The organism is Rhodococcus pseudokoreensis (assembly GCF_017068395.1).
In the GTDB taxonomy this organism is placed as follows: Bacteria; Actinomycetota; Actinomycetes; order Mycobacteriales; family Mycobacteriaceae; genus Rhodococcus_F; species Rhodococcus_F pseudokoreensis.
Genome location: NZ_CP070619.1, coordinates 1 through 461,373, shown reverse-complemented (window position 1 = coordinate 461,373; position 461,373 = coordinate 1). Strand labels below are relative to the sequence as shown.

General features: G+C 68.4%; 411 protein-coding genes, 6 tRNA genes, 12 pseudogenes and 1 other annotated feature (1 of these 430 only partly in view). Of the genes and pseudogenes, 249 read left to right on the top strand and 180 right to left on the bottom strand.

Annotation, left to right across the window (positions count from 1 at the left end; translation table 11 throughout):
- A protein-coding gene (locus JWS13_RS07480; protein WP_206005143.1) for a DUF4192 domain-containing protein crosses the window boundary here: on the top strand, positions 1–608 show its 3' portion. Its footprint begins 541 nt before the window's first position; the window shows 608 of its 1,149 coding nt (coding positions 542–1,149); its start codon lies beyond the left edge, outside the window; it ends in the stop codon at positions 606–608.
- A 7-nt stretch (positions 609–615) separates the two neighbouring features.
- On the opposite strand, the gene galE is transcribed toward JWS13_RS07480, so the two are convergent.
- A complete protein-coding gene (gene galE / locus JWS13_RS07475) occupies positions 616–1,608 on the bottom strand; it encodes a UDP-glucose 4-epimerase GalE (protein ID WP_124392926.1) in 993 nt (330 codons plus the stop codon).
- A 3-nt stretch (positions 1,609–1,611) separates the two neighbouring features.
- Complete coding sequence (locus JWS13_RS07470) at positions 1,612–2,304, bottom strand: iron-dependent transcriptional repressor DtxR (RefSeq protein WP_124393033.1); 693 nt, start codon at positions 2,302–2,304, stop codon at positions 1,612–1,614.
- A gap of 133 nt (positions 2,305–2,437) precedes the next feature.
- Between JWS13_RS07470 and JWS13_RS07465 the strand changes: the two genes are divergently transcribed.
- Together JWS13_RS07465 and JWS13_RS07460 are read left to right on the top strand one after the other, a co-directional pair.
- Positions 2,438–3,709: an acetoin utilization protein AcuC gene (locus JWS13_RS07465; RefSeq protein WP_206005142.1), complete on the top strand. Its 1,272-nt coding sequence runs from the start codon at positions 2,438–2,440 to the stop codon at positions 3,707–3,709.
- Positions 3,710–3,806: 97 nt separating this feature from the next.
- On the top strand, positions 3,807–6,464 hold the full coding sequence (locus tag JWS13_RS07460) for a bifunctional acetate--CoA ligase family protein/GNAT family N-acetyltransferase (RefSeq protein ID WP_241032572.1): 2,658 nt from the start codon (positions 3,807–3,809) through the stop codon (positions 6,462–6,464).
- 89 nt (positions 6,465–6,553) lie between these two features.
- Here JWS13_RS07460 and JWS13_RS07455 read toward each other — a convergent pair whose 3' ends face one another.
- The 3 genes from JWS13_RS07455 to JWS13_RS07445 all read right to left on the bottom strand — a co-directional run bounded on the left by JWS13_RS07455 (position 6,554) and on the right by JWS13_RS07445 (position 9,560).
- Positions 6,554–7,525, bottom strand: a complete 972-nt coding sequence (locus JWS13_RS07455; RefSeq protein WP_005240812.1) for a sigma-70 family RNA polymerase sigma factor — start codon at positions 7,523–7,525, stop codon at positions 6,554–6,556.
- A 166-nt stretch (positions 7,526–7,691) separates the two neighbouring features.
- Complete coding sequence (locus JWS13_RS07450; protein WP_206005140.1) at positions 7,692–9,170, bottom strand: DUF7782 domain-containing protein; 1,479 nt, start codon at positions 9,168–9,170, stop codon at positions 7,692–7,694.
- 30 nt (positions 9,171–9,200) lie between these two features.
- A complete protein-coding gene (locus tag JWS13_RS07445; RefSeq protein ID WP_005261100.1) occupies positions 9,201–9,560 on the bottom strand; it encodes a DUF3099 domain-containing protein in 360 nt (119 codons plus the stop codon).
- Positions 9,561–9,637: 77 nt separating this feature from the next.
- Between JWS13_RS07445 and JWS13_RS07440 the strand changes: the two genes are divergently transcribed.
- A complete protein-coding gene (locus tag JWS13_RS07440) occupies positions 9,638–9,874 on the top strand; it encodes a DUF3039 domain-containing protein (RefSeq protein WP_005240826.1) in 237 nt (78 codons plus the stop codon).
- Here JWS13_RS07440 and JWS13_RS07435 read toward each other — a convergent pair.
- The gene (locus JWS13_RS07435) at positions 9,847–11,019 is read right to left on the bottom strand and encodes a YihY/virulence factor BrkB family protein (protein ID WP_206005139.1); all 1,173 of its coding nucleotides are present in this window, start codon (positions 11,017–11,019) and stop codon (positions 9,847–9,849) included. The genes JWS13_RS07440 and JWS13_RS07435 overlap by 28 nt on opposite strands.
- A 253-nt stretch (positions 11,020–11,272) precedes the next feature.
- Between JWS13_RS07435 and JWS13_RS07430 the strand changes: the two genes are divergently transcribed.
- Positions 11,273–13,036 carry a DEAD/DEAH box helicase gene (locus JWS13_RS07430; protein WP_206011525.1) on the top strand — a complete coding sequence of 588 codons (1,764 nt, stop codon included), beginning with the start codon at positions 11,273–11,275 and terminating at the stop codon, positions 13,034–13,036.
- A 110-nt stretch (positions 13,037–13,146) separates the two neighbouring features.
- Here JWS13_RS07430 and JWS13_RS07425 read toward each other — a convergent pair whose 3' ends face one another.
- Positions 13,147–13,341, bottom strand: a complete 195-nt coding sequence (locus tag JWS13_RS07425) for a DUF7455 domain-containing protein (RefSeq protein ID WP_005240831.1) — start codon at positions 13,339–13,341, stop codon at positions 13,147–13,149.
- 262 nt (positions 13,342–13,603) lie between these two features.
- Here JWS13_RS07425 and JWS13_RS07420 point away from each other — a divergent pair, with 262 nt between their 5' ends.
- From JWS13_RS07420 to JWS13_RS07410, 3 genes are read left to right on the top strand one after another with little or no spacing between them, the layout of a single operon-like run.
- Entirely contained in the window at positions 13,604–13,957 is a 354-nt protein-coding gene (locus JWS13_RS07420; RefSeq protein WP_206005138.1) for a DUF952 domain-containing protein, read from the top strand.
- A 47-nt stretch (positions 13,958–14,004) separates the two neighbouring features.
- Positions 14,005–14,487: a cation:proton antiporter regulatory subunit gene (locus tag JWS13_RS07415; RefSeq protein WP_005240833.1), complete on the top strand. Its 483-nt coding sequence runs from the start codon at positions 14,005–14,007 to the stop codon at positions 14,485–14,487.
- 7 nt (positions 14,488–14,494) lie between these two features.
- On the top strand, positions 14,495–15,667 hold the full coding sequence (locus JWS13_RS07410) for a cation:proton antiporter (protein ID WP_206005137.1): 1,173 nt from the start codon (positions 14,495–14,497) through the stop codon (positions 15,665–15,667).
- 83 nt (positions 15,668–15,750) lie between these two features.
- Here the strand turns inward: JWS13_RS07410 and JWS13_RS07405 are convergent, their stop codons facing one another.
- Positions 15,751–17,124, bottom strand: coding sequence for an RNA polymerase sigma factor (locus JWS13_RS07405; RefSeq protein WP_087555835.1), 1,374 nt, complete (start codon positions 17,122–17,124; stop codon positions 15,751–15,753).
- Positions 17,125–17,245: 121 nt separating this feature from the next.
- A complete protein-coding gene (ppgK, locus tag JWS13_RS07400) occupies positions 17,246–17,998 on the bottom strand; it encodes a polyphosphate--glucose phosphotransferase (RefSeq protein ID WP_206005136.1) in 753 nt (250 codons plus the stop codon).
- Positions 17,999–18,176: 178 nt separating this feature from the next.
- Here ppgK and JWS13_RS07395 point away from each other — a divergent pair, with 178 nt between their 5' ends.
- Positions 18,177–19,079, top strand: a complete 903-nt coding sequence (locus JWS13_RS07395) for an inositol monophosphatase family protein (protein ID WP_206005135.1) — start codon at positions 18,177–18,179, stop codon at positions 19,077–19,079.
- A 7-nt stretch (positions 19,080–19,086) separates the two neighbouring features.
- Here the strand turns inward: JWS13_RS07395 and cei are convergent, their stop codons facing one another.
- Positions 19,087–19,776 (bottom strand): envelope integrity protein Cei, encoded by a 690-nt coding sequence (gene cei / locus JWS13_RS07390; RefSeq protein WP_206005134.1) that lies wholly within the window; start codon positions 19,774–19,776, stop codon positions 19,087–19,089.
- A gap of 482 nt (positions 19,777–20,258) precedes the next feature.
- Here cei and JWS13_RS07385 point away from each other — a divergent pair, with 482 nt between their 5' ends.
- The gene (locus JWS13_RS07385) at positions 20,259–20,561 is read left to right on the top strand and encodes a DUF4193 domain-containing protein (RefSeq protein WP_087555838.1); all 303 of its coding nucleotides are present in this window, start codon (positions 20,259–20,261) and stop codon (positions 20,559–20,561) included.
- Between the two features lie 46 nt (positions 20,562–20,607).
- Here the strand turns inward: JWS13_RS07385 and JWS13_RS07380 are convergent, their stop codons facing one another.
- The gene (locus tag JWS13_RS07380) at positions 20,608–21,078 is read right to left on the bottom strand and encodes a DUF3093 domain-containing protein (RefSeq protein ID WP_206011524.1); all 471 of its coding nucleotides are present in this window, start codon (positions 21,076–21,078) and stop codon (positions 20,608–20,610) included.
- A gap of 86 nt (positions 21,079–21,164) precedes the next feature.
- On the opposite strand from JWS13_RS07380, the gene dut reads away from it, so the two are divergent.
- Positions 21,165–21,686: a dUTP diphosphatase gene (dut, locus tag JWS13_RS07375; protein ID WP_206005133.1), complete on the top strand. Its 522-nt coding sequence runs from the start codon at positions 21,165–21,167 to the stop codon at positions 21,684–21,686.
- A 2-nt stretch (positions 21,687–21,688) separates the two neighbouring features.
- Positions 21,689–22,546: a DUF3710 domain-containing protein gene (locus JWS13_RS07370; protein WP_206005132.1), complete on the top strand. Its 858-nt coding sequence runs from the start codon at positions 21,689–21,691 to the stop codon at positions 22,544–22,546.
- A gap of 29 nt (positions 22,547–22,575) precedes the next feature.
- On the opposite strand, the gene JWS13_RS07365 is transcribed toward JWS13_RS07370, so the two are convergent.
- The gene (locus JWS13_RS07365; RefSeq protein WP_206005131.1) at positions 22,576–23,289 is read right to left on the bottom strand and encodes an alpha/beta fold hydrolase; all 714 of its coding nucleotides are present in this window, start codon (positions 23,287–23,289) and stop codon (positions 22,576–22,578) included.
- Between the two features lie 136 nt (positions 23,290–23,425).
- Here JWS13_RS07365 and JWS13_RS07360 point away from each other — a divergent pair, with 136 nt between their 5' ends.
- Both JWS13_RS07360 and JWS13_RS07355 read left to right on the top strand, forming a co-directional pair.
- Positions 23,426–23,803 carry an OB-fold nucleic acid binding domain-containing protein gene (locus JWS13_RS07360; RefSeq protein ID WP_043825920.1) on the top strand — a complete coding sequence of 126 codons (378 nt, stop codon included), beginning with the start codon at positions 23,426–23,428 and terminating at the stop codon, positions 23,801–23,803.
- 28 nt (positions 23,804–23,831) lie between these two features.
- Positions 23,832–24,512 carry a DUF3159 domain-containing protein gene (locus tag JWS13_RS07355; RefSeq protein ID WP_206005130.1) on the top strand — a complete coding sequence of 227 codons (681 nt, stop codon included), beginning with the start codon at positions 23,832–23,834 and terminating at the stop codon, positions 24,510–24,512.
- Positions 24,513–24,590: 78 nt separating this feature from the next.
- Here the strand turns inward: JWS13_RS07355 and JWS13_RS07350 are convergent, their stop codons facing one another.
- Complete coding sequence (locus JWS13_RS07350; protein ID WP_015890497.1) at positions 24,591–25,250, bottom strand: potassium channel family protein; 660 nt, start codon at positions 25,248–25,250, stop codon at positions 24,591–24,593.
- Positions 25,251–25,298: 48 nt separating this feature from the next.
- Complete coding sequence (locus tag JWS13_RS07345) at positions 25,299–25,964, bottom strand: potassium channel family protein (protein ID WP_206005129.1); 666 nt, start codon at positions 25,962–25,964, stop codon at positions 25,299–25,301.
- A 162-nt stretch (positions 25,965–26,126) separates the two neighbouring features.
- Between JWS13_RS07345 and JWS13_RS07340 the strand changes: the two genes are divergently transcribed.
- The 3 genes from JWS13_RS07340 to JWS13_RS07330 all read left to right on the top strand — a co-directional run bounded on the left by JWS13_RS07340 (position 26,127) and on the right by JWS13_RS07330 (position 30,251).
- The gene (locus JWS13_RS07340; RefSeq protein WP_206005128.1) at positions 26,127–28,121 is read left to right on the top strand and encodes an APC family permease; all 1,995 of its coding nucleotides are present in this window, start codon (positions 26,127–26,129) and stop codon (positions 28,119–28,121) included.
- A 13-nt stretch (positions 28,122–28,134) separates the two neighbouring features.
- Positions 28,135–29,403: a class I SAM-dependent RNA methyltransferase gene (locus JWS13_RS07335; RefSeq protein ID WP_206005127.1), complete on the top strand. Its 1,269-nt coding sequence runs from the start codon at positions 28,135–28,137 to the stop codon at positions 29,401–29,403.
- Positions 29,404–29,792: 389 nt separating this feature from the next.
- On the top strand, positions 29,793–30,251 hold the full coding sequence (locus JWS13_RS07330; protein ID WP_160097992.1) for a MarR family winged helix-turn-helix transcriptional regulator: 459 nt from the start codon (positions 29,793–29,795) through the stop codon (positions 30,249–30,251).
- Here JWS13_RS07330 and JWS13_RS07325 read toward each other — a convergent pair.
- From JWS13_RS07325 to glsA, 4 genes are all read right to left on the bottom strand, one after another.
- Positions 30,248–30,910, bottom strand: coding sequence for an SIMPL domain-containing protein (locus tag JWS13_RS07325; protein ID WP_206005126.1), 663 nt, complete (start codon positions 30,908–30,910; stop codon positions 30,248–30,250). The genes JWS13_RS07330 and JWS13_RS07325 overlap by 4 nt on opposite strands.
- Positions 30,907–31,746, bottom strand: a complete 840-nt coding sequence (locus JWS13_RS07320; RefSeq protein ID WP_206005125.1) for an ABC transporter permease — start codon at positions 31,744–31,746, stop codon at positions 30,907–30,909. Before JWS13_RS07320 ends, JWS13_RS07325 begins: the two co-directional genes overlap by 4 nt.
- Positions 31,743–32,702 (bottom strand): ATP-binding cassette domain-containing protein, encoded by a 960-nt coding sequence (locus JWS13_RS07315; RefSeq protein ID WP_206005124.1) that lies wholly within the window; start codon positions 32,700–32,702, stop codon positions 31,743–31,745. Before JWS13_RS07315 ends, JWS13_RS07320 begins: the two co-directional genes overlap by 4 nt.
- A 105-nt stretch (positions 32,703–32,807) precedes the next feature.
- Entirely contained in the window at positions 32,808–34,628 is a 1,821-nt protein-coding gene (glsA, locus tag JWS13_RS07310; protein ID WP_206005123.1) for a glutaminase A, read from the bottom strand.
- Between the two features lie 251 nt (positions 34,629–34,879).
- Between glsA and dxs the strand changes: the two genes are divergently transcribed.
- Positions 34,880–36,826 (top strand): 1-deoxy-D-xylulose-5-phosphate synthase, encoded by a 1,947-nt coding sequence (gene dxs, locus JWS13_RS07305; RefSeq protein WP_206011523.1) that lies wholly within the window; start codon positions 34,880–34,882, stop codon positions 36,824–36,826.
- Between the two features lie 74 nt (positions 36,827–36,900).
- On the opposite strand, the gene JWS13_RS07300 is transcribed toward dxs, so the two are convergent.
- Both JWS13_RS07300 and JWS13_RS07295 read right to left on the bottom strand, forming a co-directional pair.
- Complete coding sequence (locus JWS13_RS07300) at positions 36,901–38,298, bottom strand: sugar porter family MFS transporter (protein WP_124392947.1); 1,398 nt, start codon at positions 38,296–38,298, stop codon at positions 36,901–36,903.
- 96 nt (positions 38,299–38,394) lie between these two features.
- The gene (locus JWS13_RS07295; protein ID WP_206005122.1) at positions 38,395–39,411 is read right to left on the bottom strand and encodes an iron-siderophore ABC transporter substrate-binding protein; all 1,017 of its coding nucleotides are present in this window, start codon (positions 39,409–39,411) and stop codon (positions 38,395–38,397) included.
- Between the two features lie 294 nt (positions 39,412–39,705).
- On the opposite strand from JWS13_RS07295, the gene JWS13_RS07290 reads away from it, so the two are divergent.
- From JWS13_RS07290 to JWS13_RS07265, 6 genes are read left to right on the top strand one after another with little or no spacing between them, the layout of a single operon-like run.
- Positions 39,706–40,485 (top strand): GntR family transcriptional regulator, encoded by a 780-nt coding sequence (locus tag JWS13_RS07290; protein WP_206005121.1) that lies wholly within the window; start codon positions 39,706–39,708, stop codon positions 40,483–40,485.
- On the top strand, positions 40,482–40,709 hold the full coding sequence (locus tag JWS13_RS07285; protein ID WP_005240903.1) for a 4Fe-4S dicluster domain-containing protein: 228 nt from the start codon (positions 40,482–40,484) through the stop codon (positions 40,707–40,709). The genes JWS13_RS07290 and JWS13_RS07285 overlap by 4 nt, the downstream gene beginning before the upstream one ends.
- Positions 40,710–40,725: 16 nt before the next feature.
- Positions 40,726–42,156 carry an ABC transporter substrate-binding protein gene (locus JWS13_RS07280; RefSeq protein ID WP_206005120.1) on the top strand — a complete coding sequence of 477 codons (1,431 nt, stop codon included), beginning with the start codon at positions 40,726–40,728 and terminating at the stop codon, positions 42,154–42,156.
- The gene (locus tag JWS13_RS07275) at positions 42,153–43,010 is read left to right on the top strand and encodes an ABC transporter permease (RefSeq protein ID WP_206005119.1); all 858 of its coding nucleotides are present in this window, start codon (positions 42,153–42,155) and stop codon (positions 43,008–43,010) included. The genes JWS13_RS07280 and JWS13_RS07275 overlap by 4 nt, the downstream gene beginning before the upstream one ends.
- Positions 43,007–43,786, top strand: a complete 780-nt coding sequence (locus tag JWS13_RS07270) for an ABC transporter ATP-binding protein (protein WP_206005118.1) — start codon at positions 43,007–43,009, stop codon at positions 43,784–43,786. The genes JWS13_RS07275 and JWS13_RS07270 overlap by 4 nt, the downstream gene beginning before the upstream one ends.
- Positions 43,786–46,485: a fumarate reductase/succinate dehydrogenase flavoprotein subunit gene (locus JWS13_RS07265; protein ID WP_206005117.1), complete on the top strand. Its 2,700-nt coding sequence runs from the start codon at positions 43,786–43,788 to the stop codon at positions 46,483–46,485. Before JWS13_RS07270 ends, JWS13_RS07265 begins: the two co-directional genes overlap by 1 nt.
- A gap of 51 nt (positions 46,486–46,536) precedes the next feature.
- Here JWS13_RS07265 and JWS13_RS07260 read toward each other — a convergent pair whose 3' ends face one another.
- From JWS13_RS07260 to JWS13_RS07245, 4 genes are all read right to left on the bottom strand, one after another.
- Positions 46,537–48,645, bottom strand: a complete 2,109-nt coding sequence (locus tag JWS13_RS07260; protein ID WP_206005116.1) for a 3-hydroxyacyl-CoA dehydrogenase NAD-binding domain-containing protein — start codon at positions 48,643–48,645, stop codon at positions 46,537–46,539.
- Positions 48,646–49,854, bottom strand: a complete 1,209-nt coding sequence (locus JWS13_RS07255; RefSeq protein ID WP_206005115.1) for a thiolase family protein — start codon at positions 49,852–49,854, stop codon at positions 48,646–48,648.
- Positions 49,855–50,000: 146 nt separating this feature from the next.
- Positions 50,001–51,287, bottom strand: a complete 1,287-nt coding sequence (locus JWS13_RS07250) for a ribonuclease D (RefSeq protein WP_206005114.1) — start codon at positions 51,285–51,287, stop codon at positions 50,001–50,003.
- A 49-nt stretch (positions 51,288–51,336) separates the two neighbouring features.
- Positions 51,337–52,731, bottom strand: coding sequence for a WS/DGAT/MGAT family O-acyltransferase (locus tag JWS13_RS07245; protein ID WP_206005113.1), 1,395 nt, complete (start codon positions 52,729–52,731; stop codon positions 51,337–51,339).
- A 168-nt stretch (positions 52,732–52,899) separates the two neighbouring features.
- Between JWS13_RS07245 and JWS13_RS07240 the strand changes: the two genes are divergently transcribed.
- The gene (locus tag JWS13_RS07240; RefSeq protein ID WP_206005112.1) at positions 52,900–54,162 is read left to right on the top strand and encodes an alpha/beta hydrolase; all 1,263 of its coding nucleotides are present in this window, start codon (positions 52,900–52,902) and stop codon (positions 54,160–54,162) included.
- On the opposite strand, the gene JWS13_RS07235 is transcribed toward JWS13_RS07240, so the two are convergent.
- Positions 54,163–54,756, bottom strand: a complete 594-nt coding sequence (locus tag JWS13_RS07235; protein WP_072942294.1) for a DUF3000 domain-containing protein — start codon at positions 54,754–54,756, stop codon at positions 54,163–54,165.
- A 161-nt stretch (positions 54,757–54,917) separates the two neighbouring features.
- Here JWS13_RS07235 and hemE point away from each other — a divergent pair, with 161 nt between their 5' ends.
- Genes hemE through JWS13_RS07215 form a run of 4 tightly spaced genes read left to right on the top strand, consistent with a single transcriptional unit; the run spans position 54,918 to position 60,407 of the window.
- Positions 54,918–55,985, top strand: a complete 1,068-nt coding sequence (hemE, locus tag JWS13_RS07230) for a uroporphyrinogen decarboxylase (protein ID WP_206011522.1) — start codon at positions 54,918–54,920, stop codon at positions 55,983–55,985.
- Entirely contained in the window at positions 55,982–57,343 is a 1,362-nt protein-coding gene (locus JWS13_RS07225; RefSeq protein WP_206005111.1) for a protoporphyrinogen oxidase, read from the top strand. Before hemE ends, JWS13_RS07225 begins: the two co-directional genes overlap by 4 nt.
- Positions 57,344–57,347: 4 nt before the next feature.
- On the top strand, positions 57,348–58,043 hold the full coding sequence (gene hemQ / locus JWS13_RS07220; RefSeq protein ID WP_015890522.1) for a hydrogen peroxide-dependent heme synthase: 696 nt from the start codon (positions 57,348–57,350) through the stop codon (positions 58,041–58,043).
- Between the two features lie 15 nt (positions 58,044–58,058).
- Positions 58,059–60,407, top strand: a complete 2,349-nt coding sequence (locus JWS13_RS07215) for a molybdopterin-dependent oxidoreductase (RefSeq protein WP_206005110.1) — start codon at positions 58,059–58,061, stop codon at positions 60,405–60,407.
- Here the strand turns inward: JWS13_RS07215 and msrB are convergent.
- From msrB to JWS13_RS07195, 4 genes are read right to left on the bottom strand one after another with little or no spacing between them, the layout of a single operon-like run.
- Positions 60,367–60,804, bottom strand: a complete 438-nt coding sequence (gene msrB, locus JWS13_RS07210) for a peptide-methionine (R)-S-oxide reductase MsrB (RefSeq protein ID WP_206005109.1) — start codon at positions 60,802–60,804, stop codon at positions 60,367–60,369. The two genes, JWS13_RS07215 and msrB, sit on opposite strands and share 41 nt — an antisense overlap.
- A gap of 58 nt (positions 60,805–60,862) precedes the next feature.
- Entirely contained in the window at positions 60,863–62,197 is a 1,335-nt protein-coding gene (locus JWS13_RS07205; protein ID WP_124392963.1) for a glycosyltransferase family 87 protein, read from the bottom strand.
- A 34-nt stretch (positions 62,198–62,231) separates the two neighbouring features.
- Positions 62,232–63,788 (bottom strand): alpha/beta hydrolase, encoded by a 1,557-nt coding sequence (locus JWS13_RS07200; RefSeq protein WP_241032127.1) that lies wholly within the window; start codon positions 63,786–63,788, stop codon positions 62,232–62,234.
- A gap of 23 nt (positions 63,789–63,811) precedes the next feature.
- Entirely contained in the window at positions 63,812–64,600 is a 789-nt protein-coding gene (locus tag JWS13_RS07195; protein WP_206011521.1) for a pyrimidine reductase family protein, read from the bottom strand.
- Positions 64,601–64,634: 34 nt separating this feature from the next.
- Here JWS13_RS07195 and zapE point away from each other — a divergent pair, with 34 nt between their 5' ends.
- Positions 64,635–65,651 (top strand): cell division protein ZapE, encoded by a 1,017-nt coding sequence (zapE, locus tag JWS13_RS07190; protein WP_124392965.1) that lies wholly within the window; start codon positions 64,635–64,637, stop codon positions 65,649–65,651.
- A gap of 9 nt (positions 65,652–65,660) precedes the next feature.
- Here the strand turns inward: zapE and JWS13_RS07185 are convergent, their stop codons facing one another.
- Genes JWS13_RS07185 through JWS13_RS07175 form a run of 3 tightly spaced genes read right to left on the bottom strand, consistent with a single transcriptional unit; the run spans position 65,661 to position 67,769 of the window.
- On the bottom strand, positions 65,661–66,191 hold the full coding sequence (locus JWS13_RS07185; protein WP_206005107.1) for a GNAT family N-acetyltransferase: 531 nt from the start codon (positions 66,189–66,191) through the stop codon (positions 65,661–65,663).
- Positions 66,188–66,529 (bottom strand): hypothetical protein, encoded by a 342-nt coding sequence (locus tag JWS13_RS07180; RefSeq protein WP_206005106.1) that lies wholly within the window; start codon positions 66,527–66,529, stop codon positions 66,188–66,190. The genes JWS13_RS07185 and JWS13_RS07180 overlap by 4 nt, the downstream gene beginning before the upstream one ends.
- A 22-nt stretch (positions 66,530–66,551) precedes the next feature.
- On the bottom strand, positions 66,552–67,769 hold the full coding sequence (locus JWS13_RS07175) for an MFS transporter (RefSeq protein ID WP_206005105.1): 1,218 nt from the start codon (positions 67,767–67,769) through the stop codon (positions 66,552–66,554).
- Positions 67,770–68,243: 474 nt separating this feature from the next.
- Between JWS13_RS07175 and JWS13_RS07170 the strand changes: the two genes are divergently transcribed.
- Positions 68,244–68,732 (top strand): 2-isopropylmalate synthase, encoded by a 489-nt coding sequence (locus tag JWS13_RS07170; protein WP_206005104.1) that lies wholly within the window; start codon positions 68,244–68,246, stop codon positions 68,730–68,732.
- Between the two features lie 70 nt (positions 68,733–68,802).
- Here JWS13_RS07170 and JWS13_RS07165 read toward each other — a convergent pair.
- From JWS13_RS07165 to JWS13_RS07145, 5 genes are all read right to left on the bottom strand, one after another.
- Positions 68,803–68,877, bottom strand: a tRNA-Val gene (locus JWS13_RS07165).
- A gap of 16 nt (positions 68,878–68,893) precedes the next feature.
- Positions 68,894–68,966, bottom strand: a tRNA-Gly gene (locus tag JWS13_RS07160).
- Between the two features lie 79 nt (positions 68,967–69,045).
- Positions 69,046–69,117, bottom strand: a tRNA-Val gene (locus tag JWS13_RS07155).
- Position 69,118: 1 nt separating this feature from the next.
- Positions 69,119–69,189: transfer RNA gene (locus tag JWS13_RS07150), tRNA-Cys, on the bottom strand.
- Positions 69,190–69,213: 24 nt separating this feature from the next.
- Positions 69,214–69,286: transfer RNA gene (locus tag JWS13_RS07145), tRNA-Gly, on the bottom strand.
- Between the two features lie 263 nt (positions 69,287–69,549).
- Here JWS13_RS07145 and JWS13_RS07140 point away from each other — a divergent pair.
- The 11 genes from JWS13_RS07140 to JWS13_RS07090 all read left to right on the top strand — a co-directional run bounded on the left by JWS13_RS07140 (position 69,550) and on the right by JWS13_RS07090 (position 80,034).
- Positions 69,550–69,621, top strand: a tRNA-Val gene (locus JWS13_RS07140).
- 155 nt (positions 69,622–69,776) lie between these two features.
- Entirely contained in the window at positions 69,777–70,979 is a 1,203-nt protein-coding gene (locus JWS13_RS07135; RefSeq protein WP_206005103.1) for an RtcB family protein, read from the top strand.
- 77 nt (positions 70,980–71,056) lie between these two features.
- Positions 71,057–71,482 (top strand): TIGR02611 family protein, encoded by a 426-nt coding sequence (locus JWS13_RS07130; protein ID WP_206011520.1) that lies wholly within the window; start codon positions 71,057–71,059, stop codon positions 71,480–71,482.
- 95 nt (positions 71,483–71,577) lie between these two features.
- The gene (gene thrS, locus JWS13_RS07125; protein ID WP_206005102.1) at positions 71,578–73,635 is read left to right on the top strand and encodes a threonine--tRNA ligase; all 2,058 of its coding nucleotides are present in this window, start codon (positions 71,578–71,580) and stop codon (positions 73,633–73,635) included.
- 5 nt (positions 73,636–73,640) lie between these two features.
- On the top strand, positions 73,641–74,216 hold the full coding sequence (locus JWS13_RS07120; protein ID WP_087555878.1) for an ATP adenylyltransferase: 576 nt from the start codon (positions 73,641–73,643) through the stop codon (positions 74,214–74,216).
- Positions 74,217–74,295: 79 nt separating this feature from the next.
- Complete coding sequence (gene pgsA, locus JWS13_RS07115; protein WP_206005101.1) at positions 74,296–74,961, top strand: phosphatidylinositol phosphate synthase; 666 nt, start codon at positions 74,296–74,298, stop codon at positions 74,959–74,961.
- On the top strand, positions 74,958–75,863 hold the full coding sequence (locus tag JWS13_RS07110) for a phosphatidylinositol mannoside acyltransferase (RefSeq protein WP_206005100.1): 906 nt from the start codon (positions 74,958–74,960) through the stop codon (positions 75,861–75,863). Before pgsA ends, JWS13_RS07110 begins: the two co-directional genes overlap by 4 nt.
- On the top strand, positions 75,860–76,987 hold the full coding sequence (locus JWS13_RS07105; RefSeq protein ID WP_124392975.1) for a glycosyltransferase family 4 protein: 1,128 nt from the start codon (positions 75,860–75,862) through the stop codon (positions 76,985–76,987). Before JWS13_RS07110 ends, JWS13_RS07105 begins: the two co-directional genes overlap by 4 nt.
- Positions 76,984–78,006, top strand: coding sequence for an NUDIX hydrolase (locus tag JWS13_RS07100; RefSeq protein WP_206005099.1), 1,023 nt, complete (start codon positions 76,984–76,986; stop codon positions 78,004–78,006). Before JWS13_RS07105 ends, JWS13_RS07100 begins: the two co-directional genes overlap by 4 nt.
- Positions 78,007–78,157: 151 nt before the next feature.
- A complete protein-coding gene (gene pdxS, locus JWS13_RS07095) occupies positions 78,158–79,060 on the top strand; it encodes a pyridoxal 5'-phosphate synthase lyase subunit PdxS (protein ID WP_005565691.1) in 903 nt (300 codons plus the stop codon).
- A gap of 152 nt (positions 79,061–79,212) precedes the next feature.
- Positions 79,213–80,034, top strand: coding sequence for an acyl-CoA thioesterase (locus JWS13_RS07090; protein WP_206005098.1), 822 nt, complete (start codon positions 79,213–79,215; stop codon positions 80,032–80,034).
- Positions 80,035–80,040: 6 nt separating this feature from the next.
- Here the strand turns inward: JWS13_RS07090 and JWS13_RS07085 are convergent, their stop codons facing one another.
- Positions 80,041–80,664, bottom strand: coding sequence for a nucleoside/nucleotide kinase family protein (locus JWS13_RS07085; protein ID WP_206005097.1), 624 nt, complete (start codon positions 80,662–80,664; stop codon positions 80,041–80,043).
- Positions 80,665–80,720: 56 nt separating this feature from the next.
- Here JWS13_RS07085 and JWS13_RS07080 point away from each other — a divergent pair, with 56 nt between their 5' ends.
- The gene (locus tag JWS13_RS07080) at positions 80,721–81,575 is read left to right on the top strand and encodes an acyl-CoA thioesterase (RefSeq protein WP_124392979.1); all 855 of its coding nucleotides are present in this window, start codon (positions 80,721–80,723) and stop codon (positions 81,573–81,575) included.
- A complete protein-coding gene (gene pdxT, locus JWS13_RS07075; protein ID WP_087555886.1) occupies positions 81,572–82,180 on the top strand; it encodes a pyridoxal 5'-phosphate synthase glutaminase subunit PdxT in 609 nt (202 codons plus the stop codon). The genes JWS13_RS07080 and pdxT overlap by 4 nt, the downstream gene beginning before the upstream one ends.
- Here pdxT and JWS13_RS07070 read toward each other — a convergent pair.
- Together JWS13_RS07070 and JWS13_RS07065 are read right to left on the bottom strand one after the other, a co-directional pair.
- Positions 82,177–83,097 (bottom strand): hypothetical protein, encoded by a 921-nt coding sequence (locus tag JWS13_RS07070; RefSeq protein ID WP_206005096.1) that lies wholly within the window; start codon positions 83,095–83,097, stop codon positions 82,177–82,179. The genes pdxT and JWS13_RS07070 overlap by 4 nt on opposite strands.
- The gene (locus tag JWS13_RS07065; protein WP_124392981.1) at positions 83,094–83,450 is read right to left on the bottom strand and encodes a GntR family transcriptional regulator; all 357 of its coding nucleotides are present in this window, start codon (positions 83,448–83,450) and stop codon (positions 83,094–83,096) included. The genes JWS13_RS07070 and JWS13_RS07065 overlap by 4 nt, the downstream gene beginning before the upstream one ends.
- 144 nt (positions 83,451–83,594) lie before the next feature.
- Here JWS13_RS07065 and JWS13_RS07060 point away from each other — a divergent pair, with 144 nt between their 5' ends.
- The 10 genes from JWS13_RS07060 (at position 83,595) to JWS13_RS07015 (ending at position 95,098) form a co-directional block, all read left to right on the top strand.
- Entirely contained in the window at positions 83,595–84,347 is a 753-nt protein-coding gene (locus JWS13_RS07060; RefSeq protein ID WP_124392982.1) for a YebC/PmpR family DNA-binding transcriptional regulator, read from the top strand.
- Positions 84,348–84,483: 136 nt separating this feature from the next.
- On the top strand, positions 84,484–85,053 hold the full coding sequence (gene ruvC / locus JWS13_RS07055; RefSeq protein ID WP_124392983.1) for a crossover junction endodeoxyribonuclease RuvC: 570 nt from the start codon (positions 84,484–84,486) through the stop codon (positions 85,051–85,053).
- Positions 85,050–85,652, top strand: coding sequence for a Holliday junction branch migration protein RuvA (gene ruvA, locus JWS13_RS07050; protein WP_206005095.1), 603 nt, complete (start codon positions 85,050–85,052; stop codon positions 85,650–85,652). Before ruvC ends, ruvA begins: the two co-directional genes overlap by 4 nt.
- Positions 85,649–86,746 carry a Holliday junction branch migration DNA helicase RuvB gene (gene ruvB / locus JWS13_RS07045; RefSeq protein ID WP_206005094.1) on the top strand — a complete coding sequence of 366 codons (1,098 nt, stop codon included), beginning with the start codon at positions 85,649–85,651 and terminating at the stop codon, positions 86,744–86,746. The genes ruvA and ruvB overlap by 4 nt, the downstream gene beginning before the upstream one ends.
- A 136-nt stretch (positions 86,747–86,882) precedes the next feature.
- A complete protein-coding gene (yajC, locus tag JWS13_RS07040; RefSeq protein WP_206005093.1) occupies positions 86,883–87,275 on the top strand; it encodes a preprotein translocase subunit YajC in 393 nt (130 codons plus the stop codon).
- 143 nt (positions 87,276–87,418) lie between these two features.
- Complete coding sequence (gene secD, locus JWS13_RS07035) at positions 87,419–89,089, top strand: protein translocase subunit SecD (protein WP_206005092.1); 1,671 nt, start codon at positions 87,419–87,421, stop codon at positions 89,087–89,089.
- A complete protein-coding gene (gene secF / locus JWS13_RS07030; RefSeq protein WP_206005091.1) occupies positions 89,086–90,321 on the top strand; it encodes a protein translocase subunit SecF in 1,236 nt (411 codons plus the stop codon). The genes secD and secF overlap by 4 nt, the downstream gene beginning before the upstream one ends.
- 1 nt (position 90,322) lies before the next feature.
- Positions 90,323–92,089, top strand: coding sequence for an ABC transporter substrate-binding protein (locus JWS13_RS07025; RefSeq protein ID WP_206005090.1), 1,767 nt, complete (start codon positions 90,323–90,325; stop codon positions 92,087–92,089).
- Positions 92,086–92,619, top strand: coding sequence for an adenine phosphoribosyltransferase (locus JWS13_RS07020; RefSeq protein ID WP_206005089.1), 534 nt, complete (start codon positions 92,086–92,088; stop codon positions 92,617–92,619). Before JWS13_RS07025 ends, JWS13_RS07020 begins: the two co-directional genes overlap by 4 nt.
- Positions 92,620–92,722: 103 nt before the next feature.
- Positions 92,723–95,098, top strand: a complete 2,376-nt coding sequence (locus tag JWS13_RS07015) for a RelA/SpoT family protein (protein ID WP_124392991.1) — start codon at positions 92,723–92,725, stop codon at positions 95,096–95,098.
- 94 nt (positions 95,099–95,192) lie between these two features.
- Here the strand turns inward: JWS13_RS07015 and JWS13_RS07010 are convergent, their stop codons facing one another.
- Both JWS13_RS07010 and JWS13_RS07005 read right to left on the bottom strand, forming a co-directional pair.
- Positions 95,193–95,987, bottom strand: coding sequence for a peptidylprolyl isomerase (locus JWS13_RS07010; RefSeq protein WP_206005088.1), 795 nt, complete (start codon positions 95,985–95,987; stop codon positions 95,193–95,195).
- Between the two features lie 22 nt (positions 95,988–96,009).
- Positions 96,010–96,888: a peptidylprolyl isomerase gene (locus tag JWS13_RS07005; RefSeq protein WP_206005087.1), complete on the bottom strand. Its 879-nt coding sequence runs from the start codon at positions 96,886–96,888 to the stop codon at positions 96,010–96,012.
- A 157-nt stretch (positions 96,889–97,045) separates the two neighbouring features.
- Here JWS13_RS07005 and JWS13_RS07000 point away from each other — a divergent pair, with 157 nt between their 5' ends.
- The 3 genes from JWS13_RS07000 to JWS13_RS06990 are packed head-to-tail and all read left to right on the top strand — an operon-like array spanning position 97,046 to position 99,635.
- Positions 97,046–97,726, top strand: a complete 681-nt coding sequence (locus JWS13_RS07000; RefSeq protein WP_206005086.1) for an MBL fold metallo-hydrolase — start codon at positions 97,046–97,048, stop codon at positions 97,724–97,726.
- 15 nt (positions 97,727–97,741) lie between these two features.
- Entirely contained in the window at positions 97,742–99,013 is a 1,272-nt protein-coding gene (gene hisS / locus JWS13_RS06995) for a histidine--tRNA ligase (RefSeq protein WP_206005085.1), read from the top strand.
- Positions 98,976–99,635: a hypothetical protein gene (locus JWS13_RS06990; RefSeq protein ID WP_206005084.1), complete on the top strand. Its 660-nt coding sequence runs from the start codon at positions 98,976–98,978 to the stop codon at positions 99,633–99,635. Before hisS ends, JWS13_RS06990 begins: the two co-directional genes overlap by 38 nt.
- Positions 99,636–99,639: 4 nt before the next feature.
- On the opposite strand, the gene JWS13_RS06985 is transcribed toward JWS13_RS06990, so the two are convergent.
- From JWS13_RS06985 to JWS13_RS06975, 3 genes are read right to left on the bottom strand one after another with little or no spacing between them, the layout of a single operon-like run.
- On the bottom strand, positions 99,640–101,046 hold the full coding sequence (locus tag JWS13_RS06985; RefSeq protein WP_206005083.1) for a hypothetical protein: 1,407 nt from the start codon (positions 101,044–101,046) through the stop codon (positions 99,640–99,642).
- Positions 101,043–101,393 (bottom strand): type VII secretion target, encoded by a 351-nt coding sequence (locus JWS13_RS06980; RefSeq protein WP_206005082.1) that lies wholly within the window; start codon positions 101,391–101,393, stop codon positions 101,043–101,045. The genes JWS13_RS06985 and JWS13_RS06980 overlap by 4 nt, the downstream gene beginning before the upstream one ends.
- 60 nt (positions 101,394–101,453) lie before the next feature.
- A complete protein-coding gene (locus tag JWS13_RS06975; protein WP_206005081.1) occupies positions 101,454–102,161 on the bottom strand; it encodes a TetR/AcrR family transcriptional regulator in 708 nt (235 codons plus the stop codon).
- Between the two features lie 194 nt (positions 102,162–102,355).
- On the opposite strand from JWS13_RS06975, the gene JWS13_RS06970 reads away from it, so the two are divergent.
- The 4 genes from JWS13_RS06970 to JWS13_RS06955 are packed head-to-tail and all read left to right on the top strand — an operon-like array spanning position 102,356 to position 107,403.
- Entirely contained in the window at positions 102,356–103,921 is a 1,566-nt protein-coding gene (locus JWS13_RS06970) for an amino acid permease (protein ID WP_225927942.1), read from the top strand.
- 1 nt (position 103,922) lies between these two features.
- On the top strand, positions 103,923–104,768 hold the full coding sequence (locus JWS13_RS06965) for an urea amidolyase associated protein UAAP1 (RefSeq protein WP_206005080.1): 846 nt from the start codon (positions 103,923–103,925) through the stop codon (positions 104,766–104,768).
- Positions 104,765–105,421 carry an urea amidolyase associated protein UAAP2 gene (locus tag JWS13_RS06960; protein ID WP_124393001.1) on the top strand — a complete coding sequence of 219 codons (657 nt, stop codon included), beginning with the start codon at positions 104,765–104,767 and terminating at the stop codon, positions 105,419–105,421. The genes JWS13_RS06965 and JWS13_RS06960 overlap by 4 nt, the downstream gene beginning before the upstream one ends.
- A complete protein-coding gene (locus JWS13_RS06955; protein ID WP_206005079.1) occupies positions 105,418–107,403 on the top strand; it encodes a 5-oxoprolinase/urea amidolyase family protein in 1,986 nt (661 codons plus the stop codon). Before JWS13_RS06960 ends, JWS13_RS06955 begins: the two co-directional genes overlap by 4 nt.
- 23 nt (positions 107,404–107,426) lie before the next feature.
- Here JWS13_RS06955 and JWS13_RS06950 read toward each other — a convergent pair whose 3' ends face one another.
- The 3 genes from JWS13_RS06950 to JWS13_RS06940 are packed head-to-tail and all read right to left on the bottom strand — an operon-like array spanning position 107,427 to position 109,399.
- Entirely contained in the window at positions 107,427–107,903 is a 477-nt protein-coding gene (locus tag JWS13_RS06950; protein ID WP_206005078.1) for an SRPBCC family protein, read from the bottom strand.
- The gene (locus tag JWS13_RS06945; protein ID WP_206005077.1) at positions 107,900–108,256 is read right to left on the bottom strand and encodes an ArsR/SmtB family transcription factor; all 357 of its coding nucleotides are present in this window, start codon (positions 108,254–108,256) and stop codon (positions 107,900–107,902) included. Before JWS13_RS06945 ends, JWS13_RS06950 begins: the two co-directional genes overlap by 4 nt.
- A 57-nt stretch (positions 108,257–108,313) precedes the next feature.
- The gene (locus JWS13_RS06940; RefSeq protein WP_206005076.1) at positions 108,314–109,399 is read right to left on the bottom strand and encodes an NAD(P)H-dependent amine dehydrogenase family protein; all 1,086 of its coding nucleotides are present in this window, start codon (positions 109,397–109,399) and stop codon (positions 108,314–108,316) included.
- 131 nt (positions 109,400–109,530) lie between these two features.
- Here JWS13_RS06940 and JWS13_RS06935 point away from each other — a divergent pair, with 131 nt between their 5' ends.
- On the top strand, positions 109,531–111,123 hold the full coding sequence (locus JWS13_RS06935; protein WP_206005075.1) for an HD domain-containing phosphohydrolase: 1,593 nt from the start codon (positions 109,531–109,533) through the stop codon (positions 111,121–111,123).
- Between the two features lie 38 nt (positions 111,124–111,161).
- Here the strand turns inward: JWS13_RS06935 and JWS13_RS06930 are convergent, their stop codons facing one another.
- Both JWS13_RS06930 and JWS13_RS06925 read right to left on the bottom strand, forming a co-directional pair.
- The gene (locus tag JWS13_RS06930) at positions 111,162–112,964 is read right to left on the bottom strand and encodes an ABC transporter ATP-binding protein/permease (protein ID WP_420855001.1); all 1,803 of its coding nucleotides are present in this window, start codon (positions 112,962–112,964) and stop codon (positions 111,162–111,164) included.
- On the bottom strand, positions 112,961–113,251 hold the full coding sequence (locus tag JWS13_RS06925) for an ANTAR domain-containing protein (protein WP_241032126.1): 291 nt from the start codon (positions 113,249–113,251) through the stop codon (positions 112,961–112,963). The genes JWS13_RS06930 and JWS13_RS06925 overlap by 4 nt, the downstream gene beginning before the upstream one ends.
- 260 nt (positions 113,252–113,511) lie before the next feature.
- Between JWS13_RS06925 and JWS13_RS06920 the strand changes: the two genes are divergently transcribed.
- Complete coding sequence (locus tag JWS13_RS06920; RefSeq protein WP_206005073.1) at positions 113,512–114,804, top strand: class I SAM-dependent methyltransferase; 1,293 nt, start codon at positions 113,512–113,514, stop codon at positions 114,802–114,804.
- Positions 114,805–114,888: 84 nt separating this feature from the next.
- Here the strand turns inward: JWS13_RS06920 and JWS13_RS06915 are convergent, their stop codons facing one another.
- The 6 genes from JWS13_RS06915 to JWS13_RS06890 form a co-directional block, all read right to left on the bottom strand.
- Positions 114,889–116,952, bottom strand: a complete 2,064-nt coding sequence (locus tag JWS13_RS06915; RefSeq protein WP_124390870.1) for a transglycosylase domain-containing protein — start codon at positions 116,950–116,952, stop codon at positions 114,889–114,891.
- A gap of 115 nt (positions 116,953–117,067) precedes the next feature.
- Positions 117,068–117,160: a 2-hydroxycarboxylate transporter family protein gene (locus JWS13_RS06910; RefSeq protein WP_241032125.1), complete on the bottom strand. Its 93-nt coding sequence runs from the start codon at positions 117,158–117,160 to the stop codon at positions 117,068–117,070.
- A 353-nt stretch (positions 117,161–117,513) separates the two neighbouring features.
- Complete coding sequence (locus JWS13_RS06905) at positions 117,514–118,146, bottom strand: TetR/AcrR family transcriptional regulator (protein ID WP_206005072.1); 633 nt, start codon at positions 118,144–118,146, stop codon at positions 117,514–117,516.
- 70 nt (positions 118,147–118,216) lie between these two features.
- Positions 118,217–119,206, bottom strand: a complete 990-nt coding sequence (locus JWS13_RS06900; RefSeq protein ID WP_206005071.1) for an NAD(P)H-dependent flavin oxidoreductase — start codon at positions 119,204–119,206, stop codon at positions 118,217–118,219.
- Positions 119,207–119,392: 186 nt separating this feature from the next.
- The gene (locus JWS13_RS06895; RefSeq protein ID WP_192581794.1) at positions 119,393–120,376 is read right to left on the bottom strand and encodes a potassium channel family protein; all 984 of its coding nucleotides are present in this window, start codon (positions 120,374–120,376) and stop codon (positions 119,393–119,395) included.
- 112 nt (positions 120,377–120,488) lie between these two features.
- Entirely contained in the window at positions 120,489–120,887 is a 399-nt protein-coding gene (locus JWS13_RS06890; protein WP_124390872.1) for a RidA family protein, read from the bottom strand.
- Positions 120,888–120,995: 108 nt separating this feature from the next.
- On the opposite strand from JWS13_RS06890, the gene JWS13_RS06885 reads away from it, so the two are divergent.
- Positions 120,996–122,030, top strand: coding sequence for an Rv2578c family radical SAM protein (locus JWS13_RS06885; protein ID WP_206005070.1), 1,035 nt, complete (start codon positions 120,996–120,998; stop codon positions 122,028–122,030).
- 103 nt (positions 122,031–122,133) lie between these two features.
- On the top strand, positions 122,134–122,589 hold the full coding sequence (locus JWS13_RS06880; RefSeq protein ID WP_206005069.1) for a hypothetical protein: 456 nt from the start codon (positions 122,134–122,136) through the stop codon (positions 122,587–122,589).
- Between the two features lie 20 nt (positions 122,590–122,609).
- On the opposite strand, the gene JWS13_RS06875 is transcribed toward JWS13_RS06880, so the two are convergent.
- The 3 genes from JWS13_RS06875 to ypfJ all read right to left on the bottom strand — a co-directional run bounded on the left by JWS13_RS06875 (position 122,610) and on the right by ypfJ (position 124,942).
- A complete protein-coding gene (locus JWS13_RS06875; RefSeq protein ID WP_206005068.1) occupies positions 122,610–123,326 on the bottom strand; it encodes an SRPBCC family protein in 717 nt (238 codons plus the stop codon).
- Between the two features lie 2 nt (positions 123,327–123,328).
- Positions 123,329–123,955: an ArsR/SmtB family transcription factor gene (locus tag JWS13_RS06870; protein ID WP_206005067.1), complete on the bottom strand. Its 627-nt coding sequence runs from the start codon at positions 123,953–123,955 to the stop codon at positions 123,329–123,331.
- A 63-nt stretch (positions 123,956–124,018) separates the two neighbouring features.
- On the bottom strand, positions 124,019–124,942 hold the full coding sequence (gene ypfJ, locus JWS13_RS06865) for a KPN_02809 family neutral zinc metallopeptidase (protein WP_206005066.1): 924 nt from the start codon (positions 124,940–124,942) through the stop codon (positions 124,019–124,021).
- 143 nt (positions 124,943–125,085) lie between these two features.
- On the opposite strand from ypfJ, the gene aspS reads away from it, so the two are divergent.
- The 14 genes from aspS (at position 125,086) to aroB (ending at position 143,784) form a co-directional block, all read left to right on the top strand.
- Positions 125,086–126,894 (top strand): aspartate--tRNA ligase, encoded by a 1,809-nt coding sequence (gene aspS / locus JWS13_RS06860; protein WP_206005065.1) that lies wholly within the window; start codon positions 125,086–125,088, stop codon positions 126,892–126,894.
- A 69-nt stretch (positions 126,895–126,963) separates the two neighbouring features.
- Complete coding sequence (locus JWS13_RS06855; RefSeq protein ID WP_206005064.1) at positions 126,964–127,935, top strand: DUF389 domain-containing protein; 972 nt, start codon at positions 126,964–126,966, stop codon at positions 127,933–127,935.
- Positions 127,935–130,538: a circularly permuted type 2 ATP-grasp protein gene (locus JWS13_RS06850; protein ID WP_241032124.1), complete on the top strand. Its 2,604-nt coding sequence runs from the start codon at positions 127,935–127,937 to the stop codon at positions 130,536–130,538. Before JWS13_RS06855 ends, JWS13_RS06850 begins: the two co-directional genes overlap by 1 nt.
- Positions 130,535–131,485: a transglutaminase family protein gene (locus tag JWS13_RS06845; protein ID WP_206005063.1), complete on the top strand. Its 951-nt coding sequence runs from the start codon at positions 130,535–130,537 to the stop codon at positions 131,483–131,485. The genes JWS13_RS06850 and JWS13_RS06845 overlap by 4 nt, the downstream gene beginning before the upstream one ends.
- Positions 131,486–131,550: 65 nt before the next feature.
- Positions 131,551–132,726 (top strand): phosphotransferase family protein, encoded by a 1,176-nt coding sequence (locus JWS13_RS06840; RefSeq protein ID WP_124390882.1) that lies wholly within the window; start codon positions 131,551–131,553, stop codon positions 132,724–132,726.
- A 56-nt stretch (positions 132,727–132,782) separates the two neighbouring features.
- Positions 132,783–134,234, top strand: a complete 1,452-nt coding sequence (locus JWS13_RS06835) for a replication-associated recombination protein A (RefSeq protein WP_206005062.1) — start codon at positions 132,783–132,785, stop codon at positions 134,232–134,234.
- Between the two features lie 78 nt (positions 134,235–134,312).
- Positions 134,313–136,985 carry an alanine--tRNA ligase gene (alaS, locus tag JWS13_RS06830; RefSeq protein ID WP_206005061.1) on the top strand — a complete coding sequence of 891 codons (2,673 nt, stop codon included), beginning with the start codon at positions 134,313–134,315 and terminating at the stop codon, positions 136,983–136,985.
- A gap of 2 nt (positions 136,986–136,987) precedes the next feature.
- Positions 136,988–137,524, top strand: a complete 537-nt coding sequence (gene ruvX / locus JWS13_RS06825) for a Holliday junction resolvase RuvX (RefSeq protein WP_072942164.1) — start codon at positions 136,988–136,990, stop codon at positions 137,522–137,524.
- The gene (locus JWS13_RS06820) at positions 137,521–139,287 is read left to right on the top strand and encodes an endolytic transglycosylase MltG (protein WP_206005060.1); all 1,767 of its coding nucleotides are present in this window, start codon (positions 137,521–137,523) and stop codon (positions 139,285–139,287) included. The genes ruvX and JWS13_RS06820 overlap by 4 nt, the downstream gene beginning before the upstream one ends.
- Positions 139,277–140,104 (top strand): shikimate dehydrogenase, encoded by an 828-nt coding sequence (locus JWS13_RS06815; protein WP_206005059.1) that lies wholly within the window; start codon positions 139,277–139,279, stop codon positions 140,102–140,104. The genes JWS13_RS06820 and JWS13_RS06815 overlap by 11 nt, the downstream gene beginning before the upstream one ends.
- A 91-nt stretch (positions 140,105–140,195) precedes the next feature.
- Complete coding sequence (locus JWS13_RS06810) at positions 140,196–140,798, top strand: prepilin peptidase (protein WP_206005058.1); 603 nt, start codon at positions 140,196–140,198, stop codon at positions 140,796–140,798.
- Positions 140,799–140,873: 75 nt separating this feature from the next.
- Positions 140,874–142,061, top strand: a complete 1,188-nt coding sequence (gene aroC, locus JWS13_RS06805; protein ID WP_072942156.1) for a chorismate synthase — start codon at positions 140,874–140,876, stop codon at positions 142,059–142,061.
- A gap of 38 nt (positions 142,062–142,099) precedes the next feature.
- Entirely contained in the window at positions 142,100–142,606 is a 507-nt protein-coding gene (locus tag JWS13_RS06800) for a shikimate kinase (protein WP_206011518.1), read from the top strand.
- Positions 142,607–142,671: 65 nt separating this feature from the next.
- Positions 142,672–143,784 (top strand): 3-dehydroquinate synthase, encoded by a 1,113-nt coding sequence (gene aroB, locus JWS13_RS06795; protein WP_087556005.1) that lies wholly within the window; start codon positions 142,672–142,674, stop codon positions 143,782–143,784.
- Positions 143,785–143,888: 104 nt separating this feature from the next.
- Here the strand turns inward: aroB and JWS13_RS06790 are convergent, their stop codons facing one another.
- On the bottom strand, positions 143,889–144,635 hold the full coding sequence (locus JWS13_RS06790) for a B-4DMT family transporter (RefSeq protein WP_206005057.1): 747 nt from the start codon (positions 144,633–144,635) through the stop codon (positions 143,889–143,891).
- 136 nt (positions 144,636–144,771) lie between these two features.
- On the opposite strand from JWS13_RS06790, the gene JWS13_RS06785 reads away from it, so the two are divergent.
- From JWS13_RS06785 to JWS13_RS06700, 18 genes are all read left to right on the top strand, one after another.
- Entirely contained in the window at positions 144,772–145,875 is a 1,104-nt protein-coding gene (locus JWS13_RS06785) for an aminopeptidase P family protein (protein ID WP_206005056.1), read from the top strand.
- Between the two features lie 34 nt (positions 145,876–145,909).
- Positions 145,910–146,473, top strand: a complete 564-nt coding sequence (efp, locus tag JWS13_RS06780) for an elongation factor P (RefSeq protein WP_005241702.1) — start codon at positions 145,910–145,912, stop codon at positions 146,471–146,473.
- The gene (gene nusB / locus JWS13_RS06775) at positions 146,474–146,983 is read left to right on the top strand and encodes a transcription antitermination factor NusB (protein WP_087555938.1); all 510 of its coding nucleotides are present in this window, start codon (positions 146,474–146,476) and stop codon (positions 146,981–146,983) included.
- 140 nt (positions 146,984–147,123) lie between these two features.
- On the top strand, positions 147,124–147,753 hold the full coding sequence (gene pyrR / locus JWS13_RS06770; RefSeq protein WP_087555939.1) for a bifunctional pyr operon transcriptional regulator/uracil phosphoribosyltransferase PyrR: 630 nt from the start codon (positions 147,124–147,126) through the stop codon (positions 147,751–147,753).
- Positions 147,754–148,698 (top strand): aspartate carbamoyltransferase catalytic subunit, encoded by a 945-nt coding sequence (locus JWS13_RS06765; RefSeq protein ID WP_124390892.1) that lies wholly within the window; start codon positions 147,754–147,756, stop codon positions 148,696–148,698.
- Positions 148,695–150,038 carry a dihydroorotase gene (locus tag JWS13_RS06760; protein WP_206005055.1) on the top strand — a complete coding sequence of 448 codons (1,344 nt, stop codon included), beginning with the start codon at positions 148,695–148,697 and terminating at the stop codon, positions 150,036–150,038. Before JWS13_RS06765 ends, JWS13_RS06760 begins: the two co-directional genes overlap by 4 nt.
- The gene (locus tag JWS13_RS06755; protein WP_087555941.1) at positions 150,035–150,601 is read left to right on the top strand and encodes a PH-like domain-containing protein; all 567 of its coding nucleotides are present in this window, start codon (positions 150,035–150,037) and stop codon (positions 150,599–150,601) included. The genes JWS13_RS06760 and JWS13_RS06755 overlap by 4 nt, the downstream gene beginning before the upstream one ends.
- A complete protein-coding gene (gene carA / locus JWS13_RS06750) occupies positions 150,598–151,758 on the top strand; it encodes a glutamine-hydrolyzing carbamoyl-phosphate synthase small subunit (RefSeq protein WP_087555942.1) in 1,161 nt (386 codons plus the stop codon). The genes JWS13_RS06755 and carA overlap by 4 nt, the downstream gene beginning before the upstream one ends.
- On the top strand, positions 151,758–155,126 hold the full coding sequence (carB, locus tag JWS13_RS06745; protein ID WP_206005054.1) for a carbamoyl-phosphate synthase large subunit: 3,369 nt from the start codon (positions 151,758–151,760) through the stop codon (positions 155,124–155,126). The genes carA and carB overlap by 1 nt, the downstream gene beginning before the upstream one ends.
- A gap of 35 nt (positions 155,127–155,161) precedes the next feature.
- Positions 155,162–155,971: an orotidine-5'-phosphate decarboxylase gene (gene pyrF, locus JWS13_RS06740; RefSeq protein WP_420855045.1), complete on the top strand. Its 810-nt coding sequence runs from the start codon at positions 155,162–155,164 to the stop codon at positions 155,969–155,971.
- 126 nt (positions 155,972–156,097) lie between these two features.
- Complete coding sequence (mihF, locus tag JWS13_RS06735; protein WP_072942134.1) at positions 156,098–156,418, top strand: integration host factor, actinobacterial type; 321 nt, start codon at positions 156,098–156,100, stop codon at positions 156,416–156,418.
- Between the two features lie 8 nt (positions 156,419–156,426).
- Positions 156,427–157,050 carry a guanylate kinase gene (gmk, locus tag JWS13_RS06730; protein WP_124390896.1) on the top strand — a complete coding sequence of 208 codons (624 nt, stop codon included), beginning with the start codon at positions 156,427–156,429 and terminating at the stop codon, positions 157,048–157,050.
- A gap of 41 nt (positions 157,051–157,091) precedes the next feature.
- Positions 157,092–157,397: a DNA-directed RNA polymerase subunit omega gene (gene rpoZ, locus JWS13_RS06725; RefSeq protein WP_005241734.1), complete on the top strand. Its 306-nt coding sequence runs from the start codon at positions 157,092–157,094 to the stop codon at positions 157,395–157,397.
- Positions 157,398–157,411: 14 nt separating this feature from the next.
- Positions 157,412–158,713, top strand: a complete 1,302-nt coding sequence (coaBC, locus tag JWS13_RS06720; protein ID WP_124390897.1) for a bifunctional phosphopantothenoylcysteine decarboxylase/phosphopantothenate--cysteine ligase CoaBC — start codon at positions 157,412–157,414, stop codon at positions 158,711–158,713.
- 133 nt (positions 158,714–158,846) lie between these two features.
- Positions 158,847–160,061 (top strand): methionine adenosyltransferase, encoded by a 1,215-nt coding sequence (metK, locus tag JWS13_RS06715; RefSeq protein ID WP_120659112.1) that lies wholly within the window; start codon positions 158,847–158,849, stop codon positions 160,059–160,061.
- Positions 160,062–160,107: 46 nt separating this feature from the next.
- The gene (locus tag JWS13_RS06710) at positions 160,108–162,126 is read left to right on the top strand and encodes a primosomal protein N' (RefSeq protein WP_206005052.1); all 2,019 of its coding nucleotides are present in this window, start codon (positions 160,108–160,110) and stop codon (positions 162,124–162,126) included.
- Positions 162,127–162,212: 86 nt separating this feature from the next.
- Positions 162,213–162,869, top strand: coding sequence for a PadR family transcriptional regulator (locus JWS13_RS06705; protein WP_206011517.1), 657 nt, complete (start codon positions 162,213–162,215; stop codon positions 162,867–162,869).
- A gap of 98 nt (positions 162,870–162,967) precedes the next feature.
- On the top strand, positions 162,968–163,945 hold the full coding sequence (locus JWS13_RS06700) for an esterase/lipase family protein (protein ID WP_206005051.1): 978 nt from the start codon (positions 162,968–162,970) through the stop codon (positions 163,943–163,945).
- A 63-nt stretch (positions 163,946–164,008) separates the two neighbouring features.
- Here JWS13_RS06700 and JWS13_RS06695 read toward each other — a convergent pair whose 3' ends face one another.
- On the bottom strand, positions 164,009–164,215 hold the full coding sequence (locus JWS13_RS06695; RefSeq protein ID WP_015890616.1) for a hypothetical protein: 207 nt from the start codon (positions 164,213–164,215) through the stop codon (positions 164,009–164,011).
- 249 nt (positions 164,216–164,464) lie between these two features.
- Between JWS13_RS06695 and fmt the strand changes: the two genes are divergently transcribed.
- The 3 genes from fmt to JWS13_RS06680 all read left to right on the top strand — a co-directional run bounded on the left by fmt (position 164,465) and on the right by JWS13_RS06680 (position 167,788).
- On the top strand, positions 164,465–165,388 hold the full coding sequence (gene fmt, locus JWS13_RS06690) for a methionyl-tRNA formyltransferase (protein ID WP_206005050.1): 924 nt from the start codon (positions 164,465–164,467) through the stop codon (positions 165,386–165,388).
- Entirely contained in the window at positions 165,385–166,812 is a 1,428-nt protein-coding gene (locus tag JWS13_RS06685; RefSeq protein ID WP_206005049.1) for an RsmB/NOP family class I SAM-dependent RNA methyltransferase, read from the top strand. Before fmt ends, JWS13_RS06685 begins: the two co-directional genes overlap by 4 nt.
- Positions 166,813–166,930: 118 nt before the next feature.
- A complete protein-coding gene (locus JWS13_RS06680; RefSeq protein WP_206005048.1) occupies positions 166,931–167,788 on the top strand; it encodes a mycofactocin-coupled SDR family oxidoreductase in 858 nt (285 codons plus the stop codon).
- A 60-nt stretch (positions 167,789–167,848) separates the two neighbouring features.
- Here the strand turns inward: JWS13_RS06680 and JWS13_RS06675 are convergent, their stop codons facing one another.
- The gene (locus JWS13_RS06675) at positions 167,849–168,187 is read right to left on the bottom strand and encodes an MmcQ/YjbR family DNA-binding protein (protein ID WP_206005047.1); all 339 of its coding nucleotides are present in this window, start codon (positions 168,185–168,187) and stop codon (positions 167,849–167,851) included.
- A gap of 58 nt (positions 168,188–168,245) precedes the next feature.
- Here JWS13_RS06675 and rpe point away from each other — a divergent pair, with 58 nt between their 5' ends.
- From rpe to ppc, 15 genes are all read left to right on the top strand, one after another.
- A complete protein-coding gene (rpe, locus tag JWS13_RS06670; protein WP_072942121.1) occupies positions 168,246–168,929 on the top strand; it encodes a ribulose-phosphate 3-epimerase in 684 nt (227 codons plus the stop codon).
- Between the two features lie 28 nt (positions 168,930–168,957).
- Positions 168,958–170,010, top strand: a complete 1,053-nt coding sequence (ribD, locus tag JWS13_RS06665) for a bifunctional diaminohydroxyphosphoribosylaminopyrimidine deaminase/5-amino-6-(5-phosphoribosylamino)uracil reductase RibD (protein WP_206011516.1) — start codon at positions 168,958–168,960, stop codon at positions 170,008–170,010.
- An 11-nt stretch (positions 170,011–170,021) separates the two neighbouring features.
- Positions 170,022–170,630, top strand: a complete 609-nt coding sequence (locus JWS13_RS06660) for a riboflavin synthase (protein WP_072942119.1) — start codon at positions 170,022–170,024, stop codon at positions 170,628–170,630.
- A gap of 80 nt (positions 170,631–170,710) precedes the next feature.
- Positions 170,711–171,964: a bifunctional 3,4-dihydroxy-2-butanone-4-phosphate synthase/GTP cyclohydrolase II gene (locus JWS13_RS06655; protein ID WP_124390904.1), complete on the top strand. Its 1,254-nt coding sequence runs from the start codon at positions 170,711–170,713 to the stop codon at positions 171,962–171,964.
- Positions 171,961–172,452, top strand: coding sequence for a 6,7-dimethyl-8-ribityllumazine synthase (gene ribH, locus JWS13_RS06650; protein WP_124390905.1), 492 nt, complete (start codon positions 171,961–171,963; stop codon positions 172,450–172,452). The genes JWS13_RS06655 and ribH overlap by 4 nt, the downstream gene beginning before the upstream one ends.
- A gap of 13 nt (positions 172,453–172,465) precedes the next feature.
- A complete protein-coding gene (locus JWS13_RS06645) occupies positions 172,466–172,918 on the top strand; it encodes a PH domain-containing protein (RefSeq protein ID WP_087555956.1) in 453 nt (150 codons plus the stop codon).
- 68 nt (positions 172,919–172,986) lie between these two features.
- On the top strand, positions 172,987–175,170 hold the full coding sequence (gene uvrC / locus JWS13_RS06640) for an excinuclease ABC subunit UvrC (protein ID WP_124390907.1): 2,184 nt from the start codon (positions 172,987–172,989) through the stop codon (positions 175,168–175,170).
- 44 nt (positions 175,171–175,214) lie between these two features.
- Positions 175,215–176,081: an RNase adapter RapZ gene (gene rapZ, locus JWS13_RS06635; RefSeq protein ID WP_072942446.1), complete on the top strand. Its 867-nt coding sequence runs from the start codon at positions 175,215–175,217 to the stop codon at positions 176,079–176,081.
- On the top strand, positions 176,078–177,103 hold the full coding sequence (locus tag JWS13_RS06630) for a gluconeogenesis factor YvcK family protein (protein ID WP_206005046.1): 1,026 nt from the start codon (positions 176,078–176,080) through the stop codon (positions 177,101–177,103). The genes rapZ and JWS13_RS06630 overlap by 4 nt, the downstream gene beginning before the upstream one ends.
- Complete coding sequence (gene whiA, locus JWS13_RS06625) at positions 177,094–178,077, top strand: DNA-binding protein WhiA (protein WP_037237817.1); 984 nt, start codon at positions 177,094–177,096, stop codon at positions 178,075–178,077. The genes JWS13_RS06630 and whiA overlap by 10 nt, the downstream gene beginning before the upstream one ends.
- Positions 178,078–178,341: 264 nt before the next feature.
- On the top strand, positions 178,342–179,361 hold the full coding sequence (gene gap / locus JWS13_RS06620) for a type I glyceraldehyde-3-phosphate dehydrogenase (RefSeq protein WP_015890630.1): 1,020 nt from the start codon (positions 178,342–178,344) through the stop codon (positions 179,359–179,361).
- A gap of 17 nt (positions 179,362–179,378) precedes the next feature.
- On the top strand, positions 179,379–180,590 hold the full coding sequence (locus JWS13_RS06615) for a phosphoglycerate kinase (protein ID WP_206005045.1): 1,212 nt from the start codon (positions 179,379–179,381) through the stop codon (positions 180,588–180,590).
- Between the two features lie 3 nt (positions 180,591–180,593).
- Positions 180,594–181,379 carry a triose-phosphate isomerase gene (gene tpiA, locus JWS13_RS06610; RefSeq protein WP_206005044.1) on the top strand — a complete coding sequence of 262 codons (786 nt, stop codon included), beginning with the start codon at positions 180,594–180,596 and terminating at the stop codon, positions 181,377–181,379.
- 125 nt (positions 181,380–181,504) lie between these two features.
- Positions 181,505–181,738, top strand: coding sequence for a preprotein translocase subunit SecG (secG, locus tag JWS13_RS06605; RefSeq protein WP_015890633.1), 234 nt, complete (start codon positions 181,505–181,507; stop codon positions 181,736–181,738).
- Between the two features lie 46 nt (positions 181,739–181,784).
- Complete coding sequence (ppc, locus tag JWS13_RS06600; protein ID WP_206005043.1) at positions 181,785–184,541, top strand: phosphoenolpyruvate carboxylase; 2,757 nt, start codon at positions 181,785–181,787, stop codon at positions 184,539–184,541.
- Positions 184,542–184,873: 332 nt separating this feature from the next.
- On the opposite strand, the gene pgl is transcribed toward ppc, so the two are convergent.
- The 5 genes from pgl to tkt are packed head-to-tail and all read right to left on the bottom strand — an operon-like array spanning position 184,874 to position 191,309.
- The gene (gene pgl / locus JWS13_RS06595; protein ID WP_206005042.1) at positions 184,874–185,617 is read right to left on the bottom strand and encodes a 6-phosphogluconolactonase; all 744 of its coding nucleotides are present in this window, start codon (positions 185,615–185,617) and stop codon (positions 184,874–184,876) included.
- Entirely contained in the window at positions 185,610–186,521 is a 912-nt protein-coding gene (gene opcA / locus JWS13_RS06590; RefSeq protein WP_206005041.1) for a glucose-6-phosphate dehydrogenase assembly protein OpcA, read from the bottom strand. Before opcA ends, pgl begins: the two co-directional genes overlap by 8 nt.
- A complete protein-coding gene (gene zwf, locus JWS13_RS06585) occupies positions 186,522–188,066 on the bottom strand; it encodes a glucose-6-phosphate dehydrogenase (protein WP_124390914.1) in 1,545 nt (514 codons plus the stop codon).
- A gap of 3 nt (positions 188,067–188,069) precedes the next feature.
- Positions 188,070–189,194 carry a transaldolase gene (tal, locus tag JWS13_RS06580; RefSeq protein ID WP_206005040.1) on the bottom strand — a complete coding sequence of 375 codons (1,125 nt, stop codon included), beginning with the start codon at positions 189,192–189,194 and terminating at the stop codon, positions 188,070–188,072.
- A gap of 6 nt (positions 189,195–189,200) precedes the next feature.
- Entirely contained in the window at positions 189,201–191,309 is a 2,109-nt protein-coding gene (tkt, locus tag JWS13_RS06575; protein WP_206005039.1) for a transketolase, read from the bottom strand.
- A gap of 217 nt (positions 191,310–191,526) precedes the next feature.
- Between tkt and JWS13_RS06570 the strand changes: the two genes are divergently transcribed.
- The gene (locus tag JWS13_RS06570; RefSeq protein ID WP_124390917.1) at positions 191,527–192,510 is read left to right on the top strand and encodes a heme o synthase; all 984 of its coding nucleotides are present in this window, start codon (positions 191,527–191,529) and stop codon (positions 192,508–192,510) included.
- Positions 192,511–192,550: 40 nt separating this feature from the next.
- Here the strand turns inward: JWS13_RS06570 and JWS13_RS06565 are convergent, their stop codons facing one another.
- Positions 192,551–193,516 carry a quinone oxidoreductase family protein gene (locus JWS13_RS06565; protein WP_206005038.1) on the bottom strand — a complete coding sequence of 322 codons (966 nt, stop codon included), beginning with the start codon at positions 193,514–193,516 and terminating at the stop codon, positions 192,551–192,553.
- Between the two features lie 79 nt (positions 193,517–193,595).
- Between JWS13_RS06565 and JWS13_RS06560 the strand changes: the two genes are divergently transcribed.
- Positions 193,596–193,961, top strand: coding sequence for a hypothetical protein (locus JWS13_RS06560; RefSeq protein ID WP_206005037.1), 366 nt, complete (start codon positions 193,596–193,598; stop codon positions 193,959–193,961).
- Here the strand turns inward: JWS13_RS06560 and JWS13_RS06555 are convergent.
- From JWS13_RS06555 to mptB, 5 genes are all read right to left on the bottom strand, one after another.
- Positions 193,958–194,920 carry a COX15/CtaA family protein gene (locus tag JWS13_RS06555; protein ID WP_206005036.1) on the bottom strand — a complete coding sequence of 321 codons (963 nt, stop codon included), beginning with the start codon at positions 194,918–194,920 and terminating at the stop codon, positions 193,958–193,960. The two genes, JWS13_RS06560 and JWS13_RS06555, sit on opposite strands and share 4 nt — an antisense overlap.
- Before the next feature lie 69 nt (positions 194,921–194,989).
- A complete protein-coding gene (locus JWS13_RS06550; RefSeq protein WP_206005035.1) occupies positions 194,990–196,426 on the bottom strand; it encodes a hypothetical protein in 1,437 nt (478 codons plus the stop codon).
- Positions 196,423–197,223 (bottom strand): ABC transporter permease, encoded by an 801-nt coding sequence (locus JWS13_RS06545; RefSeq protein ID WP_206005034.1) that lies wholly within the window; start codon positions 197,221–197,223, stop codon positions 196,423–196,425. Before JWS13_RS06545 ends, JWS13_RS06550 begins: the two co-directional genes overlap by 4 nt.
- Positions 197,220–198,164, bottom strand: coding sequence for an ABC transporter ATP-binding protein (locus JWS13_RS06540; protein ID WP_160097520.1), 945 nt, complete (start codon positions 198,162–198,164; stop codon positions 197,220–197,222). Before JWS13_RS06540 ends, JWS13_RS06545 begins: the two co-directional genes overlap by 4 nt.
- A 6-nt stretch (positions 198,165–198,170) precedes the next feature.
- A complete protein-coding gene (mptB, locus tag JWS13_RS06535; protein ID WP_206005033.1) occupies positions 198,171–199,955 on the bottom strand; it encodes a polyprenol phosphomannose-dependent alpha 1,6 mannosyltransferase MptB in 1,785 nt (594 codons plus the stop codon).
- Positions 199,956–200,087: 132 nt separating this feature from the next.
- Between mptB and JWS13_RS06530 the strand changes: the two genes are divergently transcribed.
- The 7 genes from JWS13_RS06530 to JWS13_RS06500 all read left to right on the top strand — a co-directional run bounded on the left by JWS13_RS06530 (position 200,088) and on the right by JWS13_RS06500 (position 206,679).
- The gene (locus JWS13_RS06530; RefSeq protein WP_373414841.1) at positions 200,088–200,837 is read left to right on the top strand and encodes a helix-turn-helix transcriptional regulator; all 750 of its coding nucleotides are present in this window, start codon (positions 200,088–200,090) and stop codon (positions 200,835–200,837) included.
- A gap of 103 nt (positions 200,838–200,940) precedes the next feature.
- Positions 200,941–202,401: a Fe-S cluster assembly protein SufB gene (sufB, locus tag JWS13_RS06525; protein WP_015890656.1), complete on the top strand. Its 1,461-nt coding sequence runs from the start codon at positions 200,941–200,943 to the stop codon at positions 202,399–202,401.
- Complete coding sequence (sufD, locus tag JWS13_RS06520; RefSeq protein WP_206005032.1) at positions 202,401–203,630, top strand: Fe-S cluster assembly protein SufD; 1,230 nt, start codon at positions 202,401–202,403, stop codon at positions 203,628–203,630. The genes sufB and sufD overlap by 1 nt, the downstream gene beginning before the upstream one ends.
- A gap of 45 nt (positions 203,631–203,675) precedes the next feature.
- Positions 203,676–204,485 carry a Fe-S cluster assembly ATPase SufC gene (sufC, locus tag JWS13_RS06515; RefSeq protein ID WP_072942079.1) on the top strand — a complete coding sequence of 270 codons (810 nt, stop codon included), beginning with the start codon at positions 203,676–203,678 and terminating at the stop codon, positions 204,483–204,485.
- Between the two features lie 6 nt (positions 204,486–204,491).
- Positions 204,492–205,751: a cysteine desulfurase gene (locus JWS13_RS06510; protein WP_206005031.1), complete on the top strand. Its 1,260-nt coding sequence runs from the start codon at positions 204,492–204,494 to the stop codon at positions 205,749–205,751.
- Entirely contained in the window at positions 205,748–206,263 is a 516-nt protein-coding gene (gene sufU / locus JWS13_RS06505) for a Fe-S cluster assembly sulfur transfer protein SufU (protein ID WP_072942076.1), read from the top strand. Before JWS13_RS06510 ends, sufU begins: the two co-directional genes overlap by 4 nt.
- Complete coding sequence (locus JWS13_RS06500) at positions 206,260–206,679, top strand: metal-sulfur cluster assembly factor (RefSeq protein WP_206005030.1); 420 nt, start codon at positions 206,260–206,262, stop codon at positions 206,677–206,679. Before sufU ends, JWS13_RS06500 begins: the two co-directional genes overlap by 4 nt.
- Before the next feature lie 66 nt (positions 206,680–206,745).
- On the opposite strand, the gene ku is transcribed toward JWS13_RS06500, so the two are convergent.
- Positions 206,746–207,633: a non-homologous end joining protein Ku gene (gene ku / locus JWS13_RS06495; protein ID WP_445322394.1), complete on the bottom strand. Its 888-nt coding sequence runs from the start codon at positions 207,631–207,633 to the stop codon at positions 206,746–206,748.
- 40 nt (positions 207,634–207,673) lie between these two features.
- Entirely contained in the window at positions 207,674–208,822 is a 1,149-nt protein-coding gene (locus JWS13_RS06490; protein ID WP_206005029.1) for a lycopene cyclase family protein, read from the bottom strand.
- Between the two features lie 196 nt (positions 208,823–209,018).
- On the opposite strand from JWS13_RS06490, the gene JWS13_RS06485 reads away from it, so the two are divergent.
- Together JWS13_RS06485 and JWS13_RS06480 are read left to right on the top strand one after the other, a co-directional pair.
- A complete protein-coding gene (locus JWS13_RS06485; RefSeq protein WP_087561339.1) occupies positions 209,019–210,650 on the top strand; it encodes an ABC-F family ATP-binding cassette domain-containing protein in 1,632 nt (543 codons plus the stop codon).
- A 127-nt stretch (positions 210,651–210,777) separates the two neighbouring features.
- Positions 210,778–210,993, top strand: a complete 216-nt coding sequence (locus tag JWS13_RS06480) for a helix-turn-helix domain-containing protein (RefSeq protein WP_043825986.1) — start codon at positions 210,778–210,780, stop codon at positions 210,991–210,993.
- A gap of 24 nt (positions 210,994–211,017) precedes the next feature.
- Here the strand turns inward: JWS13_RS06480 and JWS13_RS06475 are convergent, their stop codons facing one another.
- Both JWS13_RS06475 and acnA read right to left on the bottom strand, forming a co-directional pair.
- Positions 211,018–211,584: a TetR/AcrR family transcriptional regulator gene (locus JWS13_RS06475; RefSeq protein WP_124390931.1), complete on the bottom strand. Its 567-nt coding sequence runs from the start codon at positions 211,582–211,584 to the stop codon at positions 211,018–211,020.
- A gap of 172 nt (positions 211,585–211,756) precedes the next feature.
- Complete coding sequence (acnA, locus tag JWS13_RS06470) at positions 211,757–214,558, bottom strand: aconitate hydratase AcnA (protein WP_124390932.1); 2,802 nt, start codon at positions 214,556–214,558, stop codon at positions 211,757–211,759.
- A 306-nt stretch (positions 214,559–214,864) separates the two neighbouring features.
- Between acnA and JWS13_RS06465 the strand changes: the two genes are divergently transcribed.
- From JWS13_RS06465 to JWS13_RS06430, 8 genes are all read left to right on the top strand, one after another.
- Positions 214,865–215,473, top strand: a complete 609-nt coding sequence (locus JWS13_RS06465) for an Rv1476 family membrane protein (protein WP_206005028.1) — start codon at positions 214,865–214,867, stop codon at positions 215,471–215,473.
- 355 nt (positions 215,474–215,828) lie between these two features.
- Positions 215,829–217,334 carry an NlpC/P60 family protein gene (locus JWS13_RS06460; RefSeq protein WP_420855000.1) on the top strand — a complete coding sequence of 502 codons (1,506 nt, stop codon included), beginning with the start codon at positions 215,829–215,831 and terminating at the stop codon, positions 217,332–217,334.
- A gap of 204 nt (positions 217,335–217,538) precedes the next feature.
- Entirely contained in the window at positions 217,539–218,714 is a 1,176-nt protein-coding gene (locus JWS13_RS06455) for an AAA family ATPase (RefSeq protein ID WP_087561269.1), read from the top strand.
- Entirely contained in the window at positions 218,711–219,685 is a 975-nt protein-coding gene (locus JWS13_RS06450) for a DUF58 domain-containing protein (protein ID WP_124390935.1), read from the top strand. Before JWS13_RS06455 ends, JWS13_RS06450 begins: the two co-directional genes overlap by 4 nt.
- On the top strand, positions 219,682–220,662 hold the full coding sequence (locus JWS13_RS06445; protein ID WP_087561271.1) for a VWA domain-containing protein: 981 nt from the start codon (positions 219,682–219,684) through the stop codon (positions 220,660–220,662). The genes JWS13_RS06450 and JWS13_RS06445 overlap by 4 nt, the downstream gene beginning before the upstream one ends.
- A 93-nt stretch (positions 220,663–220,755) precedes the next feature.
- On the top strand, positions 220,756–221,505 hold the full coding sequence (gene fabG1, locus JWS13_RS06440; protein ID WP_072942052.1) for a 3-oxoacyl-ACP reductase FabG1: 750 nt from the start codon (positions 220,756–220,758) through the stop codon (positions 221,503–221,505).
- Between the two features lie 46 nt (positions 221,506–221,551).
- Positions 221,552–222,349, top strand: coding sequence for an NADH-dependent enoyl-ACP reductase InhA (inhA, locus tag JWS13_RS06435; RefSeq protein ID WP_005241845.1), 798 nt, complete (start codon positions 221,552–221,554; stop codon positions 222,347–222,349).
- A gap of 41 nt (positions 222,350–222,390) precedes the next feature.
- Positions 222,391–223,500 (top strand): ferrochelatase, encoded by a 1,110-nt coding sequence (locus JWS13_RS06430; protein WP_206005027.1) that lies wholly within the window; start codon positions 222,391–222,393, stop codon positions 223,498–223,500.
- Here the strand turns inward: JWS13_RS06430 and JWS13_RS06425 are convergent.
- A complete protein-coding gene (locus JWS13_RS06425) occupies positions 223,466–224,275 on the bottom strand; it encodes a hypothetical protein (protein WP_206005026.1) in 810 nt (269 codons plus the stop codon). The two genes, JWS13_RS06430 and JWS13_RS06425, sit on opposite strands and share 35 nt — an antisense overlap.
- A 67-nt stretch (positions 224,276–224,342) precedes the next feature.
- On the opposite strand from JWS13_RS06425, the gene JWS13_RS06420 reads away from it, so the two are divergent.
- From JWS13_RS06420 to JWS13_RS06410, 3 genes are read left to right on the top strand one after another with little or no spacing between them, the layout of a single operon-like run.
- Positions 224,343–225,182 carry a DUF3097 domain-containing protein gene (locus JWS13_RS06420; RefSeq protein ID WP_206005025.1) on the top strand — a complete coding sequence of 280 codons (840 nt, stop codon included), beginning with the start codon at positions 224,343–224,345 and terminating at the stop codon, positions 225,180–225,182.
- Positions 225,183–225,190: 8 nt separating this feature from the next.
- Positions 225,191–225,622, top strand: coding sequence for an NfeD family protein (locus JWS13_RS06415; RefSeq protein WP_206005024.1), 432 nt, complete (start codon positions 225,191–225,193; stop codon positions 225,620–225,622).
- On the top strand, positions 225,623–226,825 hold the full coding sequence (locus JWS13_RS06410) for an SPFH domain-containing protein (RefSeq protein ID WP_206005023.1): 1,203 nt from the start codon (positions 225,623–225,625) through the stop codon (positions 226,823–226,825).
- A 24-nt stretch (positions 226,826–226,849) separates the two neighbouring features.
- Here the strand turns inward: JWS13_RS06410 and JWS13_RS06405 are convergent, their stop codons facing one another.
- The 8 genes from JWS13_RS06405 to JWS13_RS06370 form a co-directional block, all read right to left on the bottom strand.
- The gene (locus tag JWS13_RS06405) at positions 226,850–227,551 is read right to left on the bottom strand and encodes a thioesterase II family protein (RefSeq protein WP_206005022.1); all 702 of its coding nucleotides are present in this window, start codon (positions 227,549–227,551) and stop codon (positions 226,850–226,852) included.
- A gap of 4 nt (positions 227,552–227,555) precedes the next feature.
- Positions 227,556–231,872 carry a type I polyketide synthase gene (locus JWS13_RS06400; protein WP_206005021.1) on the bottom strand — a complete coding sequence of 1,439 codons (4,317 nt, stop codon included), beginning with the start codon at positions 231,870–231,872 and terminating at the stop codon, positions 227,556–227,558.
- Positions 231,869–232,156, bottom strand: a complete 288-nt coding sequence (locus JWS13_RS06395) for an acyl carrier protein (protein WP_206005020.1) — start codon at positions 232,154–232,156, stop codon at positions 231,869–231,871. The genes JWS13_RS06400 and JWS13_RS06395 overlap by 4 nt, the downstream gene beginning before the upstream one ends.
- A 26-nt stretch (positions 232,157–232,182) precedes the next feature.
- Entirely contained in the window at positions 232,183–233,925 is a 1,743-nt protein-coding gene (locus JWS13_RS06390) for a fatty acyl-AMP ligase (protein ID WP_206005019.1), read from the bottom strand.
- Between the two features lie 120 nt (positions 233,926–234,045).
- A complete protein-coding gene (locus JWS13_RS06385; RefSeq protein WP_206005018.1) occupies positions 234,046–234,573 on the bottom strand; it encodes a hypothetical protein in 528 nt (175 codons plus the stop codon).
- On the bottom strand, positions 234,570–235,151 hold the full coding sequence (locus JWS13_RS06380; RefSeq protein ID WP_206005017.1) for a hypothetical protein: 582 nt from the start codon (positions 235,149–235,151) through the stop codon (positions 234,570–234,572). Before JWS13_RS06380 ends, JWS13_RS06385 begins: the two co-directional genes overlap by 4 nt.
- Positions 235,152–235,210: 59 nt before the next feature.
- Positions 235,211–235,921 carry a TVP38/TMEM64 family protein gene (locus tag JWS13_RS06375; RefSeq protein ID WP_259375210.1) on the bottom strand — a complete coding sequence of 237 codons (711 nt, stop codon included), beginning with the start codon at positions 235,919–235,921 and terminating at the stop codon, positions 235,211–235,213.
- A gap of 49 nt (positions 235,922–235,970) precedes the next feature.
- Positions 235,971–236,789 (bottom strand): PaaI family thioesterase, encoded by an 819-nt coding sequence (locus JWS13_RS06370; RefSeq protein WP_206005016.1) that lies wholly within the window; start codon positions 236,787–236,789, stop codon positions 235,971–235,973.
- A 117-nt stretch (positions 236,790–236,906) separates the two neighbouring features.
- On the opposite strand from JWS13_RS06370, the gene JWS13_RS06365 reads away from it, so the two are divergent.
- The 3 genes from JWS13_RS06365 to meaB are packed head-to-tail and all read left to right on the top strand — an operon-like array spanning position 236,907 to position 242,117.
- Positions 236,907–238,823, top strand: a complete 1,917-nt coding sequence (locus JWS13_RS06365; protein WP_206005015.1) for a methylmalonyl-CoA mutase family protein — start codon at positions 236,907–236,909, stop codon at positions 238,821–238,823.
- Positions 238,820–241,111 (top strand): methylmalonyl-CoA mutase, encoded by a 2,292-nt coding sequence (scpA, locus tag JWS13_RS06360; RefSeq protein WP_206005014.1) that lies wholly within the window; start codon positions 238,820–238,822, stop codon positions 241,109–241,111. Before JWS13_RS06365 ends, scpA begins: the two co-directional genes overlap by 4 nt.
- A gap of 1 nt (position 241,112) precedes the next feature.
- A complete protein-coding gene (gene meaB / locus JWS13_RS06355; protein WP_087561288.1) occupies positions 241,113–242,117 on the top strand; it encodes a methylmalonyl Co-A mutase-associated GTPase MeaB in 1,005 nt (334 codons plus the stop codon).
- Here the strand turns inward: meaB and JWS13_RS06350 are convergent.
- Positions 242,106–243,137 (bottom strand): nucleoside hydrolase, encoded by a 1,032-nt coding sequence (locus tag JWS13_RS06350; protein WP_206005013.1) that lies wholly within the window; start codon positions 243,135–243,137, stop codon positions 242,106–242,108. The two genes, meaB and JWS13_RS06350, sit on opposite strands and share 12 nt — an antisense overlap.
- Positions 243,134–243,601: an OsmC family protein gene (locus tag JWS13_RS06345; RefSeq protein ID WP_206005012.1), complete on the bottom strand. Its 468-nt coding sequence runs from the start codon at positions 243,599–243,601 to the stop codon at positions 243,134–243,136. Before JWS13_RS06345 ends, JWS13_RS06350 begins: the two co-directional genes overlap by 4 nt.
- 90 nt (positions 243,602–243,691) lie before the next feature.
- Between JWS13_RS06345 and JWS13_RS06340 the strand changes: the two genes are divergently transcribed.
- Positions 243,692–244,321: a maleylpyruvate isomerase family mycothiol-dependent enzyme gene (locus tag JWS13_RS06340; protein WP_206005011.1), complete on the top strand. Its 630-nt coding sequence runs from the start codon at positions 243,692–243,694 to the stop codon at positions 244,319–244,321.
- Between the two features lie 79 nt (positions 244,322–244,400).
- Here JWS13_RS06340 and JWS13_RS06335 read toward each other — a convergent pair whose 3' ends face one another.
- The 3 genes from JWS13_RS06335 to JWS13_RS06325 are packed head-to-tail and all read right to left on the bottom strand — an operon-like array spanning position 244,401 to position 247,717.
- Complete coding sequence (locus JWS13_RS06335; RefSeq protein WP_206005010.1) at positions 244,401–245,261, bottom strand: 3-methyladenine DNA glycosylase; 861 nt, start codon at positions 245,259–245,261, stop codon at positions 244,401–244,403.
- A gap of 4 nt (positions 245,262–245,265) precedes the next feature.
- Complete coding sequence (locus JWS13_RS06330) at positions 245,266–246,354, bottom strand: hemolysin family protein (RefSeq protein WP_124390955.1); 1,089 nt, start codon at positions 246,352–246,354, stop codon at positions 245,266–245,268.
- On the bottom strand, positions 246,347–247,717 hold the full coding sequence (locus JWS13_RS06325; RefSeq protein ID WP_206005009.1) for a hemolysin family protein: 1,371 nt from the start codon (positions 247,715–247,717) through the stop codon (positions 246,347–246,349). Before JWS13_RS06325 ends, JWS13_RS06330 begins: the two co-directional genes overlap by 8 nt.
- Here JWS13_RS06325 and JWS13_RS06320 point away from each other — a divergent pair.
- On the top strand, positions 247,710–247,952 hold the full coding sequence (locus JWS13_RS06320; RefSeq protein ID WP_241032123.1) for a hypothetical protein: 243 nt from the start codon (positions 247,710–247,712) through the stop codon (positions 247,950–247,952). The genes JWS13_RS06325 and JWS13_RS06320 overlap by 8 nt on opposite strands.
- A 71-nt stretch (positions 247,953–248,023) precedes the next feature.
- Here JWS13_RS06320 and JWS13_RS06315 read toward each other — a convergent pair whose 3' ends face one another.
- From JWS13_RS06315 to JWS13_RS06285, 7 genes are all read right to left on the bottom strand, one after another.
- The gene (locus tag JWS13_RS06315) at positions 248,024–249,460 is read right to left on the bottom strand and encodes a GuaB1 family IMP dehydrogenase-related protein (protein ID WP_206005008.1); all 1,437 of its coding nucleotides are present in this window, start codon (positions 249,458–249,460) and stop codon (positions 248,024–248,026) included.
- Between the two features lie 3 nt (positions 249,461–249,463).
- Entirely contained in the window at positions 249,464–250,342 is an 879-nt protein-coding gene (locus tag JWS13_RS06310; protein WP_206005007.1) for a DMT family transporter, read from the bottom strand.
- Between the two features lie 5 nt (positions 250,343–250,347).
- A complete protein-coding gene (locus tag JWS13_RS06305) occupies positions 250,348–251,745 on the bottom strand; it encodes a DEAD/DEAH box helicase (RefSeq protein ID WP_206005006.1) in 1,398 nt (465 codons plus the stop codon).
- A 147-nt stretch (positions 251,746–251,892) separates the two neighbouring features.
- A complete protein-coding gene (gene gndA, locus JWS13_RS06300) occupies positions 251,893–253,344 on the bottom strand; it encodes an NADP-dependent phosphogluconate dehydrogenase (protein ID WP_206005005.1) in 1,452 nt (483 codons plus the stop codon).
- Positions 253,345–253,476: 132 nt separating this feature from the next.
- Positions 253,477–255,429: a DEAD/DEAH box helicase gene (locus tag JWS13_RS06295; protein ID WP_206005004.1), complete on the bottom strand. Its 1,953-nt coding sequence runs from the start codon at positions 255,427–255,429 to the stop codon at positions 253,477–253,479.
- Positions 255,430–255,654: 225 nt separating this feature from the next.
- Entirely contained in the window at positions 255,655–256,608 is a 954-nt protein-coding gene (locus tag JWS13_RS06290; RefSeq protein WP_206005003.1) for a M56 family metallopeptidase, read from the bottom strand.
- Positions 256,609–256,634: 26 nt separating this feature from the next.
- Positions 256,635–257,048: a BlaI/MecI/CopY family transcriptional regulator gene (locus JWS13_RS06285; protein WP_015890703.1), complete on the bottom strand. Its 414-nt coding sequence runs from the start codon at positions 257,046–257,048 to the stop codon at positions 256,635–256,637.
- Between the two features lie 176 nt (positions 257,049–257,224).
- Between JWS13_RS06285 and JWS13_RS06280 the strand changes: the two genes are divergently transcribed.
- Positions 257,225–259,813: a rhomboid family intramembrane serine protease gene (locus JWS13_RS06280; protein ID WP_206005002.1), complete on the top strand. Its 2,589-nt coding sequence runs from the start codon at positions 257,225–257,227 to the stop codon at positions 259,811–259,813.
- A 6-nt stretch (positions 259,814–259,819) separates the two neighbouring features.
- Here the strand turns inward: JWS13_RS06280 and JWS13_RS06275 are convergent, their stop codons facing one another.
- From JWS13_RS06275 to JWS13_RS06265, 3 genes are read right to left on the bottom strand one after another with little or no spacing between them, the layout of a single operon-like run.
- Positions 259,820–260,653, bottom strand: a complete 834-nt coding sequence (locus JWS13_RS06275; protein WP_206005001.1) for an ABC transporter ATP-binding protein — start codon at positions 260,651–260,653, stop codon at positions 259,820–259,822.
- Positions 260,650–261,756, bottom strand: coding sequence for a FecCD family ABC transporter permease (locus tag JWS13_RS06270; protein WP_206005000.1), 1,107 nt, complete (start codon positions 261,754–261,756; stop codon positions 260,650–260,652). The genes JWS13_RS06275 and JWS13_RS06270 overlap by 4 nt, the downstream gene beginning before the upstream one ends.
- On the bottom strand, positions 261,753–263,222 hold the full coding sequence (locus JWS13_RS06265; RefSeq protein WP_206004999.1) for a FecCD family ABC transporter permease: 1,470 nt from the start codon (positions 263,220–263,222) through the stop codon (positions 261,753–261,755). The genes JWS13_RS06270 and JWS13_RS06265 overlap by 4 nt, the downstream gene beginning before the upstream one ends.
- Before the next feature lie 183 nt (positions 263,223–263,405).
- Between JWS13_RS06265 and JWS13_RS06260 the strand changes: the two genes are divergently transcribed.
- Together JWS13_RS06260 and JWS13_RS06255 are read left to right on the top strand one after the other, a co-directional pair.
- Positions 263,406–264,179 (top strand): hypothetical protein, encoded by a 774-nt coding sequence (locus JWS13_RS06260; RefSeq protein WP_206004998.1) that lies wholly within the window; start codon positions 263,406–263,408, stop codon positions 264,177–264,179.
- Positions 264,180–264,429: 250 nt separating this feature from the next.
- A complete protein-coding gene (locus JWS13_RS06255) occupies positions 264,430–264,891 on the top strand; it encodes a PaaI family thioesterase (RefSeq protein ID WP_206004997.1) in 462 nt (153 codons plus the stop codon).
- A gap of 78 nt (positions 264,892–264,969) precedes the next feature.
- On the opposite strand, the gene JWS13_RS06250 is transcribed toward JWS13_RS06255, so the two are convergent.
- The 5 genes from JWS13_RS06250 to JWS13_RS06230 all read right to left on the bottom strand — a co-directional run bounded on the left by JWS13_RS06250 (position 264,970) and on the right by JWS13_RS06230 (position 268,657).
- On the bottom strand, positions 264,970–266,364 hold the full coding sequence (locus tag JWS13_RS06250; RefSeq protein ID WP_206004996.1) for an NAD(P)/FAD-dependent oxidoreductase: 1,395 nt from the start codon (positions 266,362–266,364) through the stop codon (positions 264,970–264,972).
- Between the two features lie 182 nt (positions 266,365–266,546).
- The gene (locus tag JWS13_RS06245) at positions 266,547–266,720 is read right to left on the bottom strand and encodes an adenylate cyclase (RefSeq protein ID WP_087561306.1); all 174 of its coding nucleotides are present in this window, start codon (positions 266,718–266,720) and stop codon (positions 266,547–266,549) included.
- A 100-nt stretch (positions 266,721–266,820) separates the two neighbouring features.
- The gene (locus JWS13_RS06240) at positions 266,821–267,645 is read right to left on the bottom strand and encodes an MBL fold metallo-hydrolase (protein ID WP_206004995.1); all 825 of its coding nucleotides are present in this window, start codon (positions 267,643–267,645) and stop codon (positions 266,821–266,823) included.
- A gap of 17 nt (positions 267,646–267,662) precedes the next feature.
- Positions 267,663–267,986, bottom strand: a complete 324-nt coding sequence (locus tag JWS13_RS06235) for an AzlD domain-containing protein (RefSeq protein ID WP_206004994.1) — start codon at positions 267,984–267,986, stop codon at positions 267,663–267,665.
- Complete coding sequence (locus tag JWS13_RS06230) at positions 267,983–268,657, bottom strand: AzlC family ABC transporter permease (RefSeq protein ID WP_206004993.1); 675 nt, start codon at positions 268,655–268,657, stop codon at positions 267,983–267,985. The genes JWS13_RS06235 and JWS13_RS06230 overlap by 4 nt, the downstream gene beginning before the upstream one ends.
- 83 nt (positions 268,658–268,740) lie before the next feature.
- Between JWS13_RS06230 and JWS13_RS06225 the strand changes: the two genes are divergently transcribed.
- From JWS13_RS06225 to JWS13_RS06215, 3 genes are all read left to right on the top strand, one after another.
- Positions 268,741–269,295: a helix-turn-helix domain-containing protein gene (locus JWS13_RS06225; RefSeq protein ID WP_206004992.1), complete on the top strand. Its 555-nt coding sequence runs from the start codon at positions 268,741–268,743 to the stop codon at positions 269,293–269,295.
- A 124-nt stretch (positions 269,296–269,419) separates the two neighbouring features.
- The gene (locus tag JWS13_RS06220) at positions 269,420–269,782 is read left to right on the top strand and encodes a YciI family protein (protein WP_206004991.1); all 363 of its coding nucleotides are present in this window, start codon (positions 269,420–269,422) and stop codon (positions 269,780–269,782) included.
- Between the two features lies 1 nt (position 269,783).
- A complete protein-coding gene (locus JWS13_RS06215; RefSeq protein ID WP_206004990.1) occupies positions 269,784–270,995 on the top strand; it encodes an RNA polymerase sigma factor in 1,212 nt (403 codons plus the stop codon).
- A gap of 10 nt (positions 270,996–271,005) precedes the next feature.
- Here the strand turns inward: JWS13_RS06215 and JWS13_RS06210 are convergent, their stop codons facing one another.
- Positions 271,006–271,482, bottom strand: a complete 477-nt coding sequence (locus tag JWS13_RS06210; protein ID WP_206004989.1) for a hypothetical protein — start codon at positions 271,480–271,482, stop codon at positions 271,006–271,008.
- A 256-nt stretch (positions 271,483–271,738) separates the two neighbouring features.
- Between JWS13_RS06210 and JWS13_RS06205 the strand changes: the two genes are divergently transcribed.
- Together JWS13_RS06205 and JWS13_RS06200 are read left to right on the top strand one after the other, a co-directional pair.
- Positions 271,739–273,562: an amino acid permease gene (locus JWS13_RS06205; RefSeq protein ID WP_124390978.1), complete on the top strand. Its 1,824-nt coding sequence runs from the start codon at positions 271,739–271,741 to the stop codon at positions 273,560–273,562.
- Positions 273,559–274,449, top strand: a complete 891-nt coding sequence (locus JWS13_RS06200) for a universal stress protein (protein WP_206004988.1) — start codon at positions 273,559–273,561, stop codon at positions 274,447–274,449. Before JWS13_RS06205 ends, JWS13_RS06200 begins: the two co-directional genes overlap by 4 nt.
- A gap of 3 nt (positions 274,450–274,452) precedes the next feature.
- Here JWS13_RS06200 and JWS13_RS06195 read toward each other — a convergent pair whose 3' ends face one another.
- From JWS13_RS06195 to JWS13_RS06180, 4 genes are all read right to left on the bottom strand, one after another.
- Positions 274,453–275,343: a metal ABC transporter permease gene (locus JWS13_RS06195; protein ID WP_206004987.1), complete on the bottom strand. Its 891-nt coding sequence runs from the start codon at positions 275,341–275,343 to the stop codon at positions 274,453–274,455.
- 6 nt (positions 275,344–275,349) lie between these two features.
- Positions 275,350–276,087, bottom strand: coding sequence for a metal ABC transporter ATP-binding protein (locus JWS13_RS06190; protein WP_206004986.1), 738 nt, complete (start codon positions 276,085–276,087; stop codon positions 275,350–275,352).
- Positions 276,084–277,043 carry a metal ABC transporter substrate-binding protein gene (locus tag JWS13_RS06185; RefSeq protein ID WP_206011513.1) on the bottom strand — a complete coding sequence of 320 codons (960 nt, stop codon included), beginning with the start codon at positions 277,041–277,043 and terminating at the stop codon, positions 276,084–276,086. The genes JWS13_RS06190 and JWS13_RS06185 overlap by 4 nt, the downstream gene beginning before the upstream one ends.
- A 103-nt stretch (positions 277,044–277,146) precedes the next feature.
- Positions 277,147–278,538, bottom strand: a complete 1,392-nt coding sequence (locus JWS13_RS06180; RefSeq protein WP_206004985.1) for an NAD(P)/FAD-dependent oxidoreductase — start codon at positions 278,536–278,538, stop codon at positions 277,147–277,149.
- Between the two features lie 195 nt (positions 278,539–278,733).
- Here JWS13_RS06180 and JWS13_RS06175 point away from each other — a divergent pair, with 195 nt between their 5' ends.
- Entirely contained in the window at positions 278,734–279,279 is a 546-nt protein-coding gene (locus JWS13_RS06175) for an Lrp/AsnC family transcriptional regulator (protein ID WP_206004984.1), read from the top strand.
- Between the two features lie 17 nt (positions 279,280–279,296).
- On the opposite strand, the gene nrdH is transcribed toward JWS13_RS06175, so the two are convergent.
- Positions 279,297–279,524 carry a glutaredoxin-like protein NrdH gene (nrdH, locus tag JWS13_RS06170; protein ID WP_124390984.1) on the bottom strand — a complete coding sequence of 76 codons (228 nt, stop codon included), beginning with the start codon at positions 279,522–279,524 and terminating at the stop codon, positions 279,297–279,299.
- Positions 279,525–279,765: 241 nt separating this feature from the next.
- Here nrdH and JWS13_RS06165 point away from each other — a divergent pair, with 241 nt between their 5' ends.
- The 4 genes from JWS13_RS06165 to JWS13_RS06150 all read left to right on the top strand — a co-directional run bounded on the left by JWS13_RS06165 (position 279,766) and on the right by JWS13_RS06150 (position 283,843).
- A complete protein-coding gene (locus tag JWS13_RS06165) occupies positions 279,766–280,215 on the top strand; it encodes a hypothetical protein (protein ID WP_206004983.1) in 450 nt (149 codons plus the stop codon).
- Positions 280,216–281,117: 902 nt separating this feature from the next.
- The gene (locus JWS13_RS06160) at positions 281,118–281,258 is read left to right on the top strand and encodes a hypothetical protein (protein ID WP_206011962.1); all 141 of its coding nucleotides are present in this window, start codon (positions 281,118–281,120) and stop codon (positions 281,256–281,258) included.
- A 21-nt stretch (positions 281,259–281,279) separates the two neighbouring features.
- Positions 281,280–283,046 carry a hypothetical protein gene (locus JWS13_RS06155; RefSeq protein WP_206004982.1) on the top strand — a complete coding sequence of 589 codons (1,767 nt, stop codon included), beginning with the start codon at positions 281,280–281,282 and terminating at the stop codon, positions 283,044–283,046.
- The gene (locus JWS13_RS06150) at positions 283,046–283,843 is read left to right on the top strand and encodes a hypothetical protein (protein WP_206004981.1); all 798 of its coding nucleotides are present in this window, start codon (positions 283,046–283,048) and stop codon (positions 283,841–283,843) included. Before JWS13_RS06155 ends, JWS13_RS06150 begins: the two co-directional genes overlap by 1 nt.
- A gap of 100 nt (positions 283,844–283,943) precedes the next feature.
- On the opposite strand, the gene JWS13_RS06145 is transcribed toward JWS13_RS06150, so the two are convergent.
- The 8 genes and pseudogenes from JWS13_RS06145 to JWS13_RS46415 all read right to left on the bottom strand — a co-directional run bounded on the left by JWS13_RS06145 (position 283,944) and on the right by JWS13_RS46415 (position 291,480).
- The gene (locus tag JWS13_RS06145) at positions 283,944–284,885 is read right to left on the bottom strand and encodes a phospholipase D family protein (RefSeq protein ID WP_206004980.1); all 942 of its coding nucleotides are present in this window, start codon (positions 284,883–284,885) and stop codon (positions 283,944–283,946) included.
- 69 nt (positions 284,886–284,954) lie between these two features.
- A pseudogene (locus tag JWS13_RS06140) lies at positions 284,955–285,138 on the bottom strand (transposase); the annotation flags it as partial.
- Positions 285,139–285,308: 170 nt separating this feature from the next.
- A pseudogene (locus tag JWS13_RS06135) lies at positions 285,309–285,769 on the bottom strand (transposase); the annotation flags it as partial.
- An 80-nt stretch (positions 285,770–285,849) separates the two neighbouring features.
- Positions 285,850–285,984 (bottom strand): annotated as a pseudogene (locus tag JWS13_RS46420) (LysR family transcriptional regulator); the annotation flags it as partial.
- A 55-nt stretch (positions 285,985–286,039) separates the two neighbouring features.
- Positions 286,040–287,299, bottom strand: a complete 1,260-nt coding sequence (locus JWS13_RS06130) for a cytochrome P450 (RefSeq protein ID WP_206004979.1) — start codon at positions 287,297–287,299, stop codon at positions 286,040–286,042.
- 220 nt (positions 287,300–287,519) lie between these two features.
- Entirely contained in the window at positions 287,520–288,506 is a 987-nt protein-coding gene (locus JWS13_RS06125) for a PDR/VanB family oxidoreductase (RefSeq protein ID WP_206011512.1), read from the bottom strand.
- 644 nt (positions 288,507–289,150) lie between these two features.
- The gene (locus tag JWS13_RS06120; protein WP_206004978.1) at positions 289,151–290,461 is read right to left on the bottom strand and encodes a PucR family transcriptional regulator; all 1,311 of its coding nucleotides are present in this window, start codon (positions 290,459–290,461) and stop codon (positions 289,151–289,153) included.
- A gap of 635 nt (positions 290,462–291,096) precedes the next feature.
- On the bottom strand, positions 291,097–291,480 hold the full coding sequence (locus tag JWS13_RS46415; protein ID WP_420855044.1) for a three-helix bundle dimerization domain-containing protein: 384 nt from the start codon (positions 291,478–291,480) through the stop codon (positions 291,097–291,099).
- Between the two features lie 60 nt (positions 291,481–291,540).
- Here JWS13_RS46415 and JWS13_RS46410 point away from each other — a divergent pair, with 60 nt between their 5' ends.
- Positions 291,541–291,687, top strand: coding sequence for a hypothetical protein (locus JWS13_RS46410; protein WP_420854999.1), 147 nt, complete (start codon positions 291,541–291,543; stop codon positions 291,685–291,687).
- A gap of 575 nt (positions 291,688–292,262) precedes the next feature.
- On the opposite strand, the gene JWS13_RS06110 is transcribed toward JWS13_RS46410, so the two are convergent.
- Positions 292,263–293,648, bottom strand: a complete 1,386-nt coding sequence (locus tag JWS13_RS06110) for an NAD(P)/FAD-dependent oxidoreductase (protein ID WP_206004976.1) — start codon at positions 293,646–293,648, stop codon at positions 292,263–292,265.
- 99 nt (positions 293,649–293,747) lie between these two features.
- Entirely contained in the window at positions 293,748–294,581 is an 834-nt protein-coding gene (locus tag JWS13_RS06105) for a mycofactocin-coupled SDR family oxidoreductase (RefSeq protein WP_206004975.1), read from the bottom strand.
- Positions 294,582–294,680: 99 nt separating this feature from the next.
- Between JWS13_RS06105 and JWS13_RS06100 the strand changes: the two genes are divergently transcribed.
- Both JWS13_RS06100 and JWS13_RS06095 read left to right on the top strand, forming a co-directional pair.
- On the top strand, positions 294,681–296,150 hold the full coding sequence (locus tag JWS13_RS06100) for a flavin-containing monooxygenase (protein WP_206004974.1): 1,470 nt from the start codon (positions 294,681–294,683) through the stop codon (positions 296,148–296,150).
- A complete protein-coding gene (locus JWS13_RS06095) occupies positions 296,147–297,103 on the top strand; it encodes an alpha/beta hydrolase (RefSeq protein ID WP_206004973.1) in 957 nt (318 codons plus the stop codon). Before JWS13_RS06100 ends, JWS13_RS06095 begins: the two co-directional genes overlap by 4 nt.
- Before the next feature lie 7 nt (positions 297,104–297,110).
- Here the strand turns inward: JWS13_RS06095 and JWS13_RS06090 are convergent, their stop codons facing one another.
- Positions 297,111–297,632 (bottom strand): HtaA domain-containing protein, encoded by a 522-nt coding sequence (locus tag JWS13_RS06090; RefSeq protein ID WP_206004972.1) that lies wholly within the window; start codon positions 297,630–297,632, stop codon positions 297,111–297,113.
- Between the two features lie 178 nt (positions 297,633–297,810).
- On the opposite strand from JWS13_RS06090, the gene JWS13_RS06085 reads away from it, so the two are divergent.
- Positions 297,811–299,007, top strand: coding sequence for a CaiB/BaiF CoA transferase family protein (locus JWS13_RS06085; RefSeq protein WP_206004971.1), 1,197 nt, complete (start codon positions 297,811–297,813; stop codon positions 299,005–299,007).
- Between the two features lie 42 nt (positions 299,008–299,049).
- On the top strand, positions 299,050–300,252 hold the full coding sequence (locus tag JWS13_RS06080) for an NAD(P)/FAD-dependent oxidoreductase (RefSeq protein ID WP_206004970.1): 1,203 nt from the start codon (positions 299,050–299,052) through the stop codon (positions 300,250–300,252).
- A 71-nt stretch (positions 300,253–300,323) separates the two neighbouring features.
- Here JWS13_RS06080 and JWS13_RS06075 read toward each other — a convergent pair whose 3' ends face one another.
- From JWS13_RS06075 to JWS13_RS06065, 3 genes are all read right to left on the bottom strand, one after another.
- Positions 300,324–301,424 (bottom strand): NDMA-dependent alcohol dehydrogenase, encoded by a 1,101-nt coding sequence (locus JWS13_RS06075; protein WP_206004969.1) that lies wholly within the window; start codon positions 301,422–301,424, stop codon positions 300,324–300,326.
- Between the two features lie 113 nt (positions 301,425–301,537).
- A complete protein-coding gene (locus tag JWS13_RS06070) occupies positions 301,538–303,148 on the bottom strand; it encodes a flavin-containing monooxygenase (RefSeq protein ID WP_206004968.1) in 1,611 nt (536 codons plus the stop codon).
- Positions 303,149–303,230: 82 nt separating this feature from the next.
- The gene (locus tag JWS13_RS06065; protein WP_206004967.1) at positions 303,231–303,485 is read right to left on the bottom strand and encodes a hypothetical protein; all 255 of its coding nucleotides are present in this window, start codon (positions 303,483–303,485) and stop codon (positions 303,231–303,233) included.
- 346 nt (positions 303,486–303,831) lie between these two features.
- On the opposite strand from JWS13_RS06065, the gene JWS13_RS06060 reads away from it, so the two are divergent.
- Together JWS13_RS06060 and JWS13_RS06055 are read left to right on the top strand one after the other, a co-directional pair.
- A complete protein-coding gene (locus JWS13_RS06060; RefSeq protein ID WP_206004966.1) occupies positions 303,832–306,159 on the top strand; it encodes an ATP-binding protein in 2,328 nt (775 codons plus the stop codon).
- Between the two features lie 125 nt (positions 306,160–306,284).
- Positions 306,285–308,789, top strand: a complete 2,505-nt coding sequence (locus JWS13_RS06055) for a CaiB/BaiF CoA transferase family protein (RefSeq protein WP_206004965.1) — start codon at positions 306,285–306,287, stop codon at positions 308,787–308,789.
- A 158-nt stretch (positions 308,790–308,947) separates the two neighbouring features.
- Here JWS13_RS06055 and JWS13_RS06050 read toward each other — a convergent pair whose 3' ends face one another.
- Complete coding sequence (locus JWS13_RS06050) at positions 308,948–309,316, bottom strand: hypothetical protein (protein ID WP_206004964.1); 369 nt, start codon at positions 309,314–309,316, stop codon at positions 308,948–308,950.
- 148 nt (positions 309,317–309,464) lie between these two features.
- On the opposite strand from JWS13_RS06050, the gene JWS13_RS06045 reads away from it, so the two are divergent.
- From JWS13_RS06045 to JWS13_RS06035, 3 genes are all read left to right on the top strand, one after another.
- The gene (locus JWS13_RS06045) at positions 309,465–310,211 is read left to right on the top strand and encodes a carboxymuconolactone decarboxylase family protein (protein ID WP_206004963.1); all 747 of its coding nucleotides are present in this window, start codon (positions 309,465–309,467) and stop codon (positions 310,209–310,211) included.
- A 151-nt stretch (positions 310,212–310,362) separates the two neighbouring features.
- Positions 310,363–310,905, top strand: coding sequence for a hypothetical protein (locus tag JWS13_RS06040; RefSeq protein WP_206004962.1), 543 nt, complete (start codon positions 310,363–310,365; stop codon positions 310,903–310,905).
- A gap of 49 nt (positions 310,906–310,954) precedes the next feature.
- A complete protein-coding gene (locus JWS13_RS06035; RefSeq protein WP_206004961.1) occupies positions 310,955–312,004 on the top strand; it encodes an NADP-dependent oxidoreductase in 1,050 nt (349 codons plus the stop codon).
- Here JWS13_RS06035 and JWS13_RS06030 read toward each other — a convergent pair.
- Entirely contained in the window at positions 311,986–313,632 is a 1,647-nt protein-coding gene (locus tag JWS13_RS06030; protein WP_206004960.1) for a hypothetical protein, read from the bottom strand. The two genes, JWS13_RS06035 and JWS13_RS06030, sit on opposite strands and share 19 nt — an antisense overlap.
- A gap of 187 nt (positions 313,633–313,819) precedes the next feature.
- On the opposite strand from JWS13_RS06030, the gene JWS13_RS06025 reads away from it, so the two are divergent.
- Positions 313,820–315,268 carry an NAD-dependent succinate-semialdehyde dehydrogenase gene (locus JWS13_RS06025; protein WP_206004959.1) on the top strand — a complete coding sequence of 483 codons (1,449 nt, stop codon included), beginning with the start codon at positions 313,820–313,822 and terminating at the stop codon, positions 315,266–315,268.
- 24 nt (positions 315,269–315,292) lie between these two features.
- Positions 315,293–315,742 carry a nuclear transport factor 2 family protein gene (locus JWS13_RS06020; RefSeq protein WP_206004958.1) on the top strand — a complete coding sequence of 150 codons (450 nt, stop codon included), beginning with the start codon at positions 315,293–315,295 and terminating at the stop codon, positions 315,740–315,742.
- 68 nt (positions 315,743–315,810) lie between these two features.
- Here the strand turns inward: JWS13_RS06020 and JWS13_RS06015 are convergent, their stop codons facing one another.
- The 4 genes from JWS13_RS06015 to JWS13_RS06000 all read right to left on the bottom strand — a co-directional run bounded on the left by JWS13_RS06015 (position 315,811) and on the right by JWS13_RS06000 (position 321,206).
- Positions 315,811–317,424 carry a GMC family oxidoreductase gene (locus JWS13_RS06015; protein WP_206004957.1) on the bottom strand — a complete coding sequence of 538 codons (1,614 nt, stop codon included), beginning with the start codon at positions 317,422–317,424 and terminating at the stop codon, positions 315,811–315,813.
- A gap of 70 nt (positions 317,425–317,494) precedes the next feature.
- On the bottom strand, positions 317,495–318,631 hold the full coding sequence (locus JWS13_RS06010; protein ID WP_206004956.1) for an acyl-CoA dehydrogenase family protein: 1,137 nt from the start codon (positions 318,629–318,631) through the stop codon (positions 317,495–317,497).
- Positions 318,632–318,677: 46 nt separating this feature from the next.
- Entirely contained in the window at positions 318,678–319,874 is a 1,197-nt protein-coding gene (locus JWS13_RS06005; RefSeq protein ID WP_206004955.1) for an acyl-CoA dehydrogenase family protein, read from the bottom strand.
- 114 nt (positions 319,875–319,988) lie between these two features.
- Positions 319,989–321,206: a cytochrome P450 gene (locus JWS13_RS06000; RefSeq protein ID WP_206004954.1), complete on the bottom strand. Its 1,218-nt coding sequence runs from the start codon at positions 321,204–321,206 to the stop codon at positions 319,989–319,991.
- A 130-nt stretch (positions 321,207–321,336) separates the two neighbouring features.
- Between JWS13_RS06000 and JWS13_RS05995 the strand changes: the two genes are divergently transcribed.
- The 4 genes from JWS13_RS05995 (at position 321,337) to JWS13_RS05980 (ending at position 325,577) form a co-directional block, all read left to right on the top strand.
- The gene (locus JWS13_RS05995) at positions 321,337–322,728 is read left to right on the top strand and encodes an aldehyde dehydrogenase family protein (protein WP_241032121.1); all 1,392 of its coding nucleotides are present in this window, start codon (positions 321,337–321,339) and stop codon (positions 322,726–322,728) included.
- A gap of 19 nt (positions 322,729–322,747) precedes the next feature.
- Positions 322,748–323,746 carry a cyclase family protein gene (locus JWS13_RS05990; protein WP_206004953.1) on the top strand — a complete coding sequence of 333 codons (999 nt, stop codon included), beginning with the start codon at positions 322,748–322,750 and terminating at the stop codon, positions 323,744–323,746.
- Positions 323,747–323,820: 74 nt separating this feature from the next.
- On the top strand, positions 323,821–324,750 hold the full coding sequence (locus JWS13_RS05985; protein ID WP_206004952.1) for an enoyl-CoA hydratase: 930 nt from the start codon (positions 323,821–323,823) through the stop codon (positions 324,748–324,750).
- On the top strand, positions 324,747–325,577 hold the full coding sequence (locus tag JWS13_RS05980) for an SDR family NAD(P)-dependent oxidoreductase (RefSeq protein WP_206004951.1): 831 nt from the start codon (positions 324,747–324,749) through the stop codon (positions 325,575–325,577). The genes JWS13_RS05985 and JWS13_RS05980 overlap by 4 nt, the downstream gene beginning before the upstream one ends.
- A gap of 56 nt (positions 325,578–325,633) precedes the next feature.
- Here JWS13_RS05980 and JWS13_RS05975 read toward each other — a convergent pair whose 3' ends face one another.
- Both JWS13_RS05975 and JWS13_RS05970 read right to left on the bottom strand, forming a co-directional pair.
- On the bottom strand, positions 325,634–326,128 hold the full coding sequence (locus JWS13_RS05975; protein ID WP_206004950.1) for an HtaA domain-containing protein: 495 nt from the start codon (positions 326,126–326,128) through the stop codon (positions 325,634–325,636).
- Complete coding sequence (locus JWS13_RS05970; RefSeq protein WP_206004949.1) at positions 326,121–327,848, bottom strand: class I adenylate-forming enzyme family protein; 1,728 nt, start codon at positions 327,846–327,848, stop codon at positions 326,121–326,123. Before JWS13_RS05970 ends, JWS13_RS05975 begins: the two co-directional genes overlap by 8 nt.
- A 176-nt stretch (positions 327,849–328,024) precedes the next feature.
- Between JWS13_RS05970 and JWS13_RS05965 the strand changes: the two genes are divergently transcribed.
- The 5 genes from JWS13_RS05965 (at position 328,025) to JWS13_RS05945 (ending at position 334,907) form a co-directional block, all read left to right on the top strand.
- Positions 328,025–329,542, top strand: a complete 1,518-nt coding sequence (locus JWS13_RS05965) for a carboxylesterase/lipase family protein (RefSeq protein ID WP_206004948.1) — start codon at positions 328,025–328,027, stop codon at positions 329,540–329,542.
- 43 nt (positions 329,543–329,585) lie between these two features.
- Positions 329,586–330,431 (top strand): amidohydrolase family protein, encoded by an 846-nt coding sequence (locus JWS13_RS05960; RefSeq protein WP_206004947.1) that lies wholly within the window; start codon positions 329,586–329,588, stop codon positions 330,429–330,431.
- Positions 330,424–331,263 carry an enoyl-CoA hydratase-related protein gene (locus tag JWS13_RS05955; protein ID WP_206004946.1) on the top strand — a complete coding sequence of 280 codons (840 nt, stop codon included), beginning with the start codon at positions 330,424–330,426 and terminating at the stop codon, positions 331,261–331,263. The genes JWS13_RS05960 and JWS13_RS05955 overlap by 8 nt, the downstream gene beginning before the upstream one ends.
- 177 nt (positions 331,264–331,440) lie before the next feature.
- Positions 331,441–334,152, top strand: coding sequence for a branched-chain amino acid ABC transporter permease/ATP-binding protein (locus tag JWS13_RS05950; protein WP_206004945.1), 2,712 nt, complete (start codon positions 331,441–331,443; stop codon positions 334,150–334,152).
- Positions 334,149–334,907: an ABC transporter ATP-binding protein gene (locus JWS13_RS05945; RefSeq protein WP_206004944.1), complete on the top strand. Its 759-nt coding sequence runs from the start codon at positions 334,149–334,151 to the stop codon at positions 334,905–334,907. Before JWS13_RS05950 ends, JWS13_RS05945 begins: the two co-directional genes overlap by 4 nt.
- A gap of 328 nt (positions 334,908–335,235) precedes the next feature.
- On the opposite strand, the gene JWS13_RS05940 is transcribed toward JWS13_RS05945, so the two are convergent.
- A complete protein-coding gene (locus JWS13_RS05940) occupies positions 335,236–336,540 on the bottom strand; it encodes an ABC transporter substrate-binding protein (protein ID WP_206004943.1) in 1,305 nt (434 codons plus the stop codon).
- A 229-nt stretch (positions 336,541–336,769) separates the two neighbouring features.
- Between JWS13_RS05940 and JWS13_RS05935 the strand changes: the two genes are divergently transcribed.
- Positions 336,770–337,306, top strand: a complete 537-nt coding sequence (locus tag JWS13_RS05935) for a nuclear transport factor 2 family protein (protein WP_206004942.1) — start codon at positions 336,770–336,772, stop codon at positions 337,304–337,306.
- Positions 337,307–337,357: 51 nt separating this feature from the next.
- On the opposite strand, the gene JWS13_RS05930 is transcribed toward JWS13_RS05935, so the two are convergent.
- From JWS13_RS05930 to JWS13_RS05920, 3 genes are all read right to left on the bottom strand, one after another.
- Positions 337,358–338,134: an SDR family NAD(P)-dependent oxidoreductase gene (locus tag JWS13_RS05930; protein WP_241032120.1), complete on the bottom strand. Its 777-nt coding sequence runs from the start codon at positions 338,132–338,134 to the stop codon at positions 337,358–337,360.
- Complete coding sequence (locus tag JWS13_RS05925) at positions 338,131–338,346, bottom strand: ferredoxin (RefSeq protein WP_206004941.1); 216 nt, start codon at positions 338,344–338,346, stop codon at positions 338,131–338,133. Before JWS13_RS05925 ends, JWS13_RS05930 begins: the two co-directional genes overlap by 4 nt.
- 68 nt (positions 338,347–338,414) lie before the next feature.
- Complete coding sequence (locus JWS13_RS05920) at positions 338,415–339,767, bottom strand: epoxyqueuosine reductase (RefSeq protein ID WP_206004940.1); 1,353 nt, start codon at positions 339,765–339,767, stop codon at positions 338,415–338,417.
- A 56-nt stretch (positions 339,768–339,823) separates the two neighbouring features.
- On the opposite strand from JWS13_RS05920, the gene JWS13_RS05915 reads away from it, so the two are divergent.
- Positions 339,824–340,810, top strand: coding sequence for a PDR/VanB family oxidoreductase (locus JWS13_RS05915; RefSeq protein WP_206004939.1), 987 nt, complete (start codon positions 339,824–339,826; stop codon positions 340,808–340,810).
- 28 nt (positions 340,811–340,838) lie between these two features.
- Entirely contained in the window at positions 340,839–342,107 is a 1,269-nt protein-coding gene (locus tag JWS13_RS05910; protein ID WP_206004938.1) for a cytochrome P450, read from the top strand.
- 68 nt (positions 342,108–342,175) lie between these two features.
- Here the strand turns inward: JWS13_RS05910 and JWS13_RS05905 are convergent, their stop codons facing one another.
- Both JWS13_RS05905 and JWS13_RS05900 read right to left on the bottom strand, forming a co-directional pair.
- Positions 342,176–343,291: an amidohydrolase family protein gene (locus tag JWS13_RS05905; protein ID WP_206004937.1), complete on the bottom strand. Its 1,116-nt coding sequence runs from the start codon at positions 343,289–343,291 to the stop codon at positions 342,176–342,178.
- A complete protein-coding gene (locus tag JWS13_RS05900; RefSeq protein ID WP_241032119.1) occupies positions 343,288–343,773 on the bottom strand; it encodes a Rieske (2Fe-2S) protein in 486 nt (161 codons plus the stop codon). Before JWS13_RS05900 ends, JWS13_RS05905 begins: the two co-directional genes overlap by 4 nt.
- A gap of 93 nt (positions 343,774–343,866) precedes the next feature.
- Between JWS13_RS05900 and JWS13_RS05895 the strand changes: the two genes are divergently transcribed.
- Positions 343,867–346,290, top strand: coding sequence for a CoA transferase (locus tag JWS13_RS05895; protein WP_206004936.1), 2,424 nt, complete (start codon positions 343,867–343,869; stop codon positions 346,288–346,290).
- 15 nt (positions 346,291–346,305) lie between these two features.
- Here the strand turns inward: JWS13_RS05895 and JWS13_RS05890 are convergent, their stop codons facing one another.
- Together JWS13_RS05890 and JWS13_RS05885 are read right to left on the bottom strand one after the other, a co-directional pair.
- Positions 346,306–347,556, bottom strand: coding sequence for an ABC transporter substrate-binding protein (locus JWS13_RS05890; RefSeq protein ID WP_206004935.1), 1,251 nt, complete (start codon positions 347,554–347,556; stop codon positions 346,306–346,308).
- A 171-nt stretch (positions 347,557–347,727) separates the two neighbouring features.
- Entirely contained in the window at positions 347,728–348,897 is a 1,170-nt protein-coding gene (locus JWS13_RS05885) for an amidohydrolase family protein (RefSeq protein WP_206004934.1), read from the bottom strand.
- A gap of 106 nt (positions 348,898–349,003) precedes the next feature.
- On the opposite strand from JWS13_RS05885, the gene JWS13_RS05880 reads away from it, so the two are divergent.
- The 9 genes from JWS13_RS05880 (at position 349,004) to JWS13_RS05840 (ending at position 356,720) form a co-directional block, all read left to right on the top strand.
- Positions 349,004–349,498, top strand: a complete 495-nt coding sequence (locus JWS13_RS05880; RefSeq protein ID WP_206004933.1) for a VOC family protein — start codon at positions 349,004–349,006, stop codon at positions 349,496–349,498.
- 101 nt (positions 349,499–349,599) lie between these two features.
- Positions 349,600–350,100: a nuclear transport factor 2 family protein gene (locus JWS13_RS05875; protein WP_206004932.1), complete on the top strand. Its 501-nt coding sequence runs from the start codon at positions 349,600–349,602 to the stop codon at positions 350,098–350,100.
- Complete coding sequence (locus JWS13_RS05870) at positions 350,097–351,341, top strand: CaiB/BaiF CoA transferase family protein (RefSeq protein WP_241032118.1); 1,245 nt, start codon at positions 350,097–350,099, stop codon at positions 351,339–351,341. The genes JWS13_RS05875 and JWS13_RS05870 overlap by 4 nt, the downstream gene beginning before the upstream one ends.
- A complete protein-coding gene (locus JWS13_RS05865) occupies positions 351,341–352,198 on the top strand; it encodes an enoyl-CoA hydratase-related protein (RefSeq protein WP_206004931.1) in 858 nt (285 codons plus the stop codon). Before JWS13_RS05870 ends, JWS13_RS05865 begins: the two co-directional genes overlap by 1 nt.
- Positions 352,195–352,743: a VOC family protein gene (locus tag JWS13_RS05860; RefSeq protein WP_206004930.1), complete on the top strand. Its 549-nt coding sequence runs from the start codon at positions 352,195–352,197 to the stop codon at positions 352,741–352,743. Before JWS13_RS05865 ends, JWS13_RS05860 begins: the two co-directional genes overlap by 4 nt.
- Entirely contained in the window at positions 352,740–354,563 is a 1,824-nt protein-coding gene (locus JWS13_RS05855) for an NAD(P)/FAD-dependent oxidoreductase (RefSeq protein WP_206004929.1), read from the top strand. Before JWS13_RS05860 ends, JWS13_RS05855 begins: the two co-directional genes overlap by 4 nt.
- Before the next feature lie 55 nt (positions 354,564–354,618).
- Complete coding sequence (locus JWS13_RS05850) at positions 354,619–355,758, top strand: NAD-dependent epimerase/dehydratase family protein (protein ID WP_206004928.1); 1,140 nt, start codon at positions 354,619–354,621, stop codon at positions 355,756–355,758.
- Positions 355,755–356,249: an FAS1-like dehydratase domain-containing protein gene (locus JWS13_RS05845; RefSeq protein ID WP_241032117.1), complete on the top strand. Its 495-nt coding sequence runs from the start codon at positions 355,755–355,757 to the stop codon at positions 356,247–356,249. The genes JWS13_RS05850 and JWS13_RS05845 overlap by 4 nt, the downstream gene beginning before the upstream one ends.
- Before the next feature lie 15 nt (positions 356,250–356,264).
- Positions 356,265–356,720 carry a MaoC family dehydratase gene (locus JWS13_RS05840; RefSeq protein ID WP_206004927.1) on the top strand — a complete coding sequence of 152 codons (456 nt, stop codon included), beginning with the start codon at positions 356,265–356,267 and terminating at the stop codon, positions 356,718–356,720.
- On the opposite strand, the gene JWS13_RS05835 is transcribed toward JWS13_RS05840, so the two are convergent.
- The gene (locus JWS13_RS05835; RefSeq protein ID WP_206004926.1) at positions 356,711–359,035 is read right to left on the bottom strand and encodes a CaiB/BaiF CoA-transferase family protein; all 2,325 of its coding nucleotides are present in this window, start codon (positions 359,033–359,035) and stop codon (positions 356,711–356,713) included. The two genes, JWS13_RS05840 and JWS13_RS05835, sit on opposite strands and share 10 nt — an antisense overlap.
- 98 nt (positions 359,036–359,133) lie before the next feature.
- On the opposite strand from JWS13_RS05835, the gene JWS13_RS05830 reads away from it, so the two are divergent.
- The 3 genes from JWS13_RS05830 (at position 359,134) to JWS13_RS05820 (ending at position 362,895) form a co-directional block, all read left to right on the top strand.
- Positions 359,134–360,549 carry an aldehyde dehydrogenase family protein gene (locus JWS13_RS05830; RefSeq protein ID WP_206004925.1) on the top strand — a complete coding sequence of 472 codons (1,416 nt, stop codon included), beginning with the start codon at positions 359,134–359,136 and terminating at the stop codon, positions 360,547–360,549.
- A 48-nt stretch (positions 360,550–360,597) separates the two neighbouring features.
- Positions 360,598–361,068 (top strand): MarR family winged helix-turn-helix transcriptional regulator, encoded by a 471-nt coding sequence (locus JWS13_RS05825; RefSeq protein WP_206004924.1) that lies wholly within the window; start codon positions 360,598–360,600, stop codon positions 361,066–361,068.
- Positions 361,069–361,170: 102 nt separating this feature from the next.
- Positions 361,171–362,895 carry an N-acyl-D-amino-acid deacylase family protein gene (locus tag JWS13_RS05820; RefSeq protein ID WP_206004923.1) on the top strand — a complete coding sequence of 575 codons (1,725 nt, stop codon included), beginning with the start codon at positions 361,171–361,173 and terminating at the stop codon, positions 362,893–362,895.
- Between the two features lie 79 nt (positions 362,896–362,974).
- Here the strand turns inward: JWS13_RS05820 and JWS13_RS05815 are convergent, their stop codons facing one another.
- Complete coding sequence (locus JWS13_RS05815; RefSeq protein WP_206004922.1) at positions 362,975–363,532, bottom strand: nuclear transport factor 2 family protein; 558 nt, start codon at positions 363,530–363,532, stop codon at positions 362,975–362,977.
- 62 nt (positions 363,533–363,594) lie between these two features.
- Between JWS13_RS05815 and JWS13_RS05810 the strand changes: the two genes are divergently transcribed.
- The 3 genes from JWS13_RS05810 to JWS13_RS05800 all read left to right on the top strand — a co-directional run bounded on the left by JWS13_RS05810 (position 363,595) and on the right by JWS13_RS05800 (position 366,230).
- The gene (locus tag JWS13_RS05810) at positions 363,595–364,662 is read left to right on the top strand and encodes an aldo/keto reductase (protein ID WP_206004921.1); all 1,068 of its coding nucleotides are present in this window, start codon (positions 363,595–363,597) and stop codon (positions 364,660–364,662) included.
- An 86-nt stretch (positions 364,663–364,748) separates the two neighbouring features.
- A complete protein-coding gene (locus tag JWS13_RS05805) occupies positions 364,749–365,954 on the top strand; it encodes a cytochrome P450 (RefSeq protein ID WP_206004920.1) in 1,206 nt (401 codons plus the stop codon).
- A gap of 48 nt (positions 365,955–366,002) precedes the next feature.
- On the top strand, positions 366,003–366,230 hold the full coding sequence (locus JWS13_RS05800) for a ferredoxin (RefSeq protein WP_225928350.1): 228 nt from the start codon (positions 366,003–366,005) through the stop codon (positions 366,228–366,230).
- 120 nt (positions 366,231–366,350) lie between these two features.
- On the opposite strand, the gene JWS13_RS05795 is transcribed toward JWS13_RS05800, so the two are convergent.
- The 3 genes from JWS13_RS05795 to JWS13_RS05785 all read right to left on the bottom strand — a co-directional run bounded on the left by JWS13_RS05795 (position 366,351) and on the right by JWS13_RS05785 (position 370,929).
- Positions 366,351–367,976: a GMC family oxidoreductase gene (locus JWS13_RS05795; RefSeq protein WP_206004919.1), complete on the bottom strand. Its 1,626-nt coding sequence runs from the start codon at positions 367,974–367,976 to the stop codon at positions 366,351–366,353.
- Positions 367,977–367,996: 20 nt separating this feature from the next.
- Positions 367,997–369,181, bottom strand: a complete 1,185-nt coding sequence (locus JWS13_RS05790) for an epoxide hydrolase family protein (RefSeq protein ID WP_206004918.1) — start codon at positions 369,179–369,181, stop codon at positions 367,997–367,999.
- A 95-nt stretch (positions 369,182–369,276) separates the two neighbouring features.
- Positions 369,277–370,929, bottom strand: coding sequence for a flavin-containing monooxygenase (locus tag JWS13_RS05785; RefSeq protein WP_206004917.1), 1,653 nt, complete (start codon positions 370,927–370,929; stop codon positions 369,277–369,279).
- Between the two features lie 160 nt (positions 370,930–371,089).
- Here JWS13_RS05785 and JWS13_RS05780 point away from each other — a divergent pair, with 160 nt between their 5' ends.
- The 4 genes from JWS13_RS05780 to JWS13_RS05765 are packed head-to-tail and all read left to right on the top strand — an operon-like array spanning position 371,090 to position 376,805.
- Positions 371,090–372,646, top strand: coding sequence for a flavin-containing monooxygenase (locus JWS13_RS05780; RefSeq protein ID WP_259375289.1), 1,557 nt, complete (start codon positions 371,090–371,092; stop codon positions 372,644–372,646).
- 42 nt (positions 372,647–372,688) lie between these two features.
- A complete protein-coding gene (locus JWS13_RS05775; RefSeq protein ID WP_206004915.1) occupies positions 372,689–375,259 on the top strand; it encodes a CaiB/BaiF CoA-transferase family protein in 2,571 nt (856 codons plus the stop codon).
- Positions 375,259–376,410 (top strand): thiolase family protein, encoded by a 1,152-nt coding sequence (locus JWS13_RS05770; RefSeq protein WP_206004914.1) that lies wholly within the window; start codon positions 375,259–375,261, stop codon positions 376,408–376,410. Before JWS13_RS05775 ends, JWS13_RS05770 begins: the two co-directional genes overlap by 1 nt.
- The gene (locus tag JWS13_RS05765) at positions 376,407–376,805 is read left to right on the top strand and encodes a Zn-ribbon domain-containing OB-fold protein (protein ID WP_206004913.1); all 399 of its coding nucleotides are present in this window, start codon (positions 376,407–376,409) and stop codon (positions 376,803–376,805) included. The genes JWS13_RS05770 and JWS13_RS05765 overlap by 4 nt, the downstream gene beginning before the upstream one ends.
- Before the next feature lie 63 nt (positions 376,806–376,868).
- Here the strand turns inward: JWS13_RS05765 and JWS13_RS05760 are convergent, their stop codons facing one another.
- Genes JWS13_RS05760 through JWS13_RS05750 form a run of 3 tightly spaced genes read right to left on the bottom strand, consistent with a single transcriptional unit; the run spans position 376,869 to position 379,513 of the window.
- Complete coding sequence (locus JWS13_RS05760; protein WP_206004912.1) at positions 376,869–378,065, bottom strand: cytochrome P450; 1,197 nt, start codon at positions 378,063–378,065, stop codon at positions 376,869–376,871.
- A gap of 21 nt (positions 378,066–378,086) precedes the next feature.
- Positions 378,087–378,302 carry a ferredoxin gene (locus tag JWS13_RS05755; protein WP_206004911.1) on the bottom strand — a complete coding sequence of 72 codons (216 nt, stop codon included), beginning with the start codon at positions 378,300–378,302 and terminating at the stop codon, positions 378,087–378,089.
- Between the two features lie 2 nt (positions 378,303–378,304).
- On the bottom strand, positions 378,305–379,513 hold the full coding sequence (locus JWS13_RS05750) for a cytochrome P450 (protein WP_206004910.1): 1,209 nt from the start codon (positions 379,511–379,513) through the stop codon (positions 378,305–378,307).
- Between the two features lie 204 nt (positions 379,514–379,717).
- Here JWS13_RS05750 and JWS13_RS05745 point away from each other — a divergent pair, with 204 nt between their 5' ends.
- The 6 genes and pseudogenes from JWS13_RS05745 to JWS13_RS45470 all read left to right on the top strand — a co-directional run.
- The gene (locus JWS13_RS05745) at positions 379,718–381,313 is read left to right on the top strand and encodes an FAD-dependent oxidoreductase (protein WP_206004909.1); all 1,596 of its coding nucleotides are present in this window, start codon (positions 379,718–379,720) and stop codon (positions 381,311–381,313) included.
- A complete protein-coding gene (locus tag JWS13_RS05740) occupies positions 381,310–382,155 on the top strand; it encodes an alpha/beta fold hydrolase (RefSeq protein WP_206004908.1) in 846 nt (281 codons plus the stop codon). Before JWS13_RS05745 ends, JWS13_RS05740 begins: the two co-directional genes overlap by 4 nt.
- Complete coding sequence (locus JWS13_RS05735) at positions 382,152–382,565, top strand: hypothetical protein (RefSeq protein WP_206004907.1); 414 nt, start codon at positions 382,152–382,154, stop codon at positions 382,563–382,565. The genes JWS13_RS05740 and JWS13_RS05735 overlap by 4 nt, the downstream gene beginning before the upstream one ends.
- Before the next feature lie 3 nt (positions 382,566–382,568).
- A complete protein-coding gene (locus JWS13_RS05730) occupies positions 382,569–383,714 on the top strand; it encodes an epoxide hydrolase family protein (RefSeq protein WP_206004906.1) in 1,146 nt (381 codons plus the stop codon).
- Between the two features lie 151 nt (positions 383,715–383,865).
- Entirely contained in the window at positions 383,866–384,105 is a 240-nt protein-coding gene (locus tag JWS13_RS05725) for a hypothetical protein (protein ID WP_206004905.1), read from the top strand.
- Between the two features lie 718 nt (positions 384,106–384,823).
- Positions 384,824–385,105, top strand: a pseudogene (locus tag JWS13_RS45470) (integrase core domain-containing protein); the annotation flags it as partial.
- A 38-nt stretch (positions 385,106–385,143) separates the two neighbouring features.
- Here JWS13_RS45470 and JWS13_RS05720 read toward each other — a convergent pair.
- Positions 385,144–385,398 (bottom strand): annotated as a pseudogene (locus JWS13_RS05720) (trehalose-6-phosphate synthase); the annotation flags it as partial.
- 704 nt (positions 385,399–386,102) lie between these two features.
- Between JWS13_RS05720 and JWS13_RS05715 the strand changes: the two are divergent.
- The 3 genes and pseudogenes from JWS13_RS05715 (at position 386,103) to JWS13_RS05705 (ending at position 388,496) form a co-directional block, all read left to right on the top strand.
- Positions 386,103–386,520, top strand: a pseudogene (locus JWS13_RS05715) (hypothetical protein).
- Positions 386,521–387,385: 865 nt separating this feature from the next.
- Complete coding sequence (locus tag JWS13_RS05710) at positions 387,386–387,592, top strand: hypothetical protein (protein ID WP_206004904.1); 207 nt, start codon at positions 387,386–387,388, stop codon at positions 387,590–387,592.
- A gap of 364 nt (positions 387,593–387,956) precedes the next feature.
- On the top strand, positions 387,957–388,496 hold the full coding sequence (locus JWS13_RS05705; protein ID WP_206004903.1) for a hypothetical protein: 540 nt from the start codon (positions 387,957–387,959) through the stop codon (positions 388,494–388,496).
- A gap of 17 nt (positions 388,497–388,513) precedes the next feature.
- Here JWS13_RS05705 and JWS13_RS05700 read toward each other — a convergent pair whose 3' ends face one another.
- Entirely contained in the window at positions 388,514–388,720 is a 207-nt protein-coding gene (locus tag JWS13_RS05700) for a hypothetical protein (protein ID WP_206004902.1), read from the bottom strand.
- A gap of 182 nt (positions 388,721–388,902) precedes the next feature.
- Between JWS13_RS05700 and JWS13_RS05695 the strand changes: the two genes are divergently transcribed.
- Positions 388,903–389,118, top strand: coding sequence for a hypothetical protein (locus tag JWS13_RS05695; protein WP_225928349.1), 216 nt, complete (start codon positions 388,903–388,905; stop codon positions 389,116–389,118).
- Between the two features lie 55 nt (positions 389,119–389,173).
- Here JWS13_RS05695 and JWS13_RS45460 read toward each other — a convergent pair whose 3' ends face one another.
- The 3 genes from JWS13_RS45460 to JWS13_RS05685 all read right to left on the bottom strand — a co-directional run bounded on the left by JWS13_RS45460 (position 389,174) and on the right by JWS13_RS05685 (position 391,577).
- Entirely contained in the window at positions 389,174–389,359 is a 186-nt protein-coding gene (locus tag JWS13_RS45460; RefSeq protein ID WP_241032116.1) for a hypothetical protein, read from the bottom strand.
- Between the two features lie 261 nt (positions 389,360–389,620).
- Entirely contained in the window at positions 389,621–389,908 is a 288-nt protein-coding gene (locus JWS13_RS45455) for a hypothetical protein (protein ID WP_241032115.1), read from the bottom strand.
- A gap of 428 nt (positions 389,909–390,336) precedes the next feature.
- Positions 390,337–391,577, bottom strand: a protein-coding gene (locus JWS13_RS05685; protein WP_420854998.1) for an IS3 family transposase whose coding sequence is annotated in 2 segments (ribosomal slippage) — positions 390,337–391,298 and positions 391,298–391,577 — 1,242 coding nt in all. Because the reading frame shifts where the segments join, the coding sequence is not laid out codon by codon here.
- Positions 391,165–391,299 (bottom strand) — a sequence feature (AL1L pseudoknot). (Overlaps the previous gene by 135 nt.)
- A gap of 147 nt (positions 391,578–391,724) precedes the next feature.
- Here JWS13_RS05685 and JWS13_RS05680 point away from each other — a divergent pair.
- Both JWS13_RS05680 and JWS13_RS05675 read left to right on the top strand, forming a co-directional pair.
- Positions 391,725–392,867 carry an RNA-guided endonuclease InsQ/TnpB family protein gene (locus JWS13_RS05680; protein ID WP_206004900.1) on the top strand — a complete coding sequence of 381 codons (1,143 nt, stop codon included), beginning with the start codon at positions 391,725–391,727 and terminating at the stop codon, positions 392,865–392,867.
- 160 nt (positions 392,868–393,027) lie between these two features.
- Positions 393,028–393,453 (top strand): hypothetical protein, encoded by a 426-nt coding sequence (locus JWS13_RS05675; RefSeq protein ID WP_241032114.1) that lies wholly within the window; start codon positions 393,028–393,030, stop codon positions 393,451–393,453.
- Between the two features lie 160 nt (positions 393,454–393,613).
- Here the strand turns inward: JWS13_RS05675 and JWS13_RS05670 are convergent, their stop codons facing one another.
- The gene (locus JWS13_RS05670; protein ID WP_206004899.1) at positions 393,614–393,946 is read right to left on the bottom strand and encodes a DUF6907 domain-containing protein; all 333 of its coding nucleotides are present in this window, start codon (positions 393,944–393,946) and stop codon (positions 393,614–393,616) included.
- Positions 393,947–394,061: 115 nt separating this feature from the next.
- Between JWS13_RS05670 and JWS13_RS05665 the strand changes: the two genes are divergently transcribed.
- The 4 genes and pseudogenes from JWS13_RS05665 to purU all read left to right on the top strand — a co-directional run bounded on the left by JWS13_RS05665 (position 394,062) and on the right by purU (position 400,195).
- Positions 394,062–396,128 carry an FUSC family protein gene (locus JWS13_RS05665; RefSeq protein WP_206004898.1) on the top strand — a complete coding sequence of 689 codons (2,067 nt, stop codon included), beginning with the start codon at positions 394,062–394,064 and terminating at the stop codon, positions 396,126–396,128.
- Positions 396,129–396,272: 144 nt separating this feature from the next.
- Positions 396,273–396,616 (top strand): annotated as a pseudogene (locus JWS13_RS05660) (transposase); the annotation flags it as partial.
- A gap of 1,422 nt (positions 396,617–398,038) precedes the next feature.
- Complete coding sequence (locus tag JWS13_RS05655; RefSeq protein ID WP_206004897.1) at positions 398,039–399,301, top strand: aminomethyltransferase family protein; 1,263 nt, start codon at positions 398,039–398,041, stop codon at positions 399,299–399,301.
- A 33-nt stretch (positions 399,302–399,334) separates the two neighbouring features.
- The gene (gene purU, locus JWS13_RS05650; RefSeq protein ID WP_206004896.1) at positions 399,335–400,195 is read left to right on the top strand and encodes a formyltetrahydrofolate deformylase; all 861 of its coding nucleotides are present in this window, start codon (positions 399,335–399,337) and stop codon (positions 400,193–400,195) included.
- Between the two features lie 73 nt (positions 400,196–400,268).
- On the opposite strand, the gene JWS13_RS05645 is transcribed toward purU, so the two are convergent.
- A complete protein-coding gene (locus JWS13_RS05645) occupies positions 400,269–400,931 on the bottom strand; it encodes a response regulator (protein ID WP_206004895.1) in 663 nt (220 codons plus the stop codon).
- 6 nt (positions 400,932–400,937) lie between these two features.
- A complete protein-coding gene (locus tag JWS13_RS05640; RefSeq protein ID WP_206004894.1) occupies positions 400,938–402,446 on the bottom strand; it encodes a sensor histidine kinase in 1,509 nt (502 codons plus the stop codon).
- A 247-nt stretch (positions 402,447–402,693) separates the two neighbouring features.
- On the opposite strand from JWS13_RS05640, the gene JWS13_RS05635 reads away from it, so the two are divergent.
- Positions 402,694–403,557 (top strand): bifunctional methylenetetrahydrofolate dehydrogenase/methenyltetrahydrofolate cyclohydrolase, encoded by an 864-nt coding sequence (locus JWS13_RS05635; protein WP_206011505.1) that lies wholly within the window; start codon positions 402,694–402,696, stop codon positions 403,555–403,557.
- Positions 403,554–404,546, top strand: a complete 993-nt coding sequence (gene folP, locus JWS13_RS05630) for a dihydropteroate synthase (RefSeq protein ID WP_206004893.1) — start codon at positions 403,554–403,556, stop codon at positions 404,544–404,546. Before JWS13_RS05635 ends, folP begins: the two co-directional genes overlap by 4 nt.
- Here folP and JWS13_RS05625 read toward each other — a convergent pair.
- On the bottom strand, positions 404,517–405,668 hold the full coding sequence (locus JWS13_RS05625; RefSeq protein WP_206004892.1) for a serine hydrolase domain-containing protein: 1,152 nt from the start codon (positions 405,666–405,668) through the stop codon (positions 404,517–404,519). The two genes, folP and JWS13_RS05625, sit on opposite strands and share 30 nt — an antisense overlap.
- A gap of 273 nt (positions 405,669–405,941) precedes the next feature.
- On the opposite strand from JWS13_RS05625, the gene JWS13_RS05620 reads away from it, so the two are divergent.
- Positions 405,942–406,544, top strand: coding sequence for a TetR/AcrR family transcriptional regulator (locus JWS13_RS05620; protein WP_241032113.1), 603 nt, complete (start codon positions 405,942–405,944; stop codon positions 406,542–406,544).
- A 151-nt stretch (positions 406,545–406,695) separates the two neighbouring features.
- Here JWS13_RS05620 and JWS13_RS45450 read toward each other — a convergent pair whose 3' ends face one another.
- Entirely contained in the window at positions 406,696–407,454 is a 759-nt protein-coding gene (locus JWS13_RS45450; RefSeq protein WP_241032112.1) for a Clp protease/crotonase-like domain-containing protein, read from the bottom strand.
- Positions 407,455–408,563: 1,109 nt separating this feature from the next.
- Here JWS13_RS45450 and JWS13_RS05605 point away from each other — a divergent pair.
- The gene (locus tag JWS13_RS05605) at positions 408,564–409,952 is read left to right on the top strand and encodes an amidohydrolase family protein (protein WP_206004891.1); all 1,389 of its coding nucleotides are present in this window, start codon (positions 408,564–408,566) and stop codon (positions 409,950–409,952) included.
- Between the two features lie 198 nt (positions 409,953–410,150).
- On the opposite strand, the pseudogene JWS13_RS05600 reads toward JWS13_RS05605, so the two are convergent.
- Both JWS13_RS05600 and JWS13_RS05595 read right to left on the bottom strand, forming a co-directional pair.
- Positions 410,151–410,543: pseudogene (locus tag JWS13_RS05600) on the bottom strand (transposase); the annotation flags it as partial.
- A gap of 271 nt (positions 410,544–410,814) precedes the next feature.
- Positions 410,815–413,901, bottom strand: a complete 3,087-nt coding sequence (locus JWS13_RS05595) for an NAD-glutamate dehydrogenase domain-containing protein (RefSeq protein WP_420855043.1) — start codon at positions 413,899–413,901, stop codon at positions 410,815–410,817.
- Positions 413,902–414,178: 277 nt separating this feature from the next.
- Between JWS13_RS05595 and gabT the strand changes: the two genes are divergently transcribed.
- The 3 genes from gabT to JWS13_RS05580 all read left to right on the top strand — a co-directional run bounded on the left by gabT (position 414,179) and on the right by JWS13_RS05580 (position 417,902).
- On the top strand, positions 414,179–415,537 hold the full coding sequence (gene gabT, locus JWS13_RS05590) for a 4-aminobutyrate--2-oxoglutarate transaminase (protein WP_206004890.1): 1,359 nt from the start codon (positions 414,179–414,181) through the stop codon (positions 415,535–415,537).
- Between the two features lie 71 nt (positions 415,538–415,608).
- Positions 415,609–417,075: an aldehyde dehydrogenase family protein gene (locus JWS13_RS05585; protein ID WP_206004889.1), complete on the top strand. Its 1,467-nt coding sequence runs from the start codon at positions 415,609–415,611 to the stop codon at positions 417,073–417,075.
- Entirely contained in the window at positions 417,072–417,902 is an 831-nt protein-coding gene (locus tag JWS13_RS05580) for a gamma-glutamyl-gamma-aminobutyrate hydrolase family protein (RefSeq protein WP_338050651.1), read from the top strand. The genes JWS13_RS05585 and JWS13_RS05580 overlap by 4 nt, the downstream gene beginning before the upstream one ends.
- A gap of 185 nt (positions 417,903–418,087) precedes the next feature.
- Here the strand turns inward: JWS13_RS05580 and JWS13_RS05575 are convergent, their stop codons facing one another.
- Both JWS13_RS05575 and JWS13_RS05570 read right to left on the bottom strand, forming a co-directional pair.
- The gene (locus JWS13_RS05575) at positions 418,088–418,828 is read right to left on the bottom strand and encodes a cache domain-containing protein (protein ID WP_206004887.1); all 741 of its coding nucleotides are present in this window, start codon (positions 418,826–418,828) and stop codon (positions 418,088–418,090) included.
- On the bottom strand, positions 418,825–419,577 hold the full coding sequence (locus tag JWS13_RS05570) for a FadR/GntR family transcriptional regulator (protein ID WP_206004886.1): 753 nt from the start codon (positions 419,575–419,577) through the stop codon (positions 418,825–418,827). The genes JWS13_RS05575 and JWS13_RS05570 overlap by 4 nt, the downstream gene beginning before the upstream one ends.
- Positions 419,578–419,744: 167 nt before the next feature.
- Between JWS13_RS05570 and JWS13_RS05565 the strand changes: the two genes are divergently transcribed.
- The 10 genes from JWS13_RS05565 to JWS13_RS45950 all read left to right on the top strand — a co-directional run bounded on the left by JWS13_RS05565 (position 419,745) and on the right by JWS13_RS45950 (position 429,052).
- A complete protein-coding gene (locus JWS13_RS05565; RefSeq protein WP_206004885.1) occupies positions 419,745–421,286 on the top strand; it encodes an APC family permease in 1,542 nt (513 codons plus the stop codon).
- A complete protein-coding gene (locus JWS13_RS05560; protein ID WP_206004884.1) occupies positions 421,276–422,475 on the top strand; it encodes a cytochrome P450 in 1,200 nt (399 codons plus the stop codon). The genes JWS13_RS05565 and JWS13_RS05560 overlap by 11 nt, the downstream gene beginning before the upstream one ends.
- A 43-nt stretch (positions 422,476–422,518) precedes the next feature.
- Positions 422,519–422,710 carry a ferredoxin gene (locus JWS13_RS05555; RefSeq protein WP_206004883.1) on the top strand — a complete coding sequence of 64 codons (192 nt, stop codon included), beginning with the start codon at positions 422,519–422,521 and terminating at the stop codon, positions 422,708–422,710.
- 4 nt (positions 422,711–422,714) lie between these two features.
- A complete protein-coding gene (locus tag JWS13_RS05550; protein ID WP_206004882.1) occupies positions 422,715–423,983 on the top strand; it encodes an NAD(P)/FAD-dependent oxidoreductase in 1,269 nt (422 codons plus the stop codon).
- A 35-nt stretch (positions 423,984–424,018) separates the two neighbouring features.
- Positions 424,019–425,386, top strand: coding sequence for a glutamine synthetase family protein (locus JWS13_RS05545; protein WP_206004881.1), 1,368 nt, complete (start codon positions 424,019–424,021; stop codon positions 425,384–425,386).
- Complete coding sequence (locus tag JWS13_RS05540) at positions 425,383–426,090, top strand: substrate-binding periplasmic protein (RefSeq protein ID WP_206004880.1); 708 nt, start codon at positions 425,383–425,385, stop codon at positions 426,088–426,090. The genes JWS13_RS05545 and JWS13_RS05540 overlap by 4 nt, the downstream gene beginning before the upstream one ends.
- Entirely contained in the window at positions 426,083–426,838 is a 756-nt protein-coding gene (locus tag JWS13_RS05535; RefSeq protein ID WP_206004879.1) for a gamma-glutamyl-gamma-aminobutyrate hydrolase family protein, read from the top strand. The genes JWS13_RS05540 and JWS13_RS05535 overlap by 8 nt, the downstream gene beginning before the upstream one ends.
- Positions 426,839–426,840: 2 nt before the next feature.
- On the top strand, positions 426,841–428,346 hold the full coding sequence (locus JWS13_RS05530; RefSeq protein WP_206004878.1) for an aldehyde dehydrogenase: 1,506 nt from the start codon (positions 426,841–426,843) through the stop codon (positions 428,344–428,346).
- Positions 428,347–428,719: 373 nt separating this feature from the next.
- Positions 428,720–428,848 (top strand): response regulator, encoded by a 129-nt coding sequence (locus JWS13_RS45955; protein ID WP_206004877.1) that lies wholly within the window; start codon positions 428,720–428,722, stop codon positions 428,846–428,848.
- A gap of 78 nt (positions 428,849–428,926) precedes the next feature.
- The gene (locus JWS13_RS45950; RefSeq protein WP_259375298.1) at positions 428,927–429,052 is read left to right on the top strand and encodes a hypothetical protein; all 126 of its coding nucleotides are present in this window, start codon (positions 428,927–428,929) and stop codon (positions 429,050–429,052) included.
- 52 nt (positions 429,053–429,104) lie between these two features.
- Here the strand turns inward: JWS13_RS45950 and JWS13_RS05520 are convergent, their stop codons facing one another.
- Positions 429,105–430,667 (bottom strand): PucR family transcriptional regulator, encoded by a 1,563-nt coding sequence (locus JWS13_RS05520; RefSeq protein WP_206004876.1) that lies wholly within the window; start codon positions 430,665–430,667, stop codon positions 429,105–429,107.
- An 849-nt stretch (positions 430,668–431,516) separates the two neighbouring features.
- Positions 431,517–432,080, bottom strand: coding sequence for a hypothetical protein (locus JWS13_RS05515; protein WP_241032110.1), 564 nt, complete (start codon positions 432,078–432,080; stop codon positions 431,517–431,519).
- A 225-nt stretch (positions 432,081–432,305) separates the two neighbouring features.
- Between JWS13_RS05515 and JWS13_RS05510 the strand changes: the two genes are divergently transcribed.
- On the top strand, positions 432,306–432,851 hold the full coding sequence (locus tag JWS13_RS05510) for a hypothetical protein (protein WP_206004875.1): 546 nt from the start codon (positions 432,306–432,308) through the stop codon (positions 432,849–432,851).
- Positions 432,852–433,798: 947 nt separating this feature from the next.
- On the opposite strand, the gene JWS13_RS05505 is transcribed toward JWS13_RS05510, so the two are convergent.
- The gene (locus JWS13_RS05505; protein WP_206004874.1) at positions 433,799–434,260 is read right to left on the bottom strand and encodes a MarR family winged helix-turn-helix transcriptional regulator; all 462 of its coding nucleotides are present in this window, start codon (positions 434,258–434,260) and stop codon (positions 433,799–433,801) included.
- A 158-nt stretch (positions 434,261–434,418) separates the two neighbouring features.
- On the opposite strand from JWS13_RS05505, the gene JWS13_RS05500 reads away from it, so the two are divergent.
- On the top strand, positions 434,419–435,903 hold the full coding sequence (locus JWS13_RS05500; protein WP_420855042.1) for an MFS transporter: 1,485 nt from the start codon (positions 434,419–434,421) through the stop codon (positions 435,901–435,903).
- Positions 435,904–436,680: 777 nt separating this feature from the next.
- Positions 436,681–437,094 carry a hypothetical protein gene (locus tag JWS13_RS05495; RefSeq protein WP_206004873.1) on the top strand — a complete coding sequence of 138 codons (414 nt, stop codon included), beginning with the start codon at positions 436,681–436,683 and terminating at the stop codon, positions 437,092–437,094.
- Between the two features lie 568 nt (positions 437,095–437,662).
- Here JWS13_RS05495 and JWS13_RS05490 read toward each other — a convergent pair.
- Positions 437,663–438,427 (bottom strand): class I SAM-dependent methyltransferase, encoded by a 765-nt coding sequence (locus JWS13_RS05490; protein ID WP_206004872.1) that lies wholly within the window; start codon positions 438,425–438,427, stop codon positions 437,663–437,665.
- 119 nt (positions 438,428–438,546) lie between these two features.
- Here JWS13_RS05490 and JWS13_RS05485 point away from each other — a divergent pair, with 119 nt between their 5' ends.
- Together JWS13_RS05485 and JWS13_RS05480 are read left to right on the top strand one after the other, a co-directional pair.
- Positions 438,547–438,744, top strand: a complete 198-nt coding sequence (locus JWS13_RS05485; protein WP_206004871.1) for a hypothetical protein — start codon at positions 438,547–438,549, stop codon at positions 438,742–438,744.
- A gap of 78 nt (positions 438,745–438,822) precedes the next feature.
- Positions 438,823–439,341, top strand: a complete 519-nt coding sequence (locus tag JWS13_RS05480; protein WP_206004870.1) for a hypothetical protein — start codon at positions 438,823–438,825, stop codon at positions 439,339–439,341.
- A 352-nt stretch (positions 439,342–439,693) separates the two neighbouring features.
- Here JWS13_RS05480 and JWS13_RS05475 read toward each other — a convergent pair whose 3' ends face one another.
- The 4 genes from JWS13_RS05475 to JWS13_RS05460 all read right to left on the bottom strand — a co-directional run bounded on the left by JWS13_RS05475 (position 439,694) and on the right by JWS13_RS05460 (position 442,622).
- Positions 439,694–440,122 carry a hypothetical protein gene (locus JWS13_RS05475; protein ID WP_206004869.1) on the bottom strand — a complete coding sequence of 143 codons (429 nt, stop codon included), beginning with the start codon at positions 440,120–440,122 and terminating at the stop codon, positions 439,694–439,696.
- 39 nt (positions 440,123–440,161) lie between these two features.
- Positions 440,162–440,392: a hypothetical protein gene (locus JWS13_RS05470; RefSeq protein ID WP_241032108.1), complete on the bottom strand. Its 231-nt coding sequence runs from the start codon at positions 440,390–440,392 to the stop codon at positions 440,162–440,164.
- A gap of 574 nt (positions 440,393–440,966) precedes the next feature.
- Positions 440,967–441,920, bottom strand: a complete 954-nt coding sequence (locus tag JWS13_RS05465; protein WP_241032107.1) for a hypothetical protein — start codon at positions 441,918–441,920, stop codon at positions 440,967–440,969.
- A 444-nt stretch (positions 441,921–442,364) separates the two neighbouring features.
- Entirely contained in the window at positions 442,365–442,622 is a 258-nt protein-coding gene (locus JWS13_RS05460; RefSeq protein ID WP_206004868.1) for a hypothetical protein, read from the bottom strand.
- 326 nt (positions 442,623–442,948) lie between these two features.
- On the opposite strand from JWS13_RS05460, the gene JWS13_RS05455 reads away from it, so the two are divergent.
- A complete protein-coding gene (locus JWS13_RS05455) occupies positions 442,949–443,137 on the top strand; it encodes a hypothetical protein (protein WP_206004867.1) in 189 nt (62 codons plus the stop codon).
- Positions 443,138–443,415: 278 nt separating this feature from the next.
- Positions 443,416–443,550, top strand: a complete 135-nt coding sequence (locus JWS13_RS45945; RefSeq protein ID WP_259375209.1) for a hypothetical protein — start codon at positions 443,416–443,418, stop codon at positions 443,548–443,550.
- A 686-nt stretch (positions 443,551–444,236) separates the two neighbouring features.
- On the opposite strand, the gene JWS13_RS05450 is transcribed toward JWS13_RS45945, so the two are convergent.
- Positions 444,237–444,884 carry a PAS and ANTAR domain-containing protein gene (locus tag JWS13_RS05450; RefSeq protein ID WP_206004866.1) on the bottom strand — a complete coding sequence of 216 codons (648 nt, stop codon included), beginning with the start codon at positions 444,882–444,884 and terminating at the stop codon, positions 444,237–444,239.
- Positions 444,885–445,178: 294 nt separating this feature from the next.
- Between JWS13_RS05450 and JWS13_RS05445 the strand changes: the two are divergent.
- Positions 445,179–445,356 (top strand): annotated as a pseudogene (locus JWS13_RS05445) (YegP family protein).
- A gap of 234 nt (positions 445,357–445,590) precedes the next feature.
- Here the strand turns inward: JWS13_RS05445 and JWS13_RS05440 are convergent.
- From JWS13_RS05440 to JWS13_RS05410, 7 genes and pseudogenes are all read right to left on the bottom strand, one after another.
- Positions 445,591–446,775: an acetyl-CoA acetyltransferase gene (locus JWS13_RS05440; RefSeq protein ID WP_206004865.1), complete on the bottom strand. Its 1,185-nt coding sequence runs from the start codon at positions 446,773–446,775 to the stop codon at positions 445,591–445,593.
- On the bottom strand, positions 446,772–447,425 hold the full coding sequence (locus JWS13_RS05435) for a CoA transferase subunit B (protein ID WP_206004864.1): 654 nt from the start codon (positions 447,423–447,425) through the stop codon (positions 446,772–446,774). Before JWS13_RS05435 ends, JWS13_RS05440 begins: the two co-directional genes overlap by 4 nt.
- A gap of 29 nt (positions 447,426–447,454) precedes the next feature.
- Complete coding sequence (locus JWS13_RS05430) at positions 447,455–448,171, bottom strand: CoA transferase subunit A (protein ID WP_206004863.1); 717 nt, start codon at positions 448,169–448,171, stop codon at positions 447,455–447,457.
- A gap of 80 nt (positions 448,172–448,251) precedes the next feature.
- Positions 448,252–448,704: pseudogene (locus JWS13_RS05425) on the bottom strand (acyl-CoA dehydrogenase family protein); the annotation flags it as partial.
- Between the two features lie 92 nt (positions 448,705–448,796).
- A complete protein-coding gene (locus JWS13_RS05420; protein WP_206004862.1) occupies positions 448,797–449,186 on the bottom strand; it encodes a RidA family protein in 390 nt (129 codons plus the stop codon).
- A gap of 20 nt (positions 449,187–449,206) precedes the next feature.
- On the bottom strand, positions 449,207–450,565 hold the full coding sequence (locus tag JWS13_RS05415) for an MmgE/PrpD family protein (protein ID WP_206004861.1): 1,359 nt from the start codon (positions 450,563–450,565) through the stop codon (positions 449,207–449,209).
- A gap of 200 nt (positions 450,566–450,765) precedes the next feature.
- A complete protein-coding gene (locus JWS13_RS05410) occupies positions 450,766–452,106 on the bottom strand; it encodes an MFS transporter (RefSeq protein ID WP_206004860.1) in 1,341 nt (446 codons plus the stop codon).
- Positions 452,107–452,528: 422 nt separating this feature from the next.
- On the opposite strand from JWS13_RS05410, the gene JWS13_RS05405 reads away from it, so the two are divergent.
- The 9 genes and pseudogenes from JWS13_RS05405 (at position 452,529) to JWS13_RS45940 (ending at position 460,961) form a co-directional block, all read left to right on the top strand.
- Positions 452,529–453,425 (top strand): VOC family protein, encoded by an 897-nt coding sequence (locus tag JWS13_RS05405; RefSeq protein WP_206004859.1) that lies wholly within the window; start codon positions 452,529–452,531, stop codon positions 453,423–453,425.
- A 72-nt stretch (positions 453,426–453,497) separates the two neighbouring features.
- Complete coding sequence (locus JWS13_RS05400; protein WP_206004858.1) at positions 453,498–454,505, top strand: fumarylacetoacetate hydrolase family protein; 1,008 nt, start codon at positions 453,498–453,500, stop codon at positions 454,503–454,505.
- Between the two features lie 28 nt (positions 454,506–454,533).
- Positions 454,534–455,484, top strand: coding sequence for a fumarylacetoacetate hydrolase family protein (locus JWS13_RS05395; RefSeq protein WP_206004566.1), 951 nt, complete (start codon positions 454,534–454,536; stop codon positions 455,482–455,484).
- A gap of 130 nt (positions 455,485–455,614) precedes the next feature.
- On the top strand, positions 455,615–457,354 hold the full coding sequence (locus JWS13_RS05390; protein WP_225929616.1) for an FAD-dependent monooxygenase: 1,740 nt from the start codon (positions 455,615–455,617) through the stop codon (positions 457,352–457,354).
- 51 nt (positions 457,355–457,405) lie between these two features.
- Positions 457,406–458,513, top strand: a pseudogene (locus JWS13_RS45440) (AMP-binding protein); the annotation flags it as partial.
- A 126-nt stretch (positions 458,514–458,639) separates the two neighbouring features.
- The gene (locus tag JWS13_RS46405; RefSeq protein ID WP_420855041.1) at positions 458,640–459,029 is read left to right on the top strand and encodes an AMP-binding enzyme; all 390 of its coding nucleotides are present in this window, start codon (positions 458,640–458,642) and stop codon (positions 459,027–459,029) included.
- A 385-nt stretch (positions 459,030–459,414) separates the two neighbouring features.
- A pseudogene (locus JWS13_RS46400) lies at positions 459,415–459,549 on the top strand (MFS transporter); the annotation flags it as partial.
- 46 nt (positions 459,550–459,595) lie between these two features.
- A complete protein-coding gene (locus JWS13_RS05375; protein WP_206004857.1) occupies positions 459,596–460,024 on the top strand; it encodes an MFS transporter in 429 nt (142 codons plus the stop codon).
- A gap of 535 nt (positions 460,025–460,559) precedes the next feature.
- The gene (locus JWS13_RS45940; protein WP_259375208.1) at positions 460,560–460,961 is read left to right on the top strand and encodes a MarR family winged helix-turn-helix transcriptional regulator; all 402 of its coding nucleotides are present in this window, start codon (positions 460,560–460,562) and stop codon (positions 460,959–460,961) included.
- Positions 460,962–461,373: the final 412 nt, after the last annotated feature.

Below are 461,373 nucleotides of genomic sequence, written 5' to 3'. Positions count from 1 at the left end.
TCGAGGGCAAGCCCATCCGCGCCTCGCGCGAGGAGATGGAGGCCACGATCGAGGTGGGGCCGGTGCTCGAACGGATGCAGATTGCCGCCCTCATCGAACGTGGCCGCCCATCGTCACTTCTGCGAAGGGAGCTGGCCGAGCGGTCGTCCATGCCGGAGCGCTGCCACAGGCTCGAACTCGAACTGGTGCTGACACACGTGGCGCGGGTGTCGTCCGGTGAGAGGCTCCTCGCGCCGGAGTACGCGGAACTCGCGCTCGCACTGGACAATGTGACGGTCCGGGACAGCGTGCTCGCGCTCGCCGTCGGCCCGTACGCGGACGACGCCGAGCAATTGTGGATTCTCCTGGCCCGCAACCTCCCCGACCCGGAACGTGCGAACCCGGCGGCGCTGCTCGGCTACAGCGCCTACCTGCGGGGGGACGGGCCGTTCGCGGGCATCGCGTTGGCCGCCGCCCTGGACTCGGAGCCGGGGCACAGGCTGGCCACCCTGCTGGACGGTGCACTGCACAGCGGAATGCGGCCGGGCGAGGTGCGGGGACTGGCCGACGTCGGTTACGAACGCGCGAGCGCGGTCGGTGTCGTGCTGCCCCCGCCCCTCGCCGGCTGAGCCGGTGTCAGCGACGTGCCGCGTGCGACCGGTCGCCCAGCTCCTGCAGGTAGGCCCAGGCGTCGGCGACGATCTCGTCGAGATCCGTGTGTTCCGGCCGCCACCCGAGTTCGGCGATCGCACGATCACTCGACGCGACGAGCACGGCGGGATCGCCGGCCCGGCGCGGGGCGTCCTCGACCGCGATGGGAAGTCCGGTGACCCGCGCGCACGCCGAGATGACTTCGCGCACACTGAAACCCGCGCCGCTTCCGAGATTGTAGATGCGGTGCCTGCCCTCGATCGACGACTCCAGTGCCAGCACGTGCGCCTCGGCGAGGTCGAGCACATGGATGTAGTCGCGGATCGCCGTTCCGTCCGGAGTCGGCCAATCGGTTCCGAAGATCGAGATCTTCTCCCGCTGGCCGAGCGCCACCTGGAGCACGAGAGGAATCAAATGCGTTTCGACGACCCGGTTCTCGCCGGCCGACTTGTACGCTCCCGCGACGTTGAAATACCGCAGGCTGGTCGCCGCGAGCGAATGCGCCACCGAGTACGAGGTGATGGCATGGTCGATCGCGAGTTTCGTCGCCCCGTACGGATTGGTGGGACGCGTCGGATCGGCCTCCGTGATCGGCGAGTGCTCGGGCTCGCCGTACGTCGCGGCCGTCGACGAGAACACGAGTTTCTGCGTCCCCGAATGCCGCATGGCCTCCAGGAGTTCGAGCGTGGTGACGACGTTGCCGCGCCAGTACTTCTCCGGGCGCTCGACGGATTCGCCGACGAGCGACTGCGCCGCGAAGTGCAGGACCCCGTCGAACCGGGGAGTACCGGTCGTGCCGAGCACGTCCGCCGCCACCTCCGCGACGTCGCCCTCGATGAACTCGGCACCGAGCGGCACCGCGTCGGCATTACCCGTCGACAGGTCGTCGATGACGACGACCTCGTGCCCTCGTTCGAGCAGGACCGTGCTGCAGACGCTGCCGACATAGCCGGCGCCGCCGGTGACCAGAAGTTTCATCGACTATCCCTGAACCTGCTTCACCTGGACGGCGTGCGCCATCTCCTCGGACAGATCGAACCCGGTGTGGCCGGGCACCGTGATCGTGACCGAACCGGGCTTCGTCTCGACGGTGACACGCGCGTCCGGTACGACGCCGGCCTCACGCAACTGCCCGATGACGTCCGGATCCGACTGCACGTGCTCGGCGAGACGGCGGACGACGACCGCGGTCGGCTTGCCGGGCGGCACGTCCGTGAGGCGGATGAGCGTCTCCGGGGGGTCGACCGGGCGATCGAGTCCGAGCAGCGCGAGACCCGGAATCGGGTTTCCGTACGGCGAGGTCGTGGGGTTGTTGAGCACCTCCACCAGGCGTCGCTCCACTTCCTCGCTCATGACGTGCTCCCACCGGCACGCCTCCGCGTGAACCTCTTCCCACCGGAGACCGATGACGTCCACGAGGAGTCGTTCGGCCAGGCGGTGCTTCCGCATCACGGACACCGCGAGTTCGCGGCCCTTCTCCGTCAGTTCCAGGTGGCGGTCACCGGCGACCAGGAGAAGGCCGTCCCGTTCCATCCGGGCAACGGTCTGGCTGACCGTCGGGCCGCTCTGCTCGAGTCGTTCGGCAATACGTGCTCGAAGTGGGACGACGCCCTCTTCTTCCAAGTCATAGATCGTCCGGAGGTACATCTCCGTGGTGTCGACCAGATCCTTCACACTCACACCCCTTCGTCTCGGTTGATTCTACCGGTGATTGCCCGGCACCGGCGCCGTCCGTCCCCGCCGCGCGTCGGTGACGGTCCGGCGGGGTCTGCTGACACCCTCCACGGGGGACCAGTAGCGTGAGTCCATGACCGCGTCGTTCAGTTCCGGGGAGGATTCGGCTGCACTGGTATCGAACCGTGCAGTCGTGTGGAGTCCGGACTATCTCAGTTATCGGTGGAGTGCGGACCACCCGATGAATCCCACGCGGCTCGAGCTGACCATGTCGCTCGCGCGCAGCCTCGGGACTCTGGAGGGGGTCGAACTGTTGCGGCCCGCCGCCGCCTCGGACGCAGATCTGCTGCGGATCCACACTCCCGCGTACATCGAAGCGGTCAAACAGGCCGGTCACTCCGCGACGTCCGGTGTGCTCGGCGCGGAGGCACCGCACGGGCTCGGCACCGAGGACAATCCCGTCTTCCCCCAGATGCACGAGGCGAGCGCGATCCTCGCCGGCGGTTCCCTCGCCGCGGCGCAGGAGATCGCCGCGGGCCGCACCCGCCGCGCCGTGAGCATCGGCGGCGGCATGCACCACGCGATGCCCGACTGGGCCTCCGGCTTCTGTGTGTACAACGATGTCGCCATTGCCATCTCCTGGCTGCTGGACAACGGTTTCGACCGGATCGCCTACATCGACGTCGATGCGCACCACGGTGACGGGGTCCAGCACGCGTTCGCGCACGACCCGCGGGTTCTGACGATCTCACTGCACCAGCACCCGGCAACCCTGTGGCCCAACACGGGGTGGTCGAGCGAGGTCGGCGAGGGATCGGCGGAGGGCACGGCGATCAACCTCCCCGTGCTGCCCGGCACCGTCGATGCGTTGTGGCTGCGCGGATTCCACGCCGTCGTGCCCGGCGCGCTCGCCGCGTTCCGGCCGCAGATCGTGATCAGCCAGTGCGGTGTCGACAGTCACCGCGAGGATCCGCTCGCCGACCTCGCGCTGACGGTGGACGGCCAGCGGGCCGCGTTCCTGGCGATGCGCGACCTCGCCGACCGCTACGCCGAGGGGCGCTGGCTCGCCGTCGGCGGCGGCGGATACGGCCTCGTCCGGGTCGTCCCGCGCGCGTGGACCCACCTGATCGCCGCGGCGCTCGACCGCGAGATCGACACGGCCCGTGCCGTACCCGAGGCCTGGCAGGAGCGGGCTCACGCCCTCGCACCCAGTGTCGACCTGCCGGACACGATGGGCGACGGCGGGGAGGTCGACTACCTGCCCTGGGACGGTCCCGGTGGCACACCGGAAACCGGGATTCCGTCGGTCGACCGCGCCCTGACGCGGATCGACTCCGCCGTCATCGCCACCCGCCGCGCCTGCTTCCCCCTACTCGGACTCGACCCGGAGGATCCCCGTGACTGAGCAGGCGGACGGCAGCGAGACGACCGGCGCCACGGAGTCGCCGGGCCGCACGGAGTCGTCGGGCGGGACGGAGAAGGCGGGTAGTGCCGGGGCGACGGTGAAACCCGACCCCGCGCACAACTACCCGCGACACTGGGTCGCCGACGTGCTCGCGGCGGACGGCGGGGCGGTCGCGCTGCGGCCGATCGTGCCCGAGGACGCCGACAAGCTCGTCGCGTTCCATTCCAAGCTGTCCGAACGCACCCGCTATCTGCGGTATTTCGGTCCCTACCCGATCATGTCGCAACGCGACGTCGTCCACTTCACTACGGTCGACCACCACGACCGGGTGGCGTTCGTGGTGCTGCTGGGCGACGAGATCATCGCCGTCGGCCGGTACGAACGGCTCACCGGCGAGGGCGACGGCAAGTCCGCGGAGGTGGCATTCGTCGTCGCCGACGCGCACCAGGGCCGCGGTCTCGGGCCGATCCTGCTCGAGCACCTGGCCGCGGCGGCCGCGGAGAGCGGTCTGACGATGTTCGTCGCGGAGGTCCTCGCGGAGAACCGGAACATGGTGACCGTCTTCCGCGAGGCCGGATACCAGGTGAGCCGCAGCTTCGAGGGCGGTGTGCTCAGGCTCGAGTTCGCGATCGACCCCACCGAAGCGATGGTGTCCGTACGCAATTCCCGCGAGCGGGCCGCCGAAGCGCGGAGCATGCGCAACGTGCTCAGCCCGCGGTCGGTCGCGGTGATCGGCGCGTCCACCGACCGGGCGAAGGTCGGCAACGCCGTCCTGACCAACCTGTTGCGAGCCGGATTCACCGGTCCGGTGTATCCGGTCAACGCCGAGCACCGTTCGGTCCATGGAGTGCGGGCGTACCCGACGGTCCGCGACATCCCCGACGAGGTGGACCTCGCGGTCGTCGCCGTCCCCGCCGAATCGATCAACGCCGTCCTCGACGACTGCCTGGACAAGGGAGTCAAGGCCCTCGTCGTCGTGTCCTCGGGATTCAGTGAAACCGGAATGGACGGACGGCAGTCCGAGCGTCGCCTCGTCCACGCCGCCCGCGCGCACGGGATGCGGCTGATCGGCCCGAACGCGCTCGGCGTGGCCAACAACGACCGGGACGTGTCGTTGAACGCCACCCTCGCGCCGGTGCTGCCGAGCCCCGGCAACGTCGGATTCTTCTGCCAGTCCGGCGCACTCGGCATCGCCATCCTCGACGAGGCCGCGCGGAGCCGAATCGGATTGTCCGCGTTCGTCTCCGCAGGAAACCGCGCCGACGTCTCCGGCAACGACCTGCTGCAGTACTGGGATTCGGACCCGGCCACCGAGGTCGTGCTGCTGTACCTGGAGAGCTTCGGCAATCCCCGCAAGTTCTCGCGCATCGCGCGGAGGGTGGCGCGGAACAAGCCGATCGTCGCGGTCAAGAGTGGACGCCACGCCGTCCCGCCCGCGCTGGCGGCCAGCGGCGGCGAGATGGACGATTCGATCGTGCGCGCCCTCTTCGAGCAGGCCGGGGTGGTGCAGGTCGGGTCGATCTCCCAGCTGTTCGACTGTGCGCTGCTGTTCGGGTACCAGCCGCTGCCCGCGGGCCCCCGGCTCGCCGTGGTCGGGAACTCCACCGCGCTCGGTGTCCTCGCCGCCGACGCGGCCCGCAGCGAGGGTCTGCAGGTCGGCGACCCCGTCGACCTCGGCCCGCAGGCCGGTCCCGAGGAATTCGCGACGGCCGTGCGGACGGCACTCGCGTCCTTCGACGTCGATTCGGTGATCGCCGTGTTCGTTCCCCCGGTCGCCGTTCCCGTCGAACCCTTTGCCCAGGCGCTGCGGGAAGCGGTGCGGGAAGCCGACAAACCCGTCCTCACGACGTTCCTCGCGGCGGAGGGCGTGCCCGACGTCCTGGCGGTCCGCGGTGAGGACGGGCACCCGACGCGCGGTTCGGTGCCCTCCTATCCCGGTCCCGAACGCGCGGCGCTGGCGCTGGCGCGTGCCTGGCGGTACTCGGCCTGGAAGAGTAAGCCGTCCTCGAAAGTGGTGCGCCCCAACGGGATCGATCCGGAACGGGCGAAAGCGATGATCGACGGCTGGCTGTCGACGTCGTCCGGCCGCTGGCTGTCGGACTTCGAGGCGTCGCAACTCCTCGCGTGCTACGGCGTGGACGTCGTGGAATTCCGGTCCGCCACCACCGAGGAAGAAGCCGTGCAGGCCGCCGAGGAACTGGGATACCCGGTTGCGGTGAAGGCGACGGGGGAGCAGTGGCGGCACCGGCCCGACCTCGGCGGTGTCCGCCTGGACCTCGTCGGGCCCGACTCGGTCCGCTTGGCCTACCGCGACCTCGCCGCCGCATCCGGTGAACCGCTGCTGCAGGTGCAGCGGATGGCCACCAAGGGGATCGGCTGCGTCGTCGGCGTGCAGGACGACCCGTCGTTCGGTTCGCTCATCTCGTTCGGGCTCGCCGGCGTGATCTCCGACCTGCTCGGTGACCGCGCCTACCGGGTGCTGCCCCTCACCGAGGACGCCGCAGCGGAGCTGATCGACGCACCGAAGGCCGCGCCGCTGCTGTCCGGTTACCGCAGCGCGGTGCCGGTGAACAAGTCGGCCCTCGTCGACCTCGTGCAGCGGATCTCCGCGCTCGCCGACGACCTGCCGGAGGTGCGGGAGTTGGCCTGCGAACCGGTGCTGGCGTCCGCAGAGGGCGCGCTGGTCACCGATTCGCGCGTGCGGATCGGCCCGGAGCCCAGCGTCGCGGACCTCGGCCCCCGCCGGCTGCGCTGACGATCGGCCAGGCAGAGGCGGACAGCACAGCGCCGGTGCCGGTCGCGTACGACCGGCACCGGCGCTGATTCGGAGGGGAGAGACTCGGGTCAGCTGGCGTAGGAGCGCAGCCGCTCGGCGCGGTCGCCCTGACGCAGCTTGCCCATCACCTCGCGCTCGATCTGACGGACACGCTCGCGGGAGAGCCCGAAGAGCTTGCCGATCTGGTCGAGGGTGCGCGGCTGACCGTCGTCGAGTCCGTACCGCAGGCGGATGACCTGCTGCTCACGTTCGTCGAGGGTGGCCAGCACGGTGCGCACATCGCTGTGCAGGAGACCGGCGATCACGGCGTTCTCCGCGGACGTGGCCTCGGAATCCTCGATGAAGTCGCCCAGCGGGGCCTCTTCGTCGTTGCCGACCGGCATGTCGAGGCTCACCGGGTCGCGGCTGTGGTCGAGGAGATCCGCGATCTTGTGCGCCGGGATTCCCGACTCCTCGGCGAGCTCGTCGTCGGTCGCCTCCCGCCCGAGTTGCTGATGCAGCTCACGTTTGATGCGGGCCAGCTTGTTGACCTGCTCTACGAGGTGCACTGGGAGCCGGATCGTGCGGCTCTGGTCGGCCATGCCGCGGGTGATCGCCTGACGAATCCACCAGGTGGCGTACGTCGAGAACTTGAACCCCTTCGCGTAGTCGAACTTCTCCATTGCGCGGATCAGGCCGAGGTTGCCCTCCTGGATGAGGTCCAGCAGGGGCATTCCGCGACCGGTGTACCGCTTCGCGAGCGACACGACGAGCCGCAGGTTGGCCTCGAGGAGGTGCGCGCGGGCGGACTGTCCTTCCCGGACGACCGTAGCGAGGTCGCGCTTCTTCGCGGGGGAGAGGCGCTTCCCGGTCTCCAGGATGTGCGCGGCGTACAGCCCAGCCTCGATTCGCTTGGACAGTTCCACCTCGTCTGCGGCCGTCAGCAGAGCTGTGCGGCCGATGCCGTTCAGGTAGACGCGGACCAGGTCGGCAGCGGGGCTCTGGGCGTCCAGATCGGCGGCGCTGGGGCGAATGCGAGTAGTGGTGCTGGGGCTTGTCATGACTTGCCTCCTCATCGGTGGTGTCTCATATGGATCAACGCACCGACGGCCTGGGAAAGTTCCCGGCCGGTAATTTATGAAGACGCTGTGACCTGCGGGTTCCTCGATTCGGTCCTGAGAAGTTGCTGAGAACACGTATAAGGGGGACGGATCGGGAACCCGGCGGCTACGCGGGAAGCACCAGTCCGTGCCGGACGAGGGCGTGCACGAGCGGCACCGCCGACTGTGCGAGTTCTTCCGCGTCGACCCCGTGCGCGGCGGCGAGGAGTTCGATCAGTTCGCCCAGCACGAGGCCGTCGCCGCGCATGCCCGCGACGAGCGAGGCGACGAGATCGTCGACCTCGTGCTGCCACGCCGGACCGTTCCCCCGGTGCAACCGGGCGACCACCTGCGTCCATCCCTCGTCGCCGGGCAGGAACACCCGCTCCAGGGCGGTGCTCTCCTCGACGCGGAACCGGGCGGTGAGCACGTCGTGGTCGCGCAGCCACGCCACCCGTTCGAAGTACGCGAGCGCCTCCGCGCCGAGCGGATCGGTGAAGCCGTGGGTGAGGTCTTCCGCCATGAGGTCGGTGGGTGCGTCGGTCCGGCGCAGGTAGACGAACCCGAAACCGACCCCCTCCACGTCCGCGCTCGCGAGGTGATCGAGCCAGTCCTCGGCGATCGTCGCGGTGGCCGGGTCCCGGGTGTCGAGGCCGCCGTCCCGCATCCAGGTGCCGACGTACAGGGCCGGATCCGCGACATCCCGCTGCACCACCCACGCGTCGATCCCGTGGGCGGGCAGCCAGGACGCCACCCGGGCACGCCAGTCCTCGCCCTCGACGTGGATCCACGACGCCAGCATGGCCGCGGTGCCGCCGGGCGCGAGGTAACCGGCCACCCGCGAGATCATCAGTTCGCTCGCGCCGTCGAGGTCGAGGCCGGAGTCGCGGTAGGTGTGGCCTACCGCGGCGCGGCTCACGACGAACGGCGGATTGGCCACGACCTGATCGAACGTGCGGCCCTCGACCGGCTCGAACCACGACCCGGCGAGCAGTTCCACCTCCTGCTCGTTGAGCGCCGCCGTGACGGCCGCCAGGTCCACCGCCCGGACGTTCAGGTCCGTCGCCGTGATCGAGTCGGCGTAGGAGGCGCCGTGCAGGGCCTGGATGCCGCACCCGGTCCCGATGTCGAGCAGCGTCCCGACCGGCGCGGTCGGGGTGGCCTGCAGCAGCGACAGCGACGCGTGCCCGACGCCGATGACGTGATCGACGGGGGTCTCGCGGGGGCGGAGGGAACCGTCGAGGTCGGAGAGCACCCAGCGGTTGCCCCCGCCGATGTCCAGCGGCCGCAGGTCGAGGGCGGCCCGGACGACGTCGCCGTCGGATTCGAGCAGGCCCGCGGCGACGGCGTCCTCGACCGCGAGCGGGGACAGCGCCGCGGCCACCTCGCCGGCGGGACAGTCGTCGGTGAGCAGGAACAGGCGGATCAGGGTGCCGAGTTCGCCGCACGACGCGCTGGCCCGGCGCACCGGGACCGGTTCGTTGCGGCTCAGCGCCGCATGGACCTCGGGGCCCAGCGCATCGAGCAGGGTGTCCGTGTCGTACCGATTGCGGAGGAGGGCCGCACGCAGAGATGGGCAGATCGACAGCAGTTCGTCACGGTTCACCCGTGCATTGTTGCAGGACGCCCCGCGGCGTCAGCCCTCGATCGTGTGGTGCGGCGGCGCGGGCAGGGCGGTGGACGGCGACTCGCGGTGGTCGTACCGGCTGGGCTCGTCCTTGGTGCGCGGCGGCCGGTCGTTCGCGATGAGGACCGCGATCCACGGCAGCGGGATCGACACGCCGATGATCGCCATCGAGATCCACGGGTTCTCCCAGATGCCGTACGCCACCGCCGCGAAGATCAGCGCCGGGAACCGGAACGACATGATGAGCAGATACTTGCGGACACGGGCACGGTGCTGATCCTCGATGGATCGCGCTGCCTCGGTGATGAGAACCGGATTACTCGGTGAGCCGGCGTCGTGGGACCCACCGAACCCTGCACTTCGTGCCATGACTCCACTGTTCCACTGTCGGGCGGCAAATGCACACGGGGGGTGGGATCACCGGCCGGTTGCGGCATTATTGAGGGGTGAGCACTCAAACCAAGGAACGGCCCGACGTCACCACCGACGAGTCGACCGATGACGACACTCCCAAGTTCTTCCATTACGTGAAGAAGAACAAGATCGCGGAGAGCGCCGTCATGGGCACTCACGTCGTCGCGTTGTGCGGCGAGGTGTTTCCGGTGACGAAATCCGCGAAGCCGGGATCGCCGGTCTGCCCCGACTGCAAGAAGATCTACGAAGGATTGCGCAAGGGCGACTGAGGCTTCGCCGGCGCTCGCCGCACACCCGGTGGCTCGGGAGATTCTCGTACCGGGCCGTCGGGCTTTTCGTCGTCCCCGGACCTCTGCCCGTCCGGATCGGTGCGGGCGCGGTCGCCGACCACCTTGATCGGGCCGGTGGCGATGCGACGCGTGAGGCTGGTCACCGGACCCGCCGACGGTGAACTCTCTGCCTGCGCGGCGATCCAGTCCCGCATCTGGTCGATGCGGGTCGCCCTGGCAGGCCAGAACTCCTGCACGGTGGCGTTGAACTCGGCGCCGAGCACCACCGCGAAACCCAGGAAGAACGTGAACAGCAGGAACGCGATCGGCGTGGCCAGCGCCCCGTACGTGTATCCGGTGCCCGCGACCCACGAGAGGTAGCGGCGCAGGCAGGTGCTCGCGCCGAGGAAGAACACTCCCGCGACGAGCGCGCCGCCGAGCATCCGATGCCAGGGCAGCGACCGGGGGAGCGCCACCTTGTACAGCGTCGTCAGGCCGACGATGAGCAGCAGTCCCACCCCGGGGTAGTAGAACGTGTCGACGATCTCCGTCCCGATCGTGCGCCACGCCTCCGGGAGGACCCTCCCGACGAGCGTCGGCCCCAGCGCGACCAGCGGCAGGGTGAACACGGCGAGGATCAGGAACATCACGTAGAGCAGCAACGCGAACACGCGCTGCCACACGGGGTGCCGCGCCTCCTGCTGGCCGTGGGCCTCGACGATCGAGTCCACGAACGTGGAGATGGCCGACGAGCCCGCCCAGAGGGACAGCAGGAAGCTCAGGGACACGATCTCGGGGCGTCCCCGTTCGAGGACGTCGCCGACCGTCGGGCGGATGATCTGTTCGACGACGCTGTCGCTGAACACGGTCCCGCTGAAGTTGACGATCTTCGACTGGATGATGTCGACGGTGTCGGGTCCGAACCACCCGCCGACGTAGCCGAGCATTCCGAGCAGACCGAGCAGGAGCGGGGGCAGCGACAGCGTCTGCCAGAACGCCGCGGCCGCCGCCTTCCCGAAGATCGAATCGTCCCACGCCTTGCTCGCTGTGCGACCGATCACGCTCAGTGCGCGACGTAGCGGATGCCACCCGGACCGGGGTGGATCACCGCCACTCTGCGGTGTCGTCGAGGGTGTTTCGGTCATGATGTTTCCAGCATCCCTGACGACACGCCCGGTTGCCCACCGCTGCTGTCCTCGTGTCGCGACAAATCTGTCACTATCGGAACTCGCGAATGCGGTTCGCGTCGGATCCGGGCGCTAGGCTCCTTGACGGACAGCGCCTTCGGGTGTGGACCGGACGTGTCGATCGATACCGAGGAGTGCGAGCAAACAGTGCCATGCCAGCGGAGGGCAGCCCGTGAGTGCTGAGACAGTGGGCTCCCAGTCGGCGCCGAGAGTGGAAACCGAGGCCGCGCAGATCGTGGGCACCGAGGCCTACCTCGCACAGACCGAACCAGCCAGGCCCGCGGGATCGCTGCGCGCCTGGCAGCGTCGTGCGCTGACCAAGTATCTGTCCACCGGACCGCAGGATTTCCTCGCGGTCGCGACGCCGGGCGCCGGTAAGACCACCTTCGCGCTGCGGGTCGCGTCGGAACTGCTGCGCGACCGCACCGTCGACCAGGTGACGGTGGTCGCGCCGACCGAGCACCTCAAGCACCAGTGGGCGGAGTCCGCGGCGCGCAACGGCATCGCGCTGGACTCGTACTTCTCGAACTCGACGGGGCAGACGTCCAGCGACTACCAGGGTGTCGTGGTGACGTACGCGCAGGTCGCCTCCCACCCGTTCAAGCACCGGGTCCGCACCGAGAGCCGGCGCACGCTGGTCATCCTCGACGAGATCCACCACGGCGGCGACGCGAAGAGCTGGGGTGACGCCATCCGGGAGGCGTTCGGGGACGCCACCCGCCGTCTCGCCCTGACCGGTACGCCGTTCCGCAGCGACGACAGCGCGATCCCGTTCGTGACGTACGAACCCGACCGCGAGGGTCTGATGCGCTCGAAGGCGGATCACTCCTACGGGTACTCGGACGCGCTCGCGGACGGCGTCGTCCGGCCCGTCGTGTTCCTCGCGTACTCCGGCGAGGCACGCTGGCGGAACAACGCGGGCGAGGAGTTCTCCGCGCGGCTCGGCGAGCCGCTCAGCGCGGAACAGACGGCGCGGGCGTGGCGCACGGCCCTGGACCCGTCGGGCGACTGGATCCCCGCGGTCCTGCACGCCGCCGACACCCGTCTCGGCCAGTTGCGCACCGGCGGTATGCCCGACGCGGGCGGCCTGGTGATCGCGACTGACCAGACCGTCGCGCGCGCCTACGCACAGACCCTGAAGGTGGTCACCGGCGAGGATCCGGTCGTGGTCCTCTCCGACGACCCGACGGCGTCCAAGCGGATCGCCGAGTTCGGCGCGAGTACCCAGAAGTGGATGGTCGCCGTCCGCATGGTGTCGGAAGGCGTCGACGTCCCCCGCCTGGCCGTCGGCGTGTACGCCACCAGTGCGTCCACCCCGCTGTATTTCGCGCAGGCGATCGGTCGTTTCGTGCGGTCCCGCCGCAAGGGGGAGACCGCGAGTGTGTTCCTCCCGTCGGTGCCGGTGCTGCTCGACCTGGCCAGCCAGCTGGAGGCGCAGCGCGACCACGTGCTCGGCAAGCCGCACCGGGAGAAGGACGGCTTCGACGACGACCTGCTCGCCGACGCGAACAAGCAGAAGGACGAACTCGGCGAGGAGGAGAAGGCGTTCACCTCGCTCGGTGCCGATGCCGAGCTCGACCAGGTGATCTACGACGGCTCGTCCTTCGGGACGGCCACGTTCTCGGGATCCGACGAGGAGGCCGACTACCTGGGTCTGCCCGGTCTGCTCGACGCCGACCAGATGCGCGCCCTGCTGCGGCAGCGTCAGTCCGAGCAGCTGGACAAGCAGGAGCCCGCCGCGCCCGCGCCCGTGCACACGCCGGTTCCGCAGGTCGCGGACCGGGTGGCCGCCGCCGGGCAGCTCGCGCAACTGCGCCGCGAACTGAACAGTCTCGTCGCGATGCACCACCACCGGACGGGCAAGCCGCACGGCACCATCCACGGCGAACTCCGCCGGGTCTGCGGGGGACCGCCCACGGCGATCGCCACCGTCGAGCAGCTCACCGAGCGGATCTCCACCCTGCGGCAGTGGTGACCGCCGCCGCGTGATGCGAACGCACACAAGAGACCGGCGAGTGCAGTGCACTCGCCGGTCTCTTGTTGCTGAAAGAGGTGAGCCTGGGACGGGTCACCCGGGCTGACGTATCAGATTGCAGCTTCGGCTTCGGACACGATCGTGGCGTTCATCTCGCGAAGACGGTCTGCGTGCTCGTTGGCGTGGTGACCGCAGAAGAGCAACTCTCCTCCGGTCGGAAGGACCGCGCGAACGCGGGCTCCCGCACCGCACCGGTCGCACCGGTCGGCTGCGGTCAACGGGGGGCTGGTCAGTGTTCCGGGCATGACTCCTCCGTACTGGCTTTTCGACTGATGCCGAGTGCCTGGGGCCTTGGTCCGCCGCGTCGGGGGTGGCGCGGTGGATCTACTCTTTCAGACGTTTGGGGTTTACGCGTTGTTCCCGACGGCGTTTCTCAGTGTTGCATCACACACGAAACCGGCCCGAAACGTGCGGACAGCGGCGTGACGAGCGCCGATGCGAACAGACCGACCGGTCCGGGTTCGCTGACAGCTGATTCGATTTCGGGCGTGACGCTAATCTCGCCCTGTGAAATCCGAAGACCAGCTCGTTCACATCTGCAGCCGCGACGAATGGCGCACCGCCGAACGCGACGGTGCCCGCGTGCCCGCCACGTACGCCGCGGACGGATTCGTGCACCTCTCCACACCCGCCCAGGTGCACCTGCCGGCCAACCGGTTGTTCGCCGGGCGCACGGACCTCGTCCTCCTCAGACTCGACCCCGACGCGCTCGGTGCGCCGGTGAAGTGGGAGCCGGGCGTGCCGGCCGATCCGGCGTCGATGCTCTTCCCGCACCTGTACGGGCCGCTGCCCGTCACAGCGGTCACCGCCGTCGAGGAGTACCGCCCCGACGCGGACGGCACGTTCCCGGCCCGGCGCTGACGCGAGCCTTCCGCGGTTGATCACCCCCATCGGACTACCGTGGTGGCATGAACGTTGAAGTGACGCCACTACCCGGTATCGGGGTGCGTAAGGACTTCGAACTCGCCGCCGGTCGCCGCATCGGTGTCATCACCCACCGCGACGGCCGCACGGACCTGATCGTGTCGAAGGCCGACGACCCCGACGCCTGCGCCGCGTCCGTGCCGCTCACCACCGAGGAAGCGGCCGTGCTCAGCAATCTGCTCGGAGCACCGCAACTGGTGGCGCAGCTGGAGGAGGAACACCGGGACCTGCCCGGCATCCGCACCAAGCAGCTGTACATCAAGGAAGATTCCCGGTTCGACGGCCGCCCGCTCGGCGACACCGCGATGCGCACGCGCACCGGGGTGTCGATCGTCGCGGTCATGAGGGCGGGGCAGGTGTACCCGTCACCGAAGCCCGACTTCCTGCTCACCTCCGGCGACCTGCTGGTCGCCGTCGGAACCACAGACGGACTGGACGCGTCAGCCAAGCTCCTGGCCAACGGCTGACAGACCCGTGAACACCACCACGCTCGCGCTCATCGAACTGGGCGCGGTGTTCTTCGCGCTCGGTCTGCTGGGCCGTCTGGCAGCTCAATTCGGGATGTCGCCGATCCCGTTCTATCTTCTCGGAGGCCTCTGCTTCGGCAGCGGCGGATTCGTCAACCTCGGCGACATCAGCGAGTTCAGCCACCTGGCGAGCGAGATCGGGGTGGTCCTCCTCCTGCTTCTGCTGGGGCTCGAGTACACCGCATCGGAACTTGTCACCGGGCTGCGACGGTCGTGGATGGCCGGTGTCGTGGACGCCGTCCTCAACGCCGCGCCCGGCGCGATCGTCGCCCTGATGCTGGGGTGGGGACCCACCGGTGCCGTCGTGATGGCCGGCGTCACCTACATCTCGTCCTCGGGCATCATCGCGAAGGTGTTGAGCGACCTGGGACGTCTCGGTAACCGTGAAACGCCGGTCGTGCTGTCGATCCTGGTGTTCGAGGACCTCGCGATGGCCGTGTACCTGCCCATCCTGACGGCCCTGCTCGCCGGCGTCAGCTTCGCCGGCGGACTCGAGGCGGTGGCCATCTCCCTCGTCGTGATCTCCGTCGTCCTCGTGATCGCGCTGCGGTACGGCCGCTACGTGTCCGCCCTGCTGGACAGCCCGGACAGCGAGACCCTGCTGCTGAAGCTGCTCGGTGCCGCGCTCCTCGTGGCGGGGATCAGCTCGGCGATGCAGGTCTCGGCCGCCGTCGGGGCGTTCCTGCTGGGGATCGCGATCTCCGGCACGACCGCCCACAACGCCAGCCGCGTCCTCGAGCCGCTCCGCGATCTGTTCGCGGCGATGTTCTTCGTGGTGTTCGGGCTCAACACCGATCCCCGGGCGATTCCGCCGGTCCTCGGCTGGGCCGTGCTGCTCGCCGTCGTCACCGCGCTGACGAAGATGATCACCGGTGCGTGGGCGGCGAAACAGCAAGGCGTCGGGCGGCTGGGCCGGGCCCGCGCCGGGGTCGCGTTGATCGCGCGCGGCGAGTTCTCGATCGTCATCGCCGGCCTGGCGTTGTCGGCGGGCGCAGTGGAGAGCGAACTGGTGGCACTCGCCACCGCGTACGTGCTCCTGATGGCCGTCATCGGCCCGGTGGCGGCCCGGGTGGTCGAACCGGTGGCGGGCGCCTGGATCCGGGTCCGCACCACCGCCTGACGGGGCCGCGGCCGGATGTCCCGGCGCACGGACGACGATGCCCCCGGACTCGCTCGGAGTCCGGGGGCATCGCAGTCTGTGCGTCAGTCCAGGTAGTCGCGCAGCACCTGCGACCGCGACGGGTGGCGCAGTTTCGACATGGTCTTGGACTCGATCTGGCGGATGCGCTCACGCGTGACGCCGTAGACCTGTCCGATCTCGTCGAGGGTGCGGGGCTGACCGTCGGTCAGGCCGAAGCGCAGGCGCACGACGCCCGCTTCACGCTCGGAGAGCGTCTCGAGCACCGACTGCAGCTGGTCCTGCAGCAGGGTGAAGGACACGGCGTCGACGGCCACGACGGCCTCGGAGTCCTCGATGAAGTCGCCGAGCTGGCTGTCGCCCTCGTCGCCGATGGTCTGGTCGAGGGAGATGGGCTCACGCGCGTACTGCTGGATCTCCAGCACCTTCTCGGGCGTGATGTCCATTTCCTTGGCGAGCTCTTCGGGAGTGGGCTCACGGCCCAGGTCCTGCAGGAGTTCACGCTGGATGCGGCCGAGCTTGTTGATGACCTCGACCATGTGCACCGGGATGCGGATGGTGCGGGCCTGGTCGGCCATCGCGCGGGTGATGGCCTGACGGATCCACCACGTGGCGTAGGTCGAGAACTTGTAGCCCTTGGTGTAGTCGAATTTCTCGACGGCACGGATGAGGCCCAGGTTGCCTTCCTGGATCAGGTCGAGGAACGCCATGCCGCGGCCGGTGTAGCGCTTGGCCAGCGACACGACGAGGCGGAGGTTGGCCTCGAGGAGGTGGTTCTTGGCGCGGTTTCCGTCGCGGCAGATCCAGCTCATGTCGCGGCGCTGGGCAGCGGGGAGCTTCTCGCCGGAGTCGGACAGCTCCTGCATGATCTGGGTCGCGTACAGCCCGGCCTCGATCCGCTTGGCGAGCTCGACCTCCTCTTCGGCGTTGAGGAGGGCGACCTTGCCGATCTGCTTGAGGTAGGCGCGGACGGAGTCTGCGGACGCGGTCAGCTCGGCGTCCTTGCGGGCCTGGCGGAGTGCCTCGGACTCCTCCTCGTCCCACACGAAGTCGCCGGACGCCTTGTCCTTCTCGGACGGCTCCTCGGTCTCCTCGTCCTCGCCGACTGCGACGACCTCCACGACATCGGACTCGACCTCGGCGAGGTCGCCCTCGGTGATGTCGATGTCTTCCATGTCGGCGGAATCCTCGTCGAGGTCCTCGCCGTCCGCGCCCTTACCGGCCGTGGCCTTCTTGCCGCCCGCCTTCTTCGCCGCCGCCTTCTTGGCGGGGGCCTTCTTCGCTGCTGCCTTCTTGGCGGGGGCCTTCTTCGCCGCTGCCTTCTTCGCGGGAGCTGCCTCGGCTGCCGGAGCGGTGCCGGTGGCTGCCGCTGCGACTGGTGCTTCCGGTCCTGACTCTGAAGTCGAATCAGCAGTCTGACGTGTATCGGTGGCTGCCACGTACGCCCTTTCGTGACGGTGTCGTGCGGCGTCACGCCAGAGTGGTCATCCGGCGGAGAGGTCTACTGGTTTCGCCGGCGCGCAGCCGGGCTCTTCCATTGTAACGACCCATCCGAAATAGTTACGGAGCGATGCCCGTTTCGACCGCGAGCGCAGCACCGACGATTCCCGCCGTGTTGAGCAGCGCAGCAGGTACGACGGGTGTCCTGTTGGTCAGATGGGGGATCCACTTCTCGTGTTTGCGGCTGATTCCGCCGCCGGCGATGAACAGATCCGGCCACAGGAGGTCCTCGAACCGGGTGAGGACCCGGCTGACCTCGGCGGCCCACTCCTTGTACGAGAGATCCTTCTTTTCCTTCACCGAGGACGCCGCTCGATGTTCGGCCTCCTTGCCGTGCACCTCCATGTGCCCGAACTCGGTGTTGGGGAGCAGCACGCCGTCGTGGAGGATCGCCGAGCCGATGCCCGTGCCGAACGTGAGGAGGATGAGGACCCCCTTCGCGTCCTTGCCCGCGCCGAGCGCATCCTCCGCTATCCCCGCCGCGTCGGCGTCGTTGAGGACCGTGACGCGCCTGCCGCCGAGTGCGCCCGAGAACAGCGCGCGCGCGTCCGTCCCGATCCACCCCTTGTCGATGTTCGCGGCGGATCGTGCGACGCCGCCGGTGACGACGCTCGGCAGAGTGATACCGACCGGTCCGTCCCATTCCGCCTGGCGGATGATCTCCGCGACGGTCTCCGCGACCGCCTGCGGGGTGGACGGCTGGGGGGTGAGGAGCTTGATGCGGTCGCCGATCAGCTCGCCGGTCTCGAGATCCACGACGCCACCCTTGACGCCGCTGCCTCCGACGTCGACACCGAACCCCGTTTTGGCCATGGCGTGTGCTCCTCCGTGTCGACGACGACGTGTTCTCGGGCGCGCTTCTGCTGCCCGTCACACTAGTGCGTCGAGGCGGGTTCGGTGGGTGATGACACTCGAGGACGCTGCGCCGCCGGAAGGGGGCCGCGAACGTCAGCGGTGGTGTGAGGCAGCGAAAGTGTGATCCGATGGGTGAGTGCATGCACCCCAGAGTTCAGACACCGCGCAAGGCCACGCCGGCACCGATCCCAGACGGCTGCTCGAGGTCGCCGTCGCGGTGGCCGAGGAGGCCGCCGCCCACGTCCGGGCCCGGCGGCCCGAGGTATTCGGAATCGTCGGGACGCGAGCGGAATCCGGCGACTCCGTGGCGTCGAAGAGCACTCCCACCGACCCCGTTACCGTCGTCGACACCGAGAGCGAGCAGGTCATCCGCGACCGCCTCGCGGAGCTTCGTCCCGAGGACGCGATCCTCGGCGAAGAAGGTGGGGGAGAGGGTGATTCCGTCGCGGGGGTGCGCTGGATCGTCGACCCGATCGACGGCACCGTCAACTTTCTGTACGGGGTGCCCGCGTACGCGGTCTCCGTGGCCGCCCAGGTCGACGGAGTGTCCGTCGCCGGGGTCGTGGTCGACGTGGCGGCCCGATCGACGTACGCGGCGGCACGCGGCGGAGGGGCGACCCTCACCGACGCCGACGGGCGGGTCAGCGCACTGCGGTGCAACCCCGTCACGGACGTCTCGATGGCGTTGCTCGCCACCGGATTCGGATACGGCGCTGCCCGGCGCAAGGTACAGGGCGCCCTCATCGCCGACATCCTGCCGAGGGTGCGCGACATCCGCCGGATCGGTTCCGCGGCCCTCGACCTGTGCATGGTCGCGGCAGGCCGTGTCGATGCCCATTTCGAACACGGACTGAGTCCGTGGGACTGGGCGGCGGGGTCGCTGATCGCGACCGAGGCAGGAGCCCGCGTGCGGATCCCGTCGCCGCACACGTCGAGTGCGGACGGTGAGGTGGTGGTAGCCGCGGCCCCCGGCATCGCCGACGCGCTGGACGCCCTGTTCGCCGAGACCGGGGTGGACACCCCGATCCCGGAGCGGTGACCGGCGGTCAGCAACGGGCGGTGCGCGCCGCCTTCAGGAGGTCGATGTCGAGCGGTGCGGGCTGGGTCCCGGGCGGCGGATCCTTCAGCGACCGCAGAACCTCCTCGGCGTCGGCGTTCGGCGAGATCTTGCGGAAATAGGTTCCGAGGGCGAGATCGACCGTGTCGTCGGCGCGGGTGTCCTGGATGAGTTCGGCGCATGGGGCCACCAGCCAGAGCGCGCTCGCGGCCGCGGCGCCGTTCGGGCCGAACCGCAGCTGCCCCTGGCACTGCATGTTCTGGTCGACGTAGATCGGGTCGTTGCCCGCCTGGACGTCGGGTGCGCTCGCGAACCCGTAGTCGCTCAGCTGCGCGGCCACCTGCGCCGCCTGGCCGTGCTCGCCGTTGGCGTTGAACACGCGCACCTTCGTGGCGGACAGCGCGGCGGGCTCCACGTCCCGCAACGTCGAACCGTCGACCCTCTCGCCCAGCGCCTGCGGCGGCGGGGCCGCGGGATCGACCGGCTGCGCGGCCGGCTGCGGAAGATTGCAGTCGACCGTCGCGGCCAGGTCCTCGTCGTCGCCGAGGACACCCATCCACACGACGGCTCCGAGCAGAGCGAGGATCGCGAACACCACGAGGATCGGCATCGCCCGCCGCCGCCGGAACGGACGACCCTTGTCGTCGAGCGGGCTGCCTTCGGTGATCAGTGAAACCACAGTGTGCCTCGACCTCTCCTACGAACTGCACTTGGAACGTTTCGCCCGTCCAGCGCACCGATACAGGCCCCGGCCACACGTCGTGGCGCAGGTTCGGCACCTACCTTAGATCCCTGCGGCGTCATAACCCCGAACCCGTCCCCGTTGTGGAATGTCACAGGTTGCTGTGGTGTTGGTGACGATTAGCAGACAATTTGCGCGATCGGCCGATTCGGTTACGTCTTTTGTACTTCCTTCGGCTACTGTCTGGCGGCCCCAGTCGTTCAAAGCATGCAGAACGAGGGTCGGCAGAAGATGACAAAAGAGGCGTAGATCATGTTTCCGGAGCCTGGTGTCCGGGCACGTATCCATCCGCTGCAGCGCCCTGCAGCCGCAGGGTGTGATCTGCGCCGAGGCGGTTTTTCGGGTGGACGGTCGACCGGCAATCGGTCCGGCGCGCCGCACGGGCCGGGATACACGGAAGAAGATGAGGGGAAGGCGACATGGCAACTGACTACGACGCACCGCGGCGAACAGAGTCCGACGAGGTTTCGGAGGATTCGCTGGAGGAACTGAAGGCGCGACGCAACGAGGCTCAATCGGCTGTCGTCGACGTCGACGAGTCCGACACCGCGGAGTCGTTCGAACTGCCCGGCGCGGATCTGTCCGGTGAAGAACTCTCGGTGCGGGTCGTGCCGAAGCAGGCCGACGAGTTCACGTGTTCGAGCTGTTTCCTGGTCCACCACCGCAGCCGGCTCGCCAGTGAGGCGGGCGGAGTGCTGGTGTGCAGGGACTGCGCGGCCTGAGCGGCGGCGAGTACGAGAGGCGGACGGTGGGAGGCCCACCGTCCGATCAGTCTCCGTCCGCCTGCGGGCGGGCACGGTCGAGCGCGGCCAGCAACTCCGCAGGCCGGCGCGTGCTGATCAACCAGTAGGGGGTCGGGTCCTCGGGGTCGTCGAGCACGATCAGTGCCATCGGCTTGACCCAGACCCGGTGTTGCACGAAGGCGGCGGGATCGAGCTGACGGCCGAGCGCCGCACTCTTCGCCGAACCCGGAACCTCGGCGACCCGCGCGATGACGTCCGCCGGCAGATGCGCCTGGCCGACCCGCAGGTGGACGCCGCTCGGTTCCGCGACGACCTCGACGCGCAGGCGGCTGAGCCAGACGAGCCCCCACACGGGCAGCGGCAGCAGCAGGACGTACGGCAGCCACGCGCGCAGGCCGGGCGCACCCATGTGCACCTCCGCGGCAAGCAGCCCGGCGACGAACAGGCCCACTGCCCACCACCAGACGGGCACCCACAGGCGCTCGGAGTACAGCACGGGCGAGGCGTTATCGGTGGGCGCGACTTCGGGCCGGGACGTTTCTGACACCCGACCAGGATAGTCGGTGTCTGAGAGTAGGCTCGGTGCACGTGAGCGACCTATCTCCCGGCCATTCTCCCGCCGCGACCCCCACCATTCCGCCCGTCGCCCTCCAGCGGCTGGACCCGGGCATTCCGGTTCCGCAGCGCGCGCACGACGGCGACGCCGGTGTCGACCTCTGCAGCACCACCGACGTGACCATCGAGCCGGGGCGCCGCGTCCTCGTCGGAACCGGCATCGCGGTCGCGTTGGCCCTGGGCACCGTCGGACTGATCCACCCCCGCTCCGGGCTGGCCGCCAAATCGGGACTGTCGGTGGTCAACACCCCCGGCACCATCGATGCCGGGTACCGGGGCGAGATCAAGGTGTGCCTGATCAATCACGACCTCGACACCCCGATCGAGATCCGGCGGGGCGACCGGATCGCCCAACTGCTCGTGCAGCGGGTCGAACTGGTGTCGTTCGTCGAGGTCGAGTCCCTCGACGGGACCACCCGCGGCAGCGACGGACACGGGTCGAGCGGAGGCCACGCCAGCCTCGTCGGCAATGCCAGTGAAGGAGCCTGATCATGTTCGGACGTCGTAAGAAGGCGGAAGCCGAGGCCGACCGGCCCGAATTCTTCGAGGACGCCGAGGCGGATGACGCCGACGCCGCCGACTACGAGGACGACTACGACGCCGTGACCGAGGTGGACGGCGGTCCGTACGACGCCGACGACCTCGAGTCGGGCGCCGACCTCACCGTCGGCGAGGTGGGAACCCGCCTCGACCTCGGTTCGGTCCTCGTGCCGATGCCGCAGGGCGCCCAGTTGCAGGTCGAGATGGCGCCCGACGGTTCGCCGCAGGCCGTGCACCTCGTCACCCAGCACGGACGCATCACGGTGGCCGCGTATGCGGCCCCGAAGTCTCCCGGCCAGTGGCGTGAGGTCGCGGGCGACCTCGCGGAATCGTTGCGCAACGACAACGCGACGGTGAGCGTCGAGAGCGGACCGTGGGGACGTGAGGTATTCGCCGTCACCCCGAACGCCGACCTGCGTTTCATCGGCGTCGACGGCTACCGGTGGATGGTGCGCTGCGTGGTCGCGGGACCGAGCGGTGGCAACACGGCCGATTCGGAGTTGGTCGCGTCCGCCAGGGCGATCCTGCGCGACACCGTGGTGAAGCGGGGCAACGAGCCGAACCCGGTGCGGACGCCGCTGCCGGTGGTGCTGCCCGAGGCCCTCGCCCAGCAGCTGGCCGCCGCCCACCAGCAGCAACTGGCGCAGCAGCAGGGTGGCGCCCCGCAGCAACCGGCACCTCAGCAACCGACGCAGCAGCCGGAACCGGGTCCGCAGGGTGAGCAGCAGCCGCCGCAGGCGCAGGTCCCGGCCCAGCCGCAGCAGCGTCGCGGCGAATCGGGTTCGGCGATGCAGCAACTCGGTCGCTGACCCCGCGTCCGGTGGGGGGATTGCGACGCTCAGGCCGTGTGCAGGACCGAGTCCAGCGCGCTGAGGCACGTGCAGCCGAGAACCGCCGGGTCGGCACCGATCTCGTCCAGTGTCACCGTGACGAGACCCGCGTGCGGTAGTCGTTCGGACCAGGTGCGGGCGACCTCGAGAGGATGCACGGCGTCGTCGGTGGCGGCAGCGATGCCCACCGGCGCCGTGATGCGCTCGAGGTCGTCGAGACCGGGCGCGTGGTATTCCGACGCCTCGTCCAGCGCCGCGGGGAGGTGCGGCCACTGGGATCGCCAGGATTTCGCGAGTTCCCGGCCCAGCCACTGCGGGCTGGAGGCGATCATCTCGGCGGTGACCTGTTCGAGGCCGTCCGCCCGCAGCCGGGCGGCGGTGAACCGGGCGCTGGCGGCGGCGGGGGCGTCCGCGGCGGTCCCGGTCCACGCGGGCAGCGCCGCGAGTACCCCCGCGACGTGATCGGGGTGTGATCCTGCCCACTGCAACGCCACCGCGGCGCCGATGGAGACCCCGCCGACGAGGATTCTTCCGTGCTGCGCGGCGGCGCCGTCGAGCGCGTCGAGGTAGCTGCCGACGACCCGCCGGGGATCGGGTTCGACTGCGACCGTACGCACTCCACGGCTGGTCAGGGGCTCGGTGAAGGCGCGAGCGACGAAGTCCGCATCGGACCCGGTACCGGGGAGCACGACGGCCACGGACGGCCGGTCATCAGAGGGCATGAGTTGATCCTGCCTGGTGCGTCACAGCGGCCTTCCGGTGGTGTGGTTGCGGGGAACCAATGGGTCTACAGTGGCGAATACACAGCCCTACGAGCGGCGCGAAGATCTCGCGTCGCACATGCTCCAGGAGCGCGCAATGGCACCCGCCACGGCAGGATATTTTCGTCGGCTGACTCGAAGGCTCACCGAGGACCTCGAGCAGCTGGACGCCGAGGAAATGGCCGAGACGTCTCAGGCGTCCGGCGCACAACGTGCCTGCGACTGCAGCCGCGGTGAAGAGGTCACCATGCTGGGACGGCTCCGCAGTGTCGAAGCCTGTCCGAAGTCCGGAAACGCCAGCATCGAGGCGGAATTCTTCGACGGCACGGAACAGATCAAGTTGGTGTGGATCGGGCGGCGGCGCATCCCGGGTATCGAGCCGGGCAAGACCCTGCTCGTGCGTGGACGCGTCGGTGAACGCGACGGCCAGAAGGTGATCTTCAACCCGTATTACGAGCTGCGCGGCGACTCGTAGGGTCCGCCTCGTGTGGCACTCTCGTTGAGTGACCGAAACGAAGCAGCAATCCATACTCGACCAGCTCGGTGGTATCAGCGGGCTGATCTATTCGACCCTGCCCATCCTGGTCTTCGTTCCGGTCAACGGTGTGTGGGGTCTGGGCCCGGCGATCTGGGCGGCGCTCGGCGTCGCCGTCGCCATTCTCGTCTGGCGTCTCATCCGCCACAGCCCCATCCAGCCCGCGGTGTCCGGGTTCTTCGGTGTGGGTATCTCCGCGTTCATCGCCTACCGCACCGGCGATGCCAAGGGGTACTTCCTGTTCGGCATCTACACGAGCCTCGCGTACGGGGCGGTCTTCGTGATCTCGATCCTGGTGCGCCGGCCGCTCGTCGGCCTGATCTGGGGCTTCCTCAACGGCCACGGCAACCTCTGGCGGCGCCATCGCGGCGCGGTACGCGCCTACGACGTCGCCACCGCCGCCTGGGCGCTGGTGTTCGCGGCGCGGTACCTCGTGCAGTCGCAACTCTACGATTCGGACCAGACCGGCTGGCTCGCGTTCGCCCGCATCGCGATGGGCTGGCCGTTGGCCGGATTGGCTCTGCTGGTGACGATCTGGGCCGTGCGCCGGGCCGACCGGATCGTCGAACCGGGGCCGGTCGAGGACACGGGTGTACCGACGGACGACACGGAAGCGGGCGGCCCCCGAGAGGAACCGGACCGCCCCTGAACGCGGGCCTCCGATCCGGGACCGCCGGGGCCGACCGGTTGCGGCGGAGACGAATTCGGCGCTGTGCGCGCCGGGCGCCTACGAGAGCCCGACCGCCGCGCGCAGGTCGTCCTCGACGTCCACGGCGGCGACGAACAGCAATTCGTCACCACCCTCGAGCGGGTCGTCCTGCTGCGGCACGATGACTCGTCCACCGCGGAGGATGGTGACCAGCGCGGCGTCGCGGGGCAATTGCAGTTTGCGGACGGGTTTCCCGGCGAGCGGCGTGTTGTCGGGCAGCGTGACCTCGACGAGGTTGGCCTGCCCCTGGCGCAGCGTCATCAGCCGCACCAGATCGCCGACGGACACCGCCTCCTCCACCAGCGAGGCGAGCATCCGGGGGGTGGACACGGCGACGTCGACGCCCCAGGACTCGTCGAACAACCACTCGTTGCGCGGATCGTTGACGCGGGCCACGACGCGGCTGACCCCGAACTCGGTCTTCGCGAGGAGGCTGAGGACCAGGTTGGCCTTGTCGTCACCGGTGGCCGCGATCACGACCTCGTAGGTTTCCAGGGAGGCCGCCTCGAGGCTGCTCAACTCGCACGCGTCGGCGTGGACCCAGGTCGCCTCGGGCACCGACTCCTGCTCGACGTGCTCGAGTTTGCGCTCGATCAGCATGACGTCGTGTTCGCTGCGGACCAGTTCGCGCGCGATCGAGCGTCCGACTGCGCCGGCTCCTGCGATTGCGACTCTCATCGATTGCTTCCGTTCGGGTGGTCGATCGTGAACATTCTCACTGCCGTCTCAATTGTCCGAAGGCGGGGGATTGCCCGCGAGTGCCACGGCCTCGGCCACCGTTCCCGACACGGCCGCGATGTACACCTGGTCGTCGGCCTGGAAGACCGTCTTGCGGTCGGGCAGGACGCCGGTGCCGAAGCGGATGATGAACGCGACCCGCGAATTGGTCGCCGCCTCCAGTTCGGCGACGGGCCTGCCGATCCAATCCTCGTGCAGCGACAACTCGGTGACCGCGACCGTTCCGGACGGGTCGCGCCACTTGGCGGTCTGGCTGTCGCGGGTGAGGGTGTGCAGGAACCGGTCCGTCGACCACGGGACGGTCGCGACGGTGGGGATCCCGAGCCGCTCGTACACGGCGGCACGCTTCGCGTCGTAGATCCGGGCGACGACGCGTTCCACACCGAACGTCTCGCGGGCGACCCGCGCGGAAATGATGTTGGAGTTGTCTCCGGACGACACGGCGGCGAACGCCTCCGCGCGCTCGATACCGGCCTTGACCAGCACGTCACGGTCGAAACCCATGCCGATGACGGTGTGCCCGGGGAAGTCGGGTTCGAGACGCAGGAACGCGGCGGGGTCGCGATCGATGACCGCGACCTCGTGGCCGATCCGGGTCAGCGAGCCGGCGAGGGATGAGCCGACCCGGCCGCATCCCATGATGACCACATACACCTTGTACTCCGTTTCTGGGCTCTGGTTTCACGTCTCGAGTACGTGCGTACCGAATCGAACCGTACAGTGCCCGGACGGAAGAGCAACCGGGACAGAGATCGCAATCCGGACACATTGGTGGGTGAGGGTCCAGGTTTTCTGCGGACGGCTTACGCTTTGGCAGTGTCAAAGCTCTCGACCGCCACAAAGCGGCTACTGCTAGGCAGACCCTTCCGGAGCGACAAGCTCGGGCACACGCTGCTTCCCAAGAGGATCGCCCTCCCCGTCTTCGCGTCCGACGCGATGTCGTCGGTCGCCTATGCGCCCGAGGAAATCTTCCTCGTGCTGTCGGTGGCGGGCATCTCCGCCTACGCCTACACCCCCTGGATCGGACTCGCCGTCGCCGCCGTGATGGCGGTGGTGGTCGCCAGCTACCGGCAGAACGTGCACGCCTACCCGTCGGGCGGCGGCGACTACGAGGTCGCGACCGTCAACCTCGGTCCCACCGCCGGTCTGACCGTCGGCAGCGCCCTGCTGGTGGACTACGTGCTCACGGTGGCCGTCTCCATCTCGTCGGCGGCGTCCAACATCGGTTCCGCGGTCCCGTTCGTCGCCCAGCACAAGGTGCTGTTCGCGGTCGCGGCCATCGTCCTGCTGACCGCCATCAACCTGCGGGGCATCCGTGAATCCGGTGCCGCCTTCGCGATCCCGACGTACGCGTTCATCGCCGGCATGGCGCTGATGCTGCTGTGGGGGTTCGTCCAGATCTACGTGTTCGGCGACGATCTGCGCGCCGAATCGGCCGGTTTCCAGCTCGAGGCCGAGGACTCCCACCTGTACGGGATCGCGTTCGCGTTCCTGATCGCCAGGGCCTTCTCGTCGGGGTGTGCGGCGCTGACCGGTGTCGAGGCGATCAGCAACGGTGTTCCCGCGTTCCAGAAGCCGAAGTCCCGCAATGCGGCGACCACGCTGCTGCTGCTCGGATCGATCGCCATCGTGTTGCTGATGGGCATCATCATCCTGGCTCAGAAGATCGGGATCGTGTACGCGCACAGCCCGGCCGAGCAGCTGATCGGCGCCCCGGCCGGCTATCACCAGAAGACGCTGATCGCGCAGATCGCCGAGACGGTGTTCGGCGGTTTCCCCATCGGGTTCTACTTCATCGCCATCGTGACGGCCCTGATCCTGGTGCTGGCCGCCAACACCGCGTTCAACGGATTCCCCGTGCTCGGCTCGATCCTCGCGCAGGACCGCTACCTGCCCCGTCAGCTGCACACCCGCGGCGACCGGCTGGCGTTCAGCAACGGCATCCTGTTCCTGTCCGGGGCGGCGATCGCGTTCGTCGTCCTGTTCGGCGCCGAGGTGACCAAGCTGATCCAGCTGTACATCGTCGGCGTGTTCGTCTCGTTCGTGCTGAGCCAGACGGGCATGATCCGGCACTGGACCCGGCACCTGAAGAGCGAGAACGACCCCGCTTCGCGCCGGCGGATGCAGCGCTCGCGGGTGATCAACTCCATCGGCCTCGTCATGACCGGCGCCGTCCTGATCATCGTGCTCATCACGAAGTTCGCGGCGGGCGCCTGGATCGCGATCGTGGCCATGGTCGCGATCTTCGTCGTGATGAAGATGATCCGGAAGCATTACGACAGCGTCACGAGGGAACTCGAGGAGCAGGAATGGGACGGGGTGCTGCCCAGCCGCACGCACTCCATCGTCCTGGTCTCCAAGCTGCACATGCCGACGATGCGCGCGCTGGCCTACGCCCGGGCGACCCGGCCGGACACGCTCGAGGCGATCACCGTCAACGTCGACGAACCCGACACCCGGGCACTGGTGCGCCAGTGGGAGAAGAGTGACATCGCGGTGCCGCTCAAGGTGATCGAGTCGCCGTACCGCGAGATCACCAAACCCGTGCTCGACTACGTGCGCCGCGTCCGGAAGGACTCGCCGCGGGACGTCGTCACCGTGTTCATTCCCGAGTACGTGGTGGGGCACTGGTGGGAACAGATCCTGCACAACCAGAGTGCGCTGCGGCTCAAGAGCCGTCTGCTGTTCCAGCCGGGTGTAATGGTCACCAGTGTTCCGTGGCAGCTGAACTCGTCCGAGAAGGCGAAGACACTGAACATCGAATACACGGCCGGGGCCTCGCGCCGCGGCTACGAACCCGACGACAAGTGACGGACGAGAAGCGTTGAGTGAGAACTGGTCGGACCGCCACCTCGAGCTGCGGCTGGGAAATCCCGGGCACGGCGGTTTCGTCGTCGCTCGCCACGAGGGCCGGGTGGTCTTCGTCCGGCACGGGCTGCCGGGTGAGCGGGTGATCGCCCGGGTCACCGAGGACCGCGGCGGGTCGTACTGCCGGGCCGACGCGATCGAGATCCTCGACGCGTCCCCGGAGCGGGTCGTCCCGGTGTGCCCGGTGTCGGGTCCGGGCGGCGCGGGCTGCTGCGACTTCTCGCACGCGAGCCTGCACCTGCAGCGGGACATGAAGTCGCAGGTCGTGTCGGAGCAGCTGGTGCGGCTCGCGCGGGTGCAGCGGGACGTGGACGTCGAGGAATTGCCCGGCACGGGGGACGGCACCGGCTGGCGCACCCGGGTGCGGCTGGCCGTCGACCCGGACGGCCGTCCCGGCTATCACCGGCACCGCAGTTCCGGGATCGTCACGGACCTCGCGTGCCCGCAGATCGAGGCCGCCGCCTACGACGATGTGGGCGAACATGATTGGAAGCCCGGCAGCGAGGTGCAGATCGTTCTCGACGGCGCGGGGGAGCGGCACGTGGTCGAGATCGCGCCGCCGAAGGTGTCGCGGACCGGCCGCACGAGTCCCGGCCGGCGCGGTGCCATGGCGCGGCGGGCCGCAGGCGGTGCACCGCGCGCGGAGCGGGTGGTCGTGGGATCGGGCCGCCCGGTGGAGCGGGTACGCGACCGGGAATGGGAACTGGCCGCCACCGGGTTCTGGCAGGCGCACCGCGGGGCCGCCGAGGCGTATTCGGCGGTGGTCTCCGAATGGGCCGGGCTGTCCGCGGGTGCGACGGCATGGGACCTGTACGGGGGAGTGGGGGTGTTCGCCGCCGCCCTCGCCGCGGGCGCCGGGTCTTCGGGGCACATCGATTCGGTGGAGTCCGCGCGCCAGGCCGTGACGGACGGGAAGGCCGCGCTCTCCGACCTCCCGCAGGTGCGCTTCCACGCCGACCGGGTCGAGCGCGCGATCGCCGGGTTGGCCTCCCCGCCACGGGTCGTGGTGCTCGATCCGCCGCGCGCGGGTGCCGGGCGTGAGGTGATCGAGGCGGTCGCCGCCGCCGGCGCGGAACGGGTCGTGCACGTGGGATGCGACCCGGCGTCGTTCGCCCGCGACATCGGGCTGTACCTCGCGCAGGGATATCATGTCGACGAGTTGCGCGCGTTCGACGCGTTCCCTCTCACCCACCACGTGGAGTGCATCGCCTTGCTCACGCGCTGACGAAGATCCCACCACACCACACCACCGGGTGGCGGCCCCCGGGGCCCGTAGACGAGCATCCGCCCGCGCCCCGCCCCCGGGACACGAACCGCGATCCTCCCCAATAGATACCTCCGCCCTCTCGGGAGTCGCTCCCGCACAACCCGATACAGTTCTGCCCAGATCGGCGCCCGGTCCGCGAGGCCACAGAGTTGGGGACCCGAACCCGCGCGCCGAGAAGGCAACCGGCCCTCCGTCGGCGACCGTGCGCACCCCAACGACCGCCAGCCCACGAATTCCGCAGTCACCAGTTCGCGGTGGCAGACAGTGCCAGAAACCGATAGCGAGTATTAGATACATTGGCAACAGATGAGAGCCTGCAGGTAGTGGGTGTTCGGGACGGGGACAGGATGTCGGTACAGGCAGATACTGCGCAAGCGCTGGTCGACGCGGTGTTCGCGCTCGGGCGGTCGTTGCGGGCGGTCGTCTCGGCGACCGGCGAGACCCCGATCGCGCCCGCATTGACGAGCGTGCTCTTCGTGCTCGCCGCGCGAGGGGAGTGCCGCCAGAACGAACTGGCCGCCGACCTGTGCGTGAGCCAGTCCTCGCTGAGCAGGCAGATTTCCGAACTCGTCGACGCGGGATATGTTTCCCGCGCCGCCGATCCCGACGACAAGCGGGCCTCCCGCATCCGGGTGTCGCCGAGCGGGATGGACATTCTCGCCGAGACGACCGCACGCCGGGCCGAACGGCTGCGCGGCATGCTCGAGGACTGGTCGCAGGAACAGGCACTGGCGGCGGTGACGTCGCTGACCCAGCTCACCGACACGTTCGCCGCCTCGGTGCAGCAGCGCGGCCCCCGGCCCTAGACCAGCCGCCACCGCACACGCACGTCCACCCGCGTCGGCTTCTCGCCCCGTTCGATCGCGATGGCGGCGTCGGCCACCTCGAACGCCTTCGCGACCGGTCGCGGGGACACGTCACCGACGTCGACCTCCGCGATGTCGAGGACCTCGCCGAGTGCGCGCCCCGACAGCGAGGCGTACTGCTCCGCCTTGGCGAGGGCATCGGCCCACGCCCGTTCCCGGGCGGTGACCGTCAGCGCAGCCGGATCGGAGAAGTCGAATTCGAGTCCGCCGAGGCGGATGTCGTCACCACCCGCACCCACGCAGGCGGCGACCACCTGCGCCGGCGACGGGGCGGACGTCCCGGCCGCACGGACGGTGATCTGCAGCATCGTCGCCGCGGTGTAGCCCGTCACCTCGCTGCCCCGGCCCTCGGCCCACGTGGTCTCGGAGTGCACGGACAGCCCGGTGGTCGCGAGGTCGGGGCCCGAGACGCCGTACCCGCGCAGGGTGTCGGTGACGGCAGTCGTGGACCGGGCGACGGCCTCGAACGCGTCGGCCACCGCGGGACGCGTCGCCGTCACGGTGACGGCGGCGCGGACGAGATCCGGAACCGCGGAGACGATTCCGGATCCGCGCACCGTCACCGCCCGCTCGGCGGGATCGGACACCGGCACCGTCACGACTTGCGGTTGTACAGGCGCATCGTCAGCGGCCCGAAGATCACGATGAACCCGGCGCACCACCCGAACACGACGGCGAGATCCGCCATCTCCACCGTCCCGGCCATGAGCCCGCGAATGGACGTCACCAGCTTGCTGATCGGGTTGACGCCGACGAACGCCTGGAGCCAGCCCGGCATGGTCGCGGGGTCGACGAAGATGTTGCTGGCGAACGTCAGCGGGAACAGGATGAACATCGACACCCCCATGACCGCCTGCTCGGTGCGCATCAGCATCGCGAACATCGTCCAGATCCACGACAGGCTGAACGAGAACAACAGCAGCAGTCCGATCGACGCCACCACACCGACGAGCCCGCCGTCCGGACGGAACCCCAGGACCAGCCCGAGGATCAGGACGATGATCGACGCGATCGTGTAGCGGACGACGTCACCGAGCAGCGCGCCGACGAGAGGCGACGGACGCCAGATCGGGAGCGAACGGAACCGGTCGAAGACACCCTTCTCGATGTCCTTGTTGAGCGTCAGGCCGGTGTACATGGTGATCATGACGACGGTCTGCACGAGGATGCCCGGCAGCAGGAACTGCACGTAGGCGCTGGTCGATCCGGCCAGCGCACCCCCGAACAGATACGTGAACATCAGCGTGAACATGATCGGGAACATCGTCACGTCGAACAGTTGCTCGGGGACGTGTTTGATCTTGAGCAGGGCCCGCCAGCCGAACGACAGCGACGTCGACAATGCGGTGGGTCGCGCGGGCCTCGGGCCGGGCATCTTCAGGACGTCGGCGACAGCGGCTGCGGTGTCGGCGGTCCGGTCGGTGGTGGAGGTCATGCGTGCTCCTCGGTGGGTCGGCCGGTGAGGGAGAGGAAGACTTCGTCGAGGCTCGGCTGCCCCAATGCGAATGTGCTGACGGCGATTCCGGCGTCGTCGAGTGCGGGCAGTGCCCGCGAGACCCGGGCCGGGTCGTCGATGCGGGCGGTGAGGGCGGCCGGATCGGCTTCCTCGGTGACCGGCACCTCGAGCACGTCCCGCAGCAGCGCCGCCGCCGCCGGGCGGGTGGCGATGTCGGTGACCCGCACGTGCAGCGCACCCGATCCGACGGAGGCCTTGAGTTCGCCGGTGGTGCCCTCGGCGATCACCTTGCCGTGGTCGATGACGGCCACCCGGTCGGCGAGTTGGTCGGCCTCGTCGAGGTACTGGGTGGTCAGCAGTACCGTCGTTCCGCCGGCCACCAGCGCGCGGACGATCTCCCACACCTGATTGCGGCTGCGGGGGTCGAGACCGGTGGTCGGTTCGTCGAGGAAGATCATCTCCGGGGTGACGATGATGCTGGCCGCGATGTCGAGCCGCCGTCGCATCCCGCCGGAGTAGTTCTTCACCTGCCGGTTGCCCGCCTCCTCCAGTCCGAACGCGGACAGCAACTGTTCGGACCGGGTGCGGGCCGCCGCGCGGGAGTACCCGTACAACCGGCCGAGCAGCAGCAGATTCTCGCTGCCCGTCAGATCCTCGTCGAGCGAGGCGAACTGCCCGGTGAGGGAGACCTTGCCGCGCACGGCGTCCGGTTCGGTCGCGACGTCGTGTCCCAGCACGGTGGCGGTTCCACCGTCGAGGGGCAGCAGCGTGGCCAGCATCCGGATCGCGGTGGTCTTGCCCGCGCCGTTCGGTCCGAGGACGCCGTAGACGCCCCCGAGCGGAACGGCCAGATCCAGGCCGTCGACCGCGTGGGTGGATCCGAATGTCTTGACGAGTCCCGTCGTCTCGATGGCCAGCTTGGTCGCTGTGAGCATTGCACCCTGCTTTCGATTCGAGCATCGTCGGTTCCGGGCCCCAAGCCTGTCCGATTTTTCCGATTCGGGCAACGGTTTTTCCCGCGAGGGGTTCCCGCGAGCCGGTCAGAGTCCGCCGCCCTGACGCAGCAGCGCCCGCAGCATCACGTCGAGTTGCTCGTAGGCGCCCGACGCGAGACGTTCGAGCAGTGCCAGCTTCAGTTTCGGTTCCTCCGAAGCCATTTCGACGTAGCGCTCGGTGGTCAGCACCGCGACGGTCACCTCGGTGTCGGCGCGGACGTCGTTGAGGAAACGGGAGTCGAGCATCATCGTCATCTCCCCGAAGCTCATCCCGGCCGACAACGTCATGATCCGGTGCACCGCACCCGCATCGTCGCTGATCGTGGTGCTGACAGTGCCGGACAGGATGAGGAACAGCCCGGCCGCGCGGTCACCCCGATGGATGACGAGGTCACCGCGGGCATACGTGCGGGTGACGAGGTCGCGGGTAAACCGTTCGAGTTGCTTCGCGGTGAGCTTGGACAGCATGGGGTGCTCGGCGATCGTGACGGACGATGCTTGACGGGCCGTGCTGCAATGCCGGTCGAGGAGAATGTCCTCACACCACTGCACGGCGCCGTCCAGGTCGGCGAACACCCGGCCCGCCCGCCCCGACAGGTCGGAACGGGTGTTGCCGAGCAGACCGGCCGGGTCGACGAACGCCAACGCGCACCCGCATTCACCGAGGTCGGTCCGCAGGGTCTCGAACATCCGGCGGGCGACCCCGCTGACGTCGTCGACGCGCCGGACGTCGATCACCACCGCCTCCAGGTCCTCCTCGACGCCGCCGATCTCGCGGACCGCGCTCTCCGCGCCGGCGAACAGCAGATCCCCGTGCAGTTCGTAGATCCGGCTGCGCTTGCCGACGTCGTCGAGGGCGGCGCGCTCGGCGGGGGACCGCCGCATCCGCGAGGGGGCGTCCGACACCGAGTACCGGGCACGGACCGCGGAACGGGCTGCCCGGGTGACGTGCAGGAAGTGCAGTTCCAACTCGTTCGACAGGGCCCGGCAGGCCTCGACTCCGCGGACGCTGTTGCCGTGGGAGTCGAGACGCGGCGAATAGATCGCGATCCCGATCTGCCCGGGCAGGACGGCGAGCACGCCGCCCCCGACGCCGCTCTTGGCGGGCAGCCCGACCTCGTAGACCCATTTGCCCGCGCCGTCGTACATGCCGCATGTCGACATCACACTCAGGACCCGCTCGACCAGTGCCGGCTCGAGGACGGTCTCCCGGGTGACGGGATTGACGCCGTTGTTCGCCATCGTCGCCGCCATCAGGCTCAGGTCGCGGCACGTCACGTCGAGGGAGCACTGGCGGAAGTAGAGGTCGACGGCCTCGTCGGGGTCGCCGGTGACGATGTCGAACGAGCGCAGCATGTGGCCGATCGCCCGGTTGCGGTGCCCGCTCCGCGACTCCGACTCGTACACCGACCGGTTGAACGTCAGGTCCCGCCCCGCGTACCGGGAGTACGTGGACCGGATCCGCTCGAACCGCGTCTCCACGTCGGGACCGGCTACCAGCGACGTCGCGGTGATCGCCCCGGCGTTGATCATGGGATTGCGGGGCCGCTCCGTCCGCGGGTCGAGGCTGATCTCGTTGAACGGTTCCCCGGACGGTTCGACGTCGATCTTCTCGGCGACGGCGGCGGAACCGCGATCGGCGAGTGCCAGAGCGTACGTGAACGGTTTCGAGATGGACTGGATCGTGAACGGCAGGCGGGTGTCGCCGACCTCGTACACGTAGCCGTCCACGGTCGCGACGCAGATGCCGAACGAGTCGGGGGCCACCGCGGCGAGCTCGGGAATGTAGTCGGCGAGCTGTCCGCCGCGGTTCTCCCGGGTCTCGGTGAAGACTTTTCCGATCAGCGCGTCCACGACGGTGCTCATGAGAAGACCCTAGAGCCTGTTCACGACGAAGTCGGGTGTTCCGCCGGGTCCGCCCGGCGACGCAATTGTGTGAAGCCGGTCACGGCCGTGGCCGGAATGCCCGAGGACGAAGCCGCACCACGGGGCCGCCGCGACCGGTACCGTGTGTCCCGCCCTTCCGTGGCTCCGTAGACTGGTTCCACTGTGACGTGACACGACGCCACGTGGCAGAGGCACGCAAGGCAGCGTGCATCACGGAGGGAGCGATCTCGTTGGGTGTTCTTGCCCGTATCCAGACGCCTGACGATCTTCGTCAGCTGAATCCGGCGGAGATGAAGCAGCTCGCCGCGGAGATTCGTGAGTTCCTCGTGCAGAAGGTCGCGGCGACCGGCGGGCATCTCGGCCCCAACCTGGGCGTCGTCGAACTGACCCTCGCGCTGCACCGCATCTTCGAGTCGCCTGCCGACCCGATCGTCTTCGACACGGGGCACCAGGCGTACGTCCACAAGATCCTCACCGGCCGCAAGGACGATTTCGACTCGCTCCGCAAGCAGGGCGGCCTGTCCGGGTACCCGTGCCGGGCGGAGAGCGATCACGACTGGGTCGAGTCGTCCCACGCGTCGGCGGCGCTGTCGTACGCCGATGGTCTCGCGAAGGCCTTCGAACTGACCGGGCAGGCCCGGCACGTCGTCGCCGTCGTCGGTGACGGCGCCCTGACCGGCGGCATGTGCTGGGAGGCGCTGAACAACATCGCCGCAGGCAAGGACCGCTCGGTGGTCATCGTCGTCAACGACAACGGCCGCTCGTACGCGCCGACCATCGGTGGTCTCGCCGACCACCTCGCCGCCCTCCGGCTCCAGCCGGGATACGAGCGCATCCTCGACAGCGGCCGGCGGATGGTGAAGAAGCTGCCGTGGGTCGGACGCACCGCCTACTCGGTCCTGCACGGCATGAAGGCGGGCCTCAAGGACGCCGTCGCCCCGCAGGTGATGTTCACGGACCTGGGCATCAAGTATCTCGGACCGGTCGACGGCCACGACGAGGCCGCGCTCGAATCCGCGCTGCGCCGCGCGAAGGCGTTCGGCGGACCGGTCATCGTCCACGCCGTCACCCGCAAGGGCATGGGCTACGCGCCCGCCGAGAACCACGTGGCCGATCAGATGCACTCGACCGGCGTCATCGACCCGGTCACCGGCAAGTCGGCCGGATCGGCGTCCGCCGACTGGACGTCGGTATTCTCCGCCGAGCTGATCGAGCAGGCGAGCCACCGGCAGGACATCGTGGCGATCACCGCCGCCATGGCGGGCCCGACCGGTCTCGCCGCGTTCGGCGAGAAATACCCCGACCGCATGTTCGACGTCGGGATCGCCGAGCAGCACGCCGTCACGTCGGCCGCAGGCCTGGCGCTCGGCGGCCTGCACCCGGTGGTCGCCGTCTACTCGACGTTCCTCAACCGTGCCTTCGACCAGTTGCTGATGGACGTGGCCCTGCTGAAGCTGCCCGTCACCCTCGTCCTCGACCGCGCGGGCATCACCGGCAGCGACGGCGCCAGCCACAACGGCATGTGGGACATGTCGCTGCTGGGCATCGTGCCGGGGATGCGGGTCGCGGCTCCCCGCGACACCGCCACCCTGCGGGAGGAACTGGACGAGGCGCTGGCCGTCGACGACGGTCCGACCGCGCTCCGCTTCCCGAAGGGCACGGTCGGTGACGACGTGCCCGCCGTGAGCAGGCTCGACGGCGTCGTCGACATCCTGCGCGCCCCCTCCGGGCGCAACGACGTGCTCATCGTGTCGGTCGGCGCGTTCGCCGGCCTCGCGCTCGCAGCCGCGGAACGTCTGGAACAGCAGGGCATCTCGGCGACCGTCGTCGACCCGCGGTGGGTGCTGCCGGTCCCGGAGTCGTTGCTGAAGCTCGCCGAGGACTACACGATGGTGGTCACCGTCGAGGACAGCGGACTGCACGGCGGTGTCGGGTCCACCGTGTCCGCCGCGCTGCGGTCGGCCGGGGTCGACGTGCCCTGTCGTGATCTCGGTGTTCCGCAGCGGTTCCTCGACCACGCGTCCCGCGCGCAGATTCATGCCGAGCTGGGACTCACGGCGCAGGACGTCGCCCGGCAGATCACCGGATGGTTCGCCGGCCTCGGCAACCTGCGCTCCGGGCAGAACGGTGTCGTCGCTGGCCTCGACTCACAGCGCGCGGAGAACACCGGCCAGTAGACCGACCGCCCCACACGAGAAATCCGGCCGAATCACGGTGTGATTCGGCCGGATCTGTCAGTAGTGGGCACCGCTCAGGTGTGCATCTCCTCGAGTTCCATGCCCTTCGTCTCCCGGACCTTCAACCGGACGAAGAAGTAGGACAGCAATGCGAAGAACGCGAACAGCCCGTACAGGAACCACAACCCGACCGAGCGGGTGAGCGGCGGGAACGACAGCGTGACCGTGAAGTTCGCGATCCAGTTCGCCGCCGTGCTGATGCCGAGGGCGTAGGCGCGCATGTTGTTGGGGAACATCTCGCCCAGCATCACCCACATGACCGGGCCCCAGGTGGCGGCGAAGAAGATCACGAACAGGTTGGCGCCGATCAGCGCGAGCGCTCCCCACGGGCTGGGGAGCGCCACGTCGTCGCCGCTGCCGGTAGCCTGGGAGAAGGCGATAGCAGCGAGGAGCAGGCTCACGAACATGCCGAGTGAGCCCACCTCGAGCAGGATCTTCCGGCCGATCCGGTCGACGAACAGGATGGCGACGAACGTCATGCCCACGTTGATGATCGCGGTGATCACCGACGTGGTGAACGACTCGTTCTCGGTGAAACCCACCGACTTCCACAGCGTCGTGGAGTAGTAGAAGATCGCGTTGATACCCACGAACTGCTGGAAGACGGCCATGAAGATGCCGACCCAGACGAGTGGCTGCAGCCCGAACTTCGGGCCGCGAATATCGTCGAACGACGCTGTCGACTCGTGGCGGAGGGTCAACCGGATCTCGGAGACGCGTTCCTGCGGGTCGACCTCGCCGGTGATGTTCGCGAGGACGTCGGCGGCCTCCTGATCGAGGTGCTTGCCCACCAGGTATCGCGGCGACTCGGGGATCATCAGGGCGAGAACGCCGTACACGACCGCGGGAATCACGCCGACGAGGAACATCCAGCGCCACGCCTCGAGGTTGAGCCACAGCTCTTCGGACGCGCCGCCCGCCGCATTCTGCAGCACCGCGTCCGACAGCAGCGCGGCGAAGATGCCGAGAGTGATGGCCAGTTGCTGCAGCGACGCCAGCGCGCCGCGGTAACGGGCAGGCGCGATCTCCGAGATGTACGTGGGCGCAATGACCGACGCGATACCGATGCCCAGACCGCCGAGGACGCGCCACACCATCAGGTCCGGGACGCTGAACGCGAGACCGGACCCGAACGAGGACACCACGAACAGCACCGAGCCGAGCAGCATCACTTTCTTGCGGCCCCAGCGGTCCGCGAGGCGGCCCGCAAACCACGCGCCCACAGCACATCCGAGCAGCGCGATCGCCACGGCGAAGCCGGTGAAGAACGACCCCAGCTCGAAGTGGTCCTGGATGGAGTCGACGGCGCCGTTGATGACGGAGCTGTCGAAACCGAAGAGAAACCCACCCACCGCGGCGGCGACGGTGACGCCGATGACCTTCGCGGTGTGTCTTTCGGACATCTGCGTCATCGCATACCTGCTTTCGACGAGCGTTCCTGATGCGGGCACAAGCGAACTAGGTGTCCCGCAATACGCTACGCCCGACACCGCCTCTCAGGCGGGAGTTCAGGCACCCGCTTTCTTCGCGGCCTCACTGAGCTGAGGGGTCAGCTTGTCCAGAACCCACGGTGTCGCGAGGACGCTGGTCTGGCTGAGCCCCGAGATGATCTTCGTGTCCGACAGCGCGACCGCGGTACCGCGGCCGATGGCACCGAGATTCGCGTACGCCGGGTTCGCCGCGACGGTGGTGTTCTCCGGGACGAATGCGACGACGACGTCGGCGTCCACGTCGGAGATGTTCTCCACGGAGATGTCGGCGAAGAACTTGTCGGGGTCGTTCGACGCGGCCAGCTTCTGCACGCCGGGGGACACCGTGAAGCCGAGCTCGGTCAGCACCTGGACGCGGGGATCGGAGGGCATGTACACGTTGACGGTCGCGGCGTCGGTGTCGAAATTGATGACCGAGATCGTCTTGCCTGCGAACTCGGGATGCGCGGCTGCGGTCCGGGCGAGGGTGTCGTCGAGACCGGCCACGAGCTGCTCGGCCTCGGCGCTCTTGCCGAGTGCCTGTCCGACCAGGGTGGTCTGGTCCTGCCACGTGGTCTGCCACGCCTTGTCCGGGTACGCCACGGTGGGGGCGATTCCCGACAGCTTCTCGTACGTCGCCTCGTCGAATCCCTCGTACGGGGCGAGGACCGCATCGGGCGCCAGGGCGGCGACGCCCTCGATGGGGGTGGACGTGGCCGCGTCGAGCAACGTGGTCGCGGACGGGTCGAATCGGTCCTGCAGCCAGGGCATCACGCCGTTCGCCTCGGCGCCGTACGTGTATTTCGGCATGCCGACCGGTGTCTGGCCGAGTGCGTAGACGACGTCCTGGGCATTCCATCCGAGGGTGACGATGCGTTCGGGTGCCGCGTCGAGGGTGGTCGATCCGAACGTGTTGTCGATGGTGACCGGGAATCCCTCACCGGACGCCTCCGTGCTGCCTCCTGCGTCGCCGGACGAGCACGCGGCGAGGAAGAGGGACGAACTGGCCACGGCGAGTGCGACGGCGAGCTGACGTCTGGCGGTGGGTGCGAACACGGCAACGACTCCTTCGGGACGAAAACAGAAGGTAAGCCTAACCTAGAGTCGGGCGCTCGTTCGGCGGACGTCGCCACTTCGAATCACCGTGATTGGAATTCCCGGGCCCGCCTCCGACTGGCGCATTACCGGAGCCTCGCCGGGTTCGCGCTGGTGAGGCGAGTCGCCGCGGGCGCGGACCCGGCCGATTCGCCGAGGTGTCCGGGGCGGGTGTCCGCCACGACTCCGAGCCTCGCGGACTGCCGTTAGCGTGTGTCTTCGTCCAGCTCACACGCACTATCGACGAAGGAAACCATGGTGGTGAATCCGACTCCCCTCCCGACGGCGTCACGCAGTTCCCGTGCCGACCATGCGCGCAGATTCGCCGACCTGCTGCGTCAGCAGATCCACGCGGAGTCCTTCGCCGAGCGCGGATTGCCGTCGGAGTCGGAGCTGGCCGCCGAGTTCGGCGTGTCGCGCAACGCGGTGCGCGACGGGCTGGCGCTGCTGAAGCAAGAGGGGCTCATCGACCGAGCCCCGCGCGTGGGAACCCACGTGGCGCAGCGCAAGTACGACCACGGCCTCGACGCCCTGCTGGGGCTGAAGGAGACGCTGAAAGGGCACGGCGAGGTCCGAAACGACGTCCGCGCGGCCGTGGAGATCGCCCCGCCGCCCGCCGTCGCCCGCCGGCTGCAGTTGGAGCCGGGCGAACGCGCCGTGTACATCGAGCGGGTGCGGTACCTCGGCGACCTCCCGCTCAGCCTGGACCTCACGTACCTCGTCCCCGACATCGGTGCCGAGATCCTCGGCCGCGATCTCGAAACCAACGACGTGTTCGCGCTGATCGAGGAGGTCTGCGGTCAGCCACTGGGTTCCGCCGATCTGGCGATCGAATCCGTCAACGCCGACACGCACTCCGCCGCGAACCTCCAGACCCCCGAGGGCGCGGCCCTCCTGTTGCTCGAGCGTCTCACCCGGCTCGTCGACGGACGTCCGGTCGACCTCGAATACATCCGCATGCGCGGTGACCGAATCACCATGCGCAGCAACCTCGTCCGCAGACCCGACATCACGAACTGGGAGCTCACCTCATGACCTTGGTCAACCAACGCGCCGACGTACCCGTCACCATCGACGAGTCGCTGTGCATCGAGGGCTGCACCCTGTGCGTCGAGATCTGCCCACTCGATTCCCTCGCCATCAACCCGGAGAACGGCAAGGCGTTCATGCACGTCGACGAGTGCTGGTACTGCGGCCCCTGCGCGGCGCGCTGCCCGACCGGCGCGGTCACCGTGAACATGCCGTACCTCCTCCGCTGAGCGAAAGACCACACAGATGAAGCGACGTTTCCCCACCTTCGCGATCGCCGCCGCAGCACTGACACTCGTGGCGACGAGTTGCTCGCTCGAACCGTCGGCCGGCACCGGTGACGCGGTCACGGTGGTGATCGGGTACCAGTCCAAGACGATCAACACCGTCACCGCCGGAACCCTGCTGCGAGCGCAGGGCTACCTCGAACAGCGTCTGCAGGACGTCACGGAACGGACGGGCACGAAATACTCCGTCGAGTGGCAGGACTACGACACCGGTGCGCCGATCACTGCCCAGATGGTGGCGGAGAAGATCGACATCGGCTCGATGGGCGACTACCCCATGCTGATCAACGGCTCCCGCACCCAGGCGAACCCACGCTCGAAGACGGAGATCGTGTCGGTGACCGGGTACAACCCCAAGGGCGCCCTGAACATGGTGGTGGTGCCGCCGAACTCACCGGCGACCACGCTCGGCGATCTGGCGGGCCGGAAGGTCTCCGCCAGCGTCGGCTCCGCGGGCCACGGCACCCTCGTCCAGGCACTCGACCGCGCCGGAATCGACCCGGCGACCGGCGTCGAGGTGCTGAACCAGCAGCCGCAGGTCGGAACGTCGGCGCTGGAATCCGGTCAGGTGGCCGCGTTGTCGCAGTTCGTCGCGTGGCCCGGACTCCTCGTCTTCCAGGACAAGGCCAAGCTGCTGTACGACGGCGCCGAACTGAACACCCCGACGCTGCACGGCGTGGTGGTCCGGGAGGCGTACGCGGACGAGCACCCCGAGGTGCTCGACGCGTTCCTCCGGGCGCAACTCGATGCCACCCGGTTCGTGCAGACCGAACCCCTCGAGGCGTCGCGGATCGTCGCCGACGCGAGTGGCCTGCCGCAGGAGGTCGTGTACCTGTACAACGGCCCGGGCGGCACCTCCTTCGACACCACGCTCAAGCCCGGTCTGATCGGTGCGCTGAAGAACGATGTGCCGTACCTGAAGTCGATCGGCGACTTCGCCGACCTCGACGTCGAGGGTTTCGTGAACGACGCACCGCTGCGGTCCGCGTTCGAGGCGGACGGGCAGGACTACGACACCACGCTCGCGTCCACCGCCAACCCCGCCGCCGTCACCGGCACCGACCCCGTGTGCGCCGCGCCGGTGAGCGACCCGGCACTGGCCGGCGAGCTGTGGTTCGACGGCGCCGCCGAGACCCAACCGGCCGCGAACCCGACCTGCCTGCTCCGCGCGGTGAAACAGGCCCGCGCCGAGGGCCGCACCGTGCGCGCCGGCTACGTTCCCGACGCCGAACTGGGCACCCGATGGTTCGCGGACAAGGCCGTGTGGGTACGCGACGGCGACACGTTCCTGCCGTTCACCACCGGCGCCGCGGCCGACCGCTACCTGCGTGCGCACCCGTCGGGAGCCGTCGTCACCTACGACCGCGCCGTCGAGGAGGTCCGGCCGTGACCACGCTGGAACAACCGTATGTCCTGCATGGAACCGAAGCCGTTGTCGAAGAACACGATCCGGAGACCCGCCGGCGGTCGTCGCCGTGGCGGTCCCGGCTCGTTCGGATCGCCTCGGTGCTGGCCGCGATCCTCGCGTGGCAGCTGCTGACCGCCCACGACGTCCGGCTGTGGCTGCGGTTCGACACGCTCCCCACCGTCACCGACGTGGTGTCCGCGTTCGGCACCCAGCTGCAGACCGACCTGTTCTACCTCGACCTCGGACAGTCTCTGATCCGCATCCTCAGCGGATTCGGACTCGCCACGGTGGTCGGGGTGGCCACCGGAATCGCCCTCGGCAGATCGGAACTGTTCGCCGACGTCCTCGGCCCGCTGACCGAACTCGCCCGGCCGATTCCCGCCATCGCGGTGGTACCCGTCGCGATCCTGCTGTTCCCCAGCGACGAGGCGGGCATCGTGTTCATCACGTTCGTCGCCGCGTTCTTCCCGATCATGGTGAGCACCCGGCACGCCGTCCGGGCACTCCCGACGCTGTGGGAGGACTCGGTGCGCACCCTCGGCGGCGGACGCTGGGACGTGCTGGCCCGGGTCGTGCTGCCGGGAATCCTGCCCGGTGTGTTCGGTGGACTGTCCGTCGGGATCGGGGTCGCCTGGATCTGCGTGATCTCCGCCGAGATGATCTCCGGCAGGCTCGGTGTCGGGTACCGCACCTGGCAGGCGTACACGATCGTCGACTATCCCGGCGTCTTCGTCGGCATGATCACCATCGGCATCCTCGGATTTCTCACATCCGGGGCGGTCGAACTACTCGGTAGGCGGGTCACCCGCTGGCTGCCACGAGGGGAGCGCGCATGACCGCCACCGCCGGAACGTCCGTGGCCGCGGGCATGTCGCTGGTCCTCGACGACGTCACGTTGTCCTACACCGGGAAACCCGTCATCCGTTCGCTGTCGCTGACCGTGGTGCCCGGCGAGATCCTGGTGCTCACCGGACCTTCGGGGTGCGGCAAGTCCACCGTGCTGCGGGCACTGGCGGGCCTGCTGCCGCCCGATTCCGGCCGGGTCGTCGCCGACGGCGCCGCGGTGGAGTCGACGTCCCGGGACCGGGCGGTCGTCTTCCAGGACAACGCGCTTCTCCCGTGGCGCACGGTGCGCTCGAACATCGAACTGGCCCTCGCGCTGCGCGGCGAACCCCGCAAGGGGCGCCGCGAGACCGCCGATCGCTGGATCGCGGAGGTGGGTCTGACCGGGTTCGGTGACTTCCTGCCGAAGAACCTGTCCGGCGGCATGCGCCAGCGGGTGCAGTTGGCGCGCGGCCTCGCCGGGGCGCCGCGGGCCGTGATGATGGACGAACCGTTCGGCGCCCTCGACACCCAGACCCGCGGCGTCATGCAGCGACTGCTCGTCGACACGTGGAGCACGCACCCGACGACGGTGGTGTTCGTGACTCACGACGTGGACGAGGCGGTGCTGCTCGGTGACCGGGTGGCAGTGCTGGGCCGGGCGGGTGAGCCGCTGCGGGCGCTCGTCGACATCCCGCACCCCCGCGACCGCGACCACCTCGACCATCCCGGCACCCGTGCCGCCCGCGCCGACGTTCTCGGCGCGCTGAACCACACTTCGGAGACCTGATGGACATCCCCGATCTCGCCGACACCGTCCGACTCGACTGCGACGTCCTCGTCATCGGCGGCGGCACGGCAGGCACGATGGCGGCGCTGACCGCTGCCGAGAACGGCGCGAACGTGCTGCTGCTCGAGAAGGCGCACGTGCGCCATTCCGGCGCGCTCGCCATGGGCATGGACGGCGTCAACAACGCCGTCATCCCCGGCAAGGCCGAACCCGAGGACTACGTCGCCGAGATCACCCGCGCCAACGACGGAATCGTCAACCAGCGCACCGTGTACCAGACGGCGACCCGCGGCTTCGCGATGGTGCAGCGCCTCGAGAAATACGGCGTCAAGTTCGAGAAGGACGAGTACGGCGAATACGCGGTCCGCCGGGTGCACCGTTCCGGCTCGTACGTGCTGCCGATGCCCGAGGGCAAGGACGTGAAGAAGGCCCTCTACCGGGTGCTGCGGCAGCGGAAGATGCGCGAGAAGATCCGCATCGAGAACCGGCTGATGCCGGTCCGTGTTCTGACGGAGAACGGCCGGGCCGTCGGCGCCGCGGCGCTGAACACCCGCACGGGCGAGTTCGTCTCGGTCGGCGCGAAGGCGGTCATCCTCGCGACGGGACCGTGCGGCCGGTTGGGGCTGCCGGCGTCGGGGTACCTCTACGGCACCTACGAGAACCCCACCAACGCGGGCGACGGTTACTCGATGGCCTACCACGCGGGCGCCGAACTCAGTGGCATCGAATGCTTCCAGATCAACCCCCTGATCAAGGACTACAACGGCCCGGCCTGCGCGTATGTCGCGAACCCGTTCGGCGGCTACCAGGTCAACGCCGAGGGGGAGCGGTTCGTCGACTCCGACTACTGGTCGGGGCAGATGATGAGCGAGGTCAAGAGCGAGATCGAATCCGCCCGCGGCCCCATCTATCTCAAGGTCAGCCACCTGCCGGAGGAAACACTCGACACGCTCGAGTCGATCCTGCACACCACCGAACGCCCCACCCGCGGCACGTTCCACGCGAACCGCGGGCACGACTACCGCAGCCACGACATCGAGATGCACATCTCCGAGATCGGGCTGTGCAGCGGGCATTCCGCGTCCGGGGTGTGGGTGGACGAGCACGGCGCCACCACCGTCCCGGGGTTGTACGCCGCCGGCGACCTGGCCTGCGTCCCCCACAACTACATGATCGGCGCATTCGTCTACGGCGACCTCGCCGGATCGCACGCCACCGGCACCCTGCCCGACGTCGAGACGCCGGCCGCGCTGCCCGAAGATCAACTGGCCGCCGCGCACGAGCTGATCTACCGGCCGCTGCGCAACCCGGACGGTCCGCCCCAGCCGCAGGTCGAGTACAAGCTGCGCCGCTTCGTCAACGACTATGTGGCGCCGCCGAAGACGGCGACGAAGTTGTCGATCGCCGTCGAGACGTTCGAGCGGATGGCGGGGGAGATCGCCGGGATGGGCGCGACCACCCCGCACGAGCTGATGCGCTGCGCAGAGGTCACGTTCATCCGGGACTGCGCGGAAATGGCGTCCCGCAGTTCGCTCACCAGAACCGAGAGCCGGTGGGGGCTGTACCACGAACGCGCCGATCTTCCCGAGCAGCGGGACGACGAATGGGGCTATCACCTGAATCTGCGGCGCGGCGAGAACGGCGACATGGAGTTCCTCAAGCGCCCCGTCGAACCGTACTTCGTGCCGGTGCCCGGACTCGATTCCCTTCCGCCGGTAGACCGCACCGTCATTCCCGTGGCACAGCCGCCGCTGGTCGGCGGCCGGGCGCCGGTGGAGGAACGCTCCCGCATCGCGGCGCCGGTCCGGCAGGAGCCGTCCTCGCCGGCCATCGTCGCGGTCCTCGGACTCGACGCCCCGAGCGTCGCCGAACTCGCACCGTATCTGGAGGACGCCGATCCGCAGGTCCGCGTCACGGCACTGTCCGTGCTGACGGAGGGAACACCCGACGGATTCGGTGCCGCCCTCGTCGACGCGCTCGGCGACGGCGCGGTGACGGTGCGCCGCGCCGCCGCCGACGGACTCCGCGAACTCGTCGAGGTGCTGCCGTCCGGCGACGGACTGGCCGAGCACCTGGGGTCGGGCGACGCCGTGGTCCGGGCCGCCGTGGTGGACGTCCTGCGCGCCCTGCACGCAGGTTCGGCGGAGCAGTTCCTGGCCGCACTGTCCGACGCCGATCACCACGTCCGGATCGAAGCGGTCCGGGCGCTGGTGTCACTCGACCGGTGGGAGTCGGTGGCCGAGGGAGCACACGACGAGAACCGCGAAGTGCGGATCACCGTCGCGCACGGCCTGGCCACCGTCGGGCTCGGCGGTGTCGAGACGGTGCGCACACTGGCCGGAGACCGGGATCCGCTGGTGCGCGCCGCCGCGCTCACGGCGTTCGCGAGCCTCGGCTGCCGCGGCGACGACGTCGCGCTCGCGACAGCGGCGCTGCGGGAGTCGGCCTGGCAGATCCGGCAGGGCGCGGCCCGGGCACTCGCCGGAGCGGACCCCGACGTCGCGGTGCCCGCGCTGGCGGACGCCCTGACGGACGCGCACCTCGACGTGCGCAAGGCCGCCGTCCTAGCACTCGGCCGGTGGACCGGCGACCGCGGCGCCGTCGACGCCCTCACCGCCGCACTCGAGGACACGGACGCCGACGTGCGGGCCTACGCCCGCCAGGCCCTCGCCGCCGCCGACCACGTCCCCGTCTCCTGAGCACGTGAGTGGCAAAGAGTGCCGGAACACTCTTTGCCACTCACGTGGGGGTCAGACGCTCGCGACGCCCGGCGCCAGGAACCGCTTGCCGTTGACCGCCTCGGACGTGCCGGTGCGGTCCAGGTACGGCGTGATGCCGCCGTTCCAGAAGCCGAACCCGCCGCCGAGGATCAGGCAGAGATCGATGTCCTCGGCCGCCGCGACGACACCCTCGTCGAGCATGATCTGGATCTCCTCGGCGAACGCGCGCCGCGTGCGCTCGAGAACCTCCGCGGCCGTGGACGCCGTGTCGCCCTGCTTCCACAGCGCCGCGACGTCGGGGTCGACGACCTGCTTGCCGTCGGCGCCGTAGCTCCACACGGCCGGCTTCTTCGCCTCGACCAGCGCCTCGAGCCCGGGGGAGTTGTGGAACCGCTCCGGGTACGCCGCGGCGAGGGTCTCGCCGGTGTGCAACGCGACCGCCGGACCGACGAGCGCCAGCAGGGTGAACGGGGTCATCGGCATGCCGAGTTCGGCGATGGCGTTGTCGGCCACCTCGAACGGGGTGCCTTCGTCGACCGCGTTCATGACCTCACCGAGGGTGCGGATCAGGAGCCGGTTGAAGACGAACCCGGGCAGGTCGGCGGAACCGACGGCCGACTTCTTCAGCGCCCTGGCGGTGGCGAACGCCGTTGCCAGGGTGGCGTCGTCGGTCTTCTGGCCCTTGATGACCTCGAGCAGCGGCAGCACCGCGACCGGGTTGAAGAAGTGGAAGCCCACCACCCGCTCGGGGTGCTTCAGGTCCGCGGCCATCTCGGTGATCGACAGCGAGGACGTGTTGGTGGCGAGGATGGTCTCGGGGGCGATGTACTCCTCGAGTTCCGCGAAGATCTTCTTCTTCAGATCGAGGTTCTCGAACACCGCCTCGATCACGAAGTCGGTCTTCGCGAATGCCGCCTTGTCGAGCGAGCCGGACACGAGTGCCTTCAGGCGGTTGGCGGCGTCGGGGGACAGCCGGCCTTTGCCCTGCAGCTTGTCGATCTCGCCGTGGACGTAGCCGACACCCTTGTCGATGCGCTCCTGGTCGATGTCGGTGAGGACGACCGGGACCTTCAGCTGGCGGACGAACAGCATCGCGAGCTGGCTGGCCATCAGGCCGGCCCCGACGATGCCGACGCCGGTGACCTTGCGCGCGAGCGACTTGTCCGGTGCGCCGGCGGGCCGCTTGGCCCGCTTGTTCACCAGGTCGAACGCGTACAGGCCCGCGCGGAGCTCGTCCGCGAGCAGCAGGTCGGCGAGCGCCTCGTCCTCGGCGGCGAAGCCCTTGTCGAGGGAAGCCGGGTCGGTGAGGTCGGTGGTCCGGGCCAGCTCGAGGAGTTCGACGGCCTTGACCGGTCCGGGTGCGTTGTTCTTGGTCTTGCCCTCGACGATTGCCTTCGCGCGGGCGATCGCGTCGTCCCAGCCCTTGCCCCGGTCGATCTCGGGACGTGCGGGCGTGATCTCGCCGGCCAGAACCTGTGCGGCCCAGGCGAACGACTGCTCGAGGAAGTCGGCCGAACCGAACACCGCGTCGACGACGCCGAGTTCGAGGGCCTTCTTCGGGGTGAGCGTCCGGTTCTGGTTCAGCGCGTTCTCGAGAACGACGGTGACGGCGTTCGAGGGGCCGATGAGGTTGGGCAGCAACTGCGTTCCGCCCCAGCCGGGAACCAGCCCGAGGAACGTCTCGGGCAGACCCAGCGCGCCCGCGCTCTCGGAGGCGGTGCGGTAGTGGCTGTGCAGCGCAACCTCGAGGCCGCCGCCCAGCGCGACGCCGTTGACGAACGCGAACGTCGGCACGGACGATTCGCGCAGCCGGCGGAACACCTTGTGCCCGAGGCGGCCCAGTTCGAGCGCCTGGTCACGGTTCGTGATGCTCGGAACACCCTTGAGGTCCGCGCCGGCGGCGAAGATGAACGGTTTGCCGGTGATCGCGATCGCGACGGGGTGGGCGGCGAACGCCTCGTCCAGGGCGGTGTCGAGGGCTGCCAGGCCGGCCGGCCCGAACGACGACGGCTTGGTGTGGTCGAAACCGTTGTCGAGGGTGATCAGCGCGACCGGGCCCTCGATGCCCGGTACCGCGACGATCTTGGTGTACGCGTTGGTCACGACCTCGTCGGCGAATGCCGTTGCAATGTCGGTCATCTACTTGGCTCCATCGAAGTTCGGGTTCTCCCAGATCACGGTTCCGCCCATGCCCAGACCGATGCACATCGTGGTCAGGCCGTAGCGGACGTCGGGGCGCTGGGCGAACTGGCGGGACAGCTGGGTCATCAGGCGGACACCGGAGGACGCGAGGGGGTGGCCGCACGCGATGGCGCCGCCCCACTGGTTGACTCGCGGATCGTCGTCGGCGATGCCGTAGTGCTCGAGGAACGCGAGGACCTGGACGGCGAACGCCTCGTTGATCTCGAACAGGCCGATGTCCTCGATCTTCAGACCGGTACGGCCCAGCAGTTTCTCGGTGGCGGGCACCGGTCCGATGCCCATGACGGCGGGGTCGACGCCCTGAAACGCGAATCCGACCATGCGCATGCCGATCGGCAGCCCGAGTTCGAGGGCGGTGTCCTCACCGGCGAGGAGAGCGGCGGTGGCGCCGTCGTTCAGTCCGGCCGCGTTGCCCGCGGTGATGCGGCCCGCGGGACGGAACGGCGTCTTCAGCTTTGCGAGGTCCTCGATCGTGGTGCCCGGACGCGGCGGCTCGTCCTCGGTGGCCAGCCCCCAGCCCGCGGCGGAGCGGGTGGCGACGGGGACGAGGGTGTCGGCGATGAAACCGGCCTTGCGGGCGGCCTCGTACTTGTTCTGGCTGGCGACGGCGTACGCGTCGGTGCGGTCCTTGGTGATGCTCGGGAACCGGTCGTGGAGGTTCTCGGCCGTGTTGCCCATGACCAGTGCACTGGGGTCGACGAGATGGTCGGCGAGGAACCGCGGGTTCGGGTCGGCGCCCTCACCCATCGGGTGGTGGCCCATGTGCTCGACGCCGCCGGCGATCACCACGTCGTACTGGCCGAAGCCGATACCCGACGCGGTGGTGGTGACGGACGTCATGGCGCCGGCACACATGCGGTCGATGGCGAAACCGGGAACCGTCTCGGGGAGCCCGGCCAGGATCGCGGCGGTGCGGCCGATGGTGAGGCCCTGGTCACCGGTCTGCGTGGTCGCGGCGATGGCGACCTCGTCGATGCGCGCGGGGTCGAGTTGGGGGTTGCGGCGAAGCAGTTCGCGGATGGTCTTGACGACGAGGTCGTCCGCGCGGGTCTCCGCGTACATGCCCTTGGGGCCGGCCTTGCCGAACGGAGTGCGGATGCCGTCGACGAAGACGACGTTGCGTTGAGTTGTGGTGGATGGAGCCACGCGAATTCCTCCTGATGGAGCAGTTTGGTTCCGGATCACGGCCAGGCGTCCGGCCTCCAGACCAGCGTACCCCTACCGTTACTCACGGGTAACTTAATGGGTACCTCATCGGGAATTCACGCGCTCACCCCGCGTGTCGGGCAGCGTCAGTCGTCGCCGGAGCCCTTCTGCTCGGCCGCGGCGCGCAGCGCGGTCGCCAGCCGGGGCACGGTCAGCATCCGCTGCCACGGTCGCGCCCCGCCCGCCTCGAGCACCCGGTCGATCGCCGCCTCGGGGCCGTCCTCGGGAGCCGCCCAGTCCCAGCACAGCCTGCGGACGAGTTCCGGGGTCACCAGGTTCTCCACCGGCACCGAGACCTCCGCCCCGAGAGCGGCCAGCGCGGCGCGGGCCGCCGTCAGTCGTTCCGCTGCGTCGGGATCGTGCCGCGCCCACCGGCTCGCGGGCGGGGGGCCCGTGAACGGCGGGGTCTTCGGGGGGAGTTCGGAGTCCGGCAGCGCCCGGGCATCTTCGAGCGCCTGCAGCCAGATCCGGGAATGCCGCCGCTGCCGGGGACCGCCGAACACCGGCAGCGCCCGCAGCGCCTCGATGCTGCGGGGGTCCTTCGTCGCGGCGTCGATGATCGCCGAATCCGGAAGCACCCGGCTGGGGGAGACGTCGCGTTTGCGGGCCAGGTCCTCGCGGGCCTGCCACAGGGAGCGCGCGGCGGCGAGTTGCCGCTGCGTCTTCAGCGACGTGATGTGCGACGTCCGGCGCCAGCGGTCGGGCTTGGGCCGCGGTGGCCCGGCGAGCCGGATGTGCTCGAATTCCTGTGCCGCCCAGTCGCTCTTGCCCTGCTCCTCGAGTTCCGCGGCCATCACGTTCCGCAACTCGACCAGAACCTCGACGTCGAGGGCTGCGTAGTTCAGCCACGTGTCGGGCAGCGGCCGCTTCGACCAGTCGGCGGCGCCGTGCCCCTTCCGCAGTTCGAGGCCCAGCGTCCGCTCGACGATTGCGGCGAGGCCGACCCGCTCGAACCCGGCGAGGCGCCCCGCGAGTTCGGTGTCGAACAGCGTCGCCGGCGCCAGACCGATTTCCGCGAGACCCGGCAGATCCTGGTCGGCGGAGTGCAGGATCCACTCCAGCGGGTTGATCACCTCCGCCAGCGGGGCGAGATCGGCGGCGGTGGGGATCGGGTCGAGGAGCACCGTCCCCGCGCCCTCCCGGCGCAGCTGCACGAGATACGCCCGCGCCGAATAGCGGAAGCCGGACGCCCGCTCGGCGTCGACCGCCAGCGGCCCGGTGCCCTCGCTCAGTGCGGCCGCGGCCTTCGCGACACCCTCCGCGGTGGTCACCACGTCGGGTACGCCGTCCCGGGGTGCGAGCAGGGGTACTACCTGCCTGCCGGGTTCTTCGGCGGGGACGGGAGACGAGGCGTCGTCGGTGACTTCGGACATGACAGCTGACTCTACGTCTCTTCGGGATTCCCGCAGCGCACCGCCGGGTTCACGACCGTTTCTCCGCTGCCTCGACGAGCTCGTCCAGGGCCGCGGGAAACGCGTCGACGAGGTCCCAGAGGTGGGGCGCGAGTTCCGGGCAGCTCATCAGGCCGACGTCGAGTTGACCGTTCAGCGACATCACCGTCACGTTGAGTCCCGCGCCGTGGAAGATCGGGCCAAGCGGATACATCGCGCGGATCAGGGCGCCCAGGAAGTACAGCGGGACCGCAGGCCCCGGCACGTTGGAGATCACCAGGTTGTGGACGACCGGATGCCGTTCCGCCAGGCCGAGGGTCGAATAGAGGCGCATCGCGGTGCCGAACACGGCCTGGCCGGCGAATTGCGACCAGTCCTGCAGCAGGCTCGCGCCGAGGGTTTCGTTGTGTTCCTTGGACGTCGAGTTGTGCTCGCCGATCGCCAGCAGGCGTTCGGCGGGGTCCTCGATCTGGGTGCCGAGTTGGGTGAACATCCCGGACACCTGGTTGGTGCCTGGCCGGTCCGACTTTCCGTGGACCGACACCGGGACGATCGCGACCAGCGACTTGCCGGGCAGCTCCCTGCGGTTCTGCAGGTACTTCCGCAGCGCACCCGAGCACAGGGCGAGGACGACGTCGTTGACCTTGACGTCGAACGCGTTCTTGACCGTCTTGACCTTGTCGAGGTCGAGTTGGGTGAACGCGAGATTGCGGTGACTGGTCAGCGTGCCGTTGAGCGACGTGCGCGGTGCGGTGAACGGCGCGGGCATCGCCTCGCCGCGCCGGGCCCGGCCGATCCAGCGGGGCAGCAGCGTCAGGCTCTGCGGGACGATCCGCAGCAGTTTCGCGGGCCGGGACGCGACGGCGAGCAGACCGCCCACGGCGATGTCGAGCGTGCTCGCCTGCCCCGCGCTCTCGGCGGAGTCGTCGCGGTCGGGCCGCGGGGCGTCCGGTTCGAGGCCGCACAGCTGGGCCATCATGTTCGCGCCGGTGATCCCGTCGACGCCGGCGTGGTGCATCTTCGACATCACGGCGACCGATCCGTCGTCGAGGCCCTCGATCACCCACATCTCCCACAGCGGCCGGGCGCGGTCGAGGGGAATGCCCGCGATGTCGCCGCACAATTCGGCCAGCTCGTCGCGCCCGCCGGGGGCGGGGAGGGCGACGCGGTGGCAGTGCCGGTCGATGTCGAAGTCGGTGTCCTCGACCCATACCGGGTGGTCGAGGTTGAGCCGGGAGTCCTGCAGCTTGCGCCGGAACGCGGGAATCGCCTCGGTGCGTGCGCCGAGTTCGGCCTTGAGCCCGGCGAACGTGTAGCCGCCCGGAACCGTCGAGATGTCGAGAACGATGACTCCGCAGACGTGGAGGAGTTGCGTCGACGTTTCGAGGTAGAGGAATGACGCGTCGAGACCGCTGAGTCGCTGCATGAAACCGATACTAGAACACGTTCTAGAAGGTGGTCCAACGAATCGCGGAACCGCGAGGTCCGAGAAACGGTGAACCGCCGGGACGCCGCTCCGCATCGTTCTCGATCCGCGGTGCACGGGTGCGGGGTGGGCAACCGCTCCATTAGAACATGTTCTACGGTTGGGGGTATGACCCGAGGCTTCGTTCTCCGGCAGGCCGTCGGCGCCGCACTCGCCGCCAACGCCCTGCGTCCCCTGCCCGGTGCGCCCACGTCGGTGGTCGCCTTCTTCTCGGGGTGGCTGACCACCGAACTCGCACCCCACCTCCTCGCCGTGACCGCCGCCGACGCCGCCCAGCACGCGGCGCGTCACGGCACGCGGACCCGCAGCGACCGCGTCGGTCTCGCGCTGGCCGCCGCCTCCGCCGCCGGGCTCGCCGCCGTCATCGCGACCGGCCGGGGCGCCGGAGCCGAAGCGGAATCCGCTCTCGTCGAGACGCTCGGCGAGAACTACACCGACCGCGACACCGCCATCGACCACCCGGGCCGGCCCGTGTGGCGGCAACTCCTCAACCCGTTCTGGATGCGGAACAAGGCCGTCACCCGGGTCCGCAACCTCGCGTACGGGCCGGGTGGGCGCCGGGCCCGCCTGGACATCTACCACCGGCAGGACCTGCCGTCGACGAGCCCGGTCCTCCTCCAGATCCACGGCGGCGGCTGGGTGATCGGGAACAAGGATCAGCAGGGTCTGCCGCTGATGCTCGAGATGGCCTCGCGGGGATGGGTGTGCGCGGCCGTCAACTACCCGCTGTCGCCGAAGGCGAAATGGCCGGAACACCTGATCGCGATCAAGCAGGCCCTCGCCTGGCTCCGGGAGCACGTCGAGGAGTACGGCGGCAACCCCGACTTCATCGCCGTCACCGGCGGTTCCGCGGGCGGCCACCTCGCCGCCATGGTCGGACTCACCGCGAACGACAGCCGGCTGCAGCCGGGATTCGAGGACGTCGACACGTCGGTGCAGGCGTGTGTGCCGTACTACGGCGTCTACGACTTCGCGGGCGACACCGGAATCAAGGCGGTCCTCCAGCGCGTGCACTCCGGACTGATGCCGATGGTGCTCGGCAAGAACGCCACCTTCCCCGACGACTACCGGGCCGCGTCGCCGCTCGCGCACCTCCGGGCGGACGCGCCCCCGTTCTTCGTGATCCACGGGACGAGCGATTCGCTCATTCCCGTCGCCGAGGCGCGGATCTTCGTCGACGAACTGCGGCAGGTGTCCGACAACCCCGTCGTCTACGCGGAACTGAAGGGCGCGCAGCACGCGTTCGACGTGTTCCCCTCGATCCGCAGCATCTCGGTCACGCAGGCGGTTGGGCGGTTCCTGGAATGGTCGCGCAGCGCCACCACCGACGTCCCCGCCGCGGGCACGGCAGCAGGTACCGAATCAGCCTGACTACTTGCCGCCGAGCGTCTTCAGCTGCGCCACCCCGGCGGGCGGCAGACCGGCCGCGTACGCCAGCACCTCGCAGAACGCCTCGACGTGCGCAGCCAGTTCGACCGACGTCGCCGTCCACGACGCGCGCAGTTCCAGCTGATGCGCATGCGGGGGACCGGCGATGTCGCCGTAGCGCACCGACGTCGTCGCCGTCACCGTCCCGCCGAGCGCGTTGAGGGGTTCGTGGCGCGACTCGAGTGCGTCGACGAGCCAGCTCCACGCGACCTCGGGAAGGAGCGGGTCGGACGCCACGGCGGCGTCCAGGTCGGCCTGGATGTAGGCGACCAGCCGCATCGTGCCGTTCCACGCCTCGTCGCCCTCGGGGTCGAACAGGAGGATCAATCTGCCGAACGCGTCACCCTCGCTCTGTTCGGCGACGACCCCGGTGTCCTCGTGCACGACCTCTGCGCCGACGGCGTAGCTGAACGGAGCGAGCCGTTGCGGGGGCCGGATGGGACCCAGCTCGATGTCCGCACGGACCTGCGCGGAATTCATCGCTTCGACGGCGGCGCGGAACTCGGCCGGTTCGGCGGGCGATCCCGAAGTCGTCACAGCTCGGGACGTTAGACCCGGACCCTTGCATCTCGTCGGAGGCGCGCCGAGCAGGGCCGATCGGCGGCGGAGCCGCGGCATGGCAGCATGAGAGCTGCCGAAATTCGAGCAGGCAGAGAGCGCGAGGACCGATGAGCGGGTTGGAAAGCACCAATGCAGGCATGAGCGAACGGGCGACGTACGCCGCGAGGCGGGTGCTCCCCGACGCACCCCTCCTGGCGGCCGCGGACGGTCGCGCTCCAGGCCGGCGCCCGGTGTGGTTCATGCGGCAGGCGGGCCGCTCGCTTCCCGAGTACCGCGAGATCCGGTCGGGAATCGGCATGCTCGAGTCGTGCTTCGATCCGGCACTGGTCTGCGAGATCACCATGCAGCCCGTGCGCAGGCACGGGGTCGACGCCGCGATCCTGTTCTCCGACATCGTGGTGCCGCTCAAGGCCGCGGGCATCGATCTCGACATCGTGGCCGGCACCGGCCCGGTCGTCGCGAACCCGGTCCGGTCGATCGCGGACGTCGCCGCCCTGCCCCGCCTCGTGCCGGAGGAGGTCGGTGCGGTCGCGCAGGCCGTGCAGCTGCTCACCGCGGAACTCGGTTCGACGCCGCTGATCGGTTTCGCCGGTGCCCCGTTCACCCTCGCCTCGTACCTGGTCGAGGGTGGACCGAGCCGCAACCACGAGCGCACGAAGGCGCTCATGCATTCCGACCCGAAGACGTGGCACGCGCTGCTCGGCACGCTCGCCGACACCACCATCACGTTCCTGCAGACCCAGCTGCGTGCCGGCGTCGACGCGATCCAGCTGTTCGACTCGTGGGCGGGCGCGCTGTCGCTGGCCGAGTACCGCGAATTCGTGCTGCCCCACTCCGAGCGGGTGTTCGCGGAGGTGGAGAGCGCGAAGGTGCCGCGGATCCACTTCGGTGTCGGAACCGGTGAACTGCTCGGCGCGATGGGCGAGGCGGGGGCCGACGTGGTCGGCGTCGACTGGCGCATCCCCCTGGACGTCGCGGCGCGCCGGGTCGGTCCGGGCAAGGCGCTGCAGGGCAACCTCGACCCCGCGGTCCTGTTCGCGGGACCGGCGGCCGTCGAGAAGCAGGTGCGCCGCATCACCGCGGAGGCCGACGCGGCCCTCGCCGCGGGTGCCACGGGACACATCTTCAACCTCGGTCACGGCGTCCTGCCCGACACCGACCCGGGCGCGCTGACCGCGCTGGTCGAGTTGGTGCACTCCCTGTGACCGGGTCGTCGCCGAACGTTCTCGTCGTCGGCGGCGGCATCTCCGGGCTCGTGGCCGCGTACCGCCTGCGGCAGCGGCTCGGCCCTGATGCCCGGATCGTCGTCGCCGACGGCGCGGGGCGGCTCGGGGGCAAGCTGCGGACGGTGGACCTGGCCGGGGAGCCCGTCGACGTCGGCGCGGAAGCCTTCATCGCGCGGCGTCCGGAACTGCCTGCCCTGCTCGGCGAACTCGGTCTCGCCGACCAGCTCGTGCACCCGGCCGGACTGCGTCCGCTGATCTGGTCCGAGAACGCCCTGCACCCGCTGCCCGCCGACACCCTCATGGGGATCCCCGCGGACGAGAACAGTCTCCGCGGCCTCGTCGACGACCGGACCCTCGCGCAGGTGGCGGGGGAGCGGACGGTGCCCCTCGAATGGACACCGGGCGCCGACGTCGCCGTCGGTGCGCTGGTCGGCGACCGGTTCGGTGCGCAGGTGGTCCGGCGGTCGGTGGATCCGCTTCTCGGAGGGGTCTATTCGGGGCTGGCGGACACCATCGGTGTCCGCGCCGCACTCCCCACCCTCGCGGCGGCCCTCGACCGCGGTGCCACCAGCCTGTCCGCGGCGGTGGCGGAGGCACTTCCCCCTCCCGCCTCGGGACCGGTGTTCGGGGCGCTGCGCGACGGCTACGGCGTCCTGCTCCGCGCCCTGACGGACACCACGGGCGCGGAGATCGTGCCCGAGCGAATAAAAACGCTCGGCCGCGACGGCGACGGCTGGTCGGCGGACCCGGTGGGCCGGGTGGACGGTGTGGTGCTCGCCGTGCCCGCTCCGCAGCTCGCCGAACTGCTCGCCGGCGTCGCACCCCGCGCGTCGGCGGCCGCCGCGGACATCCCGCTGGCCTCCTCGGCCGTCGTCGCACTGGCACTGCCCGCCGGCACCGACGTCCCGCAGAACTCCGGGATCCTCGTCGCCACCGACACGTCGCTCGGCGCGAAGGCGTTCACCCTGTCGAGCCGCAAGTGGCCGCACCTCGCCCAGCGGGAGGTCACCCTCGTGCGGGCGTCGTTCGGACGATTCGGCGACGCCGCCGTCGTCGACGCACCCGACGACGAGCTGATCGCCGCGGCCCGGCGCGACCTCGCGACCGTCACCGGCGTGTCCGCGGAGCCCGTCGCCGCGCACGTCCAGCGCTGGCACGGCGGACTGCCGCAGTACGGTCCCGGCCACCTCGAGCGGGTGGCGGTGATCGAGCAGGAAATCGCAGGTCTGGACGGTGTAGAGGTGTCCGGGGCGCTCCTGCGGGGGGTGGGTGTACCCGCCTGTGTGGCCGCCGCGACGGCGGCGGCTGCACGGCTCTCCGGGCGGGTGGCAGGATAGACCCATGGCACGCCTCGACTTCGACGCATTGAACTCTGAAATCCGCTACCTCATGTTCTCCGTGTTCCAGGTGGAACCCGGTGTACTCGGGGACGACCGGGAAGCTGTGATCAAGGAGGCACGGATCTTCTTCGAAGGTCAGGCCGAGAAGGGTGTCGTGGTGCGCGGGCTCTACGACGTGGCGGGGCTGCGCGCCGACGCCGACTTCATGATCTGGACGCACTCGGCGAGCATCGAGGCCCTGCAGGCCACGTACGCCGACTTCCGCCGCACCACCGCCCTGGGCCGCGCGAGCAAGCCCGTGTGGAGCAACGTCGCGTGCCACCGTCCGGCCGAATTCAACAAGAGCCACATCCCGGCGTTCCTGGCGGGCGAGGATCCGGGCAACTACATCTGCGTGTACCCTTTCGTCCGCTCCTACGAGTGGTACCTGCTGCCCGACGACGAGCGCCGGAAGATGCTCGCCGACCATGGCATGGCGGCCCGCACCTACAAGGACGTGCGTGCCAACACGGTGCCCGCGTTCGCGCTCGGCGACTACGAGTGGATCCTCGCGTTCGAGGCGCCCGAGCTGTACCGCATCGTCGACCTCATGCGCGACCTGCGCGCCACCGAGGCCCGGCTGCACGTCCGCGAGGAGGTGCCGTTCTTCACCGGCCCGCGGGTGGATGTGGAGAAGCTCGTCGCGGCTCTGCCGTGATCTGACGCACGAGAAATGAGTGACGCCGACGGGGCCCGCAGGGCGCCCCGCTACCAGCACATGTCGCACTGGGGCATGTTCGAGGCCGAGGTCGCCGACGGCGACGTCGTGGCCGCGCACCCGTACACCGGTGACGCCGATCCGTCACCGGTGCTGGGCAACCTCGCCGGGTCGGTTCGCACCAAGGCGCGGATCACCGGTCCGGTGGTGCGCCGGGGGTGGCTCGAGCACGGCCCGGGTCCGAGCACCTCCCGCGGTTCCGACGAGTTCGTGCCGGTGGACTGGGAGGAGCTGACCCAGCGGCTGGCGAACGAACTGCGCAGGGTGATCGACACCCACGGCAACAGCGCGATCTACGGCGGTTCCTACGGGTGGGCCAGCGCGGGCCGGTTCCATCACGCGCAGAGCCAGGTCCACCGGTTCCTGAACACCCTCGGTGGCTACACCCGTTCGGTGCACAGCTACTCACTGGGCGCGACGGGCGTCGTCATGCCCCGGGTGGTGGGCACGCACTGGAAGATGTTCGCCCGCTCCACGTCCTGGAAGCTCATCGCCGAGCACACCGACGTCATGGTGTGCTTCGGCGGCGTCCCCCTCAAGAACACCGGCGTCAACCACGGCGGCACGAGCGACCATCCCACCCGTGACGCCCTCGACGCCCTGCGGCGGCGCGGCGGATCCGTCGTGTCGTTCAGTCCGTTGAGCGACGACATGCACGGCGTCGCCGAGCGGCACGCGCCGGTGCCCGGCACCGATGTCGCGATCATGCTGGCCCTCGCGTACGTTCTCGCGTCGGAAGGCCTGCACGACACGGCGTTCCTCGGCAGCCACTGCGTCGGCTACGACCGCTTCGAGGACTACCTCCTCGGACGCTCCGACGGTGTCCCGAAGTCGCCGGCATGGGCGGAGCGGATCTCCGGCATCGCCGCCGCGGATCTGGTGGCCCTCGCCCGGCGGATGGCGGCGGGCCGGACGATGGTGACCGTCACCTGGTCGCTGCAGCGGGTCCGGCACGGCGAGCAGGCCCCGTGGATGGGGGTCACCCTCGCCGCGATGCTGGGCCAGATCGGTCTTCCCGGTGGAGGTTTCGGACACGGCTACGGTTCCATGAACGAGCCCGGGCTCGCCCCGGTCCCGTACCCGCTGCCCACCCTTCCGCAGGGACTGAACCCGGTCCGCGACTTCATCCCCGTGGCCGCGGTCTCGGACATGCTCCTGAACCCGGGCGCCGCGTTCGACTACGACGGTCAGCGGCTGACGTACCCGGACATCAAGATGCTGTACTGGGCGGGCGGCAACCCGTTCCACCACCATCAGGACATTCCGCGTCTGCGCCGCGCGCTGGCCCGGCCCGACACGATCGTGGTCCACGACCCCTACTGGACGCCGATGGCCCGGCACGCCGACATCGTGGTCCCGTCCACGACGTCGCTCGAGCGGGCCGACATCAGCTGCACCCGCAACGATCCGCTGCTCGTCGCCATGCATGCCGCGGTGACGCCGTACGCCGACTCCCGGGACGACTACGACACGTTCGCCGCCGTCGCCCGGAAGCTGGGTGTCGGCGAGAAGTTCACCGAGGGCCGCACGTCCGGGCAGTGGCTCGAGCACCTGTACGGGCAGTGGCGGGACTTCGTCCGCGCGGACGGCGGACCGGCACCGAGTTTCGACGACTTCTGGACGCAGGGCCACGTGCGGATGCGGACCGAGGACGATCTGATCCTGTTCGGCGACTTCCGGGCGGATCCGGTGAAGTTCCCCCTCGGTACCCCGAGCGGGCGGATCGAGATCTTCTCCGAGGACATCGACGGATTCGGCTACGCCGACTGCGCCGGACATCCCCGCTGGTACGAGCCGGAGGAATGGCTCGGCGGCCCGCGGGCCCGGCAGTTCCCGCTGCATCTGATCGCCAACCAGCCGCGCACCCGCCTGCACAGCCAACTCGATCACGGCGGCACCAGCCAGAAGTCGAAGATCCGGGGCCGTGAACCGCTGCGCATCCATCCGGACGACGCCGCCGACCGCGGAGTGACCGGCGGCGACGTCGTCCGCGTGTTCAACGACCGGGGCGCGTGCCTCGCCGGTGTGGTGGTGGACGAGGGCGTCCGCCGCGGTGTGGTGCAGCTGTCGACGGGGGCCTGGTACGACCCGCTCGACGCGACCGACCCGGATTCGCTCTGCGTGCACGGGAACCCGAACGTGCTGACCCCGGACGTGGGCACGTCGTCACTCGCCCACGGCTGCACGGGCCAGCACGTGCTCGTGCAGATCGAACGCTACGACGGCGAGCTGCCGCCGATCCGGGCGTTCGATCCGCCTGCGATCATTCGCCGGCCGGTTCCAGAACCAGCGAGATCGAATTGATGCAGTACCGCTGATCGGTGGGGGTGGGGTAGCCCTCGCCCTCGAAGACGTGGCCGAGGTGGCTGTGGCACGTCGCGCAGACCACCTCGACGCGGCGCATGCCCAGCGAGGTGTCCTCGTGGAGGATGACGGCGTCCGAGTCGGCCGGGTCGAAGAACGACGGCCACCCGCAGTGCGATTCGAACTTCTCCGTGCTGCGGAACAGTTCGGCGCCACAGGCGCGGCAGTGGTAGACGCCTTCCGTCTTGGTGTCGGTGTACTCGCCGACGAAGGGGCGCTCGGTGCCGGCCTGGCGCAGCACCGCGTACTCCTCGGGAGTCAGTTTCTCGCGCCACTCGCTGTCGGAGAGAGTTACCTTCGGGGCGGACTGCGTGGGATCCTGCTGCTGCGAACTCATGGCTCCACGCTAATACGTTTCGCCGATTCCGGCCGTGAGGCTCCGGCGTGTGACAGAGCTACGTCTTGGCGGTGGCCGACTCGACCTGCGGCTGCTCGTCCGGTTCCGGCTCCCGCGGAGTCGCGGGGATCGTCTCGCCCGGTTCGAGGAGGAACGCCGGATCGATGCCCCGGTCGAGGCGACCTTCGCGTCGCGCCGTGACGTACCGGACGGTGAGCACCCCGAAGATCACGAGGAGCATGAGACTCCACCCCAGCGTGGTCTTCATGTACTCCGCGGTCCGGCCGGCTTCGATGAACCGGCTCGACAGCCAGCTGTCGTAGCTCATGAAGCCGTACACGGCCAGCCACGCCGGCCAGTTCCGCATCACCGAATTCTTCAGCACCACGGACATCAGGAGCGGGAACAGCATCATCGAGTAGTACATCTGGCCCAGCGAACCGAGCAGCCACGACGCCGTCAGCAGAACACCGGACGTGGTGACCACGAAGAACAGTTCGTCGTGGCGGTAGAAGCGGTACAGCAGCCACAGGGACGAGAGCACGATGGCGGCGAAGACGCCGCGCAGCGCCCAGATCAGGCCGGTGGGAAGCCCGTAGTACTTGCCGTTGCCGACGATCGCGCTGTTGAAGTAGTCGCGCGACTCCATCAGGTACGGCACCGTGTGGTGCACGAAGTCCATCGGGTCCGCGGACAGCGGCCACGCGACGGCGGTGAGGATCAGGGGGATGCCGATCGCGGTGACGAACACCTTCCACTGTCCGCGCACCAGAGGCAGCAGCAGCAGTGGGGCGAGGATCGGTTTGACCGCGAACGTCAGCCCGATGGCGACACCGGACCACATGTCCTTGCGCTTCATGAGCAGCACCAGGAACGCGATTTCGCCGAGCAGGACGAGGCCGTTGATGTTGGTGAAGACCAGGGTGTTGGTGACGGTCTCGGACGAGAACGTGGCGAGCAGCAGGATCGGGGCCGCGATGGAGTTCAAGCCCAGGCCGAACAGCCGCAGCAGCAGGTACAGGGCGATCACGATGGCGATCGCGTTGGCGATGATGAACAACCAGCGGGACTTCTCGGGGTCGATCACCGCGATCGGCGCCATCAGCAGCGTCCCGGACGGTGGGTACAGGTAGTGGGGGTCGACCCAGTTGAAGTTGGCGGTGTAGACGGGACGCCCGTTCAGGAAGGCCAGGGCAGCGTTGTAGACCGGCCGGAAGTCGTCGGTGATGTACCCGTTGACCGCCTTGACGACCACTCGATGCAGCACGGTCATGACGGCGATCGGCCACAGCGCGAAGTTGATTACCTCGTTGGCAGTCCGCCCGGTGCGCGGTTCGAGTTGTCGAAGGAACACCACGGCACGGTACACCGAGAAGCCCTGACGTGCGGTCACGCACCCCCTGTGGGTGTCGGGCGGAACACCTCGGCTAGGCGGGGCAGGCGCTGCCGTCCGGCGGCAGCACCCCGTCCGTGACGTAGGTGACGATCGACTTCTGCGCGCAGTCCGAATGGGTGGCGGGGTGGCCGCTGCCGTGCCACGTCAGCGTCGCCGTCGCGGCGCCTGCACTCGACACGGCCCCCGTCACCGTCCCCACCCCGGCGTTCCCGACGACCGGGTCGGCGGTGCCGCTGAGCACCAGGACCGGCAGTGCCAGCTCGCCGGGCAGGGCGGGGGGCGCGGTCGCGGGCCAGGACGTGCACGTGAGCAGACCGACGGCGGCGTTGGGGCCGAACAGCGGGAACCGTTCGCTCCACAGCTTCTGCAGTTCCCGGACCCGGTCGGGCGCGGGCCACTGCTGGCCGTCGGTGCAGCGGGTGATGAACTGGCCGTCGCTCTCGTAGGCGGCCTCGGCCTGCGCGACCGCCGCGAGGATCGGCGCCGTGTTCCCGGCGAGGGCGGCGGACACGGCATCCGACAGGGCCCGGACGCGGCCCTGCTGGTCGCCGCCCGCCGCGGCGAGCGTCCCGGACACCGCGGTGAGGAGGGCGTTCGCCGAGACCTGCGGGATCTGCCCGTTCGCGGCGCGGGTGACGGCGTCCGTCATCGCGGCGCGCGGATCGGCGCCGAGGGAGCAGTTCAGGGCCGTGCACTGGCGGGCGAACGCGTCGAACGCCGCCTCCTGACCCGCCACCTGCTGTTCGGTGACGGTCGCGGCGTCCACCGTGGTGACGGCGGGGGAGTCGAGGACGAGCCGGCCGACCCGGCCGGGGTACTTGGCGGCGTAGCTGAGCGCGACGGCGCTGCCGTTGCCGGTGGCGAGGATCCCGAGCGCGTCGACGTCCCAGGTGCGGCGCAGTTCCTCGATGTCGTCGGCGGCGTGGGTGCTGTCGAACGCGAGTTCCTGCGGCTGCAGGTAGTCGGTGCACGCGATGGTGGCGTCGCGGCCCAGCGCGGTCACCTTGTCGACCTGGTCACCCGTTCCCGGGTCGAACTGCCCGAGATTCGCCAGGCTGCTGCGGAGTTCCGGGGTGAGGCACTCGATCTCCTGCGAAGCGGCGATCCCGCGGCGGTCCACCGCGACCACCGGGCGCGTCGACAGCAGTGACGTCAGACCGCCGGTGCTCAGCGCCGCGAGCGTCGCGGTCGACGACCGGTCCGATCCCGACGTGAGCACGAGCGGGGCTGCGTTCTCGGGGGTGTCGGCGAGCCGCGCCCGCATCGCGCCCATCGTGAAGGTCCCGGGCAGGGTGCCGCTCTCGTCGACGGCCGCCTCGTAGGAGCCGCACTCGAAGATGAGCCCGGCGGGGGCCGTCGCGCCCGGGCCGAGGGCGCCGAGCGTGCTCTGGGTGCAGTCGGTCCACGCCAGGTCGTTCTTCGGGGTCTGCAGCACGGGCGGGGCGGCGTCGGGGTTCTCGGTCTCGGTCGCGGTGGGTTCGCTGCCGCCGCCCTCGCGCTCGACTGCCACGTGCGGGCGGTTGGACGGTCCGGCTCCGCACGCGGTGCACACCACGAGAACCATTGCGAGCAACACCGATCTGCGCATGGCGACCACCCTGCCAGGTTCCCCTACGGGCGGGGCAGCCGCACCCATCGGGTGAGGACGGTGCCGTCGGTGTCGGTGAGGATGTGCGCGGGAGTCATCGCGGTGATCCGGGAATTCGGTGCGGTGGCGACGCGCCCGGCGGTTCCCCCGGCGAGCACCGGGGCCGTGGTCAGGCAGACCTCGTCGACGGCGTCGTCCGCGATCAGCTGCCCGAACAGGCTCGGTCCGCCCTCGCAGAGCACCCGGCGCAGTCCGAGGTCGTCCAGCGCCGCGATCAGCTTCTCGCTGCTGATCTGCCCGTCGCCGGCCGTGACGATCCGGGCGCCCGCATCGGCGAGGGCGCGGATCCGCACCGGGTCCGCGTCCGCGCACGTGACGACGATCGGCGCCACCTCGGTGTCCGTGAACAGGCGGGCCTGCGGGTCGAGGTGGGCGCGGGCGGACACGACGGCGATCGGCGGGACCTCCGGCATCCCCGCGGCCACCCGGCGTCGCCGGCCCTCGGCGCCGATGCGCGCCCCGCCGTAGTTCTCCGCCCGGACGGTTCCGGCCCCGACCAGCACGACGCCGGCCAGTTCCCGCAGCGTCTCGAAGACCAGTGCGTCCGCGGGGGTGCCGAGCGCCCCGCTGACCCCGTCGACGGAGACGGCGCCGTCGATGCTGCTCACGAAGTTGACGCGGAGCCACGGCCGCGGGGTCTCCGCCGGGTAGGCGTACAGCTCGCGCAGCGTGTTCGCGGTCGATTCGCTGGACTCCTCCCGGGCGGGCGGACTGTCCGGTGTGAAAAATGTCGCAATATGTACACGGTGCATGTTGGTGATCACAACACGTGGATACCCTGCTTGTATGCATGCACGTCTTGTCGATCGCAGCCCCGTGGTCCCCGCTGATCAGTTGGTAGCTCAGATGGTGCCCCCGGCCATGTTCGACGAGGTGAGCTTCGCGTCGTACATTCCCGATCCCGCAGAACCCAGCCAGGCCGCCGCGGTCCAGACGGCGGAGGAGTTCGCGAAGAAGGTCGTGAAGATCCGCAGCGGCGGTCGACGCGGTCTGTTCGGGAAGAAGACGCCGGCCACCGGTGCCGGTCTCTACCTCGACGGCGGCTTCGGCGTCGGCAAGACCCACCTCCTGGCCTCGATCTTCCACAGCGTCCCGTCGCCCAAGGCGTTCGGCACGTTCGTGGAGCTGACGCACGTCGTCGGCGCCCTCGGCTTCAACAAGGCCGTCGAGCAGCTGTCCGATCACAGCGTCCTGTGCATCGACGAATTCGAACTCGACGACCCGGGCGACACCATGCTGGTCTCCCGCCTGCTGTCGGAGTTGTCGGCACGCGGCGTGTCCATCGTGGCGACGTCGAACACGCTGCCCGGCCAGCTCGGTGAGGGCCGGTTCGCCGCACAGGACTTCCTGCGGGAGATCAAGAAGCTCGGCTCCATCTTCGAGACGATTCGCGTCGACGGACCCGACTACCGCCACCGCGACCTGCCGCCGGCCCCCGACCCGATCTCCTCGGAGGAGCTCGCCGAGCGCGCCGACAGCATCCCCGGCGCGACCCTCGACGACTTCGACGCCCTGTGCAAGCACCTCAGCACGCTGCACCCGTCCCGCTACAACAAGCTGGTCGAGGGCATTCCGGCAGTGTTCCTGGACGGCGTCCACCCCGCCGAGGACCAGTCGGTCGCGCTGCGGCTGGTGGTCCTCGCCGACCGCCTCTACGACGCGAGCATCCCGGTCACCGTGGCCGGGGCCAAGCTCGACGCGATCTTCACCCCCGAGATGCTGGCCGGCGGGTACCGGAAGAAGTACCTGCGTGCCACATCGCGCCTGCTGGCGCTGTCGCGTTTCGAGGTCGCGGCGAGCTGACCCGGCTCGCTACAGCGCCCGCTGCATCACGAAATCGTGGTGCAGTTGGGTGCCGACGACGAACGTCTTCGTTCCGACCTGCGTGAATCCGTGCTTGGCGTAGAAGCGCTGGGCTCGAACGTTCTCCTGGTTCACGCCCAGCCACAGCCCCGCGCACTCCGCCGCGACCGCGCGTTCGACGATCGCATCCATCAGTGCGGACGCGACGCCGGTTCCGTGATTGCCGGGCAGCACGTACAGCTTGCTGATCTCGGTGGTCGGCCGCAGCGTCACGACCCTGCCGACGTCCGGGTCGGCGGGTTCCCCGTCGATCAGCATCGCGTAGCCGACGATCGCCCCGCCGTGTGTGACCTTGAGGACGGTGCGGTCGGGGTCGGTGAGGTATTCGGAGAACCGTTCGGCGGACAGCACGTCGTCGATGAACGTGGCGATGTCGTCCTGCGTCGCCCCGGGCGGGCACGCGAGAGGGAACGTCGCCGCGGCGACGTCGGCGATCGCCTCGGAATCCCAGATTCCCGCGGGGTCGATTTCGACAGTCACAGCTGATCCACCGCGTCCTTCGCTTCCCGACGTGTCATCCCCGTACTGTCCCGCAGCAGGCTGATCGCCGCAATGCTCCGGCCGTACTCGACCGTGGCCTTCGCGTGCCGCACGCCGATTCCGTCCCGCGTGACGAGAAGCTTGATCGCCTCGGTGGTCCGGCCCCGGTCCAGCAGGCACGTCACCTCGTCCCGGGTGGCGTCGTCGAGGTGCCGCCACGTCGATGCGGGATGCAGGTCGGGTGGGGTGTGCGAGCCGCCGCGGCAGGACCGCGACGAGACCAGAACCGCGATGTAGACGTTTCCCACCGCGATCACGAACCATCCCCAAGTCGGCATGACCTAAGTAGAACATCTGCCGTCAGTCGCGGTCCGGGGCCCACTCGGATTGCTCGTCGCGGTCCCGGTTCGAGGCGAACGCGGGCGCGAGGAGGAGGAGCCCGACCGCGAACAGGAGCGGGACCACGAACCCGACCCGCAGGCTGGTCGCGGCGGCGACGCCGCCGATGATCGCCCCGCCCACGAGGGTTCCCGCGTAGTTGAACAGGTTGATCCGCGCCACCACGTCGTCGACCTGTCCGGCAGGCGCCAGTCGTCCGGCGGCGCTGAAGCACAGGGGGGCGACGACCGGGACACCGAGGCCCACGACGAGGAATCCGGCGATGGCGACGGCCGGGGACCCGGCGAACACGACGACCGCCATTCCGGCGACACCGACCGCCGAACCCCCACGGACGACGGCGATCTCGCCGTACTTCGCGACCCAGAAGTCGCCGCTCAGCCGCGACACCAGAGCCGCGCACTGGTACGCGGCCAGCGCCAAAGCGGCCGTACCCGCATCCGCGAGCAGCACGTTCCTGACGTACAGCGCGGACCAGTTGGCGACGCCGAAATCGATGGCGTAGAACAACGCCATCGCGGTACCGAGTGCGAGCAGCGCCCGGATCGGAACCGGAACGGCGACAGGGCCGGTCGCCGGTGCGACGGTGCCTGCCGGTTCCCGGCGCCGGAGGAGCCGCGGCCCGCAGTAGGCGAGGCCGGCAATCACGACGAACGCCGCTGTCAGCTGCGCGGCGGCGACACCCACGCCGAGGGCCGACGTCGCGGCGACGAAGAGCGCACCGGCAATCGCACCGACGCTCCACACCGCGTGGAACGACGACAGGACGAAGCGGCCGTAGGCGTGCTGGATCGACACCGCCTGCATGTTGGCGGCGGCGTCGACGATGCCGAGTCCGGCACCGTACACGGACAGGCAGGCGAAGAAGGCGGCGGTGTTCGGGCTGAAACCGAGCGCTCCGCCTGCGGCCGCGATCGTCGCGAGCCCGAGTTGCAGTGCCGCTCTGCTGGAGAATCGGCGGGCCAGGTGCTCGGCGAGGATGCTTCCCGCTCCGGCGATGAGCGACACCGTCACGACGGCGACCACGATGACCGTGTCATCGAACCCGAATCGGTCCTGGTACTGCGGCAGTTGCGTGAGGACGGCCGCGAGGAGAAAACCCTGCAGACCGAAGGCGATCGATGCGGCGATCCGTGCCGATCGTTCGGCGGACACGTCCGCGCGTGGTGAATCCGTCATGTGGCAGGCCTTCGATCGTGGACATCCCCGCCGCGAGTGCGGCGATCCTGGTCTCTGATTGGACGAGTGTCCAATACTTTGCGGGGATGTGCAGCGTTCTCCGGATCGGCGGGTGATATGTCCGAAAGCGCGGGTCGACGGGGTGCCCGGAACAAGACTGAGCCCCAGCCTTGGATGGGGGGTCATGGCTGGGGCTCATTGCCATCGGGGGGGTGGATGGCAAGTTCGACGATACATGAGGATTTCCTCACGTTCCAGAAGCGGGGGTAACGATTTCGTCACCCGGCCGTCGCCGTGGCCGTCGCTACGACACGTACTCGGGGTTGTCTCCGCGGACGGTTGTCGCCTACAGTGTCCTCCATGCAGCGCATTCTCGTAGTTCTCCGCCGTAGCGGGGTCTGATACGGACCGACCCCTCGCTGCGGGTCGTTGAGCTACGCGTTGGTCCTCCCTCCTTTCAGGAAGACCACGAAAATGAGCGCCAACACTTCTTTTGCTTCGTCTTTTCCCTCGTCGGCACCTGCGGCCGACCCGTTCGCCGCGCGCCACGGCAAGTCGCTGCCGTCGGAACTCCGCACCGAAGCCGCCGGAATGACCTGGACCGCGTTCGACGCCGTCTACGCACCGTGCAACGGACCGTTCCGCCTGGGTAGTTGGTCGGAAACGAAGACCGGGCCCGGAATGTGGGATTTCGAAGCCACCCTCGGCATCGGCGAATCGATCTGCAAGACCGGTGCGAGCGCGCCCGGCCCGGTCTCCGCCATGACCTCGATGCTGCACGACGCGGGGTGTGCGATCGAGATCCTGTCTTTCCACCAGCACGAGATCGGGCACCGCACGGCGACCTTCCTGCTCTGCGAGAGCGCCGGCATCCGGCTCTGGGCGATGGGAATCGGCGAGTCCCGCACGGAATCGACTCTGCGCGCGATGATCTCCGGCGCCAACCGGCTCCGGCCCGCCTGACGCACAACGACGTACGGCCCCGGTCGATGACCGGGGCCGCACGTCGTGAACTTTTCGGTTGAACGCGAAATGGTGCGCGATACTGGGATTGAACCAGTGACCTCTTCCGTGTCAGGGAAGCGCTCTCCCGCTGAGCTAATCGCGCGGGACGGAAAAAAGAGAGCGGACGACGGGATTCGAACCCGCGACCCCAACCTTGGCAAGGTTGTGCGCTACCAGCTGCGCCACGTCCGCATTCGTGATGGCCCCGTGCGGGGCCGTCACTGTCGAGCAAGTCAAACACTAACAGTCGAGCATCTAGCATCTATCTCGGTGCGCGATACTGGGATTGAACCAGTGACCTCTTCCGTGTCAGGGAAGCGCTCTCCCGCTGAGCTAATCGCGCGAGGTGGAGACGGGAATCGAACCCGTGTGCACGGCTTTGCAGGCCGTTGCCTCACCACTCGGCCACTCCACCGTAAAGGTTGAGTCCAACCTCTCGAGCGGACGACGGGATTCGAACCCGCGACCCCAACCTTGGCAAGGTTGTGCGCTACCAGCTGCGCCACGTCCGCATGCACCGTGTAACTCGCGGAGAATGTTCTCCGTGGTGCGGTTGAGAACATTAGCCGACCATCCGCGATAGTTACAAATCTGCAGGTCAAGGCATCAGACGGTGAACTCGGCGTGAACGGGACCGGGTCGCGGACGTGCCGCGGGGAGGGGCCGGCACGAATCCCACCCGAACCCGACCCGAATCCCATCGGGGTGATTTTCGTTCGGCCGCTCGGTCTGTTAATGTTCCAACTCGTTCGAGCGCGAGTAACTGGCGCGCCTCGGTCCCGTGGCTCAGTGGAAGAGCGTCCCGTTCACACCGGGAAGGTCGCTGGTTCGATCCCAGCCGGGACCACGCAGAGAAGAGGTCGTTTCCGAAATCGGAAACGACCTCTTCTTTTTCGTGTGCGCACCCGGAAAATCGGTTGTTGCCGCTCTCCGGTGCGACGGACAATGAACTGAGCCGGCCGTATATTCCCGGGTGATCCGCAACCGAAGGACTGAAGTCCCATGTTCCCCGTGAGGCTGGAAGGCACCACCGCGCCGACACTGATGTGGGCGGAGGAGCAGACCATCGAGCAGGCTGCGTTGCAGCAGTTGCGGAACATGGCCGACCTTCCGTGGGTGCACGGGGTGCGCGTCATGCCCGACGTCCACGTGGGCAAGGGTGCGACGGTCGGTTCCGTCATCGCGATGCGGGAGGCGGTCGCCCCCGCGGCGGTCGGCGTCGACATCGGCTGCGGAATGACGGCGGTCCGGACCGATGTGACCGCGAGCGACCTGCCCGACAGCCTGCGGTCGATGAGGTCGCACATCGAGCGGGCGGTGCCCGTCGGTTTCGCCATGCACGAGCATTCGGTGAACGTCGGCGCACTGGGTCCGGATGCCGGGGGAGTGAAGAAGGGGTGGCATCGATTCTGGCAGGAATTCGGCGACCTGCATTCCGGCGTGCAGTCCCGGGAATCGCGGGCGATGAAGCAGATCGGCACGCTCGGCGGCGGCAACCATTTCATCGAGGTGTGCCTTTCGGACGCCGACGAGGTCTGGCTGATGCTGCACTCCGGGTCACGCAACATCGGCAAGGAACTGGCGGAGCGGCACATCGCGGTGGCGCGGGCCCTGCCGCACAACCAGCGGCTGGTCGATCGTGATCTCGCGGTGTTCCTCGCAGGCAGCAAGGAGATGGATGCGTACCGCCACGACCTGACGTGGGCGCAGGAGTACGCGGCCCGGAACCGCGCCGTCATGCTCACGCTGGTGATGCGGGCCTTCCGGCAGTCCCTTCCCGGCAGGACGGTGCGGTTCGACGAGCCGATCTCCTGCCACCACAACTATGTGTCGGAGGAGATCGTCGACGGCGAGCCGATGCTCGTCACACGTAAGGGGGCGATCCGGGCAGGCCGGGGTGATCTCGGGCTCATCCCCGGGTCGATGGGTACCGGTTCCTACGTGGTGCGGGGCCTGGGCTCCGAGTTGTCCTTCAATTCGGCGTCGCACGGGGCGGGACGGACGATGAGCCGCACGAAGGCGAAGAAGCGGTTCACCGTCGACGACCTGGTGCGGCAGACGTCCGGCGTCGAATCGCGCAAGGACGCCGGTGTGATCGACGAGATTCCCGGCGCCTACAAGGACATCGAGCAGGTGATCGAAGCGCAGGCCGATCTCGTCGAGGTCGTGGCCCACCTGCGGCAGGTCGTCTGTGTGAAGGGGTGAGGGCAGGTCGCGGTCGGTAGGGTGGACTGGTGACCAGCAGAGAAGCTCGACCGGGATCCGCGCCCGAGAACAGGGACGTGGACGACTCGGATCTGTCGCCGTTCCAGGAAGCGGAGAGCCGCTGGCGCCGGTGGCGGGCACACGTCGCCGCGCGCCCGAGCCTCAACCTGGCGTACCGCATCGTGGTGGGGGTGATCGGCGTTCTCGTGCTGGCCGCCGGGATCGTCGCGATCCCGTACCCCGGGCCCGGCTGGCTGATCGTGTTCGCGGGGCTCGGGATTCTCGCGTCCGAGTTCGAGTGGGCCCACCGGTTGCTGCACTACGCGCGGCAGCGTTACGACAAGTTCATGGACTGGTTCTCGCGGCAGTCGCTGGTGGTCAAGGGGCTGGGCGCGTTGCTGACGTGTGCCGTCGTCCTCGCCACGCTGTGGTTGCTCGGGACGTTCGGTCTCGTCGGGACGTGGATCGGCCTCGACTACCCGTGGCTGGAGAGCCCGCTCTAGCCGGACGCATGATTGGGTGTCACTGCTGGGCCGATAACATGGGCTGGCACATTCACCATGTCTGCACCGCACACCTCACCTAGGAGAACATCGCCGTGAGCACCCCCGCATCCGCCGCCCAAGCCACCCTCGTCCGGGTGCCCGCGGGGACGACGGCCGGTACAGCGGTTCGGGAGGCCGGCTACCCGACCAAGGGCCCGGACGTCGTCGTCGTGGTCCGTGACGCGGAGGGCCAGCTCAAGGACCTGTCCTGGGTGCCGGACGCCGACGTCGAGGTCGAACCGGTCGCGGCGAACACCGACGACGGCCGCAGCGTCATCCGGCACTCGGCGGCGCACGTCCTCGCGCAGGCCGTCCAACAGGAATTCCCCGAGGCCAAGCTCGGCATCGGCCCGCCGATCAAGGACGGCTTCTACTACGACTTCGCCGTCGAACGCCCGTTCACTCCCGAGGACCTCGCGAACCTCGAGAAGCGGATGAAGAAGATCGTCAAGGGATCGCAGCGGTTCTCGCGCCGCGTCGTCGACTCGCTGGAGGAGGCACGCGCCGAACTGGCGAACGAGCCCTTCAAGCTCGAACTCATCGACGACAAGTCGGGAATCGACGACCCGGAGATCATGGAGGTGGGCGGCAACGAGCTCACCATCTACGACAACCTGGACCCGCGGACCGGCGAGAAGGTGTGGGGAGACCTGTGCCGCGGCCCGCACATTCCCACCACCAAGCACATCCCCGCGTTCAAGCTCACTCGCAGCTCGGCGGCGTACTGGCGTGGCAACCAGGACAACGCCGACCTGCAGCGCATCTACGGCACCGCGTGGGAGTCGGCGGAGGCGCAGGAGCAGCACCTGGAACTGCTCGCCGAGGCCGAGCGCCGCGACCACCGCAAGCTGGGGTCGGAGCTCGACCTGTTCAGCTTCCCCGACGAACTCGGCTCGGGACTGCCCGTGTTCCATCCCCGGGGCGGGATCATCCGCACCGAGATGGAGGACTACTCGCGTAAGCGCCACGTCGAGGAGGGGTACGAGTTCGTCAACACCCCCCACATCACCAAGGGCCACCTCTACGAGGTGTCGGGTCACCTGGACTGGTACCGCGACGGCATGTTCCCCGCGATGCACATCGACGAGGAACTGAACGAGGACGGCACCGTGCGCAAGCCGGGCCAGGACTACTACCTCAAGCCGATGAACTGCCCGATGCACAACCTGATCTTCCGCTCCCGTGGACGGTCGTACCGCGAACTGCCGTTGCGGCTCTTCGAGTTCGGTTCGGTGTACCGGTACGAGAAGTCGGGTGTCGTCCACGGACTGACCCGCGTGCGGGGCATGACGCAGGACGACGCGCACATCTACTGCACCCGCGAGCAGATGCGCGATGAACTGGCGACCACCCTGCAGTTCGTCCTCGGTCTGCTGAAGGACTACGGACTGGACGACTTCTACCTCGAGCTGTCCACCAAGAACCCGGACAAGTTCGTCGGCGACGACGCCGTGTGGGAGGAAGCGACGGCGACGCTCGCCGAGGTCGCGGAGTCGTCGGGGCTGAACCTCGTTCCCGATCCGGGCGGCGCCGCGTTCTACGGCCCGAAGATCTCGGTGCAGGTGCAGGACGCCCTGGGGCGTACCTGGCAGATGTCGACGATTCAGCTCGACTTCAACCTGCCCGAGCGGTTCGACCTCGAGTACACCGCCAACGACGGCACCAAGCAGCGGCCGGTCATGATCCACCGAGCCCTCTTCGGATCCATCGAACGGTTCTTCGGGGTGCTCACCGAGCACTACGCGGGTGCGTTCCCGGCCTGGCTGGCGCCCGTCCAGGTGGTCGGCATCCCGGTGGCGGAGACATTCGCCGATCACCTCTTCGACGTCGTGAAGCGGCTGAAGGCGGCCGGTGTCCGCGCCGAGGTCGACGCGAGCGACGACCGCATGCAGAAGAAGATCTTCAACAACACGGCGCAGAAGGTGCCGTTCATGCTGCTGGCGGGTGCGCGCGACGTCGAAGCCGGCGCCGTCAGCTTCCGGTTCCGCGACGGCACCCAGGTCAACGGCGTGCCCGTGGACGACGCCGTGCGCATCGTCACCGAATGGATCGGCCGCCGCGAGAACGCGTCGCCGACGGCGGAACTGCTGCAATCCGGTCAGGAAGGGTGACGCCCATGACCGGAGGTGACGACGTGACGGCCGACGAGATGCTCGGCGGTCCCGGCCGCCTCGTCGACCGCGGCCCCGGCGAGCCCGATCACCTTCAGCGGATCTGGTCGCCGCACCGCATGTCGTACATCGCCGAGACACCGAAGTCGAAGGACGTCCCGAACGAGCCGTTCATCGACATCCCGAAGATGGACGACGAGGACGGGCTGATCGTCGCCCGCGGGGAGCACGTGTACGCGGTGCTGAACCTGTACCCGTACAACCCGGGGCACCTGATGGTGGTTCCCTACCGCAAGGTCGCGGCGCTGGAGGACCTGACGGAGGCGGAAAGCGCCGAGCTGATGTCGTTCACGCAGCAGGCGCTGCGCGTGATCAAGCGGGTGTCGCGACCGGACGGTTTCAACGTCGGCCTCAATCTCGGTGCGGCGGCGGGCGGTTCGCTCGCCGAGCACCTGCATCAGCACATCGTTCCGCGCTGGGGCGGGGACGCGAACTTCATCACGGTCCTCGCCGGGGTCAAGGTCATGCCGCAGTTGCTGCGCGAGACCCGGGGGCTGCTGGCGAAGGCCTGGAATGAATGACGCGATAGATGAATGACGCGCGAGTCGCTGACTCACGCGTTCGGGGTTCCTGGCAGGAAGTGAAGAACGGGGTGGAGAGGTGCTGAGCTTCTTCGGACGGGCATCCGTGTCCAAGGTGACGGCGCCGCTGGGGAAGGCCCTGGTCAAGACCGGGCTCACCCCCGATTCCGTCACTGTCATCGGCACCGTGGCGACCGTGGCGGGCGCCGTCACGCTGTTTCCCAGCGGACATCTGTTCTGGGGAGCGATGTTCATCTGGCTGTTCGTGATGTTCGACATGCTGGACGGTGCGATGGCACGCGCACGGGGCGGCGGAACCCGGTACGGCGCCGTCCTCGACGCCACCTGCGACCGGGTGGCCGACGGCGCGATCTTCGCCGGTCTCGCCTGGTGGGCGGTCTACCACGAGAACAGCAAACCGCTGCTGATCGCGACGCTGCTGTGCCTGGTCACCTCGCAGGTGATCTCGTACGCCAAGGCGCGCGCCGAGGCGAGCGGACTGTCCGCCGACGGCGGGCTCATCGAGCGACCCGATCGGCTGATCATCGTGCTCGTAGGCGCCGGCGTCACGGGACTCGGAGTGCCGTGGGCCGTGCACGTCGCGATGTGGTTGCTGTCGGTGGGCAGCGTGATCACCGTGTTCCAGCGGGTTCTGGCGGTCCGTAGGTCGCCGGGGGCGCGGGACGTGCTGCCTCTACCGCCCGCGGACGCGACGCCGGAAGACGGACAGGCGACCGCGCAGTGAGCGGCGTGTCCGAACGCCTCAGCGACCTGGGGTACGCGGCAGGCTGGCGGCTGGTGCGTGCACTGCCCGAGAAGGCCGCGGTCACCCTGTTCGACAAGGGAGCGGACTTCGCCGTCCGGAACGGTGGCCCGGACCAGTTGCGCCGCAATCTCGCCCGGGTGCTGGGTGTGCCCGCCGCGGAGGTGCCGGACACGCTGATGCGGGCGTCGATGCGGTCCTACGCGCGGTACTGGCGGGAGGCCTTCCGGCTGCCGTCGATGGATCTGGTGAAGACCGGCGCCGCCCTCGACGAGCTGATCGAGGGACAGCAGCACCTCGACGCCGCAAAAGAAGCGGGCACGGGCGCGATTCTCGCACTTCCGCACAGCGGCAATTGGGACATGGCCGGCGTGTGGTGCGCCCAGCACTGGGGTGGCCTGTCCACGGTCGCCGAACGGCTGAAACCCGAATCGCTGTACCAGCGGTTCGTCGACTACCGCGAAGGCCTCGGCTTCGAGATCTTCCCGCTCAGCGGCGGCGAGCACCCCCCGTTCGTGGAATTGTCGGAGCGGCTGCGGGACAACGGCATCGTGTGCCTGCTCGGTGAACGCGACCTGGCGAAGAAGGGGGTCCCGGTGACGTTCTTCGGGGAACCGACCCGGATGCCCGCCGGTCCCGCCAAGCTGGCGATCGACACCGGTGCGCCGCTGCTGCCGGTGCACTGCTGGTTCACCGACGGCGGGTGGGGTTTCCGCATCGACCCGCCGATCGACACGACCGCGGGAGTGGCCGCGGCGACCCAGGCCCTGGCGGACCGGTTCGAGGCCAACATCGCCGCCCATCCCGAGGACTGGCACATGCTCCAGCCGCTGTGGCTGTCCGATCTGTCGCAGGCGAGGCTCTCCCGCATGGAGAGCTCGTGAAGATCGGCATGGTCTGCCCGTACTCGTTCGACGTCCCGGGCGGAGTGCAGGCCCACGTCGTCGACCTCGCGGAGGTCCTGATCGAGCGCGGGCACAAGGTGAGCGTCCTGGCGCCTGCGTCCGACGACGTCGACCTGCCCGGGTTCGTCGTGTCGGCGGGGCGCGCCCTCGCCATTCCCTACAACGGTTCGGTGGCCCGGCTGAGTTTCGGCCCCGCCGCGAGTGCCCGGGTCCGGCGCTGGATCTCGGACAACGACTTCGACGTCCTGCACATCCACGAGCCCAACGCGCCGAGCCTGTCGATGCTCGCCATGCGGGTGGCCGAGGGCCCCATCGTGGCGACGTTCCACACCTCGACCACGAAGTCGTTGGTGTTGAGCACGTTTCAGGGTGTGCTCCAGCCGTACCTGGAGAAGATCAGCGGTCGCATCGCGGTGTCGGAACTCGCGCGACGCTGGCAGGTGGAATCGCTCGGCTCCGACGCCGTCGAAATCCCCAACGGGGTCGACGTCCCGGCGTTCGCGAACGCCGAACCGCTGCCCGGCTACCCGCGCCCCGGAAAGACCATCCTCTTCCTCGGACGCTACGACGAGCCCCGCAAGGGTATGGCCGTGCTCCTGAAGGCGCTGCCCGCGCTGGTCGAGAAGTATCCCGACCTCGAGGTGCTGGTGGTCGGCCGCGGCGACGAGGACAAGTTGCGCCGCGAGGCGGGCCCGGTGTTCGGGCACCTGCGTCTGCTCGGCCAGGTCGACGACGCCGAGAAGGCGTCGGCGCTGCGGAGCGCCGACGTGTACTGCGCCCCCAACCTCGGCGGTGAGAGCTTCGGCATCGTGCTGGTGGAGGCGATGGCCGCCGGAGCCGCCGTCGTCGCGAGCGAACTGGACGCGTTCCGCCGGGTCCTGCGGGACGGCCAGGCGGGTGTGCTGGTGCCGGTGGGGGATGCGGCCGCGCTCGCCGCCGGGATCGACTCGGTCCTGGGCGACCCGGAGCGCAGCGCCGCGCTCACCGACGCCGGCCGCACGGTGGTCACCGAATACGACTGGCCGGTGGTGGCCGAGCAGATCCTGCGCGTCTACGAGACGGTCACCGTCGGCCGCGACGGCGTCCGGGAGGTCGGCTCGTGACCCTCTCCGCCCTCACGATCCTGGTTCTCGCGCTGGTCGCGGCCGTCGTCCTTGCGATCGGCCTGTGGGCGTACGGCACAGCCAACCGCCTCGACCGCCTGCACGTCCGCTCCGACCTGTCCTGGCAGGCCCTCGACGCGGCCCTCGCCCGCCGGGCGGTGGTCGTCCGCGCGGCGGCCGCGGCGATGGACCCACCCGAGGGCAGGTCGCTGGCCGCGCTGGCGGCCAGGGCCGAACGGTCGGACCGGGCCGACCGGGAGATCGCCGAGAACGCGTTGTCCAGCGCACTCTCGTCGCTCGACCCGGACACCCTGCGCCCCCAATTGGTGGCGGAACTCGCCGACGCCGAGGCGCGGGTGCTGATCGCCCGCCGCTTCCACAACGATGCCGTCCGCGACACCCTCGCGCTGCGCACCCGGCGGCCCGTCCGATGGCTGCACCTCGGCGGCACGGCCCCGCTGCCGACGTACTTCGAGATCACCGAACGCTCGTCCGCGGCCGCCGTCACCGAGGGTCTGTCCCTCGACTCCGTCCGCACCTCCGCCCGGGTGGTGCTGCTCGACGGTGAGGGCCGGGTGCTGCTGCTGCGGGGACACGACCCCACCGTCCCCGACATCTACTACTGGTTCACGATCGGCGGCGCCGTCGAGAAGGGCGAGAACCTCCGCGCGGCCGCGGTCCGGGAGATCGCCGAGGAGACCGGGCACACCGCATCGGCCGAGTCGCTACGCGGACCGATGTGGCGCCGGGTGGCGATCTTCTCCTGGAACGGGCAGCTCATCCGCTCCGAGGAACTGTTCTTCGCGTTGCGCACCGACGGGTTCGAGCCGCATCACGGCGGCTTCACCGAACTCGAGAGCCGCACCATCACCGGTCACCGGTGGTGCACCGCCGACACGGTGCGCGAACTGGCGGCGGCGGGTGAGGCCGTGTACCCGCACGACCTCGCGGATCTCCTCGACGAGGCCGAAGCGGTCGCCGTTGCCACCGACGACCCCGAGGTGCGCGCGATCACCTGAGCCGCCCCCCGGTTCGGAGAAAGCCAGCAATCGCGGACTGGCTACGGAAGTGGACTGGCGTTCGTCCTAGAATCGGGTACTGCAGCGTGAACGTCGTCGCTCACGCATGCCGCTATCGCAATCAATCCACGCCACACCTCAGGAGTTCGCTGTGAGCACCCCCGACACCACCCCCACCACCGGTACGGCGCGCGTCAAGCGCGGCATGGCCGAGATGTTGAAGGGCGGGGTCATCATGGACGTCGTCACCCCCGACCAGGCGAAGATCGCCGAGGACGCCGGTGCCGTCGCGGTGATGGCACTCGAGCGGGTGCCCGCTGACATTCGCGCCCAGGGCGGCGTGTCCCGGATGAGCGACCCGGACATGATCGACGGCATCATCTCCGCCGTGTCGATCCCGGTGATGGCCAAGGCCCGGATCGGGCACTTCGTCGAGGCGCAGATCCTGCAGTCGCTCGGTGTCGACTACGTCGACGAGTCCGAGGTCCTGACGCCGGCCGACTACGCCAACCACATCGACAAGTGGAAGTTCACCGTTCCGTTCGTCTGTGGTGCCACCAATCTCGGTGAGGCGCTGCGCCGGATCACCGAGGGTGCGGCGATGATCCGTTCGAAGGGTGAGGCCGGCACCGGTGACGTGTCCAACGCGACCACCCACATGCGCACGATCGGCGGGGAGATCCGCCGGCTGACGTCGCTGAGCGAGGACGAGCTGTACGTGGCGGCCAAGGAGCTGCAGGCCCCGTACGACCTGGTCGTCGAGGTCGCCAAGGCCGGCAAGTTGCCGGTCACCATGTTCACCGCCGGTGGCATCGCCACCCCGGCGGACGCGGCGATGATGATGCAGCTCGGCGCGGAGGGTGTGTTCGTCGGCTCGGGCATCTTCAAGTCGGGCAACCCGGCCGAGCGGGCCGCGGCGATCGTGAAGGCGACCACGTTCTTCGACGACCCGGACGTTCTCGCGAAGGTCTCCCGCGGGCTGGGCGAGGCGATGGTCGGTATCAACGTCGACGACATCCCCGTCCCGCACCGGCTCGCCGAACGCGGCTGGTGATCCGCGCGCTCGATCACTGATCGAGCGCCGGCGCTCCCGGCACTGCTCTTCCGCTCGCACCGCACGAGGCCCCACCCCGGGCCCGTGCGGTGCGGTCCGGTGCGCGGGTCCGTGGGAGAGTGTCAGCGGACGAGCATCGGAAGGGGCCGTGGATGGCGACGATCGAAGAGATCCTGGAAGTGGAACGCCTCGAGGAGAACATCTTCCGGGGCATAGCGACCGAGACCATGCTTCCCCGCACCTTCGGCGGTCAGGTGGCCGGTCAGGCACTCGTGGCGGCGGTCCGCACGGTCGAACCCCGGTTCGCGGTGCATTCGCTGCACGGCTACTTCCTCCGTCCCGGCAACCCCGCGATGCCGATCGTGTACCTCGTGGACCGGATCCGGGACGGTCGCTCGTTCGTCACCCGGCGGGTCAGCGCCGTGCAGGACGGCCAGGCCATCTTCACGATGTCGGCGTCCTTCCAGGTGGCGGACGTGGGCATCGAGCACCAGGACGAGATGCCGGTGGTCCCGCCGCCGGATTCGCTGCCGTTCGCCAGTGAGTCCGAAGACCCGGAGATCGCCTGGCTCGCCCGGGAGTGGTCCGACTGGGACATCCGGATCGTCGGACACGGCGAGGTCGACCGCATCCGCGGTGCGGCCGCGCAGCAGCAGGCGTGGTTCCGGTCCCGCAGGACACTGCCCGACGACCCCGTGTTCCATGTGTGCGCGCTGGCGTACATGAGTGACATGACGCTCATCGGTTCCGCGATGACACCGCATCCCGGTGTCGAGATCGACAGTGCCTCACTCGATCACGCGCTGTGGTTCCTGCGCCCGTTCCGGGCCGACGAATGGCTGCTGTACGACCAGACGTCGCCGTCCGCCGGTTTCGGCCGGGGTCTCGCGCAGGGACGGATCTTCGATCGGAAGGGGAACCTGGTCGCCGCCGTGGTGCAGGAAGGGCTGACCCGGTTCCTGCGCACGACGTGAGCAGGTTCAGCGGCCCGCCCGGACCGCGGGTTTCGGAGGATGGTCGTACCGCACCAGCAGGTCGGGTTCATCGGTGACGTCGGCGGCGCGGCGGAGCAGTGCGGGCACGGTCCAACGTTGATCGGCCGGGGTACGGCGCAGCAGGGCCCCTTCACCCAGGTGAAGTTGCACGGTGACGTCGAAGTCGAGGTCCCGGCCGAGCAGCATCGGGCCCGTCACGAGCAGCACCTGCCCGTCGGCCGCGGGCACCCGGGCACAGCGGGCGGAGCGATCCTCGCCTTCGTCCCACAACCGCGGCAACCACCGGCGGTCGGTGCGGACCGACCGCACCACTTCCCGGTTCAGGGCGTCGTAGTCGAACCAGAGGGTGCGGTAGCTGAGTTCGTCGTCGCGTCCGTGCTCGAACCGCAGGGAGGCGGGCCGGACGTAGTCGTGAAGGGACACGACGTCACAGGGCCTGCCCTGCTCCCGCAACGACTCACACACCGCGCCGGCGAGGGGCAGCGGCTGGGCGCCGTCGGGGGCGTCGATCGCGACGACGGCGATGCCGTCCACCGCGAGGCAGCGTTCGGTGACGAGGGCGACGAGACCGTCCGGGCTCGTCGGTGTGAACATCGTCATGGCACCCATGGTGCCTCGAGCCCGAACCGGGCGGATAACCTTGACCAGGCACAGAAGGAGGGCTGATGGCGAGCATCGAGGACATTCTCGAACTCGAAGCGCTGGAGAAAGACATCTTCCGCGGCTCGGTTCATCCGTCCGTGCTGAAGAGGACGTTCGGCGGGCAGGTCGCCGGTCAGTCGCTGGTTTCCGCCGTCCGCACCGTCGACGAGCGATTCGAGGTGCACTCCCTGCACGGGTACTTCCTGCGCCCCGGAAATCCGGTGGAACCCACCGTGTACCTGGTCGACCGGATCCGGGACGGCCGGTCGTTCTGCACCCGGCGGGTCACCGGCATCCAGGACGGCAAGGCGATCTTCACCATGTCGGCGTCGTTCCACTCGGGGGACGAGGGCATCGAGCACCAGGACACGATGCCGCCGGTGCCCGAGCCCGAAGAGCTCGTCGACGCACAGACCGTCGAGGAGATGGCCGCCACCGATCTCTACCGGGAGTGGAAGGAATGGGACGTCCGTATCGTTCCGGCCGACGCCACCAGGAAGACGCCCGGAATCGCCGCGCAGCAACGCGTGTGGATGCGCTACCGCGACAAGCTGCCCGACGATCAGGTCTTCCACATCTGCACCCTCGCCTACCTCAGTGACATGACGCTCCTCGGCGCGTCGAAGGTCCCGCACCCGGGAGTGGTCACCCAGACCGCGTCGCTCGACCACGCCATGTGGTTCCTGCGCCCGTTCCGCGCCGACGAGTGGCTGCTCTACGACCAGACCTCACCCTCCGCCGGCTTCGGCCGCGCCCTCACCCAGGGCCGCATGTTCGACCGGAACGGCACCATGGTCGCCGCCGTGGTGCAGGAGGGGTTGACCCGCATCCAGCGCGATCAGGACCAGCGCGACATCGAGACAGGAAACATGGCATGACCCGCCCCCTCGTCGGAGTACTCGCCCTGCAGGGCGACGTCCGTGAACACCTTGCTGCACTGAATGATTCGGGCGCCGATGCCGTGGGCATCCGTCGCCCGGAGGAGCTCGAGAAGATCGACGGCCTGGTGATCCCGGGCGGTGAGTCGACGACGATGAGCAAGCTGCTGCAGATCTTCGAACTGCTCGAGCCGCTGAAGGCCCGCCTGCGCGACGGGTTGCCCGCCTACGGGTCCTGCGCCGGGATGATCCTCCTCGCGAGCGAGATCCTCGACACGAGACCCGACGCCCAGCACCTCGGCGCCATCGACATGACCGTGCGCCGCAACGCCTTCGGCCGTCAGGTCGATTCCTTCGAGTCCGACCTCGAATTCGAGGGGATCGTCGGCGACCCGATGCGGGCCGTGTTCATCCGGGCCCCGTGGGTGGAGCGCGTCGGCGACGACGTCCAGGTCCTCGCCCGGGTGCCCGAGTCGGGTGGCGCGGCCGCCGGACGCATCGTGGCCGTGCGGCAGGGTTCCGTGGTGGCGACGTCGTTCCACCCGGAGGTCACGGGGGACCGGCGAGTGCACGAGTTGTTCGTCGACATCGTCCGCGGGGTCTAACCCGTCGGACTGGGTGCGGCGAGCGAGTTGAGGAGCGCCGCACCCTGAGCGGCGCCGTCGACGGTGACCGCGAACGGGCGGCCGCCGATGCGGGTCACCACGATGCCCTCACCGCCGCGGATCACCACCGCCGTTCCGCGCGGTGAGAAGCGGTAACCCCAGCCGCCCCATTCGCCGGGGCGGATCTCGGTCACCTGCGCCTCGTCGACCGCGTCGAGTGGGATGTGCCGCCAGCGCACGTTCCACGACGACAGGCTCAGCCCGGTGCGGTCGACCTGCACGGTCACCGACGCGAAGGCGCCACCGGCGACCACCAGGACGAGGAACAGTACCGCGAGCCAGAGTGCGCCGACCAGCGCGGACACGACCGCGGCAACGGCCATGGCGAGAGCGAGCACGCCCGCCCAGCGCCCGCGCGCATATCCGGTCCAGGACGCGCGCTCGCCGGGCGCCAGGGGGACGGGCAGCGTCGGTGCCGGGCCGTTCTCCGTGGCGCGCGGCGGCCGGGGGAGCAGGACGAACGTGGCTACCGCCCACAGGATTCCCAGCAGGGGAATCAGGATCCACCAGCCCAGCGTCGCCGCCTCGGGCGAGCCCGCACGGACGGTGGCGGCGACACTGACGATCCAGGTCGCGGCCACCGTCCACCCGGTGAACACGGTCGCGGGCAGCCAGAGGGCGGCGTCGGTGCGGATCCGGACTGCGACGACGCCGGCGATGCCCGCGGCGATCGCGCAGACGGCGACGGCGATCCAGAAGTAGGTGGTCGTGTCGCTGAAACCGTCGGGTTCGGTGCCGGACCAGTGACTGGCCACCACCGGCGGCAGGTCGTCGCCCCACGCGAGTCTCGCGATCACGAGGGCGAGGAGGGGTACGGCCGAGGTCGCCGCGAGGAGGCGGGTGCGGGAGGTCGTCATTGTCTGGTGGTCTCCTTGATCACGTCGAGCATCTGTTCGGTGTCGAGTCCGAGGCGCCGGGCCTCGGCGACGAAAGTGCGTGCGGCTTCGGTCAATCCGGTGCGAATCGGGTCGGTGTCGGCGCGGACGACCGCGCCCCGGCCCCGGCGGAGGTCGATCAGCCCCTCGTCGCGGAGGGCGGCGTACGCGCGCAGCACCGTGTGGAGGTTGACGTCGACGGACTCGGCCAGTGCCCGGGCGGAGGGGAGCCGGTCGCCCGCACCGATCTCGCCGCGCAGGAACGCACCGCGCACATTGGCGGCGATCTGTTCGCCCAGTGGGGTGCTGGAACCGTGGTCGACTCGCATCAACATGTTTGCATTCTATGCAAACAATGGCGACTTATGCGAGTTGTTACCCCGGGATCGCGCAGGGGCGCCCGGGCTGCGGGTAACATCGTCAAAGCTGAAACCGCGCATTCGGCGTGCCAAAAGCAGCAGGAAAGGGGCTTGAATCGCATGAGCGGCCACTCCAAATGGGCCACCACCAAGCACAAGAAGGCTGTGATCGACGCCAAGCGTGGCAAAGCCTTCGCGAAGCTGATCAAGAACATCGAGGTGGCGGCCCGTACCGGCGGTGGCGACCCTGCGGGAAACCCCACCCTGTACGACGCCATCCAGAAGGCCAAGAAGACGTCGGTCCCCAACGACAACATCGAGCGTGCCCGCAAGCGCGGCGCCGGTGAAGAAGCGGGCGGCGCCGACTGGCAGACCATCATGTACGAGGGCTACGGACCCAACGGCGTCGCCGTGCTCATCGAGTGCCTGACCGACAACCGCAACCGCGCGGCCGGCGAGGTGCGGACCGCGATGACCCGCAACGGCGGGAACATGGCCGACCCGGGTTCGGTGTCCTACCTGTTCACCCGCAAGGGCGTCGTCACCCTGGAGAAGGGCGACCAGAACGAGGACGACGTGCTGATGGCGGTCCTCGACGCGGGCGCCGAAGAGGTCACCGATCTGGGCGAGACGTTCGAGATCGTGAGCGAGCCGACGGACCTCGTGGCCGTGCGCAGCGCTCTGCAGGAGGCGGGCATCGACTACGACTCCGCCGAGGCCGACTTCCGCGCATCCGTCGAGGTCCCGGTCGACGCGGACGGGGCCCGCAAAGTGTTCAAGCTCGTCGACGCGCTCGAAGAGTCCGACGACGTGCAGAACGTCTACACCAACGTCGACCTCTCCGACGAGGTGCTCGCCGAACTCGACGACTGATCGCACGGATGCACGGCGCGGGGCGGGGGAGCGGTGCTCGCCCGCCCCGCCTCGTTCTGCGTGTTGATGCGCCGACACGTCCGACCCCACGGCTAAGCTATCGAACAGCTGTTCGGCGTGGGAGAGGTGGCTTTGCGTGCGTGTGCTGGGTGTGGATCCCGGTCTGACCCGGTGCGGATTCGGAGTGGTGGACGGCGGCAACGGTCGCACCGTCACCCCGGTGGCCGTCGACGTGGTCCGGACCCCGGCGGACCTGGAATTGTCGTCCCGGCTGCTGCGGATCTCCGAGGCAGCCGAATCGTGGATCGATCTGCACCGGCCGGCGGTCGTGGCGATCGAGCGGGTGTTCTCCCAGCACAACGTGCGCACCGCGATGGGCACCGCGCAGGCGGGCGGCGTCGTCGCCCTCGCCGCCGCACGCCGCGGCATCCCCGTGTGTTTCCATACCCCCAGTGAGGTCAAGGCGGCCGTCACCGGGAGCGGATCGGCCGACAAAGCTCAGGTGACGGCGATGGTGACACGCATCCTCAAGCTGGCGGCCGCGCCCAAACCGGCCGACGCCGCGGACGCGCTGGCCCTGGCGATCTGCCATTGCTGGCGGGCGCCGATGATCGAACGCATGGCCCGCGCCGAGGCCGCGGCCGCCGAACAGAAACGTCGCTACCAGGCCCGGCTGGCCGAAGTGAAGAAGGCAGGTACACGATGATCGCGTCCGTCCGCGGCGAGGTGCTCGAGATCGCCCTCGACCATGCGGTGATCGAATCCGCGGGAGTGGGGTACCGCGTGAACGCGACCCCGGCCACCCTCGGCGGGCTGCAGCGGGGAACCGAGGCCCGGCTGGTCACGGCGATGATCGTCCGCGAGGACTCGATGACGCTGTACGGGTTCCCGGACTCGGAGTCCAAGGAGTTGTTCGGGCTGCTCCAGACGGTGTCGGGTGTCGGTCCGCGCCTGGCGATGGCGACACTCGCCGTCCTCGAACCCGACGCGTTGCGGGCCGCGCTCGCCGAGGGCAACGTCACCGCCCTCACCCGGGTGCCGGGCATCGGCAAGCGCGGGGCCGAGCGGATGGTCGTCGAATTGCGCGACAAGGTCGACGTGGTCGCGTCCACGTCCGGGGCGGTGCCGCTCGGTGCGGGCGGCCCCGGATCGGTCCGCGACCAGATCGTCGAAGCGCTCGTCGGGCTCGGCTTCCCGGCCAAGCAGGCCGAACAGGCCTCCGACTCCGTCCTCGCCGAGGCCCCCGAGTCGACCACTTCGTCCGCGCTGCGCTCGGCTCTCTCCCTGCTCGGGAAGACCAGATGAATCCCGAACCCGGCGGCGACTACGACGACGAGTCCCCGGTCTCGGCCGATCTCGTCGCCGGCGACGGCGACATCGAGGCCAGTCTGCGGCCGAAGAACCTGCACGATTTCATCGGGCAGCCGCGGGTCCGGGAGCAGTTGCAACTCGTCCTGACCGGCGCGAAGATGCGCGGCGGCACCCCCGACCACATCCTGCTCTCCGGCCCGCCCGGGCTGGGAAAGACCAGCATGGCGATGATCATCGCCGCCGAACTGGGTTCCTCACTGAGGCTGACGTCGGGTCCGGCGCTCGAGCGTGCCGGCGATTTGGCCGCCATGTTGAGCAACCTCGTCGAGGGCGACGTGCTGTTCATCGACGAGATCCACCGCATCGCCCGTCCGGCGGAGGAGATGCTCTACCTCGCGATGGAGGACTTCCGGGTCGACGTCGTGGTCGGCAAGGGCCCCGGCGCCACGTCCATTCCCCTGGAGGTCGCGCCGTTCACCCTGGTCGGGGCCACCACCCGCTCGGGGGCGCTCACCGGGCCGCTGCGCGACCGGTTCGGGTTCACCGCCCACATGGACTTCTACGAACCGGCCGAGCTGCAGCAGATCCTCATGCGATCGGCGGGCATCCTCGGCGTGCAACTGGGCGAGGAGGCCGGCGCCGAGATCGCGAGCCGGTCCCGCGGCACGCCCCGCATCGCGAACCGCCTGCTCCGCCGTGTCCGCGACTACGCCGAGGTCCGCGCGGACGGCGTCGTCACCCGCGAGATCGCGCACGCCGCCCTCGCCGTGTACGACGTCGACCAGCTGGGACTCGACCGCCTCGACCGCTCCGTCCTCAGTGCCCTGGTGCGCAGCTTCGGCGGCGGACCGGTCGGCGTGTCCACGCTGGCCGTCGCGGTGGGGGAAGAGCCTGCCACCGTCGAAGAGGTGTGTGAGCCGTTCCTCGTCCGCGCGGGAATGATCGCCCGCACACCCCGCGGCCGGGTCGCCACCGCGGCCGCGTGGATGCAACTGGGCCTGACCCCGCCGCCGGACGCCGTGACCGGCGGAATCGAGGTCCGCGTCAACGAACCGCAGGCCTCCCTGTTCGATCCCGAAGACCCCTGACCGACGCCGGGAGAAACGCCCGCCCCGTGCCGACCGAACCGGTGTCCGGGCCGGTGATGGCACACTGGTGTATTGCATCGGTCCAACCGGGACCAGTGCTTCGGACCGTGCGACATACCTCGAGGTTGACTTACAGATGGATTTTCTCTTCCCGCTCCTGATTCTGGCGCTGCTCGTCCCGATGTTCCTGGGGATCCGCCGGCAGAAGAAGGAGGCGGCCAAGGTGACTGTTCTGCAGGACTCGCTCTCGGTGGGCGACCGCATCCTCACGACTGCCGGTCTGCACGGCACCGTCGTCGCGCTCGGCGACGACACGATCGATCTCGAGATCGCTCCCGGCGTGGTCACCACGTGGTCGCGTCTGGTCGTCCGCGAGCAGATCGTCGATGCCCCGCTGCCGGGTGACGGTGCCATCGAGCACGAGTCGATCGACCACGAATCGATCAGCACCGAGGCCCCCGCCACCGACATCGTGCGCGAGGATCGTGAGAACGGCGGCGACACCACGCCGCGGCTGAACAAGGATTGACCTGCGCTTCCGTGGCGCACCCGCGCAATCGTCGCGTCGTAGGCGCCCGGGCGCGGTGACCGGGGCACAGCCCTGCGTCCACCGGTGCCGTGCGCTGTGAGCGTTCCCATCCGAACTGCACGTACTGAGGAGACATAGAGATCGTGGCACCTTCCACAGGATCGGTGCATCCCGTCCGCTACCTCACCGTTTTCGCGGTGCTCGTGGCGGTTCTGTATGCCCTGGTGTTCTTCACCGGCGACAAGTCCGCGACACCCAAGCTGGGCATCGACCTGCAAGGTGGGACCCGAGTCACCCTCACCGCACGCACCCCGGACGGCAGCAAGCCGACGCCGGACAGCCTGCGGCAGGCGCAGGAGATCATCGAGACTCGTGTGAACGGACTCGGCGTGTCCGGCTCCGAGGTCGTCATCGACGGCGACAACCTGGTCATCACCGTCCCCGGCGACGACAGCGCCCAGGCTCGGTCGCTCGGCCAGACGGCGCGGTTGTACGTCCGACCCGTCCAGACGTCGCAGGCCGCGGCCGCTCCAGGCACGCAGGCACCCGCCGCCGGTGAGACGCCGGCCCAGGCGCCCGCCGGAACCGAGACCCCCGCGCCGCAGAACCGGCCGTTCCCGGCGCAGGATCCGTCCACGTCACCCGCGCCCGCCCCCACGGCGGAACCGGCGCCCACCGACGAGTCCGGGACCGAGACCGCCGAGGCCGCCGACGAGATCGCGGCGGCCCGGGCCACGCGCCAGAGCACCGACCCCGCCGTGCAGCAGCAGGCCATGGCGACCCTCGACTGCAGCGTGCCCGACCCGTTGCGGGGCAACGACGACCCGGCCCTGCCGCTGGTCGCGTGCTCCACCGACGGCCAGGCCGTGTACCTGCTCGAACCGGCGATCATCGACGGTCAGGAGATCGCCGACGCGACGTCCGGGTACAACTCCCAGCAGTCGCGGCACGAGGTGAGCCTGACGTTCAAGACCGAGGGCAGCAACACCTGGGCCACGTTCACGTCGCAGAACATCGGCAAGCAGGCCGCGTTCACGCTCGACTCCAAGGTGGTGAGCGCGCCGGTCGTGCAGGGCGCGACACCCGCAGGCAGTTCGACGTCGATCACCGGTTCGTTCACCGCGGACAGTGCGAAGGAACTCGCGAACACCCTGAAATACGGCTCGCTGCCGCTGTCGTTCGCGGCGTCGGAGGCCGAGACGGTGTCCGCGACCCTGGGTCTCGCCTCGCTGCAGGCCGGTCTCATCGCCGGTCTGGTGGGTCTGGTCCTGGTTCTGATCTACTGCCTGATCTACTACCGCATGCTCGGAGTGCTCACGGCGCTGTCCCTGGTCCTGTCCGGTGTGATGGTGTACGCGATCATGGTGCTGCTCGGCCGGTACATCAACTTCACCCTCGACCTCGCCGGCATCGCCGGTCTGATCATCGGTATCGGCATGACGGCCGACTCGTTCGTGGTGTTCTTCGAGAGAATCAAGGACGAGATGAGAGAGGGCCGCAGTTTCCGGTCCGCGGTTCCACGCGGCTGGGCCCGTGCGCGCCGCACCATCCTGTCGGGTAACGCGGTCAGCTTCATCGCCGCCGCGGTGCTGTACATCCTCGCGATCGGCCAGGTGCGCGGCTTCGCGTTCACCCTCGGCCTGACCACCATTCTCGACGTCGTCGTCGTGTTCCTGGTGACGTGGCCGCTGGTCCACCTGGCCTCGAAGTCGCCGTTCTGGTCCAAGCCGGGCGTCAACGGGCTGGGTGCCGTGCAGCAGATCGCCAAGGAACGCAAGGCTGCCGCAGCGTCGGCGAAGGAGTCACGAGTATGAGCGAATCGACCACGTCGCACAAGTCTGCGTCGCAGACCGACCCCGAGTCTTCGCTGTCCGATTCGGGCGTCAACCAGACGTCGATGCCCCACCACAGCTGGCTGTCCCGGCTGTACACCGGAACCGGTGCCTTCGAGGTGGTCGGCCGCCGCCGCTTCTACTTCATCCTGACCGGCACGATCGTGCTGATCTCGCTGCTGAGCATCCTCGTGCGCGGATTCACCCTCGGTATCGACTTCGAGGGTGGGTCGCGGATCCAGTTCCCCGCGGGCAACGGCGTGGACACCGCGCAGGTGGAGAACGTCTACTCCGAGGCGCTGGGAATGGACCCCGTCTCGGTGCAGACGGTGGGCTCGGGTTCGAGTGCGACCGTGCAGATCCGCTCGGAGGCGCTCGACGCGGCCCAGGTGGTGAAGCTGCAGGACGCGTTGTACGACGAGTTCCAGCCGAAGGACAGTGACGGCACCGTCAACGAGAACGTGATCAGCGTCGCCGACGTCAGCGAGACGTGGGGCGGGCAGATCACCCAGAAGGCGCTGATCGCGCTGCTTGTGTTCCTCGTGATCGTCAGCATCTACATCGCTGTCCGGTTCGAGCGCGACATGGCGGTCGCCGCGATCGTCGCACTGTTCTTCGACATCGCCGTCACCGCCGGTGTGTATTCGCTCGTCGGCTTCGAGGTCACCCCGGCGACCGTCATCGGTCTGCTGACGATTCTCGGGTTCTCGCTCTACGACTCGGTGGTGGTGTTCGACAAGGTCGAGGAGAACACCCGGGGGATTCTGCACCTGACCCGTCGCACGTACGCCGAGCAGGCGAACCTGGCAGTCAACCAGACGTTGATGCGTTCCATCAACACCACCCTGATCAGCGTGCTGCCGGTGCTCGCGCTGATGGTGGTCGCGGTGTGGATGCTCGGTGTCGGAACACTGAAGGACCTGGCGCTGGTGCAGCTCGTCGGCATCATCGTCGGTGCGTACTCGTCGATCTTCTTCGCGACACCGTTGCTGGTCACCCTGAAGGAGCGGTGGGGTCCGGTGGCCGCGCACACGCGGAAGGTCCTCGCCCGCCGGGCGACCCTGGCCGAAGGCGGAGCGCAGAAGGCCGGCGCCCCGGCGACCGCGGCCGCCGCATCCACGACGGAAGCGGCGGTGCCCCGGTCCCGAACCGCGTCGACCGCACCTGCTCCGGGCTCACGTCCCACCGGGAAGCGCAACAAGAAGAGGCACTGACATGCCCGCATCGCACAGCACCCGGCGCGGTGCGCCCACCCGACACGGCCGGACGGCGGCCGTGTCGGGTGCCGGTCTCCTCGCGACCGTGCTCCTCGCAGGCACCCTCGTCGGATGTGCCGAGGAGGGTGAGCAGATCCCGTCGATCGGCTACGCCATCGACAACACCGTCACCACGTACAACGCGAACACCGTCGCGGGTGCCGTGTCGGGGGCACGTCAGGCGTTCGCGCGAGTGCTGCCCGGGTTCAACTACACGGGCCCCGAGGGCGGACCGGTGGCCGACTCGGACATCGGCACCGCCAACGCGATGCCCGGGGACGCCCTCACCATCCAATACAAGCTGAACCCCAACTCCGTCTACTCCGACGGCGTCCCGATGTCCTGCGACGACCTGGTGCTCACCTGGGCGGCGAACAGCGGCCGCTTCACCCGCCGGAACGACCAGGGCGCGACCGTCCCGATGTTCGACGCGGCGAGTACCGCCGGCTACGCGGACATCGACCGGATCGACTGCCAGACCGGCGCGAAGGATGCCGTCGTCACGTTCAAGGCGGGGCGGAACGTCACCGACTGGAAGTCGCTGTTCGGTGCGACGTCGATGATGCCGGCGCACGTCGTCGCGACTGCGACCGGCGTCCCCGACATCGTGTCCGCCGTGCAGAACTCGGACACCGCGGCGCTGACGCGCGTCGCGGACTTCTGGAACACCGGATGGACGATGACACCGGGAGACCTCGACCTCGCGCTCTTCCCGGCGTCCGGTCCCTACAAGGTCGAGTCGTTGTCCGCGGACGAGGGTCTGGTGCTGGTGGCCAACGACCGCTGGTGGGGGAACCGCCCCGCTACTTCCCGGATCGTGGTGTGGCCCAAATCTTCCGACGTCAGCGCGCGGATCGGTGACGGCGCGGTCGAGGTCGTCGACGTCGCCGCGGGATCGGTGCCGGACCTGGACCTCGGCGGGTTCGACGTGACCGAGGTGGCCTCCCGCAGCGTCGAGCAGTTCGTCCTGTCCACCTCGGGCCTGTTCGAGAACGCGGCCGGACGGCGGGCGTTCGCGGCCTGCCTGCCCCGCGACGAGCTGGCGTCGAAGTTCGGGCTCGCCGCGGAACCGGACACGGATGGCGCCGACTCCGGCGGTCCGGTCGACACGCGGGTCACCGCACCCGACAGCCTCGTCCACCAGTCTGTCGCGGGCGCCGTCGGCGGCCGGTACGAGACGGCGGACACGGCGGCGGCCACCGCCGCGCTGGCCGACACCGACAACACCACGGCGACCGTCCGGATCGGATATCTGGGGCCGAACCCGCGGCGCGCCGAGATAGTATCCGCGGTCGCGGCGGCATGCGCCCCGGCCGGGATCACCGTGCAGGACGTCGCCTCGCCCGACTTCACGCCGTCGATGCTGCGCAGCGGGCAGGTGGACGTGGTGCTCGCGGGCACGGCGTCCGCTCCCGGTGCGGCAGGCACCGCCGCGGCCACTACCGCGATGTACGCCCTCCGCAGCGGAAACGGTTCCAACTTCGGCGATTACAGCAACAGTCGCGTCGACCAGATCGTCGACCAGCTCGCCGTCGACGACTCGACCGCCACCCAGCTGTCGCTGTCGACGGAGGCGGAGAACATCCTGTGGTCCGACGTTCCGACGGTGCCGCTGTTCGACCAGCCGCGGACCGTCGCGTTCGCGTCGGGTCTGCAGGCAGGAGCGGTCAACCCGACTGTGTCGGGCGCCGGCTGGAACATGGACAGGTGGGTGCTGCGCCGGTGACCGATCATTCCGCGGCCCGTGACGCCGTCACTCGGCTCACCCGGTGGGCCGACGACTTCCCGCAACCCGGTGTGCGGTTCGCCGATCTGACGCCCGTCTTCTCCGACGCCGACGGGTTCCGCGTCGTCGTCGACGCGCTCGCCGCCTGCGCCCCGGACACGGACGTGATCGCCGCCGTCGACGCGCGGGGGTTCCTCCTCGGCGGCGGCGTCGCCCGGGAGCTGGGATCCGGTGTGGTGGCCGTGCGGAAGTCGGGCAAACTGCCGCCGCCCGTGCTGTCGCAGTCGTACACCCTCGAGTACGGAACGGCCACGCTGGAGATCCCGGCCGGGTCGATCGGCCTGGACGGGCGCTCGGTTCTCGTCGTCGACGACGTCCTCGCCACCGGCGGCACGCTCGACGCGACGGCGCGGCTCGTGGAATCCGCAGGTGCCCGCGTGATCGGCATCGCCGTGGTCCTGGAGATCGCCGCGCTGGGCGGCCGGGAGCGCCTCGGAAAGTACCCGCTCACGTCCCTCGTCACGGTCTGAGTACTAAAGTTGGGCCTGGTGGTCGTCACGGCCACCGGGGCGCATGCCCGAGACCAACCAGGGCCCCAGAGCCCGAGCCATTTCAGTGGTAGGAGGTGACGGCATGACTTCGAATCTTGATCGGTCGCAGAACACGGGAACACCCGCGTCTGCGCAAACCGATGCCGAGTCACCTGCAGCGAACCCGGCTTCCGGTAACAACCGTGGAGCACAGGGATTCGCCGTTCCGGCGTCCGCATCGCGCCGGGTACGAGCGCGACTCGCCAGGCGCATCACGGGTCAGCGGAACACGACCATCCGGCCGGTTCTCGAACCCCTCGTCAGTCTGCATCGCGAGCTCTACCCCAAGGCGGACCTGGCGCTCCTGCAGCGCGCCTACGACGTGGCCGAGGAACGGCACGCCAGCCAGCGCCGCAAGTCGGGCGACCCGTACATCACGCATCCGCTCGCCGTCGCCAGCATCCTCGCCGAACTGGGGATGGACACGACCACCCTGGTCGCGGCCCTGCTCCACGACACCGTCGAAGACACCGGTTACTCCCTCGAGCAGCTGACCGACGAGTTCGGCGAAGAAGTCGCGCACCTCGTCGACGGCGTCACGAAACTCGACAAGGTGGTGCTCGGCAACGCCGCCGAGGGCGAGACCATCCGCAAGATGATCATCGCGATGGCCCGCGATCCGCGCGTGCTGGTGATCAAGGTGGCCGACCGGCTCCACAACATGCGGACCATGCGGTTCCTGCCACCCGAGAAGCAGGCCCGCAAGGCCCGCGAAACGCTCGAGGTGATCGCGCCGCTGGCTCACCGGCTCGGCATGGCCACCGTGAAATGGGAACTCGAGGACCTGTCCTTCGCGATCCTGCATCCCAAGAAGTACGACGAGATCGTGCGGCTCGTCGCCGACCGGGCGCCGTCCCGCGACACCTACCTGGCGAAGGTGCGGGCCGAGATCAACGCGACCCTGACGGCGTCGCGCATCAACGCGGTCGTCGAGGGCAGGCCCAAGCACTACTGGTCGATCTACCAGAAGATGATCGTCAAGGGCCGCGACTTCGACGACATCCACGACCTGGTCGGGGTGCGGATCCTGTGCGACGAGGTCCGGGACTGTTACGCGGCCGTCGGTGTCGTCCACTCGCTGTGGCAGCCGATGGCCGGCCGGTTCAAGGACTACATCGCGCAGCCGCGCTACGGCGTCTACCAGTCGCTGCACACCACCGTGGTCGGACCGGAGGGCAAACCCCTCGAGGTGCAGATCCGCACCCACGACATGCACCGGACCGCGGAGTTCGGCATCGCCGCGCACTGGCGGTACAAGGAGACCAAGGGCAGGCACTCCGGTGACGTCGCCGAGGTCGACGACATGGCGTGGATGCGTCAGCTCCTCGACTGGCAGCGTGAGGCCGCCGACCCGGGGGAGTTCCTCGAGTCGCTGCGCTACGACCTCGCGGTCAAGGAGATCTTCGTCTTCACCCCCAAGGGGGACGTGGTCACGCTGCCCGCCGGGTCGACGCCCGTCGACTTCGCGTACGCCGTGCACACCGAGGTCGGGCACCGCTGTATCGGCGCCCGGGTCAACGGCAGGCTGGTGGCGCTCGAACGCAAGCTCGAGAACGGCGAGGTGGTGGAGGTCTTCACCTCCAAGGCCGTCAATGCCGGCCCGAGCCGTGATTGGCAGACGTTCGCCGTCTCGCCGCGCGCCAAGACGAAGATCCGGCAGTGGTTCGCGAAGGAACGCCGCGAAGAGGCGCTCGAGGCGGGCAAGGACGCCATCGCGAAGGAGGTGCGGCGGGTCGGCCTGCCGCTGCAGCGCCTGATGAACGCCGAATCGATGGCGTCCATCGCACACGAACTGCACTACACCGACGTGTCGATGCTGTACACGGCGGTCGGCGAGAGCCACGTGTCGGCGCAGCACGTCGTCCAGCGTCTGGTGGCGCATCTGGGCGGGGTCGGCGACGTCGAGGAGGAGCTGGCCGAGCGGTCCACCCCGTCGACCATGCCGATGCGTCCCCGGAGCACCGGCGACGCGGGTGTGCTGGTTCCCGGCGCGGAGGGCACGGTCGCCAAACTCGCCAAGTGCTGCACACCCGTTCCCGGCGACGAGATCATGGGCTTCGTGACCCGGGGCGGCGCGGTCAGCGTGCACCGCACCGACTGCACCAACGCCGGCTCCCTGCAGGAGCAGTCCGAGCGCATCATCGAGGTCAAGTGGGCGCCGTCGCCGTCGTCGGTGTTCCTGGTGGCCATCCAGATCGAGGCGCTCGATCGGCACCGGCTGCTGTCGGACGTGACGAAGGCGCTCGCGGACGAGAAGGTCAACATCCTGTCGGCGTCGGTGACGACGTCCGGCGACCGGGTGGCGATCAGCAAGTTCACGTTCGAGATGGGCGACCCGAAGCACCTCGGGCACGTGCTGAGCGTGGTCCGCAACGTCGAGGGCGTGTACGACGTGTACCGGGTGACGTCCGCCGCCTAGCGGTCGTTCCCGGCGACGAACGGGACGGTAGTTCGATCTGATCGAACGACCGTCCCGTTCGTCCAGCCCCGGTCTGTCCAGCGGGGTGCGGGGGTCAGCCGACCTTCGCGGTCTCGATCTGCACCGGGGTGTTGGGCTTGCCGCCGCCGGCAGCCATGGATCCGTCGTCGCCGTCCGCCGCGATCTTCTCGACGGTCGCGAGGCCCTCCTCGGAGATCGAACCGAAGACGGTGTAGTTGGGCGGGAGCACCGAGTCGGCGTAGACGAGGAAGAACTGGCTGCCGTTGCTGCCGGGCTGCCCGCTGTTGGCCATCGCGACGGTGCCGCGGGGGTAGACCACCGGATTGGCGAGTGCCGGATCGTTCGGCGCGAACGCGGTCTCCGGGTACTCGGTGTCGAATCCGTAGCCCGGGCCGCCGGTGCCCGCCCCGCTCGGGTCGCCGCACTGCAGCACCTGCAGACCCACTTCGGTCGTCAGCCGGTGGCAGGGAGTGTCGTCGAAGTACCCCTGCTGGGCCAGGCTCGTGAAGCTGTTGACCGTGCACGGGGCCTCGGCGCGGTCCAGGACCAGGCCGATCGGTCCCGCGCTGGTCTGCAGATCCACGGGAACCGTGCCCTCGGTGGACACACCGGACGTGGGCGGCGGGGTGACGTCCTTGACCGCGGGACGCCCCGCCGGGTACGTGCAGTCCACGGTGGCCCCGGCGGGAGGCGGGACAGCGGGGAGCGTGCCGAACTTGGACAGATCGAGCGACTGCTCCGCCGTGCTCGTGGCGGCCGCCTTCGACGAGGTGCCGGCCGGCGAGCCGCCGGAGTCGGACGAATCCGAACAGCCGGCGAGGAGGACCGCGAGGCTCACGCCTGCGACGAGAATCGAGGTGCGTTTCATCGGTCCATCCTCACACGAGACGTCAGTCCATCCGGACGGACGTGATGTCGATGGGCAGGTTCGGCTTGCCGCCGCCGGCCTGCATCGATCCGTCGTCACCGGCCGCCGCCACCTTCTCGATGGTCGCGAGACCCGTGTCGTCGACCTTCCCGAACGCGGTGTACTGCGGGGGCAGCTGCGAATCGGCGTAGACGAGGAAGAACTGGCTGCCGTTGCTGTCGGGTTGCCCGCTGTTGGCCATCGCGATGGTGCCGCGCGGGTAGGTCACCGGAACCTGCAGCGACGGATCCGACGCCTCGTACTGGTCGGTGGGGAATTCGTTGGCGAACCCGTAGCCCGGGCCGCCGGTGCCGGTTCCCGTGGGATCACCGCACTGCAGGACCTTCAGTCCCTCGGACGTGACCAGCCGGTGGCAGGGGGTGTTGTCGAAGTAGTTCTGGCTCGCCAGGCTCAGGAAGTTGTTGACCGTGCACGGGGAATCGGCGTTGTCCAGGACCAGACCGATGTTGCCCTGCGTCGTCTGCATGCTGACGCTGACTTCCTGGAGCGTGGTGTCGATCTCGTCGGTGCGCGGCGGGTTCACCTGCTTCGCCGGCGGCTGACTGTCGGGGGTGTACGTGCAGGACACCTTCTCGGGGAGCGGTTCGGACCGGCCCGCGGGCATCACACCGGGCGACTGCGGTGACGCCGTCACCGACTCCGCCGCCGATGCCTCCGTCGCCTCGTCGTCGCCGCGGGTGAGGGAGAAGACGACGGCGCCGGCGGCCACCACGAGCACGACTCCGAGCACCGAACCGGCGATGGTCAGCTGCTTACGCTTGCGTGCTCTGTCGGCGCGGCGTTCGAGCTGACGCTCGAGCTTTCGTTTCGCTGCTTCCCGGCGCTGCTCGTTGCTCGGCACTGCGGTGGTCCTCCCGTGTCGGTCTGGCAGTTGGCCGGTGCGAACTGCCCCCGGCACACGACCTCCAGAGTCTGCCATCCGAACCTGAGAACATCCTGGCGGGGCGGCGGCTTAGGCTGTAGCGACTGCAATGACCACTCGAACAGGAGCGTCGCGCGTGCTCGTCACAGGATTCCCGGCCGGGATGTTTCAGACCAACTGCTACATCCTCGCGCAGGACGACGCCCCGGAGTGCGTCGTCGTCGACCCAGGGCAGGACGCCGCCGAACCGCTGTTCGAGTTCCTGGACCAGTCGAATCTCACCCCGACGGCGGTGCTGCTGACCCACGGTCACCTCGACCACGTCTGGAACGCCTACGACGTCTGCGAGAAGTTCGGGATCCCCGCGTACATCCACCCCGAGGACCGGTACATGCTGTCGGACCCCGGCCGCGGCATCGGCCCGACGATGAAACCGTTCATCGAGGGCATGACGTTCGTCGAGCCGGGCGAGGTGATCGAACTCGCCGACGGCGACGTGATCGAGCAGGCCGGGGTGTCGTTCGCCGTCGACCACACCCCCGGGCACACGCAGGGGTCCGTGGTGTTCCGCACCCGGGTCGTCACCGAGAACGGTCCGGTCGAGATCGCCCTCACCGGTGACACGCTGTTCCAGGGATCGATCGGCCGCAGCGACCTGCCCGGTGGCAACCACGAACAGTTGCTGCAGTCCATCGCCGACAAGCTTCTGATCCTCGCCGACGACACGGCGGTCCTCCCCGGGCACGGCGGGTCGAGCACGGTCGGCGCCGAACGCGGGTCGAACCCGTTTCTCGTTGGACTCCCGGGATCGAAATAAGGAAAAGTAGCGACAGTGAGCAAAGCCAGCACCTTCTCCGCCCCCAAGGGCGTCCCCGATTACGTCCCGCCGCAGTCGTCCGAGTTCGTCGCGGTCCGTGACGAACTCACGCGCGCTGCGCGTCTGGCCGGATACGGCCACATCGAACTTCCCATCTTCGAGGACACCGGGCTGTTCGCCCGCGGTGTCGGCGAGTCCACCGACGTCGTCAGCAAGGAGATGTACACGTTCGCCGACCGCGGTGACCGTTCGGTGACCCTGCGGCCCGAGGGCACCGCGGGTGTCATGCGGGCCGTGATCGAGCACGGCCTGGACCGCGGGCAGTTGCCGGTGAAGCTGAGCTACGCCGGCCCGTTCTTCCGTTACGAGCGACCGCAGGCCGGCCGGTACCGCCAGCTGCAGCAGGTCGGGGTGGAGGCCATCGGCGTCGACGACCCGGCACTCGACGCCGAGGTCATCGCCGTCGCCGACGCCGGTTTCCGCGGCCTCGGTCTCGAGGGTTTCCGGTTGGAGATCACGTCCCTCGGCGACGACACGTGCCGTCCGCAGTACCGGGAACGGTTGCAGGAGTTCCTGTTCGCCCTTCCCCTCGACGAGGAGACGCGCCGGCGGGCGGAGATCAACCCGCTGCGGGTGCTCGACGACAAGCGCAAGGAGGTGCGCGAGATGACGGCGGACGCCCCGCTGATGCTCGATCACCTCTCGGACACGGCGAAGGCGCACTTCGACGAGGTGCTCGCGCACCTCGACGCGCTGGGTGTGCCGTACGTGGTGAACCCGCGAATGGTCCGGGGCCTCGACTACTACACGAAGACGACGTTCGAGTTCGTCCACGACGGTCTCGGCGCGCAGTCGGGTATCGGGGGCGGCGGACGCTACGACGGTCTGATGGAGCAGCTCGGCGGGCAGCCGTTGTCCGGCATCGGTTTCGGGCTCGGTGTCGACCGCACCGTCCTGGCGCTCGCCGCGGAGGGCAAGACCGCGGGCTCGACGGCCCGCTGCGAGGTCTTCGGCGTCCCGCTGGGCGAGGAGGCGAAGGCGAAGCTGGTGGTGATCGCGCAGCAGTTGCGCGCCCAGGGAATCCGAGTCGATCTCGCGTACGGCAACCGCGGCGTGAAGGGCGCGATGAAGGCCGCAGACCGGTCCGGTGCCGCGCTGGCGCTGGTGCTCGGTGACCGCGACATCGCCGAGGGCACGGTGGGAATCAAGAATCTCGCCACCGGCGATCAGGAATCGGTGTCGGCGGCAGATGTTCTCGCGCGCGTCGGAGCCATCCTTGGGGACTGACGACACCGCGCCGGTGTCGCTCGACCTCGTCCCGATCGAGTTGATCGCACCGCGGCTCAAGAAGGTCGCGGCGATCGCCGTGTTGATCGGTGTCGTGGTCGGTGTCGTCGTCGGGTTCTTCGGTCCCGTGTGGGTCGGCGTGACGGTCGGGGCCGTGATCGCGGTCCCGACCGCCGCGTCCGCGCTCCTCACGTTGCGGCGTCGCATCACCCTGCAAGCCGGGCGGATCCGGTCGACGGGGGGACTGCGTAGCCGGCACGTCGACGTCACCCGCGCGGTCGCCGCGGAACTGGTGGTCCGTTCGGCCAGAGTCAGCGAGGTGAGCGTCCGGATCACCGATCCCGACGGGAGCCTCGCGGTTCCGCTCGCCCTCTACACGACCGACGGCGGCCGGGAACTCGAGATCCTCGGGCTCCGCAGGCTCGCCGACGCCTTGACGACCAGCGAACTGGTACCGGCCGCCGCGATCGCGTCGGTCCTCATCGAGCAACTCCGCGCGGAAGCGCGCGGCGCGGCCCTACCCGAACGCCCGCTGTTCCGGGCCGTCGAACTGGTGCGTTCGGAGGGCCGCGTGCCCATCACCACGCTCACCGATCACGAGGTGGCGGCACTGCTCGACTGAGCGATCAGCCCCGATCGCCGAACGACGCGTCGTCGAGATCTTCGCCGCCGATGACAGCGGGTGCGACCATCGGCAGGTCGCCGACGAACGCGTTGTTCTCGCCGGCGTTGACGAGGTAGCTCGGTGTGGAACGGCCGCTCAGCTGTTCGTCGCCACCGCGCCCGGCGCCTGCCATGCCGGCGCCGCCCATCCCGCCCATTGCCCCGCCCGGTGCGAGGGGGGACGAGGCGGCCGGAGTGGCGCCGGGTGCCGGAGCGGTGCCCGGTGTCGCCGGGGTCGCAGTCGCCGGGGGCACGACCGCCCCGGAAACCGCTCCGCGGGGTACCGAACCGCCGCCCGCGGAGGCGCTTCCGCCCGCGCCGCCGCCGTACATGCCGATTCCCGCGCCGCCGGCCGTGCCCACCGCGCCGGGAACGCCGCCGGCGGCCCCGTGCGCCGGGGTGATGGCGGATTTCGCCGCGACGGTGTCGGCGGGCAGGTCGGACGAGGAGACACCGGCCGCCTGGGTACTCGCCGACACCAGGTCGCCGACACCGTCGGTGACGGTGGAGATCATCGGCTTGCCCACACCCTCGATGACGGTGGACGCGACGGCGAACGGCGACGTCGGCACGGCCCCCGCCACGGCTCCGGGTGCCGGGGGCGGCGGTACCGGGACCGGCGCGGCGAGACCGTTCATCGTGAGGGTCTGTTCGTTCAGTTCGGTGCGGGTCTGCGTCACCACTCCGATGGCCGCCTTGATGTGCTCGGCCGCGGACGCGAGCAGCATCGCCTGCCCGGGCGGAGTCATCACCATCGGCGCGGCGGCGACCGCGGTGGCCGCGAACGACTCCGAGATCGTCATGAGGTTCGCGTTGCCGCGCGCCACGGACGCGGCGGCGGTCTGGGTGGTGGCCGAGATCTCCGTGCCACGTTCGCTCAGTTCGGTGCCGCTCGCCTGGGCCTGCACGCCCTGGGACTGCGCCGCCTGCGCCGCCTGGCTCTGCCAGATCTGGTCGAGGACCTTCAGGCCCGACAGGCTCATCGACATGGCCTGGTCGATCATGCCCGAGGACATGTCGAGGAGCGACGTCGGGTCGAACGCGCCGAACGTGCCGGTGCCGAAGCTCCCGGCGAGATCGGTGAGCGGCTTGAACAATTCGTCTACCCCCGGCAGCGCGGGCAGAGCGTGCCCTTGTAGCAGTGCCTCGACCGGGTTCGGCGGCAGGGGCGGCAACGACGGCAGGGCCGGCAACGGTGGCAGTTCACCGAGCGGCGCATCCAGCAACGGGCCGAGCGGGGAATTCTGCAGGGCCTCCAGCGGGGTGCTCGGCAGTGGTGTGGCGAGGGCGTCGCCGACGGGTGAGCCCTGGATCAGGTCGAGAATCGATCCGGGTTCGGCGGGCTGACCGGCGGGTTCGGGGGAGGTCATGCGAGGCCCCCGAGTCCGTCGCCGACAGCACCGAGTCCGTCGCCGACAGCACCGAGCGCGGCGCCGTTGGCGCCGTCGACGGAGTCGTAGGACTGGGCGGTGGCGTCGGCCGCGATTGCGGTCTGCGCGTAGTGCGTGGCGAGTTCGGCGACCGAGGCGGCGTGGTTTGCCTGCGCGGCAGCGAAGGACGCGAGAAAATCGGCTCCGATCGGGCCGAACACGGGCGCGAGCGCCGCGAGATTCGTCCCGAGATCGAGTGCGGCGGCGCTGCTGATCTGTTCGGCTGCCTGCGCGGCGGTGGCGCCGTATTTCCTGATGCCGTCCGTGACGACGAAGACTTCGCTCAAGATAACCCCCCAGTGATTAAGCGTTCGCCAGACTTTATCGCACGGGAACGACAGGCACGGCTAGCGGTGAAGGGGTGTTCCGCCCCCGGTCTCGGCGAGCAGTGCCCGCGACTTCGCCCGGATTTCGTCCAGCGGCGCCGTCCACCCGAGGGTGCGGAGGCAGGCGTCGGCGAGGAGTCCGGCAGCGCCCTCGTTCTCGGGCCCGGGCAGTAGTCCGCGTTCGATGTCGGCGCGGGTTGCGATGGCGCTCTCCACGATTCGGAACGGCAGGTCGGCCAGGGCGGGGGAGATGCTGCCGGAATCGCCGGTGATTTCCGTCAGGGCCCGGTCCGCCAGTTGCCGGTAGTGCCCGCGCAGCAGGGTGCGCTGGGTGCGGAACGGCTCGAATCGATCGGTCAGCAGTTCCGGGAGAAGGTACAGCGCACCGAGATTCCATCTGGTGGTCGTGAGTTGGGTGACGTCGTAGGTGGCCAGTGCATGCAGGCGCACCGTGGCGGGTGCGGCGGCGTCGGTGAGTCGCTCGGCGGCGGCGAGAGCGGGGGAGACCGTCTCCTCGAGCAGTGCCGCGAGGATCTCCTCCTTGTTGGGGAAGTGGTGGTAGAGCGACGCCTGCCGGATGCCGACCATCTCGGCGATCAGTCGGGTCGAGGTGGCGGCGAAACCCTTGGTGGTGAACAACTCTCCGGCGGCGTCGAGGATCTCCTCGGGTGTGGTCTGCCCTGGTCTGCGCTGACTGGTCAGTCGGGGTCGTCCCGGCCCTGTGGTCACCGCTCCATGATGTCAGGTCGTGTCCGGACCCGGCCCCGGCCACCCTCCGTGAGGGTTTCGTCACGCGACCGAAACGTAGGCAACGATGCTGTTACGGCCAACCGCGATCTGGATACGCGGGCGTCACCCATCGAGGCCTCCCGACGAGAAAACTATCGAGCGACAGATATTGCTCTCGCCGAAGGAGTACGCCCTTGAGTACACCCACAAGGACTGCGCAGGTGCCGACCGCGCCGGCTCCCGCACCTTCCCGCCCGTCCGGCGTCGACGACACGGGTGACCTCGGCGAATTCGGTTACGAGCAGCAACTCCACCGTTCCCTGGGCAAGTTCGCGTCGTTCGCCGCCGGCTTCTCCTTCGTCTCCATCCTCACCACCATCTTCCAGCTCTTCGGGCTCGGATTCGGGTTCGCCGGGCCCGCGTTCTTCTGGACGTGGCCGGTGGTGTTCGCCGGCCAGTTCATGGTTGCGCTCAACTTCGCCGAACTCGCCGCCCGCTACCCCATCTCGGGGGCGATCTACCAGTGGTCCCGCCGCATGGGCGGCGAGGTGGTCGGCTGGTTCGCCGGATGGTTCATGATCCTCGCGCAGATGGTGACGGCGTCCGCCGCGGCCATCGCCCTGCAGGTCGTTCTCCCCAACGTGTGGAGCGGATTCCAGATCATCGGGGAGGACAGTACTTTGACGTCCGCGAGCGGTGCCGCCAACGCGGTGCTGCTGGGCTCCGTCCTGCTCGTGCTGACCACGTTCATCAATTGCATCGGCGTCAACTGGATGTCCCGGATCAACAATATCGGTGTCACCTGCGAGATCGTCGGGGTCATCGCGGTGATCGGCATGTTCCTCACCCACGCCCGGCGCGGACCGGACGTCGTGTTCGACACCGGAACGGCCGGGGCGTCGCCCGGGTACGGATGGGCCTGGATCGTCTCGGGTCTGATGGCGGCCTACGTGATGGTCGGGTTCGGTTCGGCGGGCGAACTCGCCGAGGAGACCAGGAACCCGCGCCGGGTGGCACCGCGCACGATCCGCCTCGCGCTGTCCGTGTCGGCGCTCGGCGGCGGACTGATGATCCTCGGCGCGCTGATGGCCGCACCGAGCCTGACGGACGGCCGTCTCGCCGCCGAGGGCCTGCCGTACGTGCTCTCGTCGATCCTCAGCTCCCCGTGGGGAACCCTGCTCCTCGTCGACGTCGCGATCGCCGTGTTCGTCTGCACGCTCGCCATCCAGACGGCGGCGTCGCGGCTGGTGTTCTCCATGGCCCGGGACGGACGGCTGCCGGCCTCGCGGATTCTGTCGACGGTGAACCCCCGCACCGGAACACCCATCGCGCCGTCCGTCCTGATCGGCCTCGTGTGCATCGGCATCCTCGCCGTCAACGTCGGGAACTCCGCGATCTTCGCGACCCTCTCGAGCGTCTGCATCATCCTGATCTACCTCGCCTACCTGATGGTCACGGTGCCGCTGCTGCTGCGCAGGCTGAAGGGCTGGCCGCACGGGGGACCGCAGGTCGACGCGGACGGCCGGACGCTGTTCTCGCTCGGACGGTTCGGACTGCCCGTGAACATCCTGGCGGTCGGCTACGGCGCGCTGATGGTCGTCAACCTGTCCTGGCCGCGCGCCGAGATCTTCGACCCCAGCGGCGACTACCCCCTCCTGCGGTGGGCCGCCCCGGTCACCGTCGCCGCCGTGGTCGCGCTCGGGATCGCGTGCTTCCCGCGCGGCCGCACGACCCCCAACCCCGTCACGATCGGAGCCTGACATGACCTCAGTGGACACCTCGACCACCAGCGCAGCGAAGGAACACGCGCGTGCCCAGTCGGGCGTGGTCACCGACTCGATGCCGGTGGTCCCGGCGTCGTCCTGGCCCGCCCCGCCGGCCGGTGTGGATCCGGCGCTGCTCACGTGGGCGGAGACCGTTCCCGGCGGCCGGTACACCACGAAGGTGCTGGGCCGCGGCACCCGGTTGCGACTGCGGGACCTCGACGGCCGGGCCTGCGCCCACCTGCTGCTGTACCGGGCGGACGCGCCGTGGGAACGGCTCAACGTCGCCGACACCGTGAAGGTGCCGTGGCAGGCGTACACGGGGGCCGGGCATCCGCTGCTCTCCGATCAGGGGCGCGTCCTCGCGACCGTCGTGTCGGACGGGTCCGGGCGGCACGACGCCCTCTGCGGCACCACGTCGCTCGCCACGAACACCGCGAAATACGGTGACGGCAGCCTGCATTCGGCGTCTCCCGCCGGCCGTGAACTCTTCACCGTGGCCGCCGCGAAGCACGGGCTCGAGCGCCGCGACCTCCCGCCGTCGCTGTCGTTCTTCCACGGGGTGCGGGTGGGTGCGGACGGATCGCTGAGCAGTATCGGATCCGCGGGCGCGGACACCGCCGTCGAACTCGTGATCCACCTCCCGGTGATCGTCCTGATCGCCAACACGGCGCATCCGCTGGATCTGTCGCCGACGTACGACACGACCGCGCTCGAAGTGCTCGCCTGGACCGGCGCCGACGTGGCCGGGCCCGTCGACGCCGACCCGGAGTACCGGCGCGCGTTCCTCAACACCGAAGACGTCTGGGCTGCAGCGCAGTGCCAGGGACGGGAGCAGGCATGACCACCACCATCGAGACCGCGCCGCTGGTACCGGGAACGGTGATCCTGGACGAGGAGGTCGGCGCCCGCGGACCCTGGTCCGCCGTCGTCGCGGCCGGCGACGTCCTGACCATCGTGGATCTGTACGGCAACCAGGCCGTCGACACCCTGATCTACGCGGCCGACGACCACCGGCAGCGCTACTCGGCCGCCGCGACGGTGTCGGCGCAGCGAAATCTGTTCCTGACCACGGGAAGTGTGCTCCGCACCGACGATCACGACGCGCTGATGACACTCGTCGCCGACGAGGTCGGCTCGCACGACACGGTGGGCGGCGCCTGCTCCCAGGAGTCGAACACCCTGCGGTACGGCCACCACACCAAGCATCAGCACGCCTGCGTCGAGAACTTCCTCGCGGAAGGGTCGCGGTGGGGGATCGGCAAGCGGGATCTGGTGTCGAACATCAACTTCTTCATGAACGTCCCCGTCGACGCCGACGGCACACTCGGCATCGTCGACGGCCTGTCCGCACCCGGCCGCCGCCTCGCGCTCCGCGCGGACCGCGACGTTCTGGTACTGGTGTCCAATTGCCCGCAGATCAACAACCCCTGCAACGGTTTCGATCCGACCCCGGTGCGGATGATCGTGACCCGGCCGGCGGGAGCACCCGCATGAGCGCCAAGATCACCGTGCAGCGGCCCGGCATGCTCACCACGGTCCAGGACTTCCCGGGCCGGACCGGGTACTGGCACGTCGGGGTGCCGCCGTCAGGTCCGATGGACGACCTGTCGTTCCGGCTCGGGAACACCGCGCTCGGCAACGACGAGGGCGCCGCCGGAATCGAATGCGCCATGTCCGGACCCGCGTTGCAGTTCGACGAGGAGACAGTGGTCTGCGTGACCGGCGCACCCGCCCCGGTCACCGTCGACGGTGTGCTGCACGCGCAGTGGCGTCCGGTGCGGGTACCGGCGGGCGGGACCCTGGACGTCGGCGCGGTCGCCGGGCCCGGCCTGCGCATCTACCTCCTCGTCCAGGGCGGGCTCGACGTCGACGACTTCCTCGGCAGCGCCTCGACATTCACACTCGGCAAGTTCGGCGGGCATCAGGGCCGCACGCTGCGGCAGGGCGACGTGCTCGCGGTCGGTGAGCACGACGGCACCCGCGCGGCCGCCGTCCCCGCCGAACACGTCCCCGCCCTGTGCAGTCGCTGGGAGATCGCGGTCACCGAGGGCCCGCACGGCGCACCCGAATTCTTCACCCGCGCCGACATCGACACGCTGTACCGGACCGACTACGAGGTGCATTTCAACTCGGACCGCACCGGGGTGCGGCTGATCGGACCCAAACCCGACTGGGCGCGCACGGACGGCGGCGAGGCGGGACTGCACCCGTCCAACATCCACGACAACGCGTATTCGGTCGGCGCACTGGACTTCACGGGAGACACCCCGATCCTCCTGGGCCCGGACGGACCGAGCCTCGGCGGGTTCGTGTGCCCGGTCACGGTCGTCTCCGCGGAACGCTGGAAGCTCGGACAACTGGCCCCCGGCGACACGGTGCGCTTCGTGCCGATCCGGGCCGACCGGGCCGCGTCCACGCGTGCACTGGGGCCGGCCCGGCGGGCGGGGTTCTCGACGGTCTTCTCCACCACCGGCGACCGGGACGACGGCGTGATCGCCCGGCGCGACGGCGAGACCGCCGTGACGTACCGGCGCTCCGGCGACGACAACGTGCTCGTCGAATACGGTGACATGAGCCTCGACCTCGCCTTGCGGGCCCGCGCGCACGCGCTGCACCAGCGGCTCGAGGTCGAGAAACCGGCCGGGCTGCTCGACCTGACACCGGGCATCCGGTCGCTGCAGGTCCGGGTCGACCCCGACGTGCTGCCGATCCCGAAGCTGATGGGGCTGCTCGCCGAGGCGGAGGACGCACTGCCCGCGGCGAACGAACTCGTGGTGCCGAGCCGATCCGTGCGGATGCCGCTGTCGTGGGACGATCCCTCGACGCGGGAGGCGATCCAGCGGTACATGCACGGGGTCCGCGCCGACGCGCCGTGGTGCCCGTGGAACATCGAGTTCATCCGCCGCATGAACGGACTCGGCAGTGTCGACGACGTCTTCGACACCGTCTTCGGTGCGGAGTACATGGTGCTCGGACTCGGCGACGTCTACCTCGGCGCTCCCGTCGCGACACCCCTCGACCCGCGGCACCGGCTGGTCACCACGAAGTACAACCCCGCCCGCACGTGGACACCGGAGAACGCGGTCGGCATCGGTGGGGCGTACCTGTGCATCTACGGGATGGAGGGGCCCGGCGGCTACCAGTTCGTCGGCCGCACCACCCAGGTGTGGAACCATCGGCATCCCGAGAAGTCCGGTCCGTTTGAGGACGGCACCCCCTGGCTGCTGCGCTTCTTCGACCGGATCTCCTGGTACCCCGTGGAACCGGACGAGCTGATGGACCTGCGATCCGACGTCGCGGCGGGCCGCGGCGGCGGCATCGAGATCACGGAGGGCACGTTCTCGCTCGCCGAGCACGAGCAGTTCCTCGCGGTCAACGCCGAATCGATCGGCGGATTCCGCGCCGAGCAGGCCGTCGCGTTCGCCGCCGAGCGGCAACGATGGTCCGCGGCAGGGGAGTTCGCGACGGCGGGCTGATTGCGCTTGTCCGGCCTCTCAGGTTACGACCGGCGCTCGGCGAGGTCGGCGAGTTGCTCCGTGACGGTGCCCCACCCGTCGTAGAAGCCCATTTCTTCGTGGGTGTCGCGGTCGGCGCTGTTTTTGTGCATCACGTGGGCGACGTATTCCGTGCCCGTCGGGTGGTCGGTCAACGTGATGATCGCGGTCATGAACGGCTGTTCGGCGGGCCGCCAGCCACCGACCAGGGAGTTGGTGAACACGATGCGTTCGAGTTCGTCGACGGCGAGGAAGCAGCCACTCAGGTGGGGCACGAATTCGCCGCCGTCCTCGCTGATCTGGGTGGTGAGCGCGCCGCCCGGGCGTAGTTCCATGTCGACGACCCGGCACCGTGAGGGCGCGGGGACCCACCACTGTTCGAAGCTGGCGGGGTCGGTCCAGGCGCGCCACACCACCGCCCGGGGCGCCCGGATGACGCGCGAAATTTTGAGGTCGAGATCTGGTCTCGCAGTGTCGGTCATTGCGGTGTGTCCTTCGAGTGAGTGGTGAGTGTGGGTTCGGTGACGAATTGTTCGAGCCTGTCGGTGCGGCCCTCCCAGAGTTCCAGTTGCTCCGCGAGCCAGAATTCGACCGCCGTGAACGGCGCCTTCTCGATCGCACACGTCCGTACCCGGCCTTCCTTGTGTGTCCGGATCCACCCGCTGTCCTCCAGGAAGTGGATGTGCTTCATGAAGGAGGGCAGGGCCATGTCGAACGGTTTCGCCAGTTCGCTGACCGTGGCCGGGCCGCGGCTCAGGCGGCCCAGCACGGCCCGCCGGGTGGGGTCGGCGAGTGCCTGGAAGATGCCGTTCAGTTGATCCGGATACTGAGCCACAAGGAAAAGTATTCACCGCAACGATGGTTAGCGCAAGGGCTAACTGTTTGGGGTGGGTCAGCCGAGCTTGCCGTGGCCGGGGACGAGCGGGACATCCAGGGCGTCGTAGAGCCCCGGCGCGGCCGCCCGCAGCCACGGAATCGTGTTGACCAGGCGTCCCACCGCGGTGGCATTGCCGCCGGCTGCTCGATTGCCACCCTCGTCGGTGGCCTCCACATTGACCTCGATCCGTGGACGGCCCTCGATGATCACCTTGTGGGCGCCGTCCCCGCCGTCCGGTGGCACGGGCCAGTCCGGGGCGCACGACGGGTGGATCCGGGTGACGTGCTCGATGACGATGCGGGGTTCGCCGCCCACGATGCCCTGGACTTCGAAACGCAGCGCCCCCTGGGTGCCCGCCTCGAACTCGCCCATGAGTTCGGTGGTGACCGTCTCCTCGAGCGGCCGGCGGAGCAGCGTCTCCCGGATCTCGTCGAGTTCCACGCCGAGGGCGCGGGCGATGAGCCGGATCTGCCCGCCCCACACCATCGTCGGCACGGTCGCCGCGACCATCGGCGGTTCGTAGTCCATCGGCTGGCCCATGCCGACGAGGTACCGCACCGAATCGTGTTGGTCGTACGTGGTGTAGTCGAAGATCTCCTGGCACCGGATCCGGTCGATCGTGCCCGCCAGGCCCGTCATCAGGATCGGCAGGACGTCGTTGCCCCATCCCGGATCCACGCCCGACACGAACAGAGCGCCGCCGCCCGACTTCGCCGCCGCTTCGATCGGGTCGCGCAACTCCGCCGGCGCGTTGCGCTGGTCGTACAGCGCGTAGATCGACGGGGTCACGACGACCGCCCCGGCCATGAGGGCGCGGGTGATGTCGGCCGCCGCATCGTCCGGGCGAATGTCACCCGACGCGGCGTAGACGACGGCGCCGGGGGAGTTCGCGAGCACGGCGCCGGCATCGTCGGTGGCCGTCACCCCGAGCAAGCGTTCCAGGCCCGCGAGGTCCCCGGCGTCGCGTCCGACCTTCTCCGGGTTCGCCACGAGCACCGCCGACAGTTCGAGCCCGGGGTGGGCGTCGACGGCACGGATCGCGGCCCGCCCCACATTCCCGGTTCCCCACACCACGGTCCGGATCTTCCCCTGGTCGGCCATGAAATCGGACCCTACCCAGTGTGCGAGACGGTCATGGCCCGAATCGGGCAACACCGGTACCGTTCGACGAATGCCGGCGGCAGCGCCACGGCCGTATTCAGGTGGGCCGTGTTCAGGTAGACAATGGGTAGATGCACCCGCACGGGACGCTGCCCGGCTCGGAAAAGGGACTGAGCAGAGCCGAACTGCTGGCCGCGGTATCGCTGGCGATCGACCTCGGTCTGGGTCAGCCCATGGAGCACATGCTTCGATCGTCCCTGATCGCGACACGGATCGCCGAGCGGATGGGACTCGACCACCGACAGCGGGCGACCGTGTACTACGCCAATCTGGTCGGGTGGATCGGTTGTCACGCCGACTCCCACGAACTCTCGGCGCTCTTCGGCGACGACATCGCCTTCCGCGCCGACACCTACGCGGTGGACATGACAGGTCTGCCGTTTCTGCGGCTGATGACGAGTTACGTGGGGCGCGGACTGCCCGCCTGGGAGCGCGGTATCAGCGCCGCCGTGTTTCTGGTCGCGGCTCGCAGCCAGGTCGCCACACTGATCCATTCGCATTGCAGTTCCGCCGGGGTTCTGTCCGATCGGATGGGCTTGGACGGGCAGGTCGGAGAGGCGCTGGCCTACGTCTTCGAGCGGTGGGACGGTCGAGGGTTGCCCAACGGGTGTCGCGGAGAGGGCATCCCGGTCGAGATCCATATCGCCCATGTGGCAGACGTCGTCGAGGTGCACCTGCGGACGGGTGGGCTCGCGCACGCGAAGGATGTTCTCCGTTCCCGGCGCGGCAGTCAGTTCAGCCCGGCCGTGGCGGACGTGTTCGAACGTGACGCGGCCGCAATCGTGGACGGGTTGTTCGACATGGACGTCTGGGTTGCGGCGTTGACCCAGGCTCCGGATCGTGACCGAACCCTGACGGCCGAGGAGAGCGACGAGTTGCTCAGGGCCATGGCTGATTTCGTCGATCTCAAATCTCCGTTCACACTGGGGCATTCGCGTGGCGTCGCGAGCCTGGCGGCCGGCGCGGCCCGGCACCTGGGCATGCCATCACCGGATGTCACGCATCTCTACCGCGCCGGCCTCGTGCACAGCCTCGGCAAGATGGGGGTGTCCAACCAGATCTGGGAGAAGAAGGGGCCGCTGACGACCGCGGAATGGGAACGGGTACGGATGTATCCGGATCTGACCGGCCGGATACTGAGCCGAGTCAAGGGCTTGGAGTCGGTGGTGTCGGTCGCGATGAAGCACCGGGAAAGGATCGACGGGTCCGGCTTTCCCCGGGGGATCGCCGGCGCGGAATTGACCGCGAAGGACCGGCTGCTCGCCGCGGCGGAGGCGTACCAGGGTCTGCTCGAGCCGCGTCCACACCGGTTGGCGCTCGATCCTCGCGGCGCCGCCGATCGGTTGCGAGACGAGGCGCGTGCCGGACGACTCGACGCCGAGTCGGTGGCCGCCGTGCTGGCGGCGGCCGGTCAGCGGGTGTCGCGGCGGACGCCCTGGCCGGCCGGGTTGACCGACCGCGAGGTCGAGATCCTGCGACTCGTCGCACAGGGCCGATCGAACCGGGAGATCGCCGCCGACCTGTTCATCGCCGAAAAGACGGCACGCAACCACGTCGAACGTGTCTACGCCAAGCTCGGTGTGAACAACCGCACGCAGGCCAGTCTCGCCGCGATCGACCGGGGTCTGGTGGGCTTCCCGGCCACGGCGGTCGCGGAGAAGTGACGAGTCCACCGGCCGGCGGGACCGACAGTGCCGGGCCGTCATCGCCGGGATGCGCCGGGCCGGGACCGCCGGTCCAGTACCCACACCGTGGCCAGCGTGAGGACCACGGCGAACGAGGCGAGCGCGACGAGACTGCCGCCGGTACCACCCCGGAAGGTGTCGCCGTAGGCGGACATGGCCGGCACCGTGGCGCTGTACCGGTCGAGATCCAGGTCGCGACCCAGTGCTTCGAAGGCGTGACGGTTGGACAGGCCGAGGCTCATCAGGCGTCCCGGGACGGCCATCTCGTCGACGGGGACGATGGCGCCACCGAACAGAACCTGGGGGAAACAGAGCATCGGCAGGGCGAGGGCGGCCTGCGCGGCGTTGGAGACCGCGGCCGACGCGAGCAAACCGAGGACCAGGGCGGACGTCGCTTCGATCACAATCGTCACGAACAGGAAGGCGTACACGTGCCATCCGACAGCGGGGAGCCGACCGAGCGCCCGTAGAACACCGAGAAGCAGCGCGCTCACTCCGGCCAGCACCGGAAGCAGCGCTGTCACCTTGGATGCCACGTAGGCGCCCACGCTGAGCCCGGCCAGGCGCTCCTGCCGGAAGACGGCCATCTCCCCGACGATCTGGAGCAGTCCGTAGGTGAGGCCGAAGAAGAAGCCCGCGAAGGCGATCCAGAACACGATCTGGGCGGGGCCGAGGTCGGCCGCGCTGCGCGGGTCGAACGCGCCGCGCTGGAACAGCGTCGCCATCATCGCCGTGACCAGCACCGGTGAGCCGAGCAGGACCGCCAGGGTCAGCCGGTTACGAAGGAGAACATCGACATTGCGTCGTGTGAGTAGCCACCATTGCCGCACCATTCCGGGGCGTTCGTCGTCCGAACGGGTGGCCGGGAGGGGCGGTGGAGCCGGGCTGGGCCGGGCGTCCGACTTCTCACCGATGGCCGCGAATCGCTGCGCCCAGATCTGAGGGGTGTGCTCCCGTGCCAGCCGGTCGTACACCTCGGCGAGATCCGCCACACCGAAGTAGCGCCGAGCCTCGGCCGGGCTGCCGGTGAAGGCCAGGTGGCCGTCCCGAGCGAGGAACACCACCCGGTCACACCGGTCGATGCCCGCGGGCTCGTGTGTCGTGAGGACGACTGTGACCCCGCGGCGGCTGAGTCGGTGCAGCAGGCGCATCACGTCGGCCGCCGTCGACGGGTCGAGCCCGGAGGTGGGTTCGTCGAGGAAGAAGAGGCGTGGCCGGGTGAGGAGTTCCACGGCGATGCTGGCCCGCTTGCGTTGGCCGCCGGACAGCGCACGGACCGGCACCTCGGCCCGATCCGCCAGGTCGAGATCCTGCATGGTCTCGTCGACGATCCGGTCCGCTTCGGCCGCCGATGTGCCCGCGGGCAGCCGGAGCCGCGCCGCGTAGCGCAGCGTGCGGCGCAGGGGCATCTCGAGGTGGATGATGTCGTCCTGGGGTACGTAGCCGATCCGGGAATCGGCGCTGACCCGGGCCCCGCGCACGACGCCGTCGTGCCGAACCTCCCCGGCCGACGATGGTTGCAGTCCGGCGAGGATCTCCAGCAACGTGCTCTTTCCTGCTCCACTGCCGCCGGCTATGGCGACCAACTCGCCCGGCTCGACCGACATCGACAGCTCCTGGAGGATCTGCCGCCCCCCGACGTGCCTACTCACGTCGACCGCATCGACCCTCCCGCCGACCGCCGCATCGACCCGCCCGCCGCCCGCCGCCTCGAGGGCGTGATCCGACAGGCACGTAGCGGACCGCCCGACGGTCGGTGGTTCGACTGCCGATTCGGCCGTGACCGGTGATTTCCGTGATTCCTGAACTCGCTTTGTCATGCCCTGATCATCGGTCCGCCGGGTCCGTCGTCGCATGGGGCGTTTGCCTCAAATCGCGAGGTCCGTTCTTCCCGGCCGTCATCGGTCGATCGCCGGGACAGGACGTGCTCGGCTGCGTTGGCGACGGTGGCGTGGTTGCGGTGCGCGATGTCGAGGAGTGCGTCAAAGGCGGCTTCCTGGCCGCAACCATACTGCTCGGCCAGGAGTGCGACCGCGGTGGACAGGAGCTGTGCACGTGCCTTCTTCGAGGGGTTCCGTCCGGCTACCGCGGAGGTGTCAGTGGGCACGGGGAGTCCTTTCGCTGTGTCGGCGGTTCAGGCGAACCGGGCGACCACTTCAGAGTCGTCGGAGAGACGAGCAGAGAACACCGACATTGACCTAGTGGTTCCCAGGCGTGTGGCGCGAGATTCGCGAACCGGCGACGCCCGAATCGGTAGCCGCAGTTGGTGTGATGGTCTGCGGCGATGGACGTTCCATCGATATGGTCGACGAGTTGGATTGCGGAACGTTTGTGGGTTGACAGACCCACGCTTCGACGGAGGTGGGTATGACGGTCGCTGACACGGTGGCTCCGCTGGTTCGCGCGGTGCTCGGTACACAGGTCCCGGTGGGTATCAGGTGCTGGGACGGCAGTCGCAGCGGGCCTGCGGACGCGCCCTGGCAGGTGCACCTCGTCAACCGGCGTGGTCTGCGGCGGTTGCTGTGGGCACCCAACGATCTCGGTTTCGCGCGGGCCTACGTCTCCGGCGACATCGACATCGAGGGTGACCTGCTCGCCGGACTGGACGCGCTGGAGGAGGTGGCGGACCCGAGCCGGGGCCCCGGTGTGCGCATCGACGGGCAGACGAAAAAGGCACTGGTGAAGGCGGCGCTGCGCCTGGGAATCGTCGGGCTTCCACCGAAGCCGCCGGCGGAGGAGATGAAATTGGCGCGCGGGCGCCGGCACGACAAGGCCCGGGACGCCGCCGCGATCAGCCACCACTACGACGTCGGCAACGATTTCTATCGACTCGTGCTCGGTGAGTCGATGACCTACTCGTGTGCGTACTGGGCGGAGCCGGGCGGGGATCTGGACGCGGCCCAGTACGCCAAATGCGATCTGGTGGCCCGCAAGCTCGGCCTGACCGCGGGGATGCGGGTACTCGACGTCGGCTGCGGGTGGGGGACTTTCGCGCTGCACGCGGCACGTCAGTACGGCGCGCACGTCGTCGGTGTCACCCTGTCCCACGAGCAGGCGGACTACGCCGCCAAACGGATGGTCGACGCCGGGGTGGGGGACTTGGTGCAGATCCGGGTGCAGGACTACCGCGACGTCGCGGACGGCCCCTACGACGCGATCTCGAGCATCGGCATGGCCGAACACGTCGGCGACGCGATGCTGTCGACCTACTCCGCGGACCTGTTCGCGCTGCTACGCCCGGAGGGCCGGTTGCTCAACCATGCGATCTCGCGGCGACCACGCGAAACCGCGGACAGTTTCTCCACGACGTCGTTCATCGATCGCTATGTGTTCCCCGACGGCGAAATCGAACCGATGGCACCGATGATCGACGCGCTCGAAGGGGCAGGCTTCGAGGTGCGCGACGTCGAGTCGCTGCGCGAGCACTACGCGCTGACCCTGCGGGCCTGGGTGGGGAACCTGGAGGCGAACTGGGACGAGGCGGTGGCCTCCAGCAGCGCCGGGCGGGCACGGGTGTGGCGGCTGTACATGGCCGGGGCGGCGTTGGCGTTCTCGGCGAACCGGCTCGGGATCAACCAGATTCTGGCAGTCAAAAGCACCGAACGGGGCAGCAGCGGCATGCCCGGTACCCGTGACGAACTGTTGAAGGCGCACACATAGGGTTGGCGTTCCGAACCCGGGTGGCGCTGAACGGCACCGGGGTGGAGGCCCGCTCAGGTCGTCGCGGGCCTCCACATCACCCGGTCACCGGGCGTAGCGCGGGTCGATCGGTGGCAGGGCGGTGGGGCCGAAGTTGTTCGCGATCGGCATCATCGCCGTGAACCAGGTGCGGGCCGGCTCGGTGCCGCCGAACAGGTTCCCGTCCCCGCACGCACGCAGTGGGCTGGTGCAGATCTGGCCCGGGGTCGGCGTGTCCCCGAACACGTAGACGCTGCCGGCCAGGTTGTTCGTGTACCCGACGAAAGCCGACGACATGTGCGATTCGGTGGTCCCGGTCTTGCCGGACATCGGCAGTTTCCACCCGGCAGCGCCGGCCGCGGCCGACGCCGTGCCGCCGGGCAGATCGTCCTTGCTGAGCGCATTGGACAGGGTGTCGGCCAGACCGGGATCGATGACCTGCTCGCACGCCTGCTGGGTGAGCGGGACCGGCCTGCCCTGCCGGTCGACGATGGAGTCGATCGGGCTCGGCGGGCACCACTTGCCGTGTGAGGCCAGGGTCGCGGCGACATTCGACAGCTCGAGCGGATTGATCCACACCGGACCGAGGGTGAACGACCCCAGATTCTGGTCTTTCTGCATGTCGGCCAGGCTCTGGTCCCCGAACCCGGAGGTGCCCGGTTCGTTGTAGGACCGCATGCCGAGGCGTACCGCCATGTCCACCGTCGCATCGACCCCGGTGGCCTGGAGAAGTTTCACGAACGCGGTGTTCGGTGACTGGGCGAGGGCGTCGGTGACCGACAGTGCCCGCGGATACGGGGCGGCGTTCTGCACGCAGTAGGCGCCTCCGGGGCACCCGGGGGCGCCGCCGTCGCCCATCCCGTAGGCATCGAACCGGCCCGGTACATCGAGGATCGCGTTCAGGCGAAGCCCCTTCTCCATGGCCGCTGCGGTGGTGAAGATCTTGAACACCGATCCGGCGCCGTGCCCGGACAGTGAATAGGGCAGCTCCTGCACCGTCTCGGCGGCGGCTGCGTCCAGACCGTAGTTGCGGCTGCCCGCCATGGCCAGGACCCGGTGCTGGTCCTGTCCGGGCTGCACGACGTTCATCACGCTCGCGATGTCCGGAAGTTTCGGGTCGGCGTATTTGGTCACCGCCGACTTCACCGATCCCTGTACGGCCGGATCGAGGGTGGTGCGGATCAGGTAGCCGCCCCGTTCCAGCTGCTCCCGGGACAGCCCGGCGTTCTGGAGGTACTGCAACGCGTAGTCGCAGAAGAACCCGCGGTCGCCGGCGGCGATGCATCCGCGGGGCAGGTTGTTCGGTTTCGGGAGCACCCCGAGCGGCGTCTCCTTCAGGGCGCGGATCTCGGCGGCCCGGTCCGGGACATTCACGACCAGGGTGTCCAGGACGACGTTGCGGCGCTCGAACACCCCCTCCGGGTTGGTGTACGGGTTGAGTGCGGAACTGGACTGCACCATGCCCGCGAGCATCGCCGACTGCGCCAGGTTCAGGTCCTTCGCGTCGATGCCGAAGTACGTGCGGGCGGCGTCCTGCACCCCGAAGGAACCGTTGCCGAACGGCACCAGATTCAGATACCGGGTGAGGATTTCCTCCTTGGACAGTTCCTGGTCCAGGGTCATCGCCATCCGGATCTCCCGGATCTTGCGGACCGGCGTGGTCTCGATCGCGGCCCGGCGTTCGCCGTCGGTCTTGGCGACCACGTGCAGCAGGTAGTTCTTCACGTACTGCTGATTGATCGTCGAGGCACCCTGTTCGATCTGACCGCTGGTGGTGTTGGTGAAGAACGCCCGCATCGTGCCCTGCCAGTCCACCCCCTGGTGTTCGCCGAACCGTCTGTCCTCGATCGAGAGAATCGCCAGTTTCATGTCGTTGGAGATCTGGTCGCTGGGGACCTCGAATCGACGCTGGTCGTACAGCCAGGCGATCGGGTTCCCGGTGACGTCGGTCATCGTCGTCACCGCAGGCACCACCCCGTCGGCCAGTTCGGCCGAGGAGTTACCGACGCTGTCGGCGGCCCGGTTCGATGCGTACCCGAGCCCGGCGGCGATCGGGAACATCACCCCGGCCAGCAGCACCCCCGCGGCCACCGTCGCGCCGGTGAGTTTGAGAACGGTCCTGGATTGCAATTCGGCACCTCCTGCGACGATGCACCGGCAACGACGCAACCGGTGCTCGCCCGATTATCGGGCCCCTCGGCGCGGTTGGGGCGCGAATGACACGCACGAGGTGTTCCCGGGTGTGTCAGCCGAGGACGCGGACGAGTGAGGCGGCGGAGATGACGGTGGTCACGCCGCCGAGGCGGGTCGAGATCTGTGCGAACGGCATGAGGTTCATACGGGGTTCCCCGACGCATCCGCGCACTCGTCGACCACCTCGCCGCCGGACTGTACGACAGAATCGAGGTGTGAGCCTGACCGATCGAGGATCAGTTTCGGCGCTTCGTGTGCCGTGGACGCTGTCGGGGGTACTAGTTGTTGGTCTCGATGACGGGGGCATTTTCTGCGGCGCCTGCCAGGATTTCCGCGGGTAGATCGACGACGTTCTTCTGCGGGAGGCTGATGTCCTCGCTTGATCCGTCAACGACGGCACGGTGCTACGCATTCCTTTTCCTGCAGGCGGATTCGAATACTTGACGTGTCGCGGCACTTCTCCGGCGCCGTGACCGGCCACTTCGGCGACTGATGCCGTCACGCGTCGGGGGCGTAGGTCTCGAGGTAGGCGGTGACGAGCCGGCGCGCTTCGGCGATCGTGTCGTCGTCTCCGCCCGGGGAACGCCGGAACGCCACGTCGAAGAGCCGGTTGCCGGCCTCGAACGCCAGCTGCAGGACGAGCAGGGGAGTGTCGGGGCGGAGGAGTCCCCGGTCTATCAGAAGGCGCCAGAGTGCTTGCGCTCTCTCGTCGTCGAACGCGTGCACCAGCTCGGTCACGGACTCGTTCCGACCGGCGAACCACAACTCGGCGCACGCGGGATGCTGTCTGAAATACGCCAGCTCGGGGTCGATGATCGCGTCCACGGCGTCGGGGAGCGCCCGGATCCGGGCGGTCTCCAGTGCCGCACTCACCTGCTTGTCGAACTCACGCAGGTGGTTCGTCAGCAGCTCGATCTCGACCTCGTGACGGTCGGGAAAGTAGTGGTACATCGACGCCGTCGGAATCCCCGCCCGCTCACCCATCGCTTTGAGGGTTGCCGCCGCGTAGCCCTGCTCGCACAGGATCGCCTCGGCTGCGTCGAGGATGGCCCGCCTGCGCTCCACTCCGCGGCGTTGCGCCCGCCCGGGTGAGGACGGAGCCTGCTGCGTCACCCGCGGCGCGCTGTCCATGGTCGCCAGCCTTCCAGAGCGTGCATGAAGTCGAACACGATTCGTGACCGTATCAGCCGACGGCGCCGGGTCACGCTGTGGTCTGAGCAAGCTGTGCCGGCAACCGCGCGCTGATGATGTGTCGTGCCTCGCCGAGGATGGTGTCGACGACGTCGGCGCACTCGGCGACCTCGTGGATCAGCCCCTGGGCCTGGCCGGCCCACCACAGTCCGTCCTCGACGTCGCCGGCGCCGTACACCCGATCGCGGCCGCGGGCGCCGCTGGCGAGATGGGCGATGTCGTCGAAGGTGGCACCCGGGCGCCGGGACAGGTCGACGATCTCTTCGGAGACCGAGTTGCGGGCGACGCGTGCGGAGTTGTGGAACTCGCGGAACACGATTCGCGTGTCGCGTTCGGTGTTCTGCACGATCTGCTGCTTGACGTTGTCGTGTATCGGCGCCTCGGTGGTCGCCATGAATCGGGTGCCCATGTTGACCGCCGACGCTCCCAGTGCGAGCGCGGCGACGAGTCCGGCTCCGCTGGCGATTCCGCCGCTGGCGATGATCGGGATGGTCAGTGCCCGGGCCGCCGCGGGGATCAGTATGAGGCCGGGGACGTCGTCTTCGCCGGGGTGGCCGGCGCATTCGAAGCCGTCGATGCTGATGGCGTCGACGCCGAGTTGCTCGGCCTTGACGGCGTGCCGGACCGAGACGGCCTTGTGGATGACCTTCACACCGGCGGCCTTGAACGTGGGCAGGTGCGGGGCCGGGTTGCCGCCGGCGGTTTCGACGATGGTGATGCCGCTGTCGACGATGGCGTCGCGGTAGTCGTCGTAGGGGACCGGTTGGATGGTGGGCAGGATGGTGAGGTTGACGCCGAACGGTTTGTCGGTGAGATCGCGGCAGCGGGCGATCTCCTTGACCAGTGCCTCGGGGGTCGGTTGGGTCAGGGCGGTGAGGAATCCGAGTGCGCCGGCGTTGGCCACCGCGCTGATCAGGTCGGCGGTGCCGACGGCGGTCATGCCGCCGCACACGATGGGGTGTTCGATTCCGAACGTCTGGGTGAACTCGTTGCTGAACATATTTTCCTCGAAGAGTGACCCCGCCGTTGCCGGGGCGCCGGCGGTCATGGGGTGATCGACGGTGGGTGATGGGTGGAACTGGGCTGCGGCGGAACTTCCACCATACTGAAACTCGAATCGAATTCGAGAATAGGGATCGTGGGCGGGCACGTCAAGGGGAAGGGCGTCACCGGCCGGGGCTACGCGTTACGGGTTGACGTGGTGGCGTGCCGCATCGAGTTCGTCGGGCGTTCCGAGAGCGATGAGGATCATTGCGGGTTCGAGTTGGATAGTGGGCGCCGGATTGGCGACGAACTGACCGGAGACGGTGCGAATCGCAAGCAGCAGTGCGCCGCTTGCGTGAATTCCCATCTGCTCGAGCGGGTATCCCACCCACGGTGATGTCGAACCGACGGTGATCTCTTCCATGCGGTAGTCGAGGGTCTCGTCGTGCATCACCACGTCGAAGAATTCGGCCACGTGGGGTTGCAGCGCAAAGGAACCCATTCTGCGGCCGCCGATCAATTGCGGGTTGACCACCCGGTTGGCGCCGGCGCGCACGAGTTTGGACATCGACCCCTCGTTCCGGGCGCGGGCGATGATGATGAGGTCCGGGCGCAATGCCCGGCTCGACAGTGTGACGTACACGTTGTCGGCGTCGGTGTCGAGCGCGGAGATCAAAGCGTGTGCATGCGCGATCCCGGCGGCTTCGAGGGTTCGGTCGTCGGTGACGTCTCCGATGACGGTGGGGTGCTGGATATCTCGGAGTCTGTCCGGTTCGCGGTCGATGACGACGATCTCACGGCCGAGTGAGGTGAGGTATTGCGCGCTCGCAGTACCTACCCGGCCCCATCCGCAGATGATGATGTGGCCGGTCATCCGGCTGATGCGTCGATCCATTCGCCGTCTCTCCATGTGATGGCGCAGGTGGCCCTCGATGAGCGCCTCGAGGAGGACGCCGAACATGTACAGCGCGGTGCCCACCCCCGCGAGGATGAGGGTGATCGTGAATATTTCTCCGACGCGGCTGAGGGGATGTACTTCGCGGAATCCGACGGTCGTGATCGTGGTGACGGTCTGATAGAGCGCGTCGAGGAGCCCGAAGCCGAGGACGATGTAGCCCGCCGTGCCGATGACAACGACCAGCGCGAACGCGAGGAGCGCTCGACCGATTCGTCCCAGGGGGCTCACCGCGACAATTGTTCACCCAATCTCGTCGAAGAGTGGGTACTTCCGGTGGACCACCGGTAGGTGGGGAGGCGGCCGTGGCACTCGTCGGTGCGGTGCCGCCTCCCCGGGGCGGTCAGTCGCCGATGACGGCGTCGGCCTCGATCTCGATGAGCAGGCCCGGAGCGATCAGCGCACTGACCTCGAGGATCGTCGTGGCGGGGCGGATCTCGCCGAAGACCTCGCCGTGCGCGATGCCGGCTTCCTCCCACCGGCTCATGTCGGTGAGGTACATGCGGGTGCGGATCACGTCGGTCGTGCTCGCGCCGGCCTCCGCGAGCGCTGCCTCGATTCGGCGCAGCGCCTCGCGGGTCTGCTCGGCGAGGTCGTCGCCGCCGACGGGGCCGTCGGGACCCGACGCGGTGGTACCCGACACGGACACGAGCTGACCGATGCGCACGGCGCGGGAATAGCCGATCTTGCCTTCCCACTCGGAACCGGACGAGATGTTGTTTCTGTTCGACATGAGCGACATTCTCGCAAGCGTCGACCTCGCTCTCACCAGCGCGGTCGACGTCGACGATCTGGTGTCCACCCGGTGCGAAGCCTTGACACCGGTTAGAACAAATGTTCGCATGTACTCATGAGGTGGGATGGGCAAGCGGTCGACGCCGACGACGGTGCATTGCCAGGGCTGGAACGCGCCGGACTCGTGCGCAGCGTGCAGACACCCGAGTTCGACGGCATCACCTTCCACGAAGTGCTCTGCAAGAGTGCGCTGAACAAGATGCCCGAGGAGTCGCAACTACCATTCCGATTCACCGTCAACGCCTTTCGCGGGTGCTCGCACGCATGCCGCTACTGTTTCGCCCGGCCCACCCACGAATACCTCGACCTCGATGCGGGCGGCGACTTCGACAATCAGATCGTCGTGAAGACCAACGTCGCGGCGGTGCTGCGCAAGGAGTTGGGGCGCAGGTCGTGGAAGCGTGAACACGTGGCGCTCGGCACCAACACCGATCCGTATCAGCGCGCCGAGGGCCGATACCGTCTGATGCCCGGCATCATTCGCGCGCTCGCCGAATCCGCGACCCCGTTCTCGATTCTGACCAAGGGGACGCTGCTGCGGCGCGACCTCCCGCTCCTGACTCTGGCCGCCCGGCAGGTGCCGGTGAGCATCGGCGTCTCGCTGGCGATCCACGATCCCGACCTCCAGAAGTCGATCGAACCGGGCACACCCACCCCGAAGGCGCGTCTCGATCTGATCCGGGCGATCGCCGACGCCGGGCTGCCGTGCAATGTGATGGTGGCTCCCGTGATTCCGTTCCTCACCGATTCGGTGCGGCACCTGGACGGCCTGCTCGAATCGATCGCCGATGCCGGTGCCTCGGGCGTGACCGTCTTCCCGATGCACCTGCGCGGGAGCACCAAGGGCTGGTTCATGAACTGGCTGTCGACGGAGCATCCCGCGCTCGTCCGCCAGTACCGGCAGTTGTACGGGCGGGCGTCCTACGTTCCGCCCGAATACAAGTCGTGGCTGAAGCAGCGAGTCGACCCCCTCGTCGACCGGTACGGCCTCGGCGGCGGTGCGAAACACCGGGACGCCGGGCAGCCCGAGCCCGACCGCGGTGAACTGGTCGGGGCCGGTCGTCCCGGACCGGCGCTCACCCTCTTCTGACGAACGGTGCGTCGACCCCAACCGTGCGGACGCGTAACGCGCCCGGCATTCCCGGAGACACACGGGGGAGGGGTTCGCCCGCCGCACACGACCGAGGAGTGTCATGACTGTGGGAAATCTGGTAGTCCGTTCGGCGGTGGTGGCGTCGCTTGCCGCTGCCGCACTGTTCGGCGCACCCACTGCCGCCGTTGCGGATACGGCCACGCTGACACCCACGTTCACGATCGGGCACGGTCTGAACCCCGGCGACATCAGCGTGTGCGGTGGCCGGATCGACGCCCAGGCGTCGTCCGGCTACCCGGGGCCGTACGGGCCGAACTACGTCATGCTGACGACGCATTTCGTGGGCACTTCCCGGGTCTGCATGGTCGACGGAACAGTGCGTTGGCGCAACCTCGACACCGGCGCCTCCGGAACGAAGCAATGGGCGTTGAGCGGATGGGACGGTCCGGGGGCGCCGACGGCCGTCTACTTCGATCCGGGGGCGGGTCGCGTCAGTGTCGAGATCACCCCGAGCACACCGAACATTCCGGGTAGGGGCGAGTTCACGGCTTCCTGAACTCGGGCAGGACGCCTGAGTCAGGCGAAGACGTCGTCCAGCCAGGACTTCCACGCGTCCTGCGACTTCTCCTGGTCGGCGCCCGCGGCGAACAGGTGGTGCGCCGCGTCGACCGTTCCACCGAATGCGTTGCGGCCGTAGAACCGGTACAGCGCGTCGCCGGTCCGGATTCCGATGAAGTGCGGCGTCAGGTAGTCGACGACACCGTCCACCGTGCCGAATCCGGGGACGTCGACGGTGACGGTGTCGCCGGCGGTCGACGTGTCGGACAGGCCGAGCGCCCCGCGGAGCGTGGTCATCGCGCCGGGATCGGCGGAGGCCGCCGGGCCGCCGGTCGCGATGTAGGTGGCCGCGCGGCCCGCGAAGTACCGGACGTACTGGCCGAGACTGTGGAGGTAGAACGTGGTGTGCTTGTCGGCGCCGTCGTACTGCGCGTCCCAGTCGTCGGTGAAGATGCCGCTGTGCACGTAGCGCAGCGCTGCCGTGCCGCCGTCGCGCGCCTCGATGAGGTACTCGAGGGCGTTGAACCAGCCGTCGGGTCCCTCCTGGCGGACCGCGAACTTCTGCGGCGGCTCCCACTCGACGACGGCGGGGTCGTCGGGTCCCTCGTTGCCGACCCCGGGATCGAGTTCGGTGGGGAACATCCAGCCGCCGGTGCCGGTGGTGACGGCGGCGAACACGTCCTCGGGGCCGGCGTTCAGGACGACTTCGCGGCGGATCTCGAAATTCTTCGACATGACTAGCTCTCCTCGTGGCGGTTGTCGGATGACTTCGCTTGCGCGGACGGTGTTTTCAGGCTCGGATGCAGTGCGACGACGAGGCGGTGCCTGCGCCCGTTCGAGGCGTTCTCGTCGTGGTAGCGGGACACCAGGTTCTTGACGGATTCGCCGAGTTCGTCGGCGAACGCGGAGCGGTCGGCCGCCGACGCGAACCGGATCTCGCTGTCGATCGCGTAGGTGGCCAACGGCTGACGTGCCGCGGTGGCGCCGGCGATCAACTCGCCGACCTCACGGACCAGTCGCGCAGCCAGTGCCACCAGCCAGCGGGCCGACAGTTGATCCGGTGCCCGGTCGGGATCGGGCGCGAGGGCGGCGAACGCGGCGGGGGAGATGACGTACGACGCGGCGGTGGCCTGGAACAGCCGTTCGGTGACGTTGCCCTTCCTGCGTTCCTCGACGAGTTCGACGAGACCGTGTTCCTCGAGCGCCCGCAGGTGGTAGTTGGCCTTCTGCCGGGTCAATCCCACCTGCGCGGCGACGGAACTCGCCGAACCGGGTTCGGCGAGCGCCGCCAGCAACCGCGCCCGGACCGGGTCCAGGGAGATCTCGGCGGCGGCCGCTTGATCGATCACTGCTACGTCCAACATGCGTCAACTCTCGCACCGACAGTAAATTCTGTCAAGACAAAATTATTTGTCGGTGGATGTTGGTCAGCGGAGCGCGGGCGGGTTGTTCAGATCGCGTGCCGAGTAGGTGTCGCAGGCCTGCACCTGGCCGGTCCGGTATCCGGTGGCGAACCACTTCTGGCGCTGCTGCGACGAGCCGTGCGTCCAGCCCTCCGGATTCACCCGGGCGCCCGCCGACTGCTGGATGCGGTCGTCGCCGACCGAGGAGGCGGCGGACAGGGCGTCGTCGATGTCGGTGTCGGTGAGGGTGTTCAGGAACGGCGGTCCGCCGTCGGGGCCGGGGAGGGTGTCGGCGTAGTGGGCCCACACGCCCGCGTAGCAGTCGGCCTGCAGTTCGGTCCGCACCGCGGCCGAGTCGGCGCCGCGCGGGTCGGCCTGCGCCCGTCCGATGTCGCCGAGCTGGTTCTGGATGTGGTGACCGAACTCGTGCGCCACCACGTACTCCTGCGCCAGCGGGCCGCCGCTGGACCCGAAGCGGTCGACGAGGAGCTGGAAGAAGCTGGTGTCGAAGTATGCGGTCGAGTCGGCCGGGCAGTAGAACGGCCCGACCTCGCTGGTCGCGTTGCCGCAGCCGGTGCTGACGGAACCGGAGAACAGCACGACCTCCGGTGGCACGTACGCGGTGCCGGTCTGCTGCACGAGTTCCTGTCCCCACACGGAGTCGAGACTGCCCGCGGTGAACACCACCCGGCAGTTGACGTCGCGGTTGGCGTCCGCGCCGGTCTCGCACCCCGCGAGGCCCGCGCCGGAATTCTGGCCGGACTCGGTGGTGCCGCTGAGACCGCCGAGCAGCGAACCGGGATCGCCGCCGAGGAGCAGCGCCAGAACCAGCACGATCAGACCGCCCGCGCCGCCACCTATCGCGAACTTGCCGCCGAGGCCACCGCCGCCCCCACCTCCGGTCGACACCCGGCCGGAGTCCATTCGGGCGCCCTCGTTGAAGGTCATGTGTCTTCGCTTTCTCTTCAGTTTTCCGGTGCGTGCCGATCGAGCCTCCCACGTGAAGCGGGTATGCGTTTCCGCTCACGCACGGTGTCTCCGTAGGATCTCAGCCAACGAAGTAGCTTGCCCCATGTTTCGAAAGGAATCCCGTGCTGCGCACACATCTCGCCGGTTCATTGCGAGCCGAGCAGGCCCAGCAGACCGTAACCCTCACCGGTTGGGTTGCCAGGCGTCGTGATCACGGCGGGGTGATCTTCATCGATCTACGTGACGCGTCGGGCGTGTCCCAGGTGGTGTTCCGTGAGGGCGCCGCCGCCGAGCAGGCCCACCGTCTGCGCGCCGAGTACTGCGTCAAGGTCACCGGTGTGGTCGAGGTCCGTCCCGAGGGCAACCAGAACTTCGAGATCCCCACCGGGGCGATCGAGGTCAACGTCACCGAGCTCGAGGTCCTCAACGAGAGCGCGCCGCTGCCGTTCCAGCTGGACGACCAGGCCGGCGAGGAAGCGCGCCTGAAGTACCGCTACCTGGACCTGCGCCGTGAGGGTCCCGGCCACGCCATCCGGTTGCGGTCCAAGGTCAACGCCGCGGCCCGTGCCGTGCTCGCGCACCACGAGTTCGTCGAGGTCGAGACGCCCACGTTGACGCGGTCGACGCCGGAGGGCGCCCGCGACTTCCTGGTTCCCGCGCGACTGCAGCCGGGCAGCTTCTACGCGTTGCCGCAGAGCCCGCAGCTGTTCAAGCAGCTGCTCATGGTCGGCGGCATCGAACGCTACTACCAGATCGCGCGCTGCTACCGCGACGAGGATTTCCGCGCGGACCGTCAGCCCGAGTTCACGCAGCTCGACATCGAGATGAGCTTCGTCAACCAGGACGACGTCATCCTCCTCGCGGAGGAGGTGCTGACCTCGCTGTGGAAGCTGGTCGGGCACGAGATCAAGACGCCGATCGCGCGGATGACGTACGCCGAGGCGATGCGCCGCTACGGTTCCGACAAGCCGGACCTGCGGTTCGGTGTCGAACTGGTCGAGTGCGCCGAGTTCTTCAAGGACACCACGTTCCGCGTGTTCCAGCAGGAATACGTCGGTGCGGTGGTCATGCCCGGCGGCGCGAGCCAGCCGCGGAAGCAGCTCGACGCCTGGCAGGAATGGGCGAAGCAGCGCGGGGCGAAGGGCCTGGCGTACGTGCTCCTCGGCGAGGACGGCACGCTCGGCGGACCGGTGGCCAAGAACCTGACCGACGCCGAACGTGAGGGCCTCGCCGCGCACGTCGGCGCGAAGCCCGGTGACTGCATCTTCTTCGCCGCCGGCGCCACCAAGTCCTCCCGCGCGCTGCTCGGCGCCGCCCGCGGCGAGATCGCCCGCAAGCAGAACCTCATCGACCCGGACGCGTGGGCGTTCGTGTGGGTCGTCGACGCACCGCTGTTCGAGCCGACCGCGGACGCCACCGCGAGCGGCGACGTCGCGCTCGGGTACAGCGCCTGGACGGCGGTGCACCACGCGTTCACCTCGCCGAAGCCGGAGTCGATCGATACGTTCGACACCGACCCGGGTTCCGCGCTCGCGTACGCCTACGACATCGTCTGCAACGGCAACGAGATCGGCGGCGGCAGTATTCGTATCCACCGCAAGGACATTCAGGAGCGAGTGTTCAAGGTGATGGGCATCTCCCACGAGGAGGCCGAGGAGAAGTTCGGCTTCCTCCTCGACGCGTTCGCGTTCGGGGCGCCGCCGCACGGCGGCATCGCGTTCGGCTGGGACCGGATCACCGCCCTGCTGGCCGGGGTGGATTCGATCCGTGAGGTCATCGCGTTCCCGAAGTCGGGTGGCGGTGTCGATCCGCTGACCAGTGCGCCTGCGCCGATCACCGCGCAGCAGCGCAAGGAATCGGGTGTCGACGCCAAGCCGGAGCCGAAGGTCGACGCCGCCGCGGCGAAGCCCGACGCTCACGCCGAGAAGTAGGCGGGTCCGCCGGCGGGTGTCGCCGGCGGGCTCGAACGATCGGACGACGCGGAACAGCCGGGGGACACGATGTTGCACCTGCGAGTGATCTGTCCGGCCGAGCGCACTGAGGACGTCCTCGGTGTGCTCGCCGCGGAACCCGGCGCCACCCACGTGGTGGTGCTGCGACAGGCGGCGATCGACCCCGCCGGCGACGCGATCCAGACCGACGTCGCCCGTGAGGCGGCCAACGATGTGATCGACGCGCTCGAGGCCCTGGGCATCGACCGCACCGGCGCGATCACGGTGGAGCCCGTCGAAACGGTGCTGTCGAAGTCCGCGCGCGAGGCGGAGAAGGCGGCCCCAGGCGATCCCGCGGACAGCGTCGTGTGGGAGGAGCTGGTCAGCCGGACGCGTGAGGAATCGACGCTCAACGTCACGTTCCTCGCGTTCCTCACCATCGCCTGCCTGCTGGCCGCGGTGGGTGTCGTCACCGACTCGCCGATCACCGTCGTCGGGGCCATGGTGGTGGGGCCGGAGTTCGGCCCGCTCGCCGCGCTCGCCGTCGCCCTGATGCGGCGCAAGCTCGGGCTGGCCCGGCGGTCGCTGATCGCCCTGCTGTTCGGTTTCCCGTTCGCGATGGCGGCGACACTGCTCGCGACGCTGGCGATGGAGCGAATCGGGTGGATGGAGTTCGAGAGCATCGAGTCGCTCGACCAGGTCGACTTCATCTACCGCGTCGGACCGCTGTCGTTGATCGTCGCGCTGCTCGCCGGTGCGGCAGGCATGCTCGCGCTCGTGTCCTCGAAGTCGGCGGCACTCGTCGGCGTCTTCATCTCGGTCACCACCGTTCCGGCGGCCGGATTCGCCGTCGTCGCGGTCACCGTGGGCGAATGGCGCATCGCGGCACTGGCGGCGCTGCAACTCGGGGTCAACATGGTGGGCATCGTCGTCGCCGGCGTCCTCGTCCTGGCGCTGCGACTGCGCAGCGGCGGCGATCCCCGCCGCCTGCTCGAGCAGGCGCGCAAAGATCGCTCCCCGGCGCAGCGGCGGAGGGCCTGATGAGCGTCTCGCCGCACGACGGCGCGGGCTACGACGAACTGTTCGACGGTGGCGGCGGCCTCCGGGAACCGTGGGCGGAATTGGCCCAGGACTTCACGGACGGCGGGCCCGACTCCGTCCGCCGCCTGCAGTCCCGCATCCGGCTGCTCGTCGACAACCACGGGATCACCTACAACCCCCTCGACGGTTCGGACGCGCCGACCGCATCGCCCCGGTGGGAGATCGACGCGGTCCCGCTGATCGTCGCCGCCGAGGAGTGGGAGCAGCTCGCGGCGGGTTTCGTGCAGCGCTCCCGGCTCCTCGACGCGGTACTCGCGGACCTGTACGGACCGATGGCCCTCGTCCGGAGCGGCGCCGTCCCGGCCCGCACGGTGTTCGGGCACCCGGGCTACGTCCGTGCGGCGCACGGCATCACGGTGCCGGGCCGCCACCAGCTGTTCCTGCACGGACTCGACGTCGGCCGCGGGGCGGACGGCACGTTCCACGCGCTGCGCGACCACACCCAGTCCCCGGCGGGCGCGGGATATGCGATGGCGGACCGCCGCGTCATCGCGCGGGCGATGCCCGGCATCTACGAGGCGGTCGGACCGCGCCCGCTGTCCTCGTTCGCCCAGTCGATGCGGCTCGCGGCGATCGACGCCGCCCCCGCGGGCACCGAGGACCCGCTCGTCGTCGTCCTCAGCCCCCGCACCCGGTCCGAGGCCGCATTCGATCAGGCGTATCTGGCGACGGTCCTCGGTTTCCCGCTCGTGGAGAGCGCCGATCTGGTGGTCCGCGACGGGCACGTGTGGATGCGGTCCCTCGGCAGTCTGGAACGCGTCGACGTCATCGTCCGGCGGGTGGACGCCGACCTCGCCGACCCCCTCGACCTGCGCCCCGGCTCGCGGTCCGGCGTCGTCGGTCTCGTCCAGGTGCTGCGGCGGGGCGGCGTGACCGTCGTCAACACCCTCGGCAGCGGAATCCTCGAGAACCCCGCGCTCACCCGGTTGCTTCCGGACCTGTGCCGCCGGCTGCTCGACGAGGATCTGCTGCTGCAGTCGGTTCCGAGTTTCTGGGGCGGCGACCGGTCGGAGCTGTCGCACATCCTCACGAACGCCTCGTCGATGGTGCTGCGCGCCGTACACGGGGGTGCGCCGATCGTGCCCGCCGAACTCCGTGACGCCGAACGGGAGGCCCTGCTGGACCGGGTGCGGGCCGAACCCGAGCGGTGGGTCGGGCAGATCGTCCCGGACCCGTCGTACGCGCCCGCCGCCGACCGGTCCGGGGATGTCGTGTTGGCGCCGGTCGGGATGCGGTTATTCAGCGTCGCGCAGCAGGTGGGATTCACCCCGATGGCCGGCGGTCTCGGCACGTCCCTCGTTCCCGGGGCCGAGCGCGGGGACCGCCGCCACGCCGGGGCGAAGGACGTCTGGATCCGGCTGGCGCAGCGCACCGCGTCCACCGACCCGGGCGACGGCGCCGAGCGGGACGGGGAGACCCTGCCCACGTATGCGGCGACGACGTCCGACCTGATGACGTCGCCGCGTGCGCTGACCGAACTGTTCTGGATGGGCCGGTTCGCCGAACGTGCCGAGGGTGCGGCCCGGCTGATGATCGCCGTGGGGGAGAAGTACCGCGACTACCGCCTGCGACCGTGGCTGGCGGGCGGCGGAAGCCTCCCGATCCTGCTGAACACGGTCCTGCGGGTCGCCGACGCCGGGAACCACCCGGAGGGGCTCGATCTCGGGGCCGACCCGGGCTCCGATCCGGTCACCGACCAGCGACGGGTGCGCTCCGAGTTCCGCTCGCTGACGGCGGACCCCGACCGGGACGGCTCGCTCGCCCACGCGGTGCGCGGCGTCGAGCAGGCCGCGCGGGCCGTGCGCGGGCAACTGTCGAACGACATCTGGGCCGTCCTCAGCACCGTCGAACGCGCGCTCGGGCAGGTCACCGCCGACACCGTCGACGACGGGTCCGCACTGTTCGAGGCGCAGTCCGCGGTGCTCGGCGGCATGCTCGCCCTGTCCGGGGTCGCCGCGGAGTCGCTGGTCCGCGACACCGGCTGGCACGTCATGGACATCGGCAAACGGATCGAGCGGGCAGCCACCCTGATCGCGCTGGTGGACTCGACCCTCGGGCGGAAGACGGATACCGCGACCGAACGGGCGGTGATCGAATCGCTTCTCGTCGCCACCGAGAGTTCCGTGGTCTACCGCCGCCGCAACCGCGGAATCCGCCCGGCGGCCGTGGCCGAGTTGCTGCTGTTCGACGTGAAGAACCCGCGGTCGCTGGCGTTCCAACTGGAGGCGTTGCGCACGAATCTGGCCGCACTGCCGGACGCCTCGGGTGCGTCCCGCGCGGAGCGGCTCGCCGAGGACATGGTCAACACCGTGCGCCGGGTCGACCCCGTGCGACTCGAATCGGTCGATGCGAACGGGTCCCGGAAGGAGCTGGGTGAGCTGACGACCACGATGCGCGCACTGCTGAGCGAACTGTCCGACGTGATGCTGAAGGGCCAGCTGTCGCTGCCCGGCGGCACCCAGCCGCTGTGGGGCAGCGGCACCTCCCCGAGCACCTCCCCGAGCACCTCCTCGAGCACCTCCCCGGGCGGAGTCCCCGCATGACCGACACGACGCCCCACCCGGACCCGGCAGCGGAACGTCCGGTTCTGCGCCGATACAAGATCACCCACCGCACGACGTACACGTACTCGGGGCCGGTGACCTCCTCGTACGGCCGGGGTTACCTCTTGCCGCGCGACACCGAGGAACAGCGGTGCGTCGCTTCCGTCGTCGACATCACGCCGCCGCCCGCGGACCGTTCCACCGGGTCGGACGTGTACGGCAACCGGGACCTGTACTTCCAGGTGAGCACGCCGCACGAGGAACTGGTGGTGTCGGCCGAATCCGAGATCGAGGTCTACGGACCGGACAGGGCGAGGCTCGCCGCCGCACCGGCGAACGCGCCGTGGGAGCTGTCCCGCCCGGTGGGCACCGAGGGGGCGATGGCGCAGGAGTTCGTGCTCGACCTCGAGCCCCCCGAGATCGGCGACGCGGTCCGCGAGTACGCGGCGCCGAGTTTCCCGCCGGAGCGGCCCCTCGTGGATGCGGTGGTCGATCTCACGACCCGCATCCACCGCGACTTCGAGTACAAGTCGGGGGCGACGTCGGTGTCGACGCGGGTCGCGGAGGTGCTGGAGAAGCGGTCGGGGGTGTGCCAGGACTTCGCCCGGCTCGCCATCGCCTGCCTGCGGTCGCGCGGACTCGCGGCCCGGTACGTGTCCGGGTACCTCGCGACGCAGCCGCCGCCCGGCAAGGAACGGATGATCGGCGTCGACGCGACGCACGCCTGGGCCGCGGTGTGGATGCCGGGGGACCGGTGGCTGGCCTTCGACCCCACCAACGACCAGCTCGTCGACGAGCGGTACACCGTGGTCGCGTGGGGCCGGGACTACGCCGACGTGCCGCCGCTGCGCGGTGTCATATACACAGAGGCACGAAACAGCACCATTGCGGTGTCGGTTGACGTGGCGCCGATGGAAGTACTCGCACCGGATCAGCCGAAATGCTGAAATTCATCGGGGCTTCCGGAGGAGGACTCGATGATCCGTGTCACTAGCAGGTAAGTTGGTCCGCGATGACTGCAATACTGGCAGACCCCGTTTCAGAGGTAGTTGCCGCAGCCGAGAAGCTGCTCACCCGTCGCACAGGGGCACCCGTGACACTGGTGGATCCCGTGGATCTCGGCGGTAGTGGCCGCACCATCGTGCTCCGTGTGCGGGTGGCGGAGAATCCGTTCTCCCTCCCTCGCACGTTGGTGATCAAGCAGGTCCGCGAGGAGTCCGGTGTGTCCGGCGCGCGGGCCGTCGATCCCGACGACCTGTCCGGCGACAGCCGCAGCGCCTTCCTCCGCGAGGCCGTCTCGTACCAGTTCGCCACGGCGCTGGCGACGGACAGCCGCCCCGGAGCCGAACTGCTCGCATCCGACCTCGAGGCCCGGCTCCTCGTGCTCAGCGACCTCGGGGACGCCACCCCGATCAGCGCGCTGCTCGAGCACTCCGATTCCGACACCGTCACCAACACCCTGATGGCCATGGCCCAGGCGCTCGGCCGCATGCACGCGGCCACCGTGGGCCGCGAAGAAGACTTCACCGCACTGCTGCGCCGCGCCGAGGTGGCGCACTGCGACGACACCGTCGCCGAGCAGGTCGAGCGTGCGGTGCCCGCCGTGCCCGGCCTGCTGTCCGACATCCTCCGCGTCGACGTGTCCCCGGAACTGACCGAACAGGTGGCACGGGCCGCGAAGCTGTTCGAGAGCGGCCGGTTCCGGGCGTTCAGCCCGTCCGACCTGTGCCCGGACAACATCATCGTCAACGACGAGGGCGTCCGGTTCCTCGACTACGAGTGGGGCGGTTTCCGCGACGCCATGCTCGACATCGCGTACGCGCTGGTCTCCTTCCCGGGCTGCCTGTGCAGCATCGAACTGTCCGAGGACCGCACCCAGGCGATGATCGAGGCCTGGCGGGCGGAGGTCGTGGGGATGTGGCCCGCGCTCGCCGACGACAACGTGCTCGCCGCCCGCATGGTCGAGGCGCAACTGATCTGGGTGTGGCTCAGCACGTACCTGTTCCTGCCGGACAACCACACGCGGATCGCCGCGGTCCGCGAGCATCACCTGTCGGTGCCGCGGTCCGAGGCGCTGACCCAGCGCTGGGACAAGCTGGCCCGTTCGGCGGATCACGCGGGGAACACGGTGGTCGCCCACGACGCCCGCCTCATCGCCGACAAGATCCGGGGACTGTCCGTCGGCTGACCCGTGGGTCCGGCCGGACTGGGTCGGGCGGTGCGGGTTCCAGTAGCGTCGAACTTGTGAGCGATCTTTTCGGTTCGGATGTCGGCGAGGACGAGTCGGCGGGCCTGTTCGAGACGGTGCGGTCGGACGAGGCGGTGCAGTCGGACGAGGCGGTGGCTCCGCGCCCGGTTCCCGGTCCGGTGCCGGTCGACCACCGCGCACCGCTGGCCGTGCGCATGCGCCCCCGCACGCTCGGCGAGGTGGTCGGGCAGCAGCATCTCCTCGGCCCCGGCGCGCCGCTGCGGCGGCTCGTGGAGGGGTCGGGGGCGGCGTCCGTGCTGCTGTACGGTCCGCCCGGCACCGGCAAGACCACGTTGGCGTCGCTGATCTCGGGTGCCACCGGGCGCCGCTTCGAGGCGCTGTCCGCGCTGTCCGCGGGTGTGAAGGAAGTGCGTGGCGTCATCGAACTGGCCCGCCGACGGCTCCTCGCGGGTGAGCAGACGGTGCTGTTCATCGACGAGGTGCACCGCTTCTCGAAGACTCAGCAGGACGCACTGCTGGCGGCGGTGGAGAACCGGATCGTGCTGCTCGTGGCCGCCACCACCGAGAATCCGTCGTTCTCCGTGGTGTCCCCGCTGCTGTCCCGCTCACTGGTCCTGCAACTGCAGTCGCTGACGGCGGACGACATCGAGAACCTCCTCGAGCGGGCGCGCACCGACGAGCGGGGTCTCGGCGGGGATATCGAGATCGCCGGCGACGCGATGGACCATCTGGTGCGCCTCGCGGCCGGTGACGCCCGGCGCGCGCTCACCGCGCTCGAGGCGGCGGCGGGCGCGGCGCTCGACCAGGCCGGTGACGCGGACCGTCCCGTGCTGCTGGACCTCGCGACGGTGGAGGCGAGCGTCGACAAGGCGGCCGTTCGCTACGACCGGGACGGCGACCAGCACTACGACGTGATCAGTGCGTTCATCAAATCGATCCGCGGCTCGGACGTCGACGCCGCCCTGCACTACCTGGCGCGGATGCTGACCGCGGGCGAGGACCCCCGCTTCATCGCGCGCCGGCTGGTCGTCCACGCCAGCGAGGACATCGGGATGGCCGACCCGACCGCGTTGCAGACCGCGACCGCCGCCGCGCAGGCGGTGCAGCTGATCGGGATGCCAGAGGCCCGCCTCGCCCTCGCCCAGGCCACCATCCACCTCGCGACCGCCCCGAAGTCGGGGGCCGTCATCGCCGCACTCGGCGCCGCCATGGCGGACGTCGCGGCGGGAAACGCCGGGCTCGTCCCACCGCACCTGCGCGACGGTCACTACGCGGGGGCGGCGAAGCTCGGCAACGCCGTCGGCTACCGATATCCCCACGACCACCCGGACGGGGTACTGGCGCAGCAGTATCCGCCCGACGAGCTCGTCGGCGTCGACTACTACCAGCCCACCACCCACGGCGGCGAGCGTGACATCGCGGGCCGTGTGGACAAACTGCGCGCCATCGTCCGCGGCACGAACCGTCAGGGTGGCCGGTTAAGCTGAATGTTGCCGAACCGCCGGGTGTGCCCAGCCACCCGGTGACCGTAGTTGCCCTCGAGACAGACAATAAGGATCACTGACGTGCAGACCCACGAGATTCGCCGGCGCTTCCTCGACCATTTCGTCAAGGCGGCCCACACCGAGGTACCCAGCGCCTCGCTGATTCTCGACGATCCGAATCTGCTGTTCGTCAACGCCGGAATGGTGCAGTTCGTGCCGTTCTTCCTCGGCCAGCAGACTCCGCCGTACCCGAGGGCGACCAGTGTCCAGAAGTGTGTGCGCACCCTCGACATCGAGAATGTGGGCATCACCACACGGCACAACACGTTCTTCCAGATGGCCGGCAACTTCTCCTTCGGCGACTACTTCAAGCGCGACGCGATCAAGCACGCGTGGTCGCTGCTGACCTCCGGTGTCGACGACGGCGGCTACGGGTTCGACCCCGAGCGGATCTGGGTGACGGTCTACCTCGACGACGACGAGGCGCGCGACATCTGGCGCGACGAGGTCGGCGTCCCCGAGACGCGGATCCAGCGCCGCGGCATGGCCGACAACTACTGGTCCATGGGCATCCCCGGCCCCTGCGGCCCGTGCTCGGAAATCTACTTCGACCGCGGCCCCGAATTCGGTCGGGAAGGCGGCCCGGAGGCCGACGAGGACCGCTACATCGAGATCTGGAATCTCGTGTTCATGCAGAACGAGCGCGGTCTCGGCGTCAGCAAGGACAACTTCGAGATCCTCGGACCGCTGCCGAAGCAGAACATCGACACCGGCATGGGCGTCGAGCGCGTCGCATTCCTGCTGCAGGGCGTCGACAACGTGTACGAGACGGATCTCGTGCGCCCGGTCATCGCGAAGGCCGAGGAACTGTCGGGCCGCAAGTACGGCGTCGACCACGACGACGACGTGCGATTCCGGGTGATCGCCGACCACGCGCGCACCGCCGCGATGCTCATCGCCGACGGTGTGAACCCCGGCAACGACGGCCGCGGCTACGTCCTGCGCCGCCTGCTGCGGCGCATCGTCCGCTCCGCGAAACTGCTCGGCGCCGACAAGCCCAGCATGCGGGAGTTCATCACCGTCGTCCGCGACACGATGGCGCCGTCGTACCCGGTCCTCGACAGCGACTTCGGCCGCATCGAGACGGTCGCCGTGGGGGAGGAGACCGCGTTCCTCAAGACCCTCACGTCCGGTTCCAAGCTGTTCGAAGGCGCCGCCGAATCGGTGAAGGCGTCCGGCAAGTCGACGATCGGCGGCGAGCAGGCGTTCGCGCTGCACGACACGTACGGCTTCCCGATCGACCTGACCCTGGAGATGGCGGCCGAGGCCGGTCTGACCGTCGACGAGGAGGGTTTCCGCACGCTGATGGCCGAACAGCGGCAGCGCGCGAAGGACGACGCCCAGGCCCGCAAGCACGCGCACGCCGACCTGACCGTCTACAAGGAACTCCTCGACCGCGGACCCACCGAGTTCACCGGATTCCACGAATTGGTCTCCGAGGCACACGTTCTCGCCCTGATCTCGCAGGGCCAGCGCGTCCCCGTCGCGACGGTGGGCCAGGACGTCGAGGTCATCCTCGACCGCAGTCCCCTGTACGCGGAGGCGGGTGGCCAGATCGCCGACCTCGGCACCCTCACCGGTCCGGGTCTGCGGGTGAAGGTCAACGACGTCCAGAAGATCGCCAAGAAGCTGTGGGTCCACAAGGTGACCGTGCAGGAGGGGCAGATCACCGAGGGCGACGTCGTGCTCGCGCAGGTCGACGCCGCGTGGCGCAAGGGCGCCACCCAGGGGCACTCCGGCACGCACATGGTGCACGCCGCGCTGCGACAGGTGCTCGGCCCCAACGCCGTTCAGGCCGGCTCGCTGAACAAGCCGGGCTACCTGCGGTTCGACTTCTCCTGGCAGGGCGCGCTGACGGAAGCGCAGAAGCAGGACATCGAGGTCGTCGCGAACGAGGCGGTGGCCGCCGACTACTCCGTGAACACGTTCGTCACCGACCTCGACAAGGCGAAGTCGATGGGCGCGATGGCGTTGTTCGGCGAGAACTACGGCGACGAGGTGCGGGTCGTCGAGATCGGCGGACCGTTCTCGATGGAGCTGTGTGGTGGAACTCACGTGGGCAGCTCCTCGCAGATCGGCAACGTCACCCTGCTCGGTGAGCAGTCCGTCGGCTCCGGCGTGCGCCGCGTCGAGGCCTACGTCGGGCTCGACTCGTACCGCTACCTGGCCAAGGAACGGGCGCTGCTCGCCGGGCTGTCGTCGTCGCTGAAGGTGCCCTCGGAAGAGGTGCCCGCCCGCGTCGAGGCACTGGTGGAGCGACTTCGGGTGGCGGAGAAGGAACTCGAGCAGACCCGCGCGCAGGCGGTTCTCGCCTCGGCGGGCACCTTCGTCGACAAGGCCCAGCGGGTCGGGCCGGTGCTGCTGGTCGCGGACTCCGCCCCGGCCGGTGTCGGCGGCAACGACCTGCGCGGACTCGTCACGGACATCCGCGGCCGGTTCGGCACCCAGCCCGCCGTGGTCGTGCTGCTCGGCGACGTCGACGGCAAGGTGCCGTTCGTGGTGGCCGTGAGCAAGGCCGCCCAGGAACTCGGTCTGTCGGCCGGCGACCTCGTGAAGGAATTCGGTCCGAAGATCGGCGGTCGCGGCGGCGGAAAGGCCGACATGGCACAGGGTTCCGGCTCGGACACCAGCGGAATTGCGGCCGCCCTCGACGCGGTCCGGGCACAAGTCGCAGACAAGGTGGGGAGCCGGTAACGGTGGATCACGCGGAACAGGGTCCGGATCGACCGGGAGTCGACGACCCTGGGCGTGGTCGGCGTATCGGCATCGATGTGGGTAGTGTCCGCATCGGTGTCGCGTCGAGCGACCCTGACGGGATCCTCGCCACCCCCGTGGAGACGGTGCCCCGGTCCAAGGAACGCGGGCCCGACGCGCCGGACATCCGGCGCATTGCCGACATTGTCGAGGAATACGAGGCGGTGGAGGTTATCGTCGGTCTGCCGCAGACCCTGCGGGGTGAACGGGGAAAAGCCGCCTCGATCGCTACTGTGTTCGCGAAGCGATTGCGAAGGAAGGTCGACCCGATACCGGTGCGGATGGCGGACGAACGTCTGACGACCGTCACTGCCGCACGGGCGCTTCGCGAGAGCGGTGTCAGTGCGAGGGGCCAGCGTCCTGTGATCGACCAGGCTGCGGCGGTGGCGATCTTGCAGGGATGGTTGGACGAGCGGAGCAGGTCGGTGAATGCAGGGGATTCAGGTGGGGACGTGCAGCTACCGGAGGCAGGCCAGTGAGCAATCACCGCCGCCGCCCCGCTGGTGAGCGACCCGACTTCCAGTACATCCCCCGCGAACCCCGACGGCACCGCTACCTCGAAGAGGACGACGACGAGGTCGGCTACACGCCGCCCCCGGGCGACGACCTCGTCACCACCGGCCGCCACGCCGTCGTGCACGACGAACCGTATTTCGACGAGCCGCATTTCGACGAGCCGCACGTCGACGAACCACACTACGAGGAACCGCACCTCGAGGAGCCGCAGCGCCACGAACCGCACCGCGATTACGCGGAGCCGCGGTACGAGCCGCGCTACGAGCAGCCCTCCGACATCGAGTCCGTGTACGAGGACGGATACGGTCCCCGCTCCTACGGCGACGCCCGCGCGTACCGGGAGCCGCCGGCCGACGACCGCCCGTTTGTGGACGACCACGTCGACGATCCGGACGACGCCCAGGCATACCCCGACGACGGCTACGACCGTCCGCAACCGGACGTCGCGTTCGCGGAGGCCGAGACACAGATCATCTCGGCGATCCCCGAGGAGATCCCGCCCTCGGCGATTCCCGAGGAGATCCCGCCCACCCGCGCCGCTGCCCGCACGCAGGCCCGCAGACGCAAACAGGCCAGGGGACGCGCGCGCCGGGGCAAGGTGTTCGGCGTCCTCGCCGCCGCGACGGTCCTGATCGTGCTGGTCGGTGTCGTGTTCGTCGGCGGCAAGTTGTTCTTCGGCGGGTCCGACGCGCCCGCGGACTACGCAGGCCCCGGCGGTCCCGAGGTGGTCGTGCAGGTCCATCCGGGCGACACCGCGGAGGAGATCGCCACCACCCTGGCGGACCGCGACGTCGTCGCCAGCGGATCGGCGTTCTTCAACGCCGCGGTCCAGAGCAACGCCATGAACTCGGTGCAACCCGGCTTCTACAGCCTCGCGACCCAGATTCCGGCGGACGACGCCGTGCAGGAACTGGTCGACCCCGCCTCCCGCGTCGGGCAGATGATCATCTCCGAGGGCAGGCAACTCCACGACACGACCGACGTGCAGACCGGCGCCAAGAAGAAGGGGATCTACACGCTGATCTCCGAGGCCAGCTGCCTCGGTGACGCCGGTCAGCAGAAGTGCATCAGCTACGACGACCTCAACGCCGCCGGTGCGGGCGACCTGACCGCGCTCGGCGTGCCCGACTGGGCGAAGGACTCGGTCGCGGGTGTTCCGGACCGGGATCGCCAGCTCGAGGGCCTGATCGCCGCGGGCAGTTGGGATTTCGATCCGACCGCCGGTCCGGCCGCCATTCTGCAGCGGCTGGTGTCCGAGAGTTCCGCGAGCTACGAGAAGACCGGGATCCTCACCGCGGGCAACCAGGTCGGTCTCACCCCGTACAAGATGCTGGTCGCGGCGTCCCTGGTGGAACGCGAGGCGATGCCCGACGACTTCTCGAAGGTCGCCCGCGTCATCCTCAACCGGCTCGCCGTCAACCAGGCGCTGCAGTTCGACTCCACCGTCAACTACGCGCTGGACACCACCGAACTGGCCACCACCGACGCCGACCGCGCGCAGGTGACACCCTGGAACACGTACGCCAGCCCCGGCCTGCCTGCGACGCCGATCTCGTCGCCGAGCATCGGGGCGCTCCAGGCGGTCGAACAACCGGCGCCCGGCGACTGGATCTACTTCGTGACGATCGATGCGAAGGGCACCACACTCTTCACGAAGAGCTACGACGAACACCTGGCCAACATCGACCAGGCTCTGAACAACGGGATTCTCAACAGTGGACGATGAGTTGGTGACCGCACGCAAAGCTGCGGTGCTGGGCAGCCCGATCGCGCATTCGCGATCACCGCAACTGCACCTCGCGGCGTACCGCGCGCTCGGTCTCACCGGGTGGACGTACGACCGCATCGAGTGCGACGGGGAGCGACTCCCCGGCCTGGTGTCCGGGCTCGGCCCGGAATGGGTCGGTCTGTCCGTCACGATGCCGGGCAAGATTGCCGCGCTCGACTTCGCGTCGGAGCGCACCGACCGGGCCGTGGCGATCGGCTCCGCGAACACCCTGGTCCGTATCGAGGGCGGCTGGCGTGCCGACTGCACCGACGTGGACGGGGTCAGCGGCGCGCTCACCGCGGGCGGTGTCGGTGCCATCGCGGGCGCCGAGGCGGTCGTCGTCGGCGCCGGCGGGACGGCCAGGCCCGCGCTCGTCGCGCTCGCCGACCTCGGCGTGAAATCCGTGACCGTCGTGGCCCGCGACGCGGGTCGCGCGGCAGGTGCACTGGGGTGCGCGGAATCGGTGGGGCTCGACGTCCGGTTGCTGGGCTTCGACAGCCCCGAACTCGGTGCCCGGTGCGCCGCGGCCGCCGCACTCGTCAGCACCGTTCCGTCCGCCGCGATCACCGACTACGCGGGCGTTCTCGGCCGGGCGCCGTTCGTGCTCGACGCGATCTACGACCCCTGGCCGACCCCGCTGGCGGCCGCGGTCGAGGTGGCCGGGGGAACGGTCGTCGGTGGTCTGTCGATGCTGCTGCACCAGGCGTTCGGGCAAGTCGAGCAGTTTACCGGCCGCCCGGCGCCGCGCGAGGCGATGGCCGCCGCTCTGGGCTAGTTGTCCACAGGCCCGGCTTCCATCCACAGGGCGATCGTTCGCGCAGGTCGCCGCGAGGGGTCCGGGTGCCGCGTCCCGCACGCTGGTCGGCATGTGGTGGCTGATCGTGACGAGTGTGGTGGCCGGTGCGGGTGCGGGACGGTGTGCGCGTCTCACCGCGGCCCGGTTCGTGGGCCCGGTGTGGCCGGGCTGGTGCGAGGCGGTGTGCGCGGTCGGCGTGGCCGCGACGGTCTGGGCCGACTCCGGCCGCAACCCGGTGTGGATGCTGCCGGGTGCGCTGGCGTTCTGGTGGTGGTGTGCGAGTCTCGCCGCGACCGACCTGTGTGCGCGGAGGCTGCCGAACCTGTTGACGCTGCCCGGGTTCCTGGTGATTGTCGCCGTCGGTGTCGCGACCGGCGCCGCGTCCGCCGCCGTGATCGGCGGTCTCCTGCTGGCGGCCGCCTATCTCGCCCTGTACCTCGGGGCACCCGGTGCGATCGGTGCGGGCGACGTGAAACTCGCGCTCGGGGTCGGCGCGGCCGCCGGGCTGGCAGGGGGAGAGGCCTGGGTGTTCGCGGCCGCGCTCGCACCGGCACTGACCGCAGTGGCGGGCTGCGTCGTCCTCGCCGTCCGGCGCTCGTCGTCGCCGCTCCCGCACGGGCCCGCCATGTGTGCCGCGACACTGGCGGCGCTGTTCGCCGGGCACCTCACCTGACCGAGTCCGCACCCCGCACGCGCCCCGGGAGGACCACCGTCACTGCCGGACGCGGCGACATGGAAGGATATTGGCGTGCTGCGCTGGATAACTGCCGGAGAATCCCATGGTCCCGCCCTCGTCGCGATGCTCGAGGGGATGGTCGCGGGCGTCGAAGTGACGTCCGAGGACATTTCGACCCAACTCGCGCGACGCCGCCTCGGCTACGGCCGGGGTGCGCGGATGAAGTTCGAGGCCGACAAGGTCACCATCGTCGGTGGTGTCCGACACGGCCGGACGCTCGGCGGTCCGATCGCCGTCGAGGTGGGCAACACCGAGTGGCCGAAGTGGGAAACCATCATGTCCGCCGACCCGGTGGACGCCGACCTGCTCGCCGATCAGGCGCGGAACGCGCCGCTCACCCGTCCGCGCCCCGGTCACGCCGACTACTCGGGCATGCTCAAGTACGGGTTCGACGACGCCCGCCCGGTTCTCGAACGCGCGAGTGCGCGCGAGACGGCGGCCCGGGTCGCGGCCGCGACGTTCGCCCGCGGTTTCCTCCGCCAGGTGTTCGGCGTGGAGGTGCTGTCGCATGTGATCTCGATCGGCGCGTCCGATCCGTACGTCGGTCCCGAACCCACCGCCTCCGACCTCGCCGCGATCGACGCCAGCCCGGTCCGCGCGTTCGACAAGGCCGCAGAGGAGTCGATGATCGCCGAGATCGAGGCCGCCAAGCGTGACGGCGACACCCTCGGCGGTGTCGTCGAGGTCGTCATCCACGGCCTCCCCGTGGGTCTCGGATCGTTCATCAGCGGCGCGGACCGCCTCGACGCCCGTCTGGCGTCCGCCCTGATGGGAATCCAGGCCATCAAGGGTGTCGAGGTCGGCGACGGCTTCGAGACCGCGCGCCGCCGCGGCAGCCAGGCGCACGACGAGATGCGGCCGGGCCCGGACGGAATTCTGCGTTCGACCAACCGCGCAGGCGGTCTCGAGGGCGGCATGACCAACGGCGAGGCGCTCCGCGTGCGCGCGGCGATGAAGCCGATCTCGACGGTCCCGCGTGCCCTGGCCACCGTCGACATGTCGACCGGTGAGGAAGCCGTGGCCATCCACCAGCGGTCCGACGTGTGCGCGGTGCCCGCCGCCGGTGTCGTGGCCGAGGCGATGGTGGCGTTGGTCGTGGCCCAGGCCGCGCTCGAGAAGTTCGGTGGCGACTCGGTCGCCGAGACGGCCGCCAACTACGAGCGTTACGCATCGGGTGTCGCAGCCCGGCTCGCGCGATGACCAGCCCGTCTGCCGTCGCGCCGGGGCGGTGACCGATGATGGCACCGAAAGCCGTGCTCGTCGGTCCGCCGGGAGCGGGTAAGTCCACGATCGGGCGCCGCCTCGCGCAGGCGCTGGACCTGTCGTTGTTCGACACCGACGTGGCCGTCGAGGAAGAGGCGGGGCGCACGATCGCCGAGATCTTCGTCCAGGAGGGCGAACCCGCCTTCCGCGCCCTCGAGGAAGAGATCGTCCGGAAGGCCATCGAGAGCCACGAGGGGATCGTGTCGCTCGGCGGCGGGTCCATCCTCTCCGAGCGCACCCGGGAATTGTTGAAGGGCCACACCGTGATCTACCTCGAGATCAGCGTGGCCGAGGGGCTCAAGCGCACGGGAACCAACACCGCGCGCCCGCTCCTCTCCGGTGGCGACCCCCGCCAGGTGTACACCGAGTTGATGCGCAAGCGCCGACCGCTGTACCGGGAGGTGGCGTCCATCCGGATACGCACGGACGGGCGGAGTCCCGCCCGGGTGGTGCAGCAGCTGGTGGCGAAACTCGCCGAGTGATCGGCGACCCAGCGGAACCAAAGACGTCCGAGAACCTCGGACAAGACGGAGCGGAGCAGCAGACAGTGACCGAACCGGTACGCGTACAGGTGCAGACGGCGAACCCCTACCCGGTCATCATCGGGCGCGGATTGCTCGGCGAGCTGGTGGACGAACTCACCGGCACGAGGACGGTGGCGATCTTCCACCAGCCGCCGCTGGCGGAGACTGCGGAGGCGGTGCGCGCGGCGCTCGCCGAGAAGGGGATCGATGCGCACCGCATCGAGATTCCGGACGCGGAGGACGGCAAGGATCTTGCTGTCGCCGGGTTCTGCTGGGAGGTCCTCGGCCGGATCGGCCTGACCCGCAGCGACGCCGTCGTCAGTCTGGGCGGCGGCGCGGCCACCGACCTCGCCGGGTTCGTCGCGGCGACGTGGATGCGCGGGGTCCGCGTGATTCATGTGCCCACGACGCTGCTCGCGATGGTCGATGCGGCGGTCGGCGGCAAGACCGGCATCAACACCGAGGCCGGCAAGAACCTGGTGGGATCGTTCCACGAGCCGTCGGCGGTGCTCATCGACCTGGCGACGCTCGAGACGGTGCCCCGCAACGAGATCGTCGCGGGCATGGCGGAGGTCGTGAAGACCGGATTCATCGCCGACCCCGTGATCCTGGAGCTCATCGAGAAAGATCCCGAGGCCGCGCTGGACCCGACGGGAACCGTTCTGCCCGAACTGATCCGGCGGTCCGTGGAGGTCAAGGCCAAGGTCGTGGCCGCGGACCTGCGGGAGTCGGATCTGCGGGAGATCCTCAACTACGGGCACACGCTCGGGCACGCGATCGAGCGGCGGGAACGCTACCGCTGGCGTCACGGTGCGGCGGTCGCCGTCGGGCTCGTCTTCGCGGCCGAACTGGGGCGGTTGGCGGGACGCCTGGACGATGCGACGGCGGACCGGCACCGCACCATCCTGGAACTGGTGGGGCTGCCCACCACGTACGACGCGGACGCGTTCGGCCAGCTGGTCGAGGGGATGCAGACGGACAAGAAGAACCGGGCAGGCGTGCTGCGGTTCGTCGTGCTCGACGGGCTCGCGAAGCCCGGACGGCTCGAGGGCCCGGATCCGTCTCTGCTCGTCGCCGCGTACTCCGCGGTGGCCCGCGAGGCGACGCCGGGCGCCGGCGGTGCCGTCCTTCTGTGACGTAGCCGGAGAAGGCAAGGACGCGGCGGTGTGAGCGAGTGCGCTCACACCGCCGCGTCGTCTGTCGGTGTGTCGTCTGTGGGGTGTGGGAGAGCCGAGAGCGGTTACTCGCCGCGCCGCTGGTCGTCCGTGGTCCGCTTGCCGAGATCGACCGGGTCCTGCCACGTGGTGTCCCCGGCCTGCGGCTGATCGAGGTCGGACGTGTCCTCGCGATAGTTGTGCACCGGTTCGAACACGGCCGTGTCGGCGTCGGAGCCGGCGTACCCGGTGTCCGGGGTCTGCTCGTACGCCTGGCCGGGGTAGTTCTGGCCGTACCCGTCGTCGTCGGCCACGGCTGCGGCTGCGGTTCCCCCCGCTGCGGTTCCTGCGGCCACTCCGGCGCCGCGCGCCGCCGGCCGGCGTTCGCCGCGGTCCTTCACCGTCTTCCTGGACTCCCGGCCGACGAAGAACCGGCCGAGGAACACGGCGAGCATGGCAGGCACGAAGATCAGCAGGACCGTGAACGCGGCCCCCGACGTGATCTCGAAGAAGAACGAGTTCTGGGTGACGTTGAGGTTCGGCACCAGGTTCGCCAGCCAGCTCCCCACCCCCGCGACGACTCCGCCGAGCAGGGCCGCCTTCAGCCACAGCATCGTCAGGTCGGCGCCGTCCTCCGGATCGGGGTTGCGGCGACGGTCCCGGATGCCGTCGATGCCGGCCCAGATCAGTGCCACGAACACCACGATCAGCAGTGCGAGCCATCTCAGAGCGGAACCCTGAAGCGGCCACTGTGTGATCGACACACCGAGGATCACACGAACGAAAACATGTATCAGGGCCATGCCGAGGCCGCGTACCACCCACGCATTCATGGGCACAGCGTAACGAGCGGGTTTTCGTCCGTGTGGCCTAACCCACACGGGGGCGGTCTGAAACCTGTTCTCGTCGCCGGACGGGTGCCGTCGATCCGCGCCCACCCGGCGGCGGATTGCCGGTACGTTTGACGACATGCCTGCTGATCATGGTTCGCGGCGCGCGGCGCTGCGCGCGGCCCTCGCCGCCCGGGATCTCGACGCACTTCTGGTGACGAATCTGGTGAACATCCGGTATCTCACCGGGTTCACCGGCTCCAATGCCGCGCTGCTCGTGCACGCGTCCGACGCCGTGGGCGCCGAGGAGCGCACTGTCATCTGCACCGACGGCCGCTACCTCACACAGGTCGGAGAACAGGTTCCCGATCTGCGCGCCGAGATCGCCCGCGCCAGCGCCGCGCACCTGATCGAAACGGTGGGGCGGCGGAGTCCGTCGTCGCTGGCGTTCGAGAGTCACGTCGTCACGGTGGACGAGTTCGCGGCATGGTCGGTGCTCGCGCCGGACGCGCGGCTGGAACCCGTTCCGGGTCTCGTCGAGGAACTGCGGATGGTGAAAGACGACTTCGAGGTCGGGCTGCTGCGCGCGGCGTGCACGGCCGCCGACTCCGCGCTCGCCGAGCTGATCGAGCGTGGTGGCCTCCGCCCCGGACGCACCGAGAAGGAGGTGGGCCGGGAACTGGAGGCGCTGATGCTCGCGCACGGCGCCGACGGGATCTCGTTCGAGACCATCGTCGCGGCGGGCGCCCACTCGGCGATCCCGCACCACCGGCCGACCGAGGCGGTGCTCGGCAGCGGCGACTTCGTGAAGCTGGACTTCGGCGCGGAGGTCGGCGGTTACCACTCGGACATGACCAGAACGTATGTCCTCGAGCAGGCCGCGGACTGGCAACGGGACGTATATGCGCTGGTCGCGCGGTCGCAGGAGGCCGGGCGGGACGCGCTGCGCCCGGGAGCCGAGGTGTCCGCGGTGGACGCCGCCGCCCGCCGGGTCATCGAGGACGCCGGCTACGGAGAGCTGTTCCTGCACGGCCTCGGACACGGCGTCGGCCTGGAGATCCACGAAGCTCCGGGAATCGGCAAGCTGGGCACCGGTACACTTCTGGACGGTGCGGCGGTGACCGTCGAGCCGGGCGTGTACTTCTCCGGGCGCGGAGGCGTGCGGATCGAGGACACGCTCGTGGTTCGTGAGCAGGGACCGGAACTGCTCACACTCACCACCAAAGACCTGACTGTCGTGTAGACGGTTTCGACCTTATCGAGGAGACGCGAAGCAAGTGGCTTCCACCAGTGATTTCAAGAACGGCCTGGTCCTGCAGATCGAAGGCCAGCTGTGGACGATTACCGAGTTCCAGCACGTGAAGCCCGGCAAGGGTCCCGCGTTCGTGCGCACCAAGTTGAAGAACGTGCTCTCGGGCAAGGTCGTCGACAAGACGTTCAACGCCGGCGTCAAGGTGGACACGGCCACGGTCGACCGCCGTGACATGACGTACCTGTACCACGACGGCACCGACTACATCTTCATGGACGGCGACACCTACGACCAGATCTCGATCAGCGAGGCCACCGTCGGCGACGGCGCCCGCTTCATGCTCGAGAACATGGCCGTGCAGGTCGCGACGCACGAGGACGTTCCGCTGTTCGTGGAACTGCCCGTCACCGTCGAACTGGTGGTCCAGCACACCGATCCCGGCCTGCAGGGCGACCGCTCCACCGGCGGCACCAAGCCCGCCACCCTCGAGACCGGCGCCGAGATCAACGTTCCGCTGTTCATCAACACCGGTGACAAGCTGAAGGTCGACTCCCGCGACGGCAACTACCTCGGGCGTGTGAATTCCTGAGTGTCCGGTACGCATAAGAAACTCGGCGCGCGGCACAAGGCCCGCAAACGCGCCGTCGATTTCCTCTTCGAGGCGGAGGCGCGAGATCTCGATCCGGTCGATCTCGCAACCGAGCGCGCCGAATTGTCCGGCAAGGACGATTCGGTGGCGCCGGTCGCCCCGTACACCGTCACCGTGGTGACGGGTGTCGCGGAGAACCTGGACCGCCTCGACGAGGTGATCTCGTCCCACCTGCAGGACTGGACGCTCGAGCGGCTTCCCGCCGTCGACCGCGCCATCCTGCGCATCGCCGTGTGGGAGCTGTTCCACGCCACCGACGTGCCTCCGGTCGTGGCCGTGGACGAGGCGGTGGAGCTGGCCAAGCAGCTCTCCACCGACGAGTCGCCGGGTTTCGTCAACGGCATCCTCGGTCAGGTCGTGCTGGTGGCCCCGCAGGTGCGGTCGGCTGCGGCCGCAACGTCGCGCCGTGCCGAGACCGCCGGCGGCGAGTCGAACGACGCCCGCTCGTAAGTTCGTGTCCCGCTGCGGGCCCGCGTCGGCGGGTCCGCAGGTCAGGGGTCCGGGCCTGGCGCAGTCGACGCGCTGATAAGCTGTCCGCGTCAGGCATCCTTTAACGATCCGTCCAGTGAGGCGGAGAAGGAGGTCGTTGTATGCGCGTGCCCGAAGGGTCTCGCCCCGCCGGGGAACCGGCGGATTCAACACCAGAAGAGTCCCCGTCCGTCGAACCCGCACGTGAGCTGCTGTCCGCGGCCGATGTGGGACGGACCATTGCGCGAATCGCGCACCAGATCATCGAGAAGACCGCGATCGACGCCGCCGACGGTGAAGCGCCGCGCGTCGTTCTGATCGGCATCCCGACCCGCGGCACGACGCTCGCCGCGCGGCTCGCCGGGAAGATCGAAGAATTCTCCGGGGTGCGCCCACCGGTCGGCTCCCTCGACATCACCCTGTACCGCGACGATCTGCGCACCAAACCGCACCGCCCCCTCGAACGCACCTCGGTTCCCGAGGGTGGCGTCGACAACACCCTGGTCGTCCTCGTCGACGACGTGCTGTTCTCCGGCCGCACCGTCCGCTCGGCGCTCGACGCCCTCCGCGACCTCGGGCGGCCCCGCGCCGTCCAGCTGGCAGTCCTCGTCGACCGCGGGCACCGCGAACTGCCGCTGCGCGCCGACTACGTGGGCAAGAACGTGCCCACCGCCCGCACCGAGGACGTCAAGGTGCTCCTGAGCGAACACGACGGCCGCGACGCGGTCATGATCTCCGGGGGGAAGAGCTAAGTGAAGCACCTGTTGTCGATCGCGGACCTGACACGGGAATCGGCCGTCGAACTTCTCGACGAGGCCGAACGCTTCGAACAGGCCCTCCTCGGACGTGAGGTGCGCAAGCTCCCGACGCTGCGCGGCCGGACCGTCATGACCGTGTTCTTCGAGAACTCGACCCGCACCCGGGTGTCGTTCGAGGTCGCCGGGAAGTGGATGAGCGCGGACGTCATCAACGTCAGCGCGTCCAGTTCGTCGGTGTCGAAGGGCGAATCCCTCCGGGACACCGCGATGACGTTGCGCGCCGCCGGCGCCGACGCCCTGATCGTGCGGCACCCTGCGTCGGGTGCGGCCCACCAGATCGCGAGCTGGACCGGACGTCAGGACGACGGTGGACCCGCGGTGATCAACGCCGGCGACGGCACGCACGAACACCCCACCCAGGCGCTGCTCGACGCGCTCACGCTGCGTCAGCGTCTCGGTGACATCGAGGGCAAGCGCATCGCCATCGTCGGCGACATCCTGCACAGCCGGGTCGCGCGGTCGAATGCGCTGCTGCTGTCGATGCTCGGCGCCGAGGTCGTCCTCGTCGCGCCGCCCACGCTGCTCCCGGTCGGTGTGACGTCGTGGCCGGTATCGGTGGCGCATTCCCTCGACGCGGAGCTGCCCGGTCTCGACGCAGTCCTCATGCTGCGGGTGCAGGCGGAACGGATGAACGGCGGGTTCTTCCCGTCCCAGCGGGAGTACTCGATCAATTACGGCCTGTCGGAGAAGCGGCTGGCGCTGCTTCCCGAGCACGCGGTGGTGCTGCACCCCGGTCCGATGCTGCGCGGCATGGAAATCGCTTCGGCGGTGGCCGATTCGTCGAGAACCGCTGTGCTGCAGCAGGTGACCAACGGTGTGCACATGCGGATGGCGGTGCTGTTCCGGCTGCTGGTCGGGGCGGAGGAAGTTGCGGGATGAGTGACAGTGCAGTGACAGGAGAGACAGTGCTCATCAAGAACGTGTTGCTGTACGGCGAGGGCGAGCCCACCGACGTTCTGCTCGGTGACGGAGTCATCGCCGCGATCGGTGCGGACGCGGGCAAGGACGCCGCGCCCGACGCCGAGGTGATCGACGCGGCGGGGCAGATCCTGCTCCCCGGATTCGTCGACCTGCACACCCACCTGCGGGAACCCGGCCGCGAGGACACCGAGACCATCGATTCCGGTTCCGCCGCCGCCGCGCTCGGCGGGTACACCGCGGTGTTCGCGATGGCCAACACCAGCCCGGTCGCCGACTCGGTGGTCGTCACCGACCACGTGTGGCGCCGCGGCCAGGAGGTCGGGCTCGTCGACGTGCACCCCGTCGGCGCCGTCACCGTCGGGCTCGAGGGCAAGCAGCTCGCCGAGATGGCCACGATGGCGTCGGGGACCGGCAGGGTGCGGATGTTCTCGGACGACGGCCACTGCGTCTACGACCCGCTGATCATGCGCCGGGCCCTCGAGTACTCGAGTTCGCTCGGGGTGCTCATCGCGCAGCACGCGGAGGAGCCGCGACTGACCGTCGGCGCGATCGCGCACGAGGGACCCACCGCCGCCCGGCTCGGGCTGGCGGGCTGGCCCCGCGCCGCCGAGGAGTCGATCGTCGCCCGCGACGCACTGCTCGCCCGCGACGCCGGGGCGCGGGTGCACATCTGCCACGCCTCCACCGCGGGCACCGTCGAACTGATGAAGTGGGCACGCGGGCAAGGTATTTCGATCACCGCCGAGGTCACCCCGCACCACCTGCTGCTCGACGACTCCCGGCTCGAGACGTACGACGCCGTCAACAAGGTGAACCCGCCCCTGCGGGAGGCGAGCGACGTCGCCGCGCTCCGGGCCGGACTGGCCGAGGGGACCATCGACTGTGTCGCGACCGACCACGCGCCGCACGCCGAGCAGGACAAGTGCTGCGAGTTCGCGGCCGCCCGCCCCGGAATGCTGGGGCTCGAGACCGCGCTGTCGATCGTCGTGCAGACGATGGTCCGCACGGGGCTGCTCGACTGGCGCGGCGTGGCCCGGGTGATGAGTGAGCGCCCGGCCGAGATCGTCGGACTCGACGACCAGGGTCGCCCGCTCGAGGTCGGCGAGCCCGCCAACCTCGTGCTGATCGACCCGGACGCCGAATGGACCGTCCACGGCCCCGATCTCGCCAGCGTCGCCCACAACACGCCGTACGAGTCGATGACCCTCCCGGCGCGGGTGACGACGACGATCCTGCGCGGCCGGATCACCGCGAGCGACGGCCAGGCCCGCGTCCGGGTGCGAAACGGCAGGGGATGACGGTGGAGAGAATTCTGTGGGTTGTGGGCCTCGTCGCGTTCTGGGCGCTGGCCATCTTCCTCATGTACATCGGCTGGCGCGGCCGGGCCCGGCGGCAGGCCGACCGGGTCGGGCAGCTTCCCGGCGTGCCCGCGCACCTCGGCGCGCAGACGATCGCCCCGGCCACCGGACTGTACGTGGGCAGCACCCTCGCCCCCAGCTGGCAGGACCGGATCGCGGTCGGCGACCTCGGCTTCCGGGCAACGGGTGAGATCTCCCGCTACGAAACCGGGATCCTGCTCGAACGCGACGGGGCGTCGGCGATCTGGATCCCGCAGGACGCGGTCCGCGCGGTGCGCACCGAACGCGGCCTGGCGGGCAAGGTCATGAGCAAGGACGGCGTCCTGGTGATCCGGTGGGAGTTGCCGACCGGCACCGAGATCGACACCGGTTTCCGCAGCGACGACAAGTCCGTGTACCCGGCCTGGGTGGGCGCAGGGACACCGGACGGCAAGACAGACAGTGAAGATTCAGCGAATGCGGCGAGCTCTGGTGAGGTCGAGCAGAACGGAGAGAACGCATGAGCGGCTACGACACCGACTCTGCAGTACTGGTCCTCGAGGACGGACGGGTATTCCGGGGCACCACTTTCGGGGCCGTCGGCCAGACGCTCGGTGAGGCCGTCTTCAGCACCGGCATGACCGGGTACCAGGAGACGCTCACCGACCCCAGCTACCACCGCCAGATCGTCGTGGCCACCGCGCCGCAGATCGGCAACACCGGGTGGAACGACGAGGACGACGAATCCGTCGGCCCCACCGGCAGCAGCGCCGAGGCGAAGATCTGGGTCGCCGGGTACGTCGTCCGCGACCCCGCCCGCCGCACCTCCAGCTGGCGTGCCACCGGATCCCTGCAGGACGAACTCGTCAAGCAGGGCGTCGTCGGGATCGCCGGCATCGACACCCGGGCCCTGGTCCGCCACCTGCGTACCCGCGGTTCCATGCGCGCCGGCGTGTTCTCCGGCGACGCCCTCGCCGACACCGACGTGCTGCTCGACCGGGTGAAGGGCCAGCCGTCGATGCTCGGAGCGGACCTCGCCGGCGAGGTCAGCACCACCAGCGGCTACGTCGTCGAGCCGACCGGGGGAGAGGCACGCTTCACGGTCGCGGCCATCGACCTCGGCATCAAGACCAACACCCCGCGCATGTTCGCCGAGCGCGGCATCCGGGTGCACGTGCTCCCGTCCGACGCCACGCTCGCGCAGATCCTGGACCTGAAGGCCGACGGCGTCTTCCTCTCCAACGGTCCCGGCGACCCGGCGACCGCCGACGGCGCCGTGCACCTGACGAAGGAAGTCATCGGGCAGGGCCTGCCCCTGTTCGGCATCTGCTTCGGCAACCAGATCCTCGGGCGCGCACTCGGTCTCGGCACCTACAAGATGAAGTTCGGCCACCGGGGCATCAACATCCCGGTCGTCGAACACGAGACCGGACGCATCGCGATCACGGCGCAGAACCACGGGTTCGCGCTGGAGGGGGAGGCCGGACAGGAGTTCGACACCCCGTTCGGCAAGGCCGTCGTCAGTCACACCTGCGCCAACGACGGTGCCGTCGAGGGGGTCCGCCTACTCGACGGATCCGCCTTCTCGGTGCAGTACCACCCCGAGGCCGCGGCGGGCCCGCACGACGCCGCGTACCTGTTCGACCGCTTCACCAGCCTGCTCGAGGGAGTCAAGAACTAATGCCACGCCGTACCGATCTCTCCCACATCCTGGTGATCGGCTCCGGGCCGATCGTCATCGGCCAGGCCTGTGAGTTCGACTACTCCGGAACCCAGGCCTGCCGGGTGCTGCGCGAGGAGGGCCTGCGGGTCAGCCTCGTCAACTCCAACCCGGCCACGATCATGACCGACCCCGAATTCGCGGACGCCACGTACGTGGAGCCGATCACCGCCGAGTTCGTCGAGAAGGTCATCGCCCTCGAGGCCGAGAAGGGGCACCCGATCGACGCCGTCCTCGCGACGCTCGGCGGCCAGACCGCCCTCAACACCGCGGTGGCGCTGCACGAGCAGGGCATCCTCGAGAAGTACGACGTCGAGCTGATCGGCGCCGACTTCGACGCCATCCAGCGCGGTGAGGACCGGCAGAAGTTCAAGGACATCGTCGCCAAGGTCGGCGGCGAGTCGGCGCGCTCCCGCGTCTGCTACACGATGGACGAGGTCCGCGACACGGTCGCCGAACTGGGCTTCCCGGTGGTCGTGCGGCCGTCGTTCACGATGGGCGGACTCGGCTCCGGCATGGCCTACAACGACGAGGACCTCACGCGGATCGCCGGCGGCGGCCTCGCGGCGTCCCCCACCGCCAACGTGCTGATCGAGGAGTCGATCCTCGGGTGGAAGGAATACGAGCTCGAGCTGATGCGCGACGGCCGCGACAACGTCGTGATCGTGTGCTCGATCGAGAACGTCGACCCGGTCGGTGTGCACACCGGCGACTCGATCACCGTCGCCCCCGCCATGACCCTCACCGACCGTGAGTACCAGGCGATGCGCGACCTCTCCATCGACATCCTCCGCGAGGTCGGCGTCGACACCGGTGGCTGCAACATCCAGTTCGCGATGGACCCTGCCGACGGGCGCCTCGTCGTCATCGAGATGAACCCGCGCGTGTCCCGGTCCAGCGCGCTCGCGTCGAAGGCGACCGGATTCCCGATCGCGAAGATCGCCGCGAAGCTCGCCATCGGCTACACCCTGGACGAGATCGTCAACGACATCACCAAGGAAACGCCGGCGTGCTTCGAGCCGACCCTCGACTACGTCGTGGTCAAGGCGCCTCGCTTCGCGTTCGAGAAGTTCCCCGGCGCCGACGACACCCTCACCACCACGATGAAGTCGGTCGGTGAGGCCATGTCGATCGGCCGCAACTTCACCGAGGCGTTCGGCAAGGTGCTGCGCTCGCTCGAGACCAAGCGGGCCGGGTACTGGACCGGTCCCGACGTGGAGGCCGCCGACCTCGACAGCCTCCTCGCGGAACTAAGCATCCCCCGCGACGGACGCGTGTACGGCGTCGAGAAGGCGTTCGCGCTCGGCGCCACCGTCGAGCAGCTGTTCGACGCCACGAAGATCGACCCGTGGTTCCTGGACCAGATCCTGCAGATCCACGAGCTCGGCGACACGCTGCGCGAGGCCCCCGAGGTGACCGAGCGGGTCCTGCGGCGCGCCAAGCACCACGGCCTGTCGGATCGGCAGATCGCGGCCCTGCGCCCCGAGATCGGTGGCGAGGACGCGGTCCGCGCGCTGCGCGAGCAGTGGGACGTCCACCCCGTCTACAAGACGGTCGACACCTGCGCCGCCGAGTTCGAGGCGAAGACGCCGTACCACTACTCCACGTACGAACTGGACCCGGCGGCCGAGTCCGAGGTGGCCCCGCAGACCGAGCGTCCGAAGGTCCTGATCCTCGGTTCCGGACCGAACCGCATCGGTCAGGGCATCGAGTTCGACTACTCCTGCGTGCACGCCGCCCTGACGCTGTCGGAGGCCGGCTACGAGACCGTGATGGTCAACTGCAACCCGGAGACCGTCTCCACCGACTACGACACGGCCGACCGGCTGTACTTCGAACCGTTGACGTTCGAGGACGTGCTCGAGGTGTACCGGGCGGAGTCGATCTCGGGCACCGTCGCCGGTGTGATCGTGCAACTCGGCGGTCAGACCCCGCTGGGTCTGGCGAAGCGGCTGAAGGCGGCGGGAGTGCCGATCGTCGGCACCAGCCCCGAGGCGATCGACCTCGCGGAGGATCGCGGCGAGTTCGGGAAGGTGCTGGTCGACGCCGGTCTGCCCGCTCCCAAGTTCGGCACCGCCACCACGTTCGCCGGGGCCCGCGACATCGCGGCCGGCATCGGATACCCGGTGCTGGTCCGGCCGTCGTACGTCCTCGGTGGCCGCGGCATGGAGATCGTGTACGACGAGGCGTCCCTGGAGAGCTACATCTCCCGCGCCACCGAGATCTCCGACGACCGGCCGGTGCTCGTCGACCGGTTCCTGGAAGACGCCATCGAGATCGACGTCGACGCCCTGTGCGACGGCACCGAGGTGTACCTCGGCGGCGTGATGGAGCACATCGAGGAGGCCGGTATCCACTCCGGCGACTCGGCCTGTGCGCTGCCGCCGATCACCCTCGGCCGCGCCGACCTCGAAAACGTCCGCCGCTCCACGGAGGCGCTCGCCAAGGGCATCGGCGTGAAGGGCCTGCTCAACGTCCAGTACGCCCTCAAGGACGACATCCTGTACGTCCTCGAGGCCAACCCCCGCGCCAGCCGCACCGTGCCGTTCGTGTCCAAGGCGACGGCCGTGCAGCTCGCCAAGGCGTGCGCCCGCGTCATGCTCGGCGAGTCCATCGCCGATCTGCGCACGAGCGGCGTGCTCCCGGCCACCGGCGACGGCGGCTGGACCCCGGCGGACGCGCCCGTCGCCGTCAAGGAGGCGGTGCTGCCGTTCAACCGGTTCCGCCGCGCCGACGGCACCGGGGTCGACACCCTGCTGAGCCCGGAGATGAAGTCGACCGGCGAGGTCATGGGCATCGACGCCGACTTCGGCACCGCGTTCGCGAAGAGCCAGACGGCCGCGTACGGTTCGCTGCCCACCTCGGGCTCGGTGTTCGTGTCGGTCGCCAACAAGGACAAGCGGTCGCTGATCTTCCCGGTCAAGCGGCTCGCCGACCTGGGCTTCCGGATCCTGGCCACCGAGGGAACCGCGGCGGTCCTCCGCCGCAACGGGATCACCTGCCAGGAGGTGCACAAGCACTCCGGCGAGAAGCTGGAGGCGGGGGAGCGCACCATCGTCGAGACGATCCGCGACGGCGAGGTCGACATGGTCATCAACACCCCGTACGGCAACTCCGGACCGCGTGTCGACGGCTACGAGATCCGCAGTGCAGCCGTCGCCATGAACATCCCGTGCGTCACCACAGTGCAGGGCGCGTCCGCCGCGGTGCAGGGCATCGAGGCCGCGATCCGCGGCGACATCGGCGTCCAGTCGCTCCAGGCACTGCACGCGCGGCTGCGGTCGCCGGCCGTGGTCGTCGCCCCCGCGACCGGATCCGTCTCGTCGTGAGCGGACACCATCACCACCACCACCACCACTCCTGGGTGCATCGGCTGACGTCGGCGGTCGAGCACCGGGGGCGGTTGTGTGTCGGCATCGACCCGCATCCGGGGCTGCTCGAGGCGTGGGGGCTGCCCGTCTCCGCCGAGGGACTGGAGACGTTCGCGGAGATCTGCGTGGAGGCGTTCGTCGGTGAGGTGGCCGTCGTGAAGCCTCAGGTGGCGTTCTTCGAAGCGTACGGCTCCGCCGGGTACGCGGTGCTCGAACGCACCATTTCGGTCCTCAGAGAGGCAGGGACGCTCGTCGTCGCCGACGCCAAGCGCGGGGACATCGGGTCGACGATGGCGGCGTACGCGCAGTCGTGGCTGGGTGCGGAGTCCACTCTGTCGTCCGATGCCGTGACGGTGTCGCCGTACCTGGGATTCGGCGCACTCGATCCGGCGCTGTCGCTGGCGGCGGAGCAGGGTCGTGGGCTCTTCGTGCTCGCCCGGACGTCCAATCCCGAGGGTGGCGATCTGCAGGCGGCGGGGACGGCCGCAGGGGTGTCCGTGGCCCAGTCCGTGGTGGACGCGGCGGTCCGGCACAACAGCGCCCAACCGGGTCTGGTGGGGCTGGTGGTGGGCGCGACACGCGGACACGGCTTGGATTTGTCGAATTTTTCCGGGCCGATTCTCGCGCCCGGTCTCGGCGCCCAGGGCGCGACTCCCGGTGATCTCGCCGACATTTTCCCCGATTCGCGAAAACTGTTGTTGCCGAACAGTTCTCGTGGTGTTCTCCAGGCCGGACCGTCGGCGGCGGCACTGCGTGAGGCGGCCGTGAAGGTGCGTGACGAGATCGAGTCCGCACTCTCATAGCCCACCTGAATCCGGCTCTGACCTCGGGGGGTGGGTTCGCAATCGGCGCCGGGCGTGAGTACGGTCGCTATCGCTGCTGGTTATCCAGTGGTTTGGACTATTTGCCAACGACGAGACGGAGGAACCGTGGCCCTTCCCCAGTTGACTGATGAGCAGCGCGCTGCTGCTTTGGAGAAGGCAGCTGCTGCCCGCAAGGCCAGGGCTGAGCTCAAGGAGCGCCTGAAGCGTGGTGGCACCGACCTCAAGCAGGTTCTCAAGGACGCCGAGGACGACGAGATCCTGGGCAAGATGAAGGTGTCGGCACTGCTCGAGGCGCTGCCCAAGGTGGGCAAGGTCAAGGCGCAGGAGATCATGACCGAGCTGGAGATCGCTCCGACCCGTCGCCTCCGTGGCCTCGGCGATCGGCAGCGGAAGGCACTGCTCGCGAAGTTCGACTTCGAGGCCTGAGCACGACAGTGGTAGCTGACGCACAAGTGTCAGAGCGCAAGACCGCAGTGCGGAGGGGTCGGCTGGTAGTACTGGCCGGCCCCTCGGCCGTCGGTAAGTCCAGCGTGGTGCGCCTCCTGCGTGAGCGGATGCCGGAGCTCGTCTTCAGCGTGTCCGCGACGACGCGCGATCCACGTCCGGGCGAGGTGGACGGAAAGGACTACCGGTTCACCTCTCGTGACGAGTTCCAGCGGATGATCGATTCCGGTGAGCTGCTCGAATGGGCAGAGATCCACGGCGGACTCCAGCTGTCGGGAACCCCGGCCGCACCCGTCCGTGCGGCGATCGAGCAGGGCAGACCGGTGCTGGTCGAGGTCGATCTCGCCGGTGCGCGGGCCGTCCGCGCCGCGATGCCCGAGGCTCTGCTCGTCTTCATGGCGCCCCCGAGCTGGGACGTGCTGGTCGAGAGGTTGACCGGCCGGGGCACCGAATCCGCTGAGGTCGTGGAGCGGCGTCTCGCGACCGCCCGGGTCGAGCTGGAGGCCAAGGACGAGTTCGACGTGGTCGTCGTGAACGAGGATGTCAGCCGAACGTGCGACGAGTTGGTATCCTTGTTGGTTGGACGACCGGAACAGTCCGAGTCGACCCACTAGATCTCACATCAACTAGCCAGAACAATTTCAGGAGATACCGAGTGAGCAGCACCCCCGCAGTAGCGTCCGCCACACCCAGCCACGGCGCCCTGCCGGCTTACGACACCCCGCTCGGCATCACCAACCCTCCGATCGACGAGCTTCTCGCCCGCACGTCGTCGAAGTACGCGCTGGTGATCTACGCGGCCAAGCGTGCGCGTCAGATCAACGACTACTACAACCAGCTCGGCGACGGCATCCTCGAGTACGTCGGCCCCCTCGTGGAGCCGGGTCTGCAGGAGAAGCCGCTGTCGATCGCGCTGCGTGAGATCCACTCCGATCTTCTCGAGCACACCGAAGGCGAGTGAGCGGAGGATCTGCGGTGCCTGACCAGGCAGCGGGCCCGGGTTCCGGGCTCGGGACGGATTCACCGGAACCGGTGCCCTCGGGGGTGCGCAAGCGGATCGTCGTCGGTGTCGGCGGCGGCATCGCCGCGTACAAGAGTTGCGCCGTCATCCGCGCCTTCACCGAGGCCGGACACCACGTGCGGGTCATCCCGACGGAGTCTGCGCTCGAGTTCGTCGGCAAGGCCACGTTCGAGGCGCTGTCGGGCAACCCCGTGCACACGGGTGTGTTCACCGACGTTCCGCAGGTTCCCCACGTCCGTCTCGGGCAGGAAGCGGATCTCGTCGTCATCGCACCCGCCACCGCGGACCTCATGGCGCGGGCCGTGGCGGGACGCGCGGACGACCTGCTCACCGCCACGCTGCTCACCGCGCGATGTCCCGTCGTGTTCGCACCCGCGATGCACACGGAGATGTGGGAGCACCCGGCGACCGTCGCCAACGTCGCCACACTGCGCGCCCGCGGCGTGACCGTCATCGAGCCCGCATCCGGCCGCCTCACCGGCAAGGACACCGGCGCCGGCCGGCTGCCCGAACCCGACGAGATCGTCGGATTGGCGTCGTTGCTGGTCGAGCGTCCCGACGCGCTGCCTCGCGACCTCGAGGGCCGGCGGGTCCTCGTGTCCGCGGGCGGCACCCGGGAACCCCTCGACCCGGTGCGGTTCCTCGGGAACCGCAGTTCGGGCAAGCAGGGGTACGCCATCGCCCGGCTCGCCGTGCAGCGCGGGGCCGAGGTCACCCTCGTCTCCGGGTACACCGCCGGCCTCGCCGACCCGGCCGCCGTCGACGTGGTGCACGTGCGCACCGCGGAAGACATGCGGGTCGCCGTCGCCAAGCACGCGCCCGGGTTCGACGCGGTGATCATGGCCGCGGCCGTCGCCGACTTCCGGCCGACGACGACGGTGGCGAGCAAGATCAAGAAGGGTGCGGGCGAGCCCGACTCGATCGCACTCACCAAGAACGAGGACATCCTCGCCGGTCTCGTCCAGTCCCGCAGGGACGGCGAGATCCCGTCGAAGACCGTGATCGTCGGATTCGCGGCCGAGACGGGTGACGCGGACGGCGACGTCCTCACGTACGCACGGGCCAAGCTCGCGCGGAAGGGCTGCGACCTGCTCGTCGTCAACGCGGTCGGGGAGGGCAAGGCGTTCGAGGTCGACCACAACGACGGGTGGCTGCTCGGAGCCGACGGTTCCGAGTCGGCGCTCGAGCACGGATCGAAGGCGTTGATGGCGAGCCGGGTGCTCGACGCCGTCGACCAGCTTTTCCGGACACTCTGACGGAAAATCCGGCAGAGTTTTCGGTGATTCGAAGGGTGTCACTCCCGCCGGGGTGGCGCTAGGGTCGTTCGTTGTATTACGCAGCTAAACTGTTTTCACGTGCTGTTCAGGACAACTGTCGAGAGGGAATTCTGTGAGCCAGTCCGGTAGTCGGCTATTCACCAGTGAGTCTGTGACCGAGGGGCACCCGGACAAGATTTGTGATGCGATCAGCGACTCCATCCTCGACGCGCTCCTCACCGACGATCCCCGTGCCCGCGTCGCCGTCGAGACGCTGGTGACCACCGGACAGGTCCACGTCGCCGGTGAGGTGACGACCACCGCCTACGCCGACATCCCCAAGATCGTGCGCGACACCGTCCTCGAGATCGGGTACGACTCCTCGGCCAAGGGCTTCGACGGCAACTCCTGCGGCGTCAACGTGGCTATCGGGGCGCAGTCCCCGGAGATCGCCCAGGGCGTCGACCACTCGCACGAGGTCCGCACCGGCGAACTGAGCGACGACGAGATCGACCGTCAGGGCGCGGGCGACCAGGGCCTGATGTTCGGGTTCGCCACCACCGACACCCCGGAACTGATGCCGCTGCCGATCGCGCTGGCGCACCGGCTGTCGCGTCGACTCACCGAGGTCCGCAAGTCGGGGGTCCTGCCGTACCTGCGTCCGGACGGCAAGACCCAGGTCACCATCGAATACGACGGTGACAAGGCCGTGCGCCTCGACACCGTGGTCATCTCGACGCAGCACGCCGCCGACATCGACCTCGACAACCTGCTCACCCCGGATCTGCGGGAGAAGGTGCTCGGTTCGGTTCTCGCGGAAATCGACATGCCCGAACTCGACGTGTCGAACATCCGCCTGCTCGTCAACCCGACCGGTAAGTTCGTGCTCGGCGGTCCGATGGGCGACGCCGGGTTGACCGGTCGCAAGATCATCGTCGACACGTACGGCGGCATGGCCCGCCACGGTGGCGGCGCGTTCTCCGGCAAGGACCCGTCCAAGGTCGACCGGTCGGCGGCCTACGCCATGCGCTGGGTGGCCAAGAACGCGGTCGCGGCAGGTCTCGCGGACCGCATCGAGGTCCAGGTGGCGTACGCGATCGGCAAGGCGGCTCCGGTGGGTCTGTTCGTCGAGACGTTCGGGACCGAGAAGACGGATCCGGCACGGATCCAGCAGGCCATCACCGAGACGTTCGATCTGCGTCCGGGCGCCATCATCCGCGACCTCGACCTGCTGCGCCCGATCTACGCACAGACCGCGGCGTACGGTCACTTCGGTCGTACCGACATCGACCTCCCGTGGGAGAGCATCGACCGGGCGGAGAAGCTGCGGGCAGCCGCAGGCCTCTGATCGGTAGTCACGGCGCGGCGGACGCCGCTGCGGTGGGGGCCGCCGCGTGAGCGCGGAAAAGGTTGCGGCAGAAGTCGACCCGGTTGCCCGGGTGCTGCCGCTCCTTCCGCTCGCACACCTCGACCGCGAGTTCGACTATCTCGTGCCGAAGGACCTCGACGAGCACGCGCAGCCCGGGGTCCGGGTCCGCATCCGGTTCGCGGGGCGCCTCGTCGACGGATTCGTCGTGGCCCGCACCGCGACGAGCGACCATCAGGGCCGCTTCGGCTGGCTCGAACGAGTCATCTCACCGGAGCGGGTGCTGACCGAGGAGATCACCCGGGTGGTCGACCTCGTCGCCGGCCGCTACGCCGGAACCCGCGCCGACGTCCTGCGGCTCGCGATCCCGCCGAGGCACGCGCGGGCGGAGTCCGAGGCCGCATCCGAACCGACCGAGGTGTCCGGCACCGCGATCGCCACCGACGCGTGGGACCGGTACATGCACGGCGCCGCGTTCCTGACGGCGCTGTCGGAGGGGCGCGCCCCACGCGCGGTGTGGCAGGCACTCCCCGGCGAGGACTGGCCGGCACGTCTCGCCGAACTGTCCGGGCTCGTCGCCGCCACCGGGGCGAGCACCGTCGTCGTCGTCCCCGACCAGCGCGACCTCGACCGGGTGGTCGCCGCGGTGGACACGTTGCTGGGCAAGGACGCCGTCGTCGGACTCGCCGCCGGTCTCGGGCCCGCCCTGCGCTACCGGCGGTGGCTGGCGGCGCTGCGCGGGACCGCCAGGGTTGTCGTCGGAACCCGGAGTTCGGTGTTCGCGCCGACACCGCGCACTGGTCTGATCGTGGTGTGGGACGACGGGGACGACAACCATTCCGAACCGCGCGCACCGTACCCGCACGCCCGCGAGGTGGCGCTGCTCCGCGCGTACGCCAGTGGGTGCGCGGTGGTGCTGGCCGGGCACGCGCGCACCGCGGAGGCCCAGGCCCTGGTCGACTCGGGCTGGGCGCACGACCTCGTGGCCTCCCGGGACACCGTGCGGGCGGCCGCCCCGAAGATCACCGCACTCGCGGACAGTGACCACGCCCTGGCCCGCGACCCCGGAGCGCGGGCCGCCCGGTTGCCGGCCATCGCGTTCGCCGCCGCCCGGGAGGCTCTCGGCGCAGGCCGGGGTGTGCTGGTCCAGGTGCCCCGGCGGGGCTACGTCCCCAGCCTCGCGTGCGGCAAGTGCCGGGCGCCCGCGCGGTGCCGGCGGTGCAACGGTCCGCTCGCGCTGCCGTCCGCGGCCGGTCCGGACGGGGCGGGGACACCCGCGTGCCGGTGGTGCGGCGTCGCCGACGCCGCGCACCGCTGCCACGCGTGCGGAGCGCGGGCGCTGCGCGCGGTCGTGGTCGGTGCGGGACGCACCGCCGAGGAACTGGGCCGCGCATTCCCGGGGGTCGCCGTCCGGATGTCCGGAGGGTCGGACGTCGTCGACGAAGTGAAGCAGGGCCCGACCCTCGTGGTGTCGACGGTCGGGGCCGAACCGGTGATGCCGGGCGGCTACGGCGCGGCGTTGCTGCTCGACGGCTGGGCGCTGCTGGGCCGTCCCGATCTGCGTGCCGCCGAGGAGACGATGCGGCGGTGGATGACGGCGTCGTCGCTCGTGCGTCCGTTCGCCGACGGCGGTCAGGTGGTCGTGGTCGCCGATTCGGGCATTCCGACGGTGCAGGCGCTGGTCCGCTGGGATCCGGTCGGTCACGCGCGTGCGCAGTACGAGGAGCGGGCGGAGGTCGGATTTCCGCCCGCCATCCATCTCGCGGCGATCGACGGCAGCGCGAAGGCGATCGCCGATCTCCTGGACCTCGCCGACCTGCCGGCGAATGCGGAATTGCTCGGCCCGGTCGAATTGCCCGCCGGAGAGCGGTTGCCGTTCTCCGGTGACGCACCGGAACCGGCGGACGTGGAGCGCATGCTGATCCGGGTGCCCCGCGGGGAGGGGAAACCGCTGGCCAAGGCGTTGGGGGAGGCGCAGTCGGTGCGTAGTGCGCGGAAGGACTCGCAGCCCGCGCGGGTACAGATCGACCCCATTCGCATCGGGTAATTGACCACCGTCACAGAAAAGGGTCTTGTCGTCTCGCGATTGACGATATATCGTTGATGCATCAGCGATACAGAAGGAGGCTGATGATGGAAGACTTCCATTTCGAACACAGAGGTTCCCGACGGGAACGATTCGGACGCGAACGGATGGCACGCCCCGACGGGCCGCACCGTCACGGACACCGCCGAGGCGGCTTCGGCCCCGAGGGCGGTCCGGGCTTCGGGCCCGGAATGCACTTCGGCCGCGGACGCGGGCGGGGTGGGCGGGGACGGCGCGGCGATGTCCGCTCCGCGATCCTGCTGCTGCTCACCGAGCAGCCGATGCACGGCTACGAGCTGATCCAGCAGATCGTCGAACGCAGCGACGGGGTGTGGAAGCCCAGTCCCGGGTCGATCTACCCCGCGCTGTCGCAGCTCGAGGACGAGGGCCTGGTGCTCATCGAAAAGGTGGCGGGCCGCAAGACCGCGCGCCTCACGGACGAAGGCAAGGCCTTCGTCGAAGCGAACAAGACCGAACTCGGCACCCCGTGGGACGACGTCCGGGAGAGCGTCGGCAGGCCGGCTGAGGACCTGCGGGGCCTGATCGGGCTGCTGATGGGCGCTGCGGGGCAGGTCGCGGCGGTCGGCGACGACGACCAGGTCCGGCGGGCCGGCGAGATTCTCACCGAAGCGCGGCGCTCGTTGTATCGCCTTCTCGCGGAAGACGATCAGAGCGACGCGGGCAAGGACGAGGCCGACTCGTAGGCCGCTGCACCCCGCTGCGGACCCGCCGGCTCGACGCGACAGAGCGTGCACATTCTGGGAAGGTTCACAGAAACGTCGCAGCGAAGTCGGGAGGGATCATGAGGTTTCGGGGTGCCGGTGCGGTCGTCGCGGGTGTCGTCCTGCTGATGTCCGGCGCAGTGTCCACCGCCCAGGCGGACGACGCCTCCCCACCCTCATTCGTCGTGCCCACAGGTGCGGGGCTTCCCCAGACCGGCCGTAGTGCCGCCGCCGCGTACGCGCACGACCACCCGGGCAGCGCGCCCGCCGGATCGAACGATTTCTCCTGTACGCCCTCCGCGGACCACCCCGAGCCGGTCGTGCTCGCGCACGGCACCGACGCCAGCGCCTATGCCGACTGGGCGGCCCTGTCGCCGATGCTCGCCGCGGACGGCTACTGCGTGTTCGCGCTCGACTACGGCGGTGCACCGGGCGCCGATTCGTTCGGGACCGAGGACATCGTCGCGAGCGCGGGGGAGTTCGGCCGGTTCGTCGACCGGGTCCGCGACGCCACCGGCGCCGGCAAGGTCGACGTCGTCGGCTACTCGCAGGGCGCGAACGTCACCAGGTACTACGTCAACAAGCTCGGCGGCGCCCCGTTCGTCGACCACTGGGTCGGACTCGCGTCGCCCAGCTACGGGGGAGTGATGTACGGACTCGTTCCGGTCGTGCAGGCGCTGCCCGGCGGCCCGGAGTTCGCCCGCACGGTGACCTCGGTGGCCGTCAGTCAGCAGATGCAGGGCTCACCGTTCATGAACGACCTCAACTCGGGCGGCGACACGGTGCCCGGCGTCTCGTACACGACGATCGGGTCACGATACGACGAGATGATTCAGCCGTACACGAACATGGCGCTCCGCGGCGCCGGGGCGGCCAACATCCTGATCCAGGATCGATGCCCCGAGGACGGCACCGGACACTTCCGCGCTCCGTACGATCCATTCGCACTCGATCTCGTCCGTGCGGCGCTCGACCCGGACGCGGTTCCGCTCGCCCGCTGCGAGTTCGTCCCGATCGGCGCGGGCATCCCGGAGGTCGTCGTCGACAGCAACCGCTAGCTCACGACGGACAGAAGCGGGGAGCCGTGCACTGCACGGCTCCCCGCTTCTCGTGTGTGACTGCTACTCCGCCAGTTTCGCGACGGCCTGCGCCCACAGGAAGTACTTGTTGGTGCCGAGGTCCTTCACGGTCTTGATGTTGAACGCGGCCGCCAGGTGTTCGGCGTCGGAATCGCTCACGCCCTGCAGGGCGGCGACGGGGGCGCCTGCCAGTTCTTCGACGGGCTTCGTCTCGTAGGCCTTGTCGAACTTGCTCTCGATTCCTGCCATCGTTACCTCCAGAGGTTCGAAAACGGGACACCGGCCCGACCGTTCGCGCCGGCCTCAGAACAGTCAATACCCGTCCGCCGTCGCTGTGTGCGGTTCCGCGGAATCGCTTCGCCGACCGTTCGCCGAGTGTCACGGCCCGGGTGCGACTCCCTAGACTGGTCGGCACATCGTCGATCAAAGGGGAGCTTCCTTCGTGAGTACCGTTTCGGCCCGCGCAGCGGTCCACCGTCCGTCGTGTGGGTCGCCGGCGTGCGCATAGTCTTCGCCGGAACCCCCGAGCCCGCCGTTCCCTCCCTCGAACGCCTGATCCGTTCGCCACGCCACGACGTCGTGGCCGTGATCACCCGCCCCGACGCGGTCGCCGGGCGTGGACGCAAGGTGGTTCGCTCACCGATCGGCGCACTCGCCGACTCCCACGGCATCGAGGTGCTCACGCCCGAGCGGCCCACGGAACCGGAGTTCCTGGCGCGCCTCACCGACCTCGCACCCGACTGTGCGCCCGTCGTCGCCTACGGCGCGCTGCTGCCGCAGAAGGTACTCGACATCCCGGTCCACGGCTGGGTGAACCTGCACTTCTCGCTGTTGCCGGCGTGGCGCGGGGCCGCCCCCGTGCAGGCCGCGATCGGCGCGGGCGACGACATGACCGGCGCGAGCGCGTTCCGGCTGGAGGCGGGGATGGACACCGGTCCGGTCTACGGGGTGGTCACCGAGCGGATCCGGGACACCGACACCGCAGGCGACCTCCTCGGACGCCTCGCCGACAGCGGCGCCGTACTCCTGGAGTCGGTGCTCGACGGGATCGAGGACGGCGCGATCACCGCGGTCCCGCAACCGGCCGAGGGGGTCTCGCACGCCGCCAAGGTGACGGTCGAGGCGGCCCGGATCCGGTGGGACAGAACGGCTGTGGTGGTGGACCGGCACGTCCGGTCGGTGACCCCCGCGCCCGGCGCCTGGACGACGATCGGTGATCTGCGCGTCAAGGTCGGCCCGGTCACCGTGACGGACGAGCGACTGGAGCCGGGGGAGATCTCCGTGACCAAGTCCGGATTTCTGATCGGGACGTCCACGGTGGCGGTGCGGCTCGACCGCGTCCAGCCGCAGGGCAAGAAACAGATGGCCGCCCTGGACTGGGCACGAGGCGCACGACTCGACGCGGAGGTACGGGCACAGTGAGCGAATCCAGAAGGCCCGCACGCCGCGGCCAGTCCGGCTCGGGTGGCCGCAACGACCGCCCCCGGCAGGCGCGCCGCCCCGACGCGTCCCAGTCCGGACTCGACCAGCCGCGGCTCGCCGCGAGGGACGTGCTGCGCGCCGTCCGGGAACGCGACGCCTACGCCAACCTCGTCCTGCCCGGGCTGCTGCGTGAACGACGCCTGGACGGCCGTGACGCCGCCCTCGCCACGGAACTGGCGTACGGCGCCGCCCGTGCCCGCGGACTCCTCGACGCCGTGATCGCCGACTGCGCGGGCAGGCCGATCGCCGAGATCGACGGACCGCTCCTCGACGTTCTCCAGTTGGGCGCCTACCAGTTGCTGCGCACCCGCGTCGCCCCGCACGCCGCCGTCGCCACCTCCGTCGACCTGGTCCGCGCGGAGGCCGGCCCGGGGAAGGCGGGCTTCGTCAACGCCGTGCTGCGCCGGGTGTCGGAGCGGTCGGAGGCGGAATGGGTGGAGCGTCTCGCTCCGGCCGACCCGGTGGGGCGGCTGGCGTTCGAGCACGCGCAGCCCACGTGGATCGCGCAGGTGTTCGCGGACGCGCTCGGCGCCGACGCCGGGGAACTCGAGGACGTGCTCATCGCCGACGACGCGCGGCCCGCGGTCCATCTCGTCGCCCGCCCCGGAGAGATCTCGTCGGAGGAACTCGCGCTCGCCACCGGCGGCGAGGTGGGCCGGTACTCGCCGTACGCCGTCTACCTGGACGGTGGCGACCCGGGTCTGCTCGACGCGGTCCGCGAGGGGCTCGCCGGAGTGCAGGACGAGGGCAGTCAGCTCGTCGCCCGCGCGCTGTCGCTGGCGCCGCTGGACGGACCGGACACCGGTCGCTGGCTCGACCTGTGCGCGGGCCCCGGCGGCAAGGCCGCCCTGCTCGGAGCGCTCGCCGGGATCGAGGGCGGGCGCCTCGACGCCGTGGAACCGGTGGCACACCGCGCGGACCTGATCCGCAAGACGACGAAGGAACTTCCCGTCGACGTGCACGTTGCCGACGGCCGCGATCCCGGGCTGGAGGGCGGGTTCGACCGCATCCTGGTCGACGCGCCGTGCACCGGGCTGGGTGCGCTGCGCCGGCGTCCGGAGGCGCGGTGGCGCCGGCAGCCGTCGGACGTGGCGGGTCTCGCGAAGCTGCAGCGGGAACTCCTCGCGTCGGCCGCCGAGCTGGTTCGCCCCGGCGGCGTGATCCTGTACGCGACGTGTTCGCCGCACCTGTCCGAGACGGTGGCCGTGGTCGCGGACGCGGTGCGGCGCCACGGGCTCACGGCGCTCGACACGCGCGAACTCGTTCCCGGGGTGCCCGGTCTGGGAGGCGGTCCGAGTGTCCAGCTCTGGCCGCACCGGCAGGGGACCGACGCGATGTTCATGGCCGCGTTGCGCAAGCCGTAGGACGGTCGCCTTCCCCCTATCCGAAACTCGGTAGAACTTGTTTCACTTTTGTTGTGAAACGTGTTCTAATTATTTTCGCGACAGAGACGTACGTCACGAAGCGAGTGGAGGACTTCAGATGAATCGGGTAGCGGGGAAGGTCGTTCTGATCACCGGAGCGGCGCGGGGTCAGGGTCGAAGTCATGCAGTGCATCTCGCCGACGAGGGCGCCGACATCATCGCCTTCGACCTCTGCGAGGACATCGCATCCAACGAGTACCCGCTGGCCACCGAGGCCGACCTCGCGGAGACGGGACGGCTCGTCGAGAAGGCGGGGCGCCGCGTCGTCACCGCCAAGGTGGACGTGCGCGACCGGGCGGCGCTGCGCCGCGAACTCGACGCCGCGGTCGCGACGCTGGGACGGCTGGACGTCGTCGTCGCCAACGCGGGGATCGCGCCCCTCGGAAACGACGTACCCGTCGATGGCTTCGTCGATGCGTTCGACGTCGACTTCGTCGGTGTGGTCAACACGATCCACTCGGCCCTCCCGCACCTGGACGCCGGCGCGTCGATCATCGCGACGGGATCGGTGGCCGGGCTGGTCCCGCAGACCGGCCTGAACGGCCAGCAGGCACTGCAGGGGCCGGGCGGCGACGGCTACGGCCTCGCCAAGAAGATGCTGTGGACGTACACCAACTCGCTAGCCCTCACCCTGGGCCCGAAGTCGATCCGCGTCAACGCGATCCACCCCACCAACTGCAACACGGACATGCTGCAGAGCCCCCCGATGTTCCGCACGTTCCGACCCGACCTCGAGAACCCGACCGCCGAGGACGCGAAGGTCACGTTCCCGTTCATGCAGGCGATGCCCACTCCGTGGGTCGAACCCGAGGACGTCTCGCACGCGGTGGTGTTCCTGTCGTCCGACGAGTCCCGGTTCGTCACCGGTCAGCAACTCCGGGTCGACGCAGGGGCGGGCCTCAAGCTCGGCGTCTGACGCCGATCCGATGAGGGTCCGGGCCGGTGTGCGGGCGCCGCCCGGGCCCTCGCCTTCCCGTCAGGTCTGGTCGAACTGCTTGCGCAGCTTCGCCGGGGCCTTGATCCGCCAGGCGTCCCGCAGCAACTCGGTCAGCTGCGGGACGTCGACTTTCTCGAGGTCCACGAGGATCGAACCGTGACCGTCGTAGTGCGCAGTGGTGTAGAACGGCGCGCCCTCGGCGAGCAGGGCCGCCTTCTCGTCGAGGTCGCACATCACCACCAGGCCACCGTCCGACTCGGCCCGCAACCGGGCGAGCAACTTGCCCGCCACTTTCAGTGCCGGAGTGTTGTACGAGGTGCTCTCCTGCACCTCCGGCAGCGACGCACCGATCGCCACGACGTCCGTCCAGGTCGGCATGCGCCCAGTATGGACCGCGTGACCCGGCCCCCACACGCGTACGACTAAACTTCGGCGCGTGGCAACCCCGATGATCGCACCGTCCATTCTCTCTGCCGATTTCGCGCGTCTCGCCGAGGAGGCGGATGCGGTCGCCGGTGCCGACTGGCTGCACGTCGATGTGATGGACGCACATTTCGTGCCCAACCTGACCCTCGGCCTGCCCGTCGTGACGAGTCTCCTCGCGGCGACGGACATCCCGCTCGACTGCCATCTCATGATCGACGACCCCGGCCGCTGGGCGCCGCCGTACGCGGAGGCCGGCGCGCACAACGTCACGTTCCACGCCGAGGCGACCGACGACCCCCGGTCCGTCGCCCGCGACATCCGCGCCGCCGGCGCCAAGGCCGGCCTCAGCGTCAAGCCCGGCACGCCGATCGAGCCGTACCTCGAGATCCTGAAGGACTTCGACACGCTCCTCGTCATGAGCGTCGAACCCGGCTTCGGCGGTCAGTCGTTCATCCCGGAGGTCCTGTCGAAGGCGAAGGCCGTCCGCCGCCTCGTCGACTCCGGTGAGCTGCGCCTCGTCGTGGAGATCGACGGCGGCATCAACGCCGACACCGTCGAGGCCGCCGCCGAGGCCGGTGTCGACTGCTTCGTCGCCGGCTCCGCCGTCTACGGCACGAGCGATCCCGCGGAGGCCGTGCGCGCCCTGCGGGCCAGCGCCGCGAAGGCGTCGCCGCACCTGAGCCTGTCCCGGTAGCGGCACCCGGCACATCGTGAACCCCCACGTGCGGCACGAGAATTCGGCTGCGGACCTCGACGCCGCGATGCAGATCGCGATCGGCGCCGCGGAGTCGGCGCGCGGATTCACCAGCCCGAACCCGGCGGTCGGCGCGGTGGTCCTCGACGCCGCCGGGCGCATCGCCGGTGTCGGGATGACGCAGCCGCCCGGCGGCCCCCACGCCGAGGTCGTCGCGCTGCGGGAGGCGGGGGACGCCGCCCGCGGCGGCACCGCCGTCGTCACGTTGGAACCGTGCAACCACACCGGTCGCACCGGGCCGTGCTCGCGGGCGCTGCTCGACGCCGGTGTGGTCGCCGTGCACTACGCGGTCGGCGACCCCAACCCGGAGGCCGCGGGCGGCGCCGAGACCCTCGTCTCCGCGGGCGTCGAGGTGACGTCCGGTCTGCGCGCGCAGGACGTCGAACGCGGCCCGCTGCGGGCCTGGCTGCACCGGCAACGCACCGGACGACCACACGTGACCTGGAAGTACGCCGCCACACTCGACGGGCGCAGCGCGGCCGCCGACGGCACCAGCCAGTGGATCACCGGCCCCGAGGCGCGCGAACGGGTGCACGCCGACCGCGCGAAACTCGACGCGATCGTGGTCGGGACGGGGACGGTGCTGGCCGACGACCCGCGCCTGACCGCCCGAACGCCCGACGGGTCGCTCGCCGCGCACCAGCCGGTGCGCGTCGTCGTCGGACTCGGCGACATCCCGCCCGGCGCCCGCGTCCTCGACGACTCGGCGCCCACCCTGCTGCTGCGCACCCGCGACGTCGACGAGGTCCTCGCCTCGCTCGCCGAGTACACCGACGTGCTGCTCGAGGGCGGGCCCCGGCTGGCCGGCGCGTTCCTCGCCGCGGGCCGGGTCGACCGCATCCAGGCGTACCTCGCCCCGCTGGTCCTCGGCGCGGGCACGTCCGCGGTGTCGGAGGCGGGTGTGCACACGATCGACGGCGCCCTGCGGTTCCGGCACGAGTCGGTCGAAACAATCGGCCCCGATCTGTTGTTGAGTCTGGTTCCAGCAGTGTCCGAAAACCCTGACAGTCACCGAACGTAGGAGAAGCCACAGTGTTCACCGGGATCGTCGAAGAGTTGGGTGAAATCGTCGCCAAGGAAGAACTGGCCGACGCAGCACGGTTCACCGTCCGTGGTCCGGTCGTGACTTCCGATGCGTCGCACGGTGATTCGATCGCGGTGAACGGCGTGTGCCTCACCGTCGTCGAGGTGCTCGCCGACGGCTCCTTCACCGCGGACGTCATGCAGGAGACGCTGAACCGGTCGAGCCTCGAGAAGATCGACGTGGGCAGCCGCGTCAACCTGGAGCGGGCCGCCGCGCTGAACAGCCGCCTCGGCGGCCACCTCGTCCAGGGCCACGTCGACGGCACCGGGCACATCATCAGCCGCAGCCCGTCCGAGAACTGGGAGGTCGTGCGCATCGCCCTTCCCGACGCCATCTCCCGGTACGTCGTGGAGAAGGGGTCGATCACGGTCGACGGTGTGTCACTGACGGTGTCGGCGCTCGGCGGGGAACGCGGCGCCGAATACTTCGAGATCTCGCTCATCCCGACCACGCTGCAACTGACCACGCTCGGGGCGGCGTCCGTCGGGACGCCCGTCAACCTCGAGGTCGACGTGATCGCGAAGTATGTGGAGCGGCTGCAAGCGGCCGGCCGCTGAGTCGTACTGTTGAGGAGCATCCCACGGATGCATCCGTTGTATTCGAAGATGCGTCAGTCAAGACTTTGGAGACCGAGCACGTGACCAGGTTCGACACTATCGAGCGCGCCGTTGCGGATATCGCCGCAGGCAAGGCTGTCGTCGTCGTCGACGACGAAGACCGCGAGAACGAGGGAGACCTCATCTTCGCCGCGGAGAAAGCCACCCCCGAGTTGGTTGCCTTCATGGTTCGATACACCTCCGGCTACCTGTGTGTGCCGCTCGACGGCGCCGACTGCGACCGGCTCGGCCTGCCCCCGATGTACGCCACCAACCAGGACAAGCACGGCACCGCGTACACCGTCACCGTCGACGCCCGCGAGGGCATCGGCACCGGCATCTCCGCGTCCGATCGCGCCGCCACCATGCGGTTGCTGGCCGACCCGAACTCCGGCGCCCAGGACTTCACCCGCCCCGGCCACGTCGTGCCGCTGCGGGCCAAGGAGGGCGGCGTGCTGCGCCGTCCCGGCCACACCGAGGCCGCAGTCGACCTCGCCCGGATGGCCGACCTCCGGCCCGCGGGCGTGATCTGCGAGATCGTCAGCCAGAAGGACGAGGGCCACATGGCCCAGACCGACGAACTGCGGGTCTTCGCCGACGACCACAACCTCGCGCTGATCTCCATCGCCGACCTCATCGCGTGGCGCCGCAAGCACGAGAAGCACGTGGTGCGGGTCGCGTCCGCGCGCATCCCCACCCGGCACGGCGAGTTCACCGCCGTCGGCTACACGAGCATCTACGACGACGTCGAGCACGTGGCCCTGGTCCGCGGCGACCTGCCCGGCCCGGACGGCGACGGCAGCGACGTGCTCGTGCGCGTGCACTCCGAATGCCTCACCGGCGACGTGTTCGGCTCGCTGCGCTGCGACTGCGGTCCCCAGCTCGACGCCGCCCTGGACATGGTCGCGCAGGAGGGCCGCGGGGTGGTCCTGTACATGCGCGGGCACGAAGGCCGCGGCATCGGCCTGATGCACAAGCTGCAGGCCTACCAGCTGCAGGACGCCGGCTCGGACACCGTCGACGCCAACCTCGAGCTCGGGCTGCCCGCCGACGCCCGCGACTACGGCATCGGCGCGCAGATCCTGGTCGACCTCGGCATCTCCTCGATGCGGCTGCTCACCAACAACCCGGCCAAGCGGGTCGGTCTCGACGGCTACGGGCTGCAGATCACCGAGCGGGTGTCCATGCCGCTGCGAGCCAACGCCGAGAACCTGACGTACCTGCGCACCAAGCGCGACCGCATGGGCCACGACCTGATCGGGCTCGACGACTTCGAAGCGGGAGAGATGCTGTGAGCGGCGAGGGACTGCCGGAGCTGCAGCTCGGGGAGGCCGGCGACCTCCGGCTCGCCATCGTCGCAGGCAGCTGGCACGCCGAGATCTCCGAGGCGCTGATCGCCGGCGCGCAGAAGGTGGCCGCCGAGGCGAACGTGAAGAACGTCACGCTGGTCCGCGTCGCGGGCGCCATCGAACTGCCCGTGGTCGCGCAGGCGCTGGCCCGCAGCCACGACGCCGTCGTCGCGCTCGGTGTCGTGATCCGCGGCGGGACCCCGCACTTCGAATACGTCTGCGACGCCGTGACGGCCGGTCTGACCCGGGTCTCGCTGGACGAGGGCACCCCGGTCGGGAACGGTGTGCTCACCACGGACACCGAGCAGCAGGCCGTCGACCGCAGCGGCCTGCCCGGATCCGTCGAGGACAAGGGCGGGCAGGCGTGCGCGGCCGCACTCGACACCGCCGTCACGTTGGCGCGGCTGCGCCGGGCCGAGGAGTCCTTCGCATGATCCGGATCCACCCGTGACCACCCCCGAATCCGAGTGGACACTCGTCGCGAAGCCCCGCAAGTCCCGCCGCTACGCCATCGGCGTGGCGGTCCTGCTCGTCGTCGTGCACGTGACGTTCGCGATCCTGTTGCGCGGCGATTCGACGGGCGTGTACTTCCGGCTCGCCGACCAGCTGGCGTTCGCGGGCATCGGCTGCCTCCTCGCGGCCGGCGTGCTGCTGCTGACCCGCCCGCGGGTGCGCATCGGGCCCCGCGGCATCGCCGTGCGCAACGTGCTCGGTGAGCGCATCGTCGACTGGGACCTGTACGAGGGGCTGTCCTTCCCGGACGGCGCGGCGTGGGCCCGGATCGAACTGCCCGACGACGAGTACCTGGCCGTGATGGCCATCCAGTCGAACGATCGCGAGTACGCCGTGGACGCCGTCGACCGCTTCCGCGCGCTCGCGTCGGAGTACGCGCCGTCCTGACCGGTGGGCCGCCCCTCCGCGACGTCGCGGATGCGGGGTTGGTCGGTGGCGCCGACTAACGTGGAGGGGTGCCCGATCCTTCGACATATCGCCCCGCGACCGGAACGATTCCGGTCGACCCGGGGGTGTACAAGTTCCGCGATCCGCACGGCCGGGTCATCTATGTCGGGAAGGCGAAGAGTCTTCGATCACGGCTGAATTCCTATTTCGCCGACGTCTCGACGCTGCACCCGCGCACCCGCCAGATGGTGACCACGGCCGGCAGTGTCGAGTGGACCGTGGTGAGCACCGAGGTCGAGGCGCTCCAGCTCGAATACAACTGGATCAAGGAATTCGATCCCCGGTTCAACGTCCGCTACCGCGACGACAAGACGTACCCGGTTCTCGCGGTCACCCTCAACGAGGAGTACCCGCGGCTGTTCGTCTACCGCGGCCCCCGGCGCAAAGGTGTCCGCTATTTCGGCCCCTACTCGCACGCGTGGGCCATCCGCGAAACCCTCGACCTGCTGCTGCGGGTCTTCCCCGCCCGCACCTGCTCGGCCGGGGTGTTCAAGCGGCACAACCAGATCGGCAGGCCCTGCCTGCTCGGCTACATCGACAAGTGCTCCGCGCCGTGTGTCGGACGCGTGTCCGCGGCCGAACACCGCCAGATCGTCGAGGATTTCTGCGATTTCCTGTCGGGGCGCACCGACAAACTGGTCCGCCAGCTCGAGGCCCGGATGCAGCAGGCGTCCGAGGAACTCGACTTCGAGACGGCGGCGCGACTGCGCGACGACGTGGGCGCGTTACGGCGGGCGCTCGAAAAGCAGGCCGTCGTGCTCGGCGACGGCACCGACGCCGACGTCGCCGCGTTCGCGACCGACGAACTCGAGGCCGCGGTCCAGGTGTTCCACGTCCGGGGCGGCCGCGTCCGCGGGCAGCGCGGCTGGGTGGTCGAGAAGGCCGGCGACGTCATCGACTGGGCCAGCGTCGATTCCGCGGCGGGCTCGGACCTGCCGTTGCTCGTCGAGCAGTTCCTCACCCAGTTCTACGGTGAGCAGGCGGCGCTGTCGGGCGCGGCCGACCCGGAGGCGGGCAGCAGCGGGGTGCCGCGGGAGGTCCTGGTGCCGGTGCTGCCGCCGGACGCCGAGCAGGTACAGGAGTGGCTCAGCGGTCTGCGCGGTTCCGCCGTCCGTCTGCGGGTGCCGCAGCGCGGCGACAAGAAGGCACTCGCCGAGACCGTGCAGCGCAACGCGATGGAGGCGCTGCAACAGCACAAGCTGCGCCGCGCCGGCGACTTCACGTCGCGGTCGGCGGCCCTGCAGGGCATCCAGGAGGCCCTCGACCTGGACTCGGCGCCGCTGCGCATCGAATGCGTCGACATCAGCCACGTGCAGGGCACCGACGTGGTGGCGTCCCTCGTCGTCTTCGAGGACGGCCTGCCGCGCAAGTCCGACTACCGGCACTACGCCATCAAGGAAGCCGCAGGCGACGGCCGCTCCGACGACGTCGCCAGCATCGCCGAGGTCACCCGGCGCCGGTTCCTCCGGCACAACCGTGACGTCGGGGTGCTGCGCGCGGAAGCGGCCGGGGCGGACGCCGACCAGGTGTCCGGCGGCGACGGCGGCGACCTCGCCCCGGAGGCGGCGATCGACCCGCAGACCGGCAGGCCGCGGCGGTTCGCGTACCCGCCGAACCTGTTCGTCGTCGACGGCGGCGCCCCGCAGGTGGCCGCGGCCTCGGCGGTGCTCGACGAACTGGGCATCACCGACGTCGCCGTGGTCGGGCTGGCCAAGCGGCTCGAGGAGGTGTGGGTGCCGGGGGAGGAGGACCCGGTGATCCTCCCGCGCACCAGCGAGTCGCTGTACCTGCTGCAGCGGGTGCGGGACGAGGCGCACCGCTTCGCGATCACGTTCCACCGCAGCAAACGGTCCCGCCGGATGACGGCCTCCGCGCTCGACTCGGTCCGCGGTCTCGGCGAGACCCGGCGCAAGGCCCTGGTGACGCATTTCGGATCCGTCGCCAAACTCAAACAGGCCTCCGTCGAGGAGATCACCGCGGTGCCCGGCATCGGAACGGCCACGGCGAAGGCGGTACTCACCGCTCTCGGGGCGGAGGAACCGTCTGCGGACGTCGTGGGAGTGGGGGATGATGAACCAGATCGGAACGGGCCGGGCACGGCAGAACGGAACGGCGCGGACCTACCCCGCGAACCGGTAGGACAGCACGGCCCGGCAGCACAGAGCGCATCGCAACGGACAGGTGTCGAGTGAACGAGCAGCACGCGCAGAGCGACCGTCCGCCCACGGTTCGGCCGATGGACTTCCTTCTCGTCACCGGGCTCTCCGGGGCGGGTCTGCAGACCGCGGCGAAGGTCCTCGAGGACCTCGGGTGGTACGTCGCGGACAATCTTCCCCCGGAACTGATCTCCCGGATGGTGGATCTGAGCCTGGAATCCGATTCGCGGCTCGAGCGGCTCGCCGTCGTCATCGACGTGCGTTCCCGGTTGTTCACCGGCGACCTCGGCTGGGTCCTCACCGAACTCGAGAGCAAGCCCGTGCACACGAGGGTGCTGTACCTCGACGCGTCGGACGAGGTCCTGGTCCGCCGGTTCGAACAGGTCCGGCGCAGTCACCCGCTGTCCGGCGGCGGTGCCGAGGGCACCCTGTCGGAGGGCATCGCCGCCGAGCGTGACCAGCTCGCGAAGGTGAAGGCCGCCGCGGATCTGGTGATCGACACGTCGTCCCTCGCCGCGCACCAGTTGCGGCAGAAGATCGAGGACGCGTTCGGCGACGCCGAGAACCGCACCATGCAGGTAACAGTCCAGTCGTTCGGTTTCAAGTACGGTCTTCCGATGGACGCCGATCTCGTCTGCGACGTCCGGTTCCTGCCCAACCCGCACTGGATCCCCGAGTTGCGTCCGCACACCGGGCAGAACGCGGACGTGCGGGACTATGTGTTGTCGCAGGACGGTGCGGACGACTACCTCGCCACGTATCACCACCTGCTGGATCTGACGATCGCCGGATATCGTCGGGAGGGGAAGCGCTACATGACCATCGCGGTGGGATGCACCGGGGGGAAACATCGCAGTGTCGCCATGTCGGAGGCCCTGGCGGGCCGGCTCGGAAAGGACTCCGGGCTGAACGTGCGCGTCGTCCATCGTGATCTGGGGCGCGAATGAGGCCGGTGCACCAGGCGCCTGCGATCGTCGCGCTCGGCGGTGGCCACGGGCTGTTCGCCACCCTCAGCGCCGCCCGCAGGCTCAGCCGTGACGTGACCGCCGTCGTCACCGTCGCGGACGACGGCGGATCCTCGGGACGGCTCCGCGCCGAACTCGGCGTCATCCCGCCCGGGGATCTGCGGATGGCGCTCGCCGCGCTCGCCGCGGACGACCCCGAGGTGCAGGACTGGACCGACACCATCCAGCACCGATTCGGCGGAATCGGCGCCCTCGCCGGACACTCGGTGGGCAATCTCATCCTCGCCGGTCTCACCGAGGTGCTCGGCGACCCCGTCGCCGCGCTCGACGAACTCGCGCGGCTGCTGCGGATCGATGGGCGGGTGCTGCCGATGTCGCCGATCGCCCTCGACATCGAGGCCGACGTGCAGGGCCTCGAGGCGGACCCGCGGGTCAGCCGCTGCATCCGCGGTCAGGTCGCGGTCGCGACCACCCCCGGCAAGGTGCGCCGCGTGCGGTTGCTGCCGGCGAATCCGCCCGCCTGCCCGGACGCGGTCCGGGCGATCGACGTCGCCGACATGGTCGTCCTCGGCCCCGGGTCGTGGTTCTCCAGCGTCATACCGCACGTTCTCGTGCCCGAACTCCTCGACACGCTGATCGCCACGCCCGCGCGGAAGGTGCTGGTACTCAACCTGGCTCCGGAACCCGGCGAGACCGCGGGATTCTCCACCGAGCGTCATCTGCACGTACTGTCCCAACACGCACCCGAACTCACCGTCGACTTCGTCGTCGTCGATTCGGGTTCGGTTCCACCGGGGCGCGAGCGCGAGCACCTCGCCCGCGCCGCCGGACAGTTCCGGGCACGCGTCGTGTACGCCGACGTGTCGGAGCACGGCACCCACACGCACCATGCAGGAAAACTTGCGTCCGTTCTCGAACAGCTCTGGAGCGACCCCGAAGCGGGGTCTCGGGGGAGCGAAGCGGCCGAGACACCAGAGGAAAGGGAGAGCGCTTCGTGGCAATGACAGCAGAGGTCAAAGACGAACTCAGTCGTCTCGTCATCACTCACGTGAGTTGCCGGAAGGCCGAGGTCTCGTCGCTGCTGCGGTTCGCCGGGGGATTGCACATCGTCGGCGGCCGGGTAGTGGTCGAGGCGGAAGTGGATCTGGGGTCCACGGCCCGCCGGTTGCGCCGCGAGATCTTCGACCTGTTCACCTACAGCGCCGACGTCCACGTCCTCAGCGCGGGCGGGCTGCGCAAGTCGTCCCGGTACATCGTGCGGGTCGCGAAGGAGGGGGAGGCCCTCGCCCGTCAGACGGGGCTGCTGGACCTGCGGGGCCGTCCGGTGCGCGGGCTTCCCGCGCAGGTCGTCGGCGGCAGCGTCGCCGACGCGGAAGCCGCGTGGCGCGGCGCGTTCCTGGCGCACGGTTCGCTGACCGAGCCGGGCCGCTCGTCCGCGCTCGAGGTCTCCTGCCCGGGCCCGGAGGCGGCGCTCGCCCTCGTCGGGGCGGCGCGCAGGCTGGGCATCTCCGCGAAGGCCCGCGAGGTCCGCGGCACCGACCGGGTGGTGATCCGTGACGGCGAGGCCATCGGCGCGCTGCTCACCAGAATGGGAGCCCAGGACACCCGCCTCGTGTGGGAGGAACGGCGCATGCGCCGGGAGGTCCGCGCCACCGCCAACCGGCTCGCCAACTTCGACGACGCCAACCTGCGCCGCTCCGCCCGCGCCGCGGTCGCGGCCGCCGCCCGCGTCGAACGGGCCCTCGACATCCTCGGTGACGAGGTCCCCGACCACCTCGCGGCCGCGGGCCACCTGCGGGTGGAGCACCGGCAGGCGTCCCTCGAGGAACTCGGCCAGCTCGCCGACCCGCCGATGACGAAGGACGCCGTGGCAGGCCGCATCCGGCGGCTGCTGTCGATGGCGGACCGCAAGGCGAAGGAAACCGGCATTCCGGACACCGAGTCGGCCGTCACCGCAGACCTTCTCGACGACGCCTGACCTCGTCCGCCGTCACCGCCCGCCACCCCGGGTTTCCCGGACGAACGGGACGCCCGTCGCGTCAGATCGAACGAGCGTCCCGTTCGTTCCGGTCGGGGCGGCAGGGCGAAGGGCGCTCCGAGTTGACTGCGCGCGGGCGTCGTCCGCGCACTAGGGTAGGAACCACATCGACCGATGAACCCCTGCGCCGATCACCCGTCGGTGGTGTCGTAGCGGCGCGGGAGCAGAGCTGCACAACCAGAATCATGCACAAAGGAGCAGATTGTGACTGTCCGGGTAGGCGTAAACGGTTTCGGCCGTATCGGGCGTAACTTCTTCAGGGCGGTGGATGCGCAGAAGGCGCTCGGAACCACCGACATCGAGATTGTGGCGGTCAACGACCTCACGGACAACGCTTCGCTGGCGCATCTCCTGAAGTACGACTCGATCCTCGGTCGTCTCCCGCACGACGTCTCGCTCGAGGGTGAAGACACCATCGTCGTCGGAAGCCAGAAGATCAAGGCTCTCGCCATCAAGGAAGGCCCCGCGGCACTTCCCTGGGGCGACCTGGGCGTCGACGTCGTCGTCGAGTCCACCGGCATCTTCACCGACGCAGCCAAGGCGAAGGGCCACCTCGAGGCCGGCGCCAAGAAGGTCATCATCTCCGCCCCGGCCAAGGGTGAGGACATCACCATCGTGATGGGCGTCAACGACGACAAGTACGACGGCAGCCAGAACATCATCTCCAACGCCTCGTGCACCACCAACTGCCTCGGCCCCATCGCCAAGGTGCTCGACGACGAGTTCGGCATCGTCAAGGGCCTCATGACGACGGTCCACGCCTACACCCAGGACCAGAACCTGCAGGACGGCCCGCACAGCGACCTGCGTCGCGCCCGTGCCGCCGCACTGAACGTGGTTCCCACCGGAACCGGTGCCGCCAAGGCCATCGGCCTGGTCCTCCCGCAGCTGCTCGGCAAGCTGGACGGCTACGCGCTGCGCGTCCCGATCCCCACGGGTTCGGTCACCGACCTCACCGCGAACCTGCGGAAGTCGGCCAGCGTCGAGGACATCAACGCCGCGATGAAGGCCGCCGCCGAGGGCCCGCTCAAGGGCATCCTGAAGTACACGGACGCCCCGATCGTGTCCTCCGACATCGTCACCGACCCGCACAGCTCGATCTTCGACTCCGGTCTCACCAAGGTCATCGAGGATCAGGCCAAGATCGTGTCCTGGTACGACAACGAGTGGGGTTACTCCAATCGTCTGGCCGACCTCATCGGTCTCGTCGCCAAGTCTCTCTGAGTGAAGGTCCGGTAACAGTGGCAGTTCAGACTCTCGACGATCTTCTGAACGCTGGGGTCGAGGGGCGCGCCGTGCTGGTGCGCTCCGACCTCAACGTTCCCCTCGACGGCGACCGGATCACCGATCCCGGGCGCATCCTCGCTTCCGCACCGACGCTGAAAGCGCTGGCGGAGGCGGGCGCCAAGGTCATCGTCACCGCCCATCTGGGTCGCCCCAAGGGCGAGCCCGACCCGCAGTACTCCCTCGCACCGGTGGCGGCCAAGCTCGCCGAGGTGCTCGGCCGCAACGTCCAGCTCGCCGGCGACGTCGTCGGGCAGGACGCGCTGGCACGCGCGGAGGGACTCACCGACGGCGACGTCCTCCTGCTGGAGAACATCCGCTTCGACCCGCGGGAGACCAGCAAGGACGAGGCCGAGCGGACGAAGCTCGCCAAGGCCCTGGTCGAACTCGTCGGCGACGACGGTGCGTTCGTGTCCGACGGCTTCGGTGTCGTGCACCGCGCGCAGGCGTCGGTGTACGACGTCGCGAAGCTGCTCCCGCACTACGCGGGCAAGCTCGTCGACGCCGAGATCGAGGTGCTCGGCAAGCTCACCGAGGAGCCGGAGCGGCCGTACGCGGTCGTGCTCGGTGGTTCCAAGGTGTCGGACAAGCTCGCGGTGATCGAGGCACTGGCTCCCAAGGTCGACACCCTCGTCATCGGCGGCGGCATGTACTACACGTTCCTCGCAGCACAGGGCGTCTCGGTCGGCAACTCGCTGTGCGAGGAGTCGATGATCGACACGTGCAAGGCGCTGCTCGAGCAGTACGCCGACGTCATCCACATCCCGCAGGACGTGGTCATCGCCGATTCGTTCTCGGCCGACGCCGAGTCGAAGATCGTGTCGGTGCTCGAGATCCCGGACGGCTGGATGGGACTCGACATCGGACCGCAGTCGGTTCGCCGGTTCGCCGCGATCCTGACCAGCGCGAAGACCGTGTTCTGGAACGGCCCGATGGGCGTGTTCGAGTTCGAGAAGTTCGCCGCGGGCACCAAGGGTGTCGCCGAGGCGATCATCGAGGCCACCGGCAAGGGCGCGTACAGCGTCGTCGGTGGCGGTGACTCCGCCGCGGCGGTGCGCCAGCTCGGTCTGCCCGAGGACGGTTTCTCGCACATCTCCACCGGTGGCGGCGCCTCCCTCGAGTACCTCGAGGGCAAGGAACTCCCCGGCATCGCAGTTCTGGAGGGCTGAGGCATGGCACGGAAGCCGCTGATCGCCGGCAACTGGAAGATGAATCTGAACCACCTCGAGGCCATCGCGCTGGTTCAGAAGATCGCCTTCTCGCTCCCGGCGAAGTACTTCGACAAGGTCGACGTGACGGTGATCCCGCCGTTCACCGACATCCGCAGCGTGCAGACCCTGGTCGAGGGCGACAAGCTCCTGCTCACCTACGGTGCGCAGGACGTGTCGGCCCAGGATTCGGGCGCGTACACCGGCGAGATCAGCGGTTCCATGCTGGCCAAGCTGGGCTGCACGTTCGTCGTCGTCGGGCACTCGGAGCGCCGGACCCTGCACGGTGAGGACAACGACACCGTGCTGGCCAAGACCAAGGCCGCGCTGAAGAACGGGATCACCCCGATCGTCTGCATCGGTGAGGGCCTCGATATCCGCGAGGCCGGCGAGCACGTGTCCTACAACGTCGAGCAGCTGCGGGGTTCGCTCGCCGGGCTGTCCGCCGAGGACATCGCCAAGGTCGTCATCGCGTACGAGCCGGTGTGGGCCATCGGCACCGGCCGGGTGGCCAGTGCCGCGGACGCGCAGGAAGTCTGCGCCGCGATCCGCGCCACGCTCGGCGAGCTGGCCTCGCCGGACGTCGCATCCGGTGTCCGCGTTCTGTACGGCGGCAGCGTCAACGCGAAGAACGTCGGGGAGATCGTCGGGCAGACGGATGTGGACGGCGCCCTCGTGGGCGGCGCCTCGCTGAAGGCCGACGAGTTCGCCACCCTGTCGGCGATCGCCGCGGGCGGACCCCTGCCGTAAGGCGCCTTCGGCGCTCGTGCGCCTTTCCGGTAGCGGTGGGTACCGGAAAGGCGCACGAGCGCGGAGCGCCTGTAGGGTGTACGAGGTCGTAGTTGTTCCTACTGGATGGGTGGACGTAGACAGACATGGAACTGTTCCTGGATATCTTGCTGGTGATCACCAGCTTGCTGCTGATTCTGCTGGTGCTGCTGCACCGCGGTAAGGGCGGCGGTCTGTCCAGCCTGTTCGGCGGCGGCGTCCAGTCCAGCCTGTCCGGTTCCACCGTGGTCGAGAAGAACCTCGACCGGCTCACCGTCTTCACCGGTCTGATCTGGTTCATCGCCATCATCGGCATCGGCCTGGAGATCAAGTTCGGCTGATCGGCTTCATCATGCGGACGGGCCGTCACCGGTCGATACTGGATGCATGATCGAAACCCCACGTGAGGCCACTGAACCACTCCGCGAAGACATTCGGCTCCTGGGCGGCATCCTCGGTCAGATAGTGCGGGAACAGGCAGGAGACGGCGTCTTCGACCTCGTCGAGAAGGCCAGGGTCGAATCGTTCCGGGTGCGTCGTTCCGAGATCGACCGCGCCGATCTGGCCGACATGTTCACCGAGGTGTCCACGAGCGACGCCATTCCCGTCATCCGAGCTTTCAGCCACTTCGCCCTGCTGGCCAACCTCGCCGAGGACAACCACCGCGAACGCCGGCGTGCCGTCCACGTCGCCGCCGGTGAACCCGCCCCCGACAGCACCCTGACCGCCACGTTCGCCAAGCTCGACGCCGCTCACCTGAGCAGCGACGTCGTCGCGGACGCGTTGCGCGGGGCGCTCGTGTCGCCGGTCATCACCGCGCATCCCACCGAGACCCGTCGCCGCACGGTATTCGAGACTCAGACGCGGATCACCGAACTGATGCGGTACCGCGAACGCACCGCGCTGACCGAATCCGAGACGGCCGACGTCGACGTCCGGTTGCGTCGGCAGATCCTCACCCTGTGGCAGACCGCGCTGATCCGGTTGTCGCGGTTGCGGATCCAGGACGAGATCGAGGTCGGGCTGCGGTACTACGACGCGGCGCTGTTCGAGGTCGTCCCGAAGATCAACGCCGAACTGCGCAGTGCCCTGCGGTCGCGGTGGCCGGACGCCGATCTGGGCCGGGAACCGATTCTGCGTCCCGGATCGTGGATCGGCGGGGACCGCGACGGCAATCCCTACGTCACCGACGAGGTGGTCCGCCAGGCGACCACCCGCGCCGCGGCCACCGCGCTCGAGCATCATCTCGGGCAACTCGAGACGCTCGAGCGGGAACTGTCCATGTCGGCCCGTCTCGTCACCGTCACACCGGCCCTCGACCTCCTGGCCGCGGCGTCCCAGGACGATTCACCGTTCCGGGCCGACGAACCGTACCGGCGTGCCGTGCGGGGCATCCGGGGGCGTCTCACGGCCACCGCGCACCGCATTCTGGGAGAGGCCCCCGACCACGGGCTCGACCTCGGGCTCGCGCCCTACGACACGCCGCGGCAGATGCTCGGCGAACTCGACGTCGTCGACGACTCGCTGCGGCGCGGCGGCGACGGCACGATCGCCGACGACGGACTGGCGACCCTGCGGGACTCGGTGGAGGTGTTCGGTTTCCACCTCTCCGGCCTCGACATGCGGCAGAACTCGGACGTGCACGAGACCGTCGTCGCCGAACTGCTCGCGTGGGCGGGCGTGCACGCCGACTACCCGTCGCTGTCCGAGGACGAGCGGGTGGAGTTGCTGTCGGCGGAACTGTCCACCCGGCGCCCCCTGACCACGGCGAACGCCGAGTTCAGCGAGCTCACGGCGAAGGAACTCGCCATTCTCCAGGCCGGCGCCGACGCCGTGCGGACCCTCGGTGCGGGCGCGGTACCCAACTACATCATCAGCATGTGCACCTCCGTCAGCGACATGCTCGAGGCCGCGGTCCTGCTGAAGGAGGTCGGCATCCTCGATCCCGGATCGGGGGAGGCGCCGACCTGCCCGGTGGGCATCGTGCCGTTGTTCGAGACGATCGAGGACCTGCAACAGGGGGCCGCCACCCTCGAGGCCACCCTGGAGGTCCCGATCTACCGGGCCCTGGTGTCGGCGCGCGGCGACGCCCAGGAAGTGATGCTCGGGTACTCCGACTCCAACAAGGACGGCGGCTACCTGGCGGCCAACTGGGCGCTGTACCGCGCCGAGCTGGACCTGGTCGACGCGGCCCGCAAGACGGGAATCCGGTTGCGGCTCTTCCACGGTCGCGGCGGCACCGTGGGCCGCGGCGGCGGACCCAGCTACGAGGCGATCCTCGCGCAGCCGCCCGGTGCGGTCGCCGGATCCCTGCGGATCACCGAACAGGGCGAGGTGATCGCCGCCAAGTACGCGGAACCCCGCCTCGCGCAACGCAATCTCGAAACGCTGCTCGCCGCGACCCTCGAGGCCACCCTCCTCGACGTCGAGGGCCTCGGCGACGACGCCGAACCTGCGTACCGCATCCTCGACGAACTCGCCGCACTGGCCCGCCGCGCCTACGGCGAATTGGTGCACGAGACACCCGGATTCGTGGAGTACTTCGAGATGTCGACCCCGGTCGCGGAGATCGGGGCGCTCAACATCGGCAGCCGCCCGGCCTCCCGCAAGCAGACCACGTCCATCTCCGACCTACGGGCCATCCCGTGGGTGCTGTCGTGGAGCCAGTCCCGGGTCATGCTGCCCGGGTGGTACGGCACCGGCGCCGCGTTCGAGGAATGGACGCAGGGCGACCCCGACCGGGTGGCGACGCTGTCCCGCCTCTACGAGACGTGGCCGTTCTTCCGGACCGTGCTGTCGAACCTGGCGATGGTGATGTCGAAGTCCGACATGGGTCTCGCCGCCCGGTACGCGGAACTCGTCCCCGACGAGGAACTGCGCCGACGGGTGTTCGGCAAGATCGCCGAGGAGCACGAGCGGACCATCCGGATGTACAAGGCGGTCACCGGGAACGACACACTGTTCGCCGACAATCCCGGTCTGGAGCGGTCGGTGCACAACCGGTTCCCGTACCTCGAGCCGCTCAACCACCTGCAGGTGGAACTGCTGCGCCGCTACCGGGCCGGGGACGACAGCGATCAGACGCGCCGCGGCATCCAGCTCACGATGAACGGGCTGGCGACCGCACTGCGCAACAGCGGGTAGCAGGGCCGGTTTCCGCGCCCGCGAGAAAGTGCACGAACTTTCTTGCCGGGCGCGGGAACCGAACCGTCCGTCCCTGCGTCAAAACGGGAAAGAGCACAACGTTTCCGAGACGAAGTGGGGCGACGGATGAGGCGATGCGCGGGTGACCCGGTCTATTGGCGCGGCGGAATCGGGCGGCGGGGGACGCGGGCGGCGAGCCCGCACCGGGCCGGCCGCATCGTCACCGAATGCCGGGTCACCCGGACACCGGTCGAACGGGACCCCCGGTCGCCCGCCGGGTTACCGGGAGACGACGAGGACCCCGTCGGATGACAGCGTCGGTTCGGCAGGCGTCAGTTCGGCAGCAGAGACGCGGCCGACGTGTCGAGCAGCCACCGGGTGGCCGAGAGTCCGCGGGCCCCGGACGCCGGGATCTCGACGGGCGGTGCGCCTGCGATCGCTGCGGCCACGGCCTCGGCCTTGGCGTCACCGGACACGACGAGCCACACCTCGTCGGCGTGCCGGACGGCGGGCAGGGTCAGCGTGACCCGCACCGGCGGCGGCTTGGGGGAGTCCGTCACCGCGACGACGAACCGGTGCTCCTCGCGGACCGCGTCGGTGTCGGGGAACAGCGAATTGACGTGCCCCTCACCGCCCATGCCGAGCAGGTGGACGTCGAAGACCGGGACCTGCCTGCCGTCGGCGTGGGCCCCGAGTACCTGCGCGTACGCGACGGCGGCCGCCTCCGGGTCGTTCTCGTAGATCCCGTCCGCGACGGGCATGGTGTGCACGCGGTCGGGATCGACGTCGACGTGGTCGAGCAGTGCGGCCCGCGCCTGCACGTCGTTGCGTTCCGGATCGCCGGCCGGCAGGAAACGCTCGTCGCCCCAGAAGATGTCGATCGCGCGCCAGTCGATGTCGCCCGGGTTTTCCCGGACCTTCTCGAGCAGCCCGATCCCGGTGCCGCCGCCGGTGAGGACCACCGACGCCGAACCGCGCTCCTTCTGGGCGGCGACGACGGTGGCGACGAACCGCTCCGCGGCCTTCGTCACCAGCGTGGCGGTGTCGGGGTGCACTTCTACGTGGATGTCACTCATACGTCACCTTCGTCAGCCCGGCGAGTGCGGCCTCGTAGGCCTCGTCGGGGTCCAGTCTGCGTAGTTCTTCGGCCAGGCAGTCGCGGGTCTCCCGCCTGCCCAGCGCCACCAGCGCATCCGGTTTCCCGGTCCGCGACAACGTCGCGGTGGTGCCGGTCTGCGGGCGGCTGATGGTCAGCGTGCCACCGTCCGCGAACGCGAGTGTCACGAACAACGGTCCGACCCTGCGGCTGACGGGCGCATCGAGACGGCCCGCCAGCCATCCGGCGATCATGTCGACGGCGGGCTCGTCCACGAGACCCGACACCACCGCCGATTCGATGCGCGAATGCGGTGGCTGATCGACGGCCGAGGTGATGAGCCCCCGCCACATCGTGATGCGGCTCCACGCCAGATCCGTGTCACCGGACGTGTAGGAGGCGAGGCGGCCCTTGATCTCGGCGGCGGGATCCGGACGGTCCGTGGCGTCGGTGATGCGCCGGATCGCGAGCTTCCCGACCGGGTCCTTCGCGGGGACGGCGGGAGCGGACTCCGGCCACCACACGACGACCGGGGTGTCGGGGAGGAGGAACGGCACCACCACGCTGCTCTCGTGGTCGGCGAGTTCGCCGAACAGGCGGAGCACCACCACCTCCGAGGCGCCGGCGTCACCCCCGACCCTGATCTGGGCGTCCAGCCGCGGTTCGGCGTCGCGGGAACCGCGGGCGACGACGATGACACGACAGGGATGTTCCCGGCTCGCCTCGTTGGCGGCGTCGATTATGTCCTCGGAATTCTCGCTGTCCCGGGTGCACACCACCAGGGTGAGAACCCGTCCCAGCGTCACCGCCCCGCCGGTCTTCCGGACCTCCACCAGCTTCTTGTTGACCTGGCCGGTGGTGGTCGAGGGGATGTCGATGATCATCTACGGCCTTCTCCATTCGCGACCGGTGCGCTGCATCATTTCGTCCGCGGACGGGGGACCCCACGTGCCTGCCTCGTACGGTTCCGGTTTGCCCTCCGCGGCCCAGGCGGCGAGCGCCGGATCGAGGATCTCCCACGACAATTCGACCTCGGCGTTGACGGGGAACAGGGAGGGTTCACCCAGCAGCATGTCGAGGATGAGGCGTTCGTACGCCTCGGGGGACGACTCGGTGAACGCCTGGCCGTAGCTGAAGTCCATGCTGACGTCGCGGACCTCCATGCTCGATCCCGGGACCTTGGACCCGAAGCGCATCGTCACACCCTCGTCCGGCTGCACCCGGATGACGAGCGCGTTCTGACCGAGTTCCTCGGTCATCGTCTGATCGAACGGCAGGTGCGGCGCGCGCTTGAAGATCACGGCGATCTCGGTGACCCGGCGGCCGAGCCGCTTCCCGGTGCGGAGATAGAACGGCACACCCGCCCAGCGGCGGGTGTCGACCTCGAGGGTGATGGCCGCGAACGTCTCCGTGGTGGAGTCCTGCGAGAACCCGTCCTCCTCCAGCAGGCCGACCACCCGGGTGCCGCCCTGCCAGCCGCCCGCGTACTGCCCGCGCGCGGTGGTCTCGTCGAGCGGCTGCGCGAGTTTGGTGGCGGAGAGCACCTTGATCTTCTCCGCCTGCAACTCCGACGGTTCGAAGCTGATCGGCTCCTCCATCGCCGTGAACGCGAGGAGTTGCAGCAGGTGATTCTGGATGACGTCCCGCGCCGCCCCGATGCCGTCGTAGTACCCGGCCCGCCCACCGAGACCGATGTCCTCGGCCATGGTGATCTGCACGTGATCCACGTAGTGGGCGTTCCAGATCGGATCGAACAATTGGTTGGCGAACCGCAGCGCCAGGATGTTCTGAACGGTTTCCTTGCCGAGGTAGTGGTCGATCCGGAAGACGGTGTCCTCGGGGAAGACCTCGTTCACGACCGCGTTGAGCTCACGTGCGCTCGCAAGGTCGTGACCGAACGGCTTCTCGATGACCACCCGGCGCCACTGGCTGTCGGTCGACCGGGCGAGGCCGGCCTCGGACAGCTGCTTGAGGACCACCGGGAACGCGTCCGGCGGAATCGCGAGATAGAACCCGTGATTGCCGCCGGTCCCGCGTTCGCGTTCGAGCGTGGCGAGGGTGTTCGCCAGTTCCTGGAAGGACGCCGGGTCGTCGAAGCTGCCCTTGACGAACCGCAGGCCCTCCGACAGCCGCTCCCACACGTCCTCCCGGAACGGGGTGCGGGAATGATCGCGCACGGCATCGTGCACGATCTTGCCGAAATCCTCGTCCGACCAATCCCTGCGGGCGAACCCGACGAGAGCGAACCCGGGCGGCAGAAGACCACGATTGGCCAGATCGTAGATGGCGGGCATCAACTTGCGCCGGGCCAGGTCGCCGGTGACACCGAAGATCACCAGCGCACACGGCCCGGCGATGCGTGGTAGGCGCTTGTCCCTACTGTCGCGAAGTGGATTGACCCAATCGTCTGACGCTGCGGGATCGCTCACGTATCAGCTCTTCTGCCCTGCTGCGCGCAGCTGCTCCGCGGTGGCCTCCAGGAGTTCGTTCCAGGACACCTCGAACTTGTCGACGCCCTCGTCCTCGAGCACCTTGAACACGTCGGGAAGGTCGATGCCGACGGCGGTGAGCTGGTCGAAGATCTCCTGCGACGCGACCGCGGTGCCGGAGACGGTGTCGCCGGAGACCTCGCCGTGGTCGGCGAACGCGTCGAGGGTCTTCTCCGGCATCGTGTTCACGGTGTTCGGGGCGACCAGATCGGCGACGTACAGGGTGTCCGGGTAGGCGGGGTTCTTGACTCCCGTCGACGCCCACAGTGCGCGCTGCGGGCGGGCACCGGTTTCGAGCAGGCCCTGGAACCGCGGCTGCACCTCGAAGACCTGCTGGTAGGCAGCGTAGGCGAGGCGGGCGTTGGCGAGGCCGGCCTTGCCGCGCAGTGCGAGAGCGTCGGGGGTGCCGATCTTGTCGAGCCGCTTGTCGATTTCGGTGTCGACGCGGGAGACGAAGAACGAGGCGACCGAGTGGATCCGCGACAGGTCGTGGCCGGCGGCCTTCGCGGCCTCGAGGCCGTCGAGGTAAGCGCCCATGACGAGTTCGTAGCGTTCCACCGAGAAGATCAGCGTGACGTTGACGCTGATGCCCTCACCGAGCACCTTGGCGATGGCCGGGATGCCGGCCTCGGTGGCCGGGATCTTGATGAACAGGTTCGGACGGTCGACGATCTTCCACAGTTCGACGGCCTGCGCGACGGTCTTGTCGGCGTCGTGGGCGAGGCGCGGGTCGACCTCGATGGACACCCGGCCGTCGACGCCGTGGCTCGCCTCGAACTGCGGGGCGAGGACGTCGCAGGCGGCGCGGACGTCGTCGGTGGTCACCGTGCGGATGGTGGCCTCGACGTCGGCGCCGCGCTCGGCGAGTTCCCGGACCTGCGCGTCGTAGACGTGGCCCTTGCTGAGTGCGGCCTGGAAGATCGACGGGTTGGTGGTGACACCGACGATGCTCTTGCTCGCGATGAGTTCGGCGAGGTTGCCGGACTCGATGCGGTCACGGGAGAGGTCGTCGAGCCACACCGAGACGCCGGCTTCGGAGAGCTTCTGGAGGTTGGGGTTCTGAGTCATGGCGTTCTATCCCTTCACGCGTGCGAGCGAGCGCTGTGCGGCGGCGGTGACGGCTTCGGCGGTGAAGCCGAACTCGCGGAACAGGGTCTTGTGGTCGGCGGAGGCGCCGAAATGCTCGATGGAGATGATCTCCCCTGCGTCACCGACGAAGCGGTACCACGGCATGGAGATGCCGGCCTCGACGGCGACCCGCGCCTTGACCGTCGGGGGGAGCACACCGTCGCGGTAGGCCTGGTCCTGGGCGTCGAACCACTCGACGCAGGGCATGGACACGACCCGGGTGGGGATGCCGTCGGCCTCGAGGGCCTCGCGGGCGGCGACCGCCAGCTGCAGCTCGGAGCCGGTGCCGATCAGCACGACCTCCGGTGCCCCCGTGGACGCGTCGGCGAGGACGTACCCGCCGCGGGAGACACCCTCGTAGCTGGTGCCCTCGAGGACCGGCAGGTCCTGGCGGGTCAGGGCGAGACCGGCGGGAGCGCGGGTGGCCTCGTCGGCGCCCTTTTCGAGGACGGCGCGCCACGCGTGCGCGGTCTCGTTGGCGTCGCCGGGCCGCACGACGTACAGGCCGGGGATGGCGCGCAGTGCCGCGAGGTGCTCGATCGGCTGGTGGGTGGGACCGTCCTCGCCGAGTCCGATGGAGTCGTGCGTCCACACGTAGGTGACCGCGGTCTTCATGATCGCGGCCAGCCGCACGGCGGGACGCATGTAGTCGCTGAAGACGAGGAACGTGCCGCCGTAGGGGCGGGTCGGCCCGTGCAGGGCGATGCCGTTGAGGATCGAGCCCATCGCGTGCTCGCGGACACCGAAGTGCAGGGTGCGACCGTACGGTTCCGCGTTCCACATGCTGGTGGAAATGGACTTGGGACCGAACGAGTCGGCGCCCTTGATGGTGGTGTTGTTGCTCTCCGCGAGGTCGGCGGAGCCACCCCACAGCTCGGGCAGCACCGGTCCGACGGCGTTCAGCACGGCGGCGGACGCCTTACGGGTGGCGAGACCCTTCGCGTCGGGCTCCCACGTCGGGAGGACGTCGGCCCAGCCGGCGGGCAGGTCGCGCCCGATCAGGCGGTCGAGCAGCTTCTTGCCCTCGGGGGCGCGCTGCGTCCACTCGTCGTACTGGGCCTGCCATTCCTTGTGCGCCTGCGCGCCGCGCTCGACGACCTTGCGGGTGTGCGCGATGACGTCGTCGGCGACCTCGAACGTCTTGTCCGGATCGAAACCGAGCGCCTTCTTCACGGCCGCGACCTCGTCGGCACCGAGGGCGGCGCCGTGCGCCGCGCCCGTGTTCATCTTGGTCGGGGCGGGGAAGCCGATGATCGTGCGGAGCAGGATCAGCGACGGCTTGTCGGTGACCTCGCGGGCCTTGTTCAGGGCCTCTTCGATGGCGACGACGTTCTCGCCGCCCTCGACGATCTGCACGTGCCAGCCGTACGCCTCGTAGCGGGCGGCGGTGTCCTCGGACAGCGCGATGGCGGTGTCGTCCTCGATGGAGATCTTGTTGTCGTCGTAGATCAGCGTCAGGTTGCCGAGCTGCTGCACACCGGCGATCGACGACGCCTCGGAGGTGACGCCCTCCTCGATGTCGCCGTCGGAGGCGATCACGTAGATGTGGTGATCGAACGGGCTCTCGCCGAGCGCGGGCTCGGGGTCGAACAGGCCGCGCTCACGGCGGGCGGCCATGGCCATGCCGACGGCGGAGGCCAGACCCTGACCCAGCGGACCGGTGGTGATCTCGACGCCGCGGGTGTGGCCGTGCTCGGGGTGGCCGGGGGTCTTCGAGCCCCAGGTGCGCAGCGCTTCCAGGTCTTCCAGTTCGAGCCCGTAGCCGGCGAGGTACAGCTGGATGTAGAGGGTGAGGCTGGAGTGTCCACAGGACAGCACGAACCGGTCGCGGCCGATCCAGTCGGCGTCCGTGGGATCGTGACGCATGACGCGCTGGAAGAGGGTGTAGGCGAGGGGGGCGAGGCTCATGGCCGTGCCGGGGTGGCCGTTGCCCACCTTCTGCACTGCATCGGCGGCGAGCACCCGGATGGTGTCGACGGCCTTGGTGTCCAGTTCGGTCCAGTCGGCGGGATGAACCGGTTGCGTGAGGACGTGGATGTCGTCTGTGATCGACACGGGCAGAAGTCTCCTGACATGGGTGAACGTGGAGCCTGAGGATGCGTGGGCCTCTTGTGCGACTCCAGCCTAGTGCGCGGTCGTATCCGGGTCGATTCGGTTCGCGCATTACGGCGGTCTACCATCGGTTGTAGTAGGACGGCCGGCCCTCGCGAAGAACTTCGGGAGCAGGCACCGGCATTCGGATGTGGAATTACGCGTGGTGCGAGGAGAGAACGTGCGGACAGGGCATCAGCCGAGCGGACACGGCTTCGGCAGCCCCAGCCCCGCCCCCCGCGCGACCGGCACCGACACGGTGCTCGGCCGCGCCACGGGCAAGGTCCTGGCCTACATCGCGTTGACCAAGCCGCGGGTGATCGAACTGCTGCTGGTCGCGACCATCCCGGCGATGCTGCTGGCCGACCGTGGCAACGTCGACATCCTGCTGATCCTCAGCACGCTGTTCGGCGGCTGGATGGGTGCGGCGAGCGCGAACTCCCTCAACTGCGTCGTCGACGCCGACATCGACAAGGTCATGAAGCGCACCGCGCGCAGGCCGCTGGCCCGCGACGCGGTGCCGACGTCGCACGCGTTCGTGTTCGGCATGACCCTCGGGGTCGCGTCGTTCCTGTGGTTGTGGTGGCGGGCCAACCTGCTCGCCGGCTGCCTGGTCGTCCTGACCATCGCGTTCTACGTGCTCGTGTACACGATGGTGCTCAAGCGCCGGACCTGGCAGAACGTCGTCTGGGGCGGCGCCGCGGGCTGCATGCCCGTCATGGTCGGCTGGTCGGCGGTCACCGGATCGCTGAGCTGGCAGCCCATCGTGCTGTTCCTGGTCATCTTCTTCTGGACGCCGCCGCACACCTGGGCGCTCGCGATGCGCTACAAGGAGGACTACAAGGCGGCCGGTGTCCCGATGCTGCCGGTGATCGCCACCGAGGAGCACGTCACCAAACAAATCCTGCTGTACAGCTGGGCCATGGTCGTCACGTCGCTCGCGCTGGTCCCCGCCGCGGGCGTCGTCTACGCCGCCGTCACCCTCGTCGCAGGCGCCTGGTTCCTGCTCATGGCCCATCAGCTGTACCGGAGCGTCCGCGGCGGAGCGGCCGTGAAACCGCTCCGCCTGTTCCTGCAGTCCAACAATTACCTGGCCATCGTCTTCGTCGGGCTCGCCGTCGACTCGGTGCTGGGACTGCAGACCATCGGCAGCCTGCTGAGCTGAGGCCGCGCCTCAGCTCAGCAGGCTGAGTTGAGGCTTCGCCTCAGGGCACCAGCACGATCGATCCCGTCGTCGCCCGCGCCTCGAGGTCGCGATGCGCCTCCTCCGCCCGCTCGAGCGGGTACTCCGCTCCCACCCGGACCGTCAGTGCACCGTCGGCGAGGGCGGAGAACACGTCCCCGGCCCGCCACGTCAATTCCTCCCGGTTACGGATGTGGTGCGCGAGCGTGGGCCGGGTGAGGAACAGTGAACCCGCCGGGTTCAGCCGCTGCGGATCGAACGGCGGCACCGGCCCGCTCGCCGCACCGAACAGGGCGACCGTTCCCCGGATCCGCACCGACGCGAGACTGGCCTCGAACGTGGACGCGCCGACACCGTCGTACGCTGCTGCGACGCCCTCGCCGTCGGTGAGTTCCCGCACCCGGGCCGCGATGTCGTCGTCGTAGCGCAGCACCTCGTGTGCCCCGGCGTCCCGGGACAACTGCTCCTTCGCGTCGGAGGACACGGTGGTGATCACCCGGGCGCCCAGCGTCGTCGCCATCTGCGTGAGGATCAACCCGACTCCGCCCGCACCGGCGTGGACGAGCACGGTGTCGCCGGACCGGATCGGGTACGTGGAGTGGGCCAGGTAGTGGGCGGTCATGCCCTGCAGCAGCGCGGAGGCGGCCTGCGGGGCGGGCACGGAGTCGGGGACGGCGATCGCGGCCGCCGCGGGCACGGCCACCTTCTCCGCGTAACTGCCGGGAGCGGCGCACCAGGCCACCCGGTCGCCGGGTGCGAAATCAGCCACGTCGCCGCCGACGGCTTCCACGACACCGGAGCCCTCGTCGCCGGGAACGTAGGGCAGTGGCCGCGGGTACAGCCCCGTCCGGAAGTACGTGTCGATGAAGTTGATGCCGATCGCGTCGGTGCGAACGAGCAGATCCGTCGCTCCGATCCCGGGTTCGGGAACCTCTACCGGTTCGAGGACGTCGGGACCACCGAGACGGGAAACCTGTATTGCGCGCATGGTTTCAGTTCTACACGGCGCGGCCCGCCGCACGGAGCCTGGCGGACACGCCGCGTCTACCGCCCAGTATTCTCGGATCATGAGTACCGACACCCATGCGGAACAGGCCCCCTCGAGCCCGGCGCCCTCGCTGCCGTCCCACACGGTCGACGCGATCAAGAAGTTCGTCGCCGAGCACGGCGGTTCGGCCAGCGCCGTCATTCAGCCCATCGGGCTCGCCGGCGTCCGGATCACCCTCGTCGGAGCCGACGGCATCCTCGGTGACCAGGTGGTCGAGGATCTCGCCACCGCGAACGCCGTCGTCGCCTCGCTCGACGATGTCACCGTCTCGGAGTGGGACCGCGCGATCACCAGCATCGTCACGCCCCGCAAGGGTCACATTCAGAAGATGGCCGGCTGGGTCGCGCGGCAGACTCGCTTCCCGAAGGCCCGCAACGAGCGCTAGACGCTCGCGGTGTCGGGCTGCGTGACGTACTCGCGGGTGCGCCCCGCGGCCCACACCGCCGCGGTGGCCGCGGTGCACAGCCCGGCCCCCGCGACGTGGAACGCCACCAACGCGGCGGGAACGTCCGTGAAGAACTGGACCAGCCCGATCAGCGCCTGCGCCACCACCAGTGCGAGCAGAACCTGCACCCGGACCTTCACCGCGCGCGTGGCGCCGACGGCGTACAGGCCGAAGCACAGGCCGACCAGCAACGCCAGGTAACCCACCAGCAGTTGTGCATGCAGGTGCACGAGCGTGACGATCTCCACCTCGAGGCGGGGAACGACGCGGTCGAGACTCTTGTCTCCCGCGTGCGGTCCCGCACCCGTGACCAGCGTTCCGGCGGCGAGGACGCCGGCCAGCGCGACAGCCGACAGCGCGGTGAGCCAGCGCAGCGGTGCCGGGATCACGTCGATCGCCGGGGCGTCGTCGGGTTCGCAGATCTTCGCGTACATCACGGTCGCCAGCCACACCATCGCCATCGACGCGAGCAGGTGCACCGCGACCGTCCACCACAGCAGTCCGGTGAGCACCGTGACACCGCCGATGACGGCCTGTACGACAGTGCCGAGCGGCATCATCCACGCGTAGACGAGGACCTCTTTGCGGCGGCGTGCGCGGGTGACCGCGAGGACGATCAGGGCCGCGGAGACGACGACGACGAACGTCAGCAGCCGGTTGCCGAACTCGACCGCCTGATGGACGACGGCGACCTCGCCGTGCCCGACCGGCACGAAGCTGCCGGGGAAGCACTGCGGCCAGGTGGGGCAGCCGAGGCCGGACGCCGTCACCCGGACGACGGCCCCGGTGACGGCGATGCCGCCTTGCGTGAGGATCACCGCGAACGCGATGACACGCTGCACGGTCAGCGATGGAAGGGGGAGACGGTCTACCAGGCTCAGAAACCCGCGATACAGCACGGCATCGATGGTAGAGGGCGGTCAACTACAGCGTGTCGTTGGGCTGGTGGCGGCGCGGCCGACTCCGTGCTACTCGCCGCGAATGCGCAGGATGCCGGTCACCGTGCCCTGCCAGAAGTCGCCGGTGTCGGTGACGAGTCCGGACATCTGCAGGGTGTCGTTGACCGCGGTCCCGGGGAGTGGACTGGTGTGCTCGACCGAGCCGTCGGACGGGTCGATCACCGCGAACGCGAAACCGTCCAGCGGGGTCGTGACGTCGAATCCCTGACGGATCACGGTGTACAGGAGGCCGTCGCCGGTCGACAGGTGCGGGACCGCGGCGCTGCGGACGCCGTTGCTCCACACCTGGTGGCAGCCGATCGGGTCGATGTCGACCCGGGTCATGCCGCCGGTGAACGGCGCGTTCGTCGGAACGGCCGGTCCCGCCCCGTCCGGAACGGTGGGATACGGGTAGCCGTACGTCCCGGCGACGTACACCGAGTTGCCGATGCCGATCGGCGAGTTCTCGCTGCCGCCCGGATTGCCGAGCACCGGGAGGGTGCAGATCTCGTCGCCGGAATCGGCGCGGAAGACCCGGAGAGTCACCTGCGGGTCGGCGTTGTCGACGATCGCGACGAAATCGCTGCCGGTCGACGGTCCGAAGTAGGTGGGGGTGGAGCCGGTGCCGTGGCTCAGCTGCCCCGGCTTGCGGTCCGGTCCGCGGTCGTATTCGCGGCGCCAGTCCACCCGGACCTCGCCGTCGCGGAGCACGAACTGGTACAGGGCGTGCGTGGTGGCGACCGCGGCGCCTGCGGGTGAGGTGGAGATGCTGTTCTGCACCTGCTCGCCCGCGGCCGGCGGCAGGGACTGCGCGACACCGCCGCGATCCACGGCTCCGACGACGCCGCCGCCCGTCGCGAACCAGACGTTGCCCTGCCAGTCCGGCGTCAGCCCGGTCACGTTGTCGCCCTGAGGAACACTGCCGGACAGGTCGACGTGCGAGTCGACGGTGATCCGCCACTGGCCTGCGGGGTCCTTCGAATGTCCGAGCCGCAGTAGCTGACGGTTGCCGTCGACGACGACGAGGCGGTTGTCGTTGTCGAGGAACGCGTAGACGCCGCCGAGGAGGCTGCCCTTCGCCAGCGCGAACGTGGCGAGCGAGCCGCCGAACGGCGCCGCGGGGGCCGCGGGGTCGATCAGGTGCACGGTGGGAATCTGGCCGGCCACGGACGTGCACAGGGCGACGACGAGCCGGTCGGAACCCTGCAGGAGGGTCGGGCACGCGGACACGAGCGGGTACGCGGACAGCGTGACGGGGCCGGTGCCGGGACCGGGCAGCGGCGTCACGTCGGTGGACCCGGCGTCGCCGTGCATCGTGGACGTGCCCGCGGGTCCGAGGAACGGATTCGGCGACGCGGGCGGACCCCACTTCGGTGCGGCGCCCGCGGGCAGCGCGCCACCGCAGAGGACGGCGAGCAGGACGGCGAGAACGGTGCCCGCGCGGCGGACCGTGGGTCGACGGATCACGTGAATCGGAACGTCCTCGCCGCCAGGGCCCCCGCTGCCGCGCCCCATACGGCGAGGACGACGACGCTGAGCAGGTCCACCGATCCCGACAGTGCGGCGTCCAGGGCGTGCGCGAGCGCTCCGGACGGAATCAGCCGGGCCCCGGTGTGCAGGAGCCAGGGGAGGTCGCCGGTGGCGAACACCACACTGCCGACACCGACCATCACGAACCACAGGATGTTGGCGAGGGCGAGGACGATGTCGGCGCGGAGGGTGCCGCCGAGCAGCAGGCCCATCGCCGCGAACGTCACGGTGCCCAGGGCGATGATCACGGCGCCGAGGACGAGTCCCCACGCACTCGGACGCCAGCCGAGAGCCAGCCCGATCGCACCGAGCAGGACGGACTGCAGGGCGACGACGATGACCACCGCGGCGCTCTTCCCGGCGATGATTCCCCACGTCGGCAGGGGCGTCGCGCCGAGCCGTTTGAGGGCGCCGTAGCGGCGGTCGAAACCGACCGCGATCGCCTGCCCGGTGAACGCGGTGGACATCACCGCCACCATCATCACGGCGGGCACCACCTTGTCGACCCGCGACGTTCCGAGGTCGCCGATGGGCAGCAGGCACAGCCCGATCAGCAGCGTGATCGGGATGAACATCGTCAGCAGCAGTTGCTCGCCGTTGCGCAGGAGCAGTTTCAGCTCCAGCGCGGTCTGCGCCCGCAGCATGACCGCCGCGCCGCTCGGGCGGGGGTCGGGGGTGAACGTGCCCGGGGCGAAACGATTCGCCGTCAGACGGTCACTGGTGCTCATCGTCATCCCCTCAGTTCCCGGCCGGTGAGTTCGAGGAAGACGTCCTCGAGGCTGCGCTGGTCGACGCGGATGTCGCTGATCAGGGCGTCCAGATCGGCGCACCACGATGCGACGGAGGCCACCACCTTCGGGTCGATCGGCCCTTCGACGAGGTAGGTGCCCGGTCCGGACTCGGCGACCCGGAAGCCGTCGGGGAGGGTCCGGGCGAGCGGCCCGGTGTCCAGACCGGCGGGCGCGGTGAGCCGCAACTGACCTTCGGCGCCGCGGCTGGTGACCTCGGCGGGCGTTCCGGCGGCGACGATCGACCCGTGGTCGATGATGACGAGCCGGTCCGCGAGCTCCTCGGCCTCGTCCATCAGGTGCGTCGTCAGCAGCACGCTGACACCGTCGCGGCGCAGCGCGTCGATCAGTTCCCACACCAGCAGGCGAGCCTGGGCGTCGAGGCCGGCGGTGGGTTCGTCGAGAAAGACCAGTTCGGGGCGGCCGACCAGCGCACAGGCCAGGGACAGGCGTTGCTGCTGCCCGCCGGACAGCCGGCGGTACGGGGTGCGCCGCGAATCCTCTAGGCCGAGGCTGCGCAGCAACCAGTCGGGGTCGAGGGGGTCGGCGGAGTAGGCGGCGACCAGGTCGAGCATCTCGCCGGCGCGGGAACCGGGGTACGCGCCGCCGCCCTGCAGCATCACACCGATCCGGGCCCGGACGGCGCCGGCATCGGCGACGGGATCGAGTCCGAGGACGCGGACGGTGCCGCTGTCCGGGCGGATGAAGCCCTCACACATTTCGACGGTGGTGGTCTTACCCGCGCCATTGGGACCGAGCAACGCGACGACCTGTGCGCGTTCGACGGTGAGATCGAGCCCGTCGACGGCCCTCACACCGTCGAAGGTCTTCACCACGCCTTCCAGGCGTACAGCAGGTTGCGCCGATCCGGGCGTTCGCGAGGTCACGGGGAATCAGCGTAAGCCCTGGCCGGGTGTGACCCGGCCGGTGCCCCGGCTTTCCGCGCCGGCGTCGTCCCGGGGCGGATCCTGCGGTTCCGGCACGGCCGGCTGCTGCCCCGGACCGACCCGCCACGGCAGGCGGTTGCGGGTGATCACGATCAGCGTTCCGGCCGTGAAGATGGTGGCGATGGCGGCCTGGACGATGACGAAGGGCTGGTACTCGCCGCCGTTCGGCATGAGGATGACGCTGACGATGGACGAGAAGACGATCGCGGGGACGCGGAACGCGGGCGCGGTGGCCCAGGCGGCGAGCGGCAGGACCGCCCACAGCAGATACCACGGCTGCACCACGGGGAACAGCAGGACGACCGCGCCGAGGGACAGCCCGAGCGCGCCGACCGCGTGGATGCGGCCGACGAGGGTGGCGACGAGCATCCGGAGTGTGATGAACGCCGCAGCGACGGCGGCGATCGGCCGGGTCAGGCTCAGCACTGCCGTCGTGTGATCGCCGAGGCCCAGCAGCACCCCGGCCAGGCCGGTGCCCAGGCCGAGCAGTGTGGGTATCGACATCCAGCTGCGGACCGCGTTCGCCGTGCCGAGGGTGTGCACCCAGCCGATGCCGAGTCCGCTGGACGTGCTGATGACGAGGGTGACCACCAGGGCCACGCCGCCGAGCAGGGCGGCCGCGTAGAGCACGGCTTTCGGGGTTCCGCCCCATCGCCTGGCCAGCGCCATCCCGACGAACCCCAGCGCGAGCAGGGACGGGATCTTGATCGTCGACGACAGGGCGATGAGCGCCGCCCCGGACAGCAGCAGGAGAAGGGACTGCCCGCGGATCGGTTCCGACCGTTCGACGGCCCGCAGCGCCAGTTCGATCCCGGCCAGCATGAGGCCGAGCATCAGGGCCTCGTTGTGGATCCCGGCGACCAGGTGGAACAGCAGCAGGGGGTTGGCGGCGCCCAGCCAGAGGGCGCTGACCTCGGCGACGCCGCAGCGGCGCGCCAGGCGGGGGAGCGCCCACACGATCATGGCCACGCCGGCGAGGGCGAGCAGCCGGTGCAGGAAGATCCCCGCGACGATGTTCTCGCCGGTCAGCCAGCTGATCCCGCGCCCCATCCAGAGGAACAGCGGGCCGTACGGCGCGGGTGTGTCCCGCCAGATCGTCGGCACGGTGCGGGTCAGGACGTGATCGACGCCGAGAGCACCCGCGGGACCGATGGCGTACGGGTCGAGCCCGCGGGCCGCGATCTCGCTCTGCGCGAGGTACGAGTACACGTCCTTGCTGAACATCGGCGGTGCGACGGACAGCGGGATGATCCACAGCAGCAGGGTGCGGTCGAGCTGGGACCGGTTGAGGCGGCGCACGGCCCCGGACTGCAGGCTGCCGATCGCGAACCGGCCGAGCAGCAGCCACGCGAGCACGATCATCACCGTGCCCGTCATGGTGAGCGTCAGCGCGACACTGGGAATTCGGGCGGGAAGTCCGATGATGCGCAGCCCCTGGACGGGGTTCTGCAGTACCGGCTGGGCGCCGGCGCCCAGTGCGCCCACCGCCATCAGAACGGCGCCGGTCGCGCCGAACCGGCGGATGCCGCGGAGCTGGGCGGTCTCCTGCCCGTTCAGGCCTGCGGTCTCCGGTTCGTCGCCGTGCAACGCGGCCGCCACCGACGAGCGCGGGGAGGGGCCGTCGATGCCCAGCGCCCGCCGGAACAGCTCGGCCGGATGTCGAAGAGCGGCGCGAGCCGTCAAGGTCGGCTCCGCGCGGGTCGGCTCCGGGTTCTCGGGGGTCTGCGGCACACAGGCAGCGTAGCGGTGCGCCGAACACGGCCGGTTCGGCCAGTATTCCCGCGCCCGGGCGGCACATAATCACAGGTGTAAGGCAGGGCACCCTTAGTAGACCTGCGATCGGAATTCCGTCACACTGGTGTTGTGAAAACGGATACGACACCACGTGCAACGAAGGAAAGCGCAGTTCACGCGCCTTCTTCGGCGGCGCCTGTCGCAACCGCGTCACCCGTCGCCGTGGGCCACGAAGGGCACACCCGCGCGGCCGTCGTGAAGCTCCTCCTCGAGGAGGGGCCGATCACTGCGTCGGAAATCGGAACCCGCCTCGGCCTGAGTGCCGCCGGCGTCCGTCGCCATCTCGACGCACTCCTCGACTCCGGTGAGGCGCGCGAGGCGTCCTCCGTCGCCGTGCGTCACCGCGGACGGGGACGGCCCGCCAAATATTTCCAGATCACCGCCAAGGGCCGCGGCAGGCTCGGTCACGCGTACGACGACCTCGCGGGCGCGGCCATGCGTCAGCTGCGGGAGGTCGGGGGAGACGCCGCGATCACCGAGTTCGCGCGTCGCCGAGTGCAGGCGATCGTCGGCGACGTCACCCCGGCCGCGGATCAGAGCGCCGAGGGTCTCGAAACCACCGCCGACGCCATCGCCGACGCGTTCACCACCGCCGGATTCGCGGCCTCGACCCGCCCGGTCGGCAACGGCGTGCAGATCTGCCAGCACCACTGCCCGGTCTCGCACGTCGCCGAGGAATTCCCGGAACTGTGCGAAGCCGAGCAGGCAGCGTTCGCCCAACTGCTCGGCACCCACGTCCAGCGGCTCGCGACCATCGCGAACGGCGACTGCGCGTGCACCACCCACGTTCCACTCGTCCCGCCGTCCGGTCCCAAATGAACGCTTCACCGATAGATCGCTTCACCGATAGATCCTCTAGTCAGCAATTCCACCGGCGACCAGCCCTCGCCGGTCTCGTAACAAGACTCCGGAAGGAGCTCGCATGACCGTCACATCAGACCAGGTGACATCCACTGCGTCGGCCAACGCCGAGCCGCTCACGCAGGAAGAGACCATCGCGTCACTCGGGCATTACGGGTACGGCTGGTCCGATTCCGACGAGGCCGGTGCCAGTGCGCAGCGCGGTCTGTCCGAAGACGTCGTGCGCGACATCTCGGCGAAGAAGAGCGAACCGGACTGGATGCTCGACATCCGCCTGCGTGCGCTGAAGACCTTCGACAAGAAGCCGATGCCGAACTGGGGATCGGACCTCGAGGGCATCCACTTCGACAACATCAAGTACTTCGTGCGCTCGAGCGAGAAGCAGGCCGAGAGCTGGGAAGACCTGCCCGAGGACATCAAGAACACGTACGACAAGCTGGGCATCCCCGAGGCCGAGAAGCAGCGCCTCGTCGCCGGTGTCGCGGCTCAGTACGAGTCGGAGGTCGTCTACCACTCGATCCGTGAGGACCTCGAGTCGCAGGGCGTCATCTTCCTCGACACCGACACGGGCCTGAAGCAGCATCCCGAACTGTTCCAGGAGTACTTCGGCACGGTCATCCCGGCCGGCGACAACAAGTTCTCCGCGCTGAACACGGCCGTGTGGTCGGGTGGCTCGTTCATCTACGTCCCGCCGGGCGTGCACGTCGACATCCCGCTGCAGGCCTACTTCCGCATCAACACGGAGAACATGGGCCAGTTCGAGCGGACCCTGATCATCGTCGACGAGGGCGCCTCCGTGCACTACGTCGAGGGCTGCACGGCGCCGATCTACAAGTCCGACTCGCTGCACTCCGCGGTGGTCGAGATCATCGTGAAGAAGGGCGGCCACTGCCGCTACACGACCATCCAGAACTGGTCGAACAACGTCTACAACCTGGTTACCAAGCGCACCAAGGTGGAGGCCGGCGGATCCATGGAGTGGATCGACGGCAACATCGGGTCCAAGGTCACCATGAAGTACCCGGCCGTCTGGATGATGGGCGAGCACGCCCGCGGCGAGGTTCTCTCGGTGGCTTTCGCCGGTGAGGGCCAGCACCAGGACACCGGTGCCAAGATGCTGCACCTCGCGCCGCACACGTCGTCGACCATCATCAGCAAGTCGGTGGCCCGCGGCGGTGGACGCGCGTCCTACCGCGGACTCGTCCAGGTCAACAAGGGCGCCCACGGCTCGAAGTCGACAGTCAAGTGTGACGCGCTGCTGGTCGATCAGATCAGCCGCTCGGACACCTACCCCTACGTCGACATCCGCGAGGACGACGTGACCATGGGTCACGAGGCCACCGTGTCGAAGGTGAGCGACGATCAGTTGTTCTACCTGATGAGCCGCGGGCTCACCGAGGACGAGGCCATGGCCACGGTCGTGCGCGGCTTCGTCGAGCCGATCGCCAAGGAACTCCCGATGGAGTACGCCCTGGAACTGAACCGCCTGATCGAACTGCAGATGGAAGGGGCGGTGGGTTAGTGACCACGCCAGAAACTGGTGTCCAGAATCTCGGAGTCACGGGAGCCGTCGCGGGCGAGAATCCGCGGATAGCGCGGACGTCGACCGGCTCGCCGATCGCCAACAAGGGTGAGGTCTTCACCTCGTTCGACGTCAAGGCGTTCGAGATCCCGGGTGGTCGTGACGAGGTCTGGCGGTTCACTCCGCTGCGCCGTCTCCGCGGTCTGCACGACGGAACGGCCGTGGCGAACGGCACGGCCACCGTCGATGTCGCGGGCCCGGACTCGGTGAAGGTCGAGACCGTCGGCCGCGACGACGATCGGCTGGGCAAGGCCGGCGTTCCCGCCGACCGGGTGGCCGCGCAGGCGTACTCGGGTTTCGAGACGGCGACCGTCGTGACCGTCGGCCGTGAGGTCGAGGTCGACGAGACGATCAACATCACGATCACGGGACCGGGCGAGGGCAAGGTCGCCTTCGGGCACCTGCAGATCCGGCTCGACGCGTTCGCGAAGGCGACCGTCGTCATCGACCAGCGCGGCAGCGGCACGTTCGCCGAGAACGTCGAATTCGTGCTCGGCGACAGCGCCCACCTCACCGTGGTCGCCGTCCAGGACTGGGCGGACGACACCGTGCACGTCGCGTCGCATCACGCGCGGCTCGGCCGGGACGCGGTCCTGCGGCACAACGCCGTCAGCCTCGGCGGCGACCTCGTCCGCCTCTCCGCGACCGTCAAGTACGACGGCCCCGGCGGCGACGCCGAACTGCTGGGTCTGTACTTCGCCGACGCGGGACAGCACTTCGAGCAGCGACTGCTGGTGGATCACTCGCAGCCGCACTGCAAGTCCAACGTGGTCTACAAGGGTGCCCTGCAGGGTGATCCGGAGTCGGGCAAGCCCGACGCCCACACCGTGTGGGTCGGCGACGTGCTGATCCGTGCGGCGGCCGAAGGCACCGACACGTTCGAGCTGAACCGCAACCTCGTCCTCACGGACGGTGCCCGCGCGGACTCGGTCCCGAACCTGGAGATCGAGACCGGCGAGATCGTGGGTGCCGGCCACGCCAGCGCCACGGGTCGATTCGACGACGAGCAGTTGTTCTACCTGCGCGCCCGCGGAATCCCCGAGGACGCGGCACGGCGACTCGTCGTGCGCGGCTTCTTCCACGAGATCATCAACAAGATCGCCGTCGCGGAGATCCGCGAGCGTCTCGAGGCTGCCGTCGAGGCCGAACTCGCCGCAGTCGGCGTCTGAGCCGCGCCGCCGGACCACTACTTCCCATTTCTTCGAAGGATCACAATGTCTACCCCTGACGCTTCCACCCCCGAAACCTCGGTCCTGGAAATCAAGGACCTGCACGTCGACGTCGCGAACACCGACGAGAACGCCGAACCGATCAACATCCTCAAGGGTGTGAACCTGACGGTTCGGTCCGGCGAGACGCACGCGATCATGGGACCCAACGGTTCCGGCAAGTCGACGCTGTCGTACGCCATCGCGGGTCACCCCAAGTACCAGATCACGTCGGGCTCCATCACCCTCAACGGTGAGGACGTCCTCGAGATGAGCGTCGACGAGCGTGCCCGCGCCGGACTGTTCCTCGCGATGCAGTACCCCGTCGAGGTTCCCGGCGTGTCCATGTCGAACTTCCTGCGCACCGCGGCCACCGCCGTCCGTGGCGAGGCCCCGAAGCTCCGCCACTGGGTGAAGGAAGTCAAGGAAGCGCTGACCGAACTCGACATCGACCCCTCGTTCGGCGAGCGCAGTGTCAACGAAGGTTTCTCCGGCGGTGAGAAGAAGCGCCACGAGATCCTGCAGCTCGGCCTCCTGAAGCCGAAGATCGCGATCCTCGACGAGACCGACTCCGGACTCGACGTCGACGCCCTGCGCGTCGTCTCCGAGGGCGTGAACCGCTACAAGGAGCGCGAGCACGGCGGAATCCTGCTGATCACGCACTACACGCGCATCCTCCGGTACATCAAGCCGGAGTACGTCCACGTGTTCGTCGGCGGTCGCGTCGTCGAGTCGGGCGGGCCGGAACTGGCCGACGAGCTCGAGGCGAACGGCTACGAGCGCTTCACCCAGGCTGCAGCAACGCAAGGAGCATAAACGCAGATGACCACCTCGGTGCGCGTATTCGACGTCACCCGGATCCGGGAGGACTTCCCGATCCTGGCGCGTACGGTCCGCGACGGAAAACCGCTGGTGTACCTCGATTCGGGTGCCACATCGCAGCGCCCGAACCAGGTGCTCGACGCCGAGAGGGAGTTTCTCACCACCTGTAACGCCGCCGTGCACCGAGGCGCTCACCAGCTCGCCGAAGAGGCCACGGACGCGTACGAGAACGCGCGTGCGGCGATCGCCGAGTTCGTCGGCGCCGACAGCGACGAACTCGTGTTCACCAAGAACGCGACGGAGTCCCTCAACCTCGTCACCCACGTCCTCGGCGACGATCGCTTCGAACGGCACCTCGGTCCCGGCGACGAGATCGTCATCACCGAGCTCGAGCATCACGCCAATCTGGTTCCGTGGCAGGAGCTTGCGCGCAGCACCGGTGCCACGTTGCGCTGGTACGGCGTCACCGACGACGGCCGCATCGACCTCGACTCGCTCGAGCTGACCGATGCCGTCAAGGTCGTGTCGTTCACCCACCAGTCCAACGTGACCGGGGCGGTGGCACCCGTCGAGGAACTGGTCCGCCGCGCCCGCGCGGTCGGCGCCCTGGTGGTGCTCGACGCCTGCCAGTCCGTCCCGCACATGGCGGTGGACTTCCACGCGCTCGGAGTCGACTACGCGGCGTTCTCCGGTCACAAGATGCTCGGCCCGTCCGGCGTGGGTGTCCTGTACGGGCGCCGCGAACTGCTGAACGCGATGCCGCCGTTCATCACCGGCGGCTCGATGATCGAGACCGTCACGATGGAACGCACCACCTACGCGCCGCCGCCGCAGCGGTTCGAGGCCGGCGTTCCGATGACGTCGCAGGTGGTCGGTCTCGGCGCAGCGGTCCGCTATCTCGACGAGATCGGGATGGACGCGGTCGCCGCGCACGAGCACACCCTGGTCGAGGCGGCACTGGCAGCGCTCGGCGCCATCGACGGCGTGCGCATCATCGGACCCACGACCGCCGAGAATCGCGGCGGGGCCGTGTCGTTCGTGGTCGACGGAATCCACGCGCACGACCTCGGGCAGATCCTCGACGACGAGGGCGTCGCCATCCGCGTCGGCCACCACTGCGCCTGGCCCCTGCACCGGCATTTCGGTGTCGCGGCGACGGCGAGGGCGTCGTTCGCGCTGTACAACACGGTCGACGAGGTCGCCGCTCTCGCGGCGGCGGTGCGGCGTGCCCAGGAGTTCTTCGGGGAGGTTCCTGCATGAGAATGGAACAGATGTACCAGGAAGTGATCCTGGACCACTACAAGCATCCCCACGGCCGCGGCCTTCGTGAACCGTTCGGCGCCGAAGTCCACCACGTCAACCCCACCTGCGGCGACGAAGTGACGCTGCGCGTGCAACTCGCCGACGACGGCACCGTGGTGGACGTGTCGTACGACGGCCAGGGCTGCTCCATCAGCCAGGCGTCGACGTCGGTGCTCACCGATCAGGTGGTGGGAATGCCCGTCGAGCAGGCGCTGCAGACCGTTGCCGCGTTCAACGAAATGGTCAGCAGCCGCGGTACCGTCGAAGGGGACGAGGACGTCCTCGGGGACGGCATCGCCTTCGTCGGCGTCTCGAAGTACCCGGCCCGCGTGAAATGCGCGTTGCTGGGATGGATGGCATTCAAGGACGCGGTCGTTCAGATAGTGGACGACCGGGTCGTGGACGAACAGGATTCGGCCGTTCCGACAGCAGACGGCGAACCCGCTCGAATCGGAGGACAGGCATCATGAGCGAGACGCAGACGCCGCAGGCGGACGCCACAGTCGCACCGGAGCAGGCGCCGGCGGACCAGGGCGGCGAATCCGCGCCCGCCGCATCGGGTGTGATCACCGACCCGAAACGCCTGGAGGAACTCGAGGAGGCGATGCGTGACGTCGTCGACCCCGAACTCGGCATCAACGTCGTCGATCTCGGCCTGGTGTACGGAATCACCGAAGCCGAGGACGTCGTGACCCTCGACATGACCCTCACGTCGGCGGCCTGCCCGCTGACCGACGTCATCGAGGACCAGTCGCGCGGTGCGCTCGTCCGCAGCGGTCTGTGCAACGAACTGAAGATCAACTGGGTGTGGCTCCCGCCGTGGGGCCCCGACAAGATCACCGAGGACGGCCGCGAGCAGTTGCGCGCCCTCGGATTCACGGTCTGACCACCCACCACCGTTGACACGGAGGGGCTCGGCGAGAACCATCTCGCCGAGCCCCTCCGTGTCGGTTCAGGCGCGTTTGCGTTCCGAGGTGGACGACTTCGCGGTGGCCTTCTTCGCCGCGGTTTTGGCCGGGGCCTTCTTGGCCGGCTTCTTCTTGGCGGGTGCGGCCTTCTTCCCGGCCGCATCGACGCTGCGCTGCAGCGCGGCCACGAGATCCACCACTTCGGCGTCCTCGCCGCTCTTCTCGACCTCGGCGACGGGAATGACCTTCTTGCCGCCCGACTCGATCATCTCGTCGAGCAGTTCACGCAACTGCACCTGGTAGTCGTCGGTGAATTCGGTGGGGTCGAAGTCGTCGGCCATGCTGTCGACGAGGGTCTCGGCCATCGCGAGTTCCTTCGCCTTCGGCTTCTCGACGTCGTCGAGTGACGAGAACTCGGCCGCGCGTACCTCGTCCGGCCACAGCAGCGTCTGGATCACCAGCACCCCGTCCCGCGAGCGCATCGCGGCCAGTCTGGTGCGCTGACGGAGCGTGAAATGAACGAGCGCGGTCCGGTCGCTGTTTTCGAGGGCCGTTGCGAGTAGGACATAGGCCTTCGGCGAGCTGGAATCCGGTTCGAGAAAGTAACTCTTCTCGAACAGAATGGGATCGATCTGTTCGGTCGGCACGAACTGCAGAACGGGAATCTCGTGTTTCTCGGCGGCGGGTAACTTGCCGAAATCGTCGTCGGTCAACACCACCCGGACGCCGTCGTCGGAGTCGTAGGCCTTGTCGATATCGGCATATTGGACGACGTTGCCGCATTCGGAGCACACGCGGTTGTATTTGATCCGGCCGCCGTCCTTGGCATGGACCTGGTGAAATCTGATGTCGTGATCTTCGGTTGCCGAATAGACCTTGACCGGCACGTTCACGAGTCCGAACGCTATCGAGCCCTTCCATATCGACCGCATGCGTTCCATGATGGTCTCCTTTTCGCATTCTCGCGACAGTTCATCGAACTTCCCGGCGGAGCGTGGAACGGAGAATCACACCCCGGATATCGCCGGAGGATGCGACAAACATCCGGCCCATCGCCGACAGGGTTCCGCGCAGATTCGACCGTTCGGACAGATATGCGGCCTGGAGTCGTGGCGGCAGATCGAAGAAATGCTCGAAGAATTCGGGGACGTGTTCCGGTCCCAGATCCAAGAGGACGCGAAGCCCGACCGATCGCAGCGACGCGACAGTGCGTGCCTTCCACGGCCACAGTCGCGCGTTCGACCCGTCACGGAGGTCCCGGGCCAGGGCATCTGCGTACAGAAGTGACGCGGCGACGCTGTAGCCGGTGCCGGGGTGCATCAACCCGGCGCGGGCTCCGAAGCGCACCTGGTCCGAACTGTGGGATCGACCGGCCTCCGGTGGGGGCTCGACGGCGAATCTGACGCGCTCGACGTCCGAATGGGACGGCACGGTGACGCCCCGCGTTCGGAGACGGTCGTGGAGTCTGGTGGCGAGTTCGGAGATCGGGAGTGGGGGCCGGCCGACGAGGCAGGTCTCCTCGAGCAGGAACCGGTCCCGGGTGAGCGGGATCCCGTAGAGGAAGGACGGCGTGTCCGTGGGGGACGTGCCGTTGTCGCGGCGCCAATCCATGAACACCGCGGCCTCGCCTCCCAGCGCATGCGCGGCGGTGCCGGGATCCACGACGACTCCGTATGCCGTCTGCTGGGCAAGGTCGGGGCTGTCGCCCGTGCCGCGGGCATCGACGACGACGTGAGCGTTCAGCGTCGAGCCGTCGTCCAACCGGACGGACGTAGGGGAGAGGTCGACGGCTCTACCTGCGATAACAGTTCCGCAATTGTTGACGAGTATTGATTGCAGCGTAGCTGTATTCAACACACAGTAGGTGCGATCAATGATGTGGCGGCGTGCCGTCCACGCTGCCGGTCGGTCGGTCCGCGTCGCGACGGCATCCCGCGGGAGCCAGCCGGGGAGTTCGTCTTCCCAGGCGGCGTACGTCGCGGTCCACGATCTGCGGGGGAGCGGATCGACCGACACGACTGCCGACCCGAGGGCAGTGGCCCGGTGGGCGAGGGCGCGGCCGGCGGGGCCGAGGCCGACGATCGCGACGTCCCAGATCGGCGGACGGGGTGTGGCTGTCACGTCGCCAGCCTGTCACGGCCACCAAGCAACGAGGGCAGGCCGGAGGTCGCCGGGGGATCGGATGCGGCGGCCAACGTTAGCGGGATCACGGACGGGCGTGTTCCGAGTGGGCCGTCGTCGGGTAAAATTGCTGGTTCGTGTGTTCTTTGCGCAGTTTTTCTCATTCAGCGCCTGTGTCATTTTCCTAGGAGTCTTGTTGATCACCGCTACCGACCTGGAAGTTCGAGCTGGAGTGCGGACGTTGCTGTCTGCGCCCGGACCGGCTTTGCGGGTACAGCCCGGCGACCGCATCGGGCTGGTCGGCCGTAACGGTGCCGGCAAGACGACCACCCTCCGCATCCTCGCGGGGGAGGGAGAGCCGTACGCGGGCGCCGTGGTCCGCACCGGCGACCTCGGGTACCTCCCGCAGGACCCGAAGGAAGGCGACCTCGACGTCCTCGCGAAGGACCGGGTGTTGTCGGCCCGCGGTCTCGACTCGCTGCTGCGGGACATGGAGAAGCAGCAGATCCTGATGTCGGAGGTCGTCGACGACGCCGAACGCGACAAGGCTGTCCGCAAGTACGGCAACCTCGAGGACCGGTTCTCCGCCCTCGGCGGATACGAGGCCGAGAGTGAGGCGGCGCGCATCTGCAACAGCCTCGGATTGGCCGACCGCATCCTCGGTCAGCAACTGCACACCCTGTCGGGTGGTCAGCGCCGCCGTGTCGAACTGGCGCGCATCCTGTTCGCCGCGTCGGACGGCAGCGGTGGACGGTCGGACACGACCCTGCTGCTGGACGAGCCGACCAACCACCTCGACGCCGACTCGATCACGTGGCTGCGGGGATTCCTGCAGAACCACGAGGGCGGTCTGATCGTGATCAGCCACGACGTCGATCTGCTCAACGACGTCGTCAACCGGGTGTGGTTCCTCGACGCCGTGCGCGGCGAGGCCGACGTGTACAACATGAGCTGGAAGAAGTACCTCGACGCCCGCGCGACCGACGAGCAGCGTCGCCGGCGTGAGCGCGCGAACGCGGAGAAGAAGGCAAGTGCGTTGCGCACGCAGGCCGCGAAGCTCGGCGCGAAGGCCACCAAGGCCGTCGCGGCGCAGAACATGGCGAAGCGCGCCGACAAGCTGATGTCGGACCTCGACGCGGAACGTGTGTCCGACAAGGTGGCCCGGATCCGGTTCCCCGAGCCGGCCGCGTGCGGCAAGACGCCGCTGATGGCGGAGAACCTGACCAAGGTCTACGGCTCGCTGGAGATCTTCACCGGCGTGGACCTCGCGATCGACCGTGGGTCACGCGTCGTCGTGCTCGGCCTCAACGGTGCGGGTAAGACGACGCTGCTGCGCATCCTCGGCGGCGTCGAGACGCCGGACGCCGGCGGACTCGTCCCCGGCCACGGCCTGAAGATCGGCTACTTCGCACAGGAACACGACACTCTCGACGACAACGCGTCGGTGTGGGAGAACATTCGCCACGCGGCGCCGGACACGGGGGAGCAGGAACTGCGTTCCCTGCTCGGTGCGTTCATGTTCACCGGCCCGCAACTCGAGCAACCGGCAGGAACCCTGTCCGGTGGTGAGAAGACGCGCCTCGCGCTCGCCGGGCTCGTGTCGTCGGCGGCGAACGTACTGCTGCTCGACGAGCCGACCAACAACCTCGACCCCGTTTCCCGCGAACAGGTCCTCGACGCGCTCCGCAGCTACACCGGGGCCGTCGTGCTGGTGACCCACGACCCGGGTGCCGCCGAGGCGCTCGACCCGGAGCGGGTCATCCTCCTGCCCGACGGCACCGAGGACCACTGGTCGCAGGACTACCTGGAACTGATCCAGCTCGCCTGAGCACCGCGCGTAGATATCCCTGTCGCTGCGCTCTACGTAGATATCCCCGTCGCTGCGCTCTACGTAGATATCCCCGTCGCTGCGCTCTACCGTGGAAACCACCGTCGCTCGCCGACTGGAGGAGTTCATGGCTGACATCGGGGTCTTCGCCAAGAGCGCTCGGATCACGGGACCGTCGCGCGCCGATCTGCAGGCGGAGCTGAAACAGCGCTACCAGGCAGGGGCGAGCATTCGTTCCCTCGCCCGGGAAATGGGGCGATCGTACGGGTTCGTCCGCAACATTCTCGCGGAGTCCGAGGTGGAGCTCCGCGGACGAGGCGGAGCTCACCGTCGTAAGACCTGACCGGTGTCGGTGGGGAGTGCAGTGTCAGTCGCGGCGTCGGACGGATTCCTCGACGAGATCGAGCACGGCCGACAGGTTGTCACCGGCCTGCCCGGAAGCGATGCGTGCGACGAGGCCGTCGAGCACCAGATCCAGGTAGCCGATGAGGACGTCGGTCGGCACGTCGTCGCGGAGGCGGCCCGCGGACTTCTGCCGCGCGAGGCGTGCCATCGTCGCCTCGGTCAGTTCCGCCGACCGTTGCGACCAGCTTCTGCGGAAGTCGGCATCGTTCCGCAGCCGCCGGGCGATTTCGAGTCGGGTTCCCAGCCAGTCGAACTGGTCGGGCTGGGCGAGCATGTCCCGCATCACCTGGACGAGACCTTCGTGGGCGACCACGTCGGCCATCCTGGTCGCGTCCTCGTGGGCGAGCGCCAGGAACAACCCGTCCTTGTCCTTGAAGTGATGGAAGATCGCCCCGCGTGACAGTCCGGTCACTTCCTCGAGCCGGCGGACGGTGGCGCCGTCGTAACCGTATTCGGCAAAGCATCGGCGGGCGCCGTCCAGGATCTGACTGCGCCGGGCCGCGAGATGGTCTTCACTGACCTTGGGCAAAATGCCTCCTTTGTCGGCCTGTGAGCACTTTCGGCGCTTCGTAGGCGAACTCACCAAACGCACAAAGCGCTCACGACCACTTCTTCACGAAGCTTCGCCTACCAGCGAGAATGGTCGTGAGCGCTTTGTGCCCTGTCACGCGCCGAAAGTGCTCACAGGCGCGAAGCGCCTACTAGCCCTTGATCATGTTGCGGAGCACGTACTGCAGGATGCCACCGTTGCGGTAGTAATCCGCTTCACCGGGGGTATCGATGCGTACGACTGCGTCGAACACGACCTTCTCGCCGTTCTCGCGCGTTGCCGTGACCTTCATGGTCTTCGGGGTGACGCCCTCGTTGAGCTTCTCGACGCCTTCGATGTCGAAGGTTTCGGTGCCGTCGAGCTTCAGCGACGCAGCCGACTCGCCGGCCGGGAACTGCAGCGGAACGACGCCCATACCGATGAGGTTGGAGCGGTGGATGCGCTCGAACGACTCGGTGATGACGGCCTTGACGCCGAGGAGGCTGGTGCCCTTGGCGGCCCAGTCACGCGACGATCCGGAGCCGTACTCCTTGCCGCCCAGGACGACCAGCGGGATGCCGGCCTTCTGGTAGTTCTGCGACGCGTCGTAGATGAAGGCCTGCGGGCCGCCGTCCTGCGTGAAGTCGCGGGTGTAGCCACCGGAGACGTCGTCGAGGAGCTGGTTGCGCAGACGGATGTTCGCGAACGTTCCGCGGATCATCACCTCGTGGTTGCCGCGACGCGAGCCGAGCGAGTTGTAGTCCTTGCGCTCGACGCCATGGGAATCGAGGTACTGCGCGGCGGGGGTGCCGGACTTGATCGGACCTGCCGGGCTGATGTGGTCGGTGGTGACCGAGTCGCCGAGCAGGGCGAGGACGCGAGCGCCCTTGATGTCCTTGACCGGAGCCGGATCCTTCGGCATGCCGTCGAAGTACGGAGCCTTGCGGACGTAGGTCGAGTTCTCGTCCCACTCGAAGGTGTCGCCCTCAGGGGTCGAGAGGTTCTGCCAGCGGCTGTCGCCCGCGAAGATCGTTGCGTAGGACTTGCGGAACATGTCCTGGCTGATCGCCGTCTTGATGGTCTCTTCGATTTCCTGCGTGGACGGCCAGATGTCCTTCAGGAACACGGGGTTGCCATCGCTGTCGTCGCCGAGCGAGTCGGTTTCGAAGTCGAAGTCCATGGTTCCCGCAAGGCCGTAGGCGATGACGAGCGGCGGGGAGGCCAGGTAGTTCATCTTGACGTCGGGGGAGATGCGTCCCTCGAAGTTGCGGTTGCCCGAGAGCACCGCGGTGACCGACAGGTCGTTGTCGTTGATGGCCTTGGACACTGCCTCGGGCAGCGGGCCGGTGTTGCCGATGCACGTGGTGCATCCGTAGCCGCCGAGGTAGTAGCCGAGCTTCTCGAGGTACGGCCAGAGGCCGGCCTTCTCGTAGTAGTCGGTGACGACCTGTGAACCGGGTGCCATGTTGGTCTTGACCCACGGCTTGGTGGCGAGGCCCTTCTCGACGGCGTTACGCGCAAGCAGCGCAGCGCCGAGCATGACCGACGGGTTGGACGTGTTGGTGCAGGACGTGATGCCGGCAACGACGACGGCGCCGTGATCGAGAACGAACTCGCCTGCGTCGGACTTGACGGTAACCGGCTTGCTCGGGCGGCCTTCTGCGCCGTTGGCGGCGGAGAGAACGTCGACTGCTCCGTCATCGGCAAACGACAGAACTGCGGGGTCGGACGCCGGGAAGGATTCCTCGACGGCCTCGTCGAGCTGAGTGTGCTCGGTCGGGTAGTTCTCTTCCACGTAGTTGTGGATGTCCTTGCGGAACGCGGTCTTCGACTCCGACAACAGGATTCGGTCCTGAGGGCGCTTCGGGCCGGCGATCGAGGGAACAACGGTTCCCAGATCGAGCTCGATGTACTCGGAGAAGACGGGCTCGTTGTCGGGATCGTGCCACAGGCCCTGTTCCTTGGCGTAGGCCTCGACGAGGGCGAGCTGCTCGTCGCTGCGGCCGGTGAGGCGCAGGTAGTCGATCGTCTCGCTGTCGATCGGGAAGATCGCTGCGGTGGAACCGAATTCGGGGCTCATGTTGCCCAGGGTTGCGCGGTTCGCGAGCGGAACCTCGGCAACACCCTTGCCGTAGAACTCGACGAACTTACCGACCACGCCGTGCTTGCGGAGCATCTCGGTGGCGGTGAGCACGACGTCGGTCGCGGTGACGCCGGGCTTGATCTCACCGGAGAGCTTGAAGCCGACGACGCGGGGGATGAGCATGGAGACCGGCTGGCCGAGCATGGCTGCCTCGGCTTCGATGCCGCCGACGCCCCAGCCCAGCACACCCAGGCCGTTGACCATCGTGGTGTGCGAGTCGGTGCCGACGCAGGTGTCGGGGTATGCCTGGCCGTTGCGTGCCATGACGGTGGGTGCCAGGTATTCGATGTTGACCTGGTGAACGATGCCCATTCCCGGGGGGACGACCTTGAAGTCGTCGAATGCGCCCTGGCCCCAGCGGAGGAACTGGTAACGCTCGCCGTTGCGCTCGTATTCGAGGTCGACGTTGCGCTCGAGTGCATCGGCCTGGCCGAAGATGTCGAGAATGACCGAGTGGTCGATGACCATGTCGGCGGGGGAGAGCGGGTTGACCTTGTTGGGGTCGCCGCCGAGGGCGGTGACAGCCTCACGCATGGTGGCGAGGTCGACGACGCAGGGAACGCCGGTGAAGTCCTGCATGATCACGCGAGCCGGCGTGAACTGGATTTCGATGCTCGGCTGAGCCGAGGGATCCCAGCCTGCAATTGCGCGGATGTGATCCGCGGTGATGTTGGCTCCGTCTTCGGTACGGAGAAGGTTCTCGGCGAGAACCTTCAAGGAGTAAGGCAATTTCTCGGTGCCGGGGACGGCCGCGAGTCGGAAGATCTCGTAGGAGTTCTCACCGACCTCGAGGGTTCCCTTTGCTCCGAATGAATCAATACTGGTGCTCACGTCAGCTCCACTCGTCTATGTGAGGGTCGCCACCGACGGGGCTGTGTCGACGGCTGCAGGCACTGCGGGCACGGCTGATCCGTGTGCGCTGTCGTGCTAGCGATGACGGAATCGGCCCCTACCGCGGTACCTCCGATAGTCTAACAGTACGCTTGTCCTGTGAGAATCCGGGGCGGAAACGGGCCCGTGCCCCCGGCGATTCTCCACTACCGCGGCGGGGACGCGCCCGGACTGAACGGAACTTCGGGGACACCTCACGTAGTGTTCACGCGAGGCTTACGTTCCTACAGCAAACCCGGATGAGAGATGCCTGCCCCTATCGCCACCGCACTTCCTGCCAGTGTCACGGTTCCCGTCCATTCGGCCCTCCCGTTGTCGACGGACCTTCCGGAGGACATCGACGTCTCCGACGTGGTCGCGGACGTGTCCGACGACGGAGTGTCGGCACCGTCCGACGAGACCGGTGAACTCGCCGCCGTCGTCGACCGCGCGGCCGAGCACGGCATCAAGCTGAGCATCGTGGTGCTGGACGAGGATCCCGGCCGCGACTCGCAGCTGCGCGACCTCGCGACCGAGGTCGGAGCGGAGGAGGGCGGCACCGTTCTGGTCCTGAGCCCCAGCTGGGTCGGCACGTACAGCGACTCGATCAGCCGGGTGCTGCTCGAATCGGGTCAGGACCGCACGTACACCGGCGACGCGGTGGTCTCCGCGAATCACTTCGTCGACGAGGTCGTCGAGCCGGGACCGCCGTGGGCGCTGTTCACGGCTGTCATCGTGGCGATCGTCGTCATCGCGTCGGCCGCGACGTTCTTCGCGAAGTCGCGCCGGGCGTCCGCCTCGAATGGCGGCGGCACCGCGAAAAAGGGTGACAGTGCCCCGGGGGCCGGCACGACGTACGAGCGACAGAAGCCCTGACGCCTTCCGAATTCCCCGGATAACTCGGCGGCAATTTCACGATTCGCCCGTGTGAGGCCGCTGCCTGCGTCGATGCGCGTAAATGGCGCCGACGATTCACAGTTCGGCATTTCCGCTGGTCAAATTACTCATGTGTTATTTGTGACTAAAGTTTCCATAGAGTCCGGAAGTGTCGTACGGTGCATTTGGCGCTCTTGGGGAAGAAGTGTCGCAGGCTGGTGATTGACGTCCAGAGTGACGGCGTTCCGGCGTAGTTCGGTGTCGCCGAAACACGGAAGGTGTGGCTGCCGCAATTTCTCCCCACGACGAGCACAGCGCGGCCTGCGCGATCGGTGCAGAACCGAGGGAGAGAGTTGTGAAGCGACAAGCACGAGCTGGAGTGGGGCACCGTAGCTTCTCCCGCAGGCGCGCTCGCGCGGCGCGCCTCCTGATCGGACTGGGCATCGTCGGCGCCCTGGTCGGCAGCACGCCCGGCCTGGCCGCCGCAGTACCGCCCCCGCCGCCGAATCCGTCCGACTCCGACATCGCACAGGCCCAGACCCAGGTGTCGGCGGGCCTCGGGCAGGTCAGCGAACTGATCAACCAGGTCGCCTCCGCGGATCAGCAACTCGCCCAGCTCGACAACGAGGTCGCCATCAAGCGCGAGGACGTGAACCGGGCGCTGGTCGACCTGCAGAACGCCCGCAGCGCCGCCGATCTGGCCGCCAGCGTGGTCGGGGCGTCCCAACAGGCGCTGCGCGACGCCGGCGCACAGATCGAGCTGGCGCAGAAGGACTTCGACAAGTACGCCCGGTCGAGCTACACGCAGGGCACCAACGTCTCCGCGATCTCGACGTACCTCGGCGCCCAGGGGCCCGGTGACGTCCTGGACCGCGCGCAGGTACTGAAACTTCTCGCCACCAGCCAGAACGCGGTGCTCGAGGGTCTGCAGCGTGCCCGGACCGCCCAGGCCAACAAGGATTCCGCCGCGCGCGAGGCGAAGCAGCAGGCGGACGTGGCCGCCGACCAGGCCGCGTCGAAGAAGTCGCTGGCGGAGCAGGCGATCGCGATCGCCCGGTCGGCGTTGCAGGACCAGGCGGCCAAGAAGGCGCAGATCGAGAGCAACCGGGCGGCCGCGCAGGCCCAGCTCGACGCCGCCCGCGGGAACGTCGCGGGGCTGGAGGGGCAGCGTGAGGCGTACGCGACGTGGGAGGAGCAGAAGCGCGCCGAGGACGCGCAGAAGGCTGCCATCGCCGCCGCGGCCCGGGAGGCCGCGACGCAGGCCGCCGCGCGGGTCGCCGCCAACGAGGCGGCACGCCAGCGGGCCGCGGAACTCGCCGCGGGGCAGCGGGCGCACACCACGATCGAGGACGATTCGGAGGACGAGGACACCGCCACCACCACGCCGAAGTCCACCCCCAAGTCGAAACCGTCGACCAGCGGTGAGGACCTGACGGGCAGTGAGGCCATCGAAACCGTCATCGACCGCGGCCTGTCCCAGATCGGTGTGGAGTACGCGTGGGGCGGCGGCGACGAGGAAGGCCCCACCCTGGGCATCCGCGACGGCGGTGTCGCCGACAGTTACGGCGACTTCAACAAGGTCGGTTTCGACTGCTCCGGTCTGATGATCTACGCGTTCGCCGGGATCGGCATCTCGCTGCCGCACTACACCGGTTATCAGTACACCGCGGGCGAGCAGGTCCCCTCGGAGGAGATGCAGCGCGGCGACATGATCTTCTGGGGTCCGAACGCCAGCCAGCACGTCGCTCTGTACCTCGGAGACGACCAGATGCTGGAGGCGCCTGAGTCGGGAGACGTCGTCAAGATCTCCCCGGTGCGATGGGACGGCATGACCCCTTACGCTGTCCGTATGGTGTCGTGATCCATGATGTCGATGAAGTAGTCCGCGGTGCGGATCGTGCTTGGTTGCGGCGGGGGTTGCTTGCACCTGGAATAGTTGAGCAAGTACGTGAACGGGCGGAACGATCTAGGTGAAAGCGGTGGATTCTTGGTGACCTCACGTGATGATGCGGTATCGGAGGGTGCAGCCCGGAAGGAGTCGCCCGCGAAGGCCGCTCCCGAAGGTGTGCAGAACGGGGGTGCGGCCAACGGATCGGGTCCCCAGAACGCCACCGCGCCGAAGGCACCCTCACAGGATTCGGGCCCGCAGACCTCGATGACGAAGTCGGTCGCGCCCAGTCTCGCCGCCGACGTCCAGACGCTGGAACGCGCGATCTACGAGGTCAAGCGCGTGATCGTCGGGCAGGACCGGCTGGTGGAGCGGATCCTGGTCGGTCTGCTCGCGAAGGGGCACGTGCTGCTCGAGGGTGTGCCGGGTGTGGCGAAGACCCTGGCCGTCGAGACGTTCGCGAAGGTGGTCGGCGGGTCGTTCTCGCGCGTCCAGTTCACCCCGGACCTGGTGCCCACCGACCTGATCGGTACGCGCATCTACCGGCAGGGGCGGGAGGAGTTCGACACCGAACTCGGCCCCGTCGTCGCGAACTTCGTGCTCGCCGACGAGATCAACCGCGCACCGGCGAAGGTGCAGTCGGCGCTGCTCGAGGTGATGGCCGAGCGGCACGTCTCGATCGGCGGCAAGCGGTACCACATGCCCGACCCGTTCCTGGTGATGGCGACGCAGAACCCGATCGAGAACGAGGGTGTGTACCCGCTCCCGGAGGCGCAGCGCGACCGCTTCCTGTTCAAGATCCTCGTCGACTACCCAACGGTGGAGGAGGAGCGCGAGATCGTCTACCGGATGGGTGTCGACGCGCCGGAACCGCATCAGGTTCTCGATCCCGAGGAACTGGTCCGGCTGCAGAAGGTCGCGAGCGGTGTGTTCGTGCACCATGCGCTCGTCGACTACGTGGTGCGGGTCATCGCGGCCACCCGCACGCCTGCGGAGTTCGGTCTTCCCGACGTCGACGGCTGGATCGCGTACGGCGCGTCTCCGCGTGCGACGCTGGGCATCATCTCCTCGGCGCGGGCACTGGCGTTGCTGCGCGGGCGTGACTACGTCGTGCCGCAGGACGTGCTCGAGGTGATCCCGGACGTGCTCCGTCACCGTCTCGTGCTGTCCTATGACGCTCTCGCCGACGAGGTGAGCCCGGACGACGTGATCTCCCGTGTGCTGCAGACGGTGGGTCTGCCGCAGATCGCCGCGCAGCCGACGGCGGTCCCGGCCGCTCCCGCCGGTCACAACGGACCGCCCGTCCCGTCCACGTCGGTGCCCGGACCGACGGCGATGAGCCAGCCACGGTGAGTGCGCGTACCGCCGGTGCGCAGAGTTCCGGCCCGCCGCCGTCGTTTCGCTCCGGCGAACTCCGTGATCCGAAACTGTCCGCCGCGCTGCGGACACTGGAACTGACCGTCCGCCGCCGCCTCGACGGTGTGCTGCACGGCGACCATCTGGGCCTGATCCCGGGTCCGGGCTCCGAGCCGGGTGATGCCCGCGAGTACCAGCCGGGTGACGACGTCCGTCAGATGGACTGGTCGGTGACCGCCCGGACGACACACCCGCACGTCCGGCAGTCGGTCGCGGACCGGGAGCTGGAGACGTGGCTCGTCGTCGACCTGTCGGCGAGCCTCGACTTCGGTACCGCCGGCTGCGAGAAGCGGGACCTGGTGGTGGCCGCGGCCGCCGCCGTCACGCATCTGACCAGCGGCGGCGGCAACCGGATCGGGGCGATCGTCTCCACCGGCGCCCAGACCACCCGGATCCCGGCCCGCGGCGGCCGGATCCACGCGCAGGCGATGTTGCGTCAGATCGCGACCACCCCGCACGCCCCGGACGGAGTGCGGGGCGACCTGCAGGGGGCGGTGGAGTCGTTGCGCCGGCCGCAGCGCCGCCGCGGTCTGGCCGTCGTCATCAGTGACTTCCTGGGACCGATCGACTGGGAGCGGTCGCTGCGGGCCATCTCGGGCCGCCACGACGTACTCGGTGTCGAGGTGCTCGACCCGCGAGATCTGGAATTACCCGACCTGGGGGATGTAGTGCTGCACGATCCGGAGTCCGGACGGACCCGCGAGTTCACGACCACGCCGCAACTGCGCGCCGACTTCGCGCGCGCCGCGGAGGAACACCGCCTGCAGGTGGAGCAGTCGTTGCGGCGGTGCGGTGCCCCGCTGCTCGGTCTGCGGACCGACCGGGACTGGATCTCGGACGTGGTGCGGTTCGTGTCCGCCCGGAAACACAGTTACGGGACCGCGACGAACCAGAGGTCCCGCCGGTGAGTCTTTCGCAGTTCACCTCACCGTGGTGGTTGCTGTTCCTCCTGGTCGTCGTGGCGTTGGTCGTGGGATACGTGTGGGTGCAGCGTCAGCGGCAGAAGCACACTCTCCGGTTCACCAACTACGCGCTGCTCGAGAAGGTCGCACCGTCGCGGCCGGGCCGGGCCCGGCACATCCCGGCGCTGCTGATGGTGCTGGCGCTGGTGTTCTTCAGCGTGGCGCTGGCCGGCCCGACGGAGGACAAACGGGTTCCGCGGAACCGGGCCACCGTGATCCTCGTCATCGACGTGTCGTTGTCGATGAAGGCGACCGACGTGGAACCGACTCGGCTGGCCGCCGCGCAGGACGCCGCGAAGTCGTTCGCCGACGGGCTCACCCCCGGCATCAACCTCGGTCTCGTCGCGTTCGCGGGCACCGCGTCGGTGCTGGTGTCGCCGACCACCAACCGGGAGGCCACCAAGGTCGCGATCGACAATCTGCAGCTGAGCGAGCGGACCGCCACCGGTGAGGCGATCTTCACGTCGCTGCAGTCGATCGACACGCTGGCCGCGGTGCTCGGCGGCAGCGATCAGGCGCCGCCCGCCCGCATCGTGCTGCTCTCCGACGGCAAGCAGACGGTCCCCGAGAACCCGGACGATCCGCGCGGCGGGTTCACCGCGGCGCGGCAGGCGAAGGACAAGGACGTTCCCATCTCGACGATCTCGTTCGGCACCAGCTACGGCAAGGTCGAGATCGAGGACGAACGCATCCCGGTACCCGTCGACGACCCGTCGCTGCGGGAGATCGCGAATCTCTCCGGCGGCAGCTTCTTCACGGCGTCGAGCCTGGAGGAGTTGCGGGACGTCTACGACACCCTCGAGGAGCAGATCGGGTTCGAGACCACCCGCGGCGACGCCAGCCGCCCCTGGCTCGTGCTGGGTGTCCTCTCCGCCACGGCGGGGCTGATCCTCGCGCTGGTCCTGCGCCAACGGCTGCCGTGATCTGCGTTGCGGCGGCGTTCCCGGCACCAGCGCCCTGCTGACGGCCGCCCCGCGTTTCCACTCCTGCACATCTGAACAGATAGGTTTATCCGCATGTCTACCCCAGAAACTACCGACGCGTCGGTGAGGACGGTGTCCACTCCCCGGTCGGTGCTCGTCACCGGCGGCAACCGCGGGATCGGCCTCGCTGTCGCGCAGCGCCTCGCGGCGGACGGGCACAAGGTCGCGGTCACACACCGCGGTTCGGGTGCGCCCGAGGGCCTGTTCGGCGTCCAGTGCGACGTCACCGACACCGAGTCGATCGACCGCGCCTTCAAGGAAGTGGAGGCGCATCAGGGTCCGGTCGAGGTCCTCGTCGCGAACGCCGGCATCACCGACGACACGCTGATCATGCGGATGACCGAGGAGCAGTTCACCTCCGTCGTCGACGCCAACCTGACCGGCGCGTTCCGCGTCGCGAAGCGCGCCACCCGCTCGATGTTGCGGTCCCGGTTCGGCCGGTTCGTGTTCCTCGGGTCGGTCGTCGGCCTCGCCGGCGGTCCCGGCCAGGTCAACTATGCGGCGTCGAAGGCCGGTGTGGTCGGCATCGCGCGGTCGCTGACCCGCGAACTCGGGTCCCGGTCGATCACCGCGAACGTGGTGGCCCCGGGATTCATCGACACCGACATGACCGCGGTCCTCGACGACAAGTACAAGGACATGATCACCGGCGCCGTCCCGCTGCAGCGGCAGGGCAAGCCCGAGGAGGTCGCCGCGGTGGTGAGCTTCCTGGCCTCCGACGATTCCGCGTACGTCTCCGGCGCGGTGATCCCCGTCGACGGCGGCCTCGGCATGGGCCACTAGAACTCCCACACCACTTCCCGGACTTTTCTTCACAGGAGGACACCTCATGGGCGGATTGCTCGAAGGTAAGACCATTCTCGTCACCGGCATCATCACGGACGCGTCCATCGCGTTCCACGTCGCCAAGGTCGCCCAGGAACAGGGCGCCAAGGTGATCATCACCGGATTCGACCGGCTCCGGCTGATCGACCGGATCGCGCAGCGGTTGCCGCAGCCGGTGCCGCCGGCCCTCGAACTCGACGTGCAAAATCCTGAGCACCTCGCGAGCCTCGCCGACCGCATCCGGGAGATCGCGCCGGAGGGTGTCGACGGCGTCGTGCACTCCATCGCGTTCGCGCCGCGCTCCTGCCTGGGCAGCCCGTTCTTCGACGCACCGTGGTCCGACGTCGGCGTGGCGTTCGAGGTGTCGGCCTACTCGTACGCGTCCCTGTCGAAGGCGCTGCTGCCGGTGCTCAACGACAACGCGTCGATCGTCGGCATGGACTTCGACCCGGCGCGCGCGGTGCCGTTCTACAACTGGATGGGCGTCGCCAAGGCCACCCTCGAGTCGGTGAACCGGTATGTCGCCAAGGAGGTCGGCGAACGCGGCATCCGCTCCAACCTCGTTGCGGCCGGCCCGATCAAGACCCTCGCCGCCAAGGCCATCGCCGGCACCGCCACCGACGACGCCAAGCAGATGAACGAGCTGAACACGGCGTGGGACGAGCGCGCGCCCATCGGCTGGAACGTCGACGACCCGGAGCCGGTCGCGAAGACCGTGTGCACTGTGCTGTCCGACTGGCTGCCCGGCACCACCGCGTCGATCATCTACGTCGACGGCGGCGCCCACGCGATGGCCGGCTAGAGCACGACCCGGGGAGTGCGCCCCGAACGGCAGCACGGAAGATGGGGATCATGAGCGCTGTGAATTCGACGGACGGTTCCGATTCCCGGTTCGACGCCCTTCTTCTGTTGTCGTTCGGGGGCCCGGAGAAGCCTGAGGACGTGCGCCCGTTCCTGGAGAACGTCACCCGGGGCCGCGGGGTGCCGCCCGAACGTCTGGACGCGGTCGCCGAGCACTACCTGCATTTCGGGGGTGTGTCGCCGATCAACGCCCTCAACCGCGACATCATCTCCCGCGTCGAATCCGAATTGGTAAGCGCCGGAATCGATCTGCCGGTGTATTTCGGTAACCGGAACTGGCATCCGATGGTCGAGGACACGGTCGCCCGGATGGGTGCGGACGGGGTCCGTTCGGCCCTGGTGTTCCCGACGTCGGCGTGGGGCGGGTACTCGGGGTGCCGGCAGTACCACGAGGACGTGTCCCGGGCGCGGGCCGCGGCCGGCGACGGGGCGCCGCACCTGCTGAAGCTGCGGCAGTACTACGACCACCCGCTGCTGATCGGGGCGTTCGCCGACGCCGTCCGCGCGGCCGCCGCGCAGCTCCCCGCCGAACACCGGGCAGACGCGCGGCTGGTGTTCACCGCCCATTCCGTGCCCGTCGCCGCGGACGTCAACGCCGGTCCGCCCGCGGAAGGCGGTCGCCTCTACAGCAGGCAGGTGGCCGAGGCCGCCGCGCTCACCGCCCGCGCCGCCGGTTTCGACGACTTCGATCTGGTGTGGCAGTCCCGGTCCGGGCCACCGCAGGTGCCGTGGCTCGAACCGGACATCTGCGACCACCTCGACGCCCTCGCCGGCGAAGACGTGCGCGCGGTGATCGTGTGCCCGGTGGGATTCGTCTCCGATCACCTCGAGGTGGTGTGGGACCTGGACACCGAGGCGCGGGACAAGGCCGCCGAACTCGGCATCGACTTCGTGCGCGCCGCCACACCCGGGACGGATCGGCGGTTCGCGGAACTCGTCGTCGAACTCGTCGCCGAGCAGCTGACCGGTGCGTCCGCCGCGCGGCTCGGATCCGAGCCGCTGCTCGGGTCCACCCTGGACGGCGCGTCCTGCGCGGTCGACTGCTGCAAGGCCGTCGTCAGGCCGTCAGGCCGTCCCGCGCACACGCATTGACGGCGGCGGTGCGCGCCGAGCGCACCGCCGAACGCAGCGGCCGCAGCAGATCCTCGAGGGTGGCCGCGCCCGACGCGGACACCGTGCGGGCGGGGGCCATCTGCTCGGCGACGGTGAGGATCGCGGCCACCTGATCGGCCGAGTCCAGGATCCGCAACGCCCGCGGCGCGATCGTCGTCGGATACCGGTGCAGCGCGGACTTCGCCAGCGCGTCGGCGATCAGCGCGCGCGGATCGGTGCCGAAACCGGAGTCGAGCATGTGCAGGGCCTCGAGCGCGGCCGCGGCATCGCGCACCGCCTCCCGCATCGTGAACTCGGCCTCGCCCAGACCGGTGTGGTGGGCGTCGAGGGGGAGCCGCTCGATGGTCGACACCGTCCACCGCAGTACGTCGGGACCCTCGACGTGCGGGACGAGCCCCGTCCCGGGACGGCCGGGCGGCCCGACGAGGACACCCTCGCCGGTGTCCATCGCGGCGGACGCGAACCCGGTGCCCGCGGGCAGTCCCCTCACGTCGCCCGGCCCGGGCAGGACCAGCCGGATCTCGGTCTCGGGTTGCGACACGGAACGGCGCATCGTCTGCAGCAGCGCCGTCACCCCGGCGTCCTGCGGGTCGGGCCACGGCAGCCCGGTGCGCTGGGCCGTGTCCTGATCCTCCGCGCAGGCGAGATGCATCGGCGCCCACGCGTGGAGGGCGTCGATGACGTCGTCGGGTGCACTGTTCCCGGCGAGCCAGGAACTGGCCCACACGGTGAGAGTGGCGCTGGGTGAAGTCACGATAAACGAGCATATGTCGGCGTGGCGGCGTGTGCGTAACGGCGCCGCTCGCATAGCGTCAGCGCCCGTGAGCGGAGGCGACAGATACGGCGACATCTTTTCCGGACACCCACGCGCGAGGAAGCCGGTGACGCCGACGGTCCCGGCCGAGCGGGACCTCGTGGTCGAGGACGCGGGCACCGGGTTCTGCGGTGCGGTGGTGGGGTTCGAACGCACCTACGACGGCGATTTCGTCCGGCTCGAGGACGGGGCGCGGCGCACCCGGTTGTTCGCGATGCGGGAGGCGGCGTTCCTGATCGACGGGAAACCGGTCACCCTGGTGCGTCCCGCGGCCAAGCCCGCCGGTCCGGCGGCCACCCGGTCGGCGTCGGGGTCGACGAAGGTGGAGGGACTGCGGGCCCGGACCGCGCTGGCCAGCCGGATCTGGGTGGAGGGCGTGCACGACGCCGCCCTGGTGGAACGGGTGTGGGGACACGACCTGCGCGTCGAGGGGGTCGTCGTCGAGCACCTCGAGGGTCTCGACAACCTCGGGGAGCGGCTCGCCGAGTTCCGCCCCGGACCGGGACGGCGCGTGGGTGTGCTCGTCGACCACCTCGTCACCGGGTCCAAGGAAACCCAGCTCACGCAGGGGCTCGGGCCGAACGTGCTCGTCACCGGGCACCCGTTCATCGACGTGTGGGAAGCGGTCCGCCCGTCGGCGGTGGGCATCGCGGCGTGGCCGAAGATTCCGCGGGGTGAGGACTGGAAGACCGGGGTGTGCCGCGAGTTGGGCTGGGGGACACCGCGCGACGGGTGGCGCCGGGTGTACTCGGCCGTCGACACGTTCCGCGACCTGGAGGCGCCGCTGATCGGGGCGGTCGAACAGCTGGTCGACTTCGTCACCGTCGATTCCGGAGATTCTGGTTAGATGGTGTTGTGGCTGCATTGATTTGGCTGGTAGCGGGGGTGCTGCTCGCCGCCGCGGAAGCGTTGACGGGGGACTTCTTCCTCCTCATGCTGGCGGGCGGTGCGCTGGCCACGGCCGGGGTCACTGCGATCACCGACTTCCCGGTCTGGGTCGACGCGGTGATCTTCGGGGTGCTGTCCCTCGCGCTGATCCTCGGGGTGCGCCCGGTGTTGTTGCGCAAGTTCGAGACACCGCCGCCGACCCCGACGGGCATCGCGGCGCTCACCGGCAAGCAGGCCCTGGTGCTCGAGGAAGTCGCCGAGCACGCGGGGCAGATCAAACTCGGCGGGGACGTGTGGACGGCCCGCCCGCTCGACAGCACGGAAGTGTATCCACCGGGAACGACCGTGACGGTAATGCAAATTGACGGCGCGACCGCCGTCGTATGGAGGGGACCGTAGATGGCAGCACTCATCGTGTTGATCGTGCTCGTGTTGTTCGTTGTGCTGGTGGTGGCCAAATCGGTGGCGCTGGTGCCGCAGGCCGAGGCCGCGGTGATCGAGCGACTCGGCCGGTACTCGCGGACCGTGTCGGGGCAGTTGACGTTCCTGATCCCGTTCGCGGACCGCATCCGGGCCAAGGTGGATCTGCGCGAACGGGTGGTGTCGTTCCCGCCGCAGCCGGTGATCACCCAGGACAACCTGACGCTGAACATCGACACCGTGGTGTATTTCCAGGTCACCAACCCGCAGGCCGCGGTGTACGAGATCAGCAACTACATCGTCGGTGTCGAACAGTTGACCACAACCACGCTGCGCAACGTCGTCGGCGGCATGACGCTGGAGGAGACGCTCACCTCGCGTGACTCCATCAACGGGCAGCTGCGCGGCGTGCTGGACGAGGCCACCGGCCGCTGGGGTCTGCGCGTCGCCCGCGTCGAACTCAAGAGCATCGATCCGCCGCCGTCGATCCAGGAGTCGATGGAGAAGCAGATGAAGGCGGACCGCGAGAAGCGGGCCACCATCCTCACCGCAGAGGGGCACCGGGAGTCGGCCATCAAGACGGCGGAGGGCGACAAGCAGTCCCGCATCCTCGCCGCGGAGGGCGCGAAGCAGGCGTCGATCCTCACCGCCGAGGGTGAGCGGCAGTCCCGGATCCTGCGGGCGCAGGGCGACCGGGCCGCCAAGTACCTGCAGGCGCAGGGCCAGGCGAAGGCGATCGAAAAAGTGTTCGCCGCAATCAAGTCCGGTAAACCCACCCCCGAACTCCTCGCGTACCAGTACCTGCAGACGTTGCCGCAGATGGCGCAGGGCGACGCGAACAAGGTGTGGCTGGTGCCCAGCGACTTCGGTGACGCCCTCAAGGGTTTCGCGAAGACCCTCGGCGCGCAGGGGCAGGACGGGGTGTTCCGGTACGAGCCGTCCACCACGGACGAGGATCTGCCCAAGCCCGAGGACGATTCGGAAGAGGTCGCCGACTGGTTCGAGACCAAGTCCGACCCGGCCATCGCGCAGGCCGTCCGCGCCGCGGAGGTCGAGGCACGGCAGCCCGTCGACGGTCCGGGACCGCTCACCAAGCCCGGCGGCGTCGACGAGCACGCGCCGCTGTACCCGGGGGGAGCGCCCGGGCAGCTGCCGCCGCCCGTCCCCCCGCACGGCGGCTGACCACCCCGCCTGTTCTGACGCCGCCTACTCGGCCGCGGCGTAGCGGCGCAGCAACGGCCGCAGCACCCGGAAGAGCTGTTCGGGTGCGTGGTCGAGGTAGAAATGATCGCCCGCCAGGAGGTGCACCCCGGACAGCCGGGCGGTGTGCCGATCCCAGGCGCGTAGTTCCCGCTCGCCGACCAGCGGGTCGGCGTCCCCGCCGAACACGTGCGCCGGGCAGCTGAGGGGCGGGTCTGCGGCATCGCGGTAGCCGGTGCACAGGCGCAGATCGTCCCGCAGCGCGGGAAGATGGTGGGCGGGGAACTCCGGCAGGTCCGGGAGGCCGGCGGGAACACCCCCGGCGGCGCGCAGCATCGCGATCAGGGTCGCGTCGTCCAGGTCGTCGACCGGCGGCAGCGGCGCGGGCAGGTGCGGGGCTGCGTATCCGGACAGCAGCAGCGCCCGCGGGAGCGGGCGACCGGTCGCGCGTCGACGGCACGCGAGCCGGTACGCCACCAGCGCACCCATGCTGTGCCCGAAGAACACGTGCGGCGCCGTGAGCTGTTCGCCGAGTTCGGAGTCGAGTGCGGCGACGAGGGATTCGACGTCGGTGAACCCGGCCCTGCCTCCGCGCCCGGGCAGGTGCACCGGCCGCACCGACACGTGCGGGTTCAGGGCGCGGTGCCAGTGCCGGTACGTCGTGGGCCCGCCGCCGGCGTGCGGGAAGCAGAACAGCTGGAGCGGCATGGCGTTACGCGGCCGCGACGAGCGCGGCGAGTTCCTCGGCGAGAGCCGCCACGGTGGACCGGATCTGGTCCTCGGTGTGGCAGGAGGTGACGAAGAAGCGCAACCGCGCGAGGTTCTCCGGCACTGCCGGGTAGAGGATCGGGTTGACGTTGATGCCGCGCCGGAGCAGCGCGCCCGACAGCGCGAGGGTGCGCAGCGAATCCCCGACGATGCAGGGGATGACCGGGGTGTCCCGGCTGTCCCCGGTGTCGATTCCGGCGTCCGCGGCGAGCTGCAGGAACAGCCGGGAGTTGCGACGCAACCGGTCGAGGGCCTCGGGTTCGGCGCGCATCTGCCGGATGGCTGCGAGGGACGCCGCGGCATTCATCGGGGTCATCCCGACGCTGTAGACGAAGCCGGGTGTCGTGTACTTCAGGAACCGGATGAGTTCGGCGCTGCCGGCGACGTAGCCGCCGCAGCCGGCCAGCGCCTTCGACGTCGTGCCCGACCACAGTTCCACGTCGTCGCGGTCGACGCCGAAGTGCTCGCCGATGCCGCCGCCGGTGGCGCCGAGCACTCCGATGCTGTGGGCCTCGTCGATCATCATCATCGCTTGGTGCTTCTTCTTCACCGCGATCATCGCGGGCAGGTCCGGGATGTCGCCGTCCTGGCTGTAGACGCCTTCGATGAGAATGAGGACCCGCCGGTACCGGGAGCGGATCGAGGTGAGCAGGGCATCGAGCGCCGCGTGATCGTTGTGCGGGAACGGGCGCCGGGTGGCGCCGGACAGTGCGCAGCCCTGCAGGATGCTGTCGTGCGCGAGACTGTCGTGGACGACGAGGTCACCCTCCCCGAGGAGGTGGCCGATGACGGTGACGTTGGTGGCGTGTCCGCTGACGAGGGCCATGGCGTCGTCGGTTCCCAGCAGCCCGGCCAGTGCGGCCTCGAGTTCGCGGTGTACCGGTTTCTCCCCGGACAGCACGCGGCTGGCCGAGCAGGAGCTGCCGTAGCGGGCGACGGCGTCCTGGACCGCGGAGACGACGGCCGGGTGCCCGGACATGCCGAGGTAGTTGTAGCTGGAGAAGTTGAGGACCTCCGCGCCGTCGATCGTCGACGTGTCCCGGGTGATGCCGTCGTTGACGAGGAAGTACGGGTTGGTGACGCCGAGCCCCTCGGCGGCGGTCAGCCGTGCGTCGAGCGCCTGCACCTCCGGGAAGTCGGCGATGCGGAACTCGGGTGCCACCGCCGGTTCCGGATCCGGGACGGGCGTCACGGTGCGCGGCGACCCAGGGACGCGGTGCGCCGTCACGTGGTCGATCACCTCGCCGAGCGTGCGGCCCGGTGTGAACCAGTCCGGTTCGACGACGAGCCCGGGGAAGGCGCGGCGCAACCCGCCGAACAGGTCGGTGATCATGATCGAGTCGAATCCGAGGTCGCCGGCGATCGTCTGCGTCGCCGTCAACGCGGCCGCGGGGAATCCGCTGACCCGTGCGACTTCCGCGCGCACCCGGGTCGCGGTGTCGCCGGTCGCCGCCGCGGGACCCGGCCCGGTGTCCGGGGACGCCGCCGGGGCGGACGGGACCGTCCCGGGGACCCCGGCGGCGGCAGCGAGTACGGCGGCCTGCTCCCGGAAGAGGGCGATCAGATGGTCCATGGTGGTGTCCTCGGTCTCTGCAGTGACAGTGGGTTCGGCTGTGACGCTGGGTGCTGCGGGTTCGGTGGGCTGAGCCGCGGCGGCGGGTGCGTCCTCGGGTGTCCAGAAGCGGGCGGTGGTCGCGAACGGATAGCCGCGCAGTCGCCGGCGGACCCGGGCGCCCGGCTCGTACAGCGCATCCCACGCCGGGTCGTGGCCGTCCCGGTACAGGGCGGCGACGATTGCGGGAAGCTCGTCGCCGGTGGCGGCCGGGCCGGGGCACGGCGCCAGGTGCCGCGCCGGCGAGCCCGGATGGGCGCGGGCGGTCAGCGGCAACAGGATTCGTGCGGGGCCCACCTCGATCAGGTGGGTCGGATCGCAGGCCAGCGCGGCCGCGGCGGCGTCCGCGAACCGCACGGTCGCCGTGATGTGGTCGGTCCAGTACGTCGCGTCCATCGGTTCGTCGACGTCGAGGAGCCGACCGCGGGTGGTCGAGAAGATCGGGATCTCCGGCGGGCTGTACGTGCAGCCGGCGGCGACCTCCGCGAACGCGTCCCGGATCGGCGCCATCGCGGGGGAGTGGAAGGCGTGCGAGACGGTGAGCCGGCGGACGGGGACTCCGGCCGCGGTCAGCGCGGCGCCGATCCGGTCGACCGCGCCTGCCTCCCCCGACAGCACCACGTCCCGCGGCCCGTTCACCGCCGCCAGTGCGGCCGCGGGTTCGCCGGCGAGCAGGCCGGCGACGTCGCCCGGGGTGGCCCGTACCGCCAGCATCGCGCCGCCGGCGGGCAGTTGCTGCATGAACCGTCCCCGCGCGACGATCAGCCGGCACGCGTCGTCCAGGCCGAACACGCCGGCATGCGCGGCGGCCGCGTATTCGCCGACGCTGTGCCCGATCAGCCACGCCGGCTCGATGCCCAGTTCACCGAGCGTCCGGGCCAGCGCGTATTCGACCGCGAACAGGGCGGGCTGCGCGAACTCGGTGCGGTGGATGTCTTCGCCGGCATCGAACAGCACGTCCCGGACCGAGCGGCCCAGATGCGGCGTCATCCGCTCGTCCACGTCCGACAACGCCCGCCGGTACGCGCCGTGGTTCTCGTGCAGGGCCCGGGACATTTCCGGGTACTGCGCGCCCTGCCCGGTGAAGAACCAGCCGGCGCTGACGGGGCGGGCCGCCCCGGACAGCGACTCGAGCAGGTGTTCGTCGCCGGCCGCCGCGCGCAGTGTCGTGGCGGCCTGGTTCCGGTCGTGGGCGGGGAGCGCGAGACGGTGACGCCCGGATGCCTTGACCGTGTTGGTGCTCCAGCACACCCGGCCCAGTTCGGCGTCGGGTCGGGCGAGCAGGTCGTCGGCCAGGGCGGCGGCGCTGCGGGCGAGGCCTTTCCGGTCGTTCGACGACACGGTGAGCACACCGCCGCCGCTGCTCGCCGCGGGCGGGTCGTCGGCGGGCGCCGCGGCCAGGAGCAGATGCGCGTTGGTGCCGCCGAGCCCGAAACTGCTGACGGCGCCGTGCACGTCGCCGCCGGGCAGCGGCATCGGCTCGGACAGGATCTGAAGACCGTTGTCCGCCAACCGGAGTCGCGGGTTGACCTCGGCCGCGCCGCGGCTGGGCGGCACAACCCGGTGGTGCAGCGCCAGGGCTGCCTTGATCAGACCGGCCACCCCGGCCGCGCCCTCGGTGTGACCGAGATTTCCCTTGATCGACCCGATTGCGCACGGCTGCGGGCGGGGCACCGCGTGGACGTGACCGAGGGCCTTGATCTCGATCATGTCGCCGAGCACCGTCCCGGTGCCGTGCGCCTCGACGAACGCGACCTGTGCGGGCGTGACACCCGCACGCCGGTACGCCTTTTCGGCGACCTGTTGCTGGGCCCAGCGGTTGGGGGCGGTGATCCCGTTGCTGCGGCCGTCGTTGTTGACGGCGCTGCCCTTGATGACGGCGTAGATCGGCAGGCCCTCCGCCTGCGCGTCCGCGAGCCGGCGCAACACCAGTACCGCGACGCCCTCGCCGCGGCCGATTCCGTCGGCGGCCCCGCTGAACGGTTTGCACCGGCCGTCCGGCGCGGACAGCCCGGCCTGCGTGTAGAAGACGTTCACCGTGGGGGTCAGGGTGAGATTGACGCCCCCGGCGAGGGCCTGGTCGCAGTCCCCGGACCGCAGCGCCGCGCAGGCCAGGTGGACCGCGACGAGCGACGACGAGCAGGCGGTGTCGATCGCCATGCTCGGGCCCTGCAGGTTCAGCTGGTAGGACACCCGGTTGGCGGTCATGAAATAGCCGTTGCCGCTGCCGAGTTGCGGAGTGATGCGCGGCAGGTCGCGCATCTGGAGACTCCACTCGTTGGCCATGACACCGACGTACACGCCGGTGTTCGAACCGGCCTGGGCCCGCGGATCGAGTGCGGCGTCCTCGAACGCCCGCCACGCCGACTGCAGCAGAAGCCGCTGTTGCGGGTCCATCGCGGCGGCCTCGCGGGGTGCGATGCCGAAGAAGTCGTGGTCGAAGGCGTCCGCGTCGGCGAGGAATCCGCCGCTGCGGTTGTTGACCGAGCCGGGACCACCGGCGGCGTCGAACACGGTGTCCGCGTTCCAGCGTCCGGCGGGGACGTCGGTGATGCCGTCGCCGCCGCCCATCAGCAGCGCCCACAACGCGGCGGCGTCGGGGGCCTGCGGGAAGCGGCAGTCGAGGCCCACGATCGCGACGTCGGTCATGAAACCTTCCGGTGCCGCAGTGCGGTTTCGGCGACGACGAAGACGGCCATCTCGGCGATCGTCGGATAGTCGAACACCACGGTCGGATCGAGTTCGAGATCCCAGCGGTCCTCGATCTCGCCGCACAGGCTCACCGCGGACACCGATTCGATTCCCAGCTCGGCGAGGGGGAGGTGCGGATCGACGTCGTGCACCGGCCGTTCGGTGTGGTCGGCGACCCGGCCGGCGAGCCAGTCGATGACGGGGGCGAGGTCGCGGCGGGTGATCTGCTCGGGGACGGGCATCGGGTTCTCCTGGTCGGTGATCGGGGTCAGGCGGGCACGGCGGTGGTGGTGGTCCGGAGGCGCTCCACCGCCGGGTCGATGTCCTCGTGCAGGACGGCGTCGACGCGGGACCGGAGGAACGAGGCGCGCATCGATCTGCGCTGGACCTTCCCGCTGGTGGTGCGGTGCACGCCGCGCCGGTCGACCAGCACCACGCTCGGCGCGTGGACGTCGAAGGTCCGGGCGACGCAGACCCTGATCCGGCGGGCGAGCGCGGGCAGGGTCAGGTCGTCGATCAGCGCAGTCCTGACCTCGTGGATCACCAGCAGCCGCTCGTGCTGCCCGGTGTCGAGCGAGAACACCACCCCGGCGGAACCGGTGAGCGCCGGATGCAGGTCCCGCACGGCCTCCTCGACGTCCTGCGGGTACAGGTTGCGGCCGTTGACGATCAGCAGGTCCTTCAGGCGGCCGGTGACGTAGAGGTGCCCGTCGTCGAACACCCCGAGGTCGCCGGTGCGCAGGTACGGTCCGTCGCCGTCGAGGGTGGCGTGGAACTTCTCCGCGGTCTCGTCGGGCCGATTCCAGTAGCCGGCGGCGACGCTGCCGCCGGAGATCCAGATCTCCCCGACCCGGCCGGGCGGTTGCTCCCGGCCGGTGTCCGGGTCGACGATGCGGATGTCGCAGCCGAACGGCCTGCCGCTGCCGACCAGCCGGGCGCCACCGGCCTTCGGGGTCAGTTCGTGGCGCTCCAGCGCGGCCGCGTCGACGTCGAGATATCCTGGGGCGCAGCCGACCTCGCTGGCTGTGGCGAGCAGCGTCACCTCGGCCATGCCGTATGCGGTCAGGAAGGCGCCCGCCCGGAAACCGACGGGCCCGAGCCGGTCGATCACGGCGTCGAGGGTGCGGGGCCGGATGGGTTCGGCCCCGTTCAGGGCCACCCGCACCGAGGACAGGTCCAGTCCGGCCAGTTGGTCGTCGGGGATCCGGCGGGCGACGAGGTCGTACGCGAAGTTCGGGCCGAGGGTCATGTCGGCGCGGTACCGGTCGATCAGCTGCAACCAGCGCACCGGCCGTTTGAGGAAGGCCATCGGCGACATGAACGCGAGGTTCCCGCCGGCGTAGAGCGGCGACAGCAGCATGCCGATCAGCCCCATGTCGTGGAAGTGCGGGAGCCAGCCGGCGACGGTCACCGTGTCGTCGCCACCGATTGCGTCGGTGATGGCCGCCGCGTTGTGCAGCAGGTTGCCGTGGGTCACCATCACGCCCTTCGGTTCGCTGGTGGAACCGGACGTGTACTGGAGGAAGGCCAGGGTGCCTGCGTCGAGGCCGGGTAGGCGCCAGTGGTCGGGGTCGCCGAGTTCGGCGGTGTCGGTGGCGGCGACGGTGGCGGCGAGCTCGGACTCGCGGATCCAGCTGTCGAGCGGTTCGGCGACCGCGGACGTGGTGAGCACGAGGTGCACGTCGGCGTCCGCGAACATCGTCGCGACCCGCTGCATGCTGCGCGCGTCGTGCGGGACCGGAGCGGGCACGGCGACCACCCCGGCGTAGAGGCATCCGAGAAACGCGCGGAGGAAGTCGATTCCGTCGACGTACAGCAGCATCACCGGGTGTGCGGACTCGGGCCGCGTCGACAGCCACACCGCCAGCGCGCGGGCGTCCCGGTCCAGTTCGCGGTAGGTCACCGTCTCGGCGACGAGTTCCCGGCCGACCTCACGGTGGTAGACGTAGGACCGGTCGTCGCCGTACACGGCGACCTGGGCGCGGACGTGTGACACGAAATCGGTAGGCACGGATGGTCTCTCCCTCGGGCTTGGACGAGTACGACTCTCGTCCGCGCCGAGGCGGGAACCCAGCACCCCCAGGGCTGGTCTCACGCACCCCCGGGGTGAATGTTTCCGGACGTGGAGGGGTTACGTGATGAGGGCGCGTCCCGTTCCGCACACCGCGATCGCCCAGAGCACGCTGGTGAACGTGCCGATGATGAATTGTTCCGACGCGTGCGGTTCGCGCAGTTCGGGGTAGCGGGCCAGTCCCTTGACCGCCAGGACGACGGCGATGCCCTCCGGCCAGGCGGCGAGGATCGAGACGGCGACGGCGGCACGCTCGAGGAGGCCGATGATCCGTCCGCCGCGCAGCGGCCCGGCGTCGGGTCGCGGGTCGGATCCGGCGTCGGGCTGGCGGCGCGCGATGCGGAACGCGGCCAGCACGAGGGGCGCCCCGCCGGTGATCGCGGCCGCGACGCACAGGACGAGGGTCGCGGCGAGGGCGAACCCTGTGACCGGTGCGGCGGCGGACGCGGCGACCGCCGCGACGGCCAGGGCGAGCACGACCACGATCGGCGCCGCCCACTGCGACATCCAGCGGGGCCCGCGGGGCGCGGCGAGCACCAGGGGTGCGAGCGCGGCGACGCCGAGGGCGAGGAGGGCGAGGGTCGTCACGTGTCCGCCTTGCGTAGGAGTCGTTCGGCCAGTCGTCGTCCCGCGGTCTCGACGTGCCAGCCCGCGGTGGAGAGTCGTTGGGAGACGGCCTGCTTGCTGATGCCCAGCGCGCGGGCCGCCTCGGTCTGGGTGGCGCCGCGGCGCATCTGCTCGACGGCCTCGCGGCCCTCCTCGGTGCGGCGGGCGACGAGGACCGCGACGAGGGCGAGCGCGGTGTCCGCGTCGGCGGCGCCGTCCGGGTCGGAACCCTCGACGGCCACCCGGCCGGGGGCGCTCTTGGCGCGGTCGACGGCGACCCGCGCGGATTCGAACGCGGGGCCGCGACCGGCCCGGGTCTCGGCGGGGAGGGGTTCCTCGACGGGTCCGGCGCCGATGCCGATGCTCCAGTGTTCGCGTGCGACGAGGTCGAGGGCGAGGTCGACGACGGTCGCCGGGTCCGCGACGACGGCCTGGACCTCGTCGCCGGCGGTCCGCTGGAAGGGGCGGACGAGGTCGCGGTGCGCGAATTCGGTGAGGAGTTGGGCGACACGGTCGATGTCGCGGCGACTGCCGCGCTGGTCGACCGTCAACACGAACATGGGTCAAGGTTAGAAACTGGATATCTCGATGTCAAGACTCAAAGCTTGACTTCAATAGTTCAAGGCTGCGGGATTGACTCGTCCTCGGCGGGGCGGTCGACGGCCGGTTCCGGCACCGCGTCGCCGGACCCGTCCAGCGGCCGCCGGGAATCCACCACCAGCCCGGCGATGCCGAGGGCGATGCACACCGCGGACAGCGCCAGGAGTCCCGGCTTCGTCTCCCCGGTGAGGGCGTCGCCGAGCACGACGATGCCGACGGTTCCCGGCAGCACGCCGATCACCGTGGCCAGCACGTACGGGACCAGCCGGATCGAGGACACGCCGGCGCAGTAGTTCACCACCGAGAACGGGACGAACGCGATCAGCCGCAGCGACCCGACGGCGAGCCAGCCGCGCCGGGCGATCCGCTCGTCCACCCGCCGGATCGTCGGGTTGGAGATGCGCTGCCACACCACGTCCCGGCCCACGGCACGCACCAGGTAGAGGGCGAGCACGGCGCTCAGAGTCGACGCCAGCACCGCGATCGCGATGCCCAGCCATGCGCCGAACAGCAATCCGGCGCTGAGCGTGAACACCGTGCGGGGGAACGGGAACACCGTCACCACCGCGTGCACGGCGAAGAAGACGAGGGGGAACGCCGGACCGACGGAGTGCGCCCATTCCCGCACCTGCAGCACGGACGGATGCGGGGCCAGCAGCGCCACGACGACCAGCGCGACTGCCAGTACTGCGACGCCGATCACCCTGCGGTCCCCGAGGCGTCTCTTCACAGGGCACCAGGCTACCCGGGAGAGCGGTGCGGGGCGCCGCGAGCGCCGGTCAGGGCAGGCGGCGGCGCCCGGTCACCGTCGCCTCGACGCAGACCCGCCCGCCCGACGTCCCGGCCACCCGGGTCGTCGCCACCGCGCGGCCCGCCCGGATCACGTCCGCGGTGAACGTCGTGTCGCAGTCCAGGGGAACCGGGCGGAAATAGTTGATCCGCACGGACGCGGTGTCCATGTCCGCGCCCTGCCTGCTCAGGGCCGCGCTCGCCGCGAGGTCCGCCGCGCAGGCCTGGACGCCGCCGTGCACGAACCCGAGTTTGTTCGCGATCAGCGGGTTCGCCGGCACCACCACCCGCGCACCGTCGTCCTCGATCCGCCCGCCGATCCAGTCGAGCGGCGCGACCCCCGGTTCCGGGAAGTCGGGCAGGGCGGCACCGTCCGGCACCGGCGCAGGCAGGTCCACGAAGTTGCCCCACAGGGTGCCGGTGGCGATCAGGGTCCCGGCCGCATCGTGGACCTGGGCGGTGGACGTGCCGCCGTCGGCGGTGACCGTGAGGAGCCGGCTCTCCGCCCGCAGCGTCGGGCCCCGCCACCGCCGCGGCGTGACGACGTCCATCGACAGCTCGGCCGTGACCAGGCCGTCGCGTGTTCCGCGCCGGTCCCACACGGTGAATCCGAGGAGGTCGTCGAGCAGCACGGCGAGGACGCCGCCGTAGGAGATGTCGGTGGTCTTCGCGGCGAGCGCGGAGATGTCCATGCTCATACGATTGAGTGGTTCGCCGCGGTCGTCGACGTCCCGGGTCGGCGCACCGAGCCCGAACAGCCGCTGGGTGTTCGTGCGACCGGTCACCGCCGGTTCGTGCGCAATGCTCATGACCTGAGGTTATTCATCGTGTGGTGATCCTCACGATAGGGGGCGCCGATCTGCGGCTAGCATCACAGTCACACAACGTATTGATCGATCGCTCATCAGGGAGAGGAAGCCGACACCGTGTCACTAGCTTCAGAAACCGAGGAAGCTGCGCGGGCGTACGCCGACTGGCAGCACTCCGTGGCCGGAGTCCTCGCGAAGTCGCGTCGGATCGACGCCGCGGAACTCGGTCCGGAACCCCAGAAGCTCCTCGAGACCGTCACCTATGACGGTGTCACCGTCGCACCGCTCTACAGCCCCCGCGACGAGCGCCCGGAGCAGCCCCTGCCCGGCACCTTCCCTTACGTGCGCGGCGCCGACGCCACCCGCGACGTCAACGCCGGCTGGCTGGTCAGCGCCCGCTTCGGTGACGGCGCGGAGGCAGCGGACGTCAACCGCTCCGTCCTGGACTCCCTGGAGAACGGTGTCAGCGCCCTGTGGCTCGCCGTCGGCGGCGCCGACCTTCCCGTCCGGTCCCTGGAGACGGCCCTCGACGGTGTGCTCCTCGACCTGGCCCCGCTGACCCTCGACGCCGGCACCGACGCACCGCTCGCGGCGCGGGCGCTGTTCGCGCTGCTCGACGCGCGTGCCGCCGCCGGGGACGGGGTCACCGACCGCACCGCGGTCCGCGTCGACCTCGGGGCCGCACCGCTCACGAGCGCGTTCGCCGGCACCGCCGACGTGGAACTCGGCGACGCGGTGACCCTCGCCACCGAGTCCGCGGCCCGGTCCGAGAGCGTGCGGGCGATTGCCGTGGACGGCACCGCATTCCACGACGCCGGCGCCTCCGACGCCGAGGAACTCGGCGCGTCGATCGCGGCGGGTCTCGAGTACCTGCGGGTGCTCACCGCGAGCGGACTGACCATCGGGCAGGCGCTCGGGCAGCTCGGCTTCCGGTTCTCGGCCACCGACGACCAGTTCCAGACCATCGCCAAGTTCCGTGCCGCGCGGCTGGTGTGGGCGCGGATCGCCCAGGTGTGCGGCGCCTCCGACTTCGGTGGCGCCCCGCAGCACGCCGTCACCTCCGCCGCCATGATGGCGCAGCGCGACCCGTGGGTGAACATGCTCCGCACCACCCTCGCCGCGTTCGGTGCCGGTGTCGGCGGCGCGGACGCCGTCACGGTGCTCCCGTTCGACTCCGCGCTGCCCGCCGGGGCGCTGGGGGTGTCGAAGACCTTCGCCGCGCGCATCGCCCGCAACACCCAGCTGCTGTTGCTCGAGGAGTCGCACCTCGGCCGGGTGCTCGATCCCGCGGCCGGGTCCTGGTACGTCGAGGACCTCACCCAGCAGGTCGCGGCCAAGGCGTGGGAGTTCTTCCAGCAGATCGAGGCGGCGGGCGGTTACCTCGCCGCACTCGACGCCGGCCTGATCGGCGAACGCATCGCTTCCACGCGTGCGCAACGTGATTCGGACATCGCGCACCGCAAGACCACGGTCACCGGGGTCAACGAGTTCCCGAACCTCGGCGAGGCCCCGCTGCCCGCGGGCGCCGCGGACACGGGCCGCGTCGCCCGGTACGCCGCCGCGTTCGAGGCGCTGCGGGACCGCTCCGACGCCTACCTGGCGGCCCACGGTGCGCGACCCACCGTTTTCCTGGCCCCCCTCGGACCCGTCGCCGAGCACAACGTGCGGACCACGTTCAGCGCGAACCTGCTGGCGTCGGGCGGCATCGAGGCCCTCAACCCCGGACCCCTCGCGATCGGTGACGGCAGCATCGCCGCCGCCGCGAAGGATTCCGGCGCCGGGATCGCCGTGATCTGCGGCACCGACAAGCGGTACGCCGCCGAGGCCACGGCCGCGGTGGAGGAACTGCGCGCCGCCGGAATCGGCACCGTGCTGCTCGCCGGCCCGGAGAAGGTCGTCGCCGACGCGGACGGCGCCGCCCGGCCCGACGGATTCGTCACCGCCCGCATCGACGCAGTCTCGGTCCTGTCCGGCCTGCTCGACACCATCGAGAGCCCGAGCGACTCCTCGGGCGACACAGGGAGCAAGAAGTGACTACTCGCGAGGTCAAGCACGCGATCGGCAGCTTCGCCGAAGTGCCACTGGAGGATCCGCAGTCTCCGCAGCCGTCCGCTCCGACGCCGGAGCAGACGGACGAGCTGATCGCGTCCGCCGCGGCGGCGAACCACTACAGCCCGGAACAGGTGGTGTGGTCCACCCCCGAGGGCATCGACGTCAAACCGGTCTACACCAAGTCCGACCGGGACACCGCCGAGGCCGAGGGCTACCCGCTCGGCAGCTTCCCGGGCGCCGCACCGTTCGTGCGCGGGCCGTACCCCACCATGTACGTGAACCAGCCGTGGACGATCCGCCAGTACGCGGGCTTCTCCACCGCCGCCGAATCCAACGCCTTCTACCGCCGCAACCTCGCGGCCGGGCAGAAGGGTCTGTCGGTGGCGTTCGACCTGGCCACGCACCGCGGCTACGACTCCGACCACCCTCGGGTGCAGGGCGACGTCGGCATGGCCGGGGTGGCGATCGACTCGATCCTGGACATGCGTCAGCTGTTCGACCACATCCCGCTCGACAGTGTCAGCGTCTCGATGACCATGAACGGTGCGGTGCTGCCGATCCTCGCGCTGTACGTCGTGGCCGCCGAGGAGCAGGGTGTCGCCCCGGAGCAGCTGGCCGGAACCATTCAGAACGACATTCTGAAGGAGTTCATGGTCCGCAACACCTACATCTACCCGCCGAAGCCGTCGATGCGGATCATCTCCGACATCTTCGCGTACACCAGCGCGAAGATGCCGAAGTTCAACTCCATCTCCATCTCCGGCTACCACATCCAGGAGGCCGGAGCCACGGCCGACCTGGAGTTGGCGTACACCCTCGCCGACGGTGTCGAATACATCCGCGCCGGCCTCGACGCCGGCATGGAGATCGACAAGTTCGCGCCGCGGCTGTCGTTCTTCTGGGCGATCGGCATGAACTTCTTCATGGAGGTCGCGAAGCTCCGCGCCGGCCGCCTGCTGTGGAGTGAACTGGTCGCGAAGTTCGAACCGAAGTCCGCGAAATCGTTGTCGCTGCGCACCCACTCGCAGACGTCGGGCTGGTCGCTGACCGCGCAGGACGTGTACAACAACGTGGCCCGCACGTGCGTCGAGGCGATGGCGGCGACGCAGGGGCACACCCAGTCGCTGCACACCAACGCGCTCGACGAGGCCCTCGCCCTGCCGACGGACTTCTCCGCCCGCATCGCCCGCAACACCCAGTTGCTGCTGCAGCAGGAGTCGGGGACCGTCCGTCCCATCGACCCCTGGGGCGGTTCGCATTACGTCGAGTGGCTCACCCACCAGCTGGCGAACCGGGCGCGTGCGCACATCGCCGAGGTCGAAGAGGCCGGCGGCATGGCGCAGGCGATCAGCGAGGGCATCCCGAAGCTGCGCATCGAGGAGGCCGCGGCCCGCACCCAGGCTCGGATCGACTCCGGTCGGCAGCCGCTGATCGGCGTCAACAAGTACGTGCCGGACGAGGCCGACGAGATCGAGGTCCTCAAGGTCGAGAACTCGCGGGTCCGCAAGGAACAGCTCGAGAAGCTGGACCGGCTGCGCGCCGACCGCGACTCGGGAGCCGTCGAGGCGGCGCTCGCCGAACTGAGCCGCGCCGCCGCGGCCACCGAGGCAGGGGCGAGCGCAGCGACGGGTGGTGTCTCGATGGAGAACAACCTGCTGGCGTTGGCGATCGACGCGGCCCGGGCGAAGGCCACGGTCGGGGAGATCTCCGAGGCGCTGGAGAAGGTGTACGGGCGTCACCAGGCCGAGATCCGCACCATCAGCGGGGTGTACCGGGACGAGGCCGGGAAGGTCGACAACATCAACAAGGCAACCGAACTCGTCGAGAAGTTCGCGGAAGAGGAGGGCCGGCGTCCCCGTGTCCTCATCGCGAAGATGGGGCAGGACGGTCACGACCGCGGCCAGAAGGTGATCGCCACGGCCTTCGCGGACATCGGATTCGACGTGGACGTCGGACCGCTGTTCCAGACCCCGGAGGAGGTCGCCAACCAGGCGGCCGACAACGACGTCCACGTGGTCGGTGTGTCGTCGCTGGCCGCAGGTCACCTCACGCTGGTGCCTGCGCTCCGGGAAGCACTCGCGGCGGTGGGACGCCCCGACATCATGATCGTGGTCGGTGGCGTCATCCCGCCCGGCGACTTCGCCGAACTGTACGAGGCCGGTGCCGCGGCGATCTTCCCGCCGGGGACGGTCATCGCCGACGCCGCCAGCGGTCTGCTCGAGAAGCTGGCCGCGCAGCTCGGCCACGACCTGACGGGCACCCCGGAATAGCATGGGGCGCCCTCCAGTCGACATCGATGCCCTCGCCCAGGCCGTGCGCGCCAATCAGCGCGCCGGCCTGGCGAAGGCCATCACCCTGGTCGAGTCCACCCGCACCGATCACCGGGAGGCGGCGCAGCGGCTGCTGCTCGAACTGCTGCCGGAGTCGGGGAAGGCGCACCGGGTCGGGATCACCGGGGTGCCCGGCGTCGGGAAGTCCACGTTCATCGACGCGCTCGGGATGCACCTGATCGGGCAGGGGCACCGGGTGGCGGTCCTGGCCGTCGACCCGTCGTCGACGCGCACCGGCGGGTCGATCCTGGGCGACAAGACGCGGATGGCGCGGCTGACCGTCGAGAAGGACGCCTACATCCGGCCGTCCCCGACGTCGGGGACCCTCGGCGGGGTCGCGAAGGCGACCCGCGAGACGATCGTGCTGCTCGAGGCGGCCGGTTTCGACGTGATCCTCGTCGAGACGGTCGGTGTCGGGCAGTCCGAGGTGACGGTCGCGAACATGGTGGACTGCTTCTGCTTCCTCACCCTGGCCCGCACCGGCGACCAGTTGCAGGGCATCAAGAAGGGTGTCCTCGAACTCGCCGACCTCGTCGCCGTGAACAAGGCGGACGGCAAGCACGAGCGGGAGGCGAAGGGCGCGGCCCGGGAACTCGCCGGGGCGCTGCGCCTGATCTACCCGCACGACGCCGTCTGGACGCCGCCGGTGATCACGATGAGCGGTCTCGAGGGTGTCGGTCTCGAGGACTTCTGGAACACCGTCTGCAAGCACCGTGAGGTGCTGACCGCGGCCGGTCAGTTCGAGGAGAACCGGCGCCGCCAGCAGGTGGACTGGACGTGGACGATGGTCAACGACCAGCTGCTGCGCCGCCTCGCGTCGAACACGAGGGTCAAGGCGATCCGCGGCGACGTCGAACAGCGGGTGCGGGACGGGTCCCTGACGGCGGCGCTGGCCGCCGCCGAGATCCTCGACGCGTTCGACGGTACGGACTCCTCAGCCGACTGATTTCGCGAAGCGCCCGACCCGGTCGACGAGATCGTCGAAGAACGCGGCCGGGTCGGTGCTCACCGCGACGTCGACGTTGGGTTCCCGGTTCCAGTGGCCCACCCAGTCGGCGACCGTGGTGCCGCGGGTGAGCCGGCCGTGCAGTTCGACGTCGACGGTCGCGGGCCGGGTCCGTGCGATCGCCGGGTTCAGCGCCACGGCCGCCGCGAACGGGTCGTGCATGTGTGCGAGAAATCCCTGATCGTGGGTGCGGTGGAAGTCCATGTAGAACCGGATGGCGTCGGACAGGTGCCGGATCACCGCGTTGCTCGCGGTCGAGCGCACCTGCGGGCCGTCGTCGGGGGAGATGATCTCGCCGGGGGTGCTGCCGGCCGCCTCTGCCAGCCGCCGCACGTGGTCCGGTGTCATCTCGATCGTCTCGGTGACGTCCAGCCCGCACAGGATGGGCCGCCTGCCCTCGGGGAGACCGGAGAAGGCGTCGAACACTTCCTTGGCCGCCTCCGGATCCACCGACACGTTCCATTCGCTGGTGGGGGTGGTGTTGCCGGGGTGGTTGAACGCCCCGCCCATCACGACCAGGCGCCGCAGCAGCCGGGGCAGTTCCGGTTCCTCGCGGATCGCGAGGGCCAGGTTCGTCAGCGGCCCGGTCACCAGCCCCGTCAGCTCCCCGGGAGCGTCCCGGACCAGGTCCACCCACAGGGTGGTCGCGTCCCGCTCGGACAGCGACCGCCCGGACGCAGGGAGGACGGCGTACCCGATGCCCTGCGGGCCGTGCGTGTCCTCGGTGGTGCGCAGCGGGCAGGCCAGCGGCACCCGGGCGCCGAGCGCCACCTCGACGTCCGGTGCCCCGCACAGTTCGAGCCAGTTCAGGTTGTTGGCCGCGACCTGCTCGACGGGCACGTTGCCCGCGGTGCTGGCGATGCCCGCGATCTCCGCCTCCGGGCTGGCCAGCAGATACAGCAGGGCGAGGGAGTCGTCGATTCCGGTGTCGACGTCGACGATCAGCCGCTGCCTGCTCACGCCGTCACCACCGTCGGGCGGTGGTGCACGGGGAACGCGACCGACCGGGCGATGAAGCACTTCGCGTGCGCCCGGGCGTGCAGCGACTCGGCGCGCGCGGTCATCGCCGCCTCCGCGACGGTCACCGTGGGATGCAGCACCACCTCGGTGAATTCGCCTGCGCCGTCCGGGTGTTCGACCATCGTGCCCGTCGGGTCGTCCCGGTAGTCGACGACGACCACGCCGGCCGCGGCGGCCAGGCCCAGATACCAGAGCATGTGGCACTGGGACAGCGACGCGACGAGGAGTTCCTCCGGATTCCAGCGGGCGGTGTCGCCGCGGAACGACGGGTCCGCGCTGCCCGGCAGATCCGGTTTCCCGGCCGCCGCGATCACGTGGTCCCGGTCGTAGGTGTCCGGGCCCGACGTCCCCGCGCCGCGGTTGCCGGTCCAGGTGACCGTCAGCGTGTAGTCGTGTGTGCTCACCCGGCCATTCTTCACGGCCGCGCGATGAGTTTCGCGGGCGGGCACGGTCTGTTCACGTAGAGCATCACACGGCGACCGGAGGAGACGGACATGGCACGGGACACGGCCCCGGACTGGGTCGCAGGGGAGCGGCGCGACCTGGCGTCGATGCTGGCGGGACTGACGCCGGAGCAATGGGACGCGCCGTCGCTGTGCGCGGGGTGGCGCACCCGGGAGGTGATCGCGCACATCACCATGCCGTACCGCCTGTCGACGCCGCGGATCCTGCTGAAGATGGTGAAGGCGCGCGGCAAGTTCAACCGGATGTCGGACGCGCAGGCCCGCGAGGACGCTCGGACCCTGACCGCCGACGCGCTGCTGCGCACACTGGAGGAGAACGTCACGCACCCGTGGAAGCCGCCGGGCGGCGGCTTCGAGGGGGCACTGTCGCACGACGTGATCCACGGTCTCGACGTGTCTGTCGCGCTCGGCCTGGGCAGGCGGGTCCCGGACGACCGCCTCGACCGGGTCCTCGGCGGCGTCGGCCCGAAGCACGTGAAGTACTTCGGCGTCGACCTGACGGGCGTGCAGTTGACCGCGGACGATCGGACCTGGACCTTCGGTGCGGGTGCGCCGCTGCGCGGTTCCGCCCAGGACCTGCTCCTCGTGCTGTGCGGTCGCCGGTTGCCGCCGGGGCATCTGAGCGGGGAACCGAGCGCACGGTTCACGGCGACGGGCTGAGCCCGGGCCAGGCGGGGGCGTCGCCGCCCCGGGGCCGGGCCGTCACCAGGTTGCCGTGCGCGGTGAGGCAGCGGGGGAGTCACGGCCCCACGGCGGCGAGCAACCGGCGGCACCGGTCGTGCAACGCGGCCCGCAGCGGGGCGGCGCGGGCGGCCAGCGCCGCCTGCTCCCGGACGTATTCGGCGCGGCCGTGCGGGGTCTCGATCGGGATCGGGGTGTAGCCGTACCCGCTGAGGTCGTACGGGCTGGCCCGCATGTCGAGTTCCCGTGCGGCGAGCGCCAGTTCGAAGCAGTCGACGGTCAGGTCCGAGTCGATCATCGGCGCCAGCTTGTAGCAGAACTTGTACAGATCCATGGACGCGTGCAGGCACCCGGGCTGCTCTCGCCCCAGCTGGTCGGCCCGGGTCAGCGGCACACTGTTCCGCGGTTCGGCGGCCGGGGTGAAGAAGCGGTACGCGTCGTAGTGGGTGCAGCGCAGTTGCAGCGACTCCACCACGGAGTCGGTGCCGCCCGCCCCGAGCCGCAGCGGTACGCCGTCGTGCCGCACCTCCTCGGACCGGTAGACCATCGCCCACTCGTGCAGGCCGAAGCAGGACAGGTGCGTGGGCCGCGCGGTGGTCGCCTCCATCAGTCGTGCGGTGAAGGCGACCGTGTCCGCGCGGCGCCGCAGGAACTCCGGGTCGACGGTGACCCCGGCGTCGGTGCGGTGATACCCGCGGAGTTCGGCGTACTCGTCCCCGCCGGCGAGGACGGTGCCCCACCCGGCGTGCCAGCGCAGCAGCTGGTTCGGCCGGTAGCTGTAATAGGTGAACAGGAAGTCGTTCACCGGGTGGCTCTCCCCGCGGTCGCGCCGCTCCACGTGCGGCCCGATCAGCGCGCACACCCTCGCCCGGTGCCGGTCGCGGCGAGGGATCCATTCCGACGCGTCCAGAACGTTCATCCGATCAGCTCGTTCGCTGTCCCGGATTGACGCCGTTGTTGCGGTGGGTGCCGTCGCGGACGGTGCCCACGTATTCCTCGACGAGGTCCTCGAGGGCGACGATGCCGACGATCTGCCCCGACGGGTCCGCCGCAGCCCCCAGGTGGGAACTGGCGCGGCGCAGACTGGCCAGTGCCTCCGCGAGCGGGGTGGTGGTCGACATCCGCGGCAGCGGGCGGATGTCCGACCGCGGAATCAGGGTGTCGGGTCCGGCCTCCTCGTCGAGGATGTCGTCGAGCACGTCCTTCAGGTGCAGATACCCGACCAGCGACCCGTCCTCGGCGCGCACCGGGTACCGGGAGTAGCCGGTCTCGACGACGGCCTGCTCGATGGCGCCGAGCCGGGTGCCGCCCTCCGTCAGCGGGATGGTCCGCGCCTCGCTCAGCGGGATCATCACCTCGGTGACCGTGCGGTCCGTGGTCTCCAGCGCCTGGGTGAGCCGGCGGTGTTCCTCCGCGTCGATCAGTCCCTCGGAACGGGATTCGCCGATCATCTCGGACAGTTCCACCGCCGACACGGTGACGTCGAGTTCGTCCTTCGGCTCCACCCGCAGCATCCGGAGCGTCAGGTTGGCGCACAGGTTGTAGAACGAGATCAGGGGCCGGGCCAGCTTGATGAACAGCAGGTGCACCGGGACCAGCAGCATCGCCGTCCGCTCCGGGCCCGCCAATGCGATGTTCTTCGGCACCATCTCACCGAGCAGGATGTGCAGCACCACGACCAGTGCCAGCGCGATCGTGAACGCGATCGGGTGCAGCAGTCCGGCGGGCAGCCCGACCGCGTGCAGCGGGACCTCGAGGAGATGCGCGATCGCCGGTTCGGCGACCTTGCCGAGCAGGATCGAGCAGATGGTGATGCCGAGTTGCGCGGCGGCCAGCATCAGCGACAGGTTCTCGCCCGCGAGGATCACGGTGCGGGCGCGTTTCTTGCCCTGCGATTCGAGGGCCTCGAGCCGGTCGCGGCGGGCCGAGATCAGCGCGAACTCGGCGCCGACGAAGAAGGCGTTGCCGGCGAGCAGCACGAACGTGAGCAGCACACCGAAAAGGTCACTCATCGTCGTCCTCCTCGCTGCCGGTGTCGGTGGTCTCGTCGGGTTTCGGGGTGAGCAGCACCCGGTCGATGCGCCTGCCGTCCATGTGGGTCACGGTGGCCACCCACCGGCCGCCGGGGTCGTGCGCCCCCTCGTACAACGGGAGTTGCACCTCGTCGCCCTCGTCGGGGATCCGCCCGAGTTCGGTGAGCACGAGACCGCCGAGGGTTTCGTATTCCCCCTCGGGAGCGGTGTAACCGGTGGTCTCGGAGATCTCGTCGACGCGCAGCAGCCCGGAGCAGGACCAGCCGTCGCCGATCCGCTGGACGTCGATCTCCGGTTCGTCGTGCTCGTCGCGGACGTCGCCGACGATTTCCTCGATCAGGTCCTCCATCGTGACCATCCCGGCGGTGCCGCCGTATTCGTCGACGACGAACGCGACCTGCATGCCGTCGGACCGGATCCGTTCCATCAGGGTGTCGCCGTCCAGGCTGGACGGCACCACCGGCACCTTCTGGGCCAGCGTGTTGAGGCGGGTGGTGCGGCGGCGTTGCGCGGTCACCGCGAACGCGTGCTTGATGTGGACGATGCCGACGGCGTCGTCCAGGTCGCCGTCGACGACGGGGAAGCGGGAGAAGCCGGTGCGGGCGGCGGTGTCGATCAGATCGGCCACCGTGTCCGTGGTGGACAGGGTCTCGATCTTCACGCGCGGGGTCATCAGCTCCTCCGCGGTGCGTTCGCCGAACCGCAGCGAGCGGTTGACCAGCAGTGCGGTGCCCTTGTCGATGGCGCCGCGCTGCGCGGACGTCCGCACGAGCGAACCGAGTTCCTGCGGGGACCGCGCGGAACGCAACTCCTCGGCCGGCTCGATGCCGAGGCGTCGCACCAGCCAGTTCGCGCTTCCGTTGAGCCCGTTGATGGCCCATTTGAAGATCAGCGAGAACGCGGCCTGCATGCCGGCCGTCGCCCGCGCCGTGGGCAGGGGGTGAGCGATGGCGAGGTTCTTCGGCACGAGCTCGCCGAACACCATCGAGAACGACGTCGCGAGGATCAGGGCGATCACCAGAGACGTTGCCGCGGCGGCGGATTCGCTGAGTCCGATCGCGGACAGCACCGGGGTGATGAAGCGGGCGAGGACCGGTTCGGACAGGTAGCCGGTGATCAGCGTGGTGATCGTGATGCCGAGCTGCGCCCCCGACAGCTGGAACGACAGGGTGCGGTGGGCGTGCTGCACCTGCCGGGCCCGCCGGTCACCGGTGCGGGCGTGCGCGTCGACGGTGCTGCGTTCGAGGGCGGTGAGAGAGAACTCGGCCGCCACGAACAACGCGGTACCCGCGGTCAGGGCGAGAAAGCCGAGCAGAGCGAGAATGCTGAGCGCGATGTCCATGGGTCATCGCCGCCGAGCGGAGGAACGGGGGTCGCCGGGTTTGTCACCCGGCTCGATAGAGGAGCCCTCCGAACCGGCGGAATCGGAGTCCGATTCCACGGGGCAGGAGGGGACGACACTCCCGGAGACGGCGGGTGGAGCGCTTGCTGCGTATGTGGGTGCCGCGGGCACCGGAGTCCTCTCGTTCGGCCTCGACGGCCCGGACGGGTCCGGCGCCGAGAACTGGTGTGGTTGAGCGACCCATGATACCGGGGGATGTCCGGTTCCGTGGAACAGGACACCCACCGGCACATCAGGATGCCGTCGTCACCAGCCGGCAGGCAGCGGGCGGCCCTCGGCGAACCCCGCGGCCGACTGCACACCGAGAACGGCCCGCTCGTGCAGTTCCGCCAACGTCCGCGCGCCCGCGTACGTGCAGGTGCTGCGCACCCCGGAACAGATGTGGTCGATCAGGTCCTCGACGCCGGGACGTTCCGGGTCCAGGCGCATCCGGGAACTCGAAATACCCTCCTCGAACAACCCTTTCCGGGCCCGGTCGAACGCGGTGTCCGTGGCGGTCCGCGCCGCCACCGCACGCTTGGAGGCCATCCCGAAGCTCTCCTTGTACGCGTTGCCGGACTGGTCCACGCGCAGGTCGCCGGGCGACTCGTAGGTGCCGGCGAACCACGACCCGATCATCACGTTCGACGCGCCCGCGGCCAGGGCGAGCGCCACGTCGCGGGGGTGACGGACGCCTCCGTCCGCCCACACGTGCGCACCCATCGCGCGGGCCTGCGCGGCGCATTCCTCGACGGCGGAGAACTGCGGCCTGCCGACCCCGGTCATCATGCGGGTGGTGCACATCGCACCCGGCCCGACCCCGACCTTCACGATGTCGGCGCCCGCGTCGATCAGGTCCCGGGTGCCTGCGGCGGACACGACGTTGCCGGCGACCAGCGGCACCCCGAGATCGGCCTTCTTCAGTGCGCCGAGGACGTCGATCATCTTCTGCTGGTGACCGTGCGCGGTGTCGACGACCAGCAGGTCGGCCCCGGCGTCGACGAGGGCGCGCGCCTTCGCGGCGACGTCGCCGTTGACGCCGACGGCCGCGGCCACCCGCAGCTTCCCGTTGCCGTCGACGGCGGGCTGGTAGATGCCGTCCCGGATGGCGCCTGTGCGGGTGAGGACACCGGCGAGGGTGCCGTCCGGGTGCACGATCACGGCGAGGGCGTCGTGCGTGCCGTCCAGTAGTTCGAACACCTCCCGCGGCGACGCCGAGACGGGGGCGGTGACGAAGTCGGTCAGCGCCACCGCGCGCAGTCGCGCGAACCGGTCGACGTCCGCACAGGAGGCTTCGGTGACGACACCGACGGGGCGGCCGTCCTCGACGACGACGACGGCGCCGTGCGCCCGCTTCGGCAGCAGCGCCAGCGCGTCGGACACGGCCGCGTCGGGGCCGAGGGTGACCGGGGTGTCGGCGACCAGGTGCCTGCTCTTGACGAAGGCCACGGTCTCCGCGACGGCGCGGGCGGGAAGGTCCTGCGGGAGGACCACCAGACCGCCACGGCGGGCGACGGTTTCGGCCATGCGGCGCCCGGACACCGCCGTCATGTTGGCGACGACGATCGGGATGGTGGTGCCCGAACCGTCCGCGGTGGCCAGGTCGACGTCGAATCGCGACGTGACCTCGGTGCGGTTCGGCACCAGGAACACGTCGTCGTACGTCAGGTCATAGGGAGGGCGATGCCCGTCGAGGAACTGCACATTTCAGGACGATACCGGGGAAATTGCGGCGGTGTCGGATGTCCGCTGGGCCTGCGACCTGGACAGTCCGATCGTGGCCACCAGCATCACCGCGACCGAGCAGCCGACCACCACGAGTCCGGGGCCTTCGACCCGGAGGCGTTCGTCGAGGACGGTCATGCCGAGGAACACGGCGGCGAGCGGTTCGGCGATGGTCAGCGCGGGCAGCGACGCGGACAGCGGCCCCACCTGGAAGCCGCGTTGCTGCAGATACACCCCGGCCAGCCCGGCGGCGACCAGCGCCCACGCCTGCCAGCTGCTCAGGACCGCCCACAACCCGCGGGGGACGAGTTCGACGACGTACTTGGTGAATGCGACCGCCACCCCGTAGAGGATGCCGCCCGCCCCGCCGAGCAGCAGGGCCCGCCACCCGGGGTCGATCTTCGTCATTCCCGTCGCGGCCGCGACCGCCACCACGGCGAGCAGGATGCCGAGGGGCACCACCCACTCCCGGAACGGGGCGTCGATGTTGCCCTCGGTGGGGTCGCCGATCACCAGGAAGATCGCGAGCGCGACGGCCAGCGCGACGGCGAGAGCCCACGTGGCGCGACTGAGCCGGTACCCGGAAAATTTCGCCGACAGCGGCAACGCGAACAGCAGCGCGGTGACCAGCAGCGGCTGCACCACGAGCACCGACCCCAGCGCCAGCGCCACCGCCTGCATCACGTAGCCGCCGCCGTCGCCGACGATGCCGGCCCACCAGCGGGGACTGCGCAGCAGGGTGGACAGGAACGCGGCGTCCTCGGGGACCTCGGACGCCGCACTCTGCTGCGCGACCGACGCGCACGCGAACAACAGCGCCGCGACCAGCGCGCACACGACCGACGCGAACGGCAGGGACATGCCTCTCAGTGTGCCCCGCGGTTGCGGTGTCCGTGGGGAGTTGACGCAGGTCCGGGTTTCCGGCCGCGGCGGGCACCCGACCGGGCCGCTCCGCTGTCGCCGGGCCTGCCGCGACGGGCGGCGCGACCCGCGGGGTCGTGCGCCTGCCTGCCCTTCTTCGGGGTGTCCTGCGCCGGCGCCCGGGTGTCCGGTGCGGCGACCGCCTTCCCGGTGGGGCGGCGGGCCCCGGTGAGCTCGGTCAGCACCCGGTCACCCGGCCGCACCGGGGTGCCGGTGATGTCGAGACCGGCCTTGCGGGTCAGCTTCTCCACCGCGTCCCGCTCGTCCTCGGTGACGAGGGTGACCACCACACCGGACTCGCCCGCACGGGCGGTGCGCCCCGCCCGGTGCAGGTAGTCCTTGGCCTCGGTGGGCGGATCGACGTGCACGACGAGGGTGATGCCGTCCACGTGGATGCCGCGGGCCGCCACGTCGGTGGCCACCAGGACCGGGGTGCTGCCGTCGGCGAACGACGCCAGGGTGCGGGTGCGGTTGTTCTGGGCCTTGCCGCCGTGCAGGGCCCCGGCCGCGACGCCGGCGGCGTGCAGTTCCTGCGCCACCCGGTCCACGCCGTACTTGGTGCGCACGAACATCAGCGTCCGGCCCGGTCGTGAACCGATATGTGCCACAACCGAATACTTGTCCTGCCGGTCGACGTACAGCAGGTGGTGCCGCATCGTCGGCACCGCCGCCGCGGCCGGCGCCGTCGAATGCGTCACCGGGTCGTGCAGGTACCGGCGGACGAGGGTGTCGACCTCCCCGTCGAGGGTCGCCGAGAACAGCAGCCGCTGCCCGCCGGCAGGGGTCTTGTCGAGGATCGCCGTGACCTGCGGCAGGAACCCCAGATCCGCCATATGGTCGGCCTCGTCGAGCGCCAGCACCGTCACGTCGTCCAGGGACACCGAGCCCTGCGCCAGGTGGTCGGCGAGGCGCCCCGGCGTCGCGATCAGCAGGTCGACACCCCGCGACAACGTCTCGACCTGCCGTTTGATCGGAACGCCGCCGACGACGTTCGCCACCCGCAGCCCCACCGACAGGGCCGGTTCGTCCAGTGCACGCTCGATCTGCAGCGCCAGTTCGCGGGTGGGCACCAGCACGATGCCGCGCGGGTACCCGCGCCTGCTGGCGGAGCCCTTGAGCCGCACGAGCATCGGCAACCCGAACGCGAGGGTCTTCCCGGACCCGGTCGGTGCCCGGCCCAGCACGTCCCGGCCGGCGAGGACGTCGGGGATGGTGGCCGCCTGGATCGGGAACGGGGCGGCGATGCCGCCGCGGGCGAGGGCGTGGGTCATCACCGCGGGGAGACCGAGCGCGAGGAACGTCTCACCCACCGGTGCGGGCGAGGCGAACTCGTCTTCGGGCATATCCAGAAGGCTACCGCCTCCGCGGCGGGGCATCCGACCGCTCGGCCGTGGTCCCACGGCGCGGCTCGGCCGTGGTCTGCCCACGGCGCGGCCCGGCCGTGACGTACCTGCGGTACGCCACGGCCGGGGACGGTCGATCGGGGAGGGTCAGGCCTGCACTTCGCTGCGGTCACCGCTCCAGAGGGTGTGGAACTTGCCCTCGGCGTCGACCCGCTCGTAGGTGTGGGCGCCGAAGAAGTCCCGCTGCCCCTGCGTCAGGGCGGCGGGCAGCCGCTCGGCGCGCAGGGCGTCGTAGTAGGACAGCGACGACGCGAACGCCGGCACCGGAATCCCCAGCAGGGTGGCGGTGGACACCACGCGGCGCCAGCTGTCGATGGCCGTCTCGATGGCGTCCCGGAAGTACGGGGCCAGGATCAGGCTCGGCAGCTTCGGGTTCTCGTCGTACGCGTCCTTGATGCGGTTGAGGAACCGCGCGCGGATGATGCAGCCGCCACGCCAGATCGTCGCCAGGTCGGCGGGGTGCAGGTCCCAGTCGTATTCGGCGCTGCCCGCCGCGATCTGGTCGAATCCCTGCGCGTACGCCACGACCTTCGACGCGTACAGGGCCTGCCGGATGTCCTCGGTGAACTGGGCGGCGTCGGCGGGCTTGTCGGCCAGCCGGCCGGAGGCCAGACCGACCGCGGCCTTGCGCTGCTCGCGGGCACCGGACAGGGCGCGGGCGAACACGGCCTCGGCGATGCCGGTGACGGGGACACCGAGGTCGAGGGCGGACTTGACGGTCCAGCGGCCGGTGCCCTTCTGCTCGGCGGCGTCGACGATCACGTCCACGAGGGCCTTGCCGGTCTTCGCGTCCTTCTGCCGCAGCACCTCGGCGGTGATCTCGACGAGGTAGCTTTCGAGGTCGCCCGCGTTCCATTCGGTGAACACGTCGGCGACCTGGTCGGCGTCGTAGCCGAGGGCGTCGCGGAACAGGTTGTACGCCTCGCCGATGAGCTGCATGTCGGCGTACTCGATGCCATTGTGGACCATCTTCACGAAGTGCCCGGACCCGTCGGGGCCGATGTGCGTGCAGCAGGGGGTGCCGTCGACCTGGGCGGCGATCGACTCGAGCAGCGGGCCGAGCGCCTGGTAGGACTCCTTCGGTCCGCCCGGCATGATCGACGGGCCGTTCAGTGCGCCCTCCTCGCCGCCGGAGATGCCGGCGCCGACGAAGTGCAGGCCACGGTCCCGGAGGGACGCCTCGCGGCGGATCGTGTCCGTGTACAGGGCGTTGCCGCCGTCGATGATGATGTCACCGGGCTCCATCGCCGAGGCGAGTTCCTCGATGACGGCGTCGGTGGGGTCGCCGGCCTTGACCATGATCAGCACGCGGCGCGGCTTCTGCAGCGCTGCCACGAACTCCTCGATGGTTTCCGTGCGGACGAAATCGCCCTCGCTGCCGTGCTCTTCGATGAGGGCGTCGGTCTTGGCGATGCTGCGGTTGTGCAGTGCGACCGTGTGACCGTGCCGGGCGAAGTTGCGGGCGATGTTCGAGCCCATGACGGCCAGGCCTGTGACGCCGATCTGCGCGCGGGCACCCTCAGTGTTGTCGATAGTCATGGATACAGCATTCCCTCTCGCTCGGCGGTAGTGAAATCGGCGGCTACGAAAAGCTCGACCGGCTAAGCCAAACACACGAAGGCCGGCCGTCGCACATGCGACGGCCGGCCTTCGTGTCACGGCACTGTTCGATCAGCTGCGGCGGTCCCGGCGCGGGCCGTCGAAGCCGTCGTACGAGCGACGGTCGGTGCGGCTGCGGAACCCGCCGCCGGTCGACGCGGGACGCCGCTCCGACGTGGCCGCGGGGCGCCGGTCGTCCCGGCGGTCGTCCCGCCGGTCGTCGCGGCGGAACCCGCCTGCGGCGCCGCGGTTGTCGCCGAAGTCGCGGCGCGGGGCGCTGCGGTCGAAGCTGCGCTCGCCGGAACCGCGATGGCTGTCGCCGCGGTCGCCGAAGTCGCGCCGGGGTGCGCTGTCCCCGAAGTCGCGGCGCGGAGCCCGATCGGAGAACGTCCGGTTGTCGCGGTCGCCGCGGTACCCACCGCGGTTGTCGCCGTCGCGCTGCGGGCGGTCGCCCCGGTAGCCGCCGGTCCGGTTGTCGGTCTGGTCGCGGCGCGGGCCGCGGCCTTCGTAACCCCGCCCTTCGTAACCACCACGGCCCTCGAAGCTGCGACCACCGGACGGGCGGTCGCCGTAGCTGCGTTCACCGCGGTCACCGGCGTCGCGGCGCGGGCCGCCCCGATCGGAGGAGCCGCGACCGTCGAAGCCGCGGTTGCCGCGGTACCCGCCGCCGTCGCGTCCGGCGTATCCGCCTTCGCGGCGGGGGCCGCGGTCACCGAACTTGCGGTCGCCGCCACGCTCACCGCGGGAGTAGGTGTCGCGCACCGGTTCTCCGCTGGGCGCCTTGGCGCCGGTGATGCTGGCCAGCTTCTCCGAGCCGGGGGTGACGGGCACGGCGGTGGCGTCGACGCCCGCCATGCCGGTGAGGCGGCGGAACGTGCGCTTCTGGTTGGGGAGCACGATCGCGACGACGGTGCCCTTCTCGCCTGCGCGGGCGGTCCGGCCTGCGCGGTGCAGGTAGTCCTTGTGATCGGCGGGCGGATCGACGTGCACGACCAGGTCGATGCCGTCGACGTGGATGCCGCGGGCGGCGACGTCGGTGGCGACGAGCACCGGGGTGCGGCCGTTCTTGAAGCGTTCGAGGACCCGGGTGCGCTGGTTCTGCGCCTTGCCGCCGTGCAGGGCCTCGGCGGCGATGCCCACCGCGCGGAGGCGGTCGGTGATGCCCTCGCAGCCGAGCTTGGTGCGGGCGAACATGATCGTGCGGCCTTCGCGGGCACCGATCTCGGCGAGAACGTTGTCCTTCTGGCCGCGGTCGACGAGCAGCACGTAGTGCTCCATCGTGTCGACGCTGGCGCGACCGTCCTCGGTGGAGTGCTGCACGTGGTCGGGCAGGAACTGGCGGACCAGCGACTGCACCTCACGGTCGAGGGTGGCGGAGAACAGGAGACGCTGGCCGTCGGCCGGGGTCTCGCCGAGGATGGACCGGACCTCGGGCAGGAAGCCCATGTCGGCCATCTGGTCGGCCTCGTCGAGGGCGGTGATCTCGACGGAGTCGAGGATGCAGGTGCCCTGACGCAGGTGGTCACCGAGGCGGCCCGGGGTGGCGACGAGGATGTCGACGCCGCGGCGCAGCTGGTCGACCTGCTTGGTGAACGGGGTGCCGCCGACGGCGGGGCGGACGGTCAGTCCCATCGCACCGGCGTACGAGTTGAGGGAGTCGACGACCTGGAATGCGAGTTCCCGGGTGGGGACCAGCACCAGTGCGCGGGGCCGCTTGGGGGCGGGCCGGTCCTCGTGGCGGGCGAGCCGGGCGAGCATCGGCAGGCCGAACGCGAGGGTCTTGCCCGATCCGGTCTGTGCGCGGCCGAGGACGTTGGTGCCGGCCAGCGCGTCCGGGACGGACAGCGCCTGGATCGGCGACGGGACGGTGATGGAGTTGCGGGCGAGGGCCTGCACCAGGGGTGCGGGCAGGCCGATCTCGGCGAACGTCACGGTGGCCGTGTCGGCCTCGGTGGCGTTCTGGTCAGGGGTGTCGGTCTCGGCCTGCTCGAGTGGGGCAGACGTCGTCTGGACAGCGTTGGTCACGCGGGTACCTCTCCGGGCATAGGGCGCGTCGCGGAGCGGGGGCTGTCATGCAGCACGCACAAAGGGACGAGCCAGGGCACATGTCACCTGGTCAATCCATTCGCGGAAGTGCGGGGAATTGGGCTGTGTGCCGTTTCAGTGTTGATGGGCCGCAGTGGCGACCGCCGACCAGTGTACGCGACGGGGCACCCGGTTATCGAACCCGGCGGATTGTGAGGTGGGCGACTATACGGCGCTGAACAACCGGCTCAGTTCGGTGAGCCAGGGGACGGCGACGGCGATGGTCGGCACCACGAGGATGGCCACGGACGCCGCGTAGGCGGCGAGCGCGACCCGCGTGCCCTGTTCCGTGGACGCCAGGCGCTGCACCCGCAGCAGGGTGCTGGGACCGCCGGCGGCCATGGCGCCCTTCGGGGCGATCGACCCCGAGCAGGCGACGAGGGCGCGGGCCAGTGCGGTGGGCCCGGTGGCGCGGACGGCGGAGTCGTCGGCGAGCATCTCGACCAGTAACTGGACCGATCCCAGCGCGGACTTGCTGCGCACCACGGTGGGGAAGGCGGCGTTGACGGCGGTGAAGGCCTCGAGGACGAGGTCGTGCCGGGCCCGCAGGTGGGACCGCTCGTGGGTGAGGATCGCGGTGATCTCGGCGTCGTCGAGATTGGTGAACGTGCCCTGGCTCAGCACGACCCGCTGCCGCAGCCCGGGCAGGCAGTAGGCGATGGGCTCGGTGACGTCGAGGACCCGCAGGTCGGGGGTGCGGGCGAGGGGGGACGTCGAGTCGCAGCGGTCGAGGAGATCGACGAGCATGCGGTGCCGGGCGCGCCGGCGCCGGGTTCGGACACCGACCTGCACGATCGCGAAGATCAGTTTGGCCCCGACGAGGAGGGTGAGCGCGAACACCACCACGTACAGCAGCCACAGGGGCAGGCCGAGGGCGTCGATCTCGGCGACCGGTGCGGTGGTGGGGCGGCCGTCCGGTCCGGGGACGAGGAGCTGGCTGGCGATCGCGAGTCCCGAACTGAACGCGGACAGGACCGCGGCGAGGGCGATCGCCTGCCACAGCACGAGTGCTGCTCGGGGGGCGTGATGCGGCCATCGGGCTCGACTCAGCAGCGCAGGGACAGGCCCTGCGAGAAGAAGTGCGAGTACTCCGAAGACCAGCGCGGTGGTGGCGTCCATGTCCTACTCATCATGCATGACGAACGTCAGCCGGCGCGAACGGTTCCCGACTGATTGTCTCCTGTGGTGCGTTCCTTGGCCTCGAGCGCGGCGAGGGCCTCGCGGAGCGCGTCGGCCTCGTCGGCGCCGACCTGGCCGACGAAGTGCACGAGTGCGGCGGCGCGGCTGCCGGACTTGTCGGCCTGCTGCAGGGCGTCCACCATGAGGCTCGCGACGAGTTCCTCACGCTGGTGCACCGGCAGGTACCGGTGGGCGCGGTCGTCGCGCTGCTGGATGACGAGGTGCTTCTTCGCCAGCCGCTGGAGCACTGTCATGACAGTGGTGTACGCGAGTTCACGGCGTGCCGCCAGTGCCTCGTGCACCTGCCGTACCGTCTGCGGTTCCGAAGTGGACCACAGGTGATCCATCACTGCGCGTTCGAGTTCGCCGAGTCCAGCCATAAACCGATTCTACGGATACGACGACGCAGATACGTACTACTGGTAGTAGTAAAACTGCGTCACGGCGTGTGGTATTGGCCATAGTCCGAACGGGTGGATACGGTCGGGTTTGGCTAGCGGCCGACCCGCCGGGCAAGCTTTCGTTCTCGACATCGCGGAGAGTGGGGACCTGGCGGATGAAGACCGACGACAGCGCGGCAACCGGACACGGTACGGCAGCGAGGGTCAGGGGTCAGACGGGGCGGGCCGCGGAACGGGTCTGGGGCGGGGTCCGGGGCGCGCCGGTCAGCATCGCGCTGCTGGTTGCCATCTGGATCCTGGCGATCGCCACGTCCAGTGTGATCAGCGGGCCCTCCCACGATCTGTCCCAGCACGTCGCGATCGGGATCCGGGCGTTCCAGAACGGCTGGGTGTGGACGCTGCTCACCGCCGGGCTGTGGGGCGACGACGTCCTGGCGTACCTGTCGACGACCGTGCTGCTCCTGGTGGTGGCCGCACCGCTGGAACGCCGGATGGGGTCGGCGCGGTTCACCCTGGCCGCGGTCGCCACCCAGGTGCTCGGCGGGTTGCTGGCGCTGTCGGTGGCCGCGGTCGCGAAGGTCGTCGACGCGAACTGGGGGTTCCGGCTGCACGTGGGGATGGCCGTCGGCCCGAGCACCTGGATCGTCGGCGCCGCGATGGTGGCCAGTTCCAACATGGGCACGCTGTGGCGGCGGCGGATCCGGGTCGGCGTCCTCGTGTTCACGATCACCCTGGCGCTGTTCAGTGGTTCGCTGCAGGACGTGGTCCGGCTGGCCGCGGCCGTGGTGGGGTTGGTGATCGGCCGCTGGATCGTGGGCCGCTCCGCGCGCGGCGAGCGGATCGCGGGCACCCAGCGGGAGGGCCGGGTGCTCGTCGCGATCGTGGTGGCGGCCAGCGCGATCGGACCGATGATCGCCGCGCTGTCCGCGGAGGCGGTCGGGCCGCTCGCCGTGCTGCGCGACCTGTTCCGCGGGGTGCCGTACACGGCGGGCGAGGTCCGCGACCTGTGCGAGGTGTCGGCGGCGGACCCCGAATGCCGGCGCGGGCTGCTCGAACTGCGCCTGTCCGGGGTCGGGCCGACCCTGCTGAGTCTGATGCCGTCCCTCTTCCTGCTCACCCTCAGCGACGGCCTCCGACGGGGCCGTCGCTTCGCGTGGGTGGCGTCGGTGATCGCCCAGGTGATCCTGCTGGTGCTGTCGCTGCTGAACTTCGCGGTCCGGTTCGTCGACTCCCTCGACGAGGACTCCCTGTTCTACGGTCTCGCCGACCCGAACCTGTACCGGACGCTGGTGCCGTTCCTGACCCCGCTGGCGATCCTGATCGTGCTGCTCGCGACGCGGCGCTTCTTCGACGTCTCCGCCCCGGCCGGGACGTACCGGCGGCTGTCGGGTGTCCTGGTGGCGGTCGCCGCCGGGCTCGCCGTCCTCTACGTCCTGGGCGGATTGTGGGCGCGGCACGGGTTCGATCCCCGGCCGGGAATGACGACGTTGCTGGCCGACTTCCCGGAGCGGCTGATCCCGCCCGTCTACCTGCAGTGGCTCGATCCGCGGCTGCTGCCGGAGAGCATCCCCGCGACGCTGCTGTACGAGTGGACCGGGGTGGTGTTCTGGGTCGCCCTCTGCGCGCTGGTCGCGGCGACGTTCCTCAGCCCCGCCATCGGCTCGGACTCGAAGTCCACCGAACGCGCCCGTGCGCTCTTGAAGTCGGGGAGCGGGAGCCCGCTGTCCTGGATGACGACGTGGCGCGGCAACAACTACTGGTTCTCCGCCGACGGCACCAGCTACGTCGCGTACCGGGTCATCGCCGGTGTGGCGCTGACCACCGGCGACCCGGTCGGCCCACCGGACCGGTTGCGGGACACCGTCGAACACTTCGCCGAGTTCGCCGCCGCCAACGGCTGGATCCCGTGCTTCTATTCGGTGACCGGTGAGGTCCGCGACATCACCGACGCCCTCGGCTGGAGCGGGATCCAGGTGGCGGAGGAGACCGTGCTGGATCTGGGGCAGATCGCGTTCACCGGCAAACGGTTCCAGGACGTCCGCACCGCCCTGAACAAGGCGAAGAAATCGGGGATCACCGCCGAATGGGTCAGCTTCCCCAGCGCCCCCCGGGCGATCACCGACCAGATCACCGCGATCTCCGAGGAATGGGTGGCCGACAAGGGCATGCCCGAAATGGGTTTCACACTCGGCGGACTCGACGAGGTCGACGACCCGGAGGTGCGCTGCCTCATCGCCGTCGACGAGGACCGCACCGTCCACGGCATCACGTCCTGGCTGCCGGTGTACCAGGACGGGCGGGTGGTCGGCTGGACCCTCGATTTCATGCGGCGGCGGGCGGAAGGGTTCCGGCCGGCGATGGAGTTCCTCATCGCGTCCGCGGCGCTGAAACTGGAGGAGGAGGGCGCGCAGTTCCTGAGCCTGTCGGGCGCCCCGCTCGCGAAGGTCGAGCAACCGGACGGCGACGCCGACGAGCGGGAACGGTCGGAGTCGTCGAGCCTGTCGGCGGTGATGGACAGCGTGCTCGATCTGCTCGGCCGCACCCTGGAACCGGTGTACGGGTTCCGGTCGCTGCTGGCGTTCAAGTCGAAGTTCCAGCCCCGGTACGTGGCCATGCACATGACGTTCGCCGACCCGGCCGCGCTCCCCAGCATCGGCAACGCCGTCGGAAGGGCGTACCTGCCGACGGTGTCGCTGGGACAGAGTTACCGGCTGGTGCGGACGATGATCGGCGGGCGGCGCTGACGGCCGCTACTTCGCGTCCGGTCCGCCGATCGCGCCGTACACGTGGCGGGTGCCGATCGGCACCACCAGCGGGCGGTCGGACACGGGGTCGGCGATGACCGCGGCCTCCAGGCCGAACACCTCGAGCAGCAGTTCGGCGGAGATGATGTCCTTCGGCGCGCCGGACGCGACGATGGTGCCGTCCCGCATGACGATCAGCTGGTCGCTGTAGCGGATCGCGAGGTTCAGGTCGTGCAGCACCATCACCACGGTGCGGCCCAGTTCCTCGTGCATCCGGTCCACCAGGTCGAGGACCTCGACGGAATGCGCCAGGTCCAGGTAGGTGGTGGGCTCGTCGAGCAGCAGGATGTCGGTTCCCTGCGCGAGGGCCATCGAGATCCACGCCCGCTGACGCTGACCGCCGGACAGCTGGTCGACGGGGCGGTCCGCGAGGTCGGACACCCCGGTCAGGGCGAGCGCCTCGGCGACCTCGCCCTCGTCGTCGGACGACCACTGCCGCAGCCACGACTGGTGCGGGTGCCTGCCGCGGGCCACCAGGTCGGCGACGGTGAGCCCCTCGGGGGCCACCGGCGCCTGCGGGAGCATGCCGAGGGTGCGGGCGACGTCCTTGGTGCGCATCGACCCGATGGCCTTGCCGTCGAGCAGCACGGAACCGTTGCGCGGCTTCAGGAGTCGTCCCAGCGCGCGCAGCAGGGTGGACTTGCCGCAGCCGTTCGGCCCGATCACGGTGGTGATCACCCCGGTCCGCACCTCGAGGTTCAGGTGGTCGACGATGACCCGGTCGCCGTACCCGAGGCTCAGGTTGTCGGCGATCAGTCGAGAGTCAGTCTGCACGGTCATGCGGAGACCTTCCGATTGTTGCGAACCAGCAGATACAGCAGGAACGGGCCACCGAGTGCCGAGGTGACGATCCCCACCGGCAGTTCGACGGGCAGGATGGTGCGGGCGACGACGTCGCTGCCCACCACGAGCACGGCGCCGGTCAGCGCCGACGCGATCAGCGGCGGACCGGCGGACCGCACCAGCCGCAGCGCCACCTGCGGTGCGGCGAGCGCGACGAACCCGACCGGGCCTGCCGCGGCGGTGGCGATGCCGGCGAGGGCGACGGACATGAGCAGCAGCCGGGCCTGCGACCACTGCAGCCGCACTCCCAGCGACACCGCGTTGTCGTCGCCGAGGCGCAGGGCGCCCATCGTGAACGAGGAGATCACCGCGTATCCGCCGACGAGGACGACGGCGATCGTGACGGGCCACACCTGACTCCAGGAGGCACCGTTGAGGGACCCGTTGAGCCACACCTGCGCCCGCGACGCGTCGTTGATGTCCGCCGAGATCAGCAGCCACCCGGTGACCGCGATGAGCATGGCGTTGACACCGATGCCGATCAGGATCAGCCGGTACCCCTCCACCCCGCCGCGCCACGCGAGCAGGTAGATGACCAGGGCGGTGAGGAGTCCGCCGACCAGGGCGGCCAGCGGGATCCCCAGGGTGGCGAGGATGCCGACGAAGCTGCCGCCGCCACCGAGGACGATCAGCGCGACCGCGGCGGCACTGGCACCGGACGTGATGCCGAGGATGTCCGGGCTGGCGAGGGCGTTGCGGGCGATCGACTGGGTGATGGCGCCGGCCAGGCCGAGGGCCATGCCGATGAACACCCCGGTCAGCGACCGCGGCAGCCGGAGGTCCATGACGATGAAGTTCTGGGCCTTCGTGCCGCCGCCGAACAGCACCCGCGTGACCTCGGGGATCGACAGCGGGTAGTCGCCGCGGCCGATGTTGAGGCACAGCACCAGGAACAGGGCCGCCAGCAGGGCGACGTTGACGGCGATGCCGAGGGGGCGCAGGACCAGGGAGACCGGTCCGAGGCGGAACGCGGGGCGTGCCGGTACCCGGGCCGTCGGGGCGGCGCCGAGGTCAGGGCGCACGTCGTCTCGAGTGCTCACAGGCTTGCCAACTTTCTGCGCCGAACCAACGCGATGAAGAACGGTGCCCCGAACACGGCGAGCACGATTCCCACCTGCAGCTCACCCGGCCGGACCACGACCCGTCCGATGACGTCGGCGGTGACGAGCATGACGCCGCCGAGGAGTCCGGCGTAGGGGACCAGCCACCGGTAGTCGGGGCCGGTGATGGCCCGCGCGACGTGGGGGACGACGAGGCCGATGAACGCGATCGGACCACATGCCGCGGTGGCCGCACCGGTGAGGAGGGTGATCGCGACGATGCCGAGCGCACGGCTGGCCGCGATGTTGGTGCCCAGCGACCGGGCCACGTCCTCGCCGAGACTGAGGACGTTCAGGCCGGGGGTGCTGACGAGGGCGAGGATCAGTCCGAGGACCAGGAACGGCAGCACCTGCCACAGCACGTCGAAGCCGCGGCCGGCCACCGACCCGACCACCCAGAACCGGTAGGAGTCGAGGCTGGACTGGTCGACGATGATGATGGCGTTGGTCATCGCCTGCAGGAAGAACGCGACGGCGGCGCCGGCCAGCGCCAGGCTCAGTGGGCTCGCCGCCCCGTTGCCGATCGACGACAGCCCGAACACGATCACGCTCGCCGCGAAGGATCCGGCGAACGCGAACCACAGGTATTCGCTGGGGGCGCTGAATCCGAACAGGTACATCGACAGCACGACGAGGAACGCGGCGCCGGCGTTGAGGCCGAGGAGTCCGGCGTCGGCGAGCGGGTTGCGGGTGTGCCCCTGGATGAGGGCGCCCGCCACACCGAGCGCCATTCCGACGACCAGGCCCAGCACGGTGCGCGGGCCGCGGAGTGTGCGCACGATGATGTCGGTCTGCGAGCCGTCCGGGTCGAACAGTGCGTGGAAGATCTCCGCGAACGACAGCGGCCGCGCCCCGACCGCGACGCTGGCGAGCAGGACCAGCCCGAGCAGGATCACGAGGACACCCAGCCCGATCAGCCGGCGACGCCGGATCGCAGCGACGCTGACGTCTTTCTCACGGACGGCGAATCCCTCGTCGGTGGCGGTGCTTTCCCGGACGACCTCGGTGCCGGTGCGCCGGAACGCCCGCTGCAGCGATCGTTTCGGGCCGATCGCGTCGCCGGTGTGGATGTCGCGGGTGACGAGGCCGACCCAGCCCTTGCCCGAACTCTGCCCGGTGTTGCCTTCGCGGAACCCGCGGTTCCACAGGGCGAGTCCCAGCGCGATCGCGACGGCCGCGCCGCCGAACACGACGCGGTCGGCTTCCCCGCCGCCGTTGTCGTCGCGGAGGGAGTCGACGATGTACCACCCGAGAACGAGAGGGATGGCCACTATCCCGATGTCGAGCAGTCCCGCGAGTGCCCGGAGGTACAGCGGGGCGGGACCGCGCGGAACGTCGCGCTTTCCGTAGGGCTCGTCGGTCGGCAGGTGCGGGATGTCGCTGCCGAACTGTCTCGTCGTCGTCACTGGCGGGGGAAGCTCCTGACGTGTGTGCTGTGCACGGGATCTGCACTGATTCAACTACTTAGGTTACGGAACCCTATCCCCGTTGCCACATCCGGCGGGGCGTCCCGGGCGTCGCGGTTCGCGGGGGTGCCTCACATCACATGATGTCAAGTCTTGATATTTGGTTAGGCTCACCTATGTTTGGTGGTGTTCCATCCCGACCGATTGGAGTGCACGGTGACTTCGACCCTGTCCGCCCCCGCGACCGCACTGGACGTGTCCTGCACACGACTTCGCGCACTGAACGCCGAATATCCGCGCATGTACGCGGTCGCGACGATGGCAGACGAGGGTAAACGCAGGTGGTGGTCGCTCGCCGACGACCTCGACGGCGACCGGGTGCCCCGGATGTGGGCGCGTTCGCTCGAGGACGTACCCGATCCGGACGTCGCCGCCATGCAGGTTGCGACGGCACTGATCCACGCGGTCGTCGGGCGGGTCGCCGCCCTCGTCGTGCTGGAGGGCCGGGCCTGGGATCCGGGTCTCGAGAACCTGTGGATCCACATGGACAGCGACGAGGGAATCGACTGGGCGGGCGTCGTCGACGACACCATGCGCGTGCTGCCGGACGATTCCCACGCCGGTGCGCCCCGGACGGTCACCGTGCCGTGCGAGCGGGCGCTACTGCTCTGGACCGTGCACCGCAGTCTCACGTCCCTGCACGCGGTGTTCGACGCCATCGCCCGGCTGACGCCGATCGACGCGTCCCGATTCTGGGGGCTCGTGGGGGAGTCCGTGCTCGGCGCCGCGACGTACGTGCCGATCCTCGCCGGTGGCGGCGAGGCCGCCGCGCAGCGCCGCGGTCAGGGCATCCTGGACGCCTTCGTGGCCGCCGGGGTGCCGGTTCGCTCGAAGAGCCGGATCACGCGCCCGCACTGCGGTCGGCTGGCGCAGGCACGGAAGCGCTTGCTTAATTAGGGAAGCCTTGCCTATACTCATGGCAGACGTCGAGCCGAAACGCCGACGCCGAGAACCGAACTACCGGACCGCGCAGGAGTCCTGAGGGCTGCAGTGACTCCCAGGTCCATCCCACGGCGGGCCTCACGCTGAACAAGCGTGAGGCCCGCCGATTCGTTTGCCCCACCTGATTGTCCCGCCGCCCGTCCCGTCGTGTAGGCAGGAGTTCGGGTGCGCCGCGAGAGCGCACAGCGATCCGATGGAGAGTGCGATGGTGGATTCCGGGCAGCAGCAGGCATCGAACGGCGACGGGCACGGCGACACCGCCGCGCTGGCCGATCAACTGGGCAAGGGATTCGACGCCCTCATCGGACTCGAATACCTCGAACTCGGCCCCGACCGCGTGCGAGCACAGTGGACGGTCACCCCCGACCTGCAGCAGCCCGCCGGCATCCAGCACGGCGGCGTGTACTGCTCGGTCATCGAATCGGTCGCCAGCACGGCAGGCACGGTCTGGCTCGGCGGCCGCGGCCACGTCGTCGGCGTCAACAACAACACCGACTTCCTCCGCGCCACGCGGGAAGGAATGCTGACCGCCGAGGCCAGCCCCGTCCACCGCGGCCGCACCCAGCAGTTGTGGGAGGTCCGGATCACCGACGAGCAGGATCGACTCGTCTCCAAGGGGCAGGTCCGGCTCGCGAACATCACCGACACCGGGCGCCTCGGCAACTGACACACCCCGGACACGGCGGAGGGGACGGACCCGATGGTCCGTCCCCTCCGCCGTGTCCAACTCAGGTGGATGACCGTGTCACCCGGCGGCTTTGCGCTTCTCGCCGCCGGACGATTTCTCCGCGGTCTCCTTCTCCCGTTCGTGCCGCTCCAACTGCTCCATCGCGTTGCGGGCGAACACCCACTGCTCGGTGGACGCCATCTGCGCGCGTCCGCGACCGAGGAACGTCACCGTCCACGACAGCAGCGTCGACAGCCGGCTGCGGAACCCGACCAGGTACATCAGGTGGATCGCCAGCCACGCCACCCAGCCGATGAATCCGCTGATCTCGAGCTTGCCGACCTGCGCCACCGCGCTGAACCGCGAGATGGTGGCCATGCTGCCCTTGTCGAAGTACTTGAACGGCGGGCGGTTCTCCGGCTTCTGCCCGCTCAGACCGGCCTTGATCTGATGGGCCGCGTATTTGCCGCCCTGCATCGCGACCTGCGCCAGACCCGGCAGCTTGTCCAGCGACATCATGTCGCCGATCACGAACACGTCGGGATGCCCGGGCACCGACAGGTCCGGGTTGACCAGGACGCGTCCGGCGCGGTCGATCTCGGCGTCGGACTGGTCCGCGATCTGCTTGCCCAGCGGGCTCGCCTGCACACCGGCCGACCACACCTTGCACTGCGACTCGATCCGGCGCTGCGTGCCGTCCTTGTCCTTGACGGCGAGGCCGTCGACGTCGACGTCGACGACCATTGCGCCGAGCTGGATCTCGATTCCGAGCTTCTCCAGCTGCTGGCGGGCCTTGCGGCTCAGCTTGCCGCCGTAGACGGGCAGGACGTCGTCCGCGCCGTCCAGCAGGATCACCCGGGCCTCGCGGGGATCGATGTTGCGGAACGCCCCCGACAGGGTGCGCCGCGACAGTTCCGCGATCTGGCCGGCGAGCTCGACACCGGTCGGGCCTGCGCCGACGACGACGAACGTCAGGAGCCGGGCCCGTTCGGCGGGATCGCTCGACAATTCGGCCTGCTCGAACGCGCCGAGGATCCGGCCGCGCAACTCCAGTGCGTCGTCGATCGTCTTCATCCCGGGCGCGAACTCGGAGAAGTGATCGTTGCCGAAGTACGACTGGCCCGCGCCTGCGGCGACGATCAGGCTGTCGTAGGGGGTGACGGTGGTCCGGTCCAGGAACCGGGAGGTGATCGTCTTCGCCTCGAGATCGATCTTCTCGACATCGCCGAGCAGCACCTGCGTGTTCTTCTGCTTCCTCAGCACGAGCCGGGTGGCGGGGGCGATGTCGCCGACGGAGAGGATGCCGGTCGCCACCTGGTACAGCAACGGCTGGAACAGGTGGTGAGTGGTGCGCGCGATCATGGTGATGTCGACATCGGCGTTCTTCAGCGCCTGTGTGCCGAACAACCCACCGAAGCCGGATCCAATGACCACGACGCGATGGCGGCGTGACTCAACCGACTGGATACTCATTCCGTGCTCCTCGAAAAATAGGCGACTCCTGTCACGGTAGTCGCCTTGTCCCCGAGCGTCTCAGTAAGGCTTGCTTCCCTGCGCCCGCGTCCGGAATCGATCCAGAAACGGGGTTCCCCGCCCGTACGCGAAGGCGGGCAGCCCCTCCGTGAGGGACTGCCCGCCTGCCGGTGCGTACGCGGCTATTCCGCCCGGCCGATCCGCTTCCTCCCGGTGGGGGTCCCGGTCGAGTCCGGCGGGATGAAATCCGATTTGATCGAAAACACGAACAGAGCCGTCACCCCGACCACGACGACAAGAATGGTGAGGACTACGACCACGTAGCCGAAACCGACACCAATTGCTGTCAAGTCCATCAGACTTACCTCCTCAGTCGCTGCTCACGCTACTGCGGAGGGTAGCCGCTGTCGCCGCGTCGGCGGGGAGAAACGACCGTCGCCGGCGTTCTTCGCGCCGTCACGTCAGGTGATCGAACTCCCCGGTCACCCAGGCGCAGTGCCGGGTCGCCGAATACGCGAGCGCCTCCCGGCCGTCGTGGTCGATGACGTTGTCGAAGTTGCCGATGATGCGGTCGAACTCGAGGTGTGACAACTGGTCCGCGATGCGCCGCACCACCGCCGCGGACAGCGGCAGCCGGTTGGGGTACGACCGGAGGAACGACACGGTGCGGCGGTCCGGGTTGGGGAACACGCCGTCGCCGGTGAGCAGCACACCCCGGCCGTCACCGCCGTCGCGCCAGTGCGCGACGGCACTGCCAGGGAAGTGCCCGCCGATCTGGTGCAGGGTCAGCCCCGGCGCCACTTCGTGTGTGCCGGACCAGAACACGATCGGCCCGTCGGACCGTGCGAGCCAGGAGCGGTCCGCGTCCGCCACCAGGATGGGCACGTCACCGAGCGCCTTCGACCACTGCGTCTGGACACCGAACATGTGCGGGTGACTGCCCGCGACGGCGATGACGGGGCCGTGCGCGGCGACGGCGTCGACGGCCGCGGCGTCGACGAATCCGATCGGATCCCACAGCAACGACCCGGCGGGCGTGCTGATCACCAGGGACTGCTGACCGATCGCGGTCTTCGGGTCCACGTACAGGCCGTGCAGTCCCGGCTCGACCTCGTGTTTGACGGCGCGGTACCCCGCGCCGGCCAGCGCCTCGACGGTGGTCCACTCCTGCCCGCCGAGCGGAATGTACTGGCGTTCGTCGGCGCAGATCGCGCACTCGTCGGGGAGCGGGGTGTTCGGGTCCTGTTCGACGCCGCACGTGGCACAGAGATGAAATAACACCCCTCGATGATGCATGCTCATGGCACGCCGAGGAGCCGCAATCCGGCAGCCGTCGCGGCAGCGGACAGGACGATGACGACGAAAGGCGCCTTCCGCCAGGCGAGTAGGCCCGCGACGACGACTCCGGTGGGACGCGCCACTCCGGCGAGGTCGTGGCCCTCGGTGAGTGCCGCGGTGCCCACCAGCGCCGTGAGCAGGATCACGGCCGCCGACGCCATGGTCCGCTCCATCCAGGGCCGGGTCGCGATCCGTGGCCGCAGCGCCGGTCCGGCGAACCGGAACGCGAACGTGCCCGCCGCGAGCACCCCCACCGACCCGATCAGCACGAGCTGCCCGGTCACCGCAGCACCGCCCGCCGCACACCCGCGAGCAGACCCACCAGCGCCGCGAGCACCGGAAGCCCGGCGGGCAGGACCGGTGTGGCCGCCAGGGCGACGACGGCGCCGATCAGGGCAGGCGCCCGCACGTCCCGATCACGCAGCGCCGGCAGCACCAGGGCCAGCAGCACCGCCGGGAACATCGCGTCCAGACCCAGCGCAGCGGGGTCGCCGATCGTATTGCCCGCCACCGCGCCGAGCAGGGCCCCGAGCGGCCAGCACACCGCGATCCCCACACCACACGCCCAGTACGCGGCGCGCCTGCGGTCCGGGTCCGTCTCCCCGAGCGCGAACACCACCGACTCGTCGTTCATCAGGTGACTGCCCACGACGCGCCGCGGCCCTCGCCCGAGCACGTCGCCGACCGCCAGACCGAACGGCAGGTGCCGCGCGTTCACCAGCAGTCCGGTGACCGCCGCCGCGATCGGGCTGCCGCCTGCCGCGACGATCCCGACGAACAGGAACTCCGCGGAACCGGCGAGGACCAGCACCGACAGTGCGACGGGCAGCCACGTCTCGAGTCCCGAGCCCACCGCGATCGCGCCGTACGACATGCCGACCAGTCCGTCGGCCAGGCACACGAGTGCGATGTTCCGGAGGAGCCGCGAACCGAGTGTTCGCTTCATCGAACGCATGACTTATATACTGAACACGTGGTGAGTCGTTCGTCAAGTCGAACGTGACGACCGAAATAATGAACAGGCTCGGGAAGGGAACCATGGACGGGCAATCCCCGCTGGGATACATCGGACCCTCGCTGCGCCGCGAACGCGAACGGTCGGGCATGTCCCTGACCGAGGTTGCCCGTCGCGCCGGCGTTGCGAAATCCACTCTGTCCCAACTGGAATCAGGGGGCGGCAACCCGAGCGTCGAAACCCTGTGGGCCCTCTGCGTCGCGCTGGACGTGCCGATGTCGCAACTCCTCGATCCGCCCCGCCCGCGCGTCCAGGTCATCCGGGCCGACGAGGGGCCGGAACTGACGTCCGACCGGGCCGACTACCGCGCCACCCTCGTCGCGTCCTGCCCGCCGTCCGCGCGCCGCGACCTCTACCGCCTCGCCGTCGAACCCGGCCCCGCCCGCGAATCCGAACCGCACATGCCCGGTGTGGTCGAACACGTCATCCTCAGCGCCGGGCGCGCACTCGTCGGCCTGGCGGGCGCCCCCGTCGAACTCGGACCCGGCGACTACATCGCCTACCCGGGCGATGTGGCACACGTGTTCGAGGCGCTGGAGCCGGGAACCCGCGCCGTGCTGGTGTCCGAGCACAACTGACGGCACCTCCGAAAACTTTCTCGTGCACAGTGTCGATTCGCGGGGCCGGCATTCGTATAGGAGGTGAAGGCCGGCCACAGCACACCCCGAGGCGCCGACCGCCCGATCCGAGGAGGAACCCGACATGACCCAGTATCTGTTGAGCGTGTACCAGCCCGACGGTCCCGCTCCCGAACCCGACACCCTGGCGAAAATCGCCGACGACCTCGACGCCCTCAATCGGGAGATGGTGTCCGCCGGTGCGTGGGTGTTCAGCGGGGGACTGTGCGCGCCGACCACCGCGACCGTGCTGCGGGCCCGCGGCGGCGACGTCCTCGTCACCGACGGCCCCTACACCGAAGGCAAGGAACACCTCGGCGGATTCACCATCGTCGAGGCCCCCGACCTCGACGCCGCGCTCGGGTGGGGTCGCAAACTCACCCGGGCGACGACGCTGCCCATCGAGGTCCGGCCGTTCGCCCACCACGCCGGGGCCGGAAGCCACTGACGTGATCGACACCGCCGACATCGAACACGTGTTCCGCACCGAACACGGTCGCGCGGTCTCCGTCCTGGTCGGCGTGTTCGGCGACATCGACCTCGCCGAGGACGCCGTCCAGGACGCCTTCGCCGAGGCGGTGCAGCGCTGGCCGTCGGACGGGCTGCCACCGAGCCCGGCGGGGTGGATCATCACCACCGCCCGGCACCGCACGATCGACCGGCTCCGGCGCGAGGCGTCCCGGCACGACCGGCACGCGCAGGCCGCGCTGCTGCTCGCCCGCGACGAACCGACGGAGGAGGGCGCCGTGCACGACGACCGGCTACGCCTGATCTTCACCTGCTGCCACCCGGCGCTGGCACCCACCGCCCAGGTCGCACTCACCCTGCGCCTCCTCGGTGGACTCGGCACCGCGGAGATCGCCCGCGCCTTCCTGGTGCCCGAGCCGACCATGGCGCAGCGCCTCGTCCGGGCCAAGGGGAAGATCCGGGACGCCCGGATCCCGTATCGGGTGCCGGACGAGGCCGATCTCCCGGATCGTCTCCGTACCGTCCTGGCCGTCGTCTACCTGATCTTCAACGAGGGGTACACGGCGAGTTCGGGGGACCGGCTGATGCGGGCGGATCTGTGCGCCGAGGCCATTCGCCTCGGCCGGGTCCTGGCTGCCCTGATGCCCGGCGAACCGGAGGTCACCGGGCTGCTCGCGTTGATGCTGCTGATCGAATCGCGACGCGCCGCCCGTACCGACGCCGACGGGCGACTCGTGCTCCTGCCCGACCAGGACCGCGGTCGGTGGGATCCCGGCCTCATCGCCGAGGGGCAGTCGCTGGTGCGGGACTGCCTGCGACGGAACATCCCGGGCCCGTATCAGATTCAGGCTGCGATCAACGCCGTCCACAGCGACGCCGAGACGGCCGCCGACACCGACTGGTGGCAGATCCTGCAGCTGTACGACCAGCTGATGTCGCTGGCGCCGAGCCCGGTGGTCGCGTTGAACCGGGCGGTCGCGGTGGCGGAGGTGCGGGGACCGGCGGAGGGGCTGGCGCTCGTCGACCAGCTCGACCTCGACGACTATCACCTGTACCACGCGGTGCGGGCCGATCTTCTCCGCCGCGTCGGGCGCCCCGGCGAGGCCGCCCGCGCCTACGACGCCGCCCGCGACCGCACGGACAACGAGGCCGAACGGGAATTCCTTCGGGCACAGCGCGATTCGATCGCCTGATGCGTGCCGGTCAGAGGGCCGGCCCCGGCGGCAGGCACAGCGAACCGAAACACGTCTGCGTTCGCACGCTGACGGGGAGCGGTTCCGCCGTCGCCGGCTTCGCGTACGCGGTCTCCGGGAGCGGCGCCGAACCCCACACCTCGTCACCGGGACCCGCATTCTCACTGCAGATCCAGTGGATCAGATAGTCACCGTCGGGTACCGACTCGAACACGAACTCCTGCGGTCCCGGTCCGATCACCACATTCGATCGGTGAAACACCGCCACGGACTCGGGGTTCACGATGTCGTCCGCCGCCCTCAGTCCACCGAGTCCGCACACGATGTCCGCACCGGTGTCGTTGGTGAGCGTCGTCGTGACGGTGCTCCCCGCGACGGCGGCCGCCAGGGTCACGTCCGGCGGGTCCGCGACGGCGGGCGCGGCCAGGAACAGGGCGAGGGGGCCTGCGGCGATCAGCGCGATCGCGACCCGGGGCACGAGTGTCATCAGCGGAACCTTCGTTCTCGGCGGTCTCACTCCGGACGTCACCGTATTGATACCCGCCGCGCAGGCCGGTAAACGGCACGAGGGGACGCACGCCGAATCCCGCTCGCCGGACCGGTGCCGCGGCCTACGATTGAATTTCGAGGCCCTGCGGCCGAAGCCCCCTCGACGTCGCCCAGCCGAATACACCCTGGGACTCCGACAGTCGGTCTCGCCAAGAGAGCGAGCACGCCGGCGCGTGAAGCATCGGAGGGATGACATGAGCGGAACACCCGCACTGAAGAAGGCACTGAGCCAGCGCCAGTTGACGATGATCGCGATCGGCGGGGTGATCGGCGCGGGCCTGTTCGTCGGCTCCGGCGTCGTCATCGGCGACACCGGGCCCGCGGCGTTCGTCACCTACGCCCTCGCCGGGGTCCTGATCATCATGGTCATGCGCATGCTGGCCGAGATGGCCGTGGCCAACCCGTCGACCGGATCGTTCGCCGACTATGCCCGCCGGGCGCTGGGCAACTGGGCCGGCTTCTCCGTCGGCTGGCTGTACTGGTACTTCTGGGTGATCGTCGTCGGCTTCGAGGCCATCGCCGGCGCGACGATCATCCAGTACTGGATCGACATCCCGCTGTGGCTGTCCGCGCTGGTTCTGATGATCCTGATGACCGCGACGAACTTGTTCTCCGTGTCGTCGTTCGGCGAGTTCGAATTCTGGTTCGCCGGCATCAAGGTCGCCGCGATCGTCGTGTTCATCGCACTCGGCGCACTGTTCGTTCTCGGCGTGTGGCCGAACAAGGCGCTCGACTTCTCCAACCTGTGGAGCCACGGCGGGTTCCTCCCGTTCGGCGCCATGGCCGTCACCGTCGGCGTGGTCACGGTGATCTTCTCCATGGTCGGCGCCGAAATCGCGACGATCGCCGCCGCGGAATCGGCGGATCCGGAACGGGCGGTGACCAAGGCCGCCAACTCGGTGATCGTGCGGATCGCCGTGTTCTTCGTCGGCTCGACGTTCCTGCTGGCCACCATCCTGCCGTGGGACGACGAGCAGATGGCCGCCTCCCCGTTCGTCGCCGCGTTCACCGAGATGGGGATCCCGTACGCCGACGACATCATGAACGCCGTCGTGCTGACGGCGGTGCTGAGCTGCCTCAACTCGGGCATGTACACCGCCTCCCGCATGCTGTTCGTCCTCGCCGCGCGACGGGAGGCCCCCGCGCAGCTGGTCAGGGTGACCCGCCGCGGGGTGCCCGCCATCGCGATCCTCGCCTCCTCGGTCGTCGGCTTTCTGTGCGTGATCGCCGCGGCCGTCTCACCCGACACCGTCTTCGCGTTCCTGCTGAATTCCAGCGGCGCGATCATCCTGTTCGTGTACCTGCTCATCGCCGTCTCCCAGATCGTGCTGCGGTACCGCACCCCAGCCTCGGAGCTGCGGGTCAAGATGTGGCTGTTCCCGGTGTTGTCGCTCATCACCGCCGCCGCGATCGTGGCAATCCTCGTGCAGATGTATCTGCAGGAGGACGTGCGGTCGCAACTCGTGCTGAGCCTGGTGTCGTGGGCGGTCGTCATCGTGCTGTTCCTCGCCAACACCTGGTTCGTGCGCCGGCGGCCCGCCGTCGAGGGGGCCGCCGCGACCACCCGGCCTCACCGGGTACTGGTGCTGGCCAACCAGACCGTCGAGTCGAAGGAAATGCTCGACGAGCTCCGTCGCATCGGCGCGGATCGGGAAGCCGTCTACTTCGTGGTCGTGCCCGCCAGCCCGATCGAGACCGGAACCGCCGCCACCCACGGCCCGCTCGACGTCGCCGAAGCGACCCGGGAGGTCGCCCGGCAGCGACTCGACGACACGCTGACGACCCTCCGCTCGGAGGATCTCGACGCCGACGGCGAGGTGGGGGACTACCGGCCGCTGCGCGCCCTGGCCGCCGGCGTCGAATCGTTCCATCCGGATCAGATCGTCATCTCCACGCTGCCGCCCGAAGAGTCGGTGTGGCACCGGTTCGACGTCGTGGACCGCGCCCGCGCCGAACACGGTGTGCCGGTCACCCACGTCGTCGCGCACCCGATCGGCGCAGGGAAACCCGCTCGATGACGATCATCGCCGGATTCAGCTCGAGCCGTCAGGGGACCGCGCCGCTGCACCTGGCGGCGCGGATCGCGCGCTGGACCGGCGAGACGGTCGTGGCCGCGGCCGTCGTGGAACAGCCGTGGCCGGCGAAGGACGACCCCATCGACCGCGAATACCTGCGCTATGTCACCGCGGAGGCGTCGCGGGCACTCGACGGGGTGGTCGCCGGGCTGCCGGGCGACCTGGACATCCCCACCGTCGTTCACCGGTCGACGTCGATCCCGACCGGGCTCATCGAACTCGTCGCCGCCCACGACGCCACCCTCGTCGTCGTCGGGTCTTCGTCGTCCGGTCTGCTGGGCCGGGTGGCGCTGGGCAGCGTCACCGAACGGCTCGTGCACACCGCGGCCGTACCCGTCGCGATCGCGCCGCGTGGCTACCCACCGGTGCCCGGACCGATCCGCAGGCTCACCGCCGCCTACGGCGGCGAAGCCGACGTCAACGGCCTCATCGCGGCCACCGCCGAGATGGCTGCACGGTGGCCGGTGACCTGGCGGATCGTGTCGTTCACGGTGCGGCCCGTGTCCCGGTTCGGCGGCGCCATCGAGCAGTCGACCGAGGATCTCGTCGTCCGGCAGTGGACGCGCCGCACCACCGACGACATCGCCCGGCAACTCGACGCGGTGCGCGCCCGCATCCCGGTTCCCGACGTGGACGTGGAGATCGGCAGCGGCACCGACTGGCGCGCGGCGGTCGAGGCCGTCTCCTGGGAGCCCGACGACATGCTCGTGCTGGGTTCGGGAGCCGCCGGACCCGCCGCCCACGTGTTCCTCGGCTCCGCCGCGTCGAAAATCCTGCGGCACGCCCCCGTGCCGGTGATGATCGTGCCGCGGCACACACCCGCGACGTAACCGTCAGCGGTCGGCCACCACCTTCGCGGCCGCGGATGCCCGGCGACGCCGGGACGCGGTGATCCGGCGACCGATCACGCCCTGCCGCGGCGCGAACAGATAGACCAGCGCGAACGCCGCACCCTGGGACAGCACCACCATTCCGCCGCTGGCGGTGTCGAGGTGATAGCTCAGGTACAGGCCGATGACGGCGCAGGACGCCGAGATCGCCGGGGCGATGACGAGCATTCGATGGAAACTGTCGGTCAGCAGATACGCCGTCGCCCCGGGAATGATCAGCATGGCCACCACCAGGATGACACCGACCGCCTGCAGGGCCACCACCGCCGTCAGGGCCAGCAGTCCCAGCAGCGCCGCCCCGAGCAGCCGCGGGTTCAGGCCGATGGCATGCGCATGGGTGGGATCGAACGCGTACAGCGTGAAGTCGCGGCGCTTGACGATCAGTGCGACGAAGACGAACGCCCCGAGGATCGAGATCTGGACGAGGTCGGACCGGCTGACACCCAGCAGGTTGCCGAAAATGATGTGGTTCAGGTCGGTTTGGCTCGGGGTGACCGAGACCAGCACCAGACCGAGGGCGAACAGGGTGGAGAACACGATGCCGATCGCGGCGTCCTCTTTGACCCGGCTGGTGTCGCGGACCAGCCCGATCAGTGCGACGGCCAGGAAGCCGAAGATCACCGCGCCGATCGCGAACGGGGCGCCGACGATGTAGGCCAGGACCACGCCGGGCAGGACGGCGTGCGAGACCGCATCACCCATCAGAGACCAGCCGATCAGCACCAGCCAGCACGACAGCACCGCGCACACCACCGCCGCGATCAGGGTGGTGATCAGCGCACGGACCATGAAGTCGTAGCGCAGGGGGTCGACGAAGAAATCGATGACATCCATTGAGTCTCAGGTCCTTGTCATCACGTCGAGGCCGAAGGCGGCCGCCAGATTGTCCGGTTGCAGAACGACGCCGGGGTCGCCGTGCATCAGCACCGTGCGCAGCAGCAGGATCGCCTCGTCGGCCAGGTCGGGTAGCGCGTGCAGGTCGTGGGTGGAGACCAGGATCGCCGCACCCGCGTCGGCGAGTTCCCGCAGCAGCGCGGTGATGGTGGCCTCGGAGCGTTTGTCCACCCCGGCGAACGGTTCGTCGAGCAGAAGGATGGTGGCGCCCTGCGCGATTCCCCGGGCGACGAACGTGCGCTTCTTCTGACCGCCGGACAGTTGCCCGATCTGCCGGTCCGCCAGGTCCGTGAGTTCGACGCGTTCGAGAGCGTGCTCGACGGCGTCGCGGTCGGCCTTTTTGGGCCGCCGGGTCGGTCCCATTCGCCCGTACCTGCCGGTCATCACCACGTCCCGCACCGAGAGCGGGAACGTCCAGTCCACGTCCTCGCTTTGCGGAACGTAACCCAGCACCCCGGCTTTGCGCGCCGCGGCCGGCGCCGCACCGTTGATGCGGACCGTGCCGGTGTCGGGTTTGACCGTGCCCATGATCGCCTTGAACAGGGTGGACTTTCCGGAGCCGTTCATGCCGACGAGTCCGCAGACGCGTCCGGGGCGAAGGGCGAGGGAGACCCGGTCGAGCGCGAGGACGTCGCCGTAGTGGACGGTGACGTCCCGGACCTCGACCGCAGGCTGGGTGGTCACGACCGCTGCCCGTTCAGTGCGGAGGTGAGAGTGTCGGCGTCGTGCCGGATCAGATCCAGATACGTCGGCACGGGCCCGTCCGCCTCGGACAGCGAGTCGACGTACAGGGTGCCACCGAACGCGGCGCCGGACGCTTCGACGACCCGTTGCATCGGCGCATCCGACACCGTGGACTCGCAGAACACCGCGGGAACCCGGTTCTGCTTCACGAACTCGATCGTCGACGCGATCTGCTGGGGAGTGGCCTGTTGTTCGGCATTGACCGGCCAGATGTACTTCTCTGTCAGCCCCGCGTCACGGGCCAGATACGAGAACGCTCCCTCGCACGTGACCAGCGCCCGTTCGTTGACCGGCAGGGCGCCCAGTTCGGCGACCAATTCGTCCTGCACCTTCTGCAACTGCGCCTTGTACGCGTCGCCGTTGGAGCGGTAGTCGGCGGTGTGAGCGGAATCGAGTTCGCTGAACGCGGCGACCATGTTGTCGACGTAGATCTGCACGTTCAGCGGTGACATCCAGGCGTGCGGATTCGGTTTCCCCGCGTACGCGTCCTCACCGATGGCGATCGGCTCCACGCCGTCACTGACGACCATGTGCTCGACGTCCACCCCGTCGACGAACTGGCCGAACCAGGCCTCCAGGTTCATGCCGTTGTCGAGGATCAGGTCGGCCTGCGCGGCCTTCTTGATGTCGCCGGGGGTGGGCTCGTATCCGTGAATTTCGGCGCCCGCCTTGGTGATCGATTCGACGGTCAGGTGCTCGCCGCCGACGTTCGCGGCGATGTCGGCGAGCACGGTGAACGTGGTCAGCACCACCGGTTTGTCGTCGGCGGGGCCGCTGCCCTTGCCGCACGCGGACAGCAGCAGCGTCGTGGCCAGCGCTGTCAGTACCGCGGCAGCGGTCACCGGCCGTCGTCGCGCACCCACCTTGAAGGACGTTGTTTTCACGCGGCGAATCATAATGTTCGGCAAACCGAAACCACAAGTGTGGATCGTCTAGCCGTGTGCCGCGCGAGCGAGATCGCCGTCGTTCACGATTGTGCGCCGACGGCGTATGTGATCGTCAGATCACTTGTGCGACAACTACTTCCGCATCCTCGGCGCGACGTTCGAGGCTGTGCAGTTGCGCGATCGCATTGCGGGCGGTGATCTGCTGATGTGTGTTGGTCAGTTGCCCGCGCCAGGTGCCGAGGAAAGTCCACGCCCACGACAGCAGGGTGGCGACACGGCTCCGGAACCCGACGACGTAGACCACGTGCACCGCCAGCCAGATGACCCACGCGAGGAAACCGGTCAGCTCGACACCGCCGATCTTGGCGACCGCGTTGAACCGGGAAATCGTGGCCATCGAGCCCTTGTCGCGGTACCGGAACGGCGGCCGTTCCGGCGCCGGGCGTCCCGTGGCTGCCGCGGCGACCTCGGCGGCGATCCGCTTCGCGGCGTAGCGGCCACCCTGGATCGCGACCTGGGCGACGCCGGGCAGGCGATCACGCGACATCATGTCGCCGACGACGAACACGTCGGGATGGCCCGGCAGCGTGAGATCTTCTTCGACGGCGACGCGGCCTGCGCGGTCGAGGGCGGCACCCGACTGGGCGGCGAGTTGCGCGCCGAGTGGGCTGGCCGCCACCCCTGCGGACCAGACCTTGCAGACGGACGCGATGCGGTGCTCGGTGCCCTCGGCATCCCGGACGGTCAGTCCGCCGGCGTCGACGTCGGTCACCGACGCACCCAGCCGCACCTCGACCCCGAGCTTCTCGAGGGTTTCCGCCGCCTCCGAACCCAGGTTGTCACCGAACGGCGGCAATACCGCGGAGGCTGCGTCGAGCAGGATGATCCGTGCGTCGCGGGGGTCGAAGTTGGTGTAGGCCCCGACGAGGGTTCGGTGGGCGAGTTCGGCGATCTGACCGGCCATCTCGACGCCGGTGGGCCCGGCACCGACCACGACGAACGTGAGCAGGCGTGCCCGCTCCTGCGGGTCGGCGGTCACCTCGGCCTGCTCGAACGCGCCGAGGATGCGGCCGCGGAGTTCGAGGGCGTCGTCGATGGACTTCATTCCCGGGGCGTGTTCGGCGAAGTGGTCGTTGCCGAAATACGACTGCTGCGCCCCGGCGGAGACGATGAGGCTGTCGTATCCGGTGACGGTGGACTGGCCGAGGTGTTCGGACGTCACGGTGCGTTCGGTGAGGTCGATTCCGGTGACGTCACCGAGGCGGACGGCGGTGTTGGCCTGGTCCTTGAGGATCATCCGCGTCGACGGGGCGATCTCACCCTCGGAGAGGATGCCGGTCGCCACCTGATAGAGGAGGGGCTGGAACAGGTGGTGGGTGGTGCGGTCGATCACCGTGACGTCGACGTCCGCGCGGCGGAGGGCCTTGGTCGCGAACAACCCACCGAAGCCGGATCCGATCACGACGACGCGGTGGCGCGCGGACGGGGACTGTGGGTTGCTCATGTTGGAGCCTTTCCGATCACGCTGGGCGGCGACGATCTCGGTGTCGGGGCATTTTGCAGCCGTGGAGCAGGGGAGTAGGGGCGGGTGCTCGTGGTTCGTGAAGGTCTGCCGGAAAATTCGGCTGACAGGCATCAATGGTGAACAATCGGCGCACCGAATCCAAGGTGTAAGAAGAAAATTCTCTAGACTGAGCCGATGAAGAAGAATATTCCGGGGACGCCGTATTCCGACGGCCCGCGATCGAATGATGTTCGAGCGGGGGCGGCGATAGACGACATCGATCGGATCCTCCTCGATCAACTCTCGCGGGACGCCCGTACCCCCAACAACGCACTCGCCGCTCTCGCGGGCATCGCACCGTCTACCTGCCTGGGTCGCGTGCGCTCCCTGATCGACCGAGGAGTGATCCGCGGCTTTCACGCGGACATCGACCCCGCCACCCTGGGCAGGGACCTGCAGGCGATGATCGCAGTCCGCGTGCAGGCCAATGCACGACAGCACCTCGGGCAGCTCGCCGAGCAACTCGCCACCCTCGACGACGTGCTGAACGTGTACTTCATCGCCGGCGCCGACGATTACCTGATCCACGTCGCGACCGGGAGCAGCGAGGAGCTGAGGCGTTTCGTCCTCGACCACCTCAGTGCGCATCCTGCGGTCGCCTCGACCGAGACCATCCTGATCTTCGAGCATGTGCGCCCGCGACTCCGGGCGCCTCAGGTCGAGCCGTCGTCGGGCCGCTGAGGTGCCTGGAGTCGCGGTCAGGCTGCGGTGAGGGCCTTGATGCGGTCGGGGCGGAAGCCGGCCCAATGGTCGTCACCGGCCACGACGACGGGCGCCTGCAGGTAGCCGAGAGCCCGCACATAGTCGTGGGCGTCGAGGTCGCGGGTGATGTCGACGACCGTGTATTCGAGGCCTTCCTTGTCCAGGGCGCGGTAGGTGGCGGTGCATTGCACGCAGGCCGGTTTGGCGTAGATCGTGATGGTCATCGTGCGCTCCGCTCTGTGTTGCTGTGTGTGCCGGCGGGGGACCGGAAGCATATGCGCTGCGGCCCCGGTTCGCCCGGCGAGCGGCGATGGCGGAGCCTCTTGCTGCGGCACGGTCCCGGTTCGGTGCGGTCCGCAGCACTACGGTGTCGTTGTCGATCGATCAGCTTCGGGCCGCCCCCGGTGCCGGACGAGTAACCGAAACCGACGCCGTATCATCCGCCCGATACCGAGGAGAATGCCGATGCGCAGCTTCATCCATCTGGTCCTGTTCGCGTGCGCCATTGCGGTCGCGATCGGTGCCTTCCTTCCCGTCGTCGGCGGCGTTACGCCAGGCGACGTCGCGGTGATCGATCTCCGTGACGGCTTCCCCACCGGAATCACCGACGTTGAGCAGATCGAGAATCAGGCCGTGACCTTCTACAAGTCGATGACGGCACTGCTGCTGGGCGCTGCGGCCTTGCTGCTGGTCGCCGCGTTGGTGGGTTCCCGTGCGGCCGAGTGGCTGGGCGTGATCGTGGGGATCGGCACGCTCGCGGTGTTCGGGTGGCGGCTCAATGATCGTGTCGGTGGCTACCTTCGGGACCACTACGACACCGTGCTCACCGATCGCTGGGGGCTGTACCTCGCCGGCGGTGGCCTGATCGTCGCGTTTGTGGCGTTACTGGTGCCGAAGAGGCGACCGGCGGCGTGATTCGGGTGTCTGACTGTGGTTCACGGGGACTGCGCCTGGATCCGCTTCCTGGACCACTCGGCAACCGGAAGTAGAATAATCGAGTAAACTCGCGAAAAACGTTGTGGCAGAAGACCGCATCGATTCACTTCTCAACTCGGCATTGTTCGCCTGAACACCTCGAACGGCATCCGTCCCGGCTTTCCCCTAACCGATTCCGTTGGCAGGAATAGCGCTATGTGCGATTGAATTCGGAAGCGCCCTATCTTGAATTTAGTCAGCGCGTGGCCAGCGTGCGTGCTCAGATCTGGTAGTTACCCGCACGGTCAGGTCCCCGCCGATCGGCCTCATCGACCGACTCTGCGCGTGCTCTGCGCGCGTTCGAATCGCGCAGCGGACACTCACTTCTTCCCGCGGGGGAGCGTTTCATTCGCGAGATTCCAGCGCGGTGAACGAGATTCCAAGTGCACGCCCCTTGGGCATCGAGACCCATTACGACGAATAGTTGCCGGCAAGACCTTGTCAGTGGAGCCGCATACGACCTGGTCACCGCGGTGTTTACGTGCAGAGGCGCCTCTTGCCGCATTAGCTGAGGGCTCTCCCGGTGGGACAGATCGGAGGCACCTTGCGCGCAAATATTCACGTATTCTTGCGCGCAAGGAAGCTAGCACGTAAGTTCGCTCCCAGGGCGGTTGGCTACGTTCAAAGCCGATTCGAGGTCGGCGGGCTGTGACGCAACGCCGGCGACCGGGATGTGGAGAGGACAACGTGCGATGCCCGATTCTCGCGGACTGGGAAGTCGAAATGCCCGATCCCGGCATCGCGCCGAGAGGTCCGAAACACCCACCTCGACGCCACGAATTACCTCGGCACTGGAGCCGAAAAAGGGACCGGACAAGGAGCCCCTCAATACCCGCGTGCTCGTGAGTACGTCGCGGCGGCTGGGGTGGTTCACTCAGGAGTACGGATATTCGGTGACCAATGTCGTCGACGTTGCGCTGCAGGAGTTCTTCGCACGCAACGGCGTGCCCGACGTGGACTCCAACGGCGAGGTCGCTGAATAGATGAACGGGGGAGGGCGATCAATGGCAGACGACCAATACGCACTGTTCGAATTCGATGACACCACAACACACGTCGACCCGGCTGACGTTCCCCCCGAACCCGAACCGGACGAACAACCCGACGTTGCCGAAGCTATCTCGACCCCACCACCCCCGGAAACAGGCAGTGCCGCAGCCGCCACCCCACCGGCGTGGGAGACGCTCCCGGGGGGAGACGAAGCTGATGGCCACGCCCTGATCGTGACCGTCGAGGGTACGTACACACCGTCCGGCCGTGAGCTGACCGGTCCGGTGGATTCGGTCGACAAGCTCGACAAGCTGATTCGTTGGGCCGCCCTGACCCCGCTGGGTGCGCCTCCGCAGGTGTGGATCGTGGGCCAGGGTGCGTGCGAGGCGTTGGGGTGGGTGATCGACCCCGGCTCGGAAGACGACTTCGAGGACATGGAGGCGCTGCGCACCCGTGCCGCTTCCGATCTGACCGCGGTCCTGCAGGCAACCCTGACACCGATGCTGAATGCGGGATGGGAGTTGCGGGGCGACCCGGGGCATGTGGTGCACCTGTCCCGGTCCGTCGGCAAGTTCACCTCGATGGTCGATGTGGTGATCGAGCCGTACGTGTGGACGTACTGGAACAAGGACTTCGGCTGGAACAACCGGGTCGGCGAGATGGGCATTCTCGGCTCACCCACCGCCGGAACGTATCTCCCGGACGACGACCTCCCGGCAGCACGCGAGCTGGGACGCCGGCTGGCATGGTCCGCGAAGAATCTCGGGGTGCTCCCCGGGCCGACACCCGCACGCACCGGCGCCGCGATCGTCGACAAGATCAAGCGGGAACGCACCCGCTCGGGGAAGGGCCTCGTCGTGGCGACCGCGGGCCCGGTACCGCCCCTCGACGGCGCCCCACGCGGCGACCTCGAACCCGCAGTCGGCTGGACCAGGGTGCCCGACGCCGAGGACCTCGACGGAACGAGCCGGGTGGTGTCCATCGACCAACGCGCCGCCTACCTCGCCTCCGCGGGCATGCTCGAATTCGGGTACGGGCAGCCCGAGCATCTGACCGGTGAGGCGGCTGCCGCTGCGGCAGCAGGGGACAAGGGTGCCCCGTTCGGGCTGTGGCGGGTGACCCTGCCGCCCGGGCAGACGCTGTCGCTGCCCGGCAAGCTGCCGTTGCCGCACCCGCACATGCTCGACGACCAGCCCGTGCAGACCTGGGTCACCTCGGTCAGCCTCGACGGATTGTGCTCGCCGGTGGCCGATGGCGGGATCGGCGCCGATCTCGACGATCTCGACATCACCGAGGCCTGGGTGTATCCGCAGCAGGGCCGGGTGCTGGACAAGTGGGCGAAGATCCTGCGCGAGGCCCGACGCGCCGCGGTGGACATCGACGACGCGCCGACGAAACGGTTCGTCGGATCTTGCTACAAGGGCTACATCGGGCGGATGGTCAACCCCGACATGTGGACTGCGACACGAATGCAGCACCATCACCAGCCGCTGTGGCGGGCGGCGATCATCGCGCATTGCCGGTGGCGCGGCCGCCGCGTCGCGATGCGGATTGCCCGTGAGCACGGCCGCTGGCCGATCCGCACCGTCACCGACTCCTGGGTGTATCTGCTCGCCGGCGGCGAGGACATCGCCGACCCGAGTGAGGCGCTCGGGAAGATGTCGGTGGAGAAGGACACCATCGTCACGGATACACTCCTATCCGCCTTCGCTTCCGCCGAGGACGTTCACGACGTGAATCTGGCGATCAAAGCGGCCTTCGCCGAGGAAGAGGACGAGTGATGGCGCTTCATCTTCCGAAGCCGCGGACCACGAAGCCGCCCCAGCAAACGGTCGGTCTCGACGGCCTCAAGGTCTCGGTCGCGGGCGCCGCAACGACCGGCGTCGAAAAGTCGAAGCAGGTCAAGAGCGGTGGACTGGCCGGGCTGACCAGCAAGGTCTCGGTCACGCAGCTGCGCAAAGAGCTCGGCAACGAGGGACTGCGCCAGGCGGCGATCGATGCCGGCCGGACACCGCCGTCGGACCGCACACTGCGTCGATGGGCCCAACTTGGCCGCATCCCGCACGCCGACGTCCTCGAGCGTGCGCAACGCCGCGCAGCGATCGAACGCCTCGGCGGCATCGACGCCGTTGCCGCGAAGATCGGACGGTCCCGATCCGCCGTTTCCCGATACCGGTCCGGGGACACGAATGAACTGCGTGCCGACGCCGGCAAGAAACTCAGGAACGTCACAGCCCAGGACATCATGAAACGCGCCGGCGTACTCCGCCCGGACGGAACACCGAAGAAGGCCGTCATTCGCGTCAGGGGCGGGGTGATGGTCCGCAACGGCGCCGACGAGGGATACGACTATCGTGTCCGCACACTGGATTTCGCCAACTCGGACACACCGTTCAGCAGCGACGAATCCCGTGAACTCGCCGCCGCACTGGCAGGCGACGACCACGCTCGCGTCGTGGCACTCCTCGAACGACATGCCACCCTCGACTACCCCGAGAACAAGGGCTTCGACAAATACAGCGACCAGTTCGGATTCCATTTCGACCACATCGACTCCGTCCACATCGACTGGATCTGACGACCGAGAGCACAGCTGCGGGGCACGAGCCGAACCCGACCACTATGCCGGCGTGCGCTTTTGTTGCGATCCCGCGAAAGCCCACCCGGGTCGGTTCCGGTTACAGCTCCCACAGCCCGAGCAACGCGGCTCGCAGGCTCGGGGAGCGGACGTAGTGATCGGTGCGTAGCCGGGAGCCCGGATGTCCGAGATCGGTGAGCGCCTTCGCTGCGTCAGTGAGGGGCAGGGCCGGTAGGTCGGTGCGGGTGCGCAGGAAATGCAGCACCGCCCCGCCGGACCGCGGGACCCGCATGGCATCGGAGGTCACCACCGCCGGTGGGTGGAGCCACTGGTCGTCGGCGGAGACGAAGACGATCACATCGCCCCGCCGGATGGTGCCGGGTTTCTCGAGGCGGAGGGAGTCGAGTTGGTATTTCACCGCCGGCCCACCGGTGGCGTGGGCGCCCCGTTGCCTGTCGAGCACCAGTTTCTCGGTAGGGGTGGGTTCGTAGTCGACGGCGTGTTTGACGAACATCCGGGTGACCGGTGCGGGCAGGAAGTCCGCTTCGGGGCGGATCCGGCCGGTGACACCGGGAAGCGGGACGGCCCGGCCGATCTCCCACTCCCGGATGGCGCCGTCGAGGAACACCTGATCGACCTCGGTGATCTCGGTGAGAGCGTCGATGAACTTCCGTACCGAGGCGATGATCTCGGGATCGTCGGTGATGACCACACCGTCGTCGGCGAGGGTCGAGTTCTCGGAGGCGTTCGCCGACCCGATCACCGCCCGCGTGGTGGTGGCGATGACTTTGGCGTGCAGGGTGGGGCAGGAAAGTACCCGGACACCTTTGTTCAGGTAGTGCGCGAGGGCGGCGGGGGAGGTGGCGTGCGCTTTTACCGCGGACTTGGAGGCGTTGACGACGAGAATGTCCCCGGCTCGCAGTGGCAGCAGGTCGGGTGCGTCCTGGCCGAGGTAGCCGATCGCCGCGTACCTCGTGCCGCGGGTGCGGATCGCGCGGGTGATGTGTGGCCACGGGCTCGGCCCGTGGAAGGTGGTACCCATACCAGCAGACGGTAATCGGCATGTAGGGGACAGGTGGGGCAATAGCCTGCCAGAAGCGCACGTGGTGCGGAGCCTGATCCTGTGCAGCGTTCGACATCTCTGCCGGGCAGCCCCGGGCAGCGACGCCCCGATTGCCGCGACGAGGCCGGCGTGGGCGTCGGAGGTCACCAACCGGGCCCCGCTCACGGTGGGCGACCAGCGATCGGAAGAACGCCAGCCAGCCGGCCCCGTCCTCGGCGGAGGTGACCTCGATTCGATGAACGTGGACAGCAGGCGACGCAGCAGATCGGGACTGGAGGGGGAGGTCCGGTCGGTCAGAACCTCGCGCAGGTCGATATCGTGGGCAGTGGTCATCGCGTGGTCCTGTCTCGAATGACTGTCACAAACTGCGCGCCCTGCTGCGTGAGTACAACCCAGGGTTCCTCGACGCATTCGGCGACGGTGGCCACAGTCGCGGCTGGTCCGATCGCCGAGAGCTGAGAACGGGGACAGAAACAGGGCACGTTTGAGCTTGCGGTTGGCTGACCGGGCAGGGTGTTCACCGCGAATGGAGGAGCCGGATCGGTGGGTGACCGGGGCAAAGCCGGCATAGGCGGCGAGGTGCCCGGCGGACTTGAATGCGGAACCGTCGCCGATCTCGAGCAGGATCCGTGCTGCCGATCGTATTCCGTTGCTGAAAGACTTCTTTCAGGGAGTCGGCGAGCGTCGGCAGGACGATCTCGGCGGCCTTGCTGCCGGACACCGTCACCGATTGCGTTTCCGGGTGGTGAGGATCTCGGTGGCGAGTCGGGCACCCATGCGGGGTGCGTGCTTGGCCGCGAGCGTGGTGAGTTTGCGTTTGCCGGACTGTCGGATTCGGCGGGACCGCCGCAGGGCCCCAGGATTATTCGAGAGACAGGGGGAAGAAGTCATACCGAACATGGCGACCGCAATCCCGAGGAACGGGACCACAAAGACGGCAACGGGCAAATCTTTCTGCCGCGCGCAGCGCGAGCGTGGCGGCGCGGACCACGGAGCCATGTTCGGCGGGGTAGATCACGAACCGTACGCTCGCCAGTTCTTGCGGCACGCCGGCGACCGCGTCGACCGTGCGCCGCCCGCCGATCGAGGCTCCGACGACCGCGATCGTACGGTTGCGGGAGCCTGCGAGCGAATCATCGTCCGGATCCCTCCGTTTCTCGCGTTCCCGCGGGGAAGGTGAGGTGGACGTTCTCGACTCCCCAGGCGAGGCCGAGATGTTCGTGTGGTTCGACGCCGGAAACGAGTTCGAATTTGGGCATCCTGCGGCGCAATTCGGTGAACGCGATCTTCAGCTCGAGCCGGGCCAGATGCAGGCCGACGCAGCGATGCGGGCCGAGCCCGAACGCCAGGTGCGGCTTGGCCTCGCGGTCGAAGTTCACCTCGTCGGGCTGCGGGTAGTACTGCGGATCACGGTTGGCCACGGCGAGCGGGAAATGCACGCGCTCGCCCTTGGTGAGCGTGATGCCTGCGACGTCGACCGAATCGTGGACGACGGTGCGTGTCGGCACGGCAGGTGCCGCCCAGCGGAGTAGTTCCTCGATCGCGGGCTCGAGACTGTCCGGCGTCGCGAACATCGCGTCCCACTGTTCCGGGTGCTGTGCGAGGTAGACCATCGACTGTGCGAGCACGCTCTGGACGGTGTCGAGGCCGGCCAGCATCATGAGCAGGAACATGTCGAACAGTTCCAGGTCGGTGAGTTTCTTGTCGTCGATCTCGGCGTCCAGAGCCGCGGAGGTGACGTCGTCCCGGTGAGGCGCGCTTCGTCTCGCTGCGATCAGGTCGAGCATGTACTGGCGAATCTCACCGTGGGCCTTGCCGCGTGCGGCATTCGTCTCGTCCTGGGTGCCTCCGACGACACCGTGCAGCAGCGTCGACACCCAGGCGTTCATGGTGTGGAGGTCATCCAACGGCCAGCCCATGATGGTCAGGACGGTGACGCCGGGGAAGGGGAGGGCGAAGCCGTCGACGAAGTCGCACGTGCCGTCCTCGATCCAGTCGTCGATGAGTCGGTTGGCCCAGTCGCGCAGGCCGTCTTCCAGCAGCGCGACCTTCTTGGGCGCGAAGTGCGGGTCGAGGAGTGCACGGAACTGTTTGTGGCGGGGACCGTCGATCTCGATCGGGACCATGCCCTCCTCGGAACCTTGCGTGTTGATGCCGTCGGGGTCGTTGGGGAAGCTGATGAAGCCACGGTTGCTGCGCCGCAACACACTCGAGATGTCGTCGTAGCGCGTGAGGACCCAGCATCCGTTGCCTCGCGTCGAGTAGCTGATCGGCAGCTTCTCACGTCGGTCGGCCATCTCCGCGAGATGTTCGGCGATCGGAACAGGGTTGTACGGGTCGTAGTCGCGGCGATACTGCCGACGCAGGTCGTCGAGCGTGAGTTCTGTGGTCATTGGGGACTCCAGGAATGGTGAGGGAATACGGCACTGGTGTTGCAACCGTTGTTATGGCGTGAGTTACATAGTAACGAAACACGATAGCGTTGGCCAGACGCGCTGCGGCCGAAAAAAATCGAGAGTGGTGACGGCAGGGGTGCGGTGATGCGGCCCCGAACGACCTCGTGGAGGCCACCCGTCGCGAGGGGCGTTGAAAGGTGAAATGCGTTCGGAGTGTTCAGATCTCGAGAACGAGGCGCGGAGTGCGTGATCGTGAGACGCAGACCATCATCGTCTCGTTGGCCTCCTTCTCGGCCGGACTGAGAATCGAGTCGCGGTGTTCGGGTGTGCCGTCCAGCACGACGGTCTCGCAGGACCCGCATATGCCCTCCTGGCACGACGCGACTACCGGCACGCCCTGTTCCTCGAGGGCCTCCAGGATCGACTTTTCGGGCGGAACCGTCACGACCTGGTCGGAGATGGACAGCTCGACCTCGAACGATCCGGACAGGGCCGGTGTCTCGAGCAATTTGGGGCTGAATCGTTCGATATGGAGGGAACCGGACGGCCAGCTCGCTGTTGCTGTTTCGATCGCCTGGAGCAGGGGTTCGGGGCCGCAGCAGTAGATGATCGTGTCGGTTCGTACCGTTCCGAGGAGGCCGTCGAGATCGAGTAGGCCGAACTCGTCTTGCGGGCGGACGGACACCTTGTCCCCGTAAGTGGATTCGAGATGGTCGACGTACGACATGCTCGACCGTGAACGCCCGCCGTACAGCAGTTCCCACGGAATGCCGCGTTCCTCGGCGGCCAGGATCATCGGAATCATCGGGGTCACACCGATACCGCCCGCGACGAAGATGTAGTTGCCTGCCGGTTCGAGGGGGAAGTTGTTCCGCGGTCCCCGCACCTCGACGGCGGCGCCTACCTCGAGCTGGTCGTGGACGTAGATCGAGCCACCCCGACCCTCGACTTCGCGCAGGATCCCGACCTGCCACGATGCGCGGTTCCGGGGATCGCTGCACAACGAGTACTGCCGCACCGTGTCGCCCGGAAGGAGGAGGTCGATATGTGCACCCGGCTCCCAGGGCGGCAGCGGGGAACCGTCCGGGGAAGACAGCTCGAGCAGCACGACGTCGGAGGCTAGATTCTCCCTGCGCGTCAACGTCAGGGTTCTCGACTGTTCGAGGTTCGAACCCACCGGAGCCTCCCTCGATTCACTGATCATGGTATCGGACATGACTTTCCACCTGTTCGGACTGGACGGGATTCCGCCAACTGGCTACTACGCCGTAAGAGGCTGTTCGAGTAACAAACATAAATCTAACATCAATGAAACAAGATAAACAGGACTCGCGGGGAGGTTCACGCGTCTCCGGAGGTGCCCACCACGAAAGCTGACGTGGACCTCCGGTTGTGCAGAGTGCGTCCGCTGCCCGACGCGTGCCTCGTATCAGCTTCTGGTTGCCGATCTCGCAAAAAACGTTGCCGCCAAGAGTGATTCGACGGTGTTGGCGGCCGCGATCCAACTCCACGGCGGACCCGACATCGAGCGTATCGCACAGGTCGCGCTCGACGCGCTCGCCGGCGCAGCGATTGCTCCGGGAAGAGAATCTGGGGCGAAAGATACGTGCCGACAACATTTCTCGGGCAATCTCGCGTGCAAACTTCGCAGAATCGTTCACCGGGTGTCCAGTTCAGGTTACAGCTGTGCGTATTCGAGTTCTCGTACATCACCCCGTCAGATTCGGCCGAGCTGTCCGTGAATGCATGAACAACCCGTGATATCAGCAGTTTTCGTACAGCTCCACTGCCGATGCGTGGTTAACGAGAGCAACCACGAGCGGGCGTGAAGTGCTTTGTTGCTGAGCATCATTCGGTGGTGTTCGTGCCGGAATCGAGAACCGCGGTTCCAAGCCAGTGACAGAGTGCCAGCGCGTTCTCGAGTTCGAGGCGTCCCTCCCGGACGTTCTTCCCGAGCAACTCCTCGATCTTGTGTATCCGGTAGATGACCGTGTTCTTGTGCATGGTCAATGCGGCGGCGGATGCGGTATAGCTTCCCCCGGTCGAGAAGAAGGTTCGGAGTGTCTGACGGTGCAGCGCCGCGGTGGGGTCGTCGATTGCAAGCGGGCCGAGGGCATCGCGCACCCACCTGCGAGCGGAGTCGAGGTCTTCGCACATCAGCGCCACTGCACCGACCAACCCGATGGGAACCACGCGCGGACCGGGCACATTCGAGGCGCGTGCCACGACCGTGGCCTGGGCGGCTTGACGGTGGGTGCGGACGAATCCGATCATCCCGTGCTGCGGGGCGCCCAGGGCGACCGTGATCGGTTGGTCCCACTGTTCGACCGTCGTGGTCCATCCCGCAACGTCGACGTGTGTGTTACTGCCGAGCGGGAGCCACGCCCACACGGTGCGTTCGTCACGGGGTTCGAACAACGGCCGTTCGCGGCAGCCGAGGTGCTCGGCGAGTGCGGTCACCGCACGCTCGAAGGCGGGAAGGTCGCCGGCCGTGCCGCCGGGTTCGATCCACGCGATGAGGCCCAGGTGGAATTGGTCGAGTTGATATCCGAGTGTGGACTCGGCTGCCGTCACGTCGACGGGGCGGCCGTCGAGGAGGTCGCCGATCCGAGCGGAACGGGCGGTGCTGCGGTGGCGGAGCCACGTCTCGTATTCGAGTTCGTAGGTGTCGAGCATCTGTTCGTAGAGGCCGTCGATCTGAGTGGACAGCCGCGTCATGATCTCCACCGCCGCCTGCGCGACGACGGCCGGATCGGTGCCGAGTGTCTCGAGTTGCTCCAGACACCAACGCAAAATCGTGTTGTGCGTCAGCCGATAGCCGCGGTCGAGAACTGTGATGGGAAGGCCACGTCGAGCGAGTACGCGGGCGTACTCGGACATTGCTGTGGGCATCGGCATCGCCTCGGTGTCGCGGTCGTGTTCGAGCATCGCCAGGCTCAGCGACGTTGCGGCCTCCGCGCACGCGGTGAGAAGTTGTACGAGGTTGAGGTCGGTGGTGACTTCGTCGATCTCCGAGACGGTGCGCGCGATCATTTCTTCTGCGATGTCGACGCTGTGGGCGTTTGTCGCGGAATAGACGGTGGCCACGAGTGTTCGAACTGCGGACCGCTGATCGGTGTCGGGCGACACGCCGTCGCCGTCGCTGTCGAGTCTTGTCATTCTCCTAGTGCTCACCCCTAGAGCTAGCTCCACGAGCCTACCGCCGGATCGGAGCGAAGATCTCGGCGACGATGCCTCCGCGTCGTCGTGTCCGAAGCCGTCACACGTGGGTGGCAATGGGCGCGGAGTGCGAGCCCATCTGCCGATCTCATGTAGTCGTGGTCGGCGCGAACGGCAACACCCGACGGTACTGATGCAGTGATGCGGTGCACGATGTCGTCGAGTAGTTGCTGAGTCGCGGCCGGTGTTGCTCCGAACTCGACCAGCGAGGCGACGCGGATGAGATCCTGCGAGGTGACGCGGTGGGAGTCCGGTGTGCCGGCGCTGTGATGAGAGAGGGCGCCAAGGTGGAGACGGGCCTGTGCGCCGAGGCGCCCTGCCGCCGTGAGCACGAGTTCTTCCCACGCGAGATAACCGAAGGGATCATCCGGCGATGGTGGTTCTGGCAGCAGTTCTGCGATTCGTCGGGCCAAGGTGGCGAAGTGAGCAATCTGTTCCACTTGGGCTCCTCTACTAAATGTAATCCCGGTCACATTGGACGTTATTGGTCCGCCACCAGCATTCCAATGGACCAGGAGCCCACAGATTCGTTGTTCCTATTGGGCTGTGGGTACAATTCCCCTGGTATCTGCGGGTTAGTGCCGTAGTGAATTGCTTCCGCAGCATCTTCCGAGAAACCGGATGTCACACACTTTTGCCCGGCAAAGCGGGCGCTCGCGATGATGGTCCAGCTCGCACCAGGCTCGAACACCCGGTCGCCGACATCGCGAGGAGGACCATCGAAGCCCGTCCGGAGCGCAGGCGCCGGCGTTCGGTACGGCGTGGCTACGGTGCCGAGGGCACCGTCGGGTAGGCGGTCGATGGAGTTGATCGAGTGCGTGGGTGGCTGCGCGTTCGACGAGCAGGGGTACGAAGTCTCGGATTCGGTAGTCGCCGAAGCGGTGATGGGCGGCCGCGACCGCATCCTCGACCCGATCGTGGGCGAGGTGGTGGTATCGCTGGATCAAGTGTTCGCGCACTACTTCGCTGCGCTGCCGTTCGGCCACGTTCACGACAGAGATTGTGGTCCGGCGGTGGCGGTGGGGAACAGGTCTCTCGGCGCCACCGGTGTGGATTGCGGCCGCACCGAGCAGAAGGCACGTATGGCATCGACAGAGCACGTCGACCGTGACCTGGTGGACGAGGAGGTCGCGGCGCGCACCGCCCGGATCGGGGCCACCAGATGACACGGCTTGGTAGGCGCCGACGACCCAGAAGGCGCACGTCACCGGTCGCTCTGGCCCGAACTATGCCTGGCGTCCCGGGATCTGTGTGAAGTGGTGTGTTGCTGGTTGGCCTGCTTGTGGTGGCGTTGCAGGCGGTCCCCGCGGTAGGCGAGCAAGGTGAGACGTCGACGCGTCCGCCACCGCAAGATGTGGCCGGGCTCGAGCGAGCCGTAAGGCTAGCTCGAGCCCAACTGCTGCGCCGGACGTCCGACGCATCGTGGAGCTTGTTGCTGATCAGTGAAGAGGCTCGATGTTCGGCGCATCGCTGTTGTCCAAAGGTTCATGGTGGGCAGCGGTGTGTTTGTTAGGGGCTGATAATTCGTGTTGAGTGCGGCCGAAGACCATTGCAGGAATGAACGCTCCTATCAAGGCGCAAACAGTCCGACGATCGCGTAGACGTTGGTGCGTTCGGAGGCTCGATGCCTGAGACCGTCTCGTCAAGATGTCATGCCTGGTCTCCCTGCCGTCCGTGCTAGCCCTTCGCTCTCTGTGAGACTCTCGAAGGCTGGCAGCGCAGGTGCCGACTCAACCCCACGTCAGCGGGGAACGACAGCCTTGCCCAGCTCGTCCCAGCGTTCGCGTACGGCGTCGACGATCTCGTCGCCGGCCAGCCACTCGGGAGAGCGCAGCAGCTGAGTGGTTTCGCGGTAACGGACGTAGCGCTCCGGGTCGAGCGCCATGTAGGCGGCGAGCCGGTCGGAGAAGTCCGACGAGGTCGGATCGACCTCCTGGGCGACGCCGTCGACCGTGTACTCCACACCGGGAATGCGGTGGTCGAGCGTGTTCGAGGAGGTCCAGCAGTACTTGATCAGGGCATCGGCCTTGGCGTAGTACCGCCCCGCCAGTCCGGTCAGCTCATCGGTGCGCTCGGTCAGGTGAGCGGCCAACTCGGTGCGCAGGTCCGAGGCCTCCAGCGCGGCGGCGGTCATCCCCTGCCCATAGACGGGGTTGAAGCCCATCCAGGCGTCACCGATGGCGAGAAAGCATTCGGGCCGCTCCGGCTGGCCGGCGAAGTCGCGAAGCCGGCTGCGGGTATCACGCCACATCGAGATCTTCTCGGGGAACGTCACCTGCGACAGCGCCTTGTCCAGCTCGGGCACCCCGATGCTCGAGATGAAGTCGCGCAGCTTCTCCTCGGTCCGGGGCGGGTGGTCGCCGGCGGAGCCCTGAGCGGTCAGGATCCAGCGGCGCTCGCCCTCGACGACCCACATCGCCATTGCCCGGGACGCCGATTCGGGGGTCAGGGCACCGTCCCCGAACGCGGTGAGTGCGAGTGCCTGGAAGCCCGGGTCCCAGTCCTCGGGTACCTCCAGGAAGGTGGAGGAGTAGCCCCAGTGCGCGTTGACGACTTCCTCTCGGGGAGTGGGGTAACCGAGCGCCTGCAGCCACGTCGGAGACTCGGAGAACCGACCGCTGGCGTCGATCACCAGATCGGCGGACAGCTCTTCCCCGTTGGTGGTGCGCACTCCCGTGACCCGACCGTCGGCTCCGATCAGTCCGGCCACCTCTACGCCCGAGCGGTACTGCACGCCGTCGAGCTCGGCAGCCTTGTCGCGAAGCGCCTTCTCGATCAACGGCCGACTCGCCATCAGGAACTCGAGGCCCGACTCGAACCGAGGCGACCAGCCGACCCTGTCCAGGCGCATCACGTCTTGTGCGGAGTCGAGTCGCACCGCGCCCATCTCGAAGGCGTGATCGGAGAAGCCGGGTAGCAGAGAGTCCATCGCGGCCCGGCCGGCGGCCAAGAGCGCGTGGAAGTGGGCGCCCTGTGGCACTCCCTTCCGGAAGACCGGCTCGGTGGGTAGCTCGTCACGCTCGATCAGCACCACCTCGCGGAAGTGATCGGCGATCGCGGCTGCGGCCAGAGTGCCGCCGATGCTGCCGCCGATGATGATCGCGCGGCCGAGGAATGGGGTTGTCATGGGTGCTCCTGATTGGGCGGGAGACGCCTCGTCGCCCGGCGGCCAGATGTGGTCTATTTATCTACAAAGATAATAGCAAGCATAATTGGCGATCAGGGGTCAGGCAATGCTGATCCCGCCGTCGACCGTCATGGCCAGGCCGGTCACGTAGCGCGACTCGTCGGAGGCGAGGAAGACGACCGCGTGCGAGATCTCGACCGAGTCGACCCACGGGATCGGCATCGCCATCCGCGTGAGCGACGCCGCGGCGAGCTCCTCACGGCCGGGGCTGTCCACGCCGGGGCAGGCGCGCCGGTACATGAAGTCGTTCTGGATCATCGGGGTGTCGACCTGCGCCGGGTTCACGCTGTTGACCCTGATCATCTCCGGGCCGAGTTCGAGTGCCATCGCTCGCATCAGACCGACGACCCCGAACTTGCTGGCGACGTAGTGGGCGGTGCTGCGCGACGCCCGGATGCCGGCGCTCGAGCTGGTCAGGATGATCGAGCCGCCCGGACCGCCGGCGCGTAGGTGCGGCATCGCCGCCTTGACGGTGCGCCACACCCCGGTGAGGTTGATGTCGACGAGATCGGTGAAGGCGGCCTCGCTCATCTGGTCGAACGGCCCGATTGCGGTCAGGACACCGGCGTTTGCAACGACGACGTCGAGCCGGCCCAGCTCGGCGACACCTGCATCGACCGCCCGCTGCAACTGGGTGAAGTCACGCACGTCCGCCTGCTGGGCGACGATCGTGCGCCCGGTCCGCTCGACCAGGCGCACCGTCTCGTCCAGCTCCTCGCGGGTCCCGCCCGGATAGGCCATCTCCGGTACGTCGTCGCACAGGTCGACGGCGATGATGTCGGCACCCTCCTCGGCGAGCCGGACCGCATGGCTACGGCCCTGACCGCGTGCGGCCCCGGTGATGAAGGCAACTTTCCCGCTGACACGTCCCATATCTTGTTGCTAACCTTCCACTAATGATTTCTTGTTATGTTTGTCACCCTAGCTCCTCCTGCGGATCGTTGGGGAGGGTCTTGATTGGAGGAGTTGGTCGTGCGTGTCCTCGTGATCGGCGCCGGAATCAGCGGAATCGCCATGGGAGTCCGGTTGAAGCGAGCGGGAATCGATGACTTCCGCATCCTCGACGAGACCGACGGCGTGGGCGGGACCTGGCGGATCAACACCTATCCCGGTGCGGCGGTCGACATTGCGTCGCTGATCTTCCAATTCGGCTTCCGCACCCATCCGTGGCAACGCACCCACGCTCGCCGGCAGGAGGTGCTGGATTATCTCGAACAGGTGGCCGAGGAGGCCGACCTCGGGCGGCACTTCGTCTTCGGGACGCGGGTCACCGAGGCCCGCTGGAACGAGGACGAACATCTCTGGAGCGTCACGACGGCAGCGGGTGAGACCTACCAGGCCGAAGTCCTCGTCAGCGCCGTCGGGCTGCTCAGCAACCCGAACCTCGCCGCGTGGCCGGGCCTCGACACCTTCGGAGGCTCCGTCATGCACACCCAGCAGTGGCGCCACGACGTCGACCTGGCCGATGCGCGGGTGGCGGTGGTCGGGGTCGGGTCGTCCTCGGCACAGGTCGTTCCGGCGATTGCGCCGGTCGCCCGCTCGGTCAACGTCTTCCAGAGGGAACCCGGATGGGTGCTGCCGAAGGGCGAGCGCACCTACGACGCAGGCGAATTGCGCCGCACTTCCCGCGCGTGGCACCGGCGGCTGGACCGCAGCGTCCAGATCATCCGTAAGGAGTGGCGCAACCTCAGCGGCCGGCCGAGCTATGTCGCGGGCAGTAGGCGCAACCGGGCGATGGATCGGATGGCGCGCGACTACATCGGCGCCACCTTCGCCGATCGTCCCGACCTACGTGAGGCAGTCACGCCCACTTACCCTTTCGAGGGAAAGCGAGTGGTGTTCTCCGATGACTTCTATCCGGCACTCAAGCGCGACAACGTCCGCCTGATCCCGCGGCCGGTGGCCTCGGCGACGCCGACCGGTCTGGTCGATGTCGACGGAGAGCATCACGAGGTGGATGTGATCGTCACGGCGACCGGGTTCACCGCCGCAGAGCTTCTCGCCGGCTACGACGTGATCGGACGACGGGGACGCCGACTGCGCGACACCTGGGCGGACGGCGCGTTCGCGCATGTGGGGGTCACGGTCCCCGGCTACCCGAACTTCTACATGCTCTTCGGCCCCAACACCAACGGTTCCGGCGCCGTCAGCATCTATTGGAAGTCCGAGCAGCAGGCGGCGTGGGTCGTCGCTGACCTGCGCCGAATGCAGCGACGCGGTTTCAGTGCGATCGACACCCACGAGCTGGCCTGTACGGCATACAACGCCTGGCTGCAGCGCCGCCTGCGGCGCACGACCTGGGCCCGATCGAGCAACTACTTCAAGCACCCCTCGGGGCGGATCGTCACACAGTTCGACGGGAGCATCACGTTGCAATGGCTGCTACTCAAACTCGGCCGACCGCTCGGCACCTACGGGCTGCGCCGCGGGACGGGCGCATGAGCCGCTGGCGCGAGCTCCTCGACCCCGAGCTGGAGCCTGTGCTCGACGCCTTGCCCGCGGTCGACTTCGTGGACTACCAGCGTTTCCGCGCAGCTTCGGATGCCGGGGCAGCGGCCCGCGCCCGCGAGGTCGAACCCGGGGAAATCGAGATCGCCGACCGGGAGGTCGGCCCCGACGGCCGGACTGCATCGGTCCGGCTCTACCGGCCACCGGCGCGACCCGAGCCCCGGCCCGCGGTCCTGCACCTGCACGGTGGCGGATTCGTCAGCGGCTCGTCCGATGCCAGCCACGCCCGCAACGTGGAGCTGAGCCGCGAGCTGGGGGCGGTCGTGGTCTCGGTCGACTACCGCCGGGCGCCCGAGCACCCCTACCCTGCACCGCTCGACGACTGTGAGACGGCGCTGCGCTGGCTGATCGCCGCCGCCACCGACCTCGGTGTCGATCCGGGACGGATCGCCCTCCACGGTGTCAGCGCCGGCGGTGCCTTGGCAGCCGGCCTGGCGATCCGGGTACGCGGCGAACTCGCGCCGTGCTTCCAGTTCCTTTCGGTGCCCATCACCGACGACCGACTGGCCACGGCGAGCATGCTGCGCTACGACGACACCCCGATCTGGAGCCGTCGTGTGGGCGAGGTCAGCTGGGCCCACTACCTGGGCGACCTCGCCCCGGGATCGGCTGATGTGCCGGCGGAGGCGGCCCCCGGACGCGCGAGCATCGACGACCTGCGCGGTCTGCCGCCGGCGTACGTTGCGGTGATGGAACTGGACCCATTGTGCGACGAGGGTCTCTCCTACGCGGCGATGCTGGCCGAGGCGGGAGTGGCGGTCGAGGCGCACCGCTTCCCCGGCGCGTTCCATGCGGCCTTCACCGCCGAGCCGTCGGCCGGTATGTCCCGCCGCTACCTGGCCGAGGAGATCGCCGTCCTGGCTCGGGCGCTGGGAATGGAGCGATGATCGCCAGTCACGAGGGCAGTTGGACCACCAGCGGATCGAACGGCTCGCCCTCGGCGTAGACGTCGTTGAAGAGCGTCACGCCGTCGGCGGTCAGGGCCACGTCGTCGGCACCCCAGACCACGGACCCGTCGTCGGTGGCGATGCGCTCCAGCCGGGCCGTCACCAGCGGCACCCGCGGCGCACCCTCACGCGCCTGGGGATCCTCGATGGTGAGCACGGCCCGCGACCCGTCGACCTCCACCCAGGGATGGGCGATCCGAACGAAGAGCATTCCGAAGTGGCCGCTGAACCGGACGTCGCCGCGGAAGGCCCACACCTGCCTGCCCGCGTCGTCGCCGGCGCTGCTCGCTGCCGCGTCGTACTCATAGAAGAGATCACCGGTGCCGACGGGTGTCGCGCCCTCGCCGACCGAGCCCTTGCCGTCCGGCATCCGGCGCACGTAGTCGACGAACGAGCCTTTGATGCCCCAGCGCAGGCCGGGAGCCAGGCGACGCTGCGCCGGCGAGGTGGTGTCTGTGGAGGTGTCCATCGGTGTTCCGCCTTCGACCCGGGGCTACACTGCCCGATCCAATAATGCTCGGTTACGATGTTTGCACTATATGACCAAGGTTGCAATCGTGGAAGTCCATTATTGATCAACCGGCTGAGTGAGGTTTGAACAACAAATCCACTACAGAGATCCCGTCAGGAGCAATAACTTGCCGACCATGCCGTCCCCTGCCGCACCGCGCCCGTTGGAAGGCCTACTCGTCGTCAGTCTCGAGCAGGCCGTGGCGGCTCCCTTCGCCACCCGCCAGCTGGCCGATCTCGGGGCCCGCGTAATCAAGGTCGAGCGCCCTGGGTCAGGCGACTTCGCCCGCGGCTACGACACCGCCGTGCACGGGCTCTCGAGCTACTTCGTCTGGCTCAACCGGGGCAAGGAGTCCCTGACCCTCGATGTGAAGTCCGACAGCGGACGGGCCGTGCTGGGCACACTCCTGGAGAAGGCCGATGTCTTCGTGCACAACCTCGGACCCGGCGCCGTCGGCCGGCTCGGGTTCGGGGTGGAGGCCTTGGCCGAGCTCAACCCGCGCCTGGTCGACTGCGCGGTGAACGGCTACGGGAGCACCGGCTCGTGGGCGCAGCGCAAGGCCTATGACCTGCTGATCCAGTGCCAGACCGGCCTGGTCTCGATCACGGGTGGTCCCGAGACCGGTGCCCGGGTCGGCATCTCCGTGGCCGACATCGCCGCCGGCATGTATGCCTTCAGCGGAGTCCTGGCCGCGCTGCTCGCCCGTGCCACCACCGGCGTGGCACGCCCCGTCGAGGTCTCCCTGTTCGACGCGCTCGCGGAGTGGATGAGCCAGCCGGCGTATTACACCGCGTTCACCGGGGTCGAGCCGCGTCGGCTCGGCACCCACCACGCCACCATCGCGCCGTACGGGGCCTACCCGGCCGCCGACGGGACCGAGGTGCTGTTCTCGATCCAGAACGACCTCGAGTGGAAGACGTTCTGCACCGACTTCCTCGAGGATGCGGCGATCGTCGACGACGAGCGGTTCAGCTCCGGTGCGAATCGGGTCGCGAACCGGGCAGCACTGGATGTCTTCGTGACAGCGGCCTTTGCCCGGCGTACCAGCGACGAGGTGGTCGCACTGCTCGACAGGCTGCGGATCGCCAACGCGCGCATCAACCAGGTGGCCGAATTCCTCGACCACCCCGTCCTGCGCGAGCGCGGGCGCTGGCACGAGGTGCAGACGCCCGGCGGCCCGGCGCCCGCCCTCGCACCGCCGATCGACATCGCGGGCGTGACGCCGGTGATGGGCGACGTACCCGCCCTGGGGGAGCACACCGACGCGCTGCTGGCCGAGTTCGGACTCGAGCCCGGCGCCATCGAAAAGCTGCACGCCGACGGCGTCGTCTGACGCCGCACCAACCTTTCACCACGAACCAGGAGGAGTACGTCAATGGGTCATTTGGAGACACTCGATCCCGACGAGCGCACCATCGTCGTCGCCGGTGCCGGCCTGGCCGGACTGCGCACGGCGGAGGGTCTGCGCCGGCACGGCTGGACGGGGAAGATCACGATCGTCGGCGACGAGGTGCACTACCCCTACACCAGGCCGCCGCTGTCGAAGAAGCTGCTCGCCGACGGCGGCGATCACGCCGGTGTCGAACTCCGTCGGCGTGACAGCGAGCATCCGATCGAGTGGCTGCTGGGCTGCGCCGTCGTCTCGTCGGATCTCCGCCGCCGGGTCGTCGTGCTCGATGACGGCACGGAGCTGAGCTACGACGGACTCGTCGCGGCGACGGGGGTCCGGGCCCGCAGGCTGCCGCCCGAGATAGGCGGCCCGGCCACGGCGCTGCGCACGCTCGACGACGCGATCGCCCTCGGGAACAGGCTGCGGCCCGGCTCGCGCGTGGTCGTGATCGGCGCCGGCTTCATCGGCTGTGAGGTGGCCGCCACGGCGATCGCCCGTGGCTGCGAGGTGGCGATGGTGGCTGTCGACGACGTGCCGATGCAGGTTCCGCTCGGCGCCGTGGTCGGCGCCGAGCTGCGTCGTCGGCATGCGGCGGCGGGCGTGAGGTTCCACCTCGGCACCGGTGTGGCGGCGGTCGAGCCTGGCGCGGTGGTTCTCACCGACGGCAGCCGGCTCCTCGCGGACGTCGTCGTGGAGGCGATCGGCTCGGAGCCGAACACGGGCTGGCTCGAGGACAACGGACTCGATCTGACCAACGGCGTCGTCTGCGATCAGTTTCTTCGTCCGGGCGGACTCTCGGGCATCGTCGCTGTGGGCGACGTCGGGCGCTTCCCGAACGCGCTGTACGACGCCGAGCCGCGCCGCATCGAGCACTGGCAGGTGGCAGTGGACACGAGCATGTATGCAGCCAAGGTGCTGCTCGGTGATCTGGCGGAAACGCCGTGGACCGAGCCGTTCGGCACGATCCCCACGTTCTGGTCCGACCAGGGAGCAGTGAGCCTGCGCGCGCTCGGCCAGCCCGGTCTCGGCGACGAAGTCGAGGTGCTGGAGGGCGAGCTGGGTGGCGAGGCGGCCGTCGGCTACCGGCGCGGCGGCGCGCTGGTCGGCGTCGTGCTGCTCGGGATGCCCAAGAGCATGGGGGCCTACCTGCAGCGACTCACCGCCGAGCTGAAGACCGCCCGCGTCTGACCCACATGTAGGACGGCAGGGGCCGCACCCCGTAAGGTGCGGCCCCTGCCTGGAGCTGAAGGTTCGGGCGGTCAGGCGGAGAACTCGATGACGCCACGCAGGTTCTTGCCCGCGTGCATGTCCGCATAGCCCTCGTTGATCTGGTCGAGGGTGTACGTCTGGGTGATCAGCTCGTCGAGCTTGAGCTTCCCCTGGCGGTAGAGGTCGAGCAGGAGCGGTATGTCGCGGTGCACCTGCACGCCGCCATACACGTTGCCGCGCAGCGTCTTCTGGGTCAGCGTGAACATCGCGAGGTTCATGTTGACACTGTCGGAGGCGATCGGCGAGACGGACGTGATCACAGTGATGCCCGCCGGCCCGGTGAGGTCGACGATCTCGCCCAGCTTGCTGCCGTCGCCCACACCGACCGACAGGATCGCCGCGTCCGCGCCCCGCCCGGGCGCGAGGTCGGCGAGCAGCGCCTGCGCCTCCTCGATCGAGCCGACGGCGTGGGTAGCGCCGAACTCGAGCGCCTTCTGCCGCTTTATCTCCACCGTGTCGACAGCGATGATCAAGTTCGCGCCGGCGTTCTTGGCGCCCTGGATCGAGTTGACACCGACTCCGCCGCTGCCGATGACGACGACGTTGTCACCCGGCTCCACCTCGGCGAGGTAGACCGCCGCTCCCCAGCCGGTGGTGACGGCGCAGCCGAGCAGGGCGGCGACGTTGAACGGGATGTCCTTGTCCATCTTCACCACGCAGCGCTCCGAGATGACCGTGGCGTCGGCGAAGGTCCCCAGGTCGCCGGTAGCGGCGATCTCCTGGCCCCGGGCTCGGAACGACTTGGAGGCGCCGTACTCCTGCAGCGAGGCGTTGAGACACAGGTTGGAGCGTCCGCGCGCGCAGTTGCGGCAGTAGCCGCACGGCGGCTGGAAGATGAGGATGACGTGGTCGCCGGGCGCCACCCGCGTCACGCCCTGCCCTACCGCCTCGACGACTCCCGCACCCTCGTGGCCACCGACAAGGGGCAGGGGGGTCGGCATGTCACCGGTGACGGCGTGGTCGTCGGAGTGGCACAGGCCGGTCGCGCGGATCTTGACCCGCACCTGGCCCGGGCCGGGATCGGCGAGCTCCACGTCTTCGACGCTCCACTTCTCGCCCGTGCCCCACAGGATTGCTGCTCTGGTGCTCATCGCTGCCTCTCTTGTCGTCGAACGCACTGCGCCCGGCGCCTAATGTTGTTTAAACAACATAGTGGACATCATTAGAAGACGTCAACGGCGTCGGGCGCAGTACTTGTCGGGGGTCAGGACGAGAAGGTCAAACCCCGGAAGTCGTCGTCCGTGGCGGCGCGGACCCGCTCGCGATATTGCGGCAGGCCACCGGCATAGAGCAGGTAGGCGCGCTTGCGACCGGGGACGTTGGAGCCGAAGGCCCAGGATTCGGCCTTCTCCTGCAGGGTCCCGACGATGCCGCCGTTGACGTGGTCGATCCACTCGTCCTCGGCCGCCTCGGTGGTAGCGATCGTGGTGTGGCCGTGGTCGCGGGCGTACTCGACGGCGGAGGCGACCCAGTCGGCCTGGAAATCCGTGATGCGCGGAATGGTCCCCGTCACGCTCTGGGCTCCGCCGATCATGAAGAGGTTGGGGAAGCCTGCCGTCTGCATGCCGAACCAGGTGCGCGGACCCGCTTCCCAGTGCTCCTTCAGGCTGAGTCCGTTCTCGCCACGGATGTCGATCTTGTTGTACGAGCCGACGACGGCGTCGAAGCCGGTGGCGAAGACGATCACGTCGACGTCGTAATGGCCTGCGCTCGTCTCGATGCCGGTCTCGGTGAACCGGACCATGGACTCCTCCAAGGTGGAGACCAGTGTGACGTGCGGCTCGTTGAAGACCTCGTAGTAGCCGTTCTCCAGCGGCGGCCGCTTCTGTCCGAAACCGTGGTCGGTGGGGATGAGCCGGTCGGCGACCGCAGGGTCGTCGACCCGGGCGCGGATCCGCTCGGCGATGTAGGCGGTGCAGTTGTCGTTGGCGCGCTTGTCGAGGGCGACGTCGCGGAAGTTGCCCAACGCCATCACGAGGCCGGGGGAGTCGTAGAGCTTCTCGAAGCGCCTGCGTCGCTCCTCGGGGTCCAGGTCGAGGGAGGACTCCGTCATCGGACTGTGCGGCGAGCCGGAGGGGGAGAGCTGGGTGGCCTCGAAGATCTCGTCGATCCGGTCGCGGATGTCGTCCATCCGTTCGGGTGTGATGTCGAAGTTGTTGATCGGTGTGCACCAGTTGGGGCGGCGCTGGAAGACGACCAGGCTGTCGGCGTCCTTGGCGACGATCGGAATGATCTGGACGCCACTGGATCCGGTGCCGATCACGGCGACCTTCTTGCCGGTGAAGTCGACGCCGTCGGCCGGCCACAGGCCGGTGTGCGCCCACTCGCCGCGGAAGTCCTCGAGACCGGGAACCTTCGGGAAGGCCGGCGCCGAGAGGATGCCCAGCGCGGTGACGAGGTAGCGCGGCCGCCAGACCCGGCCGCTCTCGGTGGTCACGGTCCAGCGCCCGCTCGATGCGTCCCAGACGGCCGAGGAGACCCGTTGCTCGAGGTTGATCCGCTCGCGCAGCCCGAACCTGTCGACCGCGTAGTTGAGGTAGCGCTCGATCTCGGGCTGGGCGGCGTACTCCTCGCTCCAGTCCCACTCGTCGATGAGCTCTTTGGAGAAGAAGTAGCCGTAGGTATAGCTCTCGGCGTCGAAGCGGGCGCCGGGGTAGCGGTTCCAGTACCAGACTCCGCCCACTCCGGAGCCGGCCTCGAGCGTCTGTACATCGAGTCCGAGCTCGCGGAGCGCGTAGAGCTGGTAGATGCCGGAAATGCCGGCACCGATGACGAGGGCGTCGAGTGTTGTCGCCCCGGACTGTGGCTCCGTCACGAAGCTCCTCCTGTGCACTTGGTGAGGCACACTGAAGGTGCACTCATGTAATCAATTCATTGAACATAATAGCAGCATTACTTTAGAAGGTGTGGCTGCAGCGTTCCATCAGCAGCGCGCACAGGGGATTGGCGCTCAGCGGTGAATCCGCCAGCGCACACAGCACGGCGCGGCCGTCGTGCCCGAGCGCGCCGGCCAGCAACGTCGCGGCCTCGCCCAGGAGTGCCTCGAAGGCCGACCAGGCGGTGTCGTCGCCGGTCAGAGATTCGCTCGGCAGGGGGATCAGGGCGGCGACGCGGGTGATGAGCTCCGCCGCGCGGACCAGGGGCTCGTCCATAGCGGGTGCCGGGGGCCGGGCTTGATTCCGAACGGCGTGGGCACCCGATCGCCGGCCGGGGCAGCGGTCCGCGATCGGGCCTCGGTGATCGCTTCGTCCCGGCCGGTGCGAACCGCGGCGTACTACGGCGTTGTGAGCGCGACACTCCATCTGGATGACCTCCACGTCGTTGTGTGCTGTGTCACGGAAGCCTCCCGCCGAACGGTTGGGCCACGCATCAGTAGAACGGCGTACGCGGCTACGTATGTTAGGTTCCTCACATCGGCGCCACGAGAGCTCTCGCGGTCGGCCGAGCGGACTTGATGCGGTCACCAAGGACCACGACCGAACGGGATGGTGCGCAAGGATGGTGCGCAGAGACGCGCGTCTCCGGGACACGCTGCCCGTAGAGATCACCAGCCTGGTCGGTCGACAGACCGAGACTGCCGAGGTCAAGAGGCTGCTCGCACACTCCCGACTCGTGACGCTGATCGGACCCGGCGGCGTGGGGAAGACCCGCCTGGGGTATCACGTCGCCCGCCAGGTCCGCGGCGCCTTCGCCGACGGTGTCTGGACGATCCCGCTGGCGGACCTCTCCCAGCCCGATCTGATCGCGACTACCGTGGCAGCGCGGATAGGTATCAGCCTGTCCGCCGGCGACGACCTGGGGGACCTCGTCGCGGCGATCGACGATCGGCAGATGCTCCTCGTGCTGGACAACTGCGAGCACCTTGTAGACGCCGCCGCGGACCTGACCTTCGCCCTGCTGCGCGGCTGTCCCTCGCTCCGGGTGCTGGCGACCAGCAGGGAGGTGCTGCGCGTCGAGGGCGAGGCGCCCTTCCGAGTCCCGCCGCTGGCACTGCCCTGCCGGGAGGCGGGTCTGCAACCCGGGGCGGCGCAGAGCTATGCCGGTGTCGCGCTCTTCCTGGAGCGGGCGGGGGCGCTGAATCCCGACATCGCCGCCGGTCGATACGACGAGCAGTCGGTCGTCGAGTTGTGCCGACAACTGGACGGCCTCCCCCTCGCCATCGAACTGGCTGCCGCGGGGAGCCGATGGCTGTCGGTGGAGTCGATGCTGACCCACGGCGGTGACCCGCTGGCGCCGGCAACCAGGGTCTCGCGCTCGACTCCGGAGCGGCACCGCTCGTTGCGGGCGAGCCTCGACTACAGCTACGAGCTGTGCACGTCCCAGGCACGCGTGCTCTGGGCTCGGCTGTCGGTGTTCCGTGGCGGTGCGACGCTCGACGCGGTGCAGGCGGTCTGTGCCGGACCCGATCTGCCGGCCGACGCGGTGTGGACCGCGCTGTGTGAGCTGACCGACAAATCCCTGGTCGTACTGGACGGATCGCGCTACACGATGCTCGAGACCATCCGGCTCTACGGGGCCCAGCGCCTCGACCAGGCGGGCGAACTCGAGGCCGTGCGTGAGACGCACCTGCGCCATGTGCTTGCCATGGCCGAATCGGTGGAGGAAGGCTGGTTCGGTCCGCACCAGCTGAGACTGCTCAGCCTGGTGTCAGCGGACCAGGCCAACGTGCGCGCCGCGCTCGAAGGCGCTCTCACCAGCCCGGGAAGGGCGGGCACGGGGCTGCGGATAGCGAGCTCGCTGTGGATGTTCTGGATCAGCTTGGGACTGCCCGGGGAGGGGCGGCGATGGCTGAGCCGGCTGCTCGCTGCCAGTGAGCCAACTGACCCCGAGCGCGCGGCGGCGTTGTGGATTCACGGCTTCCTGTGCGCTGTCAACGGCGACTATCCGGCGGCACGGGAGCAGCTCGCGGAGTGTGAGCGGACCGCCGCGAAGGTCGGAGATGCTGCGAGCGCGGCCCACGCGCGGAGCTCACTGGGCGTCGCCGAGCTGTTCGACGGCAGGCTCGAGCCGGCGATCGAACACCTCGAGGCGGGGGTCGAGATGGAGCGCGCCGTGCCGGGCGGTCCGCCGTACCTCGCCGATGCGCTGCTCAACCTGGGGCTGGCCTACTGCTACCTGGGCAGGCTCGACGAGGCGCACGAGGTGTTGACCGAGGCGAGCCACCTGTGCGCCGCCTACGGCGAGGGGCTGCTGCTGTCCTGGGCGCTCGCCTTCCTGGGCCTGGAGGAACTGCTGCGCGGGCATGCCGAGTCGGCCGCCGGCCTGGCGCGGGAGAGCCTGGTGCGCAAGCGTGCCCTCGACAACCGGCAGGGGATCGTCTGGGCGATCGAGCTCCTGGCCTGGACGGCGGTCGAAGTCGGCGACGCTCAGCGGGCTGCGGTGCTGTTCGGTGTCGGAGAGGCACACGCCGGGGACTTCGGCCCTCCGTTCCACGGCTTCGGTGGGATGCGGGAGTGGCACGACCGCTATGCGGCCCGAGCCGCGACGGGGCTCGGCGTGAGCGGCTATCGGTCCGCGCTCGGGCACGGTCGGCGACTCACCCTCGACGAGGCGGCCTCGGTCGCGCTGGGAGAGATGTTGGCAAAGCCGGACGACATCGACAACCCTCTCCAGGATCTGCCGCTGACGCGACGCGAGCAGGAGATCGCTCGACTGGTCGCGACCGGAAAGACGAACCGGGAGATCGCGGACGAGTTGGTGATCTCACCACGCACCGTCGACACGCACGTGCAGCGCATCCTGACCAAGCTCGACTTCACCTCGCGGAGCCAGGTGGCGGCGCTGATCGCGACGACGCGGTCGCCCGCACCACCCGCCCCGGCCTGATCCTGCTCACGTCCGGGGCTGGACGGTCGCGAATGCGGCCGCCCTACGCCGGCGACAGCCTCTAATGATGATATGAGCCACTTCTAGTTGTGCCGTAATGAGGCACGTATTATGGTCAAAGCATTATGAAAGCTTCAGCGACCGTTCCGACGTCATCGCCGTCAGCCCCACTGTCCGGGCTGCGGGTCCTCGACCTGTGCCGGGTCGTCTCGGGTCCGTTCGGCTCCCTGCTCCTGGCGGATCTCGGTGCGGAGGTGATCCGGGTCGAGTCGGTCCCCGCGCCCGGCTCGGCCGCGAAGATCGATCACACCCGACTCAGCGAGGACGAGGCCTTCAACTGGGGGCTGAGTCGCAACAAGCACTCGGTCGGCATCAATCTCAAGTCCGACGAGGGACGCCGGCTCTTCCAGGAGATGGCGGCGCAGGCCGATGTCGTCGTGGACAACTTCCGTCCCGGAGTCACCCGACGGCTCGGGGTCGACCGAGAGTCGTTGCTCGAGTTCAATCCGGCGATCATCACGTGCTCGCTGACCGGCTTCGGTGGCGACGGTCCATGGTCCACGATGCCGGCCTATGACCCGATCGTGCAGGCGATGTGCGGCACGATGAACTACACCCGACTCGACGAGGGCACACCCCCGGTTCGCTGGGGAATCCCGATCGGCGACCTCTTCGCCGGCATCTTCAGCGCGATCGGCCTGGTCGCAGCGGTGATCCATCGCGACCGGACCGGCGCAGGCCAGCACGTCGACGTCTCCATGCTCGACGTGATGCTCGCGCTCAACACCTACCGCGTGCCGCAGGCGCTGACCTTCGGCCAGGAGCCTCTGCCCGCGCCTTTCGAGGGCGGCCAGGGAACGGTTCCCTTCGGCAACTTCGAGTGCAGCGAGGGCTGGGTCGCCACGTGCATCAGCCAGCGGATGTGGCCCGCCGCCGCCAGGGTGATGGACCGGCCGGATCTGCTCACCGACGACCGGTTCAACACCGGACAGGCACGGCACGCGCACCGTGAGGAACTGGTCGCGCTGCTGCAGGAGGTGTTCAAGCAGCGCCCCGCCGACTGGTGGCAGGAAAACCTGATGGCAGCCGGCGTGGTCTGCGGAAAGGTGACGCGAGTCGCCGACGTCTTCCGTCACCCGCAGGTCCAGGCACGTGGCATGTCAGTCGACATCACCGACGAATTCGGCCGAACCGCAACCGTGGTCGGCGACTCACTGAAGTTCAGCGACGTCTCGACCTGGCGGGCGCCACGCCAGGTCGGCGCGGATACCGCGATGGTGCTGCGCACCCTCCTCGGTCTCGACGGGCCCGAACTGGACCGGCTCGCCGGCGCAGGCGTGATTCACTGCGGCGACGATCGCGGGAGTCTGCCGCTTCGCGAGCGGGTGGTCCCGTCCGCCGCACCCGAGCCTTCCCGGCAGATCGGCCGGCCACTGGAAGGCACGACAGTCCTGGAGATGAACGGCGACGAGCCCAGCAAGGCGTTCGCCGCCCAACTACTGGCCGACCTCGGTGCCGACGTGATCCGCGTCGAGCGTCCGTTCGGTCAGGTGATGGAGCCCTACCCGGACGAGAGCCGCGAGGCGTCCTTCCGGGCGGGCCTGAACCGTGGCAAGCGGAGCGTCGTCGCCGACCTCAAGACGCCCGAGGGGCTCGACTTCCTCCTCGGTCTGGCCGGCCACGCCGACGTAATGATCGACAACTACCGTCCCGGTGTACTCGAGCGCCTCGGCCTGGACTACGACACGCTCAGCGCGAACAACGACAAGCTGATCGCCACCTCGATCACCGGCTTCGGACACAGCGGTCCGTGGAGCGCCTATCCCGCATTCGACAACGCCATCCAGGCTCTCGGCGGCGGCATGAGTATCACCGTCGACCACACCCGACCCGAGGTGCCGATCCGCTGGGGGAACCCGATCGGCGGGCTGACCGGCGCGATGTTCGCGGCCCTCGGAACGCTCGGTGCACTGCGACTGCGTAGCCTGCGCGGACACGGGCAGCGGCTCGACATCAGCCTCTTCGACTCCCAGGTCGCGCTCCTGTCCTACCGCGCTCCCCAGGCGGTCACGGTCGGCAAGGAGTTCGTGCCCGAACCGCGCCGCGGCGGCAGCGGTTCGCTGCCTTTCGGCGTGTTCCGCACCGCTGACGACAAGTGGTTCACGATCTGCATCACACAGCAATTCTGGGCGAAGTTCTGTGAGGCCGCCGGTCACCCCGAATGGATCGACGACCCGCGGTTCGTCACCGAGCCACTGCGTCGGGAGAACGAGGACGACCTCTATGCGCTCGTGGAGCCGAACTTCTTCGCGCGCACGGCGCAGGAGTGGGAGGCGCTCTACTACTCACTGAAGCTCCCGGGCGCCGTCGTCCTGAGCGTCGGGGAGGCGTTCGCGCACCCGCAGGCGGTCGCGCGCGGCATGCGGCTCCGGTTGTCGGACATTGACCTCGTCGACGGCATCGAGGTCGCCAATGCGCCGTTGAAGCTCAGCGCCGCCCCCGATCTTGCCGCTGCAGGCGCTCCGATCCCGGGTGCGGACACCGCGCTGGTGGCAGCGGAATTCGGCCTGCAGACGACCGACGTCGAGGTCGAAGTGCCGTCGGCTCGCTGGCGGGACGCCCGCGTCTGAGCAACAGCGCACATCGTGACGACAGTGGCCGATCCGAACGGATCGGCCACTGTCGTCTCCGCACCTCCTCCGGCGAACTCCATTATCGGACAATAGAACCCGACGTCTCGACAGACGCCGGGTTTCTGCTGGGTGTTCGTGGTGGCCGGTGCTTCCTGTCAGGCGCGGCGTGCGAGCGCCGGCGCGGAGGTCCCGGCATCTGCTTGCCGGGCTTCGGCTTGCCAGGCTTCGGTGGCCTGAAGCAGGAGCACCTCGCACGAGGCCGTGTCGACCTCGTGCGCCAGCAGTGTGGCGAGCGCCGTGAGTGAGCCGGCGGCCAGGCGACCGGTCTGGGGCGAGAGGGACAGAGACGAAAGCCGGACCGGGCGTTGGAGCGCGGAGTCGGGAAGATAAGCGCGAAGCCGCTGGGCCGTAGTGAGCACGAGCTCCTCCCACGCAAGATAGCCGAACGCGTCATGCGAGGCCGGCGGTTCGGGTAGCAGGGACGCGACCTGTCCGGCCATCAACATCATTCGCTCGTCGGCCATGGTGCGCCTTCTCTCGTCGTGTTGCAGCGACCCTGATGTAACCGCCGTCACGCACGCTATGTCGTCATTTTGCGTCCGTCAAGTGATGCCATTGACAACTTTTGGTGAGTCGTGGAGACTGTGTCGACAGCAATAGAACGAGGAGCAGATGAGTACCGTGTCCACCAGAGCCGCGCAGCGTCCGAGCGACGGCTACCTCTCCCGGCATCTGCGGACCGCAGCGCTGCTGGAGCGGATGGACCCCGCCTTCGCCCGGGCGGCTGAGGAACTGGTGGGCCATCCCCACCGAACTGGCTTGCTCTCGAATTCGGTGCGCGCGTTGATTGTTCTGGCCGTCGAGTCGGTCATCCCCCAGGCCGACGAGCCGCGCATCGCCGCGGCCATCGACCAGGCCCTTGCTGATGGCGCGAGCGAGGCCGAGGTGCTCTGTACCCTCGAGATCGCCTGCTCGATCGGCTTGCATACCGTTTCGGTCGGTCTTCCTCTGCTGATCGAGGAGATGGAACTGGCCGGCCGTGCGCTGCCCGAGCAGACGATGCGTCAGCGTCAGCTACAGCGGGCGCTGGAGACCACGGGTCCGCGGCCGCGTCCGCTCAATCGGATCTATGGCGGGATTCTCCGCATGGACCCGGACTATTTCGCGGCGCGGGTGCGCTTCATCGACCTTCCGTGGGAGCAGGAGGCAGTGCTGGATGACGGGGTCAAGCACCTTCTCTCGATCGCGATAGACGCGGTGAGTCCTCAGCACTACGTCGACGGGCTGCGCAAGCACATGCGCGAAGCGCTGCAGATCGGTGTAAGTCCCGAGGCGATCCTCGAGGTGCTGGAGCTCGCGTCGGTGACCGGACTGCGCACCCTCGACGTCGGGCTGGAGGTGCTGGCCCAGCGCAGCTGATCACCGTCGTGCGGTCGATCGGCGGCTGTTCGCGGGCCGTTGCTGTACTTATCCTTAAGTTGATGTGTTATTGTGCTCATGACTGGATCCAGACGCGTCGCCCGACCGGCGGCACTGGACGGGCCATGGGCGATGCATCATTGGAGGAGCAATGTCACGAGACCGCACTGCGCGCACGCGCATCCGGCAGTACCTCGCAACTTCGGGTCCGATCGTCGACCCGTCGGGCTATGCCACGAGCCTGCTGAAGGACGCTGTCGGTTACACCGGATCCGCTGTCGCGTTCATCCAGCTGATCGCCGCCATGGACCGTGACGGCGAGATCGAGCGGGAGATCAGCGGCAAGCGCACCTACAAGATCGAGGGGATCGGCGTCCCGGTGATGCCCTCGTCCGAGGCGATGGCCTCGACGAGTCGGACCACGGTGATCACCGGTTCGGGCCAGCCCACGATCGAGCTCGACTACAAGCTGCTCGCGCAGGCTCTGGTCGCCGAGCTGCTGTCGGCCACCGCGGAGGCGCAACGCGAAGCCGCACCAGCGGCCGGCACCACGACCGACCAGATTGCGGCCGAGCGCGACCAGTACGCCCGACGTCTCGAGATCGCGCGCAATCAGATCGCCGAGTTGCTCTCCCAGCCGCTCAGCTCGGCGGCGCGCGGGGACGACGCCGTGGCGGCCCGCTCCGCCGACTGAGTGCCCACCGCCTCGCGGTGAGGCTCCCGACAACCACCGCGAGGTAACGATGACCCAGACCCGGATCGTGCTCGCAGCACGTCCCGACGGCGCACCCCGGCCGGAAGACTTCGCGGTGACCTCGGGCCCGATCCCGGAGCCGGCGGCGGGACAGCTTCTGTTGCGCACGCTGTATCTGTCGCTCGATCCCTACCTCCGCGGCCGGATGGGCTCCTCGGCATCGCATTCCTCCGGCACTCAGCCGGTCACCCTCGGCGCGGTGATGGAGGGGGGCACCGTCGGGGAAGTCGTCGTCAGCCGGGACCCGCGCTTCGTGCCGGGTGACGTCGTCGCCGCAGCCACCGGCTGGCAGCAGTTCGCCGTTGCTCCGGCGGCCGCCGTCCGGCGCCTGAATCCTGCTGATGCACCCGTCTCCACAGCGCTGGGTGTGCGGGGCATGCCCGGATTGACCGGGTACGCCGCCATCCGCGAGATCGGCAGGCCGCGGCCGGGGGAGACGGTCGTCGTCGCCGCCGCGACCGGGACCGTCGGATCGTTGGCCGGGCAGATGGCCCGCCTGGAGGGCTCCCGCGTCGTCGGCATCGCCGGTGGCGAGCGCAAGGTCCGCTGGCTGCGCGCCGCAGGCTTCGACGTCGCCCTCGACCACCGCGATCCGGACTTCGAGAGCAATCTCGCCGATGCCACGCCGGACGGTATCGATGTCTACGTCGAGAGCGTCGGCGGGCGGGTCCGGCAGGCGGTCTGGCCCCGCCTGAACCGGCACGCGAGGGTGCCGGTCTGCGGCGTCGCCTCGGCGTACAGCGCGGCTGCGACAGGTCTGGATACCGACGCCGACGGCCTGATGTCCGGGCTGGTGACACGGAGTATCACGTTGCGGGGGTTCGTGTTCAGTGACTTCGAGTACCTGCGGCCCACCTTCGAGCGCGAGGTGGCGGACTGGCTCCGCGCCGGCGACGTGGTCCATCACGAGGACGTGGTGGACGGGTTGGTCAACGCACCGTCGGCTTTCCTGGGAATGCTCGCGGGCGAGCACCTGGGCAAGCGCCTGGTGCGGGTGGCTCCCGAGCCGCAGTCCGAGGATCAGGCGAGCATCGCCTGAATCTCTGTCGTCGCGACCTCGGTGGCCTTGGCTTCGTCGAAGGCGACACCGCCACCCTTGATGACACGGGAGGCGCCGCGGCGTAGGTCGTCGCGGTAGCGGGCGTCGATGACGTCGAACTCGAGGTTCTTCACATAGATCCGCAGCCGGTCGCGCAACGCGCCGTCGGTGTGTGCGGCGCTGACCACCTCGGGAAGCAGGCTCGTCGAGACCAGCAGGGCGTGCGCGACCTTGCGGGCGCGCTCGTCGCGCAGACCGAGCAGGATCTCCTGCTCCGAGGAGCGGATGATGTGGTCCTTCCACCAGTCGAAATCCTGCTCGGAATCGATCGCGGCCAGCTCGATGTTCTGCTGGTGCAAGGTGCGGGCGAGGCCGTCGACGGCATATCCGATGTAGCGTTCGCGCTCGCTCCCGTGGAGCGATTCGACGTACGCCCGAAGGTCACGCCGGGCATCCGTCGTCGAGAAGCAGTACCGGCGAATGCCGTGCACGTGAGGGTCGAGCAGCCCGAATTCGTAGTTCATCACGCGGAACGGGTTGAGCCCGCTCTCGAGCTCGGCCGGACGCCCCACCTGGGCGGAGGCGGGCGAGAAGCCCCACGGGGTGGTGCGCCGTCCCGCGTCCGACATCATGTCCCGGAAGATCGGACCGCCATACAAGCGGTGGGGGAGCAACGGGCCCGGCCCACGCGAGTAGGCGATGCTCACTCCGGCCGCTTGGGCGTTGCGCAGGAATCGGTTGTTGTCCAGGTACGTCAACGAGGCGGTGAACCGTGTCAGCGGCGAGCGGCGCAGTTCGCCGAGGTGGAAGACGGCATCGAGCAGGCGCTCGACCCAATCCTCTCCCCACACCTCCTGCGCCGCGTCGGCGATGTCGCGACCGATCCCCGCGTCGGCGCCGGAGTAGAGCGCGCCGACGGTCGCACAGCCGAACATGGACAGCAGCGCGGTCGAGGGAGAGTCGAAGCCTGCCTCGCCGCCCGACGAGTGAATCAGCAGCCCCAGTGAGTCCGTAAACCCCCCGAACGGCGAGTCGGTGTCGACGGTGATCGCAGGTTCGAGCTGGGAGAGCAGACGGAGTCCCTCGGGCGTGAACTCGCGCTGCTGGTCGCCCAGACCCATCGACGCCGTCACGAACTCGCCCAGAACCCGGGTCTTCTCGGGGGTGCGGCTCTCGTAGCTGTCGTCCTCGAGCGCGCGGAGGATCTCCGCTGCGACCGGGGCCGCCGTGCTCCGGGCGATCAGCCCGAGGAAGTCGACCAGTTCTCGGCGCCGTCTGTTCGAGAACGGTACGTCGCGGGTCCGGCGGTTGGCGGCGATCGCGATCTCGGCCAGCGACACCATCGGGCCGTAGCGGCCGCTGGTGCCCGAGCCGGCGTAGGAGCGCACCACGCCGTTGCGTACCCACTGGTTGACCGCTTGGCGGCTGACCCCCACAGCGCGCGATGCGTCCGCCTGGGTGACCAGGTCGATGGGGTTCTCGTCGGCGACCGACTTGGTGCGCAGCCGCTCCGCTGCACGCTCGAGGGCGCGGACGAGTTCGGCCACGGGCACGGCGCCGCTCTCGCCCAGGGTGAGGGCGAGTCGCTCGAGTGCGATCGAGATGGACTCGTCCCGTTGGCTCTGCATGATGGCCCTCATCCTATTCACGAGCGGGTCGGCGTCCGAAGCGAACCCAGGATTCTGATTTCTATTGGTCTTGTAGTAATCCTGTCATGGACGGCACCGTCCGACGGGCACCGAGGCGGCACGGTAGCCCAGATCGGTGGCGAGGTGGCGCCTGGACGACTGCAATTATGTTGTGAATAATGCTTATATGACTTCAAGTAATGAAAACATCCACAATGGCCTGTACATCGGAGGCGTCTGGCGGGCGGGTGGCGCCGGCGAGTTCGACGTCTTCGACCCGGCTGACGGCAACGTGGTCGCCACGATCGCGGACGGCAACGAGGCCGACGGCACCGCTGCCGTCGATGCCGCAGCCGAGGCGCTACCAGGCTGGGCCGCAACGGCGCCGCGCGAGCGCTCGGAACTGCTGCGCCGTACCTACGAACTCATGTTGCGCGACCGCGAGGAACTGGCTGCCCTCATCAGTGCCGAGAACGGCAAAGCGCTCGCCGACGCCCGCGCCGAGGTGACGTACGCGGCGGAGTTCTTCCGCTGGTTCGCCGAGGAGGGCGTGCGGACCGCCGGCGACTACGGCGTCGCGCCGGCCGGCGGGACCCGCACCGTCGTCACGCACAAGCCCGTCGGCGTCGCGGCGCTGGTCACCCCCTGGAACTTCCCGGCAGCGATGGCCACCCGCAAGCTCGCACCGGCACTGGCGGCCGGATGCACGACCGTGGTGAAGCCGGCCTCGGAAACTCCGCTGACCACCCTCGCCGTCGTTCGGCTGATGGTCGAGGCCGGTCTCCCCGCCGGGGTCGTCAATGTCGTCTCGACCAAGCGGTCCGGTCCTCTCGTCTCGACGTGGCTCTCCGATCCACGCGTGCGCAAGATTTCCTTCACCGGTTCGACGGAAGTCGGTCGCACCCTGCTGCGCCAGGCGTCCGACCGTGTGCTCAACGCCTCGATGGAACTCGGCGGCAACGCGCCGTTCGTGGTTACCGACGATGCCGACCTCGAACTGGCCGTCGAGGCCGCGATGGTGGCGAAGTTCCGCGGTGCGGGGCAGGCCTGCACCGCCGCGAACCGCTTCTACGTACATGTCGCCGTCGCAGACGAATTCGCCGAGCGGTTCGGCAACGCGGTGGAGAAGCTCAGCGTCGGCCCCGCGGCGCAGGGCCACGACATCGGCCCGCTCATCTCCGCTCGTGCCGTCGAGGAGGTCGGCAGCCTGGTCGAGCGCGCGGTGGCGGGCGGTGCCCGCGTCAGCCACCGCGCCGCGACGCCGGAGGACGCCGGCTTCTTCTACGCGCCGACGGTGCTGGTCGATGTGGCGCCCGATGCCGACGTGGTCACCCAGGAGATCTTCGGGCCGGTCGCCCCGATCGTGACGTGGACGGACGAGGAGCAGATGCTGAGCCTGGTCAACGACACCGAGATGGGACTGGCGGCGTACGTCGTCTCCGGCGAGCTGGGCCGCGCACTGCGGATCTCCGAGCGGATCGATGCCGGAATGGTCGGCATCAACCGCGGACTCGTCTCCGATCCATCGGCGCCGTTCGGCGGCATGAAGCAGAGTGGCCTCGGCCGCGAGGGCGCCCGCGCCGGTCTCGACGAGTTCCTCGAGACGCAGTACTTCACCATCCAATGGCCGCACTGAGCCGAAGACGAGGAGACAGTGAACATGATTGATCAACTACAGGACCGGCTCGATATCGAGAAGGCACTGCGCCACTACGCGATCGGACTCGACGAGCGTCGCTGGGAGGAGTGGGATCTGGCCTTCGCGGCCGACGCGGCAATCGACTTCACGCCGATGGGGGGCAAGCGCGAGACTCCCGCACAGATGCGCGAGCGTCTCGGCAAGCCCGACCCGGCATGGTTGTTCGCCCAGCATCCGCTGTACAACACAGTCATCGAGCTCGCGGGCGACACCGCAAAAGCCTTCTCCCACTATCAGATGGAGACCGGGCGACGCGGGGAGAGCGAGGGCGAGATCGTGCGGGTGTCCGGCGGTGGCGCCTACGAGGACACGCTGGCGCGAACGGACGCAGGATGGCGGATCACCGAGCGTCGAGTCTTCATGAAGTGGAAGGAGACTCGACGGGTGAGGGACGAGGTCACGCGCGGCTGACGGAGCGGCGCGCCCGTGTCGGCACGGGCGCGCCGATCATCGCGCCGTCGAGGACGGAGAGCTCACGCTCACGCATCCTCCAGGATCAGTTTGGCCGCGTGCCAGGCCAGCGCCTGGGTCGGTGCCGAGGTGTTGCCCGAGGGTTGGCGGGGAAAGACGGAGGCGTCGACCACCCGCACGCCCTCGACGCCGCGCACCCGCAGCCGGGCATCGACGACATCGTCCGCGTTCGGTCCGATGGCGCAACTGCCGAGCGGGTGGTAACCCGAGGAGCCCGCGTTGAGCCCGAGTTGCTCGAAGTCGGTCTCGGTGCGGACGCCGCTGCCAGGAACGCGCTCCTCGGTGACCAGGTCGGCGATGGGGCCGCTGGCGAACAGCTCACGCACCCGCGGTCCGACCTTCGACAGGATCCGCCGGTCCTCCTCGGTGTCGAGGAAATTGGGCTGGATCGCCACCGGGTCGCCCGGGTGCGGGCCGGTGATGTGGATGTTGCCCTGGCTTGTCGGGCGCAAGGGGTACGCCGCCAGCATCAGGCCGGGTTCGTCGTCCACCGCGAGCTTGTCGTTGTGCATGGTCGGGGCCTTCATCGAGATCGGGTTGAAAAAGCCGATGGTGTCGGGCCTGTCCGAGGTGGGGTCCGCCTTGAAGTAGAGCAGACAGGTGGCCGACCCCTGCGCGATGATGCCGTCCCGGCGGACGAGGTACTTGGCCCCCTGGGTCATCTGCTTCACGGAACTGCCGACGAGCGGGTTGAATCCGTTCTCGGCAGCGGTGCGCCCGTTCAGCTTGTACATGAACCGCAGTCCGCGGTGCTCGTTGAGCCGCTCGCCGAGGTTCGGGCTCTCCGCGACCTGTTTGACGCTCGCGGCTGCGAGCACGTCGCCGCGGCCGATGCCCGAGCGCTCCAGCAAGATGGGGGAGTCCAGTGAGCCGCCGCAGACCAGTACCTCGCGGCGGGCCTTGATCTCCACCTTCTCGCCCCGCCGCCGCGCGAGCACGCCGACGGCGCGGGTGCCGTCGAAGAGGATGCGGGCGACCTCGGTGCGGGTCATCAGGGTCACGTTCGGTCGGCGCAACGCGGGACGCAGAAACGATGTTGCCGCCGTGACCCGCAGCCCGCGACGGGTGGAGAACTGGGTGTAACCGGCCCGCTCCAGGTCGGAGCCATTGATGTCCATGACCCGCGTCGCGCCGATGGCGGCGGACGAGGCCATGAACGCCTCCGACACCGGCTCGGCGGGGGCGGTGATCTCCACGCTCACCGGGCCGCTGCCGCCGTGGAGTTCGGAGGCCCCGAATTGAAAGGACTCGATCTCCCGGTAGGCGGCCAGGAAGGTGTCCCAGCCCCAGCCGGGATTACCGTCCTCGACCAAGCTGTCGAAGTCTCCCGCCCACCCGCGGTTCCAGACCAGACCGTTGATCGTGGTGGAGCCGCCGAGCACCCGGCCGCGCCACCAGGCATCGACACAGTCGTTGGGCCCGAACGGGCCGGCGTCGAACCTCTTGGCGTACTTGTCCGAGTGCATCGTGAAGAAGAAGCCTTTCGGGACCAGATGCATCGGGTTGCGGTCGCTGCCGCCGGCCTCGATGACCAGGATGCTCGCGTCGGAGCCGGCGGAGAGCCGGTCTGCCAGTACGGAGCCACCCGCGCCCGATCCGATGATGACGTAGTCGTACTCCACGGTCTTCTCTTCTCCTCGCTGCGTGAACCGGCTCACGGAGCCGGCCCGAATTGTGTTGGGCGACGGGACCTCAGGCCCGCACGAGCCCATCGAGCACGTGTCCAGCGATCCGGTCGAGGTGCTGGTCGGCGGTGCCGAGGGTGAGCGAGTCGGTGGTAGCGCGCTTGAAGTAGAGCTGCGGGGTGCCTTCCCAGGTGAAGCCGAGCCCGCCGTGCATCTGGATCGCGCTGGTGCTGACCCACGCGTAGGACTCGCTTGCCACCGCCTTGGCCAGGCTCGCCGCGAGTTGCGGGTCGTCGGTGCCGTCCTGCAGCGCCCAGACACCGTGGTAGGCCGCGGACCGCGCCGTCTCCACCGCGATGAGCATGTTCGCGCACCGGTGCTTGACCGCCTGATACGCGCCCACGGCCTGACCGAACTGCTTGCGGTTGGCCACGTGCGCCACGGTGATGTCGAGCATCCGCTGGGCGCCACCGACCTGCTCGACGGCGAGCAGCACGCCGGCGACCAGAGCGGCGCGAGCACAAGCACCGAGCGCTTCGGCGCCGGTGGCCAGCAGCCGTGCCGGAGTTCCGGCGAACGAGAGTGCGGCCTGACGGCGGGTGAGGTCGAGGGTGGTCAGCGGCGTACGCGTCAGCCCGGCGGCATCGCCTGCGACCGCGAACAGTGCAGGTCCCTCGTCGGTGGTCGCCACGACCAGGAGCAGGTCGGCGGTGCCGGCGTCGGGGGCCTGCGTGACTTCACCGCCGAGCCGCCAGGCGCCGTCCGCGGTCGTCGCCGTCACGGTGACGGCATCCACGTCGAGGGTGCCGTCGGAGAGCGGCGCGACCAGCGTCGCGAGCTTCGCGCCGGAGCACAGCTCCGGCAGCAGTTCGCGCTTGGCGTCCTCGTCGGTCAGCGCGGCGAGGGCAGGCATCGCCAGAGCAACGGTGCCGAGAACCGGGCCGCAGACCAGAGCGACCCCCATCTCCTCGACGGCGACGGCCTGCGCGACCAGACCGGCGTCATCGCCGCCGTACGCCTCGGGAACGGCGAGCCCGAGCACGCCGAGTTCGCTACCGAACCGTCGCCACAGCGCAGGGTCGTGGCCGGTGTCGCTCTCCATCGCCTCGCGTACGACGGCCTCGGGGGAGAACTCCCGGCAGAAGTCGCGCACCATGGTGCGCAGCTCCACCAACTCGTCGCTGAACTCGAACTCCTGCGTCATCGGCCTGCCTGTCGTGTGGGGAAGCTGGGGGTGGTCGGGGTCGCGCTCATCGGGGGATGTCCTTCCACGGGATGCCCTTGTCGGCGCGCAGTTCTTGCGGGAGCTTCAGGACGCGCTCGCCGATGACGTTGCGCATGATCTCCGAGGTGCCGCCCTCCAGGGTGGTGGCCCGGGAACGGAGGTACTTGCGCTGGATCGCTGTCGGGCCGCTCTCGTCGTCCGGGGCATCGAGGGAGTAGGTGTCGATCAGCGTCGCCTCGGGTCCGAGCAACTCGATGCAGAACTCGTAGACATGTTGTGTGAGTTCGGAATTGAGCAGCTTGATGATGGCGCTCTCGGGACCGATCACGCCCTTGGTGGCGGCCACACGGGCCCGGTTGCCGGTCAGCCGCTGGCTCTCCGCCCGCACCCACAGCCGGACCAGGCGCTCGCGCAGTACCGGGGTGTGCCGCTCGGGGTGGGCGGCCCACAGTGCGAGGGCGTCGGCGATGGCACCACTTCCGCGGGCGGCGACGCGGTCACCCAAGGAGGTCCGTTCGTCGCCGAGGGTGCTGTTGGCCACGATCCAGCCCTCGCCGACCTCGCCGAAGCGCTGACTGTCCGGGATGAAGACGTCGTCGAGGAAGACCTCGTTGAACGAGGCCCGTCCGGTCAGCTGGCGCAACGGCCGGACCTCGATGCCCGGAGTCTGCATGTCGACGATGAAGTAGGTGAGGCCCTTGTGCTTGGGCAGGTCGGGATCGGTCCGGGCCAGCAGGACCGCCCAGCGGGAGAGGTGAGCGAGGCTGTTCCACACCTTCTGGCCGTTGATCCGCCAGCCGTCCCCCTCGCGTACGGCGCGGGTCGCCAGGCCGGCGAGATCGGAGCCGGCGCCGGGCTCGCTGAACAGCTGGCACCACTTCTCCTCGCCGGTGGCCAACGGGCGCAACAGGCGAGCGGCCAGCGCGGTGTCGGCGTATCGCCGGATGGTGCCGGCGACGATGCCGTAGCCGATGGTGTTGACGGTGCGCGGTTCGGGACCGCCTGCCTCGCGGAGGATCCGGTTGGCGAGCGGTTGCAGCGAGCGCGGCGCGTCCAGGCCACCCAGGCCGAGGGGGAAGTGCACCCAGGTGAGGCCGGCGTCGTACCAGGCGCCCATCAGTTCGGGCAGCGGGGTGGTGGCCGGCGGATGCTCGGCCACCACTCGGCGGGCGGTCTCCTCGACCAGGGTTTCGCTGGTGGTCGCAGGGGGCGCGGTTGTCATGGTGATCCTTCGCAGCCGGGGGTAGTGACGGCAACCAACCTACTCGGTTGAACATAACTAGAGCAGGTGAGTTGCCTCACTATAAACATAATTGGGATGGGTGAAAACCGGACGTCAGATGAGTGCGGCGCTGCCCAGTCGGACGCCGGGAGTGAACGCCACCGGAATCGCCGTCGGGCCGACTACGGACGGGGTCTCGGGCGACTCGTGCCAGACGGTGTCGCCGGTCGCACGCAGGTCGGGCATCCGGGTCACCAGCGCGGTGAACATCGCCACCAGTTCGGCCCGCGCGAGGTGCGTGCCGAGGCAGAAGTGCCTGCCTGCGCCGAAGGCGAGGTGCGGGTTGGGGGAGCGGCGGATGTCGAAGGTGTCGGGATCGGCGAAGACGGCGGGATCACGGTTCGCGGCGCCGTAGTAGCTCGCCACCTTCTGGCCCTCTCGGATCGTGACGCCACCGATCTCCGTATCGCGCATCACCGTGCGGCGTTGGAAGACGATCGGCGGGTCGAACCGCAGCATCTCCTCGACGGCCTGGGGGACGAGGCTCGGGTCCGCCACCAGGGCGCGGTACTGGTCCGGGTTCTCGAAGAGCCGGAGCATGCCCGTCGCGAGCACGTTCCGCGAGGTATCGCTGCCTGCGCTGACCAGGAGCTGGAAGTCGAGCTGGAATTGAAACTCGTCGAACGGGATGCCGAGCACCTCCCCGTGCGCGATCCGGGTCAGCATGTCGTCACGGGGGCTCTCGAGCCGCTCCTTGCGGGCCTCATCGGCCCACTGATACATGATCGTCGCCGCCTCGAGGCCGCGGCCCTTCGAGGTGTCGGCACCGCTGGCGAGGACGGCCGCGGCGTCGAACATCACCAGCGACTGTTCGCGCGGCAGCCCGATGAGGTCGGCCATGACGAAACTGGCCATCCTGCCGGCGATGTCCTCGACGAAGTCGCACTCGCCCTTTTCGATGACCCGGTCGACGATGTCGTGGACCAACTCCTGGAGGCGGTCCTCTCCCGTGCGAACCGCGAGCACGCCCAGTTCCGGGCTGAGGAATTTGCGGTGCTCGGTGTGGTGCGGAGGGTCGGAGAAGATCAGGTGCTGATGGGTCTCATCGCCGACGCGAGCGTCGTCGTTGATCAGCGTTGTCGGTGCGTTCGCGAACGTCGCGGAGTCGGTCTCGACCGCCTTGATGTCGGCGTAGCGCGTCAGGGCGAAGTAGCCCGGTCCGCCGTAGGACTCCTCGTGCCAGTGCACGGGGTCGGTCTCGCGCAGATGGCGATAGAGCTCATAGGGCTGGCCGTTCACGTAGTGGGCCGGGTCGAGCAGGTTGATGTCCATGCGCACCTCTGGAAGGAGAGAGATCCCGGGCGCCGCCGGGCTGACGAGTTTCAATAAGGGAACATACCTTTTTAAGTCTTGTTGTACTAGTGTTGAAAGCTAATTACGGACCCGTCCACAGGAGGACCACGTGACTGCCACGATGCCCGCCCAGCGCACATACCGAACTCTCAACCCCGCCACGGGTGAGCTGCTCCGAGAGTTCGCCTTCATCGACAACGCGGATCTGGAGGCGAAGCTGGCGACCGCACACGCAGCCCACCTCGCCTGGCGCGACGTCCCCATCTCGGAGAAGGTCGCCCTCTTCCTTGCGGTCGCGGACCTGATCGAAGCAAGGCTCCCCGAACTCGCCCACCAGGCGACCCTGGAGATGGGCAAGGTGCTGCCACATTCGATGGCCGAGGGCAGTGGTGCCGTGGACATGTTCCGTTACTACGCCAAGCACGGCGAGGAACTGCTCGCGGACGAGCTGATCGAGGTTCCCGGCTTCGCCAAGGTGATCCTGCGGCGGGAGGCAGTCGGTGTCGTTCTCGGCATCGAGCCGTGGAACGCCCCGCTCTACCAGGCGATGCGCGCGACCGCACCGAACCTGATGCTCGGCAACACCGTGCTGGTGAAGCCTGCCGAGATCTGCGCCGGCTCGACACTGATGTACGACGAGATCTTCCGTGAGGCCGGGTTCCCCGAGGGTTGTTACCAGACCGTCCTCGCCACCCCCGAGCAGTGCTCGACCCTGATCGCCGACGACCGCATCCGGGCTGTGACCCTCACCGGCTCCGACCGGGCGGGATCGGCCGTGGGCGCCCAGGCGAGCAAGCACATCAAGCCGGTCGTCCTCGAGCTCGGTGGGTCGGACGCGTTCATCGTGCTGGACTCGGCCGACGTCGACGTCGCTGCGGGCACCGCGGCGGCCTGTCGCCTCGTTCTCGGCGGCCAGGCCTGCGCGCTGCCGAAACGCGTCATCGTGACCGATGGAATCGCCGACGAGTTCACCGAGAAGTATGTCGCTGCGTTCGCCGGGCAGGTTCTCGGCGACCCGTTCGACGAGAAGTCGACCGTGGGCCCCATGTCGAGTCAGGCTGCGGCCGACCTGCTCCAGGAGCAGATGGAGGACGCGATCGAGAAGGGTGCGACGGTGCTGCTCGCGGGCGGCAAGGTCGACGGCCCCGGGTCGTACTTCGCGCCTGCCGTCATCGCAGGTGTCACGCCGGAGATGCGGGTCTACAGGGAGGAGCCTTTCGGCCCGCTCGGAATGATATTCCGGGTCGCCGACGCAGAAGCGGCCGTGGCGCTCGCCAACGACAACCCCTACGGTCTCGGCGGCGCCGTCTTCGGCGCCGAGGAGGAGGCCATGCGGATCGCCGCACGCCTCGACACCGGTGGTGTCGGCATCAACGCCTTCCTGGGTTCGCCGACCGAGGTGCCCTTCGGTGGCACCAAGCGCTCCGGTGTCGGCCGTGAACTCGGGCGCAGCGGCATGGACCAGTTCGCCAACATGAAGACGTACGGCATCGGCGGCTGACCCGGACCCGACGCAGAGAATGGAGAAGACGATCAGCACCCGCCCGACTGTCTCGCCCCGGCGCAGCTACAGCAAGGCACAACTCGACGAGATCGCCCAGCGCTACCGCACCTGGGGGCGCTGGGGGAGTGACGACGAGGCCGGCTCACTCAACTACATCACGCGGGAGCGAATAACCGCTGCCGGTGCGCTGATCCGCACCGGAAAGTCGTTCTCCCTGGCCATCCCGCTCGACCGGAACGGGCCGATGCCGGCACGGTCGGCACGGGTCAACCCGCAGCACGTGATGTACAAGCACGGCGGCGACCTACTGGCCGACTGGGACAACGCCCGGCACGGGATGCAGTCCACCGACGACGGCATCTACATGCCGCTGCAGTGCGCCACCCAGTGGGACGCCTTCTGCCATGTGTTCTACGACGGCGTCACCTACAACGGTCACGGTCCGCAGACGGTGACGAGCCAGGGGGCCGTGCACAACAGCATCGCCCAGGTGAGCGACCGGGTGGTGGGCCGCGGTGTGCTGCTCGACTTTCCGCGCTTCTACGGCGTCGACTGGCTCGAGCCCGAGGCGGCGATCCAGGACGTCGACGTGGAGGCCTGCGCCGAGGCGCAGGGCGTCGAGATCGGCGAGGGCGACATCGTGCTGATCCGCACCGGTCACATGCGGCGCCGGCGCGAGGAGGGCGAGGAGCACTGGGGCGATTACGCCGCCGGTCCCGCGCCGGGGCTGGGCGTGAGCGCGGCCGACTACCTGCTCCCGCGCAAGATCGCGGCGGTCGCCTCCGACACCTGGGGGCTCGAGTCGGTCCCCAGCGAGTCGTTGCCGGAGGCGAAGTTCGCGCTGCACGTGATCTTCCTGGTCAACGCCGGTGTCCTCATCGGTGAGATGTGGGACCTCGATCAGCTCGCCGCCGACTGCGCCGCAGACGGCATCTACGAGTTCTTCCTCAGTGCCCAGCCACTGACGGTGACGGGAGCCGTCGGCTCGCCGTTGAACCCGATCGCGGTCAAGTAGGACCGCAATTATGTTGTTTCTATGTATCGATCGAAGAATGGGGCGACACGGTCGTCGCGCCGGAGAGGACGCTCATGTCGGAGTACAAGTTCATCACCTATGAGGAGCTGGACGGAGGCGTCATCGCGCGCATCACCCTGAACCGTCCCCGCTACCGCAACGCCCAGAACCGCAGCCTGCTCGTCGAACTCGACGCGGCGATGCTCCGTGCCGAGGCCGACGACACCGTGCGTGTGGTGATCCTGGCGGGCAACGGTATGACGTTCTCCTCCGGGCACGACATGGGCACGCCTGACCGGGCGGTGGAGCGCGAGGCCGGTCCCGATCAGCACCCGACGTTCCAGAGCCACGGAGCGACCAAGGTCAGCGCCGAGAAGCGGATGACCCAGGAGTGGCACTTCTACTACCAGAACTCGCTGCGGTGGCGGAACCTGCGCAAGATCACCGTCTGCTCGGTCCAAGGACCGGTGCATGCGGCGGGACTCACGTTCGCCTGGTCGTGCGACCTGATCGTCGGCGCCGAGGGCGCGACCTTCGCCGATCCGGTGGGCACCCGGCTCGGCATGTGCGGCGTCGAGTACTTCGCCCACCCCTGGGAGTTCGGCCTGCGACGCACCAAGGAGCTGATGCTCACCGGCGGCGAGGTCACGATCGAGGAGGCCCACCTCCTCGGCATGGTCCAGAAGATCTTCCCCGCCGACGAGCTCGAGGAGCGCACTCTCGACTACGCCCGCGAAATCGCCAAGCGGCCCACCATGACCGCTTTGATGATCAAGGAAGCGGTCAACCAGACCCAGGACAACATGGGTTTCCACAACGCACTGCAGGCTTGCTTCAGCCTGCACCAGATCAACCACTCCCACTGGGCGGAGATCCACGGCGGCCGGGTCGCCCACGCGACCGTCGAGGACGGCGCTGTCCAGTGGCGCAAACGGGAGTCCTCGGCGGATCCCGATCAGGACCCGGAACAGACCACTCAGCAGACGACGGTGGCCGCGAAGTGACCGAGTGGGTGGACCGCGACGCGGACTGGAGCCCGGACTACGCGTCGATGCTGCGCCTGGACGGTGAGGTCCACGTGGTCCTCGGCGGCGGGTTCGGCATCGGCCTGCAGGCATGCCGGGCCCTGGCGGCCAACGGCGCGACGGTCGTCTGCGTGGATCGCGAGGAGGAACGCGCCGCCGCTGTCGCCGCGGAGGTCGGCGGCCTTGCCTGGACGGGAGACATCACCGACCGAGAGGCGATCGCCTCGCTCTTCGGCTTCGTCGAGGAACAGTGTGGCCGGCTGGACGGCGTGGTCGACATCGTCGGGCTGGCGATGTACAAGTCGCTGGTCGACCTGACCGACGACGACTGGACGTTCCACGTCGACATCGTGCTCAAGCACGCGTACCTCGCGCTCACGTACGCCGGCCGGTTCTGGGAGCGGACCGGCACCGGCGGCTCGATCTCCTTCGTCGCTTCCGTCGCCGGGATGACCAGCGCTCCGAAGACCAGCGCGTACGGCGCGATGAAGGCGGCACTGATGTCGCTGGTACGCACGTCCGCAGTCGAACTCGGTCCGCTGGGCATCCGGGTCAACGCCGCCGCCCCGGGCGTGGTGCGCACGCCGCGGCAACAGACCAACCCGCGCTGGACCCACGACCTCGTGGTCGCCAACGTGGACAAGACACCGCTGCGCAAGGTCGCCTATCCCTCGGACATCGCCGCCGTGCTGCTGTTTCTGAGCTCGCCGCTGGCCGGCCACGTCACCGGTCAGACGATCATCGTCGACGGCGGCAACAGCATCGTCTTCAACGTCGACACTCCCGAACCCGAGCTGAAGGTCTGATCGGGACCTCCGACCCCGGCGCCCTGGATCCCCGCCTCGACGAGGATCCAGGGCGCTCAAAGAACGACGTGGGCCGCGGTGGCCGTGGTGACGATCTCGAGCGGGTCGAACGGAGCACCGGCGGGGTAGACGTGGTTGAACAGCGCCACGCCGTCCGCGGTGAGCGCGGCGTCCGAGCCGGACCAGCCGTCCTCGGTCCGGGTCAGGGTCACGGTGACGAGCGGCAGGCGCGGCCCGGTCCCGTCCTCGGAGGTCGGGTCCTCGACGCTGAGCACCGCCGTACCGCCGTCGATACCCAGCTCGATCCGCGGCCCGGCCAGGCGGACGAAGAGCAGCCCGCCGTGACCCGACAGCCGCAGGTCACCGCGGAAGGCCAGGGTCGAATCGGTGGTCGCGTCCGGGTCCGCCGGATAGACGACGAGCTGCGGGTCGTCGCGGGTCAGCCGCGCGCCGTCGGACACCGACGCCCGTGCGTCCGGCAGCGCCGCCACGTAGCGGAGAAAGCTGGCCCGGATGCTCCAGCGCAGCTCCGCGCCCGAGGTCTCAGGCATCGACGGGGTTGAGCAGGTCGGCGACGTCGAGCGTGGTGGCGATGTCGCGCTTGACGATCTTGCCGCTCGGCGTGCGGGGGAGCTCGGCGTCGACGATCGCGATCCGCGCAGGCACCTTGAAGGCGGCCAGGCGCTCGGCGGCGAAGGTGCGCAGCTCCTCCGGCTCGAGGTTGCTGCCGGACCGGACACGTGCGACCGCGACCAGCTCCTCGCCGAGCGCGGCGTGCGGCGCGCCGAACGCGGCTGCCTCGAGTAGGTCGGGATGTGCGTTGAGCGCGGCCTCGACCTCGGCGCAGTAGATGTTCTCGCCGCCGCGGATGACCACGTCCTTGAGGCGACCGGTGATGTAGACCAGGCCCTCCTCGTCGATCCGGCCGAGGTCACCGGTGTGGAACCATCCGTCGCGGAAGTCCTCGGCGTCCGGCAGGTCGAAGTAGCCGCTGACGACCTGAGGTCCGCAGATCGCGATCTCACCCACCTCGCCGGTCGCGAGAGAGCGACCGTCCTCGCCCAGGATGGCTACCTGCACGGTGGGGAGCGGGCGCCCGACGCTGTCGGGATGACGGGCGAAGTCGCCGGCCGGAATGGACAGGACACCCGAGGTGGTCTCGGTCAGGCCGTACCCGGTGCGGGGCGTGATCTGGTCGCCGAAGCGCTCCCGTATGGCGTCAACCACCTGGAGGGACGCTGCCGAGCCACCCATCCCGATGATGCGCAGGCTGTTCAGGTCGCGCTCGGTGGTTGCGACGGCGTCGAGGAAGGTCTGGATGACGAACGGCGGTCCTGCGATCTCGTTGGCCGCCTCGCGCTCGACCAGTTCGACCGCCAGCTCGGCGTTCCACTTGTACATCAGCACCAGGGTGTGGCCCGAGTACGCCGCCGTGTAGAGCGTGTTCATCCCGGCGATGTGGAACATCGGGAACGTCATCAGCTTCGTCGACGGAGCCGGCGGCAGGACCTGGAGCGGCTCGGTGGCGGTCGCAGGCACGACCCGCATGGCGCGGATCAGCTTGTTGAGCAGGGAAGCCGAGTGGTTGCGGTGGCGGTGCAGCGCGCCCTTCGGTTTCCCGGTGGTGCCCGAGGTGTAGAGGATCGTGGCGGGGTCCTCCGGGCGGACCTCCTCGGCCGGCGGCTCGGCCGGGTGCCCGGCGCGCCGCACGAGGTCGGCGTAGAAAATCACCGCGTTGCGTCCGCGCTCGGTGGCGGTGGCGTCCTCGGCCCGGACCCCGATGACGGTGCGTACACCGGCGGCGGCCAGATCCTCCTCCGCCAGCAGGGCGACGCGCTCGCGGTCGGCCACCAGCACCACCGGTCCCGACCCGGCGATCAGGTCGGCGAGTTCGCGGGTGCGGAGCCAGCCGTTGTACGGCACCAGCACGGCACCGAGCAGCTGGGTCGCCCAGAAGGTGAAGATGAACTCCGGGTAGTTGCGCATGGCCAGGCCGACCCGGTCGCCCTTGCGCACGCCGAGCTCGTCGCGCAGGGCGTGGGCGAGCGCCACGACCTCCTGCCACTGGTCCTCGTAGGTCCAGCGCTCCTCGCCGTACACGACCGCGGTCCGGTTGCGGTGCTCCCGGGTGGCGAGGAAGGCGTCGCGCATCGTGCGCGGATCGCGGTCGAACATCTCCAGGCGCACGCCGTCGACGGCGATCTCCGTCAAGGGGAACGCCCCGTCGGGTGCGGTGAGGAGCCGGAGTCGAGTCGTCTCGTCCAGGGTCATGGTGGCGCTACCTTTCGCGAATGCCTCTCGAGCGCCCGCCGCGGACAGGTCTCGGTCCGGCGGAGGCCGGTCGCGTCTCAGCGCGACTTCTGCAATAGTTGTACATAATAGCAAAATAAGTACAAGCGCGATGCGCGCAGCAAGACCGCGGCACGAGCACGACAGGGAGGCGACCGATGTCAGAGGCGGAGACGGCAGTGGTGGACGAAGCGGCCGAGACGAGGGTGGTGAGCATCGCGCAGGGCGCCTTCCGCGGCGCGCGCACCGGCAGTGGCTGGGCCTTCAAGGGTGTCCCGTACGCCGCACCGCCGGTCGGCGAGGCCCGCTTCGACGCCCCGCGCCCTCCGGTGCCGCACCAGGGAATCGCGGACGCCACCGACTGGGGGCCGACTGTCTCCACCCCGCCACAGCGCTCCGCGGTGATCGACGCCCTGCTACCGGACCCGCACCGGGACGGCGAGAACGGCCTGAACCTCAACCTCTGGTCGCCGGATCCGGAGGGCAGCGCACCGGTGCTGGTCTTCATCCACGGCGGCGGATTCGCTACCGGCGCCGGTTCCACCACGGCCTTCGACGGCTCGGCGTTCGCACGCGACGGCGTACTCGCCGTGACGATCAACTACCGGCTGGCAGTGGAGGGCTTCGCGCTGCTTCCCGATGCCCATGCCAACCGCGGACTGCGTGACCAGGTCGCGGCGCTGGAGTGGATCCGCGACAACATCGCAGCGTTCGGTGGGGATCCTTTGCGGGTGACCATCGCGGGCGAGTCCGCAGGCGCGATGGCGGTGTGCACCCTGCTCGCTGTCCCGAGCGCGCGCGGGCTCTTCCATCGGGCCATCTCGCAGAGCGGGTCCGGGCATCACGTGCACACCCGGGCACGGGCCGAGACCGTCGCCGCCGAGCTGGGCGTCGAGCTCGGTGTCGAGGCGAATGCCCTTGCCCTGACGAAGGTCCCGGTCGCGGAGCTGCACACCGCCACCAACGCGGTGATCACCCGGCTGACCTCCGGCCAGGACCCGCGCTTCGCCGAGTTCCGGCGGTTGGTGTTCCAGCCGGTGGTCGACGGCGACTTCCTGCCCGAGCACCCGGTGGACGCGATCGCGGCCGGCGCCGCCGCGGACGTCGACCTGCTGATCGGGGTGAACGCCGAGGAGTACGGGCTCTTCGTGGCACCCACCGGCCTGGCCGACGCGATGACCGCCCAGGTGCTCACCGCCACCACGGCGAGGCTGTGCGAGAACCCGGGTGCAATGCTCGCGACGTACCACGAGCAGCTGCCCGAGGCGACGCCGGCCGAGCTGTTCGTGGCGGTGCAGTCGGACTGGTTCTGCATCGCCCCCACCGACCGGCTCCTCGAGGCTCGGCAGGCGGCGGGGAAGGCGTCGTACGCCTACCAATTCGCTTGGCGGCCGACGACGTTCGACGGCCGGCTGGGCGCCTGCCACACACTCGAGGTCCCCTTCGTCTTCGACACCCTGGACGATCCCTGGGGGATCGAGCTGCGCGGTGCCGGCGCGCCGCGGGAGCTGGCCACCCGGATGCACGGCGCCTGGGTCGCGTTCGTCGCGACCGGCGAGCCCGGGTGGCCGGCATATGGCGAGGACAGGACGTTCTGCCGCCTCGACGTCACCGACTCGCTGGTGCAGGACCCGTTGGCGTTCGCCAGACGGGCCTGGCAGGGTATCGCGTTCTGAGATCCTTCTCGTGGACAAATGATGACGCTATGATCCTAGAATCATGACTCCAACTCGATTGATCGACGCTCAGATCCATGTCTGGAAGGCCTCGACGCCGGACCGTCCCTGGCCCCTCGACGCCATCGAGCCCCAGCGGCCCGTTCCGCTGGAGGTGCCCGAGGTGCTGGACGAGATGGCCGCTGCCGGGGTCAGCGGTGCTCTCCTGCTCGGGCCGACCTGGGAGGGATCGCGCAACGACTACGTGCTCGAGGTGGCAGCGGCCGACCCGGCGCGTTTCGGCGCGATCTGCCGCTTCGCCACCGGCGACCCGGAAGCGGTCGAGCGGCTGGCGCAGTGGCGCGACATCGCGGGGATGCGGGCCATCAGGATGTCGCTCAACCGCGGCGACGTCGAGGGGACGCTGGAAGCGGCGCGACGCAGCGGGTTCTTCGCGGCCGCCGAGCGCTACGGCGTGCCCCTCAGCATCTACGCCCCCGGTCGCTACGGGCTCTACGCCGGACTGGCCGAGGAGTTCCCGGGTCTGAAGATCGCCGTCGACCATGCTGCCGTCGAGACCGCCGAGGTTCCCCTGCCCGAGGCGGTGGCGCCGCTCGCCGACCTGGGCCGCTATCCCGGCATCGCGGTCAAGGCATCGGCGCTGCCGTGCTTCCTACGCGAGCCGCACCCGTTCCCGTCCATCACCGAGGCGATCTACCGGTTGGTGGAGTCGTTCGGCGCCGAACGTGTCTTCTTCGGATCCGATCTGTCGCGGCTGACGGTGCCCTATGCCGAGCTGTCGGACGTCTTCGTCGCTCGTCTCCCCGCGCTGAGCGAGGCCGAGCGCGCACTGGTCGCCGGTCGGGCGCTGACCACCTGGCTGGACTGGCCCGAGCCCTTCGATGACTGATCCTCGTGCGGAGGAGGGACGGCCCGGCGGCGCGGTCCGTGTCCGGGCAGTCGGACCGGTGCTGCAGGTCACCCTCGACCGACCACACAAGCGCAACGCGGTGGACCCGGCGATGACCCTCGGCCTGGAGGCGGCATTCGCCCGGCTGGAGGCGGATCCCGACCTTCGGGTCTGCGTCCTGGCAGCGGCCGGCGACTTCTTCTGCGCCGGAAGCGATCTCGTCCTGGGCGCGGGCCCGCATACCGCCGATGGCGGGCAGTACGGCATGATCCGGCGCTCCCGCACCAAGCCTCTCGTCGCCGCGGTCGACGGGCCTGCGCTGGGCGGCGGCTTCGAGATGGTGCTCGCGGCCGATCTCGTAGTGGCGTCGTGCAACGCCTGGTTCGCGCTCCCCGAGGGCGCTCGGGGACGGCTGCCGGGCGCGGGCGGACTGATGCGCGCTCCGGCGCGACTGCCCCGCAACGTGGCCGTCGAAATGATGCTCACCGGCGCCCGTCTGGATGCCGCGCGCGCCTACGACCTGGGACTGGTCAATCGGCTGGTGGAGCCCGGAGCGGTGCTCCGGACCGCGTTCGACCTCGCACTGGATGCGATCGCGAGCGCACCCGAGTCGGTGGCCCAGATCCTGCGCGGACTGGAGCGGATCGAGGAGCCCGGTGAGGAGCTGGGCTGGGGGGTCACCGCAGAGGCGATGGACGTCGTGCGCGGCTCGTCGGACCATACGGAGGGCACTGCCGCGTTCGTCGAGCGGCGCCCACCCCGCTGGGGGCTCAGCGCGGCGCAGCGAGCCGCGATCGTCGGCGCGGCGACTCCGCCGCCTGCCGGCTCGTGACGCGAGAGCGACAACCTTTCTGTCGTATTCGTCCGCTCTGACGATTGACGTGACCCAGATCTCTAAGCATTATTAGAGGACCATTACGAATCATTGTGGGATTCATAGAACATCAATAGACCCTGACGCCCGGTCCCGGGGCGCGTGCCATCGTTCCCAGCAACCTCGAGGTATTACGTGGACACTCTCCTGCCCTTCATCGTCGCCGGACTGGTGACCGGATCTGTGCTCGGCCTCGCCGGGACCGGGCTGGTTCTGACGTACAAGACGTCCGGCCTGTTCAACATCGGCCATGGCGCGATCGCCGCCGCGGCCGCCTACATCTTCTACTGGCTCCATGTCGAGCTCGCCATGAACTGGTGGCTCGCGATGCTGCTGTCGGTCCTGGTGTTCGGCCCGCTGAGCGGCCTGGTCCTCTCTGCGGTGAGTCTCAAACTGAGCAACCAGAGGCCCGCCTTCAAGGTGGTGGCCACGGTGGGCATCGTCCTGCTCGTCCAGGGCCTGTCCACGGTCAAGTTCGGATTCAACCCGCTGCGGCCCGAGCCGTTCCTGCCCGGCGCCACCACGATCACGCGGATCGCCGGCGTCAACGTGACCTATGCCCAGCTGACGATCATCGTGATCTCGTTGGTGATCGTCGCCGCGCTGTTCTATTTCTTCCGCTTCAGCCGGGTCGGCCTGGCCATGCGCGCGGTGGTCAACGATCCCGACCTCGTCGCCCTGCACGGCACCAGCCCGCAGGCCGTCCAGCGGCTGTCCTGGGGCATCGGCGCCTCGCTCGCGGCACTGTCGGGCGTGCTGATCGCTCCGACCGCCGGCATCGAGGCGGTCGCGATGACCTTCCTGTTCGTACAGGCCTTCGGCGCCGCCGCCCTGGGCGGGTTCTCGAACATCCCGTTGACCTACGTCGGCGCGCTGGTGATCGGCGTCGCCTCGAGCCTCTTCACCAAGTTCGCGATCGACATCCCGTCCCTGCAGGGCATGTCGACGGCGCTGCCCTTCATCGTCCTGATCGTCGCTCTCATGGTGACGCCCAAGCGGCACCTCGACACGCCGGCGCGAGCCGAGCAGGCGCCCAAGATCCCGTACCACGGCCCGCCCAGCACTCGTCTCATCGGCGGTGCCGTCGTGCTGATCTTCCTGCTCCTCGGTCCGCAGATCTTCTCCTCCAACCTGACCTTCCTGACCGTCGGCCTCACGCAGGCGATCGTGCTGCTCTCGCTCGGTCTGGTCGTACGCACCGGTGGCATGGTCTCGCTGTGCCAGGCCGTTTTCGCCGCGATCGGTGCCGTCACCTTCGCCCAGATCAGTGCTCACTGGGGTCTGCCGTGGCTGGTCGGCGTTCTGCTCTCCGCCCTGGTCGTCGTCCCGGTGGCGGCGCTGCTCGCACTGCCGGCCATCCGCCTGCAGGGACTCTTCCTCGCCCTGGCCACACTCGGTTTCGGCCTGTCCGCGGAGGCCTGGCTCTACCAGAAGAGCTGGTTCTTCGGTACGACGGGCACCGGCCTGCCGATGCCGCGACCGGGCGACGCCGGCGACGAGGCGTGGTACTACATCGTGCTCGCCTTCTTCGTCGTCACCGCACTCGTGATGGTGCTCATCCACCAGAGCCGGCTGGGCCGGGTGCTGCGCGGACTGTCGGAGGCGACGCTCGCGGTGCGCACCCTCGGACTCAACACCAACCTGTTGCGCCTCATCGTCTTCTGCATCGCCGGCTACATCGCCGGTATCGGCGGCACGCTCTACGGAAGCACCATCCACTACGCGGTGCTCGGCGACAGCAACTACGCCGCCTACTACTCGCTGGTCCTGGTCGCCACGCTGGCACTGATGCCGTTCCGCGAGCCGTGGTACGCGGTCGTGGGCGTCGTCTCGGCGATGATCCCGGCGTACTGGCACAGCGAGACCGCTACGCCGTGGCTCAGCGTGCTCTTCGGCGTCGGCGCCATCATGATCGCCACCCGCGGCGGCGCGGACACCCTCCCGCAGCGTGCCCGCGACTTCATCGAGACCCACTTCCGGCGTCGTAAGGAGGCACCGAACGTCGCCGTCGCCGACGATCCGTGGCAGATCCCGTCGGCGGCGACCGGCCTGGAGATCCGCGACCTGACGATCAAGTACGGCGGTCGGACCGCGCTCGACAAGGCGGTGCTGACGGCTCCGGTCGGCCAGATCACCGGTCTGATCGGCCCCAACGGTGCGGGCAAGACCACGCTGTTCAACGCGGCGAGCGGCCTGCTCACCCCGACAACCGGCCAGGTCATGCTGCACGGCCAGGACGTCACCGGCCTCGGTGCCGCCGCCCGCGGCCGCCGCGGTCTCGGCCGGACCTTCCAGCTCATGCAGTTGGCGGATTCGCTCACGGTGGCGCAGAACGTCGCGCTCGGCGTCGAGTCCGGCATGGCCGGCTCCAGCCTGCGCGGTCAACTGATCGCGACCCGGAAGGAACGCAGGGCGACCCGGGAGGCGGCCGAGTACGCGATGGAGCTGTGCGGGATCGCAGATCTGCGTGACGTGAACGCGGGCGAGCTCTCCACCGGACAGCGGCGCCTCGTCGAGCTGGCCCGCTGCCTCAGCGGCCCCTTCGACGTCCTGCTGCTGGACGAGCCGTCCTCCGGCCTGGATCCGGTGGAGACGGAGAAGTTCGGCGAGACCCTGACCCAGATCGTCGAGACCCGCGGTTGCGGGATCCTGCTGGTCGAGCACGACATGGCTCTCGTGCTCAGGATCTGCGCCCAGATCCACGTCCTCGACTTCGGCAAGATGCTCTTCCACGGCACGCCGAGCGAGGTCCGCAACAGCCCCGTCGTCCAGGCGGCGTATCTCGGCTCCGAGACCGACGCCGAGATCGAGATCGCCGACGACCTCATCGAGGAGATGGTCCGATGACCGAACGACAGACGACGACCGAGGCCGCAGGGGGAGTCGCCCTCACCGGGACTCCGGCCCTCGAACTGCGCAATGTCAACGCCAGCTACGGGACCACCTCGGTGCTGCGGGATGTGTCCCTGCGGGTGGAGCCGGGTTCGGTGACGGCCCTGATCGGCCCGAACGGTGCCGGCAAGACCACGTCGCTGCGCGTCGCCTCGGGGCTGATTCGACCCTCGTCGGGCGAGGTGCTGATCGACGGTGACGAGGTCACGCGGACCTCGGCGGCGCGGCGCTCGCGCGCGGGACTGTGCCACGTACCCGAAGGCCGGGGCGTCTACCGCAACCTCACCGTGCGGGAGAACTTGCTGATGCAGTCCAACGCATTCAACGCCCAGGAGAGCATCGAGATCGCGACCGGCGTCTTCCCGCGTCTGGGCGAGCGGCTGAACCAGAAGGCCGGCACCATGTCGGGCGGTGAGCAGCAGATGCTCGCGCTGTCAGCCGCCTACGTCGCCAACCCGCGTCTGGTTCTCGTCGACGAGCCCTCGCTCGGACTGGCGCCGATCATCGTGGACCTGGTCTTCGACTTCCTCCGCACCCTGCGCGAGAAGGGCGTCGCGCTACTCCTCGTCGACCAGTACGCGCTGCGCACCCTGTCGATCGCCGACCACGCCTACGTACTGCGCCGCGGCGAGATCGCCTACGACGGCAGCGCTGAGACCCTGCTTCAGGGCAACGTCCTCGATCAGTACATCGGCGACGGCGCCGCCTGAGTCCCCCGCAAACGCAACCGAGTCCGCCCCCCGATCGGGGGCGGACTCAGTTGCGTCGAGCCTCATCGCGGTCCAGGTCGTTCGAACTACGCCCCGGGCACGGGGCCGCGGCGTTCCAGCGGGTCGGCTCGGTCGAGTCGCGGGCAGTGTTGTGGCGCAAAGTGATCCGGTTGCCGGGGTAGGGAGTTGAGCGCGGGTATGCACCGGCACCCACCCTGAGCCGTACGTAGGAAATGGCCGAAGGCCCGCGGCCCAACGGAGGAGATAGGCAAAGGCCCGCGCCCTCCGGACGGAGGACGCGGGCCTTCGGTGATGTGTGTGCGGTGGATCAGATGCCCAGGCCGGGCAGGTAGCCGCCGCAGGTGCTGGCGAGGTCGCCCGTCGCACTGTTGCCGGACGTTGCCGGCGCGATGCCCTCGGGGTTGTCGTCGCCGGCGTTGAAGGTGAACAGCCAGTTGCAGCCGACCGGCTTGGAGGGCTGGCCCTTGGTGTAGGTGATCGGCTCCGGGAGCAGGCCGTCGAGGGTCTCGTCCTTGATGGTGTACATCGCGTCCATCACCGTCGACCGGTTGATCTCGGCCGGCTTGGCGTTCTCCAGTGCCTTCTGGAGCAGTTCGAAGCTGGACCAGATGGCGGTGGAATTACCCGAGGTGTAGACGCCGTCGGGCGAGTACTTGTTCATGGCGTCGCGGTAGGCCACGACCTTCGCGTCGTCGGACCACCACGGGAAGCCCTGAGTGCCACCGGCCGACTTGAAGCCGGAGACCTTGCTGAACGCCTCCTGGTCGAAACCTGAGTTGATGACCGAGAAGATGCCGTCGTAGCCCTGTTGCAGGCAGTCGGTCGCGACACGGGCGCCGACGGCATAGCCGATGTTGAACGCGATCGCATCGGTGTCCTTGCCGGTGAAGGCCAGGCACTGGGCGGTGTAGTCGGTGGCCGACGCCGAGAACTGCTGCACGCCGGTCGCGGTCATGCCGATGGACTTGACGTAGTCCTCGGCCTTTTCACCGTTGGTCGCGCAGACGGCGACCTCGGCGCAGGCGGCCCAGCCGAAACTCTTCGCACCTGCCGCCTTGGACTGGTCGATGTAGGACTTGATGGTGTAGTCCGAACCGGAGACGTTCTGGAAGACGCCGGGGACCTTCGACCAGAGCAGGTCGCTGGAGCCGCCGCCACTGATCACCGGGACAGGAGTGTCCTTGAACAGATCAGCCATCGCCCCCTCGGCGACCAGATCGGTCATGAAGATGGCGTCGACGCTGTCGTCGGCGAGGAATGCCTTGGCCGCCGAGGTGGCGCCCGGAACGGTGTTCTTGGAGTCGACCATGTCGATCTCGACCGGGTGACCGAGGATGCCGCCGCTTGCGTTGGTGGACTCCTGCCAGGCGTGTGCGACGGCCTCGGCCGCGAGGCCGTTCGTGGCCTGGGCGCCGGACTTGGAAGCGACATAACCGATCTTGATCGGCGTTCCGGTCAAGCTCGACGAGCTGCCGCCGCTGCTGAGGCCTGACGTGGATGTGTCGTTGCTGCTGCCGCCGCACGCTGTGAGTGCCACGCTGGCCACGCCGGCCACGGCGAACACGGCACCGACCCGCATTGCCTTGTTGAGGGTGAGAATCCTGGATGACACCGATGCTCCTCGTGTGTTCGGGTCCCGTCATCGGGCGACGGGTGTCCTCTGAAGGGAACATAGATGAGACGAGCATCACTTGTCTACTTATTACATAACAGTAAACGCACTTGATTACGACTCCGAAATAGAGAAATCGCACGTGCTGGACGATGTGGACCGATGACGCTAGCCTCTTTTGAGCATAAGTTGACAACAACTGTCGACGTTCTGGCTGAAGGAGTGATACATGACTGCCACGCTTGACCTGGCGCTGCTGGCCGACAAGATGGAGCTCACCGAACTGGTGGCCAAGCTCGAGCGCGCCGTGGACCGGATGGACCGCGACGGGATACTGGCCTGCTATTCCGAGAAGTCCTTCGACGACCACGGCCGCTTCCGGGGGAGCCGCGAGGAGTTCGCCGAGTTCATCTGTAACAACCCCGGTTTCACGTCGGCCTCCAGCTTCATCTACCACCTGATGGGCCAGTCGATCTTCGACGTCGAGGGCGACGAGGCATACGGCGAGTCGTACTTCGCCTACTGGATGCAGACCGCCGAAGACCGGCTCTACCAGTCGATCGGGCGCTATCTCGATTACTTCCAGCGCACCGAGGACGGCTGGAAGATCACCTACCGCCGCGTGGTGATGGAGTGGGACGGGACGGTGCCCTGCCAGAATGCCGTGCCGGGCGGCCACTTCCGGGGCACGCGCGACCAGAACGATCCGCTGTACAAGCGCCTGAAGTGGCCGGAGAACCCGGAGACCGCGACGTCGATCGGCTGAGGCTCCCATGCCTGGCGGCGGGCTCAGCCGATCGACCCGGTCCCGTTCGGTTCAGATCGAGAGTCCGCCGTCGGCCACGACGATCTGCCCCGTCACGAACGAGGCGTCCCGAGACAGTAGGAACGCCACCACGGCGGCGACCTCTTCCGGGGCCGAGATGCGGCCCATCGGAATGCGCGTCCGCAGCCGCTCCTCGCCCTCGGGGTCGAGCAGCCGGTCGATCATCGCCGTGCGCATGTGCCCGGGTCCGACCGCGTTCACCCGCACCCCGTCGGCCGCATGGTCGCGTGCCGCCGACCGGGTCAGGCCGAGTACCCCGTGCTTGGCCGCAGCATAGGAGGCGATTCCCCGCGTCTGAACCGTCGTGGCTGCGTAGGAGGCGACGTTGACGATCGCGCCGTGGCCGGCCGCGACCATCGCTTCGAGTTCCGCACGTTGGCAGCGGAATACGGCCGTCAGGTCCAGTGCGATCGTGTCGTTCCACAGCTCGTCCGGATACTCGGCCGCCGGTCGCGGGGCTGGGCTGACTCCGGCGTTGTTCACGGCGCCGTCGAGCCGGCCGAATTCGGCCAGGGTCGCCTCTACCAGACGCCCGGGATGGGCGGGGTCGGTGATGTCGCCGGGAACGCTGAGGCATCGCCCGCCGTGCCGGCGCACCTCCTCGGCCACTTCCGCACAGCGGTCCGCGCGCCGGCCTGTGACCACCACGTCGGCGCCCTCCGCGGCGAGTCGCAGTGCGCAGGCCTCGCCCAGGCCGCTGGTCGCCCCGGTCACCAGGACCACGTGGTCGTCGAATCGGCGGCAGGTCCCGCTCACGGGCGCGTTCACCCGCGCAGGCTGATCGCCTGCATGGGGCACATGTCGACGGCGGCGGCCGCCGCCTCGGCGTCGGCCTCGGTGAGATCGGCGGAGACGTATTCGTCCTGGGCCGTGGACCGGAACGACAACAGGCCCTCGTCGGTGAGCGAGAAGAGGGACGGCGTCGCGAACGTGCACTGACCGTGGTTTTCGCACTGATTGAGGTCGACGGCGAGCTTCATGGGGCTTCTCCTGGGTTGTGGGGGTTCTCAGCGGATGGAAACGTCGTCATGCGGGGCGTTTCGTCGGCTCAGTAGCCGAGCGCCTCAGTGTTCGTCCCGGTCGGGTCCACCCAGTCCAGCGGCACCTTGCGGCCCGGATCGAACTCGAAGCCCGGCGTCTCGAAGACCTCGGCAGCGAGCCGGGGCCGCTCACCGGGCCCGTAGTGCCTGCCGTCCAGTGGCCAGTCGAAGCCTTCCAGGTCGTCGGTGTCCTTGCCCAGGACGCGGCCGGTGGCCTCGAACTCCTGGAGGACGGCGGGGAGGCCGTACCGCTGCACGGGGCAGACCTTCATGCAGACCGAGCAGCCGGCGGTCTTGCCCATCACCGGCAGGCAGCGCTTGGTGTTGAGCTTCGCCTTGACGACGCCGCGGCTCTCCTTGCGGATCGCCGGGATCGCGCCCGCCGGACACCGGCGCACGCAGATCTGGCACTTGTCGCACACGCCCTCGATTCCGAAGTCCACCGGGGTGTCGTGGAGGAACGGCGCGTCGGTCGACATCACCTCGATGCGACAGCGCGACCCGGCGTTCGGCGTCAACAACTGGCCGTTGAGCCCGAGCTGGCCGAGCCCTGCCTGGACGGCGTACGGGATCACCATGGACTCGCCCACGAAGCCTTCGGCCCTGGCGGCGTAGCCCTGTTCCCGGATCCACTCGGCGAGCAGGCGCATCCGGTCCTCGAGTCCCGCGTACGCGGAGAGGGCGGCCTTCTCCGACCGCAGGCTCGGGCACATCTGGGTGGAGTCGAAGTTCTGCTCGACGATGCCGACGATGATCGTGTCGCCGACGGCGAGGCCGTGGTACTCGGCGTAGTTGTACTTGATGTCGTAGGCGGTGACGCCGACCGCGGCGAGGCCGAGGCGCGCCGCCTCGCGCTTCATCGCCTCGGTGAGTGCTGCCGGCGTCACCCGCGCGGCCGGTGCGGTGGCTTCGGGGCGGCGGTTTGCCTGCGCGCGGCGGCGGGCGGCGCCCTGGACACGCGGCGACGTCGAGAGCAGCGAGATCCACATGTGGCCGGTGGGGCTGTGCTCTCCGCGCATCTCCGGGTGGAGGCGGATGAAGTCGTGCAGCGGAGCCTCGTCGAACGCGCGCTGCTGCGCTTCGGGAATCAGTTGGACGCCGGGGCCGGTGCGCAGCTCGTCGGCCGGTGCCGGGACCGGCGTGCTCCACGGGCGACTGTGCGGTGCGCGCCTCGGGTGGGCCCAGATCGGCAGTCGCGGGATCCACCACATCTTCGGGCGATACGGCAGCGTCTTGCGCGCGACGGGGTAGAGCAGAGTGCTGAACTGATGCCCCCACTTCAGCGCTGCGCGCTGCAGGCCGTTGCGGGTGAACTCTGGGGCCATCTTCGCCACCCTCTCGTCGATCAATGTTATGTACATAACATGTTACTATGATTTCTAATGTTTTTACAGCAACGATGTCGAGGGCTATCGAGATGACACAGACCGGAGTACTGAGGGATCCCCTGTCGGCCGACCCGGATCGGCTCTTCGATGCGACCGTGCGAGCAGTCGTCGCCGAGGCCGACGGTGTGCGCTCGTTCGAGCTGGTGCGCGCCGACGGGGGTGCGATGCCCGCGTGGACGCCCGGTGCGCACGTCGATCTGGTGCTCGGGAACGGCGTCGAGCGGCAGTACTCGCTGTGCGGCGATCCGGCCGACCTGTCGTCGTGGCGGGTGGCCGTCCTGCGCGAGCCGGAGAGCAGGGGCGGTTCGTCGTACCTGCACGACACGGTCGTGGCCGGACACGCCGTCCGCCTGCGCGGCCCCCGCAACGAGTTCGCGCTGGAGGAAGCTTCGCGCCACCTCTTCATCGCCGGTGGCATCGGCATCACGCCGCTGCTGACCATGATCGCCGAACTGGAGGGCCGCGGGGCCGACTGGCAGCTGGTGTACGGCGGCAGGCGCCGAGCGTCGATGGCCTTCCGCGGCGAGTTGGAGCGCTACGGGGACCGGGCCACGCTGTGGCCCGAGGACGAGCGCGGCCTGATCGACTTGGCCGGACTGCTCGGCGAGCCGGTCGAGGGCACGGCGGTCTACTGCTGCGGTCCCGGCGTGCTGATCGACGCGGTCGAGGCGCAGTGCGCCGAGTGGCCCACCGGAGCCCTGCGCGTCGAGCGATTCCGGCCCAAGGAAGGTGCCCTCGACGGCCCGACGACCTCCTTCGAGGTGGTGCTCGACGCGTCCGGCCTCACCATGACGGTGGGACCCGACGAGTCCATCGCCGACGTCCTCGAGCGTGCAGGCGTAGACATTTTCACGTCCTGCCGCGAGGGCACCTGCGGTACCTGCGAGACCGCCGTCCTGGGCGGCGAGCCGGACCATCGCGACTCCCTGCTGACCGAGGACGAGCGCGCCGCGAACGACGTGATGATGATCTGCTGCTCCCGCTCCAAGGGCCCGCGCCTCGTCCTCGACCTGTGAGTCCCCGAACCGACAGAGAGGCACGCCGATGACCGTGGCCGCGACCGGTGCCCGACTGGGCGACCTCGAGGAGCGGGCGACCCGCTTCTTCGCGCTCGACCCCGAGATGCTGGCCGATCCCTGGTCGCTCTACGCCGACCTGCGCGCGCACGCGCCCGTGCTGCGGGTCGGGCCGGTCGTGGTGGTCTCCAGGTACGACGACATCAAGGCGATCTTCCGCGACACCGAGCGCTTCTCCAACCGGCGGCAGACCGGCTCCCGCGTCACCGAGAAGCGGGCCGCCCTGGGCGGCGACGAACTGGCGATGTACGACCATCTCATCGAGCACGACTCCCATCACCTCGGACTGAACGACCCACCGGACCACAGCCGGCTGCGCCGCTTCGTCGCCCGGGCCTTCTCGGTGCGGGCCATCGACGCGCTGCGCAGTGAGGCCGAGGAGATCGCCGAGGAGTTGCTCGACGGCATCGCCGCCAAGGGCGACGGCCCGTTCGACCTGGGCGCGCTTTCCTTCTACCTGCCGTTCCGGGTGGTCTGCCGGATGCTGCGCATCCCCGACATCGACGTCGAGTCCTTCCGCGGCTGGGCACTGGCCGCGCGTCGCGGGCTGGGCACCAACTACGAGAACCTCGCCGAGGCGTACGACGCGGTCCGTAACATCGAGGCGTACGTCCACGACGTGATTCGCTCACGCCGGCCGGGAAGCGCCGCCGACGGACCCGGCGACGACCTGGTCTCCAACCTGCTCGCAGCGGGGGAGGACGGCACCGGACTCAGCGACGCCGAGCTGACCACGATGTTCACCGTGATGCTCACCTCGGGCAACGCGAACGACATGATCTCCAACGCGGTGATCGCCTTGGACGCCTTCCCCGAGCAGCGAACCCTGCTGCACGAGCGCCCCGAATTGACGAGCAACGCGATCGAGGAGTTCTTTCGCTACTGCCCGTCCGCACACGGCGTGCACCGCGCGGTCGCGGTCGATACCGAAATCGACGGGTTCGAGGTGCGTACCGGCGAGACGCTCCGCCTGCTCGTCGCCTCGGCCAACCACGACCCGGCCCGGTTCCCCGACCCCGAGCGGCTCGACATCGAGCGTGAGGATGCCAAGCACCACGTCGACTTCGGGTTCGGAATCCACACCTGCCTGGGGCAGTGGCTCGCTCGACTCGACATCGAGGTCGGGCTGACCGCACTCTATCGGCGTTACCCGGACCTTCGCGTCGCCGGTGAGTTCGACTACCGCCCGGAGTACAACTTCCGCGGTCCGGTGCGGCTTTGGGTCTCGGGCCGCTGACGCTGCCCCCGACACGCTGATCGGCGGGTCCACGTACGCGAGACGTACGGGGCCCGCCGATCGCCGTCTCAGAGGCGATACCAGGACCGGGCGTTCTCCGCCATGGTCTTGGCCCGCATCGACTCCGGCATCGCGCTCAGCAACTGGGCCAGGTCGTCGTCGTGCGCGTGCGGATAGTCGGTGGCGAACATCAGCAGGTCCTCGCTGCGCAGCCACCCGATCGCCTTCTCCAGCAACGGGGTCGGCCCGGCCTCGGTGGGTGCGGTGGAGAAGCGGAAGTGCCTGCGCACCAAGTCGAACGGCGGCTCGGTCAGCCACGGCACCTCGCGACGCAGCCCCTTCCAGTCCTTGTTCATCCGCCAGCCCCATGCGGGCAGCCACAGGAACCCGCCTTCGAGGACGGAGACGCGCAGGTCTGGGGCGACCCGGAAGAGGCCCTCGGCGACCATGCTGGTGATCTGGCTGCCGAAGGCCTGCCACTCGGCGGCGTATTCCTCGATGAAGTACGACGGATAGCCCGTGGTCGACGGCACGCCGTCGGCGGTGCCCCCGTAGTGCAGTCCGGCGACCAGGCCGTGCTCGGCCATCGCCTCGAAGACCGGGAAGAACATCCGCCGGCCCCACAGGGCGTCGGTGCGCACCGGCAGGAGCACCTGCACGATTCCCGGGTGCGAGCCGACCCGCTCGATCTCCCTGATCATGGAGGCCGGGTCGCGGGCGGGCAGCACCATCGAGGCACGCAGCCGGGAGTCCTTGTTCAGCCACTCCTCGATCAGCCAGTCGTTGACGGCGCCTGCCATTGCGTTGTGCCAATCGGGCTGGCGGATGCTGTCGATGCCGTAGTAGCAGTTGAGGATTGCGCGATCGACGTCCCACGGGTCGAGGACGTGCCGGCGCAGCAGGTCCACGTCCGAGGCCGGCGTGCGGCCGTCGGCGGGCCGCCACTGCGGCCTGCAGGTGCGCGGCGAGTTCGGCGGGTAGTGCGACAGCGGACCCTGTGGCTGCTTCCAGTTCCGCTCGGTGCACCAGTCGACCCACTGCTGAGCGAGGTAGGGGAAGAGCGTCTCGGCGCTCGGCACCTGGGCGTGCACATCGACGTCGATGACGCTGCCCGTCCACAACGCCTCGCGGCCCGCGCGGTCGACGACGGGCTCGATCAGAGCCGGCCTGGTCGGGGTGATCATACAGTCTCCTGCTTCTCGGTGCGGGCCGACTGGGCACGCTGTGGCCGCTGCGGGCGGAGGTCGACGACGAGGTAGTCGTCCTCGACCTGGACGCTGACCGTCTCGGCCCGGAGCGGTCCGGGCTGCATCCCGGCGATGGTCGCCCCGCTCTCGACGTCGACCTTGTAGGGCCGCCCGCGCATCCCCACCGGGTCGAAGTAGGACTGGCCGGTGGTCACGTCGAACTCCCAGCCGTGCCACGGGCAGACCAGGAAGGTGTGCTCGGTGTCGTAGTGGTACTCGCCCGGGACCGCCGCCGTCACCCGCGGCAGGAACCGTCCCGCGCACAGGTCGGCGCCGCGGTGCGGGCAGCGGTTGAGCAGGCCGTAGTAGCGGCCCTCGACGTTGAAGATCGCGATCGAGCGGCCGCCCACCTCGACGGCCATCTTCTCCCCGTCGGCGAGATCGGCCGCCTTACCGACGACGTACCTCCTGGTGCTCACCTGGCCTCCTGACTTGCTCCGTCGTGTCCGAAGCTTGTTTTGTTTCTATTGTGCAGAAATGATGTAGCTATGTATATAGAGGGCGTGGCCCCGATGACGACCGGTGCACTGAGCGGGTTGCGTGTCCTGGATCTCGGCCACTACCTGGCCGGACCCATGCTGGCGATGTTCCTCGGCGACAACGGTGCCGACGTGATCCACATCGACCCTCCGGACGGCCCGCGGTGGGACTCGCCGGCGAACGCTGCGCTGTATCGCAACAAGCGGCAGCTCCGCCTCGATCTCCACGACCCGGGGGCCGTCGCCCGTGCGGCAGCGCTGGCCGAGTCCGCCGACGTCGTGGTCGACAACTTCCGCCCCGGGGTCCTGGAGCGACTGGGTCTGGACCCGGCGGCCATCCGGGAGCGCGCCCCGCAGCTGGTGTGGTGCTCGCTGCCGGCCTTCCCCCGCGACGATCCTCGGGCCGAGCTGCCCGGCTGGGACGGCCTGCTCGCCGCGGCGACCGGCCTGTACCCGGCGCGGCACGGTGAGGTCGACGGTGACCCCGTCTTCAGCGCGCTCCCGATGGCCTCGACCTTCGCGGCCTTCATGGCGTCGCATCGGGTGGCCGGCGCACTGCTCACCCGCGCCTCCACCGGCCGGGGTGCGTGGATCGAGGTCTCGCTCCACGAGGCGGCCTTCCAGGCGGTGGGCTCCTACGCCGAGGTCCCCGTCTCCCGCAAGACGGACAACCCGATCTACGCGCGCCTGCACCGGATGCTCCAGACCGCGAGGGCGGCCGACGGGACCCACCTCTACTTCGACACGCCGCTGCGCGGCCTGCAGCGGTTCCTCGACCGGTTCCTTCCGCAGTACCGGCTCGTCGATCTCGACGACGCCGTGTGCGAGCAGATGGTGCGGGACCTGGTGGAGCTGATCGGCACCCGGTCCGGCCGGGACTGGGAACGCATCTGCCAAGAGGAGCTCCAGGGCGCCTTCGGGCTGTGCCAGAGCACCCGGGCGTGGCTTGCCGACGACCATGCACGCGCCAGTCGGTCGGTCATCGAGGTCGCCGACCCGGTGCTCGGTGCGACGGTCCAGCCGGGATTTCCGGTGCTGCTCTCGGAGAGTCGGCCCCAGCTGCGCCGCGGCCGTTCCGCGCGGCCCGACGGCGTCGGCCCGGAGGCGGACGTCGACTGGATCGGGGAGGGGTTCTCCTGGTCGAGCGAGAGGCGGTTGCGTCACGACCTCGCACTGGACGGCGTGCGGGTGCTCGACTGCGCCAGTCTGCTTGCCGGACCGACGAGTACGCGTGTGCTCGCGCAGTACGGCGCCGACGTGCTCAAGGTCGACAGTCCGGCGGTGGCCGCGAGCCGCGCCGACCCGCTGACCGACGACCTGTCCGCCTTCCACGGCCATCGCACGGTCAGCAGCGGCAAGCGGATGGCGTTCCTCGACCTGAAGGACGAGAGAATCCAGGGGCTGCTGCCGGATCTGATCGGCGCCATGGACGTCGTCCATCACAACTTCACGCCAGCAGCGGCCGAGCGGCTCGGTCTCGGCGCCGAGCGGGTGCGCGAGCTGAATCCGGCGGCGATCTACTCCACGATGTCGCTGCACTCCCACGGCGGCTACCGGGCCGACTACCGGGGTCACGAGCCGCTCGCCCAGATGGTGACCGGCATGGGCGTCCGCGCCGGTGGTGAGGGCGCGCCGCGGATGCTCGGCGTCGTGGTCAACGACCATGCGGCCGGGCACCTGAACGCCTTCGGCATCATGCTCGCGCTCCTGGACCGGCTGCGCACCGGTGCGGGGCAGCAGGTCAACGCGTCGCTGTCACGGACCGCCACGCTGCATCAGCTGCCGTTCGCGATCGGGTACGACGGCAGGTCGTGGGACGAGCCGAGTGGGCCCGAGGCCATGGGCCGGCATGCGCTGGACCGGCTCTACCGTGCCCGCGACGGCTGGTTCTACCTGGCCGCAGGCTCGGACGGCCGGGACCTGCTCGCTCAGGTCGCCGGGCTCGAGGAGTCGGTCGCGGTGCCGGACGGACAACTCGGCGCGTGGCTGGCGGCGCACTTCGCTGCGCGCGGCGTCGCCGAGGCGGTGGCCGAGCTGCGTGCCGCCGGGCTCGGCGCGCACCGCTACGTGCCGGTGATCGACCTCGTCGAGGACCCGACCGCGCTTCGGCGCGGGCTGCTGGCTGTCGTCGACCATCCGGGCATCGGGCGCGCGTTCGGAATCGGGCATCCGGTCTTCGGGGCGTTCGAGGATTCGGTGCGTCCGTTCCTGGCCGCCCGTCGACCCGGCCTGGACACCGGCGACGTCGTGGAGGAGTTGGGCGCCGGTCGCCTCCTGGACGACCTGATCGGATCGGGAGCGGCAGCGGTGGAAGAGAACCCGGTGGTGAACGTCACCGACACTGCCGGTTACTGGTCGAGTGGCTCGATCGAGTCCTACACCACCCCGGCGCGACTGGCCCGAACGATCGAGGTGATCGAATCTGGTCAGCCGCGCCGGATTCGTCGCGCGCCGTAAACATTTCGTCGAACGTCAGCTGCCGACGCTGTCCCCGCAGGTGCTCGCCAGGTCGCCGGTCGCGCCGTTGCCGGACTTCGCGGGCTCGATGCTCGTCGGCTCGTCGTCGCCGGCGTCGAACTTCAGGAACCAGCTGCACTCGACGGGCCGGGAGGGCTCGCCCTTGGCGTAGGTGACCGGCTGGGCGAGGAGGCCGCCGAGCGTCTCGTCCTTCACCTGGTACATCGCGTCCATCACAGTGGCGCGGTCGATCGTCGCGGGCTTCGCGTCGTCGAGGGCCTTCTTCAAGAGCTCGAAGGACGACCAGATCGACGTCGCGTTGCCGGACTGCCAGGCACCGTCGGGGGAGTACTCGGCCATCGCGTCGCGGTACGTCGCCACGGCGGGATCGTCTGCCCACCAGGGGAAGCCCTCGGTGCTGCCGTAGGACTTGAAGCCGCTGACCTTGCCGAAGGCGCTCTGGTCGAAGCCGGAGTTCGCGGTCAGGAAGGTGCCGGAGTATCCCTGCCGGAGGCAGTCCGTGGCGAAGCGGGTGCCGGTCGTGTAGCCGGCGTACATCGCGATGCCGTCGGTGCCCTTGCCTGCGAACGACAGGCAGGGGGCCGTGTAGTCGGAGGCGCTCGCGGAGATCAGCTGGGTGCCGACCGGGGCGACGCCGAGCGTCTCGGCGTAGGCCGAGCCCTTGTCGCTGTTCTCCTGACAGTTCGCCACCTCGGAGCAGACCGCCCACCCGAGCTTCTCGGTGCCTGCGGCCTTCGCGACGTCGGCGAACACCCGCGCCGCGTACTCGGCACCGGACACGTCCTGGAAGAGCCCCGGCACGGTGGTCCACGGCACGTTCGTGGCGCCGTTCGCGCTGATGACCGCGACATCGGTGTTCTTGAACGTGTCGGTCATCGCGGACTCGGCGACCAGATCGGTCATGAAGACGGCGTCGACGTCGGAGTCGCCCATGAAGCCCTTCACGACCGACGTCGCGCCCGGCACGGTGTTCTTGGTGTCCGTCACCGTGATCTCGACGGGATGACCGAGGATGCCGCCGTGCGCGTTGGTGTATTCCTGCCAAGCGAGGGCGACGGCCTTGCCGCCGAGTCCGTTGCTGGCCTGCGCCCCCGACATCGAGGCGGCGTACCCGATCGTGATCGGGGTCCCGCTCAGGGCGGCCGCCGGGCTGTCGGCCCCGCCGGCCGTCTGCTCGGATCCCGCCGTGTTGTCGGCGCCGCAGCCGGCGAGTGCCACCGCCGTCAGTGTCGCCAGAGCGCTCACGATCCGCGCTGTTCTCCTTCGACCGTTCACCTTCATTGTCACGCTTCTCCTCGCGTTCCATCCGGCCTCACCAACCGCGGTGCGGCACCGAGGGCAGCCTAGGCCCGCGATCAAGCTATGTCCATGTCAGTAACATTATTAAAAATAGATTGCAGAAAACGGGTACCGAGATCAGACCGCGAGGCCCTGGCCGGGGAGCAGCGGAATGCCGTACAGCTCGCTCGCCACGCCGCCCAGGACGGCGGCCCGGCGCTCGACACTCAGGTTGCGGGGCAGCGCCGCCGGCTCGTCGAAGTCCCAATGGGGGTAATCCGAGGAGTACATCAGCTTCTCGCCCAGGCCCGAGGCCAGGAATGCGTCGTAGATTTCGTCGAGGTGGGCGTCGTCCTCCGGCTCCTCCATCGGCTGGATGGTGAAGTAGAAGTGGTCGCGGAGATACTCCGAGGGCGCCTTGGCCAGGTGTGCGACCTCGCCGCCCATTGTGCGGGCCGCGGCGTCCAGGCGCCACGACAGCGGCAGCGCCCACGACCAGCCGAGCTCCACCAGGACGATCGCGAGATTCGGGAAGCGGTCGAAAACGCCCTCGAAGATGAAGCTGGCCACCATCGGGAAGTTGAACGCCGCGTAGTCGCAGTGCTCCTCGTAGTAGTAGCTCGGCGAGCCCGACGGGGTGACCCGGTTTCCGGTCATCACGTGGAAGGTCACCGGAAGCCCGTAGTGCTCGCAGGCCTCGTAGATCGGCCAGTACGACGGGTGGCCAGGCGGGCGCAGGTTGTCCGGCGCGAGCATGATCTGCTTCATCCGGTCTCCGTACTGCCGGTCCTGCTCCTTCCAGAACTCGATCTCCCGCACGGCCAGCTCGGGCAGCTCGTAGGGCAGGTTGATCGAGGCGTACCAGCGCGGGTCCCGGGCCAGCCAGTTGTCGCACCGATGCTCGTTGAGTGCCCGGCAGTACGCCGCCGAGAAGCCGGTCGGCTGCCCCTTCATCCCCGCCGAGGAGAAGGCGCCCAGGTCGTTGAGCAGGCCCGCGCTGATCTGGTACGTGTCGAGCAGTTGCTCGGCGGCGAACAGCGGGTCACTCCCCGGCGCGCCGCCGCCGGGAGGCTCGGTGTCCCAGCGCTGGCCGTACTCCCGCGGCCGGGGCCGGTCGCCGCCGGCCCAGCCGCCGCGGGCGACCCCCACCTCGGCAGCATGCCGCTGCCAGCGCTGCGGCAGGTAGGAGAGCACGCCGGCACCGCGCTGCTGGTGCTCGCGAATCTTGAGCGGGTGGACGTCGCAGTCGATGATCCCGAGCGTGTGCCCGGTCTCCGCGGTGCCGAGATCGGGCAGCGTGGCAGTCAAGGGTCCTCCTGGGACGGGCGGTCGCGCTGTGGCGGCGCCCGGGACGGCTAAGTAATGAGGCTACTGTGATCAAGTTATCCGAGTTACATGTCGAAAGGGAACCCTCATGAAGCTCTCCTCCCACATCGCCATCGGGGTCAGCGACCTGGAACGCTCGCTGGCGTTCTACCGCGACGCGCTCGGGATGACGGTGATTCGCGACGCGACCAACGAGCCGCCGGCGGACTCGCTCTACGGGCCCGAGGTGGGCTCGACCCGGCGTCGCGAGGTGATGCTGAGGTTCGGCGGAAACGACGGCGAGGGTTACGGCGACCGGCTCTTCCTGGCGATCTCGCAGTCCGACGAACTGGCCGGGAACGCGCCACTCCACCTGGGCCAGATCGGCATTCACCACATCGGGTTCTGGGTCGACGACATCCCGGCGCTGGCGACGCGGCTGCGCTCGGCCGGCTACGAGCCGGTCTCGGTCAAGGACACCACCGGAGTCGGATACGGCGAGAGCGCCGGTCAGCCGATGCGGGCGATGTTCGTCAAGGACCCCGACGGCACGATCCTGCAGTTCGACGAGCGCGTAGGCGTCGCGCCCGACGGCTGCTGCTGAGCCGTCCGCGTCACTTGCGCAAGCATGTTGCAGTGATGCATTGCAAGCATGTTGATGTGATGTACAGTGCGTTGCAGGGCGACTCGAAAGGATGATGCACCGTGGAGGACCGGCTGGCAATGCTGGAGGCTCGGCTGCGCGAACTCGAGGACGAGCGGGAGATCCGTGAGCTGCTCGCCCGATACGGCTATTACGCCGACGCTCCGCTCGACGAGGAGTACTTCGCGCTCTTCACCGACGACTGCGTCATGGACGTCTCCGCCGGACGCGGGGACGACCCCTACGAGGTGGTCCGGTGGGAGGGGCTCGCTGCGATGCGCGAGTTCCTCTCGGTGCGGACCGCCGCCCACGACAACGGCTTCTACGGCCGCAGCATGCACGTGCAGGGCAACAATCTGGCGATCAGGGTGACCGGTGACGACGCCGTGGCCAACGGCTACTCGTTCATCTTCCACCAGGACGGCCCCACCCTGAAGCTGCTCAGCGCCTCGATCAACGAGTGGGCGTTCCGGCGCGAGGTCGGCCGCTGGCGGATCCAGATGCGCAAGCGCCGGATGCCCGGGGCCCCCGACGCCGCCGAAGTGCTGAGGGCAGCGGAGTGACCGGGGCCCTGGACGGCGTGCGGGTCATCGACCTCTCGCGCGTCCTCGCGGGCCCGTACTGCACCCAGATGCTGGCCGACCACGGTGCGGAGGTGGTCAAGGTCGAGCCCGTCGCCGGTGACCTGACCCGCACCTGGGGGCCGGCGCATCCCGACGGCGTGAGTTCCTACTACGCGGGGCTCAACCGCAACAAGCAGCACCTGAGCGCCGATCTCTCGGCACCCGACGGCCGCGCGCTCGTGCTGCGGCTGCTCGAGGACGCCGACGTCCTGGTGGAGAACTTCAAGCCCGGCGTGATGGATCGCTGGGGACTGGACGCGGCGTCGCTCCTGGAGCGGTTTCCGCGGTTGGTCTACTGCCGGATCACCGCGTTCGGGACCGACGGCCCGATGGCGGGTCTGCCGGGGTACGACGCGGTGATCCAGGCGCACGCCGGGATCATGCACCTCAACGGCGAGCCCGACGGCGGCCCGATGCGGGTGCCGATGCCGATCACCGATCTCACCGCCGGCCTGCTCGCCGTTTCCGGCGTGCTGCTGGCGCTCCACGAACGCACCGCGTCCGGCCGTGGCCAGCTCGTCGAGCTGACCCTGGCCGACGGCGCGGTCAGCCTGCTGCACCCCGTCGCGGCGAACTACTTCATGACGGGCGAACCCCCGCGCCGCCTCGGCAGCGGCCACCCGAACATCGCCCCCTGCGAGGTGTTCGACTCGCCGGCGGGCGAGGTGTACGTCGCGGCAGGCTCCGACCGGCAGTTCGCGCTGCTCGCGGACTTCCTGGGGGAGCCGGGCCTGGCCACCGACCCGCGCTACCGAACCAACGCCGACAGGCTGGTGAACCGGCACGACCTCAACGCGGACCTGGCTGCCCTGGTCTCCGGACTCGACCCGGACGCCGACATCGCACGCGAGATGATCGCCAAGGGTGTGCCTGCCAGCATCGTGCGCCCGGTCGAGCATGTGCTCGACGACCCGTACCTGACCGAACACGGCATGGTGACCGAGGCCGGCGGCGTCCGGATGCTCGGCGTTCCGGTGCGGCTGGCGCGGACACCCGGAGCGGTGCGCACCCCGCCGCGAGCGCAGGGCGCCGACACCCGCGCCGTGCTGGCGGCCGCCGGCGTGACCGCCGACCGGATCGAGGACCTGATCGCCCGTGGGGTCGTCGTGACCACCGATGCCCCCACCCCCTTCCAGCCCGACAGCGGGCAGAGCCATGAGCACAGATCCGAGGAGAACTAGTGGAGTTCGAGAACATCCTGTACGGCGTGGAGGACCGGATCGCGACGATCACCCTCAACCGGCCGGAGAAGCGCAATGCGCTCAGCCCCGCGCTGCGGCGCGAGGTGGTGGCGGCGCTCAAGGCTGCCGAGGCCGACGACGAGGTCACCCTCATCCTGATCCAGGGTGCGGGTGAGGCGTTCTGCGCCGGCTACGACATGAACAGTTACGCAGGCGGCCAGGCCAATCCGGAGCGGCCCGACGGGTGGAACCACTCCGAGCTCTTCGAGTCCTGGACCGGGCAGTTCCCCCGCAGTTGTCTGCGTGACTGGATGACCATCTGGGACCTGCTCAAGCCGGTGGTCGCGAAGGTGCACGGCTACGCGCTGGCCGGCGGCTCGGAGCTGATGTCGATGTGCGACATCGTCTTCGCCGCCGACGACTGCGTGATGGGCTACCCGCCCACCCGTGCGCAGTCCACCCCCGACATCGAGTACTTCCCCTGGAAGATGTCGATGGCGCAGGCGAAGTACATGCAGCTGGGCGGTCACTCGGTGACCGGGCAGCGTGCCGCGGAGATGGGCTGGATCGCCAAGAGCTACCCGGCCGAGGAGCTCGACGAACAGGTCATGCGCGAGCTGCGGCCGATGGCCAAACTGCACCCGGCGATGCTCTCGGCCAACAAGATTGCGCTCAACCAGACCTACGAGGCGATGGGCTTCCGGTCCGCGCTGCAGTCGTCGGTCCCGTGGTACGTGCTCGCCCAGGGCTTCCGGCCCGGTTCGGGCGAGTTCAAGACGAGGGCGGCCCGCGACGGGCTCAAGTCGGCGCTGCAATGGCGCGACGGCGACTTCAAGGAAGAGGGGTTCGTGCTGTGACGACGGCCGAGGAGAATCGCGCCCCGGCGGAGACCCGGATTGCCGTCGGGAGCTTGAACCACGTCGCGATCGGTGTCCGTGACCTCGAGGCCTCCGTGCGGTTCTACGTCGAAGGGCTGGGCATGCGCCAGACCCTGACGAAGGAAACCAGCGACCTGACGCCGTCGCTCATGCGGCTGCCGGCGCACGCCAAGGCGACCACTGTCTTCGTGCAGGGAGCCTCGCGGGTCGGCCAGATCGAGCTCGCGCAGTGGAACCTGCCGGAGGACGACGAAGGCCGGCCCAAGCGACCGGGTGACATCGGCATGGGCCAGCTGTCCTTCCCGGTCGACCCCGACCACATCGGTGCCCTCCACGACCGGCTGGTCGCGATGGGCTGCGAGGTCTACTCCGAGCCCACCACCAGCATCATCAAGAACTACGGACCTGTGACCCTCTTCCTCTGCGAGGACCCGGACGGCAACCAGGTGGAGCTGATCGCACTGCCCTCGGCCGAGACGGTGCGGGAGTTCCGCGCTCAGGCCGGAAAGGACGAGACCCGATGACCCAGCTCGACGACACACCGGTCCTGACCAGGCTGGACCCGGACCACCGGACGGTGGTGCAGGAGTGGATAGACGGCATGAACCGCGCGCTGGCCGGCGCCGACCGGACCGGCGTACGTGCGCTGCTCTCCGCCGACCCCTGGTGGCGCGACATCTACGCCCTGTCCTGGGACCTGGTCGCCGTCCACGGCGCCGACGACATCGTCGACGCGCTCGCGAACGCGCTGGAGGACACTGGCTTCGGCGCGCTCCGGCTCGACGAGTCCTGGCCGGTCTCGTTCAACGGCGCCTACATCGAGGCGATCTACCACTTCGAGACCCGGGTCTCGACCGGCCGGGGCGTGGTCCGCCTGGTGCAGGAGGACGACGGCGCCTGGCGCTCGTGGGTCGTTTCCACCAGCCTCGAGGCGCTGCGCGACTTCCCCGAGCCGGTGGTCTCGATCGCCGACGCCGCCACGGACGAGCACAACTCGCCGTCGGTGCCGGGCGCCCGCCGCTCACTGGACGAGGTCCGGGCCGAGCGCCGCGAGTACCGCGACGCCGACCCCAGCGTCCTCGTCGTCGGTGCGGGACACTCCGGCCTGTTCCTCGCCGCCCGGCTGGGACAGCTCGGCGTCTCCACGCTGCTCGTCGACCGCTACGCGCGCGCCGGCGACAACTGGCGGCTGCGCTACAACGGGCTGCTGCTGCACGACACGAAGTGGGCGACCCAGTTCCCCTATCTGCCCTATCCGAGCACCTGGCCGCTCTTCACCCCGAAGGAGAAGCTCGCCGACTGGATGGAGTCCTACGTCACCCTGATGGACCTCGACCTGTGGACCAGCACGAACGTCCACAGCGCCACGTACGACGAGGCGCACGGACACTGGACCGTCGAACTCGACCACGGCGGCGAACGGCGCACCCTCCACCCGCAGCACCTGGTCTTCGCCACCGGCCGCGAGACGATCGCGCACCAGCCCGTGGTGGAGGGCATGGAAGAGTTCACCGGCACCGTCGCCCACTCCAGCACGCATCTGGGCGGCGAGGCACTGCGGGGCAAGAAGGTCGTGGTGGTCGGAGCCGGCGCGAGCGCACACGACATCGCCCAGGACGCCTACGAGCACGAGGCCGACTCGATCACGATGGTCCAGCGCAGCCCCGTTCTGGTCTTCTCCCAGCGGCACGGCCTGAAGAATCTCTTCGGCAACTACTACGGCGAGGACGGTCCGGAGACCAGCACCGCCGACCTCCTCGCCAGCGCGAACCCACTCGCGCTCAGCACCGGGCTGGCGCCGATCGTGACCCGCAGGATCGCCGAGCTCGACACCGAGATGCTGGCCGGTCTGGAGGCGGCGGGTTTCCGCACCACCCTCGGACCGGGCGACGCGGGCCAGGCCTACCTGACCACGCGCGGCGGCGGTGCGGTCTACATCGACAAGGGCAACTGCGCGCTGATCATCAACGGCGAGATCCGGATTCAGCCGGGCGAGATCGAGCGGTTCACCGCGAACGGCGTGGTCTACCGCGACGGGACCGAGGAGGCCGCCGACGTGGTCGTCTTCTGCACCGGCTTCCGCAACATGCGCGAGGTCGCACGCCCGATCGTCGGGGACGAGGTGACCGATGCACTGGCAACGGTCTGGAACGTCGACGACCGCGGCGAGCTGAGGACGACGCTGCGCCACTCCGGCCACCAGAAGCTCTGGTTCATGGCCAACGGCCTGCGCCTGGCGCGGTTCTTCTCCCAGCACGTCGCGCTGCTCATCAAGGCGATGAACGAGGGTCTGATCGACCCGAGCATCAACGTCGAGAAGAAGAAGCAGGAACAGGCCGGCTGAAGCCGGCTCCCGAGGGACCGACCACGGCGCAGCCGACCGACGAAAGGATCGACGCATGAGGCCACTCCGAGCGCTGTTGGTCGGCGGCAGTGGTCCGACCGGCCCGCACGTGGCCGCCGGGCTCGCCGAGCGCGGCTACGCGGTCACCCTGCTGCACCGCGGCACGCACGAGCTGCCGGAGCTGGACGCGTACGAGCACATTCACGCCGACCCGCACTTCCGTGAATCGCTGGACGAGGCGCTCGCGGGGCGTTCGTACGACGTTGTGGTCGCCGCGTACGGCCGGCTCCGGGTGGTGGCCGACGCCGTCGCAGGGCGCTGCGGATCCCTTGTCGCCGTCAGTGGGCTGCCCGCCTACACCGGCTACCACGAGCCGGGACGCCTTGCACCACAAGGGATGCCGGTCCAGGCCCGAGAGGGCGCCGCCGACGTCGGACGGGCGACGCGGCCCGAGGACATTGCGACGGAGGGCGGCGGCGAGGCGTTCTCCCGAAAGATCCGCGCGGCGGAGCAGCACGTTCTCGATTTGCACGAGCGAACCGCCTTCTCCGCCTCGATCTTCCGCTATCCCTCGATCTACGGACCGCGTCAGGTCTACCCGCGGGAGTGGTCGGTGGTCCGGCGGGTCCTCGACGGCCGCGACCGAATCATTTTGGCCGACAACGGACTTACCGCCACGATGCGCTGCGCCGCGGTGAACGCCGCGGCGTACCTGCTTGCGGCCGTCGACCGGCCGGACGCCGCGGCCGGTGAGATCTTCAACGTCGGCGACCGCGACCAGTTCTCGATGCGTCAGTGGGTCGAGGTCTGCGCGGCGGCGGCCGGAGGCGCGCTGCGCCCGGTCTCGCTGCCCTTCGACCTGGCAGGCCCCGGCCGTGGTCTCTACCCGCTCTCCCACGACGATCATCTGCTGGTCGACGTCCACAAGGCCGCGGACCTGCTGGGCTACGTCGAGCCGACGCCGGCCGTGGTGGCGTTGACCGAGACGGTGCGCTGGTACGTCGAGCATCCGCCGGTCGAGGGGGCTGCCGATGCGCTGGCCGACCGCTTCGACTACGCGGAGGAGGACCGCGTCGTCGAGGCGTACCGTCGCGCGACGGCGGCGCTTCGCGCCGAGCAGCCGCCGGCCACGAGGATTGTGCACCCCTACGCCCACCCCAGGGTCGCCGGGCAGCGCGACCACCGCGACCGATGAGCCTGGTCAGCGAGCAGATGCGGGCCTCGCTGGGCGCCGTGGCCGACTGGCGGGTCTCGTTCCCCGTCGCCGCCTCCGACATCCGGCGGTGGGCGATCGCCGTCTACTACCCGGATCCGCCGCCTGCGCACTTCGTGGTCCCCGGCGGCGGCCTGCTCGTGGCGCCCGAGGAGTTCAATCCCTTCGCCTGGATCGTGGCCGACCGGATGGTGCCCGCGGTGGCGCCGTTGCAGCGCGACTCCGACCGGCTGGAGAAGACGATCGGCATCGCCGGCCCCGGACTGCGCCACCAGATCAACGGAGGCAGCGAGGTCGTCTACGGCGCCCCGATACGCGCGGGCGACGTGATCCGCTCCGAGACCCGCCTGCACTCCTACCGCGAGAAAACCGGACGGATGGGGCCGATGCTGATCACGGTCACCGAGGTGGAGTGGACCAACCAGGACGGCGCTCGCGTGAAGCTCGGCCACGACACCTCGATTCGCTACTGACCCCGAGGAACCACGATGAGCGCGAGAGCAGAGGTGCGGGTCGGCGACGTGATCGCAGCCGGTCCGCGCTGCACCGGATACCCCGAGTGGAACCGCTTCGCGGCCGTCAACGACGAGTTCGTGCCGATCCACATGGACGACGACGAGGGTCGCAGGGCCGGCTACCCCGGTGCCATCGCGATGGGCCGGTTGCAGTGGTCCTACGCTCACCGGATGCTGCGCGAGTGGCTGCCCGGGGCTCGGGTGGTCGCACTGGCCCTGCAGTTCCGCGGACCGACGCTGCGCGGCGCGCTCTTCGACGTCAAGGCCCGCGTCACCGAGGTGCGCGAGGAGGCAGGGGACCGTCTGGTCGATGTCACGCTGTGGATCGAGGACGAGGCGGGCACCGTACTTGCGCCCGGCACGGCGACCGTCGCGGTGCCCGCCAGGCGCCGCGACGGCCGCGCGTCAGTGGTCGCGGATCAGCGGTAGCCCACGCCCACGACCGAGTGCATCGGCTCGCCCACGACGACCACTCCGGCGCCGATCAGCTCCTCGATCTCCGCACCCGACAGTCCGGCCTCGCCGAGCAGCTCGCGACTGAACTCGCCGTGACCGGTGGCCCGCATGACCGGGTACGGCGGATGCCCGCTGAAGGTGACCAGGCGATGAGGAAGGAACGTCGAGTTGCCGTCCGGCCAGACCAGTTCGGTGACGTGGCCGTCGGCCAGCAGCTCGGGGTCGTTCACCACCTCGCGAAAATCGCGTGCGCGGACCGCGGCGCCGCCGGCACCGGTCACGGCCGCCACCGTTTCGGCCGAGGTGAGCGCGCTGATCGCCGTCCCGATGAGCTGGGCGAGCGCGTCCGCACCCTCCTCGGCGCCGGACACCTCCGGCAGCAGCCCGGCGTCGACCGCCTGCGCCGCCGAGTGCAGGTGCACCCGGACCCAGCCGTCCGCGCACGGGTAGAACCGGGACAGCGGCCCGGGACCGGGGAAGTCCCGGCCACCGGTCTCGGCGGCGGGCCGGCCGGCGTAGCGGACCAGCTCACCGCTCTGCATGAACGTGGCGGCGACGGCCAGCGAAGAGGTGACGTGCTGCCCGCCGCGGCCTGCGGCACGCTGATAGAGCGCCGCGCAGGTGCCGAGCGCGGCCAGGCACGCGACCGTCACGTCGTTGATCGCCAGCGTGGAGAAGACCGGCTCGGCGCTGCCGCCCTGGGCCTTCATGATCCCGGTCAGCGCCTGGACCACCGGGTCGTACCCGGGCTGACTGCCGAGCGGACCGTCGGCGCCGTACCCGGTGATCGAGGTGGTGACGATGTCGGGCCGGCACTCGGCAAGCGTCGCGTGGTCGATGTGCAGGCGCTCGAGGACGCCCGGTCGGTAGTTGTCGAGCACGACGTCACTGGCCGCCACGAGCCGCAGGAAGGCGTCGTACCCCTGCGGATCGCGCAGGTTGATGCCGAGCCCGCGCTGGCCACGGGCGATGCCGTAGCCACGCACCCGCAGCTCGTCGCCGGTCACCGTCTCCACCTTCGCCACGTCCGCGCCGAGCGCGGCGAGCAGCATTCCGGCGTACGGCCCGGCCAGCACCGTGCCGAGATCGGCGACCTTGATGCCGGCCAGGGGACCGGTTCCGGTGGGCAGCGCGTCCAGCGGCGCGGGGAGGCCGGCGCGCGGCTCGGCCCACTCGGCGTTGTCGGCGAAGATCCGCGCCCGGTGCTCGCGAAGCCCACCGCGGGAGAGCTCGGCGCCGACCCCGCCGGTCACGGCGTCGCCGACGAGCGGGTCCTCGAGCTCGACGCGCTGACCCAGCGCGGCGACCTGCGGATGGTCGAGCCAGTCGTCGCGGTCACCCACGAGGCTGACCGGGCACCCGGCTGCTGTGAGCTCCTCGAGCCACACGGCACGGGTACGGCGCGCGAACGCCTCGGCCAGTCGCGCGCGCACCCAGTCCCTGTTGCGGGGGGCGTAGAGCCGCTCGCGCACACCGTCGATCCGCGGGTCGACGATGATGCCGGTGGTGCCGAGGTGCTCGAACGCGATGTCCTGGAACTTCGAGCCCAGCGCGCCCAGGAACAGCCACTCGCCGTCGGCGCAGCGGTAGGTCCCGAACGTCGGGTTGGGGCCGCCGGGGCCGACGGTGGTCGCCGGGAGCGGCTCGGTCGGGCTGACCAGCATGGTGGTGATCGTGGTGACCATCGAGCCGTGCAGCGGGTCGACCACCACCCGCTGGCCGCAGCCGGTGCGGATCTTCTCGACCAGCGCGGCGATGCCACAGGTGGCGCCCCAGGCGCCCTGCATGGAGGACAGGAAGGGGTAGACCTCGTCGACCGGACCGCCGCTGAACGAGGTCTGCCGCCGCGCTGCACCGAAGTCGGCGGAGACCATCCGGTCGCGGGTGTAGGGGTCGAGGCCGTCCTGCTCGTCATGCCACAACGGCAGGTGCAGGTGGACCAGGCCGGCCGGAGGCTCGTCGTCCAGGCAGAGGCCCAGTGCGGCCGCCGTGCGGGCGTCGGTGGTGAGCACCAGGTCGGCGTCCGCAACCAGGGCTGAGCCGCGCTCACGAGGGATGATCGTCTTGTTGCGATGCCAGGCCACAGACCCGGGCAGGTCCGCGTCCGAGGGGTCGTCGAGCCGGATGACCTCGGCGCCGTAGTCGCCGAGTGCCATCCCGGCCAGCGGGCCCGCCACGCCCCGGCTCGCGTCGAGCACCCGCACGCCGTCCAGCGCCGGACGCTCCGAGGTCATCTGGGTCGTGTCGTCCACGGTCAGCCTCTCGATCTTCAAAATAGTTCTGCTCACTATTTGCAATCTATATCACTAGTAATGGACGCGAAAAAACAGTTGTGTTCAAAGCATGGTTGAATCGATGAATCCCCGACACGTCCCAGGAGGCGCACATGGTCCGCGAGCTGAACCACTGGATCGACGGCAAGAGCGTTCCGCGAGGAGATCAGGACGCGCTGACCGTCTCCGGTCCCTTCGACCGCAGCCCGATCGCCCGGGTCGCTCTCGGGGGCCGCGACCACGTCGACCTGGCCGTGGACGCCGCACGTCGTGCCGCCCGCGCGTGGGCGGACCGGGCACCGGTCGAGCGTGGCCGGCTGCTGGCGGCGGTCGCGCGTGCGCTGCGCGAGCGGGCCCAGGAGTTCGTCGACGTCGAGGTCGAGGAGACGGGCAAGCTCGTCGCCGAGATGCGCGGCGGCCTCCAGGTCGCCGCCGACTACTTCGAGTACTACGGCGGCGTGGTCCGGGCGCTGTTCGGGGAGACGATCAACCTCGGCGCAGGCGACCACGCGTTCACCAGCCGCGAGCCCTACGGTGTGGTGGCCATGATCACGCCGTGGAACGGGCCGCTGACCCAGGCGGCCCGCGGCCTGGCGGCCGCACTGGCAGCCGGCAACACCGTGGTGATCAAGCCCTCGGAGTTCACCTCCGGCACCACGATGATGCTGGCGCAGCTCTGCGAGGAGGCGGGCGTCCCGGCCGGTGTGGTCAACGTGGTGCTGGGTGCGGGGCCGGAGGTCGGCGGCCCCCTGGTCGAGCATCCGTCGGTGCGACTGGTCGCGTTCACCGGCTCGGTCGTCACCGGCAGGCGGGTGGCCGAGAGCGCTGCCCGACGGCTGATCCCGACGATCCTGGAGCTGGGCGGCAAGTCCGCCAATGTGGTCTTCGCGGACGCCGACCTGGATCGGGTGGTCGACAGCGCGCTGACCATCTGCACCGGCGCGGGTCAGCAGTGCGCGGCGCTGAGCAGGCTGCTGGTCCAGGAGGAGGTCCACGACGCACTGCTCGAGCGCGTGGCGGCACAGATGCGGGCCAGGGTCCCGGGGGAGCGGCTGGCGCCGATGACCACGGAGGCGCAGTTCGAGAAGGTGATCGAGTACTTCGACGTCGCCGCGCAGGACGGCGCCCGTGTGGTGACCGGGGGGCACGCGGCAGGCGGCGCACTGGCCGCGGGACGCTACGTGGAGCCGACGGTGTATGCCGACGTCACGCCCGAGATGCGGATCTTCCAGGAGGAGGTCTTCGGTCCGGTCCTCGCCGTGAGTCGCTTCGCGACCGAGGGTGAGGCGATCGAGCTGGCCAACGACTCCGAGTACGGCCTGGTGGCCGGTGTCTGGACCGGGGATTCCGCCCGCGCGCTGCGGGTGGCCTCGCGGCTCGAGGCCGGACAGGTGATCGTCAACGGCGGTCGCACCGGGATCGAGACGCCGTTCGGCGGTTACAAGGCGAGCGGGCTGGGGCGCGAGAAGGGCTTCGAGTCGCTGCTGCACTACACCCAGTTGAAGACCACCGTCGTTTCGACCCGGTGAGCGCTGGTTCCACCGGGACACCATGCAGCGGTGTGCTATCCATGCGCCATGTCTCGTGACCAGGACCTGACCAGTGTGGACGAGCTGCTGCTGCGGCTCGTCCGTTCGGTGCGCCGACCGTCGTACCGCCGGCGCATCCTCGAGGGCGTCCCCAGCATCCCGGGGACCGAGGCGCTGCGCGTGCTGCGCGCTGTCGAGCTGCGTGAGCAGCGCGGAAAGCTGCCTTCCATCAGCGATGTGGCCGATGATCTCGAGGTCGAGCAGTCGACCGCCAGTCGTGCGGTCAATGCCGCCGTCGAGCGCGACCTGGTGGTCCGGGCCCCCGACGCCGACGATCTGCGTCGTGCCGTGCTCCGGCTCACCGACGCCGGACGAGGTGCGCTGAGCACGGCCACCACGAATCGGATGGCGCTGATCGAGGAAATCACCGCCGACTGGCCGGCCGCGGACCTGCACGACCTGGCCCGGCTGCTGGAGCTGTTCGTGGCTCGGTACGAGGCGGTCGAGCCGCCGCTCTGATCGACCGTCCTCCAGCGCTATCGTGTTGCAAATGATTTACATGCAGCCTACATGCATCTAGGGTTTCATCATTACTCCATAGCAGAACGGCAGGGAGAAGTGATGAGCACAGCTGAGTACGACCTCGTGATCCGCGGTGGTGAGGTGCACGACGGCACCGGTGCCGAGGGAAGAGTTGCCGACATCGCGGTAAAGGACGGCGTCATCGCCGTCGTCGGCGAGGTCGCCGGACGTGGTGCCGAGGAGATCGACGCGACCGGTCGAATCGTGACGCCGGGCTTCGTCGACATCCACACCCATTACGACGGGCAGGCGGTCTGGGACGACGCCACCGCCCCCTCGTCGCACCACGGCGTGACGACAGTGGTGATGGGCAACTGCGGCGTCGGCTTCGCGCCGTGCAAGCCGGAGCACCGCGACGGGCTGATCGAGCTGATGGAGGGCGTCGAGGACATCCCGGCACCCGTCATGCACCAGGGCCTGACCTGGACGTGGGAGACGTTCGCGGAATACCTCGACGTTCTGGAGCGCACCCCGCGCGACATCGACATCTGTGCTCTGGTGCCGCACGCGCCGGTACGCGTTCATGTGATGGGAGAGCGGGCGTTCAGGCTGCTGCCGGCGCTGCCCGAGGACGTCGAGCAGATGCGAGTCATCGTCGCCGACGCGATCCGCGCCGGCGCGTGGGGCGTGTCGACCAGCCGGTCGACGGCACACAAGAGCGTCGCCGGGGACTACACCCCGACGCTCCTCGCCCGCGAACGTGAGATCGTCGGCCTGGCCATGGGCATGGCCGATGCCGGCCGGGGTCTGTTCGAGTTCGTCGCCGAGGTGCAGGATCCCGACGTGATCGGCGAGTTCGAGATGGTCCGCCGCGCGCTGAAGAAGTCGGGTCTGCCGGGCGTCTACAGCCTGGTGCAGAGCGGTCAGACGGCGGATGCGAATCAGGACCTGTGGCGTGACCTGCTGAAGTACTCCGGATCGGCGAAGGACGACGGCGTCGACCTGCGCCCGGTCGTCGCGCCGCGCGCGGTCGGCCTGCTGATGGGGCTGGAGGGAAGCCAGAACCCGTTCTCCGCCACGCCGAGCTACCGCGCGATCGCCGATCTTCCGCTGGCCGAGCGAGTGGCGCGGATGCGCGATCCCGAGGTGCGCCGTCAGATCCTCTCGGAGGACCCGTACGCCGAAAGCGCCTGGCCGCTATTGGAGTTCCTTTCCTACAGCAGGATGTACCGCTTCGAGAACCCGCCGAATTACACTCCCGACGTCGCCAACTCGCTGCAGGCGATCGCCGACCGCGAGGGGCGTCCGGTGCAGGAGGTGGTCTACGACGTCCTCCTCGAAGACGAGGGGATGGGCTTCATCCACGTCCCGTTCGCCAACTACGCCAGCGGCGACCTCCGGGTCTGCCAGGAGATGCTGGAGGACCCCAACTCGATCATGGGGTTGGGCGACGGTGGCGCGCATGTCGGCTTCATCCTCGATGCGGGCTTCCAGACCTGGATGCTGACCTACTGGGTCAAGGAGCGCGGGGTGATGGCGCTGCCGGAGGCGATCCGCCGGATGACCTCCGACACCGCGGACGTGATGGGCTTGGCCGACCGTGGCCGGATCCGCGAGGGACTGCGGGCCGACCTCAACGTGATCGACCTCGGCCGGCTCACCTTCGGTTCGCCGTACATCGCCCACGACCTGCCCACCGGCGGCAAGCGGCTGATGCAGAAGGCAGTCGGCTACGAGCACACGATCGTCGCGGGCCAGACCGTCTACCGCGACGGCGAGGACACCGGGGCCCGACCGGGACGGCTCGTCCGCTCCGGTCGCTGACGGCGCTTCGCCGGGCCGGCCATGGGGTCTGCCCATCAGGATGTCGACGGGCGTCGACGGCCCGGCGAAACGGCCGCGCTCAAATTTCGAGCGTGCGGCGCTCGTCGGTGAGGAGCGGGCGGTCGTAGGAGGTGTCGCTGCGGTCGCGCGCGACAGTGCCGTTCTGCCTGCGGTCGACCGGCGGCAGGTCGGGGGTTGTGACGCCGCCGGTCCACTCCACCATCGAGATGCGGTGGGCGATGCGCCATTCGCCGTCGCGGCGTTCGAACCGGTCGACATAGCGCCCACCGTGCAGCGTGACGGGCGTACCCGACCGGTTCTGTCCGACCATCACGAAGTACGTCTCGGTGTGGGCCACGTCGCCGTCGATCTCGCAGGTGTGGTTGGTGATGTAGTGCTGCTCGCCGTGATGGCTCGCCCGGTGGCCTGCGAACGCCCAGGGGATGAACTCCTCGACGGTGCCGCGGAAGATGCCGTGGTCGTCGATGGCGCCGGGGTGGTACGCGGAGCGCAGCAAATCCTCATCGAGCCGGTCGACGCCGCGGGTGTAGCGCAGCAGCGCGTCGTGGATCTCCTGGCGGTCGAGCAACTCCTGCAGACGGCGGGGGTCGGGGGCGCGTGTATCGGTCGTGGTCATAGCGATGACGGTAATGATGTTGAAGTTGTCATACAATGGCTTTCGGGCGCTATCGTGGCCGGATGAGCGACTTACCTGTGATGAACTACCGCCTCCTGGGCCGCAGCGGCCTGCGGGTCTCCGATCTGGCCCTCGGCACGATGACCTTCGGGGCCACCACCGGCTGGGGAGTCGAGGAGCAGACGGCCCGCGAGCTGTACGAGCTGTACCGCGAGGCGGGCGGCAACTATCTCGACACCGCCAACCAGTACGCCGCCGGCGCGAGCGAACGGATCGTCGGCGAGCTGGTCGCGGGTCACCGTGACGAGGTGGTGATCGCCTCGAAGTACACCAACGCCGCGCCCGGCAACGGCGACCCCAACGCCGGCGGCAACCAGCGCAAGAACATGATCGCGTCGGTCGAGGCATCTCTGCGCCGCCTGGGCACCGACCATCTCGACCTGTACGTCGTCCACTCCTGGGATCTGCTCACGCCGGTCGAGGAGGTGATGCGCGGTCTCGACGACCTGGTGCGCGCGGGCAAGGTCCTCTACGTCGGTGTCTCCAACACCCCGGCCTGGGTGATCGCCCGCGCCAACACCCTGGCCGAGCTGCGCGGCTGGACTCGGTACGTCGGCCTGCAGATCGAGTACAGCCTGCTCGGCCGCAGCGCCGAGGCCGAGTACTTGCCGATGGCGGCCGAACTCGGGCTCAGCGTGCTGGCCTGGTCACCGCTGAAGAACGGTCTCCTCACCGGCAAGTACGCCGGCGGCGGCGGACGTGACTCGAGGCTGTCCAGCGAGGTGTGGGGCTCTCCGGCGATGGCGTGGGCCGACCCCCATGGCAGCGCTGCGGGCCCGGTCGTCGAGACTCTGGTCGCTATGGCCGCCGAGCTCGGCGTGACCCCGGCCCAGCTCGCGCTGGCGTGGCTGCGTCACCGGGAGGTCCACGTGGTGCCGATCGTGGGTGCCACCAGTGCGGGCCAGTTGCGCGACAACTTCGGGTGTCTGCGGCTGGCGTTGACGCCGGAGCAGGTGGCTCGGCTCGACGAGGCGAGTGCCGTGCCGCTGGCGTATCCGCATCACTATCTGGCCAGCCCGATGGCTCGCTCGTACCGCTCCGCAGGCATGTACGACCGGATCGCCCGGTGAGGGCGTCACCTTCCGGTGTAATTGTGTTCTTGCTTACAATCAATTATGTTAGATAAAAATAAACATAATACGGAAAAGGTTTGACAATGACATCGATGCTGGAACGAGCGGAGACCAACGGTCTGCCGATCCATCGCCTCGACCTGGAGACCGACGAGCGACTGGGCCTCGACCCCTTCGCTGTCTGGGATGAGGCGACCAAGGTCGGCGGCCTGTTCTACAGCCCGGTCAACCGCGGCTATCTGGTTGCCGCAGACTACGACACGGTCAAGCACGTGCTGCAGGACCCGCACACCTGGTCGAACCTGCCGAGCTCGATCGTCTACACCAAGCAGGAGGTCATCCTCGACGTCCCGCCGATCACCATGGACCCGCCGGTCCACACCAAGTACCGCAGGGCGCTCGCGCCGCTGTTCGGGCCGAAGGCCGTGGCCCACCTCGAGCCACGCATCAGCGAGATCTGCCACGAGCTGATCGATTCGATCGTGGCCAAGGGCAGCTGCGACTACGCCAAGGACTTCGCCGCCAAGCTGCCGGCGCTCTTCTTCCTCGAGTGGCTGGGCATCGGCACCGAGGACGTCGACCGGATGTTCCACCTCGCCGAGCGCGCCACCTTCGAGTTTCCCACCCAGGAGGAGCGCGACGACATCGAGTCGCAGATCGACACGATCGTGCGCGGCGCGATGCACGACCGGCGCGCCAACCCGCAGCCTGGTGACCTGGCCACCGCCTTCGTGAACATGCGCGTCGACGGCGAGGAGATCCCCGAGGACCTGCTCGTCGGGATGGCGAAGCTCGCGTTCATCGCCGGCCAGGAGACCACGTCCAGTCAGCTCGGCTTCATCATGTGGCACCTCGCCAGAAACCGTGCGGATCGACAGTTCCTCATCGACGACCCTGGACGGATCCCGGGCGCGATCGAGGAGCTGATGCGCTTCTACAACACGGGCGGCTCGGCAGGCCGGGTGGCCAAGCAGGATGCCGAGATCAACGGGTTCCCGGTCAAGGCCGGCGACCGGATCTTCATCGCCCGCTGCGGCGCGGACCGACAGCTGGCCCCCGACGTACAGCTGACCCGAACCGGGGTTCCGCACTCGGCCTTCGGCCTCGGCGTGCACCGCTGCCTGGGCTCGCACGTCGCCCGCCTGGAGATGCGCATCGGGCTCGAGGTCTGGCACGAGCGGATCGGGGAGTACCGGATGCCCGACGACTTCGTCGAGAACTTCCGCTACGGCAGCTTCATGCAGCAGCTCCTCCACCTGCCCCTCGAGTTCGAGGTCGCTTCCCGCTGAGGCGGGCGCACCCGACTCCGACACCCGACTTCACGAAAGGGAAGCACGATGACCGAGAGCACCACCGACGAGAAGCAGTGCCTGCGACTGCGCATCGACACCGACCTGTGCGTCGGCCACGGCCGCTGCTACACGCTCGCGCCCACCTGGTTCGACACCGACGACATCGGCTACGGCCAGGTGAAGGACGTCGCGATCGGCCTCGACGAGCGCGGCGCGGCCGAAGATGTCGCGGCCGCCTGCCCGGAGGGCGCGATCAGACTCGAACTGTCCTGAGGCTTCGGCGGCGAGTCCGGTAGGACTCGCCGCCGAGCCGGACGGTATGAACCAGACCGTATGAACGAAAAGGAGCCCGGGCCGATGGCCCGGGCTCCTTCCTTTCGGTTCGTGTCGCGGTCAGCGCCGCTCGGCCAGGATGATGTCGGCCGCGATCCAGGCCAGCGCCATCGTGGGCGCATTGTTGTTGCCCGACGGCTGATCCCGGAAGACCGACGCGTCGATCACCCGCAGGCCCTGCGTGCCCCGGACCCGCAGCGAGGCGTCGACCACGTCGTCCTCGTCGGGGCCCATCGCGCAGGTGCCCAGGCCGTGTGCGCCTGCGTTGCCCTGGTTGATGCCGTACTGGATGATCTCGTCGTCCTCGGCGATCTGCGGGCCGGGCTGGAGTTCCTCGACGACGTACTTGGCGAACGGCGCGGTGGCGGTGATCTCGCGCGCCTTGCGCAGCGCCTTGACCAGCATCCGCCGGTCCTCCTCGGTGCTGAGGAAGTTGGGCTCGAGCCGCGGTACGGAGTCCAGCCCGGGGCCGGTGATGTGCAGCGAGCCCTGACTGGTCGGGTACATCGGGAGCGCGACGTACTTGGCGCCGGGGAACTTGTCGACCACCATCCGGCCGGTCATCGGATTGACGTCCGAGGTGGAGATCGGGGTGAAGAAGCACTGGGTGTCGGGATACTCCGAGGTCGGGTCCGACTTGTAGATCGCGCTCAGCGCGTAGCCGCCGTGCGCGACCATGCCGCGACGGGTGAGCAGGTATTTGAAGCCGGACCACAGGTAGCGGGGGGTGGAGGAGGCCTCGGTGTTGTAACCCTTGACCCCGGCGAGCCGGTACTGCAGCAGGATGCCGCGGTGTTCCTTGAAGTTCTCCCCGACCTTGGGGCTGGCCACGCGGCACTTCACACCGGCCTTCGCCAGGATCTTCGGGTTGCCGATGCCGGAGCGCTCCAGCAGCAGCGGTGAGTCGAAGGCGCCGCCGGTGACCAGCACCTCGCGGCGCGCGGTGTACGTGACCAGGCTGCTGTCCTTTCGCCGGCAGGAGACGCCGGTGACGCGGGTGCCGTCCAGCACCAGCTGCTCGGCCTCGGTGTGGGCGGCGACGGTCAGGTTCTTGCGGCGCCGTGCCGGGCGTAGGTAGGCGCGCGCCGCGCTCATCCGGGTGCCCTTGCGGGTGTTGGAGGCGACGTACGACGTGCGCTCGCCGCCGCTACCGTTCATATCCTCCTCGAACGGCACCCCGCTCTGCGCGAAGGATGCGATCAGTGCGTCGCAGGTGGCCTCGCGGGGGCCGGCGATCTCGATGTCGACCGCGCCCGCACCGCCGCGGGTGGCGCTGGGCCCCAACTCGTGGCGCTCCATCTTGCGGAAGGCGTCGAGGAACCGCTGCCAGTTCCAGCCGGTGTTCCCGGCCTTCTCCCAGGTGTCGTAGGAGTTGGCCCAGCCGCGGTTCCAGACCATGCCGTTGATGGTCGTCGAGCCGCCGATCACCCGGCCGCGCGGCAAGTGCTCTACGTGGCCGTCGGGGAACTGCACCGTTGCGAACGTCTTGGAGTACTTGGGGTTGGTGAGGGTGAAGTAGAAACCCTTCGGCACCAGGTGGATCAGGTTCGCGTCGCCGCCGCCCGCCTCGATGAGCAGTACGGCGTTGCGCGGGTCCTCGGTGAGCCGGTTGGCCAGGAGGCAACCGGCCGCGCCGGCGCCGACGATGATGTAGTCGAAGCTCGTGGACTTCGGTGGGCGGGGCATGCGGTGTCCTTTCGGCGCTCTCAGCGCAGGTTGCGGAAGGTGTCGCGGATGTCGGTCACCACGTCGTCGGGTCGCTCCATCGCGCCGAAGTGGCCGCCGACCTCGTGCACCCGCTGGTGGGCGATCTCGGCGTACATGGCGGGCAGCCAATCGAACGAGGCCCCCGGCGGGTTGTCGTCGCGGAAGATCGACAGACCGGCCGGGGCCTGGATTGCCGGCGTGCGGTCATGGGCCGGCTGCCACGGATTGGTGGCCGCCTCGTAGTAGAACCGCGCCGCGCTGGGGTAGCTCTGGGTGATCCAGTAGAGCATCGTCGAGGTGATCAGGAAGTCCGGGGAGAAGACGTCCTCGAGCGGCTGTGCCGGGTCCATCCAGGCGAGCCTGCGTTCGGTGAGCCAGGCGAGCAGGCCTGCGGGGGAGTCGTTCATCCCGTGCGCGATGGTCTGCGGATGCACGATCTGCGGCACGAGGTGGCCGACCCGGCGCTTCTCCCACGCCACCACCGCGGCGCGGTTCTCCGGGGTGGCCGCGTCCGCCGCCTTCTGGAGCAGGTTCCACGGCCGATCGGAGTTCCAGCCGGCGGGGAACGAGATCAGGCTGGTGAGGTGGATGCCGAGCAGATTGTCGGCGTACTTGTGGCCGAGCTGTGCAGTGACCTGGGCGCCCCAGTCACCCCCGTGCGCTGCGAACCGCTCGTAGCCGAGGACGTCGCGCATCAGCCGCACCCACAGGTCCGCGGTGGTGACGAAGTTGAGGCCCGGGCGGCTCAACGGCGAGGAGAAAGCGAAGCCCGGTAGCGAGGGGATGACCACGTCGAACGCGTCGGCGGGATCCCCGCCGAAGGAGGCCGGGTCGGTGAGCGGGCCGATCATCCGGTGGAAGTCCCAGAACGTCCACGGGAAGCCGTGGGTGAGCAAGAGCGGCGTCGGTGCGGGGCCGGTGCCGCGGACGTGCACGTAGTGGATCGGCTGGCCGTCGATGTCCACGCGGAACATGGGCAGCTGGTTGAGGGCGCTCTCCTGGGCCCGCCAGTCGTAGCCGGTGCGCCAGTGTTCGACCAGGCCCCGCAGCCGTTCGGTGGAGACTCCGTAGCGGCCGTCGCCGTTGCCGACATCGGGCGCGAACCGGGTCGACGCCAGCCGGCGGTCGAGGTCGGCGAGATCCTCGTCGGACACGTCGACACGGAAGGGAACGGGCGAGGTCATGGTGCTCCTGGGCAGCTGGGAGGTGGAGATGGTGGGGTGCGGGTCACGGACCGGAGCAACATCACGGCCCGTGACCCGCCGTCGAGGGGGCGGTCTCAGTGGACGAGGAAGCCGCGGTAGTCGTCGTCGCGGGCGTTCTCGAGGTTCTGGACGAACTCCGGCAGCGAGCCGATGTAGGCGACGTAGACGCGGGGCTTCCCGGGGATGTTGTCGCCGAAGAAGATCGACTTCGCAGTCGCCTGCAGTGTGCCGGCGGCGGTGTCGGCGACCTGCTTCGTCCAGACGGCCTCGGCCTCGGGGTCGGCGTCGATCCGGCTCCAGCCCTTGGCGAAGAAGTCGTCGACGACCTTGGTGACCCACTCCACAACGGGCTCGGAGCAGCGTGGGCCGTTGCCGTGGCCGCCCTTGCCGTGCGGACCACCCTCGATGAAGAGGTTCGGGAAGCCGGCGACCTGCATGCCCATGTATGTGTGCGGGCCGTCCTTCCACTTGTCGCGCATCGTCTGCCCGCCGAGGCCACGGATGTCGATCTTGTTCAGTGCTCCGGTGAAGGCGTCGAAGCCGGTGGCGAAGATGATCGTGTCCACCTCGACCTCGCCCTGCTCGGTGAGGATGCCCTTCTCGGTGAACTCCGTGATCGGGTTCTCCTTCAGCAGGATCAGGTCGACGTTGTCCTTGTTGTAGGTCTCGTAGTAGTTGGTCTCGCAGGGCACCCGCTTGGTGCCGAAATAGTGGTCGTTCGGGATCAGCTTCTCGGCGATCTCGGGGTCGTTGATCCGCTCGCGGATCTTCTCGGCGAGGAACTCGCAGTAGACCTTGTTCGCCTCGGCGTCGTACGCCAGGTCGTTGTACAGGCCGATCCACTTGGTGAAGCCCGGTGAGTTGAACGCCTCCTCGTAGCGGGCGTCGCGCACCTCGGGCGCGACCTCGGTGGACTTCACCGGGTCCCAGCTGTGCAGGAAGCCACTGAAGGTCTGCCGCAGGTACGGGAACATGTCCGGGTAGCCGGCGCGGATCGTGGCCATGTCGTCGTCGGAGAGCGGACGGTTACGCAGCGGGACGGCCCAGTTGGCGGTGCGCTGGAAGACCGTCAGGTGGCCGGCTGTCTTGGCGACCTCGGGGATCACCTGGACGCCGGTGGCGCCGGTGCCGATCACCGCGATCCGCTTGCCCTCGAAGCCGATCTGCTTGTCCTTGGGCCACAACGAAGTGTGGTACCACTCACCCTCGAACCGATCCAGGCCGGGGATGCGCGGGAAGTTCGGGTCGGAGAGGATGCCGGTCGCCATGATCACGAAGCGCGCGCGGTACACCTCGCCTGTCGTCGAGTGCAGCGTCCAGGAGTTGGTCTCCTCGTCGAAGACCATGCTCTCGATCCGGGTGTCGAAGTCGATGTCGCGACGCAGGTCGAGCTTGTCCGCGACGTGGTTGTAGTACGACTCGAGCTCGGGCTGACCGGCGAACATCTCCTTCCAGCGCCACTCCTCGAGCAGCTCCTCGTCGAAGGAGTACTGGTAGGAATGCGACTCCGAGTCGAGCCGGGCGCCGGGGTAGGCGTTCCAGTACCAGGTGCCGCCGACGCCGGAGCCGGCCTCGATGACCCGAACCGACCGACCGAGCTCGCGCACCAGCTTCAGCTGGTACATCCCGGTCAGGCCGGCACCGACGATGACGACGTCATAGGAGCGCACTCCTGCCTCGTCCGGCTGGCCTCCTGACACGTCGGGCCTGGTCGCGATCTCGGTCATGGTTCCTCCAATAGAAGTCGGTGCCGACGGGCGGTCGTGCGCGGCCAGTCGTGGTAGTCCAGCACTAATGCTATCCGGTAGTTCGGTCAAAACACCACAGTCGGATAAGTTCAAAACATAATAGGCAGTGGTCGATGTCTCAGTTTGCGGCACAGGGTCGATGGCCTTGTGGTCTGGTCTGAGTCCATCTTCTAATCATGTTATAGTACTGCTACTAACGAGGTTACGTTGCAGCTGGGAGGTCAGTCCTGTGAGAGTGGGCATCATTGGTGCAGGTATGTCGGGGCTGTTCCTCGCGCATCACCTTGCCGAGGCAGGGATCGAATATCAGATCTTCGAGAAGCGGGCCGGCGTCGGTGGCACCTGGTACGACAACACCTACCCGGGTCTGCACGTCGACGTGATCACCCGCTCCTACGAGTTCCCGTTCGCGCGGAAGAACTACTGGTCGAAGCGGTATGCGCCGGGCTCGGAGATCCGCCGATACCTGACCGACTTCGCGCGGGAGCAAGGCGTCGTCCGGCACATACGATTCAACACCGAGGTGCGGCAGGCCGAGTGGGAGGACGACGCCTGGACGCTCACCCTGCCCGACGGCAGCACCGAGGTCTTCGACGTCGTCGTCGCCGCGACCGGCTTCCTGCACGTGCCCAAGCGACCGACCTTCCCGGGCACCGACACGTTCGAGGGCCACAGTTGGCACTCCTCCGAGTGGGACCACGGCGTCGACCTGACCGGCAAGCGGATCGGCGTCGTGGGCACCGGTTCCAGCGGCATCCAGATCGTCAGCGAGCTGGGCAAGCAGAACCACGACGTCAAGCACTTCATCCGGACGCCGCAATGGATCCAGATCCGGCAGAACAAGAAGATCTCGCCGTTGGAGCGGGTGCTGCTGCGGGTGCCCGCGCTGGCCGGCTACTGGGACCGACGGGTCGCCGCGCTGCGCGTGGCCACCGAGGGCTCGGAGACCTGGCGGCTGATCCCCGGCGACGAGCGGACGGTCCAGACCCAGCGCTTCTACGACGAGCTGGCCGAGGCCGTCCCGGACCCGGTCCTGCGGGACAAGCTCACGCCGAAGGACCCCCCGGGCTGCAAGCGGATCCCGAAGTCGCCCGACTACTACCAGGTCGTCCAGCGTCCCAACGTCACACCGGTCTTCGGCGGCGTGCAGCGGGTCGAGCCGAACGGCATCGTGGACCCCGACGGCACGCTGCACGAGCTCGACGTGATCGTCTACGCGACCGGCTTCGACACGCACGCGTACATGCGGCCGATGGAGGTCGTCGGACCCGGCGGCCTGACCGTCGAGGAGATGTGGGCCGACGGCGTCTACAGCTACCGCGGCATGGGCCTGCCGGGCATGCCCAACTTCTTCCTGCTCAACGGCCCGTTCGCCCCGGTCAACTCGGTGGCCATCCCGACCTGCCTTCGTGACGAGGTCGGTTTCCTGATGCGGCTGCTGGACACCATGCAGCGTGAAGGGCGGGCGCTGGCGCCTTCCGCGGAGTCGACCGCGGCCTTCTGCGACACCGTTCGGTCGGCGCTTCCGGGCACCACCTATTCGCTGTGCGACAACTGGTACACCGACAAGGGCGGGGTCGCCATCATCTGGCCCTTCACCCGCCAGCAGCACGCCGATCAGTACGCCGACGCCGACATCGCCGACTTCGAGCGATTCCCTGCGCGTCGCGAGCTCGCGGCGCCCGTCCGAGCCTGACGGCACTGGATCGCGTCCTGACGAAATGACTGGAGAACCCCGATGACTACACCCCAGACAACCGAAGACCAGGCCAAGCCGGGTGCACTCGCAGGCATACGCATCGTCGAGGTCGGCGACCGGATCGGCGAGTACTGCGGAATGGTGCTGGCCGGCCTCGGCGCCGAGGTGATCAAGGTCGAGCCGCCCGAGGGCGCCGAGAGCCGCCGGATGGGTCCGTTCGTCGACGACGTGCCGGACCCCGAGCGCTCGCTGCACTTCTGGACCTACAACCGCGGCAAGCGCTCCGTCGTACTCGACCTCGAGACGCCCGAGGGCCGAGCCGGGTTCGTCGAACTGGTCGGCGCCTGCGACGTGCTGCTCGACGCGACGCCGCTGGGCTACCTCGACGAGCGGGACCTCGGCAGCGCCACGTTGCGCGAGCGGGACCCCGCCCTCGTGGTCGCGCGGATCACCCCCTTCGGCGAGGAGGGACCGCGCAAGGACTGGAAGGCCAGCGATCTCGTTCACCTGGCCCTCGGTGGCCAGGTGATGAACAACGGCTACGACCCGGATCCCTCGGGGAAATACGACCTGCCGCCGGTGGCACCTCAACTGGACCACTCCTACGCCGTCGCCGGCGAGCAACTCGCCTTCACCGTCGTCGCCGCGCTGATCAGCAGGCGTCACACCGGGCAGGGGCAGCACCTCTCCTGCGCGGTGCACGAGGCGATGGCGAAGAACACCGAGGGCGACCTGATGTCGTGGGTATGCCTGCGCACGCCGTTCCACCGCCAGACCTGCCGCCACTCCGCGCCCGGGGTCTCCATCCACCGCTCGATCTTCCAGACCAAGGACGGCCGCTGGATCCTGGCCTCCACGCGCAACGCCAAGCTGCTCGGCCCATTCCTGGACGGCTACGGGATCGGCGACGAGATCAGCGACGGCAGCGACGAGAAGACCAAGGACTCCCGCGTGCTGCCGGGCATGGAGGGCGGCGCCGCGCGCAACATGGATGCGGTCGAGCACACGGTGCGCCGCTACCTCTTCGACGACGTGCCGTGGCGCGAGGCCCAGGAAGCCGGCCTCATGTGGGTGCCGGTGCGCAAGCCCCACGAGTCGGCCTACGACGAGCACTGGCTCGAACGTGGCACCTACGGTGACATCGAGCACCCAGAGCTGGGTCGCTCGCTGCGCTACCCGCTGAGCAAGTGGATCTCGACCGAGAACGGCTGGGTCACACCCACTCCCGCCCCCAAGCTGGACGAGCACCGCGACCTGCGGTTGAGCCTGACACCCCGGCCGATCGAGCGGGTGCCGCTCATCCTGCCCGAGCGGCTCTCCAGCCATGGCAAGCCGTGGGCGCTCCAGGGAGTGCGCATTCTCGACTTCACCTGGATGCTCGCCTCGGCGGGCGCCACCCGGTTCCTGGCCTCCCTGGGCGCCGACGTGATCAAGGTCGAGTGGCACAAGAACCTCGACCCGCGCCGCGGCGGCAACCCGGTCGGCGGACGCGCGGCGCGCGAGCGGGCGACCGGCCCGGTGCCCTCGCAGTGGCCCGCCGACCTCGGCGGCCCGGTCGGCGCGCAGTACAACAACAAGAACCCAGGCAAGCGCGGCATCTCACTCAACGTGAAGCACCCCAAGGGCCTCGAGCTGGCCCGCCGGATGGTCGCGGAAAGCACCATCGTCGCCGAGGGCTTCTCACCGGGCGTGATGGAGAGCTGGGGACTGGGCTACGACGAGCTGCGCAAGATCAAGTCCGACATCATCTATGCCAAGCAGTCGGGCATGGGCACGAAGGGCATCTACGGCCGGTTCCGCACCATCGGCCCGGTGGCACAGGCGTTCGCAGGCACCTCGGAGATGAGCGGCCTCGGCGACCCGTTCCCGCCTGCCGGCTGGGGCTACTCCTATCTGGACTGGTACGGCGCCTACAGCTTCGCGCTGGCCCTGCTGAGCGCCGTCTACCACCACGACGTGACCGGACAGGGACAGGCGATCGACGCCTCGCAGAGCGAGGTGGGCATCTTCATGACCGGCGTTCCGGCCCTGGACTACCAGGTCAACGGCCGGGTCTGGGAGCGGGCGGGCAACCGCTCGCCGTACGCGACCGCCGCGCCCGAGGGGCTCTACCGCACCCGGGGGGACGACCGCTGGATCGCCATCACGTGCCAGAGCGAGGGCGACTGGATCGCCCTCGCCAAGGAGGCGTGCCATGTCGAGTGGCTCTCGCAGGCGGAGTTCGCGACCGCCGAGGACCGGCACCGCAACCGCGAGGCGCTCGACGCGCTGATCCAGGGATGGACGTCGGAGCAGGAGCCGTTCGAGCTGATGCAACGGCTCCAGGCGGTCGGCGTACCCGCCGGTGTCGCCCAGACCGCGCAGGATCGGGTGGAGAACGACCCGCAGCTGACGGCGATGGAGTGGCTGACCGAGCTCGACGCCACCAACTTCGGCCACTGGCCGGTGGCGGCTCCCTCGGTGAAGATGAGCGACACGCCGCAGCACGCCGGCGGCCAGGTCGGCCGCGGCGCCCCGACGTACGGCGAGCACAACTACGACGTCTACGAGGAACTGCTCGGGCTGAGCCGCGACGAGGTCGACGAACTGGCAGCGGAGGACGCGATCTGATGGCGGCAGCACAGCTGGGCGGCGCGATCCGCGGGCGGACCGCGATCGTCGCCGCCGGCAACACCGCCCAGGGCACGATCCCGGGCATCTCCGCCGACGAACTGGCGGTCGAGGGTCTGCGGATCACCTTGGCGGAAGCAGGCATCGACAAGTCGGAGATCGACGGGCTGATCACCTGCAAGTCGTTCGGCGGCTTCGGGATCGACACGGAGATCGGCCGGCTGGCGGGCCTCAACCCGGCCTACAGCGCCACCCTCGACTACGGCACGTGCAACTTCTCCCTGCACCTGGCGTGCGCGGCGATCGACGCGGGTCTGGCGAGCGTGGTCGCAATTGCCTATGGCACCAACCAGCGCAGCGCAGGGAACAAGTTCGGCCATCCCCTGGGGCGCCAGGACGAGGCGTCGGTCTACGGCTTCCTGAATGTCGCCGGTCCGGCGGCGATGGCGTTCCGCAGGCACCAGCACCTCTACGGCACCACCGAGGCAGATCTGGCCGAGGTCTCGGTCTCCCAACGCCGGTATGCGGTCGACAACCCGTTGGCGATCTTCCGGGAGCCGACGTCGGTCGAGGACTACCTGGCGGCGCCGTACCTGGTGGCGCCGCTGCGCCGCCCGGACCTGTGCATGATCTCGGACGGCGCGGCCTGCCTGATCGTGGCGCGGGCCGACCGGGCGGCGGAGCTGACCGACAAGCCGGTGCACGTGATGGGCATCGCCCAGCAGACCGGTCTGCGCGACCGGCAGAACGCCGACCAGTGGCTGCGGCCCTGGATCCAGCAGGTGGCCGAGCGGATCTATCCGGCCGCCGGGATCGAACGGGAGGCGGTCGACGCCCTCTACATCCAGGACCCGACCAGCATCTGGGTCCTCCAGATGCTCGAGTACTACGGCTTCGTCGAGCCGGGCGGCGTCGGGGAGGCGTTCCGGTCGGGTGCGGTCGGCCATGGTGGGCGGCTTCCGCTCAACACCAACGGCGGCCAGCTCTCCGAGGCGTACATGTGGGGTTTCCTGCACCTGTGCGAGGCGGTCAGACAGCTGCGCGGCGAGGCGGGGGCGCGCCAGATCGAGGGCCTGCGCACGGCGCAGTACTGCTCGACGTTCGGATTCATGAAGGCAGCCAGCACGATCTTGTCGACGGAGGCGTCGTGAGCGGATATGAGACCCCGGAGACCCAGGACGACTCCCGGTTCTGGGACGCGGCGGCGGAGGGCATGCTGGTCTTCCAGCGGTGCGATCGCTGCGCATTCGTGCGCTGGCCTGCCGCCGGCGTCTGCCCCGAGTGCTTGGACCGGGGATACACGTGGGAGGAGGTCGCTCCGCGCGGCACGGTGTGGAGCTACGCCGTCTACCACCGGGCCTATGCCGGCTACCTGCGCGAACGGGTCCCGTACGACGTGGCCCTCGTCGAGTTGGAGTGCGGGGTGCGGCTGCTGACCACCCTGACCGGCTTCGACGACGACGTCGATCCGATGGGCGCCGCGGTCGTCGCACGCTTCGAGGCGGTCGGCGAGCACGAGCGCGTCCCGGTCTTCGGGCCGGCCTGAGGCCGGGTGTCGCCGAGGTGGTGCTCTTCCTCGGCGACGCCCGGGAGGTCGTTGATGGGCCGGTCAGCGACCGGGCAGTACTGCGGGCACCACCTGGTAGAAGAATCCCACACCCACGTGGTCCGAGCGCACCGTGCGATCGAGGTCGATCCGGTGGCCCGGCAGCAGGTCGAGGACGGCCTCCACCTCCAAGCGGAGGACCAACCGCGCCAGGTGCAGGCCCATACAGCGGTGCACGCCCCAGCCGAATGCGACGCTCTTGGACCGATCGCGATCCAAGTCGATCCGCTCCGGGTCCGGGAAGGCGGCGGGGTCGTGGTTCGCCGCCATGTTGACGAACAGCGCCCAGTCGCCGGTCCGCATGCTCACCTCGCCGAGGTGGGTGTCCTCGGTGACCCGTCGGGCCACGGCGGTGACAGGTGTGTAGATGCGGATCACCTCGTCGATCGCGGCCGGGATCAGGTCCCGGTCGGCATCGAGGCGCTCGTGGAGTGCGGGCTCCAGCGCCATCTGCACGAGAAGTGCGGTGAGCGCGCCGCTGGTGGTGTGGAAGCCGGCGAGCAGGAGGAAGACGACGGTGTCGCTCACCTCCTCGTCGCTCATGGGCTCGCCGTCCACGATCGGTTCGGTGGCGAGCACTGTCATCAGGTCCGCACGGGGGTGCGCCCGCCGGTCCTCGGCCTCGAGAATGATCTGCTCGCGGATCCAGCGGTTGCCCGCGGCGTTCTGCTCGATGATCGAGGGATCGGTGCTCGCCTGGTTGCGCAGGCCGCGTGCCATCACCTCGAGCAGCTCCTCGCGCCGGGACCTGTCCCAGCCGAGGATGCCCAGCGTGACGGCACCGGGGGAGACGTCAGCGAGGTCGGAGACGAAGTCCCAGCTGCCGCTCTTCGCGAGGCCGGTGACGATCTCGGTGACCAGGGTCGCGATCTCGGGCTCGCGCCGGGTGACCTCGGCCTTGCTGAACCACGTGTTCAACACCCGTCGGTACGTCGAGTGCAGCGGCGGGTCAACGCCCACCGGTATGTGGCGTGTGCCGAACGGGTTGGCCGGGATGGCGGGGCCGAAGCTCGAGGAAAACCGGCCGTAATCGGCCAGTCCGTCGATGATGTGCTGGTGGTCGGTGACCACCCAGAATCCGTCGTGGGCGGTCGACCAGGCGACCGGCGCCTCGGCGCGCATATCCGCCAGCGTCTCGAACGGACGCAACGCGAACTCGGCCGAGTGGTGTGAGAAGTCGGTGACGATCGGGTCGGACATCGCGGCTCCCGGAGGTTGTGGTCAGGGCTGGTCGGTGACGCTGATGGCCAAGCGCGGACAGCCGTCGACCGCGCGCTCGACGAGCGCGCGGTGGTCCTCGGAGACCTCGCCGTCGGGTCGGAGGGCCTCGGCGAGCACCCGGGCCTGGTCGTTCTCGTCGAGATCGAAGGTCAGTGGAGCGAGCGCCTCGCACACGGCGTTCCCCTCGCACAGCCCCCGGTCGATGCTGATCCTCATACTCACGCCCCCTTGGGCAGATCGGCGGGCACGGACAGGTAGAAGTAGCCCTGACCCATGTGGTGGGAGAGCACCGAGTTCTCCAGGTCGATCCGGTAGCCGGGCAGGAGGTCGAAGACGGCCTCCACCTCCACCCGCAGGATGAGCCTGGCCAGGTGCAGGCCGAGGCAGCGGTGCACGCCCCAGCCGAACGCGACGCTCTTCGCACGGTTGCGGTCGAGGTCGACTGCCTCCGGGTCGGAGAAAGCGGCCGGGTCGTGGTTGGCCGCCATGTTCACGAAGAGGGTCCAGTCGCCCTCGCGCATCCGGACGCCGCCGAATTCGGTGTCCGCGGTGACCTTGCGTGCGTGTGCGGTGGCGGGGGAGTAGATCCGGATGATCTCCTCGATCGCGTTCGGGATCAGGTCGCGGTCCTGCTGCAGCCGGACCTTGTCGTCGGGGTGGCGCTCCAGGTGGGTCATCAGCGCGGTGAAGGCGCCGCTGGTCGTGTGGAAGCCTGCGAGCAGGAGCAGAACGACGCAGTCGCACAGTTCCTCGTCGGTGAGCGGCCGGCCGTCGGCGATCGGCTGGGTAGCCAGGACCGTCATGAGGTCGTCGCGCGGCGTGGCGCGGCGGTCGTCGGCCTCGGTGAGGATCTGCTCGCGGATCCAGCGGTTGCCTGCGGCGTTCTGCTCGATGGCGTCGGGATCGGTGCTGGCCTGGTTGCGCAGCGCCTGGGTCATCACGTCGAGCAGCTCCAGCCGCCGTTCGGTGTTCCAGCCGAGGATGCCCAGCGTGACGGCGCCGGGTGAGACGTTGGCGAGGTCCGCGACGAAGTCCCAGCTTCCGCGCTCGGCAAGGCCGGACACGATGCCGCGCACCATCTCCTCGATCTGCGGGGTGCGGGCGGTGATGTTCGCCTTGCTGTACCAGTCGTTGAGCACCTTGCGATACACGCTGTGCACGGGCGGGTCCATGGCGACCGGGATGTGACGGGTGCCGAAGGGGTTGTCGGGGATCGCCGGTCCGGACGACGAGGAGAACGTCGCGTAGTCGGCGAGCCCGTCGACGACGTGCTCGTGGTCGGTGACCACCCAGAATCCCCCGTGTGCGGTAGACCAGGCGATCGGCGCCTCGTTGCGCAACTCCTCGAGCACCCGGAACGGGCGTTCGGCGAAGTCTGGTGAGTGGTGGTCGAAGTCGGTCAGGACGGCGTCGGTGGGGGCAGGCATCGGTCTCCTCGGGCACTCCGGGTCACGTCATTACAATGCTTCACCATAACTGTGACATCAGTAGAAAATCCTGTCAACGATAGAGAAGGGCGAATTGTTCGCCATCTCATTTGTGTTGCGTTATCGTGTACCAATTGTGTCCGACGTACTTGCCGATGAGCGCGTCGCGAGTGCCACCCACCCGAATACGGAGAGCTCAAGCACATGACGTTCGTGATCTCGCAGGGATGCTGTAACGACGGGTCGTGCATCGCCGTCTGCCCCGTCCAGTGCATCCGCCCCCGTCCCGGCGACCCCGACTTCACCACCACCGAGCAGCTGTACATCGACCCGGCCACCTGCATCGACTGCGGCGCCTGCATGGACGAGTGCCCGGTCGAGGCGGTGCACTCCGACTGGGACCTGCCCGAAGAGCTGTCGGACTACTTGGCGATCAACGCCGAGTACTTCTCGACGAACCCCCTCGTCGGGGTCGGCGCGCCGACCTTCACCCGCCGAGTGCTGCCGCAGGACAAGGCAGCGCTGAGCGTCGCAATCGTCGGCACCGGGCCCGCGGCGTGCTACGCGGCCGCCACGCTCAGCGACATCAAGGGCGTCTCGGTCACGATGCTCGAGCGGCTGCCCACGCCATTCGGGCTGGTGCGTGCCGGTGTCGCACCAGACCATGCCAAGACGAAGAAGATCGTCGACCGGTTCGCCGGTGTGCTGTCCCGGCCCAACGTGACCTGCTACTTCAACGTCGAGGTCGGCAAGGACATCGCGGTCGAGGAGCTGCTCGAGTACCACCATGCCGTGCTCTGGGCCGGCGGTGCGAGGGACGACCGCAAGCTCGGCATTCCCGGCGAGGACCTTCCCGGGGTGCACGCCGCCCGGACGTTCGTCGCCTGGTACAACGGCCACCCCGAACACGCGACCGAGAGCTTCGACCTCAGCGGCGAGCGGGTCGTGGTGATCGGCAACGGCAACGTCGCCCTCGACGTCGCGCGGACGCTGCTGCGTCCGGCCGACGACTTCCACGCCACCGAGATGGCCCAGCACGCCATCGCCGCGCTCGCCGGGAGCAGCGTCACCGAGGTGGTCGTCGCCGCCCGGCGCGGCGTCGAGCACGGAGCGTTCTCGCAGGGTGAGCTGCTGGCGCTGGAGAAGCTCGACGGGATCGCCGTCGTCGCCGAGCGCGACGAGGTGGCGGACAACGGTAGTGGGCGCAAGCACGAGGTGCTGCTGCGCGCCGTGGACCGTGACGGTGCCGAGGGACCGACGATCCGGTTCCGGTTCGGCCTCGAGCCGATCTCGGTCGAGGGCCGGGACGGGGTCGAGGCGATCACCTTCCGCCGTGCCGACGGGACAACCGAGCGAGTGGAGACATCGCTGGTGCTGCGCGCCATCGGCTACCGCGGCACCGCCGTCGTCGGCCTGCCGTTCGACGAGACGACCGCGACCCTGCCGAACGATGCCGGCCGCGTCGTCGACCCCGAACGCGGCGAGGCGGTACCGGGCCTCTACTGCTCCGGCTGGATCAAGCGCGGTCCGCGCGGGATCATCGGCAGCAACAAGCAGGACGCCGAGGAGACCGTCGACAGCGTCCTCCGCGATCTCGACGCCGGTCGGCTCTCGGATCCGTGCCGCACGCCCGACGAGCTGGAGAAGTTGCTCGCGGACCGAGTCGAGGACCTGCTCGACAAAGCAGCCTGGGGGCGGATCGACCTGGAGGAGAAGCGCCGGGGACGGGAAAGCGCGCGGCCGCGGCAGAAGCTGGTGACCATCCCCGAGCTGCTCGCGGCATCCCGGGCACAGGCATGAGCGCAGGGCCGGCAGAGGCCGTTCGAGCGGTCGAGGTGGTCGAGGTCGGGGGTGTCGGAATCGCCTACCGATGTCTCGGGTCGCCCGAGGCCGACACCGTGCTCCTCGTCCATGGCGGGGCCGCACACTCCGGCTGGTGGACCGAGGTTGCTCCCGTGCTGGCCCGCGAGCACCACGTCGTGGTGGCCGACCTGAGCGGGCACGGCGACAGCGGGCACCGGCCGGCCTACCGCGCCGAGCTCTGGGCCGAGGAGATGGCTGCCGTGTTGCGCGCCGCGCGAGCCGGTGCGGGCGACGGAGCCGGCCCCTCGGCAGTGGTGGGCCACAGCATGGGAGGTCTGGTCGCTGCTGCGACGGCCGCCCGGTTCCCCGAGCTCGTCGGCAGGCTCGTCCTGGTCGACACGCGGTTGCCCCTACGGGAGCTCCCGCCGCCGACCACGTCGGCACGGGTCTTCGCCTCCGCGCAGGAGGCGCTCGACCGGTTCCGGCTGCTGCCCGACCGGACGAACGCCGACCCGCGGCTGCTGCAGGAGGTCGCCCGCTCCGGGCTCGTCGAGGCCGGCCCGGGGTGGCGGTGGAAGTTCGACCCGGCTGCGCGTCGCCGGCTGAGCAACGACGGCGTACGTGCGGACCTGTCGTCGGTGCTCTGCCCGGTCGGCTACCTGTACGGCGCGCAGACCGACATGGGTGGCCCGGACTCGGTGGCTTGCTTGGAAAAGTGGCTGGGGCACGCGGTACCGGTCGAGGTGGTACCCGATGCGTTCCACCATGTCCCGCTCGACCAGCCGGCACGCTGTGCGGAGGCGATCTCGCGCATGCTCACCGGGCTGGTCGACCGATGAGCGGGTGGCGTGCCGTCGCGGACCTGATCGCGCGCCGGCTGGCGCCGCCGTATCCGCCACTGATCGCCGGGGAGCGCTACATCTGCGACCTGAGTGGGGCCGGAAAGCGTCTTGCGGATCTCCGGTTCCTGCGGCTCGACGAGTGGGTGGAGGCGTGCGGCGAAGGCGTGCTGCACCAGGGCGGCTCGGCTGTGTTCGTCGGTGCGCGGGGCGATCGTGTCGAGATCTCCCGGGCGAACGTGTTGTGGCGGCACGACGAGCATCCGCGGATCGTGGCGGCCACGCGCAGTCTCGTGGTGCCGCTGGTCCCGCCCCGCCGCCGGCCGACCCCGGTCTGGCGTGTCGGCTCGACGCGTATCGACGTCCCCGGCATGGTCGAGCTGGGCCGCCTGCTCGACGGAGGGTCGTAAGCGATGTACGGCGAGATCACGCCGTTCGAGGTCCACGTCGAGGACAGCGTGCTCGACGACCTTCGGCAGCGGCTGGCATCGACGCGATGGCCCGACCAGATCCCGGGCTCAGGATGGGAGCGCGGAGCCGACGGCGACTACCTGCGCGCCCTGGTCGACTACTGGCGCGACGACTTCGACTGGCGCGCGGCCGAGCGCGTGCAGAACACGTGGCCACAGTTCCTCACCACACTCGACGGGGCACGCGTCCACTTCTTCCACGTGCGCTCGCCGCATCCCGAGGCGAGGCCGCTGATGCTGACGCACGGGTGGCCGAGTACGCCACTGGAGTTCCTGAAGGTGATAGGTCCGCTGACGGATCCGACGGCATACGGCGGACGAGCCGAGGACGCCTGCCACGTGGTCGCGCCGTCGCTGCCCGGGTTCGGCTGGAGCTTGCCGACGACGGAGAGCGGCTGGCATCCGGGCCGCATCGCGCGCGCCTGGCTCGAGCTCATGGCGCGCCTCGGATACGAGCGGTTCGCGGCCCACGGGACCGACTGGGGATCGGTGGTCTCCACCGAGATGGCCCGGGAGGCGCCCGAGCGACTCGCCGGCCTCCACCTCGCCCTCCTCGTGAGCGGACTGCGCCCTCGCGACGGCGTTCTCACGCCGGAGGAGGAGCACCAGCAACAGGCGAACGAGGCACTGCGCGCGAGCGAGCTCGGCTACGTGATGCTCCAGTCGACCAAGCCCCAGACGCTCTCGTACGCGCTCGCGGATTCGCCTGTCGGTCAGGCTGCGTGGATTGCGGAGAAGCTCCGCAGCTGGACCGACTGCGACGGGGACCTGGAATCGGTCCTGACCAAGGACGAGATCCTCACCAGCGTGACCACCTTTTGGGCGACCGGGACCGGCGGCTCGTCGGGACGCCTCTACCACGAGGCTCGTCTGGCCGCACTCGGATCCACCCCGCGGCAGGGACGGATCGGGGTGCCCACCGCGGTCGCCCTGTTCCCCAGGGAGCTCTACCCGACGTCTCGGCGGATCGCCTCGGAGCACTACAACATCGTGCGCTGGACGCCGATGGCACGAGGCGGCCACTTCGGCGCGTGGGAGCAGCCGGAGCTTCTGGTCGCCGACCTGCGTGCCTTCCTCGCCGGACTCTAAGGCGCGCTGGGGAGTGTTCACAAGTGGAGATACCAGAGGAGAAGTCATGATGATCGGTAGTCCGATGAGCCCCCACAGCAACGCCACCCGCACCGGAGTCAGGCGATACCCGCGACGACGATCCGACAGGAAACCGACGGAGTCGCAGATCATGGTCGACTTCGCCTCGATGTGGCAGCCGTGGGGCGGCGCGCCCGACGACGACATTCTCGTCCGCTTCGGCCTGCCCGAGGACGCGTTCTACAAGCGGCTGGCCAACATCCTCACCCGTGGTCGTGCTCGGCTCACGCCGCACCGAGCGAGGTCGCTCTTCGAACTGTGCGAACAGAAGCTCTCGATCTCAGATCCTGAGCAGACCTCTCCGCCGGCGCCAACGCCGCTATTTCTGTGACGGCCGCTGGAATCAGTTGCGTGCCAAACGCTCGGAAACCATACGGAGACAAGCCATCCATCACAGACTTTCGCCCGCAGAGTACCCGGCCGCCGGGCATGCACTGGATTGCCGGGAGAGCGGGATCGCTTATGGTGCATGGAATTACACGATATGAGGGGCTGGGCTGGGGTCCACTCACATGTGAACGCGGGTTGCCGAACGGTCCGCATCCAGGTTGCGAGTGTGGTCGTCGATTCGGTCGGCCGGCAAGGTCAGTTCTCTTCGCTGCGCTGCGGGGACTCCACCTTGCCCCTCGTCGCCGACGACCTGCCGAGCAAGGACCGGAACGGGACCCCCACAGCGTCTGGGCGAATCATGCGGTGATGACGGCAGCGCTTGGGAGTGATCCGCGAGCCACCTATTGAGCAATCGTCAACTGTACGTTGGGATCACGCTCTAGATTTGACCAGCGATCCACTCCAGCCGAACAACCGTCCTGCGGTACCCAACCCGCGCAAATCAGAGTTGATCACGCGTCGAAACCGACACGCTCGCCACCACCCCAGATCGGCCGGACCCACAGAGGCGGCGCCCACGACGACGGTCCTGGACACCCCCTCGCCCTCGCCCTTGACAAACCAGTTACGTATCAGGTGGCCTGGGGTTCTCGACGCCGTGTGTAAGTGAATAGTTGGGTCCATTCGGATTCCCAGAGCCAGTGCCCCGGCAGTGGATCTCATGTTACGTCTCAATTGCTTTCGCTGATGCGCTCGGGCCGGACATCGCGCACAAGCGGACCCGACTTTACCGTCCACCGACCAACGATAAACGAACAATTCAACCGGACCATCGCCGCAGACTGGGGGTACGCGGACACCTGCCTCTCCGCCGATGGCGGCGCCAGTCCTGTCAGGACTGGCTGTATCACTACATTCACCGACGGCCCCACACCGGGATCGGTGGCAAGTCACCCATCGTCCGCGTCGGCGTTCACAACGTCTCTGCGAATTACAGCTAGTCCTTGTGAGCGTTCGGGAAACATCATCGCCGCGGCCGTAGCAGGTCTGCGCCAAGGAGTCCATCGATGATCTCCGTGCGCCAGGGCAGCCGCAGGAACAGCTCGACGGGCGGGAACGGAATGTGGAGAAAGAAACCGATTCTCAGGTCGGGTCGGAGCTCACGCAACATTCTAGGTACGAGCTGGAGGTGATAGTCCTGGATCCATACGGTTGCGCTCTCTGCGGCAGTGTCGGCAGCTGCATCAGCGAATCGGCGATTGACTTCGACGTAGCGTTTCCACCAATCCCTGTTAAGGAATCCAGCTTTGGGCGAAGCGAATCAGCTCGTCCGTCTCGCGTGGAAGTTTCCAATGTCTCGGCTCAAGGATTCTCTGGCGACGAGCAAGACGGCGCATCCGAAGTTGTTCCTCGGTGGGGGAGGTCCCCGAGTGGCGCCCGCGGTGGCGGCGGCCGTTGCTGCAGCGGTGTAGAAGAACATCGGGGCAAACCTCACCCGTGATCGAACTGGAAGGTCGGACTCGTTGCCTAACTGAGGGTCCTCGACTCGACGGAGGACGCGCGTGCGATTCCGGCGCGAGCGTGGCGAGGATTCGAAATCGTCGGCGACCGCCCCGAAACGAGGTGGCCGAGCAACGAACCTTGCCGGCACTGGTGTGGACCCCAAAGTAGCTGTGCAGTCCCGGCCACCTGTGAGCCACGCAGTTACCAACGTGGATGAGGGCGACGACGGTGGAGCGACGGGTTGGCAGGGTCGATCGAGCGACGGCACCCTTGCAGTGTCCCCGGCGCCTGTGCTGGTGGATGCGGGTCTCTTCCGGGGGTGAGGCGCGCACGGGTGCCGGTGGTAGCGTCGCGCAGGCTGCAGGCTGCAGGCTGCGATCGAAAGTCGCGGGGCTGCAGCCGCGAAGCGCGCGGAAGGTGCGGTGGATGGTGCAGTAGCAACGGGCAGCGGTGAGGCGGGCGCAGATCGTCCGTGGGGCAGCGGAAATTTTCGACATGTCCGGGTTCGAGGGTGCCAGCCTCGTCGAGATCGCCGAGGCGGCGGGTATGACGAAGGCGGGCCGGGATCCGCATCACCTTCGAGTTCAGTGCCGACGACCGTGGCCCCGCAGGCCCGTAGGTGGATTAGATCGCCGCCTGTCAAGAGTTGGCGGCCCGTGCGGTCGCCGAGCGCGATCTTGTCGACACCGTCGACCCGCCGACGTTCGCGCGATTCGTCATCGGCGCGTTCACCGGGGTCCAGACCGTGTCCCGGATCCTGACCCATCGCGTGGATCTCGAGCAGTGGGTCGACGAGATGTGGGGGTTCCTGTTGCCGGGGATCATGCCGCCCAACCGGCATCCCGACATGATGCGGATCCGGGCGGCGCGCACCGACGTTCCCGTGACCGGATCGCCCGGCCGTGCGGATTAATGCGCTCAGAGTACCGGAACTACCGCACATGCTCGCCGCAGACCGATGAGTGCGCCATCCGCACTCCGCCGGCGACCGCGATCGGAACAACGATGGAAGACTGCCGGGCCGGTGTTCGTGCACGTCAGCTCGCGTGCCGGGGGAGTGGTCCGCAGGAGTCCCTAGGCCGATGTCATCGAGGAAATCATCGAGGATTACGCGGCAGTGAGCCGGACCCGGTGGTAGTGGGCGCCGGTGCATCGGTGGGCGGTCGCGGCCGATGATGGGTGGCTGGTCTGTGCCGACATAGAGGGCCTGGCCATCGATCCGCGTTTCCATCACCGCGGACCGGGCCGCGATGTGCCCTCGTCTCGGTGTGGGCCGGGTTTCACTCGTTGCTGGTTGACCGCAAAACTTGTCGTTGCGGAATTGTTATCGGACCGGTATAAATACTCACATCGTGTGCTGTGTGTCACGATTCTCTGAACAATCGAACTGGAGTTACAAAGATGGACCTCGCTTTCTTGGCCGACTTTTTCTCGAACGTCTCCACTCTTCTCGGCGTCCTCGACTTCTTCTCGGGTTCTGCTGGGTCACTCAGCGGTTAGTAGCGCTGGCCAGTAACTGAACTGGCTCTGCAGCGGCAGCAAGGGGGTCCGTACTTTCACCCGCGGACCCCCTTCGCTGTACCGGAACTTCCGGTCGTGTCTCCGCCGCGTCAGTTGCTGAAAATGCCGTGAATGTCATTTGCGCGTGGATGAGCCGACCGTTCAAGATCATTTACTGTCTCGGACGCTGACCTATCTCGATTCGGTAACTCGAAACTCGCGAGACGAATTATGTGTGTCGTCGAGTTGGGAGAACAAGGGGCTGCCTTCAGTGGGAGGTGCATCTCGTCGCGTGGCTAATCGCAGAAGGGCGTCACGGCGGCGATCGCGTCGGCCTGACGCCCGACGCGGCGGTGCGGGCCCTCGTGGCGGCTGATGGCCTCGCGGTCACGGTCGACGAGGTCGCCGAACTCGACGGCATTTCGAAGGCAGCCAATATGTCCGGTGCCCCTGCGATGCGCATCGGTACCCGCACCCACGGATAACAGTGCGGTCCGCGCGCGCCGTCGCCGGCGGAAATCCGGCGGCACTGCTCGGCGGGACCGCGGCGAGCCATGTTCGCAGGGACATCACCCGACCGTAAGCCTCCTCCGCGATGAGCTACCCGAACGGCACTCCGCGTCGAGCGCGCATTCGATCAAGTTCTGCGCCAACACGGGTTTGGTCACGAACTCGGCATCGACGCCGACGCCGACGGCACGGCAACGGCCTTGATCGACGGACGAGAGCTGGGTGGCAGGTACCCGGGGGGCCTGTCCCGCTCGCCGTTGCCAGGTCCGCGGTGCCACCAAGCGAGTAGCCTGATACTGCAGCAGGGTCGGGATTGAGCCAACACGAGAGGCTAACGCCGTGCGCCGTGCAGCAATTCGTCGTCCCTTCGTAGTCTGGGCCGCGGCATCCGTGGCGGTCCTCGCGATCCCGCTCTGCTCGTCCGCCACCGCGATGGCGAACACACCGCCGGTCCCGGTAGCGACGACCACTGCGTTCCAGGTCCCGGTGCGGTTCGTCGCAGGATGTCTGCTGCTGACCACGTTGGCCTGTGACTACCCACCGCCGCTGTCGACCGTGACGCCCTCGGCAACGACGGGTGCATCCGGCGTAGTGACCTTTGCGGCGCAGCGTTCAGCGACGAACTCGAGATACTGCGTCGCCGTGTCGGTGAACTGGCGGAACCTGACCACCGGCGTCGCCGGCACCACCGCCCTCCGGCTCGTCGAGCCCGACCACAGTCGGCCCATCACACCGGAGAATTGGTGCCGATACGCCCCCGCAACGGTCGTCACCGGCAGCGGCACGATCGCCGCGGTCGCCGACGTCGGCGAATACCCCCCTGTCGATGGGTACCAGATGCTGGTGAACCCGGGGCTCGGCACCTTCCCAGTCCCGTAAAGCATGTGATACATGCTCTATTCAGGTAGTCCGATCTCGCGAGCGACTGTGTCGATGATCGGGTCGTCGTCGGCCGCTTCTGCCACCTGCCGGTGGAATTCTTGGAAGCGTTCGTGACGCTCTTTTGGATCACCGCTTTCTGCCGGCGGTGCGAAGTCCGGATTGGTCGAGTTGATCATCAGTTCTAGCTGGGTGAGTACCTTCTGCTTCTTCGTTGCGCTCACAGCTGACCTCCCTCTCTCGTGGACCGAGGGTACCTGTGACGCAACGCGACCGTGGCACTGCGCCGGCGCATCTGTTCGCGTATCAGCTCGAGTACGGGGGGATTCCGCGGCTGGGATGATCGGGTGCCGACGACGCGGTGCTGTGTCAGTGCGATTTCGCCGGTTGCGTCAACCCCGCGGACATGCGGTTGGGGGCCAACGCTGTCAACCGCACCGAACACCAGCTGCGCCGCCGCGATCTCGCCAGCCCGCTCGCCGATGTCTGCGGCCCAGCCGGACGTACCCGGGCTATCGCCGCCGCGATCCGCACCGGTCTCGCCCGCGGCGACGATCCCGACAGCATCGAGGAACTGATCCGGTGTGCTGAAGCAGCCAGACTTCCCCTCACCCTCTGGTGAACGCCCGCAGTGGCAACGACTGCCCAGGGGCGTGCGAATCCCGGTCCGGCCGGGTTCAGCCCAGGTCGAGCTCGGGTGCGGTGGCCAGGTATTCGATCTGCGCCAACGTCACCGGGACGGTGGAACCCTTGATGGGGGTGATGCTGATGATCTGTTGGGTGGACGGGAGGATGAGCGAGAAGTAGGCGCTGCCGTGCTCGGGATAGAACCCGCGAGTGACAATGGTCCCGTCTGCTGACACCGTGGTGGGTGCGATTCGGGTCGATCTCGTTCAGATACTCATCCTGCGGTGGCGACGCGGGTTGACCGCTGACTACGACGATCTCCAGGCGCCCCTCTCCGGCGGCCGATTCCGCGGTGACCACCTCGAAGATGGTGTCTTTGCCGAAGTCGGTCAACCGGAGTGATCCGATCGGCCGATCCGGAGTGAGGTCGCTGTTACCCGGCATACTCGCCCACCGGGCTTCGAGTGCCCGGTCGAGCCGGGCCACCTTCTCCTGGGTCAGCTCAGGCCGTTCCCATCGGTGAAGGCCCCACAGGATCGCATCAGCGGGACGGCCGGGAGGACGGGTGCCGTCACCGCCAGGGCTCCGGTGGTGGCGATCGCGGTCAACTCGTCGAGGGTCAACGGGATGCGTCCGCTGTGCCGGCCGCCCGCCCTCGGATTGGTGTTGTCGGCATCATTGGCCGTGGCCACGATCCGGGTGCCGTCGGGAAGGTACGCGACGGCAGTGCGTTCGAGCGTGCGGACACCGTTGACCTCGTACCAGGTGTCCAGTAAGTCGAGCACCGTGCTGTCCGGGCGGGTGTCGCGTCGATCCGCCGCCCCTGCATGCACAGCAGGGCGGGGCGGTCCCAGGCCTGAACATCGACCGTCAACGTTCCGACGTGCCCGTCCCGGACCAGCGAGCCGCGGGCGTGGGTCGACGCCGATCGTCCGGGCGACGATTTTTTCGGGCAGCGCGAGCGGCTCGGCCGGGCGCTGGCCCTGGAATCGGAGTTCGCGGTCAGCGTCGAGGAGGCAGGCCGTGCGCCTGTGGCCGAAGCCCCCGAGGCATCCTCCCCTTCTCACCATATGGCAGAGGGCTGGGCTTGCGGCAAGGCCCCGGTCGTGCGGCACAATCTTCCGACCGACTACAAATGGGGGTTGTTGTGACGAGCACGCCGAAACCGTTCGAAGTGCACGAGTGTCAAGCTCCGGGTTTTGTGGAGAGTCGGTTATCTGGTTTCCAGTAGTGGGATCTGTTCAAGGTTCGAGGCATGCATCATCTCGAACTCGGCGGGTGGGACCTGACCGAGTTCGCCGTGCAACCTGCGCTCGTTGAACCAGTCGACGTATTCGGCGACGGCGAACTCGACGTCGTTGATGCCGTACCAGGGGCCTTTGTTGCGGATCAGCTCGGCTTTGAACAGGCTGTTGTACGCCTCGGCGAGGGCGTTGTCGTACGAATCGCCGCGTGACCCAACGGAAGCCACCGCATCTGCCTCGTCGAGGCGGTCGGTGTAGCGGATCGCTCGATATTGCACTCCGCGGTCGGAGTGGTGAATCAGACCCGATAGGTCAGTTCCCGCGCGGGTGCGCCGCCAGATCGCCATTTCCAGTGCGTCGAGCGCGAGATCGGTATACAGCGAGGTCGCGACCTGCCAGCCGACGACCATGCGGGAGAAGACGTCGATCACGAACGCTGCGTAGACCCAGCCGGAGAATGTTCGACAGTAGGTGATGTCGGCGACCCACAGCTGGTTCGGAGCGTCGGCAACGAAGCTGCGCTCGACCAGATCAGCGGGACGCTCGGTCTCCGCTGCCGGTCGTGTCGTGCGTGGACTCTTGCTCCGCACAATACCTTTCAAACCTGCTTCCTTCATCAGTCGTGCCACCGTGCACCGGGCCACCGGTGTGCCTTGGCGGTGCATTTCGGCATAGACCTTTCTGACGCCGTAGACGCTGTAGTTGTGGTCGTGGATGGCGGTGATCTGGTCAGTCAACTCCCGGTCGCGGTTTGAACGGGCCGATTCCGGCCGTGTCTTGGCGGCGTAGTAGGTGCTCGGCGCGATCGCGGCATCGGTATCGGTATCTTTCAACGTGTCGCAGATCGGCTGGACGCCGTGGTCACCTTTGAACTGGTCGATGAACTCGACCTTCACCTGTGTGGGCGGTCCAGCTCCGCCGCGAAGAAAGCCGAAGCCTGCTTGAGGATCGTGTTCGCTCGGCGTAGCTCTTTGACTTCGCGTTCGAGTTCGGCGAGGCGGGATGCATCGTCACTCGTGGTCCCCGGACGCAGGCCTTCGTCGATCTCGACGCGTTTGACCCACGTCCGCAGCGCCTCGGGATGAACGCCGAGTTGGTCAGCGACGCGCTTGTAGGCGCCGGCCCTGGTCTCGGGGTCTCTGCGGGCGTCGATGGCCATCCGGGTGGCGCGTTCGCGCAGCTCGTCGGGGTACTTCCGTGGTGCGACCATGTGGATCATCCTCCCGGGTCTTGGATGTCTCCATCAAACCCGGGGCGGAGCAGATCGTTGATCCGTGAGTCTTTCGGCGCAAACTCGGTCCTTCAGGGCCGGGATAGCCGATCTGGTTTGTCGGACTGTGTGGTTATTGTCTGGGTCATGGTGGGGAGGGTGGTGAAGCGGGCGTTCAAGTACCGTTTCTATCCGACTGCGGTGCAGGCGGAACAGCTTGCTCGGACGTTCGGGTGCACCCGGTATGTCTACAACCGGGCGTTGGCCGAGCGGACGCGTGCCTGGTCGCAGGAGCAGCGGCGGATCACCTACAGCGACACCTCGACGATGCTCACCGGATGGAAACGGGACACCGAGACCGAGTGGTTGATGGAGCCGTCGAAGGGGCCGCTGCAGGAATCGCTGCGGCAATTGCAGGGCGCGTTCGAGAAGTTCTGGCGCAAACAGACCCGCTACCCGCAATTCAAGAAGAAGGGCCAGTCGAAGGATTCGGCGACCTACTACTCGAACTGCTTCACCTACCTGGGCGGGCAGCTCCGGTTGGCCAAGCAGTCCGAACCCCTGGATATTCGGTGGTCGAGGCCGCTTCCGGAGGGGGCCGTGCCGTCGCAGGTGACGGTCTCGCGTAACGCTCGCGGTCATTACCACATTTCGATCCTCGTCGAGGACACGATCACCGAACTCGAGCCGGTCGATCGGGTGGTCGGGCTCGACGCCGGGATCACCAGCCTCTACACGCTCTCGACGGGGGAGAAGATCACCAACCCACGCCACGAGCGCAGGGACCGTGCGCGGCTGGCGAAGGCGCAGCGGGCGCTGGCCAAGAAGCAGAAAGGATCCCGGAACCGGGCCAAGGCCCGACTGAAGGTCGCGAAGATGCATGGCCGGATCGCCGATCGGCGTCGCGATTATCTGCACAAACTCTCCACTCGACTGGTGCGCGAAAACCAAGTGATCGCCATCGAGGATCTGAGTGTGCGGAACATGGTGAAGAATCGGTCGTCGTCGCGGGCGATCTCGGATGCGGGTTGGTCCGAGTTCCGGTCGATGCTCGAGTACAAGGCCGACTGGTACGGGCGCCGGGTGGTGGCGATCGATCGGTTTCATCCGTCGTCGAAGACCTGCTCGGTGTGCGGGGCGGTCGCGTCGGCGATGCCGCTGAATGTGCGGGAGTGGACGTGCCGATGCGGCTCCGTCCACGATCGGGATGTGAATGCGGCGAAGAATATTTTGGCCGTCGGACTGACCGTGGCAGCCCGCGGAGACGGTGTGAGACCACCCCGCACATAAAGTGCGGGGAGGCAACTGTCTGTGAAACAGGAACCTCGGGGCGCGAGTCCCGAGGGGAATCTCGGTCGTTCACGGCCGAGAGGACGTCAAGGGGATGGACCAGGGAGTTGATGCGGCTCAGGCTTGTCACGCTGCGTCGACTGAGGGTGATATCTAATCCATGAGGGTGAGAAAAGCTGCGATAGGTACCAGCGCTCTTGCCGCGATCGCAACCGTGGCCTGTGCCTGCTCGCCCGCCGATAACGCCGAATCGCGTGATCCGACCGTCTTCGTCCAATCCACACAGTTCGCACCGCCGCCGGCGCCGATCACCGATCTCGTGCCCACGGCCGAGCAACTGACTGCCCTGTACAACGCCACCACCAACTACTCGATCCGTGAGGAGGACCGCGCGCTGCTCCTGGACGGTCCCAGCGACCAGACCCTGCCGATCGCGCGGGACTGGGGTGCGCAGCCCACACCCCAATACATCCAGTTCACCGCCGTGGAACCCGTCGGCCCAGAAACGATCAACGCGACGGGGCAGGACCACGTTCGAGGATTCAGGCCGGCTTCGTTTCGTCGGCGGGCACCAGCTGTCCGGTGAATCGGTCCTTGTACTGGTACAGGATCGCGTCGGTTGACTCGCTCGGCCACAGTTGAATGAGCAGTTGCACCGCCGGTTGCTTCTCCGGGGGTGCGACCGAGTCCCAGTACTCGGTACGCCCGCGTCTGCACCGCCACCTGGTCTCGAATGTCGTTGTGGGTCATCGGCGACCCTCTACCAGGTCGGCGGTCGCGACCAGTTCGGCGGCGATCCTGCGGGCCTCTTCCGGTGTCAGGCGTGGCCGGAACTCGGGGTGGTGACCGACTTCCCAGGTCATGGAGACGCCGGGTCGGCGGTCTGCCTCTTGGACGGGCGTGACGAAGCAGAAGGACGATTCGACGCCGTTTTCGTCGAGTGTTAGGTAGTCCAGTGCTGCGGTCAGCTCGATGCATTCGCTGTTGTCGCCGATGCAGGTGTGATCGGTGCGCCCGCGGGCGTCCTCGTTGGTGCACCAGGATGCGCAGTCGGTTCCGGTCGTGTCGTTGGTGTTCATGTTTTCGATCCTCCTCCGGTGACCGCCCGCCTGTCGGCAGTTTCAGCGCGGGTGGACCCGGGTTGTGTGCGGCGGGTTGTCGGATGCGCGGGTGTCGAAGGCGCACAATCGGTGAATGGCTTTTCGGTTCGCGCAGGAGGCAGTCCGTTTTCTCGCGGTGTCCGATCCCGGCAGGCTGCGGCTCCGTGCCGCAGCCGCTACGACGATCACTGTCGTGCTCGCGATGGTGGTGCTGCTGCCGGGTTCCCATGTGATCGGGCAGCCACTGACCGTCGCGTTGCTCGGGACGGTCGTGGCGATGCAGTCCTCGGCGGCGGTCAAGGACAGGGATCAGCGCAGCAGGGTGATCACGACACTGCTGCTCGTGTTCCCTGCAGTCGCGGCGGTATCGATGTCGGCGGTGCTGTCACAGTTTGGGAAGGTCGCCGATGTGGGCTTCATCGTGGTGCTCTTCGCGGCCGTCTGGGTGCGGCGCTACGGCCCGCGGGGTACGGCTCTCGGGATGGTCGCGTTCATCTGCTACTTTTTCGCGCTCTTCCTTCGGGCCGAGCCTGGGCAGATTCCCATCCTCGCCGTGTCCATCGTCGCCGGTGTCGGTATCTCGCTCCTCGTCCGTATCGTGATTCTGCCGGATCGGCCCGGGCTCGAAGTCAAACGGTTGGTTCGGGCGCTGCGGGCCGCGTCGATCGACGTGCTGGAGGTGGCGTCGCGCAGGAGTGATCGGAATCTCGATCTCCTCCGCAGGAAACTCGACCGGCTCGGAAACACAGCGCTGATGATCGACGACTGGCTCGACCGCAACGATGCCGCCCAGCTCCTGAGCGTCACAAACGATGATCTGTCCGTTCGCATCTTCGACGCGCAAATTGCTACCGAACAACTTGTCAGCGCACTGTGGGCGCTCGACCCGAACAAGTCGTGGCCGAATTCGCTGGGGCAGGCGACCACGGCACTGGGATCGTGTCTGCAGAACAATCCGTCGGACGACCAACTCCGCGCTGCCCGACGCCTCGCCACCGCGGCCGCAGACAAGTCCGATCCCTCGACTCCGGCGGGTATCGCGACCGCCGTCGCGATGCGAGCAGTGCAGGCACACATCGCGATCCATCACATCACCAACAATGCGTTGCGAACAGAATCCGAGCCGAGGAAGAAGCCGGACGAGGGTAAGGAAACGGACACCGGATGGAATCCGAGCACCAAAGCTGCGATCCAGGTCGCCGTCGCGACCAGCGCTGCAACGATTCTCGGTGAGCTCATCTCGCCCGACCGCTGGTACTGGGCGGTCCTGACGGCCTTCCTCGTTTTCACCGGAGCGTCTACCCGCGGTGAGATTCTCTCTCGCGCAGGCCACCGGGTCGTCGGCACCATCGCGGGAGTTCTTGCAGGAGTATTGCTGTCTGCGTTGGTCGGAAACAACCGGCCGTTGCAGCTGCTCCTGCTCGTCGTCTGCGTGTTCTTCGCGTTCTACCTCGTCACGGTTGCCTACGCACTGCTCTCCTTCTTCGTCACCGTCATGCTTGCGATGTTGTACGGACTGCTCGGCACATTCAGCATCGAGGTACTCGAACTGCGCATCTACGAAACGGCGGCCGGAGGAATCGTCGGAATAGCTGCGGCGTACTTCATCTTCTCCACCGGAACGAGATCGACGCTGCTCTCGAAGATCGACGACTACCTCGATCAGATGACTGCCATCATCGACACCGCTATCGGAGCCGTCGTCCAACAAGGCAGCGACACTGACCTCGTCGCCGACATCCGGAAGCTGGACAACGCGCTGAAGGACCTTGTCACGGCGGGCAAACCCTTGGAAATGGGACCGACGACGCGGACCCGTCGGGGAGCGAAACGGTTGTTGCGGATCATGACGGCCAGCAATCGGTCGTCTCATGCACTTGCCCGAGCGGGGGTGAGTGCCTCTCGCGGCGAACCGGACAGCGGACCGTCGCAGGCGACCGCGACGGCATTGCGCCAAGCAGCCGAGGTCACCAAGGAAACCATCGCCGACGTCAAACGCGCACTCGCCGGCGAGCACGTAGAGCCTCCAGAGAAACTCACCGAAACCTCGGCACCCGACGTCATGCTGCAGGCGACTGCTACGCCCGGGCCGGTTCGCAGTGCCGTCCGCTCGCTCAGCACCCTCAACCGCACAATGGGGGAGGCATTGACGCGTGTGTGATGGCGTCGTACATACGCCCTCCGAAACACAAGCCTGGACAGCCGAAGGGGAAGGGGACTGTCGGGATAACGGTTGAACTGGATCTGGCCGACACGCCGAGTTAGCTGGCGAGGAGGCAAGACGATGACCGAAACACATGATCCCATGGATCAGTCGAAGATTGACCACCAGAAGTTGGCCCACTAACTGTTGGCCACGCGAAAGCCGAGGGTGTCGAGCTGGTCGGCCCGAACGGGCTACTCAACCAGCTCACCGCGAACGTCCTCGAAACCGCACTCGACGCCGAGATGGACGAGCACCTCGGATATGAGAAACACCAGTTCACAGGGCGAGACGGAGGCAATTCCCGCAACGGACGCGGCAGCAAGACGGTGCTCACCGAAATCGGACCGGTCGAGACCCAGGTCCCTCGCGACACCGACGCCTCGTTCGACCCGCAGATCGTCAAGAAACGCCAGCGCCGGTTGACCGGTGTCGACGAGATCGTTGCGCTCGATTCGATCCCGCTGGGTCGTCTGCTCGACGACCTGGAGCTTCGTGCGAAGGTGGAGGACAAAACTCGAGCTTACGTGGAGTCCGGAGCAGATCGCCGCGTGGCTGCGGGCTGAGTATCCGCACCGCCCCAGCTGGCACGTCTGCCACGAAACCATCTATCAAGTCCTGTACAACAGCGGGCGGCCGGAGTTGTGCCGCAGCTGCCCCGCAAGCTGCGGACCAGGCGCTCGCTGCGTCGACGGCGGCGCCGAGCGTATGAGCGTCGGATTCGGTTCGCCACTCCCTCTCAGTCGATCGATGTGCGTCCCGAAGTGGTCGAAAAACGCAGCCGGATTGGGGATTGGGTGAAGATTTGATCGTGGGCCGGTCGAGCAGGTGCTCGATCGGCGCAGCCGTTACGTCCGGCTCCTGCATCTTCCGGCGGTCACCGCGCCGAACCTTTTGCTGCGGCCATGAGTGCGCTGTTCGAGCAGATCCCCGAGCATTCGCGTTGGACGATCACCTGGGGTCAGGGTGGGGAGATGGCGCGCCATGATCTGCTCGGGCACCCGTTCACTGAGGGCGCGTCTACTTCGCTCATCCCGCTTCGCCCTGGCTGCGTGGCACGAACGAGAATACGAATGGATTGCTTCGGCAGTACTTTCCGAAGGGCATGATCTGTCCGTCCACGGCCCCGAGACGCTGCGCGACGTCGAGGAGCGTCTGAGTAGTCGCCCACGTATGAACCTCGACTGGCGAACACCGGCACAGGTTTTCGCCGAGGGTCTGGCACCATGAACCGACAGTGTTGCGACGACTACTCGAATCCACCCTTGAATCCGCCTGCCGGAAAGGGGTCAGTCCTCAGGTGCCGTTGACGTCCATCGCGCAGGATCCAGTCATGTCACACGCCTCCAGTTGGGGAACATCCTCACCTGTTGTTCGCCATAGATGCCATCGTATTTCGAGGGAGGAGACGACGTCGAAGTACATCCGACCGTGTAGTTCTATTATCCATCGAAAGACGCTTGACTGCCTACCAACGTGCGGTGTCGCATCGTTTGATATCTACGAATGCGGGAATTGGTCGAACGTTCTCGGGTTGCATCGACTTCGAGTCGGGCATTGCTGTCAGCAGTTCGAGGCCCTTCGTCTAGGTCGGATCACAGTGCCTACGTCCTTGCCCTCGCGGTGGACGCTGTTTCTGCGACGGATCGGTGTGCGGGGTTCGGGACGTGTATCTCTGTTGGGCCCATCAAACGCCCGGACTCGGGTCAAATGACGTAGCCGGGGCGGGTCATGAAGCGTCGTGATCGGAGTCATACGAGTGTGTCGCCGGTCGGTGTCGCGGTCCTACCGTGGAGATACGACGAACTCAGGTGCACGATCTCGCCTGTAGGAGTGATGGGAAGACAATGACTTTCAGTGTTGATGGAATGCGCACCGCACCCGAGGTGTACGCGTGGAGCCGGTTCGGGCAGCCCGAGTACACCGATTGGCTCGACGAGAGCATGTCGTGGAAGGAGACCTGCTATATCGGCGACTGGTCGTTTCTGTGGCAGCACCGGTTCACCGGCCCGGACGCGCTGCGGCTGTTCTCGGACATCTCCGTCAACAGCTTCGCCAAGTTCGACCACGGCCAGTCCAAGCACCTGATCCACACGAACACGAACGGCAAGGTCATCCACGAGGGGATTTTGACCCGGTTCGGTGACGACGACTACATGCTGCACGGTCGTGGCGGTTTCTGGGCCAGCTATCAGCTCGGCCGCACCGACTACGACGTGAAGGTGCAGCAGGAGGACTGGTTCATCTACCAGGTCTCCGGCCCGAACTCGGTGAAGGTGCTCGAGAAGGTCAGCGGCCAGACCGGTCTGCGGGACACCGGATTCATGCGGCTGCATCCGATCACGGTCGCCGGCCACAAGATCTGGGCGCTGCGGCAGGGCATGTCCGGTGAGATCGGGTTCGAGTTGCAGGGACCGAAGGAGTACGGGCAGGAGATCTACGACGTCATCGTCGAGGCCGGTCAGGAGTTCGGGATCCGCAAGCTCGGCGGCCGGGTCGCGATGATCAATCACCTCGAGGCGTGTTTCCCCACCATCGCCACCGACTACATCCCCGCGATCTTCGACGAGGACATGGCCGAGTACCTGGAGGTGTTCTCCTCCTCGATGCCCTCGTTCGCGCAGCCGGCGTACATCGCGGGCAGCTACGACGGCCGCGAGATCAGCGAGTACTACCGGAGCCCGGTCGAGCTCGGCTGGGCTCGCAACATCAACTTCGACCACGACTTCCTCGGTCGTGCCGCGCTCGAGGCGGAGAAGGCCGACCCTCGTCGGGTGATCCGCACACTGGTGTGGGATGCCGACGACGTCCAGGACGTCTTCGCGTCCCTGTTCCGGCCGGGGGAGAACTACCCCTACATGGAGATGCCACGGGACCAGCGCGGGTTCATGTGGGCGGACAAGGTGACCGCCGGCGACGACCTGGTGGGTGTCGCGACCTCCCGAGGTTACAGCTACTACTACCGGCAGATGCTCTCGCTCAGCACGATCGACGTCGCCCACAGCGAACCGGGCACCGAACTGACCGTGCACTGGGGTCGCCCGGACGGCCCGCAGAAGGCGATCCGTGCCACCGTGGCCCCGGCGCCGTACAAGCCGGACCGCCGCCGCGCCGACCTCCGCACCGCCTAAGCCTCTCTCCCAGAATGTGAAGTAGCCGTCATCATGACCCATTCCTATGTCTTGACCTTTTCGTGCGTCGACGAGCCGGGCATCGTCAGCGCCGTCTCGACCGCTCTGCTGCAGTTGGGCTGCACCATCACCGACGCGCAGCATTTCGACGATCAGCTGACCGGGCGGTTCTTCTCGCGGATCCAGTTCGACACCGTGCGCGCCGACTTGGAGAAGTCCGAGGTGGCCGCGGGGCTGTCGCCGGTGCTGGCCTCGTTCGGTGCGACGTGGGCGATCCGCGGCACGGAGGAGCGCATGCGGGTGCTGATCATGGCGTCGAAGCTCGATCACTGCCTGGTGGACCTGCTGTATCGGTGGCGGACCGGGGAGTTGGCGATGGATGTGGTCGGTATCGTGTCGAATCATCCCCGCGAGGTGTATCAGAACATCGACCTCGGGGACCTGCCGTTCCACCACCTTCCGGTCACCAAGGACACCAAAGCCGAGCAGGAGAGCAAGCTGCTCGGAATCGTCGAGGAATACCAGGTCGACCTCGTCGTCCTCGCCCGCTACATGCAAATCCTGTCCGACGACGTGTCGGCGAAACTGGCCGGCAAGTGCATCAACATCCACCACTCGTTCCTGCCGGGATTCAAGGGTGCGAAGCCCTATCACCAGGCGCACGCGCGGGGCGTCAAATTGATCGGCGCCACAGCGCATTACGTGACCGGGGATCTGGACGAGGGGCCGATCATCGTGCAGGACGTCGAGCCGGTCAGTCACCGCGACACCCCGGACCAGCTCGTGCGGAAGGGCCGCGACATCGAACGCCGCGTGCTCGCCTCGGCGGTCCACCATCATCTGACCGGGCGGGTGCTGACCAACGCCGGCACGACGGTGGTCTTCCCCGACTGAGCGGGAAACGAGCCGGCTGGGGGCACACGCCTCCAGCCGATTCGTCGTACGCGAGCCGCGACACCCGTCCGGGTCAGGGCTGAACGAGGCCCTCCCGGACCGCGACGAGTGCGGCCTGGGTGCGTGAGTTGAGGTGCATCTTCGCCAGCACGTTGCCTACGTGGGTGCGCGCGGTGCGTTCGCTGATCGACAGCTCCGTGGCGATGGCACGGTTCGACATGCCGCGGGCGACGAGGATGAGGACGTCGCGTTCGCGGGCACTCAACGCTCGCAGTCCGGCTGCGGGCGTGATCATCTGGTGGGTCAGTTGGCGGGCGATCGCGGTGTCGAGGAACACCTCGTCGCGGGTCGAGGCGCGGATCGCAGCCTCGACCTCGGACGGATCGGCATCCTTGAGGAGATATCCGGAGGCGCCGTTGGCGAGCGCGGCGTGCACTCGTTCGGTCTCCCCGAAGCTGGTCAGGACGACGACCCGGACAGTGGGGTAGCGGGCCGCGATTTCCTTGGCGGTCTCCACCCCGTCCATTCGGGGCATGACGAGGTCGAGCAGGGCAACGTCGGGCAGCTGCTGGTGTGCCGCCATGTCGGCGAGCTTCTCCAGGGCTTCCACGCCGTCGCCGGCTTCGGCCGCGACGACGATGTCGTCGGTGGAGGCGAGGAAGCTGGTGATTCCGCGCCGGACGACCGCGTGATCGTCGATGAGGAGTACACGAATCGTTGTGGCCGACTCGTCCATGGCGTCCTACTTCCTGTGGGCGGGATGTGGCGGGGGCGGCACGAGGGACGCGCTGACGTGGGTGCCGCGGCCGGAGTCGTTCGTCGTGACGTGAAGCTGCCCGGACCACCTGCCGACCCGGTCCCGCATGGATGTCAGTCCGTAGCCGTCCGTGGTCGAGGCTGCGGCCGTCAGACCGGTACCGTCGTCGATGATGTCGACCCGCACCAGGCGAGGGCCTTCGGATACATCCACGCTCACCGCGACGGTGGACGGTGCCGCGTGCTTGACAGCATTGTGCAGGGATTCGCTGACAACCTGGTAGACGTCCTCGATGAAGTCGGTGTCGTCCTCGTCGAGTTCCGGTCCGACGGACAATTCGATCCGGATGTCCGTGCGGCGGGTGATCTTCTCGACGAGCAGTTGCAATGCCGCCGAGAGCCCCATCTCGGCGGACATCGACGGCTGCAGTGCGAGGACGACCCCACGTAGATCGTGTTGCACCGCCAGACTCAGCTCGGCGACCTCCGCGGCGATCCGGGCGATGTCCGTGGCGAGAGGCTCGGGTGCCTTGGCGCCCATCCGCTCCAGGGCCCGTGCCTGCATGCCGATCGAAAATACTTGCTGCACAACAGAATCGTGAAGATCGCGGGCCAGGCGTTTGCGTTCTTCTCTGCGCACCGCGATGCGATCACGTTCCAGCAGAGTGGCGTAGTCGATCGCCAGCGATGCCTGGTCCGCCATCGCGGTGAAGAAGTCGAGCATGGTCTGTCCGGCGTGATAGCTCGGTTCCATGTAGACGTTGAGGACGCCGACCGCTTTGCCGCGGGTCACCAAGGGTGTGCAGACGAAGTCATCCCACTCGATCTGTGAGACATACTCGTGGAGCGGCTGCCAATTGGGATCGGCCAGCATGGCGGCCTTCCGGTTCGGGTAGACGATCTGCCGTCCGCTGTCCATCACCTCGTAGGTGGCCAGGGTCGCACCCCGGCGGTGCGAGGCCATGAGCAGGTCGAAGAACGTGTGCACCTCGGAGAACCCGGCAGCCCCCATCACCTGCAGCCGCCTGCTGGCAGGCGCGACGGTGATGAACTGGGTCGCGGCGACGCCCTCGGATTGCTGGACTTCCCACGCCATCGCATCGAGCACGGTGGCCACCGAGTGCTGGGATGCCATGTTTGCTGCCGTGCGGGCCAACGCGGCGACGCGACCTTGTTGCCGCCGTTGATCGGTGACGTCCCGGTAGGTGACGACGGTTCCGCCGGCCACCGCAGAGCCGACTTGGTAGGACAGCGTCACGAAGTCCTCGAGACCGACGTCCCAGTAGCCGACCCGCTCGGCAGCAGCATCGGCCTCTGTGTCCGCCCCGGCTGGATCGGCGCCGATGTCGAACGGGCTCTGCACCCCCAGCAGTTCACCCGTGTCTTTGGCGCCGAGCATGACCGCGCCGGCGGAATTGGTCGAGACGAAGCGGCCGGCGTCGTCGACGACCGCAACCCCGATGGCGATTGCGTCCACGATCGATCTACCGTTCACCTGATTCATGGTAGGACGCCACGGAACAGTCGAGTCGGCGGGCGGCGCGTCAATTGACCTAGTGATGCCCGCCGCGATCGGCAGGTTTTTCCCGTCGGACGCCACTGCCGAACGAGTGCGGGCCCCCTTAGCGTTGACAGCGAAGCAGGCGCCGCGACACGCACGCCTTCCGCAGGACGCGTCATCCACGACCTCCTGCGTCACTCTCTCGAAAGGGGCATGTTCGGTGAGCGCACTCTCGTCCACGATGACCGAGCCCACGGTGGTACTCGACGGCAAGGCGACAGCCAGGGACATCCGGCGTGAGCTGACCGAACGAGTTTCGGCGCTGGCCGCTCGGCGGGTCGCGACCGGACTCGGGACGGTCCTGATCGGCGAGGACCCGGCCAGCAGGGCCTATGTCGCCGGCAAGCACCGGGACTGCGCCGAGATCGGTGTGTCCTCGTTCAAGATCACCCTTCCGGCCGGCGCGAGCACCGCCGACGCCCTCGCCGCACTCGACGACCTCAACAGCGAGCCGGCGTGCACCGGATATATCGTGCAACTCCCGGTGCCTGCGCATGTCGACCGGGCCGCGCTCCTCGAGCGGATCGATCCGGACAAGGACGCCGACGGCCTGCACCCGGTCAACCTCGGCCGGCTGGTTCTCGGCGCCCCGGGACCACTGCCGTGCACGCCCCAGGGCATCGTCGAACTCCTCCGCCGGTACAGTGTTCCGCTCGACGGGGCCGAGGTCGTCGTCGTCGGATGTGGCATCACCGTCGGGCGTCCCCTCGGCCTGCTCCTCACCCGCGAATCAGAGAATGCGACGGTCACCCTGTGCCACCGAGGAACCCGGGACCTGCGCAAGCACCTGCGCGAGGCGGACATCGTCGTCGGCGCGGCCGGCAGCGCAGCCCTGATCGACGGCTCCGACATCAAACCGGGCGCCGCGGTCCTCGATGTGGGTATCACACGAACCGAGAACGGCATCATCGGGGACATCGCCCCCAACGCCTGGGGGATCGCCGGCCACCTCACCCCGATGCCCGGCGGTGTCGGGCCGATGACCCGCGCGATGCTGTTGGTCAACATCGTCGACGCCGCCGAACGAGCATTCCCGACGCGATGAGCCGATCCTGTTCGCCGCGATTCGCCAACCCGCACACACCCGACTCCACCACTACCGCTGGCGCCCAAGCGGTCGGGACAACCGCGGTCGGCATCCTCAACGTCACCTCCGATTCCTTCTCCGACGGGGGTCGGTTTCTCGCCCGATCCTCGGCCGTCGCACACGGACTCCGCCTTCACCGAGCGGGCGCACACGTGGTCGATGTCGGTGGTGAATCCACCCGCCCTGGGGCACACCGAGTACCGGGGAAGGCCGAGCAGGCCCGAGTGATCCCCGTCGTCGAGGCACTGGCTGCGCGCGGCGTCACGGTCAGCGTCGACACGATGCGAGCCGACACCGCCGCGGCAGCAATCCGCGCCGGTGCCACCTACATCAACGACGTGTCCGGTGGTGGCGCTGACCCGGAAATGTTTGACGTTGCAGCAGAAACTGGAGTTCGACTGATCATCAACCACTGGCACAGCATGTCGGACTCGGGGCGGCCACGGCCGTGCGACATCGTCACCGAAGTCCTCCACGACCTCGCCGCGATGGTTTCTCGCGCGCTCGCCGCGGGCGTCTCTCCGGAATCGGTGATCGTCGATCCTGGCGTGGGTTTCGGCAAGAGCAGTGACGACAACTGGGCGCTGTTGACCCATCTCCCTCGACTGTGTGCACTTGGGTACCCGGTTCTCATCGGGGCGTCCCGAAAACGTTTCCTCGGTGCACTACTCGGAGAAGATGGCCAGGACCGCCCCACCGTGGGCCGTGACACCGCCACCGCAGTCATCTCCGCTCTCGCGGCACACCGTGGCGCGTGGGGTGTCCGGGTCCACGACGTTCCCGGTACGATCGATGCCCTCCGCGTGGCTGAGAAAGTGCGACACGCCCCACGTCCGCCAGGCCCAACAAAGCGGTCTCGGGTGCCCCCTGAAAACCAGATAAAAGATCCGTCGGGCGAGGGGCACGGACGGACTCAGTTATGCGACGGCAGCGGCGACAGTTCGTAGGAAGGCGACCGTTTCGGACTCTCGGTTGGTGGATTCGTCATCGGTGGTTCCGTAGGCGCGGTTGGCGGAGAGTTTGACGATGACCCGACTGCGTGTCGGGTCGACGTAGACGAATTGGTTGTACACGCCGATTGCGCTGAATTCTCCTCGGTCGCTGTCGGGGAGCCACCATTGATAGCCGTAGCCGAGTTCGAAGTGGTGGGTGCCGACGATCGGTTGTCCCGGCCGTAGGTGGGGGGCGTCCGGTGTGATCGAGGCGCGGACCCACGGTTCCGGGACGATCTGGTTTCCGTGCCACACTCCGCCGTTGCGGTAGAGCTCGCCGAGCTTGGCGAAGTCGCGTGCGGTCATGTTCAGTCCCGCGAATGCCACTTCCCGGCCGGCTGCGTCGACGAGCCAGTAGCCGGGCGAAGTCATTCCGAGCGGTTCGTACAACTTCTCTTGCATGTAGTCGGTGATCGAGCGATTGGTCGCCCGGGCGAGCAGGGCCCCGAGGGCCTGAGTGTCTCCGGAGTTGTAGCGGCAGACTGTTCCCGGCCTGTTCTCGCGGACCATACCGGCGACGAAGTCGTCGAGGGTACCTACACCGGCCATGGCGGCGTTGAGCTGGAAGATGTCCGATGTGGTGTCGCTGTAGTCTTCGTTCCACCCTGCGCCGGAAGACATCTGCAGCACGTTCTTGATCGACACCCCGTCGTAGGCCGAGCCGGGATTGACCGGCACGTAGTCGCTGATCGGTTCGTCGATGCTGCCGATGTTGCCGTCGGCGATTGCGATCCCGATCAGGGTCGAAATGAAACTCTTCGCCACGGACATGGAGATCCACGGAACGTCGGGGCCACCGGTCAATGCGTAGCGTTCGTACCGGACGGCGCCGTTTTCGAGGACCAAAAGCGCAGCGGTGTCGGTGTCGACGAAGAACTGCTCGAGCGACCTGGTTGCACCGGCGTACTCGTAGCTCATCGGCAGTTCGATCGGGGCGCCCTGGGGCCACTCATGCGGCGTCGACGACGGCGCGAGTGTGCTGCTGGGAAGCAGGCTCGACAGTCGGCAAAAGTTCTCGTGCTGGGGGGCGCCGGTGAACAAGCCCATGGCAGCAAGCGTTTCGATCTGATTGGTCATGGTGATCCTCGGGTGTGGTTGCGGTGGTAGCTGTGACACCGGCAGCGGGGTGGCTTTCCAGTTGACTGGCTGGCCGTGCTGACAGCTGTGGCCATGCGAGCGATTGCGCTCACTCGGTCCCCGAGTGACGTTTCCGGTGGACCGGGCGTTTGGGCTGGAAACAAATGTGTGATGGCTCTCACTGGCATTGTGTGAAATTTATCAGAACCAAATGGTTACTACAACCATATGGTGTGGATAAATTCGGACGAGCTGAGCGCTAAGATTCAGGCGATGAACTCCAGACGCATCGACGGTCGTACGCTTCGCCATCAGCATCGGAAGCCGGAGTTGTTGGCGGCGGTGACCGAGTATGTCCTCGACCACGGCATTGGTGACGTCTCCTTACGTCCGATTGCCCTCACGCTCGGTATTACTCATGCGACCTTGTTGCGGCACTTCTCGTCGAAGGAAGAGTTGCTTCTCCAGGTTGTGGGAAAGATCCACTCGGACTTCCTGGTTCGGCTGGAGCACGATGAAGACCTGCGCGCCGCCAAATCGACCCCAGAGTTTCTGCGGACGGTGTGGCGCCGATTGTGTGAACCGGAGGAACAACGCCAGTTCGTGCTGCTGTTTGAACTGGTAGGTCGCGCCGCGCGAGAGCCGGAGCGTACGGGCAACCTGGTCCAGTCCATCGTCAGCGACTGGCTGATTCCCATCGAGGAGCGTTTGACGCGGGACGGCCGGTCACCGGGGGAAGTGTCTGTGCTGGCAACGATGGTTCTGGCGCAGATCCGCGGTCTACAACTTGATCTCCTTGTGACCGGGGACCGCGCCCGCGTCGACAAAGCGTTCGACTTCACTGTCGAATTGGCAAGCAGGCCCAGCATTCGGTAACAGCCGCCTGACCGGCCCGTTGGCGGCCCGCCGGCAGGGAACGCCCGGCAGTGCTCCTCGGGGCGGGTTATGAGGGAGCGCTACCGAGTGGCGCTGTGGTGTCACCACCGGCTGTCAGTGCCGATAGTGATCATCGTCCGGGGTGGAGCGCCTAGAGCAGGTGAGCTCTCGCATCGGTGTACTCACGGCTGAGGCGTTCGACGATCTGTGCTGCCGGGACGATTGCGTCGATGGCGCCGATGCCCTGTCCGGCGCCCCAGATGTCGCGCCAGGGCTTGGCTTCCGTTCTCGTGCTGGTGTCGGCGTCTTCGCCGACGCCGAAGTCCATGGCGGTGGGGTCGGCGACGGCGAGGTTGTTGGGGTCGAGTCCGGCGGCTTCGATGCTGCCGCGCAGGTAGTTGCCGTGTACTCCGGTGAAGAGGTGTCGTAAAGATGGCCGGTCGTCATCGCGATGACAGCTGTCTGCGGGGAGAGCTTCGCCTGCATCAGAGCGGCGATTCCTGTGGTGAAGGGGATGCCGATTTCCACTTCGGAGAAGCAGAGGTATCCGCGGTCCGCGCGCATAACTCGGTAGTCGTGTGCGATCGCGAGCATCGCCCCAGCTCCGAATGGCGTGGCCGTCGATGGCTGCCACGTCGGGCACCGACAGCGTCAGGAGCTTGGAAAGGAGGGCCTGGACGCGGTCGACGTACCACGTGAGGCGATCGGAGTGCTTCGACAGCCACTCCAGGTCCAGGCCGTTGGAGTAGAACTTGCCCGTCGCCGTCGTCACCAGGGCATGCGTTCGGCCCCGATCGGCATCGCGCAGGATCCGGTCGACCGTGTCGACCCAGGGCAACGAGAAGCGGTTCTCGTCGTCACCGAGGTCGAGTACGGAGACCTTGCCTCGGTAGGTCACGAAGGGAGTCATGAGATGTCTTTCGCGCTTCGAATGGTGCTGATCGGGTAGCTCGAGGTGTCGCTACGTGCTTGGGTCATCCATGGACAAGCCGCTGTGACGGACCGGCGCACAGGGACGGCCGAGGCGCGGCGCCTCGAATCTATCAGTACCAATCGGTTAGGTAAACCGATTGGTGTGTTGAGCTGTGCGTGTGATGACTCGTTTAGATCGCCGCATCGTCGATGTCAAAGCATGGTGACCTGCTGAATAGTGCGTGATGGCGTCGACGAATGTTCTGGTTGAGCGTTACCGCCGAGATCGGCTGTTCTGATCCCGCGTTCGGTGACGGTAGCTGTGTCGACGGCGACTTCGATCGAGGCTCAAATGGCGCACTCGATGGTCGTGTTAGATCCACAGCCACCACAGCAGCATTGCGGTGGAAAAAAATGTGGCGGTCGGATTCCCCATGCGAGGTTGGCGAACGAAGGCTCGCGCTTTTGTGCAGATCCTGTCGCTGGTGCGTGTGAGCGCCCGCCATGTGCATCACCAGACGGTCAGTGCCGTCGGTCAAGTTTGCGGGAGACGGCCCGCTCGCGTCGAGCATTCCATGGCGAATGCTGCGGCGAAACGCGGAAGCCGAACCGCACCCACGGGTTAAGGAAGTCCAGTGCAAGTGGATCCCGGATTGGGGCCGGGCGTGCCCGACCTCACGGTCGGCTTCAGTCCGCCTGTCGAAGCGGTACCAGCGACGAGGGAGTAGCCGGTATCGGCTCTGATTCGCCGGAACGGCCCCGCGTGTAGTCAAGCCTCCGAGCTGGTCGATCGGCGCCGGTGCCCTGCAGAGTCGTAGAGCTGAACACAATCGTAACGCCGACGTCTTGAACTATGAACTATTGCTGTATATGTTTAAGTGGCGTTGTGACTGACCCCACAAAGCGGGCGGCCGAACCCGTCGGGTTTCCGACCCGCACGTCCTGGATGTCACCTTGCCGGACTGGACAACTCGGTCGCGCGCGTCACGCTCGACTCGCGAGTGCGGCGGTAACAATGTCGAAACTTAAAAGCGTTGAACCATGAACCATGCATTTCCATGTTCATGGAGTGATCGGCACCATAGGAAGACCGAGAGGATGACCCCTGTGTCCACATTTGCCTTGTCTGGAGCCACGCTGATCGACGGTCGTGGCGGTAGTCCGCTGACGGAAAGGACCGTCGTCGTCGAAAATGGAGTGATTACCCGCATCGTCCCGACGTCACAGTACGACGCATCTTCGGGTCCTGAAGTCCTCGATGTCTCCGGCAAGTGGTTGCTGCCCGGCTACATCAACGGCAACATCCACCTCCTGGACGGCGTCATGATGATGGGCGTAGGCGGCGTCGAATATCTTGCTCGATACGAAGGATCCTTTGTGAAGGTGATCGAGGAGGGTGCACAGTTGTCCCTCCGAAACGGCGTCACGACGGTTTTCGACACGTGGGACGCCCGCGATCCGGTCCTCGAGGCTCGGGATCGGATCAACTCGGGAGCTTCGCAAGGTTCCCGAATCTTCGCGGCTGGCAACATCGTCGGTATGGGTGGCCCGTTCAGTCCAGACTTCAACTTCAATGCACGCCAGTCTATCTCGCCGACGTTCGCGAATCGCATCGACGCGCTCTTTTCCGCTGGTGTCGGTGCCGAACTGACACTGTTCCAGGAGAAGGAGGTCCGCGCACGTTTCAGGGACTACGTCCAGTCTGGGGTAGACATGGTCAAGGTCGCAATCAGTGATCACCTCACAGCGCACCTCGATCCGGTCTCGATGCGGACCTATCACACCTTCCCGGAGAAGTGGGTTCGCTGGATGGCAGAAGACACCCACGCCGAAGGGCTTCCCTTCTTGTCGCACACTCTTGCAGTCCCAGCCCTGGAGATCGCGACCGACGTCGAGGTCGACGTCATGATTCATCCGACTTGGACGTTCAATCAGGTCATCCCGGACGAGCTGGTACGTCGAATCGCGGACCGTCGCATTGGCGTGGGGATCCAGCCCATGACCGATGACTATTCCGTGAAACTCCTTGCACACGGTAACTTCTGGGGAGCACTCAACAGCCCCGAGCACCAAAAGAACGAACGCAACTTCATCGATGCCGGCGCGAACGTGATGGTGGCCACCGATGCCGGGTGCACATCACACGACGTACTCCAAGACCTGGGTCACGACCTATGGGAAGATAGGCCGACCACGCTTGGGGAAGACCATTTCACCTGGGTCAAGGCATTACAGGGTCGAGGATTGAACGCGATGGGAGCTATTCAGGCTCTCACACATAACGTCGCCGAGGCCTATGGGAAGCTCGACAGGATTGGCACCGTCGAGGTAGGTAAGGTCGCGGATCTTGTGCTGCTCAACTCAGATCCGCTTGCGGACACCGAGAATCTACGAGACATCGCAGCGATCTACAAGGAAGGCGTAGCTGTCGACCGCTCGGCATTGCCGACCCAGCAGATCGTGACCGCCCCAACCGGGACACCTATCCCGGAGTGACAGCTCGAGCGGGGTGCCCGATCAGTCACACATCACCCCGCTCGACTGCGCAGTGCTCCAAGCCTCGATCCACCGATCGAGGTTGGGCTGAGTGATGAGTCCGGTTGCGGGCGTTGATGGGCTGTCAGGGTGTGGGTGCTCGTCCGACCTGAGTGTCGGTTTGTTCCACTGGGTTTCGGGTCGGGGCCGGGCGGTATAGGTGGCCTGGGGTTTTCGACCCCGGTTGTGGATGAAGAGTTGGTTCCATTCCGATTCCCAAGGCCAGTGCCGCGGCAGGTGCAGAGTGAGCCGGCGGGCCGACGACGCGATCCGGGCCGGAACCGAGATCAGGGTCCGGCAGATGGTGGCGGTCGTCGCCCGCATCAGGCGGGTCCCGGTCAGGGTGGCGGCGGCGCGGGTGAGATTGAACGCCATCACCGCCAGCACCAGCCAGGCACTGTTGGCGGCGAACCGACCCCGACGGAAAATTCTCGAGGCCGGTGTCTTTCAGGATGCGGATCCGGGCTTCGCAGCGTGTCCGCGGTGAACCTTGTCCGCGGCGACCGTGTCCAGGACAGCCGGGCCGGTGGCGGTGAAGAAGGCGTGGAACCGGGGGCTCCCCCCTCAGTGTTCACGATGTTCTCACTCAGGGGGGAAACCCCGACGGCGATTCATGCATCCAGGTTGTCGAGGGCGGACAGTATTGTCGGAGGTATCGGTTCTCATATGTGCGACAACTCCTGCCGGATTGGCAACCGCTGCCAAGCAACCGCCACTTCTTCGTGCCCGCAACCGCCGTGTCGATGACGCCCACAGCGGCACGCACGACCTCATTTCGAGTTCCGTCGCCGGTAGCATTCCGATGCCTAGCTATAGGGCTGGCTCATGCGGTGGTATCCCCGGCTCCGCCAGCACCGGTGCTCCGGACCAGCAGCTTCAGCTCGGCACCGGCTGTGCACGCACGGGAGACGTCGACCACGCCGTCGCGCCGGAGTTCGGCGGTGATACGGGAGAAGCGGTTGATGGCGTCTGCCGCGCGTTCCTGCCAGACGAGCACCTGGTCTTCGTGTCCGGTGTCGAGATCGAGGATGGCTCCGACCAGCGCATGATGGCGTTCGGCCAGGTCGCCGCGCACTGTCGCGGCCGCCATCGCATCCCACCAGTTGTTCGTGGCGTGGTGCTCGAGGCGCCCGGTCAACCAGGTCAGTCCGAGCAGGGAGTCCGTTCGGGCGAAGACGGCTGCGGCGGTGTCGACAGGGCAGCAGCAGCGCCGGGCGGTCTCGATCAGGTCCAGCACCTCGCAGAGGAATCGCATTCGCTCAGTGGTCTCGACGATCGTGGTCGGGTGAGGAAGGTTCGCGACCAATTCACGGACGCTGGGGCGATACCGATCGATCTCCGCTTCGACGTTCAGCGGCGAGGCGCGGCGGCGCAAGATCCAGGAGGCCGTGCGCTCGATGAAGTGCTGGAGATTGCGGAGGAGATCCCAGCGTTCGGCCTGCGTGATGTCGGTGCGAAGTTCGGCGTCCGCCCACAGCTCGTCGACGTCGAACACAGCCCGGACAACCGCATAGGCCCTGGCGACCGCCGGGGTTTTGACGCCGAGGCGTTCGTCGAGCTGATAGATCAGACCGGGGCCCACGTGATTGATGAGGTCGTCGGCGATCTTCGTCGCTATGATCTCGCGGGCCAGGCGGTGGTCGCGGATTCCCTTCTGGGAGAGTTGCGCGCGGATCCGGGGCGGAAAGTATGCCGATAAGGCGGTGGCGAAGACCGGTTCGTCCGGAACGGATGAGTGGAGCAGGTCCGCCTGCACCACGTTCTTCGACTGCGCGAGGAGGACGGCGATCTCAGGGCGTGTGAGTCCGAGGCCTGCCTGGGTCCGCGACACCAGCTCCTTCTTCGTCGGCAGCACCTCGGTTACCCGGTTGATGCCGTTGTTGTGTTCGAGGTTGTCGATGAGCCGCTCGTGCCGATTCAACAGCTGCGGTGCCTGAGATGCGGCGAGACTGATTGCCAGCGTTTGACTCTCGCAGTTTCTGAGAACTGCGTCGGCGACATCTGGGCGGGAGGAAGCCAGTAGCGCATTACGTTCTTCCCGGTCGATTCGTCCGTTGTGCACCGCGACATCGAGTGCAATCTTGAGATTGACTTCGAGGTCCGAGGTGGCGACTCCGGCGGCGTTGTCGATGAAGTCGGCATTGATCCGACCACCTCTGAGGGCGTATTCGATTCGCGCTCGCTGCGTCAACCCGAGATTGCCGCCTTCGCCGATCACTGCGCAGCGAAGGTGGACGGCGTTCACGCGCACCGAGTCGTTGACCGGATCGGCGGCCTCGGAGTGGCTTTCGGTCGATGCTTTGACATAGGTACCGATTCCGCCGTTCCACAGCAGGTCGACGCGGGCGGTCAGGATTTCCTTGATCAGCTCGTTCGGTGAAATCAGGTTTTGCTGCAGTCCGAGTACGTGCTGGGCCTCGGGAGAGAGCGAGATCTGCTTGGCGGTGCGCGGCCAGATACCGGCACCGGTGGACAGGGCGTTGCGATCGTAGTGATCCCAGGTGGTTCCGGGAAGCGCAAACAGACGTGTGCGCTCGGCGAACGAACGGGCCGGATCGGGGTCGGGATCGATGAAGATGTGCCGATGATCGAAGGCCGCGACGAGCTTGATCGACTCGGACAACAACATCCCGTTGCCGAAGACGTCACCGGACATGTCGCCGATACCGACGACGGTGAACGGGTCGCCGTGCACGTCGACGCCGAGTTCGTCGAAGTGCCTGCGCACCGAGACCCAGGCGCCGCGTGCGGTGATTCCCATGGCTTTGTGGTCGTATCCGCGCGAGCCGCCGGAGGCGAATGCGTCGCCGAGCCAGTAACCGGCGTCGAGGGCGATGTCGTTCGCCAGGTCGGAGAATGATGCCGTTCCCTTGTCTGCGGCGACGACGAGGTAGGTGTCCGGGTCGTCGTACGCGACGCTCCGTTCCGGTGGAACGGTGTGACCGTCGACGATGTTGTCGGTGACGTCCAGAAGTCCCCTGATGAACGTCGAATATGCTTCTGCAGGGCTGATATCCGGGTTCTTTCGGACGAAGGCGCCCTTGGCCCCGACCGGCACGATCGGGGAGTTCTTCACCGTCTGGGTTTTCATCAATCCCAGCACCTCGGTGCGGTAGTCCTCGGGACGATCGGAGAACCGCAGCCCGCCCCGCGCGACGGCACCGCCGCGTAGATGGATGCCCTCGACGTCGTTGGCGTACACGTAGATCTCGCGGTAGGGAACGACGGGTCCGGTGAGAGCGAGTCTGCTCGAGTCGAGTTTGAACGAGACGTAGGGCTTCGGTATGCCGGCGGTTTCGAGTTGGTACCAGTTCGTCCGCAGGCAGGCGGTGACGAACGACTCCAGCGACCGCATGATCCGGTCTTCGTCCAAGGTCGTTGCTGCATCGAGGTGTTCGTGGACTGCGGCAACGGCTTCCGCGACTACCGCGCCGCGGTCGACCAGCTCAGGATCGAACCGCGCGCCGAAGTATCGGACCAGCGACTCGACGAACTGCGTGTGCTGCAGAAGGGTGTCGATGACATAGCTCTCGGACAACCCGAGCCCGGCCTGGCGGACGAACCGGCTGGCGGCGCGGACGAAAACGATCTCCCGCCAGGACAGGCCGACAGCGGCGATCAACTTGCCGAAGTCATCGACCTCGAAGTCGTGGAGTGTCTGCGCCTCGAAGGCCTCCGCGACCCGGATGAGCGACTGGGGTGCTGATATCCGTGGTGCCCGGAAGATGAATTTGTGGAGTGCGGCGTCGGCCGACATGCCGGGCGGCAGCGGGATGGTGTCACGGTCTGCGACCCGTAGTCCGAAGTGCTCGAAGACGTTTGCGACGTCCGAGAGAAGAGGTGTCCCATTCGGCCACAGAATTACAGCCTCAACGGCGTCGTTACTCACGGTATCGGCTAGGAATACCATGCGCGGCGTTTCCGTTCGGTCGCTGCTGGTGAGCAGCAGTCGGCCGATGGCCTCGTGTTCGTCTACAGCCAAGGGTGATGCGAGTCGATCTGCCATTGCGGCGCCGTTGCCCATCGCAGTTTCCTTCCAAGTCTCGGTGCAGCAAGTGTGCGGGCGATACGCCGAAATGGGGATTAGCCAATTGGGCCATGAGTAGACTTGTAGTTATACGACTCGGCCATATCTGTCGATGAGGCCTCGCTCCTACAGTCTCGGTAAACCGACTGGAGGACACGACATGACTGCTGTGCACACACCCGTTGGCGGACCGCAGCTCGAGCAGGTACGCCGCATCGTCACCGAGGTACCGGGACCCCGGTCCCAGGAACTCGCTGCCCGCCGATCCTCCGCTCTGCCGGCGGGGTTGACCAGCGGTGCGGGTATCTACACCGCGGCCGCGGGCGGCGGCGTGCTGGTCGACGTCGACGGTAATTCGTTCATCGATTTCGGCAGCGGTATCGCGGTCACCACGGTCGGTAACGCGGCTCCACGGGTGGTCGAGCGCGCGTCCCGCCAGTTGGCGAAGTACACGCACACGTGTTTCCTCGCGACCCCGTACGAGCCGTACATCGAGGTCGCCGAGGCGCTCAACCGGCTCACCCCGGGCGATCACGAGAAGCGGACGGCATTGTTCAATACCGGCAGCGAGGCGGTGGAGAACGCCGTGAAGTACGCGCGGGCGGCCACCGGCCGGCCCGCCGTGGTCACTTTCGACCACGCCTTCCATGGACGCACGTTGATGACGATGACCATGACGGCGAAGAACCAGCCGTACAAGAGCACGTTCGGTCCGTTCGCCCCCGAGGTGTACCGGGCGCCGATGGCATACCCGTACCGGTGGCCGAGCGGCGCCGAGAATGCGGCGGACGAGGCGTTCGCCCAGTTCGAGATGCTGGTGGACTCGCAGATCGGCGCCGACGCGGTGGCCTGCGTCGTGGTGGAGCCGATTCAGGGGGAGGGTGGGTTCATCGTCCCGGCCGAGGGCTTCCTGCGCCGCATCGCGGACTTCTGCCGGGACCGCGGAATCGTGTTCGTCGCCGACGAGGTGCAGGCCGGCATCGCGCGCACCGGTACCTGGTTCGCCTCCGAGCACGAGGGCGTCGTCCCGGACCTGATCGTGACCGCCAAGGGGTTGGCCGGCGGGATGCCGCTCGCGGCCGTCACCGGCCGTGCGGAGATCATGGACACCGCGCACGCCGGCGGGATCGGCGGCACCTACAGCGGCAATCCCGCCGCCTGCGAGGCGGCTCTCGGAGTCTTCGACACCATCGAGGAAGACCACCTGCTCGCGCGGGCACAGGTCATCGGCGACCTCATGTTCCGCGAACTGCGCGATATCGCCGCCCAGACCGACATCATCGGAGACATCCGCGGCCGCGGCGCCATGGTGGCGATCGAGCTCGTCCAGCCCGGCACCAAGACTCCCAACCGTGAGGCCGTCGCCGCGATCAACCGGTACTGCCTCGCCCACGGTCTGCTCACGTTGACCGCCGGCACCTTCGGCAACGTCCTGCGATTCCTGCCCCCGCTGTCGATCTCGGACGAACTCCTCATCGAAGGTTTCTCCGTGCTCCGGGACGCCGTCGGGGCCCTGTAAACCCGGCACATGGTCCGCTGACCGATCTGCCCACTCTCGCCACCCAACCCGCACCCTGAGGTGAACCCGACATGACTACACCCGCGCAACTGCACCATCTCGTCGACGGACAATGGCTCGACGGGGCCGGCGACATCCTCGTCAGCACCAGCCCGGCCGAGCCGGGCGTCGTCGTCGCCCAGGGACGACTGGCTGACACCGCCGCACTCGACGGGGCGGTCGCGTCAGCCCAACGGGCCAAGCGGGAATGGGCCCGCACCCCCGCACACGAGCGGGGCGCGATCCTCGTGCGTGCGGCGGCGGTCGTGGAGAACGCGGCCCAGGACTGGGGCACCGAACTCGCCCGGGAAGAAGGCAAGACCAAGCCCGAAGGCATCGGTGAAGTCCTGCGCGCGGCCCAGATCCTGCGCTATTACGGCAACGACGCGGACCGCGACGCGGGTGAGGTCTTTTCCTCCCCGCGCCGCGGGGAACGCATCATGGTCACCCGCAAACCGCTCGGCGTGGTGGGGGTGATCACCCCGTTCAACTTCCCGATCGCCATCCCGGCATGGAAGATTGCCCCGGCCCTGACCTACGGCAACACGGTGGTCTGGAAGCCGACCAGCACCGTGCCTCTCCTGGCGATGCGCCTGGCCCAGGCACTCACCGACGCGGGCCTGCCGGACGGTGTACTGAATCTGGTGATCGGGAACGGCGCTGTCGGCAACGGCATCGTCGAGCATCCCGGCATCGACGCGGTCACGTTCACCGGTTCCACCGGTGTCGGCCGCAGGATCGCCGCGGCCGGCGCCGCCCGCGGTGTCCCGGTGCAGGCCGAGATGGGCGGCAAGAACGCCGCCGTCGTCCTCGGTGACGCCGATCTCGAGCTGGCCGCCGAGCAGGTGATGTTGGGGGCCTTCCGTTCGACGGGGCAGAAGTGCACCGCGACGTCCCGGCTGATCGTCACCGACGACATCGCCGAGGACTTCCTCGCCGAACTCGGCAAGCGCGCCGACGCACTGAATGTCGGCAACCCCGTTCACGACGGCATCGAGATGGGGCCGGTGGTCGACGCGGCCGCCCGCTCCTCGATCCGGGCGGGGATCGATCGTGCCTTCGAACAAGGGGCGCAGCGCATCGCCGGTGGCCACGACTACTCCGAGGGCGCCTTGACGGCAGGGTATTTCGTTCCCCCGACCATCCTCGAGCTGCCCTCGCCCTCGCCCGACCTCTGGCGTGATGAGCTGTTCGGTCCGGTATTGGCGGTCCGGCGAGCTGGCAGCGTCGACGAGGCCTTCGCCCTGGTGAACGACAGCGAGTTCGGGCTCTCTGCCGCCGTCTTCACCCAGGACCTCACGCGCACCCTGGACGCCATCGACGACCTGGACGTCGGCATCTTGCACATCAACTCCGAATCCGCCGGTGCCGACCCGCACGTGCCGTTCGGAGGTGCGAAGAAGAGCGGATACGGACCGAAGGAACAGGGTCGCTCGGCGCGAGAATTCTTCACCCACACCACCACGGTGTACCTACGGGGCGGGCAGGCCCGGATATGAGCCCGATGTCCACTGGCCCGAGCATTGACCCGATCACTCTCGGCGACGTTCTCCCCGAAGGTGCGGGGCACGGATGCGGCCCACTGATCACCGTCGTGGTGCCCCTGAACTTTCCTGGTCTGACGACCGAGACTCGCTCACTCGTCGTACGTTTCACCAGATCCGCGCTGACCATGTTGGTCGAGCTGGGGGCTCGGGTCGACGTCATCGACATCTCCCGTGATGCGCCCTTCTCCATCGACGAGGAGGCCGGCGGAGTGATGCTGCTCGGCGGGGGAGATGTCGATCCCACCCTGTATGGGCATACCGGTTTCGTCGGCAATCTCTACGGCGTCGACCGCGGGACCGACGAACGCACTCTCGCGGCGATCGACGCCGGGCTCGGGCTCGAGGTGCCGATACTCGGCATTTGCCGCGGCTCGCAGATGATCAATCTCGCGTGTGGTGGAACGCTGATCCCGGACCTGGGGGAACACAACATCCACCGGGGCCGTGACGGCGAGCCGATGTTTCTCGACGACACGGTCATCCTTGCCGAAGACTCGCGCCTTGCGCGGATCCTGTCACGATCGCGAATGATCGTCCGCAACGGACATCACCAGGCAGTCAACGAGGTCGGTGCGGGCTTACGGGTGGTGGCCCGTGGTGTAGACGGTGTGGTCGAGGCAGTGGAACACGAAAGCAAATGGATCGTGGGTGTGCAGTGGCATCCGGAAGACACGGATGGGTCGGCTGAGGATCGAGAGGCTTTGTTCCGCTCGTTCGTCGAGCATTCAACGGCGCATGCCGCGGCGAAATGCGGAAGCCGAACCACACCCGCGGTGTAAGGAACTCCAGCACAACTGGATCCCTGGTTGAGGCCGGGCGACGCTCGATCAGCGCGCCCGGCCTCACGTCGTCTACACCCGGTCCGAAGAATCGGGTGGCCAATGATTTCGCCGCCATGGTCCGAGTGCAGGATGACGGCGATCGATGTCCGTGGCCGCGGCAAGTCGACCACCTCGTGTCGGGTCTAGTCCGCCGAGTGAAGCGGTACCAGCGACCACGGAGTGGCCCGCACCGGCACCGCTGCGCCGGAACGGGCCACGGAAGCGACCTTCGAACCAGTGATGTACTCCGGATCGTTACCTACGATGACCCGACCGTCGGCATTGACGAGGACCAGACCGGATTCCGCGCGGCGGAACTGCGGCCACAGCCTTGATTCGATGCTGGCCACGGGCACGTCGGCGCCGGCGACACCCAGGAATGTTCCATCGCTGAGCCTGATCGGAACCGCGAAGGTGCACACATACAGGTCGACGCCGGTGTAGTCGAGATATGGTCCGTAGACCCACTTCTCGTTCCGATCGCGGGGAATGGTGAACCATTCCATGTCGGAGTAGTCGTAGTAGTACTCACTGCGCGGATTGAGGTCGAGAACCAGCCGCTGTGAAACGGGGCGGCCGCCCCCGTCGGCGCGCCACCATTCGAGATATCGTCGCCGATCGGCGAGGCTGCCAACGGCCATGACCACGCCCGCGCCGTTGAACAGCGGGCCCCGGGCGTCGAGTTCGCCGACCACGGTGCTCTTGAGCGACTCGAGATCCGACGATCGGGGTGACGTTCCGTCGGCCTGCAGCCTGGTCCACAGCTCGATCAATGCGTCGCCGATCGCGACGAGGGAAGTGTAGATGACCTCGACGAGGTCCGTCGTCGCTTCCCCGACCGAGTCGACCGCTGCCTGCAGCCGAGAGTCATCGACGGGACTCATTCGTTCCTCAGCTCCATACGTAGTTTGATCAGGCTGCGAAGGTGGGTGGTGCTGTGGAATTCTGCCAGTTCCCGTGCCAGATCCGGATTCTCGGCTTCGATCGCATCCACCAGAGCATGGTGGGAATCGGCTTCCGCGGCCGGGTCGACTGCAACCTGCGGAAGCCAGATCATTGCCGACAACTCAGCTTGCAGGCTGACCTCGGTCCGGGTCAATCGCGACGACTGCGAGCTCACCGCGACCTCGATGTGGAAGCGGCTGTCGGCGCGCCGGCACTGGAACGGTTCGGCAGTTTCCCGCATTCGGGTCACCAGACCCCGCAACCGGGCCACGTCGGTGGTCAGGCTCCGACGGGCCGCCAGGGCGGCGGCTGCGCCGGAGACCGCGAAGTGTTCGTCACCGATGTCCCGCAGTTCCTCCACACTCAGCTGCTGCAGCCTGGTCAGCGAGTTGCTCTGGACGACGTCGGCCGATGCCTTGACGAAGCTGCCCCCGCCGCGTCCGCGCTTGGTGTACACGAGCCCCTCGTTGCGGAGCACCGCCAGCGCCTCGCGCAGGGTCACCGTGGAGACGCCGAGTTGGCTGGCGAGGTCCAATTCGGGCGGCAGCTGCTCGCCGTCGACCATCACGCCGAGCCCGATAGCGGCGGAGATGCGCTGGACGACCGCATCCGTGCGGGGGCCGCCGCCATCGAGCGGGGAGAGGACAGCGCCGAGCGCGGTCAAGCCTCCGAGCTGGTCGATCGGCACCGGTACCCCCTGAGGTCGTCGAGCTAACAAGATCGTAACGCCGATGTCTTGAAATATGAACTATTACTGTATATGTTTAAGACATCGATGTGACCGGCCCCACAAAACCGTTCACCCCCTCACGGCCCCGCGGTACCCCCGACGAAAGAACGAGTCCCGTGTCCCAAATGCCTCCCCTGCGTCCTGACGACGCCATTTCCGACGACGACGCCCAACTTGCCGCCCTCGGCTTCGAATCCGAGTTCAAACGAGATATGAGCCTGTGGGCGAATTTTTCCCTCGGCTTCACCTATCTGTCCCCGGTGGTCGGCATCTACACCGTCTTCGCGATCGCGCTGGTCGCTGCCGGACCGCCGATGATCTGGAGCCTGCTGATCGCCGGTATCGGCCAATTCCTGGTGGCCCTGGTCTTCAGCGAGGTCGTCGCACAATTCCCGGTAGCCGGCGGTGTCTACCCCTGGGCGCGCCGCCTGTGGGGCCGAAAGTGGGCGTGGATGACGGGCTGGGTCTACCTGTTCGCCCTGCTCGCCACGATCGCCGGCGTCGCCTACGGCGCGGGTCCGTTCGTTGCCACCGTGGTCGGTTTTACGCCCTCGGTGACCACGACCATCACGTGTGCCCTCGCAGTGCTGATTCTGGCAACCGTCATCAATTTCGGTGGTACCAAGGTCCTGGGCTACGCCGCTATCTTCGGATTCGGGGCTGAGCTTCTCGGCGCGCTCGTTGTCGGAATCTGGTTGTTGTTCACCGAGCGCCACCACGGACTGGGAGTCCTCTTCGACAGTTTCGGGGCGCAAGGATCGCACAGCTTCCTGTATGCGTTCCTCGCCGCCAGCCTGATCGGCGTCTTTCAGTACTACGGTTTCGAGGCCTGCGGCGACGTCGCCGAGGAAGTCGAGAACCCCGGCCTGCAAATCCCGAAGTCCATGCGCCGCACCATCTACATCGGCGGCGCCGCGGCGACCTTCGTGTGCCTGAGCCTGATCCTGTCCGTGGTCGACTTCGGCGCCGTCATCAGCGGCGAGGACGCGGATCCGGTCGCGACAATCCTCAGCGACGCGTTCGGTCCGGTGGGCTCTAAGATCGTGATTGTCGTCGTGCTGATCTCGTTCGTCTCCTGCGCACTGAGCCTGCAGGCGGCGGCGAGCCGACTGATCTACTCCTACGCCCGCGACGGAATGATCGTCGGCAGCAGGCTCTGGTCGAAGTTCGATCACCGCCGCGCCGTCCCTCCCTACGCGCTGCTGTTCGCCGCAGTCGTCCCCGGCATCCTGATCATCGGGTCGGCGGTGTCCACCGACGCCCTGACCAAGCTGATCAGCTTCGGCGCCATCGGCATCTATATCGCCTTCCAAATGGTGGTCTTCGCCGCGCTGCGTGCCCGCGTCAAGGGCTGGACCCCGAACGGCAAGTACCAGCTCGGCAAGTGGGCCATGCCGGTCAACGTCGGCGCACTCGTCTACGGCGTCGCCGCCATCGTCAACATCAGCTGGCCACGCACACCCGACGCTCCCTGGTACGACAACTACGTCGTCGCCCTGCTGTGCGCCGCGGTCATCGGCTCCGGCCTGCTCTACATGGCCCTCGCCCGCTCCCACAGCAACGGAACCGCGCCCTTCGGCGACGCGATCCCCAAGCGTCCCAGCCTCACCCACTCGACTTCTCCCGACCCTCAGCCCGAACCCGCAGGAGCCACCGATGCCCACTGATCAACTGACCGACGCACCGTTTCTCAACCTGGCGGACCCCACCTTCTCGGTCCAGTCCGATGCCGTCCGCCAGGCGCGTGAGGCCAGCTGGTTCGCCCACACCAGCTACGGACTCGCCGTCCTGCGGTATGACGAGGTCAGCAAGCTGATGAAGGACAGGCGCCTGCGGCAGGGCAGCTGGGCCTGGCCGGCGCACAACGGAGTCAACGAAGGCCCGTTCGCACACTGGTGGTCGAGCGCGCTGCTCAACCTCGAGGGCGACGACCACCATCGCCTGCGCCGACTGATGAACCCCGCGTTCTCCCCGAAGCTCATCGGCGGCCTGGTTCCCAGGTTCCAGTCGCTCGCGAACGAGCTGATCGACGAGTTCCACGACCGCGGCCGATGCGATTTCGCCTCCGAGTTCGCCGAACCCTACGCGGCCCGCGTCATCGCGATCATGCTCGGCATCCCCGAGAGCGAATGGAAGAAGATCGCCGCCTGGTCCAACGACATCGGCCTGGCCCTGGGAGTCACGCTCAAGCAGGACCTCGCCAAGGTCGAGGCCGCGCTCGAAGGCCTATACGCCTATGCCGACGAACTGATCGCCGACCGCCGCAAGAACCCGGGCGACGACTTCGTCAGCCGGCTCGTACTGGCCGAACGGGACGGCGAACACCTCAGCCACGACGAGCTGCGTGTGTCGCTGGTCCTGCTGATTTTCGGCGGGATGGACACCACCCGCAACCAGCTGGGCCTCGCTTTGCAAACGTTCATGAAGTACCCCGACCAGTGGAAGCTGCTCGCCGAACGCCCAGAGCTGGGCAAGGCGGCGGTCGAAGAGGTTATGCGCGTCAACCCGACCGTCACCTGGGTGACCCGCGAGGCGCTCGAGGACTTCGAGTACCAAGGGCTCGAGATCAAGGCCGGCACCACCATCCATCTGTTGTCCGAATCCGCCGGTACCGACCCGCGAGTGATCGAGGGCGAGCCCTTCGATCTGACCGCTCAGCGGGTGCCGCACTTCGGTTTCGGTGGCGGCGCACACCACTGTCTCGGACACTTCGTCGCCCGCTCCGACATGAGCGAGGCACTGCCCCTGCTCGCCCAGCGGCTGAAGAATCCGACCATCGACGGTATCGCCACCTGGCTGCCGCTCAGCGGCAACACCGGCCCGATCTTCCTGCCGATCGCGTTCGAGCGCGGTTGACACGCACCACCATCACTTCGTTTTCGGTAAGAGAGGTAAAGAAATGGACGTTCGCGTCGACTACGGAATGTGCCAGGACCACGGGCAGTGCGCCATCGCCGCGCCCAAGGTCTTCCAGATGGGCGACGACGGGAAGCTTGTGTACGACAAGCACCCCGAGGACTCCCAGCGCGACGAGGTGGAAGAGGCCGCCGACGTCTGCCCCGTGCAAGCGATCTTCCTCGACGAGAGCTGACCCGATGCCTTCGCACGTGGTCATCGTCGGTGGATCGATGGGCGGTCTGCGCGCAGCCGAACAGCTGATCGCCAACAAGTTCGACGGAGTCGTCACCATCGTCGGCGACGAAAAGCATATGCCGTACAACCGCCCGCCCCTGTCGAAGGACGTGCTCGCCGCCGAACGCGACGACCAGAACTCCACCCTCGACCACTGGCATTCCTCGGTTGCCTTCCGGCAGCGCAAAAGCATCGCCGACGTTCGCTGGCGACTCGGATCCCCGGCCGTCTCCAGCGATCTCGGGGCCAAGACCGTCACCCTCGCCGACGGCGAGGTGCTGAACTACGACGGATTGGTCGTCGCCACCGGCCTGCGCCCCCGGCGTCTGGACCTGCCCGGCCCACAGTCCGGGCGCCACGTGATCCGCACCCTCGACGACGCCATCGGACTGCGCGCCGAGCTGCACCCGGGAACCCGGGTGATCGTCGTCGGCGGAGGATTCATCGGCTGCGAGACCGCAGCGACCGCCCGCAAACTCGGGTGCGAGGTCCACATCGTCGAGCCGATGGCCGTCCCGATGATCCGCCCCCTCGGGGAGGAATTCGGCAACGCACTGCGACGCGTGCACGAAGCGTCCGGCGTGCACATTCACACCGGGCTATCCGTCGAAGCAGTGGTGGCCGCCGCCGAGGACACCAGCCGACTGTCCGCGGTGATCCTGACCGACGGCACCCGACTCGGCGCCGACGTACTGGTCGAATCGGTCGGCTCGCACCCGAACGTCGAGTGGCTCGACGGTAACGGCCTAGACCTCGGCAACGGTGTTCTCTGCGACAACCACATGCGCGTCGAATCCCGCCCCGAAGTCGTCGCGGTCGGCGATATCGCCCGGTTCCCCGACCCCGCCACCGGGAACATCCCGCGCCGCATCGAACACTGGTGCATCCCCACCGACACCGCCAAACGCGCCGCAGCCACGCTCATCGCACATCTGAGCGACGAACCGTGCCCGGACGTCCCCTTCTCCCCACTGCCCTCGTTCTGGAGCGACCAGTTCGGGCTCCGGCTGCAGGGGTACGGCTCACCCGGCGACGCCGACCACATCTCGGTGCTCGAGGGGGACCTGTCGGCGCCGGTCGATCAGGATCCGTCCGCGCTGGACGGCACCGTGGTCGGCTACTACCAGGGAAGCCGACTGGTCGGAGTGGTCATGCTCTCGCCCTCGCCGGTCACCGCCCGCAACTACCGCGAGGCCGTCGAAACCTCCCGCGCCGCAGTCCTCACATCCTGACCCCGCGATCTACCCACACCACAAGGAGACATCCGATGACGCCATTGGATCAGCACCGAGAACTCAATTCTTCGGATGCCCGCATCGCAGACATCGAGAAGCAGATCGCTTCTGCCGGTGTCGAATACATCTACTACCAGGTCGTGACGCTCACCGGCCGAACCGTCGCCAAGGTCGTCCCCGCCCGGCACCTTCGCCGCAACCTCGTCAAGGGCGTACAGTTCCACCGCACCGCCATGGTCGACCTGCACACCGACCGCACCGGACAACTGCTCGGTGGCGGTGTCGACGCGGCCGAGTTCACCGCGATCCCCGATCTGGACACCTTCGCGGTGCTTCCCTGGGACACCACTGTCGCGCGGTTCTTCTGCACCACCTACGAACCCGACCACATCCCCGAGATCGGTGGCAACTACCTCGCCACCGACACCCGCAGCACCCTCATCCGGGCGCACAACCAGTTCACCGCCGACACCGGTCTGGTCCTCAAGAGCGGCTGCGAACCGGAAATGACCTGGCTCGGCGAAAGTGTCGAGGTCAAGGTCCGCGCGGGCGGCAGCGCCGCCTATCAGACCGCGAACCTCGAACTGATGCGCCCGATCTACCAGAGCATCATGACCTACGCCCATGCCCTCGGGTTCGACATGATCGAGGGAGACTACGAAGATCCCGGGCAGCTCGAACTGAACTGGCAATTCGACCGCTGCACCGACACCGCGGACCGGCTGATCACGTACCGGCAGATCTGCCACCAGGTCGCCAAGGAACACGGCGTCATTGCCAGCTTCATGCCCAAACCCGCGACCGGGTCGATGGGCAACGGCTGCCACCACAACGTCAGCCTGTGGAACGGCGACGAGAACGTCCTCGAAGAGCTGGGCCGCCGCGAACTGCACCTGAGCAAGATCGGCCAGCACGCCCTCGGCGGCATGCTCGCCCACGCCTCCGGATCGATAGCGATCATGGCTTCGACGGTGAACTCCTACAAGAGATTCTGGGACGGTGGCCAGTTCGCCCCCACCGCCGTGAACTGGGGCATGGACAACAAGACCTGCACCGTTCGGCTCTCCGCCGTCGGCCGGCTCGAATACAAGATCCCCGACGCCAGCGTCAATCCCTACCTCTCCCACACCGTGCTGCTGGCCGCCATCAAGGACGGCCTCGACAACGCCACCGATCCGGGAGACCCCCAGATCGGCAGTAGCTACGGTGACGAGACCTACGAAACGTTGCCGCTCACCCTCGGTGATGCGGTGAAGGCGTTCAATGACAGCCCGGTGATTCGAGGCAGTCTCGACCCCGAACTGGCCGATCAGTACTCGGCTCTGAAATTCGACGAATGGGCCCGCGCGTGCGGCGCCGTGACCGACTTCGACCGCGATATGTACCTGGAGTTCCTGTGAGCAACGAACTGAAACTGATTTGCGTCGACCTGCCCGCGCCGCCGCTGTTCGACAAGGCGGCCCCCGACGGCACCCGCACCGGTTACGAGCCCTCAGCCGCTGAACTCGTCGCAGGAGTGCTCGGTAAGACCATCCGGTGGGTCGTCACCTCCTGGAGTGACATGGTGCCCGCCCTGCAGGAGGGTCGGGGCGACGGCATCTGGTGCGGCCAGGGCATCACCCCCACTCGGGCGGAGTTGGTCGACTTCACCCGCCCCTACGCCATCTTCGACGAATCGGTACTCGTTCTCGCCGACAGCGGCATCGGCTCCGAAAGCGACCTGGCCGGAAAGCGAGTCGGGGCGATCGCCGGCAGCACCAACCTGGCCCTCGCCGAAACCTTCCCCGACGTCACCACCGTGCCCTTCGACGGCGCCACCGACGACGTGCTCGGGGACATGGTCCAGGCCCTCCGCAACGGCGAGGTCGACGCTGTCGTCGACGACGATGTCGCCCTCGTACCGCTCGGGGAGCAGGCCGATCTGTCGGTCGCGTTCACCGTCGCCACCCGCAACCGGTGGGGTGTCTCGGTAGCCAAGGGCAACGACGCGCTCCGGACCGACCTCGACGCGGCCCTGAACAAGGTCGTCGCCGACGGATCGCTCGAGGTCGAGTGGAAGCGGTGGATGTCGGACCTGCCCTTCCCGCTCACCGCCGATGAGTGAGGCCAACGGCCATGCCCGGCCGCTGATTGCCGTCCCCGGCATTCGCTCGGCCTCCATTGCCGGTCTGCGACGCTCCGGAACGGTCGCCGCAGACAAGATCCTCGAGGCGATCGTCCGGGCAGGGGGCGACCCGGTCATCGTGCCCCCGGGGCGCGCCATCACCCACCGCCTGACGATCTTCGACGGCGTCGTCCTGCCCGGCGGCGCCGACCTCGACCCCGCCACCTACGGCGCCGAACGTGACCCCCGCACGGAGGCATCGGATCCGGTGCAGGACGAGTTCGACCTGACCACCGCGCGGGCGGTGATCGAGCTCGAACTGCCCTTCCTCGCGATCTGCCGCGGCATGCAAGTGGTCAACGTGGCGCTCGGCGGCACCCTGGTCCAGCACCTACCCGACAGCCACATCTGGCATCGCGAATGCATGCACCAGGTCTGGATGGAATCGGGCTCGGCGGTCGCACAAGCGATGGGCAGCCACGTCGTCGAGGTCTCCTCCTATCACCACCAGGCCGTGGACCGGCTCGGTGCCGGGCTGCAGGTCGTGGGCCGCGCCGAGGACGGCTGCATCGAGGTGCTCGAGCATGAAAGTGCCCCGATGCTCGGCGTGCAGTGGCACCCCGAAGACAACGCCGACACCGCACCACACCAGCAAGCACTGTTCGACACCACGGTCGAGCGCGCTCGAATCGCCCGGGCACGACGCGACGAACTCGGCCGCGCCCTCGTCCGAACGAAGGAGAACTGACCATGACCACCACCGTGCCCACCGAGGTGGACCGCCTGCTCGAGACGGCCCGGAGCCTGACTCTGCGAACCGATGCCTTCATCGACGGCACATTCGTGCCCGCCCTCGCCGGCAGGCGCTTCGACTGCACCTCACCCCGCGACGGCCAGGTCCTGACCACCATCGCCGAAGGCGACCGCGGGGACATCGACCGCGCCGTCCGGTCGGCGCGTCGCGCCTTCGAAGACGGCCGCTGGACCAAGCAACATCCCCGTGACCGCCGCCGGGTGCTGCAGGCCCTCGCGCGGCTGATCGAGCAACACGGCGACGAACTCGCCCTGCTCGAGTCGCTGGACATGGGCAAGCCGGTCGCCGACGCCCGAGCCGTCGACATCCGGGTCACGGTGCAGTGCTTCGACTTCTACGCCGAGGCGATCGACAAACGCTACGACGAGGTCGCCCCGACCGACAGCACCACCTTCGCGACCATCACCCGCGAGCCCTATGGTGTGGTCGCCGCGATCGTGCCGTGGAACTTCCCGCTCATGCTTGCGGCCTGGAAACTCGCCCCCGCCCTCGCGGTCGGCAACAGCGTTGTCCTCAAACCGGCCGAAGCCTCGTCGCTCACTGCGATCAGGCTCGCCGAACTCGCCGCCGAGGCCGGCCTACCCGACGGCGTTCTCAATGTCGTCCCCGGTTTCGGGGCCACAGCCGGGGCCGCGCTCGGCCTTCATCCTGACGTCGATGCGATCACCTTCACCGGGTCCGGTCCGGTCGGGCGGACCCTGCTGCGTGCGTCCGCCGATTCGAACCTGAAAGAGGTCTCCCTCGAACTCGGCGGGAAGAGCGCCCAATTGGTTCTCGAGGACGCCACCGGACTCGACAACATCGCGGTATCCATTGCGAGTGGGATCTTCTTCAACCAAGGGGAAGTCTGCTCGGCCGGGTCCCGGCTCGTCGTTCATCGGTCCCGCAAGGACGAACTCATCGAGCACCTGCTCCGAGCCGCCGCGAAGATGACAGTCGGTGATCCCCTGGACCCGCAGACGTCCGTCGGCGCACTGGTGGAGGAGAAGCACCTGCATCGCGTCCTCGGATACATTGCAACAGCCACCGACGAGGGCGCGACCACCCTCACCGGTGGATCCCAGGCGCGGATCGAGTCCGGCGGGTACTACGTGGAACCCACGATCTTCGACAACGTCACCCCGGAGATGACGATCGCAAACGAGGAAGTGTTCGGCCCGGTGCTCTCCGTCCTGACCTTCGACGACATCGACGAGGGTGTGCGGATCGCGAACAGTACGCAATTCGGCCTCGCCGCGGCGGTCTGGACCACCAGCCTGTCGAAAGCGCACCTCGTCTCTCGCGCGCTGCGTGCGGGAACGGTGTGGGTCAACAACTACGACGGCAGCGACATCACCGTCCCGTTCGGGGGATACAAGCAGTCGGGGTTCGGTGCCCACGACAAATCACTTCACGCGCTCGACAAGTACACCACGCTCAAGAGCACCTGGATGAAGTTGTAGAACCGAGTTCCGGCCGGGGATGCACGCCGCCAGTGTCGTCGGCGTGCATCCACTACCAAACCTTCCCCACCGACACAGCACCATGCAGCCCACACCAGGCCAGTTTGCGAAGTGGTGAAATGCACGGCAACCGCTCCAACCGAACGGAATTCGCGTGACAAACATCGTCGCGATTGGCGCGAGATCCGGATTCTCCGATACCTGCACCAGGCACTGGGTCACCATGGCCACAATCTGGCGACATCCGTGCCGGGAGACCACGCTGTCCGGGACGTGACCTCCCTGCATCCCGATGTCATCCTGTCGGACTGGAGCGAGCTCCACCGACCGAATCGCATTAGGCCAGCTCGAACAACTGCGAGCCCGGACCCGGGTGCCGGTCGTTGTTCTCTACGACCACGACGAGGTCGGCGCCATGGTCGACGCGTTCGATCACGGCGCCGACGACTACATGACTAAGCCTGGATACACCGATCTGGTGACGGATGATCGCGGGGCGTAGACACGAAATGCCGTGCCGTGGTGAGAGAATCGACCTTGTCTGGGGATCACTTCACACCACCCGGAGGGCATCTCGCAGATGCAACTACCTCACACCCGACCCGTCGCTGCGGCGACGTTCGACGACCCCAATCTCGCGTCGACCGCCGGACTGGTCCCGGTGATGGCGTTGGCGCAGGCCAGAACCACCCGCGGCACCTTGTGACGTAGGCCCGCAAGGGTTACCGGTTCGTCCCCTCACACATGCCGGAGCGGCGTCAGCGTCCTTCCTCTCCCATGGTTCGGAGGAGTTCGCGCGCTTGGACGGCGATCCACAGTTCGGCCCGGACGTGCGCTGAGTCGAGCTCTCGCCCGGTCAGATCGGAGATTTTGACGAGCCGATTGCGCAAGGTGTGGCGATGAACTCCGAGCGCCGCCGCGGCGGTCTCGGTGTGGCCGTTGTGCTCGAGGAACGCAGTGAGGGTGGACACCAAACTGCTCGACGCCGGGTGTGCGGCATCGTAGGTGTCCACAGTTGCGAGCATGGACTGTTCCAACGCGCGCAGTTCGGCGGGGCTCTGGCTGCCGAGGAGCAAGGAGAAGGTGCCGAGTTCGGCGAAGTCGGTGATCCGATCCATCTGCAGACGCCCGGCGCGGGCCGCGGCGGTCGCTTGTCGCACGCTCGACGCGGCGGTGAAGATTGGGGTGGGCAGGCCCCTCCCTCCTCTCAGTGCTCGTTCCAGCTGCGCACCTACCTGATGCTGGAGGTGCGGCCCCACTTCCAGGGAGCGTTCTTCCGGGACGATCACGATCAAATCGTTCTCGGTCGGCACCATCAGGTACGGAGTGGACTGCCCGGTCAGTGCCGCGGCTATTTGCCGTTCGGCAGCGAGCAGCGGGCCGACGTTGGTCAGTACGAGCGCGACCACCTGTGAGTCTGTGTCGAATCCAAAGTATCGGAGCAAGCTGACATCGAGGTCGCCGCCGAGATCGAGCAGAGCTCGGGTCACAGCCGCCCGGAGCCGCTGTTCTGTATCGACGACCTTGGCGGGCTTGCCCAATTCGATCGATACCAAGGACACCGCATGGGCGACGAGCAGTCGGTCGGACGCAGACAGGAGATCATCGGAGCTGACAGCGAGGTAGCCGTGGAGATCCTGTGCCGCCGAGACGGTTTGCACCGTGCAGTATCCGTGATCGTCGGCGATGACCTTGCTGGTCGGACGCCTCCGGCCCGGCGCCGACAGCGCCGTACCGGCCACCTCGCGGGTGTGACGAATTACCCGCACCGAATCCGCTCCGTGCACGGCCAGGACGTGACTGTCGGAGTCGATTACGGCAACGGTCGACGACAGGACCCGACCGAGCATCGAGATGACCGCGGGTATGCCACCGCGCAGCGTGGCGCGGGCGAGCTTTTCCTGGTGGTCGACCACCCGTTGAATGCCGCGGAGTTGATCGGCGGTCAACTCGTCGATCACTACTCGTGTGATGGCGATGAACGGTGTCGAGGCCGGTACCGCGAGGATCGGCAGGCCGAAGGCGTCGCCGGCGGACAGGACGCCAGCGGGTACCCGCTCGAAGGTCGTGCCGGTGTCGAACGCCAGGGCGACGGTACCGGCTTGGACCAGTCGGGCCACGTAGTCGAACTGCTCCTCGGCGGTGGGGCCGATCTTCAGGCCGGTCGTCATGACCAACTCCCCACCGGAGATCCACGGCGTCGGATCGGCGAGCTCGATGGGATGTGCCCAATCGATCACACGATCGGCGCCCTCGCGGCCTGCCACGAGTGACAACCCCAGGTCGCTGTGTTGGGTCAGTCGACGCACTGTGAGCGACACGGTGTCACTCTCCTCTCTGGTTACCCGTCGAGCACGGTCAGGCAACTATTCGTCCCGGCGATTCTAGGGGCTGATCTGCCTACCGAACGCCCCGTCGGGTGGTGGAAGAACGCGGCAGCGTGTAGTGCGGTGAGGTCGCCCGCCTCACGTTAAAACATTGACAACATAGTTTAACTATATCTGACTTTCCTCAGATGACGGAGCGCGTCATCCACGCGGAAAACCGGTTCGTCCCGCGTTGGTCCCGACAGGCACCCCTGCGAAGAAGTCCACCTTATTGATATGCCGAGCAGGGGGAGAACCACGCCAGCCCAACCGAATCAGTCGGGCATTGTCGGCCGGAGCACGGACACCGGTCGGCCGGTTGATGGGCGCGGTCCAAAATTTCAGCGGTGGGGATTTGTACTTCCCTAGCAATGTCTGGAACATGTTTGCTCGGTGGTTCAATCAGTTCTAAGGAGTAGTCGCGATTGGACGCTTTCCTGACATCTTATTCGGAATAGGGGACACTGGCTTTCGGCAGGGATCACTATGGCAAGCATTCATCAACTGGTGGAATCCGTTATGAGCAACTGGTTGTGAGCCCTGGAACATCTTCGGTGACTTCATCATCCAACTGTTCTCGCTGTTTGGAGGATAATAATGTTCTATTACAACGATACTCCGGGCTGGTACTGGTTCTGGTCGGTCACGGAGCCGGTGTGGAGACCGCTGTTGGAAGCGTGGGGGAACTACATCAACTAACAAATTAATACCAGAAGAGTCTTTCGCTAGAAATGGTGGAGGGTATTTCTCTGTTGTTGCCTACCCGTAGCCCGATGCCCGCGAGGAGCCAGTTGTGAGTTCTGGTCAATTGCACTGGGGGCCGGTAATGTATCCCTGTTCGCACCCGTACTGCATTTGGATCTCGCCGCTTGTCGGGTCCTCCCCACAGGCGAGTCCGCATCGTTCGTATCCGTTGACGACCCCATCACCATTGCGGTCCTGGGAGGGATCGTACGGATAGCCTGACGCACCGCTACCGGGATCGGCCGCGCTGGCACATGCCGGATCGGTCGCAGAGGAGGATCCGTCGGTGTAGACCGCTACGCCCCCGTAATCGCAGTACTGCAGAACTGGCTCGGCCGGGGGAACGTAGGTATCACATACCGCTTCATAGCCCACGGTCCCGTCCGAGTACAGGGCGGTGCCGGACTCGTAGACGGCCAGGTCACCGCACTCGAAGGTGACTGGCGGCGGTGCGGGCACAGCCACCGGCTCGCTCGACGGCGCCTGCGGTGGAGTTGGTGAGGCGGGTGACGAGGCAAGAGACGATGGCGCGGGCGTCTGGGGTGAGGTGTCCTCGGTGCCGCACGCTGTCAGGACAAGTGCGCTGATCGACACGGCCGCGAGAAAGAAGTGTTTGAAATTCATCGTTGTTCTCGTTCAGTCGATCATCGCGATTGTGGAGGCGGCGCCGAGGTGCGCCGATTCCGTTCTTGCCTTGTCTATCGGCGGTTCTCTCGGCGGCGTTGCAGGTTCGGCTCCGGCGGGATTTCCGCCAAGCGAAGTGCTGGGTTGCACCGCGCAACGATAAAGGCGAGATTCCGACGCACGGAGGCCTGTGTGCACCGCGGAGCATGTTGGGTGCGGCAGCGCATGGTTCAGCAGGAGGCTCCTGATGTCACCGTGGCGACGCGGGTGCTGATCCACTGGGCGATCTGGGTGAGCATCGTTGCTGCGTCGTTGAAGGATCCCGAGGACGCTTCCGCCGCGATGGCAGCGGCGAGTTGTCCGCTGCCGGTGCTGATGATGCCGAACTGGCGCGAGGTAGCGGTCCTGCTCGTCCGGTCCCCAGCCGCCTTTGAAGGAGGTGTTGAGCAGGGTGCCCAGACCCCACCGCTAGTCGCCGGTGATGTCGTCCATGTATCCGAGGACTTGGGCGGCTTCGGTGTGGCACGCAGAAATGAGGCGAACTGTGTCTGCGCGGCGAGTGGCCACACCGTTTGCCCGAAGGCGCTGTACCCGGGACGGGTCTTGCGGGATTCGACGACGGTGGCCGTATCCCCGAATGATTGGAGCACCGCCTTTACCTGGGTGGCGGCGACCGGGGGTGCACCGAGCGAGTCCCAGAGTTGTTCGGCAGCGGCGTTGTCGGATGCGGTGATGGCCTGTGCGGCGGAGGTGAGTTTGTGCGCTTCCTGAGGTGCGGTGAGTACTGCGGTGGCCAGTGGAACCTTGATCGTCGACCACGCGGGCCCGGTTTGTAGGTGCCGGCCACGATCGATTGACCGCCTCCGACGGGGGCGAGGGCGATTCCGGTGTCGCCGCCGAGTTGAGCAGCGAGGGTGTCGAATCCGTCCAGCGGGCCCTGGCCGGCCGCGGCCGGGGCGCCGCCGGGACGAGTGGCGTGGTGCTTTCCGGTGGGACGACCACGATCTGGGTGATCGTTTACCCGGCGCTGTATTTGCGTCGCCGGAGCGTGGGGGATGGTGCACGCCGACAGCGCTGCGGCGGCGACCGCCGCGGCGGCTACAAAAGACAGGACCCGGCTAGAACACATAGACCACCGCGTTGTTCCCGCCGGTGCAGGTCACGACCTTCGATCCTGCGCAGGTCATCGTGTAGGTCTGGCGGGTGACCGGGCTGGTTGCGGTGACGGTGACGGTGCCGCCGCGCTGCGGTTGACTGATGTACTCGAACCGGACCTCTTCGGAGAACTCGCAGGAGGTGACGTTGCTGCCGACCGCGGTCGGTGTTCGGGAAGGGCGTTGACGCCGTCTGCCTGGTCGCCACCGCTCTGAGTGTTAACGAGGAGGTGCAAAGGGACCGCGCAGCGGATGTCTCGGCCAGATCAGTCGCAGCGCTGGCAGCGACGACAACCGTGGAGACCCGGAACGGTCGCCCGCTTATGTCCCCTACACGCCGCCCACCACCACCGTGGCGGCGACGTTTCAGGAGACGGCCGCAATCTACACGCCTACACCTCGCCCCGCCTCTCCCACGACGGCGTACAACCGGCCGCCCGCACACCGGTTACCGCGATCCCACCGCTCGGCGCCAAAGCCGGTGACCAAGGCCGGGAATAGCGTCACCTACGAGGTCATCTCGGACACGTCGGTCCTCAACATCGTCACCTGGCGGGGGGCAGATCATTCTCGGGGCCAGGGACGGCCGTCGAGGTTCTCGAGGTCGGTGTTGAACCGTCGCAGAAGCGCGACGAAGGTGTCGACGTCTTCTGGTGGCCAGTCGGCGACGACCGTGCTGAGACCTTCGGCGTTGGCATGTCGGTCGGCCTCGAGGTGTTGCTTGCCGGTGGCCGTTGCCTGGAACTTGCGGGCCATCCCGCCCTCGGGGTCGGGGATGCGCGCGAGGTCGCCGGTCTTGGTCATCGCCGCGGTCTGCCGGTTCAGGGTGGAGACGTCCAGGCCGAGCGCGTCGCTCAACTCACCGATTGACATCGGGCCCTGGGCCGCCACGCGACTGAGCAACGTGTAGGCGCTGCGTTCGAGATATCGGGTGCGCTCGCTGGCGAATCGGCGGTTCGGAAGCAGGTAGCGCGTCAGCAGCATCGTCTCGAGCTCGAGTGCGTCGTGTCGTGTGCGCGTTGTCATGTCGGTCACCTTCACACTGCTCCGTCCGTCGCGGCCGCGTTCCACGTCGGCGCTATGCATAGTACAACGGTTGTGCATGGTGCATACGATGTGTATCGTGCACATTCGTGACTGATTCTCCCTCCCTTTCCGCGCGGCCGGATGGCTTCCCGCATCCGATCCCGATTGCCCACAACCAGGGGCCTGCGGTTCGGACCAATGCCGTGGTCGCCGTGCTCGCCTTCGCCGGCGTGGTTGCCGCGGTCATGCAGACGCTCGTCGTGCCGCTGATCGGCGAGCTGCCCGAGCTGCTCGATACGACGCGTTCGAACGCGACCTGGGTCGTCACCGCAACCCTGCTGGCCGCCGCCGTCGCCACCCCGATCAGCGGACGCCTCGGCGACCTGTACGGCAAACGCCGCATCATGCTGGCCTGCTCGGCACTGCTCGTCGTGGGCTCGCTGGTCTGTGCCCTGTCGACGTCGGTGGTCCCGATGATCACCGGCCGGGCACTCCAGGGCTTGGCCATGGGCCTGATCCCGCTGGGGATCAGCGCGATGCGTGACCTGCTGCCTCCCGAGAAGCTCGGCACCTCGATCGCCCTGATGAGTGCGTCCATGGGCATCGGCGGTGCGCTCGGCCTGCCGATCGCCGCGGCGGTCGCCGAGTACTCGAACTGGCGGACGCTGTTCTGGGGATCCACCGTCCTCGCCGTCGCCATCGCGGCGCTCATCTACTTCCTCATCCCCGCCACCCCCGTGACCGCACGCGGCACGTTCGACCCCGTGGGGGCGATCGGGTTGGGCATCGGCCTGATCTGCCTGCTGCTCGGCGTCTCGAAGGGTGCCGACTGGGGCTGGACCAGCGGCACCACCCTCGGCCTGCTCGTCGGCGCCGTCGTCGTCCTCCTCGCCTGGGGCTGGTTCGAGCTGCGCACCCGCGACCCGCTGGTCGACCTGCGCGTCACCGCTCGGCCGGTCGTGCTGCTGACGAACCTGTCCTCGGTGGTCATCGGTTTCGCGATGTACGCCCAGTCGCTGATCGTGCCCCAGCTTCTCCAGCTGCCGACCGAGACCGGCTACGGCCTCGGCCAGGACATGCTCCAGATGGGTCTGTGGATGGCGCCGGGCGGTTTCATGATGATGCTGCTATCACCGGTCGGGGCACGCATCTCGCATGCTCGCGGTCCCAAGACCACCCTCGCTCTCGGCGCGGCCGTCGTGGCCGTCGGCTACCTGGCCGCGGTCGGCCTCATGGGCTCGACCTGGGGGCTCCTCGTCGCGGTCTGCATCACCAACGGTGGTGTCGGCTTCGCCTACGGCGCCATGCCCGCCCTCATCATGGGCTCGGTCCCGATCTCCGAGACCGGGTCCGCCACCAGCTTCAACACCCTGATGCGCTCCATCGGCACCTCTGCCTCGGCCGCCGTCGTCGGGGTGGTCCTCGCCCACATGACCACCACCGACTTCGGCGGTGTCCCCCTCCCGAGCGAGTCCGGGTTCCAGGTCGGCCTGCTCATCGGAGCCGCGGTCGCCGCGGTCGCCGCACTCCTCGCCCTCCTCATCCCGACCCGAGCCGCCCGCGAGGCCGAGGAGCGTATCGAGCACACGATCGACGAGGTCGACGAGGTCGACGCCGAGGCAGCGGTTGCCATTCGGCGATAGACGAGGCGGGCTGGGCGGCCACCCGCAGCCCGCCGCCGGTGGGGGGGGGGGGGAGATCGTAGGCCCTGCACGACAGTGTTTTCCGTCCCGGAAGGACCTCCCACGGCAAGGTGGTCACGCACCGACCCGGGCCGTGGGTGATCGACCTGCAGTCGCTGTCGTCGACGACCACTCCGGCTGCCTTCACGCCGGCGTTGCCGGCTGCGGCTCCGATGTCGTCGATGGATGCCGCGGTCGCTTTCGCGAGTGCCGCGACATCCGTCGAGCAGGGCGACGAGTACACCAGCCCCGAAAGACCTCCCACAGTTCGGATGTGTAGAGCCGGCCGACATGACCTCGCGGTCGCGGGTCGCCCCCGAACGGTACCGAATCGGTGGTCCTGCACAATCGGTGGCGGTGAGCGCCGCGGCGTGATTCGCACGACCATCGCATCTCCGAATCGAGCCGGCCGACCGTGGCCGCCCTTGAACCTGGTCCGCAACTTCTGGTGGCAACACCGGGGTCCACGACCAGCGGTACCGTCGTTGCAGAGTCTTCGTTGGGCGCCGCCTCGTCGCTGTGGGGCACCTCGGGCGACGTCGGTCCGCTCCAGGTAGCCGCGCCGAGGAGGTTCGGTCATCGCCTCGATATCGTCTGACTCTTCGCCCACCCCATATCTCGGGCGGTTAGCGCGATAGCCGGCTCGGCGGTCCAGGGGTGAAGTGTCCGTGTACTTTCCGTGGAACGGGGCCGAGGCGGTAGTCCGACGCTCAGGTCGGCGGTGTTCGTGACCGCCTGATGTTGGTCGCCCCGCACGGTCGTATCGCCGGGTACCGGATCGATCCGGACCTGGCCTACACCGACGACTACGACGCCCACCTGCATGCCGCCGCCATCCACGGCGGTGTCGAGTACGTGGTCCCCAACGGCCGCGGCTTCCTGGCATTCGCTCAGGCCCACGACGACGACCTCGACTACGAGGTCTACACGGCCGACGACTTCCTGATGCTGGTGCACCGCAGCTCACCGGCGGCGGTTCAGGAGGTATTGCTCGAGCAGATCGACTACCGCCGACGCCGAAGTGGTCCGTTAAACTTGGCTGCGGAACTCGAATCCGCCGGTGCGCCGGCCTTCGCGGCGGTCATCTGCGCGCTGATGCACGCCCCGGTCGTCGCCGCCGCACTCACACGTCCTCTCGATATTCGCCACTGACAACACGCCGACATCGCCGCTCCCGGCGTGAGTGCGGTCATGCACGTGTCAAACCTCATGTACACCAGGTGATCCGACGAAGTCTTCGGCAAGGCAAACGGACCTCGAATCTTCTCGACGAGCGAGAGCAATGAACTGCACCGGGGGAGAGCACGCAACCGACGCGCCGCCATGGGCCCGAAACTCCCTATGCCCAAGGCCGAACACGGGATGACCGCGTCGGTGGGGACGTGAGTGCGAGGTGTCCATCGGCAGTGGGGCTTCGTCGGCAAGCACTTCTACGTCAGCGGGAAATCGGTCCACACACCGTTGCGCCCGACACCTTCAACACGCTGAGAGGTTATCAGCATGCTTGCGTGTCGTAACCGTCCGGTGAACCGGTGCCGTCCCACGCGATAGCGGCAGCAACAGCACGCAACCGTGCGGTGTGCATCGAACGCGGGTGCCCGTTCTCGACGTGGCCGTGTAGCACCAACCGTGGTCGTACATCACGTGGCCGCGCCGACCCAGTACTACACGCCAGTCGTACGCCATACGCATTACTTCGACACAATGTTCATCGTTCAAGTCATTGACGTGGAGGGCTGGTTGGTGTGGTGCTTGACCACCGCGCCTCTCGGTGGTTCCAGTAGCGGGTGCGATCGTGTGAGTGGCCGTTTGCCGTCCGGTGTCCGATGGACGGGCAAGGCTGGGGCAGTCTGTGCGCGCGCAGGATCACGTCGTGGGTGTGGTGTGCTCCCGCGCCGCCGCTGATCGAACGTTCCCGTACCTCGTTGATGTCGATGTGCCAGTTGTCATCGAGTAGTGCCGCCACGTCACCGGGTGTGACCCAATCGTCGGGGTCGAAGCCGTGCTCGCGCGCCGTATCCGCGTCGCGCATGTCGTGGTGCACCACCAGCAAGATGCCGCCCGGTGCGACGGCGGAGATCAATGCACGTTCGGCGGCACGGTCCGCGGTGCTGCGCAACGCGGGGTATTGGGCTGAGACCAGGTCGAAACCACCGGCGGGCAAATCGGCATCGAGCAGTCCGCTCAGCACCCAGGTGACGGCGGTGCCTTCCGGGTCGGTGTGGGCCGCGGCCCGGTCGAGGGCGATTCGAGAAACGTCCAGCGCGGTGACGGCCCATCCCTGGCGGGCGAGCCAGAGTGCGTCGGCGCCTTCACCGCATCCGACATCCAGGGCGCGTCCCGGCCGTGCGCCGGTCATCTCGTCGACAAGTGCGCCGTTGGGTTCTCCGCTCCACACGCGATCGTGCTCGCTGTAGCGCGCATCCCACTCGTCCGCTTCGCTTGATGTCGTCGTGACCTCGGTGACTTCGCCTGCTTCGTCCATACCAACACAGTGCAACAGGACCGACGGTTTCGGCGAGCATTCTTGCCGTATCAGCAAGAGATGTCGCTGCTCGGAGCGGTGAGGTGGACCGATGTGTAGTTCTGGATTGCGTTAGCTGTGTGATCCCCGATGCCGAACGTGAGCGGATCCTCGCGGCGCTGGAATCGCGTGCCGCTGCGGAGGTGGAGTTGCGGGCTGCTGTTGTGGCGGGTCTTCGTGCCGGGAGTTCGGTGCGGGAGATGGCGGAAGTGACCGGCATGTCGACGAACACCATCCAGCGGTGGGGCCATGACGGCGGTTGGCCGTCGACCGGGTAGAAGGCGGCCAGCTTTGCCGATGTGGATCAGGAAACGCTGCAGGACTGTCTTGCCCATTGTTCAGGAAGGGACATTGTTGTGAACGAACCCACCGGCCGGGTCGGGAACCGGGCGTATTGGATTCTGCGCGACGGGAACATTGATGTGTCGGCCTATACGCGTCAGATGCGGGACCAGCCGGGGACGCGGGTGGTTCCCGAGTACGTGGGCATCTACGCGCATGAGGGCGCGTTGGGTCAGCTCACGCCGGCGTTCGCGCGTCAGTTGGCGGTGGTTCTGAATGCTGCGGCCGACGTAGCTGAGTCCGGTGAAATATCGACTACACCAACGCATTCTGGAACGTGGCCGGACGCGGATATGTCTTTGCGGGTCGGTCAGGTGTGGGGCGACAACGATCCTCGGGTGAAGGGCCGCACGGTCAAGGTCGAGGCAATCGAGGGGGAGAAGGCACTGTGCCGTGTCCTTGCTGCGCCGTTCGACTCTCCGGAGAGCCGAACGGGTCACGCCACGCGGATCTCGGTTCGGCGATTCAGGCCCACGAGCACGGGTTATCGGCTTATCCGTGAGGCGGACGGGACCCTCGTCGAGGAGGTGTGATTGTCCGGTGATCGGGATGTGCCCCGGTCGCATCCGACCTGATCGGCGGGGCCCTTCGCGGTGCGACGCCTGGTTGACCAGTGAGAAGCCGAGCCCGGCCTGTGTGCCGATCGGTCGATGCCGGCAGGTATGTCCGTGGAGCGGATCCACCGCCGACACCGGGTATCGGGTGAGCTGGCGATCACCGGCCGTGCTGGTGGTGGTGTGTGGGCTGGTGACGGCTCTGACGGCCGGCCCGCCGGTTCGCTCTGGCTGTTGGTGGGCGCGTGTTCGTGCCGATGGCGGCGATGTCACGGCTCCTCGTACCCGCACCCACCGAGGGTGGCGGCTCGCGCGCACCTGAGACCCGGTGTCACCGAGGGTAGAGGTGTTCCATCAGTTGCCCCAGGGCGCCCTCGTCCAGGCGGGGGAGGATGTCCATCCACACGCGCAGGGGTGGCCGTCCGATCACGGGTACGTCGACGAAGACGAGGGAGCGCTGCGGCGAGGACCAGTCGCGCATGTCGAGTGTCGAGCACCCGGGGGTGGGTTCGAAGCCGCTTGTGCACACCACGCTGACCCCGGGCTCGACGGGCGTCAGGACGCGGGTTCCTCGGACGTCGGGGTTGAAGAAGCCGGGGTCCTGCGGCCCGAGCACGTCGTGGACGAACACTTGGGAGCCGCGGGGAATCGGTGGGGTGGCGGGGTCGGCGCCGGCGGGGGTTGAGCCGATCAGCACCGTTGCCGCGGCGAGGGCGAGAGCGGTGCCGGTACGCCGTCCGGTGGGGATGGGCAGGGGCATGTCGGACTCCTTGGTCGGGGAACGTGCGAAAGCGTGTGCTCACGTTAGCCGTCTGGCGTGGGAGAAGTAGCGGGCATGGGTGTGGAAGGGCGAAGGCACGGAGGCGCTGCCGAGTTCGCGGACCCGGTCGGTGCGGTCGAGGTGCCAGGTCGTGCCGATCTTGAAGGCGTTGGGGCCGAGGGCGCCTTGGTTGCTGATGACGTAGACGATCGGACTCGGTCGACGACACCGCCCATCGGTTTCCGCCGGGATGCGGTTCGAGGGGTCCATTGTCGATGAGGTGGGAGATGCGATGCGGCTACTTGTGCCGAGCAGATCTAGCAGCACATGCCTGGCCGCTCTCGGGTCTCTGACGGCGCTAATCAAATCAGTGTGAGGAGACGCTGGTGAGTGAGACTAGCGAGTGCGCTACTAGGTTCGACCGGGCTAGCAGCGAGCGCCGATCGCGGTTCCCCCCACATGCTTCGGCCAGGGGCGTGGCCTTCGCGGACTTCCTTGTATTTGATCGGCTGGACGGGCGTCAGATCCACCCAGTGTGTCCGCACCCACGATTCAGGCACCCAGTCCTCTGAGGTGGTCTGCCGTGCGATGACCGCTGGTCCAGGCGAGTATCAGCCCCCGTGCCTGCCGATTGAGTCGAGGTCGCCGATCGAGTCCGACTCGTGACTCGGTGGGTTATTCGCCACGGGTGACCGTACATGTCGAAGCTGAACCGGCCCTGGACGAAGCCCGTGGCTCGGCTGTTCTGCTCGCAGAGAGGTGACGGCGATGGCTGCCGCTTACGGTGTCGCTCCGACAGATAAGGCCGCGTGCGTCCTCGCGGCTCGGCCCTGGCCGATGCTGGTCAGGAAGGGGAATGGGTGATCTCGGCGGTGATGAAGCAAATGTGGACGGGGGCGTCGACCAAGAAGGTGGCAGAGTCGTCGGTGTCCTGCAATCCGATGAAGAATGCCCACGTTTTCGCCGCGGTGTGGGCGTGATAGGCGTCTTTCGCTTCGGCTCGGGCATCGCGTAGGTCACGTCGGAGGGTGCGGATGCGACTGTCGGTCCAGTTGGTGTGGTCGACGAGGATGCGATATGGCTGGTTGATGCGCTTGTGCGCGGGGTCGCGCCGTCCGGCGTGGAGCGTGATGACGGTCTGGTCTTCGGTTTCCTCAGGTCGGTCGTAGATGCGCAGCGGCGCGTAGAAGATGCGACGGTATCGCTCTCGGATGATGCGTTCGGTGGTGTCGCGCAGGCGTTTGAACGCGAATTGATAGTGGGTGGCGTCGATGTCGGGGATCTCGATGAGCATGTCTCGGCGATGGGTGGGGTGGGCGATGAAGGCACGGCATAGCGGGCGGATGGTGCGGGCGATCCCGCGGGTGCGGTGATCGACGGTGCCGGAGCCGGTTCCTCTCGTGCGGCGTGAGGCCGATCCGCCGCGGCTGCTGCCGACAGCGGTGACACCGTCGGGTGTCGCGATGGTTCGCTCGGTGAGGGGTACGAGCCGGCTAGGGTAGGAGTGCTGGCCGGTGAGCGGATTCTCGGGATCGCCGCCGTTGCCGGTGGCTTCGACGACGACATCGGCCCAGGGGCATTGCGGATCGTGTATTGCGTCGGTGTGAGAGCGGAAGTGCGGTGCTCGGCGCAGTGGCGGGGTGCGTCCGATGACAGCGACGACGCGTGCGTCGCATCCGTCGGTTTCGCAGACGAAATGACTGCGGACCGAGTCGACCCAGTCGCTGTCGAGGTTGACCAGGTCGTCGGCGATGATGATGCCGAGGGCGGGCATTGTGGTGATGCGTGCGCTGTCCATTGGCCACGCAGTGTATTCGGCTGGTCAGACACGCCCCGGGCAGGTGGACTGCGTTGCGCCCGGATGAGCCCGCAACGGCTACGGGGTGAGTGGATGAGGCGCCGGATCCTGAATCGCCACTTCACTGCACGTTCGAAGGCGGTGATGTGGTCGTCTTGGCTGCCCGAACCCCACCCATTGAGGTTCACCTGGTTGTCGTTGGTGATCGGCGCCTGCGACCCAGGCATCCTGGGTTGCCTGGCCGGACCGTGGAGTCGATGTCGGTGATGGCTTGCGCGTATATCTTTCCCAGGCGGGGGCTTTCGGTACTGACTTATATCCGGGAGGTGATGAGCTGTACAGCACGGGGCCGGCATCGGCGCCTACGCGGCGATCAACGCACACCACAGGCCTGCAGCAGGGTAGGACCCGACGCGCTGTTCCGCCCGTGCGTTGTTGTCGCCTTCATCGCATGGAAACGAGTAGGACGACGGCGGTCAGCACGACTGCTATCAGTTCGATGGCACCCAGGATTAGTGCAGTAACCGCGAGTCCGGAGCCGGTTTCGTGTTCACGCCCGCCGGTCTCGACGTAGCCGATCGCACCGAATGCCAGTGCCGGGATGAACAAGCCGGTCAGGGCGCTGAACAGTCCGACTATCAGGCACATGTTGGTGCGCTCGGCCACGTCGGTACCGAGATCTGCCTCGTCGAGTGTCGTCACGAGCCAAGTCCTCTCATTTGTCGGTGGCGGGCGCCGGTCAGGTCGTGGAACGGCCGCCGATGAAGCACCCGAAACGATTCAAGTAGCCCTGTGTGGGTGGGAGGGATCTGCCGTGACGCTCGGGTCGGCGGGGTAGTTCTTCCCCCCGCTCTGATGCCTGCGCCGTGCGTCGCGTCCGCCGGCAAATCTAGCCGTATCTTGCGCAGACGCTAGAAAGGCTAGTGGGCGAGGACGACGCGAGCGGGTCCTGTTCCACCAACATCAGGTGCGGCCGAATGTCCCCGCGTTGCGCGCACTCTGGTGCGCGGACCGGGGGACTAGGGTGGATGAGGTGGCCGCAGGTGCGGGGTCTGAACTACGGCACGATGGGGCGGACTGTTCACGCCGGTTTGTGGAGCGAGGGCGCCTGTGCGGGGCGGGTGTGGTTCCTGCCGCCCACGTCGTGGCGGATCGAAGACCCGAACGGCGAACCGACCCGCATCGAGAACGACACCGCCAAACCGACGACGCGGTGATGGTGCATGCGATCAAGTCCCCCCACCGTATGGTCATGACCCTCGGGGGCACTCCTTCTATTCTCTTACAGGCATACTCGATGTGGCCGCTCGATGACCGCGGTGGGATGGCGCCGAGGCTGATCCAGCCGAGCCGGCCACACCAGGTGCAGATGCGTAGCCGTTCGGGGTGGCGGTGGGCTTCCTCGACGCCACCTTCGGCGGTCAGGTGACCTATGTGATCGACGCGGAGCTGGGTATCGCTCTGACGAGGTCCGCCGGCGAGCAGACCATGGAACTTGCCGATCACCGTGATCGACGAGGACGTCGACCCGGCCCTGTTCACCTGGGTGGGCCCGACTCGGGAGGAAGCAGATCGGTTCGTCACACCCGCGCGGCGCGACTACGAGGAGGAGGGGGCTCGACCGAGGTAGGAAGGGGCAACGCTCACACTGAGCGACTCCAGCAGGAACACCCAGCGGCGTGCTCGATCACCCTACGCACACATGAGATCGCCGGTGCTGCAAAGCGTCGACGAGCAGGCACTGACCGACACCGAACGCCCGCGGTCTTGCCCTGGTCGCGGCACCTGTCGGGGCGCGCTACGCGCCGTGGTCGCGGTCCGGGTGGTCTCCGATTTCAGTGATGCCGCGGTCTTCGGACTCGTCCGATGCGGCTACCAAGGCCAAGGCCCCCGGCGTTGCCGTGGCATGGGGCACGTTGAGCGCCTACAGCGGGCGTGACACCGGATAGAGGTATCGGCCTGAGCGGCAGTGGCGGTGGGGAATGGGGTAGCGCACGCGGCCAAGCGCAGCCCCGCCAACGATGGATATCAGATGGCAGGGGCGCTACACGGTCAACCTGCACGAGTGGTGTGCGGCGCAGTAGTGACCTTCGTGAGCCGCCGAGTGCAAGTCCAGGGATTGTGATCCATACCATCGCACTATTTGCGGACTCGTCGCTGTGTGCTGGAGTGGCGGAAGCGAACGGCAGGGCACCTCGTCGGTGAGAACACCGGCCGCGGTAAGCCCCCGCTGACCGCGGTGGAGGTTGTTCGGCCGGGCGGGTCATCCGGTCCAGGCCCTGCGGGTTCACCCTGAACAGCCCGCGCCCCCGTCCGTTACTGCGGTCGGCGGGACGGTTGGTGGGCGGTGAGCAGCAGGTGGTCGAATCGGGTGCGCAGGCCGGTGTCGGGTTCGAGTTCGTCGAATGCGGCGACGATGTGTTCGGCGATCGTGCGGAGCCGGGTGTTGGTTTCCTGTGAGCGCCAGGTGAGGATGTCGAACGCGCGGTCGGCGGGGATACCGTAGACCAGCATCAACGCCCCCTTGGCCTGTTCGATCACCGCCCTCGATTGCTCGAGTTCGGCGACGGTTTCGTCGACCGAGTCCTTGACGTCGCTGCGGTGGGAGTCGGTGATGTCGATGTAGAACCCGCTCGTGCCGATCACGGCGCCGGCGTCGTCGTGCATGCGGTCGCCGACGACCACGACCTGGCGGACCTTGCCGGTGGCGGTGATGATGCGGTGTTTGCTGGAGAACGGTTCGGCGTCATTGATCATCCGGTCCAGGACCCGTGCGACGTGCGGGTGGTCCTCGGGGTGTTTGTGGGACAGCAGCAGTTCAGTGGTCGGAGTGACCTCGCCGGGCCGGTAGCCGTGCATCTGTGCGACGGCATCGGACCATTCCCACCGTTGCCCGTCCAGGAAGAAGCGGAAGGCACCGACCCGTTGCGGCTCACCGCCACCGAAGACCTGTTCGGAATCCACGGATCATTTTCTAGCAAATCGATGGCGAGGCAGTTGCGGGGGTCGTGGGAGCACGGGCGGCTCCCGCGATGCCCGCGGTACCGGGCGAGGACGTCGACGGTAAACCGCTGCACGGAGGACGGGCGACTCGAGGGAGGTCCAGGGGCGAATCGTGTGACCAGCGACGTTGACGTATTCCGGAGGGTGCGGCGAGCGCCGCCGTAACGGGTGGTTCCGTCGCCGAGGAGTGGGTCGTGGGCTTACCGGGAGGGGACGGTGTCTGCGACCGTCGTGGGCCTACGCGGAGGAGGGGCGATGACTGCGAAGTTCGAACTGTTCAAGGACACAGGGAAAGTTCCGGTTTCATCTGAAGGCGGCCAATGGGGAGATCATCGCGGCCAGCCAGGGCTACACCTCGAAGGCGGCGGCGCAGAACGGGATTGCGTCGATCAAGGACAATGCCGCGTCCGCTCCGACCGAGGATCTGACCTGATACCCGGTGTGCGGGTGCCGACAATCGCGGCGGGGAGGTGTTCACCTATGCCGTACTGTTCTGGGTTGCAGGCAGATTGGTGGAACTGACTTGGGGGTAGTCACATCGAGTGGTACCCGTCGATCACACGGATCGGAGTGGTTTCGCCGTCTGCCATTCGATGTGCGAGAGCTTCTCGTTGCCCGGCCGTGGGTGGGCTGCGAAGTCGGTCGGATCCATTGCTCGTGACGGTAGTCAGAGTGATTCCAGGACACTGACGTAGTTCGCGATCGCCAGTCCGCCCATGTTGTGCACCACGCCGCGCCGCGGTGAGTTCAGCTGTATGTGTCCTGCCGTGCCGCTCAGTTGCATGGCGGCGAGAACGTGCTGGGAGACCCCGGTGGTGCCGACAGGATGCCCTTTGGACTTCAGCCCGCCCGACAGGTTGACCGGCAATCGGCCACCCGGGAGCACTGTTCCGTCGTCGAGTACCTGCCGGCGTTTGCCGCGTTCGGTCAGGCCCATGACTTCGTACATGACCAGTTCGGCGACGGTGAAGCAATCGTGGACTTCGGCGAAGTCGAGGTCGTCGAGTCCGGCGCCGGCCATGTCGAGTGCGCGTTGCCAGGCTGTGACGCTACCGGCGAATTCGATGGGATCACGTTTGGAAGCGGGCAGGAAGTCGTTGGCCTGACCGAATCCGGTGATGCGGACCCGTGTATGCGCGGACGTCGTCGGCGCCGTGGTCAGTACGAGGGCTGCCGCACCATCGGAAATGGGGGAGCAGTCGGTACGGCGGAGCTGTCCTGCGACGATCGGATTCCGGTCCGACACTGTTGCGCAGAAGTCGAATCCGAGATCCTTGCGCAGCTGCGCGTACGGATTGAGCACACCGTTGCGGTGATTCTTCGCAGCGATATGGGCGAGCGTGTCGCCGACCGGGCCGTATCGATCCGCATACGCGTCTGCGACGCGGGCGAACAGCCCGGCGAAACCCGTCGTCGATTCCTTGCCGGCCGATTCGTAGTCGGCGCCGAGAAGCGCTGCCCCTACGACGTCGGAGCCGGCATGGGTCATCTTCTCCGCACCGATCACCAGCACCGTGCGGGCGGTTCCCGCCAGCAGCGCCCGGATTCCCTGGTGCACAGCGGCGCTGCCGGATCCACAGGCGTTCTCGACCCGCGTGGCCGGAACACCCGCGAGATCGTCGGACAGCTGCAGTGCAAGCGAGGACGCGAAACCCAACGGGTGCATCCCGGAATTGAATTGACCGAGATAGACCTCATCGACCTGACGGGGCTCGATACCTGCACTGTCGAGCGCTTCCCGCGCGACGGAGACGATGAGTGATTCCACGGTCTCGTCGTTGAGCTTGCCGAACTGCGAATGCCCCCAGCCGGTGATGAGCACATCGGTGCCGAAACGGTTGTGCAGGCTCATGCGGCCCGCTCCTCGTCGAGGTCCATGCTGAAGCACGCGCCGGTGAGCTCGCGAAGTTCGTCGACGGTGGCGCCGGGAGCGATCCGGCGAAGCACCAAGCCGCCGTTCTCGATGTCGAATACGCAGCGGTCGCTGATGATGCGATCGACCACGCCCACGCCGGTCAACGGCAACGTGCACGTCTCGACGATCTTGGGGCTGGAATCCTTGGCGACGTGCTCGGTCAGGGCGATGACTCGTGGGGTGCCGGCCACGAGATCCATGGCACTGCCCATGCCTTTGACGAGCTTGCCGGGGATGCTCCAATTCGCGAGGTCCCCGGACGCGGAGACCTGCATCGCGCCGAGGATGGCGACCGCGACGTGACCGCCGCGGATCATGCCGAAGGACTCTGCCGAGTCGAAGATGCTGCCACCCGGCGTGATCGTCACGGTTTGCTTTCCGGCATTGATGAGATCGGCGTCTTCCTCACCCTCGTACGCGAACGGTCCCATGCCGAGCAGGCCGTTCTCACTCTGCAGGATCACTCGGCGTCCCTCGGGGAGATTGTTGGCCACCAAGGTGGGGATCCCGATCCCCAGGTTGACGTAGGCGCCGTCATTGAGTTCGGAGGCTGCCAGCGCGGCCATCTCGTCTCGGGTCCACGGCATGATGCCGCTCCTTTCTGCAGGAAGTGCGATCACGCGGATGCGGCGGCCGGCTGGGGCTGCACGGTGCGCTGTTCGATGTCCTTGACGCGCTCGGCGGCGCGTACGACCCGTTGGACGTACACACCGGGGGTGGTCACCCTATCGGGAGCGAGGTCGCCGAGTTCGACGATCGTCTCGGCTTCGGCGACCGTAACCCGGCCGGCCGCCGCGACGACAGGATTGAAGTTGCGTGCGGTATAGCGGTAGTCGAGATTGCCGTCGGTGTCGGCGATGTGCGCACGGACCAGTGACACGTCGGCGACGATGCCGCGTTCGAGAACGTAGGTGCGGCCGTCGAACTCAGCGTGCGGCTTACCTTCGGCGAGGTCGGTTCCGACACCGGTCGCCGTGTAGAAGGCCGGGATACCCGCACCGCCGGCGCGCAGTCGTTCGGCCAGAGTTCCTTGCGGATTGAACTCGACTTCCAGTGCGCCGGAGAGATATTGCTCGGAGAATAAGGAGTTCTCACCTACATAGGACGCGATGACCTTACTCACTTGTCCTTTTTCGAGGAGGAGACCGAGGCCCTTGCCGTCGATGCCCATGTTGTTGGACACCACGGTCAGGTTCTTCACACCGGAGGCGCACACGGCATCGATGAGGTCGACAGGCACACCACTGAGACCGAACCCACCGACGGCGAGGGTCATGCCGTCGAACAACAGGTCGGACAGGGATGCGGTGGGAGAGTTATGCAGAACGGGCATGCGGGTTCTTTCCTCGGGGAGGGCTCACGAACGAGCCGGGGTTGCTGGTCGATCAGGTTGCATTCGGCATACCGCGGAAGCTATCCACGGACTTCGCGGAGCGCCGGGGTGGCGGAGAGCTCGGTGCGCGCAAGTGAGCGGCGGTGGACCTGGTCGGGGCCGTCGGCGATCTGCAGAAAACGTGCTTGGGAGTAGAACATGCCCAGCGGGATGTCCTGGGACAGACCGGCACCACCGAAGATCTGGATGGCTTCGTCGATGATCCACTCGACCGTCTGCGGGACCACGACCTTCGTGGCGGCGATGTCGTGACGAGCTTCCTTGGGGCCGGCGACGTCCATCCGCCAGGCGGCGCGCAGCACCATCAGCCGTGCCGCATCGACCTTGATCCGTGCATCGGCGATGGTGGCCTGTGCGACGCCCTCGTCGGCGAGAGGCCGGCCGAACGCGGCCTGAGTGCGGGCGCGGTCGGTCATCAGGGCGATGGCGCGTTCGGCCATCCCGTTCAGGCGCATGCAGTGATGGATCCGGCCCCGGGCCGAGTTCGGCGCGCACGCCGGCCGAGGATGCAACCATCGCGGGAAGTCCTTCCGGAATCAATGTGCCAAAGGAATATTCGGGTAGATCAGCCTTCTCCGAGAACCGCCATGATCTCCAGTTGGATCTGCTGGGGTTCAGGAAGGTCGATGCGGAGCGTATGTCGGGCCGGACGGCTGGTCTCGTCCGGGAACATCTCGACCCAGTGTTTGTCGATGATGGGACGGATGGACTTGTCTCGCACGAAAACGGTGCACTTCACGACGTCCTCGACTCGACCACCCGCCGCCTCTACGGTGCGGCGGAGATTGGCGAAGACGAGTTCGACCTGGGCCTCGGTGTCGGTCGGTACGTCGTTCTTCTCCGGGTCGAGGGCGACGATACCTCCGGATACGAGGAGGTTTCCGACCACGCAGGCCTGGGGGATCGGCAGGCCGCCGTGGTGCAGTCCGGGGACTTCTACGGAGCGACGAGTCATGGTTGTTCAGGTCCTTTCGGTCAGGCTGTCAGGAGCTCGATCAGCGTGGAGACGTTGTCGAGTTGGTCCAGTCGGTTGAGTGATTCGACGAGCCGTTCGGTGCGTGATGAGATCGTCGGGCCGTGTGCTGCCGACAGGCAGTCGCGTAGGCGATTCTCGTGATCGTCCGGGCTCAGAGGATTTCCGGGGAATCCGGGCGGCGCGTCGATACCATAGCCGAGAACGTCGCCGTTCGTGGCGTGAACTGTCAGTCGTGTTGCACCGGGGCCACATTCATCCAGACTCGGATCGGCGCGGACGATAGTCCTGCTCGCCAGCTCCTGTACGTCGGCACCGAGAATCGTATCAGGCCTGAAGTGCTCCAATCGCGCCGCACCGTGGAGAAGCGCTCCTGCAGCACAGTAGGATGCGCTGAACTGTGCTGCAACACGCGGGTTTTCGCCGGGGTTGAAGGGGTGGCCGACGAGGCGGTGACCATATGGTGTCATGGTTACCTCGATGTTCTCGATCATGTTCGGGCGGACACCGTCCGCGTAGGCGCGCAGAGCCAACTCGGTAGTGCCCTGGGTGAGCCCGCAGCTGGGATATTTCTTGAAGCCGGTATTGGTGAGTTCCCAACGGTTTCCCAGGTCGGCTGTCATCTGGGCGCCTGCGATTTCGTTGCGGGCGTAGAGATGCGCATATCCGTACAGTCCGTCGAGGAATCCTGTCGGTCCGGTCAAGTCGGCCTGAGCCAGTTGGGCGCACAGAACCCCGCTCTCGGCGACCCAGCCCTGAATCAGGCGCACGGCGAGCGACCCGTCGATATTGCTCTGAAAACTTCCGGCGGTCCTGTTGAAAGCCAGCCCGAGTGCCTGACTAATACGCTCGGGTGACAACCCGAGGAGCCGGGAGGCCGTCGCGGCGGCGGCGATGGGGCCGGCGATTCCTGTCGGGTCGAATCCGTTGTAGAGCCGATCGGGGAGATTGATCCGCGCTCCGACCTCGGCGCCGATCGCCACCGCTGTCAGGAACTCGGTCCCGTCCACGCCGCCGCGAAGTTCGGCGCAGGCAAGGGCGGTGGGGATCAGTGCGGCACCGAGGTGGAGTCCCGGGACCATCGCGTCTTCGTAGTCCAGGGCCCGGGCCATGGTGGCGTTGAGTTGGGCGGCTGCGGTCGCAGGAAGGCGATCGCCGTACACAAGGACGGTCGCTTCTTCCCGGCCGCCGCGAGCGAGGAGGAAGTGGCGTAGCTGGGTGCAGCCGTCCTCGGCAGCGCCGGCTGCGGTGGTGCCGATATTGGCACCGATCATCGTGGTGACGGTGTGGCGCGCGTCGAGGGACAGATCCCGGAGGTGAGTGTCGTGGATGAACTCGATCAGTTCGTCTTCGGGGGCCATGGGTGGGCTGTCCTGGTTCGTTCGGTCTCGAAAGGATCCGGGGAGGGGAGTGGTTCGGTCTCGGGGCGCTCGGAGGGATTGCGCTGTGGTTTCGGGCCGGGCGGACTCGTTCGCTGCGTGTCTCGGGACCGGTGCGCGCCGTCGGGCGGACCCGACGAGACGGACCGGGCGGCGACGGTGAATCGCCGTCCGGGTCGAGGTCACGCGATGCGGGAGGCTGTCCGGGCGCTGTCGGAGGGCGCGGACTGCGTGTCGGTCTCGGTCAGGGAGGACCCTGATGTCTCGGGGGTGAGGAATACTGCGATCAAGCTGATCACGCTGACACCGACGATCAATGCGGCTACGGGGTATCCGTTGCCTCCGGAGTTGGCGACCAAGGTGGATGCCGCGAGGGGCATCAGGCCTGCTCCGAGCAGCGCTCCGAGCTGGTAGGTCATGGAGACGCCGGTGTAGCGGAGATGGGTGGGGAACAGCTCGCTGAGCAGGACCGGAGCCACTGCGGTGATGCAGGTCATCACGAAGGTGATGTACAAGGTCAACGACACGATGAGCAGCGCACTGTTGAGTTGGTCGATGACCCAGAACAGCGGGAAGGACACCGCGGCGGTCAGGGCGGTCCCGACGAGCAGGATGGGTCGACGGCCGACTCGATCGGAGAACGACGAGATGACAGGGGTGAGGAGCGCTGACCCGATCGTGCCCAGCAGTACAGCGGTCAGCACGGTAGAGCGCTCGTGGCCCAGGCCTGTGGCGTAGGCAAGGATGTAGACGCCGAAGATGCCGGTCCCGGCTACTCCGCCGATCAGGATCAGCGTGCCGAGTACGAGGTTGCGAGGCTGGGTCCGGAAGAGTTCGAGTACCGGTACTCGGGTGGGTTCGGCGGTGGAGACCTGCTTCTCGAAGACCGGGCTTTCGACGACCTTGTGACGGACGAAGTAGCCGATGATCAGCAGACCGAAGCTCAGGAGGAACGGGATTCGCCATCCCCACGCCTGGAACTGTTCGGTGGTGAGCACGCCGGTGAGGGTGAGAACGGACAGCATGCCCAGGGCCGAACCCGCAGGGTTACCCATCACGGTGAGGCTGGTGGTCCGTCCGCGCTTGTTGTCCGCGGAATGCTCCGCTGTCATCAAGACGGCTCCGCCGAACTCGCCGCCGAGTGCGAATCCTTGCACCAACCGCAACGTCAGCAGCAGAAGTGGTGCGGCGGCGCCGATCTGTGCCTGTGTGGGCAGCAGACCGATGAGGCCGCTGGCCAGACCCATCACGATCATGGTGATCAGCAGGGCGGATTTGCGGCCCAAACGGTCGCCGTAGTGCCCGAAGATGATCGCGCCGAGCAGACGGGACAGGTAGCCGGCCGCAAGTGTGGCAAAGGCTGCGATGGTGCCGACGAGGGGATCGAGGTTGTTGAAGAAGACCTGGTTGAAGACCAGGGCGGCAACAGTCCCGTAGACGTAGAAGTCGAAGTACTCGATCGTCGTTCCCAGGAAGCCTGAGAGTGCGACCCGCCTGGACATGGCGGTGTTGTGGTCTGACATCCGATCTCCTTGAAAGGCGGCATTCGGCCCAGCCGAAAATGCTGATGGAGGGGTGGTGTGCGGCCGCATGGTTGGGGGAGTGCCGGTGTATCGGCCTGCGAGGCCCGCGGCCGCCGGGGCCCGATCCGCGGTGGAATTAGGTACCTAACACCACGCCGGTGATGTCTATCACATAGCTACCGATAGGGCAAGAAGCCGATCGAATTTCCCGCGTCCGCTTCGAGTTCTACTGCGCCCCTTGACTCCGGGTCGGCAATGTGGTTTCGTTCACATCAGCAGTTAGGTGCCTAACTCATGGACGTCCATGTAACAGGTGGAGTCCCGATCGCTTTCCCGGTGCATGCGGTGCAAGCGCCCCAACACCGGCCGAACCCGAGGCACCAGCCCAAGCCCGATCCAGGGCAGAAATGGAGGAAGTACACATGGCGGCGGTGACAGCCCTCGGCCACATCGGTGTCGACACGACCGACATCGACCTGTGGCGGCGTTGGGGCAACCTGATCGGCGCTGTGGTCGTCGACGACACCGGTGACTCGTTGGGCCTGCGGCTCGACACCGAAGCCGGCGCACGCATTCTGGTGCGCTCGTCCACCCAGGACTCGTTTGCATTCGCGGGATGGGAAGTCGAGAACGAAGCGGCATTGAAAGGTATCTGCAGCAGGTTGGAAGCTGCGGGTGCACAACCGAAGGACCGACCCGACCTGGCCGCCGAGCGTGGCGTGGTGGACCTGGTGACATTCGTTGATCCCGACGGATTCGTCGCCGAGTTGTACTGGGGCCGTATGAGCCGTGTTCGGAACCGATTCCTCTCTCCCCACGGCGTGGACTTCTCCATTGGAGATATGGGGATCGGACACCTCGTGCTCGGCGTGACCGACTTCCGCCGCACGATGGCCTTCTACACCGAGGTTCTGGGCATGGTCGTCACCGAGACCATGAACATCGGCGGCAACCGGGTCGCGATGGTGCGCTGCAATCCGCGACATCACAGCCTGGCGTTCGCGGAGGTGACGTCGGCGCGTCCACGCGTGCTGCACTTCGCAGTCGAAGTCGACCACCTCGATGCTCTGGGCGCCATCCGAGACCGGCTTCTCGACGAAGGATTTCCGATCTCTCGTGATCTCGGGCGCCACCCCGGCGACGGCGTGATCTCGTTCTACCAGCCCATGGGTGACGCCTTCGAGGTCGAAGTGGCATGGGGGACAACTCGAATCGACGAGCGAACGTGGCCGCAACGACGGCACGACCGCCCCTACTGGTCGTGGGGTCATCGACCGCTGACCGGCGCCGCCACGGCCTTGGGTTCGGATGTCGAGTAGACGTTCGCGCCGTCGACTCCATCTGACCATCACTGCACGAATATCCGCACACAACTATCGAAGGACAGCAATATGAGACTCGCTTCTGTCGCCATCGCGGGCACCGATCACGTCGTGGTCGCGGTTCCGGACCAGGACCGCGTGGTCACGCTCGCCGATCTGTACGCCAAGGCCGGCCTCGGTGATGCCCCCGCCACCGTCAAGACGCTGTTGAAGGCAGGCGCCGACGAATGGGCGAAGGTCCGGCAGGCCTACCAGGGGATCGCCGACGCGCCGTCGGTGAGCCTCGACGAGCTGACCTGGCTGCCGCCGGTCCCCGACACCGGCAAGATTCTCTGCGCCGCGATGAACAACTCGCTGCTCACCCGCGGTGCCCACGTCGAGGCCGCGGCTCCGATGTTCTTTCTCAAGCCGCCGAGCGCGATGGTCGGCCACGGTGACAACATCGAGATCATCCCCGACGACTACGGTTTCACCTTCCCTGAACTCGAAGTCGGCGTGATCATCGGGCGCAAAGCCAAGAACATCTCCGAGGACGAGGCCCTCGACCATGTCGCCGGCTACACGATCGTCAACGACATCACCTCGCAGGGTCTCAAGCGGGGCGACTCCATCGCCGTCGACGTAAGCCGGCAGCAGGCCGACTCCCCCGGCTACTCGGAGTACTTCGCATGGCGCCGGGTCAACGGCCCCGACGATCTGGCCGTGTACCTCACCTACCACACGCGTTCCAAGGGAACCGACACCTTCGGCCCGATGGGACCGTGGCTCACCACCGCCGACGAGATCAGCAACCCCGACGCGCTCGCGGTCCGCGGCTACGCGGACGGCGAGGTGTTCGCCGAGGACTCCACCTCCGCCTACAGCTTCACAGTCGCCAAGCTCATCTCCTGGGCCAGCCGCTACTTCACCCTCGAGCCGGGCGACATCATCCTCACCGGCACGGCCGCGAAGGGCAACGAGAAGTTCCCCCGCGGACACCACGAGATCGACATGAGCCGCATGACGCCGACCATCGACATCGAGATCGAGGGCCTGGGCACGCTCACGAACAAGGTCACCCACATCACCCGCGCGTGACCCCATACGGAAGGACAGGAGGCACACCGTGAAATTCGTGACCTACATTTCGCCCTCGACCGGTTCGACCGCCGTCGGAGTGGTGCAGGACGATCAGATCGTCGGTGACCCCGCGTCTGCAACCCTGCTCGAGCTGGTGCAAACCTCGGACCTCGTCATCGCCGGTGAGCGAATCCTCCAGGCGCACAACGAGACCATTCCGCTGACCGAGGCGCGAATGCAGGCCCCGATCGCGGCGCCTCCGTCCTTCCGTGACTGCATGACATTCGAAGGTCATGTCGTCAACTGCAACAAGTGGCTCGACCGACCCGTACCCGAGGTGTGGTACGAACAGCCCACCTTCTACTTCTCCAACCCTCAGGCGATCGTAGGACCCAACGACGAGGTCCCGATCGCTCCGGGATCCTCGATGTTCGACTTCGAACTCGAGATCGCAGCGGTGGTCGGTAGGACCGGCGCGAACCTGACACCCGAACAGGCGGAAGACCGCATCGCCGGCTACATGGTGCTGTGCGACTGGAGTGCACGTGACGTGCAGATGCACGAGATGACCGGATCCCTGGGACCGGTCAAGGGCAAGGACACCGTCACCAGCACCGGACCGTACCTGGTCACCCCCGACGAGCTGGCCGATCGGCGCCGCAATCTCGGATATGACCTCACCGCCCGCGTCAGCGTCAACGGAAGCGTTATCGGCGAAGGCAACTGGGCCGACACCTACTGGTCCTTCGCCGATGTGATCGCGTACGCCTCCCGAGGTACCCGTGTGGTTCCGGGCGACGTCATCGGCGGCGGCACCCTGCCCACCTGCTGTCTGTTCGAACACCTCGGCCTCGACACCACCTCGTCTCGCTGGCTCACTCCGGGCGACACCGTAGTCCTGGAGGTCGAACGCCTCGGCCGCATCGAGACCACCGTCGTCACCGGTCCGGAGGTCGTGCCGGTCCCACCGCGCGGATCGCGCCTCGCGGCCCGCTGATCCGCGTCGAAAACTACCCCACCAACCGAAACCCCTGGATGTCACTGTTCGCCTGCAACGCCGTCGACACACGCGAAGCCCGAACGAATGACACTCATTCACCCACGGATGCACGAGAAGGACACCTCCCATGGCTGATGCTGAAACCCCGGTGCTCATCGTCGGTGCCGGACCCGCCGGGTTGACCGCCGCCCTGGCGCTTGCGAAGTTCGGAATCGAGCACGTACTGGTCGAAAAGTACCCGGGAACCGCACACTCGCCGCGTGCCCACATCGTCAACCCCCGCACCGTCGAGATCATGCGACACCTGGGTGTCCAGGAAGAAATCGAGGCAGTGTCCTCACCCCACGAGCGCCTGCGACACCACGTCTGGTACACCACGCTGAACCAGCCCGAGATCGCCCGCAAGGAAGCATGGGGCACCTCCCCGCACCGCAAGGCCGACTACCTCGCGGCGAGCCCCTGCCCCTCGATCAACTGCCCCCAGACCCGGTTCGAACCGGTCCTGGTCGAGGCACTGCGTGATGCCGGCTCCGACGTGCAGTTCCAGCGTGAACTCCTCTCGATGGAGCGCGAGGGGGACCACTGGGTCAGTACGATCCTCAACCGCGAGGACGGCACGACATTGACGGTCCGCTCCCGCTACGTCATCGGTGCGGACGGTGCCCGCACCAAAGTGCTCGGCTTCGCCGGGCTCGACATCGAGGGACCCTCGGGGCTGTTCCACGCCGCGAACATCTGGTTCAAGGCCGACCTCAGCCGCTATCTGGCACACCGACCCGGCGTGCTCACCTGGAATATGCACCCCGGCCCGCAACCGCCGCTTGCGCTCGGCACGTTCATCTGCATGAACCCCTTCGACGAGTTCGTGCTCAACAGGTTCTACGACCCCGAGGTCGAGGATCTGTCCGAGATGACCGAAGAGCAGGCGATCGGTCACATTGAACGGGCCGTCGGCGAGCCCGTCGACGACATCGAGATCCTCGGCATCTCGGGGTGGAAGGTCAACGCGCAGGTCGCCCCCGAGTACGCCCGCGACGGCGTGTTCTGCATGGGTGACGCCGTGCACCGCCATCCCCCGACGAACGGCCTCGGCCTGAACATGTCGGTGGCCGACGCCTACAACCTGGCCTGGAAGCTTGCACTCGTCCTCCGCGATGAGGCCGGTGCCGAGCTGCTGGACACCTACAACAGTGAGCGCCAGCCCATCGGCGCGACGGGCGTCGACCGAGCCATCAAGAGCCTGCACCAGGCAACGGCGATCCAGGAAGCTGTCGGACTCCACGAAGGGCTTTCCGAGGAAGAGGGATGGGAAGCGCTGGCGTCCCTCGAGGATCCGGGTCCGCTGGGAGATGAACGGCGCGCGGCTTTGCGCGCTGCCCTCGACAAGAACGAGAACCGTTTCAACGCATTGGGTCTGGAAGTCGGATACCACTACGACGAGGGTGCCCTCGTGCACGACGAGACGCCCTACCCTCCGTTCGAGGGTGATCCCGTCCTGGACTTCCAGACCACCACCAGGCCCGGGGCGCGTGTGCCCCACGCGCGGCTGATCCGGAATGGGGAGCAGATCTCCACGCTCGACCTCGTCGACGGGTTGGAATTCGCCCTGCTGGTCGGTCTGGACGCCGAGCACTGGTTCGAAGCTGCCGAGAAGGTCTCGGCCGAACTCGGGGTGCAGGTCGTCGCCCATCGGATCGGCGGTGACATCCTCGACCCCTACTGGGAATGGAGCGACGCCCGCGAGGTCGGGCACGCCGGCGCGGTGCTGGTCCGTCCCGACCGGCATGTTACCTGGAGGAGCGTCGACCGTCCGACGGATGCAGCAGCCGAGCTCTCCCGCGTGATGAGGACTGTGCTGCACCTCTGACCGCGCTCGCTCCTCTCCACTCCCCGACACTTCACCGGAGACAGAAGACACATGGACACGACGTTCACACCGGAGACCACCGCTGCCGTCGCAGATGCCCGGCAGCACTCCATCGGAGACCTGCTGCACCGTACCGCCTTACGGTATCCGGACAAGCTCGCGGTCGTCGCCGGAGACCTGCGGGTGACCTACGCCGAATTCGACGCCGCGGCCAACCGGATGGCCCATGCGCTGACCGCCCGTGGCCTGACCAAGGGCGACCGGCTGGCACTGCTGAGTCACAACTGCTGGCAGTACGCTCTGACCGTCTTCGCCACCGCGAAGCTGGGCGTGGTCCTGGTGCCGGTGAACTTCATGCTCGGCCCGGACGAGATCGCCTACATCCTGCAACACGCCGATGCGCGTGGGATCCTCGTGGAGGACACGCTCGCCCCCACAGCAGGCAAGGCACTGGCCACCGCGCGCATCGACGGTGTGCGGGGATGGATCTCGACCTCAGGGGCAGCACCCGACGCCGGGTGGGAGGACGTCGACGACTGGTGGCGTTCCGGTCACGACTCGGCACCGAACGTCCTGGTCGCCGACGACGATCCGGTCCGCCTGATGTACACCTCGGGCACCGAATCGCGCCCCAAGGGCGTGATGCTGTCCAGTCGTTCTTTGATAGCCCAGTACACCTCCTGCGCGATCGACGGTGGAATGAGCGTGGACGATGTCGAGGTGCATGCGCTGCCGATGTTCCATTGCGCGCAGCTGGATTGCTTCTTCTCCGTCGATGTCTACCTCGGCGCAACCAGCATCATCCTGCCGGCCCCGGACCCCGCGGTGCTGCTCGAGACCATCGCCCGGGAGAACGTGACCAAACTGTTCTGCCCGCCGACGGTGGATCTCGTTGCTGCGCCATCCTTCGTTCGACAGCACGGACCTGTCGAGTCTGCGCAAGGGCTACTACGGTGCGTCGCCCATGCCGGTGGAGATCCTCCGGGAGTTGCAGCAACGCCTGCCGCAGGTGCAGCTGTGGAACTTCTACGGCCAGACCGAGATGGCACCTCTGGCAACGATATTGCGCCCACATGAACAAGTCGAACGAGCCGGGTCGGCGGGCCGTGCCGCCCTGAACGTCGAGACCCGGTTGGTCGACGACGACGGAAACCCCGTGCCGGTCGGCGAGATCGGCGAGATCGTGCACCGAAGCCCGCAGGCCGCACTCGGCTACTACAACGACGAGGAGAAAACCGCCGAGGCGTTCCGTGACGGCTGGTTCCACTCCGGCGATCTCGGCATCATGACCGAAGGCGGCTACCTGTCGGTCGTGGACCGCAAGAAGGACATGATCAAGACCGGCGGAGAGAACGTCGCCAGCCGTGAGGTCGAGGAAGCGATCTACGAACACGACGATGTCGCCGAGGTCGCGGTTTTCGGCATCAGCCATCCGTACTGGGTTGAGGCCGTCACCGCAGTCGTCGTCCCCAAACCTGGAGCGGCAGTGACCTCTGAGCAGATCAAGGACCACACCCGTGGCCGGCTCGCCGGCTACAAACAGCCGAAATATGTTGTCGTCAGCGACGCGCTGCCGAAGAACCCGAGTGGCAAGGTACTCAAGCGTGAACTGCGTGATCTGTACGGCGGCCTCGCATCGAACATCGGCTCGGCAGAGAATGATTCGGGCCAGTAGTTGAGCCGAGCACCCGTGGATCCCTCGACCGACGACCCGCAGAATCGCAGTCGAGGGGCCTTCCGGCTAACCGTCGATCCGGTCTTCGGGCCGTTCTTCTGGGGCAAACTGCTCTCGTCGTGCGGCACGTGGACCTTCGTGGTGGTCGCCGCGATCCTGACATTCGATCTGAGCGGTTCGGCCTGGGCCGTGGGCATGGTGACGGTGGCCCACTCCGCCCCGCAACTGCTCTTCGCGCCGTTCAGCGGGCAGTTGGCCGACCGTGGCAAGGCCGCCACCCAGATCGTGGCGGGTTCGTTGTTGACCGGGGTCGGCGCGGGTGGCCTGGCGTTGTGGCTCTGGCTGTCCGGGGGGAGTGGACGGACTGTCAGGTCTCACTCCGGTGATGCTGTCCTCCGTCGTCGTCGGACTGGGCTTCGCGATCGGCGGCCCTGCGATGCAATCGATCGTGCCCGCAATGATCAGACCGGGGGAAATGACCGCGGCAATGTCGCTGAACACGGTCCCCATCACGGTAGGCAGGGCCGGTGGGCCTGCCATGGGTGCCGCCGTGGCACTCTCACCGGGTGCTGCTCGTGCTTCTGCTCGGGATCGCGGCGGTTGGAGTCGGCGTAGACCCAGCCGTCACTTTGGCGCCGGCATTGGCGGAGCAACTCGGCGCCGAAGCGGCTCTGGCCGGATGGATGGCGTCCTGCTTCGGTATCGGTGCCGGCGTCGGCTTCTTGCTGTTCGGTCCGCTGCACCGCGCCGTGGGGATCGAGTGTCTGGGCAGTGGCGGATTGCTGCTGATCGCAGGTGGTCTCGTGCTCGCGGGAGGAACGGACAACGCCCCTCTCACGTTGATCGCATTCGGTGTGTCCGGTATCGGGATGACCCTGGCGTTCACCAGCATTACTACGCAGATCCAGAACAGATCACCCGACGAGCTTCGGGGCCGATCATGGCCCTGTGGTTCGTCGGCTTCGTCGGAGCCCGTCCGTTCGCAGCAGGACTGAGCGGGTGGATCACCGACACGATCGGAGTGACAGCAGCACTTGTCGGAGTCGCGCTGCCGGTGGTGGTAGTCGCCTATCTGTGCCGTCCCAGCTATCTGGCATCGTCGTGAATGACCACCGCAGCACAGACGTGTCCGGCCTTCCGGCGGATGCCGCCCATCTGGTGAGAGGACATCGGTGGTCTCGACGGCGGCCGTCGATCTGGGCCTGTGCGGCTCCGTGGCAACGGTCGGCCACCATGGCTCTGACTACACCACCATTTTCTGACCGTAGCGTGCGGCGAGGATGGTGACGGGGTGTGCACGATGCAGGGACAACGGGACGAGATGATGGGGGCATCAACGGTGACGCAGGAGTTGGACATTGTCCCGACGGAGGGTTGTCCGCGGGAGCCGGACGGGGCGAAAGCCACATCACGTGTCGGGTCTCGTACACTCAGGCCCATGCAGCTCGAGGGTCGACGGTGGCAAGAGGCCTCCCTTCGGTTGCTGGGGCGCCCGACGACCCAGGTCGACTACACCGCCGCCGCGATCGTATGGCATATCGGCCGCCTCGCCCGTCTGAACGAAAAGCGCATGGAATACGAGGTCCACCGACCTCTGGGGTGGACGTGGGGAGCGTTTCGGATCATGTCCCAGCTCTACGTGCTCGGACCCAGGAACCCTCCCAATTGGCAGACAGTCTACAGTTGACCCGTCCCACAATCACTGGGGGAGTCGACCGCCTCGAGCGCGATGGATATGTGACGCGTACGGTCCAGCCCAAGAATCGAAGCCGACTCACGATCGACCTCACGGAGGCCGGTAAAGAAGCTGTCGAGGAGGCAGCCGGGTTACAACATCAGGTCGAGCTTGATCTGGTCTCAGGTTTGTCCGAGGAAGATCAATCCCAGCTGTCCGAACTGCTCACGAAGTTGTTCAATACCCTCCAGCAGTGAACAGCCTATTCGGAAGTCGGCGCGTTTTCACTGCAGGTCGAGGCCGACCTGCGTGCCTTGCTCGACCGGATCTCAGGTCCGGAACACGCGCACTGACGAAATGAGCCAGCTCAGGTGTCTGCGCTCGTCCGGAAATGGATCAGGCCGACTGGGTGGACATGTCCAAGTGCTGGTGTGGCCGCGCAGTATTGAAAGCGTGCAGGGTGCGCCGATGGCCGGGCGGTGCCGTCTGCTGCGGCGTCGGTCAGGCCGGCAGCGAATGGGTCTCGGATTTGTGTCTGTAGACGAGAAGGGCATCCGTGTGGACTGGATGTGTCGCTCCAGGGTGTCGGCAGCCTCGTTGCTTCGACGAACTTGATGTCGCAGACGCCGAAGGCCTCTGGCCTTGGGTGAAGACGCTGCTGCACTCGGT

Excerpts from the sequence above, each read along its gene's own strand:
- JWS13_RS06845 (WP_206005063.1), top strand. The coding sequence starts at position 130,535 with ATGACCGACACGACGCCCCACCCGGACCCGGCAGCGGAACGTCCGGTT.
- JWS13_RS07445 (WP_005261100.1), bottom strand. The coding sequence starts at position 9,560 with ATGGCACGAAGTGCAGGGTTCGGTGGGTCCCACGACGCCGGCTCACCG.
- JWS13_RS07025 (WP_206005090.1), top strand. The coding sequence starts at position 90,323 with ATGCCCGCATCGCACAGCACCCGGCGCGGTGCGCCCACCCGACACGGC.
- JWS13_RS07195 (WP_206011521.1), bottom strand. The coding sequence starts at position 64,600 with ATGCACCGTGTACATATTGCGACATTTTTCACACCGGACAGTCCGCCC.
- JWS13_RS07435 (WP_206005139.1), bottom strand. The coding sequence starts at position 11,019 with ATGACCGAAACACCCTCGACGACACCGCAGAGTGGCGGTGATCCACCC.
- JWS13_RS05785 (WP_206004917.1), bottom strand. The coding sequence starts at position 370,929 with ATGACCGAGATCGCGACCAGGCCCGACGTGTCAGGAGGCCAGCCGGAC.
- JWS13_RS06245 (WP_087561306.1), bottom strand. The coding sequence starts at position 266,720 with ATGGACTTGACAGCAATTGGTGTCGGTTTCGGCTACGTGGTCGTAGTC.
- sufU (WP_072942076.1), top strand. The coding sequence starts at position 205,748 with ATGAGAATGGAACAGATGTACCAGGAAGTGATCCTGGACCACTACAAG.
- JWS13_RS06035 (WP_206004961.1), top strand. The coding sequence starts at position 310,955 with ATGACCCAGACCCGGATCGTGCTCGCAGCACGTCCCGACGGCGCACCC.
- JWS13_RS07260 (WP_206005116.1), bottom strand. The coding sequence starts at position 48,645 with ATGACCGACATTGCAACGGCATTCGCCGACGAGGTCGTGACCAACGCG.
- JWS13_RS05970 (WP_206004949.1), bottom strand. The coding sequence starts at position 327,848 with ATGACCCTGGACGAGACGACTCGACTCCGGCTCCTCACCGCACCCGAC.
- JWS13_RS06340 (WP_206005011.1), top strand. The coding sequence starts at position 243,692 with ATGGCACGGGACACGGCCCCGGACTGGGTCGCAGGGGAGCGGCGCGAC.
- JWS13_RS06095 (WP_206004973.1), top strand. The coding sequence starts at position 296,147 with ATGAGCCGCTGGCGCGAGCTCCTCGACCCCGAGCTGGAGCCTGTGCTC.
- JWS13_RS07365 (WP_206005131.1), bottom strand. The coding sequence starts at position 23,289 with ATGCCCTCTGATGACCGGCCGTCCGTGGCCGTCGTGCTCCCCGGTACC.
- JWS13_RS06025 (WP_206004959.1), top strand. The coding sequence starts at position 313,820 with ATGACTTCAAGTAATGAAAACATCCACAATGGCCTGTACATCGGAGGC.
- JWS13_RS05655 (WP_206004897.1), top strand. The coding sequence starts at position 398,039 with ATGCGCACCGCACCCGAGGTGTACGCGTGGAGCCGGTTCGGGCAGCCC.
- ypfJ (WP_206005066.1), bottom strand. The coding sequence starts at position 124,942 with ATGACCTTCAACGAGGGCGCCCGAATGGACTCCGGCCGGGTGTCGACC.
- opcA (WP_206005041.1), bottom strand. The coding sequence starts at position 186,521 with ATGATCATCGACATCCCCTCGACCACCACCGGCCAGGTCAACAAGAAG.
- JWS13_RS06695 (WP_015890616.1), bottom strand. The coding sequence starts at position 164,215 with ATGGCAGGAATCGAGAGCAAGTTCGACAAGGCCTACGAGACGAAGCCC.
- JWS13_RS05645 (WP_206004895.1), bottom strand. The coding sequence starts at position 400,931 with ATGGACGAGTCGGCCACAACGATTCGTGTACTCCTCATCGACGATCAC.
- JWS13_RS05790 (WP_206004918.1), bottom strand. The coding sequence starts at position 369,181 with ATGACCTCGCCCGTTCCCTTCCGTGTCGACGTGTCCGACGAGGATCTC.
- JWS13_RS05405 (WP_206004859.1), top strand. The coding sequence starts at position 452,529 with ATGGCGGCGGTGACAGCCCTCGGCCACATCGGTGTCGACACGACCGAC.
- JWS13_RS06085 (WP_206004971.1), top strand. The coding sequence starts at position 297,811 with ATGCCGTCCCCTGCCGCACCGCGCCCGTTGGAAGGCCTACTCGTCGTC.
- JWS13_RS05440 (WP_206004865.1), bottom strand. The coding sequence starts at position 446,775 with ATGAGCCTGCACAACCGTTTCGGCACCGATGTGCTCATCACCGGCTGG.
- JWS13_RS05975 (WP_206004950.1), bottom strand. The coding sequence starts at position 326,128 with ATGCCTGAGACCTCGGGCGCGGAGCTGCGCTGGAGCATCCGGGCCAGC.
- JWS13_RS45940 (WP_259375208.1), top strand. The coding sequence starts at position 460,560 with ATGGCATATCGGCCGCCTCGCCCGTCTGAACGAAAAGCGCATGGAATA.
- JWS13_RS06310 (WP_206005007.1), bottom strand. The coding sequence starts at position 250,342 with ATGTCCCTGCCGTTCGCGTCGGTCGTGTGCGCGCTGGTCGCGGCGCTG.
- JWS13_RS07350 (WP_015890497.1), bottom strand. The coding sequence starts at position 25,250 with ATGAGAGTCGCAATCGCAGGAGCCGGCGCAGTCGGACGCTCGATCGCG.
- pyrR (WP_087555939.1), top strand. The coding sequence starts at position 147,124 with ATGCGCGTGCCCGAAGGGTCTCGCCCCGCCGGGGAACCGGCGGATTCA.
- secF (WP_206005091.1), top strand. The coding sequence starts at position 89,086 with ATGAGCGAATCGACCACGTCGCACAAGTCTGCGTCGCAGACCGACCCC.
- JWS13_RS05665 (WP_206004898.1), top strand. The coding sequence starts at position 394,062 with ATGGCTTTTCGGTTCGCGCAGGAGGCAGTCCGTTTTCTCGCGGTGTCC.
- JWS13_RS07175 (WP_206005105.1), bottom strand. The coding sequence starts at position 67,769 with ATGACGGATTCACCACGCGCGGACGTGTCCGCCGAACGATCGGCACGG.
- carA (WP_087555942.1), top strand. The coding sequence starts at position 150,598 with ATGAGCGGCTACGACACCGACTCTGCAGTACTGGTCCTCGAGGACGGA.
- JWS13_RS06275 (WP_206005001.1), bottom strand. The coding sequence starts at position 260,653 with ATGACCGTGCAGACTGACTCTCGACTGATCGCCGACAACCTGAGCCTC.
- JWS13_RS05455 (WP_206004867.1), top strand. The coding sequence starts at position 442,949 with ATGAGGTGGCCGCAGGTGCGGGGTCTGAACTACGGCACGATGGGGCGG.
- JWS13_RS06285 (WP_015890703.1), bottom strand. The coding sequence starts at position 257,048 with ATGGCTGGACTCGGCGAACTCGAACGCGCAGTGATGGATCACCTGTGG.
- JWS13_RS06985 (WP_206005083.1), bottom strand. The coding sequence starts at position 101,046 with ATGACCTCCCCCGAACCCGCCGGTCAGCCCGCCGAACCCGGATCGATT.
- JWS13_RS07385 (WP_087555838.1), top strand. The coding sequence starts at position 20,259 with ATGGCAACTGACTACGACGCACCGCGGCGAACAGAGTCCGACGAGGTT.
- JWS13_RS06755 (WP_087555941.1), top strand. The coding sequence starts at position 150,035 with ATGACGGTGGAGAGAATTCTGTGGGTTGTGGGCCTCGTCGCGTTCTGG.
- JWS13_RS06800 (WP_206011518.1), top strand. The coding sequence starts at position 142,100 with ATGGCACCGAAAGCCGTGCTCGTCGGTCCGCCGGGAGCGGGTAAGTCC.
- JWS13_RS07010 (WP_206005088.1), bottom strand. The coding sequence starts at position 95,987 with ATGAAACGCACCTCGATTCTCGTCGCAGGCGTGAGCCTCGCGGTCCTC.
- JWS13_RS06920 (WP_206005073.1), top strand. The coding sequence starts at position 113,512 with ATGACGGTCGCTGACACGGTGGCTCCGCTGGTTCGCGCGGTGCTCGGT.
- JWS13_RS07250 (WP_206005114.1), bottom strand. The coding sequence starts at position 51,287 with ATGTCCGAAGTCACCGACGACGCCTCGTCTCCCGTCCCCGCCGAAGAA.
- JWS13_RS06405 (WP_206005022.1), bottom strand. The coding sequence starts at position 227,551 with ATGCCGCTCCAGCTGTTCTGCTTCCCGCACGCCGGCGGCGGGCCCACG.
- JWS13_RS06545 (WP_206005034.1), bottom strand. The coding sequence starts at position 197,223 with ATGACGATGAGCACCAGTGACCGTCTGACGGCGAATCGTTTCGCCCCG.
- JWS13_RS05580 (WP_338050651.1), top strand. The coding sequence starts at position 417,072 with ATGAGCCCGATGTCCACTGGCCCGAGCATTGACCCGATCACTCTCGGC.
- ku (WP_445322394.1), bottom strand. The coding sequence starts at position 207,633 with ATGCGGTCGATATGGAAGGGCTCGATAGCGTTCGGACTCGTGAACGTG.
- JWS13_RS07465 (WP_206005142.1), top strand. The coding sequence starts at position 2,438 with ATGACCGCGTCGTTCAGTTCCGGGGAGGATTCGGCTGCACTGGTATCG.
- JWS13_RS06790 (WP_206005057.1), bottom strand. The coding sequence starts at position 144,635 with ATGAATGCGTGGGTGGTACGCGGCCTCGGCATGGCCCTGATACATGTT.
- JWS13_RS06370 (WP_206005016.1), bottom strand. The coding sequence starts at position 236,789 with ATGAGCATTGCGCACGAACCGGCGGTGACCGGTCGCACGAACACCCAG.
- JWS13_RS06210 (WP_206004989.1), bottom strand. The coding sequence starts at position 271,482 with ATGACACTCGTGCCCCGGGTCGCGATCGCGCTGATCGCCGCAGGCCCC.
- JWS13_RS05800 (WP_225928350.1), top strand. The coding sequence starts at position 366,003 with ATGACCGAGAGCACCACCGACGAGAAGCAGTGCCTGCGACTGCGCATC.
- gndA (WP_206005005.1), bottom strand. The coding sequence starts at position 253,344 with ATGACTATCGACAACACTGAGGGTGCCCGCGCGCAGATCGGCGTCACA.
- JWS13_RS06760 (WP_206005055.1), top strand. The coding sequence starts at position 148,695 with ATGAGTGACAGTGCAGTGACAGGAGAGACAGTGCTCATCAAGAACGTG.
- JWS13_RS05730 (WP_206004906.1), top strand. The coding sequence starts at position 382,569 with ATGTACGGCGAGATCACGCCGTTCGAGGTCCACGTCGAGGACAGCGTG.
- tpiA (WP_206005044.1), top strand. The coding sequence starts at position 180,594 with ATGGCACGGAAGCCGCTGATCGCCGGCAACTGGAAGATGAATCTGAAC.
- JWS13_RS06290 (WP_206005003.1), bottom strand. The coding sequence starts at position 256,608 with ATGGACGCCACCACCGCGCTGGTCTTCGGAGTACTCGCACTTCTTCTC.
- tal (WP_206005040.1), bottom strand. The coding sequence starts at position 189,194 with ATGACTCAGAACCCCAACCTCCAGAAGCTCTCCGAAGCCGGCGTCTCG.
- JWS13_RS07200 (WP_241032127.1), bottom strand. The coding sequence starts at position 63,788 with ATGCGCAGATCGGTGTTGCTCGCAATGGTTCTCGTGGTGTGCACCGCG.
- JWS13_RS05695 (WP_225928349.1), top strand. The coding sequence starts at position 388,903 with ATGCGGTTGGGGGCCAACGCTGTCAACCGCACCGAACACCAGCTGCGC.
- nrdH (WP_124390984.1), bottom strand. The coding sequence starts at position 279,524 with ATGACCATCACGATCTACGCCAAACCGGCCTGCGTGCAATGCACCGCC.
- JWS13_RS07135 (WP_206005103.1), top strand. The coding sequence starts at position 69,777 with ATGTTCCCCGTGAGGCTGGAAGGCACCACCGCGCCGACACTGATGTGG.
- JWS13_RS07170 (WP_206005104.1), top strand. The coding sequence starts at position 68,244 with ATGAGCGCCAACACTTCTTTTGCTTCGTCTTTTCCCTCGTCGGCACCT.
- JWS13_RS06105 (WP_206004975.1), bottom strand. The coding sequence starts at position 294,581 with ATGGGACGTGTCAGCGGGAAAGTTGCCTTCATCACCGGGGCCGCACGC.
- JWS13_RS07455 (WP_005240812.1), bottom strand. The coding sequence starts at position 7,525 with ATGACAAGCCCCAGCACCACTACTCGCATTCGCCCCAGCGCCGCCGAT.
- JWS13_RS05985 (WP_206004952.1), top strand. The coding sequence starts at position 323,821 with ATGTCGGAGTACAAGTTCATCACCTATGAGGAGCTGGACGGAGGCGTC.
- pgl (WP_206005042.1), bottom strand. The coding sequence starts at position 185,617 with ATGAGTGACATCCACGTAGAAGTGCACCCCGACACCGCCACGCTGGTG.
- JWS13_RS05585 (WP_206004889.1), top strand. The coding sequence starts at position 415,609 with ATGACTACACCCGCGCAACTGCACCATCTCGTCGACGGACAATGGCTC.
- JWS13_RS05555 (WP_206004883.1), top strand. The coding sequence starts at position 422,519 with ATGGACGTTCGCGTCGACTACGGAATGTGCCAGGACCACGGGCAGTGC.
- JWS13_RS05475 (WP_206004869.1), bottom strand. The coding sequence starts at position 440,122 with ATGCCCCTGCCCATCCCCACCGGACGGCGTACCGGCACCGCTCTCGCC.
- msrB (WP_206005109.1), bottom strand. The coding sequence starts at position 60,804 with ATGAGTTCGCAGCAGCAGGATCCCACGCAGTCCGCCCCGAAGGTAACT.
- JWS13_RS06280 (WP_206005002.1), top strand. The coding sequence starts at position 257,225 with ATGAAGACCGACGACAGCGCGGCAACCGGACACGGTACGGCAGCGAGG.
- JWS13_RS05755 (WP_206004911.1), bottom strand. The coding sequence starts at position 378,302 with ATGAGGATCAGCATCGACCGGGGGCTGTGCGAGGGGAACGCCGTGTGC.
- ppc (WP_206005043.1), top strand. The coding sequence starts at position 181,785 with ATGATCGAAACCCCACGTGAGGCCACTGAACCACTCCGCGAAGACATT.
- JWS13_RS06630 (WP_206005046.1), top strand. The coding sequence starts at position 176,078 with ATGAGGCCGGTGCACCAGGCGCCTGCGATCGTCGCGCTCGGCGGTGGC.
- secG (WP_015890633.1), top strand. The coding sequence starts at position 181,505 with ATGGAACTGTTCCTGGATATCTTGCTGGTGATCACCAGCTTGCTGCTG.
- JWS13_RS06320 (WP_241032123.1), top strand. The coding sequence starts at position 247,710 with ATGTCCATGGGTCATCGCCGCCGAGCGGAGGAACGGGGGTCGCCGGGT.
- JWS13_RS05575 (WP_206004887.1), bottom strand. The coding sequence starts at position 418,828 with ATGAGTCCCGTCGATGACTCTCGGCTGCAGGCAGCGGTCGACTCGGTC.
- JWS13_RS05515 (WP_241032110.1), bottom strand. The coding sequence starts at position 432,080 with ATGAATTTCAAACACTTCTTTCTCGCGGCCGTGTCGATCAGCGCACTT.
- JWS13_RS05965 (WP_206004948.1), top strand. The coding sequence starts at position 328,025 with ATGTCAGAGGCGGAGACGGCAGTGGTGGACGAAGCGGCCGAGACGAGG.
- JWS13_RS07290 (WP_206005121.1), top strand. The coding sequence starts at position 39,706 with ATGGTGGTGAATCCGACTCCCCTCCCGACGGCGTCACGCAGTTCCCGT.
- JWS13_RS05565 (WP_206004885.1), top strand. The coding sequence starts at position 419,745 with ATGCCTCCCCTGCGTCCTGACGACGCCATTTCCGACGACGACGCCCAA.
- JWS13_RS05420 (WP_206004862.1), bottom strand. The coding sequence starts at position 449,186 with ATGACTCGTCGCTCCGTAGAAGTCCCCGGACTGCACCACGGCGGCCTG.
- JWS13_RS06480 (WP_043825986.1), top strand. The coding sequence starts at position 210,778 with ATGGCTGACATCGGGGTCTTCGCCAAGAGCGCTCGGATCACGGGACCG.
- JWS13_RS46405 (WP_420855041.1), top strand. The coding sequence starts at position 458,640 with ATGACCGAAGGCGGCTACCTGTCGGTCGTGGACCGCAAGAAGGACATG.
- JWS13_RS06500 (WP_206005030.1), top strand. The coding sequence starts at position 206,260 with ATGAGCGAGACGCAGACGCCGCAGGCGGACGCCACAGTCGCACCGGAG.
- carB (WP_206005054.1), top strand. The coding sequence starts at position 151,758 with ATGCCACGCCGTACCGATCTCTCCCACATCCTGGTGATCGGCTCCGGG.
- JWS13_RS05470 (WP_241032108.1), bottom strand. The coding sequence starts at position 440,392 with ATGGACCCCTCGAACCGCATCCCGGCGGAAACCGATGGGCGGTGTCGT.
- JWS13_RS05935 (WP_206004942.1), top strand. The coding sequence starts at position 336,770 with ATGACTGCCACGCTTGACCTGGCGCTGCTGGCCGACAAGATGGAGCTC.
- JWS13_RS06055 (WP_206004965.1), top strand. The coding sequence starts at position 306,285 with ATGAAAGCTTCAGCGACCGTTCCGACGTCATCGCCGTCAGCCCCACTG.
- JWS13_RS05810 (WP_206004921.1), top strand. The coding sequence starts at position 363,595 with ATGAGCGACTTACCTGTGATGAACTACCGCCTCCTGGGCCGCAGCGGC.
- JWS13_RS06700 (WP_206005051.1), top strand. The coding sequence starts at position 162,968 with ATGAGGTTTCGGGGTGCCGGTGCGGTCGTCGCGGGTGTCGTCCTGCTG.
- JWS13_RS06680 (WP_206005048.1), top strand. The coding sequence starts at position 166,931 with ATGAATCGGGTAGCGGGGAAGGTCGTTCTGATCACCGGAGCGGCGCGG.
- JWS13_RS07060 (WP_124392982.1), top strand. The coding sequence starts at position 83,595 with ATGAGCGGCCACTCCAAATGGGCCACCACCAAGCACAAGAAGGCTGTG.
- JWS13_RS05510 (WP_206004875.1), top strand. The coding sequence starts at position 432,306 with ATGGTTCAGCAGGAGGCTCCTGATGTCACCGTGGCGACGCGGGTGCTG.
- JWS13_RS07330 (WP_160097992.1), top strand. The coding sequence starts at position 29,793 with ATGTCGGTACAGGCAGATACTGCGCAAGCGCTGGTCGACGCGGTGTTC.
- ruvB (WP_206005094.1), top strand. The coding sequence starts at position 85,649 with ATGAATCCCGAACCCGGCGGCGACTACGACGACGAGTCCCCGGTCTCG.
- JWS13_RS06305 (WP_206005006.1), bottom strand. The coding sequence starts at position 251,745 with ATGCCCGAAGACGAGTTCGCCTCGCCCGCACCGGTGGGTGAGACGTTC.
- JWS13_RS05625 (WP_206004892.1), bottom strand. The coding sequence starts at position 405,668 with ATGACCAATCAGATCGAAACGCTTGCTGCCATGGGCTTGTTCACCGGC.
- JWS13_RS06990 (WP_206005084.1), top strand. The coding sequence starts at position 98,976 with ATGTTCTCGCGCGCGTCGGAGCCATCCTTGGGGACTGACGACACCGCG.
- JWS13_RS05435 (WP_206004864.1), bottom strand. The coding sequence starts at position 447,425 with ATGCCGTGGACCCGAGACGAGATGGCCGCGCTGGCAGCCTCCGAACTC.
- JWS13_RS05840 (WP_206004927.1), top strand. The coding sequence starts at position 356,265 with ATGAGCGCGAGAGCAGAGGTGCGGGTCGGCGACGTGATCGCAGCCGGT.
- JWS13_RS06125 (WP_206011512.1), bottom strand. The coding sequence starts at position 288,506 with ATGATCAGTGAATCGAGGGAGGCTCCGGTGGGTTCGAACCTCGAACAG.
- JWS13_RS06940 (WP_206005076.1), bottom strand. The coding sequence starts at position 109,399 with ATGGCCGACCAGGGGAAGATCCGGACCGTGGTGTGGGGAACCGGGAAT.
- JWS13_RS05725 (WP_206004905.1), top strand. The coding sequence starts at position 383,866 with ATGGTCGACTTCGCCTCGATGTGGCAGCCGTGGGGCGGCGCGCCCGAC.
- JWS13_RS06560 (WP_206005037.1), top strand. The coding sequence starts at position 193,596 with ATGAGTACCGACACCCATGCGGAACAGGCCCCCTCGAGCCCGGCGCCC.
- JWS13_RS06040 (WP_206004962.1), top strand. The coding sequence starts at position 310,363 with ATGTCACGAGACCGCACTGCGCGCACGCGCATCCGGCAGTACCTCGCA.
- JWS13_RS05905 (WP_206004937.1), bottom strand. The coding sequence starts at position 343,291 with ATGATCACCCCGACCAGGCCGGCTCTGATCGAGCCCGTCGTCGACCGC.
- JWS13_RS06045 (WP_206004963.1), top strand. The coding sequence starts at position 309,465 with ATGAGTACCGTGTCCACCAGAGCCGCGCAGCGTCCGAGCGACGGCTAC.
- JWS13_RS05560 (WP_206004884.1), top strand. The coding sequence starts at position 421,276 with ATGCCCACTGATCAACTGACCGACGCACCGTTTCTCAACCTGGCGGAC.
- JWS13_RS06510 (WP_206005031.1), top strand. The coding sequence starts at position 204,492 with ATGACCACCTCGGTGCGCGTATTCGACGTCACCCGGATCCGGGAGGAC.
- JWS13_RS07280 (WP_206005120.1), top strand. The coding sequence starts at position 40,726 with ATGAAGCGACGTTTCCCCACCTTCGCGATCGCCGCCGCAGCACTGACA.
- JWS13_RS07415 (WP_005240833.1), top strand. The coding sequence starts at position 14,005 with ATGAACGTTGAAGTGACGCCACTACCCGGTATCGGGGTGCGTAAGGAC.
- JWS13_RS07270 (WP_206005118.1), top strand. The coding sequence starts at position 43,007 with ATGACCGCCACCGCCGGAACGTCCGTGGCCGCGGGCATGTCGCTGGTC.
- JWS13_RS06255 (WP_206004997.1), top strand. The coding sequence starts at position 264,430 with ATGGTGGATTCCGGGCAGCAGCAGGCATCGAACGGCGACGGGCACGGC.
- JWS13_RS06080 (WP_206004970.1), top strand. The coding sequence starts at position 299,050 with ATGGGTCATTTGGAGACACTCGATCCCGACGAGCGCACCATCGTCGTC.
- JWS13_RS05595 (WP_420855043.1), bottom strand. The coding sequence starts at position 413,901 with ATGGTATTCCTAGCCGATACCGTGAGTAACGACGCCGTTGAGGCTGTA.
- JWS13_RS05400 (WP_206004858.1), top strand. The coding sequence starts at position 453,498 with ATGAGACTCGCTTCTGTCGCCATCGCGGGCACCGATCACGTCGTGGTC.
- JWS13_RS05825 (WP_206004924.1), top strand. The coding sequence starts at position 360,598 with ATGTCTCGTGACCAGGACCTGACCAGTGTGGACGAGCTGCTGCTGCGG.
- JWS13_RS06910 (WP_241032125.1), bottom strand. The coding sequence starts at position 117,160 with ATGAACCTCATGCCGTTCGCACAGATCTCGACCCGCCTCGGCGGCGTG.
- gabT (WP_206004890.1), top strand. The coding sequence starts at position 414,179 with ATGACTGCTGTGCACACACCCGTTGGCGGACCGCAGCTCGAGCAGGTA.
- JWS13_RS06380 (WP_206005017.1), bottom strand. The coding sequence starts at position 235,151 with ATGTTCGTGTTGACGGTCGACCAGCGCGGCAGTCGCCGCGACATCGAC.
- JWS13_RS06195 (WP_206004987.1), bottom strand. The coding sequence starts at position 275,343 with ATGGATGTCATCGATTTCTTCGTCGACCCCCTGCGCTACGACTTCATG.
- JWS13_RS05430 (WP_206004863.1), bottom strand. The coding sequence starts at position 448,171 with ATGCCCGTTCTGCATAACTCTCCCACCGCATCCCTGTCCGACCTGTTG.
- JWS13_RS06010 (WP_206004956.1), bottom strand. The coding sequence starts at position 318,631 with ATGACGCAGGAGTTCGAGTTCAGCGACGAGTTGGTGGAGCTGCGCACC.
- folP (WP_206004893.1), top strand. The coding sequence starts at position 403,554 with ATGAGCCGATCCTGTTCGCCGCGATTCGCCAACCCGCACACACCCGAC.
- JWS13_RS06065 (WP_206004967.1), bottom strand. The coding sequence starts at position 303,485 with ATGGACGAGCCCCTGGTCCGCGCGGCGGAGCTCATCACCCGCGTCGCC.
- JWS13_RS06880 (WP_206005069.1), top strand. The coding sequence starts at position 122,134 with ATGACTGTGGGAAATCTGGTAGTCCGTTCGGCGGTGGTGGCGTCGCTT.
- JWS13_RS06180 (WP_206004985.1), bottom strand. The coding sequence starts at position 278,538 with ATGAGCAACCCACAGTCCCCGTCCGCGCGCCACCGCGTCGTCGTGATC.
- glsA (WP_206005123.1), bottom strand. The coding sequence starts at position 34,628 with ATGAGCACCGTCGTGGACGCGCTGATCGGAAAAGTCTTCACCGAGACC.
- JWS13_RS06330 (WP_124390955.1), bottom strand. The coding sequence starts at position 246,354 with ATGAGTGACCTTTTCGGTGTGCTGCTCACGTTCGTGCTGCTCGCCGGC.
- JWS13_RS05410 (WP_206004860.1), bottom strand. The coding sequence starts at position 452,106 with ATGTCAGACCACAACACCGCCATGTCCAGGCGGGTCGCACTCTCAGGC.
- JWS13_RS06565 (WP_206005038.1), bottom strand. The coding sequence starts at position 193,516 with ATGCGCGCAATACAGGTTTCCCGTCTCGGTGGTCCCGACGTCCTCGAA.
- JWS13_RS05550 (WP_206004882.1), top strand. The coding sequence starts at position 422,715 with ATGCCTTCGCACGTGGTCATCGTCGGTGGATCGATGGGCGGTCTGCGC.
- JWS13_RS06930 (WP_420855001.1), bottom strand. The coding sequence starts at position 112,964 with ATGACAAAGCGAGTTCAGGAATCACGGAAATCACCGGTCACGGCCGAA.
- JWS13_RS05495 (WP_206004873.1), top strand. The coding sequence starts at position 436,681 with ATGTTGGTCGCCCCGCACGGTCGTATCGCCGGGTACCGGATCGATCCG.
- JWS13_RS06205 (WP_124390978.1), top strand. The coding sequence starts at position 271,739 with ATGAGCGGAACACCCGCACTGAAGAAGGCACTGAGCCAGCGCCAGTTG.
- JWS13_RS06840 (WP_124390882.1), top strand. The coding sequence starts at position 131,551 with ATGACTGCAATACTGGCAGACCCCGTTTCAGAGGTAGTTGCCGCAGCC.
- JWS13_RS06250 (WP_206004996.1), bottom strand. The coding sequence starts at position 266,364 with ATGAGTATCCAGTCGGTTGAGTCACGCCGCCATCGCGTCGTGGTCATT.
- JWS13_RS06230 (WP_206004993.1), bottom strand. The coding sequence starts at position 268,657 with ATGCGTTCGATGAAGCGAACACTCGGTTCGCGGCTCCTCCGGAACATC.
- JWS13_RS05920 (WP_206004940.1), bottom strand. The coding sequence starts at position 339,767 with ATGTACATAACATTGATCGACGAGAGGGTGGCGAAGATGGCCCCAGAG.
- sufC (WP_072942079.1), top strand. The coding sequence starts at position 203,676 with ATGTCTACCCCTGACGCTTCCACCCCCGAAACCTCGGTCCTGGAAATC.
- JWS13_RS07300 (WP_124392947.1), bottom strand. The coding sequence starts at position 38,298 with ATGACGCAGATGTCCGAAAGACACACCGCGAAGGTCATCGGCGTCACC.
- JWS13_RS06875 (WP_206005068.1), bottom strand. The coding sequence starts at position 123,326 with ATGTCGAAGAATTTCGAGATCCGCCGCGAAGTCGTCCTGAACGCCGGC.
- JWS13_RS06395 (WP_206005020.1), bottom strand. The coding sequence starts at position 232,156 with ATGCCCGTCCCCGAGCAGATCACCCGCCGCGACCTCGCCCCCGTCATC.
- JWS13_RS06120 (WP_206004978.1), bottom strand. The coding sequence starts at position 290,461 with ATGACAAGACTCGACAGCGACGGCGACGGCGTGTCGCCCGACACCGAT.
- JWS13_RS07085 (WP_206005097.1), bottom strand. The coding sequence starts at position 80,664 with ATGGGTGCCATGACGATGTTCACACCGACGAGCCCGGACGGTCTCGTC.
- JWS13_RS05530 (WP_206004878.1), top strand. The coding sequence starts at position 426,841 with ATGACCACCACCGTGCCCACCGAGGTGGACCGCCTGCTCGAGACGGCC.
- JWS13_RS05990 (WP_206004953.1), top strand. The coding sequence starts at position 322,748 with ATGGAGAAGACGATCAGCACCCGCCCGACTGTCTCGCCCCGGCGCAGC.
- JWS13_RS06950 (WP_206005078.1), bottom strand. The coding sequence starts at position 107,903 with ATGACCGACACTGCGAGACCAGATCTCGACCTCAAAATTTCGCGCGTC.
- JWS13_RS06185 (WP_206011513.1), bottom strand. The coding sequence starts at position 277,043 with ATGATTCGCCGCGTGAAAACAACGTCCTTCAAGGTGGGTGCGCGACGA.
- JWS13_RS06890 (WP_124390872.1), bottom strand. The coding sequence starts at position 120,887 with ATGTCGCTCATGTCGAACAGAAACAACATCTCGTCCGGTTCCGAGTGG.
- JWS13_RS06905 (WP_206005072.1), bottom strand. The coding sequence starts at position 118,146 with ATGGACAGCGCGCCGCGGGTGACGCAGCAGGCTCCGTCCTCACCCGGG.
- JWS13_RS05820 (WP_206004923.1), top strand. The coding sequence starts at position 361,171 with ATGAGCACAGCTGAGTACGACCTCGTGATCCGCGGTGGTGAGGTGCAC.
- JWS13_RS06850 (WP_241032124.1), top strand. The coding sequence starts at position 127,935 with ATGAGCGTCTCGCCGCACGACGGCGCGGGCTACGACGAACTGTTCGAC.
- JWS13_RS06955 (WP_206005079.1), top strand. The coding sequence starts at position 105,418 with ATGAGCGCCAAGATCACCGTGCAGCGGCCCGGCATGCTCACCACGGTC.
- JWS13_RS05545 (WP_206004881.1), top strand. The coding sequence starts at position 424,019 with ATGACGCCATTGGATCAGCACCGAGAACTCAATTCTTCGGATGCCCGC.
- JWS13_RS07425 (WP_005240831.1), bottom strand. The coding sequence starts at position 13,341 with ATGCCCGGAACACTGACCAGCCCCCCGTTGACCGCAGCCGACCGGTGC.
- fabG1 (WP_072942052.1), top strand. The coding sequence starts at position 220,756 with ATGTCTACCCCAGAAACTACCGACGCGTCGGTGAGGACGGTGTCCACT.
- JWS13_RS05805 (WP_206004920.1), top strand. The coding sequence starts at position 364,749 with ATGACATCGATGCTGGAACGAGCGGAGACCAACGGTCTGCCGATCCAT.
- JWS13_RS07065 (WP_124392981.1), bottom strand. The coding sequence starts at position 83,450 with ATGTTGATGCGAGTCGACCACGGTTCCAGCACCCCACTGGGCGAACAG.
- JWS13_RS05770 (WP_206004914.1), top strand. The coding sequence starts at position 375,259 with ATGGCGGCAGCACAGCTGGGCGGCGCGATCCGCGGGCGGACCGCGATC.
- JWS13_RS06110 (WP_206004976.1), bottom strand. The coding sequence starts at position 293,648 with ATGACAACCCCATTCCTCGGCCGCGCGATCATCATCGGCGGCAGCATC.
- JWS13_RS06000 (WP_206004954.1), bottom strand. The coding sequence starts at position 321,206 with ATGGACATCAACCTGCTCGACCCGGCCCACTACGTGAACGGCCAGCCC.
- JWS13_RS07285 (WP_005240903.1), top strand. The coding sequence starts at position 40,482 with ATGACCTTGGTCAACCAACGCGCCGACGTACCCGTCACCATCGACGAG.
- JWS13_RS06960 (WP_124393001.1), top strand. The coding sequence starts at position 104,765 with ATGACCACCACCATCGAGACCGCGCCGCTGGTACCGGGAACGGTGATC.
- JWS13_RS05895 (WP_206004936.1), top strand. The coding sequence starts at position 343,867 with ATGACGACCGGTGCACTGAGCGGGTTGCGTGTCCTGGATCTCGGCCAC.
- JWS13_RS07265 (WP_206005117.1), top strand. The coding sequence starts at position 43,786 with ATGGACATCCCCGATCTCGCCGACACCGTCCGACTCGACTGCGACGTC.
- JWS13_RS07015 (WP_124392991.1), top strand. The coding sequence starts at position 92,723 with ATGACTTCGAATCTTGATCGGTCGCAGAACACGGGAACACCCGCGTCT.
- JWS13_RS05855 (WP_206004929.1), top strand. The coding sequence starts at position 352,740 with ATGACCCAGCTCGACGACACACCGGTCCTGACCAGGCTGGACCCGGAC.
- inhA (WP_005241845.1), top strand. The coding sequence starts at position 221,552 with ATGGGCGGATTGCTCGAAGGTAAGACCATTCTCGTCACCGGCATCATC.
- JWS13_RS06810 (WP_206005058.1), top strand. The coding sequence starts at position 140,196 with ATGTGGTGGCTGATCGTGACGAGTGTGGTGGCCGGTGCGGGTGCGGGA.
- JWS13_RS05675 (WP_241032114.1), top strand. The coding sequence starts at position 393,028 with ATGAGGGTGAGAAAAGCTGCGATAGGTACCAGCGCTCTTGCCGCGATC.
- JWS13_RS05680 (WP_206004900.1), top strand. The coding sequence starts at position 391,725 with ATGGTGGGGAGGGTGGTGAAGCGGGCGTTCAAGTACCGTTTCTATCCG.
- JWS13_RS07315 (WP_206005124.1), bottom strand. The coding sequence starts at position 32,702 with ATGCTCACAGCGACCAAGCTGGCCATCGAGACGACGGGACTCGTCAAG.
- JWS13_RS05490 (WP_206004872.1), bottom strand. The coding sequence starts at position 438,427 with ATGGACGAAGCAGGCGAAGTCACCGAGGTCACGACGACATCAAGCGAA.
- JWS13_RS05880 (WP_206004933.1), top strand. The coding sequence starts at position 349,004 with ATGAAGCTCTCCTCCCACATCGCCATCGGGGTCAGCGACCTGGAACGC.
- JWS13_RS05745 (WP_206004909.1), top strand. The coding sequence starts at position 379,718 with ATGACGTTCGTGATCTCGCAGGGATGCTGTAACGACGGGTCGTGCATC.
- JWS13_RS07245 (WP_206005113.1), bottom strand. The coding sequence starts at position 52,731 with ATGCAGCGACTCAGCGGTCTCGACGCGTCATTCCTCTACCTCGAAACG.
- JWS13_RS05795 (WP_206004919.1), bottom strand. The coding sequence starts at position 367,976 with ATGCCCCGCCCACCGAAGTCCACGAGCTTCGACTACATCATCGTCGGC.
- JWS13_RS06705 (WP_206011517.1), top strand. The coding sequence starts at position 162,213 with ATGGAAGACTTCCATTTCGAACACAGAGGTTCCCGACGGGAACGATTC.
- sufB (WP_015890656.1), top strand. The coding sequence starts at position 200,941 with ATGACCGTCACATCAGACCAGGTGACATCCACTGCGTCGGCCAACGCC.
- JWS13_RS07120 (WP_087555878.1), top strand. The coding sequence starts at position 73,641 with ATGACCGGAGGTGACGACGTGACGGCCGACGAGATGCTCGGCGGTCCC.
- JWS13_RS07090 (WP_206005098.1), top strand. The coding sequence starts at position 79,213 with ATGGCGACGATCGAAGAGATCCTGGAAGTGGAACGCCTCGAGGAGAAC.
- JWS13_RS06005 (WP_206004955.1), bottom strand. The coding sequence starts at position 319,874 with ATGACAACCGCGCCCCCTGCGACCACCAGCGAAACCCTGGTCGAGGAG.
- hemQ (WP_015890522.1), top strand. The coding sequence starts at position 57,348 with ATGGCACGCCTCGACTTCGACGCATTGAACTCTGAAATCCGCTACCTC.
- JWS13_RS05915 (WP_206004939.1), top strand. The coding sequence starts at position 339,824 with ATGACACAGACCGGAGTACTGAGGGATCCCCTGTCGGCCGACCCGGAT.
- JWS13_RS06150 (WP_206004981.1), top strand. The coding sequence starts at position 283,046 with ATGGCGCTTCATCTTCCGAAGCCGCGGACCACGAAGCCGCCCCAGCAA.
- JWS13_RS05465 (WP_241032107.1), bottom strand. The coding sequence starts at position 441,920 with ATGGACAGCGCACGCATCACCACAATGCCCGCCCTCGGCATCATCATC.
- JWS13_RS06785 (WP_206005056.1), top strand. The coding sequence starts at position 144,772 with ATGCCTGCTGATCATGGTTCGCGGCGCGCGGCGCTGCGCGCGGCCCTC.
- JWS13_RS06225 (WP_206004992.1), top strand. The coding sequence starts at position 268,741 with ATGGACGGGCAATCCCCGCTGGGATACATCGGACCCTCGCTGCGCCGC.
- JWS13_RS06200 (WP_206004988.1), top strand. The coding sequence starts at position 273,559 with ATGACGATCATCGCCGGATTCAGCTCGAGCCGTCAGGGGACCGCGCCG.
- pdxT (WP_087555886.1), top strand. The coding sequence starts at position 81,572 with ATGACCCGCCCCCTCGTCGGAGTACTCGCCCTGCAGGGCGACGTCCGT.
- JWS13_RS06965 (WP_206005080.1), top strand. The coding sequence starts at position 103,923 with ATGACCTCAGTGGACACCTCGACCACCAGCGCAGCGAAGGAACACGCG.
- JWS13_RS06900 (WP_206005071.1), bottom strand. The coding sequence starts at position 119,206 with ATGTTCAGCAACGAGTTCACCCAGACGTTCGGAATCGAACACCCCATC.
- JWS13_RS05925 (WP_206004941.1), bottom strand. The coding sequence starts at position 338,346 with ATGAAGCTCGCCGTCGACCTCAATCAGTGCGAAAACCACGGTCAGTGC.
- JWS13_RS06060 (WP_206004966.1), top strand. The coding sequence starts at position 303,832 with ATGGTGCGCAGAGACGCGCGTCTCCGGGACACGCTGCCCGTAGAGATC.
- JWS13_RS06030 (WP_206004960.1), bottom strand. The coding sequence starts at position 313,632 with ATGCAGAGCCAACGGGACGAGTCCATCTCGATCGCACTCGAGCGACTC.
- JWS13_RS06130 (WP_206004979.1), bottom strand. The coding sequence starts at position 287,299 with ATGACCACAGAACTCACGCTCGACGACCTGCGTCGGCAGTATCGCCGC.
- JWS13_RS07370 (WP_206005132.1), top strand. The coding sequence starts at position 21,689 with ATGTTCGGACGTCGTAAGAAGGCGGAAGCCGAGGCCGACCGGCCCGAA.
- JWS13_RS06175 (WP_206004984.1), top strand. The coding sequence starts at position 278,734 with ATGAAGAAGAATATTCCGGGGACGCCGTATTCCGACGGCCCGCGATCG.
- JWS13_RS06935 (WP_206005075.1), top strand. The coding sequence starts at position 109,531 with ATGCACCCGCACGGGACGCTGCCCGGCTCGGAAAAGGGACTGAGCAGA.
- JWS13_RS05505 (WP_206004874.1), bottom strand. The coding sequence starts at position 434,260 with ATGACAACGCGCACACGACACGACGCACTCGAGCTCGAGACGATGCTG.
- JWS13_RS06410 (WP_206005023.1), top strand. The coding sequence starts at position 225,623 with ATGGCAGCACTCATCGTGTTGATCGTGCTCGTGTTGTTCGTTGTGCTG.
- ruvA (WP_206005095.1), top strand. The coding sequence starts at position 85,050 with ATGATCGCGTCCGTCCGCGGCGAGGTGCTCGAGATCGCCCTCGACCAT.
- JWS13_RS07240 (WP_206005112.1), top strand. The coding sequence starts at position 52,900 with ATGACCCGAGGCTTCGTTCTCCGGCAGGCCGTCGGCGCCGCACTCGCC.
- JWS13_RS05390 (WP_225929616.1), top strand. The coding sequence starts at position 455,615 with ATGGCTGATGCTGAAACCCCGGTGCTCATCGTCGGTGCCGGACCCGCC.
- ppgK (WP_206005136.1), bottom strand. The coding sequence starts at position 17,998 with ATGGCCAAAACGGGGTTCGGTGTCGACGTCGGAGGCAGCGGCGTCAAG.
- rapZ (WP_072942446.1), top strand. The coding sequence starts at position 175,215 with ATGGACTTCCTTCTCGTCACCGGGCTCTCCGGGGCGGGTCTGCAGACC.
- JWS13_RS05780 (WP_259375289.1), top strand. The coding sequence starts at position 371,090 with ATGGCCTTGTGGTCTGGTCTGAGTCCATCTTCTAATCATGTTATAGTA.
- JWS13_RS07320 (WP_206005125.1), bottom strand. The coding sequence starts at position 31,746 with ATGACCTCCACCACCGACCGGACCGCCGACACCGCAGCCGCTGTCGCC.
- JWS13_RS07215 (WP_206005110.1), top strand. The coding sequence starts at position 58,059 with ATGAGTGACGCCGACGGGGCCCGCAGGGCGCCCCGCTACCAGCACATG.
- JWS13_RS05830 (WP_206004925.1), top strand. The coding sequence starts at position 359,134 with ATGGTCCGCGAGCTGAACCACTGGATCGACGGCAAGAGCGTTCCGCGA.
- JWS13_RS06870 (WP_206005067.1), bottom strand. The coding sequence starts at position 123,955 with ATGTTGGACGTAGCAGTGATCGATCAAGCGGCCGCCGCCGAGATCTCC.
- JWS13_RS05945 (WP_206004944.1), top strand. The coding sequence starts at position 334,149 with ATGACCGAACGACAGACGACGACCGAGGCCGCAGGGGGAGTCGCCCTC.
- JWS13_RS07070 (WP_206005096.1), bottom strand. The coding sequence starts at position 83,097 with ATGACGACCTCCCGCACCCGCCTCCTCGCGGCGACCTCGGCCGTACCC.
- JWS13_RS06020 (WP_206004958.1), top strand. The coding sequence starts at position 315,293 with ATGATTGATCAACTACAGGACCGGCTCGATATCGAGAAGGCACTGCGC.
- JWS13_RS05845 (WP_241032117.1), top strand. The coding sequence starts at position 355,755 with ATGAGCCTGGTCAGCGAGCAGATGCGGGCCTCGCTGGGCGCCGTGGCC.
- JWS13_RS05740 (WP_206004908.1), top strand. The coding sequence starts at position 381,310 with ATGAGCGCAGGGCCGGCAGAGGCCGTTCGAGCGGTCGAGGTGGTCGAG.
- JWS13_RS05535 (WP_206004879.1), top strand. The coding sequence starts at position 426,083 with ATGAGTGAGGCCAACGGCCATGCCCGGCCGCTGATTGCCGTCCCCGGC.
- JWS13_RS05775 (WP_206004915.1), top strand. The coding sequence starts at position 372,689 with ATGACTACACCCCAGACAACCGAAGACCAGGCCAAGCCGGGTGCACTC.
- JWS13_RS06675 (WP_206005047.1), bottom strand. The coding sequence starts at position 168,187 with ATGCCGACCTGGACGGACGTCGTGGCGATCGGTGCGTCGCTGCCGGAG.
- JWS13_RS05960 (WP_206004947.1), top strand. The coding sequence starts at position 329,586 with ATGACTCCAACTCGATTGATCGACGCTCAGATCCATGTCTGGAAGGCC.
- JWS13_RS05670 (WP_206004899.1), bottom strand. The coding sequence starts at position 393,946 with ATGAACACCAACGACACGACCGGAACCGACTGCGCATCCTGGTGCACC.
- JWS13_RS06075 (WP_206004969.1), bottom strand. The coding sequence starts at position 301,424 with ATGAGCACCAGAGCAGCAATCCTGTGGGGCACGGGCGAGAAGTGGAGC.
- JWS13_RS06145 (WP_206004980.1), bottom strand. The coding sequence starts at position 284,885 with ATGGGTACCACCTTCCACGGGCCGAGCCCGTGGCCACACATCACCCGC.
- JWS13_RS06050 (WP_206004964.1), bottom strand. The coding sequence starts at position 309,316 with ATGGCCGACGAGCGAATGATGTTGATGGCCGGACAGGTCGCGTCCCTG.
- JWS13_RS07180 (WP_206005106.1), bottom strand. The coding sequence starts at position 66,529 with ATGCCGACTTGGGGATGGTTCGTGATCGCGGTGGGAAACGTCTACATC.
- JWS13_RS05910 (WP_206004938.1), top strand. The coding sequence starts at position 340,839 with ATGACCGTGGCCGCGACCGGTGCCCGACTGGGCGACCTCGAGGAGCGG.
- hemE (WP_206011522.1), top strand. The coding sequence starts at position 54,918 with ATGAGCGAACGGGCGACGTACGCCGCGAGGCGGGTGCTCCCCGACGCA.
- meaB (WP_087561288.1), top strand. The coding sequence starts at position 241,113 with ATGGGGCGCCCTCCAGTCGACATCGATGCCCTCGCCCAGGCCGTGCGC.
- JWS13_RS05815 (WP_206004922.1), bottom strand. The coding sequence starts at position 363,532 with ATGACCACGACCGATACACGCGCCCCCGACCCCCGCCGTCTGCAGGAG.
- JWS13_RS45450 (WP_241032112.1), bottom strand. The coding sequence starts at position 407,454 with ATGACTCCCTTCGTGACCTACCGAGGCAAGGTCTCCGTACTCGACCTC.
- JWS13_RS06325 (WP_206005009.1), bottom strand. The coding sequence starts at position 247,717 with ATGGACATCGCGCTCAGCATTCTCGCTCTGCTCGGCTTTCTCGCCCTG.
- JWS13_RS06335 (WP_206005010.1), bottom strand. The coding sequence starts at position 245,261 with ATGAACGTTCTGGACGCGTCGGAATGGATCCCTCGCCGCGACCGGCAC.
- JWS13_RS06400 (WP_206005021.1), bottom strand. The coding sequence starts at position 231,872 with ATGACCGACGTCGCGATCGTGGGCCTCGACTGCCGCTTCCCGCAGGCC.
- JWS13_RS06155 (WP_206004982.1), top strand. The coding sequence starts at position 281,280 with ATGGCAGACGACCAATACGCACTGTTCGAATTCGATGACACCACAACA.
- zapE (WP_124392965.1), top strand. The coding sequence starts at position 64,635 with ATGCATGCACGTCTTGTCGATCGCAGCCCCGTGGTCCCCGCTGATCAG.
- JWS13_RS06220 (WP_206004991.1), top strand. The coding sequence starts at position 269,420 with ATGACCCAGTATCTGTTGAGCGTGTACCAGCCCGACGGTCCCGCTCCC.
- purU (WP_206004896.1), top strand. The coding sequence starts at position 399,335 with ATGACCCATTCCTATGTCTTGACCTTTTCGTGCGTCGACGAGCCGGGC.
- JWS13_RS07360 (WP_043825920.1), top strand. The coding sequence starts at position 23,426 with ATGGCACCCGCCACGGCAGGATATTTTCGTCGGCTGACTCGAAGGCTC.
- JWS13_RS05850 (WP_206004928.1), top strand. The coding sequence starts at position 354,619 with ATGAGGCCACTCCGAGCGCTGTTGGTCGGCGGCAGTGGTCCGACCGGC.
- JWS13_RS06855 (WP_206005064.1), top strand. The coding sequence starts at position 126,964 with ATGTTGCACCTGCGAGTGATCTGTCCGGCCGAGCGCACTGAGGACGTC.
- JWS13_RS05620 (WP_241032113.1), top strand. The coding sequence starts at position 405,942 with ATGAACTCCAGACGCATCGACGGTCGTACGCTTCGCCATCAGCATCGG.
- JWS13_RS07080 (WP_124392979.1), top strand. The coding sequence starts at position 80,721 with ATGGCGAGCATCGAGGACATTCTCGAACTCGAAGCGCTGGAGAAAGAC.
- JWS13_RS06090 (WP_206004972.1), bottom strand. The coding sequence starts at position 297,632 with ATGGACACCTCCACAGACACCACCTCGCCGGCGCAGCGTCGCCTGGCT.
- yajC (WP_206005093.1), top strand. The coding sequence starts at position 86,883 with ATGGATTTTCTCTTCCCGCTCCTGATTCTGGCGCTGCTCGTCCCGATG.
- JWS13_RS06885 (WP_206005070.1), top strand. The coding sequence starts at position 120,996 with ATGAGGTGGGATGGGCAAGCGGTCGACGCCGACGACGGTGCATTGCCA.
- JWS13_RS06465 (WP_206005028.1), top strand. The coding sequence starts at position 214,865 with ATGCCTGCCCCTATCGCCACCGCACTTCCTGCCAGTGTCACGGTTCCC.
- JWS13_RS06165 (WP_206004983.1), top strand. The coding sequence starts at position 279,766 with ATGCGCAGCTTCATCCATCTGGTCCTGTTCGCGTGCGCCATTGCGGTC.
- JWS13_RS05415 (WP_206004861.1), bottom strand. The coding sequence starts at position 450,565 with ATGGCCCCCGAAGACGAACTGATCGAGTTCATCCACGACACTCACCTC.
- JWS13_RS05955 (WP_206004946.1), top strand. The coding sequence starts at position 330,424 with ATGACTGATCCTCGTGCGGAGGAGGGACGGCCCGGCGGCGCGGTCCGT.
- JWS13_RS05635 (WP_206011505.1), top strand. The coding sequence starts at position 402,694 with ATGACCGAGCCCACGGTGGTACTCGACGGCAAGGCGACAGCCAGGGAC.
- JWS13_RS45950 (WP_259375298.1), top strand. The coding sequence starts at position 428,927 with ATGCAACTACCTCACACCCGACCCGTCGCTGCGGCGACGTTCGACGAC.
- JWS13_RS05750 (WP_206004910.1), bottom strand. The coding sequence starts at position 379,513 with ATGCCTGCCCCCACCGACGCCGTCCTGACCGACTTCGACCACCACTCA.
- JWS13_RS05735 (WP_206004907.1), top strand. The coding sequence starts at position 382,152 with ATGAGCGGGTGGCGTGCCGTCGCGGACCTGATCGCGCGCCGGCTGGCG.
- JWS13_RS06430 (WP_206005027.1), top strand. The coding sequence starts at position 222,391 with ATGGGGATCATGAGCGCTGTGAATTCGACGGACGGTTCCGATTCCCGG.
- JWS13_RS05760 (WP_206004912.1), bottom strand. The coding sequence starts at position 378,065 with ATGTCCGACCCGATCGTCACCGACTTCTCACACCACTCGGCCGAGTTC.
- galE (WP_124392926.1), bottom strand. The coding sequence starts at position 1,608 with ATGAAACTTCTGGTCACCGGCGGCGCCGGCTATGTCGGCAGCGTCTGC.